We start from the raw sequence: 453016 nt of genomic DNA, 5'->3' as shown, positions 1-453016 counted from the left end.
ACGCGGTCGTGCTGACCGTGGGGAATCTGCCGCCGTATCCGCCGGCGGGGATCGATCCCAAGCGTCTCGCGCGGGACATTTACATTGACGATCCGTGGGGCTGCGATCCGGCGGCCGGGCTGACGGCGGGCGACCGCGTCGCGCTGATCGGCACCGGCCTGACCGCAATCGACGTGGCGCTGAAGCTCGACGCGGCGGGCTTTGCGGGCGAGATCGTCGCGCTGTCCCGCCGGGGGCTGGCACCGCACCGCCATATCGACGGCGCCGCCCCGCCCAAGGGCCTAACGGAGCCGCCGACGCGGAGCCTTTCCCGTCTGCTGCGCGAGGTCCGGGCGGCAGCGCCGTCGGACTGGCGTAGCGCCGTGGATTCGCTTCGGCCGGTGACCCAGCATTGGTGGGCGCGCGCCGATGCGGAGACGCGGGCACGCTTCCTGCGCCACCTGCGGCCTTCTGGGACGTGCATCGTCACCGTCTTGCGCCAGCCGTGGCCGAGCGGATCGACGCGATGGTGGGCGACGGACGCCTGTCGTTCGTCGCCGGCAAGATCGTTTCCGCCGATCCCGCCGGCACCGGCGCGATACTCGCCTGGCGACCGCGGCATCGCGACGCGATCGTGTCGACCGTAGTTCGCCGGATCGTCAACTGCACCGGCCCCCAGGGCGATATCGCGCGCAGCGGCGAACCGCTGATCCAGGCTTTAGGCCGGGCCGGACAGATCCGGCCCGATGCCCTGAAACTCGGCATTGATGTGAATCCTCGGGCACAGATCATCAATCAGGCCGGCCGCGCGCACTCCGATCTCTATTGCATCGGGCCGATGACGCGAGGGAGCTTCTGGGAGACGGTCGCGGTTCCCGATATTCGTCGCCAGGCCGCCGATCTCGCCCGGCACCTGTCGAACGCGCACTGGGTCGGCGAGGGACTGTGATCTAGGCGCGCCGCCCGTCGTCGCCGGACGATTTCGGGCGGATCGTCGGTTGGGCGGCATCGACCACGCTGTCCGGCGGGACATCGCTGCGCAGCCAGACGTTGCCGCCGATCCGCGACCGCGCCCCGATCGTGATCGGGCCGAGCAACACCGCGCCGGCGAAGATCACCACATCGTCCTCGATCGCGGGATGGCGCCAGACCGCGCCTTCCCCGCCGATCTGCGCTTCGCCGGCCGCGATCGGTTCGCCGCCCAGCGTCACGCCCTGATACAGTCGCACCCGATCGCCGATCCTGGCGGTGGCCCCAATGACGATCCCGGTGCCGTGATCGATGAAGAATTTGCGCCCGATCCGCGCGCCGGGATGGATATCGATCCCCGTCTCGGCATGCGCGACTTCCGCGATCACGCGGGCGACGAGCGGGGCACCGAGGTTGTGGAGACGATGAGCCAGTCGATGATGGATGATCGCGGCGAGCGAGGGATAGGACAGAAGCACCTCGTCCGCGCTGCGGGCCGCGGGATCGTTGGCATATCCCGCCTCCACATCCTGATCGAGCAGGCGGCGGATGCCGGGCAGGCTCGCCGCGAACGCGCCGATGATGCGCTCGGCCTCGTCGGCTTCCTCGCCGCTGCCGATCCCCGGACGGGCGATCCGGATCTCGATCGCGATCTGTGCGAGCAGCTGGGACAAAGTCGATTCGAGCGTCGCCTCGATCCAGCGGTTCTCGTTCTCAGCGGTCAGTTCTGGTGGCCCCAACCGCAGCGGAAACAATGCCGTGCCCAGTTCGCGCAGGATGCGCGCCAGATCACGCCGCGAGGGGAAACGGATGCCGCGCTCGGCATGTCGGGCGTGACCGGCGCGCCAGTCCGCCCGAGCCTGCTGCAACCCATCCACCACCACCGACAATTCGCCGGGAAATTCGATCGGCGATCGAGCGTTGTCAGGTTCGGCCATTGCGTCCTCCAGTGGCGGTCGGGTTAACAGGAACGGTCGTCAAACCGTCAGCCTCGATCTACGTTTCGCAGGACGGCGATGACGCGATCATTCTCGGCGCGCCGGCCGATCGTGATGCGGATCCAGTCGTCGAGTGGCGGGAAGGGACGGGCGAGCTGGATGTCCGCCGACGTAAACGCACTGCGCAGCATGCCCGGATCTGGCGGCTTGAAGAAGACGAAGTTCGCGCGGGATGCGGTGTGCTTGAAGCCCAGCGTATCCAGCACGGCGGTGATCCGGTTACGTTCGCCGGTTACCGAGGCGCGGACGGTGGCGACATGAACCTGATCTCCAAGCGCCGCGGCGGCAGCCACCAATGCCAGGCGGTTGAGCGAATGCGGTGAACCAATCCCGGCTGCGCGCAGGCCTTTGGCGAGTGCTACCGGCGCGACTGCATAACCGATCGACAAGCCAGCAAGTCCGTAGATCTTTGCCAGCGTGCGAAACACAAGCACGTTGGCGCCAGCACGCACGTGGCGGATCGCGCTGCGGCCCGCGAAATCGTCATATTCGAGATAGGCCTCATCCACAACGACCAGCGTCCGCTGCGCGGTATCCGCGATAAACGCGTGCAGCGCGACGGCATCGCCTACCGTCCCCGACGGATTGTGCGGATTGACCAGCGACACCGCCAGCGTGTCCCGATCCACCGCCCGTGCGAGCGCCGGCAGATCGTTTTCGAGTGCGGCATCGAGCGGCACCGGCACAGCCCGGCCCCCCAGCGGCGCAGCGGCATCGACCAGGGCGGTGTAGCCGGGGGACGAGAAGACGATCCCGCCGCCACCGGCGCGCTGGCGCGCGAGATACAAGCCGAGCGGCTCCAGCACCTCGCCGATTACGACCTGCTCCGGTGCGACCTGCTCCAGCGCGGCGATCTGGCGCGTCAGGGCATCCACCTCGGCCTGATCGACATATCGTTCGATACCGTTCACCGCGCGGGCGATCGCCGGACCGACCCGGGGCGATGGCCCAAAAGCGTTCTCATTGAGCGACAGGCGGGCCGGCCTCTGCGGTCGTGCCGCAGCCGGCAGGGCAGCGGCAGCGGTTGCTGCCGTGCCCATGGCCAGCCACTCCCGCCGGTTGAGCAAGGCAGCCATCAGAACGACACCCCGGCCCGGACATAATAAAAAGCACCGCTGAAGCCGAAAGGCGAGAATTCGCTGTATGGAAAGGCCCCGAACGTATCGGCGCCCGTCAGCGCTGCGGTCGATCGGATGTTCTGCGTCGGGTAGACGTTGAACAGATTGTTAGCGCCGAATGTCACCGACAGATTGCGGTTCACCTGCCCCGTGAAGCTAAAGTCCGTCACCCATTTAGGCTTCAGCTTCTGGATCACGTCAACATTGCCCGCAGTGCCGGATTGGGTCGGTAGCGTTCGGAAGGGCACGTCGCCCTGCGCGATCAGCGCCACGTTTGCAGCACTCTGGTTGGTCAGCGCGATCTGTTCGACCGTTCCGTAGCGCGTCGTCCTCGCATCGAACGTGATCGGTCCCAGCTTCAGGTTGCCGCCCAGCGCGATCTTGTCGCGCGGCTGGCCTCGTTCGACGCGCGTGCGCTCGGTCACGTCGAACAAAGGCGTGGTGATACCAAGCGCGGTGATTTGCGACGGGGTGTTCGAGATGCGGCGCACGCGCGTCTGGTTGTGATTGTAGGCGGCGGTCAGCTTCAGGTCGGCCCAATTACCGAGTGGGGTCGCATAGGCGACCGTTACGTCCACGCCCTGCGTGCGCGTATCGATCGCGTTAGTGAAATAGCGCACGCTGGTGACGCCGGGAATCCCGATGCCGGCAAGATAATCCCGCAACCGCCGGCTGCCCGCCGCGTCGACATAATTGGACGACAGGACGATGCGATCGTCAATGTCGATGTGGTAATAATCGACCGAAGCGGTCAGCCGCCCCCCGGCATAGGTCAGCCCGCCACCGAAATTGGTTGATGTTTCGGGTTTCAGCGACTGCGCACCAAGCGCCTGAGCCAACGGCGATCCGACTGGCGCCGTGCGCACCAGCACGAATTCCGGGAAGCCCGTGGTGTTATTGACGATCGTCCGGCTGCTGGTGGAGCTGAAATATTGCTGCGCGAGCGCCGGGGCGTGGAACCCGGTGCCGGCTGAGCCACGCAGCGCGAAGCCCGCCGGCAGCTCGATGCGGGTCGACGCCTGGCCGTTCCATGTATCGCCGAAATCGCTGTAATCCTCATATCGGCCGGCGAGATCGACTTGCCAGCCTTTGACCGGCTCGATGCCAATTTCAGCAAAGGCGCCGATCGCGCGGCGGTTTACATCGACCACGTCGGCTGGCTGGATTCCGGCGAAACCTTGCGATCCGATCGTTGGTATCGCGCCCGTGCTCGGCCCGTCGAGTACCTGCGCGGTGCCGAACGCATAGCTGTTCGGCTCCCCGGCGCCGATCTTGTATCCGTCGCGACGATATTCGGCGCCGATCGCCAGCTTGACCGGCGCGGCGAGCCCGACATCGAAGCCGCGCGAAAATGTAAGATCAGTCGTCCATTGTGAGTTGGAATATCGACCATTGTAGAAGCGGGTCGGGCTGGCTGTGCCGAGCGTGGCATTCAGCGTATTCTCCGTCCGGTATTCGATGCGGTTGCCGCCATAGACGCTGGACAGATCCCAGGCCCAGGCGCCGAGATCGCCGCGCAGGCCAAGCGCTGCGGAATAGTCCGTGCTGCGCGTGTTGACGAATGGCAGGAAACCGTCGGGGTAGATCGCACGTACGTTCTCGTCCTGTCCGGCGCGCCGGAAGGATGCGTTGGAATGCGCCTTGCTCAGACGGTAGCCGCCAAATCCGTACAGTTCGATACCGCCGCTCAGCGGTTTCTCAAGATTGACGATGACCGATCCGTCCTTGAGGTCGCCCTCATCGGCGAAACGCCAGACGTTGCGATCGACGGTGGCCTCGCGCGGATCGAGCCGCGTGCCGATAACGCCGCCGGGCGGGTTTAGCCCGGTCCCCGCGCCGTAGCGCGCCGACAGGGCTTGCGGCGTGCCGATCGGCGAGATGCCGAGGTAGAATTGCCGCGTGTCGGGGAGCGCCCGGTTAGCGGCCTGATGGTCGCGGTAATAACCGGTAACGTTGATGAAGCCGTCATCGCCTAACTTCAGGCCGCCGCCGAGGGAGAAGGTGTAGGTATCGCCGCCGCCATCGAAGGTCGTGCCACCGCTCGCGCTCGCATGGAGCTTCGTGTCGGTTCGCAGGCGGATGTTGATCACGCCGGCAATCGCATCCGAGCCATATTGCGCCGAAGCTCCGTCGCGCAGGATCTCGATCCGCCCGATGCCCTCGGCGGGGATTTGATTGAGGTCGGTCGGCACCGCGCCCTTGCCGATGGTGCCGCCGGTATTGACCCAGGCGGCCGTATGGAGGCGCTTGCCGTTGACCAGCACGAGCGTCTCGTCCGGCGAAAGGCCGCGCAATGAGGCTGAATGGATGTGAGTGTTGCCGTCAGGCGTGGTCGGCGTGGCAAAAGCGAACGAAGGGGCGAGCTGGCGCAGGATTTCGCTCGTTTCCTGATAGCCCGATGCACGCAAATCCTCACCGCGTAGCAGATCGATCGGCACGGGCGAGGTTGTCACCGTCCGTTCGCTTACGCGTGACCCCGTAACCACGATGTCGTCTGGCTCGGGTTGCGCGTCGCTTGCATCTGGCGTGGCCGCTTTGGTCTGCGCGGCCACGTTTGTTGAGGACAACGACAGACCGGCCAATGCCCATGCGATATTGCTCTTCAACGACGTTCCCCTTGCTGACCGATAACCCACGCAGGCAGATCGGACGCTACCGACCTCAGCTCGCAACGCTAATGTCCATCTATTTAGTAGGATATCGCAAAGAAGAAAACGTATCTCCGGGGATAGTCGAGCAGGTTTGCCGCTAGCGCGCTTGGCGGGCTTTTTCGTGGTGCCGATTCCTAAATGACTGGATCCGCATCATTCGCGTCCCGCAGCTTTATGGCATTCTCCGTCATCCATGCGGCGAGGGTGTCCAACGTGGGGTGCAGGGTCATGGCCAAGGCAGTAGCGGCATATTCCACCCTTGGCGGCACCTGCGCAAAAACAGTGCGGCTAACCAGCCCGCGCCGTTCGAACAGGCGCAATTGCTTCGTCAGTTCTTTCTGCGTGATGGGTGCTACGGTCCGCTGCAAATCGGTGAACCGGATCGGCACGCCGTTCACAATAAGGCGGTACAAGATCGGTATCGCCCATTTGCCTGATACAAGCTGTACGAAATCCACCATCGGACACGATGTGGCTACCGCTATTCTGCTTCGGATCTCTGTTGTCATCACCGAGTTAGTATCCAAATGGTGCCTACTTCCTTTTGCATACTAATAGGGCGATTATGCGGAGGAAAGGAGTTTCCGATGGGACGGATGAATGGCAAGTTTGCACTGATAACGGGCGGCACGAGCGGGATTGGCCTCGAGACGGCCCGACAATTCGTCGCCGAGGGTGCGATGGTCGCGATGACCGGGCGAAACGATGATGCGCTTAAAGCGGCCGTCGAATCCCTCTCGCCAGCCGTAATTGCGATCCGCAGCAACGCTGGTGTACCAGCGGATCAGATCGCGTTGGCAGCCGAACTACAGGCTCGTTGGGGCCGGCTGGACGTTCTTTACGCCAACGCTGGCGATGTCACCCATATGCCGCTGGATAGTTGGGACGAGGTGGCTTTCGACCGAGTGATGGGCACCAACCTCAAGGGGCCGTTCTTCCTTATTCAGGCATTGCTACCGATCTTGTCGCCCACTGCATCGATTGTGCTTTGTGGGTCGGTAAGCGCGCATATCGGATTGGCGCAGAGCAGCATATATGCTGCTAGCAAGGCAGCGCTGCTTTCGCTGGCGCGTACACTCTCCGCAGAACTCATCGACCGCGGCATCCGGGTTAACGTCCTTAATCCTGGCCCGACCCGCACACCTGCCTTGGCAAAGCTGGGGCTGCTAGAGCCCGAACGTCAGGCGCTTCAAAGCGAAATCGAGCGATTGGTGCCGCTGGGTCGGATGGGAACGCCGATCGAAATCGCGAAGGCGGCCGTTTTCCTTGCCAGTGACGAGGCAAGTTTCATAATTGGGACGGAGCTGCTGGTCGATGGCGGAACTGGAAATCTGTGATGCAGAACCATCTGCCGTTCAGAACCCTTTTTCCAAAATGGTTCGCCGTACTTTTCCCCAGCCTAATATTCCCTCGGTTAAATGGCTCTGCAGAAACATGAATGAGCGGCTGAAGTTGGGCGGCACTAGGCAGGCTCCGAATGACCGATTGTGGGTCCTACCGGCCGCAGCTTTGGCGCGATAGGCGGGTTTACTACGCACGCAGAAGCTCGATTCCGGCTTCCGCTCGTTGAAGCTTGGGCTTCGGTACGCCCCGCCTTATCTTCCCTTTGTCGTCGCGATGTAGCGGTTGACCTGCTCGTCCAGCACCGCGAGCGGCAGCGCGCCTTGGCTCAGTACCGCTTCGTGGAAATCGCGAATGTCGAACTTGGGGCCGAGCGCCTGTTCCGCCCGCTTGCGCAGCTCGGCGATCTTGAGCTGCCCGACCATGTAGCTGGTCGCCTGGCCCGGCCAGTTGAAATAGCGGTCGACTTCCCGTCCGATGTCCTTTTCCGATACCGAACTGTTCGCCTTGAAATACGCGACCGCCTGTTCGCGCGTCCACTGCTTGGAATGGATCCCCGTGTCGAGCACCAGCCGGATCGCGCGCCAGACCTGAAGCGACAGCATGCCGAACCGCGCATATGGGTCCTTGTACACGCCCATCTCGTTCGCCAGCCGCTCCGAATACAGGCCCCAGCCTTCGACATAGGCACCGTAGCCGCCGAACTTGCGGAATTTGGGAATGCCGGTCATTTCCTGCTGACGGGCGATCTGGAAATGATGGCCAGGTGCACCTTCATGCGCGGCGATGGCGGAGACCTGTACCTTCTGCGTCTGGTTCATGTCGACGAGATTGACGTAGTAGATGCCCGGTCGCGAACCGTCGGCGGACGGTGGATTGTAGAACGCGGTCGAGGCTGTGCCTTCCCGCCATTTCTCCACCGCACGCACTTCTAGCGGTGCCTTGGGCAGCACGCGGAAGTAGCGCGGGGCGGCTACCATCACCGACGCGATCACCGCTCGGGCATCGGCCAGATACTCCTCGCGGCCGGCGGCGGTGTTCGGATATTTGAACTTGGGATCGGTGCGGATGCTGTCGAAGAACTGCTCGAGCGTGCCGGTGAAACCGACCTCTCGCTTGATCGACTCCATCTCCTGACGGATCGCCGAAACTTGGCGCAGGCCGAGTTCGTGGATCTGGTCGGCGGTCAGATCAGTCGTCGTCGAACCCTTCAGCCGGTCCGCATAATAGACCGCGCCGTTCGGCAGGCTCCACGCCCCAAAATTACCCTTGGACAGGGGCTCGATCGCATCCAGCGCCGCGAACAGCGTGTCGTAACCACGACGGAACGACCCGGTCAGCGCCGCGTCGGCATCTTTCAGCAGCTTCGCCTTGGTCGCCTCGCGCGCCTTGAGCGCTGTCACCTTTTTGCGGAAGTCGGCCATGATGGTCGAATCGGGACCGTTGTCGAACGGCGCGCCGGTGATTACCGCCTTCGCGTCGGCGCGCGCGGGTGCGAAGTTGACCTTGTTGGGGATGATACCCGCCGCGGCTTGCTCCCGCATCATCGCAGCAACCTCACGCATCACGCGCTCGGTATCGCGTAAGCGGGAGATATACGCCTCGGCATCGGCGACGCTGTCGACCTTGTGGTTGTTGATGAGAAGCACTGGAATCTCGCCCGCCGGACTACCGTTGGTCGACACGGGGAAGCGCAGATTGCGGAACTGGAAGGACTCGCGCTCGCGCTGGACCTGATACTCGAACAGGCGATAACTGACCCGCGCGCTCTCCCCCAGTTGCTCGGGCCGGAAATGCGCCCGCATCGCCGTCAATTGCTGCTCGGCCAGCGCCCGCGCGCGCACCGCAGCGGCATCGGTATAATCGTCAAGCTTCCCGTAATTGGTCTTGAAGCCGAGCTGGGTCTGGCTCTCGGGGCTGAGCGCCAACTGCTCGTCATAGGCGCGGTCGAGGAATTGCAGCAGCGCGGCGTCCTGGGCCGTGGTGTCGGCTGCGGTTGAAACGGCTTGGAGTGGCACCGGCGCGTTTGCCTGAACCAGCGGGGTCAGAGGCAGAATCGTGAAAGCGAAGGCAAGGCGCATCGATTACTCCTGGGCGGTCCGAATTTTCCGAGTGCTCTGCGGCGCCTTGAACGAGACGACGCCGGTCACGACCGTTATACGCATCATGCTTGATCGGTCGAGGTTCAGATAGGTCACAATCGGCAAATGGCTGATTGCCAAATCTTTGGTCGCTGGGAGGGTACGCCCGGTTGGTTGATATATAAAGGGAGATCGGCAGGAGCTGACTGAATGACGCTTCACTAAATCCTGTTCTGTGAACGAGGAGGCCGTTTCGGCGTTGCCTACCGACGCCCGGATTCTGCCGGGTGGGCCGCCGCTCGACGGAGTATGCTTTGAAGCGCGATCTAAACCGATTCCAAAGCACGCAGATGTCCATCGCCGCCCTAGGCTGGACGGGCCGCTCTATTCCCGATTGCGACATTCCGGGATCGAAGGCGGCGTGAAAACCGTCTGCACGGAGATGAATGAACGTCTGCAATTGGAAAGCGGGGAAGGGCGCGCGAGCGTCCGTATCTGGGTCAAGCTTGCCCGGCGCAACCTAACGCGCATCCACTCTTTTGCGGATCGGGCACTGGAAGTTTTTGATCCGAGAAGTTTTAATCTCTGTGATCGCGGTGGCTTAGTAGTTTTTCGTAATGGCGAGCACGAAAGCAAAATCGTCGGCGTATTCGAGGTCGGTCTTCGCCTTGGACAGGTCGTTCATATCGTGGCCGCCCTCGAAATCGATCCGCAGCAGCGCAATGCCGCTCGGGTTCGCCGCCTGTAGCCGGGCAGCCATCTTGGCGGCGTTGTGAGGGGCAACACGCGCGTCCTTGCTGCTCGTTGTCAGCATAACCGCAGGATACCGCGCGCCGTCCTTGACCGCGTGATAGCTGTCCATCGCCTTCAATCCACGAAACCCCGCCTCGTCCTTGATCGATCCGAACTCGGGGACGTTGGGTTGGCCATTGGGTTCAAACTCGGCGCGCAGGGGGTTGGACATGCCGACCTTCGAGATCACGGCGGCGAACAGGTCGGGCCGCTCGGTCATCGCCCGCCCGACGGTGATGCCTCCGGCCGATCCGCCGATGATCGCCAGCTGTCGACTCGACGTGTAATCCTGAGCGATCAGCGTTTCGCAGCAGTCGATCAGGTCGCGCCAGGTGTTCGGCTTGGTCGCCTTCTGGCCGCCTTCGTGCCAGGCGCGGCCATATTCGCCGCCGCCACGCACATGGGCGGTGGCGATGATTCCGCCGGCTTCGAGGAAGGCGATGCCACGGGCGTCGAACACCGGCTGCGACGGCCATTGATAGGCCCCGTAGGCGTGTACCAGGCATGGTGCGGCGACGATGCGACCCTTGCGGCGGATGATCGAGATCGGCACGCGCGTTCCGTCGCGCGCGGTCGCGACGATGCGGCGATATTCGTACGGCGACAGGTCGATAGCCGGGCGCTGCTGAAGCCCGGTATTCGTCGCCGCGCTGGTCCGTGCGGCGATCGCGAAGATCGTGCCGGGTTGCAGCCAGCTTGTGATGCGGATCAGCGCGCCGCCGTCCGCCGGGTTCACCGCGACGCTTTGCACCCAGCCTGCGTAAGGCAATGCCACGGGCCGCATCGGACCGGTGGATGGCTGGAAGAACAGGCTTTGTTCACCGCCGTCGTTGACCGTCACGAAGGTGCCGTCGCGTCCGGCGTTTAGTTCGTCGAGCACCGTCTTGCCCGCAGGCATGAGCACTCGCGCTGTTGCCAGCGTTCCGGTGGCCGCGTCGATGCCCAGCAATGCGCCATTGGCGGAAGCATTGTTCGAGATGACATACAGCGTGTCACCGCTCAGCGCGAAATCCGCGACGCCCTCGTCCGCCCGGCATATCTGTCGCCAGGCCGCCTTTCCCGCGAGCACTTCGTAGCGTCGCGCCAGATAGATGGCGAAGGCCCGGACATAGCCATCGCGCATCACCAGCGCGACATGGTCGGTGCCGATCCCGACCTGCAGTTCGGGCGACGAGATTGCCGACATCGGCACGGCGGCATTCATGCCGGCTGCCATGATCTTCCGATCGACGCTCTGCGCGGTGTCCACGCGGTGCAACCACAGGCTACGGTCGTTATAATAGTCGGGGCTGCCGACCGGCCGGCCGGCAAAGCGATTATAGAAAAAGCCGCTGTCGTCGGGCAGCCAGGACGCCGCCGCATATTGGGCATCCACGATGCGATCGGGAAGCAGGCGCGCGCTTGCCACCTCGACGACATGGCCGACCGCGTTTTCGGTTCCTGCCAACGCAACACCAAACGCCAGATAGCGACCGGTCGGCGATGGCACCCACCAGCTGATCGAGGCGGGACTGCGATCGGTGGCGAACGTCGCCGGATCGGCGAGCACCTGTTCGCGCCCGTCGGGGTAATGTGCGACGATACGGTAATTCGCTGCCCCCGCCTCGCGTTTTTGCAGGAACCGGATCGACCCCGCGGGCTTGGGATAGGTCACCTGGGTGACGTCGCCCGACATCGCGGCGATCCGTTTCAGCAATCGCGGCCGATCGGGATACGCGTCGAGGACGCTTCGGGCATACGCGTCCTGTCCGCGCATGAACGGCATCCAGTCGCGATCCGCGGTGTTCTCCAGCCACCGATAGCGATCGACGATCCGCTCGCCCCACAGCGTTTCGGTAACCGGCTCGATCCGCGCGATCGGCGGACGCGACGCCCCGGCGGCGCGGGCAGCACGCGGCAATAGTGCCATGCCGCCGGCCATGGCCGCGGTGGTGAGAAAGCGTCGGCGTGATAGCGAAGGCGCGAGCGTGGTCATGGATGATCTCCTTGCCGGGCATCTAGGGGTGGGAAAGCCTCCCTGCGACCGCCGATCGGTGAGCGACGATATTCCTCGGTGAACGTCATGGCGCATCGCCGCGACCGGGATAAAAGGGTGTTATGAGCCGATCCGGAACGTCCCAAATCGATCTGCCCGCCCGCGCGGTGGTCGCGTCGATCGTGGCGTTCTGGATCGGCTGGATCGCGCTGATGAGCCTGCGCGCCACCCTGCTGGGCTTTGCCGAGCCGGGCGACCTGTTGATCCGCCGGATCGCCGCGGCGGCGGCGGGCGTGTTGCTGACGACGCTGTTCTGGCGAGGGTTGCGCTTCGTGCAAAGCGACCGGCCCGTCCTGATCGCGCTGGCGGCGTTGATCGGCGCGATCCCCGCCACGACGGCCTTCGCGTGCGTCAACTGGTTCCTGTTCTACGGCTGGTATCCGCCCGCCTCTCTGGCAGCAGACGTCGCGCGCTGGGGCTATGCGCGGGTCTTTCGCTACGGCGTCATCGACACCTCTGTGTCCTGGTTCTTCTTCTTCGTCGGCTGGGCGGTCCTCTATCTGTTCCTGCGCGCCGCTGCCCGGTCGATCGCAGCCGAGACGGCCAGTGCGGACGCGCAACTGCGCGCGCTCCGCTATCAGATCAACCCGCACTTCCTGTTCAACGCGCTGGGCGCGCTGGCCGACCTCGTCCAGACGGGACGTGCCGACGACGCCGATCGCATGATCCTCGATCTGTCCGCGCTGCTGCGCCGGATGTTGAACGATGCCGATGCCGCTCCCAACGTTTCGCTGGCGGAGGAGATAGATCTGCAACGTCTGTACTTGGCGCTCGAAACCCGCCGGTTCGAAAACCGGTTGCGTGTCGAAATCGATCTGCCGGACGACCTCGCCGCCCTGCCTGTGCCGCGCCTGATCCTGCAACCGCTGGTCGAAAACGCGGTCAAATACGCGGTCGGCGGGTCGCACGCGGTCGTGACGATCCGGATCGCGGCGGTGGCCGATGCGCGCAGGCTGACGCTGATCGTCGATGACGATGCGGCCGCAGGCGACATCGCGGCATCGGGCTTCGGGATCGGGCTCGCCAATGTCCGCGACCGGTTGCTGGCGATTTATGGCAATGAGGCAAGCCTGGCGGCCGGCCGCCGCGATGATGGCGGCTTTCGCGCCCGCATCGAGATGCCGTGTGGCTGAGCGCCTGAAGACCCTGATCGTCGATGACGAGCCTGCCGCTGTCCGTCGGCTCGTGCGGCTGTGTGAAGCGATACCGTCGATCGAAATAGTGGCGACCGCGAACGACGGCATCGAAGGAATGCGTGTTCTGGATCGCATCGCGGTCGACCTCATTCTGCTCGACATCGAGATGCCCGGCATGTCGGGGCTCGCGATGGCCGAACATTTGGTTGGTCGCGAACCGGCACCTGCGGTCGTCTTCGTCACCGCCTACGACCGGTTTGCGATCCAGGCCTTTGCCGTCGATGCGGTCGGTTACATCCTCAAACCGGTTGATCCTGTCTTCCTGCGCGCGACGATCGAACGGGTCGAACTCCGGGTGAAGCCCGCCCAGACCGGCGGTACGACGGATGCCGCTGTCTTCTGGGCACCGATCCGCGGCACATTGGTAAGGCTGGAGGCAAAGGATATCGATCGCATCACCGGCGAGGATGATTACGCAAGGCTGCATTGCGGAGACAAAAGCTACCTCGTTGCCGAACGGCTCTATGCGATCGAGCAACGCCTAGGTCCGGATCGCTTCGTTCGCATCCATCGGACGACGCTGGTCAACAGCGATCTGATCGACGCGCTGGAAATCGACGCAGGAAGCTGGTCGGTCCGTCTTTCATCAGGCGAAAACTTCCCAATCGGTCGGTCGTTTCTGCCCGCGTTACGCTCGCGATTGGCTGTGAAGTCTGGAAGGCTGTGACGCTACGCATTGGCGCAACTCCTTCTCATTTTAGCGATGACGACAGTTTTCAAGAATACCTGCGTTTCCCCGTTTGATCATCCATTTGGCAAAGCAAGGTGGATGATAGGCTGGGGGCGGCCGTTCGATGTCGTTGTTATCGATGACATGAACGAACAGCCGAAGTTGGAATGCCGAAAACCGCTTTGGAACGTCCGATTTTGGGTCAACTCGTCAAGCGCCGGTTTATACCGCCGAGTCCTAAGGCTCATCGCATTGCGTCCTATAACACGGACGTGGCCAACGCTGCATGAGCTTTTAGTGCATGGCGGGTGGCCTGTATGCCGCTGCAAATCTTTCTTGCCTGTTCCCCGACGTCCAACAGAGACTGGCGAATGAAACGCGCATCCATGCCTTCCACGATCGCGCCGAAGTGGATGTGCCCGCCGTCGCGCAGGCCGAAAATTCCCATCAGATAGCGATCGAAGGCTTGGCGGATCGATTCCATCTGGCCCTGTTCGTCGAGCCAGATCCGGGTCGTCGCCGAACTGGAGAAGGTGGCGAACAATTTGTTGGTCAAGATGGAGTCGGTGTGATGATCGCGGATGTCCTTCGGGGTCAGCGCGACACCGAGGACGCGATCGACATAGCCCTTGATGATCGCGGGCGGCATGCCGAACCAGATCGGATAGACCAGCAGGATGACATCGGCCTGTTGCAGCAAGCCGATCTCGTGCGCGACGTCAGCGGACATTCCGGTCGCGTGGCCGGGCCGGCGATCGGCGCGGAGGCACGGATCGAATTCCAGCGCGTACAGATCGCGGATCACCGCTTCCTGGCCGTTGTCCCGCACCGTCTGGCAATAGCGTTCGGCGACTTCGTGGTTGAAGCTGCCAGGGGCGGGATGGCCCAAGATGACGACATGGCGGATCGGCGTGGTCGCCTCGGTCTGGGAATAGGTCATGCTGGTCCTTTCGGGATCGCCAGCGGCCTGCATAAAGTACGCGCGCCGCCCGGCGCAGGATCGGAAACTACCTAGCCGACGCGCAGTCGCCGTGCCGCGAAGGCAAGGAACAGCGAGAGGCCGGCGGGAAGCCACAAGGCGGCCATGCCGACCTGCGGATAGACCGCCGCACCCGCGATGGCGCCAGCGAGCAACCCTGCCCATAGGGCGAGATAAGCGAACCATTCGAGTCCGCCCGTACCGAGCAGCATCGCCGCGATGCCTTGACCGACCTTGGCCAGCGTACCCGTCATATACGTCAAACCGACGCTGCCGCCGCCGGGCTGTTCGAAGGCGGCATTCTCGGCGCCCATCGCCAGCGTCGTCAGGCCGATCGCCACGACGCTCAAGCCGGCCAGACCGAACGATGCCGCGGCGGCCAGCAATGCGGCGACGAACAGCAGGACCGCCGAGCGGCGGTGTGCGCCCGCCAGCGCGCCACACACCGATCCGAGGACTACACCAAGAACGAACACGCCGATCAGGCTAGCGGCGATGCCCGCGCTCGCCGTCGCATGCGCGATGCCGACGACGAAGCGGGTCGAGTTTCCACTCATAAACGAGACGAAATAGCCGCCGGTCGCGAGAAATCCCACCACATCGACATAGCCGGCGAGCGCGGAGAGGCAGACGGCCAGCGCCTGCACGCGTCGGTCGAGCCTGGTCAGGCGAGTTCGGTCGCGTGCGGCGGATAGGGCGCGGCGGCCCTGTCCGAGGGTAGACCGGCAATCGTGCTGGCAAAGCCGTGATTGACGTCGCGATGATGCGCCTCGTCGTTGCGGACGACCAGCACCACGTCGCGCAAAGTCGCGTCGTCGGCCATCTTCCAATAATGGCGGGCGATAGCGGGCGCGGGAATGTTCGGCGAACGGCCCTCGTCGATCTCCTGCAGGTAGAGCGTGTAACTTGTCACCGCCTCTTCCTCGAAATAGCCGACCACCCGGTGTGCGGTCTTGGCGGAGAGCAGATAAAGGATCGAGAAGCCGATCAGGAACACGCCCTGCACCAGCAGGATCACCATGCGTTCGAACCAGGTCGGCCTGGCGATCTCGATGAACGTCATCAGATGCATGCGTTCGTTTTCCGCCTCCTCCATCAGCGTGCGGATCCAGCCCTGGTCGTCGCGCATCCAGCGCAGGCATTTCAGGTGGGTGAACATCGCCCCGACCATGCCCGGCACCGCCGCCACCGTCTCCAGCACGATCGCGCGGTGTCCGTAGCGCTTGGCGAAGAAGGTGTCGGCGCTGAACCGCAGCAGCTTAGTGAAGCCGAGCGCGAAATGGTCGGAAAAACCCTTTGGTTCATGATGGACGACCGGATGCGCGGCGCGCTCCGTGGCGAGCGCCATGGCATCGGGCTTGAGGACGGTATTGACCATGTGCTGCGCTCTCATTGTGTGTCGGACAGCGGACTAGCCTGCGCGGGCACCGGTGGGGCAGGGCCGGAAACTACCTAGGCGGCCTGCGTAGTTTCCGATGGTGCCGGCGGTCGGGGTCAATGGGCATGGATCGGTTTCTCCCGCCCGCAAATTTCAGGACCATCCATGACCGATCCCGAAAAAACGGACGCTGCCGTGATCCGAGGGCGCGCAGATCGCGCGTCGCGTGCACCGGCCAATCAAGCAATGAGTGCGCACCGGTTTCGTACGCTGATCGTCTCGGCGAGCGCGCTACTGCTATTCTGTCCGAACATCACGATGGGGCAGGGCAGCACATTGCCTGCGATCGCACCGGCGGACGGCGCGATCGAAGCGTTGCGTCCCGGCGACTATTTCTGGGCACCGCAACTCGCGCCGTCCGGTCCGGTCACGGTGATCGTGAGCCTGAAGACGCAGCGGGCTTATGCCTATCGCAACGGCGTGCCGATCGGCGTTTCGACCATATCGAGCGGAAAGAAGGGGCATGCGACCCCGACCGGGATCTTCACGGTCCTGCAAAAAGCGGTCGATCACAAATCGAACCTCTATTCGGACGCGCCGATGCCGTTCATGCAGCGGCTGACCTGGCGCGGCATCGCGCTGCATGCCGGCAATCTGCCCGGCTATCCCGCTTCACACGGCTGCATCCGTCTGCCGCTGGCGTTCGCCAAGCTGCTGTATGGGATTTCCGCGCTGGGCATGACGGTGGTCGTCACCTACGCCGCCGACGTGCCGGTGGTCGTGCCCGCACCCGGCATCCTCGATACGCCGCAGGCAACCGATGCGCCGGAAGGAGACTATGTATGGCATCCGGAGCGCTCGTCGAGCGGGCCGCTGTCGATCGTCATCAGCGGGCAGGACAGCCGCGTAGTCGTCCTGCGCAACGGCGTCGATATCGGATCTGGAGCTATTCGCACCGACACCCCGATCGCGCAGACCGTAGCCTTCTCGTATCTCGGGACCGACGCCACCGGCGAACATTGGGTGCGCTTGCCGCTGCCGGGCGCCGCCGCGCAGGCCGGCGCGGAATTGACCGAAGCAGAGCGTTCGCGTGGGCATCTGCCCGAGGGGCTGCGCCGGGCGATCGGCAGCGTGTTGACGCCCGGCACGACGTTGCTGGTGACGCGGACGTCGCTGCGCAGCAGCGGCGTGGGGCGCAAGCTGACCGTCGTTACAACAGGTGGGCGTTAACGGCGGCGGGCATGGGGGCCGGAATGGCGCCGGGCGCCAGCATGCGGCTGACCAGCAACAATGTGGCGTCGCCCGGATAGGGTTCGACCGTGAAGCCCATGTCGCGTTCCAGTTCGATCGCAGCGTGATTGTCACGACTTTCGATCGCCTCGAGCACGCGGACGCCCTTCGAATCCGCAAAGCGTGCGATATAAGCGAGCAATTCCCAACCCACCCCGCGATGTTTGAAATCCTTGTGGATCGCGATCGCGACCTCACCGTGGTCGAATGTCGCGTCGCATGCGAGCATGGCGGTAGCGATCATCGTCGATCCGTCGGCGGTGAAGGCGAGGAAGTTTTCCGACCAGCGATGATCGACATGCGTCAGCGCGGTGATCTGGGCCGGCCGGACCTCGTTCATCCCGGCGAGAAAGCGGAAGCGCAGGTCCGGTCGGGTCACGTGGGTGAAGAAGTCGGCGACCGTGCCGTCGTCGTCGGGATGTGCGGGGCGTACGTGGAAATGGAACCCCGTACGGGTGGAAAGATGCTTGCTCGGCTGGCTCATCGAAAAGACCTTTCATGCGATGGCGCGCCTTCCGTCCGGCGTGCTTCGTTATCCCGTGCCTAGATGAAGTCCGCGATGTTCAGATAGCGGCGGAAAGTACCTAGACCGCTGGCAACCGCGCGACGAGCTGCCGATCCTGCTCTATCAATGGGACAGGAATACGCAGCGGGTGCCGCCTTTCAACAGGCTGCGCGTGACGCCGCCAAAGGCCCATTCCGTCAGGCGATTGTGGCCATAGGCTCCGGCGACGATCAGATCGACCGCCTCCTCGTCCGCGATTGCCGCGAGGCTGTCGGCATCCCCGTTGCGAGAATGTGCGACGATGATGTCGGCATCGACTCCGTGGCGTTTCAACCAGCCGCTAACGTCTTTGATCCTGGTGCGGATGCCCGCCAGATCCGTGCCGACACCGACGATGATTACGCGGTCGGCATCGTTCAGAAACGGCAGGGCATAGACGACGGCGCGGCGGCATTCGCGCGCGTCGTTCCAGGCGATCATGACGGTCCTGAAATCCGCGGTGACGGCATGGTTCGGCACGACCAGCACCGGTCGACCGGCGCGGACGACCAGATCGCCGGTATCGGCATGGCAGGTCGCGTCACGGTTGTCGGTAGACACGGCGGTGACGATCAGATCGGCGCATCGTGCCTCCAGAGCGACGATGTGCGATACCGGTTCCATGGTCGGGATTGCGCGCCAGTCCAAGACATGGCGCCGGATCGCGTCGCAGGCGTAGAATTCCACCGTGGCGGCCTTCAACTCGTCATCCACTATCTGCCGCTCGGCGACCGCGAGCGCGCCGCAAAAATCTACACCCGCGCACCCGATCTGGACCGGCTCGCACGCTGCGATGCCGATCACACCGGCTTCGTATCGCTCCGCGACCGCTGCGGTGATCGCGAGCACCCCAGCGTTGGACCGGCCGGCGTCGAGATGAACCATCAATGTCTTATAGGGCATGCACTGCCTTCCGATCGTTGCTTTCGCGCCATCGTCGGCCCCAAGCTACCGCGCCGAAAGGTTCGGAAACTACGCAGCGTCCTTCCCGCTGGACGATGGAGGCGTACTCAAGCGTCGAATGGATGAGCTTCGTTCTGGTCGAGGATCGATCGGATGGCGTCGAGTAGCGGCCGGTCGGCGATCGTCTTCGGCAACACGATATCCTCCGGCATCTCAGGCCCGGTCGTCATGTCGACGCTGCCCGAAGACCGCAACACTATGCCGCATCCCCGCCAGCCTGCGCTCCGCATCTTTCGCAGCAATGCGATGCCGCCGATTTCGGGCATGTCCATATCGACGATCAGGCAGGTGATGCTCCGCGCGTTCGGGTCGGCGATCATTGCAGCGCAGGTCGCATAGGAGCGCACATCGAAATTCTCCGCGCCCAGCATCAACTGCCGGTCGCGTCGTACGGATGCGTCTCCATCGACCAGCGCGATGCCGATCCGCGCAACCGGAGCCACCGAGACGTGAGCCAGCATCGTGCATTTCCCTCAATCCAATTCGCACGCGATGACGAAAATGCGGTGCCGCGTCTGTACGTAATGGGCGAAGGGCAGGGGGCAGGGGGCAGGGGTCAGGTTTTGGGCGTCAGGCGTCCAGCCCCGCCGCGAAGGCGATGCGCAGCACGTCCGACAGGCTGTGGGCGTGCAGCTTGGTCATCAGTGCGGCGCGGTGCGCCTCGACCGTTCGGGTCGAGATGCCGAGATCGAACGCGGTGATCTTGTTGGGTTGCCCCTTGACGATGCCGCGCAGGACATCGCCTTCGCGCGGCGTGAGCGCTGCGAGCCTGACCGCCGCGTCCGCTGCGTCGATCTGCACGCGATCGGCGTCGTCGATCCGGCGAAACGCCTCCTCGATCGCGCTCAGCAACGCGGCCTTTTCGAACGGCTTTTCAAGGAACTCCACCGCGCCCGCCTTGATCGCACGCACCGCGAGCGCGATGTCGCCATGTCCGGTCAGCATGATCACGGGCAGCGCAAGGCCCCGCTCGGCCAGCCGTTTCTGCACCTCCAGGCCATCGATCTCCGGCATGCGGATGTCGAGCAACACGCAGCCCGGCGTATCGCGGCCAATCGCCGCCAAGAACGCCACGCCGGATACGTGCGGTTCGACCCGATACCCGCTGATGCGCAGCAGGAAGGCGGCGGACATGCGGATCGCTTCGTCATCGTCGACGATATGTACGAGACGGTCAGGCGTCATCTCTGTTCTCCGGATCGACCAGCACCAGCGTGAAATGGAATGCAGCGCCGCCGCCCGGTGAGGGCGTGGCCCAGATGCGTCCGCCATGCGCCTCGACGATCGTGCGGCAGATCGACAGGCCCAGTCCCATGCCTTCATCCTTGGTTGTCGCGAAGGCCTGAAACAGCCGGTCGGCCATGTCCGCGCCGATCCCGCTTCCGGTATCCGCCACCGTGACCTGAACGCAGCCCGGTGCTTCGTGAACGGTGGAAATGGTCAGCTCGCGCGTGGGGCGGTCCTGCATCGCCTGCAGCGCGTTGCGGATGAGATTGACCAGCACCTGCTCGATCTGGACGCGATCGATCAGCACCAGATGCGGATCGGGATCGAGCGCCATGACGACGCGGACGCCGGCTTCGCGCGCGCCGATCAGGCCGAGCGCGGCCGCTTCGGTGACGACCGCGTCAAGCATCTCCGGCGCGCGCCCCACCTCCCCGCGCGCCACGAATTCGCGCAGCCGGCGAACGATATCCCCCGCCCGCAGCGACTGGCGCGCGGCTAAGTCAAGCGCGTCGCGGATTACGGCCAGTTCAGGGCTTTCAGTCTCCGCCAGCATGTCGCGCGCCGTCTCGACGTAATTGGCGATCGCGGTCAGCGGCTGGTTCAATTCGTGCGCCAGCGTCGACGCCATCGTCCCCATCGCGCTCAATCGCGACATGTGGGTGAGTTCGGACTGCAACTCGCGCAGCCGTTGCTCGGCGCGCTGCCGCTCGGTCAGATCGCGGATGAAGCCGGTGAAGATGCGCTGCCCGCCGCTTGATGTCTCCCCGACGGACAATTCCATCGGGAACGTCTCCCCGTTGCGACGAACCCCGGTCAGAGCGCGCGTGCTGCCGATGATGTGTCGCACGCCGGTCGCGCGATAGGTTGTAAGATGGCCGTCATGCGCCGCGCGGTCGGTCGCCGGCATCAGTTGCGTCACGTTGCCGCCGACTACGTCCGCCTCGACGTGGCCGAACATCGCCTCGGCCGCCGCGCTGAACGAAGCGATCCTGCCATGGTCGTCGATCACCACCATGGCGTCCGGCACCGTTGCGAGAATCGAGGCAAGATGGCGCTCTCGTGCCGCCAGCGCCCGTTCGGCGGACTTCTGGTCGGTGATATCGCGAACGACCTTGCCGAAGCCGCGCAGCGCGCCTTCGCTATCATAGAGCGCGGTGATCGTGACGTTGGCGAGGAATTCCGATCCGTCCTTGCGAACCCGCCAGCTTTCCTCCTCGACGCGGCCTTCGGAATGCGCGCGGGCCAGATCGACGGCGGGCTTGCCGACGGCGATATCTTCGGCGGGATAGGACATGGAGAAGTTCCGCCCGACGATTTCCGCCGCGCTCCAGCCCTTTATCCGTTCCGCGCCACGATTCCATATCGTCACCCGGCCATCCGGATCGAGCATGTAGATCGCGTAATTGGTCGCGCTATCGATCAGCAGGCTGAGTTCGTCGGCGGACGACGCGTCGAGCCGGTGCCCGGACAGATCGGATCCGGGCGGCGCAGCGATGTCTTGCGAACGGCCCGTCATGGGCGATCAGTAGAACATGTCGCGACCGTAAGCGACGACCGACTGGAGCGTCATCATCAGTACCAGAACACCGATGCCGATGGCGGGCCGATGATTGCGAAAAGTCCAAAGATAAGAAAGTTTGGCGGTCACGGCAGATCCTCTCCGATGGCTTCTCGGTTCTAGGCGTCCTTGCGCGGGCCCGATAACCTTCGGAAATTACGCGGCGTGATTTCGCCGAATCGCGGTGCAGGAGCAAAATCAGCTAGGCCGGCCTTCTAATGGGCTGAGTTCAATAGAGAAAACCCACATGCAATCAGCATTGCTGCTAGGGCCATCGTCGCGCGAGACACGCGCTGAGGACAATCGTCATGACGAACCGTGCACTACGCCCGGCTGATCCTCCCACTGCCCCCGTCGCGACAACGGCAACGCAGCGCCCACTGTCGGAGGACATGCTCCGTCGAATGGATGGATACTGGCGAGCAGCTAACTATTTGTCGGTCGGACAGATCTATTTACGTAGCAATCCCATGCTCGACGAGCCGCTCGCGATCGGTGATGTGAAGACCCGTCTGCTCGGACACTGGGGAACGACGCCGGGGTTGAATATGCTCTACGTCCACCTCAACCGGGCCATCGTCGAGCGCGATCTCGACATGATCGCAATCATTGGTCCGGGGCATGGTGGTCCGGGGCTGGTCGCCAACACTTATCTCGAGGGGTCCTACACCGAACGTTATCCCGCGATCGAACGTAGCCGCAGTGGAATGGACCGCTTGTTTCGGCAGTTCTCCTGGCCCGGTGGGATTCCTAGTCACGTCGCGCCCGAAACCCCGGGATCTATTCACGAGGGCGGCGAGCTTGGCTATTCACTCGCCCATGCGTTCGGCGCGGTGTTCGACAATCCTAACCTCATTGTCGCCTGCGTGGTCGGCGATGGCGAAGCCGAAACTGGCGCACTAGCGACGAGCTGGCATAGCAACAAGTTCCTCAACCCGGCGCGCGACGGCGCGGTGTTACCTATTTTACATCTAAACGGCTTCAAGATCGCCAACCCGACCGTGCTTGCGCGTATCAGTCCCGGCGAGTTGACCGACCTTCTGCGCGGCTACGGGTATGAACCGCACTTCGTCGAGGGCGACGTTCCGGTCGATGTACATCAGTCGCTCGCGGCGACACTGGATAATGTGCTCGACCGCATCGCGGCGATCCAGTTAACTGCGCGGGCGGGTGGCGACGACGGTGATCGACCACGTTGGCCGATGATCGTCCTAAAGACACCCAAGGGTTGGACAGGGCCGAAAGTCGTGGATGGTAAGCCGGTCGAGGGCACGTGGCGTGCGCACCAAGTGCCTATCGCTGATTTCAACGATCCGGAACATCTACGGCAGCTCGAGGCCTGGATGCGGAGCTACTGCCCCGACGAGCTATTCGACGCCGCGGGCAAGTTCCGCGAAGAGTTTGCCACCCTCGCTCCGACGGGACATCGGCGTATGGGATCAAATCCAAATGCCAATGGCGGAGAATTGTTGCAGCCGCTGTCGCTGCCGGACTTCCGGGCATATGCGGTCACGCAGTCGGAGCCGGGTACGGTGAAGGCCGCGGCGACCGCAACGCTAGGAGGCTATCTACGTGACGTCATGGCGCTAAATGCCGACGCTGCCAACTTCCGCCTGTTCGGCCCTGACGAGACCGCGTCGAATCGTTTGCAAGCGGTGTACGAAGTAACGGGCAAGGCCTGGATGGCGGACACGGAGCCAAACGATACTGACCTCAGCCGAGATGGCCGTGTGATGGAGGTGTTGAGTGAGCATCTTTGCCAGGGATGGCTCGAAGGTTATCTGCTCACCGGCCGCCACGGCCTATTCTCGTGCTACGAGGCGTTCGTGCACATCGTCGATTCGATGTTCAATCAACATGCGAAATGGCTGAAGGTCACGCGCACTATCCCGTGGCGTAAGCCGATCGCGTCGCTCAATTATCTGTTGACCTCGCATGTCTGGCGGCAAGATCATAATGGCCTGTCGCACCAAGACCCGGGATTTCTGGACCATGTCGCGAGCAAGAAAGCCGACGTGGTGCGGATTTACCTTCCGCCCGACGCCAACTGCCTGTTGTCGGTAGCGGATCACTGCCTACGAAGCCGCAACTACGTGAATGTAATCGTTGCCGGCAAACAGCCGGAGGCGAATTGGCTAAGCATCGACGACGCTGTGCGCCACTGCACCGCCGGCGCTGGGATCTGGGACTGGGCGAGCGACATTACCGATGTTGGCGAAGAGCCGGATGTCGTGATGGCTTGTGCCGGTGATGTGCCGACGCTGGAGACAATGGCCGCGGTGATGCTGCTGCGCGACTATGTACCCGACATCCACATCCGCGTGGTCAACGTTGTCGATCTGATGGTTCTCCAACCACCATCGGAGCATCCCCATGGGCTCGACGAGCGTGCTTTCGATGCGCTGTTCACGACCGACAGGCCGGTGATTTTTGCCTTTCACGGCTACCCCGCGCTGATCCACAAGCTCACTTACCGCCGGACCAACCACCACAACATCCATGTCCGCGGGTACAAGGACGAGGGCACGACGACGACGCCGTTCGACATGGTCGTGCTCAACGATCTCGACCGTTACCGCCTGGCGCTTGATGCTATCGAACGCATCCCCCGGCTGCGAGACCGGCTGCCTGAGGAAACGGCGCGCTATTGGGCGCTGATCGAGCGGCACAAGTTGCACGTCTATGAGGAGGGCGACGATTTGCCCGAGATCCGTAACTGGCAATGGCGGCGGTGATCGCGTTGGCGAGCGCAGAGCGAACCGGCGTTCTCACGCTCAACGAGGGATCTTCGTCGCTCAAGTTCGGCTTTTATGCGATCGGGCCGGACGGGGTCGAGGAACGCTTGTCGGGGGAGGCGGAGGGTGCGCTGCCGGCTTATATGTTCAACCGAATTGATGTGGCCCTGGATGGCTCCCGCCCCGCGGCGATCGGACACCGCATTGTGCATGGCGGGCCTCAGATGTTCGCCCCTGTTGAAATTGATGCTAATGTCCTGGCGCAACTGGAGGGGGCGACGGCGTTCGCGCCGCTGCACGGCCCGGCTGCGCTGTCGCTGATCCGTACAGCACAGGCGCGGTACCCGGATGTGCCGCATATCGCCTGTTTCGACACGGGCTTCCACGAGGGGCTGGAGGAGGTGGCCGCGGTACTGCCGGTACCGAAAGAGTTCCGGGTAGATGGCGTACGGCGTTACGGTTTCCATGGCCTGTCCTGCCAGTCGATCGTCCACCAGTTAGGGCGAGATCTGCCAGAGCGGCTTATAATCGCTCACCTCGGGAGCGGCGCCAGCATTACGGCGGTCAAAAATGGGAAGTCAATCGACACGAGTATGGGCCTGACACCAACGGGCGGCGTTGTGATGGCGTCGCGCTCCGGGGATTTGGATCCCGGCCTACTAATCTATCTCATGCGCGAGCGGGGCCTGGATGCGGCCGGCGTCGAGGATATGGTTGATCGGCGTTCGGGACTGCTCGGTATCTCCGGTGTATCGGGCGATTTGCGCAAGTTGCACGCTGCAGCCGTGACAAACGTCGATGCAGCGTTGGCGATTGCAGTTTTCTGTCGTTCGGTTGGCAAGCAGATTGCCGCAATGATGACGTCGTTGGGCGGCGCGGATATGATCGTATTTACCGGCGGGATCGGCGAAAACGATGCCGTTGTCCGGTCCGCTATTTGCGCTGGTCTTGGTTGGGCCGGTGTTTCGATGGACCCGGCCGCGACGAACGTACGTGTTGTTGTGCGGGTCTTGCCGTCCTTGGAAGGCGCTGAGATGGCGCGCGCCGTTTTTGGTCTCACGGAAATCGCGAACGGCTTTCGCTAGCCAAGGTGAAAGTGGGTAGATGTGGCAGTGCGCCAAATTTGCTGATGGGCTCTTTAAGCCATGCTGAACGAGCGTCTGAAGTTGGCACCGGTTGAAGACGTCGCGAATGACCACTTCTGGGTCAAAGCGCAGCAAGCTCGCCGAGGTGCGGTTCTTCATTGACACACTCGGCGCAGGCGCAGCCAGTTCTCATATGTGAGTGGGCTCGTCAGAAGGATTGTGCTTCGTTTGGCGCCGAAGCGCTTTACCCATACCGATGATCATCAGTGTTTAGCCACCAGATCCCGCTTTGACAACGCACCGATATAACAGCCTGGCGCTGCCAGGAGCCATGATGATTGCGCATCAGCCGCCGCTGCCGAAGGTCCGGGGATCCGGACCCAACCGCCCATCTGGCATATCGAGCGCGTCGATCAATACCACGTCTTCTTCTTCCAGCTGCAACTCGAGAGCAGCAAAGTTGTCCGACAGATGGTCCTGATCGCTCGCCTTCGGAACGGCTGAAAGCCCGTGCGCAATGTGCCAGGCCAAGACGATTTGTGCGGCACTGCGTTCATATTTCCGCGCGATCCGAAGGATTGGTTCGCTGGTCAGCAGGTCTTTGCCCTGACCGAGCGGGCTCCAGCTCTGCGTCACGATGCCGTGGGCCTTGTGATAAGCCTGCGCTTCGCGCTGCTGGAACGTGGGATGCAATTCAATCTGGTTGACTGCCGGCGTCACGCCAGTCGCATCCACAATTTGGTCGAGATGCTCTGGCAGGAAATTTGACACGCCGATCGACAATGCTTTTCCTGCATCGCGGAGCCCGATCATATCCTTCCACGCTTCGACATAACGGTCTTCGCTCGGCACCGGCCAATGCATCAGATACAAGTCCACGGATTCGATACCGAGCAGAGCCAGACTCTCATCCAGCGCGGCGTCCGCGTCTCCATGCCGCGTGTTCCACAACTTGGTCGTGATCCAGACGTCGCTGCCCTTGATCCCATCGCCCACGCCCATTTCGTTGTCATAGATAGCAGCAGTATCGATCAGCCGAAAACCGACGTCGATGCCAGTGCGCACGGCCGTCGCGGCAGCAACATTCTTGATCTGCCATGTGCCCATGCCGAGCTGCGGCATCGAACGGCCATCGTTAAGGGTGAGGTTTGTCATTTCACTCGAACCATCCCGTAGGCAGACGGTTCCTATTCTCGCCTACACCCTGAAATATCGATCAGGGCGAGAGAGCGCGCAATAGCGCCGTTTTCTCCGAACCTCAGCCTATGGTGAGACGCCGGAGTTCGGTAGCGCCCGCTTATAACGCATCAGTCGGAGCCATTTCCGCCGCAGCGCGACCGGATGGTCCGGATAGCGCCGTTCGAGATAATCGACTGCGGTCAGGCGGTCGGTGCGAAAGACGCGAAAGTCCTGCCGGAGTTCGCACCACGACGCGATGACGCGAACGTCCTCGACGTAGCCGACCATAAAAGGTCGGATGGTTCGCTTGCTGATGCGCCCGCTCTCGTCGCGGTAGCCGATCTCTAGCACCCGCCCTTCTCGACACCAGAGCCGCAGCCGCGCGACATCCACGTGATCATCTACCCGCGCTCGCTTCGGCGGAGTGCCGACGGCAGGATCTGCGATCAGATCACGCATCGCTTCGGGGACGATCACGGCCACCTTGGCGAGGACGTCCAGTGCGGCGCGCGCCAGGGCATCGTCACCGTGGACCACCACCCATTGCGCGCCGAGCGCGACCGCCTCGACCTCATCGGCGGTCAGCATCAATGGCGGCAGGTCGAAGCCACGTTCGAGAACGTAGCCGATGCCGGCCTCACCACGGATCGGCACGCGCTGTCCGATCAGTGCGTCGATGTCGCGATAGATCGTTCGCTTGCTGGTCTCGAGCTCATCGGCGATCCGTGCGGCCGTGACCGGCTCTGTGGCACGTCGAAGCAACTGGATGATCTCGAACAGGCGGTCGGCGCGGCGCACCGGTCAACCCAGTGCGACGAGGATCGCACTCGCCATAATGCTGCCCGCGATGAAATAGGGAGCGTTCAGCAGCGTGTAGTAGAAAGGTCGGGGTAAGAGCGGATTGATCGCGATGTTCAGCGTCATCGGAACGAGATATCCCACCCCAACGATGCCGCCAAGGATCAGCGCATCGCCGTACGTTGTTATCCCCAGCGCGTGAAATAGTATGGCGGTAGTGGCGATGGTGAGCGCAGAACAGAGGAAGGGCCCGAGGAGAAACAGGGCACCCGGCTTGACCTGCGGTCGGTCGGCGATCCCGAGAGCCTCGGGATAGCGTTTGGCGACAATACCGACGAACCAGATGCCTCCGAGCACGAAATGCGCGACGCTGGCGGCCAGCACGGCCAGTGCATTCATTTGAGAGATTGCTACAATCATGGTGTTCGCCTTCGCCCCGTTTTGGAAAACCATCACATAGCCGCGGGCTGTTGCCACCGTAGTGTCAGCAGCCATTACGTTTATGCCGTTTTTTAAATGCCAGGTAACAGCAAGCCGTAGGCGTCATTTCGACATTTTTGCAGATCCACTATGTTTTTGGAGTGAGCCGATCTTTGTCGCGGCCGCGCCGACCCCGCCGTCCATCGTCAGGAATGGCTATTGCCGACAGCACTCGTAAGACGATCCCAGTTGCCATGAGCAAGGCCTTCCCGCGCGGCGGGGTCGAGCGAGACTTCCTCGATGAACCGCCGCGGTGCACCACCCTCTTTGTACTGATAGGGAAAGTCGGTGGAGAACAGCAGGCGCTCGGGCCCGACGATGTCGAGGCATCGCTGGAGATAGGTTGCGCTCCACATGCCGCTGCCGGTCACGTAAAGGTTGTTGCGAGCATAGTCGAAAAGCGGTTGGCGCAGATCGAGCGCGCGCTCGAAAACGGCGGATGTACGTTCGAGATAGAAGAGCACCACCTCGCCCCAATGACCAAGGATGATCTGAAGGTCGGGCAATTCATCGAACACCCCGGCTGCGGCAAGACGTATCCATTGCAGCCCGGCCTCATAATGCCATCCCAAGCCGAATGCGGCCAATGCCACATCGGCCTTGTCGCTGATGCCCGAATAGTTTGCGTCACGGACTGCGGCCAATGGGGTCTGTGGATGGATGAAAATCGGAACACGGAGTTCTGCTGCCTTGGCGAGCAGCGGGCGCAGTTTGGCGTGATCGAGGTGCCGCTCTCTCGTCCGACCGCAGAGGAGTGCGCCTTTCAATCCAAGCTCCAGAACAGCGCGTTCGAGCTCTCGCGGTGCCGCGTCGGGGTCAGGGGTCGGTATGGCGGCAAACCCCTGAAAGCGATTAGGATGCCGGGTGCAGGTGTCGGCGATCAAATCGTTCACCCTTCGCGACGCTTCCACGGCCGCTTCGGGAGAAAGATTGTGCAGCCCAGGTGTGGTGAGCGAGAGCACCTGCACATCAACGCCCTGCTCGTCCATCAGCGCGATCCGACCACTACCGAGATCGGCGAGACGCCGCCCGTTTTCGCCGCCGTCTGCGAGGGCCGAAACAGGATCGTATGGGGGCGGGGCGGCCTCCCAGGCGTCGCGCACGGCTTGAGGGAGAATATGCTCTTCGATTGCGATCAGGCGCACGGGCGATCTCACATGACGTTCCGTCTAGTCAAACAAGTGTGCGAGGTTTTTGTTTCGCGAACACTACCGATCCGCACTTGTGCAGGGGCGCCGGGCCAATCAATCGTCCAGTGCTACGGCTCGCCTCGGTGTGCGAAAAAGCGCGTGTGAACGAACTTCCGCAAATAGACGTCGATCAGATGCCCGCCAACGTCCACAACTGGGTCACGAGGCCGAAAAATCTTAGCGCGGCGTTTGTGTAACTGATCAAGAAACTGGTGGACGCCCCGGTCCAGTTTTGCTGGGAACGGTGAATGACAAAGGTGATCTTCGCACTCGACCAGGAAGTTTCCTCCAACGTTGAACTCGATACCCTCGTTATCTCGCCCAGTCGGGAAAGCTGGAACGATTTCGGTTTTCGGATCCGCGTGGATATCGCGTTCGTCACGCAATTTTCCCACGATCGAGTTCTGAACCTTCCGGGGTTCTTCGGATTTATCGGCGATTCCAAAAGCAAGGCGGACGTCCGTCTGCTGAAACAGCTTCTCGATGCTGCTCCAGGCAACCGGCTCGAAGCGAAGGACGTTCCCGCGTTCTTTACCATGTTACCGCACATGCGAGCCTACCGGGACATCGTCGCCTATCTCGGATCGGAGATCGCGACGAAGGCGCTGATCGCGATGAACGAGGTCGTTGCGACGGACGAGGGCATAAATAGTCCGCACTGGTTTCGGGACGCCAAAGAGTCCCAAATCTTCAAGAAGGGGTTTCTGCGATCCTCCGAGGCCTTCTTCGCGTGGGCGAACGCAGGATCCATGCTCTATGGCCTCGAGCACGAGCAGGTCGGTCGTATTTCTGACACCTTCAACATTCGCTTTCAGCTGGCCGGTCGCCCCAACGAGCACGATCTCAGCTTTAGGTTCGACGTCAACGACGATATCCTGCCACGACGCTTCGCCGTAGTGATTGGCGAGAACGGCGTCGGCAAGAGCCAAACGTTGGGCAACATCGCCAAGGCGGCGCTCGACGGTCGCAAGGACCTGACGGACGCCGACGGAGGTCGGCCCTATCTCAATCGTCTCCTCGCTTTCGCGCCTACGTCCACGACGTCGTCGGTTTTCCCCAACGACCGACGACGCAATCCGAAGGTCTGGTACCGGCGGTTCGCGCTGGGTCATCCCGGCGGAACGCGCGGTCGCTACACGACGGCGGAGTTGATCATGCGGCTGGCCCGGTCCGAGGAGAACATAGGTACTCGCAGTCGACTCAAGATCTTCCTGATCGCCATCGCCGCGATAGACAGCGGTCACGAACTCGGCCTTCGCGCCTCTCGCGGTTACCGTGCCGACTTGATACACATCGGCGACCTGATGAAAGGCGGCGAGGAGGAGCGGATCGAACGGTTCGGGGCGATCGATCTTCGACGCGAGCCGGTCCGCATCATCGATGGCTTGCACTATCCACTCAGCAGCGGCGAACAGTCGTTCCTGCGGTTCGCCGCCATCGCCAGCCTTTATATAGAGAATGGAACGCTCGTCCTGCTCGACGAACCCGAGACACATCTTCACCCGAAATTCATCAGCCAGTTTGTGGCCGTCTTGGATAATCTTCTGGAGCAGACAGGCTCGGCCGCCATCATCTCGACCCATTCCGTATACTTCGTGCGGGAGTCCTTCGAGGACCAAGTCATTGTCCTGCGCTCAGAGAAGGATCGGTCCGTCATGGCGGAGCGGCCTACTCTGAAGACGTTCGGCGCCGACGTCGGATCGATCTCGTACTTCGTGTTCGGCGAGGACGAGCCGTCGCGGTTGGCGCTCGAGGCAGAGCGCCGGATCGCCGACAGTTCGTCCTCTTGGGAAAAGATCTTCGAGCAGTACAAGGACGAAGTGTCCCTCGACCTGCTTGCGGAGATCCGCGCACGCCTCGAGCCGCCGAAACCGGCGCGCCGCCCGTGAACAAGCTTTCACCCCCAACCTATGACGACAACGCTGCTCTGGACTCCCTAGCGAGCAACAAGCTCCTCGGCAGCTTTCCTCGGTTGACACGTCATCTTCCGAAATTGAAGGCCGGATATATTCAGTACGTCGCTGCCAAAGGCGACGTGACCGCGGTCAATCCAGTCATCATCCCAAAGATTACCGCGGGCTTTCTGCGTGGACATTACGGATCACCGCCTAAGGCGATCGAGTACATCACGGCCATGCGCCTCGACAGCGACGCCAACACGTGCCCGATGTGCGGATCGCTTCACAGTGGCACGCTGGACCACCTGATGGATAAGGAAAGCCACCCGGCGTTTTCCATCTTCGCGCAGAACCTTGTCCCAGCCTGCAAGTGTAACAGCAAGCGTCTCAAACCTCTTGTAGGTCCCAATGCTGGCGAACGGATCCTTCATCCTTATTTCGACGCCGTTCTCGCCGAGCGGATTGTCGCCGGCCGCTTCACGGACCTCGGCCCGGCGCCCCATGTCGAGACTCGCATCGTTCTCGATACCACGCATCCGCACCATGCGGCTGCCGTGTTCCATCACGATAGCGTAATTATGCGAACCGCAATCCACCGCTACCTCGGCAAGCGATGGGCCATGCTCATACGGCGCCCGTCGCTAGCCGTTCCCGATCTCGCGCTTGATCCGGTCGATCGGCTCGAGTTGATGACGATGATCATATCGGAGCGAGATCGGACTGACGAATCGCGAGAAAGCAGAAACAACTGGGACTCTGTTTTCCTGACCGGGCTTCTCGACGACGACGTCCTGGATTGGCTCTATGGTCGTTTCAGCCGAGGAGGCCGAAGGCTTGGCGGTACGTTGCTCTGACAAAATCAGCCAGATCCGAGTCGAAGAAATTGAGCGATACCCAATGAACGAAGGGCCGAAGTTGGGCGGCCGGTAAGAGGCTTCGAATGTCGCCTCATGGGTCGTAGCCGACGGATCAAATACGTTTCGCTCAGGCGCAGAAGGCCGCTGGGTCCACTGCCCGCCGACGGGAACGACGAACGGCAAACCTTTCGGGGCGATGATCAGCACCGATCGTAAGTGTTTGCCGGAAACTGACAAGGATGCGTGAAGCGCTGCAGAAAACCGTTGCGGTTCGGTTCTTGCCTGTTTCGAACCGTCTGACGGCACAAGTTGACTTGCAGACCCTGACCGCAGCTCTTAACCAACCGGCCAGCCGGTATCTTGCTCATGATCGGTGTTGTATGTACGATCTGGGCCTTCAGACACGGAAGGCTCGAAAATGTACAACCAGAACATCTTGATCACAGGCGCGACAGGCAAGACTGGTAGACGGGTCTTGGAGTTGCTGCGTACGCGAGGTGTCCCCTGCCGGCCTGCATCCCGTCGTTCTGAAACGCCATTCGACTGGGGAGATGAGTCGAGTTGGTCGGCAGCCATCGATGGAATCGACGCAATCTATGTAGTCTTGCCCGATCTCGGGACTTGCGAGGCGACAGCGAGAATGGGCCGGTTCGCGCGTCTTGTCGCAGCACGCGGCGACGCCAACGTCGTCCTCGTCTCGACACCCGACGACGGCACGGAGTTCTCACGGGAGGTCCGGCTGACTGAAAGCAAGATCGTCAAAGCGGGCTTAGGCCTGACCAGTTTGCGACTGCGCTGGTTCTACCAGAACTTCAGCGAGGATTTTCTCAAGCCCGCGGTTCTTGCTGGCGAGTTGCGCCTTCCCGCGGAAGACGGGCTAGAAGCGTTCGTTGACGCTGACGACATCGCCGAGGTCGCTGCCGCCGTCTTGACCGATGCGACGCACGACGCGGCAAATTATGATCTGACGGGGCCTCGTCTTATGGGATTTGCCGACGTCGCTAGGGATCTGAGCAAGGCGATCGGTCGCGACATCCGCTATGACGCCGTCACCCCGGCGACATATGTCGCTGAACAACTCGCCGCCGGTGTACCAATGGAGTGGGCGTCGCTTTCATGCGAACTCTACGGTCAGATCGCTAGCAGGAAGCTGGAAACGACGGCTGACGACATCGCGCGCGTGCTCGGCAGGCCGCCCCGAGATTTTACCGAGTTCGCATTTGAGGCCGCGAGTAGAGGCGCTTGGTCCTAGGGATCGCCGGTTCGGGGACGGATGCGGTCATATACCTCTCCTCGCTTCGTCAGCAGCTATCGGTGCTGCACTTGCGGTTGGGCAGGGAGGGCATGAGGGACGTTACCCTAGCGCGTCGTTGGAGTGGAACGGCCAAGTCTCCATTCGAGCGGGTTCGCACCATGGATCCATCGTCAAACGAGACCTTTAACGCCGCGGCCATGGCAAACCTCAGAGCTGCTTGGCCCGCTTTCGAGTCGGCTGTTATCGCTGATACTTGGGCCGGAATGATGGATGTCACCCCAGATTCGCTGCCGGTCATCTCTCCGGTCTCAGTGATTCCAGGACTTACGCTCGCTTCCGGGTTTTCGGGGCATGGTTTCGGTACGGCCCCTGCAGCTGGGCAGCTCGCTGCGGATCTCGTATGTGGAACCACGCCGATCATCGATCCCACACCCTATCGCCTTGATCGCTTCTGAGGTTCGAGCAGTCAATTCGCTAAACTGCGTATCCGGTTGTTCTGATGCAGCGGTGGGTGGACATCGGAGTTTGGCGAGCCGCTGCCCGACGATCAGCCGCATCTCCGCCGTGCCCTTTCTCAGGCAGGGTTCAAGCGGGAAAGACCTTCGATGTGAGAATACGGATAAGATATTATGCATGACCATCGCGGCCACGTCCCGACGAGCAGGGCGAGCCGTTACCTTCAGCAGCTTTGCAAGCACTGGTCGCACCGTTTCGCAGTCGAGTTCGACGCATCGGCTGGATCCGTGGATTTTGGAGACGGCTCATCGCTGGACCTCGTTGCGAAGGCAGACCGGCTCGTGATGGTCATCCATGGCCCGCAGGAGGCCATTATCACGCTCGAGCGGATAGTCGTCGAACATGTGGACCGCTTCGCTCATCGTGAGAAGCTGTTCTACGAGTGGGGCATTTGAATGGCCCACGCGCAACTACCCACCGTTTTCGCAGGGCAGGGTAGGCCAACGACGGGGTATACCTTGCTCGCCTGACCAAACCGGGCGGGCTTTTCGCGGTCCGGAAGTCCTAAGCGATGCCCTTGACTAACAAGGTCATCATCAGGCTCGGCGCCGTGGCACGAGCGATTGTTCCCCGAAGCAAAGCCATAAGCGTCGCCTTTAGAAGTCCATCGTATGCGAGCAGCATCCAATCGGTCGGAAGATCGCTTCCGAATGCCCCGTTGCGCACACCGCGCTGGAAGAGCTGTATCATGCGGTCATGATAGAAGACCCAATCGTCATCTCGGCCAGTAGGTCCATGGCCGAGATGAGGGGGGTCGGTGAAGCCAAATGCATATAGCTCGGCGTCCGCGATGAAGAACCGCGTCAGGTCGGTAAGCGCCACTAAAGGATCGCCCTGATCTATCCTAGCTCGCTCCATCGCATCTCTGGTCGCACCGATACATGCCTGACGCAACAGTTCGACGAGCTCGTCACGGGTGGGCGAAAGTCGGTATAGCGTCGCCCGGCTCACACCGGCGGCCTCCCCTAGCTGGTGCAGGCCGGCAGCGGGCTGCATGGCCATAGCGACCGAGAGATTACGTAATAGCCGGTCTCGTTTCGTCACCGCAGCCTCTGTCGCAAACCATCACCCTTCTAAACCGCCCGAGGTGGGCATCTTGCCGTGCCAGCGGGTAAGCCGCCAGCGCAATGAAGGTGCCATGGGCTAATCACAAGGGCCGAACGGAGATCTCGGGATCATTATTATTAGCGTGGTTATCAGGTCACCTTCGGAGGGGCTATCGAAGCCTAGGGCTAGAGAATAGATTCGCTCAATCGAGTTTTCGGCGTCGCCTCGCGATTTTCGAACGGGTGGAAATGCACACAGCCTTTGACGTGAAGGAGTCGATGTTCAGGATCGCGACGGGGAGCACCTACACCACGCGGGATGAAGTGATCGACTGGGAGCCGCGAGACAGGCTTGGAGTTCTCATCGACAGGCATGTCGGCGCTTTGGGAGCGGGTCTGCTGACACTTCTCGTGACGACAGCATTCTACGATTGCCGCTCGCGCCGGCGACGGCAGCGTCCGCTCTACCCAGACATCTTCCTTTTCCATATCGGCGGTCCTTGGGGTTGCTTCATCAACTTCGACTTCTTTCCCGATCACAAGGAGATCATGGTTCACCCCGACCCGGCAAAGATCCTCCGTGAGGTCAACAATAGAGGCATCACCCATCTCGTAATTCCAGATCGTCCACGGTCGCTTGCAAATCACAGATTCAAGGAGCCTGAGGCGGCATTCGATCGGATCAAGCAATGCTTCATCTATGGTGTCGACGGCGAAGTGGCCGGCGCCGATCTCCACATCTCCAGCACGGACATGAAGATCCTCGACAGTTACGACGGGGTCCTCGAGTTGGATCGGCTCATGGAGGACTTTGGTGATGCGCCAAATCCCATTCCGCTTAGGCTTCGTTCCGCATCGCCGGCAGAGAACGCCATGACCTTCGATTACGTACGGCGTCGAATACCGGAGTTGCGGAAAGACCAACCTGATCATCTGCGTGCTCGAAGACGCGTCGATGAGGCCCGCGAAGAGGGGCTGATACACGAGAGTTACCGCAGGGCGACCATCGACGAAGCACTTGAGATGTTGGGATGAACATGACGGTTGTCGGGCTTCAGGACGAGTTCAAGCAGGCGATGCGTCGATTGGCGGCGACGGTCGCCATCGTGACGTCGGGCGAAGGCGATGGTTGGAACGGCATGGCCGCGACGGCGGTGAGTTCCGTAACCGCCGATCCCCCGACCATCATGGTGGCGGTGAATCGAAGCGGCAGTATGTCGGCGGTGATGCTTGAAAGACAGCAGTTCTGCGTCAACCTACTGTCTCAGAGGCACGGCCATCTGGTCGAGACTTTCGCGGGGAAAACCAAAGGTCTCGCGCGGTTCGATGTCGGAGATTGGACAGCGTCGGACGAAGGACTTCCCGTGCTGTCTGACGCACTTTCCAGCCTCATTTGCGTTGGGGTTGGAATGCAACAGGTCGGCACCCATACGGTATTCTTCGGTGAAGTGACCCGAGTCATGAACCATCGGACCATAGATCCACTCTTATGGGTGGACGGCTGCTTGGCATCGATATCGAAAGTTGTCGGCACAGTCCGCTAACGAGCGTCTGCAAGAGTGGCGCGCTGAAGCAATTTATCTGGCAAGAAACTCCCGAATACACCCACACGCGGGTGGGAGTGAGAAGCGCGGTTGAGGTCGAAACCGACGACGGCATGCCGGCCACGCTCCAGCTTATTCCGGCGGCCGATCAAGGTCGAAAAAGAACCCTAGCGCGCCCCATCCTGTGCTCGGTCGTGATGAACCATCCGCTTGGCGGCAGCGTTGCCGCGGGTTGGCATCATCCTGCGTCCGAGCCACCAGTGAAATCGGTGGCAGCGCTCACTGGCGATAGGCTTGGAGCGATTGGCAGCAACGCGATCGCCTCTGCGCCTATGGAGTCGAGCCCGTTGCCAGGCATGCGGGAGCGAAGGAGGATCTGCTCCTTCATGCGCGGGTCCCAGAAACTGGCTATATGATCGGCTGTGGCCTCCGCCGCGTGCTGGGCGCCGCCGATCGCGAAATTCCGGGCGATCTGGTTGACCATGTACACCAGGCGGTCCTCGGTCGACATCACGCCCATGTCAGGCGACCGAGATTCTATCGACACGACGTGATTGCTCAGCCTGCCGGTTGTAGCTCTCCTGCCAGTCGCTCGGCCCGTTGGACGACGAGACCTGGACCGCAGTCACCTTGTACTCGGGGCAGTTGGTTGCCCAATCCGAATAATCCGTCGTAATCACGTTAGCTTGCGTCACCGGGTGATGGAACGTGGTGTAGACCACGCCCGGCGCGACCCGCTCGGTGACGAGCGCCCTCAGCGTGGTTTCTCCGGCGCGGCTGCGTAACATGACCCAGTCGCCATCTTTCAGCCCCCTGTTCTCGGCATCGTGCGGGTGTATCTCAAGTCGGTCCTCGGGGTGCCATGCGACGTTCTTGGTGCGTCTCGTCTGCGCGCCGACGTTGTAGTGACTGAGGATGCGGCCTGTGGTCAGCAGTAGCGGGAAGCGCGGACCCGTCTTCTCGTCCGTTGGTACGTAGTCGGTCACGACGAAGTGGCCCTTGCCGCGAACGAAAGCGTCGATGTGCATCGTCGGTGTACCGGCGGGCATTGCGTCGGTTGCGGGCCATTGCAGCGAGCCGTGACGATCCAGTGCTGCGTAGTCCACCTTGGCGAAGGTAGGGGTCAGTCGAGCGATCTCGTCCATAATCTCGCTCGGGTGCAAGTAGTCCCAGCCCAGACCCAGAGCGTTGGCGACTAGCCGGACTATCTCCCAGTCGGCGTAGCCGTTTTTCGGCTCCATCACCTTGCGGACCCGCTGGATCCGGCGTTCTGCGTTGGTGAAAGTACCGTCCTTCTCCAGAAAGGTGGAACCGGGCAGGAATACATGCGCGTAGTTGGCGGTCTCGTTCAGGAACAGATCCTGCACCACCACACACTCCATTGCCGCGAGACCGGCAGCAACGTGCTGGGTGTTCGGATCGGACTGGAGGATGTCCTCTCCTTGGATGAAAAGGGCCTTGAAGACCCCATCGGTGGCCGCGTCCAGCATATTGGGAATTCGAAGGCCTGGTTCGGCGTCGAGCGTGACGCCCCAGGCGGTCTCGAACAATTCGCGTGCTACGGGATCGGAGACGTGACGGTACCCCGAGAATTCGTGCGGAAAGCTCCCCATGTCACAAGCGCCTTGAACGTTGTTCTGGCCTCGCAGAGGATTCACGCCGACGCCTTCCCGTCCGATATTGCCCGTCGCCATGGCGAGGTTGGCAATGGCCATGACGGTTGACGATCCTTGACTGTGCTCGGTGACGCCGAGGCCGTAGTAGATCGCTCCGTTACCGCCGGTCGCATAGAGGCGCGCAGCCGCGCGCAGGTCGTCCGCCGCCACCTTTGTTAGAGGCTCGGTCGCCTCCGGCGAGCGCTCTGCCTGCGACACGAACGCGGCCCAGTCCTGAAATTCGGCCCAATCGCAGCGTTCGCGGATGTAGGCTTCGTCCATCAGGCCCTCGGTGACGATGACATGCGCCATAGCGGTCAGCACAGCCACATTGGTGCCCGGCTTGAGCGGCAGATGGTAGTCGGCCTCCACGTGAGGCGTTCGAACGATGTCTGTGCGTCGGGGATCGATGACGATCAGGCGCGCGCCCTGTCTCAACCTCTGCTTCATGCGGCTTCCGAACACGGGATGCCCGTCCGTCGGGTTGGCGCCGATGATCATGATGACGTCCGCAAATTGGACGCTGTCGAAATCTTGCGTACCGGCGGACGTGCCGAAAGTGGTCTTCAACCCGTAGCCGGTTGGGGAGTGGCACACCCGCGCGCAGGTATCGACGTTGTTATTTCCGAAACCCTGCCTGATGAGTTTCTGGACGAGGAACGTTTCCTCGTTCGTGCAGCGCGAAGAGGTGATGCCACCAACGCTGCGGGTACCGTAGGTCTCCTGTATCCGGCGGAACTCCGCTGCAGTGTGTGCGATCGCTGCGTCCCACGTGACCTCGCGCCATGGCTGATCCACCCGTTCCCTGATCATGGGACTGAGCACCCGCTCGGCATGATTGGCGTATCCCCATGCGAAGCGACCCTTGACGCAGCTGTGGCCATGATTGGCCTTGCCTTCCTTCCATGGCACCATGCGCACGAGCTGCTCCCCCCGCATCTCTGCGCGGAAGGTGCAGCCCACGCCGCAATAGGCGCAGGTCGTCACGACCGCGCGGTCCGGCGTACCGATCTCGATAACCGATTTCTCGATGAGGGCCGAGGTCGGACACGCCTGAACGCACGCGCCGCACGATACGCACTCTGACTCCAGAAACCCGTCATCCTGGCTCGCGGACACTTTCGAGGCGAAGCCGCTGCCTTCGATCGTGAGCGCGAAAGTGCCCTGCACCTCGTCGCAGGCCCGCACGCACCGCGAGCAGACGATGCACTTGGTCGGATCGAACGTGAAGTACGGATTCGTCTCGTCCTTGCATCCGTCGAGATGGTTCTCACCCTCATAGCCGTAGCGCACGTCGCGAAGACCGACCGCGCCCGCCTGGTCCTGCAGCTCGCAATCGCCATTGGCGGAACAGGTCAGGCAATCGAGGGGGTGGTCGGAGATGTACAACTCCATCACGCCACGCCGCAGCTTTCCGAGCTTATCGGTCTGTGTGCGAACCCTCATGCCTGGCGTGACGGGCGTAGTGCAGGAGGCGGGATATCCGTTCCGGCCGTCGACCTCGACCAGGCACAGCCGGCATGATCCGAAGGACTCGAGAGTATCGGTCGCGCAGAGCTTCGGGATATTGGTCCCCGCGAGCGCTGCGGCGCGCATGATCGACGTTCCCTCCGGGACGGTGATTTCCTGCGTGTCGATCGTGATCGTAACCATCGTCTGGGCGATGGCGGGGAGGGGCTTGGTGCCCAGGTCGAGTTCGCCGCGCCACGCCATCTATATCACTCCGCTGCATCCGGGAGGGGGGCAGAGCCGCCGAAATCCTCGGGAAAGTAGTCCATCGCGCTCAGCACCGGATAGGGGGTAAACCCGCCCAGCGCACAAAGGGAACCGAATTTCATCGTGTCGCAAAGGTCGCGGAGCAGATCCATTTCCTGCGCCACGCTTCTCCGGCCACCACGAACATTGCGCATCTGGGGCAGCGTCTCGAGGACGCCGCCGACTTTGCGTCCGCCCGCGACGATCCGATCGATCGTCTCGACACCGCGAGTCGAGCCGATCCGGCAGGGGGTGCATTTGCCGCAACTCTCGTGCGCGCAGAACTCCATCGCGAAGCGCGCCATGTGCGCCATGTCGACGCTGTCGTCGAACACGGTGATGCCGGCATGCCCTATCAGGCCTCCTGCGGTGGCGAAGGTTTCGTAATCGAAGGCCAGATGGAACAATGACGGTGGAAAATAGGCACCCAGCGGTCCGCCAACCTGTACGGCACGAACCGGGCGGCCGCTTTCCGTGCCACCACCGATCTCCTCGACCAGCGCGCCCAGCGTGATGCCGAATCCTACCTCGTAAAGGCCGCCGTTCTTGACGTTGCCCGCCAGCTGCACCGGCATCGTGCCACGCGACCGTCCGAAGCCGACGGCCGCGTAGGTTTCTGCTCCCTCGCTCAATATGAAGGGTACCGCGGCGAGGCTGAGCACGTTGTTTATGACGGTCGGCTTGCCGAACAGTCCGGCAATGGCGGGGAGCGGAGGCTTCGCGCGAACCTGACCGCGCTTCCCCTCGATGGAATCGAGTAGGGCCGTCTCTTCTCCGCACACATAGGCTCCGGCGCCGACACGGACCTCGAGCTCGAATGGCGCGATGCGCCGTGCCGCCCTCGCGATCGCGGTTCGCACCGTGCGGATCGCGAAAGGGTATTCCGAACGGATATAGACGAAACCCCTGCCTGCACCGACGGCGTGGGCGGCGATCGCCATGCCCTCGATCAGGCAGAAGGGATCGCCCTCCATCAGCATCCGGTCAGCGAACGTGCCGCTATCGCCTTCGTCGGCGTTGCAGACGATGAATTTCTCGTTGCCCGGGGCGTCCAGAACCGTCTGCCACTTGATCCCGGTTGGGAAGCCTGCACCGCCACGGCCCCGCAGGCCGCTGTTTTTGACCGTCATCACGACAGCGGCCGGCGACATCGCACGAGCATTGTCCAAACCGATCCAGCCGCCGTGCGCCGCATAATCCTCTAGGCTGAGCGGATCGATGACGCCACACCGGGCGAAGGTGAAGCGCTGCTGGCCAGCGAAGAATGGCAGGGACGCGACGTTGCCAAGCCTGTTAGCGTGGGTACCGTCCAGGATCGCCGCAACGTCGTCAACTGCGACGGGACCATAGCCGATCCGACCTTCTGGAGTTTCAACCTCGACGAGCGGTTCCAGCCGGAACAGGCCCCGACTGCCTGTTCGGACAACCTCGATGCCTGAGCGGACCAGTTCTGCTGCAATGCCGTCGGCGCCAAGGGCAACGGATGCCATGTCGCCACTGACGAACACGCGTGTCACGGCATCACCTGCAGGAGCATGGTTTCCAGCCGCGCCCTGTCGACCCGTGATACCGGAACACCATCGAACAGTGCGTTCGGGCCGGTTGCGCACAGACCCAGGCAGTATACCGCCTCGATCGTGACGCGTCCGTCCCCACTCGTCTTTCCCATGGCGATCCCGAAAACCTCCTCGGCTGCGCGCTCGACGGCCACGCCTCCGCGCGATTGGCAGCTTTCGGCGCGACAGAGTTTTATGACGTGTCGCCCTGCAGGCTCGCGCCTAAAGTCGTGATAGAATGTTATGACGCCGTGCACGTCGGCACGGCTTAGGTTGAGAGCATTCGCGACGAGAGGCACAAGCGCATCATCAATGAATCCAAACTCCTCCTGCAGCGCATGCAACAGCGGAAGCAAGGCACCGCGTTGATTGCCAGCGGACGGTGTCAGGCGCGCCACCGCCTCTGCATAGTCGCCCCTGCCGACCGTTCCCGCGGCGGCCGGGGACCGTAAAGTGGTCGTTTCCATGAATAATGCTGACGTTAAGCGGTGCCGACCGTCAAATCGGGATTAGTTATCGTCCATAGGGCAAGCCTATCACATCGAAGCACCCAACAGCCGCGCCGCTGCCAACGCCGCCTGCGCCATGGTGCCGAGAGGAGGTCGGTTCGAGACGGTCAGGCCCACCCTGCTGCTTGGCAGAGGGTCCGAGAAGGGGACGACCCGAGCCCAACTTCCGGAAGGGATAAGGTTGGCATAGCCGTCTGGGACTATCGTCGCGACACCACCTGCCTCGACCATCGCTAGGAGAGCCACATACGAGTCCGCGGTTGCGCATGGGCTCACGGAGAGTTTTCGTTCGGCCAGGTTCGCATCGAGTATGCGCCTGTTCTGCATACCCTCGTGGAGCAGGCATAGCGGCTGCGACAGCGCTTCGTCCCAGCCGATCGCGTCGATCTCGCCAATGGATCTGACGTGTCCTACGAAAATAGCCTTCTCGTTATAAAGCGGCGCCGCAAGGATCTGCGACGGCGGCTCGTGGTCGAGATAGGTGATTCCGGCATCGAGTTCGAACGACGAGAGCCCTCGTTCTATCTCGCGGGATGTAAGCGAACGTACCGCGAGCGTAACTTCCGGTTGCGCTCTCTTCAGGACCCGGGCGAAAGATCCGACTACCGGCATCGAGGCCGGTATAGCTCCAAGTCGCAATGCGCCTCGCAAAGGACCGCGTACTGCCGCGCTTGCCTGTTCAAGTCCTTCGATCATTGCGATCGCCTGCTGGGCCCAGGGGAGGGCGGCACGGCCCTCATTGGTGAGACCTATGTAGCGTCGGTCACGCTCGATGAGGCGCTTGCCGAGTTGTTCCTCGAGAGATGCGATCCCTGCGGACAGCGTCGGCTGGGAGACGTGACACGCTTCTGCGGCACGTGCAAAATGCTGTTCCCGCGCCAGGGCGACGAAATATTCCAGGGTGCGCAGTAACACACCGATCCGCCTACCATGGAAGCCGGAGGCCGACAAACCGCTTGGTCTGTCGTTTGCCGTGCGCGGTCTAGTAAAAACCAGATTTCATCGACTGAAACGCATTGCTTCGTGCCACGCCAATCGCTTCATAGCGGTCAACCGTGGACAACCGAACCCTTCGCGCTTATCTCGGTCCCGGACATGTTCGCCAAACCGAGGACGACTTAAAGTCGTAGTTATGCTAGCGAAGGTACGGTTTACCTCCGTCGTGTCAGCTCAGACGATCCGTCGGTTGTCTCGTCAAAAGCTCTCCGAAACCGTCACCGCTTCATCAATCACAAGGCGTGATATGCTATCGTTTAAGCGGCAACTACGAATTGTCGTCTGCGTTTTATCTGCATGGTCGGCCATACAGGTGGCGTCCGCGCAACCTTCCGACCCGCTCCTGACGGCTAATTCCGCGCTTGATCAAGCCGAACTGGAAATCAAGACTTCAGACAGCCAGCTTGATCGCCTTACGGACACGACGGCTCGACGTCTTATCCGAGCCAAGCTGGCAGTTGTGCGAACGGCTACCGGAACAGCGGTGGCGACGCTGCAGGATCAACTTGACCGAATCGATGCGCGTGTCGCGGAGCTTGGACCGGCGCCCGCCAATGCACCTGAACTAGACGATATCCGATTGCAGCGGCGTCAGCTCACCTCGCAGCGTGGCATTACCGATTCAGCGTTAAAGCGTGGCCGCCTTCTGCGGCTCGAGAGCCAGCAGTTGATCGAGGAGCTTGACGCAAGTCAGACCGAGAAAATCACCGAGACATTATCGAAACGCACGGCATCGCCGCTTTCGCCAAGTTTCTGGGCTGGTCTCGCGAACGAATGGCCGACCGACATGAGGCGTGTCGCCGTTTTCATCTCCGCCGGTGTCGCCGCCTGCGAGCGCATCGTCGTGTTGGGTAACCCCTTGATGGCGTTGTCAGGCGCTCTGCTGGCCGTGGTATTTCTCTTTCCAATCCGGTTCGCGCTGCGCCGGACCGGACTAAGGTTTCTTCGAGACGAGCTGTCAGGTCATCGCCTGCGTCGCTCGGTCTATGCCTGGTGGCGAGTAGCGGTCGGCACCGCTGTTCCATCGCTAGCCGCGCTTGTTTTCGTGACGGGCATGCGATGGGCTGGATTCGTCGAGCCTCGCTGGGACGCTATGCTGGATACTCTGATCTGGGCTGCCGGAATCAGTGCGTTCATCGCATCGCTTGGCGGTACAATCCTGTTGCGTGGGCAACCAGGTTGGCGGCTTCTTCCGATCGCCGACGATGTCGCTACCAACCTTCGGTTCTGGACTTGGGTATTGGCAGCTATCGCTTTTGCGGTGCCAATTCTTGACAGGTTCAACACGCTCGCACGTGCGAGCCCGGCGGTGTTGAGTGCTGCCGAGATGATCGAGGCCGGTTTGAATGCGGCGTTGATCGCCGGGGTGCTGGTATCGGTCGCTCGGCTGCGCGCGCGTCGAGCCGATAACGGAGTGGCTGACGGTCGATCAGGTGGTACTCATGTCGGGACCGTCGCTTCCATCTTGGCGCTCTGGTGCGCAACCGTGGCGTCAGTGCTCGGGGCCCTAATCGGCTATGTCGGTTTTTCGCTATTCGTATCGCGCTTCGTCACCTGGTTTGTGATCGTTGCAGGCACCCTTTACCTACTGGTTGTCGTAATTGACGATGTCGCTACAGGATTCCTGTCGAGCAGGAGCCGACTTGGCCGGATGGTTTTGGCTGCCACGGGTCTTCGCAGGAGCACGATCGACCAGACCGGTGTACTCCTATCGGGCCTCTTGCGTTTAGTCGTTGCACTGTTCGCGATCAGTCTGCTGCTGGCCCCATTTGGCGCGGGCACCTCTGCCGTGTTCGACCGACTTGGAATACTCGCTCAGGGTTTGACGGTCGGTCAGGTGACTATCGCACCGATGGCGATCGTGCGCGCGATCACCGTTCTTGCGGTCGCGCTGATGGCTGCAAAAACCTTCCAGCGCTGGCTGATTGATCGCTATCTGCCGGCTACAGAGCTGGATGCCGGTGCGAGAAATTCGATCGCCCTCATCTCGCGTTATATCGGCGTGCTCCTTGCGATATTATGGGGATTGGCGTCGCTCGGCATCGGCGTTGAACGGATCGCATTGCTGCTTTCCGCCCTGTCGGTCGGGATCGGCTTTGGCTTGCAGGCGATCACGCAGAACTTCGTGTCTGGTCTCATCCTGCTTGCCGAGCGCCCAATAAAGATCGGTGACCTCGTCCGCATCGGCAACGACGAGGGCGACGTGAAGCGGATAAACGTGCGGTCGACCGAGATCGAAATGGCGGACCACTCGACCCTGATCGTCCCGAACTCAGAGCTGATCACCAAGAGCGTCCTCAACAAGACGTCCATGAACGCCATGGGCCGGATCCAGATCCAGTTCTCAGTGCCTATAGAAGTGGATGTGAAACGGATCCGCGATATCGTTCTCGATCTATTCGCAGCGCAGTCGGCTATCCTCGACAAGCCGGTAGCAGCTGTTTTTGTGGACAACATCGCCGACGGTCGGGTGGCATTCAACTGCCACGCGCACGTGGAAAATGCGCGGGCGGTGTATCCGACGCGTAGTGCGGTTCTTCTCGAGTTGCTCGATCAGTTACATAAGGACGGCATCGAGATAGGCAGTTCTCCACAGCGCCTTGAATTGGTCTCATCGGGGCCGGAGGGCGTTCGCAGCACTTCTTGACATCGGAAGTACCTGCGCGCGCTCAATTCAGCGGGATCGTGGTCGCGCTTGCGCCGCCGTGAAAAGGCAGGGGTCGACTTATTTCGCACACCGCTGCTCCGGTGTTGCTCCGGTGAAATATGATGATATTCGGCGTTTATTCCTGTTTTGTTCCCCAATAGGAGTGCGGCAAAATTGCGGTTTTCTGCTGGTTTGATATTTAGGCCCTGTGTTGACATCGCAGGGGTCGCAAGTTCAATCCTTGCCACGCCCACCATTAAAAGCCCGTTATTTCAGGTGAGATGGCGGGCTTTTTTGTGCCTTGGTCAGGCATAAACTCGCTCCGGATCTGCGCGAGGATCGACGTTCAATTTTTTGACGGTTGAGGGCGGTCTACCCACCGAGCCTGTTCGGCGCTCATCCCTTGACGCATGTTACTTTACTGTTCCCCCGCGCACGCGGGGGTCCAGGGCCAAAAGCGCCATCTTCTGTTACCTTGGGCTCCCGCTTTCGCAGGAGAACATGCGTGGACGTGTCCGATCGGCATAACTTCCGACCTAGTCCGGGGTGACGGGGAATTCATGATAAGCCCACCAAGACGATTATTGCCAACCGGCCCTAGAACGCCGGCTTGACCTCAGCATCAGGCAACTTCACGCCGAGCAGACGCGCGATCGAAGGTGCAACGGCGCGCATGTCGACAATGCCGAGATCGCGGTGCGCAATACCGGGGCCCGTGACGATCAGGGTCGATCGCATCGCTGGATCGCTCGGCAGGTAACCGTGCATGCCCTTGTACGTCGATGGTTTGGCGATGGGGGCGGCCGGATCGCGCCCGGTTTCGAAGCCGGCCTGCAATGCGACGAAGAAGCTCGCCTCGCTCGCGCCGCCGGCCTTGGCGATTGCGCTGCGGTCCAGGATCGCGGTGATGTGATAGGCCGGGTCGGCCGCCATCGTCGCCAGCAGGCGGCGCACCTTCTCCGTCAGCGCAGCATCGTCCGGACGTGCCAGCCGGATCGCGGCGGTGCCGCCGGCCAGCCACGGCATCGCCTGCCAGGCGGTCGGCTTGCCGTCCGGCCCGAGCGTGATGAGACCGGCATCGATAAAAGGTTTGAACAGGTTGATGTCGGTCGCGACCGACTGGAAGCCGTGATCGGAGACCAGCACGATCGTCACGTCCGGCATCGCCGCGCGGGCGGCGACGACGAGTTGCCCGACCAGCGCATCGGTCTGCTCGATCGTCGCGTTGGCGGCGGCCGATCCCGGACCGCTGCGATGTTCCTCATGATCGATCCCGGCGAGGTAGACCGTCATGAAGGCGGGCTTGCGCGTTGCCAGGATCGCGGCTGCGAAACGGACGCGGTTGGCGTCGCCCTCGACGCTTTCGTCGATGCCCTGGGCGTATGGCTCGCCGACCCGCCGCTTGAGGTCCGCCAGCACACCTGGCGTGGTGAGCGCGGCAAGCAGCTTGATGTCGTCGGCGGTGCCCGTCCGCCAGATCTGGGGCAGGTTCACATCGATATCGGGTGTGCCGACGGACACCGGCCAATGGACGTTAGCGGTCGTCAGCCCTTGGGTATGCGCCGCCGCCCACAACGTCGGCACGCGCATATCGCTGGCGTACCAATACCAGCCGGTCTGGTTCTTTCCGTCGGGATCGAAGGTCAGATTGTTCGATATGCCGTGCTTTGCCGGTGAGACTCCGGTGATCAGCGTGGTGTGGCTGGGATAGGTCAGCGTCGGCAGCACGCCGATCACGCCTTGTGCCGACGCCCCCTGTTCGGCCAGCGCGGACAGCGTCGGCAGTTTCAGTCCGCGCGTTTTTGCTTCGCGCACGTCGTCGGGTCGCAGCCCGTCGAGCGAGATCAGCAGCACCGGCGAGGCGGATGCCTCGCCGATGGCCAGCAAGCCCGCCACCGCCCCTGCTATTGCAACGGTGATGGCGCGCAGCATCGTCAGAACCCCTTGCGTAGCGACACGAAGAACTGCCGCGGCGCACCCGCCAGCAGGGTCTGGTTGTCGCCGCTCGCACCATAGCCGTTCGAGCCGATCGTCGAAATGTACTTCTTGTCGGTCAGGTTGGTCACGCTGCCTTCGATCGCCAGCCCGCCGAGCGTGGGGAAGCGATAGCCGATGCTGGCATCGACCAGCACGCGTGCATTGACCGACTGGTCGTTGAGGTAGGTGAAGTAGCGTTTCGACATATAGTCCGCACCGGCGCGGGCGAAGAAGCGTTTGTCGTCATAGACCAGTTCGGCCTTCGCCATGTTCTCCGGCGTATCGACGACGGTCTTGCCCTTCGTGGCGGTCAGCACCAAGCCTGCAGCATTGCGCACGTCGTCGCGATAGGTCGCCTTGTTGTAGGAATAGCTGGCGAAGGCGGAGAAGGCGCCGGCGATCCGGTAATAGGCCGACAGTTCCGCGCCATAGCTGCGGACGCTACCCGCATTGTTCAACGTGGGCGGATTGCCGATGATCCCGGCACCGTTGGCGAAGGTCAGCAAACGGTTGGAGAAGTCGACATAATAGCCGACCGCCGACAGTTGCAGGCCACCGCTGCGCAGGCGCACACCGCCCTCGGCAGTCTTCGACGTTTCGGGCTTCAGCGTCGAGCGGATCGCGTTGAAGCCGACCTGCGTGGTCGCGAATGGGCCGGTGGTCGCCGATGAAACGAAGGCGCGCATGTTCTCGGTATAGCTGGCGAACACCTCCGCGCCGCCGCCCAAGCGGTACACTGCGCCGATTTGCGGGAGGAACCAGTCCTTCGCCTCGATCTTGCCCGCGACGAGCGTTCCGGTCGTCAGGTTCGCACTGTTCTGAACGCGCATGCCCTTCCATCCGCCGTTGATCGTCAGATCGCCCAGCGTCAGCGTGTCGGCGACGTAATATTGCAGCGTGAACGTGTCGTATTTGCCGGCCCATTGGGTGAAGAACGGGTCCTTCTGATAGGCCAGGGTATCGCGGTTCGGCGCTGCCGCATCGGCCATGCCGTAGAAGCGGCGCGCCTGATCGAAGCTGTTGCTCTCGACCCAACCGCCGAGTTCGATGCGATTGGCACCGGCCTCGTATGCCAGCTTGGTGAGATTGCCGGCACGGTCGATCCCGTATTCGGTGGTGCGGAACGACAGCGGCGATGCGGTCGTGATCGTCCCGCCATTACCGTCTGGCGCGCCCGCCGGGGTGCCGACATAGGGCGTGATCCACGATCCCTGTCCCTTGTTCTTGTGGTAATAGCTGGTTGAGGTGACCGAGAGTTCGGGCGTCAGCGTCGCGTCGAAGGTGACGCCGCCCAGCCAGTCGCGGCGCAGGCCGCCCGCGTCGAAATAGACGTCGTCGACCGTGCCGATGCCGGCCGGAAAGACCACGCCCGCGGTCGGATATGGCCGGGTCGCGACGGTCGCGGCGTTCTGATTGGCGTAGACCTTCGCGATCTGCAGCGCGAGCGCGTAATTGTCGCCGATATTGTCGTTGTTCAGCCCGCGACGGCGGATGATGTCGTAGCTGAGATCCTGATAATCGGTCTCGCGCCGGTCGGAAAAGTTCAGGAAGGCGGTGATGCTGCCCAGCCCGTTGATCTCTTTCACGATCTTGGCGTTCGCCTGATGCTGGCGCTGGTTGCCATAGCCCTTCCACTTGTCGGTCTGGAGGAAGCCGTAGCTGATATATCCCTTGAGCCCGTCGCCAAGATCGCCGGTATCGAGGCGGACGAAGCCACGATAAGTCTGGTCGCTGCCATATGTACCCGAGCCGACCACATCCAGCGTATCCGAAGGCTTGCGGCTGACGAACTGGAGCGTGCCGCCGAGATTGCTGGTGGAGGCGGTGCCGATCGCGCCCGCGCCCTGCGCGACGGTGGTCGAGGCGAGATTCTCGGAGATGACGGCACGGCTGATATGCAGGCCGTTGACGTTGCCATAGCTCATGTCGCCCAGCGGCACGCCGTCCAGCGTGAAGCCCAACTGGTTCTGGTTGAAGCCACGCAAGCTGATCCGCGTCGACCATTCATACGCACCGAACGCGTCTGCCGACTGGAAATTGACGCCGGGCAGCTTGGCGATTGCCTTCAACGGCGAGGTGCCCGGGGTCAGCCGCTCCATGTCGATCGCACTGACGGTCTGCACCTGGCGGCTCTGCCCGAAGCCGAGCACCACGATCTCGTCGCTCGTGCCCCCGTCTTCCTGCGGGGCAACAGCAACGGCGACCGGTGCGGCTGCGTCCTGCGCCTGTGCGGCCTGTGCGAAAAGCGCCGCGGGCGCTACGCCTGCGAGCATCAGAAACTTGGCGATCATGGTCGGTCGGGCCCTTTGGTTTTCTCTTTCGGAAAACCCCCCGTGGCCGAGGGCGGTTACGACCTTGTGACCCGGCCGTTACGAACCCGTGACAGATGCTTTTGATGGCCGCACCGCCACTATGTCCCGCCGATCACACCATATGGACGGTCTTGGTGATTAGATGTGCCGCCACACCTTCCGGCCCGTCTTCCGAACCGTGGCCGCTATCCTTGATCCCGCCGAACGGACTGTCGGGCGCGCTCAGCTTCACGGAATTGATCCCGACCATCCCGGCCTCGATCGCATCGCCCAGCAGATTCTGCCGCCGGCCATTCTCGGTGAAGCAATAGGCGGCCAGCCCGAACGGCAGCCGGTTGGCCTGTTCGATCGCATCATCCACCGTGGCGAACGGGCGCAGCAGCGCGATCGGGCCAAACGGCTCCTCGTTCATCGCCCGCGCATCCAGCGACACGTCGGCCAGCACCGTGGGGTTGAAGAAGAAGCCGCTGCCCGCTCCGGCGTCGCCTCCGGCCAGCACGCTCGCGCCCTTGGCCTGCGCATCCTCGACAAAGGCACCGATCGCTTCGGGGCGGCGCGGATTGGCCATCGGCCCCATCTGGCTGTCCGCCGCCATGCCGTCGCCGACCTTCAGCGCGCGGGTGCGTTCGGCGAACCCGGCGGCGAAGCGATCGTAGATCCCCTCCTGCACGTGGAAACGCGTCGGCGCGACACACACCTGTCCGGCATTGCGGAACTTGTGGGCGACGAGCAGGTCGATCGTCTTGTCCAGATCGCAATCGTCGAACACCAGCACCGGGCCGTGCCCGCCCAATTCCATCGTCGTCTTCATCATCGTATCCGCGGCAAGCTTCATCAGATGCTTGCCGACCGGCACCGATCCGGTGAAGCTCAGCTTGCGGGTGATCGGCGAGGCGAGCAACTGGCGCGACACCATGTCCGGCACGCCGAACACGCACTGCGCCACTTCGCCCGGCAGCCCGGCATCCTGGAAGCAGCGCATCACCTCGACCGCCGAGCCGGACGTCTCCTCGCTCGGCTTGATGATGATCGAGCAGCCCGCCGCCAGCGCCGGCGCGATCTTGCGCACGACGTTCATGATCGGGAAGTTCCACGCGCAGAACGCCGCGACCGGGCCGACCGGCTGTTGCAGCACCAGACTGCGGCTGCCCGGCGCGCGCGGCAGCACGCGGCCATAGATGCGCACCGCCTCGCCGGCATGGAAATCGAGCAACGCCGCCGCGAACAGCGCCTCGCCCTTGGCCTCGGCCTGGATCTTGCCCTGCTCCAGCGTCGCGATGCGGGCGAGGTGATCGGCACGCTCGCGGATCAGTGCCGCCGTCTTGGTCAGGATCGCCGCGCGCGCTTCGGGCGCGGTCGCGCGCCACAACAGGAAGCCACGCTGCGCCGCTTCCAGCGCCAGATCGAGATCGGCGGCAGCCGCCAGCGGCAACGCCGCCTGCACCGCGCCGGTCGCCGGATTGCGCACATCCTGCGTATCGCGGCCCCCGCCGGTCAGCCACGCGCCGTCGATATAAAGGCCGAGCTTCGCGTCATATGCCGTCATTGCCACAATCCTTATTGGTCAGCCGGATGGGCGTTGCCGCAACGGCAAAGGCGGCGCAACCCCGCTGATCCGCCGCAATCCGCCCTTCAGCCGATCATTCGGCGGCAATGGCGTAGGCCGGCTGGCGGACGGAGGGCTTGGGCGGCTCGAATCCGGTTTCGGCAAGCGCTTTGGCGCGCAGTTGCTCGATACCGGGGCCGTAGTTGAACAGCGGAATCGCATCGCCGCGCGTGGTACGCATCTAGGCGCGCAGGGCTTCGGTCGCCGCCGGATCACGCGACGGTCGCGGTCATGGTCACGTTCCCCTGATCGTCGCGCACCCACAAGGCCTCACCCGCCCGCGCGATCCTGAAGCCGCGCCCCGCATATAGCGGCGAGCGCCCGCGAAACTCGAACCGCGTGGGCGTCACGCCGTCCCGTAGCGCGTGATCGATCAGCAGCATCGCCTGCAACGGCCCGTGGACAACCAAGGCCGGATACAGTTCGACGCCCTGCGCATAGGGCAGGTCGTAATGGATGCGATGCGCGTTGAAGGTCAGCGCGGAGAAGCGGAACAGCAACGCCTCGTCGGCCCGCATCTCGCGCACGCTGTCGGGCGCGGGGCAGTCGACCGGCTTCGGCGCGGACGGCGCAGTGATCGGCAGATAGACGAGGTCCTGCTCCTCCCGCACCGCGATTATGCCGTCGGCGGCGATCTCGTGCAGCAACGTCACGAACGTCATGCTGCCCTTGTCGGCAATGGCCGTGATCGTCGTCCGCTTGCTCAGCGTCGCACCGATCGCGACGGGGGCGAGAAACTCCAGCCGCCCGCCAGCCCACATGCGACGCGGATGCGGGATCGGCGGCAGGAACCCGCCCTCGTCCCTGGTAGGATGCCCGTCCGCACCGAGGATGGACTGTGGCGCATCGGGCAGATGGAACAACCAATGGCCGAGCGGCGGCAGCACGCCCGCCGGCCAATGCGCGGCATCGTGATCCAGCGTCGCCGCCAGCCGGCCGAGCGGCGCGGTGGTGACGGTATCGACCATCTCGATCGATCGGCCGATCCAGGCCGCGAAGGGCTCAGCCATCAAGGAAATCCGCGATCGTCTTCCACATACGTACCCTCGCATTCTGCAGATTGCCGTAATCGCCGCCCTCGGGCACGATGACCAGAGCCTTGTCGTGCGTCGTCAGCCGTTCGAAGAAATCCGCCCGGCCCGATCCGCCCTGCATGTAATTCTGCATCCCCGCCGCGAAGCCGTAGAGCATCAGCGTCGGGCGGGGATCCGGTCGCATGCCGCATCCCCGGCGGCAGATACGTCGATCCAAGGCTATGATCCGGTGACCGCGCCGATCTAAAGCGTCACCGCGCCCATTTCTTCTCGAAATCCCACACGTCCTGAAACCCGATCAGGCCGCAGAATTCCTTGAAGTCGAAGATCGGCATCTCTGCGGGATGTCCTTCACCGTCCGCCTTCAGCCGCTTTAAAGCTTGTTCCATCGCCGCCGCCGCGATCAGGCTGGTCAACGCCGGGAAGATCGCCAGCGCGAAGCCGATATCGGCAAGTTCGGACGCCGTGCGCATCGGCGTCAGCCCGCCGTTCGACATATTGGCCATCATCGGCCGATCGAGCACGTCGCACGCCCGGCGCATCTCGTCCTCGCTCTCAAGCGCTTCAACGAACAGCACGTCCGCCCCCGCCTCGCCATATGCCCTTGCCCGGGCGATCGCGCCGTCCAGCCCCTCGCTCGCCCTGGCATCGGTGCGGGCGATGATCAGGAAATCGGGATCGCGCCGCGCATCCACCGCGACGCGGATCTTCTCGACCATATCCGCTTCGGAAATCAGCCGCTTGAACGGCGTATGGCCGCATTTCTTGGGAAATTCCTGATCCTCAAGCTGGATCGCGGCGATCCCCGCCTCCTCATAGCCGCGCACGGTGTGATGCACGTTGAGCAGTCCGCCATAACCGGTATCGGCATCCGCGATCACCGCCGCGTCGGTGGTCCGGACCAATGTCGCCATCCGGTCGAGCATCTGCGTGTAGGTCGCGATCCCCGCATCGGGCAGGCCATATGCGGACGCCGTAAGCCAATACCCGCTGCCGTACAGCACGTCGAAACCGACCTTGCCCGCCACCACCGCGGCGATCATGTCCTGCACGCCCGGCGCGGTGATGAACTGTCCGGCTGCGAGCCGATCGCGCAAAAGAGGGGTAGCCATTATCCGTTGCTCCAGAGCCAGGGCTGGTCGGCGCGCTGGCGGGTTTCGAAAGTCGTGATGTCGCCGCCGTGCCGGCCGAGGATCGTCTCGACATCGTCCCAGCCGTTGAGCAACGCCTCCCGCGCGCCCTCGCCGATCGAGAAGGGAATGACGGTGCCGTCGCCACGCACCACGGCCCGCGCGACGAGATCGACGGTGATGGCGCGCCCCGCCTCGGCATCGGTAATCAGCGGCGCAACATCGGCGACGACCACCGGCAGCATGCCGTTCTTGATGCAATTGCTGGCGAAGATCTCCCCGAAGCTGGGCGCGATGATCGCCCGGAAGCCGAGATCGGCCAGCGCCCAGGGCGCATGTTCGCGGCTCGATCCGCAACCGAAATTGGCCCCGGCGATGAGAATTTCGGCACCGGCATAGCAAGGCTGGTTGAGGAAGAAATCGGGCTTGTCCCGCCCCTCGGCGTCGTGGCGACGCTCATAGAAGGCGAAACGCCCCAGACCCTTCTTCTCGGTGATCAGCAGGAAGCGCGCCGGCACGATGATATCGGTATCGACATTGTCTTCGGCGAACGGCGCGGCGTGCGCGGTGAGGCTGGTGAAGGGGCGCATCAGCGGCCCCCCTCTACCGTCAGCGTTCTCACGTCGGTGATGCACCCGGTCACCGCCGCCGCCGCCGCCATCGCCGGGCTCATCAAATGGGTGCGCGCGCCGACGCCCTGCCGCCCCTCGAAATTGCGGTTGGAGGTGGAGGCGCAGCGTTCGCCCGGTTGCAGTCGATCGTCGTTCATCGCGACGCACAACGAACAGCCCGGGTCGCGCCATTCGAACCCGGCGGCCTCGAACGTCTCGCGCAGCCCCTCCGCCTCGGCCTGACGCTTCACCAGCCCCGACCCCGGCACGATCATCGCCCGCACCCCGTCCGCGACACGACGTCCCGCGATCACGCCGGCGGCGGCGCGAAGATCCTCGATCCGGCCGTTTGTACACGATCCGACGAAGACATGGTCGATCGCCAGACCGGCGATCCGCTGGCCGCGCTCCAGCCCCATATAAGCTAGCGCCTTGGCGTCGGCCCCCGCCGGTACCGCACCGTCGATCGCGATCACCTGATCCGGGCTGGTGCCCCAACTGACCTGCGGCGCGACCTTCGCAGCGTCGATCGTAACCTCGGCATCGAACACGGCGTCGGCATCGCTGGGCAAGGTGCGCCAATAGCTCAGCGCCCGCGCCCAATCCGCGCCGTGCGGTGCGCGCGGGCGCCCTTCCAGCCATGCGAACGTCGTCTCGTCCGGCGCGATCAGGCCGGTGCGCGATCCCGCCTCGATGCTCATGTTGCACAGGGTCATCCGCGCCTCCATCGACAGCGCGGCAACGGTCGATCCGGTATATTCGATCACGTGCCCCATCGCCCCTGCAGCACCGATCCGCCCAATCAGCGCGAGCGCGAGATCCTTCGCCGACACCCCGTGGCCCAATCGCCCGTCGATCATCACGCGCATCGTTCGCGCCTTCTTCTGGCGTAGCGTCTGCGTCGCCAGCACGCATTCCGCCTCGCTGCTGCCGATGCCGAAAGCAAGCGCGCCGAACGCGCCGTGCGTGGCGGTATGGCTGTCGCCGCACACCAAAGTCGTGCCGGGCAGCGTGAAGCCCTGTTCCGGCCCGATGACATGCACGATGCCCTGACGCGCATCGGTCAACGGCAGATAGTCGATCCCCGCCGCCGCACAGTTCGCCTCGAGCAGGGAAACCTGCGCGCGGGCCTGTTGGTCGGCGATCGGCGCGCCGCGATTCCGCGTCGGCACGGCGTGATCGGCCACCGCGAGGAACGGCGCGGTGCGGCGCGGCATCCGGCCCGCCTCGCGCAGCCCGGCAAACGCCTGCGGGCTGCTCACCTCGTGCAGCAGCATCCGGTCGATATAGAGCAGGTCGATGCCGCCGGGTTCGGAGGCGACGACATGCGCCGACCAGAGCTTTTCGTAGAGCGTGGGCATCGCAGGTCCATCACACCGCGCCACTTCTGCCGCAACCATCGGCATGGGGTTACCCGCCATGCGGGCACCCGGCATGCGGGCGCGTGCGCACATCGTGCTCCCTTCGTGCGGTGCGGCGGTTAGCGTGGCGACATTCAGGAGATTTGCATGACCTTCGCCACGCTGCGCTACGAAAAGATCGACCGGGTCGCGATCGCCACAGTCGCGGACTCAGTCCGTAATCGCGTCGGCCATCAACGTCTGGGTCGTCGCCTGGAGCGGCGGGGCGGTGTAGGACAGCAACTGGATCATGCCGACGAACAGCAGGTCGTTCTCTGGATCGACCCAGAACCACGTGCCGGCCGCTCCGTCCCAGTGATAGGTGCCCTTGCCGACGGGCACGCCGGCCAGTTCGGGATCCGTGAAGACCACGCCGTTATACCCGTAGCCGAAACCGGGGCGGAACTTCTGGTGCCCGGCGACGAAGCGCGTTTCGAGCAGGTCGTCGGGCAGGCGGTTGGTCATCTGCTCGCGCACGCCGTCCGCACTGACGATGCGTCGGCCGTCCAGCTCGCCGCCGTTCAGCAGCATCTGTGCGTAGCGGGCGTAATCCGGCGCGGTCGAGAACAGGCCGCCGCCGCCCATCGCGAATCTCGGTTCGGCTTCGGGATCGGGGCGCATCGGATTGACGGCAAGCGGCATCAACGCTGCGTCCGGCGCCTTGAAATACAACGTTGCCAGCCGATGCTTCTTGGCCGGCGCGATGAAGAAGGCGGTGTCGATCATGCCCAGCGGTTCGAAGATCCGGGTGCGCATGAAATCCGGCAGGGTCTGCCCGCTCAGCCGCTCGACGATCGCGCCCTGCACGTCCATCGCCAGGCTGTAGCGCCAGCGCGTGCCGGGCTGATAGGCGAGGGGAAGCGTCGCCAGCCGAACGACCATGTCGTTCAGATCGTCCGATTGCTGCACACCCGCCGCGCGATACATCGCCTCCACCCGGTCGCTGGGTTCGCCGATATTGATGCCGTAAGCGAAGCCCGCCCGATGCGTCATCAGATCGGCCATGGTCGGCGCGCGCTCCGGCGCGACGAGGATCGGCTGGCCCGCCTCGTCCTCGCCCGCGAGCACCTGCATTTCGGCCAGTTCGGGCAGATGTTTCGCGATCGGATCGTCGGGATGCCACAGCCCCGCATCGTGCAGGATCATCATCGCCGTGCCGGTGATCGGCTTGGTCATCGAGAAGATGCGGAAGATCGTATCCTCCGCCATCGGCTCGGCGCTCGCGATATCCTTCAGCCCCATCGTCGAGAGGCGTGCGATGCCGCCATGACGCGCGGTCAGCGTCACCGCGCCGGCGACCATCCCGGCATCGATCTGCGCCTGCACCGCGGCCTCGACCGCATCGAGCCCGGCGCTGGACAGGCCCACATCCTCTGCTGCTGCACGCCGCATCAGATCATCCCCGATCTGGCGATAGCGCCCAGATGATAGGCGCTCGGCTTCGGCGTGCGCGCGAACGTCTCGTAATCGACATGCACCAGCCCGAAGCGTTCGCCATATCCGCGCGTCCATTCGAAATTGTCGAGCAGCGACCAGCAGATGTACGAATGCACGTCGATCCCGTCATCCAGGCATTTGCGCACCTCGCCCAGCGCCGCGTCGAGATAGGCGATGCGGCGCGTGTCGTCGTCGGTGCACAGGCCGTTTTCGGTAACGTAGATCGGCCGCCCGATCCGTTCGTGCGCGAAGCGGATGGTGCCGCCCAGCGCCTGCGGATAGAATTCGTAATGCGCCCCGGTCATCTCCGCGCCGTCGGGCGGGGGCAGGCGGCCTTCGGGGCCGACCAGCACGCGGGAATAGGTCTGTACGCCGATGAAATCGGCCTGCCGCGCCGCCTCGATCCAGGGGCCGTACAGCATCTCGATCAACGCCTCGGCCTGATGGCCGTCGCCGACGCCCTGCACATCCTGCATCGTCAATGTCAGGCCGACCGGGAAGTCGCCCGGCCCGGCCTTCATCGCCGCCATCGCCTTTGCATGCGCATCCAGCATCACCGGTTCGCTTGTCTCGACCGGCGCGAACAGCAGCGAGGAAAAGCGCTCCGATCCGCTCGCCTTGGCGCACGCCGCCAGCATCGCGTCGATCGCCACACCGACCTGCGGGCCACTACGGCGGAGCAGGCCGACGAGGCGCTGGATATTCGCCTCGTTGAAGGTCGACGCATAGGAGATCAGGTCCCCCAGGCGCGCGGTCGACTGCTCGGCGAAGCGCGCGAACAGGTCTGCACCGTCCGCCACCTCGAACCCGCCGCGCGCCGCGAACCAGCGCGGCACGGTGAAGTGGTTGTACGTCACCATCGGCTTCAGCCCGCGCTTGTGGCACGCCTCCAACACGCGGCGGTAATGATCCAGTTCGGCGGTCGAAAAAACGCCTTCCTCCGGCTCGATCCGCGCCCATTCGATGCCGATGCGGTGGCAGTTGAAGCCCAGATCCGCGGCGATCGCGATATCTTCCTCGTACCGGTTGTAGCTGTCGCAGGCATCGCCCGACGGTTCGGCATAGAGGGAAGGCGTCACCGTCTCGCACAGCCACGCGTCGGAATTGAGGTTGTTGCCTTCGCTCTGATGCGCGGAGATCGCGGTGCCCCACAGGAAACCTTCAGGTACGGAAACGGGCACGGGATTCTCCAGTCAGGTCTTGGTTTTGGAATCGGGATTGGCGGGCGGATTGATCAGTTCGGGGTAGAAGCGCTGCATCATCTCGGAGAGGACGCGCAGCGCGCGGTGCACGCCGTCGCTATTGTTCATGAACGTCGCCTCGATCGCGAGACCGCGCACGGCGGCGACGTACAGTTCGTGGATCGCCGCGCCGTCCGGATGCGGTGTGATACCCGCGGCGCGGATCCGTTCGCCACTCCATTTGTGCGCGCGCACGTCGATCGCGCTCTGCAGTTCGCGCAACCGTTCGGCGAGGCCGGGATCGGAGCGGGAGGCGAGCATGATCTCGATCACCGCGATACCCGCCGGGCGACTGATCACGCCCCACATCATCTCGGGCAGGCCGATCAGGAATGCGGCCGGATCCATCACCTCGATCGTGTGTGCGTAGAAGGTCGAATCCTGTTCGAACACATGTTCGACCACGGCGATCATCAGATCGGTCTTGGCCGGGAACTGGTGCGTCATCGCGCCTCGGCTGACGCCGGCCTCGGTCGCCACGGTCGAAACCGTGGTCGTACTGTAGCCGGTGCGGTGGAGGCAGACGATCGCCGCCTCGATCAGCTTGGCGCGCGTATCGGCGCTGCGTTCGGCCTGTGGGCGGCGGGGCGGGCGGGGTGCGGGACTGGTCATGCCCGCTATCCTAGCCCGGTGCGGCTGCGGCACCAGCATTCCTGCGGTCATGTCAGATGGTCCGTCCAGAACGCGGCCATTTCCGCCCACGCCTCGCGGCCCTCGGGGGCATCGGCGAGCAGCGACTGGAAGACATGCGGCATGCCTTCATACACTTCGAGCCGCGAAGTTTGCCCGGCCGCACGCAAGGCGCGGTGCAGGCGCACGCTATCGCTCAGCAGCATCTCGCGCGTGCCGACCTGGATCAGCACCGGCGGATAGCCTTTGGCGAAATCGCCGAAGACGGGCGAGACGAGCGGATTGGTCAGATCGGCATTCGGCGCATAGGCGTTGCGCGCGAGCAGGCGGACGGTGGAGTCGAGATAATCGACCGGTGCCAACGTGACGGTCGTGTCGCCCTCCCCGGAGAGATCGGTGACGGGCGACAGCATGACGATCCCGGCCGGCGCGGCGATCCCCCGATCGCGCAGCAGCAGTGCGGTGGCCGCGACGATGCAGCCGCCCGCCGAATCACCGAACAAGCCCATCTTCGACGCATCCGCGCCTTCAGCGAGCAAAGCGGCCCAGACGGCGACGACCTGATCGAGGATCACGTCCCACGTGCCGCGCGGGGCGAGCGTGTAATCGATGGAAACGACGCGCCGTCCGCTGGTCGCGGCGGCGAGCGCCCCGCTCAGCAGGTTGGCGCGCGCCGATCCGGTGACGAACCCGCCGCCATGGACGTAGACGAGGATGCTGCCGTCATCGGTGTGATCCTTCGGCACGATGTCGAGCGTCGCTACGCCGCCCAGCAAACGCTCCGTCGCGACGATGCCGAGCGCATCGATCGCCGCCTTGCCGAGCTGTTCGGAAAATACCTCCGCCCGCGCCGCCGCCGCGTCGAAATCCTCCACCGTCTCCGGCACGGGCGGCGGGGGGATGTTCGCCAGAAAGGCGCGGATGCCTTCCAGCTTGATCCGGGCGGCGGGGGAGACCGAGGCGGCGATGGGGCAGTTGATCGCGAGCGGGTTCATGATTTTCGACCGGCGTCAGAATTTGGCGTCGAGCGAAACGCCGATCACGCGGCGCGATTCCGGCCCCGAAATCTGCGAGAAGGATTGCGTGTCCAATTGCTGTTGCGCGGTCGGCGTGGCGAAGCGCACCACCGGGCGATACGTGTCGAACAGGTTTCGCCCGAACACCGACAGGCCGTAGCGATTGTCGTGCGTGCGCAGGCCGATCCGCCCGCCGAAGATCGCCGCCGCCGCGTTGGTCGCCAGCGGGCTGTACGCCGCCTCGAAATTGATCTTCGAGGTGTAGACGATTTCAGCCTGCGCGAAACCGTCGATCGCGCCCGAAACGGCGTGCGCATATTCGCCGAACCCGGTGACCTTCCAGCGCGGCGCGCCGACCAGACGGTTGCCGCCGGCATCGTCCACGCGCCCGGTGCCGACCGTGGTGCAGCCCTGCGCCGCCGTCTGCCCCTGCGAACAGGCGACGAGATAGCCGTTGCCATATTTCGCATCGTTGTAGAGCAGCCCGCCGTTCAGCGTCAGCCCCTTGGCCGGGCGACCGAGCAGGCTGACCGACACGCCCTTGGTGGTCAACTTCGGCGCGTTGCCGAAGATGAAGGCGCTGACCGAAGGATCGAAGAACTGCGCCTGGAAATTGTCGATCCGGTTGTAATAGCCCGCGATGCTGGCGGTGAGGTGGCGATCGAACAGATCGGCCTTCAGCCCGATCTCGCTCGCATGCGGGATTTCCGGCTGCACCAGCAGCGGGATCGCGCCGCTGCCGGTCTGGTCGTTGACCGATGGGCCCTTATAGCCCTTCGTGTAGGTGCCGTAGAGCATCACGTCGCGCGTCACGTCGAACTGCGCGCCGACACGGTAGGAGAAATAGCTGTCCTTGATCGCTCCGTTGATAGGCGCGACGCTCAGGATGCCGGTCAGCGCACCAGGGACGAGCATTGCGCGGGTATGCGCGCTGACGTCTTCATGGCCGTAGCGTGCGCCGAGCAGGATGCGGATCGCCGGCGTGATGTTGACGGTGGCGTTGGCGAAGGCGGCGTAGCTGGTGGTGATCGAGCTGGTCGTCTGGATCTGCCCCACCGGGCGCGTGGTGCACAGGAAGTTTGCGGTCGCCGACGATCCGTAGGGGCAGGCGCCGACCAGCGGCAGATCGGCAAAGATCAGGCCGTTCTGCGTGTTCGTTCCGTCCAGCTTGCTGTCGAAATAATAGAGGCCGGCGACATAGTCGATGAAGCCGCCCTTGGCCGAGGTCAGGCGGAATTCCTGGCTGAAGTTGCGCACTCTGGTCGGCGAGGAATTGACGTTCAGGCGGTTGACCGGAACGCTGTCCACATCGGTGCCGTAGGCGAACGATTGGTAGGATCGGTACGCGCTGATCGAGGTCAGGGTCGCGCCACCGATCGTCGCGTCGAACTGGCCAGAAAAGCCATACACCTCGGTCGCGGTGCTGTTGCCGCCATCGGTGCAGCCCTGCTGGTTCTCCGGGCCGACCACCACGCCGCACGCCGCCAGCCGGCTCGACAGCAAGCTGCCCGCGGTCGATTTGTAGACCGTCCACGGCACGCCGCCCTTGCTGGTGAACTTGCTGTAGTCGCCGATCAGGTTGATCGCGATGTCCGGTGTCGGCTCCCACAGGAAGCGTGCGCGGCCGCTCTTGCCCTGGACGCGCAGATAGCTGTTGTCGAAGCGGTTATACTGGTTCTGCGGCGTCTGGCTGAACGCGCCGGACACGCGCAGGCCGGCATTGTCGGCGATCGGCACGTTGATCACCGCCTGGCCGATATAATTGTTGCGCGATGCGATGTCGGCATGGCCCGAGGCCGAGAAGGCGGTGAAGTTCGGCGCGGTCGTCACGATATTGACGACGCCGGCCGACGAGTTGCGGCCGAACAGGGTGCCCTGCGGCCCCTCCAGCACTTCGACCCGTGCGATATCGAACAATTGCGGCGGGTTGCTCGACGTGTTGGCGAGTGCGACGCCGTCCACGACGATGCCGACCGACCCCTCGGCCGAGCGCGCGAACGACAGCGACCCGACACCGCGTATCGACAGCGCGCCGAACGGGCCGGCGGAATTCAGCGACGGCGTGTTACGCGTCAGATCGATCACCTGGGTGATGTTCTGCTTCGTCAACTGGTCGCCGCTCAGGACGGTGACGGAGATCGGCACGTCCTGCAGGCGTTCCTCGCGCTTGTTGGCGGTAACGATGATGTCGTTGTCGTCGGCGGCCGGCGCCGATGCCGGCGCATTCTGCGCAACGGCGGGCACTGCGAGCGCGGTCAGCGCGGTCGTGGCGACGAGCGTCGCGAGCGTATGAGAAACCTTCATCATCCATCCTCCCATCGACGGTCATCTGCCGCCTGATGACCGACTCGATATCACGAATTTACAGAACGTACATCCTTTTTGTTGTGTGGCAGTCCAAGCGTGCTACAGATCGTCGCAACGAGAATTATAAAATCGGAGAGCGACATGCAGGACGGTGGCGATACGCCCATGCCGGGAACGGCGGCGGCTGCGACGAGCGGGGGCCGCGGTTTGCCGCCGCTGCGATTCGGCACCAAGATCGCCTATTCCAGCGGCGCATTGCTCGACGGGATCGCCAATCAGGCGGTCAACATCTTCATCTTCTTCTACGTCACCGCGGTGTGCGGCGTGCCGGGCGCATTGGCCGGCGTGGCGCTGGCGGCGGGGCTGGTGGTCGATGCGGTGGTCGATCCGCTAATCGGCTCTTTATCCGACGGGTGGCAATCGCGCATCGGCCGGCGCCTGCCGTTCATGATCGTCGGGGCACCTTTCACGGCACTGTTTATGGTGCTGATCTTCTCGCTGCCCGCGGCCTTGTCCGGCATCATGCTGTTTGCGTGGTTGACCTTCCTGTCGATCGGGCTGCGCGTGTCGATCTCGTTGTTCCTGCTGCCGTTCAACGCGGTCGGCGCGGAGCTGAGCGACGATTATGCCGAACGCTCCTCGATCGCGGCGTGGCGTTGGGGCTTCGCGATGCTCGGCGCGCTGATCGCGATCGTCATGGGCTTCGGCATCTTTCTCGGCGGGGAGGGCGGCCTGTCGCGCCGTGCCGGCTACGCGCCGTTCGCGCTGAGCGCCGCTCTGGTCGGAATGGTCGGTGCGGTGGTCGCGGTGCGCGCGTTGCTGACGATGCGCGACCGTCAGCATCCGCCGGTGACCAACCATGGCGCGATGCATGTCCGCTTGTGGCGCGAACTGGGCGAGGTGTTCCGCAACCAGAGCTTCCGCACATTGTTCGTCGGCGCGTTGCTGCTGTTCACCTCGCTCAGCATCCACGCTACGCTCGGCCTGCACGCCAATACCTATTTCTGGCGCATGACGCCGGGGCAGATGCAGGCGGTGACGCTGTCGCTATTCGGCGGGCTGCTGCTCGGCGCACCGCTCGCCGGGCCGTTCCTGAAATTCATGGAGAAGCGCACCGTATTGCTGATCGGCATGACGGGCCTGGCTCTGGCCTTCTCGATCCCCGCGACGCTCCGGTTGCTCGGCCTGTTCCCGTTCACCGGCACGACGATGGTCACGATCCTGTCGGCGACGGTGGTGGTCGGCGGCGCGCTGATGGCCGCCGCCGCGATCGCCTTCGCCTCGATGATGGCCGATGCGGCGGACGAACACGAACATCTGTTCGGCGCGCGCCGCGAGGGCCTGTATTTCGCCGGTTGGGCCTTTGCCAGCAAGGCGGCGGCCGGGTTCGGCTCGCTCGTGTCCGGCATCGCGTTGCAGGCGATCGGGTTCAAGAGCGGCGGAGACGCGGCGGCGGCAGCGGCGAAGCTTTCGCCCGCGACGATCGACTGGATCGGCGCGATCTATGGCCCCGGTGCCAGCCTGCTCGCGCTCGCGGCGGCATCGACCTGCCTGTTCTATCGCCTCGATGCGAAGAAGCATGCCCGCATCCTGACCGAACTCGATCAGCGTCGCGCCGTCGCCTCGGCCGCCACGGTCGCCGCCGCCGCGCCGCTCGCCGCATGACGACCGCGATCGGCGTCATCGGCTGCGGCATGGTGAGCCATGCCTATCTCGGCACGATCGTGCGTGCGTCCGAATTGCGGCTGAAGGCCTTGGCCAGCCGGACGATGGCCTCGGCGGAGACGCAGGCGGCGCGCTATGGCGGCACCGCGACGAGCGTCGCGGAACTGCTCGCCGATCCGGAGATCGCGGTCGTCGTCAACCTCGCGCCGCCCGGCGTGCATCACGCGATCGGGCGGCAGGTGCTGGAGGCGGGCAAGCACCTCTACAGCGAAAAGCCCTTCGCGACCGGATTGGAGGACGCGCACGATCTGCTGGCCCTGGCCGAGGCGCGGGGGCTGCGGATCGGCTGCGCACCGGATACATTTCTGGGCGAGGGCCACCAAGCGGCGCGGCGGCTGATCGATACCGGTGCGATCGGCACCGTCACCGGCGGCGGGATCGCTTTCGGCACGCACGGCATGGAAAGCTGGCACCCCGATCCCGCCTTCTTCTACGCGCGCGGCGGCGGGCCGTTGCTCGATATCGGGCCCTATTATCTCACCCAGCTTGTCAATTTGCTCGGCCCGGTCGCCGAGGTGGTCGCGATCGGCACGCAGCCCCGCGCCACGCGGACCGCCGCTGCCCCCGGCCGCGCGGGCGAGAACATCGCGGTCGAGGTGCCGACCACCGTCAACGGCGCGATCCTGTTCGAAAGCGGCGCGAACGTCTCGCTGTCCATGTCGTGGGACGTGACCCAGCATGGCCGCCGCCCGATCGAACTCTACGGCACGACCGGTGCGCTGCAGGCGCCCGATCCCAATCAGTTCGGCGGCGTCCCGCGCCTCGCCGATGGCGAGGGCAATTGGATCGCGACCGGCGACGAACCGCCGCCGCGCAAGCTCGACGCCGCCACGATCGCAAGGGCCTTGCAGGCGATGGGGCAGGGGATCGACCCGCTGACCGGTAAGGCGATCTCCGCCGATACGACCTTGCGCTTCGGCGATCTTCGCGGCCTCGGCCTGCGCGATCTCGTCGCCGCGATCGCCGGGAATCGCGAACCCCGCGCCAGCGGCCGCCTTGCCGCGCACGTTCTCGAAACCCTGCTCGCGCTCGAAGTCTCGGCCGAGGGCGCAGGCCGGATCGCCATCCGCTCGACCGTCGAGCGCCCACTGCCCATGCCCGCCGGAGACACATCGTGACCGACCCCGCACATCCGCTGCCCGATTGGGCGCTCGGCCCCTTCTCGTCACCACAGCGGTTGCTGGAGGACCGTGCCGAGGTGACCTTTGCCTGCGCCGTCTCCGGCCGGCCGGTCGCCTGGGCATCGAAGGACGTCTTCAATCCCGCCGCGATCGTGCATGACGGCCGCGTCTGCCTGCTGGTGCGTGGCGAGGATCATGTCGGGCGTTATGCCGGCACCTCGCGCATCGGGCTGGCGACGAGCAGCGACGGCCATCATTTCGAACTCGAGCCGGAACCCGTCCTCGCCCCCGGCAACGATCGCTGGCAGGCGTGGGAATGGCCCGGCGGCATCGAGGATCCGCGCGTCGTCGCCTCGCCGGATGGCGGCTATGTCTGCACCTATACCGGGTTCGACGGGAAGGTCGGCTGCCTGTTCGTCGCGACCTCGGACGATCTGCGCGACTGGACCAAGCACGGCCCGGCGTTCGCCCAGACGCCCTATGTCCGCCGTCCGACCAAGGCCGGAGCGATCGTCACCGAATTGCAGGACGGCGCGCTGGTCGCGGCCCGGATCGACGGTCAATATTGGATGTATTGGGGCGAGGGCATCGTTTACGCCGCCACCTCCTACGATCTGATCCGCTGGACCCCGGTCGAGACCGATGCCGCACCGGATCGCTATCTCACCTGGGATCCCGATGCCCGCGACGGTGCGGGCTGGTGGCAGCTCGATCGGGTATCCGTGCCGCGCGGCCTGCTGCACATCGCCGGCCCGCGTCGCCACCGCTTCGATTCGATGCTGACGGAGCCCGGGCCGCCGGCTTTGCTCACCGATGCGGGGATCGTGCTGATCTATAACGGTGCCAACCATTTCGAGGCGGGTGCGGAGGGCATTCCCCCCGGTGCCTATCAGCCCGGCCAATTGCTGCTCGACGCGAAGGATCCCACCGCCGTCATCGCCCGGCTGACCGACCCTTTCCTGCGCATCGACCCGGCCGAGGCGCAGGGTCAGGTCGGCAATGTGTGCTTCGCCGAAGGGCTGGTCGCGTTTCGGGACCATTGGTGGCTTTATGTCGGCCTGGCGGATTCGCGCCTGGGGGTGGCGACGGCACCGTTGGGATAATCGCCTGCCATGGATCGATCGGGCGTGGGCGATCGGGCGTGGCCGATGGTTGCCGCCCGCTCGATAAGTGGCTCATATCGAAGGCTTTGAACCGCAGAACCCCGGCGATCCTGCGGACGTGACAGATTCATTACCTGTCGGAAAAAATTACACCCTGTAGAACCCGAATTGAAATAGTTAACTATTTCAATGAGATGGTTAATTGGCACGCATCATGCGTCACGCATCTGCAATATGGGAAACGCAGAAGAATTTGGGATAGGGCGTAGAGGGGCTGCAAGTGGCGTCGTCGCGCGCCTCGTTCTCATGTTCTACGCCGCTCTCGACCTTCTGGCCTTTTCGATCGGCGGCGTTCGGGGCGCCGCTGTGAAAGCCGGACGGGCCGACGACTTCTCTCGGCGCGATCTCGAAATCGATGGTGCTTGGTCGGTCCAGCCGCGAGATCGGCGTGGTACATCGGTATCCAGCGCATTGCCGCTCGGCGAGGGGCCGTTCGTGGCAAAATCGAGCGAAACCGGTGTTGCTTCTTCTGTAAGCTACGTGAGTATTATTAAGAACTCGGTATCTGTTGTCTTGAACGCGTTCGTGAGTATTGGTCTGAACCGGAATGACGACTATGATCGGTGTGGTGTTTTCACCTCCGCGACAGGTCGGGCGTTGAAATTTGGAGGCGGTTCGACGAAGGCGATGTCGCTTCATTTTGCGGCCGGCGGCGGTAAATCCGCGTCCTGCGCCGAGGAATATTTCATCCCGACGTGATGCGATTGGTGTGACGGCCAGGGCTGCGATCCGGCGAGCGTTCGCTTAAAAAGCCTGGGGCCAATTTCTCGTAAATCGATCAGGCGACTAAGCCGTGATCCGCGTGTCAGCGGAGATGTACGGCACCGTAGATCACGATCGCCCACAAGGCCGCGAGTAGCCCGATCAAGATGTAAAGCTTTGCGAGATAAGACAATTTTCGGGTCGAAGACCGCGTGGCGCTCTCGTCGTGAGGCCCGGTGAGAAAGTTCGCTTCGACTACGTCGCCGGCCCGCAATGCGGAATTCACTTCGAGATCGCTGAGCGGAGTCAGGAATTCGCAACCGTAGGCGAGCCCGACGCGGCGCACGATCTTCACCCGACGGCGCAGCGCTCCGCCGATGCTCAATCCGACCACCGATCCGATCGGCAAGTCCGCCAATGTCGACATGCCGAAACCTGAAAGGGAGAGATCCTCGATCATCGCGTCGACCGGCTCCTCGCGCTCAGTGCGCAAGGTTACCTGTCGCTCGGCGGGCATGCGCGGAGCGGTTCGGTTGTCCAGATAGACCTGTGCGGTCAATCTTAAACCAGAAGTTTCACGATCCAGGATCGTCATCGTGCATGTTCCAGGTGTGTTTCTAATTATTTCAGTATTGCAAAAGATGGAAACACGAAGACGTTAAATGAATATCAAGTTCTCAGCGAGCTTCCGCGCAACAGGAATGCTCGTGGTTTCCGCATATTCAGGTGCAACCCCTCCGAAATTTGGTATGGGGAATCACATTAAAGAAATCAAGAGGATATTTTACGAAATGAATCGGTTTGTCATAATTCTCGTGATGATCGGGAAAGTGTTGATCCAGATCCGCTATGGTAAACGTCCGAAATTTCGTTGAAGATGCATTTCGGGCCAAAATGGCCTCGCGGTGTGATGGATTCATGCCCGATCGTCCCCCGGAAGGCATGGAATCTTGCCCGCGCGCCGATGTGCCGGACGGGTTCGGGCCGAGCTTCGCGGGGATTGTGGATTGGGGTTTTTACGCTGCCGGATATGTTATAGAGCGTGGCAGGCGTTGGGGGGCGGCATATCATGAGCAAGCGGGACGATGCACGGCGTGGGCCATCGCCTGACTGCCGAGCCGCGCGCGGATCTGCGCTCGAACGGGTAACCTCATGCAATTCATAGTGTATTGGAGCCTCGTTCTTTCCACGATCTGCTACGCGGCGCTCGCCGTGTGGCGCCTGTCGATCGCGCGGCGGCATCCGCGCGCCCTGCATCTCGGCATCGCCTTTGCCGGCATGTCGGTCTGGACCGCATCGCTGCTCATCGGATGGCCGTGGCTGCTCGCGATCAGCGAACCGCTGCGCGATCTCAGCTGGCTCATCTACATCCTATGGACAACCCGCACCTTCGAACAGGACGATGACGCACGTCGCAGCATAAGGGTCTATTGCGCAACGCTCGGGGTGCTGATCGCGGTGCGGGCGGGCCTCTCGCTGGTGATCGCACAGGGGGATCTGAGCGAGACGACGGCCTATACCCTGACGATCGTCATGCTGTCCGCGCACTGGTTGTTCGCGCTTGGCGGCCTGGCCTTCGCGCATTTCCTGTATCGCGCCACCGGATCGTCGGCCGCCTCCGGCTTCCGGCTGATCGTGATCGCGCTGGGCGTGATCTGGGCTTACAACCTCAACCTCTTCACGTTGCTGCTGCTCGGTTATCCGCTTGCGGTGTTGCTGCTGCAGGGGACGGGCCTGCTCGTTCTGGCGCTCGTACCGGCGCTGGCTTTGGCGGCGCGGCGCAAGGAACGCTGGAAGGTGACGCTGTCGCGCCAGGCCACGACCCGATCGTTGCTGTTCGTCGCGATCGGCACCTATTTCGTCATCCTCTCCACCGCGACGCGCGCGCTGATCTGGGCCGGAGGGCATGCGGCGGATCTCGCCAAACTGATCGTCGCCGTGCTGCTTGCGGTGACGGTGCTGGCGATCGGCCTGCTCCCGAAACTGCGCGCGCGGGTCAAGGCGCTGTTCGTCAAGCATCTGTTCGAACATCGCTACGACTATCGCAGCGAATGGCTCCGCTTCAGCGCGACGATCGCCGACCGCACGATGCCCAATCTTTCGGCCGAGGAGCGCGCGATCCGGTCGGTCGCCGACGTCACGGAATCGCTCGGCGGCGCGCTGCTCCTGGCCGAGGGCGATGATCGGCTGGCGCTTGCGGGAAGCTGGCAATGGACCGCGCCGGATCCTTTCTCTCACGCTCTGCCGGCCGAACCCCAATGGTTCGACGATCTCGCGCAAAGCGGCCGTATCCTCAATCTGGACGAGATCCGTACGACCGGCGGCACGGCTGCGGGCGACCAGAATGTACCGAAATGGTTATTGCGCGAGCGTAAGGCGTGGGTCGTCGTGCCGCTGGCTAGGTTGAGCCGGCTGGTCGGTATCATCGTGCTCGGTCGTCCCCGGCTCGATCGCGATCTCGATTGGGAGGATTTCGATCTGCTGCGCGTGATCGGCCAGCAGGTGACCGTGCATCTGACCGATGCGCAGAACCAGGCGGAGCTGGACGAGGCGCGCCGGTTCGAGGAATTCAACCGGCGCTTCGCCTTCATAATCCACGATCTGAAGAACGTCGTCAGCCAATTGTCGCTCGTGTCGAGCAACGCGGCCCAGCACGGCGCCAATCCGAAATTCCAGGCGGCGATGGCCAAGACGCTGGAGAACGCCACGGGCAAGATGACGACGATGCTGTCGCGTCTGTCGACCGATCGCCAGATCGCCGAGCCGCACCTCGCCGAAGTCGATCTGGCCGACCTGCTGTCGCGTATTTCGCACGAAAATTATGCGGCCGGCGTCGTCACGCTGTCGATCGAGCAGCATTGCACGATCGTTGCCGACGAAGAGCAATTGTCGGTCGCGATCGAGCATCTGGTGACCAATGCGATCGAGGCCAGCCCGGCGGGCGCGCCGGTGACCCTATCGCTGACGATCTGGGATGGCATGGTCGTGATCGCAGTGGAGGATAAGGGCGAGGGGATGACCCCCGATTTCATCCGCAAGGAGTTGTTCAAGCCGTTCGCCTCGACCAAGAAGAACGGTTTCGGCATCGGCGCGGCCGAGGCGCGATCCCTGGTGCTGGGAATGGGCGGCGATATGGAAGTGATCAGCGTTAAGGGTTCGGGAAGCCGGTTTGCACTAAAGTTCCCCGTGCTTCGTTCGCCTGGTGATGAAAGACTGCAATCGGAATGACGCGGGTGACCAAGCAGAAACTGTTGATCGTGGAGGACGATATCGGCCTCCAGAGCCAGCTCGAATGGGCGTTCGAGGCGTATGACGTGATCGTCGCGTCCGATCGCAAGGCAGCGCTCTCGGCGGTGCGCAATCACAAGCCGGCGGTGGTGACGCTCGATCTCGGCCTGCCACCAGATGCCGATGGCGCGACCGAGGGGCTGGCGACGCTGCGCGAGATCGTCGCGATCAGCCCCGAGACCAAGGTCATCGTCGCATCGGGCCACGAAGCGCGGGAGAGCGCGCAGACCGCGATCGCGCTGGGCGCGCACGATTTCTACGCCAAGCCGATCAACATCGCCGATCTGAGCCTGATCGTCGCGCGCGCGTTCCACATCCATGCGCTCGAGGCGGAGAACCACAAGGCTCCGCGTGCCGCCAGTTCCGCCAATGGCATCATCACCGGTTCGGCCGAGATGATGGAAGTGCTCAGGACGATCGACAAGGTTGCCGATGCCGAGGCCACGGTGATGCTGCTCGGCGCGTCGGGCACGGGCAAGGAGTTGCTCGCCAAGGCGATCCACACGAAGAGCGCGCGCGCGCGCGGCAATTTCGTCGCGATCAACTGCGCGGCGATCCCCGACACGTTGCTCGAGGCCGAGTTGTTCGGCCACGAACGCGGTGCCTTCACCGGTGCGGTCAAGATGACGGTCGGCAAGATCGAGATGGCGCAGGGCGGCACATTGTTCCTGGACGAGATCGGTGATGTCCCGGCGCAGACCCAGGTCAAGCTGCTGCGCTTTTTGCAGGAACGGGTGATCGAGCGGATCGGCGGGCGCAAGGCGATCCCGGTCGACACGCGCGTCGTCACCGCGACGCATCAGGATCTGCCGACGATGATGCGGGAAGGGCAGTTCCGTGAGGATCTGTACTTCCGCCTGGCCGAGATCGTCGTGAAGGTGCCGACGCTGGCGGAGCGCGACGGCGACGCGGTGCTGCTCGCGCGGCATTTCCTGCAACTGGCGCGCGATGCCAAGCGGACCAAGGCGAAAGGCTTCACGCCCGACGCACTGGCGGCGATCGCGGAATGGCCGTGGACCGGCAATGTGCGCGAGCTCGAAAATCGGGTGAAGCGCGCGACGATCATGGCCGATGGCGCGATGATCACCGCGCGCGATCTCGACCTCGGCGACGCGGCCTCTCCGGTAAAGCGCGCCGAACTGCGCGTGGCGCGAGAGCGGGCCGATCGGCTGGCTATCGCCGAGGCGATCGCCGCCAATAACGGCAACCTCTCGGCCGTGGCGCGCGACCTCGATATCTCCCGCCCGATGCTCTACGATCTGATGAACAGCTACGGCATCTCGAAGGGCTGATCCCCGCATAGTTTAGCGCGTAGGCTTCACCCGGTTCGGCTGCGGCAGGGCCGTGGCTTCGAGATCGGCGCGGAGCACGACGATGCGGTCGAGTGCGGGATCGAGCCGCGGTTTCTCTCCGGTGATCAGGACCGGCGGCTTCTGGTCGATCACCAGATTTTTCGGGGTACCCGCCGGCTTGGCGAGTGGCTGATCCGTCGCTGGCCCGGTGACCGTGGCTGCAAGAGGTGCGGCCGCGGTCATGCCGGGTATTTCCGGTTCGGCATTGGCGTAGCTTTGCGAGAAATAGGTCGCGGGCCGCCAGTTTCCGGCCCAGCGATAGAAATCGTGCAACCCGATCGTGCGGATCTTGGCCATGCTCGCCGCCCAATAGGGCACGACGTAATCGGCATGATAATGCGTGGCGTGGCCGACCGGCGCATAGACCCGGCCGCGCAGTGCGGCGGTGGCGACCGCCATCGCGCGCGTCCAGCCGCCGGATGTCGGTTCCCGCCGAAGCGATCCGTCGCAGGCGAAGGTGAATTGGCAGCCGGTCGTCCGCTCCGACCCCTGATAGACGACGCCGCAGATCGAGTTTGGGAAGGCGGCGCTGCGTACGCGGTTCAGTATCACTTGGGCGACGGCGCGTTGCCCGGCGTCGCTTTCCGATCCGGCTTCGTAATAGACCGCCTGTGCGATGCAGTGCGTGGCGCGCTGCCGGGCGGGACTGTCCTCGGCGATCACGAAGGGCCGTGCGGCCGGGCCGGCATTTTGCAGCGGCACGTTGCGGTTGATCTCCTCCGCTGTCTGCGCGGCGATCGGCTGATAGGTCACGGCGGTGATTTCCGGTGCGCCCGGTGGGGCGGCGGGCGGCATGGTGTGGGCCGGGGCAGGGGGAATGGTCTGCACCGTTCGCGCGGCGTTTGCCGGGCGAGGTTTGGGCTCGTCTCTCCATACCGGGAAAATCGCCGCGCCGGCCACGATCGCGCAGAGCGCCGCACCGGCACCCAACAGCCTTTTGTTCATGCGCCCTCGCCGATCCATTAGCCGGTCCAATGCCATCGATCGCGTTAAGATCGCGTTCGCCACCCGACCCGATCGCACGAAGGGTGGTTGCACAGATACGACGGGTGCTTTGACAAGTATCCGGAACTTGTCCACACGGCGTTAACCATGATGAGAAGGGGAATAGGGTTGGAAGGCGCAAAAATTCGCCGCCGGCCCCGGTGGCTGGTGTGGGTGCCCCGGCTCTGGATTGCGATCGCGGCATTGTTCGTTCTTTGGCAGACGATGACCTATCGCGGTCTGTCGTCGCTGGCGGCCGAATGGCAGTTCAACGAATTCGGCTTCTATCACCCTGCGCTGACCTTCCTGGTGCTGGTGCTGATACTGTGCTCGCCTTTGCTGTTGCTGCGTCTGGTGGCGCGGCGGCGGCGGCGGCGCGAACCGGTCGAGCCGGTGTCGCCGCTGCAACGCGCGATCCGCGTGACGTCGCGGCTGCTCGCCACGCTGATCGGTGCGGCCGTCGCGGCCTTGCTGGCCGCGATCTTCATTGCCGCCTTCACGCTATTCCTGCCGCGCGACAACGGCCCGCCGCATCACATTTCCGCCAGTGACGACCTGACGGTGCCGGCGCTCGGCCCGGCGGAGATCCGTGGCCGGGTTCTTTACGACAGCACGGCGGTGTTCAACGAGGATTTCCGTATCGGGCATAGCGACACGCGCTTCGCGCCGATGGTGGGGGAAACGCGCGACCGCACCGCGATCCGCTATTTCGTCGAATTGCCGGCTTATGCCTTGCCCGATCGGCAGGATCTCATCTCGGTGCATCGCGGCGTGCTGCGCGAAGGCGGGCTGCCGGGCGAGTTGATCAACCTCTACCGTTACGCCGGATTCCGCATCGAGCCGCGTTACTATGTCCTGTATGCGTCGGGATCGTCGATGCGGCGCTCCTATCTGGTGACGGCGGGGGAACTCGTCGTGCTGGCGCTGTTCATCGCGCTGGTCGGGGCATTGTATTTCTATCGCCGGCGGCGTTTGCAGCGGCTGGAAGAAGCGCCGGAAGTGGTGGAACCGGAGACCGTTTGAACCGGATCGTGTTTAACGGTCGGGTAACCGGGCCGGGTAACCGCACAGTAGCGCAGGCTAGGCCATCACCGGCTCATGGTCTCGACCCTACCTTCACTCTGTTCGCTGGGCACGGCGGTGTTGTTGTTCGCGAGCGTGAACCTCGGCAGCGAGGAATCGCCGCATGGCGACGCTGCGCGCCTGCAGGCCAATGCCGCGATCGCCGATCAACCGGTGACGGACCTGCCGGCACTCGCAAAACCGGACGACAAGATCCGTATCGCCAAGGCGTCGGACGGATTGTTCTACGTCCGGGCGAAGGTCAACGGAACGCCGGTGCGGTTTTTGGTCGATACCGGTGCCAACCTCGTCGTGCTGACCGCAGCGGATGCGCGGCGCGTGGGCGCTTCGTCCGGCGGCGCGCACCTGCTCGATAATATCGAAACCGCTGGCGGAACATCGCGCATGGGCCGGGTGACGCTCGACCGAGTCACCGTCGCCGGGCGCGATCTTGCCGATGTGGATGCGGCAGTGATGCACAATGGCCTGCGCGTATCGCTGATGGGGCAGAATTTGCTGGCGAAGCTGGGGCCGATCATGCTGTCGGCGGACGAGATGTCGCTGCAGAAGGATCGCTAGCGCGGCATAACCCCGGGACATGCCCGAGGTCACGAGACGTCAGCTAAGATCGGATCGGTTCAGGCGCTCGCCTCGGCGCGCCGTCCGAACGGGCGGCGGAGAATGACGCCGATCGCTAGGAAGCCGAGCAACATCATCGCCCAGGTGCCGGGTTCGGGCAGCACGTTGGGGCCGGTTCCGCCGGGCGGGGGCGTGGTCACGCCCGGGGGAGCGACACCGCCGCCGCCGCCGCCGCCGGGAGCCTGACCACCGGTCGGTGGCGGCGCGACGACGCCGGGATCGGCGGCATTGGCCACACCGGGTGCGGCCGCATTACCGAGGCCGTCCGCCGCCGACCCGCGTGGCGCGTTGGACAGCAGGGCCGGCACCGTACCGGGCATCAATTCCGTGCCCGACGAGGCAAAGCTGCGGTTGGCGCGATTGCGCTGTGCGGCTTCCGATCGCGCACTGCGCAGGGCGATGTCGTCCAGCGCGCCGCGTTCCAGTTGCGCACGCGCCGCATCGAGCGGCGGCACGACGGCGGCGAAGGCCTTCGCATCGCCCTGCGCATCACGCAGGAAGAGGGCGCGCTCATTGCGAGGCGCGATGCCGATCAGCATGACCACCGCACCCACCGACAGTGCGGCGGATGTGAAGCTGTAGCGTTCGGCGCGCGAGTTGGGTTGAGCTGAGTTTTGCACGACCTTTGGATAGATCAACTTGAAGAGAAAAGCGATAGATCGTTATGGTTACCGGATGGGCTGTGCGATAATGGCACATAGGGTGAGGTTGTTTATGAATTGGATCGGGCAGGAATCGGGCAGCGCGTCGGAACGGGATGCGCGGTCTGCGGCTCGCGATCGGCAACCTGCCCGGAGTGCGAGGCTGTCGATTGCGGCTCTGGCTTGCTTGGGCGTGGCGGCCTGCACGGGCAGTGGAGCCGTACCGCAGACCGATCGGGAAAAGATCGTGTTCGAGACGCTGAAGCTGCTGACCGTGCCGGGCCAGGCGGTCTGCGTCGATGCCGCCACGGCCGGCCGGCCGCTCGATGTCTATCGCACGATGACGAGCAATCCGCCGCGCGGGCTGAAGCTGCCGGTATGGTATGTGCCGGCGGGTCTGAAGCCGACCTCGGCATTGTCCGTCGCGCAATTGTATCGGACCACGCAGACCCAGGCGGCGGTGCATATCGATCAGCCGGCCAATGCGACGCCGCAACTCGTGCCCGAATTGCAGGCGCAGCTCGACCGCAACGCGTGGATCATGTCGTCCCAGGCGGCGAACCAGAAGGTGATGATCTCGCCCGACTGGCCGGTCTCCGGCCTGCGGGCACGGTGGTGGTTGCGCAATCGCGTGTCGTTCCATTGCACGCCGAACTTTCGCATCTCCAACCCCGTCGTGGTGCGGAATGTCGCCTACGTAACGGTGACGGCGGATCATTGGGGCACGACCTACGCACTCGCGCGCCAGGGCGCGGGCTGGGCCGTCCGGGCACAGTGGAGTAACTGGCTGTATTGATGCTCGCCCTGACCTGTCCGCGTTGACGAAAAATAAACCAATGCCGCTCTAATCCTCGTCCGGTATTCAGAGGAATTCGGCATGGCCAGCGGGACTGCAGCAGCGAAGAAGCCCAATGCGATCGGTCCGGCGCCGATCGAATTCGAGGCGCGTTCGCTGTCCTATGGCGGTCTGGTCGGTCAGATGATCGGCGAGATCGATTCGCGGATGGCGGCGCAACAGGCCCCCGTTTTCATCGCCGAATCGCCCTCGGATGTCTTCCACACCATTTCCGTCGCTTGCGGATACATCGGTCTGCTGGCCGGCTTCGTTGCCGCAGGCACGGGAATATTCCTGCTTTTGTAAGGAATAACGCCGCCTATCTACCGGAATTCGTGATAGGGGCCGCGTCGTCTAATTGAAAGACGATCAACGTATCTTTAACCAGCGCAGCTTGGAACAGGCTACGACGTGAGTCGTCGTTGTTTGGTTACGGTCGCGTAATCCTTCCTCGGGGCGAGGTGGGGCGCCTGTTTTGTCCATCGGGGATTGCAGTATGGACGTGGTGGACGGCGAAGGCGAGGGGGACACGTACCAGCGTTTCACCACGCTCGGCTACGCCACGTCCAAGCAAGCCCGGCGCTTTCAACTATACGCGCTGCTGGCGATCACGGATTCGGCGAGCATAGTCCTCGCTTATGTTCTTGCCGGACTGTTGCGTAACCGCGAAGTGTTTGGTGCCAACGGTTTTTATCTCGCCGCGCTGATCACCCCGATCTTCCTGATTTTCGCCTTCAACAGCCAGGCTTATGGCTATCAGGTGCTGGTCAACTGGAAGCAGGGGCTGAGCAAGGCGTTGATGGCTTTCTTTCTGGCCGTCGTCGTCGTGCTGTTCGTCGCGTTCTACGCCCGCTCTTCGCTAGAATTCTCGCGGATCGTCTACGGCGTGGGATCGATGACCGGCGCGGTCTTCCTGGTCGCCGGTCGCTACGTGTTCAAGCGCGTGGTCAACAAGACGAGCGACCAGCATCTGCGCGCCGAATTGGTCATCGTCGACAATTGCATTGTGCCGGATGTCGGCGATGCGCGCGTGATCGATGCCGAAGCATATGGCCTGCGCCCCAATCTGCGCGATCCGAAGATGCTCGATCGTCTGGGCAATGCCGTGCGCGGTGCCGATTACGTACTGGTGTGCTGCCCGGTCGAGGATCGCCCCGCATGGTCGCTGCTGCTCAAGGGCACCGACGTGCAGGGGCATGTGCTGGCACCCGAATTCGACGAGGTCGGCGCGAACCATCTCAGCCGTTATCATGGCCAGTGCGTCATGCAGGTCGCATCCGGGCCGCTCGACCTGCGCAGCCGCATGCTAAAGCGCGCGATGGATCTGTCGATGACGATCCCGGCGATCGTCTTCCTCTCGCCGCTGCTGCTGCTCGTGGCGGTGCTGATCAAGACGACGAGCCGGGGGCCGATCTTCTTCCGTCAGCAACGCATGGGGCGCGGCAACCGCTTGTTCTCGGTCTACAAGTTCCGCTCGATGCGGGCCGAAGATAGCGATGCCGACGGCAAGCAATCCGCGCAGCGCGACGACAAGCGCATCACGCGCGTCGGTCGCCTGATCCGCGCGACCAGCATCGACGAGTTGCCGCAACTGCTCAACGTGCTGCACGGGGACATGAGCCTGGTCGGCCCGCGCCCGCACGCTTTGGGCTCGCTGGCCGGGGTCGAGCATTTCTGGGAAGTCGATCAGCGCTATTGGCATCGCCACTCGCTGAAGCCGGGGATTACCGGTCTGGCTCAGGTGCGCGGCCTGCGCGGTGCGACGCATGAACGCGAGGATCTGGTACGTCGTCTGCAGGCCGATCTCGAATATCTCAACCAGTGGACGCTATGGAGAGACTTCGCGATCCTGGCCGCGACGATTCGCGTACTTGTGCATCCGAATGCTTTTTGATTACGGGCCATCTGTTCGTCGGGGATATCTTAACTAAAAGTCGTTTAAGACTGCTTGGGTGTTTGTCTCGCGCAGCTTGTTTTGTCAGGGGATGGGGTTTTGGAAACTGTTTACGATTGGCTGACCGTCGCCATTTTCGGGGGGCTGATCACCTTGTTCCTTCAGCGTTCCAGCGCTGACGAACCGAAGGACAAGATGTGGCAGTATGCGCCCGCCGCGATCGGCTGCGCGGTGGCCAACTATCTCGGCAATCACGGGCAGGAGGCGTTGGCCTGGTTGGCGATCGCCGGCATCGGGGTCTATGTCTGGTATGTGCTGAAGCCGCTGGAACATTGGAAGAAATAGCGCATGTGAGCGTGGCATGGGGCGGCACCTGTCCGCTGTTCCCGGCCGTCACGATGCGCTAATGAGGGGCGTGGCAGGGCAATCGATGTGGATCACATCGGACGACAATGCCGGGGCGGCGTTCAGCCGCCGCGAGTGGGAGGCGTAAGATTAACGTTCAAAGTCCACTGGTCATGGATCGACCCGTCGGTTCGCCAGCCTTCTCCAAACCGGGGCTGCTGATCGCGCTCGCGGCCGTGTGTCTGGTCGGGCCGACGATGTTTGACGTCGGGCGCGACAGCTGGTCGAGCGAGCAGGGCGCGCATGGCCCGATCGTCCTGCTGACTGGCATCTGGCTGCTGGTGCGCGAACTGCGCGCGTCCAAACCGCGTCCCAGGCCCGGCAACGCGCTGATTACGTTCGGCCTGCTGTTGCCGATCCTGATCGTCTTCACGCTGGCCCGCATCTCCGGCATCATCGAGATCGAGGGCTTCATGATGTACGCGGCGTTGATCGTCGCGGCTTATGGTATCTGGGGCGGCGCGGTGTTGCGCACAATATGGTTCCCGCTCGTCTACATGCTGTTCGTATTCCCGCCGCCCGACACGCTGTTCGCGATGCTGACGCAGCCATTGAAGATCCTGATCTCGCAGACGGCGGTGACGATGCTGCACGGCCTGGGCTATCCGATCGCGGGATCCGGCGTGATGATCCAGATCGGCCAGTATCAGATGCTGGTGGCGGCGGCCTGTGCTGGCCTGAACTCGCTGCTCAGCCTGACGGCGCTCGGCATGTTCTACAGCTATATCCGGCACAGTTCGAACTTCGCCTATATGCTCGTGCTGATCTGCTTCATCCTGCCGATCGCGATCGTCGCCAATCTGGTGCGCGTGCTGCTGTTGCTGCTCATCACCTATCATTTCGGTGAAGCGGCGGGGCAGGGCTTCTTCCATGAACTTGCCGGCCTCAGCATGTTCGCCTCGGCGCTGCTGTCGATCTTCGTACTCGATTGGCTGGGCACGCCGCTGCGTCGCAAGCTGGCGGCCAAGGGGCGCGTACAATGAGCGAAACCTCCACCAAGCCATCGGGCACGACATCGGGCGGATCGCGTCCGCCGCTGGTCGGGTCGCGGCGCGAGTTGCTGATCGGCGGCGGTTTCCTCGCGGCGGCGGCAACGGCGTTCGCGCTGACACCACGCGATCCGCTCAACATGCTCGGCAAGAACAAGATCGACGCGTTGGTGCCCAACCGGTTTGCCGGCTGGAACTTCGTCGCGGCGAGCGGCCTGGTGCTGCCGCCCGAGGATCAGCTCGAAAAGCAACTCTACAGTCAGTTGCTGACGCGCACCTACATCAACGCGCGCGGCGTGCAGATGATGCTGCTGATCGCCTATAACGGCGCGCAGGACGGGGTGGTGCAGATCCACCGGCCGGAGGTCTGCTATCCGGCGGGCGGGTTCAAGCTGACGACGATCGAAGAACATACCCTGCCGCTGGCATCGGGTCTCGACGTGCCGTCGCGTTTCATCATCGCCGAAACGGGCCTGCGCCGCGAACAGATCGTCTATTGGACGCGCCTGGGCCAGGCCTTTCCGCGCCGCTGGTCGGAACAGCGCTGGGCGGTGTTCACGCAGAATCTCCAGGGCAAGATCCCGGACGGGCTGCTGGTGCGTATTTCCAGCGTTTCGCCGGACGTCAGCGTCGCCGAACTCGACGGATTTGCCCGCGATCTTTACGCTTCGGTGGGAACCACCATGCGACACGTGCTCGTCGGGCTTCGCTGAGAATTTTCATCGACAGGTCATACGCCGGCAAAGCCGCCGGCGTCACAGGGTTAGGAGAACAAGGGTGAACAGGAAAACTAAGTTTATCGCCGGAACCGCCGCCGTCTTGGTGCTGCTGTCCGGTTGCCAGAAGAAGGTCGGCGGCCAGGTCGTCGCGGTCGTCAATGGCGAAGAGATCACGCAGCAGCAGCTCAACGCCGAACTGAACGGCGCGACGCTGCAGGCCGGCGCGGACAAGAAGGCGGTGATGGCGCAGCTGTTGCAGCGCGTCGTGGATCGCACCCTGCTCGTCCAGGCGGCCAAGGCCGACGGCCTCGATCAGTCGCCCGCCTATCTCGAACAGGCGCGCCGCCAGCAGGATTCGTTGATCGTCAACATGCTCGCCGGCAAGCTGTCGAAGAACGTGCCGGTGCCGGACAGCGCCGCGGTGTCGGCATTCATCGCCAGCAACCCGACGATGTTCGCCGGGCGCAAGCGCTACGTGCTCGACCAAATCGTGTTCCCGCAGCCGAGCGACATGACGCTGGTGCGCGAGCTTCAGCCGGCGCACTCGCTCGAGGCGATCGCCGCGATCCTGACCGCCAAGGGCATCCAGTTCCAGCGCGGCAACGGCCAGGTCGATTCGGGCATGCTGCCGCCGGAAGTGGCATCGAAAATCGCGGCCTTGCCGGCGGGCGAGCCGTTCCTCATTCCGGACAACGGCCGTCTCGTCGCCAGCGTGATCAAGTCCGCCGAAGCGATCACCACGCCGGAGGATCAGGCCAAGCCCGCCGCGCTCAACGTGCTGCGTCAGCAGGCGCTGGCCGATGCGATGCGCAAGCAGGTCACCAAGGCCCGTGCCGCCGCGAAGATCGAATATCAGGCCGGCTTCGCACCCCCGGCGGGTGCCGCTGCCGGTGCCGCTCCGGCCACGGGCGCTCCGGCTGGTGTCGCACCCGCTGGCGCACCGGATGCGGCTCCCAAGATCTGACGACCCGATCTACGGAATACCGGCGCCCGGCGATGCGACAGCATCGCCGGGCGTTTTCGTGTCTGGATTAGATCAGAGGGGCAGGGTGCCGCCCGCTTTCGACGCCGAAATCGTATCCGCCGGCTGCGGCTTGTCCGGCACGGCGGTCGGATCGATCGAGGCGCGCAGCCGCTGTGCGCGCAGGCTGGTCGGCGCGGCGCGGGTGAGGTCGCGCAGGGCATCGTTGGCGGCATCGCGCCGGCCGCTCGCGATCAAGGTCTTGGCCAATCGCGCGGTGAGGCGTGCATCGCCCGGCATCGCTCGCACGCCTTCACGCAGCGCGGTGGCGGCGAGATCGGTGTCGCCATGCGCGATCAGCGCATCGACCAGCGCCAGCCGCGCCGTGGCATTCTGCCCGTCGTCGGACACCACCTGTCGCGCATCGGTGATCGCGGCGGTCAGCTGGCCGCTCTTGCCATACAATCTCGCCCGGGCGAGCAGTGCGCGCGGCTGGTCCGAATCGAAATCGAGGATCTCGTTCAGCCGGCCGATCGCGTCGCCACGGCGGCCCTGCAGACCCATCGCATAGGCCAGTGCCGCCTTGGCGTCGGAATTCTCCGCCGTCGGTGGGGCATCCGCGTCCCGGCCGATGATCGCGATGGCGATTTCGGGGTGTCCGATCTCGTTGGCGAATTGCGCGTAGGTCGATTTCATTTCGAGCGACATCGCCGCCGCCTGCGCCGCGATCTGGTTCTGCGGCACGGCGTCGGGCCCCTCGGCCAGCCACAGTTCCAGGATGTTCGCGGCCAGCGCGATATCGCCCGGCCGGTCGAGCATCACTTGGCGGACGATCTGGTTCGCCTCGGCCTGCTGCCCGCTCTGATACAGAATCTCGGCATATTCGAGCTGGATGTTGGGATCTTTCGGGTTCGCGGCCGCGATGCGCTTCACCGTGTAGCTGTAGCGCGTCCGGTCGAGCGCCTGGGTGTACAGATCCTTCAGGAACGTCAGTCGGGGGGTATTGTCGCCGGTCGGCGTCAGCGATCCCTCGATCAGCGCGGCGGCGTCGTTGAAATTGCCCCGCGCCGCCAGGACGCGTGCCTTCAGGATCTGCGCGCCCAGATCCTCCGGGTTCTTCGCCAGCACCTGTTCGGCAAAGCGCAGCGAAGCGTCCTTGTCGCCGCGTTGCAACGCGGCACCGCCCTTCATCACCAGCGGAAGATTGTCGTTCGGCGTCAGCAGCAGCAGCTGGTCGGCATATTTGTCGACCTTGTCGGGCTGTCGCACGGACAGGCCCAACTGGCAGATCAGTCGCATCGCCTCGACATTGGTGCGATCGAGCTGGATGACGTTCTCATAGGCCGTGAACGCGCCGCCATAATCGCTTGCGGCCAGGCTGATCCGGCCGAGCAGCAGCCAATAGTCGCTGACATCGTCGCGCGCCGCCACCGCCTCGTGCGCGGCGCGCAGCGCGTCGGGGATGCGGCCCTGTTGCAGCGCCATGTCCGCCTCGGCGGCGGCTTTGGCGGCGGTTGTGTCCGCCGACGAACAGCTCGTCAGCGTCAGGGCCATGGCAAAGACGGGAATGAGAATGCGTTTGTACTTCATGATGCTGTACGTACTCGAAGCGATGTAAATATTAGCTTTGCGAGTTTCCGGGCATCAGGCAATGCGAATTCGCGCCTGCCCTTCACAGTCCCCGTCCTTCATAGACGGCGTGGCGACATAAATGCGCATCTCCCCGCATTTACTCTCTTTTCGCCTAGCACAGCGCCCGTGTGTTGGGTTAAGACCCCGGCGACAATAAATAGGGGGCTACAAATGCGCTTATCCGCTAAGCTGGCGGCGTGCGGCATCGTTTTCGGGTTGATCGCGAACGGGGGCATGGCTTCGGCCCAGTCCAGCTCGATCACCGTGACGGCCCCAGCCACGCCGATCAAGGCCTATCGCATCAATCCCGGCGACGAGATCGAAGTCTATGTCTGGGGTGAGGAACGCCTGCAGCGCACCGTGAAGGTGTTGCCGGACGGGACGTTCGCGTTCCCGCTGGTCGGGCAGGTCGATGCCATGAACAAGCTTCCGCAAGAGGTCGAGGCGGCGGTCGCGGTCGGCCTGAAATCGCAATATCGCGATACCGTGCCAAAAGTGACCGTATCGGTGCGTCAGCCGACCGGCCTGCAGTTCAGCGTTGCCGGCAAGGTGAGGACGCCCGGTGCATTCACCCCCGGTCGCTACATCAACGTACTTGAAGCGCTGACGATGGCGGGCGGCCCGGCCGATTTCGCGAACCTGTCCGAGGTCACGATCCTGCGCAAGGTCGGCAGCCGGTTGACCGCGATCAAGGTGCGCTTGACCGACGTACTTAAGGGCAATCCCAGCGCTCGTGACCTGTCCGGCATTCCGCAGCTTGAAAGCGGCGATACGGTGATCGTGCCATGATGCCGCGCGGACGCACGCGGCTTTATGCGGTGCTTGCGGCCTCGCTGTCGGCGCTGCCCGGTATCGCCTATGCGCAAAGCGACATCCGCGTCAGCGCGGATGGTGCCGCCAATATCGGCTATTCGAACAACCCGTTCTCAGAAACGGGCAGTGATACCAGCAGCGGCGTGGCCGATATCTCGATCACGCCGGTCATCGCGCTGGTCAACGAGCGCAGCGTGTTCACGCTGTCCGGATACGCCCAGTATCAGCAATATTTCCGGCGCTACGACAATGCGCAGAATTATTCGACCGCGCTGAATTACAACGGCACGCCGAGCGAGCACGTCACCACGCATCTCGGGGCCAGCTTCGATAATTCCATCGTCGGTTCCAACAATGGACTGAACGGCGCGTTCGACCCGACCAATACGGCCCCTCCGCCGGTCACCGGCAGCGATCTGTCGCTGTTCGGCACGCGCGATCGCCGTCGGACGTTCCGCACCGATGGCGATGCCACGTTCATCATCTCGCCGCGCGATACGCTGACCACCAGCGCCTATTTCGTCAGCACGCGTTTCAAGAATTTCGGCCTGTTCGGCGATTATGACGGTTATGGCGGCACGGCCGCCTATTCGCGCCAGATTTCCGAACATCTGCAACTCGGTGCCCAGGGTTCGGTCGCGAAATACGATTATGTCGGCCCGCAGGGCGATTCCACGATCTATTCGGTGCGCGGCTCGTTCTCGACCGATTTCGGCCCGCGCTGGAAGGCGGATGGGGCGCTCGGCGTATCGTTCGTCAAGGATGCCAGCCGCGGCGGGACGAGCAGCACCTTGTCCGGCAACCTGAACCTGTGCCGGATCGCCGAACGTGCGAACCTGTGCGTCAAGGCCAGCCGTTCCGTGGTGCCGACCGGCGTTTCCGGAACGCAGAACGAAACCGCGATCGGTATCAATTATTCCTACAAACTATCCGAACGCGGCACCATTTTCGCCAACGCCGATTATGTGCGAAACGGCAACAATCAGCTTTTAGTGCCCGGCCTGACCGGTCGGAACGAATATGTTAACGCTTCGATCGGATATGATCGGGCCATTCGTGAACGGGTGCGCATCATCACGACCGGCCGGTATCGCGACGTCTACGGCGCGAACGGCAACCGCGCGGCAGATTATGGTGGCCAGATCGGCGTCGCCATCAAATTCGGGGACAAGAAATGACGGAAGGCTCCGGCTACACCGCCGGACAGGAAGAACAATCTTCCAGCATCCTCGGTAGCTTGCCACTGATCCTGTGGCAGCGGAAATGGTTCGTCATCGTGCCGGCGGTGATCATCGCCTTGGTCGCGACGGCGGCGGCGTTCCTGCTCCCGCGCTCCTATCAGTCCAGCGCTCTGTTGCTCGTCGAATCGCAGAACCTGCCCGGCGGCACCACCAGCGGGCCGGCTGATGACGTGATCGATCGGCGCATCGCCAAGATCCGTCAGCAGATCCTCGCGCGCCCCGATCTGGTCGAGCTGATCCAGAACAACAATCTCTACAACGCGTCGAGCCGGTCGGAGCCGTTGTCCGAACTGGTCGACAGAATGCGCAACGCGACCGAAATCAGCGCCGTCGATGCAAGCATCACGCGCGGTGCGGCAGGGGCCGGCGGATCCGGATCGATCGCCTTCTCGCTGAAGTTCGATTATCCGCGCGCACCCGAAGCCCAGATCGTCGCGCAGACCTTCGTGGATCGGCTGCTCAAGCTCGACCAGTCCGAATCGCAATCCCAGGCGCAGACCAACGTCCGCTTCCTTGAAGATCAGCAGAACAGCCTGCAGGCCCAGGTCGATGCGATCGAGGGCCAGGTCAATCGCGTGACCGGCCAGAACGGCGCCGCTCTGTCGAGCGGCGGCGGCATGGGCATGATCACGATCGGTGGCGGCGATTTCGACAGCCAGATCGCCGCGCTGCGCCGCGAGAATCTTCAGCTCCAGCAGCAGAGCGGGACGGCCGGTGTCGGTCGCGATGCCGGTGTCGTGGCGGCCGAGGCACAGCTCGCCGCGGCCAAGGCGCAATATTCGGACGATCATCCCGACGTGAAGCTGGCGGAAACCCGGCTCGCCGCCGCGAAAACCGCCGCATCGCAGTTCCAGACCAACAACGTCGCCAGTTCGGTGCAGAAGCAGATCGCGCAGAACAACCAGGCGATCGCCGAGCTGACCAGCGCGCGCGGACAGGCCCAGGGCCGTGCCGCGACGATGGCCGCCGCCCAGGCGCGCGGCCCAGTGGTCGCGCAGCAAGTGTCGCAGCTTCAGGCGCGTGCCGATGCGATCCGTACCGATCTGGGCAAGGTGACGTCGAACTTGCTCAACGCACGCTCGATGGCGAAGCTGACCGAGGAACAGCGCGGCGAACGTCTGACGCTGATCGATCCGCCGGTGACGCCGGATAAGCCGACCAAGCCCAATCGTCCGGTTTTCGTGATCGGCGGCATCGTCGGCGGTCTGGCCGTCGGCATCGCGCTCGCCTTCCTGATTGAACTGGTCCAGCGGCCGATCCGCAACGTCGCGACGCTGACGAACATCACCGGTGTGCCGCCGCTGGCGGTGGTTCCGGTCCTGTCCAAGAAGCGCACCCGCGCCGGCCGTCGCTGGAGCTGGCGTCGCAAGAAGAAGCCCGAGCCGACCGCTCCGCTAACCGATGAAGGCGAATACGCGTGAGTCTTTCAAACGAATGGGATTCGGGCATCAGCGAGACGCCGCTGTCGCCCTCGTCGATCCTGCGCCGCAGCGCCACGATCGAATCGCTGGAGCGCTTCGATTCGCCGGCGCGCGGCGTGTTCGGCTTCAACAGCCGCGATCGGCGTTCGCGTCCGTTCAACCTGCTCCGCGCGCAGGTGCTGAAGCTGATGCGCGCCAATGATTTCAAGATCATCGGCGTTACCTCTGCCACGCCGCGCGTCGGCAAGTCGTTCATGGCGAGCAACCTCGCCGCGTCCCTGTCGCGCATTCCGGGCACGCGCACGTTGCTATTCGATCTCGATCTGCGGCGCGGTTCGATCGCCAAGACGTTCGATATTCCCGAAGGTCCGGGAATCAATTCCTTCCTGTCGGGCGAGATCGATTCGCTCGATGCCGCCGCCTATGACATTCACGGCACCGGCCTGACGATCTTCCCGTCCTTCCCGACGGGGGATTCGTCGGCCGAGTTGCTGTCCGGTACGCGCCTGAAGACGCTGGTCAAGGCGATGCGTGGCCTGTCCGACAATGTGATCTGCATATGCGATCTGCCGCCGGCTTTCGCCAACGACGATACCGCGATCGTCCTGCGCGAGATCGACGGCTACATCTTCGTCGTCGAGGAGGGCAAGACCACTGCGCATCAAGTACGCGACGCGATCGAGCTGCTCAAGCCGGCACCATGTTTGGGGACGATCCTCAACATGTATCGCGGCGGGATCGGCGGCGACGATTACGGCTTCGGCTACGGCACGCAGCGTTATTACGATGCATATTATTCCTGACGTAACCAATCGGGCGTAGGGCGAGCCTTGGCTGACCCGGTCGACCGGGCTGGTCCGGGCCGTTTGCCCGATGGGTTTGTGCGCAGGAACATGCCGGCATGAAGATAGCGTATCTCGTCAATCGCTATCCAGCGGTCAGCCACAGCTTCATCCGTCGCGAGATTCTCGCGCTGGAGGCGTCGGGCGTCGGCGTGACGCGCTTTTCGATCCGGCCTTTCGACGGCAACCTGCCCGATCCGGCGGATCGCCTGGAAGCGGAACGAACCCGGGTCGTGGTCAGCCAGGGCATCGGCACGCTGATCCTCGCGACGCTGAAGCTGCTGTTCGGAAGCCCGGCGGCGTTTTTCCGCGCGCTGGGCATCGCCCTGAAAGCCTTCCTCGATGAGCCACGGCGCGGCTGGCGGCAGATCTTCTATCTGGTCGAGGCGTGCTGGATCGCGCGCCAGCTTGGCGGGATCGATCATTTGCACGCCCATTTCGGCACCAATCCGGCGGCGGTCGCGCGACTGGTGTCGTGCCTCACCGGCATTCCCTACAGCTTCACCGTCCACGGCCCGGATGAATTCGATGCGCCCGGCGCGCTCGATCTGCGCGGCAAGATCGCCGATGCACGTTATGTGATGGCGATCAGTTCCTATGGCCGCAGCCAGTTGATGCGCTGGAGCGATCCCGCTCACTGGCACAAGATCAAAATCGTACCGTGCGGCGTGGACCAAGTGTTCACGCAGAAGATCGCGCCGCGCGCCGATTACGGCAAGACGCTCTGCTGCGTCGCGCGGCTGAGCGCGCAGAAAGGCATCCCGCTCCTGATCGATGCCGTGGCCGAACTGGCGCAGCGTCGCGATGATTTCCGCCTGGTGCTGGTCGGCGATGGCGAGATGCGTGGCGAGTTGCAGGCGATGATCGCGACACGGGGTCTGGGCGAGATCGTGTCGATCACCGGCTTCGTCGGAGCGGCCGAGGTGCGCGACATTCTGCTCTCGTCGCGCGCGATGGTGCTGCCGAGCTTCGCCGAAGGGCTGCCGGTGGTGATCATGGAAGCGCTCGCGCTGGAAACGCCGGTGCTCGTCACGGCCATCGCCGGCGTGCCGGAACTGGTCGATGAAGAGTGCGGCTGGGTGGTCCCGGCGGGGTCGGTCTCCGCGCTGGTGGAGGCGATGCCCGCCGCGCTCGATTGCGACGCGGAAACGCTGGCGGGGAAGGGCCGGGTCGGCCGCGAACGCGTTCTGGCGCGTCACGATTCGGTGAAGATCGGCGCGTCGCTCGCTTCATTGTTTCAGGACGAGGCATGATCGGCGTGCTGGAAATCCTCGCGCTTATCGTTCTGCTGCCCGTTCTGGTCGTGGATGCGGTGTTCCTGTGCGAGATCGCGTTCGGCCTCGCCGCAACGCCGACCAGCGCCGCGCCTGGGTTGCCGTCCTCGGTCGCGCTGCTGATCCCTGCGCATAATGAGGAAGCGAGCCTGCCCGCGATGCTTGCCGGACTGGCCGATCTGAAAGCCGCCGGTGCGCGCGTGCTGCTGGTGGCCGACAATTGCACCGATCGCACCGCTGCGGTCGCGCGCGAGGCCGGTTTCGAAGTCGTGGAGCGCAACGATCCGACCCGGCGCGGCAAGGGGTACGCGCTCGCCTTCGGTCGAGATCACCTCGCGCTCGATCCGCCCGAGATCGTGGTGGTGCTCGACGCCGATTGCGCGATCGACCGCCCCGCGCTGGCCCGCATTTCCACACGCGCACTTTCCACCGCCCGCGTGGTACAGGCGGGCTACGTCTTTCGCCCCGCATTGCAGGCATCGGCGGCCGTCCAAATCTCCAATTTCGCCTTTGCAACCAAGAACATAGTGCGTCAGCGCGGCATCGCGCGGCTCGGTGGTCCGGCGATCCTCACCGGCTCCGGCATGGCCTTCCCTTGCGCCACCTTCGCCAACTTAGACCTCGCCACCGGCAACGTCGTCGAGGATCTGGTGATGGGCATCGAACTGATCGAACGCGGCCTGCCGCCGGTGTTCGAGGGGCGCGCGACGGTGTGGTCCGACAGCAGCGGCGATTCCGGCACCGAAACGCAGCGCGCCCGCTGGGAGGGCGGCTTCCTCGCCACCGCGCGCAGCGTCGCGCCGCGCTTGCTCGGCTCGGGGCTGGCGGAGCGACGCTGGGCGAAGATCTGGATGGGCGCGCACCTGCTCGTCCCGCCGCTCACGCTGTTGCTGCTGGCGAATGTCGTCGTGACGCTGTTGGCGGTGGTCCTTGCCCTGGCGACCGCGATCACCTTGCCCGCGATCATCGGCGGTGGCTTGCTCGCCTGCCTGCTCGCGGCCGTCGCGGCGGCATGGGCGGTCGAGGGGCGGCGTCATATCAGCGGCGCGACTTTGCTGCGCCTGCCATTCTACATCATATGGAAACTCGCGCTATACGCCCGCATCCTCGCCGGCAAGCGCACAGTCGCCTGGGTCCGAACCGAACGGATTGACCGGCCCTGATCTGCAATCTCTGAGGATCAGGCCGTCCCGATGCGCCCCTTCAATACCCGCCGCGCAAGGGTTGCCAGATCGCGCAGCACCGGAATCCGGTCGATCAGTGGCTGGCTATCCGAAATATCAGACCGCGACGATCGCTGATAGCCGAGCTTGGGCGACGCGACATAGGTTACGACGTCCGGATGCAAGCGGCGAAACACGGAATAGGCGCCATCGACATGCATTGGCCCGTAATCGGGGGATCCGGCCGGGCGTGTCAGGATCCCTTCGAGGAACGCGATAACGCGTGGCAGGGCTAGGCTGTTGAAAGCGACAAACGCCGTGGTTTCGACCGCGATCTCGGGTGAGAGCGGTATGCCCGCCACCGGCATCGCGCCATGCAGGCGATACGCGCCGTAAAAGATGTCCCAATCGGCACCGAACAGACGATCGATCTGCTCGCGCGCACTCATCGCAAAATCATCGGTGAAGTTGAAATCATCCTCGATGATCAGCAGCGTGCCGACGCCATCGGCCACCGCTGCGCGCAGGATATCGAGATGGCTCATGAAGCATCCGCGCGCGCCCAGGCTGGGAAAGTCGGCCGGATCGGTCGGCTTCACCGCATCGAAAAAAGCGATCTGCGGATCGCCCAGAGCGCCGATCCGCGCCAGCTCCTTCGTCACCTCCCGCCGGCGATCCTTGCGCTCGGGCAGGTTGATGATCCGGATCTGATCGAATTTCGCCAATAGATCGTTCATGAAAATGCCCCCAGCATTCGGATCGTAAATATCGCCGCAATTCGTGACAAGCGGACCGCCGCGCGTTCAGCCACGCCTGGATCGCACCATCCAGGCGGGCGTGCGGCCTGGCGTTTCGTCCCACGGCGTCGCATCCGGCGTGATATCTGCGCGGCTCGCCACCAGCCCATAGCCGATCAGATCGCGCGCCTCGCGACGGCTCGGAATATGGTTGCCGCCCCGGCCGAGCACGCGCCGCAGCATGTAAAAGCCATGCCCCGCCAACCACGCGGCACTCGCTGACCACGCAGCTCCCTTGCCTGCGATCAGCGCGAGACACCGCCTGCGAGAGGCGAACCAGTATCGCGGCAAAGGCGGCCCGACCGCGAAATCCTTGCGGTTATAGGCCAGACCCGTCGATGCGCCGCCGATATGATGGACCTGGCTCGCCGGTTCGTGGCGAATCGTCCAGCCAGCGCGTTTCAGCCGGTGCATCAATTCCACCTCCTCGAAATAGAGGAAGAAGGCGGTGTCGAACAGGCCGGTTTGCTTAAGCGCACCGGCGCGGAACATCATACTCGCGCCCGTTACCCAATCGACCTCGCTTGCTTCGCCGTCATCGACCAGTATCGACGTGATGCCGAGCAACCGCCCGATCCCGCCAGTCCTCGCGCCACGCAGCAATTCGCGCCCGATCGAGGGGAAACGGAAGGCGGAGCCGGACGGGCTGCCGTCGTCGTTGAGCAACAGGCTGCCGACCGCCGCACAGCGCGGGAAGCGATCCAGCGTATCGACCAGCGCGGAAACCGCACCGGGCGTCACCTCGGTATCGGGGTTGAGCAGGTAGATATAATCGGGCGGCGTCTCGGACTGCAGCAGATGAAGCATCGCCTGGTTGTTCGCCCAGCCGAAGCCCCCGTTGACCGCCAGCGGCAGCAACGCCACCCAGTCGCCAAGCCCGTCTTTGGCGATACCCTCGGCGAGCGTTTCGACCGATCCGTCGTCGGAAAAGCCGTCGGCGATCACCAGCCGCAGATCGGGAAATTCCGCACGCGCGCCGGCCAGCGCCTTCGCCGATGCCAGTGCCAGCGCGGCGGTGCGGAAATTGACCATGACGGCGGCGACGTTGCGCTTCTGCGGGGTGTTCAAGATGGCTGGCCCTTGCGCAATGTGATGGTCGCCGGAACGCCGGTCGCCAGCGCACCGGTGGGCACGTCGATCAGCACCACCGCATTCGCGCCGACGATCGCCCCGTCACCGAGCGTGACCTTGCCGAGGACCACCGCGCCCGCACCGAGCTGCACGCCGCGACCCAGCACCGGCGCGTCATGCAGCGCGTCGAGCCGACGGATGCCCAGCGTGCAATTCTGGCGGATGATGCAATGGTCGCCGATCACCGTGTCACCGTGGACGACGATGCCGCCCTGATGCTCGACGATCACGCCGCGCCCGAGGCTGACCGAATAGGGCAATTCGATGCCGTAGACGTTGCGGCAGCGGCGATAGAGCGCGCGGTAAATTGCACTGAGCGGCGCGCGCAGCAGCTTCGGCCGGACGGTCATGCGCCACACGCCGAAGCGGTGCACCGCCACCGCGCGGAAGCCCGGCTTGGTCCAGTCGCACCCGTGCGCCTGCCAATCCTCGCGGATCTGCGCCCATAACGATGGGATTGCGCTCATCGTTCGGCCGCCTGTTTGTATTCGATCAGGCCGGACCGCTGCCCGCTAGCGAGGCTTCGGCGGAAGCGCAGTAGCCCGAGCAGTTCGGGAAATTTGCCCAGCATCAGGAACATACCGCTGGCGATCGCCACGCGCGGGGGCAGGGTGCGCGCCTTGGCCAAAGCGATCTGCGCCATCTTGGCCGGCCAGATCAGCAGCAGTGCGGCCGCTGGCAGCGCGAAAATCTTAGAGATGAAAACCGCTGCCAGCAGTGCCGCGACGAACAGCGCCGGCATGACGCCCGCCCAGATCACGATGCTGCGGCAACTGCGGCGATAATCCGGTGAGCGCAGATCGGGATGGCGGCTCGCAAGTTCGGCAAAGGCGTGGCCGGCGCGCTTGCAGCGCATCCACCATTGCCCGAATTCGAGAATGGCAGCGTCATGCAGCGTCATTTCGTGATCGATCCGGGTCAACCGCCAACCGGTGCCGCGCAGCCGCACCGCCATGTCGGGATCTTCGCCCGCGATCATATCTGGGTCGTAGCCCTGGATCGCCTGCAATGGCGCGACCCGGCACAGCACATCGCCACCACACGCCGTCGCCGGGCCGATCGGCACATTCCATTCGTCGTCGCACATGGCGTTGTAGACCGACCGATCCGGATAACGCTCGCGCCGCCGCCCGAAGACCAGAGCTAGGCCGGGATCGTCCTCCAGCGCCGCCACACCGGCGTTCAGCCAGCCGGTCTGCACTTCGCAATCGCCATCGATCATCTGGACGAATTCCAGCGCAGGGTTCTGCGCCACCAGATGCGCTAGCCCCGCATTTCGCGCGCGGGCAGCGGACAGGCGAGGCGGGGCGACCAGTTCGATCGCGTCGATGCCGCGCGCGCGGGTCATCGCGACGCTGTCGTCTGACGAGGCGGAATCGACATAGACGCGCGCGACGTCATCGGGCAGCGATTCCAGGCAGCGCACTAGGCGCGCGCCTTCGTTGCGACCGATCACGACGATGCCCAGCTTGCCCCGGTCGGATCCACCCTGTTCGTGCTGCGCCAATTCGTATCACTTTCGCTGGACGTCACTCATAGGTGTGACACATAGGCGGTTGTCAATTGGTTGCGCTGCGGCATTTTAATGGTGCGGGGATCGGCGTTCGGCGGGGCGGGCGAGTTTATGGGCATACCATCGACGGGAAAGACGGCCTTTCTCGATATGGCATTCGACCGATACGATTTCGAAGAGATGGTCGCTTGGCTGCAGCAGCGTCGGGCCGCGGACGGCTTCGCCTATGTCGTAACGCCCAATGTCGATCATATGGTGCAGATCGCCGCCGATCCAGCCCGCTTGCGCCCGATCTACGACGCGGCGACGATCCGACTCTGCGACAGCCGCATTCTCGCGCGGCTGGCCAGAATGCGGGGGATTACGCTCTCTGTGGTGCCGGGCAGCGACCTGATCGTGGCCTTGTTCGATCGTGTTCTCATAGCGGGCGATCGTTATTGCCTTGTCGGGGGCAGCCGGGAACTCGCCGAGAGTTTGCGACTTAAATTTCCGACGCTCGATCTCGTGCATCATCAGCCGCCGATGGGATTGCGGAACGATGCACAGGCCCGGGCCGCCGCCGTCCGCGCCGCGGCGGAGGCCGGTGCGCGGTTCACCTTGCTGGCGGTCGGCGCGCCGCAGCAGGAGATTCTGGCTTACGAAATGGCGCGAGATGGCGGGGTTTTCGGCACTGCCCTGTGCATCGGCGCTGCAATCGACTTCATCGTCGGCGCGCAAGTCCGCGCACCGCGCGCCGTCCAGCGCGCGGGCATGGAATGGGCCTGGCGGCTCGCCGGCAACCCCAAACGCCTCGCCCGGCGCTATTTGTGGGACGGGCCGAAGATTTTTCTGCTCGCGTTTCGCTGGTCGAAACCAAATGCCTGATACAAAGCACTGATAATGCCAGAACAGGTCGCCTAAATGAAATCCGAATCAACGCTGCCAGGAGTCCGTGGTCGTTTGCGATCGTCGCTCGCAGCGGCGATCGGTTTCGCGCGCCGAGGATCGATCCTGGTGTTCGCCAACAATATCCTGATGGCGGCTGTGCGCTTGGTGAGTTCGGTCATCCTGACCCGGCTGCTGGACGTGAAATCCTTTGGTATCATGGGATTTATTTCGACCATCAACATTATTTTCGTTCAGATGACCGATCTCGGCTTCTTTCCCTATGTGGTCCGGCAGCCGGTGCATGATGAAGAGATGCTCGATGAGGTTTGGACGATCAGGCTGCTCAGATCCATCGTCATCACCGTTGCGATCGTTGCCCTTTCTCCGCTGCTGGCCGCCTATGTTCAACAACCCGATCTGGTGCCCGCGATCATCATCTCCTCGCTGGTGATATTGATTGAAGGATTTTCATCAATGAGCTTCGCGACCGCGGCGAAGCGGGGAGAGATCGCGCGAATATCACTGCTCGATCTCATCCCGCATATCACGCAGGTTGTGTTGGCAATCCTGCTCGCACTGTATTTTCGCTCTTATTGGGCATTGGTATGGGCCATGGTTCTCAGCGGTTTGACCAAATCGCTCATCAGCTACACCATGTTCGAGAAATCGCGTCGTAACTGGCGGATCAGCGCCGCTCGGGTGAAGGACGTATGGCGCTATGGCCGCTACGTCGCTGGCGCGACGCTGCTTTTTCTCGCCGTGACGCAGGTCGATAAGGTCGCCTTCTCTCGGTACATGGGCCTCGAGGTTTTCGCGACGTACATCCTGGCATATAACATTGCCAACGTGATGCAGTTGTTCACTGGATCATATGGAGAGCGGATCATCTATCCGGAATTCTGTCGTGCTTATAACGAAGATCCGGGGTTGCTTGGCTTCGTATATTATCGCTGCGGGCGCTCTATCCGGCTGGGTTACATGTTTCTGGCCGGCGGTTTCGTCGCCTGTGCGCCATTCATCATCCACATCCTGTACGACAAGCGTTATCACGGCGCAGAAACGTTTCTCGCTTTGCTCGCGATGACGTCGGTTTTCCGCTTGTCGATTATAGTCGCCAGCCAAGCCATTTTGAGCACGCACGACGCCAGCCGCTTGCTGTATCTCAACATTGTTCGGGCAGTGACCTTTGCTATTGCGCTGCCGATCGGCTTCGTATTTTTCGGCGCGATCGGCATGGTCTACGGTCTGGTCGCTGTCGAATTCGTAGCACAATTCTATTGTTGGGTGGCCTTGGCTCATTTGAAAATCCTGAATATGGCCAAGGAGGGATTGTTTCTCATGTTCGCCATCGCGGGATATGGATTGGGCTTCGTTGTCAACGCCCTCGGCATGAGGTTGTTGGGCTAGTGCAAACTAGAGAAGTGCAGGTGGGTGGCGGCAGCGACCGCCACGTGTGGCTGGATAATGCTCGCGGGATCGGGATCATTTTAGTCGTATACGCGCATCAGATGCGTGCTCAGGCGCTGATCGGAAACATTCCAGGATCTTGGGGAGGATCGCCCCAAGACGTGCTGATATATTCGTTTCACATGCCATTATTCTTTTTTATATCTGGAATCGTCTCTTATCGCTCTCTGCAATCGAAGGCATCCTCAGAATATTTCATAGATAAGCTCAAAACTATAGCATACCCCTATATTTTATGGTCGCTTATTTCATGGTGCCTTTCGGCGTTGGCTGTTCGATATGTCAACAGGCCTATGGATTTTCGAAGCCTAATATTCATTGGTTATCAACCAATTTTACAATATTGGTTTTTGTATATATTATTCTTATGCCAAGTCTTGAGCTTGATGCTAAAAAAGATATTTATGATGAATATCTCATTGGCGTGCATATTTTTGGTAATACCGATCGCTTCCTTGAATCCGACAATCAAAGAATTTTTGATGTCGTTTCCGTTTTTTGTCGTCGGATTGGTGATGTCTGGTCTTTTGCTGGCGACGACTGATGGCGGGCTGGCCCGCTGGACAATCCCGGTAGCGTTATTCGCATTGATGATGTTCACAGGCCTGACCTACGTTAGATTGGCAGGCACGGTCTTTCCGCAATGGGCCGCGCTGGCACAGGCTTGGGCGGGGATCGCAGTCGTCGTGATGGTTTCGCAATGTATTGGACAGCGATGCTCTCGGTTGTCCGCCCTTGGACGGGCCTCCATGGCGATTTTCGTGATGCATACGATCGTCGCGGCGGCAATCAGAACGTCCTTGGCCGCCGTGGACCTGCATCATCCCGCAGTGATGTTGGTGACATGCGTAGCCGGCGGTCTGATCATTCCGCTGATCGTTTTTCGTGCCGCGGCGCGCTATGGACTGGAGGCTTGGTTCGGACTGGGAAAGCCCGGTCGGTCGCAAGCCGCCGCTGGTCGCGCTACTGCTTCAGCTGTGCCATGAAATCGCCCACCGCGCGTGCTTTCGGTGCTTCGGACAGGGGCTGCCCCGTATATTCGCGGTGACCAAATTGACCGCCCGGCCCCGGTGTCGACACCGCATCGAACAGCACGAGCAGCCCGCCGACCTGTTTCTGCCAGCGCTTGAGATAGGTCGTGTACATGTCGTAAATGCGGGGATCGCGATTGGCGGCGAGCATGTCCTCTCCTATCTCCTTTTGATATCCCACAAATGACGGCCCGGCTTCATAGGCGACCATTTGCAGACTGAACTTGCGCGCAACCTTCTTCGCTTCGAGGGCATTGCCGATCGCCTGGTTGACGATCTCCGGCGACCGCGCGAACAGTGCATTGACCCGCGTGGCGCCGGTTCCCGCCAACGTATAGGGATCGGTGGTGAAATACGGCGCGATGGCCAGTGCATCGACCGACTTCCAAGTGTCCTTGTGCGCCAAGGCGCGATCCGCGCGTTCGGCCCATACCGCTTGATTAGCCAATATTCGCACCAATCGCGATTGCTGGCCTGCAAACACCTTGGTCCATATGCCCATCACTTCGCGGACGCGATCAGCATAATAGAAATCGTTCGCCATCGTCGGATCGACATCCGGATAGAGTTCCCGCCCGCGCTGCGTAGCCGTCTTGCTTTGTTGAAGTGCGTCGTTCCAGACCTCGTTGGAATATTCGACATAGACCTTCAATTTAGGATCAAGGTGTTCGCGAACGTAGGTCGCGAACTTTTCATAATAGCCGGGATCGGTGTCCAGAGGCATCGTGAACCAGGGATCGGACCCGGTGATATTGGCCAGGGCAACCATGTACTCGAGGGCAACGCCACCCTTGCCACCCTGAGTGAAGGAGGCCGGCGTGGTGCGATCGGCCCAGATCCGTTTCGGCGCATTGTTGGTGCGCATCCAATCCATGAAGCGTAACACCTTGTAAGGTCGCTTTTCGGCGAGGAACGTAGGGTTGAACGGCGTGGAACTATCATCGCCTTGCCGGATGCAGGAGAACGAATTAAGCGCCGCATTATTTCGCGTTGCGGTCAGAAAGAAGGTTATGCCTGCAGCGGGGGCAGGCTGCCCGACCACGATCGAAAAGCGTTTGCCGGTTCCTTTAATGACCAAACCCTGAAACGGCCTGACGTCCCAACCATCGGCGATATTGCATGCGTACGTTCCGCCCTGCAGGCGAACCGTTGCTCCCTGCAGTGCGACGGGTAGTATCGTGTCTTTTGGAATGTGGATGGGGTGTCCGCTCTGGTCGAACTGGAATAGTCCATCCGCCTCCTTCCATCCTCCCTTGGGATCGGAGAAATAGACCGTTGCGGCAGTTTGCACGATGTCGTTGAACGCCCATTCGCCCGTGAAGTAATCGAGCCCGCCTACATTCATCCCCACAACCGTCGGATGCACCACGTCTGCGGCTTCCACGGGTAGCCCGGCGGCTGACGATATCGACGCGATCATTGCAGATTTGCCGTTCCGGTGAACGATTGCCGTGCCGACCCCGGCCAGCACCGCTGCGGGTAAAAGCAGGAGAGCCGCTGCCCGCATCATCGTCTCGTGTCCATCGCTGGGGCGCCGCTTTCGTCTTGCATTTATGGAGGGGGGCATACATCATGTCCCGGGGATAGGCCAGCGTGCTGGTGCCCGTCCGGTCCTGCGATCGCCTTCGGCGCATTCGCGAAGAAAAGCGTTCTGCCCGTGATTCTAAGCATAAAAAGCCTGGCCTATCTGGATGGGCTCCTACTGCTCGGCCTCTTGTTCTTTCGTTGGGCACTGGCCGGTCGGATGAAGGGGTTGATTGATGCGCGCGTTTTCGCGCTGACCTTGCTGGTCCCGGCGATGTTGATGTTCATACCGTATGTCGAACTCGCTTATTTCGGCTTGGTGGTCACGGTGATGCTGGCGCGAAACCGGCCTGAACTTTGCGCAGGCTATCTGCTGATGCTGCCGCTGGTGCCGGAACTGAGCGTGGAGTACAGCATTTCCGGCCTGTACATCATGCGATTGTCCGCGACTTCGGCGTTAGCGATCGGGGCGTTGCTTGGTCTGTTATGGACCCGGCGTACCGCCAAATTGCATTCCGGAAAATACGATCTCGCCGTGGCGGCGTTGGTGCTTCTGTTCACCATCATTAGTGCCCGCGGATCGGAAGCGAATTCCTATCTGCGCGCCTTTGCCGATAATTTCCTGACGATCGGCGTGCCCTATATCGTCGTATCCCGGTGCATCGGCAGCGAGGACGACGCGCGCGTGGCCCTGTCGCGCTTCTATCTCGCCGGCGTTCTGGCGGCACTGGTTGCCATTTTCGAGGCGAGCCGCCACTGGGCACTCTACGAGGCGATACCAAGTCATCTGGGCGTCAAGATGCTGGACATTGCAGTGCTGAACGTTCGCGCCGGCTTTATGCGTTCGGGCGGTCCCTTTCTCAACCCGACCGCCTTCGCCTTTTTCCTAGCGATCCTTCCTCCCGGCTTATGGGCCATCCGGTCCTATTTCCAGACCATTGGATATTGGGCGGTCAATGCGGTTCTGCTTTTGGGCTTGCTCGCCACCCAATCGCGCGGCGCGTGGATTGCCTGCGCCGCAGGGTATTGCGCGCTGTGGGCGTATCGCGGGATGCGGCTCCAGGTCGCCGGCGCCCTTGCCGCCTTTGCCGTGCTTTATGCGGTGGCAGGGGTGATATTGCCCGAAAGCGGGCGATTGGCTGAGAGCCTGGGGCGGACCGGCGCTGCGGCGGACACGGCTGAATATCGTCGTCTGCTACTGGAAGGCGGACTGGATCAGGTTCGCTTGCATCCCTGGTTCGGCCAATCGCCAACCGAATTGCGTGATGCAATGGCTCAGCTGGTGCAGGGGCAGGGAATCGTCGATTTCGTCAACGGGCATCTGTACGTGGCATTGGGCAGCGGTCTGATAGGTTTCGCGATCTGGATCATGATCTGGGGAACGCCGTTGATGGCGACATGGCGGCGGGGCGCGCCGGTAGGGCGATCCGCGGTAACCAAGGTGCAATTGGTGCCAGAGACGATGCTCGTAGTTGGCATGGTCGGTCTGTGCTTCACGTCCACCGGCGTGCGCGCACTTGTATGGCCGACGATAGCATTGGGGCTTACCGGTCCGTTACTGGCCTTGGCGCGGCGCGCGAAGCCCGCTCCGAGACCGACGCGTGTCGTCAGAAGTGAAGATTTTTCCAGCGATGCAGGCAGGATTCCTGCCGCAGGATGACGTCGGTTCCTGCTCTCGCCGCCGATCCATTGCCGCAAATAAAGTCCAATACTGGCTTGCGGGGCGTCGCCGCCTTGATTGTCGTCGCCTATCATTTGCAATTTGCGGGGTATCGGCTGCCATTCAAGGTGGCTAGCGATCTTTTCGACCGTGGTTATCTGATGGTGGACCTTTTCTTCATATTGAGCGGTTTTATTCTTACATATGTGCATCGAGCAAAAAACTCTGTCGACTACGTCGATTATCAAAATTTCATGATAACTAGATTTATCAGAATATATCCGCTACATATATTCTGTCTGTCGTATCTTTTAATTGTGGCCGGCGGGGCGGACTTGATACTGTTTGCCACGGGCTATAAGACCGTGTTTTTAGATTGGTCTATATTCAGCCTGAAGTTATTATTAGCGCAAATAACTTTGATAAATGGGTGGTTTTTTACGCGAAGTGGTTGGAATACGCCTACTTGGTCGATCAGTGTTGAGATCCTGTCGTATGCTATATTTCCATTCTTGGCATTCTTCCTTACGAAAAGACGTATTGCCACGACGGTAATTTTGTTATTTTCGGCGTTATTTTACGTTATAATTTCGTTTTATTTTGAAAATTTGGATTTCATTGGTCGGATTGCTGTTCTGCGATGCTTCGCAGGGTTTGGTCTGGGTATGATCATCTGCCATAAAAGAATGCTGATCGATAATATATCGGGAAAAATATTATCGATTTTTCAACTCTTGATTTTGTGCGGAATTTTCTTGGCGATGAAAAAAAATATAAACGACGGAATGATAATTCCGCTTTTATGTGGATTGGTATTGTTTACCAGCTGCGACAGGGGTTTGCTGAGCGATATCATATCAGGAAAGATTTTTCAGTTTCTAGGTAAGATTTCTTATTCCATATATTTGAATCACGTATGCTTGTTATTGATCGTTCAGCCGATTTGGAGCCGGATGATCGTCGCGATAAATCGGAGTTTCTATTTTGACAGTCTCTGGTTGTATCCGATATTCTTCGGCCTCGTGATCGCTATATCGACCGTCACATATCGTTACGTCGAACTGCCTCTGGGGCGATATCTAAACGGCTTGCAACGGTCACGAAGGCTGCGTCAGCTTCCCTTGGTTCAGGACGCCACGTAAAGTCCTTTGCTATCGTTAACCAAAGAGCGCCAAGGATCCAGCGTTCAAAAAATCGATCGTGCGAGCAACCGCAAGGCGCTTGCCGGCAAGCTCGGGCGCCGCCTGGCGCAGAACTTGGTGTAAGTCGCTTTAACTACCCCCTTTATGAGAGCGTAAGCGGGTCATTGCCTAATTTCGTCTCAACCACCGAGGCGGGATAAGCATGACAAAGATCGAAGACTTCATCAATTTTTCCAGCGAGAATACCGCTGGGGTTCCTGAAAATATCGCGGCCAAGCAGGTTGCTGATACGATGAGCGTATCCGCCGCTGGCGCCACCGCATTGACGGCTCTTGTAACCGAACTGACCGATAGCGTGAGCAAGGCGGTCGTGATGGTGAGCGGTCCAGCGGCGGCGGCGTCTGAAAGTGCGAGTAAAGCGATCGATACGATCAGCACCGCGGCGACGGGCGTCGTGGCAGCGGTCGCCGATAGCGCGCCGGTCGTTAGTTCTGCCGCCGGTGTAAGCCGCGCCGCGACCAGCGTGATCGACGCCGTCACCGCTAATGTCACGACCAAGGCATCATCGAGCGGTACCAGCACCAACACGATGGAGGTCGGCATGAACCTGGCCGGCGTCAGCTATTACGGCACGCAATATCCTTTCCTCGACCGGTTCAAAACGTCGTCGGAATGGATGGCGCAGGGCGTGAATGGCCAGCCGACAGGCGCGATCTCGCTCAATGCGAATGGCTATCCGACCGCGATGCCGACCGGGGCAATCAATCTCATGGTCGGGATCGGCCTTGATCCGGTCGCGCTCGACATGCCGGATGTCTATGTAATCACCTACAAGGGTACGGCGAGCCTCAACGTTCTGGGTGGCACGATTTTGTCATCGGAGCCAGGCAAGATCGTCTTTCAGTTTACCGGCACCGCGAATGCAACTGCTATCAACGTCACCTCGATCGATCCGAACAATCCGCTTACCGAAATTCACGTCGTCCGCCAGGATCAGGTGGCTCTGTTCGAGAGCGGCGAGATTTTCAATCCGGCGTTTCTCGACAAGTCTTCGCAATGGTCGCAATTGCGATACATGGATTGGGGCAACACCAACAACAATACGCTGACGTCTTGGGATCAGCGGACCACAGTGAACAGCGCATCTTGGAGCAATATCTCTTCGACGGGCAGCGTCCCGATCGAAATCATGGTGGCGTTGGCCAACAAGACCAAAACCGATATGTGGATCAACATCCCAGCCGAAGCAGATGACGATTATGTCCGCAAGACGCTAGCCTATGTGCGGGACAATCTCGCCCCGGGTCTGAGCGTGAAAGTGGAATATTCCAACGAGGTGTGGAACTGGGCATTCCAGCAGACTAGCTATGCGCGAGATCAGGGTAACAAGCTGTTTGGCACAGATCTTAACGGCAATGGCCGGATAGATTCCGGCACAGCCGAGGAGCCAGCTGGCGCAAATCTCCTTTACTACGGCTATCGCGCGGCGCAGGTCGCCGCGATCGCGACGAGCGTCTTCGGATCGAGCGCACCGACCCGCTTGGAGAACGTGATCTCGACGCAACCCGGCTATCTCGGTGCCGAGACCTATGTTTTTCAGGGCGTCGCAAATGCCGGATTGGGCAGTGTCGGAAGCTTGTTCCAAGATTATGCGGTCACGACCTATTTCGGTTTGGACAGCATCGATCAGGCGACCATCACGTCATGGGCTCGTTCGGGCCAAGCTGGATTAGATGCGGCATTTACGGCTCTGGGCGGCAGTCTGACGGATAATCTCCGAATCTACGTCTATCAGCAGGCGGTGGCGGCGCGGAATGGCATGGCGCTGGTTGCGTATGAGGGCGGGGTGAGCCTGACCGCATACAATGTTTCCGATGCGGACCAGGCGGCCGTGGTGGCCTTTTACAAGTCGCTTGATGCCGATCCGCGCATGGGTGACCTCTATAGCAAGATGGTCGCGGATTTCGCCGCTAGCGGCGGTTCCGGAATCGTTCCGTTCTCCGATGCGGTAACACCCACCAAGTGGGGCACATGGGGCACACTGGACAGCATTTATGACGATGGAAGTCCGCGATATGATGCGCTGGTCGCTGCGTCCACAGCGGCCAAGGCCGCACAAGCTGCAGGGTCCGATGCGACGCAGGCCAACGTCCGCACCTCGGCCGCCAGCTACGTCCTTGGTAGCAACCAGCTAACACTGACCTACATTGGATCGGGCGGGTTCAACGGCACCGGCAATGATCTGGCCAACACGATCGTCGGCGGAAATTCCTTCAATCTGCTCTTTGGCGGTGGCGGGGACGATACCATCATCGGTGGAAGCCGTAATGACATCATCGATGGCGGGACGGGCGCGGATCGGATGGTCGGCGGCGCCGGCGACGACACGTATGTCGTCGACAATGTCGGCGACGTGGTCGTCGAGCAGGCGAACGGCGGAACCGACGAGGTGCGAACCTCCCTGAGCACCTATGCGCTGACCGCCGATGTCGAGAACCTGACCTTTACGGGCGCGGGCGCGATCAATGGGATCGGGAACGATCTCGATAACGTTATCTCCGCCGCCAACAGCACCTCCGCGTCCCTGCATGGCGGTGCCGGCAACGACAGCCTGACTGGTTCGGCCGGTGCGGACTTTCTCGATGGCGGTACCGGGGCCGATACCATGCGCGGCGGAAAAGGCAACGACGTCTACATCGTGGACAATGCCGGAGACAGCGTGATCGAATTGGCCGGCGGCGGAATCGATACGGTGCGCACGTCACTCAATTCCTATGGTCTTCCAAGCGAGGTCGAAAATCTCACCTTCACCGGATCGGGCAACTTCAGCGCCTTCGGCAATACCAGCGATAACATAATCACCGGCGGTGCCGGTGATGACACGCTATGGGGCGATGTGGGCAACGACACGCTAAACGGCGGTGCCGGGAACGATGTCCTGATCGGTGGCTCCGGCACCGATACGATGATAGGCGGCCTGGGAGATGATCGATACGATGTCGATAACCCCGGCGACGTGGTGATCGAATATGCCGGTCAGGGCACCGACGTCGTTTACAGTTCGATAAACTACATATTGACCGCCAACGTCGAGAATCTGGTATTGTCGGGATCCGCCAACACTACCGGAAACGGAAACGAACTGAATAACGTGATTTTCGGAAATGACGGCGATAACATCCTGTTCGGCGCCGCCGGCGACGACACGCTTATCGGTGGCGGCGGTAACGACACGCTGGTCGGCGGCGATGGCAACGATGCGCTGAGCGGCGGTGACGGGGATGACATTCTAAACGGTCGCACCGGCGATGACATGCTCATCGGCGGTGCCGGAAACGACGTACTATGGGGCGGTGTCGGCCGTGATGTGATGGATGGGGGTGCCGGGGCGGATCGTTACGTCTTCTACACGGGCGACAGCGGCAAAACGCGGGCGACCGCCGATCTCGTCTACTTTTCCCATAGCGATGGCGACCTGATCGATCTGTCGAAGATGGACGCCCGCACCGCGACGCCGGTGGACGACGCGTTCAATTTCATCGGTCAGGCGGCCTTCACCAATACGGCCGGTGAGCTACGTATTCAGTATAGCGGAGGCTATTGGGATATCCTGGGCGACACCAATGGCGACGGGATCGCGGATTTCAGCATTACAGTCAGCGCCGGCACGACACCACTGATCGCAAGGGACTTTGTGTTATGAGGACCGCGATTGCCTGAACGTCGATACTTTCCGGCGGACCCATTGGTTCGCCGGAAACTCGACCAGTTTATAACTCAGCGTGGCCGCCACGATTGCCATGCAAAGAACCATGATCGACAGAATATCGCCCATTAGCGGGGTCGATCCGGCGAACTTCCGATCATCGATCGTCGTCACCAGTCCATAATGGTGCGTGACACGCTGGACGGCTTCGAGTGCATTGTGCGTACGGAACACGATGAACAGATGCACCATATAGATCGAATACGAAACCTTACCGAGGAACTCTAGCGGCGGCAGAATGAGAACGCGGCTCATCGCGCCGGATTGCTGTGCGAACACCAGAATCACCAAGGCAAATAGCGGGGGCACCGCAAGCGACAAAATCGAAGCGCCGGCGGCAACTACGATGGCGATCGTTGCCGCAACCGCCACGATTTCCAGCAACGTCGCCAGTGTCACGCCTAACCTAGGCTGGAAATAGCGATGCGCGCGGAACGTAACAACACCCAGCGAAAAGCCGATCAGGCAGCGCGCGAACGCTCCTTCGTGGAAGACATTTAGATAGCGATCAGTCGCGGTGAGCAAATAGCATCCGCAAACGACCGCCAGGATCAGCGCGACGAGGACGAGAAAGCGGCCGAGGTATCGAAAACCGAATGCGAAGACGAGGTAGGTCCAAACCTCGACCGCGATGCTCCAGGCAGGGCCATTCCAAGACGTGGGATGGCCAATGAACGTTTGTACCAGCCCCAGATTGGCAAAGATCATACCGACAGTATAGCCGTCCGAGAACGGCAAGCGACCTGAGGGTCTCACGATGTTGATCGTCGCCAATTCCCATGCCACGAACAGCGCCAGCATGACAATGTGGAGAGGATAAACGCGCCCGAGGCGCAGCATCATGAATTTTGGGATTGAATATCCCTCGCCTAGCCGGTCGCCATAGCTGGCAGCGATCACGAAACCGCTCAGCACGAAAAAGAAGTCAACGAACAGGAACGAGTGCTGGACGAACGCCGATCGGCTAATGTACCCGAACGTATCGAAATGCAGCAGTACGATCATGCATGCGCACACGCCACGCAGGCTATCGAGCGCCACGTAGCGATGCTTTGTTTCCCCGGTCATACCTTCCCTTTGCACGATGCTATTTTGACGCCAAGAAATATCAGCTTGCTCGCGCAACGATGCGGCCTGGGACGCCGACGATCGTTGCCCCGGCCGGTACGTCGCACAGCACAACCGCGTTAGCGCCGATCCGCGCGTGCTCGCCGACATGGATTGATCCGAACAGTTTGGCGCCGGCGCCGATATCGACGTGACCATCAATCCGCGGCACGCCTCCATCGACGATACCCAGCGTCACCTGTTGGAAAATCAGGCAGTTGGGGCCGATAACCGCATCGGGATGGATCACGATCCCGTTCGGATGCGGTATGAGCAAACCGCCCCCGATCTGCGTTGTTAGTGGAATGTCCGCGCCTGAAATTGCCGACCAGAAACGATAACGGACGACGGCCACTACCTTTAGTACGCGAAAAACCGGATTGGATCTCCCAACGAAGCGTTGATAATTGCGGATGCTGGCTAGCAATGCCCGGCCAGGATCCCAGCCCGTGTGGAATTCCCTGCTCCAATCCGGCGTGTCGGCGGAAATCATCGTATACGTCCTGAGAAAAGTAATCCGGTATCGACATGGACTATCGCCGTGTATCCACGGGAATGTACAGCGCATAGACGCGCTTGCCAGTGGCGTTTGCCGACGCCAAGACATGCAAGCAGAGCGGACGGGGCTGGCATCGATGGAAAACCAAGTGATTGGCCGGCGCTCGCGCGCGCAGAAGGGTGATCAAATCGCGGCGACGCTGATCCTGGCCCTTGCGCTCGCTTGCGTGTGGTTCGCCACGCGGCAGGACATCTGGATCGACGAGTCGACGCAATTGTCTGGGATCACGCTGTCGCCGATGGCGTTGATCCAATGGCTTGCCGGCACCGATACCGGACGCTTTGGCGTGCCGGGGGATCGGATGCCACCGCTCGGTTATCTGCTCGATTGGGCGTGGTGGCACGGCGTGTCCAAGTCCGTTCTCGCCTTGCGATTGTTTCACGCTGCGCTGGTCGTTGCGGCGCTGGCGCTGTACGCATGGACCGAACGCAACTATGTTGTTGGACGACGGGCGATCGTCGGCCTGATCTTTCTCGCTGTGTCGCCGGAAACGATCCAGTTCGCGGTGGAGTTGCGCGCATATCCGATGCTGTTCGCGCTCGCCTGTTTGCAGACAGCGCTGTTCTTGGGACTTGTTGCGGGACGGGGCGTTCCTTCGGGTAAGAGGCTCGGCGCCTTCGCATTGGTCTGCGTCGCGACATGCTTCGTGCATTTTTTCGGGGTCGTCGCGACGTGCGCCTTTTTTGGTGCGCTACTGCTGCGTTTTCTGCGCACGTCCCCGCTGCGCGTGATCGCCACGGGGATTGCGGCTTTGGTTCCGACACTGGCGCTGAAACCCTTCATCGTCGGCGCAACGGCTCTGTCGCAAGAATTGGTCGTCGGCATCAGCCCCGTTGAATATATCCTGCAGCTATTCGCGGGCTCTGCCTATCTCGTCCTGCCGTTCGCGGGCGCGGTATTCATGGCCGGTTCCATCGCCTTGTTCCTGCTCGGCATATGGGGTGGGTTGGGCAGGGCGCTGGAACGGCGGACGGAGCCGGTCGATCATATGATCGTCGTTACGGCTCTGGGTGTCGTGGCGACGATCGGGCCGCATTTCTGGATTCATTCGTTCGACACGCTGAAGCCAAGCTACAGCATCTGGTTGTTGCCGGGACTGGCGATGATCATGGCATCGGGCGCACGGGAAGTGGCGCGCCGCGGCCGTTGGATGACGCTCGGGGTCAAGGCAGGGGTGGTGGCGCTGGCCGTCGGGGCGGGCATTTCCACCGCGATCTTCTTGGTCCATCCCGATTGGTCAATTCATGGTCCCGCGCGGGCCATCATCACAGCGCGGCAAGCCCTGCCCAGCGATACGCCGATCGTGTATGTCGGAGAAGATACCTATGCTTATGGCTATTTTCCGATCGTCTATTTGACTGAAGGCCGTGCGCAACAATGGCTGGCGGAAGGGGATGGCGTCCGTCGCTTGCCGGACGGTCCCATCGAGGCATGGAAGGCACTTGCGCAGCATCGACAGGTGCTGTTCGTGGATATTCGACTGCGGCGTTACGCCGAGCTTGGCCAATGCCTCAAAGGGCGCTGCCCGCCGTTCGACCGTTCTTCGATGCTGGATGCTCTGCTAGCCGGCGGCAGGTGGCGCGAAACTTCATTGAACAGAAGTTTCGGCTATTACGATGCGACCATCACCCGATTGGATGCGGTCGACAAGTGAGCCCTGCGATATGCGCCCGCTGATGCCGGAAGCGATGATCGTTGTGCCCTGAAGCTGCGGGGGCAGGGGCAGCCGAACTCGCTCTCGCTCACCGCGGCCTGTCAGGGTGTCGTCAGACGTCATCCAGGACCTGAAGCGATTTGATCAGTTCCGACCGGTGACGGAACACCTCTTCGTCGATCAGCGGATGCCCGTCTTTTGCGGCGGCCCGGGCCAGTTCGGCCAATCTGTGCGGCTGGGCGATGATCGCTGCCAGTGCGTCGGCCAGCGCTGCCGGATTGGGGGTGGTCAATACGCCGCCTTTGTTCGCCTGGATCAGATCGCGGGGATAGGGGCTGTCATAGCCGATGATCGGTGTGCCCGACAGCAGCGCCTCGATCAGGCAACGCGGCGATTCCAGCGTCTTGTGGCAGAAGAGGAAGATATCCGCCTCGCGAAACGCCTGCATGAGCAGGGCCCGGTCAGTCACAGACCCAAAAAAGCGGATTGATGCGTTCAATCCGAGACTGGCGATCTTTTTGCGCGCGAATTCAATTTCAGGTCCGTCGCCAAACCATGTCGCTTCGAACGCGACGTTCTTTGCGGCCAACAATGCAAGCGTATCGATCCAGTCAGCAACACCTTTGTCGGAATGGACGCGACCGCCATACACGATCTTCACGGGCCCGGTCCTTGATCGCGCTATCTTTGCGGCCAGATCGTCCCTCGAAATCCGTGAGTCGCTCCCCAGATGAATATCGTGAACCAGATGGGCCGACCGGCTATAGGGCGCATAGGCATGATAGGTGTCCATCCCGTGAAACAATCCCATCGCGGATCGCCGGATGACATGACGTTCCAGGCGGACGGCCATCCAGGCCGTCAGCAATCTGTAGCTGCGTCGTGCCCCCAAATATTGCTTCGCCTGGAACCTCATAACGTTCGATTCAACGCGATCGGTCCAGATCGCCACTCTCCGTTTGCGCTTGGCCGCCAAAATAGCACCGACCGCACCCCAGTCGCCCCAAAATCCTCCTATCGCGAATTGGAGATGCGTCGCCCGTCCGATCAGTTCGAGCAAAAGCGCTCGCGTAGCGCGCAGGGTTCGAAAAAACTCGATCGGAGTCCAGGCAGCAGGCAGGGGGCGGATGTCGAGATTGGCGGTCGGAAACATTGCGCAAACATCGCTGGTGGCTTCCGGGGCCGTATCCACCGGCAATATCGGATTGCACAGCGTCACGTGTTCAAAATTTTCCAGCCACAGGCGCAACCCGTTACAGGCTTGAGAATCATAGAACATCGTACCGGCGACCAAATAGATCGGCACCGGAAGGATGATCAAGATCGATCCCTGTTTTTGGTCCAAGGCGATATCTTTCTTGTTTCCGATTACGGCTAGTTCGGATTCGCCACTCCGATACCAAAATATTCGGAGCGGCCTAACCCGTTTTGGAAATCGCTTTCCGGCCTATCGCTCGCGCAGCGCGCTGCCCTTGGCTTCGTCGACCGGGCTGGTGAGGTAGCTGAGGAAGCTGCGGTCGCCCGTTACGATATCGGCCACCGCGCTCATGCCTGGCGTGATCGCGACGTTGCGGTCGCCGCGGTTGATCCGCGTGCGATCCAGCGCCACGCGCACCACATAAACCGGGCCCAGTTTCTCGTCGTCGATCGCATCGGGGCTGATCGCCAGCACCTTGCCGGGGATCGATCCGTAGCGCGCGAACGGGAACGCTTCGAGCTTCACATCGACCTTCTGGCCGACCGACACGAAGCCGGCGTCGCGGTTGAGTAGCTTGACCTCGGCGACCATCCGGCCATCGGCGGGCACCACCGTCATGATCGGCTTGGCCGCCTCGACCACGCCGCCTTCGGTATGGACCGAAAGCTGGCCGATCGTACCGGTGACGGGCGCGCGCAGTTCCTGGAAGGTGCTGCGCTGCTGCGTCTTGGCGAGTTCCTCCTGCCGCAACTGCATCTCGGCATTGGCCTTGACCAGTTCGTCGAACAAAGCGGCGCGCACTTCGGTGCGGGCCTTGGCCATCGTGCTGGCCGCGCCGGCCGACTGGGCATTGGCGCGCTGGATCGATTCGATCGCCGCATCGCGGTCGCGCGCCTGGCCGAGCCGCTGGCGGCGCATCTCGATCACCTTCAGCTTCGACACGAAGCCCTTGGCGAGCAATTGTTCGTTGGCCGCGATCTGTTCGTCCAGCAGTGGCAACGTCTCGGTCAGCTTGGCGACCTGCACGCGCGCCGTGGCAATGTCCGATCGCGCGACCTGACCATTGGCGGCCTGCGCGGTGATCGATGCCTGCACGTCGGCCAGTTTGGCCAAAGCGAGCGAGCGTTGCGCCGCGACCGTGGTGGCATCGGAACCGGCGGGCGGCGTGAAGACGAAGGGCTTGCCGTCCAGCCCGTCGATCACCGCGCGGGTGCGCGCGACCGAGAAGGCGGCGGTCTCATAAGCCTTGCGCGCCTGCATCGCCTCGGCCGAGGATACGGTCGGATCGAGCAGAACGAGCACTTGGCCCTTGGTCACGTGATCGCCATCATGCACCAGGATGCGGCGCACCACGCCGGCCTCGGCGGGCTGGACGAGCTGGACGGCGCCGGTCGGCACGATCTTGCCTGGCGCGGATGCGACGATGTCAGTGCGGCCGAACGTCAGCCACAAGGCCAACGCCGCGACGCCGCCGAGCAGCACCTTGGCGGTCAATCGCGAGGTCGGGGAGACGGGGCGTTCGATCACCTCCAGCGCGGCGGGCAGGAAGCCGGTCTCATCGACGCGCAGGCGCCCAATGTCGCGCTTCTTCTCTTCGGCCAGGGACGCGCGGATCACGGCCCAATTGGTGGTCAGCGCGTTCATGCGGCAATTCCCTGCACGCCGGATTGGCGGCGATGAAGTTCGGCGTAGCGCCCGCCCAAAGCGAGCAGTTCGTCATGCGTGCCGGCTTCGACGATCCGGCCCTTCTCGATCGCGACGATGCGGTCGCAATCGCGCACCGCCGACAGGCGATGGGCGATGACCAGCAAGGTGCGACCCTTGGAGATTGCCTTGAGATTGCGGCGGATGATTTCCTCGCTCTCGGCATCGAGCGCGGACGTCGCCTCGTCGAGGATGAGGATGCGCGGATCGGTGACGAGCGCGCGGGCGATGGCGATGCGCTGGCGCTGCCCGCCGGACAGATTGACGCCGCGTTCGACGATCGGCGTGTCATAGCCCTGCGGCTGTTGCAGGATGAACTCGTGCGCCCCGGCAAGGCGCGCGGCCTTCATCACGCGTTCGAACGGCATGGCCGGGCTGACCAACGCGATGTTCTCGCGGATCGAGCGGTTGAACAGGATATTCTCCTGCAGCACGACACCGATCTGGCGGCGGAGCCAGGTGGGATCGAGTTGCGCCACGTCGATCCCGTCGATCAGCACGCGGCCGCTTTCGGCGATGTACAGGCGCTGGAGCAGCTTGGTCAGGGTGGATTTGCCCGAACCCGATGATCCGACGATGCCGATCGATTCGCCCGGCGCGATGGTCAGCGACACTTCGTCCACGGCGGCGGGGCCATCGACGGCATAGCGGAAGCGGACCTTTTCGAAGCGCACGGCACCCTTCATCGCCGGCATGTCGAGCCGCGACGCGCTCTGCTGTTCGACCGGGTGGTTGAGGATGTCGCCGAGCCGCTCGACCGAGATGCGGACCTGCTGGAAATCCTGCCACAGTTGCGCCATGCGGATCACCGGGCCGGACACGCGCTGTGCGAACATGTTGAACGCCACGAGGCCGCCGACGGTCAGCGTGCCGGCGATCACCGCCTTGGCACCGAAGAACAGGATCGCGGCGAAGGACAGTTTGGAAATGAGTTCGACCGCCTGGCTGCCGGTGCTGCCGAGGTTGGTGACGCGTAAAGCGGCGGCGCTATAGGCGGCCAGCTGGCGTTCCCAGCGATCCTGCCATTGCGGTTCGACGGCGGAGGCCTTGACGGTCTGGATGCCGGTGACGCTTTCGACCAGCAAGGCGTTGCTGGCCGCGCCGCGCTCGAACTTCTCCTCGATGCGGGCGCGCAATGGGCGGGTGACGAACAGGCTGACCGCGACGTAACCGACCAGGCTGACCGCGACGATCGCGAAGAGCGACGGCGAATAGATCAGCATCGCGACCATGAAGACCACCGTGAACAGCGGATCGACCAGCACGGTGAGCGAGGCGGTGGTGAGGAATTCGCGGATCGTTTCGAGCTGGCGAACGCGCGTCACGGTGTCGCCGACGCGGCGTTTCTCGAAATAGCTCAGGGGCAGCGCGAGCAGATGGCGGAACAGCCGCGCGCCGAGTTCGACGTCGATCTTCTGGCTGGTCTCGGAATAGACCCGGCTGCGGATCCAGCCGAACATCGTCTCCCACAGCGATACCGCGACGAAGCCGAAGGCCAGCACGTTGAGCGTGGACAGCGCATTGTGCGCCAGCACCTTGTCGATCACGTTCTGGAACAGCAATGGCGCGGCGAGGCCGAGCAGGTTGAGCGTGAAGGTGATCAGCAACACCTCGCCGATCAGGCGGCGATAGCGCACCATCTGCGGGATGAACCAGGTGAGATCGAAGCGCTTACCGGTGGCGCCGCGCGATTCGCGCGTGGTGATCAGCACGATCCCGCCGTCCCAGATCGCATCGAGCCCGGCGCGATCGACCTTCTCGACCGGGCGGCCCGGTTTCTGGATGAGCACGCCGTCTTCGAGCAGCCGGCCGATGATGAACCAGCCGGCGGGTCCGCTGGCGAGCGCGGGGAGGGGCTGTCCGGAGAGCCGTCCGGGGGCGACATCGACCGCCTTGGCACGCACGCCGGTCTGGCGGCGCGCGAGGCGCACGATGTCCCCGGCACCGAGTGGATCGGAATGGCCGAGTTCGTGGCGCAACTGCACCGCATCGACCGAAGTCTGATGGATCGACAGGAGCAATGCGAGCGCCTGGACGCCGCTATCGTCCTGTGGCGGGGGAGCGTCGCGACTTTCGCCGCCCGCACCGCCAAACGCGTCGTTCAGCTTCTTTTCGATATCGTCGGGAATCTTCATGGCTCGATCCGTCGCGGATAGTGGTTCGCCCCGTTCTCCACGAACAAGGTAAACATTCCGGTAACGATGTGGCCGAGATGATCGGAATTTCGGGGTGCGCGAAACCGGCGCACAAACGAAAACACCGCCGGTCTTGCGACCGGCGGTGTTTCAATACTTCGAACCGAAGACAATCAGGCTGCGAAGGAAACCTTCGTCGCCGGGCGACGGCGCATCGCGCCACCGACCAGGCCGAAGCCCATCAGCATCATCGCCCAGGTCGCCGGCTCGGGCACCGCAACCGCGAACTGGCGGAAGATCGATGCCGTCGAGGTCGTGTTGTAGGTCAGCGCGTTGACGCTCAGGTTCCAGCCCATCGCATCGTAAGCGGCCAGATCCAGACCGGTCACTTCGCCCATCTGGCCGAAGCAGAACGTCGGATCCAGGATGCCGAGCTGCGGACCGCAGGCATTGGCACCCGTGGCGTCCTTCCAGTGCGACGCCTGCTGGCCGTCGCCATTGTAGCGACCCTGCGAGAAGGAGTTGCCGAACAATGCGGTGAGGCCGCCGTCGATCGAGAAGTACTTCGTGCCGCTCAGCGTGCCGGCCGACAGATCGAGCGCCGCGCCGCCGGGTACGAGGTTCGTCGGATCGGCGCTGTAACGGAACATATCCAGCGCGCTGTAGATCGACGTGCTGTTCAGGCTGTAGTTCAGCGTGCCGGCATTGGGATTGCTGGTGCTTCCGAGGCCATAAACGTCGAGGAAATCGACGCCCGAAACGAAGCCGAGCGCGTGGCCGATCTCGTGAATGGCGACGCCGATGAAGTCGAACGTGTTGGCGCTGATGCCATCGGTCGGATCGAAATCGAAGTTGAAGTTGGTGCTGAACTGGACGTTGCCGTCGATCGAGGTGTTGGTCACGCCGGTTGCCGTGCCACCGATGGCCTTGATTACCGAGGAATTGAGATACAGCACCTTCGAGCTGGTCGTCGCGGCATTGTCATAGACCAGCTTGGTCGTGTCGTCGTCGGTGAAGCCATCGGCGCCTACGGTGGTGCCGTTGGTGATGAAGCTGGCCCCGCCACCCGTCAACGTCGGCAGCTTGATCGTCGTGTCGATCACCGAACCGCTCTTGGTCGCGTTGAGGCGCGTTTCCCAGTTGGCGACCGTGTAATCGGCGCGGGTGCTACCGGTCGAACCGATGATGCCGGTGCCGAGCGCAGCCGTACCGACGCCCAGGTTGATCGTGACGTTGTTGGTAAGAATCGAACCCCAATACGCGGCAGCGATCTGAAATCCTGCGCGGAACTGAGCCTGTTGAGCTGCAGTACCGGCGAAGCCGTTGTCGATCAGATTGATGACCGCTGCATTCGATGTGCCGGCGATCGAAATCATTGCTGCGCCGCAGCAGAGTAGGCTCTTGATTCGCATGGTAGACCCCTTGTTGCCCAATGGCCGATTACGGCTCATTAACCAGACTATTGTTGAGCGGGGTCGGGGCTGTCAAACGCTATTAACCCTTTTTTTACTATATGTTGCGTTGCGGTCACTATGGCCGCCCCAAAATGAGATTTCCTTTTAAATCATCCCTCTTGACGGACTGAACCGAGTACGATGGCCGCGATGAATAGCACTGACATTCTTCCTCTGGTGGCGCAGATGAAGGCCGCGCTGGCGCGCAAGGATCGCGCGGAAACAAACCGCGCGGTTGCGGCGTTGCTCGACGGCGACGCGCCGCTCGGCCAGCAGTGGCAGGCCATTTCGCAACTGATGCAGGTCAGCGGCGAGTTCAATCTGGCGCTCCGTGCGATCGATGCCTTCATCGCCTCCGCCGCCGACAAGCCGCGCGCGCTTTATTCGAAGGTGGTGCTGTTGACGCAGGCGCAGCGGTTGCAAGAAGCGCACGACCTGCTGGCGACGCTGCCGGAGGATGTGCCGGACCGCGCCGGTCGTGCCTATGTCCTTGGCAATACGACGATGACGCTAGGCCGGATCGACGAGGCGCGTGCGCATCTGCTGACCGCGCTGAAGCATCGGCCCGGCTGGGGTCCTGCCTGGCTGTCGCTGGTGATGGCCGGCAATCTGGCGACCGATCCGATCGGCGATCAACTGCTGGCCGAAGGGCCGGTGGCCGAACGGCAGGGCCCGGCCGATCTGGCGCGCTATTGTTATGCGCTTGGCAAGCTGTACGTCGATCGCGGCGATCATCCGGCGGCCTTTGCCGCGTTCGCGCGCGGCGCGGCGCTGTTGAAATCGCTGACGCCCTATGGCCGGGACGCGAATGTCGCGAACGCCGAATCGACGATGACCGGATATTCGCACGATTTCTTCGATCTCATGCGCGAGCGCCAGACGATCGACACCAGCCGCCCGATCTTCGTCACCGGCCTGCCGCGATCCGGCACGACTTTGGTCGAGCAGATCCTCGCCAGCCACAGTGCCGTGCTGGACGGTGGCGAACTGAACCTCGTGCAGCATATGGCGGTATCGGTCGGCGGCGTCTCCGGCGATGCGATCACTCAATATGTCGCGCGGGGCGGCAGTCTCGACACCCTCGGCGGCCTGTATCTGCATCTGCTCGACGAGCGCTTCGGCCCGATCGGGCGGATCGTGGACAAGACGATCGACGTCAGCCGCTGCATGGGCCTGATCGCGACCGCGCTGCCCGATGCGCCGCTGATCTGGATGCGGCGCGATCCGCTCGACAGCGCCTGGTCCTGCTTCCGCACCTTCTTCATCCACGGCGTCGCGTGGAGTTTCGATCTGGTCGACATCGCGCACCATTTCCAACTGGAGGATCGGTTGATGGCCTTCTGGAAGGAGCAACTCGGCGACCGCTTGCTGGTCGTGCCGTATGGCGAGCTGGTCGAGGAGCCGGCGCTCTGGACGGCGCGGCTGCTCGCCCATTGCGGTCTGGACGAAGAAGCGGCGGCCTATACCCCGCACCTGACGGAACGTCGCGTCGCCACCGCCAGTTCGCTGCAGGTGCGCCGGCCGATCAACCGCGACGGTCTGGGTGTTGCGGAACCGTATCGCGAATTCCTGCAACCGTTCATCGAGGCCTATTGCGAAGGCAAGTCCGACGCCGGTGGAAGCATCGCGTTCAAAATACCCGATTCAGTGCCCGTGCCAGGATCGGCGGCAAGACATCGTCCTTGATTTCGCCGAGCTTGACTCGCCAGTCGCGCTTGTCCGCCGATTTCGGGCGGACCTGAAATTGCGTGGTATGCGATCGCTTCGTTCCGTCCCAAGTGGACGTGTAATAATAAAGCGCGATGGATTTGCGGGAAATGCCGGCCGGGTGATTGATCGGGTGTGGATTGCCGTGCTGGCTGTTTGATGTGGTGTTGAAAATGACACACCTGTTAAATTCCGGCACGATATTTTGCGTCAGCGTGGTCATGCCTTGATCCCACAATTCAAGGCTCCCGCCATATTCAGGTTTCCAGTCTTTGTTGAGGTAGATTAAGACATTAATCCGACGCTCTAAATTCATCACCTTGTGATGGTTGAAATCAGCGTGAACCGATAAATGCCCACCTTGCCGGATTTCATGAATTCCCGCCCCGAAGAAATACGGATCCGGAATAAGACCTTTGATACCGGTGATGTTTTCGATCAGTTTAATGAACGGGCGCGAATTGAACGAATAAAATAATCCTCTCAGATCGTCGGGCAGACTATCGGGCTGATAGCTGCGCTTAAATCGTTCTTGGGCACGATCGAATTCGACCCCATCTTCATTCAATTGCAAGTCGTCGCAACGCGCTAGGACGTTATCGAGTACTTCGGGCGGCAGGAAGTCGTCGATGACGATATGCGGAAAAGGTGATGCTGCATTATAACTTTCGGTAAGTTCGGCCCCGAGAGACTGGTCGCCCATCGGCTGCATATAGCCGCTAGCATCGTCCATTGTCGAAACGTAAGCCATGCCAAACCCTTCGATATTCATTCCGCCCGGACGCCTTTAACGCGGCCGACAGATTTGTCACGATTGCACCGCCCCCATCGCCTACAGCAAGATAACTTTTCGATCCCTTTTCGGGAAGGATCGGTCTCTCGAACGGCAGTTCACCCACCACATTGCCCGGCGCCGAATAGCGGCAGACGAGGAAATCGTTCGCGCGATTGCTGGCGATCGCGCATCCCAGCGCCGTCGTGTCGCGCCCGACGATCTGGGTATAATGCGCGACGTCGCTCCAGCGACCGGTGCTGCTCGAATCCGGCACAGGCACGGGGCGATAGAAACGATGTTCGTTGGTCCAGCCGCCGACCATTTCCTGGAACGTGTAGGCATGCTTCGTGCCCATCCAGAGGTTTTCGCCCTGGCGATCAGGACCATCGCCCTGCTGTTCGTGTTCGAAGCGGTCCTCGCGGGCGAGGATTCTGGCATAGACGGCGGCAGCGGCGGCTAGGCGATCGTCCCACGACAGCGGATCCAGGCCGACGGCGGCGCGGGCATCGTTATGATCGTCGAGCATTGTCGCGCGGAGCAGGGCGTCGCCCCGTGGCGCGGGCACCATCGTTCTGCGCGGCTCGACCGTCTGGCCGGTCGCACCGGGCGTTCCGCCTGCCAGCAATAGCAGCCCGAGCAGCGTGCCGCGCAGCCTGCGTCCGTTGGTTCTTGGGGCCAGCCGATCCTGCATCGGCGACGATCTATGCCCGATCGGCAGGGATCGGCCAACCGTCTGGCCGGGGCGAACAGGAGCCGAAAGCAACTAAATTGCGTCTCGCGCGTATTTAGCTTAAGGATAAAAACAACGGTAAAAAATAACGATAAAAATTAGGAGATGGTCGTGTTGCAACTGGTGCCTGGAAAATCCGGCGTGCGAATGGCGCGAGGCCTGGCCGCCGCCGCGCTGATCTCCGCCGTCATGTGGGCCGGGCTAGTGGCCGTCCCCCTGATCGTTTTCTGAGCGGAAGGCCGGACAGCAAAAAGCCGCCGGCCTTTCGACCGGCGGCTTTGCTAGACAGATCGCGAGATTATTCCGCGATCTTGGGCTTGCGACCCGGGCGCTTGGCCGGCGAGGCTGCGGCGGATGCGCCATCGGCCTTGGCCTTGCGGCCCTTCGATCCCAGACCGATGCGGATCGCCATGTCGCGTCGTGCGGCCGAATAATTCTCCGACACCATCGGATAGTCCGAACGCAGGCTGTAGCGCTCGCGATACTGTTCCGGCGTCAGGCCGTTGGTGGTCAGGTGGCGACGCAGGGCCTTGTACGGCTTGCCGTCGATCATCGACAGGATGTGGTCCTTCGAGGCTAGCGAACGACGAACCGACACGGCTGGCACATGCTCTTCACTGGTGGTCGCAGTCGCGGACTGGTCAGACCCGGGGGTGCCCGACAAATCGCTAACCGTGGCATGCATCGCACGCAGAAAAGCAGGAACCTCGTCTGCCGAAACGCGATTGTTCGCGTTACCGAGCCAAGCGATGGTCAGTTCGGTCGCCAATTCCACGGCGTTCCAGGGTGCTTCGTCGGACATTCTGACTCCATTATCATTTGCAAAAACTTGCAGTGTCGACCCCCGACAAGTGGTACTATAATGGATATGGACTAACAGGTACAGTTTATTGCGCAAAAAATTGTAAGATTCGCTCTGTGCTTGGTCTTCGATAAATTCTTGAGCGCGGGATTAAGGTACTTATTCGCGATATTGCAGTCATCGGACAGGTGTTGTTCGCAATCGATCCGACTGTCGCCATCGGCGTCGATGCCCCGCCTGATGAATTGGGCACCTCGTCGGGCTGATCGGGCCATTCGGCTTCCCCGATCGCCCCGCACGCGATACCGTGGCATCCGCCCCCTTCAACGTCGTGCGAGATCCATCTTGACCCTACCCACCCGTCAGATCGGCCAATTCACCGTTTCCGCGATCGGCCTCGGCTGCATGAACCTCAACCACGCCTACGGCATCCCGCCGGGCGAAGAGGAGGGCGCGCGCCTGCTCAATCGTGCGCTCGATCTCGGCTGCACCTTTCTCGATACCGCCGCGATCTACGGCGCGGGGGCCAGCGAACGGCTGATCGGCAAGGCGGTTATGCATAGGCGCAAGGAATTCATGCTCGCCAGCAAATGCGTGCTCGATGTGGTGGACGGGCAACGCGTGCTGGATGCCAGTCCGGCGGCGATCGCTCGCACACTGGATGCCGCGTTGCTGCGGCTCGGCACCGACCATATCGATCTCTATTACCTCCACCGTTTCGACCGCAAGGTGCCGATCGAGGATTCGGTCGGCGCGCTGGTCCGTGCGAAGGAAGCCGGCAAGATCGGCAGCCTGGGCCTGAGCGAGATGTCCGCCGCCACGGTGCGCCGCGCGCATGCCGTGCATCCGATCACGGCGCTGCAAACCGAATATTCACCCTGGGTGCGCAATCCCGAGATCGCCGTGCTGGAGGCGTGCCGTGAGCTTGGGATCGCCTTCGTCGCCTTCTCGCCCGTAGCGCGCGGTTTCCTCGCCGGTGCGGTGCGCGGGCCGGATTTCACGCCCGGTGACATCCGTGCCGCGATGCCGCGTTTCGTGGAGCCGAACCTGACGCACAATCTGGCACTGGCCGATCGTTTCGACGCGATCGCCGCGCGTGTCGGCTGTACGCCGGCGCAATTGTCGCTCGGCTGGGTGCTGGCGCGGGGCGAGGACGTCATTCCCATTCCCGGCACCGGCAATATCGCGCATCTGGAGGAAAACCTCGCTGCTGCAACGATCGCCTTCGATGCCACGACGCTGGCGGAAGTGGATGCGATCTTCACGCACGGCGCGGTCGCGGGACATCGCTATTCGCCGCCGATGCAGGCTGCGATCGATACCGAAAGCTGGCCGGACGACGTCGCGGCCTGATGCGATGTTTGATTTCGTATCATCCGGTACGATAGAGGGCGTCATGCCAAGCATCACGACATTCAACCGCTCCGCCGTCCACGCCGCGTATCGCATGGATGAGGAGGCGTGCATCGCCGAACGCCTCGAACAGGCCCAACCCCCCGCCGACGAACTGGCCGCGACACAGGCGCTGGCGCGCACTCTGGTCGAGGGCGTGCGCTCGCGCGGCGAGGGCAATGCGGTCGACAGCCTGTTGCAAAGCTATGCCTTGTCAACCGAGGAGGGCATCGCCCTGATGTGCCTGGCCGAGGCGTTGCTGCGCATTCCCGATGCGGCGACGCGCGACCGGCTGATCGCCGACAAGATCGGCGGCAAGGAATGGAGCGCCAATCTCGGTCGCTCGCAGTCGCTGTTCGTCAACGCCTCGACCTTCGGGCTGATGCTCACCGGCAGCGTGGTGACGCTCGGCGAGGTGGACGATTGGGCGGCGATCGCGAGGCGGGCCGTCACCCGGCTGGGCAAGCCGGTGATCCGCCGTGCCTTGTTCGAAGGGATGCGCATCCTCGGCCATCATTTCGTCTTCGGCCGTACGATCGGCGAGGCGCTGAAGCGCGGAAGCGCGGGCCGCGAAACCCACTCGTTCGACATGCTCGGCGAGGCAGCGCGGACGCAGGCGGACGCGGACTTCTATTTCGATGCGTATAAGGGCGCGATCGCCGCCGTCGGCAAGGCGCGGGGGCAGGGTGAGGTCGAGGGCGTCGACGGCGTCTCGGTCAAGCTTTCCGCGCTGCATCCGCGCTACGAATGGTCGCAGGCGAGCCGGATCATGGCCGAGATGCTGCCGCGCCTGCGCGAACTGGTCGCCGCGGCGTCCGCCGCCGACATCTGCCTCGCGATCGATGCGGAGGAAGCCGACCGGCTCGATCTGTCGATGGACCTGATCGAAGCTTTGATCGCCGACGACACGCTGTTCGCGAATGGCTGGCGCGGGTTCGGCATCGTCATCCAGGCGTATCAGAAGCGCGCATTACCGCTGATCGACTGGACGGTGGCGCTCGCCCGCAAGCATGACCGCCGCATCATGGTCCGGCTGGTCAAGGGTGCCTATTGGGACAGCGAGATCAAGGCCAGCCAGGTCGGCGGGTTCGCCGATTATCCGGTGTTCACGCGCAAATCCTCGACCGACGTGTCGTATCTCGCCGGCGCGCGCCGCCTGCTGGAGGCGAGCGATACGATCTATTCCGGGTTCGCCACGCACAATGCCGCCACCGTCGCCGCCATAAAAGCGATGGCCGGAGAGACTCCGTTCGAGTTCCAGCGCCTGCACGGCATGGGCGAGGATCTGTACGACGTGCTGCGCGTGGGAGAAGGCAATGCGCCGACGCCGGTGCGCATCTACGCGCCGGTCGGCGGGCATAAGGAATTGCTGGCGTATCTCGTCCGCCGACTGCTGGAAAACGGCGCCAACGCCTCGTTCGTCAACCGCCTCGCCGACGCCGACCTGCCGGTCGAATCGTTGATCGATCATCCGGTCGAAACCACGCGCGCCCTCGAGCCGCGGCGCAACCCGCGCATTCCGCTGCCGAAGGATCTGTTCGCGCCGTCGCGGGTGAATTCGGCGGGGATCGACCTCTCCGATCCGCTGGTCCGCGAACCGTTATTGGCGCGCCTCGCGGCTTTGGATAGTTCCCCGGCGAAGGCCGGGGCCCAGTTGCGGGCGGTTAATGGCAGCGGACAGCCCAAAGTTACTTCGGCCATCGCGACTGGACCCCGGCCTTCGCCGGGGAACAATGCCGCGCCGATGATCGGCAAGAAGTTGGGCAAGGGCACGACCAAGCCCGTCACTGCCCCGTTCGACCGCAGCATCACCGTCGGCACGGTCGTCGAGGCCACGCGCGATGACGTCGCCAAGGCCATCGCGCTCGCCCAAAATCTGCAACCCGATTGGGACGCCGCCGGGGTCGAGCGCCGCGCCGAGGCGCTCGATGTCGCCGCCGATCTGTACGAAGCGCATAGCGACGAATTGCTGTCACTGTGCGTGCGCGAGGCGGGGAAGACGTTGGGCGATGCGATCCTCGAACTGCGCGAGGCGGTCGATTTCCTGCGCTATTATGCCGTCGAGGCACGCCGCCAGTTCGTCCCCGGGGAAGCGCTGCCCGGCCCGACCGGGGAATCGAACACGCTCACCCTGCACGGTCGCGGTGTGATCGCGGCGATCAGCCCGTGGAATTTCCCGCTGGCGATCTTCACCGGACAGGTCGCCGCCGCGCTCGCCGCCGGCAATGCGGTGATCGCCAAGCCTGCCGGGCAGACGCCGCTGATCGCCGCGCTCGCGGTGGAATTGCTGCGCGAGGCTGGTGTGCCGGCCGACATCCTGCATCTGCTCCCCGGCGGCGGTGAAGTGGGCGCGGCCCTGGTCGCGCATGAGGGGATCGCCGGGGTGGTCTTCACCGGATCGACCAATACCGCGCGGTCGATCAACCTGACCTTGGCCCAGCGGAACGGGCCGATCGTGCCGCTGATCGCCGAGACGGGCGGGCAGAATGCGATGATCGTCGACAGTTCGGCCTTGCCCGAACAGGTGACGCGTGATGTGGTGCAATCCGCCTTCCAGAGCGCCGGGCAGCGCTGCTCGGCGCTGCGCGTGCTGTACCTGCAGGAGGACATCGCCGACGCCACGCTGGAGATGATCGCGGGCGCGATGCGCGCGCTGACGGTCGGCGATCCGCGCCTGCTATCGACCGATATCGGCCCGGTGATCGATGCGCCCGCGCGCAAATCGCTCGAGGATCACAGCGCCGACCTTGCCAGCGCCACCCTGTGCAAACTGCCGATCCCGGCCGGGCAGGGCGATTTCGTCGCCCCCGCCATGTTCGAAATCCCGGCGATCTCCGCGCTCGCCAAGGAGAATTTCGGGCCATTGCTGCACGTCGTGCGCTGGCCGGCAGACGGATTGGACGCGGTGATCGATGCGATCAACGCCACCGGCTTCGGCCTGACGTTGGGCGTCCACAGCCGCATCGACACGACGATCGAGCGGGTCACGGCGCGGGCGCGGGTCGGCAACATCTACGTCAACCGCAACCAGATCGGCGCGGTCGTCGGCAGCCAGCCGTTCGGCGGCGAAGGCTTGTCGGGGACGGGGCCGAAGGCTGGTGGCCCGCATTATCTCGCGCGGTTCGCGACCGAGCGCACTGTGTGCGTGGATACGACGGCGGCCGGCGGAAATGCGACCCTGCTCGCGAGCTGACGACGGATTTACACCGCGTTACGCGATCCCGGTGGCGACCTCGCGCAGCCATTCCGTCACCGCCTGAATGCGCGGCGTGCCGTGTGTGTCCTCATGCGTGACCAGCCAGAAGCTGCGTCCTAGTGCGACGTCGGGCAAGACGCCGGTCAGCGTCCGGTCGCGCCGCGCGATGAAATCGGGCAGGATGCCGATCCCGGCACCGCTGCGGATCATCGCATGCTGCACGTTGATGCTGGTGCTGCGCGCTCGCGCGACCAGCCCGTCATGGATTTCTGACAGATAATCCAGTTCCACCGCATGGATATGCTCGGCCACGTAGGAGATCAGCGTATGCCCGTTCAGTGCGGCGGCGCTGTCCGGCACGCCGTGCGCCACCAGATAGTCGTCGGTCGCATACAGCCGCAGCACGTAATCGGCGAGCTTCGCCGCCCGCAATTGCCGATTGCGCGGCCGCGCCAGCATCACCGCGACATCCGCCTCCCGCTTGGAGGGGTTAAGGAAACCGGAGGCGGTGATCAGGTCGAGTCGCACATTGGGGTGCGCAGCGCGAAATTGCGCCACGGCGGGCGCGACGAGATGCGTTGCCAGCCCTTCCGCTAGGCTCAGCCGCACATGCCCGGCGAGCGATGCGCCACGGTCCCCCTCCGTCGCGGAGAGCACCGCCGTCTCGATCGTCTCCGCCTGCAACAGCAGCGCTTGGCCCATCTCGCTCAACTGCCGCTCGCCGCCGACCGTCTCGAACAGGGCCGCGCCCAATGCCGCCTCCAGCCGGGCGAGGCGGCGCGACACCGTCGTCACGTCTATTCCGAGGAGCCGCGCCGCCGCCGCCAGTCGCCCGGCGCGTGCCACGGCGAGGAAGATGCGCAGATCGTCCCAATTTCCCAAGGTGTTTCCTTTTCCCCCTCAATTGCCCGTTGCCGTCATCCTGACGAAGGTCAGGATCCATTTCGCCTGTCAGACGATCGCCGATGAGGCGCGATGGATCCTGACCTTCGTCAGGATGACGGCAATTGTTGGGGTCGGTCTCCGCTTTACCCCGCAAAAACGCGCATGCCACCGGCAAAGATGATGGCTTGCATGCATAAATGCCCGGTGGGATAGGGGCCGCCAATAGAATTCTTCAGGAGAGAATATATGCGCGTCATCGATCATCTGATCGCGGGCCATTCCGGTGGCGGAGCCACGCGCACCGGCGATGTGTTCGATCCCAATACCGGTCAGGTTCAGGCCAGCGTCAATCTCGGCGATCAGGCGCTCCTCGACAAGGCCGTCGCCGCAGCGCTGAAGGCGCAGCCCGGCTGGGCCGCCACCAACCCGCAACGCCGCGCCCGCGTGATGTTCAATTTCAAGGCCTTGGTCGAGAAGAACATGGACGAACTGGCGCATCTGCTCAGCTCCGAACACGGCAAGGTGATCGCTGACAGCAAGGGCGACATCCAGCGCGGTCTCGAAGTGATTGAATTCTGCTGCGGTATCCCGCATGTGCTGAAGGGCGAATATACCCAAGGTGCAGGCCCGGGCATCGACGTCTATTCGATGCGCCAGCCGCTCGGCATCGGTGCCGGAATCACGCCGTTCAACTTCCCCGGCATGATCCCGCTCTGGATGTCCGGCGTGGCGATCGCCACCGGCAACGCCTTCATCCTGAAGCCCAGCGAGCGTGATCCGTCGGTGCCGGTTCGGCTCGGCGAACTGTTCCTCGAAGCGGGCCTGCCGGAAGGTATCCTGCAGGTCGTGCACGGCGACAAGGAGATGGTCGACGCGATCCTCGATCATCCGGCGATCAGCGCGGTCAGCTTCGTCGGTTCGTCCGACATCGCGCACTACGTCTACAAGCGCGGCGTCGCGGCGGGCAAGCGCGTGCAGGCGATGGGCGGGGCGAAGAACCACGGCATCGTCATGCCCGATGCCGATCTCGATCAGGTCGTCGCCGATCTGTCGGGTGCCGCATTCGGCTCGGCTGGCGAGCGCTGCATGGCGCTGCCGGTGGTCGTGCCGGTCGGCGAAAAGACCGCGATCGCGCTGCGCGAGAAACTGATCCCCGCCATCGCCGCTTTGCGCGTCGGCGTCAGCACCGATAACGACGCGCATTACGGCCCGGTGGTGAACGCCGCGCACAAGCAGCGCGTCGAGAACTGGATCCAGACCGGCGTGGATGAAGGCGCGGAACTGGTCGTCGACGGGCGAGGCTTCGAGCTTCAGGGGCATGAAAAGGGCTTCTTCATCGGGCCTTCGCTGTTCGATCACGTCACGCCGCAGATGGAATCCTACAAGGAGGAGATTTTCGGCCCCGTCCTGCAGATCGTCCGCGCCGACGATTTCGAACATGCCCTGCGCCTGCCGGGCGAGCATCAATACGGCAACGGCGTCGCCATCTTCACGCGCAACGGCCATGCCGCGCGCGAATTCGCCGCGCGCGTGAACGTCGGCATGGTCGGCATCAACGTGCCGATCCCGGTGCCGGTCGCCTATCACACGTTCGGCGGGTGGAAACGCAGCGCGTTCGGCGACACCAACCAGCACGGCATGGAGGGCGTGAAGTTCTGGACCAAGGTGAAAACCATCACCCAGCGCTGGCCGGATGGAGCCCCGGACGGTAGCAACGCGTTCGTGATTCCGACGATGGGCTGAAGTTCTGCGGACCGTCTTGGGAAACGCATCATGAAATCGGTATCCATTTCGGCCTCCTGCATTGCGGGTGCCCGTACATGATCATCGGCGGGCAATGGATCGTGCGTGCGCTTCGCGGCGTTTCCTATTCGCATCATTCGCGAAGGACGCATTCATGATCCGCAATTTCCTGATCGGCCTGCTCGCCGCCACCAGTCTCGCCGCCTGTTCGAGCAGGACCTCCGAAGCTGATAAGGACGCGCAAGCCGAGGCCGCGATGGCCAAGGTCGAGGCCTCGCCCGACGCCAAGGTGGCCAAGGGCCTGCCGGTGGTAGCGGCCAAGCCGACCAAGGCACCGTCGGCCGCCGCTCTGCCGCCGGCCTTCGAGGGCCGTTGGGGCATGAACCCCGCGGATTGCGACATCGCGCGTTCCGACACCAAGGGGCTGCTGATCGTCAAGGGTAACACGCTGACCTTCTATGAGGCGACCGCGACCGCGACCGTGGTCGGCGGCCCGTCGCGCTACAAGGTCGTGGCCGATCTCGCCTATAAGGGCGAAGGCCAGGAATGGCGGACGCGCGAGACGCTGGAATTGACCGCTGCCGGCACAGTTTTGCAGCGGACCGGCCAATCTCCGGTCAAGACGTACCGCTATGAGCGCTGCTAAACAGGATGGATGAGAGCGCGGATCGACTCTTCCGATCGGGCAGCCCGTCGATGGCGGCGGTGCTAGGATGCGCGCGTTCCTCCTGCTTGCCGCCTTGCTGGTCGCTGCGCGCCCCGATCCGCTCGCGGTCGCCACGGTGATGCCGGTACAGCCGACCAAGACTATCGCGCTCAGTTTCGACGATGCGCCGCGCGGGCCGGGTGCGTTTCTCACCGTCGATCAGCGCAATGCGAAACTGATCGCTGCGCTCCGCGAAGCGAGCGTCGAGCAGGCGGCGTTCTTCATCAACCCCGGCCGCATCATGCCGGGCGACGGCCACGAACAACGCATCGGCCGCTATGTCGCCGCGGGGCACGTTATCGCCAACCACACGTTCCTGCACGCGCATCTCTCGGCCATGTCTGCTGCGGCGTTCGTCGGCCAGATCGACGGGGCCGACGATTGGCTGAAGGGGCGCCCCGGCTTCCGTCCGTGGTTCCGCTTCCCCGCGCTGGACGAGGGCGGGGCGAACAAGGCGAAACGCGATGCCGTGCGCGCCGGGCTGAAGGCGCGCGGGCTCAGCAACGGCTACGCCTCGGTGGATGGTTCGGACTGGTTCATCGAGGGGGAAACGATCGCCGCGAAAAAGGCCGGCAAGCCGATCGACATGGCGGCGCTCCGCGATCTGTACGTCGAGACGATGGTGCAATCGGCGAATTTCTCAGACGATCTCATGCGGCGCACGCTGGGCCGCGCGGTGCCGCAGATGCTGTTGCTGCACGAAACCGATATCGCGGCGTTGTTCGTCGCCGATCTGGTCGCCGCGCTCCGCAAAGACGGCTGGACGATCATCACCGCCGACCGCGCCTTCGCCGATCCCGCGTATCGCGCCCAACCCGACATCGCGTATGCCAACGGCACACTCGCTGAACAACTCGCCTGGGCGCACAAACTGCCCGGCCAGCGCTGGTTCGATCGCAACGATCGCAAGGTGGCGACCGCTTTGTTCGCCGATCGCGTGTTGCATGCCGGGGGCGGGACGGAAGCGCTGCCGGATGGCGCGGCGTTGGCGCGGGCGGCCGCGTTGCCGCACATCCCGGTGCCCCTGCGTGGCTGCTGGCAATCGCCCGATGCACGCGCACGCCTGACGCTCGGTTATGCCACGATCGAGATCGCCGGATCGCCCAAACGCTATGCCATGGCCGACTCGGTGTCGCGTGTGGCCGCGCGCCGTATCGACGGCAATTTCCTGTTGCCCACGCCAACCGGCCGCCGCACCCTCGCGCGCACCCTGAGCCTCGGCCCCGACGCGTTCGGTACACCGCCCGGCCGGTTGCGCATGACCGGCGGCGGTGCCGGCGACCGTGCCTTCGTCCGCTGTTCCTGATCCGTAAAGAGAGACCATGACCAACCAGTTCGACCTCACCGACGAGCAGCGCGAGATCCAGGATCTGGCGCGCAAGTTCACCGCCGATCGCATCACGCCGTTCGCGAGTGAATGGGACGAGAAACGCCACTACCCGGTCGATGTGTGGAAGGCGGCGGGCGAACTCGGCTTCGGCGCGATCTATGTCGGCGAGGAGAGCGGCGGCATTGGCCTCGGCAGGCTGGAGGCGGCGCTGATCATGGAGGCGATGGCCTATGGTTGCCCCGCGACCAGCGCGTACATCTCGATCCACAACATGGCGACGTGGATGATCGACCGGTTCGGCGGCGCGGAGATCAAGGCGCGCTTCCTCCCCGATCTGGTCGGCATGAACAAGATCGCCAGCTATTGCCTGACCGAACCCGGCTCCGGTTCCGATGCGGCTGCGCTGAAAGCCAGCGCGCGCCGCGCCAAGGATTCTGGGGGCGATCACTATGTGCTGAACGGCACCAAGCAGTTTATCTCCGGTGCTGGCTATAATGACATCTATGTCTGCATGGTGCGCACCAGCGAGGAGAAGTCGAAAGGCATTTCCTGCCTCGTGATCGAGAAGGATACGCCCGGCCTTTCGTTTGGCGCGCCGGAACGCAAGCTGGGCTGGAACGCATCGCCGACCGCGCAGGTGATCTTCGAGGATTGCCGCGTGCCGATCGAGAACCGCGTCGGCGCGGAGGGAGATGGCTTCCGCTTCGCGATGGCCGGGCTGGACGGCGGGCGGCTCAACATCGGTGCGTGTTCGCTCGGCGGCGCGCAACGGTGTCTCGATGAATCGATCGCCTACACCAAGGACCGCCAGCAATTCGGCCAGCCGGTGTCCGATTTTCAGAACACCCAATTCACGCTTGCCGACATGGCGACCGACCTCGAAGCAGCGCGTGCCCTGCTGTATCTCGCTGCTGCCAAGGTCAGCGCCGACGCGCCCGACAAGTCGCGCTTCTCGGCGATGGCCAAGCGCCTCGCGACCGATAGCGGCTCCAGCATCGTCGATCGCGCGCTGCAATTGCATGGCGGCTACGGCTATCTGCAGGATTACCCGATCGAACGCTTCTGGCGCGACCTGCGCGTCCATTCGATCCTGGAGGGCACCAACCAGGTTATGCGCATGATCATCGGCCGGGAGCTGACGCGCCAATGATCATCACCCGACCCCGTATTCCTGCGAACGCAGGAATCCAGTGCCAAAAGCGGATCGCTCGTAACCCTGGGCTCCTGCCTGCGCAGGAGTACGGCGCATGACGGATGACATTCTCACGTCCGCAGAAGGATCGCTCGCTCGGATCCGGCTCAACCGCCCGAAGGCGATCCACGCGCTCAATACCCCGATGTGCGAGGCGATCCTCGCCGCGCTCGACACTTGGTCAACCCAAGCCGAAATCGCCGCGGTAGTCATCGACCATGCCGAGGGCAGGGGCTTCTGCGCGGGCGGCGACATCCGCATGTTGGCCGAAAGCGGCGCAAAGGACGGGGCGGAGGCACGGGCGTTCTTCCATGTCGAATATCGCATGAACCACCGCCTGTTCACCTACGCCAAGCCGATGGTCGCGTTCATGGACGGGATTACCATGGGCGGCGGTGTCGGCCTGTCGCTGCCGTGCGATTTCCGCGTCGCGACCGAAAACACGAAATTCGCTATGCCCGAAACCGGCATCGGCCTGTTCCCGGATGTCGGCGGTGGCTGGTATCTCTCGCGCCTGCCCGGCCGCACCGGGCAATATCTCGCGCTGACCGGGCACCGGCTCGACGGTTCCGAGTGCCTCGCACTGGGTCTCGCAACCCATTACGTGCCAAGCGCGGCGCTCGACGATGCCAAGGCGCGCATCGCCGCCGATCCGCAGGCCATTGCGACGATCCTCACCGATCTTTCCGCATCGCCCCCGGAGGCGCGCATCCTCGCGCATCGCGACGAGATCGATCGCCTGTTCGCCTCGGATCAACTTGAGGATATCTTCGCCGCGCTCGCCGCAGACGACAGCGAATGGGCGCAGCGACAACTCGCTACGCTCAGGACCAAGTCGCCACAGACGATGAAGGTCTCGCTCCGCCTGCTCCACGAGGGCCGGGTGATGCCGACGTTCGAAGACGAGATGCGTCAGGAATATGCCGTCGGCGCGCATGTCGTGCAGCGCCATGATTTCCTCGAAGGCGTCCGCGCGGTGATCGTCGACAAGGACAACGCCCCGAACTGGAATCCAGCGACGCCCGAGGGTGTGACCGATCACGTGATAGACCAGATCTTCGCGCCCTTGCCGGACGGCGAGGCGTGGACGCCGGGTTAAACGTCGTCCCGGCGGAGGCCGGGACCGCCGCGCAACGGCAGCCGGCCAGACACAAACACAGCGGTCCCGGCCTTCGCCGGGACGACGGAGAGACAGAATGACCTACGAAACCATCCTCGTCGAACAGCGCGGCCCCGTCACGCTGATCACGCTCAATCGCCCCCAGGCGCTCAACGCCCTCAACGCGCAGGTCCTTGCCGATCTGCTCGCCGCGCTCGCCGCATTCGATGCCGACGCCACGCAGGGCTGCGCCGTCCTCACCGGCAGCGAAAAAGCCTTCGCCGCCGGGGCCGATATCAAGGAGATGTCGGGACAGGGCTTTGCCGAGATGTACGGCACCAACCATTTCAGCGGCTACGAAACGCTGGCAAAGACGCGCAAGCCGATCATCGCCGCCGTCGCCGGGTTCGCGCTGGGCGGCGGGTGCGAATTGGCGATGATGTGCGATTTCATCCTCGCCGCCGACACCGCCAAGTTCGGTCAGCCCGAGATCAAGCTCGCCGTCGCCCCCGGCATGGGCGGATCGCAGCGCCTGACCCGCGCGGTCGGCAAGGCCAAGGCGATGGAGATGGTGCTCACCGGCCGCATGATGGGCGCGGAGGAAGCGGAACGCGCCGGGCTCGTCAGCCGCATCGTGCCTGCCGCCGATCTGGTCGAGGACGCAGTGAAGACCGCCACGACGATCGCCGGCATGGCCCCGCTGGCGGTGAAGGCGAACAAGGAAATGGTCGATGCCGCGTTCGAGACCGGCCTGGCGATGGGCGTGCAGTTCGAACGCCGCCTGTTCCACGGCCTGTTCTGCACCAGCGATCAGAAGGAAGGCATGGCCGCCTTCGTCGAGAAGCGCCCGGGGGTGTGGACGGGGAAGTGACTTAAAATCCCCCTCCCCTTCAGGGGAGGGGTGGGGGTGGGGCAGTGCAATCTCACCGAGACCAGCGTCGATGATGGGGCACGGCCCCACCCCAACCCTCCCCTGAAGGGGAGGGAGCAGAAGATAGGAGAGAGAGATGGCACGCGTAGCATTTATCGGCCTCGGCAACATGGGCGGCGGCATGGCCGCGAATCTCGCGAAGAAGGGTCACGACGTCCGCGCCTTCGACCTTTCGCCGGAAGCGCTGGAGCGAGCGGCGAAGGCCGGTTGCCTCCCCGCCGCGACCACCGCCGAAGCGTTGGAAGGCGCAGAGGCGGTCGTCACGATGCTCCCCGCCGGCAAGCATGTTGAAGGCGTCTATACGGACGCCGTCTTCGCCAACGCCCCGACCTCCGCGATCCTGATCGATTGCTCGACGATCGACGTCGCCACCGCGAAACGCGTCGCCGAAGCCGCACAGGCCAAGGGCTTCACCGCCGTCGACGCCCCCGTCTCGGGCGGGATAGGCGCGGCCAATGCTGGCACGCTCACCTTCATGGTCGGCGGCAGCGCGGAGGGCTTCGATCGCGCCGAGCCGTTTCTTGCCGATATGGGCAAGGCGGTGATCCACGCCGGCGCGAACGGCAGCGGTCAGGCGGCGAAGATCGTCAACAACATGCTGCTCGGCGTCACGATGGTCGGCACGTGCGAGGCGTTCCTGCTCGCGCAGAAACTCGGCCTCGATCCGCAGAAATTCTTCGACATTTCGTCGGTGTCATCGGGCCAGAGCTGGTCGATGACGAGCTACGCGCCGCTCCCCGGCGTCGGCCCCGATACGCCCGCCGATCACGATTATCAGGGCGGTTTCGCAACGGCGCTGATGCTCAAAGATCTGCGCCTGGCGATGGAAGCGGCACAGAATGCCGACGCGCAAACCCCGATGGGCGCGAAGGCGGCGGAACTTTACGAGACGTTCAACGCGGACGGGCAGGGGGGCGTGGACTTCTCCGGGATCATCCGGATGCTGGACGCTCAGGGCCGCTAGGCTTCGAGGTTGAGCGCCACCGCCTGAACGATCAGCGCGGTGAACGCCGCGGCATCGACCGTCTCGCCCTCGCGAAGGTCGATCGCTCGGCGCGTGCCACCCCCGAACCCAGCGTTGAACAGGCCGGTGGGGTCGTCGAGTGCCGCGCCACGCGCGAAGGTCAATTTGACATAGGCCTTGTAGACCTCACCGGTGCAGACGATCCCGGCATGCTCCCAGGTCGGCACGCCGGACGGGTTCGTGGGTTTGACCCATTTCACCGCCTCGACCATGTCGGGATCGGCCGCGAGGATCAGCGCCCGCATGCGAGCCAGGGTTTCGCCCCGCCAGTCGCCAAGCGCCGCGAGCTTCGCGTCGATGCGGGCGGATGGGGAGTCCTGGTCGGTCATACGTCCTGCTCGATGATTTTTCGTTGTCCCACGGATCGCGAAAATCGGCTGGCGCGGGCTATCGCTTCCTTATGATCTCGACGTCTCGCATGCGCAACCGGGCGCATCTCGATGCGCCAATGAGCGCAAAGTACAACATGGAAACGCCGCCCGCTTTCCGTGCAGGCGGCGCCCATCAACATCACGACATTCAGGCGTACCGCACGGTCGTCCGCTGCCGCCGCCGCATGGCACCGCCGACCAGGCCGAAGCCGCCGATCATCATCGCCCAGCTGGCCGGTTCGGGCACGGCCGTGGTCGCGAAGCCGAGCGCAGAGGCTTCGGCGGCGCTGAGCTTGAACGAATAGAGGAAGGTCGGGATCAGCGCGGTGCCGGTCGGGCAGGGCGTGCCGAGCGCCGGGGTGAACGAGACCGCATTCGCCTCCGGCCCCGAGGTGCAATATTCGAACTGCGTGCTGCTGCCGTCGAACTGCGTCACCGAGAAGTCGTTGTCGCTGATGATGAACAAGGCACGTCCGCCATCGGCCAGCATCGGGCTGAACGCCAGCCCTTCCAGCTTCTCGGCGATCGGGATGCCGGCGGCGACGAGCAGCGCCTGGATGTCGAGGAACGGCTGGGTGCCCTTGTTCACCGCGGTGACTCCCAGCGGCAGCGCCGACAGGCCGGCGAGCGAGATGTTGCTGATGTCGGTCGCGCCCGTCTTGTCGACGATATAGACGCGCTTGGATCCGATCGGCAGGCGGTTGGCGGTGTCGTCGACCCCCCATCCACGATTGTCGCGTTCGATTACCAGGAAGCGGCCGTCCGGCAATTGCGTGATCGACGATACGCCGATCGAGCGGCCCTGCTGGGTTGCGGTGAAGTCGTCGGCAGTGCCGGGGATGCGCCCGTTGATATCGGCAATGCTTTCCAGCGTGTAGGCGAACTGCGCTGTCGCATTGCCGGTGGCCACGTCGAACTCGACGATCCGCAGATTTCGGGCGCGACGGCCTTGCGTCTCGCCGCCGTTCACCGGGCCCTCGTTGACCAGCGGATCCTGCAGGATTGCATATGCCTTGGTCCCGTCGTTCGACAGCGTCAGCCCCTCGAAGCCGCGATTGTCCTGACGGCCGCTCGTGATCGTCGGGCGGCCATCGACATAATTGGGCGTGCCATCGGCCTGTTTGGGCAGCAGATTGGCCGGAATGGTGAAGGCGCGGACGTATCGGCCCTGGCTGTCGAATTCGTAGATCGACGGGCCATATTCGTCGGACACGATGAAATTGCCGTTGCTACGGATCGCGAGCCCTTCGGGGTCGAACGAGCGGCCCAGCGCGGCCTTGTCGCCGGCGAGCAGGCCGGGATTCTGCCCGCTGAACGCGACACCGTCCCGGGTGAAGATGATCGGTGCGCGCGCGGCGAAGTTCGAGATCGTGCCGTTGGTGGCGACATCGAGCGAGAAGGACTGGATGCGCGGCGCATAATCGAGCAGGCCGCCGCCGGGGCCGCGATCGGTCATCCCGTAATAAAGCCCGTCGGCGGCATTGTAGACGAGATCCGAGCCGAAACCGCCGAACCGATTGGCATCGTTGCCCCCGGTGACGACGTTCGGAATCCGCAAGGCGTTGACGAAGGTGATCGCCTGCGCGGGTGCGGACGCGATCATGCTCGCCGCCGCCAATGTCAAAGTCGTGAGAATACGCATCGTGAAGTCCCCCTATTAGTGAACGCGCCGTTAACGCGATTCCGTGACGTGGCCGTGACGGGAATGCTACGGTTCGGCGTCATCCGGCGCTTCCGTCGCGGTCGTTTTCCGCGCCGATCTGTCATGGCCTGCACCAGTTCACTTGCCGCCGGGTCCAATCCCGCTAAACCTTCCCGAGGGGAGACCAAGATGACCACGGCAACCGACGCCGCCACACCGGCACCGACGCGCAAGGAAATCCAGCTCGTCATCACCGCGTCGTCGCTCGGCACCGCGTTCGAATGGTACGATTTCTTCATCTACGGCACGCTTGCGGCCTCCGGCATCATCGGGCGCACCTTCTTCCCCGGCGGATCGGAACTGTTGCAGACCCTGTTCGCCTGGGCCGGCTTCGCGGTTGGCTTCGGCTTCCGGCCCTTGGGCGCGGTGCTGTTCGGGTTCCTCGGCGACAAATTGGGGCGCAAATACACCTTCCTCGTCACGATCACGCTTATGGGCGTCGCCACCGCCGGCATGGGCTTCGTGCCCTCCGCCGCCTCGATCGGCCTCGCGGCGCCCTTCATCCTGATCTTGCTACGCATCATGCAGGGGCTTGCGCTCGGCGGGGAATATGGCGGCGCGGCGATCTATGTCGCGGAACATTCGCCGCCGGGAAAATCCGGCTATTTCACCAGCTTCATCCAGGCCAGCGTCGTCGGCGGCTTCATCCTCAGCCTCGCCGTCGTGCTGATCACCAAGGGCGTGTTGCCGACATCGGTGTGGGAGGCATGGGGCTGGCGCCTGCCGTTCGTCTTCTCGCTGGTGCTGCTCGCGGTGTCGCTGTGGATGCGCCTGAAACTGTCCGAAAGCCCGGTGTTCAAATCGATGAAGGCGGCGGGCGAGACGGCGAAGAACCCGTTCGTCGAAAGCTTCACTTATCCCGGCAATCTCAAGCGGCTGTTCGTCGCGTTGTTCGGCATCGCCGCCGGGCTAACGGTGATCTGGTACACCGCGATGTTCACCGTCCTCTCGTTCCTGCAACAGACGATGCGCGTGCAGGAAACCGCCGCGCAGTTGATCGTCGGGTTGGGTGCCGCATCCGGCCTGTTCTGGTTCGTTTTGTTCGGTCGCCTGTCCGATCGGATCGGGCGCAAGACGCCGATCGTGGTGGGCTATGCCGCCACGCTCGTTTTGCTCTTCCCGGTCTTCTGGGCGATGGGCGGCGCGGCCAATCCAGGGCTGGCCCACGCGGCGCAGCGCGCGCCGGTGTTCGTCTCCGGCCCACGCTGCGCCTATGATCCGTTCGCCGCGAAACAGGCCGACGAATGCGGCCGGCTGCTCGATTATTTCTCAAAGAAAGGCGTCACCTACACCAAGGGCCGCACCCCGGTGACGATCGTCGCGATCGGAGGGGAGACGGTGAGCGACATCAGCCCCGCCGGCCTCGACGCGGCGATGACCAAGGCGGGCTACACGCTCGACAAGGTCGTGCCGCCGCCACTCAACATCGCGGTGATCCTGCTCGCGATCCTCGTGCTGGGCGCATTGTCGGGCAGCACGTTCGGGCCTGTCGCGGCGATGCTGTCGGAGATGTTTCCGCCGCGCATCCGCTACAGCTCGATGTCGATCCCCTATCATATCGGCACCGGTTATTTCGGCGGCTTCCTGCCCTTCATCAGCCAGTATATCGTCGCGCGCACCGGCGATCCCTATGCCGGCCTGTGGTACACATGGTGCGTGGTGGCGATGGCGCTGGTGGTTACATTGGTCGGCTACAAGCAACGCAAGCCCGGCGGGGCGCACGGAGATGCGGGCTGGTCCGACTAAGGCTGGCGCCCGCACGCCCGCACGGCTAACCGCTTTCGCGTGACCGCACCTCTACGCCTCCGCCTCGATACCGCCGCGCTGACCGACAATTGGCGCGCGCTCTCCCGGATGAGCGGCCGCGCGGCGTGCGGCGCGGCGGTGAAGGCTGACGGCTATGGCCTCGGCGCATCGGGCGTCGCGACGCGACTGGCCGAAGCCGGATGCCGCGACTTCTTCGTCTCCAATTGGGCTGAGGCGGAGGCGCTCGCTCCGCTGGGCCTGCCCGTCTCGGTGCTGCACGGCGTGCGCGAGGAGGATGTGCCGCTGGCCCTGTCCGGCATCGCCCGCCCGGTCCTCAACACGCCCGCCCAGGTTGCGCGCTGGAAAGCGGCGGGCGGCGGGGCGTGCGACGTGATGGTCGATACCGGCATGAACCGGCTTGGCCTGTCGCCGGACGATCTCGCATCGCTCGCGGGGCTGGAGATCCACACGCTGATGAGTCACCTCGCCTGTGCCGACGAGGATGTGGCGATGAACGCCCGCCAGCTCGCCGTCTTCACGGCACTGGCCGGCCGCACACAGGCCCGGCGTATGAGCCTCGCCAATTCCGCCGGCATCGCGCTGGGGGCGGACTATGCCTTCGACCTGACCCGCCCGGGTCTGGCGCTCTACGGCGGCATCCCCCGCGCGGAATTTGACGGTACGATCCGCCAGGTCGTCACTCCGGAAGCCCAGATCCTCCAGCGCCGCCGCGTCCCCGCCCGCGAGACCGTCGGCTACAACGCTACTTGGACCGCTGCGGTGGATACCGACGTGGCGATCATCAATCTAGGCTATGCCGACGGCTATTTCCGCGGCTTCTCCGACAAGGGATCGGCAGGCGGGGGCACCTGTCCGGTGATCGGCCGGGTCTCGATGGATCTCGTCGCGCTGGACGTGACGGCAGCACCGGTCGCGGAGGGCGATTGGGTTTCGTTGGACTATGCGCTGCCGGTTGCGTCTGCGCTATCGGGCATGTCGCAATATGAGTTGCTGACCGGGCTTGGGTCGCGGTTTGATCGGTACTGGCTTTAATGCGCTGCCCAAGGATCGTGGCGCGTTGCGCGGATCCAGCGCGTTGCAATCCATTTGGAGCCCGAAGTGACCGGTTGGCCAGCATGGCGTGACGACATGTCGGGCGTGCCGTCAGGCAAGACGTTGTCGAACAAAATGGCGTCGCCCGCATTGCAACGCACGGTCAGGCCATTGGCCAGAAATTGCGTCGCGCCGCCGCCATAGCCTTGGTTTAGATAGATGAGCATGGTGCGAACCCGCTGGTTGCGGGCGGCGGGCAGGGTGTCCACGTGCGGGCGATATTGCTGCCCTATGCCGTAGCGTAGGATCGTCAGCGGCTCGCCATTTTCGACCGGCGTTTCGCTGGCTGCAGCGATGCGGTGGTTCACGGCCCTCACTACCAGATCTTCGCGCGTCGGGCCGATTGCAGCTCCGTCGGAGGTCCTGATCGGATTGGCCACGGCCATCTTTGTTGACGGATCGATGACGGTGGCGGGTTCGAGCAGGGGAGCAGCGGTGTCGGCAATGTGCCGACATTCGTCTGGCGTCAAAAATCTATCGATGCGCCAGACGTTGGGTAAACGACTCAATTCCTCGAGCTGTGCGGGCTTGTTCGGAAAGCCGTCATCGCCAAGATTCATACGATCGAGCAGCGCTAATTGCCCCGCCGCGACATAGTCGGATTTCGCGGCAATTCGCAGCAGATGTGACGCCGCCGGCCAGTCGATCGATCCACCCGATCCGTTGGCGGTCAGAGCGATTTCCATCAAGGCACCATCGACATGCCCGATGGCCACTGCACGTTTTAGCAGTGCCCGCGCGGCGACGAGATCGCGCCGTAATGGCGTTCCCAGCAGATGCCAGACCGCCAATTGCATGATCGCGTCGACGTCATCCGCCCGCGCAGCGTCCTCGACCAGCGTTACAGCGGCAAGGTGATTGCCGACCGCCAGTTCTTTTTCGGCAATGGCAAGGATGCGGCCTGTCACGATGCCGTCAGCTCATAAACGAGAAGGGCCGGGGATCAATCCCCGGCCCTTCAAGTTGGCAGCTTCGATGAGTGTCAGAACTTCGCGACGAAGCCGACATAACCGTAACGACCACGGACGTCATAGATGCCCGAACCACCACCGACACCGGTCAGGCCGTATGGCGGCTGGCGGTTGGTGATGTTGTCCACGCCGATGTAGAAGTTGAACTGCTTGTTCACTTCGAGCTCGCCGCGGATGTCGTGGTAGCTGACGACCGGGTACTTCACGATCGGAGCATAATCGGTGTTCTGCGGCGGCTGGCCGTTGACCGAGTTATAATCCTCATACGTGTTGAGGTACTGCTTGCCGATCCACCGTACTGAATAGCCCATCGTGAACTTGCCGACCTTCAGGCTGGAGTTCACGTTGACCTGATCCTGCGGATCGCCAAGCTCGTTGGTGATCACGTTGACGAACGTCGGATCCGCCGGGTTGGTGAACGAGTCGTTCTGCAGCGTGTGCGTCCAGATCGCGGTCAGGTTCAGGCGACCCCAGCCGAAATCGTGACGGTATGCGACGTTGGTGTCGATACCGCGAACCTGCAGGCTGGCGAAGTTCGCCGTCGACTGCAGCAGCGAGCCTTCCAGAACACGGAACGCTTGCTCGCCACGGGGACCACCGGTTGCGCCGGCGCGCTGGAACAGGCCGCAGAACGGATTGTTCAGCGTCGGCGAGTCGTAGCACAAGTTCAGGATCTGCTGAGCCGAACCGGTCGCCGTGATGACGTCCTTGACCTTGATGTTGTAGTAATCGCTCGAGATCGACAGGCCCGGAGCGAACGAAGGCTGCCAGACGAAGCCGTACGTGTACGACGTGGACTTTTCAGCCTTCAGGTTCGGGTTGCCGCCGCTGACGATTTCCAGCGAGGACGAGTAGACATAATCGTAATCCGAAGGCCGGCCAGCTGCAGCACAATTGGCTGCACGGGTTGCCGAGCCGGTGCCGATGTTACGAGCCGCGCACGGATCGTTCGGTGCAGGTGCGAAGTTCTGGCTCTGCTGCGAAAACAGTTCGGACAGGTTCGGTGCACGAACGGAGCGCGAATATGCAGCGCGGAAACGCAACTGATCGATCGGACGCCAATCCACGCCACCGCTATAGGCATACACCGTGCCGGTGGAGCCCTTGTAGTTTGCGACACGGCCCGAACCCGAGACGGTCAACTCCCGCAGCAGCGGAACGTCCTTGATCAGCGGGAGACGCAACTCGCCATATGCTTCCTTCACTTCGAACGCCGGTGCGGTGAAGGTCGGGATGGCATTGTAGAACGCGTAACCAGCCTGGGTCGTGTCGTCCAAGTCGTAATAGTTCGTCTCACGACGATACTCGCCACCGACCGAGAAGCTGACGGGACCGCCGGGCAGTTCGAACAACTGGCTCAGGTCGCCGGCTACGAAGCCGGATGCCACGAACTGCGAAATACGACCAACGGCTTCCGATTGTACGGTCAGATAGTTCTTTGCAGCCTGGCTGACCGAACCGTCGCCGAACGGATTGATCGGAACGCAAGCCGCGATATCGGCTGCGAGAACCGCAGGATTGCCACCGCGATCCGCACCAGCATAGCGGGCATCGATCTGCGAACGGCAGACGACCTGGCCGGCGCCATTCACCGCGGTATCGTTCGCCAGCAGGAAGCGCTGACGATTGATGTTGTTCGCAATGACGTTGCGTTCTTTGTACTTTCCGTAGTTGACGGAAATTTCGTAGTTCCAGTCGTCGTTGAAATCACCCTTAATGCCGCCGACGAAGCGGAACGTTTCACGCCGGATGTTCTCATCGCGAATGCCCAGATCGACATAGTTGCGGCGGTTGCTGAAGCGGAACGAACCGTCCGCTACCTGAGCACGTGCCGTCGACTGCTGGAGCAGGCCGGCTGCCGACGTGCCAAAGGCAGTGCCGGTATTCGGGTTGACGCCCGAGTTGATCGCGGCGAGCAACTGCTGCGCCAGGATCGTACGAGCCGACGCCTGCAGATACGGGTTGTCGAGGCGAATGCCTTCGCGGTTGACGTTGCCCGCTGCAGCACCGGTGTTGAAGTACGAAGCATCGGTGATGCCGGTGACGCGCAGATTGTCACCCAGCGTCTGGCCTTGCGAGAAGAACGGGCCGCTGACCGAACCGAAGGCCGTGGTGCGGACGTACTTCGCCTCGAAGAACGGAACGAAGGCCGGCGAGATTTCGAAGTGACCGATCGCATTCACCGAATAACGGTTCAGCTCCGGCGACAGGGTCAGCAGTTCACCTTCGCGGCCCGAATAGCCGTTGCCGTTGATGAAGTTGCCGTTCGGGCCGAGGCCGACACGCAACCCGGTTTGCTGAACGAGCGAGCCGTTCGGCTGGAACAGATAGGCGCAGGTGAACGAATTGCCCACCGCATCGACGCCGCATGGCGCAGTGGCGGAGTTGGCGTAGCGGATGCCGATCTGGCCGCCGGTGGAGATCGTCGACGAGCGGATGTCCTGGAAATAGGCGCGATCGAAGATGCCGTCCGAACCGTTCACCGCAGTGGCCGGATCCGTGTCGACGACGACGAAACCATCGTTCTGGCGCAGATTGGGGCGGCCCGAACCGAAATAGCGGCTCTGATGCGCATATTCGAGGTTCAGCGCGATATTGCCACGACCGTCAGCGAAGTTCTTGCCGCCGAGAACCGACACGTACTGGTTGCCAGCGTCGCCATACTGGCTGATGCCCGACTGGCCGCGGATCTGCAGGCCGTCATACTTGTCCTTGAGGATGAAGTTGACGACGCCGGCAACGGCGTCCGAGCCATAGATCGACGAATTGCCGCCCGTCGTGATGTCGACGCGCTCGATCAGATCAGTCGGGAAAGTGTTGGTGTCGGGCGAGACGCCGTTGACCAGAATGTCGGATGCGACGTGGCGACGGCCGTTAACCAGAACCAGCGTACGCTGCGTGCCCAGACCGCGAAGATCGAGCAGGTTGAGGCCGCGCGTGCCGAGGAAGCGGGTGGAGTTCCCCTGGCTGAACGTGCTGCGCAGCTGTGGCAGATCGTTCAGCACGTCGCCGATCGAAACACGACCGGTTTCGAAGAATGCTTCGCCCTGCACAACAGTGACAGGAACGGTCGATTCGAGGTTCGGCGAGCGAATGCGCGAGCCGGTAACCACGACCGAATCATCATCCGACTGATCCGTCGATGCGGTTGCCGAAGGCGATCCAGCAGGAGCGGTCGCCTGAGCGAAAGCGGCCGCAGGGATCATGGCAACGCCAGCCGCAAGAGCGGTGGCCGCCAGAAGGCGGGTCTTCAACATGGAATAATTCCCCCAAAACAGGCGCACTTCGGTGCGCGGATGTCGGTTTAATGAAGGGGGGGTGACAAATTCACAACGTTAATCCAGCGTTCAGACGCGCCTTCCGGCCTTTTTGTGTCGGCATGTAGCGAAAATGCAACATGCGTTGCCGCCTGGAAATATTACCGCTCCAGGCACATCGCGATGCCCATCCCGCCTCCGATGCAAAGCGTCGCCAACCCCTTCTTCGCATCACGCTTCTGCATCTCGTAGATCAGCGTGGTCAGCACGCGCGCGCCGCTGGCGCCGATCGGATGGCCGATGGCGATCGCGCCGCCATTGACGTTCACCTTCTCCGCATCCCAACCGAGTTCCTTGCCGACCGACAGTGCTTGCGCCGCGAATGCTTCGTTCGCTTCTATCAGGTCGAGATCGCCGACCGTCCAGCCGGCCTTTTCCAGCGCGCGGCGGGTCGCGGGGACGGGGCCGATGCCCATGATCGAGGGGTCGACGCCGGCCGAGGCCCAGCTCTTGATCGTGGCGAGGATCGGCGATCCTCGCCGCTCGGCTTCCTCGCGGCTCATGATCACCAGTGCCGCCGCGCCGTCGTTCAGGCCGCTGGCGTTCGCAGCGGTGACCGTGCCGTCCTTCTTGAACGCGGGCTTCAGGCCGGACACGCTGTCGAGCGTTGCGCCGTCGCGGATATATTCGTCCTGCGCCACGATCGTGTCGCCCTTGCGACCTTTGATCGTGACCTCGGCGATCTCGTCCTTGAACCGCCCGGCCGCGCGCGCGGCGGAGGCGAGGTTCTGCGATCGGACCGAGAACTCATCCTGCTGCCCGCGCGTGATCTGGTACTGCTCGGCCAGATTCTCGGCGGTGATGCCCATGTGATAATGGTTGAACACGTCGGTCAGGCCGTCGCTGATCATCGTGTCGATGATGGCGACATTGCCCATCTTGGTGCCGCCGCGCAGGTTCTGGGCGTGGGCCGAAAGCGACATGCTCTCCTGTCCGCCGGCCACCACGATCGTCGCGTCGCCGGACTGGATCGCCTGTGCCGCCAGCGCCACCGCGCGCAGGCCCGATCCGCACACCTGGTTCACGCCCCAGGCGGGAACTTCCTTCGGCACGCCCGCCGCCATCGATGCCTGACGCGCCGGGTTCTGGCCCTGCGCGGCGGTGAGCACCTGGCCCATGATCACTTCGGACACGTCCTCGCCCGCGACACCGGCCTGTGCCAGCGCCGCCTCGATCGCGATGCGGCCGAGTTCGTGCGCCGGGGTGGCGGCGAACGCACCCAGGAAGCTGCCGACGGGCGTACGCTTGGCGGCGGTGATGACGATGTCCATGAGATGCGCTCCTGCTGTTCGTTGCGCGCTATCTAGTCCGGGGCAGTGCGCTAATCCAGTGGGCCAAAGGTTCCCACAATTGCGCCCGCCCACCGCGCCCCACGATCATGCCGACATGCCCCGCGCCCAGATCGCGCCGGTCGGGCAGATCGGCCGCGCTGGCGGCGGGAACGATGCGGTCGCTCATCGAGACGAAGTCGATTCCCGGACAGGGAAGGGCCCTGGGATCGACCGTCGCGCCGCCGATAAGCCACCCGCCACCGCCGGTCAGATTGCCGCCGATGAACTGCTCGAACAATTGCGCGCCGGCCGCATAGGTCAGCGGCGCGCCGGCATTGGCCCAATCCTCCATCGCCACGAATAATGCGGCCTCGCGACTGCCCGGTTCCATCGCGGCGAACGTTTCGTATTTGGCGATCGTGCGCGCGGGGTCGAGCCGCCAGAAGCCGGATTGCAGCACCTCCATCGGCACCAGCCCCATCGCCGCGCATGCCGGTTTCGCTGCGGCCCACAATTCCGCCATATCGGCCCGCGCCTGCTCCCCGAAACCATCGAACGTCCAGGGCGCGGCGATCAGCGCAAGGCCCGTCAGGGGCACCGAACACGCCGCCGCCAGCGTCATCGTCCCGCCCAGGCAATAGCCGACCAGCACCGGCGGCTCGTCCAGCTTGGCGATCAGCGGCAGCAACAATGTCTCGACATGGGCGGTCACGTCCATCTCGCGGTCCTTCGGGGTCGGTGTCCCCCAGTCGAGCAGATAGGGATGGAAACCCTGCGCCGCGATCCAGCGCAGCAGCGACACGTCCGGCGCGAGATCCAGAATGAAGGGCGGGTTGATCAGCGAAGGCACGAACACCACCGGACGCTTCCCGTCTCCCTTCACCCCATAGTCGCGCAGCCGCGCCCGACCCTTGCGATACCGCGCCGGCGCGGGCTTGCGCACCCGCCCGCGCGGTGCCTCCTGATAAGCGCGCAATCCCGTCAGCGCCGCCGCCCGACTCTCGTGCGATGCTGCGGTTTCGCTGCGCAGCATATCCAGAAACAGCGGCAAGGGCCGTGGGCCGTGTTGCGGTGCGGCATGAAAGGGTGGTACAGGCCGGTCAAACAAGCGCAGGGGAGCCTTTCGTGGTGAAGAAGCAGAGCGCGGGCGACGGCCCGGTCGTCATCAAGAAATACGCCAATCGCCGTCTCTATAACACCGAGACGTCCTCTTACATCACGCTCGAACATCTGGCCGCGATGACGCGCGAGGGCCGCGACTTCAAGGTCGTCGATGCCAAGACCGACGAAGACATTACGCACAACGTCCTCACCCAGATCATCATGGAAGAGGAATCGCGCGGCCAGACGATGCTGCCGGTTAATTTCCTGCGCCAGTTGATCGCGATGTACGGCGATTCGATGCAGGCGATGGTGCCGGGCTATCTGGAAGCGTCGATGGACAGTTTCCGCCGCAACCACGAACAGTTCAAATCGGCGGTCGAGGGCGCGTTCGCCAATTCGCCTTTCGCCGAGATCGCCAAGCGCAACCTGGCGATGTTCGAAGCCGCGGCCACGGCATTCAAGCCGGGTGCGATGCCGGGCGTCACGCCGTCCGCGAGTGCATCCTCATCCTCCGCGACCAGCCACGCATCGTCCGCTCCTGCGTCGAGCAAGGACGACGAGATCGCCGCGCTCAAGGCCGAACTCACCAAGCTGAACGACAAGATCGAGAAGCTGAATCAGTAACTGGTTCGGATTGCCGGTCAGCGATGCGGCGGTGCCTTGGCTGGGTGCCGCCGTCATTGCGTTGGCCGTCGCATTGCTCGCCGGGCTGGGCGAACGGCGGCGCAAGCGGCGGGTGGATCTCGATCGCGTGGGGTTGGTCGATTGGCCGACCGTCCAGATGATCGCGTTCGTCGCGGTGGCGATCTTCGGGATCATCGCGTGGCATGCTTAGCTTAGATCCACGGCTCCACCCCCGTTCGCCCTGAGCCTGTCGAAGGGCACGCGCAGCGCTTGGGCTTCGACAGGCTCAGCCCGAACGGGGTGGTCGGGAGTAGCCAATCCATACCGGGCGAGGAGCCCCGATCAATAAAACGGCCGCAGCGTCAGCGTCCGGCGCGATCCGTCGCACATGTCGAGCGCCACCACCCGCCCGGTCTTGCCGATCGACCAGTTCGAGAGCGGACTGCCCGGATAATCGCTCGGGATCGAACTGCCGTCGATCATGCAGATCGTCTCGCCGGTGCGCCATCCGGCGCGCTCCGCCGGGCTGCCCCGCATCACGTGCAGCACGCGCAGCCGATCCTTCTCCGCCGACACGAGCACGCCGCTGGTCGATTTCAGCGGTTGGGCATCGGCTTCGGGGCCGGGCTTCAGCACCATCCGCCCCGCCTTCGGGTCGAGCAGCACGCGATACTTTTGCAGGAAGCCCGATCCGATCCGCCCGGCCATCCCCATGCGCTGCGAAAAGCCGCCCGAGGATTCGACCTGCAGTTCGACGTTCCTGGCGGTCAGCGCCCCCATCTTCATCTCTTCGAGAATGACGAGATCGGTGACGATCGCACCCCCCAGCCCATACGAGATGGTCGAGGTGCGTGCCGGCGGGATCAGCCGCGCAGTGGCCCAGCTTTCCGCCGACAGCGTCACTGCATTGCCGTCGCCGGTATCGACGATCAGCGGGCGCAACCGCCGGCCGTTCAGGCTGATCTCGCCGGTGTAGACCAGCCGGTCGCGCGACACCGTCAGTGGCGCGGTCGCGCCGGCGAACGGCATCCGGCCCGACGGCAGCAGCCGGAAGCGCCGCGTCTCATAGTCAATGTCCAGCGCATAGCCCTCGGTCAGGTCGCGCCCGACGAGCATCTCGATCGGCCGCGCGCTGCCGGTCGCGGTGGCGGGCAGGGCCGCGACGCTGATACTGCCCCCCTCGCGCGTCAGCCCGCCCAGCCGGATCGTCTTCGTGTCGATCCAGCCGATCGGCACCACCCCGCCGATCGCGCTCGCACTGCCGCCGCTGCGCACCTTCAGCCGCTGCGTGGCGACATAGGCGCGCGACAGGACCGTGAAGCTGACGCCGGTATCGAGGATCGCGGTGACCGGTGCCCCATCCAGATCGAGCGTGAAGCGGATCTGGTTACCGGGCGTGAGATCGAACGGCACCCACACGCCTTCCGTATCGGGCGACAGCACATCCTTTGCCGGCGGCGATGGCGATGTCGCTGCGGTGCTCAGCAGGAGCAGGGCCGCGAAAACGGAACGCACGCGCAAGATCAGTCGAGAAAGAGGTAGCGTGGATCGAACTCGGCGAACGTCTTCAACGCCGGCCAGTCGATGATCCGCACCAGCCCTTGCCGGAACTCGACCAGATTCTGCTCGCGCAGTTTGCGCAGCATGCGGTTGGCATGCACCGCGGTCAGCCCGGTCGCGTCGGCCAAGTCGATCTGCGTCACCGGGAAGTCGAACTCCTGCCCCCGCGTCATGCCGATCCGCTCCAGCCGCACGAACATCTCGCACACCAGATGCGCCAGCCGGACCGCTGCACCACGCGCGCCGACCGAGACGATCCATTCGCGGCTGATCGCGGCATCGATCAGCGTCGATCGCCACAGCAATTCGGTCAGCGTCGCCGAACGCTCGGTCAGCTTGCGGACCTCGGCATGTGGAAAGGTCGCCACCGTCACCGGCGTCAGCGCGGCCACCGAATGTTCGAGCCGCTTGAGCGGATAGGAATGCAGATCGACGAAATCGCCGGGGACGTGGATCGCCAGTATCTGCCGCCGTCCCTCCGGCGTGTCGCGGAAGCGTTCGATGAAACCACTGAGCAGCAAGGTACACTGCGTCAGCGGCACGTTCTCGCGCACGATCACGCGCTTTGCGGGGAAATCCACGGTGCGTGACGCCGCCGCTTCCAAGGCCGCCGCATCGTCATCCGAAAGCACCGGCGTGCGGTGCGTCTGCAGGAACAGGCGCGTGACCATGATGTCCTTCGAACCCTTTTAGAAATAAGCCGGAACGCTCCGGACACGAAGCGCGTTGAAGACCTTCAATACACCGGGAAAGTCGAATGTCACGAGCGCCCAACGATACGCCGACCACCGCCAGTGCCGAGGATGGCGAGGTGATGCTCGACGGGCCGGGCGGCCTGGCCGTATCGTTGACGCCGAACGCGGCCGAAGCGTCGGCCGCCGCGATCGCACAGGCGGCGACCATCGCGCGCGGGCAGATGCCACGGGCGAAATCCTGCGGTGATTGAAGCGGTGGTCGCATCGGCTTAGCGTCGCGACATGGCTGATCCCAAGGTTCTTGCGTTCGATGTTTTCGGCACCGTGGTCGATTGGCGATCCGGCATCGCGCGTGACGCGAAGCCGTTCCTCGCCGAATGCGATCGCAGCGATATCGATCCAGGCCTCTTCGCCGATCAATGGCGTGCGCTTTATCAACCGGCGATGGAGGAATGCCGCTCCGGCCAACGGCCTTACACCCGGCTGGACATACTCAATCGGGAGACGCTGGAGGCGTTGCTGACCCGTCTCGGCATCGATCCGCGATCGATCGACGAGGCCCGCCTGCACGATCTCGCCTTCGCCTGGCGCAGGCTCGATCCGTGGCCCGATGCGGTCGCGGGGCTCACCCGGCTCAAGGCGCGCTTTCCGATCGTCACGCTCTCCAACGGCAACACCGCGCTGACGCTGGCGATGGCGAAGCGTGCCGGCCTGCCTTGGGATGCGATCCTCGGGGCCGAATCGACCGGTCTCTATAAGCCGCTCCGGGGCAGCTATCTCGGCACTGCCGACATCCTTGGTATCGCGCCACACGAACTGTGTCTCGTCGCCGCGCATCACAGCGATCTTGCCGCCGCCCGCGCTGCGGGGCTCGCGACCGCTTATGTCGATCGGCCGCAGGAATATGGCGGCGCGCCAGCGCCCGACGCACATTTCGTGCAGGCATGGGATTTTACTGCCGACAGCTTGACACAACTTGCCGACCGGTTCTGATTTAGGGCCGTTTCGGGGTGCAAAATATATTTCGAAATTGCCGCTCGGCCCTTGCGTTTGCGCAAAGCCAGCTTTGACCACGCGTCGCTGCATTACGGCATTGCCTGGGTGCCACGAACCGACTCGTACGAGCGACGAACCGAGTCCCTAATCTGTCATTTACCGGCTTGCGTCGCATCGCGATTGGGCACAATCTGTAGGGGTTGAGTTCGGGGGCGAACCCAAGAACTGGTAGAGAGCAACCCGTGACACCATATTGCGGGGGTGCCGTCGCGCGGTCGCGGGACCGATGGCGAAGGGCATATTTTGTTCTCCTGAATCGCCGCCGAATGATAGCATGGGGGTTCGCCCCCGATTCGAACGGATCGGGAACACCGATCTTGTGACAGAGTTTGATCGAGGGACGTGAGCGATGGATTTCAGGGACAGCCAGGAAGCGAGCGGAACGATGGCAAGCGATACGATGGAAGCAGTGGAAACGATGATCGCAAACGCGACGGCGAAGGCTGGCGGCGTCGATCGCAAGCTGGAAACGCGCGGCGATTCCAAGGAAGTGAAGCCGCAATTGTTTCCGGTCGAGGTCGATCATTCGCGCGACGCGCTGCTGACCGATTTCGGCAAGGACACGCTCACCGATCGCTATCTGCTGCCGGGCGAGCGCTTCCAGGATCTCTTCGTCCGCGTCGCCTCGGCTTATGCCGATGATGCGGCGCATGCGCAGCGCCTGTACGATGCGATCTCGCAGCTCTGGTTCATGCCCGCCACGCCGGTCCTGTCGAACGGCGGCACCGGGCGCGGCCTGCCGATCTCGTGCTTCCTCAATTCGGTGCCGGACAGTTTGAACGGCATCGTCGACACTTGGAACGAGAATGTCTGGCTCGCCTCGCGCGGCGGCGGTATCGGCACCTATTGGGGCAATGTGCGCGGCATCGGCGAGCCGGTCGGCCTGAACGGCAAGACCAGCGGCATCATCCCGTTCGTCCGCGTGATGGATTCGCTGACGCTGGCGATCTCGCAAGGTTCGCTGCGCCGCGGATCGGCCGCCTGCTATCTCGACGTCAGCCACCCGGAGATCGAGGAGTTCCTCGAAATCCGCAAGCCCTCGGGCGATTTCAACCGCAAGGCGCTGAACCTCCACCACGGCGTGCTGATCACCGACGATTTCATGGAAGCGGTGCGCGACGGCGCGGAATGGAACCTCCGTTCGCCCAAGGACCAGTCGATCCGCGCCACGCTCGATGCGCGCAGCCTGTTCCAGAAACTGGTCGAGACCCGTCTCGCCACCGGTGAGCCGTACATCGTCTTCGCCGATCATGTGAACAAGACGATGCCCAAGCATCATCGCGATCTCGGCCTCAAGGTCTCGACCTCGAACCTGTGCAGCGAGATCACGCTGCCGACCGGCAAGGATCATCTCGGCAACGATCGCACTGCGGTCTGCTGCCTGTCGTCGCTCAACCTCGAAACCTGGGACCAGTGGAAGGACCAGAAGGGTTTCATCGAGGACGTGATGCGCTTCCTCGACAACGTGCTGCAGGATTTCATCGAGCGGGCCGAACCCGGCATGGAACGCGCCGCATACAGCGCCGCGCGCGAACGCTCGGTCGGCCTCGGCGTCATGGGCTTCCACTCCTTCCTCCAGGCGCGCGGCCTGCCGTTCGAAGGCGCGATGGCCAAGTCGTGGAACCTGCGCATGTTCAAGCACATCCGTGGGCAGGCCGACGAGGCGTCGATGCACCTCGCCAACGAACGCGGCCCGTGCCCTGACGCCGCCGACATGGGCGTGATGGAGCGATTCAGCTGCAAGATGGCGATCGCGCCGACCGCGTCGATCTCGATCATCTGCGGCGGCACCAGCGCGTGCATCGAGCCGATCCCGGCCAACATCTACACGCACAAGACGCTGTCCGGCTCCTTCTCGGTCAAGAACCCGTATCTCGAAAAGCTGCTGATCGAGAAATCGAAGAACAGCGATGCGGTGTGGAACACGATCCTGGAGCAGGGCGGCAGCGTCCAGCACCTCGATTTCCTCACCCAGGAGGAGAAGGATTGCTACAAGACCAGCTTCGAGATCGACCAGCGCTGGCTGCTCGAACTGGCCGGCGATCGCACGCCGTTCATCGATCAGGCGCAGTCGCTCAACCTGTTCATCCCGGCCGATGTCGAGAAGTGGGATCTGCTGATGCTCCACTTCCGCGCTTGGGAACTGGGCATCAAATCGCTTTACTATCTCCGCTCCAAATCCGTGCAACGCGCCGGCTTCGCGGGCGGCGTGGAGGCCGACAACACGATCGACGCCCCGAAATACGAGTTCGAGACGACGGACTACGACGAATGCTTGGCGTGTCAGTGACGGGCAGGGCGCGCGGAGAATTGGAGCCGCATTATCCTCTACCCCGTTCGTCCTGAGCCTGTCGAAGGACGTGGATCAGGCGCTGCGCTAGGAGGCACGTGCTTCGACAAGCTCGGCACGAACGGGGTGGGTGAAACGAGCGCCCGAAACGCGCACGAAAGAGTAATTGATGACCCAGGCCGCATTCTCGCAAAGAAAAACCCCGGCCCGCGCGATGCGGACCGGGGCTTTGCGTGCGTCGGCTAGGCTGAAGGGCTTACGCCTCTTCTTCCAGGCCCACGGCGACATCGGCGTTCGCGCTCAGGCGGACCTTGTCGCCCTCGACGCCGGCGACCAGGCCGCCGGAGATGTAGTGGTGATGCCCTTCATGGCTGCCCGATCCTTCGGACACCTGGGCACCGCTGTCCTTCTTGGTCAGCTTGATGCGGTCGCCCTCGACATGATCGACGGTGCCGACATGCACGCCGTCCGCGCCGATGACTTCCATATGTTCCTTGATTGCGCTCAGATCGGCCATGATGTTTGCTCCTTGGCGGTTGTTGCGGGTGTTGAACGCGCGACCGCGGAGTTGGTCGCATGAGCTGGCAAATCCTGATCATGTTCGCGGTCGGCGGCGTGCTGACGCTGATCGGCGCGGGCCTGCTCCTCGCGCTCACCCGCCCCGCCGGGCCGGCCAAGGTCTATGTCTACCGCATGGTCGGCATCATGGCGGTGTCCGGCGGCGTCGTGCTCGCCATGTCGGCCGCCGCGATGTGGGACTGGAGCGCGGTATCGTGAGCGCGTTATGGTTTCTTGTCTTCGTTTGTGCGTTGGTGGTTGCGTTTCCGAAGATGCTTGTGCGTCTCCGACTTAGCACAAGCAGAGGCATAGGTGCCCATCCCGGCATTCATCAGGGAATACGATACACGGCAATATTCGCGATTTCCGTCTTACTAATCGTTATATATTTCAGTTATTTAGCTTAAAGGACCAGTCCCATGTCCCTCACCGAAGCCCGCAAGCAGTACAAGCCGTTCGAATACCCCTGGGCGTTCGATTTCTGGAAGCGTCAGCAGCAGATCCACTGGATGCCGGAGGAAGTGCCGCTGGGCGAGGATTGCCGCGATTGGGCGCAGAAGCTCAGCGATCACGAACGCAATTTGCTCACCCAGATCTTCCGCTTCTTCACCCAGGCGGACGTCGAGGTGCAGGATTGCTATCACGAGAAATACGGCCGTATCTTCAAGCCGACCGAGATCAAGATGATGCTCGCCGCGTTCAGCAACATGGAAACGGTGCACATCGCCGCCTACAGCCATCTGCTCGACACGATCGGCATGCCCGAGAGCGAATATGGCGCCTTCCTCGAATATAGCGAGATGAAGGACAAGCACGATTACCTGCAGACCTTCGGCGTCGACAGCGACGAGGATATCGCCAAGACGCTCGCCATGTTCGGCGGCTTCACCGAAGGGCTGCAGCTGTTCGCCAGCTTCGCGATGCTGATGAACTTCCCGCGCTTCAACAAGATGAAGGGCATGGGCCAGATCGTCACCTGGTCGATCCGCGACGAGAGCCTGCACTGCGAAGGCATCATCAAGCTGTTCCACGCTTTCTGCAAGGAACGCGATTGCTTCACCAAATCGGTGAAGTCGGACATTCGCGAGATGTGCCAGCACACCGTGCATCTCGAGGACAATTTCATCGATCTCGCGTTCGAAATGGGCCCGGTCAACGGCATGACGCCCAAGGAGATCAAGAAGTACATCCGCTACATCGCGGACTGGCGCCTGAACCAGCTCGGCCTGAAGCCGATCTACATGGTCGACGAACACCCGCTGCCCTGGCTCGCCCCGATGCTCAACGGCGTCGAACACGCCAACTTCTTCGAACAGCGCGCCACCGAATATTCGAAGGCCGCGACGAAGGGCAATTGGAACGAAGTGTGGGACGGCTTCGACAAGCGCCAGAAGGCGAAGGCAGGTCCGGCGGCGAACGAGGATCCGTCAAGCGGCGAGGGGGATATGTTCTCGCGAGCTGGGGTGGCGGCGGAGTGAGAATAGGAACAGATCCACGATCTGTTGCCAATTTCATATTGGATGTTGCGGGCGATTTAAATCTTCCCGCCTCCAATTTGGTTCTGAACAAAGTTGCTTACTTTCTGCACGGCGCATTTTTAGCTAAATTCGATCGACCATTGATTGATGCACGGATAGAAGCTTGGGAATATGGGCCGGTTATCCGAGAAATATATCATGAATTTAAGCAATTCAAAGATACTCCCATTACGTCAAGAGCTCGAAGAATAAGCAGGGAGACCGGCGATAAAGAGGTTTGTAGCTATGAATTTGATGAAAGAGAGGTGCACTTTTTACGTGAAGTTGCGTCATCTTATCTCAAATTAAGGCCAGGAACTCTTGTTGACCTTTCTCATGTTCACGATGGTCCTTGGTACGAAATTTGGTTTCACGATGGCCGGGTTAATCCCGGCATGGAGATTTCAGACGATCTAATTCAAAAGCATTTTCGCGAAAAAGAGAGGCACTAATGTCGGGATTTAACGCAGTTGAGAAAAAAGTATCACGCCCGCCCGGTGCTCAAAATTGCGCTAGGTTGAATGTGATCGGTGATGAGCTGGCTACCACAAAGCTCATTGCTAATTTTGCTGTATCTATCCCACCGTTCAATTATTTGCCTGCAATGAAGCAATGCCAGACCCATGTTCAATTGGGACTCGAATTGGATACGGCGGTGAATGCGGTTCTTTGTTCAGGGGCTCCTGCCGGGCGTGGGCAAAATGCCTCATTCGTAGAGGCATTTTTTCGCTACGATGAATGTCGAGGATATTCGCTGGCCCGTTGTGTTGAAAGTTACAACGGTGAATTTCGATTGTCGCGTGATATTCGTGTTCCAACCAAACCGACATTCACCATTCTAGAGAATGGCAACCTTATCCCAGTCTCACTTTGTGGATGGAAATCCATCTCGTTAGACAGAAGTCAAATTCGTTTTTGGATGACGATGCTTGAAGAGGGCCTTTATTCACATACCGATTATCGGCGTTCGCCTGCCGAGGTGGTTTTCTTTTTAGAGCAACAGACAGAGACCGGACCAGTTCGAATTCCGTACATCATCAAGAGAGGCGATTACTCGCTATTTTCTCCCAACGAGATGCGAGAGCAGGCCGAATTATATGTTCGGGCGCAAAGCGCTGCTCTCCCAATTGCAAGGGCGCTGTGGGAAGATCGAGAACGTAAACGGAAGGAGAGAGATCGCACTATCATTCGGAGTGAAGATAAGCCCGATTTTCGCGAGCCAGGTCTGTTTGATTAAGTTGGTGCAAATTAAAGCAGACCGCAACGCGACGGTGCGCCTTACTTTCGCCGACGGCGCGACGGCCCTCTGGTCGGCATCCGATCTGATCGCGCGCGATACGGTGATGACGCGCCCGCTCGCCGATCCGGCCTACTTCGCCCGCGCGTTCATCGAGGGTGGCGCGCTGGCCTGGCCCAATGGGTTCGAACTGTCCGCCGATGCGCTGCACCGTCGCCTCGACACCAGTGGCGAGTTGATCAGGACGGCGGCCTAGAAGCGAGCCGTTTCCAGCACAGTCTAGAAACGGGCCGCAGGTGCCGGGCGACAGCGTGATGCCTCACCGCTCACCGTCATCCCGGACTTGATCCGGGATCCCGCTTCTTATGCTGTCGTCGGACGAAGAAAGGAGCGGGGCCCCGGGTCAAGCCCGGGGCGACGAGGGTGGTACGGTTCGCACCGCATCAAACACCGGAATTTCCGAATACGCTCGAACCTAACGCAGCGGGCCAAATCCGAAGCCCGCACCCCACGACGCCTCATCCGAAACGCACGCCCTTTCGACAAGCGCAACACCTCCGCGTCCTCTGCGCCTCCGCGCGAACCAATCTTCTTCGCGCCTTCATCCCTTCGCGCCTTCGCAAGAAATCTCTCGCACGAAGCCACGAAGGCACGAATTCAAGAGAAGGCCAGCCCGAACCAATCGGTTGAAACGCACGATCCGAATACGCGCCTCGACCAGCTCAACATGAATGGATCGAACAAGGGCGTCCGATCCCCGCTCTCCAAAAACCAATGTCCTACACAAACCAAATAGGATAAATGGTCCGGCCACAGCGCCCCGGACACGCCAGATCATGATCCACGCCGACACATCACAACCAACGCCAGCCACGACAGGCCAATCCCGCACCGGATACGATATCGCACGCTCGCGATCGCGCCACCGCCCCGCCACCCCCGATACCGTGTGAACTTCGGTGAACTTCGGCCGCGCGCACCCCCCGATACCGTGTGAACTTCGGTGAACTTCGGCCGCGCACACCCCCGATACCGTGTGAACTTCCGTGACCTTCGCCCCGCGAACATCCCCGATAGTGTGACCCTGGTGTGACCCTAAGACCGCCCCGCCGCCCACCACCGCCACCGATCCGCCGCGCATTACCCTCGGCTTATCGCCGCCGTCCGACCGGCCGGAGCCGCGTTTACCTTTTGTTAACGTATCGGGCATAGCGCCGTTAAGGAATTGGCAACTATTGCCGCACTCGGAAATTTTTAGGGGAAATCCATGCGTTGTCGCGACGTCCTGGCGCTGTCGTCCGCACTCGTCCTGCTCGCCGGTTGCGCCACCACCGGCGGCTCGCGTCCCGTCGTCACCAGTGAGATTGTGCCGGACAAGAGCTGGCAGGGCGTGATCCTGCCGCCCGATGCCGCCCGCCTCTCCGCCATGCCCGCCGCCTGGACGCCGGCGCTCGCCGCCGCCCGCCCGCGCTTTGCCGCCGCGCTCGCCAAGGAAGGGGCGCTGCTCGATCCGGCGGTCGCGCTCGATCATGTCGCACTGCCGCCGGGGTCGTACACCTGCCGCGTCGTGAAGCTCGGCGGCCCGCGCCGCATGCCCGCCTATCGCACCTATCCGCCGTTCTTCTGCTATGTCCGGGGCGAGGGCGCGGCGCTGTCGTTCAGCAAGCAGACCGGCGACGAACGCCCGGTCGGCTGGCTCTACCCGGACGGCGACACGCGCTACGTCTTCCTCGGCGCCTATGCCCGTGGTCGTGTCACGCCGCCCTCCTACGGCGCGGCCGGCGCGCGCAATGCGCTCGGCACGGTGGAGCGCGTCGCGCCGTTCCGCTGGCGTCTCACGCTCGCAGCAATAGACGATAGCGCCTTGCTCACGGTCTATGAGGTCACCCCCGTGCCGCTGGAGCAGCAGGCGAAATAGCGGGCTTGCGGGCATGGCGTAGAATGATACAACATCTCTCAGGCGGAGCTGCCGCCTTCATCCGGGAGAGACTGCCATGACCGCACGTCCGCTTGCCCTGCGCCGCCGCACCTTCGAAGATATGGGGGTCGTGTCGGAGATGAACATCACGCCGCTGATCGACGTGCTGCTCGTGTTGCTGGTGATGATGATCCTGACGATCCCGATCATGAACCACAAGATTCCGGTCGATCTGCCGCAGCAGGTGCCGGGCGATCCACTGAAGACGATCGTCCACCGCATCGATCTCTCTCAGGCCGGCACCCTGGCCTATGACGGTGTGCCGATCCCCGACGCTGCGCTGCCCGCGCGCCTCGCCGGGTTCATGAAGGAGGACAATGCCCAGCTCCAGATCGCGGCCGACGCCCATGCCCGCTACGAACGCTTCGATCAGACGCTGGCGACGATCCGCCGCGCCGGCGTGACCCGGCTCGGCTTCGTCGGCAACGATCGTTTCGCGAAGTTCGGCGATCTGCGCTGACCGGCGGGCGGGAGAAATGTACGGAACAGTGCGTGCTTGCGCGGCGTTAAGGCGACCCTGATTCGTATCGAGGTTTCCCCATGCGCCACGCGCTTATTCTTCTGATCGGGTTGGCCGGTTGTTCCCAGCAACCGACCAACACCAACGGCGTCGATATCAACTTTGCCGCCGAGCAAGCCCAGCACAGCATCGACAATTACGCCGCCGCCAGTCCGACGCCCCGGCCCAGCACATTGCCCAGCCCGGCGGCCAGTCTCGCACCGCTGGATCCGCCCGCACCCGGCACCCCCGGCGGCCTGCCCGATGATCGCACGCCCATCTCGGAGGCGCCGTTCACACCGGACAGCGCACAGGGCGCGGCGAACGTCGTTCAGATCTATTACGCGCTGCTCGGCGAGAAGAAGTATCGCGAGGCTTGGGCCTTGTGGGGCCATGGGGGTCAGGATTCCGGCATGTCCGCCGATGCCTTCGCTGCCAGCTTCGACAAGTATAGCGAATACCACGCCAATGTCGGCGCGCCGGGCAAGGTGGATGCCGGCATGAGCCAGCGCTGGGTGACCGTGCCGGTGCAGGTCTATGGCCGGCTGAAGGCGGGCGAGACTCCGGTCTACATGCTCGGCAGCGTCACCCTCCACCGCATCGTGCCGGGCGTCAGCGACGACAAGGCCGACGAGGCATGGCATTTGAAAACCGCCGACATCAAACCCCGCCCTAAGAGCTGAACGGGCGGCAGGTCCGGATCAGGCCGAGCGGCGGATCGAGGTCGGGAGTGCGGCGGTCGCCGGGTTGAGGCGCTCCATGTTGAAGTTCTGCGCGAACTCGATGCCGGCCTTGCCGTCCGCCGCCCAGCGCAGCTTGGCCGGAAACATCTGATCCTCCAGCAGTTCGATAAGCACGTCGATGCCTGCCGCGTCGCCCTCGATATCGATCCCGTCTATCAACGCGCCGGTTGCCGACATGTTGCGGATGCGCACCTCGCCCTCGACGCCGTCGGAGGAGATGCGGGCGCTGCGCAGCATCGTGGTGCGCGGCGAGCGGCTGGCGCGATAGCCGGTCGCGGTGGCCATGCCGCCCTTGGCCTCCAGCTGTTCCACCACCGCGGCGGCGCGCGCCGCCTTGCCGTAGACATAGCCCTGGATATGCGTGCAGCCGAGGTCGCGGATCAACTGGATCTCGTCCTGCACCTCGACCCCCTCGGCCGTGGTTTCCATGCCGAGCGTATCGGCAAGCGTGACGATCGCCTTGATGATCGCGGCGTTGCGGTTGCCGGCGATCGCCGCGCCCTTCACGAAGCTCTGGTCGATCTTGATCTTGTCGAACGGCGCCTTCTTCAGATAGCCGAGCGAGGAATAGCCGGTGCCGAAATCGTCGAGCGCTAGCCGGACGCCGAGGCCCTTCAGGCTCTTGAACATCTTCTCCGAAGATGCGCTTTCGTTGAGGAACACGCCCTCGGTGATCTCCAGTTCCAGCCGATCGGGGCTGATGCCGGATCGGGCCAGCGCGCTGGTGACGATGGCGGGCAGCGCCGGATTGGCGAACTGGATCGGCGAGACGTTCACCGCGACCCGGATATCATAGGGCCAGCTCGCCGCCTCGTCGCAGGCAGTGCGCAACACCCATTCGCCGATCGCCTCGATCAGCCCGCAATCCTCCGCCACCGGAATGAAGTCCGCCGGCGAGACCGCGCCACGCGACGGGTGGTCCCAGCGCAGCAGCGCCTCATAGCCGACGATGCGTTCCGTCCTGGCGCTGACCACCGGCTGATAAGCGACGTGGAACTCGTCCTGCGCCAACGCCTTGCGCAGATCGTCCTCAAGCAGCTTGCGGTTCTGCGCGCCGAGCAGCAATTCGCTGCGGAAGAAGCGGTGGATCCCGCGTCCGTCGGCCTTGGCGGCGTACAATGCGAGATCGGCATTGCGCACCAGCGTTTCCGAATCCGCGCCGTCCTCGGGGGCAATGGCGATGCCGATCGAGCAGCCGATGGTGATCGACGATCCGTCGATGAAATAGGGTTGGGACAGCGAGGCGATGATCATGCGGGCAAGCTCGGCCAGCCGATCGCGATTGGCTTCGCGTGGCAGCACGACCTTGAACTCGTCGCCGCCCAATCGCCCGACCAGCCCGGCATCGCCGACGCTGCGTTGCAGCCGCTGGCCGACCTGCTTGAGCAACGCGTCGCCGGTCTGGTGGCCGAGCGTATCGTTGACCGCCTTGAACCGAACGAGATCGAGCAGGAACAGGGATGTTGCGCGAACGCCGGATTGCGGCGCGGCGAGCGTCTGATCGAGCGAGAGGCGCATGCGCTGGCGGTTGGCGAGCCCGGTCAGCCCGTCGAACAAGGCGAGGCGCGTGATCTCGGCTTCGGACTGGCGCTTCTGCGTCAGATCGCTGCCGCTGCCGACGAAGCCCTGGAACCGGCTCATCCCGTCCATGATCGGACGGCCCGAAATCGACCACCAGCGTTCCGCGACCTCCGCCACCGGGCGGACGGAATAATCCGAGAAGGACGTACGCGAGGATAGATGGAAGCCCAGGGTGCGTTCGGTATCGGGGGAGGCGCTGTCGACCTTGAACACGGCGGTCAGCATCTGTCCGATGGCGGGCGCACCGCTCGCCGCGACCTCGGCGGCGACCTTGGAGGACAGATAGACGAGCCGGCCCTGTCGATCGGTCTGCCAGAACCATCCGTTGCCGTGATCTTCGAACTCATGCACCAGCCGGCGCGCCAGCGATCCGTGGGTCTCATTGGCCACCCGCGCTTCGGCCTGGACGTGATCGAGCCGCGCGAGACCGGCGATGGCGACCGCGAGGCAGGCGAGGAAGATCAGGGCGATGCCGCTGACCGGGCTGAGGCCGCTGAGCAGGACGATGCTCGCCACTAGCGATACGGCGAACGCGAGCAGCGCGGCGCGGACGGATTGCAGGGCGATCACGGAGACGATGATCGCGCTGAAAATAGCGACGAAGTTCGCCAGTTGCAGTACGATGCTGCCGATACCGCCAGTGATCCACAACATCGAGAACAGGCCGGCGCCGAGCCCCGCGCTGCAGAGCGCGGTCGCGCGTACCTGGTGATGGGGCGGCAGGTCGCGCAACGCTTTGAGCTTGACCAGGCCTAGGGCGACGGCGCCGAACACCAACACCAGAGCGGAATGCAGGGCGAAGCGTTCGATCAGATCGGGACTGCCGATCCGGTACGCCGTCCACACCAGCAGCGCGCTGGCCAGCACCTGCGCCATCAGGGCGGCGGGCCAGGCGACGGCGAGCTGTTCGAACTGGCGGTGCTGCGTTTCGGGTTCGCGCTCCTCGTCCGCGCCCAGCACCAGATTATGCCACAGGCCGCTTGCGGCGGGCATGATTGACGATAGGGAAAGGACCGGGGTGCGCATCTGCGACCCTCGGTAACGGCGCAGGTTTTGGATTTGCTTTCCGGGTTTGGTTAAGCCGAAGTTACTGGCAAAATACTTGGCCGCCGCGCACGGCGCGCATAAGGAAGCGCCAAGTTTGCGCCCGAGGACCATCCATGACGACCATCATCCGCGAAGCCGATCTGATCGAGAGCGTTGCCGACGCCCTGCAATTCATCAGCTATTTCCACCCGATGGATTACATCCACGCGTTGGGCGAAGCCTATGAGGCGGAGCAATCGCCCGCGGCCAAGGATGCGATCGCGCAGATCCTGACCAACAGCCGGATGTGCGCCGAGGGGCATCGCCCGATCTGCCAGGATACCGGCATCGTCAACGTGTTCGTCAAATGGGGCATGGACTGCCGCTTCGACGAGACCGGCCGGTCGTTGCAGGAGATCGTCGATCAGGGCGTGCGGCAGGCGTATCTGAACCCGGAAAACAAGCTGCGCGCCTCGGTGCTGGCCGATCCCGCGTTCACCCGGCGCAACACGAAGGACAACACGCCGTGCGTGCTGCACGTCGAGATGGTGCCGGGCAACACGGTATCGGTCGATGTCGCGGCGAAGGGCGGCGGCAGCGAGAACAAGTCGAAGTTCAAGATGATGAACCCGAGCGATTCGATCGTCGATTGGGTGCTGGAGATGTTGCCGCAGATGGGCGCGGGCTGGTGCCCGCCGGGGATGCTTGGGATCGGTATCGGCGGCACGGCGGAACATTGCGTGCTGCTCGCCAAGCAGGCGCTGATGGAGCCGATCGACATGGGGCCGCTGAAGGCGCGCGGGCCGAAGACCGATATCGAGAAACTGCGCATCGAGATTTTCGACAAGGTCAACGCACTCGGCATCGGCGCTCAGGGCCTTGGTGGCCTCTCCACCATCCTCGACGTCAAGATCATGGATGCGTCGTGCCATGCGGCGGGCAAGCCGGTCGCGATGATCCCCAATTGCGCCGCCACGCGCCACGCGCATTTCACGCTCGACGGATCCGGCCCGGCGTTCCTTGAAGCGCCGAAGCTGGACGAATGGCCCAAGGTCGATTGGAAGCCCGATACCGCCGCGATCCGCGTCGACCTCGATACGCTGACGCCGGAGATCGTTGCGACGTGGAAACAGGGCGACCGGCTGCTGCTCAACGGCAAGATGCTGACCGGGCGTGATGCCGCGCATCAGCGGATCAAGGACATGCTGGACGCCGGCGATCCGCTGCCGGTCGAATTCGCCGGACGGGTGATCTATTATGTCGGCCCGGTCGATCCGGTCGGTGACGAGGTGGTCGGCCCGGCCGGCCCGACCACCGCGACGCGGATGGACAAATTCACGCGCATGATGCTGGGCCAGGGCCTGCTGGCGATGGTCGGCAAGGCCGAACGCGGCGCGGACGCGACCAAGGCGATCGCCGAGGGTAAATCGGCCTATCTGATGGCGGTCGGCGGTGCGGCCTATCTGGTCGCGCGGGCGATCAAGGGATCGAAGGTCGTCGGCTTCGCGGATCTCGGCATGGAGGCGATCTACGAATTCGAGGTGCAGGATTTCCCGGTGACGGTGGCAGTGGATAGCGAGGGCAATAACGTGCACCAGCTCGCGCCGCTGGTGTGGAAGGAAAAGATCGCGCGGGAGGGGTTGCTGGTGGGCGTGTAGCAAACTCGTCGTCCCGGCGGAGGCCGGGACCGCTGCGTTCGAGGCACGCCGATCTCACCAAACTCAGCGGTCCCGGCCTTCGCCGGGACGACGTGTTCAGGATTGACGTGTTGGGGCACAAATGAAGCGCGGCGGCTACACGTACATCATGACGAACAAGCCATTCGGCGTTCTCTATATCGGCGTCACCGCAGACCTGCAACGCATCCAGGCGCATCGTGATAAGCGCGGCTCGAAATTCGCCGCGAAATGGGACTGTACCCGGCTCGTGCTGATCGAGATCCACGATACCATCGAAGATGCGATCGTGCGGGAGAAGCGGTTGAAAGAATGGAACCGGGCATGGAAATGCCGGCTGATCGCCGAGGCCAATCCGAACTGGGACGATCTTTGGGATACGCTGCATGAATGACGCTGCGGGGCCACCGGTGCGTGCCTCTGCCAGCGGTCCCGGCCTCCGCCGGGACGACGCCACCTCCCGTCGTCCCGGCGCAGGCCGGGACCGCTGGATAAATTGGTCCGCCGTTAACCCCAACCAAAGACCTGACTTCCGCCAAAGCGGCAAGGCATGATCGCCGCGCCGATCTGGATTCCCGCCACTCTGTTCGCTGGCGCGCTTCAGGCGTGGCGGACGGCGGTGCAGCGGCGCGTGGGCAAGGATCTGTCGGTGAATGCGGCGGGGCTGGTGCGGTATCTGTACGGGCTGCCGTTCGCTTTCACCTTTGCCGCGCTGTATCAGTGGGGGATCGCGCCGGCGCCGTTTCCGACGCTCGGATCGCACTTCCTGCTGTTCTGCGCGGCGGGCGGGATCGCCCAGATCATCGCCACCAACCTGTTGCTGATGGCGTTCGAGGAGCGCAATTTCGTCGTCGGCACCGCGTATTCGAAGACCGAGGCGGTGCAGAGCGCATTGCTGTCGGTGCTGCTGCTCGGGGATCGCCTCTCCCTGCTCGTGTGGCTCGGTATCGGCAGCGGTGTGGCGGGGGTGATGATCCTGTCGACCGGCGGCAAGAGGATGGGGCCGCGCGAACTGTTTTGGGCGCTGGGGCAGAAGGCGGCGATCTACGGCATGGCGTCGGGCTTCTTTTTCGCGCTGACCACGATCGGCATCCGGCGCGCGACGATGGAAATCGGCACCGGCGACCATATCCGCGCCGGGGTGCTGACGCTGGCTGCGACGGTGGCGCTGCAGACGATCCTGCAAGGCGGCTATCTGTGGTGGCGCGAGCGGGATCAGGTGCCGCTGGTGTTCGCCAATTGGCGGATCGCAGGGCAAGTGGGGATGATGTCCTCGCTCGGCTCGGCGTGCTGGTTCACCGCCTTCGCCTCCGCCCCGGTCGCTTTGGTCCGCATCGTCGGGCAGATCGAGATCGCCTTCACCATGGCGTTCGCGCACTTCTATCTCGGCGAGCGAATGGCCAGGAGTGAGGGCGTAGGTCTGGTGCTGGTCGGGACCGGGGTAGTGCTGGCATTGGCTGGCGCGCTGTAGCTTGCCGCCGTGGCGCGGCTGTGGGACGGGACGATGATGTCTGCAAGATCGACCCCCCCGGCGCGTGATGCGCATCGTCCTGACCTCTATGCTGTTCGTCGTGATCGCCTTTTGCCTGGCGGCGGTGATCGTGCCGCAATTCCTCGACCGGGTTTATTATCAGGGGCCACGCAGCAGCCATTTCGATGGCGCGCATTTCTTCAATGCGGATGGCAGCGACGACGATCTGCGGCTGCCGGGCAACAATCGGCTGGCGTTCCTATGGCGGCAGATGACCGGGAGCGACGGGCGCCCGGCCTGGCCCGCCAAGGTGTTCGTGCATCCGGCCGCGCCGGCCGAGCTGCTGCCGCCGGGTGCGGCGGCGGGGCGGATGCGGGCCACATGGATCGGGCATTCCAGCGTGCTGGTGCAGGTGCCGGGCCTCAACATCCTGACCGATCCGGTGTGGAGCACCAAGACCGGGCCGTTCGGGATCGGCGTGAAGCGTGTCGCCGAACCGGGCATCCGGATGGCCGACCTGCCCAAGATCCACGTCGTGGTGCTAAGCCACAACCATTACGACCATTTCGATCTGCCGACGCTGCAGGCCTTGTGGGCGCGCGACCGGCCGTTGATCGTCACCAGCCTGGGTAACGACACGTTGCTCAGGTCCGTGGGTATCGAGGCGGTGGCGCGGGATTGGGGCGGGGTGGTGCCGGTGCCGGGGCACGCCGCGACGGTGCATGTGACGCGCAACCATCATTGGGGGACGCGGTATCTGGCGGATCGCAATCGCGCGCTCTGGTCGAGCTTCGTGATCGAACTGCCGGGCGGCAATCTGTTCTTCGGCGGCGATACCGGGGCAGGCGATCTTGCCTGGGCCGACGAGGCGGCGCGGTTGGGGCGGATCCGGCTGGCGCTGATCCCGATCGGGGCGTTTCGGTTCGTGCCCGGGCAGATGGCATCGGCGGCGCATATCGGGCCGGTCGATGCGGTGGAGGTGTTCCGCCGGCTCGGCGCGCAGACCGCGATCCCGATCCATTGGGGCACCTTTCGCCAGACGTACGAAGCGTATCTGACGCCGCCCAAATTGCTGGCCAAGGCGATGGCGTGCAGCGGGCAGGCGGGCGATCCGATCCGCCGGTTCGCGCCCACGCAGATCGGCCGGCCGGTGGAGATCCCGGCGCTTGTCGATGCCGCCTCGCCGCCGGTGGTGACGCGCGCGGCGGTGGTCAAATGCCTCGATACGCCTGCGGTGCGGGCGCTGCGTTAGAGTCTGATGAAATAAGGTTTGACGACTCCCTCTCTCCGTTCGTCCTGAGCTTGTCGAAGGACGTGTTCCAATCGCAGCCGGAGATTGTGGAGCACGTGCTTGGACAAGCTCAGCACGAACGGATCTATTTGAAGGTATCGCCTTCTACAGCACCGCCGCCACCAACTGGCGAAACGCGTCGGTGCGGTGGCTGATCGCGGCCTTGGCCGCCGGGTCCATCTCCGCGAAAGTCTGCTCGTGGCCGTCCGCCACGAACACCGGATCGTAGCCGAAGCCCATTGCCCCGCGCGGCGGCCAGGTGAGCATACCGTCGATCCGCCCTTCGAACCATTCGACGTGCCCGTCCGGCCAGGCGAGCGCGAGCGTGCTGACGAAGTGTGCGCGGCGGCTGACGTCCGGGCCGAGTGCGGCGAGTTTATCCTCGACCTTGCCCATGGCCATCGTCCAGTCGCGCTTGCCATCGGCCGTCTCGGCCCAATTGGCGGTGTAGACGCCGGGATCGCCGTTCAGCGCATCGACGCACAGGCCGCTATCGTCGGCAAGCGCCGGCAGGCCGGAAAGATCGGCGGCCTGCATCGCCTTCAGTTCGGCGTTCGCGACGAAGGTGGTGCCGGTTTCCTCGGGCTCGGGCAGATCGAGTTCCGCCGCCGAGATCGGTTCGATCCCGTACGGCCCGAGCAGTTCGCGGATTTCGCGAAGCTTGCCGGCATTGTGCGTGGCGATGACCAGCTTACCGGGCTTCAGCTTGCGGATCGCCTGAGGAACATCGCCTTCCGTACTCATTTCGCCACTGCCTTCGCTTGTGCCGCGAAGATATCCGCGCAGCCGATACGGGCCAAACGCAGCAGACGCAAAAGGGCTTCCTCGTCATAGGTCGCGCCCTCGGCGGTGGCCTGCGCCTCGGCTATGTTGCCGTTTTCGAGCAGGACGAAGTTCGCATCGGCATCCGCATTCGAATCCTCGATATAATCGAGATCGAGGACCGGCGTGCCCTGATGGATGCCGCAGCTGATCGCCGCGACCTTCTGCGTCAGCGGATCGGCGGTCAGCTTGCCGCTTTCGAGCAGTCCGTCGATCGCGAGGCGCAGCGCGACCCATGCGCCGGAGATCGAGGCGGTGCGCGTGCCGCCATCGGCCTGGATCACGTCGCAATCGAGCACGATCTGGCGTTCGCCGAGCAGCTTCATGTCGGTGACGGCGCGCAGCGACCGGCCGATCAGGCGCTGGATTTCCTGCGTGCGGCCGGATTGCTTGCCCTTGGCGGCTTCGCGATTGTTGCGCGTATTGGTGGCGCGCGGCAGCATGCCATATTCCGCCGTGACCCAACCCTCGCCCTTGCCGCGCATGAACGGCGGCACCTTTTCTTCGACCGAGGCGGTGACCAGCACCTTCGTATCGCCGAAGCCGATCAGGACGGAACCCTCGGCGTGTTTGGTGAAGCGCGGTTCGATGGTGATGACGCGCATCTGATCGGGGGCGCGGCCGGATGGGCGCATGGGGAAATCTCCTCAGGAATGGTTGGCGGTGCCGTAGTGGGTGGCGCAGATCATGTCACCCCCGGTGAACGGCCGGCGAAGTTCACACAAAGTCACACGGTATCGGCCTCGTGCAACTTGGGTATGTGCCCCGCTGCCCGGTGGATGATGCCGAACGCTTTCAAGGATTTCCCAACATTGCAAGGCAGCGTCATCGTCGATCGGCCGGCGGTATCGCCCCGAAACAAGGGGCGTTGAGCAGAACGGTGAAGTCCCCCATATCAGGTGCATGATGGCTCCACCGATCAGCGACCTGAACGACCGCGCGCGCGACGTTTTCCGCGTGGTGGTGGAAAGCTATCTCAATACCGGATCGCCGACGGGATCGCGGACGATCGCGCAATTGTCCGGCCTGAATCTGTCGCCGGCATCGATCCGCAACGTCATGCAGGATTTGGAGGAACTGGGCCTGATCGCCAGCCCGCATACCAGCGCGGGTCGGCTGCCGACCGAATCCGGCCTCAGGCTGTTCGTCGATGGCATGATGCAGGCGCTGGAGCCGAGCGCGGAGGAACGATCGGCGATCGAATCGCGCGTCAGTCAACCGGGGCCGGTCGAGGCGGCGCTGGCGGCGACAACTTTGGCACTATCCGGTCTTTCCGCATGCGCCGGGCTGGTGATGGTGCCGAAGCGCGAGCTGGTGCTGCGGCAGATGAGCTTCGTGCCGCTGTCGCACGACAAGGCCCTGGCCGTGCTGGTCAGCGAAGAGGGCGCGGTGGAGAATCGCGTGATCGACCTGCCCGGCGGAGTCGATCCGTCCGCTTTGGTGCAGGCGGGCAATTACATGACCGCGATGCTCTCCGGCCTGACATTGGACGAGGCACGGGGACGGCTGGAGCGTGAGATCCTCGACGAACGCGCGATGCTGGACGATGCGGCGCGGACGCTGATCGAACGCGGCCTGGCGGTGTGGAGCGAGGATGGCGATCGCCGCCCGGTGCTGATCGTGCGCGGGCAGGGGCGACTGATCGACGCGGCGGACGCGGTGCAGTTGCAGCGCATCACCGAATTGCTCGACGATCTGGAGGGCAAGCAGGAGATTGCCGGGCTGCTCGACAGTGCGAGCGCGGGGGATTCGACACGCATCTTCATCGGTGCGGAGAACAAATTGTTCTCGCTTTCGGGATCGTCGGTGATCGCCAAACCGTTCCGCGGACTGGACGGTCGCGTGATCGGTGTGGTCGGCGTGATCGGGCCGACGCGGTTGAACTATGCCCGCGTCGTGCCCATGGTGGATTTTACGGCAGCCACGCTTGCGCGGCTCATGGGTTGAATGGGATTACAGAGAACGACATGAACGACGACGATATCAAGAACATCGCAGACGCAATCGACCTGCGCGAGGAAACCGCCGAGGCCGCACCGGAGGTGGCCGGACAGGACCGGGTCAAGGAGCTCGAGGCGCAACTGGCCGAATCCAAGGCGGCGTTGCTCTATGCCCATGCCGAGGCGCAGAACATCCGCCGCCGCGCCGAGAAGGAAGCGCAGGACGCCCGCGCCTATGCAGCAACCGCGTTCGCGCGCGACCTGTTGTCGGTGGCCGACAATCTAGCGCGCGGGCTGGATGCGATCTCGGCGGAACTGCGTGTGGACGAGAAGATGAAGGGTCTGGTCGCCGGGCTGGAGGCGACCGGGCGCGAACTGGACTCGGTGTTCTCGCGCCACGGCATCACCAAGATGACCGTGATGGGCGAAACGCTGGACCCCAACCGCCACCAGGCGATGTTCGAACTGCCGAGCGACGAGAAGCCCGGCACTGTCGTGCAGGAAATGCAGGCGGGGTATATGATCAAGGACCGCCTGTTGCGGCCGGCGCTGGTGGGTGTGGCGAAGGCGGGTTGATGCTCGGCGGGAAAGTCTTCTTTTGAAAGCACTTCGGCCCGACTTCGAGAAAGCATTACGCTTTTTCGGTCGGGCCAGCCGTCAATTGATCGAGCAGGGATTCAGCGCGCCGGTTCTCGTCGGCGGTGCGGCAGTCGAATTATATTCCAACAATCTCATCGCGACCGGCGATTTCGATATTGCGACAGCCCGCCAGCAGGAATTCGAAAGAGCATTGATACAACTCGGCTTCGTGCGACCGAGCGGTTCGGGCAAGGCGACACGGGGATGGATGCATCCCGATTTCCAACTTGGCTTCGAGGTGGTTTCCTCGACGCTTCTCGACGGGTTGGCCGATCGAGAGCGTGTGATCCAACTCGATCTCGGGGATGATGGTACGGCATCGATCCTGTCGATCGAAGATATGATCGCCGATCGCATGGGGCAGTACGCGTCCGGCTCCGCGCCGGAGATGTTGGCGCAGGCGCAGGTGCTTGCTGCGCTTCACAGGGATATGGACACCGCCTATCTGGAAAGGCGCATTAGGGAAGAGACCGCCGGTGACTTTGGCATTCAACACCTCGAAACCGATTCCGCTGGATGAGTTCGTCGCGGAAATAGAACGGCGGCGCGTTGCTGCTGGAAGCCCGGACATGCCGCGCAATTCGGGCAACCGCCGGACCGAGAGCAAGCGTGCGTTGTTGAAGGCGATCGAAGAAGCGGGCGGCACATGGTGAACGCGAACATCACCGTCGATCGTCCGACGTTCGTTACGCATCTCGAATGTTCACTGACCGGCGAGCGTTATGAGGCGGACCAGTTGCATGGGCTGTCCAAGGCCGGGCGGCCGCTGCTTGTTCGCTACGATCTGCCCGCGATCAAGGCGTTCCTCCCCAAGGCGATGCTAGAGGCCCGCGAGACGGATTTGTGGCGGTGGCGGGAATTGTTGCCGGTGCGGCGGACCAGCGACATCGTCAGCCTGGGCGAGATCGAGACGCCGCTGATCCCGCTGACGCGTTCCGGCGGCCCGAACGTGCTGGTCAAGGACGAGGGGCGCTTGCCGACCGGCAGCTTCAAGGCGCGGGGCCTGGTGATGGCGGTGGCGATGGCCAAGGCGTTGGGGGTCACGAAGATCGCGATGCCGACCAACGGCAATGCCGGCGCGGCGCTGGCGGCCTATGCGACGCGTTGCGGGATCGAGACGATCGTGTTCTGCCCGGACGATACGCCCGAGATCAACGTGCGCGAGATCGCGGTGCAGGGCGCGCGGGTGTACCGTGTGAACGGGCTGATCGACGATTGCGGCGCGATAGTTGCCAAAGGTGCCGCACAAGGGCTGTGGTTCGACTTTTCGACCCTGAAGGAACCATACCGGATCGAGGGCAAGAAGACGATGGGGTTGGAACTGGCCGCCCAGTTCAAATGGTTGTTACCAAAAGCTATTTTCTATCCGACCGGCGGCGGGACCGGCCTGATCGGAATGTGGAAGGCATTCGACGAACTGGAGAAGCTCGGCTGGATCGGGCCGGCGCGACCGCGCATGTATGCGGTGCAGGCGAGCGGGTGCGCGCCGATCGTGCGGGCGTTCGACGAAGGCGTCGAACATGCCGAACGCTGGGAGGATGCGGCGACGGTGGCGGCGGGGATCCGCGTGCCCAAGGCGGTGGGCGATTTCCTGATCCTGCGCGCGGTGCGCGAAAGCGGCGGCAAGGCGATGGCCGTGGGCGATCCCGCGATCCTGCAGGCGGTGGACGATGCGGCGAAGAAAGATGGGTTGCTGCTCTGCCCCGAAGGCGGCGCGACGCTGGCGGCCTATCGCGAGGCGTTGCGGTTGGGCTGGGTGGACGAGGATGAGAGCGCGGTGCTGTTCAACTGCGCGACGGGGCTGAAATACCCGATGCCGGCGGCGGACGCGAAGGTCGACCGGCATGCGCAGATCGACCTGGCGGCGCTATAGCGCCGTCAGGTCGATCGTCATTTCACGGGCGCCAAGGTTGTCCTTGGTCGATCCGCAAAGCGATCGCTTGCCATTGCTCTCGTGTGTAACAGAAGGTTCTCTTGCTGGCTTTCTCTCGCAGACAGGCGCGATCTTCCTGTTCCGATGATCCGGATCGAGGACTGCCCAGTCCAAACTTGCTGGAATATTCGCCACGCGAAATCATTGCAGACCGCGCAGCGCCGCCCCGATCAGGGAAAGTCTGGGCCGTTGCTGCCTGTGCGGCAAGGACACCCAGCATAGCGATAGCTAGAATCTTCATGGTCATAGCTCCTCGTTCACGGCTTCATTTGGCAATATGATCATGTTCAGGAGTTATGTAAGGGGCCAAAGGTAATTTATCGTCCATTTTGAACAAAAGGCAGTATCGTCTCGTATTGCGCCAGATGCGGGGCACCGGGGACGTTGCAGCCGCAGCGTAGCAGGAAGGTGTGGCGGACGATTTCGGCCTGTTGCTCCAGCCCGTAACGATGGAGCGGCTGGCCCGGCTTGATCGCGTAATCGTAGCGGCAGAAGGGGTGGCGTTTCAGCGGCAGGACGATGCCTTTCTGATGCTGCCAGATGTGCGTCATCTCGTGCAGGAACAGGCCCTGATCGACCGGGTGGGCAGCGGCGAAATCGTCGCGGTAGAGCGAGCCGTCCGGGTGGAAATGGATGTTGCCAGTGGGCGCCATCACGGTTTCGCGCGGCTGGAAGAACGCCCATTTCCGGCGGACGATGCGTACGGGGGCATAATCGATCGCGCCGCCGAAGATCGAGCGGGCGAGATCGGTTTCGCCGGGGCTTAGGGGGCGAGCATCGGTCATGGGGTGGCCGAGGCGTGCGTCACCGCCCCTTGAACAGGCCACCCAGTATGCCGCGCACCAGCCCGCCGACGACGCCGGACGCTGCGCCGCGCGAGGATCCGAACACCGCCTTCGACACTTCATTGGCGACGCTGCGGCCCACCGCGGACGACGCGCTGCGGGTGGCGGAGGTGATCGCGCGATTCCACGGGCTGTTGGCGGCCTCGCGTTCGGCGGCTTTCTGTTGCTGCTCGGTCAGTTTCGCCTGACGATCGGCTTCGCGCTGCGCTGCGATGCGCTGGCGTTCGGCTTCCTTGGCGGCAACCGCGTCGGCCTTGGCCTGCAGCGCGGCGGCCTTGTCGGCTTCGGTCTTGGCCTTGGCTTCGGCGGCGGCGGCGGCGGCCTCGTTTCCCTTGGCCGTCAGGATTTCCTCGGCGGATTCGCGGTTCACCAGCGTGTCGTATTTGGTGCCGATCGGATCGGTCTGGATCAGCACGCCACGTTCGACCGGTGTGACTGGGCCTACGCGCGACCGGGGGGGCTTGATCAGCGTGCGTTCGACGGGTGAGGGCGACCCGTCGGGCAGGAGCAACGATACCAACGCCTCGCCGACCTTCAGTTCGGTGATCGCGGTGGCGACATCGACATCCGGATTAGCGCGGAAGGTGGTCGCGGCGGATTTGACCGCCGCCTGATCGCGCGGGGTGAAGGCACGCAGGGCATGCTGCACGCGATTGCCGAGCTGGCCTGCGACGGTGTCGGGGATATCGATCGGGTTCTGCGTGATGAAATAGATGCCGACGCCCTTGGAGCGGATCAGGCGGACGACCTGTTCGATCTTGTCGAGCAAGGCCTTGGGAGCCTCATCGAACAGCAGATGCGCTTCGTCGAAGAAGAAGCAGAGTTTCGGCTTATCGGGATCGCCGACCTCGGGGAGGTGTTCGAACAATTCGCTCATCAGCCACAGCAGGAAGGTGGAATAGAGCTTCGGGCTGGCCATCAACTTGTCGGCGGCGAGGATGTTGACGATGCCACGGCCTTTGTCATCGACGCCGATGAAATCGTCCATGTCGAGCGCGGGTTCGCCGAAGAAATGATCGCCGCCCTGGCTGCGCAATTGCAGCAGCGAGCGCTGGATCGTGCCGAGGCTGGCTTTCGATACGTTGCCGTAGGTGGTGGTGAGTTCATCGGCGCGCTCGCCGCAATGGACCAGCATCGACTGAAGATCGTCAAGGTCGAGGATCAGCAGTCCGTCCTTGTCGGCGACGTGGAAGGCGATGTTGAGCACGCCTTCCTGCACTTCGTTCAGGTCGAGCAGGCGCGAGAGGAGCAGTGGCCCCATCTCGCTGACGGTGGTGCGGATCGGGTGGCCCTGTTCGCCGTAGAGATCCCAGAATTGCACCGGATTGTCGCTGTACGACCAGTCGGTCTCGCCGATTTCGGCGGCGCGGGCGGCGAAGATCGGGTGGGTCTTGGCGGTCGGCGATCCGGCCATGGCGAGGCCGGAGAGATCGCCCTTAACGTCGGCGACGAAGCAGGGCACGCCGCGTTCGGAAAAGCCCTCAATGATGCCTTGCAACGTCACGGTCTTGCCGGTGCCGGTCGCGCCCGCGATCAGGCCGTGGCGGTTGGCGCGCTTCAGTTCGAGGTTCTGCGGGTTTACGCCGCCGGGGCCGCTGCCGATGAAGATAGGTCCGTCCGCCATGATCGCTCCCGGTATGGTTCGGGGAAGCTTATCGCGTTTTTGGCGGGTGGGGACAAAGAAAATCCTCCCCGGCTTATGACGGCCGGGGAGGATCGGAAGGATTGCGATATTGTCGCGCTTACTTTTTGATCTTGATCGCCAGGAAGCCGCTCGCGCCGCGCGGGCGTTGCAGGAAGATCAGCACCTGATCGCGACCGGCTGCCTTCGCCGCACCGATCGCGGTGGCGACGTCGGCGGCGGTGCGGGTCGGTACGCGGTTGACCGAGACGATCACGTCGCCGCGCTTCAGGCCCTTGGTCGCGGCATCGCTCGACGGATCGACCGTGGCGATCACCACGCCCTGCACCGTAGTATCGAGACCCAGGTTGCGTGCGATGGCGGGCGTCAGCGGCACGACCTGCACGCCGAGCGCATTGGCACCGGCGACCTGGCCGTTCTGCTGATCGTCGGTACCGGGCAGGCCGTCATCGTCATCGCCGCCGCCGTTGAGCGCGGCAAGCTGATCTTCGGTCGGGCGCGTGCCGATCGTCGCGCTGAGCGCGAGCGGCTTGCCGTCACGGATGACATCGAGCTTCGTGCTGCTGCCCGGTGCCGTGTTGGCGACGAGATAGCTCAGCGTCTGGTCCGGCGTGACGTCCTTTCCGCCGACGCGGACGACGACATCGCCCTGCTTCAGGCCGGCCTTGGCCGCGCCTTCGCCAGGCTCGACGCGCGAGACGATCTCGCCACGATCCTTGGGCAGGCCCAATGCGCTGGCGATATCCTCGCTCATCGGCTGGATGCCGATGCCGAGATAGCCGCGCTTCACTGCCACGCCCTTGCGCAGCGTGTCGATCACCGGCTTGGCGTCCTCGGCGGGAATCGCGAAGCCGATGCCGACGCTGCCGCCGGTCGGCGAGATGATCTGCGAGTTGATGCCGATCACGTTGCCGTTGAGATCGAACATCGGGCCGCCCGAATTGCCCTGGTTGATCGAGGCGTCGGTCTGGATGAAGCGATCATAGGCGCCGGGCTGGCCGGTCGCGCGGTGCAGCGCGGAGACGATGCCGGCGGTTACGGTCGAACCCAGGCCGAAGGGGTTGCCGATCGCCAGCACCCAATCGCCGACGCGCGCGGTCGGCGTGTCGCCGAACTTCACGAAGGGCAGGTTGGTCGCGTCGATCTTGAGCAGCGCCAGATCGGAGGCGGGATCGCGGCCGATCAGCTTGGCAGTATATTCCTTGCGGTCGATCATTATCACCTTGATCGATTCGACCGTCGCGCCCTTCGCGCCCGGCGCGATGACGTGGTTGTTGGTCACGACGTAACCGTCGGGCGAGATGATGAAGCCCGAACCGAGCGACTGCGCCTCACGCGTCACCGGTCCATTCTGCCCGCCGCCGTTCATCTGGCCGAACAGGTCGCCAAGCGGGGTGCCCTGGAAGGGGTTGGGCTGGGCCTGTTGCGTGATCTTCTGCGTGGTCGAGATGTTGACCACGGCCGGCTGCAGCTTGGCGACCATATCGGCGAAGCTCATCGGTGCGCCGGGCTTGGGTGCTGCGGCCTGGATCGCGCCGGGTTCGTTCTGCGCGACCTGCGCGGAAGCCGAGGGCTGGTAGATCATGGTCGCGGCGGTGCCGCTCAGCAGCAGGGCACCGGTGATGGCGTAAGCATAACGCACGTGGGGTATTTCCTCTCGATGGCCGGAAAGCAACGCGCCGATTTTGCGGTCTCGTTGCTGAACGGCGATTGAATATGAATGGGCTGAAAGTATCCCGCCCTTATTTCCCGCGACCCTGGAATTCGCGCAAATATGCGTTGTTCGGCGACAAGACCAAAGACGTATTGCCGCGTGGCTTGCCGTCGTTGTTAGCGCCGAAAGTATAGCGGTACGACTGCATCGCGCGGTAGAAATCGTAGAAGTCCGCATCCTTGTTGAACGCTTCGGCATAGATCTTCGCCGCACCGGCATCCGCTTCGGCGCGGATGATCTGCGCCTGTTGCTGGCCTCGCGCGGTGATCGTCGCCGATTCCTGCTGACGGGCGGTGCGCATGCGTTGCAGCGCGCTGTCCAGCGGGCTGCCGTCCGGCAGATCGGCGCGCTTGATGCGCACGTCGACGATCTGCACGCCGTACTGGCTCGCCTGACGCTGAAGGCCCGCCTGGATATTATCCATCACCTGTCCGCGTTCCGGGCTGAGCAAGGCGGCGAACGGGCGCTTGCCGAGTTCGTTGCGCAAGGCGGAGCCGAGCAGCGGGCTGAGGTTGGCGATGATCCGCTGTTCGGTGTCGCTGGTGCTGCCGGTCGAGACGACCGCCTTGAGCGGATCGACCACCCGGAAGCGGGCGAACGCATCGACCGACAGGCGCAACTGATCGGTGGAGAGCACCTGCGTGTTCTCCAGTTCGACATCGAGCACGCGCTTGTCGACCCAAACCAGCCGGTCGGCGAACGGCAGGCGAAGAATCGGGCCGGCACCGGTGCGGCCGAACGGCTGGTTCGGTTGCCAGCGATTGACCGTTCCGTAAGGCTGTTCGAACCGCAGGATAACGACCTGCTTGGTTTCTGGTACGATGCTGATCGTGCTGGCGAGGACGATCAGCACGAGCAGGGCGACGATGCCGGCGACGACCGGGTTGCGCAATATGAGGTTCATTGGCCGCCTCCCGTCGCGGGGGCGGGTGTCGGCTTGGCCGGGGCCGCGGGCGCCGCCTCAGGCAAGCTGCGGGCGGAACCCGGCAGCGGAAGGTATGGCACGACGCCTGGCGCTTCGATGATCGTCTTGTCGCTCTTGGCCAGCACGGCCTCCATCGTCTCGTAATACATGCGGCGCCGCGTCACGTCGGGCGCCAGGCGATACTGCTCGTAGACCTTGTCGAATGACGTCGCCTCGCCCTGCGCGAAGGCCAGGGTCTGCTGGGCGTAACCACGCGCAAGGTTGATGTTGCTCTGCGCGGCCTGCTGCGCGGCGGAGACGGCCTTGAAGTCGTCGATCACGGCATTCGGTGCCTGCGACTGGCGGATCGCCACGCCGCGAATGCGCACGCCGGAATTATAGCTGTCGAGCACTTCCTGCATCAGTTGCTGCACCCGCGTCTCGACGACACCTCGACCTGAACCGATCGCATCATCCAGCGGGGTCGTGGCGATAACCGCGCGCATCGCGCTCTCCGCGGTGGCCCGCACGGTGTCCTTCGGATTGGCGATCTGGAAGACGTAATCCTGCGGGTTGGAAATATCCCACCGCACCGAATAGGCCAGATCGATGATGTTCTGGTCGGCCGTCAGGACGAGGTTCTCACCGCCGGAGCCGCTCGGGAAATCGTCGGTCTGGATGTTCTGCACATCGACCTTGAAGACGTTGGCGAACGGCGCGGGCAGGGTGACGCGGATGCCCGGTTCCAGCGTACCCGAATAGCGCCCCAGCATGGTGACGACGCCGCGTTGCTGCGGGCCGATCTGCCAGATGCTGGTCAGCAAAATCCAGGCGACGAAGATCAGACCGACGCCGATCAGCCATAGGTTGCGCGCGCCGGGCGATCCGGGCAGCCCGGGGAAGCTTCCGCCACCACCGCCGCCGCCACCAGTGCCGCGCGCCCGGCGCAGGAATTCGTCCAGCGCGGTGGGCTTGTTGCCGCGAGCACCGCCCGGCGGCACCGCCCAGGGATTGCGTGGCCCGCCGCCGTCATTGCCGTTATTGTTGCCGTTACCCCCACCACTACCGGCACCCCAGGGGCTTTTCGGCGCATCGGAGAAATGGATATTGAAGCGCTGGAGCCAGCCGGAGAGGATCGTCATTCCGTCTTTATAGGGGCGAGGGTTTACGAAAAACAGTGGCAAGCGCCCTGATCGGTCCTATCTGCGCGGCAATGGCACATAATATTACATTGGACGGCGCGCTGGAGCGGGTCGCAGGCACGCGCGCGACGGCCCGGCTGGAGGACGGTCGCGCCAGCATCATCCTCGACGTGACGGGTCTGGACGAGCCGGAGCGCGAGGCACTGGAGGCCGATGTGCGGACCGCCGCGCTCTCGGTTCCGGGCATCGCGACCGTGCGCGTGGCGCAGACGAGCCAGCGCACCACGCGGCGGATCGTGGCGGTGGCGAGCGGGAAGGGCGGGGTGGGCAAATCCACCGTCTCGACCAATCTCGCGTTGGCGTTGCATGCGATGGGGCGGCGGGTCGGGCTGGTCGATGCCGATATCTATGGGCCGTCGCAGCCCAAGCTGATGGGCGTGGAGGGCAGCAAGCCGACCGCGCACGACAAGCAGTTGCAGCCGGTTTCCACTCCATACGGCGTGCCGATGCTGTCGATGGGCATGCTGGTCGCCGCCGATCAGGCGGTGGCGTGGCGCGGGCCGATGGCGGCGGGCGCGCTGGGCCAGATGCTGGATGCGAACTGGAGCAATCAGGATCTGCTGGTTGTCGATCTGCCGCCCGGCACCGGCGACGTGCAATTGACGATGGTGCAGAAGCACAAGCCCGCCGGCGCGGTGATTGTGTCGACGCCGCAGGATTTGTCGCTGATCGATGCGAAACGGGCGATCGATTTCTTCGTCAAGGCCGGGGTGCCGATCATCGGGCTGGTCGAGAACATGGCCGGTTACGCTTGCCCGCATTGCGGCGAGGTCTCCGATCCGTTCGGGCGGGGCGGGGCGGAGGCGGCCGCAGCGGCGTTGGGCATCGCGTTCCTGGGGCGCATCCCGCTGGACATCGCGATTCGCACTGCTTCCGATGCGGGCACGCCGCCGGTGGCGGGGAACGGGGTGGAGGCGACCGCGTTCAGGGATGTGGCGGCCAAGGTGAACGACTGGTTGGGCTAAGTCCCAGCTCCGTTCGTCAACCCGGACGGAGATTTTCAATGCCGATCACCAGCGATGCAGACATCAAGGCGCTTTTGGAGGGGGCAAAAACGATCGCCCTCATCGGCGCGTCCGATCGCCCCGATCGGCCGTCCAACCGCGTGATGAAGACGTTGCAGGATCATGGCTACCGCGTGATCCCGATCAACCCGCAGATCACCGGCGAACATATCCATGGCGAGTTCGTGTTCCGCGAACTGGCGCAGCTCGGTGACCCGATCGACATCGTGGACATCTTCCGCAATTCCGCCGCCGCCGGCGAAGCGGTCGATCAGGCGATCGCGATCGGCGCGAAGGCGGTGTGGATGCAATTGGGCGTGATCGATGCGGAGGCCGCCGCGCGGGCCGAGGCGGCGGGGTTGCAGGTGGTGATGGATCGTTGCCCGGCAATCGATATCCCGCGTCTGGGCGTGGCGAAGGTCGAAGCGGCGGCCTGAATCTCGCCACCTTTGACGAGCATCTTGGACGGCATGCTGCTCGCCCTTCTTCTGGCCCAGGCCGACCCCGCCACCGTATCGAGCAAGCCGGCGGCCAATTCGTGGTCGATCCTGGAGCCGATCGCCAACGAACCCTGCCGCCGGGCCGATGCCGCGGAGGAGAAGAACGATCAGAATATCGTCGTCTGCGCGCAACCGTTGCCGTCGCAGAAGTTGCCCTATCCCAACGAAGTGATCCCGAAGGGACCGAAGCCGTCGAACCCGGAGATGCGGGCGAGCGGCGCGCTCGATGCGGAGGCGTCGCCCTGCGCGACCCGGCTGGGCGGCTGTCAGGTCGGGTTCGGCCCGCCGATCATGCCGATTATCGCCGGCGCGGTCGATCTTGCCAAGCGTGCCTTTGCGAAGAAGCCGGACAAGACCGGGCGGGAGCCGATCCTGCTCGACGAACCACCGCCGCCGAGCGTCATCCTACCCTAGGATATGCATCCATATCGGCTGGCCGAGCAGGCTCTGCGAGCCGCGCAGTTTTTCCAGCGCCTGCGCCACGCTGCGCTCCGGCCCCTCATGCGTCACGATCGCGACCAGCACGCTACCGTCCTCGCCGCCGGAGCCACGCTGGATCAGGCTTTCGATCGACACGCCGGCATCGCGCATCGCCGCCGCGATCTCGGCCAGCACGCCGACCTTGTCGGCTACGGTGAAGCGCACATAAGCGCGCGCGCGGCGTTCGCCGGTGTCGGCGGGCGTGTGTTCGGCGAGCGAATCCGCGGGCATCGCGAAGGCCGGGCCGTATTCGCCGCGCGCGATGTCGATCAGGTCGGCGACGACCGCCGAGGCGGTCGGGCCGTCGCCTGCGCCCGCGCCCTGGAACAGCAGGCGGCCGACGAAATTGCCCTCAGCCACGACGGCGTTGGTCGCGCCGGTGACGTGCGCGAGCGGGTGGCTGATCGGCACCAGATGCGGATGCACGCGCTGGAACAGGCCGTTCGGGCCATCTTCGGCGATGCCGATCAGGCGGATGCGGTAGCCGAGCGCCGCCGCCTCGGCGATGTCGGCGGCGATGACGTGGCGGATGCCGTTGGCGACCACGCCGCCGAACGCGGGCTGCGTGCCGAACGCGATGCTGGAGAGGATCGACAGTTTGTGTGCGGCATCGACGCCGTCGATGTCGAAGGTCGGGTCGGCCTCGGCATAGCCCAAAGCCTGTGCTTCGCTCAGCACCTCGGCGAAGTCGCGGCCTTCTGCCTCCATCTTCGACAGGATGAAATTGCAGGTGCCGTTGAGGATGCCGTAAACGCGCGCGATCTCGTTTGCGGCCGCGCCTTCGCGCAGGCCCTTGATGACCGGAATGCCGCCGGCCACCGCCGCCTCGAACTTCAGCGCGGCTTGCGCCTGTTCGGCGGCGCGCGCCAGTTCCAGACCGTGATGCGCGATCATCGCCTTGTTGGCGGTGACGAAGCCCTTGCCGGCCTTTAACGTGGCGCGGGCGAGCGTAAGCGCCGGTCCATCGGAGCCGCCGACCAGTTCGACCACGACATCCGCGTCAGGGTGCGCGGCGAGGGCGGTGGTGTCGTCGACCCATTCGAAGCGCGAGAGATCGACGCCGCGATCCTTCGCCCGGTCGCGTGCGGAGACCGCGACGATCTCGATCGGCCGGCCGGCGCGGCGCGCGATCAAGGCGGCGTTCGCGTCGAGCAGGCGGATGACGCCGCCGCCAACGGTGCCGAGCCCGGCGAGCGCGATGCGTAAAGGTTTGGTCATTGGTCAGCCCCTTCGAGGGCGCGCCTAGCGTCAACAGATCGTCGAGCGCAACGCAAATCCTCCCCGGAACGGGGAGGGGACGAAACGACTTCTTAGCCCCTCCCCTTCAGGGGAGGGGTTGGGGGTGGGGCAGTCCCGTCTCGAAGAGACCAGCGCCAGTTTCTGCGGCACGGCCCCACCCCAACCCCTCCCCTGAAGGGGAGGGGCTCAAGAAGCTTCATTTCTTCACTAGCCCGATCTCGACCAGCCGCTCGAACAGATAATCGTGCGCGGTGATCGGCTCGGGGTAGCGGTTCGGATTGCCCGGCGTGATGCAGCCCGGCAGCGTTTCGATCAGGAAATCCGGCGCGGGGTGCAGGAAGAACGGCATCGAATAGCGCGAATGGCCGCGGCGTTCGGGCGGCGGATTGACCACGCGATGCGTCGTCGAGGGCAGGACGTTGTTGGTCAGCCGTTGCAGCATATCGCCGACATTGACGACCATCGCGCCCTCCGGCGGCTTGATCGCCAGCCATTTGCCGTCGCTGCCGAGCAGTTCGAGACCGGCTTCCTCGGCGCCGAGCAGCAGTGTGATCAGGTTGATATCCTCATGCGCGCCGGCGCGTACGCCTTCCGCATCGGCGGGAATCGGAGGATAATGCAGCAGCCGCAGCACGCTGTTGCCGTCCCCGACGGCGGGATCGAACCAGTTGGGGTCCAGCTTCAGGTGACGCGCGATCGCCGAGAGCAAGCGATCGCCCGCGCGATCAAACGCCTCGAACAGTTCGAGGAACACCGGCTTGAACCCCTCGGGCCGCGACGGCCAGACGTTGGGTGCCATCTGTGCGGCGTAGCGGTGGCTCTCCGGCAGTTCGCGCCCGACATGCCAGAATTCCTTGAGATCGACTGCGCTCGCACCCTTGGCGATCTCGGTCTTGAACGGCGTATAGCCGCGCGCGCCGCCGCCGCCCGGCGTGTGATAGCCGCGCTTCTCGTCGTCGGGCAGCTCGAACAATTTCTTGGTTTCGGCCCAGGCGCGTTCGATCAGATCGTCGGGAATGCCGTGATCGGACACGACCGCGAAGCCGAAGCGTTCGAACGATCCGCCGAGCGCGGCGGCGAACGCGACGGGATCGGCGGCCTCGTCGTTCAGCGACAAAGCGGGAACTTGAGCGGCGGGGGTATCGAGCATCGTTTACGTGTTCCGTTTCGGTATGATGGCGCGCAGCATATCGCGTCGTCATCGATCCGAACAGGGTAGCTTGCTGCGAATACTATCTGCGTTGTTCCCCGGCGAAGGCCGGGGTCCAGTCGAGATGGTGGAGGTTACGAAGCGCAGCGCCCGATTACTTCTGTTTACCGACTGGGCTCCGGCCTTCGCCAGGGAACAGGCTAAACTTTGTCGGGCAATTTCGTCGTCAGCTCCCCAGGACGATCGTGCCCTTCGACTTCGTCGCTCCGTCCGGGATCAAATCCAGCTTGAACGGCTTGCCCTCATCGGTTGTCCCGGTCAGGCCGCTGCCGCTGGCCTTCACGTTGAACTTGGCACCGTCGTTGAGCTTTTCGAGGAACCAGTCGCGCACCGTATCGGGCGTCGCGGGGCTGGTGAAGCTGACCTTCACGGTGCCGCTATCCTTGTCGCTGCCGGCTCCGTCTTTCGCGTCGATGTTCATCCCGCCGATCGTCGATCCGGGATAGAGGTGCACGCCGTTCATCTCGAAATTATCGGCGTCGAGCTTGATCTTGGGCAGCTTGATCTTGCCCGAGAAGCCGGGGACGTCGAGCGAGACCTGACCGGTCTTGCCGTCCACGCCCGCGATCATATTGCCGTCCGCATCGGTAGTGTTGATCGAGATCGACGTGCCCTCCTTATTGCTGTCACACGCGGCCAGCGGGGCGGCGGCGATCAGGACGAGGGCGAGTTTGCGGATCATGGCGGGTCTCCGTAGTGTTGTATATGTCCAACACACTAAGCCCCGCCATGATCCCAGTCAATGATCAGCGCAGAAGACGCTCCATCGTCTTTTCGTGCAGCCAGATGTTCATCGTCGCGCTGTCGTTGGTGTCGCCGGTATAGCCGAGTTCGCCGGCCAGCTTCTTGCGGTTCTCCAGGCTCGAATCCTGGCCGAGCGCCTTCATCAGATCGACGATCGACGTCTTGTAATTGAGGTCTTCGCCGCGCGCCTTGGCGCGATCGTCCAGCACGGCGTAGATCGCCTCCGCGGTGGGCGCTGGCCTGGCGGCAGGGGCCGGAGGCGGCGGTGGCGCGGCTGCCTCCGGTGCGGCAGCGGGCGGAGGAGAAGCAGATGCCGCGGGCGTTTCGTCCTTGCCGAAGATCGCGTCCTTGATTGCGCCGAATACGCTCATCGTTTTTCTCCCTTGGTTATGTCACCGCAACAATACCTGCGCGCGAAGTCCGTTCCATGACAGCGTTGATGTGGTGGACTTCGGGGATGACCTTTGATGCTGCATCTGCGAAGAGCGCGGCATGTCTGCTCCGTCCTCCGAATTCGCGCCGGACCCGGCACTTGCTTCCGACGTTCCGCAAGGCGCGCCGCTGCACTTCGTCGAGTTTGTCGCTTTGGTCGCCGCGTTGATGGCGTTGGCCGCGCTCGGGATCGATTCGATGCTGCCGGCGCTCCCCGCGATCGGCCTCAGCCTCGGCGTAAGCGATCCCGGCGATTTTCCGCTGGTGATCACCTTCTTCATGATCGGTTTCGGCCTGGCGCAGATCGTCCATGGGCCGCTCGCCGATCGCTATGGCCGGCGTCCGGTGCTGATCGTCGCCTTGTGCGGCTATGTCCTGTTCAACGCACTGGCGGCGCTCTCGCAGAGCTTCACGTTCCTGCTGCTCGCGCGCCTTGCCGGTGGCGCGATGATCGCGACCACCCGGGTGGTCGCGGTTGCCCTGGTGCGGGATTGCTACTCCGGCCGAGCGATGGCGCGGGTCAGCAGCCTGGCGTTCATGACCTTCATGATCGTGCCGGTGCTCGCGCCCAGCTTCGGCCAGCTCGTGCTGCTGCTCGGCAACTGGCGGCTGATCTTCGGGGTGATCGCCGCCGTGGCCATGATCGTACTGGCATGGTTCGCGCTGCGCATGCCCGAAACGCTGGCGGCGGCCGACCGCGCGCCGCTGTCTTTGCCGGTGCTGACGCGCAACTGGCGCATCACGGTCAGCGATCGGCATTCGCTCGGTTACACGCTGGCGACGACTGCGTTGCAGGGCGCGTTGTTCGGGTATCTAGGCTCGATCCAGCCGATCATGGACAAGGTGTTCCATCGCCCCGGCCTACTCGGCATCGCCTTTGCTGCCTCGGCGGGGCTGATGGCGGTGGCGAACCTGCTCAACTCGCAGATCGTGATGCGGGTCGGCATGCGGCGGATATCGCAGAGCGCGCTTGTGATGCTGATCCTCGCCTCCTCGACCAGCCTCGTGCTGACGCTGTCCGGCATCGAGACTCTGTGGCTGTTCGTCGCGCTGCAGGCGATCACCATGGCCAGCTTCGGCCTGGCCGCATCGAACTTCTCGGCGATGGCGATGGATAAGGTCGGGCATATCGCCGGCACCGCCTCCAGCGTGCAGGGGCTGGTGACGACGATCGGCGGCGCGCTGGCGGGGGCGCTGATCGGCCGCGCGTTCGATGGCACGACCATTCCGCTGCATATCGGGTTCCTGGCGGGCGGCGTGGTCGCGCTCCTGATCATCGCGATCGTCGAACGCGGCCGGCTGTTTCGTCCGGTCTAGGCGGCGTTCGTCGCAGCCCTACGGGACCGCCGCGCCTCGCTCGGTGTTCGTATCGCCATAGCCCCCGCGCTCCAGCGGGGCCTGGAGATGCGACATGACGATGGGCGGCTATCAGATTCCCGGCGAAGGCACCGGCGACGACGGTTTCGATGAAGACGGCTATGACGAAAGCCAGCGCGCCGAAATCCTCGAGGTCACGCGCGACGGCCCGACCGACGGCACGATCCTGACCGACCTGACGCCCGATATCGGCGACGACGAGGATGGCGACGAGGACGACCTCGAAATGTCGAGCGACGAGGTCGGCGAGGATGACGACGAAGACGTCACCGACGAGGATGACGACGACGAGGACGATCTGCAGGAAGATTTCGAGGACGGCGCCGTCGACGACGAGGAGATAAAGGATCGCGACGACGCTGCGTTGCGGCCTTAAGGTTTAGCCTTCCCGTCATCCCCGCCTTCGCGGGGGTGACGGGATGCTATTCTCTACAGGCATGCCTCGAGAAACGCCTGATCGAACCCGAACTGTCGCGCCTTTTCCAGCGTGTAGGGCCGCAGCCCCATCGAGCGGTATTCGCCGATGATCTTGCCGTCCGCGCCCTCGTCCAGATACTCGAACTTGAACAATTCCTGCGTGACGATCACCGGACCTTCCATGCCGATCACCTCGGTGACGTTGGTCACACGGCGCGAGCCGTCGCGCAGGCGCTTCACCTGGATGATCAGTTCGACCGAGTCGGCGATCTGGCGCGAAATGGCTTCCTTCGGCACCTTGATGTCCGACATCATCACCATGTTCTCCATACGGGCGAGCGCCTCGCGCGGGGAGTTGGCGTGGAGGGTGCACATCGAACCGTCATGACCGGTGTTCATCGCCGCGAGCATGTCGAAACACTCGGACCCGCGAATTTCGCCGAGGATGATGCGATCCGGGCGCATACGCAGCGCGTTCTTCACGAGATCGCGGATGCTGATCTCGCCTTGGCCTTCGAGGTTCGCCGGGCGCGTTTCCAGCGGCAGCCAGTGCGGCTGTTGCAGGCGGAGTTCAGCCGCGTCCTCGATCGTCAGCACACGCTCGCCCGGGTCGATCATCTTCGACAATGCGTTGAGCATCGTCGTCTTGCCCGAACCCGTACCGCCCGAAATGACGACGTTGAAGCGGCTGGCCCCGGCGATCTTCAGCGCGGTGGCCATCTTGGGGCTCATCGATCCGAACCCGGCCATCATGTCGAGCGTGATCGGCTTGTCGGAGAATTTACGAATCGAGATCGCGGTGCCGCGCAAGCTGAGCGGTGGCACGATCACGTTGACGCGACTACCGTCCTTCAAGCGGGCGTCGGCCAGCGGCGTGGTCTGATCGACGCGGCGGCCGACCGAGTTGCAGATGCGCTGCGCGATTTGGAACAGATGTTCCTCGTCGCGGAACTGGATCGGCGCGAGGACCAGCTGGCCCTTGCGCTCGACATAGGTCTGGTCCGGCCCGTTGACCATGATGTCGGTGATCGTCGGATCGGCGAGCAATTCCTCCAACGGGCCAAGCCCGAGCAGTTCGTCGACCAACACCTTTTCCAGCGCAAACTGTTCGCGGCGGTTGAGCGTCAGCTTCAGTTCGGCGAGCACCTCGCCGATGATCGGGCGGAATTCCTCGGCCAGTTCGTCCTTGTCCAGCGTGGCGGCGGCCTCGGGATCGACGCGTTCGAGCAGGCGCGGGAGGACCTGTTCCTTGATCTTGTGGATCGAGCTTTCGAAACCCTCGACCTTGGAATTGCCGGCGTCGCCGGAGGTCGCCTGACGATCGGCGAGGCGCTGAAGGGCTTCGTGGTTCGCGCCGTTCTGGCTGGAAGCCGGTGCTGCGGGCGGCCCGTCCGTGGATTCGCCGGGCATCGGCAGTGGCGGAAACTGTTCGCCGCCGGGTTCGCTGTCGGCGGGGCGTGCCATGCCGCCGCCCTGCATCGGCCGCGCTACGCCGAACGCGGGCCTGTTGCCCGATCCCGGTGTGCCGGGGCGACGCCCAAATGCGCTCATGCCTTACTGTCCCTCATACTCGTATCACAGCGATAAGGCGGAAGGTTTTACAATTGCCTAACCAAAATCCGTCTCCTGTCCTGCGCGGCCAGATCGCTGCGCCGCCAGACAATCAGCCATTCCGTGCCGCTGAGACGATGGTCCTGCGGCAGGCGTGCGATCGGAATATAATTGCGCCGGAGTTCGGCACGCAGGATCGCATCGTTGCGGCGGTTCGGTTCCTCCCAGGTCGAATGCTCGATATCGAGGATCACCCCGGGACGCCGGGCGAGTGCTGCGCGCAAGGCGGTGGCCGCATCCTCGCCCAGTGCATCGGCTTCGGCGGCGGAGCGCAGGTGATCGGAAAAGGCGAAGCGTGTCACGGTGCATGCATGCTTCAGATGATAATAGATGACCGGCCCTTGATAGACGAACATGCATTCGCGCATGACATCGTCGGGGATCGCGGTGAGCGTGGCGGCGACGTGGGTCCGCTCATCGCTCGCTGCGATATGGTCCAGCAACGTGGCGTCGGTGACGGGATAGGCAGCGAAGATCGCGAACCCCAACAGGCCATAGCGCGAGGTGGCGAAGGCGCTTGCGGACAGGATCGCCGCCGGCACGACCAACGGCAACATGTAATGCGCCCAATAACCGCCGATCGCCAGCGCATCCACGACACAGATCGTGGCCCAACCGGCAAGGAAAGCAGCGTGCTGCGTCCAGCTGCGGAACCGGTCGGTCATGCGCCACAGGCCGATCAGCACGATCAATACGATCGGCGCAGACAGGGCGATCGTCTCGCGCAGGCGCAGCCACGCCGGACCGCTGGTGCCATGCTTGAGCAATTGCGATTGCGCGTTGGCGAACCACCATTCGGGGAAATGACCGATCGCGACATAGCCCGCCATCACTGCCAACGTCGGCAGCAGGCCTGCGAGCGCGAGCAGGGCGGCGGTGCGGACGAGGCGGGGTAGGGGTGTGCCGGCGCGGTGCATCCGCCACAATGCCCAGGCGCCAAGAAAACCGCCCTCGAACACGGCGTTGGTCTTGATCTGTATGGCCAGCCCGGCGAGCAGCATCGCCCCCAGCGCGCGGGGCAGGTCGCCGCGCCGGTCGAGCCCGGGCGCGGTGTCGAGCAAAATCCAGGCCGCCCCGGCGATGAACATATTGTAGAATACCGGCGTCTGCGTGTTGCCGCCCCACAGCACGTGCAGGCCGATCAGGTAGGTGACGCCGCCGAGGATCGCAGGCGTCCGCGCCGTGGATCGACGCGCGATGTGCGTCACGATCAGCGCGGTGACGGTGGCGAACAGCGTCGCGACGATCTGCGCCTGCACGATGCCGGTACCGCGGAGCAGGCGAATGCCGGCGAACAGGGCAAACAGCCCGAACGGCTTGCGGTCCCACAGATCGACATAGGGGATCGCCCCGGCCCAGATCCGGTCGCCGACAAGCAGATAATATTGCTCGTCCAGGCCCTTGATCGGATTGCCGAACTCCCACCCGCGTAGTGCGAAGGCGATGGCCAGCAGGAAGGCGAAGATGGCCAACCATTCGCGGCGCACGGATGTGCGCGCGCGCAGGGGCATGTGCGTGTCGGCCGTCCAGTCGAAGGTCTGCACTGTCATGGCCCCGACAGTGACGGGTCGTGGTTAGCGGCGCGTTAAGATGGCGCAGTTCAATGCGCCGTCATCCCAACCTTCGCCGCGATGACGGTCGCTCAAATGGCTCGCTCAGCCGATGCTTTCGGCCAGAACGGTCAGGCCGTTTTCGCTGACTTCGGCGAAGCCGCCGACGATCGTGATCGTCTCGGGTTCGCCCTTTTCCTGGCGGTAGATCGACAGCGCGCCGTCGCGGACGGTGGACATCAGGGGCGCATGGCCCTCGAGCACGCCGAAGTCGCCTTCGGTGCCGGGGACGACGACCATGTACACGTCCTCGCTGCGGACGAGCTTTTCTGGCGTGACGAGTTCGAAGTGCAGCATTTTGGTTCTCACTCCCCTCCCGCTTGCGGGAGGGGTCGGGGGAGGGCCTGTAATGGAGAGGATGTCCTTCCGGACAGGCCCTCCCCTAACCCCTCCCGCAAGCGGGAGGGGGATTTACTTAAGCGTCCTGCGCCATCTTCTCGGCCTTGGCGACGGCTTCGTCGATGCCGCCGACCATGTAGAACGCGCTTTCCGGCAGGTGATCGTAATCACCGTCCACCACCGCCTTGAACGACTTCACGGTATCCTCGATTGCGACGAACTTACCGCTGATGCCGGTGAAGACCTCGGCGACGTGGAACGGCTGCGACAGGAACTTCTGGATTTTGCGGGCGCGGGTGACGACCAGGCGATCGTCTTCCGACAATTCGTCCATACCGAGAATGGCAATGATGTCCTGTAGCGCCTTGTACTTCTGCAGCGTTTCCTGAACGCGGCGGGCGGTGTCGTAATGCTCCTGGCCGACGACGGCCGGGGTCAGCACGCGGCTGGTCGAATCGAGCGGATCGACCGCCGGATAGATGCCCAGTTCCGAGATCGCGCGGTTCAGCACGGTCGTCGCGTCCAAATGGGCGAACGACGTGGCCGGGGCCGGATCGGTAAGATCGTCGGCCGGCACGTACACGGCCTGAACCGAGGTGATCGAGCCCTTGTTGGTCGAGGTGATGCGCTCCTGCAGCGCGCCCATGTCGGTCGACAGGGTCGGCTGATAGCCCACGGCCGACGGAATGCGGCCCAACAGTGCGGACACTTCAGCGCCCGCCTGGGTGAAGCGGAAGATGTTGTCGACGAAGAACAGCACGTCCTGGCCTTCGACGTCGCGGAAATATTCCGCCATCGTCAGACCGGACAGCGCGACGCGGGCACGTGCGCCGGGCGGCTCGTTCATCTGGCCGAACACCAGGGCGACCTTCGAACCCTCCGGCGTGGGATTGCCGTCGGCATCCTTGGCGATGACGCCAGCGTCGAGGAATTCGTGGTACAGATCGTTACCCTCGCGGGTGCGCTCGCCGACGCCGGCGAACACCGACACGCCGCCATGGCCCTTGGCGATGTTGTTGATCAGTTCCTGGATCAGCACGGTCTTGCCCACGCCGGCGCCGCCGAACAGGCCGATCTTGCCGCCGCGCGCATAAGGCGCGAGCAGATCGATGACCTTGATGCCGGTGACGAGGATCGCGCTCTCGGTCGACTGATCGACGAAGGCAGGGGCCAGAGCGTGGATCGGGGCGGTGTCGCTATGGCCGACCGGGCCGCGCTCGTCGATCGGCTCGCCGATGACGTTCATGATGCGGCCGAGCGTCTTCGGACCGACCGGAACGCGGATCTGCGAACCGGTGTCGGTGACGGTCTGGCCGCGGGTCAGGCCCTCGGTCGCGTCCATCGCGATCGTGCGGACGGTGTTCTCGCCGAGATGCTGGGCGACTTCGAGCACCAGCTTGTTGCCGTTGTTGCTGGTTTCCAGCGCGTTCAGGATCGACGGCAGCTGGCCCTGCTGGAAGGTCACGTCGACGACGGCGCCGATGACCTGCGAGATGCGGCCGACGCTGTTCGACGTCTGCAGCGCGGGGGTGCCGACTTCACCGGCGGGCTTGGCCACGCGGGGCTTGCGGGCGGGCTTTTCTGCGATCGGGGCTTCGGTTGCCATGTGCTTTTCCTTGCCTTCTAAGTCTTAGAGCGCTTCGGCGCCGGAGATGATTTCCACCAGTTCGGTCGTGATCGCGGCCTGGCGGGCTCGGTTATACTGGATGCTGAGACGCTTGATCATGTCGCCCGCGTTGCGCGTGGCGTTGTCCATCGCGGTCATGCGGCTGCCCTGTTCCGATGCGGCGTTTTCGAGCAGCGCGCGGAAGATCTGGATCGCGATGTTGCGCGGCAGCAGATCGGCGAGGATCGATTCCTCATCCGGCTCATACGTCACCGCAGCTTCCGCGCCGGTCTTCTGCGAGGTTTCCGCATTGGCCGAGATGGCGACCGGAATGATCTGGCGGCCGGTCGGCTCCTGCACCAGTGCCGACTGGAAACGGGCGTAGAACAGATGCGCGATGTCGAATTCACCGGCGAAGAAGCGGGCCGCCACGTCGTCGGCGATTTCGCGCGCGTCCGAGAAGGCTAGCTTCTTGATTTGGCTCATTTCATGGTCGTGCGCGATCTGCGTCGGGTAGAAGCGCTTGAGCACGCGGCCCTTCTTGCCGGCGATGTAGAACTTCACCGTCTTGCCGGCGGCTTCAAGCTCGACCGCCTTCTTGCGCGCGGCGCGGACGATGTTCGAATTGAACGCACCGGCCAGACCGCGCTCCGAGGTCGCGACGATGATCAGATGCGTCTGATCGTTGCCGGTGCCTGCGAGCAGCTTGGGCGAGGATTCGGACACGCTGACCTTCGAGGCCAGCGATGCCATCACCGCTTCGAGACGCTCGGCATAGGGACGGCCGGCGACCGCCGCTTCCTGCGCCCGGCGCAGCTTCGCAGCGGCGACCATCTTCATCGCCTTGGTGATCTTCTGCGTCGACTTCACCGAGCCGATGCGGATCTTGAGGGCCTTCAAACTTGCCATCTACGGTCCTTCTTACGTCATGCCGGCCTTGAGCCGGCATCCCGCTTCTTCTGTTGCTTTTAGCTAGAGGAAGAAGCGGGACCCCGGCTCAAGGCCGGGGTGACGTGGTGTTGTTAGGCGAAGGTCTTCGCGAACGCGTCGAGCGCAGCCTTCAGGCCAGCCTTCGCCTCGTCACCCAGATCGCGGGTTTCGCGGATCTTGGTCAGCACGTCGGCATGGTTGGAACGCAGATCGGCGAGCATCGCCTGTTCGTAGCGCACCACCGCATCGACCGGCACGGTGTCGAGATAGCCCTGCGTACCGGCGAAGATCGAAGCGGTCTGCTCCTCGAACGGCATCGGCGAGAACTGGGCCTGCTTGAGCAGTTCCGTCAGGCGCGCGCCACGGTTGAGCAGCTTCTGCGTCGAGGCGTCCAGATCCGAACCGAACTGCGCGAACGCGGCCATTTCGCGATACTGTGCCAGCTCCAGCTTGATCGAGCCGGAGACCTTCTTCATCGCCTTGGTCTGCGCGGCGGAACCGACGCGGCTGACCGAGAGGCCGACGTTGATCGCGGGACGGATGCCAGCGAAGAACAGATCGGTTTCGAGGAAGATCTGGCCGTCGGTGATCGAGATCACGTTGGTCGGGATGTAGGCCGAAACGTCGCCGGCCTGCGTTTCGATGATCGGCAGCGCGGTGAGCGAGCCGCCGCCGTTCGCGTCCGACATCTTCGCCGCACGCTCCAGCAGGCGCGAGTGGAGATAGAACACGTCGCCGGGATAGGCTTCGCGGCCCGGCGGGCGGCGCAGCAACAGCGACATCTGGCGGTAGGCGACGGCCTGCTTCGACAGATCGTCGAACACGATCAGCGCGTGCATGCCATTATCGCGGAAATACTCGCCCATCGCGGTGCCGGTATAGGGCGCGAGGAACTGCAAAGGAGCCGGCTCGGATGCGGTCGCGGCGACGACGATGGAATATTCCATCGCGCCATTCTCTTCCAGCGCGCGGACGAGCTGCGCGACGGTCGAACGCTTCTGGCCGACCGCGACGTAGACGCAATACAGCTTCTTCGATTCGTCCGAACCCTGGTTCGCCGTCTTCTGGTTGATGAAGGTATCGATCGCGACGGCGGACTTGCCGGTCTGGCGATCGCCGATGATCAGTTCGCGCTGGCCACGGCCGACGGGGACGAGCGCGTCGATCGCCTTCAGGCCCGACTGCATGGGCTCGCTGACCGACTGGCGCGGGATGATGCCCGGTGCCTTCACTTCGACGCGGCTGCGCTGATCGGAAACGATCGGGCCCTTGCCGTCGATCGGGTTGCCGAGACCATCCACGACGCGACCCAGCAGGCCCTTGCCGACGGGGACGTCGACGATCGTGCCGGTGCGCTTGACGACGTCGCCTTCCTTGATCTCGCTGTCGGACCCGAAGATCACGACGCCGACATTGTCGGCTTCGAGGTTGAGCGCCATGCCCTGCACGCCATTGGCGAATTCGACCATCTCGCCGGCCTGGACGTTGTCCAACCCGTGGATGCGCGCGATGCCGTCGCCGACCGACAGCACCTGGCCGGTTTCGGAGACCTGGGCCTCGGTACCGAACGAGGCGATCTGGTCCTTGATGACCTTCGAGATTTCAGCGGCGCGGATATCCATGGGTTAGCCTTTCATCGCGTGCGCGAGAGTATTGAGACGGGTTTTGATCGAGCTGTCGATCATCTGCGAACCGATCTTCACGACCAGTCCGCCAAGCAGGGAGGGATCGACCGAAAGATCGACCGCGACGTCACGGCCGACGCGAGTGCGAAGGCTGGCCTTCAGCGCATCGACCTGAGCGTCGGTGAGGGGGTGGGCGGAGGCGACTTCCGCCGTCGTCTCGCCACGATAGTTCGCGGCCAGCGCGCGGAAGGCGCGGATGATCGCGGGCAATTGCGACAGGCGGCGATTCTGCGCCAGCACGCCGAGGAATTTCGCGGTGGTATCGTCCACATCGATCATCTCGGCCGCAGCAGCCACGCCCTTGGCGGCATCGGTGCGCGATACGACCGGGCTGGTGATGAGCGCGGCGAAATCCGCCGACTGTTCGATCGCGGCGCGGACCCGCAACAGGCTCGCCTCGACCATGTCGATCGCCTTCGCGTCACTCGCCAGTTCGAACAGAGCCGTGGCGTAACGCCCGCTCAGGCTCGCTTGAATGCCGCTGGATGTCTCCACGCGCTTGGGATTCCTCTAACCGTCGAACAGATGGCCCCATGGGGAAGGGGGCGCTGCGGCAGCACCTCCGGATGGGTTGGCCGGGCGGTTAGCATCGGGTCGGCGGGGATGCAAGTGGGGATGGTGGTATGGTTGACTAGGAAACAAGATATGCGCATACGTTGGTTGGATATCGTCATGCTGAACTTGTTTCAGCATCCAGGCGCGGTCGCTCGACAGACGACCATGTCATATTTGGCAAATGACCGCGCCTGGATCCTGAAACGAGTTCAGGATGACGGCGGTGATTGAAGGTTAGGTTCGAGCCAATGACAACCATTGCCCTCGAGCCCAACCTCGCCACCCTGATCCGCACCGCCGCCGCCGCCACGCATCAGGCGCTGTCCCGCGCGCTCATGCCGCACGGCGTCACGGCTGCAGAATGGGCGCTCCTGCGCGATCTCCATGCCGCCGGCGCCGTGCCGCAAGGGCAGATCGCAGCGCGGCTCGGCATGACGGCAGGGGCGATTTCCAAGCTGGTCGATCGGCTGGTGGCGAAGCGGCTGCTGGTGCGCGGGCGTGGCGGGGGCGGGGACCGGCGCGTGCAGATCATCGGGCTGACCGGCACCGGCGCGCTGCTGGTGCCGGAGCTTGCCCGCGCCGCTGGAGCGAGCGAGGCGGCGCTGTTCGATGGCCTCTCCACCCGGGAGCGGGCCGCGCTGGGTGCGGCGCTGACCAAGCTTGCCGCGCGTCCGCCCGCCGGGTAGCCCGTCGCCGACACATCGTGGGAGAAAGATCATGGCCGGCGCATTCGAGACGATGACGATGTCGGATGGGGCGGACATCGCCGTCTATCGCGCGCAGCCCGAGGGCGAGCGGCGCGGCGGGCTGGTGCTGGTGCAGGAAATCTTCGGCGTCACCGATCATATCCGCGACCTGTGCGAGGAATATGCCGCGGACGGCTACGAGGTGCTGGCACCCGCTCTGTTCGATCGCGAGCATCCCGGATTCGAGGCCGAATATGGCGGCGAAGGCCTGGCGCGGGGCGTCGAACTGGCGCGGCAACTGCATCCGTTCGAGCTGAGTCTCGCCGATACACAGACCTCCATTGATGCGCTGAAGGACAAAGGGCCAGTGTTCGTCGTCGGCTATTGCTATGGCGGATCGGTCGCGTGGTTCGCCGCGACGCGGTTGCAGGGCGTCGCCGCCGCCTCGTCTTATTATGGCAGCCTTGTCTCCGGCGCGGCGGACGAAGTGCCCAAGGTGCCGGTGATCCTGCACTTCGGCCGCCACGACCACGGCATCCCGATGGACGGCGTGGAAAAGGTCATCGCCGCCGATCACCCCAACGCCACCGTCTATGTCTACGAAGCGGGCCACGGCTTCAATTCCGACCGCCGCAAGGATTTCCACGAGGCAAGCTGCGACCTGGCGAAGGAGCGCACGCTGGAACTGTTTCGCGCCAACGGCGGGTGAGGCGAGGCCGCTACAGCCGCCCGGCTGCGATCTTGTACACCGCGTTGCGATCGCGCTTGCCGACCGCGACGACGACCACGACCAACACGTCATCCTCGACCCGGTAGACCAGCCGATATCCTGCCGCGCGCAGCTTGATCTTGTAGCAATCGGGCATGCCGGACAGTCGCGCCGACGGCACATGCGGGTGATCGAGCCGCTCCTTCAATCGGGCGGCGAACTGGTCGCGGATGTTAGGGGCGAGTTTCTTCCATTCCTTCAGCGCGCTGGCCAGGAATTCCAGCTCATAACTCTTCAAGCCGCACCTTGATACGCGGTTCGTCGGCGCGGGCGCGAACCAGTTCGGCGAGTTCCATGTCTTCCAACCGGTCCATCAATTCCTCCCAGGCCTTGGCGGGCACCAGATAGGCGGCAGGGGTGTTTCGGTTGAGCACCGCAACCGGAAATCCCCCCGCCGCCTCGATCACGGCCGACGGGTTTTTCTTTAAGTCGGTGATACTGACGCCGGAGCCGGCCAATAGCTGATCGATCATGGCGCTTTTAATAGCACCTTTAACTGGTCTTTTCAATCGTTCGTCTGGTTCGGGTTTGAGCGCAATCCATGGGATGTGTGACTGCCGGACAGAGCCTATATCCGGGGCATGACGCAGCACGCCGCCATCGATCCAGACACCGCATGGGCCGCGTTCGAGGCGCGGGACCGGGCTTATGACGGGCGGGTGTTCATCGCCGTTCGGACCACCGGCATCTATTGCAAGCCGAGTTGTCCGGCGCGTCACCCGAAGCGTGAGAATGTCGAACTCCATGCCGATCCCGCCTCGGCGCGGGCGGCCGGGTTTCGTGCCTGCCTGCGCTGCAAGCCCGACGAGGTTGGCCGTGACCGGATCGCGGTGGCGCGGGCGGTGGCGGTGCTGGAGGCGGCGGAGGAGATGATGGGGCTGGAGGAGTTGGCCCAGCAGGTCGGTTATGCGCCGCACCATTTCCATCGCCTGTTCAAGCGTGCGACCGGGGTGACCCCCGCCGCCTATGCGCGCGGATTGAAGGCGCAGCGCGCCGCGCGGGCACTGAGCGCGGAGGCGAGCGTGACGGCGGCGATCTACGAGGCGGGCTATTCCGCGCCGAGCCGTTTCTACGAAGATGGCGCCAAGCGGCTGGGGATGAGCCCGAGCGCGTGGAAAAATGGCGGCGCGGGGGTGACGATCCGCTGGACGATCGCGGACACCAGCCTGGGCAAGATGCTGATCGCGGCGACCGACAAGGGGCTGTGCCGCATCGCCTTCGACGAGGACGATACCGCTTTGCTGCTGCGCTTTCCCAAGGCGGAGATCGCGCCCGGCGGCGCGGCGCTGGCCGATCTGGCGGCGCGGGTCGTGGCGAGCGTGGAATCGCCTGAGCGCGATCAGGATCTGCCGCTCGACGTGCAAGGCACCGCATTTCAGGAAGCGGTCTGGCAAGCCTTACGCCATATTCCGCTCGGCGAAACGCGATCGTACGGCCAACTCGCCGCCGCGATCGGCAAGCCCGGCGCGGTGCGCGCGGCGGGAACGGCCTGTGGGGCGAACCCGGTACCGATCGCCATTCCCTGCCACCGCGTGCTGCGCGGGGATGGATCGCCGGGCGGCTATGCTTACGGCACGGATCGCAAGGCCGCCTTGCTCCGACGCGAGGGTGCCGACTGACGCCAAGGCGGGCGCTGCTTTTCAATATCGCATCCACGCGCTACCCTTTCGGTCGGGGAAAGGGGATTGGAATGGGGCCGACACGACCGAAAACGCCGCCGGGCAGCATCCTTTGGCGCGTCATCCACTATCCGCTGAGCCTGCTGGCGATCGGGCTGGCGATGATGGCCGTCGCCGGGCTGTTGGTCGGCGTGCTGCGCGACGTGCTGCCGATCGGCCATGGCGGCTTACGCGGCGTGCTGTTCTCGCTGATCGCATCCGCCGTGTTCGTCGGTGCCTATTGGCTGTTCGTGCATTTCGTCGAGCGGCGGCCGTTCGAGGAATTCGAACGCGAGGATTGGTTCGGCGAACTGGCCATTGCGGCGGCGGCCGGGTTCGTCCTGTTCTCGATCGTGATCGGCATCATCGCCGCGCAGGACGGTTACAGCATCGTCGGCACCAATCCGGCGCGCGCGGCGCTGCCCGCGCTGGCGGTGGCGATCTTCTCCGGCGTGAGCGAGGAGATCGTGTTGCGCGGCGTGATCTTTCGATTGGTCGAACGCATGACCGGCAGCTGGATCGCCTTGGTCCTGTCCGCGATCCTGTTCGGGGCGATGCATCTCGGCAATCCCAACGCCACTCTGTTCGCCGGCTTGGCGATTGCGCTGGAGGCAGGCGTGATGCTGGCGGCACTCTACATGGTCACGCGGCGGTTATGGGCGGTGATCGGGCTGCACGCCGCGTGGAACTTCACGCAGGGCGGGATCTACGGCGTTCCGGTATCCGGTTTCGACACCGGCGGACTCATTCGTCCGAGCATCACGGGATCGGACCTGCTCACCGGCGGATCGTTCGGCGCGGAGGCATCGCTGGCGGCCTTGCTGATCAATTTAGCCGTTGGGGCTGGGTTGATGTGGATCGCCTGGCAGCAGGATCTGGTCGTGCCCCCGCGCTGGATCCGGCGCGGCGGTTTTCAGGGCGACGAGCGCTTGGCCCGCAGCAGATGGTGAGCATGGCGCTTCAGGGCGCCGCCTTGCAGGCATAGACGATCTTCTCGTTCGGCAGCGGCGGCAGCGTGGCCCGGATCGCCGCCTGTTGCGTCGAGAGATTGGCGCGCGCCGCAATGTCGGACGAACACGCCTTCAGCGACACCTGGCTGCGCACCTTGCGCACGGCGTCCATCTGCGCGGCGGACAGCAGATAGCGTGCGTTCGAATAGATTTTCGTCGCCGGATCGAATTGCAGCACGGAAACTGTCTGCTCCTCGGACGGCACGAGGATGCGATCCCAGCGACTGCCGTTCTCGGCATATTGCGTGCGCTGGTTGACGCAGCCGCCGGTGCCCCAATCCAGCTTCACGTCGTCCTGCGACGATACCGTGATGCGGCTGCGGTTCGGCAGGACGGTGCAGACCATCGGGCCGATCGCGGCATCGCTGCTGACGGTCGGCATGGCATCGGGCACGACCGGCGGCATCACCGGCTCCCCGCTCGGCCGCATCACGAAGATGACGAGCGCGGCGACGAACACGATCGCGCCGACGCTCGCGACGCCGATCGCCCAGGGCCGCAGCCCACGCAATTCGAGCATCGCCGCACCGCCCGCCGCGAGCAGACCGGCGACGAGCAGGCCGGCGGCGATGGCGATGAAATTCTCGCGCAACCGCTGCGCCGCATCGCGCGCGCCGACCATCGCCTTGTCGCGTGCGGCATTGGCCTGGCTGGTCGCATCGAGCCGCGCCTTCTGCGCATCGGACGCTGCCAGCGCATCGGCATCGCTATCCTGTTTCAGCCGTTCGGCGATGCTGGTGCAGGGATTGCCGACCCCGGCGAAATCCTGTTTCGCGCTGCGCAGGAACGTCGCCAATTCGGTATCGGCGATGGCGAAGCCGAAGCTCGAATCGCCATCCTCGCCCCGCGTCAGCGCGGAGTTGACACCCACCACGCGCCCGCACGGATCGAGCAGTGGCCCGCCCGAATTGCCCCGCGCGATGCTGGCGGTGTGCAGCAACACCTCGACGCCCGAGAGCGTGCGGCGGCCCGAGAACACGCCCTCCGAACGGATCGGCGACAGCGGCATGATGTAATCCGCCGCTGACCGCGCCGTCGCCATGTCGACATTGCCGGGATAGCCCAAAGCGGTCATCGAACTGCCCTCGTCCACCGGCCCGGTGTAGAGCGCCAGCGTCGGCAGCTTCACGCCAGTGAATTCGATCAACGCCAGATCGCGCTGCGTATCGATCGCGATCACCTTGCCCTGATAGGACCGGCTGCCCTCCGACGGCACCACGCCGATCACGACATTGTCGGGGTAGCGCGCGGCGAGATCGACGACATGCGCATTGGTCACGATCCGGTTCGGCGCGACTGCGAATCCGCTCCCATGCCCGAAGCCCACGACCTCGTTGTCCACCACCGCCACGGTCACGACGCGCACGACGCTGCGCGCGGAAGCGGAGATGTCGTCGGCATGAGCGGGGGCGGTTAGGCCGAAGAGTAGCAAGAGAGCGAGGAGGAGGCGGGTCATGGCGTCCATCGCTAGCGCGCGGTCATATGTCGAGCAAGGACGGCGCTGATCCGGCAGCCGCAAATCGGAATTTCGGAGACACGGATCGCGGCGGCGTTCGATCAGCGCATTTCCCTTCGCCAAATAGGCGCTTCCCCGGCGAAGGCCGGGGCCCAGTCGTGAGACAGAAGTAATCGGGCGCAGCGTGACGTAACACTGACTTCCGCGACTGGGCCCCGGCCTTCGCCGGGGAAGCATCGGGCTTGGTAGATTAAGGTGTCACTCCCGTTTCGGGCTTTTGTACCTTTGGGACATAAGTCTTTCCATTGGCCAAGTCGGCATTTCAACTGCGCGTCGTAAGGCAATGTCGACGGTCTCGCGATACGTCTTCACGCCAAGAATGCGCTGAGCCTCTTCGAGTAGTTCACGATCGATCTTCAGATTGTGGCGCACGTGCATATCCTTGCTGCGAGCGCCGCATTCATAGCATTTCGGGTCACACGAAACTATACGGATCGACATCCACCGCGACGCGCACCTTGCTCGGCCAGTCGAGCTTGCCCAGCCACGCGCGGATCACGTCCTGCACGTCCAGCGCGCGCCGCGCGTGGACCAGTAACCGGAAACGGTGCCGGCCGCGCAGCATTGCGAGCGGGGCGGGGGCCGGGCCGTAGACTTCCATGCCATCGACCTGCGGGGCGGAGCGGCCGATCAGCACCGCGATCTCGTGCGCTGCCGCTTTGTCCTCACTCGACACGACGATCCCGGCGAAGCGGCCGAATGGGGGCGCGTTCGCCTCGCGCCGGCTCTCGGTTTCCGCCGCGTAGAACGCCTCGGCATCCCCGGTGATCAGCGCGCGCATCACTGGCGCGTCGGGGCTGTGCGTCTGGATATAGACATGGCCCGGCTTCTCGCCGCGACCGGCACGGCCCGACACCTGCATGATCTGCTGGAAGGTGCGCTCGCTCGCGCGCAGGTCGCCGCCGTTCAGGCCGAGATCGGCATCGATCACCCCGACCAAAGTCAGGTTGGGGAAGTGATAGCCCTTGGTGATGAGCTGCGTGCCGACGACGATGTCGATGTCATGCCCCTCCATCCGCGCGACGAACTCCGCCGCCTTGGCCGGCGACCAGATCGTGTCGGAGGTGACGACCGCCGTCTTGGCGTCCGGGAACAGCAACTTCACCTCGTCGGCGATCCGCTCCACCCCCGGTCCCACCGCCACCAGAGTATCCTCGTTCGAGCATTCCGGGCAGGCGCGCGGCGTCGGTTCGGCATGGCCGCAATGGTGACAGGTGATGCGCGCGATAAGCCGGTGCTCGACCATCCAGGCAGTGCAGTTCGGGCATTGGAAGCGATGCCCGCACGTCCGGCACAGGGTCAGCGGCGCATAGCCGCGCCGGTTGAGGAACAGCAGCACCTGCTCGCGCCGCTCCAGTGTCTCCTGCATCGCCTTCACCAGTTTCGGCGCGATCCAGCGGCCCCGGTCGGGCGGGTTCTGGATCAGGTCGATCGCCTCGATCGCCGGCATTTCCGCAGCACCCCAGCGGCCCGGCAGCTTCAGTTCGGCATAGCGCCCGCTCGCCACCTGCTGGCGCGTCTCGATCGCCGGGGTGGCGGAGGCGAGGATCACCGGCACACCCTCGAACTTGCCACGCATCACCGCCACGTCGCGCGCATGATAATGCACGCCGTCTTCCTGCTTGAAGCTGGTCTCGTGCGCCTCGTCCACCACGATCAGGCCGAGACTGGCATAGGGAAGAAACAAGGCCGATCGCGCGCCGACCGTGACCAGAGCCTGTCCGGTCGCGATCGCCCGCCACGCGCGGCGCCGCTCCGACTGGCGCAGGCCCGAATGCCACGCCACCGGCTCGCACCCGAAGCGCGCGGTGAAGCGCTGCAGGAACGGTTCGGTCAACGCGATCTCGGGCAGCAGCACGAGCGTCTGCCGCCCCTCGCGGATCGCCTCCGCCACCGCCTCGAAATAGACTTCGGTCTTGCCCGATCCGGTCACGCCGTCGAGCAAGGTCGGCTGGAATTCGCGCGCCGCGACATTGGCGACCAACGTCTCCGCCGCCGCGCGCTGGTCGGACGACAGCGCAGGTCTACCGTGCGCGGGGTCGGGCAGCGGATAGGGGCTGTCGATATCCACCGCCACCGCCTCCAGCGCGCCGGTCTTGACCAGCCCGCGGATCACCGCGTCGGACACGTCCGCCGCCGCCGCCAGTTCGCGGATCAGGCCCTGCCGCACGCCGATCCGCTCCAGCGCCTGTTCCCGCTGCGGGGTCAGGCGCGCGGGCACTTCGCCGGTGGCGCGATATTCGGTGATCGTCTTCGTGCCTTCCAGCGCGGAACTGGACGGCATCGCCATCCGCACTACGGCGGCATGGGGGCTGAGATAATAATCCGCTGTCCACTCGATCAGGCGGCGGAGCGGCGCGGCGATCGGCGGCACGTCGATTACGCCCATCAAATTGCGTAGCCGGTTGTCGCCGACCTCGGCATCGGACGGCATCCGCTCCTCTTCCCACACCACGCCGAGCAACTGGCGCGGGCCGAGCGGCGCGACGACGATCGATCCCGGTTCGACGCTCATGCCGTGCGGCACGCGGTAATCGAGCGGGCCGAGCGCGGAATTCATCACGATGACACGGGCACGGTACATGGACGTGCATATGGCGGCGGGCAGGCCTAGAAGGAAGGGAGACGTTTCCGAAGGAGTATCCGATGTCGCTCTTGTCCCTGCTGTTGCTCGCCCAGGCTGCCGCCGCGCCGATGGCGCCCGACATGAAGATGGACAAGCCCGAGCCGGTCTGCGTCCGCGCCGGAGATCTGCCGCCCGCTTTCGCGAAGTGGAACGCGCCGGCCTCGGTCGGGCTGGCGATCGGTGCGCCGTTCCCGGTGACGGGCACGGAGCCGTCGAAGCTTACCGGCGCGGTCGGCGATGTGGCGAAGCGCGGCGGGACGGCGGCCATGCTGTCCTTCACCGTGGCGAAGGCGGGCGTCTACCAGATCGGGCTGGCCAGTGGTGCGTGGGTCGATGTGGTGAGCGGCGGCGCGGCGCTGGCCTCGGTCGGGCACGGGCATGGCCCGATCTGCACCGGCCTGCGCAAGATCGTCGATTTCAAGCTGAGCCCGGGCCGCTACACGCTGCAATTGTCGGGCATCAAGACGCCGACGATCAAGGTGATGATCGTTCCGAAGTAGCGGCGCACGGCAGGCTTGCCCCACCCCCGTTCGCCCTGAGCCTGTCGAAGGGCGTACCCCAAACGCACCGGAGCATTCGGGGCACGTGCTTCGACAGGCTCAGCACGAACGGTAAAGGTTTACCTCGCAGCTGCCACGCCCGGCGCGACGAACGCATGCGACGTCCCGCGCCGCGCGCGTTTGGCGGTGTAGAGCGCGATGTCGGCGGCGTGCAGCAGTTCGCCGACCGTATCCGCGCCGGGGCCGGGGCTGGCCGATCCGATCGTGCCCGATACGGGCAACAGATCGTCCTTCGACTGGACCGGCGTCTTGAGCAAATCGAGCAAGCGCGCGATCACGGCAGGCGCATCGGCGACCAGTTCCGGATCGGTCAGTAACAAAGCGAATTCGTCTCCGCCCAGCCGCGCGGCGAAGCTGCCGTTCAGGAATGGCGCGCGCAGCCGCTGGCCGATCGCGCGCAGCACGTCGTCGCCGGCCATATGGCCGAACGTGTCGTTGGTGGTCTTGAAATGGTCCAGATCGACCAGCACCAGGACGACCGGCTTGCCCCGGCGCGCGGCCTGCAATTCGGCCTCCAGCACGCGGTTGAATTCGGCACGGTTGGCGATCCGCGTCACTTCGTCGGTGCTGGCGGATTCGCGCAGCTTGCGTTCGACGCGGTAGCGATCGGTCACGTCCTGGAACACGCCGATCACGGCGACGGCGCGGCCATTCTCGACCTCCAGCTCGCCCCGGCTGCGCACCCGGCGGCGCTTGCCCTTGGCGGTGATGAAATCGACCTCCACCTCATAAGGAGCGCCGTTTTCGATCGTGCCGGTCAACGCATCGCTGATCGTCGCGCGGTCGTGCGGCGGATAGAAATCGAGCGCGGCAAGCAGATCGGGCGGTGCAGTCGGATCCAGTTCGTGGATGCGATAGATGCCATCGGACCAGGTGACCGATTCGGTGTCCAGATCGAGCCGCCAGGATCCGATCATCGTCATGCGCTCGACCTGGCGGAAGACGCGTTCCTGTCGGCGGAGCGAGCGCGATTGCTCCTGCGCGCTCTCGGCGATCGACACCGCCTCCCGCGCCGCGCCGCGCGCCGCGATCAGCGCCTCGATCACCGTGGCGATGTGCGTCAGCGTCTCGGCCTGTTCGGCGGTCATCTGGCGCGGCTTGTCGTCGATCAGGCAGATCGCGCCGATCGCGTGGCGACCGCTGGCGTTCGCGATGTGGATCGGGGCACCGGCATAGAAACGAATTTGCGGATCGCCGATGACCAGCGGGTTTGTGGCGAAGCGTGGATCGAGTGCCGCGTCGTTGACGACCAGCGGCGTATCGCTGCGAATCGTATGATCGCAGAATGCGATGTCGCGGCTGGTTTCCTCCATCTCGGTGCCGAACCGCGCCTTCACCCATTGGCGATTGCGATCGATCAGCGTGAGCATCGAGACCGGACAATCGAAGCGAGTCGCGGTCAGCGTGACGAGCGCGTCGAACGCCTTTTCCGGTTCCGAATCGAGCAATCCCAGCGCATGCAGCGCCGAAAGGCGGCGATCCTCATCGGTAATGACGGGGAGCAAGGTTTCGCTAAGCACGTTCATCTTGGCACTTCTACGCGCGAGGGACTTAACAACTCGTCTTTGTCTTGGCCGCGATTTCGCGTCCGGCAAACCGCCCCGCCGATATGGATGGTGTGCGGATGGAGCAGCCCGTGCGTCACCGCTCGCTTCATCGGCGTGCGCGCTTTAGAATGGAACGCGATGCAATCCACCATTCTCGCCTGGGCCGATCACCTCGCGCATAATCGCCGGCGTTCGGCGCATACCGTGCGCGCTTATGTCGCGACGGCGCATCGACTGGTCGGTTTTCTCGGCAGCCATTGGGGCGAAGTTGTTTCGCCCGCGCGGCTGGGCGAGGCGAACGCGGCGGATTTGCGCGCCTATCTCGCCTTTCGCCGGGCCGAAGGGCTGGGCAACGCCTCGGCCGCGCGGGAATTGTCGGCGGTGCGCGGGTTCCTCGCTTTTGCCTGTGGCGAGGGCGCGACGCCGCGGCTGAAGGGGCCGCGCGTCAAGAAAGGCGTGCCGCGCCCGGTATCCCCGGACGAGGCGGTGGCGCTGGTAGAGGACGTGGCCGAGGTGGCGCGCGCCCCCTGGATCGCGGCGCGCGACTGGGCGGTGCTGATGCTGCTCTACGGCGCGGGCCTGCGCATCGGCGAGGCGCTGTCGCTGACTGGCGCGATCCTGCCGCTGGGCGCGACGCTCAGCGTGACGGGCAAGCGCGCCAAGACGCGGATCGTGCCTCTCTTGCCGCAGGTTCGTGAAGGTCTCGAGGATTACGTCCGGCTCTGCCCCTGGCCCGTGTCGCGCGCCGAGCCGCTGTTCCGGGGGGCGAAGGGCGGGGTGCTCGATCCGGCGATCATCCGCCGCTCGGTGCAGGCGGCGCGGACGCGGCTCGGTCTGGCGGATCGCACCACGCCGCACGCGCTGCGCCACAGCTTCGCCACGCATCTGCTCGGGCGCGGGGCGGATCTGCGCTCGCTGCAGGAATTGCTCGGCCATGCGTCCTTGAGTTCGACGCAGATCTATACGGCGGTCGATGCCGCGCATCTACTCGACGTGTACCGCAACGCGCATCCCCGCGCGTGATGCAAGTTTGATCCAGATCAATTGACGAACATCGTTTTGCGCGTGAAACGATGTCCTGTGAAACCCGCCATCCCCCTCAGCCCCGAATTCCTCGCCGATATCGTGGCCGTGCAGCATATCGACGCGGTGAAGGCGATCCTGTCGGACGTGTGCCGCATCACCGGCATGGGCTTTGCTGCGGTCGCGCGCGTCACCGACCAGCGCTGGATCGTGTGTCAGGTGCAGGACGATATCGCCTTCGGGCTGGATCCGGGCGATGAACTCGAGGTCGGCACCACGATCTGCGACGAGATCCGGGGCGACGGGCAGGCGGTGGTGATCGACAATGTCAGCGCCGAGCCACGCTGGCGCGCGCATCACACGCCGATCATGTACGGCTTCAAAAGCTATATCTCGGTGCCGATCCTGCGTGCCGACGGCAGTTTCTTCGGTACGCTCTGCGCGATCGATCCCGCACCGCGCGCAACCAGCCTGAACGAGGTGCGCGCCGCGATCGAGGCGTATGCGGCGCGGATCGGGCTCGAACTGGATACGCTCAGCGCAGGTGCCGCGGCTTCCAGGTGAGAACACGCCAGACGTAGAGGATGGCCACCACCACCATCGTCGCCACGGCCGCCGGCCCGACATAATGTTCGAGCTGCTTGAAATTGGTGCCGAGATAGAAGCCGGCCCCCGCAAGCACGCAGTTCCATATCGCCGCGCCGCCGCCGGTCCAGATCAGGAATTTCCAGCGGTTCATCCGCGCCATGCCGGCCGGCAGCGACACGATCGTGCGGAATGCGGGCATGAAGCGGAAGACGAAGACGATCCACTGGCCGTGCCGCCGGAAGAAACCGTGCAGCTTCTCGACATCCTCCCACTCGATCGCAGCCCAGCGCCCGTGGCGATCGACCAGCGGCTTGAAACGTTCGTACCCGATGCGGCGGCCAAGTTCGTACCAGAAGACGTTGCCGGCCACCGTGCCGATCGTGCCGAACACGATCAGCGGCACCATTGCCATCTGCCCACGCGCGACCGCGATGCCGCCCAGGCCCATGATCACCTCGGACGGGATCGGCGGGATGATGTTTTCGAGCGCCATCAGCAGGAAGATGCCGAAATAGCTGCCCCAGGCGATCAGGTTGACAATGAGGTCGGTCATGAGATGTGGCTTGCCCGTCCCGAAATGAAAACGTCATCCTGAACTTGTTTCAGGATCCAGGCGCGGTCATCTGTCCCACGGATACCGCCCATGAGGCCACTGACCGCGCCTGGATCCTGAAACGAGTTCAGGATGACGAAGTTTCAGTCCTTTGCCGCCACCTTCGCCTCGACCGCCGCCCAGATCATTGCCGCCGTATCCACCCCGTCGAACCGGTCGATCGCAACCAGACCTGTGGGGGAGGTGACGTTGATCTCGGTCAGCCACTGGCCGCCGATCACATCGATACCGACGAACAGCAGCCCGCGCTTCTTCAGTTCCGGGCCGAGCACGGCGCAGATTTCGCGTTCCTTGTCCGTCAGTTCGGTCTTCACCGCCGATCCGCCGACCGCGAGGTTGGAGCGGATCTCGCCTTCGCCCGGCAGCCGGTTGATCGCGCCGACCACCTCGCCATCGACCAGCACGATGCGCTTGTCGCCCTTGGCCACGTCGGGCAGGAACGCCTGGATCATGTGCGGCTCGCGCCACGTCATGTTGAACACCTCTATCAGTGCGGACAGGTTCGCGCCGTCCGATCCGACCTTGAAGATCGCCTTGCCGCCGTTGCCGTGCAGCGGCTTGATGACGATCTCGCCGTGTTTGGCGAGGAAGGCGCGCGCCTCGTCCAGGCTGCGCGTGACGAGCGTCGGCGGCATGAACTGCGGGTAATCGAGCACGAAGACCTTTTCCGGCGCATTGCGTACGCTGGCGGGGTCGTTGACGACGAGCGTCTTGTGGCTGATCCGCTCCAGCAGATGCGTCGCGGTGATATAGCCCAGGTCGAACGGCGGATCCTGCCGCATCAGCACGACGTCCGTCTCATCGCCGAGATCGAGGCTGACCGCCTCGCCGAACGCGAAGTGATCGCCGACCACGCGCTGCACCGTCACCGGATGCGCCTTCGCCCAGACGCGGCCGTCGGCGTAATTCAGGTCTTCGGCGGCATAATGGAACAGCCGGTGCCCGCGCGCCTGCGCCGACAGCATCAGCGCGAAGGTCGAATCGCCCGCGATGTTGATCGACTGGATGGGGTCCATCTGGACGGCGACGGTCAGCGGCATCGAATGATCCTTTTCCCGCGCCTCCCTCGTCACCCCGGCGCAGGCTGGGGTCTCCGGGAGGCGAGCGTTACGCCCGCACCACGAGACCCCAGCGTGCGCTGGGGTGACGGGATGGAGTGGTTGGGCAGATAGGAGCGGGCAGGGGGAATGTCACGCTAACCCCTCCGTTCGTTTCGAGAGTAGTCGAGAAACCGGCCTCAAGCGCTGCGCACAGTTTCTCGACTACGCTCGAAACGAACGGAGCGGGGAAGCGATGCTCACCCGATCCACGCATTCTCGATATGGCGGGGCCGTACGCTGGGTGCGATAAGGATCACGTCGACGCGGATGTCGTCGCCCGGGCCGGCATAGGTCGGCATCAGCACCTCCGCCGCTGCCGCGACGCGGGCGAGGCGGCGTTCGTCGATCGCGTAATCGAGTTCGGCGGCGGTCTTGCGCAATTTCACCTCGACAAAGGCGATCAGATTGCCCTTGCGCGCGACCAGATCGACCTCCCCGGCGGGCGTGCGCACGCGACGATCGAGGATCCGCCAGCCCTTCAGCCGCAGCCACCAGCCGGCGAGGCGTTCGCCGCGACGGCCGGAGGCTTCGGCGATGCGGCGGTCACGCATTTCTTAGCCCCTCCCCTTCAGGGGAGGGGTTGGGGTGGGGCAGTCCCGTCTCGAAGAGACCAGCGCCAGTTTCTGCGGCACGGCCCCACCCCAACCCCTCCCCTGAAGGGGAGGGGCTAAATGAGGAAAACGTCTTGCTCACCCCTTCATCTCCAGCGCCCGAGCATAAAGCGCCTTGCGATCGACGCCGAGCTTCTTCGCCACCTCGCTCGCCGCCTGCCCGGTGGACAGCCGGGTTAGCGCTTCGGCCAGCGCCACATCCGCATCCGCCTCGCTCGCCGCCTCCGGTTCCCCCGGCGGCGCGATCACGATCACGATCTCGCCCCTGGGCGGCGCATCGGCATAGCGTGCGGCCAATTCCCCCAACGTCCCCGTCACCGCTTCCTCGAATCGCTTGGTGATCTCGCGCGTCACCGCTGCGTCGCGTTCGCCAAGTTCCTCCGCCAGCGTCGCCAGCGTCGCGGCCAAGCGGGGGCCGGATTCGTACAGCACCAACGTCGCCCGCACCGCCGCCACCTCGCGAATCGCGGTCGCACGGGCGGCAGCCTTGGGCGGCAGGAAGCCGAGATACAGGAACCGGTCGGTCGGCAACCCCGCCAGCGTCAGCGCCGCGATCGCCGCGCAGGGGCCGGGGATCGTCACCACCAGATGCCCCGCCGCGCGGGCATCGCGGACCAGTTTGTAACCCGGATCGGAAATCAGCGGCGTCCCGGCATCCGACACCAACGCCACCGCCTCGTGCCCCATCCGCGCGATCAGGCCGGGGCGCACGCCTTCCGCATTATGGTCGTGATACGGCGTCATCGGCCGCTTGATGCCGATATGGTGGAGCAGCTTCGCGGTCACACGGCTGTCTTCCACCGCGATTACGGCGCATCCCGCCAGCACCTCGGCGGCGCGCGGCGAGAGATCGCCGAGATTGCCGATCGGGGTGGCGACGATATAGAGACCGGGTACAAGACCGGGCGCGGGTTCGGCATTCATCATGGGAAGTGTCATGGCAGAGGGTTTATCGATACCGCAACGGGGCATGTCACTTGCCAGATTGACGGCGGTGGCGGCGGCACTCGTGCTGAGCGCGTGCCAGACGGTCGTGCCGCGCGGGCCCGCGCCGACGATCCGTCCGCAGCCGACCCGGCCGCAGCCGACCGGCCCGACGCAGATCGACCAGGGCATCCCGACCGATACCGCGCGCCACCGCATCGCCCTGCTCGTGCCGCTGACCGGATCGAACGCCGGCGTGGGGCAGAGCATCTCCAATGCGACTCAGCTTGCATTGCTCGACACGAACAACGAACGCCTCCGCATCACCACTTACGATACTGCGGCCTTGGGTGCGGCCAATGCGGCGCAGCGCGCGATCGCGGATGGCAATCGCCTGATCCTCGGGCCGCTGCTCGCCGATGACGTCAAGGCGGTGGCACCGGTGGCGAAGCGCGCGGGCGTGCCGGTGGTCAGTTTCTCCAACGATGCCAGCGCGGCGGGCAACGGATCGTACCTGATGGGCTATATGCCGGGCCAGTCGATCACCCGCGTGGTCGATTATGCGCGCGGGCAGGGCATGTCGAGCTTCGCCGGATTGGTGCCGAACGGCCTGTACGGCGAACGTGCCTCGACCTCGTTCCTGCGCGCCGTCGAAGGGGCGGGCGGGCAGGTCGTCACGCTGCAGACCTATGATCGCGCACCCGGATCGATTAGCGCGGCGATCACGCGCATGGGGCATAATTCGCCGTACGAGGCGGTGCTGATCGCGGATGCCGCGAACAGCGCATCGGCGGCGGTGCCGATCCTGCGTAAGAGCGGCGGGGCCAGCGCCCGCGTGCTCGGCACCGAATTGTGGAACTCGGATGCCTCGGTCAACGGCAAGCCCGCGCTGAACGGCGCATGGTTCGCCAGCGTGCCGGACGCGCTGTACCGCCAATATGCCGCGAAATACCGCGCGCGCTTCGGCACCGCGCCGTTCCGCCTGTCGAGTCTCGGCTATGACGCGGTGCTGCTGACGGTGCGCATTGCGCGCGACTGGCCGATCGGGACGGCGTTCCCGGAGGATCGGCTCAAGGATCGCGGCGGCTTCGGCGGGATCGATGGCGCGTTCCGCTTCGGGCGCGACAACATCGCCGAGCGCGCGCTTGAGGTACAGGAGATCCGCGGCGGTACGACGGTGATCGTATCGCCCGCACCGACGGGGTTCGTGAAGTAGGCATTCAATTCCCCTCCCTGGAAGGGAGGGGTTAGGGGTGGGTCGGTATGGGGCGGGCGTAGCGCTCCCTCACGGGCCGACCCACCCCCAGCCCCTCCCTTCCAGGGAGGGGAGCAACTAAGCCGACCGCACCACGATCGGCAAAATCGCATCCAGCAAAATCGTCCCCGCCTCGGTGATCGCCAGCCGGTCGCCGTCGCGTCGCGCCAGGCCCTGATCCTCCAGCTTCGCCAGCGCCGGCAGATCGACCAGTCCGGCGATCGTCGTCTCCCCCAGCCGCGCGATGCGCGCCAGGTCCACGCCCTCGCGCAGGCGCAGGCCCATCAGCAGTGCCTCGGTCGCGCGGGTGTGCGGGGCGAGCAGTTCCTCGATCTCGATCCCGTGCTGGTTGCGCTCGATCGCCGCCATCCAGTTTTCGGGCTTCCTGCGCCGCACGGTGGCCAACCCGCCGCGCCGCCCGTGCGCGCCGGGGCCGATGCCGAGATAGTCCTGATAGCGCCAATAGACGAGGTTGTGGCGGCTCTCCGATCCCGGCCGCGCATGATTGGAGATTTCATAGGCGGGTAGGCCGGCCGCCGCCGTCATGGCGCGCGTCGCCTCGAACAGATCGGCGGCGCTGTCGCCGTCGGGGATGACGATCCGCCCCGCCGCCGCCTCGGTCGCGAAGCGCGTGCCGGGTTCGATCGTCAATTGGTAGAGCGAGAGGTGTTCGGTGCCGAACGCCAAAGCGCGGGCGAGTTCGCTGTCCCAGGCGGTGAGCGTCTGGCCGGGCCGGGCATAGATCAGGTCGAAACTGACCCGCGCGAACGCCGCCAGCGCCGTGTCCAGCGCGGCCAGCCCCTCGCGCACGTCATGCGCACGGCCGAGGAATTTCAGCGCATCGTCGTCGAGCGCCTGTAGCCCGAGCGATACGCGGTTCACCCCCGCCGCCGCGATATCGGCGAAGCGCGCCGCCTCGACCGAGGAGGGGTTGGCCTCCAGAGTGATTTCGATATCGTCGGTGAAGCCCCACGCATCCTCCGCCGCGCGGATGATCGCCGCAGTCGTTTCGGGTGGCATCAGCGACGGCGTGCCGCCGCCGAAGAAAATCGAGCCGAGCCGTCGGCCCGGCATCAGCGTCGCCTCATGCGCCAGATCGGCTAGTAGCCCGGCGCGCCACGCCGCCTGATCGACGGAGTCGCGGACATGGCTGTTGAAGTCGCAATACGGGCATTTCGAGACGCAGAATGGCCAGTGGACGTACAGCGCCAGTGGCGGTGCCGCGCGCGTGGACGGATCTGAAACGGGCAGTTCGGCAAGGCTCATGGGCGCGCGCTATGCGCGCCCCGGCGCCCAGAGGGAAGATGCCGCGCGCCCGGCTTTATTCCTCGCCGGTGCGATAGGCGCAGAATTTGTTGCCATCCAGATCGCGGAAATACGCGCCGTAGAACGCCTGCGGCCCGACCCCGCCGCGCAGGCCCGGTGCGCCCTCGTCCTGCCCGCCGAGTTCGATCGCCTTGGCATATACCGCGTCGACTTGTGCGCGGCTGTCCGCCAGCAACGCGACCATCGTGCCGTTGCCGGGATTGGCCGTGCCGCCGTCATAGGGCTTGGTGATCGCCAGCATCGGCTTGTCGCGGCCCGCGCCATACAAAGTGAAACCGCGCGCATCCGGCATCGTGATCAGCCGCTTGCCGCCGATCGCGCCCAGCAGGCCGTCATAGAAGACCAGTGCCTTGTCGATATCGTTGGTGCCGAGTGTGGTGTAGCCGATCATCGTCTCTCTCCATATCGTGCGCCGGCGGTTGGGCCGCCTGGCTTTATGCTGGCTCGTCCGTTCCCCGGCGCAGGCCGGGGTCCAGTCGCGAAGGTAGCTGTTACGTCGCGCAGCGCCCGATCACTGTTTCCCGACTGGTCCCCGGCTTTCGCCGGGGACCATGAATCAGGACTTCGCGGCGGGCGTCGCGACCGGCTTCGGTACCGGCGGGGTGAATTCGCCCGGCTTGCACTCGCCCTCGCGCTTGGCGCTGACGTTCATCACCAGCTTGCCGCCATCGTTGTTGGTGCCGGCCGATTCGACCGACATCTTGATGTTCTGCTCGGTCGCGCTGCTCGTGCCGTCGGCGGTGAGCTTCACGGCCCGGCCATCCTTCGAACAATTGGCGGTGAAGGCGACCTTGCCGCCCGAGATGTTCTTGTCGGTCACCTTGCAGTTGTTCTGCGCCCCGCCCATCGCGGTCAGGTTCTTTTCCGCATCTTCCTGCGCGGCGAATTCGGGCGTGATGCAGGCCGATACGCCGGCCATCATGTTCATCATCTGCTGCATCTGCGCCTTCTGCTCGGGCTTGATGCCCGGCCCGGCGAATTCGACGATCTCGATTTTCTGGCTCCAGCTACCCGGCTGGCGCTTCACCGGGCCCGAATCGCTCTTGCCGCAACCGGCGGCGAGCAAAGCGACGCCGGTGAGGGCGATAAGGTTACGCATGGAAATTCTCCCCTGATGACGGGGCGATCTTTCGAGGTTCGCGCGCGCGAGTGCAATCGTAAATTCGCGCGCTAACCCGCGAACGGCGCTCAATCGACGAAGGCGCGCTCGATCACGTAATGGCCTGGGTTGGCGTTCGATCCTTCGCTGAAGCCCTGCGATTCCAGCATCGCGCCGAGATCGCGGATCATCGCCATGCTGCCGCACATCATGATGCGGTCCGTCTCCGGGTTCAGCGCATGTTCGCCGCCGACCGGGGGGGCGAACAGCCGCCCGTCCTCGATCAGCGCGCCGATCCGCCCGGCGGTGCGGAACGGTTCGCGCGTCACGGTCGGGACGTAATGGAATTGTAGCAGCGCCTGATCCGACACTAGCGGATCGGCGGCCAGCTGCGCGGTCAGCTCGTCGTGATAGGCCAGGTCGCTGACGCGACGCACGCAATGCACCAGCACGATCTGGGTGAACATGTCATAGACCGAAGGGTCGCGCGCCAGACTGAGAAACGGAGCGAGGCCGGTGCCGGTCGAGAAGAAGAACAGCCGTTTGCCCGGCAGCAGCGCGTCGCACACCAGGGTGCCGACCGGCTTCTTGCCGAGATACAGCTGGTCGCCCGCATGGATCGTCTGCAGACGCTCGGTCAGCGGGCCGTCCGGCACCTTGATCGAGAGGAATTCGAGTTCCTCGGCATAATCCGGGCTGGCGATCGAATAGGCGCGCATGATCGGCTTGCCGCTGTCGGTTGGCAGGCCGAGCATCACGAATTCACCCGAACGGAAGCGGAAGCTGGCCGGGCGCGCGATCGCGAAACTGAACAAATGTTCGTTCCAATGTTTCACCCACAGCACGTCCGCAGTGGAGAAGGCGGTGTGGTCTGGGATCAAAACCGGCGTACGGGCATGCATATTCATGACCGGTCCCCTGCACGAGACATCCGGGCGCACGCAAGATGCTGAGGCACAAGTTCTGCTGCATGTGCCAGATAGTTTGGCGTGTGAGCCGCCCATCTGGCGACATTGCGGGCGAAAATACGGAGCATCGGCGACCTTGGAGATATTGCGATTTATTCGCAATTAAGCGAGGTTTACGTTCACGTCAAGGAAACATCTTGCCGGTAACCGGTTTTCCGACGGACGTTGCACGTTAGGGAGCGTTGCCTCGCTCTTGTCCGCTCCCCATATTCCTTTTCATGGCAATCCAGATCCGCACCACGCTCGACGAACCGGAAACCGGCCAGGCGTTCGTTCCTCATCGCCCCAACCGCCCCGACAAGCTGGAGGGTGGCAAGGCCTTCAAGATCGTCAGCGAATATACCGCGGCGGGGGATCAGCCGACCGCGATCGCCGAACTGGTTGCACAGACCGAGGCGGGCGAACGCGATCAGGTGCTGCTCGGCGTCACCGGCTCGGGCAAGACCTTCACGATGGCCAAGGTGATCGAGGCGGTGCAGCGCCCGGCGCTGATCCTCGCGCCGAACAAGATCCTCGCGGCGCAATTGTATGGCGAGATGAAGTCGTTCTTCCCGGAAAACGCGGTCGAATATTTCGTCAGCTATTACGATTACTACCAGCCCGAGGCGTATGTCGCGCGCTCCGACACCTATATCGAGAAGGAAAGCTCGACCAACGAATCGATCGACCGGATGCGGCATTCGGCGACCCGCTCGCTGCTCGAACGCGACGACGTGATCATCGTCGCCTCGGTCTCGTGCCTGTACGGTATCGGCTCGGTCGAGACCTATTCGGCGATGATTTTCGATCTAAAGAAAGGGCAGGTGGTCGATCAGCGCGAGGTCGTGCGCAAGCTCGTCGCGCTGCAATACAAGCGCAACGACGCGGCGTTTCAGCGCGGCAATTTCCGCGTGAAGGGCGACAATCTCGAAATCTTCCCGTCGCATTACGAAGACACCGCGTGGCGCGTATCGTTCTTCGGCGATGATATCGAGGAGATCGTGGAGTTCGATCCGCTGACTGGCAAGAAGGTGGCGAGCCTCGATTATGTCCGCGTGTTCGCCAATTCGCACTACGTCACGCCGGGGCCGACGCTGAAACAAGCGATGGAGGCGATCAAGTTCGAACTGGCCGAGCGGCTGAAGGAACTGGTGCCGGAGGGCAAATTGCTGGAGGCGCAGCGGCTCGAGCAGCGGACGAACTTCGATCTGGAAATGATCGCCGCGACGGGATCGTGCGCGGGTATCGAGAATTATTCGCGTTTCCTCACCGGGCGGATGCCGGGCGAACCGCCGCCCACTTTGTTCGAATATCTGCCTGAAAACGCTTTGCTGTTCGTCGATGAGAGTCACCAGACGATCGGCCAGATCAACGGCATGTCGCGCGGCGATCACCGCCGCAAGCTGACGCTCGCCGAATACGGTTTCCGTCTGCCCAGCGCGATCGACAACCGTCCGCTACGCTTCAACGAATGGGACGCGATGCGCCCACAGACCACCTATGTCTCAGCGACGCCCGGCACCTGGGAGATGGAGCAGACCGGCGGTGTGTTCGCCGAACAGGTGATCCGCCCGACCGGGCTGATCGACCCGCCGATTGAGATCAAGCCGGTCGAGGAACAGGTGCAGGATCTCATCGTCGAGGCGCGCAAGACGGCGGAGGCCGGCTATCGCACGCTCGTGACGACCCTGACCAAGCGCATGGCGGAAGATCTGACCGAGTTCATGCACGAGGCGGGTCTGAAGGTCCGCTACATGCACAGCGACGTCGAGACGCTGGAGCGTATCGAGCTGATCCGCGACTTGCGGCTCGGCGTGTACGACGTGCTGATCGGCATCAACCTGTTGCGCGAGGGGCTCGATATCCCGGAATGCGGGCTGGTCGCGATCCTCGATGCCGACAAGGAAGGCTTCCTGCGCAGCGAGACTTCGCTGATCCAGACGATCGGCCGCGCGGCGCGCAACGTGGACGGGCGCGTGATCCTCTATGCCGATCGCATCACCGGATCGATGGAACGCGCGATGAACGAGACGGATCGCCGCCGCGAGAAGCAGCGCGTCTACAACGAAGCGCACGGCATCACCCCGACGACGATCAAGCGCAATATCGGCGACATCATCAAGGACGTCGCGTCGCGCGATCAGGTGACGGTGGAAATCGACGAAGACCGCCCGCACATGGTCGGCCACAATCTGCGCGCCTATATCGAGGATCTCGAAAAGCAGATGCGCAAGGCCGCGTCCGACCTCGAATTCGAAACCGCCGGCCGCCTACGCGACGAAATCCGCGCGCTGGAGCAGGAGGAGCTCGGCCTGCCGGTCGATCAGCAGAAACTGCCGGTGATGGGCCGCAGCAACGAGGGTAAACCGGGCACGCGCAAGACCCGCTACGGCAAGAGCCAGAAGTTCAAGAGCAACCGGCGGGCGTAAGCCCGCCGTCGTTCAATAACTCGAAGGCGGCGGCACGTCCGAGGCAAGCGTTTCCAGCGACAGGTCTTCCTTGCCCACGCCGTAATAGCTCGCCACGCGGTCGGCATAAGCCTGGTCGAACACCGGCGGGTTGGCCGCCCAGCTCGGGCCGCCTTCTAGCACGCGGCGGTCGATCGTCACGATGAACACGTCCGCCGCCGGATCGAACGCCAGCAACGCGAAGGGCAGGGGGTAATAGGCCTTGCCCATGCCCAGGAACCCGCCGATCGTCAGCACCGCATACATCGCCTGGCCGGTACGCTTGTTGACCATGAAGGCGTAGACCGATCCGATCTTGTCGCCGTCGCGGCTCTTCACCTGCATCACGTCGACCTTGTTCGACTGGATCAGCAATTGCGTCGGTTCTGCGGTGTTGGCCATGTCAAAATCCCTTCGTGTCGGCATCGTAACAGCCGGATCGGCATCGGGTTCCTAATCTTCTTCGATCAGACTGGTCCGCTTGGTTTCCGGGAGCAGCAAAAACGCAATAGTCGCGACGCCCAGAAAGCCGGTGACGTACCAGTAAAATCCGGCCTCGGCACCGGCCTGTTTGAACCAGAGCGCGACATATTCCGCCGTGCCCCCGAACGCGGCATTGCCGATCGCATAGGGAAAGGCGACGCCCAGCGCGCGGATATGCACGGGGAACAACTCCGCCTTCACCAGGGCGCTGATCGAGGTATAGGCGCTGAGCAGCATCAGCGGCAGCAGGATGATCGCGAACGCGACGACCGCGTTCTTTTCCACCGCCAGCGCGCTGAACACCGGCACCGTCACCGCCATTCCGCCGATCCCGAACAGCAACAGCATTGGCCGCCGCCCGAAGCGATCCGCCAGATGCCCGAACAGCGGCTGCGCGAGCATGTAGACGACCAAGGCCGCCGTCATCACCTGCGTCGCCGTCTGCACCGCGAAGCCGCTGGTGTTGACCAGGAACTTCTGCAGGTACGTGGTATAGGCGTAGAAGGCGAGGCCGCCGCCCGCGCTGATTGCGACGACCAGCATGAACTCGCGCGGGTGCGCCTTCCACAGCGCCAGGAAACCGGACTTGGGCCGATCCTTCGCCATGTTGGTGAACGACGCGGTCTCCGCCAGATTGCGCCGCATCACATAGACGAGCAGCGCCAACACCGCCCCGATAAGAAACGCGATGCGCCAGCCCCACGCCGCCATATCGGCCTTGTTCAGCACCGCCTGCAACGTCAGGGTGACGGCCAAAGCGGTCAACTGCCCGCCGATCAGCGTCACATATTGAAAGCTCGACCAGAAACCGCGATTCTTCTTGGTCGCCATCTCCGACAGATAGGTCGCGCTCGCGCCATATTCGCCGCCGACCGACAGGCCCTGCAACATTCGCGCGATCAGCAGGATCGCCGGTGCCGCCACGCCGATCGTCGCATAGCCCGGCACCAGCGCGATCATCATCGATCCGGCGAACATCAGCCCGACCGACAGCGCCAGCCCCGCCTTGCGCCCATGCGTGTCGGCATAGCGCCCCATCACGTACGCGCCGATCGGTCGCATCAGGAAGCCAACCGCGAACACCGCCGCCGTGCCGAGCAATTGCGCGGTCAGATCGCCCTTGGGAAAGAAGGTCGCGGCGAACACCAAAGACAGCGACGAATAGGCATACCAATCATACCATTCGACCAGATTGCCCGCCGATCCGCCGACGATCGATTTCAGCCGCTTGGTATCCATGCGTCTCGCTTTCCCCTCACCGCACTCGTCGCGCAACCGGGCGTGCAAGGAAAGCGGATTTGTCGCTGTAAGGTTGAGCCGACCCTCCGCTTCGCGCATAGCGTCGCGATGCGCTTGCCGATCCGCTCCATTGCGACCCTCACCGCCATCGCCGCGCTGAGCGCCTGCGTCCCTGCGCCCAAGCCGATGCCACGCCCGGTGCAGCGCCCCGCGCCCGCGCCGGTCGTGCCGCTGCCCGAACCCACGCCGGTGGCGCAGGATTGGCGCGATTGGCCCTATACGCCGGGCGACTGGGTCTATCGCCAGGATGCGCGCGGTTCGATTGCCTTGTTCGGCGTGCCCGGTGCCGATGCGCAATTCACCATCCGCTGCGACGTGCGGGCGAATGCGATCTACCTGTCGCGCGCCGGCAGCGTGCCCGCGCCGCTGGCGATCCGCACCTCGACCCTGCTGCGCACGCTCGCCGTCCAGCCGACCGGTGGCACGCCGCCTTATGTCGCGGCGGCGCTCGCCCCGCGCGACGGCCTGCTCGAAGCGATCGGCTTCAGCCGCGGCCGCTTCGTCGTACAGCAGGACGGTGCTCCCACGCTCGTCATGCCCGCCTGGGCCGAGATCGAACGCGTGACGGAAGATTGCCGCCGCTGATCGCGCGCGTCCCGAAACGGTCGTCATCCTGACGAAGGTCAGGATCCATCGTTCCTGCCGGACCGGCACCCGAGAGGCACGATGGATCCTGAAAAAAGTTCAGGATGACGGCGGTAAAATGGGAAGCGCCGCGCACCTCTCAGGCGATTTAAGCGGCCCAGGAATGTCGCGGAAAATATCTGCAATTACAAGACTTGTATCGCGCCCCGGAATGACTCACATTCCATTTCGTACCCAAGGCAGGGTACGCCGTTTCAACAATGCGAAAGGAGGTGATCCGATGTCTCATGGTTCAGCAAGGGGGTCGGTTCAGTTCGTTCGGGGGACGCACGCTTAAGCTCTACGGGGTAACCCATCGATAGCGGGACGGGGGGTATTCTCCCCCAGACAACGCCCCCGCCTATCGGAGCTTAGCTGTTCGCATGGTCCTCCAAGCTGGAGCTTCCGGCCGCTGACCATGTCAGGAGGTTGCCGGGGTGTCGCAAGACCCCCGGCAGCCTCTTTTCATTTGTAAGCATAATAGGATTTGTCGTTACGACGTCCGGTTTTGATGGAAAGCGGACGTAGATCGGATATGCATGACCCATGCTATTGATACTTGTTACTGCCGCCTCGATCGCATCGTGTCCCGTCGAGAACGCGCGGTATGAGCTTCGCGGCGCACCGAGTATTACGGCTCGCTTCCATCCCGTAAAACGCAGTGCCGACTGGCCCGCCGGACTGGCACTTCGCGTGCTCGTTGCCGAGTCCGGTAGGTCGTATTGGTTTCTTCCGTGGCAGGGCGGGACTGACCAAAGGACGAATTTCGCTTGGGTCCGGGAGAGCAACTCGCCCATCCAGTTTCAGTCGGTCCGGCGCGATATGGAAATGTTCGCCACCGACGCGTTTTACAATCTGCAATCCCAAGTCCCTTCGGCGGGAGGCCTCGCGCCAATGCACATGCTGCTGCCAAGCCTCGGCAACATTGCCTGGTATTCGACCACCGACGTTCGCCGGGACAGCATACCGCGCGCGTTCTTTGATTTGACCAGCTGCGAAGTGTCAGAGCGCGTCACTCCGGCGCCCGGAATTGAGTTTCCGGCGATCCCCTAATTCTAGACCCGCCTCTTGGAGCTAATGTCCGCCATTGGGCGGAAGCTGCTAACGCAGTCCGTTCTTAGGCCTGCAATCGGAGCCATGCCCAGGATGCTTGGATGCCGCCCTCCGCAAATGGCAAATCCGCAAATGTCGAAGCGATCGATACCGAACTTTCCGAACGCCGTACCTCGACTTTAGCTTGGCCTTCAGCATCTCAGTATAGGAAAAATGCTCTATGGCAGAGGCTTGGCCGTAACTTCTCGGAAAGTTCGACGCATCTTGTTCTACCGTCCCTTCTGCCCCAGTGTCCGCATATCACGCCGGGACAGCTTCGGCGGATGATGCGAGGTTCTTTCATGCGCGCGTTCCCGATCCTCCTGTTGGCCGTCCTTTCCCCAGCGCCCGCCAGCGCCCAGACGAAGGTCGAGGAACGCTCGATCTCCGATCTGCAATCCGCGATGGCAAGAGGTGCGAGCAGCGAGGCGATTACCCGCGCCTATCTCGCACGGATCGCGGCGATGGATCGCGCCGGGCCGACTTTGCGCTCGGTGATCGCGATAAACCCCGATGCGCTGGCTCAGGCGCGGGCCAGCGATGTGCGGCGGCGGGCGAAAAAGCCGCTCGGCCCGCTCGATGGCGTGCCGATCCTGATCAAGGACAATATCGAGACGCTGGATCCGATCGCGACCACCGCCGGCAGTCTGGCGCTGAAGGACAATATCACGCACCGCGATGCGCCGGTCGTCGCCAATCTGCGCGCCGCCGGCGCGGTGATCCTGGGCAAGACCAACCTTAGCGAATGGGCCAATATCCGCTCGACCAGTTCGATGAGCGGATGGAGCGCGATCGGCGGGCTGGTGCGCAATCCTTATGCGCTTGATCGCACGTCCTGCGGCTCGTCCAGCGGTTCCGGCTCGGGCATAGCGGCGAGCTTCGCGGCGGCGGCGTTGGGCACGGAAACCGATGGCTCGGTCGTCTGCCCATCGGCGATGAACGGGCTGGTCGGCCTGAAACCGACGATCGGGCTGGTCAGCCGCACGCATGTCGTGCCGATCAGCCATAGCCAGGACACGCCCGGTCCGATGGCGCGTAGCGTGCGCGATGTGGCGATCCTGTTCTCGGCGATGGTCGGCGCGGACCCGGCCGATCCCGCGACGGCGGGCGCGGGGAAATATGCGCGTGATTATGCCAAGGGGCTGTCGGCCGGCGCGCTGAAGGGCGTGCGCGTCGCGGTGCTGCGGCCGGACATGCCGGCGGCGATGAAGCCGGTCTACGACGCGGCCTTGGCCGATCTGAAGAAGGCCGGCGCGATCCTGGTCGATGTCGAGGCACCCAAGGCCGATGGGCTTGGCGATGCCGAATTCGAGGTGCTGAAGGTTGAATTGAAAGCCGACCTCGACACCTATCTCGCCACCACGCCCGCGACGGTGAAGACGCGGACGCTGGATCAGGTGATCGCCTTCGATACGGCCAACGCGGCGACCGCGATGCCTTTCTTCGGGCAGGAGATTTTCCTGATGGCGGCAAAGACGCGCGGTCTGGCCGATGCGGAATATCTCGGCCTGCGCGCGAAATCGCTGCGGCTGGCAGGCGCGGAGGGGATCGACGCGATGCTGAGATCCGCCAAGGCGACGATCCTGGTTCAGCCGACATACGGCCTGCCATGGCTGAGCGACAGCGTATCGGGCGATCATTCCACCGGCCCCAGCGCCAGCGAGATGCCCGCGGTGGCCGGCTATCCGCACCTCACCGTGCCGATGGGTCTGGTGAAGGGCCTGCCGGTCGGCCTGTCGTTCATCGCCACGGCGTATGGCGACGCGGCGGTGATCGAGGCGGGATATGCCTATGAACAGGCGAGCCGCAAGCGCGTGGCACCGCGCTATCTGCCGGTGGCGGACGTCGGGCCGGGGCTGGACGGCGTGCGGTGAGGGGAACAGGCCGCCTTACACGGACTCCACTGCGTTCGTGCTGAGCCTGTCGAAGCACATGCCCCAAACGCGTCCGCGCGCCCGATAAACGCCCTCCCACAAGCTCGGGGCGAACGGAGATATTCAGCGCCGGTCGCGTTCCAGCAATTCCTCCCGGATGCGGATCGCGTTCAGCGACATCCGCACCTCCAGCAGGAATGCGGCCAGCGCGGAGATCAGCAGCGCCATGGCGAGGATGAAGGACACCGCGACGATCGTGCCGATGTGCAGCTTCACCAGTTCGGCGACGAACAGCAGGGCGACGACCAGGCAGGTCATCACCGCGCTAGACACCGCCAGCACCAGCGCCGCGTTGATCACCGACATGCGTTTGTTGAGCAGGCGCAATTCCCACACGTGCCGGTCATGCTCCGGCCCGGTCGAGCGAGGGTGCAATTGCTCCACCGCCCGCGCGCGATCGACCACGCGCGATAGCCGCCCGGCGAGCACGTTGAGCAAGGCACCGATGCCGGCCAGCATGAAAACCGGGCTCAGCGAAAGCTGGATCGTCTGCGCGATGGTGGTGACGGCGGGAAAGGAGAACATGGCGCGACTGTGCGGGGCCGGTGCGTGCCGGGTCAAGCGCGAACCGGTTGGTAACGCCTGATCGGCTATGGCCCGGACCTATGAACGCCCCGATGTCGCTTTCCGAATTCGAACGCCTGCCGCCGGCCACGCGCGCAGTGGCGCTGGATGGCCTGTCCGGGCTGATCGACCTCGTGGCGGATAGCAGTGCAGCGAGCCATCGCTTCCTGCGCTTTCAATGGTTTGCCGCCGCGCTCTCGGCCTATGGCGGGCGGGCGCGGACGATCGTGGTCGAGGCGGATGGCGAGCCGGTGATCGCGTTGCCGATGGTCGGCTTCGGCCCTGGCCCGGCGCGACTGGCCGCCGTGCCCGGCAGCTACTGGCCGTTCCGCAGTTTCCCAGCGAGCGTGGGGGCTGACGCCGATGCCTATGCCGCGTTGCTCGGCGCGCTGGGCGAGGAGGTCAACGCGCTGCGCATCGGCCCGGTCTATGACGGCGATGCCTCCGCCGCGCCCTTGCTAGCGGCGGCACAGGCAGGCGGCTGGGCGGTGCTCGACAGGTTCGTCGCCAATAGTTATCTACTCGATATGGCCGCGGCGCGGACCGAAGGCACCTGGCCCCGCACGTCTACGCTGAAGAAGAACCGCTTCCACGAAAAACACCTCGCCGATCATGGGGCGCTCGACTGGCAATTCCTGTCCGGCGAGACGATGAATACGGCCGCTTTCGACGCTCTTGCGGGCATCGAGCAGAAGAGCTGGATCGCCGTGCGAACCGATGGATCGGACGCCAAGTTCACCGCCACTGGTCACGGCGCGTTCTGGCGCGCCGCTGCGACGGATCCGGTGCTGGCGGAGATGATGTGGGCGGCATTGCTGCGCGTCGATGGCGTGCCGGCGGCCTTCTCGTTCGACATCAACGCCGGCGGACTGAAATACGCCGTCGCCAACAGCTACGATCCCGCCTTCGCCAAAAACTCGCCGGGCAAGCTGCTCTATTACCGCAATCTGGCGCGCGCGATGCAGGATGGGATAGACACGGTCGATTGGGGCGCGGGCGACAGCGGCTACAAGCAGGTAATCGGGGCCGAGAAAGGACCGGCGATCCGCGACTGGCTCTTGGTGAGGCCCGGCCTGCCGGCGATGCTCGGACGGGCGTTGCGCCAGGTCTGGGAGCGCAGCGGACATGTTGAGGTGGTGCGGGGCTAGGCTTCGAGCTGCCTTATCGGCAGTCGATGGTACGGTGATCGATATGAGCGGAGTTATACCATCGCGATCGTGCCAGGCTCGTCCCAGCACATGCCTGGAAATGCCACCCAATATGCTCAGAGCAAGGGAGCTGATACGAGGTTCGCTGCCCTAGAGGTCGATCCTAAAGCGCGATGACTTCAAATAGAACCGTTCGTGCTGAGCCTGTCGAAACACGTGTTCCCCCAATATCCGGCAGCGCTTGGACCTGTCCTCCGACAAGCTCAGGACCAACGGTCAGGGGATGGTTCTGCTTCACGTCATCATGCGCAAGAGAAGGGCGGCAAAACGAAAAAGGCCGCCAACCTCTCGCGAGGCGGCGGCCTTCTATCGAAGCTAAGTCCGAGACTTAGGCGTAGGTAACGCGAACCGACGGCTTGGCGCGGCGGCGCATGCCGAAGCCGACCATGCCGAAGCCTGCGATCATCATCGCCCAGGTTGCCGGCTCAGGAACAGCCGATGCCGCATTGGCGATCGTCAGCGTGTAGGTGCCGAAGTCCTGGTTGTCGAAGCCAGCGATCACTGCGGTGTAGACCGTGCCTGCGAGCAGGTTGACGGTGAAGCCCGACTGGGTGACGTTGCCAGCAGCCAGATCATCGTTAGCGATGATGATGTTGGTCAGCGGCGATGCCGGATTGAACGGTGCTGCATAGAGCGCCAGGAACGGGTCGTAGTTCAGCGTCGAGCTGGTCAGCAGGAACGTGTAGCTGCCCGATGCCAGCGGCGAGAACAGGAACGTGTTGTAGGCAACTGCGGTGCCGACACCCGACATAGTCGTCGGCGGCGTGCCGGCGACCGTGCGGTTGTAAACCGGGCCACCGCTGGTGTCGCCGATGACCGTGTAGACGACGGCAGCGTTTGCAGCCGGTACGGCTGCGACGGTGAAAGCAGCGACTGCTGCTGCGGTAGTGATCTTGGACATGAAGCTCATGGTACAGCCCCTTCTTGGTTGCCGGAGAAAATCTCCGTAAGTGAAATCTGATACTCAGCCGGAGAGTAGCATGACTCGTGCCAATCCCGGTTTTCCGCCGTTTGTGCTGCAGTGCAATGTAGGGGTGTAAGCGAGAGCGACAGGTTTCTTCCTGCACGCTGAAATGGTGGTGGCATTAGGAGGCCGAGCCACTCCGCCGCCTGGGAAAGTGCCGGAACGATCTACTGCCGGATATACCGGAAGTACCACACCTCACGCCCCTGGCGCCGCGCCTTGCGCTCGTAGCGCGTTTCAGGCCAGTCGGCCGGGCGATCGAGGAAATCGTGCGGCTCGCGCGCCTGCCAGACGAAATCGCTGCGCGCGTTCATGATCATCATCGACCAGCGGCAATAGGTCGGATCATCGGTGCCAAGGCGGAACTCCGCGCCCGGCTTCAGCTTCTTCGCGATCAGATCGAGCGGCCCGTGATTGACCATGCGCCGCTTTGCATGCCGCGCCTTGCGCCACGGATCGGGGTGCAACAGATACAGCCGGTCGAGGCTGGCATCGGGCAGCCGTTCGACAACCTCCAGCGCATCGCCCATATGGATGCGGACGTTGGTAAGGTCGCCATCGCGGACATGGTTCAGCGCACCGACCACGCCGTTGAGGAACGGTTCGCAGCCGATAAAGCCGGTATCGGGATGGGCGGCGGCCTGGCCGGCGAGATGCTCGCCCGCCCCGAAGCCGATCTCGACCTGTAACGGGCGCTCATCGCCGAACAGGACACGCGCATCGAGCAGGCCGGTTTCCGGCACGCTGATGCGCGGCAGCAACTCCTCGACCAATGCGGATTGGCCGAGGCGCAGCTTATGCCCCTGGCGGCGGCCGTACAGCCGCCGGATGGTCGTCGGGTCGTTCAACGAGAAAGCCTCAGGCCACTGCGGCCTTCAACGCATCGACCAGATCGGTCTTTTCCCAGGTAAAGCCATCCGCATCGGGTTCGCGACCGAAATGGCCGTAGGCGGCGGTGCGCTTGTAGATCGGCTGGTTGAGCTTCAGATGCTCGCGAATGCCCTTGGGCGTCAGGCGGACCAGCTTCGGCAGCACCTCCTCGACCTTGGCTTCGGACACGGTACCGGTGCCATGCAGATCGACATAGAGCGACAGCGGCTCGGCGATGCCGATCGCATAGCTGAGCTGAATCGTGCAACGGCGGGCGAGGCCGGCCGCGACGACATTCTTCGCCATATAACGCGCGACATAGGCGGCCGAACGATCGACTTTCGTCGGATCCTTGCCCGAGAAAGCACCGCCGCCGTGCGGCGCTGCGCCGCCGTATGTATCGACGATGATCTTGCGACCGGTCACGCCCGCGTCGCCGTCCGGTCCGCCGATTTCGAACGCGCCGGTCGGGTTGATGTAGATGTCGGTCGTATCGCTGATGAAACCCTCGGGCAGCGTGTCCTTGAGGACGCCCGAGACATAGCTGTGCAGCTTTTCGTACAGCGCCGGATCGGCATTATCGCCCTGCAGGCAATAGCCCGGCTTGTGCTGGGTCGAGACGACGAGGGCGGTCGCGCGCACCGGCTTCTCGTCCTTATATTCCAGCGTGACCTGGCTCTTGGCGTCCGGCTCCAGGAACGGCGCGGCACCCGAGTGACGATCGGCGGCCATACGCTCGAGGATCTTGTGGCTGTAATACAAAGTGGCGGGCATCAGGCCCGGCGTCTCGTCGGTCGCATAGCCGAACATGATGCCCTGATCGCCAGCGCCTTCATCCTTGTTCGCGCCTTCGTCCACGCCCATCGCGATTTCCGCCGACTGACCGTGGAGATTGTTCTCGAAGCGGAAGCTCTCCCAATGGAAACCGGACTGTTCGTAGCCGATTTCCTTCACCGTGTTACGCACGGCGGCTTCGATCTCTTCGAGCACGCCCGGCGCCCATTCGCCGTTCTCGTAAATGCCCTTGCCGCGGATTTCGCCGGCCAGCACGACAAGCTGGGTGGTCGTCAGCGTCTCGCAGGCGATGCGCGCCTGGCTGTCCTTGGCCAGGAACAGATCGACGATCGTGTCGCTGATCTGGTCGGCGACCTTGTCGGGATGACCTTCGGAAACCGATTCGGAGGTGAAGAGAAACGAAGCGCGCATCTGATAACCCTTAGCTTGATATGGCGGCCTGGATGCGGGGCCGGGCGCGCCGGAACCGCATATAAAGCTTTCCTTATATGACGCGCACTAGCTGCGCGGTCGGCGAATGGCAATTGCCAACGTCAGCAGAATGACGACGACCAGTCCCGCCATCCAATTGCCCAGGCGCGCGAACACGGTGGGCGGATAGGGCGCGGGCAGGGGCAGTTCGATCGCGCCTGCGGTATCGGCGGGCACGGTGGCCAGCAGGTGCCCGTCGGGGGCGATGATCGCCGAGATGCCGGTCGGCGTCGCGCGCAACACGGGCAGTCCTTCCTCGATCGCGCGGAGCCGTGCTTGGGCAAGGAACTGCGGCGGCCCCGACAGGCCGAACCATGCTTCGTTCGATGGGTTGAAGATCGCCGCCGGGCGGTGCGCGGGGTCCACCACCTGGCCCGAGAAGATGATCTCGTAGCAGATCTGCATGCCGACCATGCCGAAGGCGGGCAGTGCGATGCCGCGCGCGCCGGGGCCGTCGAGGAAATCCATGTCGCCTGGCACCAGACGGCTGAGGCCGAGCCGCGACAGGATCGGGCGCGCGGGGAGATATTCGCCGTACGGCACGAGATGCGCCTTGTCGTAGCGTCCGATGATGCGCGCCTGGCGATCGATCGCGAAGATCGAATTGGTCGCCGACACCATCTCGCCGCTCTTGTCGAACTGCACGGCATTGCCGCCGGTCAGCACCACGTCGTTTGGCCCGAGCAAGGCCGCGATGCGGCGCCGCGTAGTGGAGGCATAGCCGAGCCAATAGGCGTCGGGCGGATAGCCGTCTTCCAGCATGAAGCGCACCGCACCCTCCGGCCAGACGATCAGGCGCGGGGCCGGGCCGGGCTTGCCGATCAGTGCGAGCAGCGCCTCGAGGTTCATCTCGGCATAATCGTCCTGCGGGCGCTCCTCCTGCCCGAGATCGGGCTGGACGATGCGGACGCGGGGGGCTTTGGGATCGGACGCGGTGGGCGTTTGCCTGATCTCGATGCCGTTCAGCGCGAGCAGGGCGATCGGGATGATCGCGAACAAAGCCGGCTTCCAGCGCCGCCACGCGAGCGGTAGCAGCAGGCCCGCAATGACGATCGTCATACCGGACAACGCATAGGTGCCGATCCAGGCCGCGACCTGCGAAACGCCGGGCAGCGGCAGCCATATGACGCCCAGGGGATTCCAGGGATAGCCGGTGAACAACGTACCCCGCAGCCACTCGGTGATGATCCAGCCTGCGCCGAAAACAAGCGCGAACCCTGCGCCGGGTGGACCCTTTATGTCGCCGATCGACCGGGAACTCGCCAACCGCCAGGCCAGTCCGGCGGCAAGCATCGGATACACCGCCAGATACAGAGCGAGCGCGACGACGGCACCATAGCCGAGCCAATGGGGCATCGCGTCCTGAAAGGTGAAAGCCTTCTGGATCCAGACGTTGCCGATCGTGAAATGCCCGATGCCGAACAGCCAGCCGCGCAGCAGCGCCTGTTTGAGCGTGCGGGCGTCGTGAACCAGCCACAGCCATATGGCGAGGCAGGCGAGGGTAATCGGCCACCAGTCGAGCGGCGCGAACCCGGTCGCGGCAAGCGCGCCGAGGGCGAGGGAGGCGAGAGAAGCGAAGCGTTTCACGCGAGCGCTATCGCTGGGAATAGGTAGGCTTACAATCCTCCCCGGAACGGGGAGGTGGCATGCGCAGCATGACGGAGGGGGTGGGCCGGCAAAGCTGCCATGCGGATAGAGCCGGCCGTATGACCGTAGCGTTGCCGGCACGCCCCCTCCACCATTCGGCTGAAGAAGCCGAACGGTCCCCCTCCCCGTGCCGGGGAGGATAGGCTAACACCCTGGCATGATCCGCCCGTTCCACCTCGCCTTCCCCGTCCACGATCTCTCCGCCGCACGCGCCTTTTACGGCGGGGTGATGGCCTGCGTAGAGGGGCGCAGCAGCGACACTTGGATCGATTTCGACCTGTTCGGCCACCAGATCGTCGCGCACCTCGACCCCTCAGCCAAGCCGGTTGTCGTGTCGAACCCGGTTGACGGGCACGACGTGCCGGTGCCGCATTTCGGCGTGGTGCTGACGATGCCCGACTGGCAGGCGCTGGCGGACCGGGTCGCGGCGGCGGGCATCGCGTTCGGCATCGCGCCGCACATCCGCTTCAAGGGCCAGCCGGGCGAACAGGCGACGATGTTCTTTCGGGACCCGAGCGGCAACGCATTGGAGTTCAAGGCGTTTGCCGATGACGCGATGTTGTTCGCGACCTAAAGGACCTACGATGACCGACCCGATCACGATGGACATACCCCATAAACAGGGCCGCGAGGGCGTGCGCGCGAAGCTCGATCGCGGCGTGGGCAAGATCGCCGGCGTCGTGCCGGGCGGCGTGGTCGCCGATCACCGCTGGGACGGGGATACCCTGCACTTCACGATCGAGGGGATGGGGCAGCGGGTCGCGAGCCGGGTGGAGGTGTTCGAGGACAAGGTGCACGCGGTGATCGACCTGCCGCCGTTTCTCGCGCTGTTTGCGGACAAGATCCGCGCGAAACTGGCCAAGGATGCACCTAAGCTGCTGGAATGAGGAGCCGATACGACATTCGTCATCCCAGCGAAGGCTGGGATCTCGTGCGGCCCTGTCCCGACTTCACCGCTTGAGACCCCAGCCTTCGCTGGGGTGACGGAATTGAGCGGGGATGAAGGAAGCGGTCTTACTTCGCCGCCTTAACCCGCCACACCACATTCCCCACATCGTCCGCCACCAGCAGCGCACCGGTCGCATCCGTGATCACGCCGACGGGACGTCCCTGCGCCGCGCCATCCTTGTTCAGGAAACCGGTCAGCACATCGACCGGCTTGGCACCCTTGGTCGGGAAGCCGTTCGGCCCGAACGGCACATATACCACCTTGTAGCCCGATACCGGCGAGCGGTTCCACGATCCGTGTTCCCCGACGAACGCGCCATTGGCGAAATTCGCCCCCAGCTTCGCGTCGTTGGCGAACGCCAGTCCGAGTGCCGCGACGTGCGGCCCCAGCGCGTAATCCGGGCGTTTGGAATATTCCTGCAAGGCGGGGTTGGCCGGCTCGACGCGCTTGTCGGGATAGCCGCCCCAATAATACCACGGCCAGCCGAAATGATCGCCCAGTTCGATCTGGCTCATATAATCGGGCGCAAGATCGGATCCGATCATGTCGCGTTCGTTGACCGTGGTCCAAAGCTGCTTGCTGTGCGGTTCGAACGCCAGACCATTGGGGTTGCGCAGGCCGGCAGCGAAGATGCGGTACGTCTTCGCTTCGGGATAGACTTGCAGGATATTGGCGCGGAATTTCTCGCGGTCCAGGCCGTTTTCGGCGATGTTGCTCGACGATCCGACCGTGACGTACAGCGTCTTGCCATCGGGATCAGCGATCACGTTGCGCGCCCAATGGTTGCCACCGCCCTGCAATTTCACGACCACTTCAGGCTTGGCGGTGATCGAGATGTCGCCGGTCTTGTAGGGCACCCGGACCAGCGCGTCGGTATTGCCGATGTACAGCCAGTCGCCCATCAGCGCCATGCCGAAGGGGGAATTGAGCCTCATCATGAAGGTGGATTTGCGGTCCGCGACGCCGTCGCCATTCGCATCGCGCAGGATAGTGATGCGGTTGGCCGAGGGCACGCCGGCCCCGGCCTTGCCCATCAGGACGCCCATCACCCAACCGGTGATGCCGCCACCCTTGCGCGGTGGGGAATTGCTCTCGGCGACCAGCACGTCGCCGTTCGGCAGACGGTAGAGCCAGCGCGGATGATCGAGCCCGGTGGCAAACGGCGCGACGCTCAGGCCGGGCGCGGCGACCGGTTTCTGGCCATCTTTCCAGCCGACCGCATCGGCGACCTTGATCGTCGGGATCATCTGCGCGCGCGGCTGGCCGATCGTCGGCGTGGCACCGGTGACGGCGGCGAAATCGAGCTGCGCCTTGTCGGGACGGGTAAGCCAGATGACCAGCCCCGCGACCACGAGGACGATCAGGCCGAGCACGATGAGAATGTGTTTGCGCATAACGCCCTAGGTAGGAGTGCGGGCGACCGGGCGGAAGAGCAAAAAGGCCGCCGGCAACGCGTGTTGCCGGCGGCCTTCCAGTTCAGGGGGCTGAACTCGTTATTTTACGTCGAACCGATCGGCATCCATCACCTTGGTCCACGCCTTGACGAACGCGGCCACGAACTTGCCCGCCGCATCGTCGGTCGCATAGGCTTCCGAGATTGCGCGCAGCTGCGAGTTCGATCCGAAGACCAGATCGACGCGGCTGCCGGTCCAAATCTGCGCACCGGTCTTGCGATCCACGGCGACGAAATTGTCACCGCCGGTCGCTTCCCACTTCGCCTCGAAGCTCGTCTTCAACAGGTTGCGGAAGAAGTCGTTGGTCAGCGTGCCCGGTCTGTCGGTGAACACACCCTTCGTCGACCCGCCATGATTGACGCCCAGCACGCGCAGGCCGCCGAACAACACGGTCATCTCGGGCGCGTTGAGCCCCAGCAGATGGGCGCGATCGACCAGCAATTCCTCGGCCGAATAGACCGAATCCTCGCCGACATAGTTGCGGAAGCCATCGGTGCGCGGCTCCAGCGGGGCGAACGAATGGGCATCGGTCTGCGCTTCGGTCGCATCGGTGCGGCCCGGGGTGAAGGGGACGGTCACGTCGTGACCGGCATCCTTCGCCGCCTTCTCGATCGCGGCGACACCGCCGAGCACGATCAGATCGGCAAGCGACACCGACTTGCCGAAGCCCTGCTGGATACCCTCAAGCGTGGACAGCGCCTTGGCCAGTTCAGCTGGCTCATTCACAGCCCAATCCTTCTGCGGCGCGAGCCGGACGCGCGCACCGTTGGCACCGCCGCGCTTGTCGGTGTGGCGGAACGTGCCCGCCGACGCCCATGCGGTGGCGACCAGGCGGCTGATCGACAGGCCCGACGCCAGGATCTTCGCCTTGAGATCGGCGATATCCGCCTCGCCCAGCGGCGCGCCTTCGGCGGCCGGCACGGGATCCTGCCAGATACGCGGTTCGGCCGGCACTTCGGGGCCATGCAGCAGGACGTGCGGGCCCATGTCGCGGTGCGTCAGCTTATACCATGCCTCGGCGAACGCCGTGGCGAACTGATCCGGGTTCTGGTGGAAGCGACGCGAGATCGCTTCATAAGCCGGATCGAAACGCAGCGAGAGATCGGTGGTCAGCATCGTCGGGCGATGCTTCTTGGTCGCGTCATGCGCGTCCGGCACGTCTTCGGCCGCGCCGACCGCGACCCATTGCTGGGCACCGGCAGGGCTGTGCGTCAGTTCCCACTCATGGCCGAACAGATTGTCGAAATAGAGGTTCGTCCACTTGGTCGGCTCCTGCGTCCAGGTGACTTCCAGGCCGCTGGTGATCGTGCTGCCGGCATTGCCGGTGCCGAGCGTGTTCGCCCAGCCCAGGCCCTGTGCCTCGATCGGCGCGCCTTCCGGCTCCGGGCCGACATAATCGTCCGGCACGCCTGCGCCGTGCGTCTTGCCGAAGGTGTGGCCACCGGCGATCAACGCGACGGTTTCCTCGTCGTTCATCGCCATGCGGGCGAACGTCTCACGAATGTCGCGCGCCGCCAGCACCGGATCGGGATTGCCGTTCGGGCCTTCCGGATTGACGTAGATCAGGCCCATCTGCACGGCTGCGAGCGGGTGCGCGAGATCGCGGTCGCCCGAATAACGCTCGTCCTTCAGCCATTCGCGCTCGGCACCCCAATTGACCGAGGTGTCCGGCTCCCACACGTCGACGCGGCCGCCACCGAAGCCGGCGGTCTGGAAGCCCATCGATTCGAGTGCGACGTTGCCGGTGAGCACGAGCAGATCGGCCCAGCTCAGCGCGCGGCCGTACTTCTGCTTGATCGGCCACAACAGCATGCGGGCCTTGTCGAGATTGGCGTTGTCCGGCCAGGAATTGAGCGGAGCGAAACGCTGCTGGCCCGAGCCTGCACCACCGCGACCGTCACCGATGCGATAGGTGCCGGCGGCGTGCCACGCCATGCGAATGAACAGCGGGCCGTAATGGCCGAAATCGGCCGGCCACCAATCCTGAGTGTCGGTCATCAGCGCGGTGATGTCGGCCTTCACGGCGGCGAGATCGAGCTTCTTGAACTCTTCGACATAATCGAAATCGGCGTCCATCGGATCGCCGGCGGGCGGGTTCTGGTGCAGCACCGAGATGTCGAGCTGGTTGGGCCACCACGTACGGTTGGTCATTTCGAACAGGACGGCCGCGCCATCCATCTTGCCGCCATTCATGGGGCATTTCGATTCGGCGTTCATGACATCTCCTATGGGGTCTTGCTAAACTCCCGTGCTCAATGCCACGCCGCGGACGATCGAGGAAATGCATTAATCCGCGAACTGTGATCGGCTGGCTGATATTTACGATGGAGCGATGGGGGCGGGCTATTCGTCCGCTTCGGGGGCGGGCACCGGGGGATGCAGTCGCAGGCGATGAACGCGGCGAGTGTCGGCCTCGACCACTTCGATCTTCCAGCCGCTTGAATGATCGATGCATTCGCCGGCTTGCGGCACGTGGCCCGCGAGCAACGCGGCGAGGCCGCCGAGCGTGTCGATATCCTCCTCGACCTCGGCCAGGCGCGGATCGACGGTTTCGCCGACATCCTCCAGTTCGACGCGCGCATCGGCATCCCACGCCCCGCCATCCAGCGGCACGAGCATCGCCTCGGGCGCGTCGTCATGCTCGTCCTCGATATCGCCGACGATCTCCTCGATCAGATCCTCGATCGTGACGAGGCCCTCGGTGCCGAAATATTCGTCCAGCACCACGGCCAGATGCACGCGGCTGGCGCGCATATCGGCAAGCAGATCGAGCACGCCGCGCGACATCGGCACGAACAAGGGCTGGCGGATCAGCGCGTCGAGCGTCTCCGGGTGGGCCGCGCCGGTGGCGAGGATCGCGAACACGTCCTTGATATGGACCATGCCGATGATCGTATCGAGCTTCTCGCGATAGACCGGCAGGCGGCTGTGGCCGGCCTCGGCGAAGATCGTCACCAGATCGGCGAACGGCGTCTTCTCCTCGATCGCGACGATATCGGCGCGCGGCACGCCGACGTCGCCGGCGTCACGCTCGCCGAAATGGAGCAGGTTGCGCACCATCGTGCGTTCGAGCGGCGAGAGATCGCCCTTGGCGTCGGGCGCAGGATCGTCCTCATGCGCATCGATCGCCTCTTCCAGCTGGTGGCGGAGCGAATCGTCGCCCGGCTGGCCGAAGATCATCGCCTTCAGCCCGCGCCAGATACTGGTCTCGTTCGACCCCTCCGCAGCCCCGCTGCTACTGTCCCCCTCGGGCATATTGTGTTTCAGTCCTCACGTATCAGATACGGATCGGCGAGACCGAGCGCGGCCAGCGCATCGATCTCGATCGCCTCCATCGCATCCGCCTCGTGATCCTCGAGATGGTCATAGCCCAAAAGGTGCAACGTGCCATGCACGATCAGGTGCGTGGCGTGATCTTCCATCGAAATGCCCTTCTCCGCCGCCTCGCGCTCGCACACGCTGTAGGCCAGGGCGATATCGCCGAGCAGCACCTCGCCGTCATCGGTGTTGGCGATACCGTCGAGCAGATCGGGCTGGACCATCGGAAAGGACAGGACGTTGGTCGGCTTGTCCTTGCCCCGATACTGCGCGTTGAGCGTCTGGATTTCGTCATCGGTGGTGAGGCGGACGGAGATTTCGACCGACACCGCCGCGGTGGCGAGTTCGCCATGCGGGGTACGTGAAAGCGCGGCTGCGGCGGCGCGCTGGGCGAGTGTCTCCCAGTCGGTGGTGTCGGGCCAAGGGGCTTCGATCGAAAGGGCGGTTTCAAGCATCCACGCCCTCATACGCTTCCACGATGCGGCCGACGATCGGGTGGCGGACGACGTCTCCGGCGCCGAAGCGGCACATCGACATGCCTTCTACCCCGTCGAGGCGGACGACCGCGTCGTTTAGGCCGCTGGCGTTCATGCCGCCGGGAAGATCGGTCTGCTTGGGATCGCCGCACACGACCATGCGGCTGTTCTCGCCGAAGCGGGTGAGGAACATCTTCATCTGCGCCGGCGTGGTATTCTGCGCCTCGTCGAGGATGATGAACGCGTCGGCGAGCGTGCGACCGCGCATGAACGCGATCGGGGCGATCTCGATCTCGCCGCTGGCGATGCGGCGTTCGACCTGTTCGGCGGGGAGGCAATCGTTCAGCGCATCGTAGAGCGGACGCAAATACGGATCGACCTTCTCCTTCATATCGCCGGGCAGGAAGCCGAGCTTCTCGCCCGCCTCGACTGCGGGACGCGACAGGATCAGGCGCTGCACGCTGCCGGTGATGAGCTGCGACACGGCCTGCGCGACGGCGATATAGGTCTTGCCGGTACCTGCCGGCCCGAGCGCGAAGATGATGTCGTTATTGACCAGTTCGCGCATGTAATGCGCCTGCGCCAGCGTGCGCGGGACGATGGTCTTCTTGCGGGTACGGATCATGATGCTGGGCGCGCCGCCGGTCTCGGCCTTGATGATGCCGGTCAGGGTCGGTTCGGCGGACATCGCGATCACCGCATCGACCATGCCCTGATCGACGCGCTCGCCGCGCGTGATGCGGTTGTAGAGGCCCTGCAGCACGTCGCGCGCTTCGGCCACCGCTTCGGCGCGACCCTCGAGGCCGACCTTGTTGCCGCGGGCGGTGATGTAGACGCCGAGCCGGCTTTCGAGTTGCAGGAGGTTCTGGTCGAACTCCCCGAACAGCTGGGACATGAGTTGCGGGCGATCGAACACCAGTTCGGCGCGGCTGCGATCACCGGATTGGGCGGGAACGGGCTTGCGGCTCATGCAATTCCTTGTGGTTGGATCGGACGATCAGGCAAGTGTGACACCGGGGTGCGGGTTCGGACACCGCACCGAAGTTCACACAAAGTCACACACTCTGCGCGTTTGTGCGGACAGCGGCGGAGGCGCGATGAGTCGGAGCAGGCGGTCGGGTCCGCTGGTGGGGCTCGAGAGGCGAGTCGGCTGCATCCGTGGATGAGTTTGACAGAGCGAGGGCGTGTAGGACAGCGCGATTTCCATCGCTCCGCAATTATTGCAGTGCGTTAGAGATATTACGCGGCTGCCCGGATGCGCTCCACCCCGGCCAGCGAGTTGGGATCGGCGCGCACGATCTCGACTTCGACCATGTCGCCGACCTGTGCGTCGGTGAGCAGGTGGATCGATTGCAGCCACGGGGATTTGCCGAGCATCTGGCCGGGCAGCTTGCCCTTGCGTTCGATCAGCACGTTGCAGGTGCGACCGACGACGCCGGCGTTGAAGGCGGACTGGTCGCGGTTGAGCGCGGCCTGCAGGCGTTGCAGCCGTTCGTCCATCACCTCGGGCGCGATCTGATCCGTCATGCCGGCGGCGGGGGTGCCGGGGCGGGGGCTGTATTTGAAGCTGAACGCCTGGGCATAGGCGACCTCGTCCACCAGGCTGAGCGTGTTGGCGAAGTCGGCTTCGGTCTCGCCGGGGAAGCCGACGATGAAATCGCCGGACAGTGCGATATCGGGCCGGGCGGCGCGGACGCGGTCGAGAATGCGCAAGTACGAATCGCGGCTGTGGCTGCGGTTCATCGCTTTCAGAATGCGGTCGCTGCCCGCTTGGACGGGGAGGTGAAGGAACGGCATCAGCTTTTCGACATCGGCGTGCGCGTCGATCAGGTCTTGCGTCATGTCGTTCGGGTGGCTGGTGGTGTAGCGGATGCGGGCGAGGCCGGTGATGCGGTCCAGCTCGCGGATCAGCGCATCGAGGCCACCGTCGCGCCCCGTGGCGTCGGTGCCGGTCCAGGCGTTTACGTTCTGGCCGAGCAACGTGATCTCGCGCGCACCGGCATCGACCAGCGCCTTCGCCTCGTCCACGATCGCGGCCCATGGGCGGCTGACTTCGGCACCGCGCGTATAGGGGACGACGCAATAAGTGCAGAATTTGTCGCACCCCTCCTGCACCGTCAGGAAGGCGGAGGGCGGCACGCGGCGGCGGGCGGGGAGGTGGCCGAATTTGGTTTCGACCGGCATGTCGGTATCGAGCGCGCTTTCGCCGCGCGCGGCCTTCGCGACCAGATCGGGCAGGTTGTGATAGGCTTGCGGGCCGACCACGACATCTACCTTCGCGCGGCGCACGATTTCCGCGCCCTCGGCCTGCGCGACGCAGCCGGCAACGGCGATCATCGGGGTGCGGCCCTGCTTGCCGGCGGTTTTGCGGATCCGGCCGATGTCGGAATAGACCTTCTCGGTCGCCTTTTCGCGGATGTGGCAGGTGTTGAGGACGACGAGGTCGGCGGTATCGGCATCGGCGGGGGTCAGGCCCTGTGCGGCCATCAGTTCGGCCATGCGATCGCCGTCATAGACGTTCATCTGGCAGCCGAAGGATTTTACGGCGAAGGTCTTTGGAGTCTTTTGGGCAGGGGTCATGATGGAAGCGCCCTTAGCCTCAAATGCCGTCATGCTGAACTTGTTTCAGCATCCAACGTGCCTCAGTGGCGGAAGGATATGAGGCGCGATGGATCCTGACCTTCGTCAGGATGACGGTGGTGTCAGGGTTTCGGGGGCGAACTTTATCGCGTCCACGGCATAGGCGAATGGCCGAAGCGGTTTGCCCAATACGCCGATCAGCGCTTCCTCGATCCGGCGGCGGCTTTCCGCGGCGATCGCTTTCCGGCCCGGAAAGTCGGCGGGGAAGAACGGCTCGAGGAAATGGACGCGGACCTGAAAGCTGCCCTTGCGGGAGAGCAGGCGCTTCGCGTTGTTCACACCGGTTTCCACGCCGATCCAGCCAACCTCCTCGGCGATCGGGCCGTAATCGAGCAGCACCGGCTGGACCATCACCCCGGGCGGGGGCGGTTCCAGGACGCGGAGCATCGGCGTCTTGAACGGAAGCAGCGACTGGCCGTCGGTGGTGGTGCCTTCGGGAAAGACGGTGACGGACCAATTGTCGGCCAGCGCATCGCGCAGCTCGTTGATCTGTTCCGCGACGCCGAGGCGATTTTCGCGCTTCACGAAGACGGTGCGATTGAGCGTGCTGAGCCAGCCGACCACGGGCGCCTCGCGAATCTCCTGCTTCGCGACGAAGGCGGTGCCGCTGCGGCCGGCGATGGCGAGGATATCGATCCAGCTGAGGTGATTGGAGATGTAGAAGACGTCGCGTTTTAGCGGCGTGCCGACCTTGGAAACGCGCGCGCCGGCGAGCCGGCCGGCCCAGCCGAGAAAGATCATCGGCCAGGGGGAGGACAGGCGGAACACGCGCCAGAGGTAATGGAGCGGGACGGTGAGGAGCAGCGCGAGGATAAGGCCGGTGGCGCGGAGCGTGATGCGCAATCTGCCCATCGCATCAATCGGCGGTGGGTCGCCGGCGGCGGCAGCGGCGCGCTGTTCGGGTGTGAGCTTCACCGACCCCTCCACCGTTCGTGCTGAGCTTGTCGAAGCACCGTTCTTCTCTTTACGGTTCCAGAAGTACAGCCCTTCGACAAGCTCAGGGCGAACGGTTGGGTGTTAGAGCCTCAACCCTTGCGGTCGAGGGTGACGCCGTAAAGCTCCATGCGGTGATCGACCAGCCGGAAGCCGAGCCGTTCGGCGATCGCTTTTTGGAGCTGTTCCAGTTCCGGATCGACGAATTCGATCACCTTGCCGGTCTCGACGTCGATCAGGTGATCGTGATGCGCTTCGGGTGCGGGTTCGTAGCGGGCGCGGCCGTCGCCGAAATCGTGGCGATCGAGGATGCCGGCCTCTTCGAACAGGCGCACGGTGCGATAGACGGTGGCGATCGAAATGCCGGGATCGATCAGCGAGGCGCGTTCATAGACCTTCTCCACATCGGGATGGTCCTCGGCTTCGGACAGGACGCGCGCGATGACGCGGCGCTGCTCGGTGATGCGCAGGCCCTTTTCGTTGCAAAGGGCTTCGAGATCGATTTTGCGGGCCATGCACGTCCTGTAGGCGCTTTGGCCTTATTGATAAAGCGAAGATTGATTCGCAATAAGGAGGTTTTGCCCGCTGCTTGGACGTCATCCCGGCGCAGGCCGGGATCTCACGGGGCTGACGCGCTACGCCTCCGCCCGAGACCCCGGCCTGCGCCGGGGTGACGGTGATTGTCAGACTTAGCGCACGACCTTGCGACGCTTGGTGCCGAGGCCGATCTTCTTGGCCAGCGTGCGGCGCTGTTCGGCATAGTTGGGCGCGACCATCGGATAGTCGGCGGGCAGATTCCACTTGGCGCGATACTGTTCCGGCGTCATCTGGTAATGCGTCATCAGGTGGCGCTTGAGCATTTTCAGCTTCTTGCCGTCTTCGAGACAGACGATGAAGTCCGGCTTGATCGAAGAGCGCACCGAAACCGCCGGTTCCTGCTTCGCCTCGGGCGTCGCTTCCGGATTGCCGAGACCGGTCAGCGCACCGTGCACGTTGGAGATAAGAATTGGCAAGTCGGAAACGGCGACGCTATTGTTGCTGACATGTGCCGCAACGATGTCTGCCGTCAGCGTGATCAGCGTATCATGCAGAACTGATTGCATTTCCATGGTAATTCCTTCGACCCATTTTTACCGGCTGCATTAATTGCGCAGCCGTGGGCTGACCTATCGGCGCGCCAACCTTGCCGCGCAAGTTGCAAAAAGTATATTATAGGTGCCGAAGGTATATGTCGGTCGTCAGGCCAAATCGCGTCGATAGGTAAAGGCGTCGGAGACTAGGCCGGCGTTGCCGCGATAGTATGCGCGGCGCTGTCCCACTTTGACGAAGCCGGCATTGCGATACAATTTGATCGCTTCGTTACCATCTCTCACTTCGAGGTGCATCGCGACCGCTTGTCTGTCCTGCGCATCGCCCAGCACCGAACGCAGCAGCGCCGCGCCGACTCCGCGCCGGCGAACGGCCGGCGCGGTGGCGAGCAGGAGCAGTTCGACCTCGTCGACCGTGAGGCGCGAGAGCGCGAAGCCGGCCGGCTGGCCCTGAATCGATGCGATCGTCAGCCACACGCCGGGCAGGGACATGATCCCGAGGCACTGGCCGCGTGTCCACGCCTCGCCGAAGCGCGGATCGAACGCGTCGGCCATCAGGGTTTCGACCAACGCGAGATCGGCGGTCGATCCGGTGCGCAGTTCGATCATGTTGAGGACCGTACTCATGCTGCGGCTTTGGGCTTCGCATCGGGCGCACGGCCATAGATCGGGCGCGCGGGCAAAGCGGTGAACTCGCCCGCCAACAGGATCGCGGCGGCGGCATCGGGCAGGTGTTCGGTCAGGTCCAGCGCCGGATCGAGCAAGGCGAGGTGGCGGATGCCGTTTCCGAAGGCGGGGCGGCTGGCGAGCACCGCCAGCGCAGCCTCGGGACGGAGCGAGGCGAACGGGCTGGCGGCGCGAAGGGGATTGGCCTCGAACGACTGCATGAAGACCTCGCCATGCCCGCCTTCCAGCACCACCGCAAGATCGGACAAATCGGGGCGGGACGCGAACGCGGCGGCGGCGACGAGGGGCAGCGAGGAGAAGCCGTGCACTTCCGCGCCCCAGCCGAATGCCAGCCCGCGCGCGGCGGCGATGCCGACGCGGACGCCGGTGAAGCTGCCGGGGCCGCAATCGACCAGAATGCGATCGGCCCGGCCGCCGTTCGGCAGTTCGGCGATCATCGGGATCAGCCGCTCGGCATGGCCGCGCCCGACCACTTCATGCGCGGACGCGACCACCGCACCGGTCTCGATGAGCGCGACCGAGCACGCGGCGGTGGAGGTTTCGATGACTAGAGTGCGCACAATTCCCTCTCGTCACCCCGGAGCGCGAAGGTCAAGCGATCGTGTTAAACTTTTCGAAGGCCGGGCGGGGCAGGCGATCGAAAATCGTCGCCGGATCGCCGTGGCCGAGCGTGGAGATGAAGTTGCTGCGCACCGCCGGCGTATCGGCGAAGAACGCCGCATCGACCTTGCCATTGTCGAAGCCGGACATCGGGCCGGTATCGAGGCCGAGCGCGCGGGCGGCGATGATGAAATACGCGCCCTGCAGCGTCGAATTGCGCATCGCCGAGACTTCGCGCAGCGGCGCATTGCCGTCGAACCAGGCCTTGGCATTGGTGTGCGGGAACAGTTCGGGCAGATGTTCGTGGAATTCGGTGTCCATGCCGATGATGACGCTGACCGGTGCGCTCAGGATCTTCGGCGCGTTCTGCGCGCTGGTGCAGTCGGCCAGCTTCTGCTTGGCCGCATCGCTCGTCACCCAGATCAGGCGCGCGGGCAGCTGATTGGCGGAGGTCGGCCCCCATTTCATCAGGTCCCAGATCGCGTGCAGTTCGGCCTCGGCGACCGGCTGGTCGGTATATCCGTTGTAAGAGCGCGCGGTACGGAAGATCGTATCGAGCGCCGTGTCGGACAGCTTCTCGGTCATGGAAACACCTCGATAATGAAGGAGCAGATCAGACGGCGCGGACTTCGGTGACTTCCGGCACGTAATATTTGAGCAATTGTTCGATGCCGTTCTTCAGCGTGGCGCTGGACGAGGGGCAACCGGCGCAGGCGCCCTGCATCTTGAGGTAGACCTTGCCCTGATCGAAGCCGCGATAGACGATGTCGCCACCGTCATTGGCGACCGCCGGGCGGACGCGCGTGTCGATCAGATCCTTGATCTGCGCGACGATGTCGGCGTCCTCGGGGTTATCGGCAAACGCCTCCTCCTCGGCCGGCACGCTGAAGCCGCCGGCATTGCCGGGTTTGAACAAAGGCATGTTGGCGGAAAAATGATCGAGCAGGGTGGCGAGCACGTCGCCCTTGAGGAACGACCATTCGACGCCCGGTGCTGCGGTGACGGAGACGAAATCGCTGCCGAAGAACACGCCGGTGACGTCGCCCAGGTTGAAGAGCTGTTCGGCGAGCGGGCTGGCCTCGGCCTCCTCCGGCGTGGCGAAGTCGCGCGTGCCGGCGTCCATGACGGCGCGGCCGGGCAGGAACTTCAGCGTGGCGGGGTTGGGCGTGGCTTCTGTTTCGATCAGCATGCGTTGGCATGTGGCGCGGGCGTGCGGCGGGCGCAAGGTTTGTTGGGGAAACGGTTGGTTGCCGCATTCTCAAAACCCCTCCCCTTCAGGGGAGGGGCAGGGGTGGGGGATGTCTCGCAGAGACCGGCATTGCTGGACTGCCCCACCCCAACCCCTCCCCTGAAGGGGAGGGGCTAAGAACAAGGATCAATCGTCCAGCGCCTTCATCGCATCGTTCCACTTGGAGATGTTCGTGCGCGCCTCCTGCACGAACGCCGAGCGGCGGACGACGCGGAGGAAGAAGCCGGCGATCGCCTTGCCGGGGTTGCGTAAGGGACGCTCGAACTGGATGAGCAGGACGACGCGGGTGCCGGCGGTGTCGTTCCACACTTCGTGCTGATAGGTGTCGTCGAACACCAACGTCTCGCCCTCCGCCCAGCGGACGATGCGGGTGTCGACGCGCATGCGCACGTCGCCGTCGCGCGGCACGATCAGGCCGAGATGGCAGGTGATCAACCCTTTGGTGACGCCGCGATGATCAGGGATGTGCGTGCCGGGCGCGAGGATCGAGAAGAAGGCGCTGTTGAGGCCGGGAATCCGTTCGACGATCTTCGCCGTGTTCGGGCAGCGTTCGAGATTGTCGGTAATCGGGAAGCCGTAGCCCCACAGGAAGAACGAGCGCCATTTGTCGATCTCGGCGATCGAGCGGTGATCGGGCGAGATGGTGGCGAGGCTGGGCGCGGCCTCGCCCTGCAACGCGACGCGGACCGCCTCGTCGCGGATCGCCTGCCAATTGTCGCGCAGCAAAGCGGTCCAGGCGAATTCGCGCACGTCCAGCACCGGATCGTTGGGCACCAGCGAGGAGGAGGCGATCAGTTTGTCGAAGAAGCTGCGCAGATGCTTGCCGTATTTGATCAGGAACGGACGATTGCGATCCGCCTCCATCTTGGCGCCAGGTGCAGGCGCGCCCGAGATCACGTTGAGATCGGGGACGCGGATGGTGCGCCGCGCGGCGGCATTGCCCGAATCCCGACACAATTCGGCGGGGGCGGAGATGGTTTCGAACGTCACGATGTGCCTGCCTTCGTAACCGGCGGCGCAGGGGCCGGCCGGAATTTACCTCATATCACGCCGCGGCGACGTGGCGCATCCGCACGCTCGGCAAACACGTCTCTAGGATTGCTATGGGACCAAATGATGGCGTGTTTGGGAGAACTTAGCGGCAGCCGGCGGATCGGGATATCACCCGGCGGGCGTGATGCTCCTCACGCGCCAACTTATCCGTCCGGTTACTGGCGGGTTCATCCGAAGCCCGCTATCAGGGCCACCATGCATGTCCTTTCGCGCGCTCTGCGCCGTCCGCTGATCCTTTCCGCCCTGCTCGTTCTGACGCTGCCAGCCAGCGGTCAGAATGCGGCGCAGGCCCCCGCCGCTCCCTCGACCAGCCCCGCCGCCACTGCCGCGGCCGAGAAGATCGATCACAAGAACTGGCTGTATGTCGGCAGCGACATCACGCCCGATCCGGCGTGGCATTACGGCACGTTGCCCAACGGCGTGCGCTATGCGGTGCGCAACAACGGCGTGCCTCCGGGGCAGGTCGCGGTGCGCGTCCGGATCGATGCCGGATCGTTGATGGAAAGCGACAATGAGCGCGGTTTTGCCCATCTGATCGAGCATCTCACCTTCCGCGGTTCGGAATATGTGCCGGACGGTGAGGCGAAGCGCATCTGGCAGCGCATGGGCACGACCTTCGGGTCGGACACCAATGCACAGACCACGCCGACCGGCACGACCTACAAGCTCGATCTGCCGAGCGCGACCGAGGCCGGGCTGGACGAAAGCCTAAAGATCCTGGCCGGCATGGTCGATCATCCCAACATCACGGCGGCGGCGCTGAATGCGGAGCGCCCGGCGGTGCTGGCTGAGCAGCGCGAGGCGCCGGGGCCGCAGGTGCGTTTCAGCGATGCGCGGCTGGGCATGTTCTTCGCCGGGCAGCCACTGGCCGACCGTTCGCCGATCGGCACGATCGACAAATTGAACGCGGCGACGGCGGATAGCGTGCGCGCGTTCCACGATCGCTGGTATCGCCCCGAACGCGCCGTCGTGGTGATCTCTGGTGATTTCGATCCGGCGGTGTTCGAACGGCTGGTGGCGAAGAACTTCTCCGACTGGAAGGGCGTCGGGCCGAAGCCGGAGGAACCCGATTTCGGCAAGCCGGACGCATCCAAGCCGGCGACCGCCGTGGTCGCCGAGCCGAGCCTGCCGCCCGTGGTCACGCTGGGCGTGCTGCGGCCGTGGAAGTATCAGGACGATACGATCATCATGAACCAGAACCGGCTGGTCGATTCGATCGCCGCCTCGGTGATCAGCCGGCGGCTCGAAACGCGCGCGCGCGCCGGGGGCAGCTTCCTCAGCGCCTCGGTCGGCACATCGAACGAATCGCGTAGCGCTGACATCACCTATGTCTCGATCATTCCGATCGGCACCGATTGGGAAGCGGCGCTCAAGGACGTCCGCGCGGTGATCGAGGATGCCAAGGCGACCGCGCCGAGCGTTGCCGAGATCAACCGCGAACTCTCCGATGTGGACACGGTGATGCGCACATCGGTGGAAACCGCCAAGGCCGAGGCGGGCGCTTCGCAGGCCGACGATATGGTGCAGGCGGTCGATATCCGCGAAACGACGACCGCACCGGCGACGATCTATGCCGTGCTGCGCGACGCGATCCGGAAGAAGATGTTCACGCCCGAAACGGTGCTGGCATCGACGCGGCGCATCTTCACCGGCACCGCGACGCGCGCTCTGGTCAACACGCAGACGCCGCAGCCGGCGGCAGTGACGAAGCTGGCCGCCGCGCTTCAGGCCGATGTGAAGGGGCTGGCCGGCAAGCGCACGACGCAGGGCAAGGTGAACTGGTCCAAGCTGCCCAAATTGGGCAAGCCGGCGACCGTCGTCAGCCGCGAGAAGATCCCGGAATTCGACCTGGAGAAGGTCGTGCTGTCGAACGGCGTGCGGCTGATGCTGCGTGTCAGCCCGGCGGAGGAGACCCGCGTCTATGTCCGCGTGCGCTTCGGCGGTGGCTACAACGCGCTGCCGGCCGACAAGCCGTCGCCGATCTGGGCGGCGGACGGTGCGATCGTCGGTGGTGGCGTCGGCAAGCTGCGGCAGGGCGATCTCGACCAATTGACCGCCGGGCGTCGCATCGGGCTCGATTTCGGGATCGACGATGATTCGTTCGTGTTCTCGGCGATGACGTCGCCAAGCGATCTGGCCGATCAGTTGAAGCTGGTGGCCGGTTATATGTCGGCACCGGGCTGGGATCCGAACCCGCTGGCGCGGATCAAGTCGGCGGCGCTGACGCAATATGCCGGGTACGATTCGTCACCCAGCGGCGTGCTGTCGCGCGATCTGGAAGGTTTGCTCCACGCTGGCGATCCACGCTGGAGCACGCCGACGCGCGAGCAGGTGATGGCGACGACGCCGGAGGATTTCCGCAAATTGTGGGAGCCGCGCATCGCCGAGGGGCCGATCGAGGTGCAGGTGTTCGGCGACATCAATGCCGAGGCGACGATCCGCGCGGTCGCGGCGAGCATCGGCGCGCTGCCGCCGCGCTCCAAGCCGACCGCTGCCATCCCGCCGGTACGCTTCCCCGCGCACAATGCGACGCCGTTGATCGAGACGCATGGCGGGCCGGACAATCAGGCAGTGGCGGTGATCGTCTGGCCGACCGGCGGCGGAATGGAGAACCAGTCCGACAGCAATTACCTCGACATCCTGGCGCAGGTGTTCAGCGACCGGTTGTTCGATCGGCTGCGCAGCGAGGCGGGTGCCAGCTATTCGCCGAGCGTGCAGAGCCAGTGGCCCGACGGGCTGGCCTCGGGCGGGCGGCTGTTCGCGATCGGCCAGGTGACTCCGGCGAACGTGAACCTGTTCTTCAAGATGTCGCGCGAGATCGCGGCGGATCTGGTCGCCAACCCGATCAGCGACGACGAACTGCGCCGCACGATCGAACCGCTCAAGCAGCTCGTGCTGCGCCAGGCGACCGGCAATACCTTCTGGCTCAACCAGGTAGAGAACGGCACCTACGACGACCGCCGCATCGAGGGACTGCGCCAGATGTTCCGCGATATCGGCGGGGCGAATTCGGCGATGCTGCAGGTTATCGCGCAGCGTTATCTGAAGCCGGATGTGGACTGGACGATGGCGGTGCTGCCGAGGGGGCCTGACGGGAAGGCGGTGAGCATGGCACCTGCGCCGGTGACGGTGGCTCCGGTTCCGGTGAAGGTGCCACCGGTAAAGGCGAAGCCGGTTGTGCCGGCGAAGAAGCGAGTGGAACGGTAGGGTTCTTCTGAGCCCCTCCCCTTCAGGGGAGGGGTTGGGGTGGGGACGTCCGGGTGGCTACCGAAGCGGAATTGCTAAAGCGTGCAATCGAGATGCGGCGTAATCCAACCGAGCCGGAAAAACGGTTGTGGCGTGGTTTGTCGAATTCACAGCTAGGCGGTTATAAATTCCGTCGCCAGCATGTGGTTTATGAAGCGCAGGCGATCGCCGATTTCTTTTGCCCGGCGCTGGGCTTGGCGGTTGAGGTCGATGGCGATACCCATGATTTGCCAGCCGATACGACACGGGATCGTCGGATGGCTGGCCTGGGATTTTCGACTATCCGCGTGACCAACGCTGACGTGATGCAAAACATCAATGGGGTGCTTGAGGCTATTTTGGCGCGGGCGCTTTCCTTGCCTCAGCGTTGGTCGGTTCGCACGGCCCCACCCCAACCCCTCCCCTGAAGGGGAGGGGCTTTTAGGGCGTCATCCCTTGTACAATGCATCCAGCCTTGGACTGTAGGCTGCTTTCAGCACATGGCGGCGGATCTTGAGCGAGGGCGTCAGTTGCTCGTTCTCGATCGTGAAGGCTTCGTCGGCGAGGATGAAGCGGCGGACGCGTTCGATCACCGACAGGTCTGCGTTCACGCGTTCGACCGCGGCGTTGAGCGCGGCGCGATACTCGGGATCGTTGGCCAGTTTCTTGAAATCGCAGGTGTTTCCGGTCTTTGCGCACCATTCCTGCGTCCATTCCGGATCGGGCACGAGGACGGCGACCATGTACGGCTTGCGGTCGCCGTAGATCATCGCCTGGGCGATCTCGTTCTGCAGGGTGAGCATGCCCTCGACCTTTTGCGGGGCGACATTGTCGCCCTTGTCGTTGACGATGATGTCCTTCTTGCGATCGGTGATCTTGATGCGGCCGCGTTCGTCGATCAGGCCGATATCGCCGGTATGGAGCCAGCCGTCTTTAAGTACCCGCGCGGTCTCTGCTTCGTTGCGCCAATAACCGTGCATGACGAGTTCGCCGCGCACCAGGATCTCGCCATCCTCGGCGATCTTCACCTCGGTATCGACGAGCGCCGGGCCGACCGTGTCCATCTTCAGCCCGGCGCTGGGGCGGTTGCAGGATATCACCGGCGCGGCCTCGGTCTGGCCGTACCCCTGCAAAAAGGTGAGGCCGAGCGACTGGAAGAAGATCCCGACTTCGGGCGTGAGCGGTGCGCCGCCCGAGACCATCGCCTTGATCCGGCCGCCGAACTTCTTGGCGATCTTGGGCTTGAACACCGTGTTGACGACGAGTTGCATCGGCCGATCACGCAACCGCAGCGTGCCGGCATATTCCCGCGCGCCGATTTCCAGCGCCTGATTGAGCAGTTTCTGGCTGAGGCCGCCCTGTTTCTCGATCGCCTTGGAAATACGGGTGCGCAGCACTTCGAACAGGCGGGGAACGACGAACATGATCGTCGGGCGCGTTTCCTCGATATTGGCGGCGAGCTTGTCCAGCCCCTCCGCATAATAGATTTGCCCGCCCAGCCCGATCGCGAAATGCTGTCCGCCGGTATGTTCATAGGCGTGGGATAGCGGCAGGAAGGACAGGAACACCTCTTCGCCCCACCCGAATTCCTCCGCGATCACCGCCGTGCAGCCGGCGCAATTGTGCAGGATCGCGCCGTGGTGCTGCATTACGCCGCGCGGCGCACCGCCGGTGCCGCTCGTATAGATGATGCAGGCGAGATCCTCGCGCGTGAACGTGGCTTTGGCCGCGGCGCTCGCGACGGCGGTGGGATGCTGATCGATCAGGCGGTGCCAATTGTGGACGTCCAGCCCTTGCGTCGGGCGCAGATCGTCCATGCCGATGATGATCTTCGCGTCGTACGACCGGATCGCCGCCGGCAGCAGCGTCTTCGCCAGTTTCGCATTGGAGACGATGATCGCCTTCGCACCCGAATTCTCGATGATGTGCGCATGGTCGCGCTCGGTGTTCGTCACATAGGTCGGCACGGTGACGCAACCGGCGGCCATGATCGCGAGATCGCTGATGCACCATTCCGGCCGGTTCTCGCTGACCAGCATCACGCGGTCGCCGCGTTCCAGCCCGATCGCGGTGAGCGCGGCGGCGAGGCTGGCGACCTTGCTGGCGGCATTGGCCCAGCTGAGCGAGATCCATTCGCCGCCGGCCTTGTGCCACAGGAACGGCTTGTCGCCCTCCGTTGCCGCGCGGGTGAAGAACATCGTCACGAGGTTGGGGAAATTTTCGAGCTTGCGCATGTGCCTCTTCCTGTCGTGCCTTCATGTGGGCGACGCGAGAGCAACGCTTAGGGCGAGCGGCGGGGGTTCGCCAGCCTTTAGGGCGTGGACGGCCTTGCTGCGGCGCGGTATCGCCGGAGGGTATCGGGCGCGGATGGCCTTTGGGGAGCATGCCTAGTGAAGATGATCCGGACTCTCCTGACGGCGTGCGTGTCGCTATCACTTGCGGCGTGCGTATCGGTGGAACGGCGGCCGGCACCGGCAATCGTCGCGCCCAAGGCGGATGCGAAGATCTTCGCCGTCGCGGCCAATCCGCTGGCGAGCGAGGCTGGCATGGCGGTGCTGCGGCGGGGCGGCAGCGCGGTGGATGCGGCGATCGCGATGCAGGCGATGCTGTCGCTGGTCGAGCCGCAGAGTTCGGGGATCGGCGGTGGAGCGTTCCTGACTTTCTACGACGCGAAGACGAAGCGCGTGTCGGTGTTCGACGGGCGCGAGACGGCACCGGCTGGCGCGACGCCGGACATGTTCCTCGATGACTCGGGCCAGCCGCTGACCTATCAAGTGGCGGTGCTGAGCGGGCGCGCGACCGGCGTGCTGGGCGCGGTGAAGATGCTGGCGCTCGCGCATGACAAATATGGCGTCTTGCCGTGGCGCGACCTGTTCGGCGACGCCGAGCGGACGGCGCGGGACGGGTTCATCGTTTCGCCGCGATTGGGACGGTTCCTGGCGAGCGGGGCGTTTCCGGAGAGCAATGCGCCGGACGTGCTGAGCTATTTCGCGCGCGACGGGGGCGGGCTGCTGCGCGCGGGGGACCGGTTGCGCAACCCGGCCTTTGCGGCATTTCTTGCGCGGCTGGCGGCGCAGGGGCCGGACGCTTTGTACAAGGGCGAGACCGCGCGGCGGATCGTCGACAAGGTGCATGAGGGAGTGCTGCCGAGCACGATGACTTTGGCCGACCTCGCCTCCTATCGCCCGATCGAGCGCGAGGCGTTGTGCGGGCAGTACCGCGTCTATGTCGTCTGCGTGCCGCCGCCGCCGTCGAGCGGGGTGGGCGAGCTGCAATTGCTGATGCTGCTGGAGCGTACCGACATCGCGGCCCGCAATGCGACCGACCCGCAGGCGTGGTTCCTGTTCGCCGAGGCGAGCCGGCTGATGTACGCCGACCGCGACCGCTATGTCGGCGATCCGGCGTTCGTGTCCGTGCCGGTGCGCGGGCTGATCGACCCGGCCTATGTCGATGCGCGGGCGAAGCTGATCGGCCAGCGGGCCGGGGCGTCTCCGGCGGCAGGCCAGCCTGCGGGTGCGCCGCAGGTGGCGCGGGATCGCACGCTGGAACCAATGGGCACGTCGCATTTCGTGGTCGGGGACGCAGCGGGCAATGTCGTGTCGATGACGACGACGGTCGAGTCGATCTTCGGCACCGGGCGGATGGTCGACGGCTTCTTCCTCAACAACCAGATGACCGATTTCTCGTTCACCCCGCGCGATCCCGACGGGAAGCCGGCGGCGAATGCGGTGGCGGCGGGCAAGCGGCCGCGCTCTTCGATGACGCCGCTGATCATGCTGGATGCGCAGCGGAATTTCGCGGGCGCGCTGGGATCGGCGGGGGGCAATTCGATTCTCGCTTATGTCGGCAAGGCGATGGTCGGCGCGGTCGATTGGGGCTTGCCGATGCAGGATGCGCTGGCGCTGCCGAACCTGGTGGCGCGCGGGGGTGCGTTTCAGGGCGAGGTGACGAAGTTCTCGCCGGAAGTGCTGGCCGGGCTGGCGGCGAAGGGGATCGACCTTCGGCCGGGGCAGGGCGAGGATTCGGGATTGCAGGGCGTGATCGTTCGCGGTGGCGTGGTGGACGGTGGGTACGATCCACGGCGTGAAGGCCGGTTTTTGATCGAGGCTGCTCCGGCGGGGCGGTGATCGGTTTTTCCGTCATCCTCGCGCAGGCGAGGATCCCGCTTCTTCTTCTGGCTGCGGGGCAAGGCAGCGGGATCCCCGCATTCGCGGGGATGACGGGAGATTATGGGTGGCCCACCGCATCCGCCACGGTCTCGAAGCCGTCGCGTTTCAGCAAATCCGCCAGACCGGCGGTGATTCGCGCCGGTAACCCCGGCCCGGCGAACACCAGCGCCGAATATAGCTGCAGCAGACTGGCGCCGGCGCGGATGCGGGCATAGGCTTCCTCGGCGCTGTCGATGCCGCCGACCGAGATCAGCGGCATCGCACCGCCAGTGGCCTTGCGGAAATCGGCCAGGCGAGTGCGCGCCAATGCGGCGAGCGGCGCACCGGAAAGGCCGCCGGTTTCCTTTGCGTTGCCGGATTTCAGCGGTGGGCGGGACAAGGTGGTGTTGCTGACGATCAGGGCATCGACCTTATGGTCGATCGCGGCACGGGCGATACCGTCGATCTCCTGCGTGTTGAGATCGGGCGCGACTTTGAGGAACAGGGGCCGGCGCAAGGTCGCATGCCGGGCGGTGTCGGCGGCGGCAAGCAGTTCGGCCAGCGCCGCGCCATGTTGCAGATCGCGCAGGCCCGGCGTGTTGGGCGAGGAGATGTTGATCGTGACGTAATCGGCGATCTGCGCTGCTTTCTCCACACCGATGCGATAATCCTCGATCCGGTCGGTGGCGTCCTTGTTGGCGCCGACATTGATGCCGAGCATGCCGGCGCGTTTCGCCGCCTGAGCGCGCGGTAAAGCAGCGTCGATGCCCCCATTGTTGAAGCCCAGCCGGTTGATGATCGCACGATCCGGCACGAGCCGGAAGATGCGGGGCTTGTCGTTGCCCGCCTGGGGCAGGGGGGTCAGCGTGCCGATCTCGACGCTGCCGAACCCCAATGCGAAGAAACCGTCGATCGCGCGGCCGTCCTTGTCGACCCCGGCGGCGAGCCCAACCGGATTGGCGAAATCGAGGCCGGCCACCTGGGTACGCAGACAGACATCGCCCGGCCCGCGCGCAAACACAAACGGTGCGGTGCCGCCGCCCCAGGCCGCCAGCATGTCGATCGTCAAATTATGGGCACGTTCGGCGTCGAGCGCGAACAGGATCGGGCGAAGTAGCGGGAACAGCATGCGCGCGGCCATGGCACCGCCCGGCGACCGGGTCAAAGACGGCTTAATTGTGGCCGATAAGGTCACGATGACGATTTCGTACAATACAGCCGAGAAGAACTTTGCTTAAGAGGCTGTGCGACCCAAGGAATCCTTTCGCAACAGGGGGTTCTTTTCCTTTGGCCCGGCCGGTTCGCCGTCCGGGCCACTTTTCTTTTCGCCGTCGAGCGGTTACGCCGGGCCGATAAGAATGGCGGGGGCGCGTATCTTGTCGGACATTCAGCTAGACTATGCGGTGCCGGCGGCGGATTTGGCCGACTACATAACGCTCTTCTATCACTTCCGCGCAGACGTGCCGGCGTTCGAGGACGTCGAGCGCGCCGACAACGCCCAGTTCCGCTTTCACCTGTCACCGGGCGGGGCGACGTATCGGTTTCATGACGGTACGGTTCAGAAGCCGGGAGACGTGCATGTCATCGGGCCGACCAGCGGGCCGATCAAATCGAGTGCGATCGGGCCGGTGCGCGTGTTCGGGATGGGGCTGACCGCGGCGGGCTGGTCGGCGATGATCGGCAGCGAGGCGTCTTCGGTGCTGAACCGGGTGATCGATGCCAGCACCGTGTTCGGCGCGGCGCGCTTGCGTGTGGCGGCGGCGGCGCTGGCGAAGACGACGGATCTGGCGGGGTGCATCGCGATCGGCGAGCCGCTGGTTCGGGAATTGCTGGCCGGTGGCGATCCCGATACCTGCACGTTCCTAAGGCGGATCGACGATTGGCTGGCCGCATCGTCGTCGCCGGAGATCGCCGACCTGATCGCTGCGACCGGCCTGTCGCGCCGTCAGGTCGAGCGGCGCTGCAATGCGGCCTATGGCGCGCCGCCCAAATTGCTCGCGCGGAAATATCGCGCGCTGCGGGCGGCATCGGCGCTGACGATGGAAGATGGCGATATAGACGATGTGATCGCGCTGGGATTCTACGATCAGTCGCATCTGATTCGTGAGGTGAAGCAGTTCACCGGGCTGACGCCGCGGCAGATCCGGGCCCAGCCGACGGTGTTGCAGTTGTTGACGATATCGCAGCGTAGTGCGCTGGGCGGGCGGGTGAGCCCCCTGATCAGCGACACGTAAACCTTACGCAAAGGCGGTTGACCCGGCCCTCCCGCGCCCCCACATGCGCAATCGGAACGATTCAATCCGATTTGAGAGTCACTCGCAACAATGCGTCTTTCGAGCCTTGCCGATTATGCCGTCGTGATGATGAGCGCCGCCGCGCGCCATTGTGGCGGCGCGGCGCGGCTGAACGCGACGTTGCTCGCTGAGGAAACCGGCGTGCCGCTGCCGACGGTGCAGAAGCTGGTGAGTCGCTTGTCGGCGGCGGGGCTGATCGAGAGTTCGCGCGGCACCGGCGGCGGCTTCCGCCTGTCGCGGCCGGCGGCGGCGATCTCCCTGGCCGATATCGTCGAGGCGGTGGAGGGGCCGATCGCGCTCACCGCCTGCGTCGAGACCGGGCGGCACGATTGCGGTCTGGAAGGCGATTGCCGGGTGAAGCCGCATTGGGCCGTGGTGAACGGCGCGGTACGCGGTGCGCTGGCCGGCGTGTCGCTGGCAACGCTCTCCCGTCCTCCGCTCGGCCCGAACGGAATTCTTGTAGCGCATGGCGCTGAGGTGATGAACTAAGATGGCGACGAAGAACGCAGAGGCGCATGCCGCCGCGAACAAGACGTACGAATGGGGCTTCCATTCGGACATCGAACAGGAATTCGCGCCCAAGGGGTTGAGCGAAGACACGGTGCGCTTCATCTCGGCCAAGAAGGGCGAGCCGGAATGGATGCTCGACTGGCGACTGAAGGCGTACAAGCTGTGGCTGACGCTGGAGGCACCGGACTGGGCGAAGCTGCAGCTCGATCCGATCGATTATCAGGACGCCTATTATTACGCCGAGCCGAAGGCGAAGCCCAAGCTGGGCTCGCTGGACGAGGTCGATCCCGAGATCCTGCGCGTCTACGAGAAACTCGGCATCCCGATCGAGGAGCAGAAGATGCTCGCCGGGGTCGAGGGCGCGCGGCGCGTGGCCGTCGATGCTGTGTTCGACAGCGTGTCCGTGGCGACCACGTTCCGCAAGGAACTGGAGGCCGCAGGGGTCATCTTCCGGTCGATCAGCGAGGCGATCAAGGAATATCCCGATCTGGTGCGCAAATGGCTGGGCAAGGTGGTGCCGGCGCATGACAATTACTTCGCGGCGCTGAACTGCGCGGTCTTCAGCGACGGCACCTTCGTGTACATCCCGGAGGGCGTGCGCTGCCCGATGGAACTGAGCACCTATTTCCGCATCAATGCCGAGAATACCGGGCAGTTCGAACGCACGCTGATCGTCGCGGACAAGGGTGCGTACGTATCGTACCTCGAGGGCTGCACCGCGCCGATGCGGGACGAGAACCAGTTGCACGCTGCCGTGGTCGAACTGATCGCGCTGGACGATGCCGAGATCAAATATTCGACCGTGCAGAACTGGTACCCCGGGGACGAGAACGGCAAGGGCGGGATCTACAATTTCGTCACCAAGCGCGCATTGTGCCAGGGCAAAAACAGCAAGGTCAGCTGGACGCAGGTCGAGACGGGCAGCGCGATCACGTGGAAATACCCGTCCTGCATCCTGAACGGCGAAAATTCGATCGGCGAATTCTATTCGGTGGCGGTGACGAACAATCGCCAACAGGCCGATACCGGTACCAAGATGATCCACAACGGCAAGGGATCGCGATCGACGATCGTGTCGAAGGGCATCTCGGCCGGGCGCAGCGACAATACTTATCGCGGGCTGGTGCGCGTGGCGCCGGGTGCGGAGGGCGTGCGCAACTTCACGCAATGCGATTCGCTGCTGCTCGGCGACCAGTGCGGGGCGCATACCGTGCCCTATATCGAGGTGCGCAACCCGAGCGCGCAGATCGAGCATGAGGCGACGACGTCGAAGATCAGCGACGACCAGATGTTCTACGCGATGCAGCGCGGGCTGGATTCGGAGAGCGCGGTGGCGCTGATCGTGAATGGCTTCGCGCGCGAAGTGTTGCAGCAACTGCCGATGGAATTCGCGGTCGAGGCGCAGAAGTTGCTGGGGATCTCGCTCGAGGGGAGCGTGGGGTGATCGCGGGCGCTTTGCCCTTGATGCTGTCGATCAGCCTGGTTCAGGCTGGCGAGGATGCGACGATTGGCGCGTGTGAGGCGGCTATGCGCGATCGCGACATGGCCTATCGCCCGCTGGCCGCTGAGATGGCAAAGCTGCGTGAAGATGACCGACGACTGGGCGGAGATGTTGGTGGGTATCCGCCCCTCCACCTTGCCGCTCGGTATTCGGAGTTGGAAGAGAGGCTGAAGGCGTTCGACCGTCGCTATCCGTATCGTGACTGTGCGAAGGAAAAATCCGATGCGCTTCATTGAACGAGGCCGTCATGCTGAACTCGTTTCAGCATCCATCGCGCCGCAATCTCCGTCCGTCCTTGTGGAAGGATGGACCCTGAAACGAGTTCAGGGTGACGGCGGGAGCATGTGGTTATGAGCGAGGGACACGGCGATCATTGCGCTGACGGTGCCATTGCTTGCGAACCGGCGGTCGAGCCCGTTTTCGGCAGCTCCGATGCGGGTGAATATTCGACAGCGACCCGGCCGGATTTTCTCGTCGTAAACGGCATCGAAATCAATCGCGCAAAAATTCTCGAAAAATCACACGAACGAATTGTCGGAAACTAGCATGCTTCAAATCGAAAATCTTCACGCCGAAATCGACGGCAAGGAAATCCTCAAGGGCCTGTCGCTCAGCGTGAAGGCTGGCGAGGTGCATGCGATCATGGGGCCAAACGGGGCCGGGAAGTCCACCCTCGGGTATGTGCTCGGCGGGCGGCCCGGTTACGAGGTGACCGCGGGTTCGGTGGCGTTCGACGGGGTGGACCTGCTTGATCTCGAACCGCACGAGCGCGCTGCTGCTGGGCTGTTCCTCGGGTTCCAGTATCCGGTCGAGATTCCAGGCGTTTCGAACGTGCAATTCCTGCGGGAGGCGCTCAATTCCCAGCGCAAGTGCCGCGACGAGAAGCCGCTGTCGGGCGGCGAGTTTCTGAAGCTGGCGCGCGCGCAGGCGGATGCGCTGTCGATGGATCAGGAGATGCTCAAGCGGCCGGTGAATGTCGGCTTTTCGGGCGGCGAGAAGAAGCGCAACGAGATGGTGCAGATGGGCATCATCGACCCCAAGCTGGCGATCCTCGACGAGACCGATAGCGGGCTGGACATCGATGCGCTGCGCGTGGTCGGCGACGGGATCAACCGGATCATGCGCAAGCCGGACAAGGCGGTGATCCTGATCACGCATTACCAGCGGTTGCTGGATTATGTGAAGCCGGACTTCGTGCATGTACTGTCGGGCGGGCGGATCATCCGGTCCGGTGGGCCGGAACTGGCGCTGGAGCTGGAGAGCGCGGGTTATGCGGGGGTGGCGGCGTGATGACGCTCGCTCTGATCGCCGCCGCCCAGACGGCGCCCCTTCCCATGCCGACGACTGAGGATGAGATCGTCGTCGTAGCGCAGAAGATGCGATATATCGAAGTGAATATGAAATTGCCTAAGCGTGGCGGTTTCGTAGTGCTCGAACGGTGTCGCGTGTCGAAGCCGAGCGGCTATGCCGAACTCGATGCCATTCCGTGCAGCGTGGCGCAGGATTGCATGGCCGACGCTCCAACCACACGCAAAGCGCTAACCAATTGCGTCGAAACGCGGTCGCAGGGGCGCTTGGATGCCGTGGTCGCCGCCTGGCGGGCGGCGCGGAAGGTTTCGCAATGACCGCACTCGCTCTACCCACGCGCCGTGACGAGGCGTGGCGCTATTCCGATCTTGAGGCGGTCGCGTCGGTGTGGCCGGTGCCGACGGCCGAGGTGATAGAGGTCGCGGCGGGCGAGAGCGTTTCGCGCGTCATCGTGCAGGACGCGGCGCTCGATGCAGTTGAAATCCGGGATTTCCGGGTCGTGCTGCACGCGGGCGCGACGGCGACATTCCATGTGCTCAATATCGGCGGGCGGCTCGGGCGGATCGCGATCGATGTGACGTGCCATGAGGGCGCGCATTTCGAACTGGGCGGGGCAATGCTCGGCGGGGGCGATCAGACGCTGGAGATCGTGACGACGCTCAACCATATTGAACCGAATGCGACGTCGAACCAGGTGGTGCGATCGGTGCTGGGCGGGCGCGCGACGGGATCGTATCTCGGCAAGGTCGCGGTGGCGCGGCATGCGCAGAAGACCGATGCGTCGCAGAGCGTGAAAGCGATGCTGCTGACGCGGACAGCAACGGCGAATGCCAAGCCGGAGCTGGAAATCTTCGCTGACGACGTGAAGTGCGCGCATGGCGCCACCGTTGGCGAGCTGGACGCAATGGCCTTGTTCTACCTCGCATCGCGGGGAATTGCGCCGGCTGAGGCGAAGGTGCTGTTGTTGCAGGCCTTCGTGGCGAGTGCGTTCACGGAAATCGCGGACGATGGCGAGCGGGCGCGGGTCGAGGCTGCGGCGCTGGCGGCGTTGGAGCGGATGTTGTGAGAGGCTTTCACGCTCTAAAGCCCCTCCCCTTCAGGGGAGGGGTTGGGGTGGGGAAGTCCAGAACGACCACCTCAGCAATCACGGACATCCCTGCCGCACGGCCCCACCCCAACCCCTCCCCTGAAGGGGAGGGGCTATGATTTTGACCTCGACGCGCCCACTCGACCTCGTAGCGGATTTCCCGTCGATTCCCGAGGGCTGGGCGTATCTCGATACCGCCGCCACGGCGCAGAAACCGCAGGCGGTGATCGACGCGATCACGCGCGGGTATGACACCACCTACGCGACGGTGCATCGCGGCGTGTATCAGCGCTCGGCCGACATGACATTGGCCTATGAGGCGGCGCGCAAGCGGGTGGCCGGGTTCATCGGGGCCGCATCGCCCGACGAAATCGTGTTCGTGCGCGGGGCGACCGAGGGGATCAATCTGGTCGCGCAATGCTGGGCGGGAACGCAGTTGCAGGCGGGCGACCGTATCCTGCTGTCCACGCTGGAGCATCATTCGAACATCGTGCCGTGGCAGATGGTCGCCGAGCGGGTCGGCGCGGCGATCGATGTCGTGCCGCTGACCGCCGATCACCGGATCGATCTCGACGCGATGGCGGCGATGATCACGCCGGCGCACAAGCTGGTGGCATTGGGCCATGTATCGAACGTGCTCGGATCGGTGCTCGATGCGCGCCGGGCGGCGGATATCGCGCATTCGGTCGGGGCGAAGATCCTGCTCGACGGGTGCCAGGCGGTTCCGCGCCTTCGCGTGGATGTCGCGGCGCTGGATTGCGATTTCTACGTGTTTTCCGGGCACAAATTGTACGGGCCGACCGGGATCGGCGTGCTGTGGGGGCGGGCGGAATTGCTCGACGCGATGCCGCCCTATCAGGGTGGCGGGGCGATGATCGATCGCGTGAGTTTCGCCAAGACCACCTATGCGCCGCCGCCGGGTCGGTTCGAGGCGGGAACGCCGCATATCGTCGGCGTGCTCGGGCTGCATGCGGCGATCGATTATGTCGAGGGAATCGGGCTGGACGCGATCCATGCGCACGAGACGGCTTTGGTGGCGAAGACGCGCGAGGCGCTGTCGCAGATCAATTCGGTGACTTTGTTCGGGCCGGAGGACAGCGCGGGAATCGTGTCGTTCAGCATCCAGGGGGTGCATCCGCACGACATCGGCACCATCTTGGACGAAGCGAAGGTCGCGATCCGCGCCGGGCATCATTGCGCACAGCCGCTGATGGAGGCGCTGGGCGTGGATGCGACGGCACGGGCGAGCTTCGGCGTGTATAATTCCGCCGCCGACGTCGATGCGCTGGTACGCGGGATCGAACGCGTAACGCGAATTTTTGGGTAGGGTTCGGCATGAACGAAGAACGCAGGATCATGGTGGAAGAAGTGGATTCGGTCACGGCGCCGCCCAAGGCGCGCGTCGAAAGCGTGCCGGAGACCTTCGAGCGCAAGCGCGATTATCTTGAGGGGTTCCTTGCGCAGAAGCCGGCGGGCGATGCGCCGGGCGAGCCGGGCGGTGCGCTGTACGAGGCGGTGGTCGAGGCGCTGAAGGAAATCTACGATCCGGAAATTCCGGTGAACATCTACGATCTCGGCCTGATCTACGGTGTGGACGTGACCGGCGAGGGCCATGCCGTCGTGACGATGACGCTGACGACGCCGAACTGCCCGGTCGCGGAATCGATGCCGATGGAGGTCGAACTGCGCGTCGGCGCGGTGCCGGGGGTGGGATCGTCCGAGGTCAATCTCGTCTGGGATCCGCCATGGGATCCGCAGAAGATGAGCGACGAAGCGAAGCTCGAACTGGGAATGTTGTGATGGCTACGATCGCAAGACCACGCCCCGCCGCGCTGAACCTCACGCCGTCTGCCGAGGCGCGGATCGCGGATTTGATGGGCAAGGCCCCCGAGGACGCGATCGGCGTGAAGCTGTCGACGCCGCGGCGCGGGTGTTCGGGGCTCGCTTACTCGGTCGATTACGTCACCGAGGCGAAAGCGTTCGACGAGCGGATCGACACGCCGGGCGGCACTTTGTTCGTCGATGGCGGATCGATCCTGTACCTGATCGGCAGCACGATGGACTGGGTGGAGGACGATTTCGCCGCCGGGTTCGTGTTCGCGAATCCGAACGCCAAGGGCGCGTGCGGGTGCGGGGAAAGCTTCACCGTCTAAGCCAAATCCGTCATTCCAGCGCAGGCTGGGATCTTTGCGGGGCTGGCGTTTCTCGCGCCTTGTTGAGACCCCGGCCTGCGCTGGGGTGACGAGCAATGTAGACGGTGCACCCCTCACACACACCCGGTAGTGCGCGACGACCAGGTGATGTTCTGCACCTTCCACGTACCGTTTTCGCGCACCAGATCGAAATGATCGTAGCCGCAATGGTGCGGCTTGCCGTCGATCAGGAAGACGTAGCGGCCCCACACCATCGCGATATCGCCGTCGATTTCGATCGCCGGGTCCGTCAGCCGCTCCTCGAATTTCTCGGCGCCGGGTTTGATGCCGGCGGTGAACTGCGCCCAATCGAGATGGCGGATGCTGCGCGCGCCATCGGGGCCTTCCGTGACGGTCATCGCGCCGCCGCCGTCGCGCAGGAACCGCGCGATCGCCGCCCTGTCGCGCGCGGCGAGGCCGGCGAACAGGCCGTTGACCGGGGCCATCACCGAAGCTTCCTCGGTGCCGGGGGGCGGCAGGCCGGTGCCCTTGGGCAGATCCGGAACCGGCGTGGTCTGGGCGAGCAGCAAGGCGGCGAGCACGGTGATCGGCATGAGGGGAGAATCCAGCGGTTGAAGGCGGGACGATAGCCGGCGGATCGGCAGGGGACCAGCGCCCCGCCCAAAAGCCGGACACAAAAAAGGCCCCCTCCCGCATGGGAAGGGGGCCGTTAGGCTTGAGGGAAAGGAAAAGAAGGGATCAGTTGACCGCAGCGGCACCCTGATTGTTCTCGATCGCCTTCTTCTTGGTCAGCGATTCCATGACGCCGGCCGGGCAACGCACCGTCGGGGTCTGGTGGACGATCTTGCCGGCGGGGACGCGGACGTGATGGACGGTGCAACCGGCCGAACGCAGCTCGGCGTGCGAGGGCTTGCCGCCGGCGAATGCGGCGGTCGGGGCGAGAAGGGCGAGAGTAAGGGCGGTGGCCGTGAAAATACGCATGGGGAAAATCTCCGGGACAGTTGTGATCAGTAGATAGAAGGCCCGAATGTCCCGCACTCGGCGCGCGTGTGACAAAGTGTTGCCATGAGGCGCTATACCTTGGCTGCGTTGACCTGAGGCGGCGCGCGCCCTAATTCCCCTCGTAATGACCCCACATCTCGACACGCCCGAAAGCCCGTCCTCGATCGTCCTCGTCGAGGATGATCCTGCGCTGCGCACGTTGACCACGCGGGCCTTGCAGCAGAACGGCTATATCGTGCGCCCGGCCTGCTCCGCGCCCGAGATGTGGCAGGCGCTGGAGGCGGGGCCGACCGATCTGGTACTGCTCGACATCATGCTGCCGGGCACCAACGGCATCGATCTGTGCCGCGCGCTGCGCCAGAAGAGCGACGTGCCGATCATCTTCATCAGCGCGAAGGGCAGCGAGACGGACCGGGTGGTCGGGCTGGAACTCGGCGCGGACGATTATCTCGCCAAGCCGTTCGGCACGTCGGAACTGGTCGCGCGGGTGCGTGCGGTGCTACGGCGCGGCGCGCTCGACCGGCGGCATGGGCGGCCGGAACAGGGCATCCTGACGTTCGACGGCTGGCAGGCGATCCTGGCGCGGCGCGAATTGCTGTCGCCGTCCGGTGCCCAGGTCGAGCTTACGGGGGCCGAGTTCGATCTGCTGATCAGCCTCCTCGATCATGCCGGTCGCGTGATCGCGCGCGAACGGCTGATCGAATTGTCGCGCACGCGGCTGGGCGACAGTTCGGATCGCAGCGTGGACGTGCTGGTCAGCCGGTTGCGGCGCAAGCTGAGCCATGACGGCAAACCCGCGCCGATCGTCACGGTGCGCGGCGTTGGCTATATGTTGAACGTGTCGGTCGCGCGCAGTTGAGGCGTTTCGTGCGGCCTTCGGTCGGCATAGCCGGTCGTATCGTCGCCATCCTGCTGCTTACATTATTGCTGGAATTTGGCGTCAGCACGCTCCTGTACGAACGCGCAAGCCGCTTTGCCGTGCGCGAGGACGAGGCGCACCGCCTGGCTGAACATCTCGTTATCAGCCGCAAGCTGATCGCCGACGAAAAGCCCGACAAGCGCGCCGAGGAGGCGGCGGAACTGACCACCGATCGCTATGCATTGCGCTGGCAGGAGGCGCTGCCGCCGCCGCCGCCGATCTCGCCGTCGCTGGACGGTATGCGCGAACAGATCGTGGCATGGGAGCCGACGCTCGCTGCGTCCGATCTGCGCGTGCAACTGGTATCGCCGGGGCGCAATCCGTACGTTACCGGCGGGCTGAAGCTGCCGGACGGGACGTGGCTGTATTTCCGCACGATCGAGCCGCTGGTCACGGTGAATCTGGCGTTCGAGCGGATATTGCTCACGCTGATTCCGGCGGTGGCGCTGATGATCGTCGCGATCCTGCTGGTGCGGCGGATGCTGTTTCCGCTCAGGCGGCTGGCGGCGGCGGCGGACGATTTCGGCGCGGCCGATGTCGCGGAGGTGCCCGAGGCGGGGCCGAGCGACGTGCGGCGCGTGACGGCGGCGTTCAACCGCATGCAGCAGCGCATCCGCCGCCTGATCTCGGATCAGACTCAGGCGCTGGCGGCGGTAGGGCATGATTTGCGCACGCCGCTCGCCCGGATAAAGCTGCGCGCCGATGGGATCGCCGACGCGTCCGTCCGCCAGGCGGTGGAGGGCGATGTCGCGGAGATGGAGGCGATGGTCGCCTCTTTGCTCGCGTTCCTGGGCGGTGACGAGGATCCGGAACAGCCGGTGCGGATCGACGTGGCGGTGATGGCGGCGACGATCGTCGACAGCCTGTGCGATGCCGGGCACGAGGCGGAGTATGACGGGCCGGATCACCTCGAACTGACGGTGAAGCCGGTATCGCTGAAACGCGCGATCAACAATTTGACCGGCAACGCCGTGCGCTATGGCGAGCGGGTGTGGGTGCGCGTGTCGCAGGACGAGGTGGGTATTGCGATCACGGTCGAAGATGACGGACCGGGCATTCCCGAGGCGGACCTGGCCAGGGTGCTGGAGCCGTTCGTGCGGCTCGACGATGCACGCGGGCGCGACACGGTCGGCTTCGGGCTGGGGCTCGCCATCGTCGTGCGCACGCTGGAGGGGCTGGGCGGGCGATTGCTGCTGTCGAACCGCGATCCACATGGGCTCCGCGCGGAAATCGTGCTGCCGACGGAGGCGGAAATGATTCATTACGAACATGCTGCTTCGCAGCAAAAGGCGCATACTATTTCCTGACTCCTAGGTGTGCCTGCCGGTGCGCCATCAGACAGGAGTTTTTTCGTGAACGAACTCATCGGACGTGTGATCAGCTTCAAGGAGCAGATCTTCCCGAACCAGAGCGCGCTCTACGCCCGGCTCGCCGACAAGGGCCAAAGCCCCAAGGCGCTGATCGTTTCCTGCGCGGATTCGCGCGTCGTGCCCGAGCATCTGTTGCAGGCCGAGCCGGGCGATCTGTTCGTGTGCCGCAACGCCGGCAACATCGTGCCGCCATATTCGAACATGACCGGCGGCGTTTCCGCGACGGTCGAATATGCCGTGATGGTTCTGGGCGTCAGCGACATCATCGTCTGTGGTCATTCGGATTGCGGCGCGATGAAGGCGCTGATGAACCCCGAAATGGTCGAGAAAATGCCGAATGTCGCGGCCTGGCTCCGCCACGGCGCAGCGGCTAGGGCAGTGGTCGATACCTGCTACCCCGAACTGCACGATGGTGAAGCGGTGCGGGTGGCCAGCATGGAGAACGTCGTCGCGCAGATCGCCAATTTGCGCACGCATCCCTCGGTTTCCGGTGCGATCGGGCAGGGCAAGCTGTCGCTGCATGGCTGGTTCTTCGATATCCAGAATGGCGTGACCCTGGGACTGGACGGCGTGTCCGGACGCTTCGTGGCGATCAACGAAGATAGCCCGTTGCCGATCGCGCTCGAGGCCGGCGCACGCCGCGCTGCCGATTACACCCCGATGGAAGCTGCCGCATGAAATCGATCGCCCTCGCGCGCCCCGGCGTGTCTGTTCCAAGCCTGAAGGCGCTGCCGCGCGACTTCACCGCGTCGATCGTGGTGTTCCTTGTCGCGATGCCGCTCTGCATGGGCATTGCGGTCGCCAGCGGCATGCCGCCGGAGCGGGGGCTGATCACCGGCATCATCGGCGGTATCGTCGTCGGTGCGCTCGCCGGTTCGCCGTTGCAGGTCAGCGGCCCCGCCGCTGGCCTCGCGGTCATCGTCTACGAACTCGTGCGCGATCAGGGTCTGTCCGCGCTCGGGCCGATCCTGATCCTGGCCGGCGCGATTCAGGTCGCGGCCGGCATCTTCAAGCTCGGCGGCTGGTTCCGCGCGATCTCGCCTGCTGTCGTGCACGGCATGCTGGCGGGTATCGGCGTGCTCATCGTGGTCGGGCAGTTCCATGTGCTGTTCGATGCCAAGCCGTTGCCCAACGGCCTGTCGAACCTTGCCGCGATGCCGGGCCGTCTGCTCGGCCTGTCGACCGACATTCAGGCGGCGGAGTTCGCTTTCGCGATCGGCCTGACCACGATCGGTGTGATGCTGGCGTGGGAGAAGTTCCGTCCGCTGGCACTGAAGCTGGTGCCCGGTGCGCTGATGGGCGTGCTGGCGGGAACGCTGGTGGCGGTGTTGCTCGGTCTCGACGTTGCCAAGGTCGAGGTGCCGAATTCGATCATCGGCGCGATCGCGCTGCCCGAGGACGGCTTCCTTGCCAAATGGCTCGATCCGACGATCATCGCGGCGGCGCTTGCCATCGCCTTCATCGCCAGCGCCGAGACCTTGCTGTCGGCGGCGGCGGTCGACCGGATGCATTCCGGCGTGCGCACCGACTACAACAAGGAATTGCGCGCGCAGGGCGTGGGCAACCTGTTGTGCGGCGCGGCGGGTGCATTGCCGATGACGGGCGTGATCGTACGCTCCTCCGCCAACGTTCAGGCGGGCGCGATGACCCGCGCTTCGGCGATCTTGCACGGCATCTGGATCCTGGGCTTCGTCGCTTTGCTGCCATGGCTGCTGCGTGAAATCCCGATGGCGGCGCTGGGTGCGATCCTGGTCGTGACCGGTGTTCGCCTGGTCAGTCTTGATCACGTCAAGCATCTGTTCCGCGATTACGGCCTGTTGCCGGCCATGATCTGGGCGGTGACGTTGATGCTGGTCGTCTCGGTCGATCTGCTCACCGGCGTGCTGGTCGGTATCGGCCTGTCGGCGCTGGAATTGCTGCCGCACATCAAGCGCCTGCGCCTGAAGGTGAACGAGACGCACAACGACGGCACGCACGACATCGCGCTCGACGGCACTGCGACCTTCGTCACGCTGCCGCGCCTGTCGGATCGGCTGGAAGCGGTACCCGCGGGCAAGCGCATCCGCCTCGACGTGTCGCGCCTGATGGGTGCGGATCATACGACGGCGGCGATGCTGCACGAATGGCTGCAACGCCGCCGTGCGACCGGTGCCGTGGTCGATATCGCCGGCGATACGGGCAAGGTGGCCAAGCTGGTCGCCTGACCTTCAGGCACTGGTATCATCGGGGAGGCGGGTCTTGCGATCCGCCTCCCTTTTGATGTCGGGCGTTACCGTTTTGCAACAGCCGTGCATTTCATGCTGCACGAGCGAACGAGCAATGTTTCGTTACAAATTGTCGATCTGACAGAAACACCATCTTCGTAATTTGAAGCCGTTCGGATCGATCATTGCCCTCCGCCGATCCCACCTTCCCGGCGGAAGAGGCGATGACGATCCGGCAGCAGGCTGGGACCTCTCTTTTCTAGTTTTCGGAGGTTTCATGAAATTGTCGCTCGTCGCCGCCGGCCCGATGGCCGCCGCCTTTGCAGCCATGCTGCTCGCCACCCCGGCCTCCGCTCAGGACCAGACCGATCCCCCGCCGGATCTCAAGGCCAGCGGTTCCGTCGCTTTGGTATCCGACTATCGCTTCCGCGGCGTCTCCCAGTCGGACAAGGGCATGGCCGTGCAGGGCGGGATCACCGTCACGCACAAGAGCGGCCTCTATGCCGGCACCTGGGCCTCGAACCTGGCCGGCTGGGGCACGTTCGGCGGCCCCAATCTCGAACTCGATCTGTTCGGCGGCTACAAATTCCCGGTCGGCGGCGGCGGCACGCTCGACGTCGGCCTGACCTGGTACATGTATCCGGGTGGCGCGGACACGACCGACTTCGCCGAACCCTATGTGAAGCTGTCGGGCACCGCCGGGCCGCTCAACCTGCTGGCAGGCGTCGCTTATGCGCCGAAGCAGGAGGCGCTGGGCAATTTCTCGAACACGCCGCAGAGCCGGGGCCAGTCCGAAAAGAACCTCTATCTGTGGGGCGATGCCAGCGCGGGCATTCCCAATACGCCGATCACGCTGAAGGGCCATCTCGGCTATTCGGACGGTAATCCCGGCCTCGGCCCCAACGGCACCAGCGTCGCGCCGACGGGCAAGTATTGGGACTGGCTGCTCGGCGTGGATGCCGTGTTCGGCCCGGTGACGCTGGGCGTGGCCTATGTCGATACCGATATCAGCAAGGCCGAATCCGCGTATCTGCTGCCCAATTTCTCCTCGACCAAGGATGGCAGCCCGATCGCGGGCAGCAGGGTGGTGTTCTCGGTTTCGGCGGCGTTCTAAGCCCGGCCTTCCGTTCGCCCTGAGCCTGTCGAAGGGCCGTTCTTCTTATCCACGGTGGGAAGAAGGACGGTGCTTCGACAGGCTCAGCACGAACGGGGTTGGCGTTTCCTCTTTTTCAGGCCGCATCCGCCGGCTGCGTCGTCCAGCCCAATCTCGGGATCGTTATCGATCTCTTACCCGACAGGTCCACGCGGGTGACGAACATGTTGCGCCCCTCGATATAGCTCATCACGCGTCGCGCCCGGCCCAGCGAGCTGGTGCCGTAGATCCGCGCCACATCCTCGTCGCTCGGGCAGGGATCGCCGTCACGCGCGGCGCGGGCGATCAGCAGGAACGCGCCCAGCATATCGTCGGGCAGGTCGTGCGCGGTCTCGATCACCGGCGCCCATTCCTCGTCCAGCCCGTCGAAGATGCCCGCGCGCGCCGCCGCCAGCCGGCGCGAGAAGGCGGACAGATCGAGCGGCGAGCGCGGCACCCCGGCCATGCGGCAACGCACCTGGAAATCCTGGAACAGCACCGCCGCCGGGCGCGTCGCCGAATCCGGATCGGCGACGATCGCGCGCAAAACTTCGGTGATGACCGGGCCGGGCTCGATCTCCGGCAGATCGGGGCGCGAGCGGACCGGCGCGGGGTCCTCGCGATCCAGATCCTGCATCACCTGATCGGCGGCGACCGGCCGGGGCGGGGCGGCGGGCATGATGAATTGCGGTTGCTCGACCTCGGCGAACAGCATCTCCTGCATGTCGCGGCCGCCCTGTTGCGGCAGCGGCACCAGCACCGGGCTGCTGCTGCGCGCCGACGTCTCGACCGCGCCGATGCGGATCGCGACCGGGCGACGCGATACCGCCGGCCCAAGCGCGAGGAAGGTTCCGCGCGCAAGATCGCGGATCGCCTCGGCCTGGCGGCGTTCCATGCCGAGCAGATCGGCCGCACGCGCCATGTCGATGTCGAGGAAGGTGCGGCCCATCAGGAAGTTCGACGCCTCCGCCGCGACGTTCTTGGCCAGCTTGGCGAGCCGCTGCGTGGCGATGACGCCGGCCAGCCCGCGCTTGCGCCCGCGACACATCAAATTGGTCATCGCGGCGAGCGACGCCTTGCGCACATCCTCCGCCACATCGCCGGCGACCGAAGGCGCGAACACCTGCGCCTCGTCCACCACGACCAATGCCGGATACCAATGCTCGCGCGGCGCATCGAACAGCGCGCCGAGGAACGCGGCGGCGCAACGCATCTGCCCTTCCGCATCCAGCCCCTCCAGATCGAGCACCACCGAGGCGCGCGCCTCGCGACACCTTTGCGCGAAGCGCACGATCTCGTTGGCGGAATAGTTCACCGCCTCGACCACGACATGGCCGTAGGGGCCGGCGAGCGTGACGAAATCGCCCTCCGGATCGATGATGATCTGCTGCACATGGCCCGCGCTGCGTTCGAGCAGGCGGCGCAGAAGGTGCGATTTGCCCGAGCCGGAATTGCCCTGGACGAGCAAGCGCGTCGCCAGCAATTCCTCCAGGTCCATGGACACGGAGGCACCCCCCGAATCCATCCCCATATCCACGCGCACCGTCATTCGAGACCGTGTGGCCGATGCGGGCGGGCAGGGGCAAGGAATAAGGGGCGCACGACACGCGATTGATGTGGATTGCGACGAGCGGAGCCGAGAGTCCCGCATTTAGACGGCGCTAACCATAAACAGCGGATGGCCGAATTCGTAAACAAGGCGTTAACTTGTGGTCATGAGAAACCAGCCCGCCCTCGCCCGCGCCGCCCGCCACCCCTTGCGCGCCCGCCTGATCGCACCGACCCGCGCGAAGGTGGCGAACCCGGACGACAACGACCTGAAGCTGTTCGCGCTGAGCTTCACCGCGTTCTTCATCTGCATCTACGCGCTGATCTTCTAGGCGCGGCCGGGTTCGCTCCGTTCCGGTCCGAAGATACGAATTTTTCGGGGTAGTAGCGGCAATACCCTGGGCCTAGGTCTTGGCGCATATGAACACGCCAGCGACAGACGGCATCCGGGCGCTTACCGAGAAGGAAAAGCAGACCCTCCGCATGATCGTCCGCGGTCATGACGCAAAGTCGATCGCGCGCAGTCTCGACCTTTCCGTTCATACGATCAACGAACGACTGCGCGATGTGCGGCGCAAGATGGCGGTATCGAGCAGCCGGGAGGCGGCCCGCCTGCTGCTGGAAGTGGAAGGTGTCGAAGGTTCGCCGGACCCCGATTTGTTTGGGGACACGGGAATCGGGGAAGACGCGGTTCGGCCCCGGGTCGATCAGGAAACCGCGCCGATCGACGGCGCGTGGCGGGCGAACCGCCACCCTCTGATCATCGGAGTTTTTCTCATGACGCTCATTCTCGGCCTATTGGCCCTCACCGCATTGCCGCAAGTCGCCACCACCTCGCCGCCGACGCCTGCCACATCGTCCGACGCTCCGAATGCCGAGGTGGTGGAATCGGCGCGCCGCTGGCTGGTGCTGGTCGATCAGGGGCGTTGGGACGAGAGTTACAAGGCGACCGGAACGGCGTTCCGCAAGCTGAACACGGCGCAAGTCTGGGCGAGCGTGTCCGAAAAGGTCCGCGTGCCGCTGGGCGCGGTGATTTCCCGCACATTTATCAGTCAGGAAAACCTGCCCGCCCCGCCGGCCGGCTACGAAGTGGTGAAGTTCCGCACCCGCTTCGCCAACAAGGCCGAGGCGGTAGAAACGGTCTCGCTCGATCGCGAGGATGGCGGCTGGCATGTCGTCGGTGTGACGATCGGCTAGAGCGCGACGACTTCAAATATTATCGTTCGTGCTGAGCTTGCGGCACGGTGGACCCGGAACAGGTGGTGTTTATCCTGCTCAAACACATACGCTTCCCCGGCGGAGGCCGGGGCCCAGTCGCGGAGGTCGATGTTACATCGCGCAACGCTCGATCGCTTCTGTCTCCCGACTGGGCCCCGGCCTTCGCCGGGGAAGAGCTGACGGTGCCGGTCAGACCGGGACAAGCGCCGAATAGGTCCGGGGTTACGGTTTAGGGGGAAACCGCTTCAAAAGCCGCCCGATATCTGAATGTCGATCCGTCCCAGGTTCAGGCGAGCGCGTCGGCTGTCGGTTGAAGCAGTCGGCGCGCGGCCCCTCAATCGCAAGCCAGATGCAGCTTCTGCGCCAGCCACGCCGCGATCAGGCACATGCCGGCGACCAGCAGCAGCATGTTCTCCGGCGTCACGCCCAGATGCGAGATGAAGATCACCGCCACCGCACCGATCGTCATCGCCGCGCAATTGACGACGTTGTTCGCGGCCACTGTGCGCGCCGTCTGGTCCTTGGTCACGGTCGTCGTCAGGAACGCGTAAAGCGGCACGACGAACATGCCGCCGGTGACCGCGATCGCCAGCAGCGAGAGCATCAGCGGGATGGCGAGCGGCTGGGCGATGAATTCCTTCCAGTCGTAGAAATGGCCGACCGCGGGCGTCCAGGTGCGGACCAGGATCGAGAATAAGACGACGCAAACGCCCATCGCGATCACCGAGGCGGGGCCGTATTTCGCCGAGATCTTGCCCTTCAACAGCGTGTTGATGACGACCGATCCGACCGCGATGCCGACCGACAGGGTCGCGGTGAACAGGCTGGCGACCTCCTGCGTGGTGGTGAGCAGGTTCTTGACCAGCGGCGGGAAGATGATGATCAGCACCGCGCCGATCGTCCAGAAGAAGCTGATCGAGCAGATCGCCAGGAACAGGCGCGGGATGTGCATCGTCGCGTTGATCAGCCGCCAGGACGAGGTGAACGGGTTCCAGTTGATCGCCAGTTCGGCGCCCTCGCGCGGGGCGGGGGGCACTTCGCGGCCGCTGAACCAGCCGATCGCGGCGACGATCAACACGCCCACACCAGCCATTTCGGGCGAGATATAGCCGGCCAGGATCGTGCCCATCAGGATCGCGATATAGGTGCCGGCCTCGACCAGCCCCGTCCCGCCGAGCACGTTCGGCGCGTCCAGATGCTGCGGCAGGATCGCATATTTGATCGGCCCCAGGAACGTCGAATGCATGCCGAGCAGGAACACGGTTGCGAGCATCAGCGTGATACCGGTATTGGTATAGCCCATCTTGGCCAGCACCAGCCCGCCCGCGCCCACCATCATGATGAAGATCTCCGCCGTCTTCACGATGCGGATGATCTTGGCCTTGTCGTGCGTGTCGGCCAATTGCCCGGCCAGCCCGGAAAACAGGATGAAGGGCAAGGTGGACAGGCCGGTCGCCAGCGCGTTGAAACCCTGTTCGGCCTTGGCATCGTTGAAGATGCTGTAGGTGGCGAACAGCACCATCGCCTGCTTGAACAGATTGTCGTTGAACGCGCCCAGGAACTGGGTGGTGAACAAAGGCAGAAACCGGCGCTCTTTGAGTAGGCCGAGCGCATTGAGCATGGTCGAAAAATGCCTTGGATGTGGCGAAACGATGGCACGGACATAGCCGAGCGGCCGGGCGGGCGGCAACAGGTTATCCGATAGGTGCCTCTGCAGGCGGGCTTTCCCCTGCGGTAACGGGGGGCTAGAGCGAGGGGATGTGGACGCTGCCCAACCTGCTGACCTTGTCGCGAATCGTCGCGGTGCCGCTGCTGGCGGCGTTGTTGTGGTGGCCGGGCTGGGCGGACGGGTATCTCGCCGGATTCATCCTGTACTGCCTGATGGGCATCACCGATTATTTCGACGGCTATCTGGCGCGGGCGCAGGGGGCAGTGTCGAAGCTCGGCGTGTTCCTCGATCCGATCGCCGACAAGATCATGGTTGCCGCCGTGATCCTGCTGCTGGTCGGCACGCGCGACAGTCAGCCGGCGCTGATACCGGGCATCCACCAGATTGCGGCCCTGGTGATCCTGCTACGCGAGATCGCGGTGTCGGGCTTGCGCGAATTCCTGGCGCAGCTCTCCGTGTCGGTGCCGGTTTCGAAACTCGCCAAGTGGAAGACCACGCTGCAACTGGTATCGCTGGGCGGGCTCATTCTGGCGGGCGGCCTGCCGGCCTATCCGGTGCTGCACGATATCTCGCTGGCCGCCTTGTGGGGGGCAGCGATCCTCACGCTCATCACCGGCTGGGATTATCTCCGCGTCGGTGTGAAGCATATGGATTGATCGCCTGAGATGGCGATCGAGATGCTGTATTTCGCGTGGGTGCGCGAAGGCGTGGGCGTGGGGCAGGAGAGCGTCGATCCGCCGGTCGACGTTACGACGGTGGCCGAGCTGATCGACTGGCTGAGCGGGACGAGCGCAGGGCACGCGCAGGCATTTGCCGATCGCGGGCGGTTACGCGCGGCGGTGGATCAGGTGTTCGTGCCGATCGATGCGCCGCTGGGCAATGCGCGCGAGGTGGCGATCTTTCCGCCGGTGACGGGCGGATGATCCGCATCCTGGTCAGCGGCGATGTCATCGATCTGGCGGCGGAACTGGCGGCGGTCGAGGCAGATGGTGCGGGGGCGATCGCGACGTTCGCCGGGCTGGTGCGCGCGGATGACGGCGTGGGGACGCTGGAACTGGAACATTATCCCGGCGCGACCGAGGCGGCGTTATCGGTGTTGGCAGAACAGGCGCAGGCGCGCTGGGCACTCCTGTCCGCGACGATCGTCCATCGCGTAGGCGCGATGCGACCGGGTGATCGGATCGTGTTCGTCGGGGTGTCTGCGCCGCACCGTTCGGCGGCGCTGGAGGCGTGCGGGTTTCTGATCGACCGGCTGAAGACCGATGCGCCGTTCTGGAAGCGCGAAACGCGTGGAGGTAAGCCCCGTTGGGTGGAACCGCGCGTCAGCGACGATGCGGCGGCAGCGCGCTGGCACAATAACTAAAAAAGCCCCTCCCCTTTAGGGGAGGGGTTGGGGTGGGGCAGTCCCGTCTCGAAGAGAGCAGCGCCAGTATCTGCGGCACGGCCCCACCCCAAACCCCTCCCCTAAAGGGGAGGGGCTTTTAGATAAGCAGATCAGTTCAGCTTCGGCAAAACCACACCGTTCACCACATGCACCACGCCATTCGACTGACGCACGTCCGGGATTTCGATATAGCTCTTGTTGCCGTTGACGTCGGTCAACGACACCGCCTGACCTTCCTTCGCGGCGGTCAGCGGTTCGCCTTCCACGGTGGTCAGCACCACCTTGCCGCCACCGGCATCGATCTTGGCGATCAGGTCGGCCGCGGTGATCTTGCCGGGTACTACGTGATAGGTCAGCACCTTCACCAAGGTAGCCTTGTTCTCGGGCTTCAACAGCGTGTCCACCGTGCCGGGGGCGAGGCGGGCGAATGCGTCATTGGTCGGCGCGAAGACGGTGAACGGGCCGGGGCCGGACAGAGTTTCGGCCAGCCCGGCGGCCTTCACGGCGGCGACCAGGGTGGTCAGGTTCGGTGCGGTCGATGCGTTGGCGACGATCGTCTTGGCGGCATCCATGGCGGCACCGCCGACGGCGGGGTTCGGCGCGGCAGGGGCGGGCGCGGCGGCGGCTGGCGCGGCCTGAGCCGGTGCTGCGGGTGCCGCGGTCTGGGCCGAGGCGGCGGTGATCGACAGTGCGCCGACCAGTGCGACCAGCGGGAATTTGGCGATGAAAGTCATGTTTCTCTCCGGATTGATACGCTGCGTCCCGGGGGACACGCACCGGAAGATACGTTCCAAATCGCGAATGGTTTCCTCAGTGCGCCTCGGCCAGGACACGGGCGAGCAGGTGGAAATCCTTTTCGCGCGGCGATGCGCGCCGCCACACCAGGGCGATCTGGCGCGAGGGATTGTCGGCCTCCAGCGGCCGCGCGGCGAGGCCGGTATGCATCAGGATGCCGGCTTTCAGCGCCATTTCCGGCAACATCGTCACCCCCAGGCCATTATCGACCATCTGCACGATCGTGTGCAGCGACGTGCCCATCATCGTCGCCTCGGCACGCAGTTCGGGCCGGTTGCAGGCCGCCAGCGCATGGTCCTTCAGGCAATGCCCGTCCTCCAGCAGCAGCAGCCGCGTCTCGTCGATATCCGCCGCCCGCATCGACAAGGTATGTGCGCCAAGCTCCGCCTCCGGCCCGGCGATGAACAGGCGATCCTCGAACAAAAATTCGCTCGAAACTTCCCCGCACGCGTACGGCAAAGCCAGCAGCACGCAGTCGGTGCGCCCGTTGTGCAGCCCCTCGCATGCCGGGCCGCTCGGCTCTTCGCGCAGGAACAGCTTCAGATCGGGATAATCGGTGCGCAGCCGGGGCAGGATACGCGGCAGCATGAACGGCGCGATCGTCGGGATCACGCTCATCCGCATCTCGCCCGATAGCGGACGGCCGGCGGCGCGGGCGAGATCGCCCAATTCCTCTGCCTCGCGTAGCACCCGGCGCGCCTTGTCGGCGATGCGTTCGCCCAGCGGCGTGAAGCGCACCACGCGGCGCGTGCGCTCGACCAGCACCACGCCGATCAGCGTTTCCAGCTCGCGAATGCCCGCCGACAGCGTCGATTGCGTGACGAAGCACGCCTCCGCCGCCCTGCCGAAATGGCCGTGATCCCGGAGCGTCACGAGATATTGCAGCTGCTTCAGGGTCGGCAGATAGGTCGCCATCATCGCTCCACTCGATCAGGGATCCGCCAAATAACCCGTTGGATCGATCAAAAGCCAGTCTATACACATCCCGCAACGATGACGGCGCGACTCAAGCGCCGCGCACGAGGATGGACTGCGAAGGCCGACTTTTTAAAAGGAAGGCCCCTCACATGCTTACCATCGGCGATACGCTCCCCGACTTCACCGTTCCCGTCCAGCAGGGCATCAACGCGCTTCCGGCCGGCGAAACGCTGAGCCAGGATTCCTTCCCCGGCAAGTGGAAGGTGCTGTTCTACTGGCCGAAGGATTTCACGTTCGTCTGCCCGACCGAGATCGTGGGTTACGCCAACCTGAAGGAAGATTTCGCGGATCGCGACGCTGTGCTGATCGGCGCATCGACCGATACCGCACATGTCCACCTCGCCTGGCGCAAGTCCGATGCCGATCTGGCGGCGGCGGATTTCCCGTGGTTGGCGGATAATGGCGGAAAGCTGGCCTCGGCGCTCGGCATTCTCGACAAGAACGAGCATGTCGCGTTCCGCGCGACCTTCATCATCGATCCGGACAACGTCATCCAGGCCGTGCAGGTCAACGGACTGAACGTCGGCCGCAATCCGGCCGAGACGCTGCGCGTGCTCGACGCGTTGCAGACCGACGAGCTGTGCCCGTGCAACTGGAACAAGGGCGACGACGTCCTGCAACTGGCCGCGTAATCTTCACCGGGTCGGGGTCTCCACCCCGGCTCACATCCCGTCACCCCGGCGCAGGCCGGGGCCGCTGCGTTTCGGGCACCGGGCGTGCCTTACACCCAGCGGCCCCGGCCTGCGCCGGGGTGACGCGCTTTGGGACTAGAAAATCATGTCGCTCAAGGAATTCGCCGGGACGCTCCCGGATTTCGCCAAGGATATCCGCCTCAACGTCGGGTCGCTGCTCAACGAGGCGCACCTGCCGGACCAGCAGAAATACGGCCTGTTGCTGACCTGCGCACACGGATCGGGCTACAAGCCATTGGTCGATGCGGCGGAAGCGGAATGCATGCCGAAGCTGACGCCCGAAGCGGCAAATGCGGCCCGCTCTGCGGCCGCGGTCATGGCGATGAACAACGTCTATTATCGCTTCACGCACCTTGCCGGTAACGACGAATACCAGCGGATGCCGGCCAAGCTGCGCATGAACGTGATCGGCCAGCCCGGCATCGACAAGGCCGATTTCGAACTGTTCAGCCTGGCGGTGTCGGCGATGAACGGCTGCGGCATGTGCATCGACAGCCATGAGCAGATTTTGAAGAAAGCCGGTGTAACGGCGGAGGCGATCCAGACGTCGGTACGCATCGGCGCGGTGATGAAGGCCGTGGCGACGGTGCATGCTGCGTTGAATTGAAGCCACCGCCGACGAGGCCGTCATCCTGACGAAGGTCAGGATCCATCGTGCCTAATAGCCGATCACCACTGAGGCGAAATGGATCCTGACCTTCGTCAGGATGACGGTGAAGGTGCTATGGCGCACAGCCCCTTACTTCGACAGCGCCACGTAAAGATTGAAGATGCTGGTTAGCGTCAGGATCGTGCCGACCAGGAACATCAATGTCTTGGCCGGCACGCGCCGCGCGAGCAGCGCACCGAACGGGGCCGCGATCACGCCGCCGATCAGCAGGCCGACCGTCGCCATTGTGAACGCCGCCAGCCCCAATTGCGTGATGAACGTGGCGGAGATCGTCGCGGTCAGGAAGAATTCGGCCGTGTTGACGGTGCCTACCGTCATGCGCGGCGATGCACCCTGGACCAGCAGGTTGCTCGTCACCACCGGCCCCCAGCCGCCGCCGCCGGCCGCATCGAGGAATCCGCCGACCAGACCAAGCGGTTCGACGATCTTCGGCTCCTTCTCACGCGGAGGATAGCGCAGCGCGCGGAACAGCAGGTACAGGCCGATGCACGCCAGATAGGCGAGGATGAACGGTTTGGCGGTGGCGGCATTGATGTTCGACAGCACGTACGCACCCAGCACCCCACCGATCACGCCGGGAATCATCAGCCGGAAGAACAGTTTCCAGTTCACGTTGCGATGCAGAGCGTGGCTGATGCCGGACACCGCCGTGGTGAACGTCTCCACCGTATGCACGCCAGCCGATGCGGCGGCCGGGGGCACGCCAAGGAACAGCAGCAGCGAATTGGAGATCACGCCGAACGCCATACCCAGCGCCCCGTCGACCATCTGCGCGGCGAAGCCCACGGCGATGAACGGCAGCAGGGCTTCGAGCGTCGCGACCGACAGATAAGACTCCAAGACGATTCCTAGTTTGACGGCGCGATCCAGTCGAAATCGCGCAACGCCGGATATCCTACAAGGAAGATAGGGTTTGGCGCCAGAAACTTACGATGGGGCGGTGCTTTAATTTGGTGTCCGGAACGATTAGATAGCGCGTCAGAAAACTAGGGGACTGACGATGATACAGCGGCTGTTCGCTTATCTCGATTCGATCAAGGTGCGCGATCCCGCGCCGCGCTCGCGCTGGGAAATCCTCACCTATCCGGGTGTTTGGGCGCTCGGCTATCATCGCATCGCGCATCGCCTGTTCAAGGCGCGGTTGTTCTTCCTTGCCCGTCTGGTCAACCATTGGTCGCGCATGTTCACCGCGATCGACATCCATCCGGGCGCGACGATCGGGCGCGATTTCTTCATCGATCACGGCTTTGTCGTAATCGGCGAGACGGCAGAGATCGGAGATAACGTCACGATCTATCAATGCGTTACGCTGGGAGGGACGAGCCCCGACAATGGCGTCGCGGGCAAACGCCACCCGACGCTGGCGGATGGGGTGATCATCGGATCGGGCGCTCAGGTGCTCGGGCCGATCCTGGTCGGCAAGGGTGCGCGAGTCGGCGCGAACGCGGTCGTCACCAAAGAGGTGCCGGAGGGCGCGGTGATGGTCGGCATCCCGGCGCGTGCGACGATGGTCGAGGGCGGGCAGAAGGCACCCGGCTTCCTCGCCTATGGTACGCCGTGTAGCGACATGTTCGATCCGCAGACCCAGAAGGTGGAATTGCTCCGCTGCGAACTGGAGACGATGCGCAAGCGGCTCGATGCTCTCCTCGCCGAGAATGAGGATCTGCGCGATCGTGCCTGATCGGATTGTCGCCGCCTGATGGGTGTCGTCACGCCTTTTCCGGTGCCGCCACGCGGGGGCGTGATCCAGATCGGGTTCGACCGCGCCGAGCTGACCCGCATCCTTGACCTTTACGGCCGGATGGTCGCGGCGGGGCATTGGAAGGATTATGCGATGGATTTGGGCCGCGAGGCCGCGATCTTCTCCGCCTTCCGCCGCGCGACCGAGCGGCCGGAGTTCCGTATCGAGAAACGCCCGGCGCTGCGTAACCGGCAGGGGATGTGGGCGCTGATCGCCGAAAACGGCGCGGTGCTGAAGCGCGGGCACGATCTGGCGCCGGTGCTGGCCCCGGTAGAGCGGCGGCTGATGAAGCTGGTGGCGGAGTGAACCCCGCCCGCCGCTGACCATCCCAACATCGTCACCCCAGCGCAGGCTGGGGTATCTATGGGGCGGACGATGCGCCCGCCCCAAGAAGATCCCAGCCTACGCTGGGATGACGCGCTCATTACGCGCTCGCCGGCACCATCTGTCCCACCGGCGGCAGGCGATCGGCCACGCCACCCAGCGTGCCGACCACCAGCTTGCGCATCGGGTGCCAGAAGGCGGAGAGGGTGAGCAGCGCCGAGCCGATGATCAGCGCCGTGAACGCCCAGGCCAGTTCGACCGCACCGGCCGTTTCGAACAGCGAGGACAGCGCGTACAGCACATAGACGAGGCTGGAGACGAGCAGCGCGCGCCGGTCGACCGCCAGGGCGACGAACCCGAACACGAGGTAGAGTGCGATGACGATCATCGCCATGCCAATGCCGATCGCCCCGTCGAACACGCCGAGGATGTTGAACAAGGCGTGCGCGATCATCGGGGCGGCGGCGAGATGCAGCCAGAAGGCGACGTCGGACCGGCGCGTGCGGCGTTCGCGGTCGCTCATATCCCAACGCATGGCGAAGGCGAACATGGCGATGCCCGATGCCAGCACCAGCCAGTAGAGGCCGTCCTTGGCGGCGGGGATGAAGCCGACGACCAGAGCCATCACCACGGCGACCACCGCGACCGCGCCGGCGGCCACGGTGATCGGCACCATGAAGCGGCGCCAGTGCAGCACGGCCGCGCCGGCCGTGATCGCGGCGATGACCGCGCCGATCACACCGACGACCGGTTCGGGATGGTTGGCGGCGTGATCGCGCACGAAGGCCTGCAGCGCATCGCCATTGGCGACGACCAGACCGAACAACGCACCCGCGACTCCGCCGATGAAGCCGATCAACAACAGGATCGAGGGCAGGGCCATGCGCCGCTGCCGGGTGAAATATTCGGCCAGCCCCCAGCTTGCCGCCGCCACCGCGACACCGCCGAGCGCCTCGTGCACCGAACGCCCGAGCCAACCGACCCCGAGCAATACGGCGAAGGCGGCGATCGAAACGAAGATGTCGTTGAAGCCGGTCAGCAACCGGAAGCTTTCCTCATCGACCGCGGGGGCGGAGCGCCCGGCGGCGATGTGGTTGCGCAGCGCCGCCGCGGCCTGCGCGCTGATCGCCCCGGCCGTGACCGCCCCGTCGATATCGCTTTCGCTATACATTGGTGGATCCTCCTGTCTGTATGCGGGAGGATATCATTAGTGTATTGGTGAAGCAATACAGCAATTCGGGCAGGGTGGGGGAGGACTCTTCTAAAGCCCCTCCCCTTTAGGGGAGGGGTTGGGGTGGGGCGTCTCAATCTCGAAGAGACCAGCGCCAGAATATGCGGCACGGCCCCACCCCAACCCCTCCCCTGAAGGGGAGGGGCTAAGTAAGGAAATCAGCGCAGCATCAGTTTCGCCTCGTGGCGCAACAGCAGCCGTGCCTTGAACGCCTTGTACTGACGGCGCAGGAACATGCCGATCAGGCCGAAGCCCAGGATCATCATGCCCCAGGTGGCCGGTTCCGGCACGGCGACGGCGAAGACCTGGCTCTGGCGCTGGTTGTTGCCGAACAGATAGTTGAGCTGATAATTGCTCAGGAACTGCCACGATCCGCTGGTGACGTTGCCGAGATACTGGTTGGCGAGCGACTGGCTGGCGGCGAGATTGACGTAGCTTCCGCTGCTCTGGAAATTGCCGACGCGGAAATCTCCGCCGGTCACGTTGAACGGGCTGGTTGCCGTTTCATAGACGATTTCCCACACCGCCATCTGGGTCGCGGCGGAAACGATGACCTTCTGATTGCCGGTCGCGTTGGCCAGCTCGGTGGCGGAATGCGACAGCAGCGCGCCGAGTTGCTGGCGGCGCGAAGCGTCCGGGACGATCGTCGATCCGGTCACGTAGGTGTACGAGCCCGTCGACATCGAGGTGTAGAGATCGATGCAATAGCTGAAGATATCGACCGGCATGTTGTACGACGTCGTGCCGACCAGTTCGAACTGGCCGATGCCGGTATTGTCCAGCGCGAGATAATTAGGCGACGACGGCGTGTAGCGACGAACGTCGCCGACGACCAAACCAGGCGACCAGTTCCAGCTCGTCACGTTGATCGACTGCGCGTTGCCTGCGCTCGACACCAGAGCGGCGGCAAAGGTTGCGGCCGCGATCATCAGCTTCTTCATGATTACTCCCCTTACACACACGTGCAACGCCCCCGCGCGCACGCCAGAATTAGGAGAATATTAACCTCATTACGGCGCAGTATCAATCATCCTTTTGTGCCGAATTGGCACAGTCGCGACGATTCTTTAGATCTCGATTACTAACCGATGACAGTCGCGTCCCCGACCTGCGCCGGGGACGCGAAGAAACCGTCAGTATCAGCCCGCCTGCAGCTTGCTCAGGATGCTGATCGATTGTTCAGAACCCGATTGCGGGGTCAGTTCGCCGGTGCGGTCGGTGATTTCGGCCCAATGCGCCGCGATGCCTTCGGGCGAAAGATCGTCCCCGGTCAGCAACTTACCCTGCGTCAGCGTGACATAGGCGGCCTGGAACACGCCGGCACCCGCGCCGATGATCATGTTGGTCGGCGCATCCTCGGACACGAGATAGAGCGCGGCCGGCGCGACCTTCTCGGGCGCGAAGGCGGCGAACGCTTCGGCCGGAAACAGGTCCTCGGTCATGCGCGTGCCCGCGGTCGGGGCGATCGTGTTGACCTTGATGTTGTTCTTCGCGCCCTCGATCGCCAGCGTCTTGGTCAGGCCGGCCAGGCCGAGCTTGGCCGCGCCGTAATTGGCCTGGCCGAAATTGCCGTACAGGCCGGTGGAGGATGCGGTCATCAACAGGCGGCCGTAATTCTGCGCGCGCATCGTGTCCCATACCGCCTTCGAGACGTTGGCCGATCCGTTCAGGTGCACATCGATGACGAAGCGGAAATCGGCCGGCTCCATCTTGGCGAAGCTTTTGTCGCGCAGCACGCCGGCATTGTTGATGACGATATGCACGCCCCCCCAGGCTTCCTTGGCTTTGGCCACCATTTCGACCATCTGTTCGTATTCGGTGACGCTGCCGCCGTTGGACATCGCGGTCCCGCCGACCGCCTGGATTTCCTCGACGACCTTGAGGGCGGCGTCGGAATGACCGGTGCCGTCGCGCGATCCGCCGAGATCGTTGACGACGACCTTAGCGCCGCGCTTGGCGAGTTCGAGGGCATAAGCTCGGCCGAGGCCGCCGCCGGCACCGGTTACGATGGCGACTTTGTCGTCGAAGCGGATAGACATAGAAAAGCGCTCCCAAAATGGTGAGCGCTTCCTAGGCTATCGGTCGCTGGTGGCAAGGGGTGGACGAAGACGCCCACCCCGCCTGTGAGTGCTGGCTTACTTGCCGCCTCGCTCGATGCACTGGTCGGTCTGGCCCTTCTTGCACACCGGATATTTTGCCAGTGGCGCGGGCGCGGGATAGGCCTGATCGGGCGTCGGCGCCTGCTGATAGACGATCCGCGCGCCGGGCGGCACGACGAGCTGAGTGTTGGCCGGGCCATAGCCGCCGGTCGGCGTTGCTGCGGTGGCCGCTTCCGAGGCGGCGGCATCCGGCGCGGTCTGGGCGACTGCGGGGGCGGCCATCGTCAGGGCGGCGAGGATCAGAATTTTCATCTAAATGTCTCCTGCGGACGGGTCGCGTCTCGGCGACTCCGTTCCACCCAACGCACGTTGGGCGTCATGGCTCCATCGTTGCGCAGGCGATCCGAATTTTTTAGCGTGCGAAATGAAACGGCCGGCACCTTCTGGACGCCGGCCGATCGGGCTTACTTGCGGCCCTTACGCTCGCGGCACGAATCGGTCACCGTCTTCGAGCAATAGGGATATTGCGTAGTGGATGCGGCCGGTGCGGGCGCGGCCATCGGAGCAGGCGCTGCTGCTGGCGGCGGCGGTGCGTCTGCCGCAGGCGGTGATGCCGGTGCGTCGGCCGGTGGCGGCGGGGGCGCATCGGCCGGTGGCGCGGGCATCGCTGCATCGGGGGCCGGCGGCGGCGGCGGCGTGGTCTGCGCGAATGCCGGCATCGCGATCAGGGCGGCAGCGGCCATCAGAATCGTCTTCATCGGAAGTCTCCTCGAGTGTGTACCGGCTGCCCAACGCACGCGAGCGCGGATCGTTTCGCTGGCGCGGGGATTCCTTGTCCGCCCGCTTAGGCTCTTCCCCGGCCTTCGCCGGGGAAGTGGTGAGGAAATGCCGAAGCTACTCCTACGCCCCGGTATCCAGTGCATAACCCGCCGAACGCACCGTGCGGATGATGTCCGGCCGATCCTCGCCGTTGATCGCCTTGCGCAGGCGGCGAATATGGACGTCCACCGTGCGCGCCTCGATGTCGCTGTCATGGCCCCACACTGCGTCGAGGAGGCGTTCGCGGCTGAACACCCAGCCGGGATGTTCGAGGAAATGTTTGAGCAACCGGAACTCGGTCGGCCCGAGCGGGATGAACTCGCCGCCGCGGCGCACTTTGTGGCCGACCGTGTCCATCTCGAGATCGGCATAAGTGAGCTGTTCGCCGGCCAGCGCCGGACGCACGCGGCGCAGCACCGCGCCTACGCGGGCGACGAGTTCGCGCGGGGAGAAGGGCTTGGTGACGTAATCGTCCGCGCCGGTTTCCAGCCCGCGCACCCGGTCCTCCTCCTCGCCGCGTGCCGTGAGCATGATGATCGGCACGTTCTGCGTCTCGGGGCTGCGGCGCAGGCGACGGCAGACCTCGATGCCGGACAGCCCCTCGACCATCCAGTCGAGCAGCACGATATCGGGGACGCGTTCGCGCGCGAGCAGCAACGCCTCCTCGCCGTCTGGCGTATGCGCGATTTCGAAATCCTCGCGCTTGAAATGATAGACGAGCAGTTCCGCGAGTGCGGCGTCGTCTTCGACCAGCAACATCTTGGCGCGTGCCATCGGATTATCCTTCGTTGATCTGGAAAGAACTGCGATCGCGCTCGGCCATGTGGGTGCCGGTCGCTGCATAATAGACCATTTCCGCGACGTTTGTCGCATGATCGCCGACCCGTTCGAGGTTTTTGGCGATGAATAAGACGTGCGCCATCTGGCCGATGGTCTTGGGGTTCTCCATCATATGCGTGACGAGCACCCGGAACAGACTGTTGTAGAAATCGTCGACCTGCCGGTCGCGCTCGCACACGTCGAGCGCGGCGGCGGCATCGCGCGCGGCGAAGGCATCGAGCACGTCGTGCACCATCGCGATGGCGAGATTGGCCATCGCGGGCAGCACCGATAGCGGCTCCATGTCGCCCTGCACGTCGATCAGCGGCACGCGCTTGGCAATGTTCTTGGCGTAATCGCCGATCCGTTCGATCACACCGGCGATCTTCAGTGCGGCGACCACTTCGCGGAGATCGTCGGCCATCGGCGCACGTAGCGCGATGATGCGGATCGCGAGGCTCTCGACCTGCATTTCCAGTGCGTCGATCGCCTTGTCGCCGGCGACGATCGCGGCGGCACCTTCCAGATCGTGGCGACGCAGCGCCTCGACCGCGGCGAGGATCGCCTGTTCGGCCATCCCGCCCATCTGGGCGATCAGCGCGCGCAGATCGCCGATCTCTTCGTCGAACGCCTTTACGGTATGAGTGTTCACGTGCGCGGTCCTTCTCAGCCGTAGCGGCCGGTGATGTAATCCTTGGTGCGTTCGGCCCGTGGATTGGTGAAGATGGTCGACGTCTCGCCATATTCGACGAGGCTTCCGAGATGGAAGAAGGCGGTGCGTTGCGAGACGCGCGCGGCCTGCTGCATGTTGTGCGTGACGATGACGATCGCGTAGCGGCCCTTGAGTTCGTGGATCAGCTCCTCGATCCGCGCCGTCGCGATCGGATCGAGCGCGCTGCAAGGCTCGTCCATCAGGATCACCTCAGGATCGACGGCGATGGCGCGGGCGATGCACAGGCGCTGCTGCTGGCCGCCGGACAGAGCGGTGCCGCTTTCGGTCAGGCGGTCCTTCACCTCCTCCCACAGGCCGGCGCGCTTCAGCGATGTCTCGACGATGCCGGCCAGATCGGTCTTGTTGCCGGCCAGGCCGTGGATGCGTGGGCCGTAGGCGACGTTTTCGAAGATCGACTTTGGAAACGGATTGGGTTTCTGGAACACCATGCCGACGCGCGCGCGCAACTGCACCACGTCCATGTCGGGGGCATAGATGTCCTCGTCGTCGAGGCGGATGTCGCCTGAGACTCGCGCCGAGGGGATCGTGTCGTTCATGCGATTGAGCGTGCGCAGGAAGGTGGATTTGCCGCAGCCCGACGGGCCGATGAAGGCCGTGACGTGATCGCGATCGACCTCGATCGACACGTCGTTGATTGCCTGTTTCGCGCCGTAGAAGACGTTGACGTTACGGGCGGAAATCTTGGTGGTCATGACCAGCGGGTCTCGAACTTGTTGCGGAGGTAGATGGCGAACCCGTTCATCGCGAGCAGGAAGACGAGCAGGACGATGATCGCCGCGCTGGTCTTCTCGACGAAACCGCGATTGACCTGATCGGACCACAGGAAGATCTGCACCGGCAGGACGGTGGCGGGATCGGTGATGCGGTCCGGCGGGGAGACCATGAAGGCGCGCATGCCGATCATCAGCAAAGGCGCGGTTTCGCCGAGCGCGCGTGCCATGCCGATGATCGTGCCGGTGAGAATGCCGGGCAAGGCGAGCGGCAAGACGTGGTGGAACACGACCTGGATCGGGCTCGCCCCCACCGCCAGCGCGGCGTCGCGGATCGAGGGCGGGACGGACTTGATCGCGTTGCGCCCGGCGATGACGATCACCGGCATGGTCATCAGCGCCAGCGTCAGCCCGCCGACCAGTGCCGCCGAGCGGGGCAGGCCAAACGTGCCGAGGAACACCGCGAGGCCCAACAGCCCGAAGATGATCGAGGGCACGGCGGCCAGATTGTTGATCGAGACCTCGATGAGGTCGGTCCAGCGGTTTTTCGGAGCATATTCCTCGAGATAGAGCGCGGAGAGCACACCGATTGGGAAGGCGATCAGCAGCGTCACGATCATCGTGAACAGCGATCCCTTGAGCGCACCCCAGATGCCGACCATCGTCGGATCGGTGGAGTCCGCACCGGTCAGGAAATTGGGGTTGAAACCGGTGGAGATCACCCCCGTTTTCTCCAATCGTGCGACGATCGCCTCGGCCCGCGGCGTGCCTTCCGCCTTGGCGGCGAGATCGATCGCGTCGGAGGCGGGAACCTTGATGATCGCCGCGCCCCGCAGAAGCGTCGGATCGGCCTTCACCGCCGCGCGCACGCGGAGCCAGGCACCGTCGGACAGCAGCTTGAAGCCGTCCTCGCCGAACTGCGCGTTGGCGGCATTGTCCGTCGCGGTTTCGATCCCCGCGGCGGCGAGGGCGAAATCGGCACCCGAATCCTTCAGCCGTGCGGGATCGAGCGTCAGACCGGCGCGCGGGAAATCGATCCGCAGTTTGAGCTGGGTCTGCGAGAATCCGCCCAAGCCGTTGATCAACATGGTGATCAGCAGGAACGCGAGGAAGCCTGCCGACATCACGACGGCGGCCAGGCCGAGGAAGCGAAAGCGACGTTCGGACGCATAGCGCTTGCGGATGCGCTTCTGCATCGCCTGCGTGCGCCAGTCGGTAGGTGCCCGTTCTGCCGCCACGGTGTCAGTCATACGCTTCGCGATACCGTTTCACGACGCCGAGCGCGACGATGTTGAGCAGCAGGGTGACGACGAAGAGCGTGAGGCCGAGCGCGAAGGCGGCGAGCGTCTTGGCGCTATCGAACTCCGCCTCGCCGGTCAGCAGATCGACGATCTGCTTGGTCACGGTGGTGGCGCTGGCGAAGGGGTTGAGCGTCATGGTCGCAACGCCGGACGCAGCCATCACCACGATCATCGTCTCGCCGATCGCGCGGCTGATCGCGAGCAGAACGCCGCCGACCACGCCGGGTAGAGCGGCCGGGAGCAGCACCTTGCGGATCGTCTCCGAACTGGTCGCGCCCATCGCCAGGCTGCCGTCGCGCATCGATGCGGGGACGGCGGCGATCGAATCGTCGGCCATCGAAGACACGAACGGGATGATCATCACGCCCATCACGAGGCCCGCCGCAAGTGCGCTTTCGGAACTGGCCCAGCTGACACCGATCGATACCGCGAAATCGCGCACCGCAGGCGCCACGATCAAGGCGGCGAAATAGCCGTAGACCACGGTCGGCACGCCGGCGAGCATCTCCAGGATCGGCTTCATCCATTTGCGCACGGCGGGTGCGGCATATTGCGTCAGGTAGATCGCGCTCATCAGCCCGAACGGGATCGCGACGATCATCGCGATCACCGCGCCGATGAAGAACGTGCCCCAGAATAACGGCACCGCGCCCAAGGATGCGCCCGGATCCTTTGCGCTGATCACCTGCGGGCTCCAGTGCGTGCCGAACAGGAAATCGGTGATCGGCACCATGCGGAAGAAGCGTGCGCTTTCAAACAGTAACGAGGCGACGATGCCGATCGTCGTGAGGATCGCGATTAGCGACGCCGCGAGCAGCATCAGCATCACCACGCGCTCGATCCGGCTGCGGGCACGGAACCCCGCCTTGACGCGGGTATAGGCCCAGGCCCCGCTGGCGAAGGCGAGCAACAGGGCGACCGCGCTGCCGATCCAGTCGTAGCGCGATTGCGCGACGGCGTAATATGGGGCGAGCGTGCGGCTGAGCGGGTGAAACGCGCCGAAGCCGCGCCCGGCACCCAGATTGCGCGCCTCGGACAGGATCGCCGCGCGCTCGAACCCTTTGGGCGGGAGCTGCTGTGCAGCGGGGGCGGTCAGCACCGCATCGGTGACCAAAGCGGGCGAGGTGAACGACCAGATCGCGATGAACAGAGCGGCGGGCAGCACGGTCCACAGCGCGACATAGGTGCCATGATGCGCGGGCAGCGAACTGAATCGCGTGCCGTTGCTACGCTTAAACGTTGCGGCCCGCGCGCGCGCCGCCAGCCAGCCGATCAGGGTGAGCCCGGCGATCAGGAAGAGGAGGGTGAGGGCGGACATCAGCGCAGCGCCTTGGGGTCGAGCAGTGTTCCGTTCGCCACCACTTCCGCCGCCTGCGCTCGCACGGCGGGCGGCGCGGCGATCAGGCCCTTGGCGGTGAGCGGCCCGCCCGGATTCCACAAACCGGCATAGATTTTCAGGAAATCGGCCAAGCCGGGAATCGCGCTCAGGTGCGCCTTCTTGACGTAGAGATACAGCGGCCGCGATCCGGGATAGGCATTGTCGGCGATCGTCGCATAGGTCGGGAGGGTGCCGTTCAGCGGCACGCCGTTCACATTGTCGCGATTCTCTTCGAGATAGGAATAACCGAAGATGCCGATCGCGTTGGGGTTGGATTGCAGCTTCTGGACGATCAGATTGTCGTTCTCGCCCGCGTCGATATACGCGCCGTCCTCGCGGATGCGGGTGCAGAGCGCGGCATAGCCGTCATGATTCGTATCCTTCATCGCATGGGCGCGGGGCGCGACGGCCTCGCAGCCTTTGTCGAGGATCAGTTCGGTCAGCGCATCGCGCGTGCCGCTGGTCGCGGGCGGGCCGTAGACCTGGATCGGGGTGGCGGGCAGGGCCGGATTCACATCGGCCCAGGTGCGCGCGGTGTTGGGCCGTCCACCGGGCGAGGCGGCGAGTGCCTTGTACAGATCGGCGGGAGTCAGCTGCATCTTCGGCCCGTTCTTCGCCTCGGCAAAGGCGATGCCGTCCAGTCCGATCTGGATCTCGATGATGTCGGTCACGCCGTTCCGGGCGCAGATGGCGTATTCGGACGCCTTTATGCGGCGCGACGCATCGGCGATATCGGGATGGCCGGCACCGACGCCGGCGCAGAACAATTTCATCCCCGGCCCCGTACCGGTCGATTCGATCACCGGCGCCTTGATGCCGGGCGCGGAATTGACGAACTGTTCTGCGGCGATCGTAGTAAAGGGATAGACGGTCGATGATCCGACCGCGGTGATATGATCGCGCGACCCCGCCCCGCCGCCGCTCGCTTGATCCTCGCACGCCGCCAGCGTCAGGCCGGACAGCACGAGCGGGATGAGCATAAGGGGCAACAGCCTCGGCACGAACGAACGTCTCCAGCGAAGGCGACGATCGGCCCGGCGAACCTCGCCTAGCCTGTCGCTCCTGCGCCTGTGTGACAGTTAGATTGCGTTTTTATGACAGCGGCTTCGGGCGCTACCCTTTGACCCCATGCGCGGGCAGCACGATCGACACCGTCGTGCCGGTGCCGACCACGCTGGCGATGTCCAGCCGGCCGCGATGCCGTTCCACGATGTGTTTGACGATCGCAAGGCCCAGGCCGGTGCCGCCGCCGGCGCGGCTACGGCCTGGGTCGACGCGGTAGAAGCGTTCGGTGAGGCGCGGGATGTGTTCGCTGGGGATGCCGTCGCCCTGATCGGCTACGCTCAGACGCACCATGCCGGCATCCTGCCACAGCCGCACCGTGACGGGGGCATCGGCGCGGCCATATTTGATCGCGTTGCCGACGAGGTTGTGGAGCATCTGGCTGAGCTGCACGCGGTCGCCGGTTACCGGCGAGACCCCATCGCCGAGATCCAGCACGATCTGGCCCTTGACGATCTCCGCGCGTACCTCGCCGATCAGGTCGGCGAGATCGACGGCGCGGTCCGGCAGGCGGTATTTCTCCGCTTCGATCCGGCTGAGCGAGATGAGGTCCTCGACCAGCCGCTGCATCCGCCGCGCCTCGTCGTCCATGATCTTCAGGAAGCGCCCACGCAGCGCAGCGTCCTCGCCCGCTTCGTCGCGCAGCGTTTCGATATAGCCGAGGATCGAGGCGAGCGGCGTGCGCAGTTCGTGGCTGGCATTGGCGACGAAATCGACGCGCATGCGCTCGGCGGCGTAATTGCCGGTCTGGTCGATCAGGTGGACGATGCGCTGGCCCGCCGTGCCTAATGCGACGCGCATCTGCCAGCGCTGGTCCAGCGTGCCGAGGCCGACCAGATCGATCGGTTCCGCATTACCCGATTCGATCGGCCCCACCAGCCGCTCGGCCGCCGCCGGGTGACGGATGGCGAGGCGCACGTTCTGCCCGACGATATGCCCGCCGAGCAAGGCGCGGGCCGGGGCGTTGGCCTGCGTCACGCGGCCTTCGGTCACGATCAGGATCGGCTCGACGATCGCCTCCAGCACGTCGCCCAGATCCGGTGGTGCCGGTTCGGTCGTCGCAAGGGGCTGGTCCGGATCGACCGCTATCTCGCTCGTGCCTGCCGCCGTCAGTACCGCCGCGACGCCGCCGATCAGCGTGACCAGGGTCGCCTGTACATCATGCCCGAGCAGGAAAACGGCGATCGCGGCCACGGCGACGATGCCGATCGCGGTAAGCGTGCGTATGCCGAACCCCTGAACCATTATGGCACGCCTTAGCGCAAACGTGCTTAACCGGGATAGGGTCGCTTGCGTGGGCCGGACGATTGTGAAAGGGCTAGTCGCATGAGGCACGACGTTCCTCCTTTGCCTAACGAAGAAACGCCGGCACCCGGTGCGCTGGGGCGTCGTGCGCTGATGCTCGGCGCGGTGGGCGCGTCGGCGATCATCTCGATCCGTCCGGCACTCGCGCAGACCAATGCCTCGGTGATGGCTTGCGAGATTCCGGTGCCGGATGCCGGCCGCGCGGGATCGGCGATCGCGGCCGACGGTTCGGTCGTGCCGCGCGGCACGCCGGGATCGTTCGCCGCCAACGGTCGAGTGTTCAAGGCCGCCGACGTGAAGCGCGCGATGTCCGGCGGGCAATTGCCGGGTACGGATTACGACACCAACCGCGCCTATATTAGCTACATCCGCAAGCTGCAGTCGGGCACCAGCGGCTTCACCTGCTTCGCCTCGCTGCAGATGCCGCGCGGCTGAAGCTTTGGCCGACCTGCTGTTCCGCAGCGTCCGCGTGGAGACGCTGCGCATCGATTGGCTCGACGATTTCACCCTCGTCTATCACCGCGCATCGGGCATCACCCACCTATTGAACGCACCCGCGCCGGAGATCCTGGCGACCTTGGGCGAAGCGGGCATGACGCTGGTGGAACTGGCCGACACTCTGGCGGCCGAATTCGATCTGCCCGATCTGGATGCGGGGGCGCTGGCGGCGCGGCTCGACGAGCTCGTCGCGGCCGGGCTGGTGGTGGCGGCATGAGGCACGCCTTCTCCGTCAAGATCGGCCCGGTCGGGTTTCGCGTCGGTTCGGACTGGCGCGCGCCCGTGGAGCAATTGGCCGATCTCTACACGGGCTATCCGCAACCCGATGACGGCGTTCCCGATTTCACCGTGCGCCTGTTCGCCGCGCGGCCGTGGCGACGCTTCGTGCGGCCGGCGGTGATGATCGGCGGCGATTTCGTGCTGCCCGAGGCCGCGCCTCTGCCGCTTGCGCAGGGGCTGCTCGCCGCGGAAATGGGGATGAACCTGCAGATGGCGCTGGGGCAGCGGCGGTATTTGCTGCTGCATGCTTCGGCGGTCGAGCGGGACGGGCGGGCGTTGCTAATGACCGGCGTGTCGGGCGCGGGCAAATCCACGCTGGCGGCGTTGTTGTCGCTGCGCGGGTGGCGGCTGATGGGCGACGAATTCGCGTTGCTCGATCCGGCGACCGGGCTGATCCACGCCTTTCCGCGCCTCGTCAGCCTTAAGAATGCAGCGATCGGGGTGGTGGAGCGCGCCGCATCGGAGGGCCGGTTCGGGCCGCTGCTGGCGGGTACTCCGAAGGGCGACATCCGCCATCTCGTGCCCGATGCCAAGGCGGTCGCGGCGATGTCTGTGCCGGCCAAGCCGGCGTTGGTCCTGTTCCCCAGTTTCGGGTTCGATCCGGCGCAGCGCGAGATCTCGCATAGCGAGGCGTTCGTGCGGCTGACTCAGGCGTCCACCAACTATGTGTCGCTGGGCGAGCGTGGGTTCACGTCGCTGACCGGGCTGGTGAAAAATACGCCCGCGCTGGCGATCGACTATCCCGACACCGACAGCGCGATCGCTCAGGTCGAGGCGGCGTGGGATGCCCTGGGGCAAGCGTCGTGAGCGACGGTTGGCTCCTCGCGTGCGCCCTGCGCCTGCCCGGCCAGACGCTGGCGCTGGATGCGGCGGGCTGGACCGATCTGCTCGCCATCGCGCGCGCCGAACAGATGATCGGCACGCTGGCGCATCGGCTGAACGGTCTGAAGCTGCCGGGCGCGGTGCAGCGCATCTTGGAGGATGTCCGCGCGTCCGCCGATCAGGGCCGGACCGTGGCGCTGTGGGAGGCGGAGGTCGCACGCCGCGTGCTGACGCCGATTGGCGTGCCGGTCGTGCTGTTGAAAGGCACCGCCTTCGTGGCCGCCGGGCTTAAGGCGGGGCAGGGGCGGTCGATCGGCGATCTCGACATCCTCGTGCCGAAGGATGCGATCGATCGCGTCGAGGCGGCCTTGCTCGCGAGCGGCTGGGAATGGGTGAAGCCGGACCCGTATGACGACGAATATTATCGCCGCTGGATGCACGAACTCCCCCCGCTGATCCATCGCGACCGGGACCGGATGATTGATGTTCATCACACGATCCTGCCGCTGACGGCGCGGATCACGCCCGATGCGGCGGGGTTGCTGGCCGACAGCGTGGAGATCGCGCCGGGCCTGCGCACCCTCTCCGCCAACGACATGCTGGTCCACGCCGCCGCGCATCTGTTCGCCGATGGCGATCTGGCCGGCGGCATGCGCAACCTGTGGGACGTGCATTGTCTGATCGAGGAATACGGCACGACGGGGCTGGCCAAGCGTGCGGCGCATCACGGTCTGCTCAAGGAAACGGCGCGGGCGCTGCGTCTCGCGGCCGCGCTGTATGGCGAGGGTGCCGGAATCGGGCTCGCCGACCGGCTCTACCTGCGCCGTATCACTGCGCGCGACGGCTGGGGCTGGCCGACGCGCGCCTTTACGCGGCAGGGATTCTACATCCGCTCGCACTGGCTGCGCATGCCACCGGCGATGCTCGCGCTGCATCTGTGGACCAAGTGGCGCAAGGGTGGTGCGGGGCCATCCGCTGGATGACATGACCGATCCTTGAACCATGCAGGCAGATTGTCTTGCCACCGATCCTGTAGCAAGCTCGCGCATGGCAATCGACAAAGAGAGGACAATTATGCGAGCTTCGAGGATGTTATGGGCGGCGGTTGCCTTGTCTGCCTGTTCCGCCGGGGCAGACTTGCCCACCGCCGACAAGGCGGTCGCTCGGTTCCATGGAATGATCGATGCGGGCGAGTTCCAGCAGGTCTACGATCAGGCGAGCACGGACCTGAAAGCTTCTGCAAGCTCCGCCAAGCTTATTGCGTTGCTAGGTGCCGTGCACCGGAAGCTCGGTCGCTCGAAAGGGGCAGTGCGCCAGAGCTGGAACGATCAATTCAATACCGGCGGTCATTTCCTGACAGTGGGGTATGACACCAAATACGAACGCGGTCGCGCGACAGAGACGTTCGTGTTCAAGGTATCGGAGGGTGCGATGCAATTGGCCGGCTACAACGTCAACTCCGACGCCTTAGTGCTCAACTAAGCACGCCATTCATCGACCGCCGTGATGCTGCGTTACATGTCGGTAGGGTCCTGCCGCCGCACCGTGTCGCCATATCTGGATCAGTCTGTGCTGGATGAATGCAAGATGACCGATAGCTTTCAATAAGCTGTCAGGAGAATTCAGCCGTTCGACATCCGCATACTTTAAATATCCGTCCCATCAAGTCGAATGGAAGAGGACGGATTTATCATGGCTAACCGACGCTGGACCGACGAAGATGTCGAGGATTTGCGCCGCCGTGTCGCGGTCGGGCAAAGTGTTCGCGATATCGCGATCGATATCATGCGATCGCAGGAAGCGACGCGCGCGCGCATGCAGACGCTGGGCCTCACCAAGCCACGCGCCCTCAAGGGCGAACGCGTTTTGTGCGGGGCGTCCGAAGATGCGGAACAATAACCGCAAGTCCCTGTTACAGCCCCGTTACAAACAGGGAGAGACACAATGACCGACTACAGAAACGATCGTGAAACCGTCGTAGTGAAGAAGCGCAGCGGCGGGACGATCATCGCGATCGTATTGGTCGCCGCTCTGGTGATCGTCGGACTGCTGTTCGCCACCGGCTTCTGGAGCGCGGATGTGACCAAGACCGGTGCATTGCCGGAAGTCTCGGTCAAGGGCGGCGCTCTGCCCAAGGTCGATCTGGATTCGAAGGAAGTGGTCGTCGGCACCAAGAAGACCGAAGTCGCAGTCCCCAAGGTGAAGACCGAGAAGGAAACGATCAGCGTTCCCGTCGTCGGCGTGAAGGACAATGGCGAGAAGTAAGCGTTCGTCGGCTTGAAGATCGAAGGGCCTTCACCAATCGGTGAGGGCCCTTTTTGCGTCAGGCGAGTCGCTCCAGCGTCGGGATCAGTTCGTTGTAACCGTCGATCACTGCGTCCGCGCCGAGCTCTTCGACCGGCTGAATCAGAAAGCCGAAACTGACCGCGATGTTCGGGATGCCGGCATTCTTCGCCGCCATGATGTCGTAGATCGAATCGCCGATGAAGGCGGCGCGCGTCTTGCCCACTTCGCCGCCGCAGCGCCGGATCATCTCGTCGATCGGCGCGCGGTGTGGCTTCGACAGCCCCTTGCCCATTGTGTCGCCGCCGATCAGCGTGGCGAAGCGGTCGCGCAGGCCCAGTTCGCCGAGCAGTTTTTCCGCGAACGCCTCGAACTTGTTGGTCACGATCGCCGCCTTCACGCCCATCGCATCGAACCGGTCGAGCACGTCCAGCGCGCCGGGATAGGGTTGCGAATGAACCGAGATGTGCGCCTCGTAATAGCCGAGCATACGTTTGTAGAACGTGCGGAATTCGTCCGCCTCGCAGCCGCCGGTCGCCTCCAGTCCTAGCATCAGCATATGTTTCGCGCCGCCGCCGATCATCGGCTTGACCTGCTCGATGCTCAGCGTCTTGCGCCCCGCGAATGCCAGCGTGTCGTTGACTGCCGCGGTGAGATCGCCGCTGGTGTCGAGAAAGGTGCCGTCGAGATCGAAGCCGACGATAGCGAATGAAAAATGCGTCATGATCGGCACGCCTGACAGCATCGCTATGGAATTGGCAATATTGTCGTGGCAGGGCAGGGGTATGAGCCAGCCCTCCCTGAGCCGCCCGATCGCCGCAATCGTCCTTGCTGCCGGCAAGGGCACGCGCATGAAATCCGATCTGCACAAGGTGCTCCACCCGATCGCCGGGCGGCCGATGCTGTTGCATCTGGCGGCGGCGGTCGCGGAATTGGGGGCGGAGCGCACCGTCGTGGTTACGGGCGCGGGGCGCGAGCAGGTCGAGGCGGCGGTCGCGCCGCTCGGCATCGCGACGGCCGTGCAGGCGGATCAGCTCGGCACCGCGCACGCCGTATTGCAGGCGCAGGCCACGCTGGCCGATTTCGACGGCGACGTGCTGATCCTTTATGGCGACGTGCCCCTGGTCACGTCGGCCACGATGCGGCGCATGCTCGATATGTTGCAGGCGGACGATGCGCCGACCGCGGTGGTGCTGGGCTTCCGGCCCGACGTGCCGGGTGCCTATGGGCGGATCATCGCCGATGCAGCGGGCCGGATCGTCAAGATGGTCGAGGCCAAGGATGCGTCTCCGTCCGAACTGGCCGAGACCTTGTGCAATTCCGGGCTGATGGCGGTGCGGTCGGCCGACCTGTTCCGGTTGCTGGCGAAGGTGGGCAACGACAATGCGGCGGGGGAATATTATCTGCCCGACGTCGTGATGCTGGCGCAGGCCGAGGGCGGCTTCTCGGTCGTGACCGAAACCGATGCGGATGAGGTCGCCGGCGTCAACAGCCGCGCCGAACTGGCGACGGTCGAGGCATCCTGGCAGGTCAAGCGCCGCGCCGCCGCGATGGCCGAAGGTGCGACGTTGATCGCGCCGGACACGGTGTGGTTCGCGCACGACACGAGGATCGGCCGCGACGTGGTGATCGAACCGAACGTATTCTTCGGCCCCGGCGTGCAGATCGCCGACGGCGCGACGATCCACGCCTTCTGCCATATCGAAGGCGCGAGCGTCGGTGCGAAGGCGGAGGTCGGCCCCTATGCCCGGCTCCGGCCCGGCGCGGTGATGGGTGCGAAATCGAAGGTTGGCAATTTCGTCGAGATGAAGAAGGCGGTGCTGGGCGAGGGAGCCAAGGCCAATCACCTCACCTATCTCGGCGACGCGGACGTGGGCGCGGGCGCGAATATCGGCGCGGGCACGATCACCTGCAATTACGACGGCTATTTCAAGTACAGGACGGTGATCGGCGCGGGCGCGTTCATCGGATCGAACAGCGCGCTCGTCGCCCCGGTGACGATCGGCGCTGGCGCGATCGTCGGCGCGGGATCGGTGGTGACGGCGGATGTCGAGGCGGATGCGCTGTGCTTGGTTAGACCCGAGCAGAAGTCCAAATCCGGCTGGGCCAAACGCTTTCGCGAGGCGATGAGCGCGAAGAAGGCTGGCAAGTGATATCGCAATATGATATCGGAATATCATGCGTACGCTGATCGACCTACCCGAAGACGATATTCGCTGGCTCGATGTCCGGGCCAGTGAGGAAAAAAAGTCGCGCGCGGCACTCGTCCGCGAAGCGGTGAGCGCGTTCCGCGCTGAATCGAATAATGATTGGATCAAGCGGGGCGCTGGTTATTGGAAAAATCGTAGCGATATTGGCGATGCGGTGGAGTATCAGCAGGCGATGCGCGAAGATCGCACGATCGATTGATGTCGGACCCGTTTTTCGACACCAATATCCTGATCGACTGGCTTTTCGATCGTTCGCCGGCGATCATCGAATTGGACCGGTATCCGCGCCATCGCATCAGCCGCGTCGTGTGGACCGAAATCCTCGCCGGGGAGCCACTGGAGACACGTGGTCAGATTCAACAGGTGCTCGATCCTTTCGAAATCGTAGAGATCGATCAGCGTATCGCGCTTGCTGCGGCCGACATCCGCTATCGCATGCGGATCAAGTTGTTCGACTCACTCATCCTTGCGACCGCTCGCGTCAACGACGCCATCCTCGTCACCCGCAATACCAAGGATTTCCCGATCGATATGCCGGGCATCCGCGTTCCCTACACCCTCTAGCGTAAGAGATAGTCCATGTGTGGCATCGTTGGCATCCTGAGCAATGAAGACGTCGCGGATCGCCTCCTCGACGGGCTGAAGCGGCTCGAATATCGCGGATACGATTCGGCCGGCATCGCCACCGATCATGACGGGCAGATCGACCGCCGCCGCGCGTCGGGCAAATTGATCAACCTCGCCAAGGAACTCGCCGCCAATCCGCTGCCCGGCCATGCCGGCATCGCCCACACGCGCTGGGCGACGCATGGCGGGCCGACGACCAATAACGCGCATCCGCATGCGACAGGCGAAGTGGCGGTCGTCCACAACGGCATCATCGAGAATTTCAAACCCCTGCGCGACGAACTGATCGCGCGAGGTCGAGTGTTCACCAGCGAGACTGATACCGAGGTCGTCGCGCATCTGATCAGCGAGAAGGTCGAGGCCGGCATGGCACCGGCGGATGCGGTGCGCGAGGTGCTGCCGCGCCTGCACGGCGCTTTCGCGCTGGCGATCCTGTTCCGCCAACATCCCGATCTGCTGATCGGCGCGCGCTTGGGCTCGCCGCTCGTCGTGGGCCACGGGGATGGCGAAATGTATCTCGGCTCCGACGCGCTGGCGCTGGCACCGCTTACGCAACGCATCTCCTATCTCGACGAGGGCGACTGGGTCGTCCTGACGCGCGAGGGCGCGCAGGTCTATGATCGCGAGAACAACCCCGTCGAACGCGCGATCACGATCTCGGGCGTTACCGGCGATCTCGTGTCGAAGGGCAACCATCGGCATTACATGCTGAAGGAGATCTACGAACAGCCGATCGTCGTCGCGCAGACCTTGCGCTCGTACCTCCAGCGGATGGAGGAGCGCGTCACGCTGCCGATCCCCGAGTTCGACCTGTCGCAGATCAGGCGCGTGACGATCGTGGCGTGCGGCACCAGCTTCTATGCCGGGATGGTCGCGAAATACTGGTTCGAGCAGTTCGCGCGCGTGCCGGTCGATCTCGATGTCGCCTCCGAATTCCGGTATCGCGCGCCGGTGATGGAGGAAGGCGGGCTGGCCTTGTTCATCAGCCAGTCGGGCGAGACCGCCGACACGCTGGCGGCGCTGCGCCACGCGAAATCGGAGGGGCAGACGATCGCGGTGGTCGTCAACGTGCCGACCAGTTCGATGGCGCGCGAGGCGGATATCCTGTTGCCGACGCATGCCGGGCCGGAGATCGGCGTCGCCTCGACCAAAGCGTTCACGTGCCAGCTCGCGGTGCTGGCCGCGCTCGCCGCAAATCTGGCGCGCGCCAAGGGCAAACTGGATGCCGCCGCCGAGAAGGCGATCGTCAAGCATCTGGCCGAGGCACCTGCCGCGCTGAACGGCGCGCTCGCCTATGACGAGGCGATCGAGGCGATGGCGCACAACATCGCTGGTGCGCGCGATGTGCTGTATCTCGGGCGCGGCACGGATTATCCGCTGGCGCTGGAAGGTGCGCTAAAACTTAAGGAAATCAGCTACATCCACGCCGAAGGTTATGCTGCGGGCGAAATGAAGCACGGGCCGATCGCGCTGATCGACGAGAACGTGCCGGTGATCGTCATCGCGCCATCGGGGCCATTGTTCGACAAGACCGTGAGCAACATGCAGGAGGTACAGGCGCGGGGCGGCAAGGTCGTGCTGATCAGCGATTACGACGGCATCCAGGCGGCAGGCGAGGGCTGCATGGCAACGATCACCATGCCCAAGGTCCACCCGCTGATCGCGCCTCTGGTCTATGCGGTGCCGGTGCAGTTGCTTGCGTACCACGTTGCGGTGATCAAGGGCACCGACGTCGACCAGCCGCGCAATCTCGCGAAGTCGGTGACGGTGGAGTGAAGGGCGGTTTCAGAGTGTTCGCACCTCAATCTGTTTGCGGCGGCGGAAACGGTAGAAATGCCGTGAATTCCATCGCGCGGCGAGGATGATCGCCAGCGCAGGCAGGATTGTGAGCGCAATGTCGATCGCCGCCTCGCCCGGCAGCAATGGCCAGCCCGGTACCAGATTACGGATGAAATCGAATGCTTCGTTGATCAGTTCGAGCACCAGGACGATGCCCAGCGGGAGCCAGGATCCGAAAGGACGCCGCAGGATCAAGCCGAAGCCGAACGTCAGCGCCAGCCCGAGGATCAGGTGGATATCGTGGTGCGAAAGGTCCAGCGTGGCCGAGAGCCAGACCTTGAACATTTCCCAGTCGAGGACGATCGCGAACATCGCCTGCCTTTGGTGAATTCCGACGCCGGAGTACAGCCTTTAGGACCAGATCGCGGGGGTACCGGCTTCCGTCACGCGATCACCGCGGTGCTATGGTCCTTTCGCGCTCCGCGGTGCGGGGCGGCGGCGATTGGCCCGTTCCATCCGATCGATATTTCAGCGGCTTGCAGAACGGTCGGGTCGCGGGGTAAAGGCGGCGTGGTGGACTGAGTGGTATCGCCACGGCTGGCGCGCGATATGCCGCATTTGGGCTATCGCCCTGTATCGAGGTGGATTTCTTGCTAATCACGAGCGATCACGGAGGGGCTGGCCGGACGGGTCATGCCTTTGGACGGGCGTTGCGATCTTTGCTCGCGGTCGCACTGACGTCGTATTTCGTGCCATTGATCGCGCCGCTGGTGACCTTTGGGACGCTGGCGCAGAACATGTCAGGCACGATCAATACGCAAATCGCATCCTTGATCTCCGCGGTGACCGCATTGTTCCTGTTTCGCCGCGTGACAGTATATCCCGGTACCCGCGCTTTCGGATTCATCCTCCCGGCCTTTTCGACGACGTTCGGTATTGCCGCGGCGGCGCTGCTGTTCTCGCGCGCAAACTACAGCGGATCGATGTTGCTCATCGGCTATATCGCGTCGGTCGGCGTGACGTTCCTACTCGGCTATTTCGGGCAACGCGCCGCTCCGAAACGCATGTATTACGTCCCCACCGGCAATACCGGCATCGTGGCCGACGCCACGGAGATCGATTGGGTGCGGCTGGATGCGCCGATCGTCCCGGACGATCCCGACATGTCGATCGTTGCCGATCTGCGCACCAATCATTCGCCCGAATGGGAACGTATGCTGGCTCAGGCGGCGATCGCCGGCATCCCGGTCTACCACACCAAGCAACTGCGCGAATCGCTCACCGGGCGTGTGCAGATCGAGCATTTGTCCGAAAACAGCTTCGGTTCGCTGTTGCCTGCGCTCGGCTATCGCGGGATCAAGCGGACGATCGACCTGCTTGCTAGCATCGTGTTGCTGCCAATCCTGATCGTCCCGCTGCTGATCGTCGCGTTGTTTGTGGGACTGAGTTCGCCTGGGCCTGTGCTGTTTCGGCAGCGACGCATGGGCTATCGCGGCGTGCCGTTCGACGTGCTGAAGTTTCGTACGATGGTGCAGCACGATCAAAGCGGGGACGACCACACGCTGCGGCATTCCGCGATCACGCAGGATGCCGATGATCGCATCACGCGTGTCGGCAAGTTCCTGCGCCGTTCGCGGATCGACGAACTACCACAGATCATCAACATCCTGCGTGGCGAGATGAGCTGGATCGGCCCGCGGCCCGAAGCCGTGCCGCTCAGTGCATGGTATGAAAGCGAACTGCCTTTCTATGCCTATCGGCACATCGTGCGGCCGGGGATCACCGGATGGGCGCAGGTCAATCAGGGGCATGTCGCCGGGCTCGACGATGTCCACGTCAAGCTTCATTATGATTTCTATTACATCAAGTTTTTCTCGTCCTGGCTCGATCTGCTGATCGCTCTTCGTACGATCGGCATCATGATCACCGGGTTCGGCGCGAAATAGTCAGCCGAACAGGCGTAGCAAGGCCAATACACCGACGCCGATCGCGGCCGCCGCAATCAGACGCCAGCGACTGCGGCGATAGGGACGCGGCAAGGGGCGCGGGTGTCGCCGGTCATAGTGATCGAGCCGAAGTTGCACCGCGCGTTGCCGGGCCAGATGCTCTCGCTCTGCGGTTGCCAGCATCTCATCATGCGCCGCGCGCGTCTCGCGCACGGACAGGCAGCGATAGGCCTGTTGCACGTCCTGAAACCGTCGTGGCAGATCGCCGTCGTCGCTGACGACATCGGGGTGGTGCAATTTGCTCAACCGGACGAACGCCGCGCGGATATCCGGCTGGGTCGCATCGGGGTGAATCCCCAGGACCTGATAGAAGTTACGCTGCGTCATGGCGTGCGGCGCTCCGCGACCAATGCCTGGAGTGCAGCGATGCGCGTGGCAGGCGATTCGTGCCGGGCGAGCAGAACGATGCCGAAATCGCTGCCGCCTAACCGCCGCAACAACGCGGCACCCCTCACCGGATCGAAACCGGCATTGAGCATCAGCATGCCGCCGAGCCGGTCCGCAGCGCTCTCGATCTGCCGGATGCCTTTACGACCGCCGACCGCACCGCTGCGCATCAATGCAGCGTGGCCGAGGATATTGTGCGCCATTTCGTGCGCGATCAGGAACGCGACTTCATCGTCGTTCCGGAGCAGTGCCAGGACGCCGGTCGTCAGGAAGACGTGGCGACCGTCGGCGAAGGCGTTGCGCTGCCCCGAGCGTGCGAGGTGCACGCGCGACGGGCAGGCGGGCAGGGGGATGATTTCGATAGCAAGGGTGGCACCATTGCGCAGCACGGTCAGGCCGCGCGCCGTCTGCAGCAAATCGGTAATGGCGTCGGCGCGATGACGCGCGCGTGCGGCGTCGAACGGCAAAGCAAGATCGGGTTCCTGGGGGATAGCCTTGCCATCGATCGCCAGCAGGATGTCCCCTGCGATGATCCCGGCGGTCGCGGCCGGACTATCGGGTGCCACCACGATCACTCCGGGGCCGTGATCAATCGGCAGTGCGGCGACGACGCCGACCCGATCGGCAGCCTGAAATTGCGAAAGGTGCTGAAGCACCAGCCCCGTGGCGGGTTCGAGATCGGGGCAGTTTCGGCGTCCGGCCGTCGCGAGGAGATAGGCCAATTGGGCGACGCGTGCGTCTTCCTGACGGCCAGCCAAAAAGGACCCGCCAGCCGCCACCCTCGTGATGGGCACTCCGGCGCTTCCGTGCACAAGATTTTCAGCACCGGGACTGAGTGCGCCGATGGTCAACCCGGCAGCGCCCAAGAGTAGCGCCCAAACAGTTGATGGTACGGTCGAGAAAAGCACCGGCGATACGAACCCAGTAAAGACGAAGATGATCAACCACCGATAAAGCGAACAACAAAAAAGGCCGCCCGAATCAATCGGACGGCCTTTTCCGTATCAACTGCGGAACAGCTTACGGGCTGGTCGGCTTCGAGTCGTTCTTGTCGGCTGCAACGTAGATGCCTGCGCCGATTGCTGCTACCGCCGCGAGAGCGATGATCAGCGACGAACCTTGAACGGCTTCGTTATCGCCTTCAACCTTCTCGGTTGCAGGCTGGGTCAGCGGAGTCGCGATCGGTGCGGCTGCTGCCAACGTCGGAACTGCCAGCAGCGAGGCTGCCGTCATTGCCGTGTAGAAACCTTTAAACTTCACTTTGCTTCTCCCTTTCAGAACCCTTCAGCTCCGAATCTCATCGAGCTTTTAGTTCATCGCGACTTGATATGTCCACCCCAAAAAGCCGGTGTCGCCAGCGATCTAACGGACCTTCGTAACTAAACCGGAAACTCGCGCATCATGCTTAAGTTCCAACGATATTTATAGCACCGAAGATCCCGGAAATCTGTGGCTTTCGCGTCACAGGCGCTCGGTAAAATCTTCATACGCCGTGATATTCGCGGTACCACTCTACGAAGCGCGGCACGCCCTCGGCAATGGTCGTGCGCGGTTCGAACCCGAGATCGCGCTGGATTGCGCTGATATCGGCAAAGGTGTCGCGAACGTCACCGGGCTGCATCGGCAACAGGTTGCGCTCCGCGGGCAGTCCGCATGCCTGTTCGATCAGCGAGATCATCTCGCCCAGTTCTTCCGAACGGTTGTTGCCGATATTGTAAAGCCGGTGGGGACTGATGCTGCCGCCGGCCTTGGGTGCGCCGTCGTCCGCCGGGGGATTGTCCAAGCAGGCGACGATTCCGGCAACGATATCGTCGATATAGGTGAAGTCGCGACGCATCCGGCCTTCGCCGAATACGTCGATCGGGCGGTTTTCGAAGATCGCCTTGGTGAACAGCCACATCGCCATGTCCGGACGACCCCACGGCCCGTAGACCGTGAAGAACCGCAGCCCCGTCTGCGGCAGGCGGTAGAGATGGGCGTAGGTTTCGCTCATCAATTCGTCCGCCTTCTTGGTCGCGGCATAGAGTGACAATGGCTGATCGACGCGATCCTCGACGCGGAAGGGCAGGGTGTCGTTGCCGCCATAAACCGAGGAGGAGGACGCATAGACCATATGCTCGACCTGCCGATGCCGCGCGACCTCGAGCAGATTGAGATGCCCGGCAAGGTTCGAGCGCAGATAGGCACGCGGATTCTCGATCGAATACCGCACGCCGGCCTGCGCGCCCAGGTGCACGATGCGATCGAAATGCTGCCCGTCGAGCACGGCGTCGAGCGCGGTCTCGTCCGCGAAATCGACCTGCGCGAATTCGAACGCGGTTCCGGACCTGACGAGTTCGGCAAGTCGGGCGTGTTTCAGATTGACGTCGTAATAATCGTTCAAACTGTCGATTCCGAGCACCTGATCGCCCCTCGCGAGCAGATGGCGCGAGACGTTGAAGCCGATAAACCCGGCGGCACCGGTGACGAGAACTCTCATGGGGGAAACTCCTGAATTTCGTCGTTCCCCTAGAGAATGAGGGGCGGGCCCGGCAAGGAAAACGAGCGGGGGGCGCTGTCCGAGCGGATCCGGAACAACCGGATTGCTTCGTCCGTCAGGCAGGACGATCCGGCGATTTGCCGTAACGGCATCGGTGGATCATCATCGACGGCAACGCGTTGCGAAGCGCGGCCATCCCTTCTAAGCAAAATTCCGCCTCGTTTTCTTAGGACTTCATCCTGCTTCCGTACTGGGTTCTCTTCATCGCTTGGATGCTGGCGGCGCTGGCGAACAAATGGGTGCCAAGTGTGGTCGACGTCGACGGCGCTGCTTCGAAGCGTATGGCCCCTTCGCTCGCCCTGAACATCATGGGGCTAGCCACGGCGCTGATGATCGGGCTTCGTTTCGAGGTCGGAGGCGACTGGATCCCGTATCTCGAGAATTACAATCTGGTCCAAATCCTCGCTTTTCCGGAAGCGATCTCCCAGTTCGACGTAGGATATTCGGCGGTCGTACTCATCGCCGCCCGGCTCGATGCCGGCATGTGGCTGGTCAACACGATTTGCGGGCTGATCATGACGCTCGGGATCATCCGGTTCTGTTCGCGGCAGCCAAATCCGGCGCTGACCTTTCTCGTCGCGATCCCGTATCTCGTGATCGTCGTGGGCATGGGATACACGCGCCAGGGCGTTGCGATCGGCATCATCCTGGCGGGGTTTGCCGATGTCGAGGAGAAATCCATCGTTCGATTGGTGGTCTTCATCTTCGCGGCCGCGTTGTTTCACAAGACCGCTTTGTTGATGCTGCCGATCGCCATGGCGCCCATCCTGCGCCGCAATTTGATACAATCCATTTTGGGAGGCCTCATCTTCCTGGCCCTGTTTGCAGTGTTGCTGAGCAACTCGGCCGATCAGATGATCACCGGCTATGTCGATTCGGATTACGAATCCTCTGGGGCCGTCGTTCGCGTGGCGATGAATTTCGTCCCCGCGGTTCTGGCGCTGTTGTTGCGGAAGAGGCTTGGGTTCAACACGTATCAGCAAGATATGTGGAGCGTGATCGCGCTGGTCGCGCTGGCGACGCTCCCACTGGTGATCTTCGCCAATTTCACGACGGCGATCGACCGGTTGGCCCTGTTCCTGATCCCGCTTCAGCTCGCCGTCCTGCCCCGCATACCGTACGTTTTCGGGACCAAGGGTGGAACCAGCACCCAGCTGACGCTGGCGGTTTGCGGCTATTCCGCTGCCGTACAAATGGTGTGGTTGGTGTTCGCGACGCATGCGCAATACTGGGTGCCGTACCGGATCTATTTCCTCGGCGAATGATGCGACGCGCCGCCTGGACAACGTGCCCATGACTTCGAACGCAGCGAACGGTGAACAGAAGATCCCCGTGATCTACATGTGCTACGACGGGGTGCTCGAGTCGCTCGGCGAGAGTCAGGTCGTGGCGTATCTCGAAATCCTGGCGGACGACTATGCCATTCATCTGATCAGCTTCGAAAAGCCAGCCGATGCTGCACGGAAGGAGCTTGTCGCGCGAATGTCGCGACGGCTGGAAACGGCCGGCATCATTTGGCACCGGCGACGCTATCACAAGCGTCCGCGGATCCTGTCGACGCTATGGGACATGGGCGGGGCGATCCTGCTCGCGATGTGGCTGGCGGTCCGCCACCGGGCGCGCGTGTTGCATGCGCGGAGTGTGCTGTGCGCGGCGATGCTCTATCCGGCCCGCATCATCAGTCGCGCGCTGTTCGTCGTCGATATTCGGGGCTTCTGGGTCGACGAGCGTGTAGATGCCGGGTTGATCCCGCCTGGCGGAATCGTCTTTCGGGTCTTGAAACGCATCGAGAAGACGATGCTGCGCAACGCCGATCATATCGTCACGCTGACTCATGCCTCCGTTCCGTATCTGCGCGATGACGAGCGGTTGGGGCGGAAGCGTGCGCCGATCAGCGTCATCCCGACCTGCGCCGATCTCGACCTGTTTTCGCCCGACGAGAAGTCGGCCGAAACGCGGTCCACGGCCCGCGGCGAGGCGCCGCTTACCATCGGTTATGTCGGCCAACTCGGCACCTGGTATATGCTCGAGGAGATGCTTGCATTCTTCGCCGCGGTCCGCCGCCTTCGTCCTGAAGCGAGATTGCTCGTCATCAACAAGCATCAGCAGGATGAAGTCCGCGCGGGACTGGAACGTGCCGGGATCGATCCCGCGGCGGTCGAGATACGTGGTGCGACGCGGGACGAAATGCCCGCGCAGATCCGCCGGATGGATGCCGGGCTGGCGTTGATCCGGCCATATTTCTCGAAAATCGCCAGCGCGCCGACCAAGCTCGCCGAATATCTCGGCTGCGGCGTGCCGGTCGTCGGCAATGCCGGCTGCGGCGACATGGTACGGATCATCGAAGATGACGGCGTCGGGGTCGCGATGGTCGATACGCAGGCAGACACCATCGAAGCCGCCGCGATCGCTTTGCTCGATCGGCTGGAGGATCCCGCGATTGCCGCGCGCTGCACCGCGTCGGCGCGCCGGCATTTCCTGCTGACGGATGGTGCGGCACGCTACCGCGAGATCTACCGCTCGCTCGCAACGGATCGCCCGTCATAATGCCGAAGATCCTGATCCTGTGCCCGTATCCGCAAGGCGTGGCGGCGGGACAAAGGCTGAAATACGAACAATATCTCGACGATTGGCGCGCCGCGGGTTTCGCGGTCACTGTGTCCTCGTTCATGGATCGGGCGACTTGGGATGCCGCGTATCGGAGCGGCAACCTGCTCGGCAAAATGGTTGGCACGATGCGGGGGCATTTTCGCCGGTTGCGCGACCTGGCCCGGCTGCGGCACTATGACATCGTCTATATCTCGATGTGGGTCACGCCGTTCGGCACGTCGTGGATGGAGCGCATCGCGCGCCGTCTGTCGCGCGCCTTGATCTACGATATCGAGGACAATCTGCTCACCGACGACGGCGCACCGGTCGGTCTGCGACAACGTCTGAAAAACCGGGGCAAGGCGCGTTTCCTGCTCGAGCATGCGGATCATGTGATCACCGCGTCGCCATTCCTGCTCGACCGGTTTCGCGCCTTGAACGCGCGACGGGCCGTGTCGCTGATCTATCCCTCCGTCGATACCGATACGTTTCGCCCGCGGGACATCCCGTCGATCGAAAGGAAGCCGGTGATCGGCTGGACGGGAACGTTCAGTTCGGAACCCTATCTCGATCTGCTGCGTCCAGTGTTCCAGGAATTGGCGCGGCGCGTCGATTACAAGCTGATCGTAATCGGTAATTTCCCCTACGCGCTGCCCGGCGTCGATCTCGAAGTCCTGACTTGGTCGCGCGAGGAGGAGGTGGCGCAGATGCAGCGTTTGGACATCGGGGTGTATCCGTTGCCGGACGACGATTGGGTGCTGGGCAAGGCCGGGCTCAAAGTCATCCAATACATGGCGTTCGGCCTGCCCAGCGTATCGAGCGCGATCGGTACCGCGACGCGCCAGGTGACCGATGGTGTCGATGGTTTCCTGGTCGATAGCGACGATCAATGGCTGGATGTGCTGGAGCGCCTGTGCAGCGATGCCGGGTTACGGCACCGGATCGGTGCGGCGGCGCGCGCCACGGCAGTCGGTACCTACTCCCGGCAGATGACGGTAAGACAATATCTTTCGATACTACGATCGGTCACGTGATCCGTAATCATCAATTTGCATTTCCGGCGTAACTGCTCGCAGCGACGCTTTGTTTTAAGCAGTCAGAGGGCTTTCAAGTTATTGACGCCGTCTGTTTTTCGACTGACGTGCGGGTTTGGTCGCTCTGAGCGACAGCGAGACCTTGCCACAAGTGGCAAATCTTTGCCTGTGAAAGGCGATCGGCAATCGAACGTGCCGCTTCGCCCATCCGGTCCCGCAAATTTCGGTCTCGTAAAAGCCTAAGGCAGCGATCTGCGGCCATCTGCTCATCGCCGACATTTACGAGATATCCGTCGATGCCGTCGGTGATCAGTTCGGAAGGGCCGGTCGGGCAATCGAACGCGACGCAGGCTTTGCCGTACGCCATCGCTTCCGCCAGCACGTTGGGAATGCCTTCGTACCGCGAGGTCAGCAGGAACACGTCGATCTGAGACCAGATTTCGGCAAGGTGATCGAAGCGGGGCAGGAAGAGAACGCGGTCTCGCAGGCCAAGCTTTTCTGCCTGTTCGCGATGTTGCGCTTCGAGATCGCCCTCACCGACGAGGAGAAGCCTTGCTGCCGGACGTTCGCGCAGGATCGTCGCGAAGATCGGCAGCGCCAGATCGAAACCCTTTTGCCAATCGTGTCGTCCGACGCATGCGATCACCTCGTTATCTGCGAGGTGGGCAAGCGTCGAGGACGGTGCGGGAAGCGGATCGAGCGGTCGCTCGACGACGTTCGGAATGACGATCAGACGATCGGCAGCGATGCCCATACGTTCCCGGTAATAGTCTGCGGTGCGCCGGGTCTGGCAGACGATGCCGTCCAGCCGTCTGATCGTGAGCGCCCGCAAAGTCCGCCATTTCCACGACATTTGCAGCATGGGCGGGTAGGCGCGTTCGCTGCCGTAGACCCGCGTCCAGCGACATCCGATCGTGACCATGCGGAGGATCGCCGAAGTCGATTGACCCATGCCGATACAGAGGTCCGGCCGTCGATCGGTGACGTAGCGCCGAAGCTCCTTCAGCAGCGCGAAGCCTCCGGCGTGCCGGTTCGCGCCGTGGTTCGAAACGCCGCGCACGAAATCGAAACTTTCGGCAAAACCGCCGACGACCAATTGTAGGCAGAGTACCGTGGCGTCGTGGCCTGCCGCGGACAGGCATCTGGCCGCCGCCATGGTGGAGCGCTGCAACCCGCCAGCCGCATAGTCATCGTGGATCAGAAACAGGATCTTCATCGGTGCCGATGTGCTGCAGGCGTCAGTCACGCGCGAGGATGCCATCGAAGAACTTCGCAAGGCGTCGCAGCAGGGGACGGTTGAGCATCACCAGCTCGGCGGGCGGCGCGGGCGCTGGTCCGATCACGAAAATATCGTCATATTGCGACGGTATTCGCGACAGCATCGGAGCCTCGAGGCCGTCGCGAAGCGAAGCGATGACGATCGGCTTGCGACCGTCGAGCCGGCTGAAGCGGCCGTTCCATTTCCGGGCGGCGATCTGCGGATCGCGATAGTGTAGAAAAATGATCGCCGGCTTGCCCTGATGCAGGAGCATAGGGCATTCCGATACGGGGTCCACGGCAAGATCCGCAGCATTCACCGGGGTCCAAGCCGTCAGGTCGCCGCGCGCATAATCATCTAGAAACGCCGGAAATGCCTCGTCGCGAAAGAAAATGCCGACAGTAGGTGTGCGTTTGGGTAGCGCGGCAAGCTCATAGAGCAATCCGGCCACGCAGTTATTGGCAAGAAGCGCGAAACCGCGTTGGTCGAGCGCGATCATCTGGTTGCCAAGACGCCGCCGGACCGAAATCGTCATCACTGTATTGGCTCGCACGCTCAGCGAGGTGCGAATGTGCGTCAGTGCGCGCATGATCGATTGGCCAGACACGCGAGGACGAACGGATGATGTGCTCGGATCAGGCACCAGTGCGCCCTCCGATCCGGGCGAGCAGGGCTTTCCGCAGGTCTGCCGGCGTGCCGTAAAAGCCCAGGACCGTCGCGATCGCCAAGCAGCCCACCAGTCCGGCCATCCAGAGCGGAGAGAATGCAGCGGTCGAGCGGGAGAGCATCAGAGCAAAACCAAGCACCAGACTACAAATCGCAAGCATCGTGCCGCTCCGGCGCAGTGTCCCCAATTCGAAATCGAGCAATACATAATTCATCGCGACCCGGAACACATATGCGGCGGCGACGCCGACCAGCCCGAAATACGTCAGCGCGCAATACAGGACGATCCAGTAGGGGACGACTTGAACCAGATCGACCTTGGCGACCAATTCGGGGCGAGACTGCGCGCGTAACGCATATAGCGGGATCCGAGACATGGAGTCGAACCAGGCACCGACCATGAGGATTTGCCCGGCGGCAGCCGAGAAACCGGCAAAGTCCCGCCCGACCCAAAGCGTCAGGAACGGGCCGATCGCAAATATTCCTACAACGATGATCGGCAGCATGATCACCATCAGCAAGCGTTCGAACCTGACGCTCTGGTGCAGCAAATCATCACCCTTCAATGCCGAAAGTTTCGGGAATATGGCCGAACCAAGCGAATTGGCGATGATCGTGGAGCGGTCGCTGAGGCTATAGGGCACCGAAAAATAGCTCACCGCACCGGCGCTGATGCCGGCGCCGATCGCAAACCGGTCGATGCCGCTCATCAACGGTGAAAATAACGACGACAAGGTCACCCAACCGCCGAACTTCAGCATGCTAACCATGCGTTGGCGGGAATAGGTCGCCCGATGACCGCGCAGAACCACGCGTCGAACCTCGAACCAGAGCAGCAGCAGCGTGACGACGCGCGCTAGCAAAGCGACGGGCAGAACAACCGTGAGCCGTGGCGACACCAGTAGCGCGGCCAGTAGCGGCAGGATTTGAAACAGCAATGTCCCGCCGGCGGAAAACGTATTCAGCCTTCCGAACCTGTTCAGCCCCTGAAGTGCGCCGCCCAGAACTCCGGTGATCGTGACCAGCGGCACACCGAGTGCGAGCCAAGGCACCGCTGCCATCATTTCCAGACGCATCGCCGGGTCGGTCTTCATCACGTAAGCGAAATAATATGTCGCGATCGGCCACAGGATCAGCCCGCCCACCATGCCGATGGCGGAATTCGTGATCAGTGCACTCCAGACCAATTGGGCGCGCTCTTCATCGGCGTCCTTACTGGCCGCCGCGAGGTGATGAGACGTCGCCATCCCCAGGCCGAGATCGAACAAGCCGAAATAGCCGAGGAAAAGCCAGACGATCGCGAGGAAGCCGAATCTCACCTCACCGATCGCGTGCAGATATGCAGGGACTGTCGCCAGCGACACAGCGACCGGAAGGGCTGCACCGAGCAGATTATAGGCGGTATCTCGCTTGGTGCTCATCGCAAGTCATGCATGGTGGACGAGGTCGTTAGTCGAGAAGAATGAGCGCCACAAGGCCGTCCCCGCCCCATCCCGATCCTCCGGCAATTGCCTATCTGCAAAAGCATGACTAGTGGGTTTTTGCTATTCGGATCAGAGGTTACGACAATGCAGTGGCGCCAGCGCCTGATCCACCTTTCCCGACATCGCTCGCTGCAGCCTGTATGGGAATTCACGCATCGATCATCGTTGGTTTCGATGAACTTCTGGGCCTCGTTGTTCCGGACGAGCGGGGAACGAGAGGCCCTCGATGTCGTGGCCGGGAGATTGAGCGGTCGGACGCCGGTGCTGTTCGATGTCGGTGCCAATATCGGCGATTACACCGCCATGCTGCTCGACCGGTTCGGGTCATCCGCGCGCATCTTCGCTTTCGAACCCAGCGTGGGGGCTTTCGGAGAGCTTAGTGGGAAGTTCGATGCCGTCCCGTCGGTCACGCTGAACCGGCTGGCCTTGAGCGACGCATCGGGGGATCGCACGCTACACAGCGACGCGGATGGATCGACGATCGCGTCGCTGGAACATCTGGAAAATCCAATACGGCCGTTCGATCCCGATCATTTCCAGACCGTGGCGTGCATGCGTCTCGACGATTATTGCGCCGAGCATGATATCGAGCGGATCGATTTTCTGAAGGTGGATGTCGAGGGGCATGAATTGAGCGTGCTCCGTGGCGCGACGCGGCTACTGGGCAGCCGCGCGATCGACGTCATCCAGTTCGAATTTGGCGAACCGAACATCGATTCACGCACGTTCATGCGCGATTTCGTCAATTTGCTGGATGGCTACGATTTCTTCAGGATCGTCCCGGGCGGTCCGGTTCCCTGGACATATGCTGGGGGCCGGTCGGAAATTTTCGCGACCATCAACTACCTTGCCGTTCGCCGCGACGCCTGATCCCTTGCTTTAAAGCATGGCTAATGGACGCGATGATGTCCTAGGCCCTGCGACACTGAAAGAACTCCAAGCCAATGAACGATGATTTGACACGGTTGTGCGATCCCGAAACCGGCGGCGCGTTGCTGGAACAGGACGGCAAGCTGGTGGCGGGATCGGGCAGTGAGTATCCGATCGTGGACGGCATACCCCGCTTCGTCTCTTCGGAATTCTATGCTGCGGATTTCGGAAAGCAGTGGCGAATGTTTCCGAAGACGCAGCTCGATTCCTTCACTGGAATACCGATATCGGGCGATCGCCTGAAGCGTTGTCTGGGCGGGAGCTTCGATCTGGTTCGCGGCAAATCCGTACTGGAGGCCGGCTCGGGAGCGGGCCGGTTCACGGAAGTGTTTCTGGCCGAGGGAGCGGTGCTGGACTCTTTCGACATCTCCTCGGCGGTTGAGGCCAACGCGCAAAACAATGCCGCCAGCACATTCAATCTTGTTCAGGCCGATATTAGGTCGATCCCGTTCAAGAACGAGGCTTATGATCTCGTCGTCTGTTTGGGCGTGCTCCAGCACACGCCCGACACCGAGCAGAGCATTGCCAGCTTGTGGACGAAGGTGAAACCGGGCGGCTCGCTGGTGATCGATCATTATGATTGGAACCGCTGGCGCCTGCCGCCACCGATCGGTGGCGCGGAAATCTTCCACCGCCCGAGAATTTTGAGGATGGCCAAGGAAAAGCGGTGGCCTGCAGTCAAGAAAAGCGTCGATTTCTGGTTTCCGATCTACTGGCGGTATCGCGATAGTGCGATCATGCGCCGCATTCTTTCGCGGATCGGCGGGATCAATTTCTATTATCCGGGTCTGCCTCTGGGCAGTCGCGAAGCGCATTATCAATGGTCGCTGCTGGATACGCACGACGCCCGCACCGATTTCTACCATCGCTATCGCACCGTAGGTGCCATCAAATCCACGCTCGAAAATTTGGGTGCCGTCGACATTGCCGTCTGGAAGGGCGGCAACGGGGTCGAGGCCCGGTGCACCAAACCACTTTGAGAAACGAAAGCGCAGGCGTCGCCTCATGTGTGGCATAACTGGATTGATCGGCCCGGGCGCCGCTGCCCCGGAAGTCATCGCGGCGATGACCAGACGGATCGGGCATCGCGGACCGGACGATCAGGGGACGTGGCACGATCCCGAAGTCTTGATTGCGCTCGGACATCGTCGACTTGCGATCGTCGATCTGTCGCCGACGGGCCATGAGCCGATGATCAGCGCGTCGGGTCGCCTCGTCGTCGTCTTCAACGGTGAGATCTACAATCACGTCGCTCTCCGCAAACGCCTGGATGCCGAGGGTCGGGCACCGGAAGGCGGATGGCGGGGTCACTCGGATATCGAGACGTTTCTCGAGGCGATCGAGCATTGGGGGCTCGACAGCGCGCTGGACGCGGCGGTCGGGATGTTCGCCCTTGCGATCTGGGATCGCCAGCTAAGACGAATGTCGCTGGTTCGCGATCGGTTCGGCGAGAAGCCGTTATATTATGGCTGGGTCGATGGGGACTTCGCATTCGGCTCCGAATTGAAAGCGCTGGCAGCGCATCCCCGGTTCGACAACGGTATCGACCGCACGGCGCTGACGTTGCTGACCGAGCGTGCCTACATCCCTGCACCGTTTTCGATTTATCACGGGATCTACAAACTGCTGCCGGGCACCATTCTGGAAATCGAAGGTGCCGCCCCGCCACCGGAACTCAAGACGGCTCCAATTGTCGGGCAGCGATATGATCGTCTGTCGATCCGGCACTTCTATTCCTATCGGGACGTCGTTCGGGCCGGGACCGAAAATCGCTTCGCTACCGAAAGTGATGCGACGGACGCGCTCGATTTTGCGTTGCGCGCTGCCATCGTCGATCAATCGGTCGCCGACGTGCCCGTCGGCGTATTTCTATCGGGCGGGATCGATAGTTCGACGGTAACCGCGCTTTATCAGTCGATCAGCGACACGCCCATCCGGAGCTTTTCGATCGGGTTTTCCGAAGCTGGTTACAATGAGGCGGAGGATGCCAAGCGCATCGCAGCGCATCTGGGAACGATCCATCACGAGCTCTACGTCAGCCCCGGCGATGCGCTGGAAGTAATCCCGCTTCTCCCTGAAATCTATGACGAGCCGTTTGCCGATTCGAGCCAGATTCCGACCTATCTGGTCAGTCGCTTCGCCCGCCAGCATGTCACGGTAGCGCTGACCGGAGATGCCGGGGATGAGATGTTCGGCGGCTATTATCGCCATTTTATGGTGGAAGCGATTTGGGAAAGGCTGAGATCAGTCCCTCGGTTCGCGCGCGCAATCGCCGCGCGCCCGGCGAGCGGCTTGCCCGATGCCATCTTGTCGGCTGTAGCCCGGACGGCAGGGTTCGGCGGAATTGCAAAGGATCCGGCCAAGATCCGCAAGTTCCTGGCCATCATCGGGACATCCCGAGGCCTTGAAGACGTGCTTCAGAGCTTCCTGGACGAATGGACGCAACAGCCTTCAATCGTTCTGGGCGGCGACCGGTCGGCGCTCTATCCGGATCTCGATCTGGGGCCGAAGGCCAGTGCGCTCGACCGGGTCACTTATCATGACGCGGCCAGCTACATGACCGACGATATCCTGTGCAAGGTCGATCGGGCGGCAATGGCGGTGAGCCTGGAGACCCGCGTTCCCATGCTCGATCACCGCGTCGCCGCGGTTGCGGCACGGATCGCACCCGAGATGAAAATCCAGCAGCGCAAGGGCAAGATACCGTTGCGGACGCTGCTCGATCGACACGTGCCTTTGCATCTTACCGATCGGCCAAAGGCCGGCTTTGCCGCGCCGGTCGATCATTGGCTTCGGGGGCCATTGCACGATTGGGCGGAGGCACTGCTCGATGCCGATCAAATGCGTCAGGACGGCTGGTTCGATGCCGACCGCGTGCAGGCCGAATGGCGACAATTTCTCGCAGGCAACACTGTTCCGGCCAGCCGGTTGTGGCCGATATTGATGTTTCAGGCTTGGAAGCAACACAACCACCGATAGGAGCTGCATCGCAAGCCGTCATTAGCGGCAGATCATCCCCGACTTTTCCGCTCGAGAAATCTCTCGCTGCCCCACACGGCGACCAACCCGATCCGCGCCAACTCCTTCACGATTCGGCGTAAAGACCAGTACGTGCAGGCGAGAAACACCGCGCTGCTGGCTGCATACACGATCTGTCCGGAGTAAAGTGCCGCCATATACTTGAAATCCTGCGCCATCAGTTTCTGGCGGTGCAATTGTTTACGGTAATCCGGAAATCCCTGCAGCAATCGTTGAGTCCCGAGAACGTTGACGTGACCACGCGCGATAGTCTTGAGCGCTTGCCGTTTTGTGCGCGATTGACCGCTCGTGTTGCCGGTGAAAATCCGATAATCGAAGAGTGGCTGGTTCACGAAGCCGACCTGCGAATCGCTGTTGGTCACGATGACGAACTGCGCGATCAGATGATCTTGATAACTCATTCGCCGAAACATCGGCACGGAAACGCTGTCGATGAACCGTTCCAGTTCCATCAGATCGACCGCCGTGCGTCGAATGCTGAAGGCGCTGCCCAGCCATACACCCCGGTAGGAGAGTATCGACTGCTTCAGCGCCTCTGACAGAGCTTCTTGGTCTGCATAACGTCGGACCATGCGCCTGGTGTTGCGTTGCGTTTCGTCGATCGTTTGGGTCTGCACCCCGTCCGCATCGATGATCGCGTAGTCGTGCGAGAGCAGGACGACATCCGCGCGGTCCCGCCAGATCGGGACGATGACGGAGAGCTTTTCCGGGTGCCACAGATCGTCGCCATCGAGAAATGCGACGATATCGCCGGTGCTGGCTCCGATTCCGGTGAGCGTCGCGTTCAACACGCCGCCGTTGCGATCGATTTTGATCAGCGTGACGGCTTTGCCGAAGGCGGTAATCACGTCTACCGATCGATCGGTGCTCGCATCATCGATGACGATGATTTCGTGCGCACTTCGGCTCTGATCCAACACGGACTGGATGGCCGGGCCAATATAGCGTTCGAGATTATAACACGTAATGACGACGCTAACTCTCGGTCCGTCTTCAAGACTTGTCATACCCACCCTTTTGCCGAGCTTCATCTGCGACCGTGACCGGCGTTCGCGCGACGTCGAGACGGTGCAGGGCGCGCGTGTCCGGCAGTTAAAACGCAGACCATCAGGTGTCCAGCCATTGTCCCTTGCCGGTTCTTCGACGCGAAGGTTGCCCGCGACCGTCACGGTCGGTAAGCGCATCGGCTTAAGGTGTTTCAGGAGTAGCAGGACGATGTGCGGCATCGCAGGCGCGATCGGCGTCAGGCCGATCGATCCGCTGGTGGCGGTGGCGATGCGGGATACGCTGGCGCATCGTGGCCCGGATGACGCGGGGGCCTGGTTCTCCGATGATCGTCGTATCGCCTTGCTGCACCGGCGCTTGTCGATCGTGGATCTCTCGCCGCTCGGTCATCAGCCGATGGCGTCGGACGGGGGGCGCTACGAACTCGTCTATAATGGCGAGATCTACGATCATCTCGAGATCCGTGCCGAACTGGAGGCGGCGGGCACTGCACCGGCATGGCGCGGTCATTCGGACACAGAGACGTTGCTCGCCGCGATCGAGGCGTGGGGCGTGCGCCGCGCGATCGAGCGCGCCACCGGCATGTTCGCGATCGCGTTGTGGGACCGGCAGAACGGTACGCTGACGCTCGCGCGCGACCGGTTCGGCGAGAAGCCTTTATATTACGGCTGGGCAGGGGGCATGTTCGCCTTCGCATCAGAGCTTGGCGCGATCCGCGCGGTACCCGGTTTCGCAAATCCGGTCGATCGCGCGGCATTGTCGTCCTTGCTGTCGCGCACCTATATTCCGTGCCCACAATCGATCTACGAGGGCGTCTTCAAACTGCGGCCAGCAATGATGCTGACGCTCACCCCGGATGCCGTGGACCATCCACGCGGCGCGCCGTTCGCCGAAGGTGCTCACGACGGCGCGACTCTCGAGCGATACTGGTCGTACCGCGATGTCGTACGCGACGGTCTCGACACGCCCTTCGCCAGCGAGGCCGAGGCGGTCGAGGCGGTCGAGGCGGCTTTGTCCAAGGCGGTGGCGGGGCAGGCGATCGCCGATGTGCCGGTCGGTGCGTTTCTGTCGGGCGGGTTCGATTCCTCCACCGTCGTTGCGTTGTACCAGGCGGCATCGCGCGGCACGATCCGCACCTTCTCGATCGGGTTCGAGGAAGCGGGTTTCGACGAAGCGGTCTATGCCCGCGAGGTCGCGCAGCATTTCGGCACAGAGCACCGCGAGATGTATGTCGGCGCGGCAGACGCGATTGCGGTCATTCCGCGCCTGCCGGGCATGTATGGCGAACCATTCGCGGATTCCTCCGCCTTGCCGACGCATCTCGTCAGCGCGTTCGCACGTCAGCACGTAACGGTCGCCTTGTCGGGTGATGGCGGCGACGAATTGTTCGGCGGCTATAACCGCTATCTCCACGCGCCGCGGCTGTGGCGGTCACTCGCCCCTTTGCCGCATGCGCTGCGCCGGGTTGCGGCTGGGGCGGGGGCTCTGCTTCCCGATGCGGCTTGGAACACTTTGGGGTCGATCGCCGCGCGCAAGCGGCGTCCGCCCTTCTTCGGTGGCAAGGTACGCAAGGCGTTGCGCACCGCGGCGGATGCGCGTGGGCTGGACGACGTCTTCGCCTCGCTGCTCGACGAGTGGCATTTGCGCGCGACGCCGGTGCTCGGCACGGACGGATGGCGCCGACCGCCGCTGGATATGGAGATCGGTGCCGCGCCCGATGCGGTGCGCATGATGTACGCCGATGCGACGAGTTACATGACCGACGATATCCTCGCCAAGGTCGATCGTGCGGCGATGTCGGTCAGCCTTGAAACGCGTGTGCCATTCCTCGATCATCATGTCGCGGCGGTCGCCGCGCGCGTGCCAATCGATCGCAAGATCGTCGGCGGAAGCACCAAGCATGTGTTGCGCCAGGTCTTGTATCGGCACGCGCCGAAAGCGATGTTCGAGCGCCCCAAGGCCGGGTTCGCGATGCCGGTCGGCCAATGGCTGCGCGGACCCTTGCGCGATTGGGCGGAAGACTTGCTCGATCCCATCCGCATGCGGCAGGAGGGGTATCTCGATCCCGCCCCGATCCAGTTGCGCTGGCAGCGACATTTGGCCGGTACGGCTGAAGACACGCCGGCCTTGTGGGCGGTGCTGATGTTTCAAGCCTGGCTGCGTCAGGGTGGTGCGGCACCGGGCGGTGCCTGATCCGATGTGCAAAACCATCGTCTTGTCGATCAACACCAGCTGGAATATCCTCAATTTCCGCCGCAACCTGATCGAACGGTTGCAGCGCGAAGGTTTCGATGTTGTCGCCGTCGCGCCGCGCGATGCGCACAGCGCTGCCTTGATGGCGATGGGCGTGCGCTTTTTCCCGATCGAGATCGACAGCAAGGGGCTTTCACCACTGCGCGATCTCCGGCTCACCGCGCAATATTACCATATTCTTAGACGCCTGCGCCCGGTGGCCTATCTCGGCTGGACGATCAAACCCAACGTCTACGGATCGCTTGCCGCGCATGCGTTGGGCATTCCGGTGATCAACAATATTTCGGGGCTGGGCACCGCGTTCATCAAGGTCGGGCTGCTCACGCGACTGGTGCGGCGCTTGTACCGCGCCGCTTTGTCGCGCTCGGCAACGGTGTTCTTTCAAAACCGGCATGATCGCGACCTGTTCGTGGCGCAAAGTCTCGTGCCGTCGGCGCGGACCGCTCTGCTGCCCGGCTCGGGCATCGATCTCGCGCACTTCACGCCCGATCCAGCGGCCGAAACATCCGTGCCGACGTTTCTAATGGTCGCGCGGCTGTTGCGCGACAAGGGCGTAGTCGAATTCGCCGATGCGGCGCGGATCGTGCGTGATGCGCGCCCGGATGCACGGTTCGAACTGCTCGGCTTTCTCGACGTGCAGAATCGTACCGCGATCGATCGCGAGATGGTCGAGGGCTGGGTGCGGGAAGGCGTGCTGCACTATCTGGGCGATACGAGCGACGTGCGGCCCCACCTTGCGCGCGCCATGGCGGTCGTGCTGCCCTCATACCGTGAAGGCATGCCGCGCTCGCTGCTCGAGGCGGCGGCGATGGGGCGCCCATTGATCGCGACCGACGTGCCCGGCTGTACCGAGATCGCGCGGGGTGGCGACAATGCCCTGCTGTGCCGGGTGCGCGATGCTGCGTCGCTTGCCGAAGCGATGCTGGCCATGCTCGCGATGACCCCGACAGAGCGCGCCATGATGGGCGCGCGCAGCCGGCAGATCGCCGAGCGGGAGTTCGACGTTACCCTGGTCGAGGCGGGCTATCTCGAGGCGATCGCGCGCGCGACGGCGCCCTGATCTACAGAGCCAGGTGTCGTGCCGACGAAATAGTCCGCTGCCGACGGACATAGGGGCGGGCGCCGGTAATCAGCGCGACGCACGCAAAGAACACGGCGGACAACGCGGCGGTGCGTAACGGATAATCGACCAGGCTGTGCAGTGCGATCGCGATGATCGCGATGATGGCCGCCTGCGCGAAGTAATCGCGGCTCTCCGCTTTCCAGATCGCGCGCGCGCGCGCCGCCGCCCAAACGAGGAAAGCTACGGCCAGCACCATGCCCGGCAGCCCGGTTTCGAGCAGCAGCTCGAGCCAGTCGCTATGGGCGTGGTTCATGAACGTGGACGTCACCGACGGCAACTGCTCGTGCATGTGATAGACCGACTGGAAGCTGCCGATCCCTGATCCGACGGGGAAGAATTCGCGTGCCGCCTGCCACGTCAGCGCGAACGACGTCTGGCGCGACGCTTCGACATTCGCATTTTGCTGCCCGAACAGATTGTTGCCGAACGGTCCGACCGCGATCGTCACGATCGTGGCGATGGTTGCGACGATCGTGACGATCGCCAGCGGCTTGCGCAGCGCCGGGCGCTGTTTCCCGAACACCAGCCACGTGCTCAGAGCAACGGGGACGCTGAGCCCGATACCGGCCAGCGACGAATTGAGCAGCAGCCCGACGAAGATCAGGATGTACATCGCGACGGTCAGTAGCCGGATCGCGGATGCGCTGCGCGATTTGGTGCCGCGGCTCAACACGCTGGTCTGCAACGCCGCGAGGAACGGGATGCACACCAGCAACAGCGTCGCATTGTGGTTGCTGTTGGCGAAAAAGCCGACGGCAAGGCCGAAATTGGTGATCTCGTAGAAATACGCGCTTTCCGTGCCGTCGACCACCTGCAACGCGCCGATGACGATCGACGTCAGGGTCACCAGCACGATGACCGCAGCGATGCTGCGTGCGCGGAATGCTCCGATCGCGACGATGCCGAGGAACGTCGCGAACGCCGGCAGCAGCCATAACAGGCTGGCGAGCGCCCGATCGGGTGCCAACGTCAGCGGCAACCAGGGCAAGGGCACACCGATCAGGCCATAGCCCTTCGCGATGGCCTCGCGCCCGGGTAGCAGGGTCCACATTGCGGGCGGCAGCGGGATCAGTTGGAACAGCGCGATCGCAACCAACGCCCCGCCGAGCGCCAGGGCCGTTCGCACCTGGGGAGCGACACCGGACTGGATCAGATGCCAGAGCGACCAGCCGATCAGCGGCAGGGCGATCAGTTGCAGGGTCAGATTGGCGATGAAGCCCGCAGCGCTCGCGCCGCCGAGCAACAGGCAGGCGAGCAGATAGGCCGGGACGAGGGCGTGGCGGCTCATTTCGGGGCTCCCGCCGCAGCGGCGGCGCGCAGGTCGAGATCGCGCAGGGTCAGATTGATCGGCGCGGGGAATTCACCGGCCGCGCCGGACAGCGTCAATTGCTGGGCCGGGCAATTGGCCGGAACGACGAAGTCCGCGGTGTTGCGATGTGGGCCGCCTTTCGCGACGACGGGCAAGGTCATCAGGTCACCAGCGGCGCCGGCCTTGCATCGCAGCGACCAGATCAGGGACGGCCCGGTTCCGGTCTTGCCTCCCTCCGCGGTGATCGCGAAGCGATAGCGGCCGGGTCGCAGCACGAGCAATTGTTGCGCCAGATCGCCATTGTCGCGGCCGTAATAGTTGATCGACAACGTTCCGCCCCGAATGTCCGCCGCTCCGAGGCCGTTTGCGACCAGCGTCCAGTTGAACGGTGGCGAGCCGGGCAATTGCCGGAACCCGGCATCGAACACTGGAGCGGCGATCTGTTGTGAGGACAGGCCGTAAACGCTTTGCCAAACCGATCGTGCGGCGGCGTAGCGGCCCTTGTCGATCAACCGGTTGACCAGCACCGGTCCCCAGCTCTCCGGGTTGCCGGCATCGCGCCGCGCAGCCGGGCTGGCCAGCGCGAAGATCGTCGTCGGCGCGGCGTCGGATTTGGCCAGCGCGACCAGAACGTCGGATTCCAAAGTCGGATCGGCGGCCAGCGTGCGGCGGACGGCGTCGCGGGTTTCCGGTGCCAAGCTCATCTGTGCCATCGCATTGGCGATCGCCCCCTGGGCCGGACCGACCAGCCGCGATGAAACCGCGAATTGCGCCGCTGCTTCGGCATAGCGACCGGTGCGCAGGTATCGATCTAGGAGCAGCAGATGCACGACGCGGTCGCGCGGATCGCGCAGTTGCGCCGCCTCCAGCGTGGCGAGTGCCCGGTCGGCTTGCCCGTCGAGCAATTGCTGGTGGCCAAGGATCAGGAAGGGGCGGGCATCGAGAGGCGCGCGCTGCGCTGCAAGGCGGACATCGGCCAGCGTCGCGGCGTCGAGGATTCCGTGCTGCTCGACCAGCGCGATGGCTGCCGGCCCCAGGATGACATCGGGATCTCGCGGTGCGATCTGCGCGACGCTGGCGGACGTGACGGGCACGACCTGTACGATCGCGGTCCGCACGCAAAGATATCCGACCCAGGCCGCGGCGACCGCGAGAACAAGCGCGACGACGATCCCGCGCGGGTTCAGCAATCGCTCAATCCCCATTTTTCGTCGTCAACATGATGCGGCGCTTCTTGTCGTTGCTGTCCGCGACGTAGCGATACTGATCCTTGTTCTGGCCATAGCCGTAACCGTATCCATATCCGTACGATGCCTGCGCCTGATAGCGCGTCAGGATCGCGCCGATCACATGCGCACCGGCGGTCCGCAGGCGGTTTTGCGCTTCGACCACCGCGCGGGTGCGGGTGCGGCCGGATTCGACCACCATCAACGTGGCCTGCACCATCGTCGAGAGCAAAGGCGAATCGGCGAGGCCGAGGATCGGCGGGCCATCGATCACGACATGGTCGAAGGTCGCTGCTGCATCGGCGAGCAACGATGCGAACCGCGCCGATGCGATCAGTTCGGGCGGGCTCGGCGGTACGGTGCCGGCGGGCATGATCCAGAGCCCCTCGATTTCGGTCTGCAACACATGCTCGCTGAGCGATGAGCCGTTGGTCAGGACGTGCGACAGCCCCACGTCGTCTTTGCCGGTTACGAAGGCGGGGCGCCGCATGTCGGCATCGATCAGCAACACGGTCTTGCCCAGGCGCGTGAAGCTTTGCGCCAAGGCCCAGGCCGACGTCGATTTGCCTTCTGCCGGTCGCGTGCTGGTCATCAACAGCGTCTTCGGCGCACCACCCTCGGCGACGAACTGCAACGCCGTCGCGGTTGACAGATAGGCTTCGGTAACCGGCGACAGCGGGTCCTTCAACTCGTCGATCGGCTTGGCCAGCTTGGCGTTGGGGATGCCGCCGAGGAACGGCAATTGCATCTTGTTGCGCACGTCGTCCGGCGTCTTGATCGTGTCGTTGATGAATTCGAGCGCGATCGCGGCGAGCATGCCGAGGATGAAGCCGAGTCCAGCACCGATGGCCAAGTTGAGGTACAGGTTGGGCGAATACGCGCCGCTAGGCACGGGGCCGCGATCGACCACGGAGGCAACTGCGGTGCCGATCCCGCTGGCGACGCCGATCTCCTTGTAGCGTTGCAAAAGCGCGTCGTAGAGCGAGCGGTTGGTGTCGACGTCGCGTTGCAGGATCGTGTACTGGATACGACGGCCGCGCTGGTCGAGCACCGACGACGTCAAGCCCGCAACCTGGGCACGCAGCCGGTTTTCCTCACCTTGCGCCGCCTGATATTCCTGCCGCAACGTACCGACGCGATCGGTGTTCGCGGTCCGCGTTTCTTTGACGACGGAGGAGCGCAATGCATCGATCCGCGCACGCAACGCCACCATCTCGGGATATTCCGGGCGGAATGTTTGCAACTTCTGTTGATATTCTGCGTCGAGCGCAGCGATCTGCGCGCGCAACGGCGCGGCATTGACGCTGCCTTCGGTGGTCGCCCCGCCGATCACGGCTTCGCGATAGCGCTGTTCTGCCGCGATCCGCTTGGCCTGGGTCGCCCCTAGCGCATTGTTGAGCGCCACCAGCGTGCTGCCGGTCAGCGAGTTGGTATCGCCCCCGGTATCGCTGCTCCCGGTTGTGATCAGCCCCTCTTGCTGAGCATAAGCGGTCAGCTGGCGTTCCGATTTCTCCAGCTCACGCCGCGTATTGACGATCTGGCGTTGCAGGAATTCTCGCGCATAGGATGACGAGGCATAGCGTCGTTCCAGATTGGTCGAGACATAGGCATCGGTGATGCCGTTGACGATCACCGAGGCGAGTTGCGGATCGCGCGCGGAAAAGTTGATATCCACCAGCTGGCTCTGCGGGCGCAATTTCACCTTGGTGCCGTTTTGTACGACGCCGGCCGCGATCTTCGTGTTCTGTGCGCGGTCCGTGCCCTTGCCGACGATCTTCGGATTGCTGGCGAGGTTGAGATCCTGCGCCACGCGTTCGGCCAGCGCCCGGCTGTTCAGCAGGCCTAATTGCGTGCCGATGAAGTTCACGTCGCGCATCGCCGATGTCTGGCGGCCGCCCTTGCTTCCTTCGCCGGAAATCACTTCGATCTCGGGCGGGGTGAGTTCGATCGTCGCGGTGGAGCGATATTTGAGCGGTGTCAGCAAAGTGACGAGCACCGCCCCCGCCAGCCCGATACCGATCGCGGCGAGGATCAGCCAGCGCCATTCGACCAGCACGCGCCACAGCAGCGCCAGCGAGAGTTCACGGCTGCTCTTGGCGGTTCCGTAGCCACCGTAACCGGCACCTGCAAAAGGCACGGCGAGATCGCGCGATTGATCGCGACGGACCGTCAGATTCGTCGGGGCCACCGGCCCGCTGCTTTCCATGTAGAAAAAGTCCTAGCGTCTAAATCAGGAAACTGGAGTCAAAACCTCAGGAAAAGCGCCGTTACCGGCAATACCTGAAGCAGATCGCGCTGTGCCTTTTTCAGCCCCGACCCATCGACGACGACCGTGTCGCCGGGATAGATTTGTGGGTCTTCCTCGGTGCCGCGGCGTATCCGGGTCAGATCGAACGCGGCAGCCATGCGCTTGCCGTCGATCGTGCGGAACACCGCCACGCGTTTGGGATTTGCGAGATCGTCCGTACCGCGTGCCAGCGCCACGGCTTGGATCAACGTCATCGGTCCTACGGCCGGGAAGACGCCCGGCTGTTTCACCGAGCCATCGACCGTGACGATACGGGTGGCCGACTCCTTCAGAGCAACGGTGACGTTGGGATTGCGAAGATACTTTTCGCCCAACTTGAGTTCGATTGCTTTGGCGAGCTGGCCCGTGCTGAGGCCGACTGCATCGAGGCGACCGATCAGTGGCATGGTGATCCGGCCGCTCTGATCGACCGAATAATCGCGGCTGATGTCCGCCACCTGGAACACGCTGACGGTGATCGTATCGAGCGGGGCCAACTTGTAGGTGTCGTCGACGGCGGCGATCTGTGGAGCATCGGGTGCACCGAACTTACTGACATCGTAAGAAATTGCACCGCCGCGGCTCGAGGCACAGGCGGACAGCAGCATGGCCAGACCAACCACCATGAGCCGGCCCATCAATCCGCTACACGTCATACCAAATCGCCCTGCAATCACTCCGCATCTAAGTCGATGCAGGTCAAACGCTTACAATTAACCGTGCCGTGTCGCAAGCCGTGCGGCTACGCGCCGGTGGTGATGAAGCTCAGGTCTCGTCCTTCGATCACTGCGGCGGTGAGCATTCCGGTGCGATATGCGCCGGTATCGATGCCGATCCGGTTCGGGCGCCGCTCCACCCCGTCGCTGATCGTGTGGCCGTGCACGACCATGCAACCGTGATCGTGCCCGTCCGACAGAAAAGGCTGGCGGATCCAGCGCAAATCCTGCGGTTGCTGCTCTTCGATCTTCACGCCGGGGCGTATTCCCGCGTGAACGAAAAGATAGTCGCCGAAACTGAACGTATCCCCCAGATCCTCCAAAAACCTGATGTGTTTTGAGGGTATCGCCTCGCGCAACACCGCGGCGATGCTCTCCTCGCTCATCGCCTGGAGCGCCGAGGGTGTAACACCATAGCTTTCCGCACAGGCATCGCCGCCATAGCCGAGCCAATCATAGGCGAGGTTCGGTTCGGCGTTCAAAACGCGCAGCAAGACTTCCTCGTGATTGCCCATCAGGAACAGCGTCTTGGCCGGGAAATTGCCGAGCGAGGACAATCGTTCGACCACACCCGCGGAATCCGGTCCGCGATCGATCAGGTCGCCCAGAAAACACAGCCCGATCGTCGACAACGGGCGCTCGACGATGTCATCCTCGATCCGCGCGAGCAGGTCGTCGAGTAGATCCAGCCGCCCGTGAATATCGCCGACCGCATAGACGCGCTGCCCGTCCGGCCCGGAAAACTCGGACGCGGCGATATTCTCGGAAATACGACGGAATAGCTTCTTGAACAAACGGACCTCGATGATGACGCGCGTGCCGCGGTGGCGGGATTAGCCAATCCGCTGTGATGTAGGCACGATCGTTACAGCGTCCATAGCCGCATGTCGCGCGGCACGTCGGCCGATCCGGCGAGCGCGTTCTTCAGATCGACGATCCCGCCACCCGGCGCGACGAGCGCGGCGAAGCGCCCGAAATCGGCCAACAGCGCCTGATGCGGCACCGCCAGCACGACGAGATCGTAGGGTCCCGTTGGCGCATCGACCAGGGGGATCGCATATTCGTGCAGCGCTTCGGGCGCGGAAACGAGCGGATCGTGGACCTCGACGGCATGGCCCAGCGCCTCGAACGCGGCGACCAGATCGGCGACCTTCGAATTGCGCAGGTCGGGCACGTCCTGTTTGAAGGCGAGACCGAGCACGAGCACTTTCGCCACGTTGCCGCCGTTCCAGTCATGCACTTGCCCGGCGACCCATGTTGCCATGCCGTCGTTGGTATCGCGTCCGGCCAGGATGATGCGCGGATCGCAGCCCAGTTCGGTCGCCCGGTGCGCGAGGTAATAGGGATCGACGCCGATGCAGTGCCCGCCGACCATGCCGGGTTCGAACTTCAGGAAATTCCACTTCGTCCCGGCCGCGGCGAGCACGTCCCACACCGACAGGTTCATCTTCGCGAAGATCTGCGTGATCTCGTTGACGAATGCGATGTTGATGTCGCGCTGTGCATTCTCGATCACCTTCGCCGCTTCGGCCGCCTTGATCGATGCCGCGCGGAACACGCCGCCGGTCGTCACGCGCCCGTAGAGTTCGGCGATCTGGTCGAGGATTTCGGGCGTCTGTCCCGATACCACCTTGATGATGCGATCGACGGTATGTTCGCGGTCGCCCGGATTGATCCGCTCCGGCGAATAACCGAGAAAGAAATCCTCGCCGCACACCAGCCCGCTGACACGCTCCAGTTCGGGGCCGCACATATCTTCGGTCACGCCGGGATAGACCGTGCTTTCATAGACGACGATCGACCGTCGTCCTGCCTTCAGCATCCCGCCCACGGTGCGCGTCGCCGCCATCACGATCGACAGATCGGGCGTGTTGGACGCATCGACCGGGGTCGGCACGGTGACGATGTAGAAGTCGGCCTCGGGGCAGGCGGCGGGATCGGTGGTCAATTGTAGGCTGGAGGCGGCAAGCCGATCGGCGTCGATCTCCCCGGTGCGATCGTGGCCGCCCTTCAGTTCGGCGATCCGACCGGTATCGACGTCCAGCCCCCAGGTGGTGAAGGATTTTGCCAGCGCCACGGCAAGCGGTAGCCCGACATAGCCGAGCCCGACCACCACGACATTCGTATCTGCGGCCATTGCCGACGTCCTTAACCTGATCCAATTGCGGGCTTCTTTACCGGCAAAGTGCCACACGGCAAGCCGTGCGGGGCCGCAACCGGGATCTTGGTCTATGCGCCGGCCGGCATTTTCGCGCCGCGCTGTGCTTGCGCGGCGCGGCACGCCATCACATGATCGCGTGATGCGTGGCGTATCCGATCCCGACCGAGCCGAGGCGCGCACGTTCAGCTATCTCGCCGATGTGTGCGGTGCGGTCGCCGCCGATACGCCGATCGCCGGTGTGACGCCAGACGATCCGGCTGCGATCCCCGCGCTCGTGCGGCGCCATCGCATCGCTACGCGGGCGACCGCGGCGCTCGCCACTTCACTCCGCCCGCATGATCCCGAGGTCGCGGGCTGGCTGTCCAAACGCGCGCGCGGACGCAGCATCGCGGCATTGCACCGCACCGAACGGATGGCGGCGATATCGACGATGCTGTCGGCGGCGGGCATCCGCCATTTCGGGATCAAGGGGCCCGTGTTGGCGCAGCAAATCTATGGCGATGTCGGCGCGCGCGACAGCAAGGATATCGATTTGCTTGTCGATCCGGTGACGATCGCGCGGGTCGCGACCGCACTGGAGACGATGGGCTTTGCCGAAACCTCCGGCCATGGCGAAGCGGGTGAGCAATTCGCCAACAAGCATCGCACCTTTGTCGGCCACGGTGTCGAGGTGGAAGTTCATACACGCCTGCTCGATGTCGATGCGCTGCTGCCGCTGGGTTTCGAGGCGGTCTGGGCGCGGCGCGATACGGTGATGCTTGGCACGGTCGCCGTCCCCGCACTGTCGATGGTCGATACCTTGCTGTATCTCTGCGCGCATGGCGCACAGCATTTGTGGTTCCGGCTGAAATGGCTCGAGGATATTGCGAGGATCGTGGCGACGGCACATCCGTCGATCGTTCCCGATGCGATCGTTTCCGCTCGCGAAACCGGGGCCGAGGCGATCGTCACCAGCGCCGTGCAGCTTGTCGAAGAGGTCTTCGGCATCGAAGGTCTGTCGCCAATCCCCATTTCGTCGGCGAGCCGGCGCATCGTCCGGCTGTCGAAGGCGGCACTCGCTGCGCCGGCCGATTATGCCTCGGCACCGCCACTGAGTTGGATCCTGCGCAAGCTGCCCGTCCAGTTCGGCATGGCCCGCAACTGGCGCTATCGTCGCGATCTGCTGCGACTGCTCCTTCTGGCACCGCGCGATTTCGATGCGACGGCGCTGCCACGCGGTTTTCGCTGGTTGCGCCTGCCGTTGCGACCGGTGATGCTGCTGCGCGATCGCTGGACCCGCAGATGAAGGAGTCGTTGACTTCGCCGGCCTGGCGAACGAGTTCGTCGCCATGGGTCATGCAGCGGCAAGGATGGCAAATGAGAGTTTCCCGACAGTGAAGACGGTGTCCGCGCCACAGATCGCGTTCGGTGGCACGCAGGGCGTATATTGCCACGCATCCGAGGCGACCGGCACCGACATGACCTTTTCGGTGTACGTGCCACCGCATGTCGAAGGCGCGACACTGCCGGTGCTGTGGTATCTGTCCGGCCTCACCTGCACGCATGCCAACGTCACCGACAAGGGCGAGTATCGCCGCGCCTGTGCCGAGGCGGGCGTGATCTTCATCGCGCCGGATACGTCGCCGCGCGGCGATGATGTGCCGGACGACACCGCCTATGATTTCGGCAAGGGCGCGGGCTTCTATGTCGATGCGACCGAGGCACCATGGGCGGCGAATTTCCGAATGCGGCGCTATATCGAGGACGAATTGCCGGCGCTGATCGCGGCGGAATTTCCCATGGCCGACATGAATCGCCAGGGCATTACCGGCCATTCGATGGGCGGGCACGGCGCGCTGACGATCGGCTTGCGCAATCCCGATCGCTTCAGGAGCGTTTCCGCCTTCGCGCCGATCGTGTCGCCGCTCAATTGCCCATGGGGCGAGAAGGCGCTGGGCGGCTATCTCGGGCCGGATCGCCACGCATGGCGGGCTTATGATGCCTGCGCGCTGATCGAGGATGGCGCGCGCGTGCCCGAACTCCTCGTCGATCAGGGCGATGCCGATCAGTTCCTCGCCGAGCAGCTCAAGCCCGAATTGCTCCGCGCGGCATGCGCTGCGGCGGGGATCGATCTGACGCTTCGGATGCAGTCGGGATACGATCACAGCTATTATTTCATCTCGACGTTTCTGGCGGATCACGTCAATTGGCACGCGGAGCGGCTGAAGGGCGGATAAGCGGATGCAGCATTACGATGTGGTGATCGTCGGCGCGGGTCATGCCGGCGCGCAGGCGGCGATTGCCTTGCGGCAGGCGAAGTTCGCCGGCACGATCGCGGTGATCGGCGACGAGCCGGAACTGCCCTACGAACGCCCGCCATTGTCGAAGGATTATTTGTCCGGCGAGAAGCCGTTCGAGCGGTTGTTGATCCGCCCGCCGGCCTTCTGGGCGGAACGCGACGTCGAGATGCTGCTCGGTCAGCGGGTCACGGAGGTGGATGCGAATGCGCACACCGTCTCGATCGGCGAGACCAAAATCGGCTACGACCACCTCATCTGGGCCGGGGGCGGATCCCCGCGCCGGCTGACCTGTTCGGGCCATAACTATTCCGGCGTCCACGGCGTGCGCACGCGCGCCGATGTAGACAGGCTGATGGGCGAACTTGCCACGACCGAGCGCGTCGTCGTGATCGGCGGCGGCTATATCGGGCTGGAAGCGGCGGCGGTGCTGACCAAACTCGGCAAGCACGTTACCGTGCTGGAGGCGCAGGACCGTGTGCTGGCGCGTGTCGCCGGAGAGCAATTGTCGCGCTTCTACGAGGGTGAACATCGCGCGCATGGTGTCGAGGTGCGGCTCGGCGTGACGGTCTCAAGCATCGAGGGTGAGGGCGATAAAGTCACCGGCGTACGCCTGTCGGACGACGAGATCGTGCCCGCCGATATGGTGATCGTCGGCATCGGCATCATTCCCGAAGTCGCGGCGCTGATCGCGGCGGGCGCGGAAGGCGGCAACGGCGTGAACGTTGATCGCCATTGCCGCACAAGCTTGCCCGACGTGTTCGCGGTCGGCGATTGCGCGATGCATGCCAGTGATTTCGCGGACGGTGCGCCGATCCGGCTGGAATCGGTACAGAACGCCAACGATCAGGCCACCTGCGTCGCCAAGCTGATCGCCGGCGGCGACGCCGAGGCGCAGCCCTATCACGCCGTGCCGTGGTTCTGGTCCAATCAATACGATCTGAAACTGCAGACCGTCGGGCTGTCGATCGGCTACGATTCCACCGTGCTGCGTGGCGATCCCGAAGCGCGCAGTTTTTCGCTGATCTATCTGCGCGGCGGCAAGGTCATCGCGCTCGATTGCGTCAACGCGACGCGGGATTACGTGCAGGGCCGCGCGCTGGTGCTGGCCGGGTCGTCGCCCGATCCGGCGCTTCTCGCCGACCTCGAACAGGTGCTCAAGGAACTCGCATGACTGCCCCCCTTATCGCCGGCGTCGAACTCGGCGGCACCAAGTGCAATTGCATTCTCGCGACCGGGCCGGCCGATATCCGCGAGGAGGTCCGCATCCCGACGACCACGCCGGAGGAAACGCTGTCGGCGATCGAGGCGGTGCTGGAACGCTGGACCGGCTATGACGCGCTCGGCATCGCCAGTTTCGGCCCGGTCTCGATCGACCGGGAGGCGGCGAATTACGGTTACATCACCGCGACGACCAAGGCCGGCTGGACGAACACCGATGTCGCGCGACGGCTTGCGGCGAAGGCGAGCGTGCCGACCGGGTTCAACAGCGATGTGGCCGGCGCGGCGCTGGGCGAGGGCAAATGGGGCGCGGCGCAGGGGCTGGCGGACCATGCCTATATCACCGTCGGCACCGGCGTTGGTGTCGGGCTCGTCATGCACGGCGAGCCGACCAGCGGCATGACGCATCCCGAACTCGGCCACGTCCGCACCTCGCGTCTGCCGGGTGACGACTGGCCGGGCATCTGCACCTATCACGGCGATTGCGTGGAGGGCATGGCCTCCGGCCCGGCGATCCAGGCCCGCACCGGCACGCGTGCGCCGGATCTGCCGCTGGATCATCCGGTGTGGAACAATGTTTCGCACACGCTGGCGCAATTGCTTCACACTCTGGTGCTGACGGGTATCCCGCGCCGCATCGTCATGGGCGGCGGCGTGATGACCGGCATGCCGCATCTGCTGCCGATGATCCGCGCGCGGCTGGTGGAAAGTCTGGGCGGCTATGGCGCGACCGGGGATATCCAGCCGGTCGATGCGTTCGTGGTGCCGGCGGCGCTCGGCAACAATGCCGGGCCGCTCGGGGCGATCGTATTGGGGCAGCGGGCGCTTCTCTAATTCTAGGCCCTCCCCTAAGGGAGAGGGGCTTAAAGAAGAAGCAGAGCCTGTTCGGCGCCCTCGTGTGCCTCATCCTCCTCCAATATCCCCGACAGCGTCAGCCCGAGCAGGCGAACCCCGTTGGGCACCGGTAGTTGCGCTTCGAGCAACATGATGCCCGCCGCCAGGAACGCCGCCTGATCCGGCACCGGTGCTGAAAACGAGCGTGCCCGTGTGATCGTGTGGAAACCGGTGAAGCGCAGTTTCAGCGTCACCGTGCGGCCCTGCGCGCCGCTGCGATCGACGCGGACCCACGCCGCCTCCGCCACGCGTTCCAGCGCGGCGATCAGGTCGGCGCGCTCGGTAAAGTCCTGATCGAACGTGCGTTCCGCGCCGACCGACTTGGTCTGCCGATCGACCCGCACCGGGCGATGATCCTCGCCGCGCGCGGCGGCGAACAGATAGTCCGCGCTGCTGCGAAAATTGGCGCGCAGCATCTCGATCGGCTGCGCGCGCAGGTCCGCGCCGGTCAGGATGCCCAATCGCTCCATCTTCGCCGCAGTCACCGGGCCGACGCCATGGAACCGACGCACCGGCAGGCTCGCGACGAAGGCTGCGCCTTTCGAGGGCGGGATCACGCAGATGCCGTCCGGCTTGTTCTGGTCCGACGCGAGCTTGGCGATGAACTTGTTATAGGACACGCCGGCGGAGGCGGTCAGCCTCGTCTCGGCCTTGATGCGCGCGCGGATCTCCTCGGCGATCGCCCGCGCGGAACCGAGCCCGCGCATGTCCTCGGTCACGTCGAGATACGCTTCGTCCAGCGACAGCGGTTCGATCAAGCCGGTATAGTCGGCGAAGATCGCACGAATCTGCAGGCTGACCTCGCGATAGACATCGAAGCGCGGGGGAACGAACACCAGGTCCGGGCAGCGCCGGATCGCGGTGACGGATGGCATCGCCGATTTCACCCCGAAGGTGCGCGCCTCGTAACTCGCCGCCGCCACCACGCCGCGCGCCTTCGATCCGCCGACCGCGACGGGCTTGCCGCGCAACGACGGATCGTCGCGCTGTTCGACGCTCGCGTAGAAGGCGTCCATGTCGATATGGATCACCTTGCGCTTGGGAAGGTCTTCTGTGGACATTACGGGAACATCATACCCGCTCGCGACGGCCCGCACTAGCTGTGTGGTGTGTTCGACTTTCGGCGCGACTCCGAAATTCGCTGTTCCGGGGCAGCGAATTCGGCCCGATCGCCACTTTTGACTTGATCGCCGGGGGCCTGCCAGCTAGGCGCACCAACCTGCAATGTGTCGGGGCGTGGCGCAGTCTGGTAGCGCACTGGTCTCGGGGTCCAGGGGTCGTAGGTTCGAATCCTATCGCCCCGACCATTGCAGCGATATCACCGATATCGATCCACAGGCCGCAAAGGCCTCACACCCCGCTACGCGCCGCCATCATCTCCTCCACGCCGACGAATTTCTCGCGCGGCGCGCCGTCGCGGGCGGCGGCGATTTCGGCCGCTTCGATTTTCTGCCAGTCCCGGAAGGTGACGACATCCACCTTGCGTTCCGCCAGCAACGCGTCGAGCGCCGGTCGGCCCTTTTTGCCGCTGTTTCCGGGCAGGTCGGCGGCGATCTGTTCGGCGATGCGGAAACCGTCCGGGCGATTGGTGCCGATCGTGCCCGTCGGCCCGCGCCGTGCCCAGCCGACCGCATACAAGCCCGGCGCGATGCGGCCATCCACATTGGCGAATCGCCCGAGCGCCTCGTCATAGGGCACGCCGGGAATCGGCGGCGTGCGATAGCCGATACAACTCACCACCAGCCCGGCGGGGATCGCATAGGTCTCGCCGGTGCCATGCGCTTGGCCTTTCTCGTCCAGCGCGGTGCGTTCGACGATCACGCGCTCGACCTTGCCGTCTCCCTCGACAGCTACCGGCATGGCGAAGAAATCGAACACGACCCGGATCGGTTTGTCGCCGGGATGAGCGGCAAACGCGCGCAGATGGCCGACCGCCTTGCGCTGGCCGGCATCCAGCGTCGAATCCTCGGCAAGCGGTGGCAGGTCGGCGGGATCGACGACCGCAGTAGCGCGGGTCAGATGGCCGAGTTCGCCGAGTTCCTTGGGGGTCATTGCGATCTGGTGCGGTCCGCGCCGGCCGAGCAGGGTGACGGTGTCGATGCGGTGCTGTCCGAGCCCCTGTAGCGCGTGGCTGACGATGTCCGATCCGTCGAATTCCGCACCGGTTTTGGCGAGGATGCGCGCGACGTCCAGCGCGACGTTGCCGTGCCCGACGACGACCGCGCCGGGGCCGTCGAGCGGCGGGGCCAGTCCGGCGAAATCGGGATGGCCGTTATACCAGCCGACGAATGCCGCGGATCCGATCACGCCCGGCAGATCGTCGCCCGGCACGCCGAGCCGCCGGTCGGCCGGGGCACCGGTCGCCAGCACCACCGCATCATACAGGTCGCCGAGTTCCGCGATGCTGATGTCCTGCCCGGCCGAGACATGGCCGACGAAGCGGACATTGTCGGTCAGCGCCACTGCCTCGTAGCGCCGCGAGACGCCCTTGATCGCCTGATGATCCGGCGCGACGCCGCTGCGGATCAGGCCGAATGGCACCGGCATGCGATCGATGATGTCGACGCGCACGTCGTCGCCGAAGGTCTTCTGACATGCCTCGGCGGTATAGTAACCCGCCGGGCCGGAGCCGATGATCGCGATATGACGCATGAAGCCTCTCCGTTTTGCCAGTAATGCTAGTACCGCGCGGAGGAGAGGGGAAGTTCCCAATTACACAGCGAGGCATCTCGACCTGAACGAATGCGCTGCTATGGCGAACGGCAGTGTCCCTCGTCGAAATCCTCGCCTCGTTGCTGATCGTCGTGAACGTCGTGCTCGTCGCGCGACGGAGCGTGTGGAACTACGCCTTTGCGATCGCCGGCGTCGCGATCTACGCCTGGATCTTCTTCGACGCGAAACTGTACAGCGACATGCTTTTGCAGGGCTTCTTCCTCATCGTGAACCTGTACGGCTGGCGACACTGGTCGCAGGGCATCGCCGAGGCAGGTCAGGTGCGCGTCGGGCGGTTGACCGTGGCGGAGCGGATCGGCTGGGTGGCGGCGATTTTCGTGGCGACTGTCGTATGGGGCGGTTTGATGCACTGCTTTACCGATGCCTCTTATCCGTTCGTCGATGCCGGCGTGGCGATGACAAGCGTCGCCGCGCAAATCCTGCTTTCACGCCAGAAATTGGAAAACTGGATCCTGTGGATCGCGGTCGATGCCGTCGCGGTCGGCCTGTATGCCGCGAAGGATCTGTGGCCGACTGCGATCCTCTACACCCTGTTGCTGGCGATCTCGGTCTGGGGCCTGATCGACTGGCGCAAATCGGAACGTCTATGACCCGCACGATCTGCCTGCACGGCCCGGAAAGCACCGGCAAATCCACCCTTGCACCGCGTTTGGCACGGGCGCTGGGCGGCGCGGTGGTGGATGAATATGGCCGTACTTTCGCCGAGGCGAACGGGCTGGATTTCTCTATGGCCGATCTGGTCCGCATCGCCGAAACGCATGACGGCATCACGCGGTCGCTGGCGGCGGGGGGGATCGATCCGCTGATCCTCGATACCGATCCGCTGATGACCGCAGTTTGGGCCGACATGCTGTTCGGCCAACGCGATCCGTGGTTCGATACTTGGCAGGGCACCGCCGACCTGTACCTGCTGCTCGATATCGATCTGCCTTGGGTCGGGGATGGGACGCGGATGTTCGGATCTGGGGCGGACCGGCAGCGTTTCTTCGATCTGTCGAAGGCCGAACTGGAGCGGCGCGGGGTGCGCTGGGCGCTGGTCGGCGGACAAGGCGATGCGCGGTTTGCCAATGCGCTGGCGGCAGTCGAAGCGGCGGGGCTGGGTTAGTCTACGACCCTACCTTAGCTTTCTTCGACCGGGAGCTGGCCTTGGTCATCAGATCCGGTTTCGGCGGAGGCTTCCATCCCGGCGGCGGGGTCACGCGCTGGCGGCTGGTGCCGATGCCCATGCTACCGGGCTGCTGACGGGTGAGGCCGCTCGGGTCGATCGCATCCACATCGGCGTCGGCCGACTGGCCGCGCAATATGCTGATCCGATCGCGGAGCGACGCGGCGAGCGCGAAATCCAGCGCCTCGGCGGCGGCCTCCATTTGGAGCCGCAAATCTTCGATCGTGACACCCATCCGCGCACAACGCACGGATGGGTGAACGGATGCCGTCTTACTTCTTGGCCAGCTTGTACTTCTTTACCGCATCGAGCGTACCCTGGACGTGACCGACCGGGTTCATCTGGCTCAGCGTGAAGATGATCTTGCCGTTCGGCGCGATGACGTAGCTGGTGCGGTCGGTCCAGCCGGCCTTGGCGGCAAGTGCCACGTCATAGCCGCTGATCACTGCCGGTGTTGCCGCACCGACCGGGAATTTGTCGCGGCATTCGACCTTGGAGAATTCTGCGATCCGCTCGACATTGCCGGCGGTCAGGCCGATCAACGTCGCGCCGTTCTTTTCGAAATCGGCGGCGGCTTCGGCGAATTCATGCGCCTCCGCGGTGCAGCCCGAGGTGAAGGCGGCGGGGAAGAAATACAGGACCACCGGACCCTTCTTCAACGCCGATTTGAGCGCGAAATCGTACATCTTCCCGCCCTTTGCCGCCTTGGTGACGATGTCGGGGGCGGTTGCGCCGACCTTCAGCGCGGCGAGCGCCGGGGTGGCGAGCGAGAGGGCGGTAATGGCGAGCAGGGCAGGGGCGATACGCATGAGGGGCTACACTCCGGTGGATGTAGCCCCTGCATAATACGGAATCGGTGGCAGCGATATGGGTGTTACGTCGTGTGCCGGGTCAACAGCTCGCATAACTGCCCCGGAGTTAACCTTGGGGCTGTGCCGCTTTGGCTAATGCGACATTTTGTCTTGGTTCGCGCTGGTGCTATGGCGCACGCAAATCGCGCCTCCACCAGCTTGAGATCATAGTGACCCCCTTAGATAAAATCCGCAATTTCAGCATCATCGCCCACATCGACCATGGCAAGTCGACCCTTGCCGACCGCCTGATTCAGGAAACCGGCGGGCTGACCGCGCGTGAGATGTCCGAGCAGGTGCTCGATAATATGGATATCGAGAAGGAGCGTGGGATTACGATCAAGGCGCAGACCGTGCGCCTGGCCTACAAGGCGGATGACGGCGAGACCTACACGCTGAACTTGATGGACACGCCGGGGCATGTCGACTTCGCCTACGAAGTCTCGCGCAGCCTGGCCGCATGCGAGGGCGCGTTGCTGGTGGTTGATGCGGCGCAGGGCGTCGAGGCGCAAACGCTCGCCAACGTCTATCAGTCGATCGAGCATGATCACGAGATCGTGCCGGTGATCAACAAGATCGATCTGCCCGCCGCCGACCCGGAAAAGGTGCGTGCCGAGATCGAAGAAGTGATCGGGTTGGATGCCTCGCAGGCGGTGCTCACTTCGGCGAAATCGGGCATCGGCATCCGCGAGGTGCTGGAGGCGGTCGTCACGCGCATTCCGCCGCCGAAGGGCGATCCAGAGGCACCGCTGAAAGCGATGCTGGTCGATAGCTGGTACGATCCGTATCTCGGCGTCGTGATCCTCGTGCGCGTTGTGGCCGGTACGTTGAAGAAGGGCCAGCTGATCAAGTTCATGGCCACCGGCACGCAGCATCTTATCGACCGGGTGGGGTGCTTCCGCCCCCGCATCGAGCAGTTGACCGACCTGGGCGTGGGCGAGATCGGCTTCATCACCGCGCAGATCAAGGAGGTCGCGCAGACCCGCGTCGGCGACACGATCACCGATGTGAAGCGCCCTGCGATCGAGCCTTTGCCCGGCTTCAAGGAAGTGCAGCCGGTGGTGTTCTGCGGGCTGTTCCCGGTCGATGCCAACGACTTCGAGAAATTGCGGGAGAGCATTTCCAAGCTGCGTCTCAACGATGCCAGCTTCTCGTTCGAAATGGAGACCAGCGCGGCTCTGGGGTTCGGCTTCCGCTGCGGGTTCCTCGGTTTGCTGCATCTGGAGATTATTCAGGAGCGCCTTACGCGCGAATACGATCTCGACCTGATCACGACCGCGCCGTCTGTGGTGTATGAGATCGAGCTGACTCATCCCGACCCCGCCGGCACGACGCATATCGAATTGCACAACCCCGCCGACATGCCCGAGCCCAACAAGATCGCGATGATCAGCGAGCCGTGGATCGAGGCGGTCATTTATGTGCCCGACGAGTATCTCGGTTCGATCCTGAAGCTGTGTCAGGATCGCCGCGGTATCCAGAAGAACCTCACCTATGTCGGCGGTCGCGCGCAGGCGACCTACGAACTGCCGCTCAACGAAGTGGTATTCGATTTCTACGATCGTCTAAAATCGCTGTCGAAGGGCTATGCCAGCTTCGATTACAATCAGATTGGTTACCGCGAGGGCGACCTCGTCAAGATGAGCATCCTCGTCAACGAGGAGCCGGTCGACGCGCTGTCGATGATCGTCCATCGCGGCACCGCGGAGGTGCGCGGGCGCGGCATGGTCGAGCGGCTGAAGGAACTGATCCCGCGGCACCTGTTCAAGATCCCGATCCAGGCGGCGATCGGTGGCAAGGTGATCGCGCGCGAGACGATCAGCGCGATGCGCAAGGATGTGACCGCGAAATGCTATGGCGGCGATGCCAGCCGCAAGCGCAAGCTGCTCGACAAGCAGAAGAAGGGCAAACTGAAGATGCGCGAATATGGGAGTGTGAGCATCCCGCAGGAGGCGTTCATCGCGGCATTGAGGATGGGCGACGACGCCTGAGGCTCAAGGCCAAGCGAAGCTTGGCCGCGGACTAGCCGAATGCCGGTCGGCGTTCGGTCGAGCTTGTCCTCGACCGAACCGTCCGAGGCGGCTTTGCCGCGGCACCCTTCTGATCGTAAGCCAAGACGCAGCTAGGAGATCGCCCATGAGACTGACCGGCATCAAGGGATGGATCGCGGCGTTGCTCTGCGCCGTGCCGGCTGTGGTCCATGCCCAGCCGCGTCCGCCGCTGGTCCTCGCCGCCGCCAGTCTCCAGGAATCGATGACCGCCGCCGCCGATGCCTGGGCGAAGAAAGGCCATCCCAAACCGGTGATCTCGTTCGCCGCGTCCTCGGCGCTCGCGCGGCAGGTGCTGGCGGGTGGCCCGGCGGATCTGTTCGCATCGGCAGATGAAGAATGGATGGACGCTCTGGCGGCGAAGACCCTGATCGCGAAGGGCACGCGGAGCGATTTCCTTGGCAACCGGCTGGTGGTGATAGAGGCGCAGGGTCGTCATACGCGCATTCCGTTGCGTCCGGCGCGAGCGCTGGCCGCAACGCTCGGCGCGGGTCCGCTGGCGATGGCCGATACCGCGAGCGTACCGGCGGGAAAATATGGCAAGGCTGCGCTGGAACGGCTCGGCGTGTGGGCGGCGGTGGCGCCGCGTGTCGTGCAGGCGGAGAATGTCCGGGCGGCACTCGCCTTGGTCGAGCGGCAGGCGGCACCGTTCGGCATCGTCTATGCGACCGATGCCCGCGCGTCGTGCACGGTGCGCGTGGCGGGTGTGTTTCCGGACGGGAGCCACCCGCCGATCGTGTATCCGCTTGCTCGCCTCGCTTCGTCGACCAACCCGGAAGGCGAAGCGTTTCGCCGTTTTCTGGTATCGCGCGAGGGTAAGGCGATCTTTGTGAAGTTCGGTTTCTCTGCGCGGTGAGGGCAGGGCCACGATGCTGACGCCCGAGGAATGGGGCATCGTCGCGCTGACGTTACAGGTCGGCGGCGTGGCGTTGCTGGTGACGCTGCCGATCGCCTTCGCGCTCGCCTGGGCATTGGCGCGGGGAACGTTCCCGGGCAAATTGCTGCTCGATGCGGTGGTGCATCTGCCGCTGGTGGTGCCCCCGGTGGTGACGGGGTGGCTGTTGCTGATCGCGTTCGCGCCGACCGGGCCGGTGGGTGCGGTGCTGCAGGACTGGTTCGGTGTCAGCGTGCTGTTCCGCTGGACCGGGGCGGCGATCGCGTCGGGGATCATGGCGTTGCCGCTGATGGTGCGTGCGATGCGGCTGTCGATCGAGGCGGTCGACCGGCGGCTGGAAAGCGCCGCCGCGACTCTGGGCGCGGGGCGGTGGCGGGTGTTCGCGACGATCACGCTGCCGCTGAGCATGCCCGGCGTGCTGGCCGGGGCCGTATTGGGGTTTGCGCGATCGATCGGCGAATTCGGCGCGACGATCACCTTCGTGTCGAATGTGCCGGGCCAGACGCAGACCTTGCCGCTGGCGATCTACAGCGCGTTGCAGCGGCCGGATGGCGAGGCGATGGTGTTGCGGCTGGCGGCGATCTCGGTGGCGCTATCGCTGATTGCACTGGTCGCGTCCGAACTGCTCGCGCGGCGTAGTGGCAGGGGGCTGCATGTCCTTTGAAATCCACGTCGCCAAGCGCCTCGGCGAGACCGATATCGCGCTGGACCTGTCGGCGGGGGAGGGCGTCACGATCCTGTTCGGGCCTTCAGGGGTGGGTAAAACGAGCGTGCTCAACATGGTCGCCGGGCTGCTGCTACCGAGCCGCGGCACGATCCGGGTCGGTGGGGAGACGCTGTTCGATTCGGCGGCCGGCATCGACGTACCGGTCGAGCGTCGTCGCGCGGGATATGTCTTTCAGGATGCGCGGCTGTTCCCGCATCTCAGGGTTCGCGCCAACCTGCTCTACGGCGCGCCGACGACTATTCTCGATGAGGAGCGAATCGCTTTTCTTGGGATCGGACATTTGCTCGACCGCTGGCCGCGCAGCCTCTCCGGCGGCGAGGCGCGGCGCGTGGCGATCGGACGGGCGTTGCTCAGCGATCCGGCGTTTCTGCTGCTGGACGAGCCGCTATCGTCACTGGATGCGGCGCGGCGCGGCGAAGTGATGGCGGCGATCGAGCATATCCGCGATGTGGTTAAATTGCCGGTGTTGATGGTGACGCATGATGCGGGCGAGGCGGAGCGATTGGGGTCGCGGATCGTGCCGATGGGGCGGTGACCGGGTTCGCTTAATCTTCGTTCGTGCTGAGCTTGTCGAAGCACGTGCCACGAACACGCGCTTGCGCTCTGGACACGCCCTTCGACAGGCTCAGGGCGAACGGGGGGAGGGGGCGCTTAAAGCGAAAGGCGCCAGTCCCAGCCGAGCGGGTCGCCGTCCATCACTTCCACGCCAAGTGTTGTAAGCTCGTCACGGATTGCATCGGAACGGGCGAAGTCCTTAGCTGCACGCGCTTCGCGGCGTTCGGCAATACGGGCTTCGATTTCGGCTTCCGTGATAGTGGCGGTGGTCGGTCGGATGCGAAGATCGGTTCGGGATATGCTGTCGAGCTTGAGCCCCAGCACATGATCCATCCTCAAAACACAGGCTAGCTTCTTGGAAGCTGCAACATTTGGCAAACCGACCGCCAAGTCGAGAGATGTCAAGGCGAGTGCTGTATTCAGATCGTCAAGGACGGATGTGTCGAAGACGTTGAGGATATCGCCGGGAATTTCTCCATTGCCCTTTGTCGGTTCGATATCAGGGGATTGGCGTAGTTTCTCAACTGCCATTACTAGCCGCTTGAGCCGGGTCAAAGCAGCAGAAAGGTTCTCGTAGCTGAACTCCAGCTCACTCTGATAATGCGCCTGCAAGCACATCATCCGAAACGCTAGCGGATGAAACCCCGCATCTACCAACGTCTGCAACGTCGTGAACCCACCCCCCGATTTACTCATCTTTCCGGAGCGTTCGACCAGAAAGTTGTTGTGCATCCAGAACGTCGCGCCGGTATCCGCGCAGCCGCAATGCGCTTGGTTCTGGGCGATTTCGTTAGGGTGGTGAATCTCGCGATGGTCGATGCCGCCAGTGTGAATGTCGAAATTCGCCCCCAGATATTTCTGGCTCATCACCGAGCATTCGAGGTGCCAGCCCGGCGCGCCGCGGCCCCAGGGGGAATCCCATTCCATCTGGCGGTTCTCGCCTGGTTCGCTCTTGCGCCAGATCGCGAAATCCTGCGGGTGGCGCTTGCCGGCAACGGGATCGATCCGGCCCTCGCGATCGTCCTCGCGCGTGCCGGCGAGGCGGCCGTAATTGGGCACCGTCGTCGTGTCGAAATACAGCCCGCTATCCAGTTCATAGCAATTCGCGCCGATCTTCACGCCGAAGTCGATCATCTCCTGAATGTGATCGGTGGCGAGCGGAAAGCGACTCGGCTCGCGGATGTTGAGATCCTTCAGATTCTGTTTGAAGGCCGAGGTGTAATGCGCCGCGATATCCCAGATGCTCATCGCTTGGGCGCGGGCGGCCGCCTCCATCTTGTCGTCGCCGGCATCCGCGTCGGACGTCAGATGGCCGACATCGGTGATGTTGATGATGTGGGTGAGATTATAGCCTTTCCACGTCAGCACCCGGCTCAACGTGTCGGTGAAGACATAAGCGCGCAGATTGCCGATATGGGCGTAATTGTAGACCGTCGGCCCGCACGAATAGACGCGCACGTTCTCGGGATCGAGCGGCGTGAAAGTCTCCAGGCGGCGACTGAGGCTGTTGTAGAGCGTAAGCGGGGTAGCGGTCATGCGGGCAGCCATAGCGGGCTGCGACCGTGCTGCAAACGCTGCACGGTCGCAGCCCGACCTGCCATCCCCCCGGACGGCAGATAGGTGCGCCGGCGAATGTGTCGCCGGGGCGAGAAGGGGCCCCGGCCGGAGGGGGCATCCGGCCGGGGCGACACGACGCAGGGGGATACGCCGTGCCAACCGTGAAACACTTGGGCCTTACCGGGCGATGCCGATCAATGCCGTGCCGGTATATCCGGCGCTGGGCGATCCCGTTACCACCGGGGTCTGCTGCGTGATCTGCGCGGCCGTATTGTCGCCGAACACATTGTCCGAAGCGATCGAGACGCGGGCGAGGTTGGTAGCGCTGGACGGATAGGTTGCGGTGTCGGCGTACACTGCGGAGGACGCCGCGCTCGGCATCGCCAATTGCGACGTCAGTACCGAAAAGCGCCCGCCGGTCGCTGCGGACAGCGACGAGAATATCTCGAAATGCATGTGCGGATATCGCCCGTCATAGCAACCGGGATAGATCGTCGTGAACGTCACCTGCCCGTTGGCGTCGGTCACCTGCACACCGCGCAGATAGCTTTCGGCCGCCGCGGTGTAGAGTGAGTAATTGCCCGACCGGTCGCAATGCCAGAGGTACACCGCATAGCCGGAGAGCGGTGCGCAGGTGGCATTTACGTTGACCACGGTGAGCGTGATGACGAGTTTCACGCCAGCCGCGACCGTCGTGGAACTGATGAAGCTGGGTCGGATATCGCTGCGCACGATACCACTTACGGTCAGAGCGTTGCTGGTCGATCCGCTGGCGGTATTGGTGCCGTCTGCGGGGTATGGCCCGGCTGTCTCGGTCGGATCGACGATGCACGCACTGGTCGTCGATGTGGCGGTCGCGGTGGGCGTTGGGGTCGGCGTGGCGGTGGGCGTCGGTGTGGACGTGCCGGCGGCGACGACCGTGGTGGTGGAACCCGAGCCGGACCCGCCGCAGCCCGCGACCAAGGCGGCGGTGCCGGCCCCGGCGAACCATTTCAGCGCGCGGCGGCGTTCGACCATCGCGCTCATCACTTGGAGATCATGCGCCAGGCCGCGATCATGGTCTTCGTCGTGATGGTCGTGGTCGAGGTCGTGCATTCGGCTACCCTTGGCTGTTGTCGAAGCCATAGTTAGGCAGCGGACGTCACCGCGATATGTCGCTGCGTGACGGGCGTGTTACTGAATGTTTCAGCGGTCGATCGGCAGGCTTACGGTGACGCAGCCGCCCGTCTGTCCGCCGTCGCTATTGCCGAGCGTCACCGTGCCGCGATGCGTTTCGGCGATCGAGCGGACGATAGCGAGGCCCAGGCCGGTGCCACCGGTGGCGCGGTTGCGCGACGGATCGCCGCGCACGAACGGCTCGAACAGCGATTCGGCCTGTGCCGGATCGAAGCCGGGGCCGTCATCCTCGATAAACACCTCGATCATCTCGTCGACGATCCACCAGGATACGGCGGCACGATCGCCATAGCGCAGCGCATTGTCGACCAGATTTGCGAACAGCCGCCGCAACGCGCCCGGATCGCCGCGCACGATCGCTCGGGCACCGGGCTTCAACGATACCGCCGCCCCGGTTGCCGTCATATCCTCGATCAGGCTGTCGAGCAGGCTGCCGAGATCGACGCGCTGCCGATCGGTACCGCTGGCGCCGTCCCGGGCGAAGCGCAGCGCGTCGGCGATCATCGCGCGCATCTCGTCGATATCGGCATTGGCGCGCCCGCGTGCGTCGTCGGGCAATTGCTCGACGCGAAAAGCGAGACGGGAAAGCGGCGTGCCCAGATCGTGCGCGATCGCGGCCAGCATCGTCGTGCGGCCTTCGGCATGTTGCGCGAGGCGGCGGTGCATGGCGGATACGGATCGGGTCAGGTCGCGCACCTCGCGCGATCCGCCTTCGGGCAGATCCGATAACGGCACACCGACCCGCGCCATCGCCGCACTGTCGGCAAGCTTGCGCAGGGGCCGCGAAATCGCGCGCGCTACCCACCATGCCAATATGCCGAGCACCAGCAGGGCGAAGCAGAGCGTTTGCAGCGTCAACATATGCCAGCTAGTCAACAGGCTTGGGCGCGTCGCATCGACGATACGCCAGCGGCCTTCGGGAAGACGGAGCGCTGCGGTGAACTTGCCCCGCACTTCGGCCGGATCACTCTGTGGGAACATCGTGAACAGGCGAATGTCGGCCGGATCATGTTTCAGCATCTTGGCCAGCAACGCGGTGCTGGCGGCCGGGCGTTCATCGTCTGGGTGATCGGGCTCCGGTGCCGAGTCCGCGACTTTGACGACGGTCCTAATATCCAGCGGGGGCAGGTCCGCGCCGGTGCGCAGGGCATCGGCGATCGCCGCCAGCGGCAACGGCGCCGGCCGGGGCGGGGGGCCGCGAAACGTGACGGTGAACAGCACCAGAGCGATGGCAACGACCGATGCGATCACCAGGAGGAAGATCGGCACGGCAATCGAATGAGCGCGATCAGTGCGCGACATCGGACACGAACATATAGCCTTCGTTGCGCACCGTGCGAATCAGATCCTCATGTCCCTCGCGCGTCAGCTTGCGTCGCAGCCGGCTGACCTGCACATCGATCGCACGATCGAAATGTTCGGCATTGGCCCCGCGCGACAGATCGAGCAGCTGATCGCGGCTGAGCACCCGGCGGGGATGTTCGACCAACGCCAGCAGCAGGCGGAATTCGCCGTCCGACAGGTTGATGACGATGTCGTCGGGATCGATCAGTTCGCGTCCGATCGGATCCAGTCGCCAGCCGGCGAAACGCACCCAGCCTCTCGTCGGCGGGCCGGACGGGATAGTGGGCGTATTGGTTTGTCCGCGGCGTAGCACCGATCGGACGCGCGCGAGCAATTCGCGCGGATTGGCCGGCTTGGCGAGATAATCGTCGGCACCCATCTCGAGGCCGACGATCTTGTCGACCTCCTGCCCGATCACCGACACGATGATGACGGCAGGTGCGGTGGCGCGATCGAGCGAGCGCAGGATGCTCAGGCCGTCCTCACCCGGCATCATGACGTCTAGAACGACGAGAGCGTAGCTGGCGCGCGCCATCGCCGCGCGCATCTCCACCCCGTCGGCTGCTGTGTCGACGATGTAGCCGTGGCCGGACAGGAACGCGGCGGTCAGCTCGCGAATGCCGGGATCGTCATCGACGATCAGCAAGCGGGTTTCTAGATCCATGTCGGCGACTGCATGAAGCAGCGGAGCGGCATGAAGCAGAGGGGCGGTATGAAGCATGGGTCGGACATTGCCGGATAACGTATCCGCCACATTGCACCGCTGCAATGAATGGCATTTAGGCCGCAGGTGTGGCGTCGCTGCAACAGCCGCTTGGTGCCGTTTCGCCTTGAAACGCCGAACGGTCGCTGCTAGGGCGCTCGCCTTCACGGCGCGGACTGATGTCTGCGACGACTATCAGCTATTTCGATTCGGAGCGTCTACACAACATGCAAATCATTGTTCGCGACAACAACGTCGATCAGGCGCTGCGCGCTCTCAAGAAGAAGCTGCAGCGCGAAGGTGTGTATCGCGAGATGAAGCTGCGCCGGCATTACGAGAAGCCGTCGGAAAAGCGTGCGCGCGAACGCGCCGCCGCCGTCCGTCGCGCCCGTAAGCTGGAGCGCAAGCGCTTGGAGCGCGACGGCGCTCGGTAAGATTGCCTGAAACCCCCGGTGGCCGATGGGCCGCCGGGGGTTCGGTATTTCCGACTATTTGATTCTACCCGGCGGCGCGCCGTCGATGCGAAGGCTGCCCACCGATGTCGACCGTCACCGCCGTTCCGTTGCAGCCAACCAAGCGCGGCGTGATCGTCGCCATCTGGATTGGCGTGATCGCCGCGATCGGCGCGGCATTCCTGCTCGCCGCTGCCGCGCCGGGCGATCCGGTCACGGATTTCCTCGCCAAGAACAAGCGCCACAAGGGCGTGGTCGAGACGGCGTCCGGCCTGCAATATCAGATCATTGCGCCAGGCGCCGGCCCGCACCCGACCGACACCGACGTCACGTTGGTGAATTACGAGGGCAAGCTGCCAGACGGCACCACCTTCGACAAGTCGCAACAGCCGACGCCGATGCCGGTGACGGGCGTCGTTCCCGGCTTCTCCGAAGCGCTGAAGCTGATGGGCAAGGGTGCCAAGTACCGCTTCTGGATCAAGCCGTCGCTCGGTTATGGTGGTCCGCGGCCCGAAGGCGCGCCGCCGATGGACGCGCAGATGGAGAAGCTTTCCAAGAACGTGCTGATGTTCGACGTCGAACTGATCGAATTCCTGCCGATGGAAACCGTTCGCCGCATGCAGATGCAGCAGCAGATGATGCAGCAGCAGATGATGCAGCAGCAACAGGGTGGCGCACCTAGCGGCATGCCGGGTGCCGAAGGTCCGCCTCCGGGCGCCGTTCCGGGCCGGTAAATCAGCCGGCCACGTGCCGGCCGATTATCGCGACCCTGTCTCGTTCTCCGCACTTCCAAAGGGATCGCGCTGCTTTTAGGGAATGTGGCGGGGCGTATCTTTTCGGGGTGAAAGCGACATGAGTTTCAAGCCATTGCGCAAGGCGGTGTTTCCGGTCGGGGGGCTGGGGACGCGATTCTTGCCGGCGACCAAGGCGATGCCGAAGGAGATGCTGCCGGTGGTCGACCGGCCGTTGATCCAGTGCGCGGTGGACGAAGCGCTGGAGGCGGGGATCGAGCAGATGATCTTCGTCACCGGACGCGGAAAATCCGCGATCGAAGACCATTTCGACATCGCCTACGAACTCGAGGCGACGATGTCCGGGCGCGGCAAATCGCTCGAGATACTGGAGCGCACGCGGCTGAAGCCGGGCGCGGTCGCCTATGTGCGCCAGCAGGAGCCGATGGGCCTCGGCCATGCCGTATGGTGCGCACGCGACATCGTCGGCGACGAGCCGTTCGCGGTGTTGCTGGCGGACGATTTCATGGTCGGCAAGCCAGGCTGCCTCAAGCAGATGGTCGAGGCGTATAACAAGGTCGGCGGCAACCTGATCTGCGCGCAGGAAGTGCCGGAGGATCAGACGCATATGTACGGCGTGATCACGCCCGGCACGCGCGACGGATCGTTGACCGAGGTCAAGGGCCTGGTCGAGAAGCCCGCGCCCGGCACAGCGCCGTCGAACCTTTCGGTGATCGGACGCTACATCCTCCAGCCCGAGGTGATGCGCGTGCTGGAAACGCAGGAAAAGGGTGCGGGCGGCGAGATCCAGCTGACCGACGCGATGGCCAAGATGATCGGCGACCAGCCGTTCCACGGCGTCACGTTCGACGGCCGCCGCTACGATTGTGGCGACAAAGCGGGATACGTGCAGGCGAATCTGGCGATCGCGCTGGGTCGTGCGGACATCGGCGAAGCGGTCCGGGCGTTTGCGGTCGATCTGCTGCGCTGATTGCCGGGCCACGCTCGGGTCATTGGGTCAGGAAACCAGGCGTTCAGGGCTTGTTGGGAACGTGCTTCTTTCGAATGTTATAGTTCTTTGCATCCTCGGCGAAAGCCGGAGGACAATTGAGGCGCAGAAGTGATCTGGCGCGGCGCGTCCTAGTCACTACCCTCCTGGCTGGATTCCGGCCTTCGCTCGGGAAGCGAATAATGTTGGAAGGCTAGACCCACCGACGTTCGGCATGACGATCCCTTGGGTTCTGCATCCATGTAAAATTGGCCGTTGATCCATGCCGAATAGAGGCGAGTGCTGGTAGCGGAATATTGCGTCGTGTCTTGGTCGCATTTCTTTGCTGTTGCGCAACAGTCCGAAGTCCCGCAAGTCTAACTTCTTCATGGTTAATGAGATCGGGGGCGGTCATAGCGGGAATTGCGGCCAAGGCATTGTATCTCGCTTCGCCGCTGGCGTTTGCCGCGCAGCCGGCGGTCGCAAAGTCCGGAATGCTTTCCACCCCGATCGCCGCGACGCCTGCCGCTGAAGCAGGGGCGATCCGGCCATATGTCATCGTGGATGGTCCTCCGCTCGTGCGGATTGAGGGCGGCAAATCCCTGGGGGCGGCGATCAGCGAGGAGGTACGGCAGCGCATCGTCGAGCGGCCGGACGAGGGAGATGTGCCGTCGTCCACCGGGGCGATCCGGCTGACCGATTTCACGATTGCCGACGATGAAGACGCCGCCGGATCCGGCGATGTGATGGATGCGGTGATCGCCGCGCATGCGGAGCGGATCTCCGTGCTGAAGCAGCGGATGGACGCGCTGCGTGCCGAAGGTGGCGATTCGGATCTCGTCGCGGATTTGCGGATTCGGCTGCACCGGGCGGAAGCTGCCCGCCGACTGGCGGTTGCGCGGGCGAACGTCGACAAGCTGGCGGCGGCGCGTTGCGGGGGTGATGCCGATGCAGAGTGCCGGTCGGGTTTGGAAATCGTGGCGCTGGATAAGGTCAAGGTCCCCGTTGCCAGCAGGCCTTCGATCGTTTCGCGCCGGATGCTGGCATTAAAGCCGCCAGCCGTCCTTCCCGGTGCTTCCCCGCGTTTGCGGCGGTCTGTCGTGAAGACGGCGAAGGTAGGCGGCGGGGTCGGAGCGCGCCATCCCCTGACGTTCGCCGCCAGGTCGAAGACACGGGTGTCGGTGCGCGCCGCCGGCGAAAGCTTCCGATCCTCGCGGATTGTGATCGACCTGCATGTCGCGCAACGCAATCCTTTCGCGACTCGATTGGCCCATGCGCGCCGGTCGCTGGCCGTAGCGCGGAAGCTGCTCGAAGCGCATGCCGACCATGTGCCCCGGTCGGCCGTCAAACCGATCTTGCAGACGGTGGGGCTGTGGCGCTGGCCGGGAAGCGAGCAATGGTCGCTGACGAGCACCCGGTCGCGGGCGGCCTGACGCCGGAGTCGTTTAGAACGCCACCGCGAAGCGCAGCGCGCCGCCGCGATCGTCGGGCAGGGCGACGTAATTGCCGGGGTCGCGCCGCCAGAACAGATTGGTCTGCAAAGTGCCGCCTAACATGCCGAAGCTGTAGCGCGCCTCGAAATTCAGTTCACGGCCAGTTGGTGCAAGATTGAGGCGTTGCGTCAGCCAAGCATCGGGAGTGCCGGTGGCGTAATCGTAATTGGTCGGCAGGCGCAGGTCGAGACCGCCGCGAGATACACGCAATGGCTGGGCGACGCGCAGGCCGAAACTGTCGCCCCGCGCGAACAGGCCGTCCTTGCCGAGATCGGCGGCAAAGGCATCGGTGCGGATCAGGCCGGATCCGGACAGGCCGCCGCGCACATCGGCACTCGTCCAGCCTTGCCGCATTGATCCGCCGAGATACCAGCCGCCGCCGGCCTCCAGCCGCGCGACGGCATCGACGAACCAGCTGGTCGCGCGCGTCGCGCCGAAGGCGTTGCCGAAATGCGCGCCGAGCACAGTATCGCGTTCGCCAAGCCGCGAGAAGGAGAGGCCGGTGGCGAGCGCGCCGTCCTGCCGATCCAACGACACAGCGGTACGATCATAGCCAGACCGGCGATAATTTGCGCGCCGGGTGGCGAGCGCGCCGGCATCGCCCGGGTTGAGCACCTCGCCGCTTTCCATCGACGCGGTCATGCCCCATGCCCCGAAGCGGTTGCGCAGCGCCGCAGACCCCTTGGTACGGCTGTCGAAACCCTGATCGGACAGCGGTTCGCGCGCGACGAGGAAGGCCGGGTCGCGGCGCCCCACCAGTTGCGCGGCGAGCGTGGAACTACCTTGCGCAAAACCCATCGCGAACTGCGCGCTGCTGCCCAGGCGCTGCGTGACGATCCCGGCGATGGCGCGCGCGCGTTGACCATCGCCGGGCGAGAGCATCAGGCGTTCCACCGAAACGCCGCCATTTGGGGTCGAGGCCAAGGTGACCTGAACCGCCATCCCATTGATCGACGAGGCGATGTTGCGCGTGCTCGACTGCAGCGAATTCAGGAAATTGCGCGCGATGCCGACGCGGTTGATCGTGTGGGCGAGATCGATCGCGAAGGCGCGGCTGTATCCGTCTAGAATGACCGTGCCGAGTGCGCCTTGCGCCGCATCGCCCATCGGCGCGGAGAGGGTGGCGTTGCTGGTCAGCGAAATGGCACCCGTGCCGCCAGCGACCGATGTTGTGCCGAGCGGCTGGAAGGCGCGGGTGAGATCGAGGATGCCGCGACCATAGGTGCTATCGACGCCCGCCGTTCCGGCATCGCGGGCGGAGGAGTACAGGATGCTGACGATCTGGCTGCTGGTGAGATTGGGGAACGCCTGGGCCAGCAGGGCGACGGCACCGGAAATCTGCGGCGCGGACAGGGACGTGCCGCGCCACAGGCAGACATTAACGTTCTCGCATGGTGCGCGGACACTTTCGCCGACGGCCGCGAGATAATAATTGGCGAAGTTGCCCGCGAGGTTGCTGAACGACGAGATCGTGTTGCTGGTGCCGACCGAACCGGCGATGATCACCAGCCCGCGCGAGACGGCGGTGTTGCTGGCGATCTGCGCGAACAGGTCCGGATCGGCGGCGGCGTCGTTGCCGGCCGATATCACGATGATGACGCCCGCCGCCGTCGCGCGGTTGATCGCGGAAACCACGCTCGAATTGGGCGACGATCCGCCCAGCGACAGGTTGATGACGCGGGCGCCGCCCGTCGTCGCGGCATCTATGCCGCGCGCGATGGCGCTGTCGGCGAACGAACACCCGTCCGTCGCCGCGCAGGTGCCCGGCGTGTCGGTGCGCAGTACGATCAGGCTCGCGTTGAACGCCACGCCCTGCGCGTTAACGTTGACGCCCGTGCCGGCGATCGTGAAGGCGACGGCGGTGCCGTGGCCGGATTCGTCGTCCGTGCCGGTGCCGCCGGCGACATTGGTCGATGCGGTTGAAATCCGCCCGGCGAATTCCGGGCTGCCGGCATCGATGCCGCTATCGATGATGCCGACCCTGATCCCCGCACCGGTGGCATTGGCCTGATAGGCGGCCAGCGCGTTCATCGACACCGCGCCGACCGTCGCGCGATATTTCGCGGTGTCGTAGTTGGTTGGGGTTGGCGTTGGTGTCGGCGCGGGCGTTGGAGTGGGCGTCGGAGTGGGCGTCGGAGTTGGAGTTGGAGTTGGAGTTGGAGTGGGTGTCGGAGTTGGCGTCGGAGTTGGCGTCGGAGCGGGTGTCGGTGTCGGAGTTGGGGTAGGCGTTGGGGCGGGGGCTGGTGTCGGAGTAGGTGTGGGCGTTGGAGCGGGGGCCGGTGTCGGAGTAGGTGTGGGCGTTGGAGCGGGGGCCGGTGTCGGAGTAGGTGTGGGTGTCGGAGCGGGCGTCGGCGTAGGCGTCGGCACTGGAGCGGGCGACGCGGTCGGCGTTGGGATGCTGTTCACGCCGGTGCCACTGCCGCCGCAGCCGGCCAGCATCAGGCACGCCGCCAGTGCCGATGTCGGCGACAGGCCGATTCGCGAAAAACGAACGGCATCCATGCGTTGCGCGAGACTCGTCGCCATCGTTTAAAACCCGCCCCGTTCGAAAGCGCGACCCGTTTGCCGGGCCGGTGGAACGACGTGCATCAGGCGCCGACCAACCTCCTGCACGATCATATCATAGGTGTTCGATGTTACAATTGGTCGGGCCGCCTGAAATGGCGTTAAACGACGAGTCGTAGGGGTTCCGGTTTGGCCGGCGCGCGCGGCTGATCGGGCCAGATTCCGCGCGTATCGTAGACAAGCTTTGCGGCGCGTTCGTCGACCGGCACCGATTTGAACACGTCGTGATCGACCAGTACGATCATGATGCCACAGGTTTCGATCGCGGTGTCGATATCGGTGAGCGTCGCGCCCGTGCCGTCAAAGTCGTCCGGCAGCGTCTCGGCATAGGGTTCGACCACGCGGATGCGGCTGCCGAAGCGTTTGGCGAGGTCGCTTGCCACCTTGAGCGCGGGGCTTTCGCGGAAATCGTCGATGTTCGCTTTGAACGCCAGGCCAAGACAGGCGACCGGCAGATGCGGGTTGGCGGCGATCAGTTCGGCGGCGCGATCGACGGTGTAATCGCATTTGGCATCGTTCACCTCGCGCGCGGTGCGGATCAGCGGCGTGTTCTCGCGATCGGCATGGACGAGGAACCACGGATCGACCGCGATGCAATGCCCGCCGACGCCGGGGCCGGGCGACAGGATGTTCACGCGCGGGTGGCGGTTCGCCAGGCGAATCACTTCCCAGACATCGACTTCCATCGTGTCCGCGACGCGCGACAATTCGTTGGCGAAGGCGATGTTGACGTCGCGGAACGCGTTTTCGGTGAGCTTGGTCATCTCCGCCGCGCGGCTGGTGGTAGTCACGCAGGCTCCGCGTACGAAGCGCTTGTAGAAGGCGAGCGCCTTGCGCGCGCAGCGCGGGGTGATGCCGCCGATGACGCGATCGTTGTCGATCAGTTCCACCAAGATGCGGCCGGGCAGCACGCGCTCCGGGCAATAAGCGATGGCGATGTCCGGGCTTTCGAGCGTGCGGCCGGGGACCTTCAGGTCCGGGCGCAGTTCGGCTAGCAGATCGCGCACCTTCTCCGTCGTGCCGACGGGCGAGGTGGATTCGAGGATCACCGTGTCGCCGGCCTTCAAAACGGTGGCGATGGTGGTGGCGGCGCGCAGGACGTAACCGATGTTCGGCGCGTGATCCTCGGCAAAGGGGGTCGGCACGGCGATGACGAACACGTCTGCGGCTGCGATCTGCATCGATGCGCGCAGATTGCCGCGCGCGACGACGCCCGAGACGAGGCCGTCGAGATCGACCTCCTCGATATGCACCTTCCCCGAATTGACCGTATCGACCACCGATTGCGTGACGTCCACGCCCAGCACCTTGGCACCGGTGCGGGCGATCACGGCGGCGGTGGGCAGCCCGATATAGCCCAGCCCGACGACGACGACGTTCAGTTCAGAATCCGAAACCATCGGCAATCACCCCTGCGATCTTTTCAGACGCATGGCCGTCGCCGAACGGATTGTGGGCGCGGGCCATGGCCGAGTACGCGCCCTTGTCGTCCAGGAGGGTTGATATTTCGGAAACGATCCGGGCGGAATCGGTGCCGATCAGCTTCGCGGTGCCGGCGGTGACGCCTTCGGGGCGCTCGGTCGTCTCGCGCATGACCAGAACCGGCTTGCCCAAAGCGGGAGCTTCCTCCTGCACGCCGCCCGAATCGGTGAGGGCGATTTCGCACAGGCCGAGCGCGCGGACGAAGTGCGGGTAATCGAGCGGATCGACACGGGCGACGTTGTCGCGGGTGCCGAGCATCTCGTCCATCACCGATACGACGTTGGGATTGGGATGGACCGGGAACAGGATCGCGGTGTCGGGGCGATCGGCGATCTGCTGGATCGCGCGGGCGATGTTGGCCATGCCGTCGCCGAAATTTTCGCGCCGATGCGTGGTGACGAGGATGATGCGCTTGTCGGCGAAGCGCGCCGCGATATCGTCCAGGCCCGAGGCGAGGCCGGGATCGGCGGCGAGCTTGGCTTGGGTAGCGTAAAGCGCATCGATCACGGTATTGCCGGTGACGTAGATCGTGGCGGGGTCGATATTCTCCCGGCGCAGCGCCTCTGCGGAGGTTTCGGTAGGGGCGAAATGCTGGTCGGCGATCGGCGCGACGATGCGGCGATTCACCTCTTCCGGCCAGGGCTGGTAGATGTTGCCGGAGCGTAAGCCCGCCTCGACATGGCTGACGGAAATCTTACGATAATAAGCGGTGAGCGCGCCGACCATCGCGGTAGCGGTGTCGCCCTGCACGATGACGCGATCGGGTTGCTCGGCGTCCATCACCTCGCCCAGGCTGGTGAGCAGGCGCGCAGTGAGGCGGTCGAGGCTCTGGCCCGGCTCCATGATGTCCAGATCGATATCGGGCACGAGCCCGGCGATGCTCAGCACCTGATCGAGCAGCCCGCGATGCTGCGCGGTGACGCAGGTGCGCATGTCGAGCCCGGGCACGGCCTTCAGCGCGGCGACGACGGGAAACAGCTTGATCGCCTCCGGGCGGGTGCCGAAGACGACGAGGATTTTGCGAGACGTGGGAGCGGTCATGCTGCGGTGGATAACGGCAAGGGCTTAAGGGCGCGCTAACCCCCACGCAGGCCCGTCATCCTGACGAAGGTCAGGATCTATCGCGCCGCACGGACGATCGCCAACGAGGCACGGTGAATCCTGACCTTCGTCAGGATGACGGTGCGGATGGGATGGACGGAGTGCCGCAAGAACACCCCGGATCCTTCGGCAGCGTGATCGTGCGGAAGCGAAACGCCAGCGCGTCGATCAGCAACAGTTTCCCCGCACTATAGTCGCCGAACGGGGTGATCGCGCGGATCGCCTCCAGCGCGGCCAGGCTGCCCAAAACGCCGGTCATCGCGCCCAGGACGCCCTGATCGGCGCAACTGGCGTCGGCCCGTTCGGGATCGGCGCCGACGAAGCAGCGGTAGCAGGGCTTGTCCGCTTCCCAGCCGCGGAAGACACCGAGTTGCCCCTCGAACTGGCCGACCGCCGCCGAGACGAGCGGGATGCGCGCGGCCAAGGCGGCATCGGCGACGGCAAGGCGGGTAGCGAAATTGTCGCAGCCGTCCAGCACCACATCGGCCCCGGCGATCAGCCCGGCGGCGTTTTCGGCGTCGATCCGCACGGCGTGCATCTCGACCTCGACATAAGGGTTGAGCCGCGAGACGGCGATGGCGGCGGCGGCGACCTTGGGCTGGCCGAGATCGTCGGTGCCGAAGATCGTCTGGCGTTGCAGGTTCGACAGATCGACCGCATCGTCGTCGATCAGGATCAGCCGGCCGACGCCGGCTGCGGCGAGATACTGGATCGCCGGACTGCCGATGCCGCCCGCGCCGATCACGACGACGCTCGCCGCCTTCAGCCGCGTCTGCCCCGCGCCGCCGATATCCTGCAATACGATATGGCGGGCATAGCGTTCGAGTTCGTTGCTGGAGAGGATCATCCCTGCCAGTCGAACACGATGGTCGCGCGATACCATTGATCGCCCGCGCCGCCGCCGCTGCGCAGGTTCGCGCGGGCGAAGCTGAGTACGAGGCCGGCGCTATATTGTTCGACCGTCGGGCAGTGGATCGCGCGCGGCACGGTGCGGCGGACCGTGCCGTCCGTACCGACCAAAGCAGCGATATCGACCTTGACGACGTAATGACCGTCCGAAGGCTTCGCGATCGGGCAGCGCCCGGCGGCGATTTCGGCCGCGACGAAGTTCGACAGCGATTTCGCCACTTCGGGCGGCCGGACATAGGGCATCGGTGCCAGCCCCGACCAGTCGGTCGGCACGACGACCGGCGGCGGCACCGGCACCTGCGCGGCGGCCTGCAGCAGGAACAGAATTTCCTTCATCATCGGCCTGTGGACCCGAACCCTCCGCTTCCGCGCGCAGTATCGTCCAGCGTTGCCACCTCGTCCAGCACGGCGCGTTGCACCGGGGCCGGAACGAGTTGGGCGATCCGGTCGCCGCGGGCGATCTCGAAAGGGTATTGCCCGAGATTGGCCAGGATCACCTTCACCTCGCCGCGATAATCGCTGTCGATCGTGCCCGGCGTGTTGAGGCAGGTGATCCCATGCTTCAGCGCGAGGCCGGAGCGCGGGCGGACCTGCACTTCATAGCCCGGCGGAATCGCGATGGCGAAGCCGGTGGCGACCGCCGCGCGCGCGCCGGGCGCAAGCGTCAGAGCCTCCGCCGCCACGACGTCCATGCCCGCTGCGCCATCGGTGGCATAGACCGGCAGGGGCAGGCCAGCGCCATGCGGAAGGCGTTTGACGGCGATGGCAATATCGGCGGAGAATTTCGGGTTCATAAAACTCGCTTTAAAGGTTCGCTCGACGGTGGCGAAGAAGATTGTTCTTTCGGCCTGTAAGGTCTCGTATCGTTCCGTAACGTGAATGATTTGATATTTGACGTGGCCACGCAAGCGAGTAGCTTCCGTCTGCCCTGTCGAAGGGCTTGGGAGATATGTCTATGCGTAAACTGATCATCGCCGCTACGGCGCTCGCCTTCGTCGCCAGCGCTACGCCGTCATTCGCCGCGCCGTGCAAGGATGCCAAGGGCAAGTTCACCAAATGCCCGCCCAAGCCTGCCGCGAAGTGTCGCCTTAACGGCAAGTTCGCCAGCTGCAAGACGCCGGGCGCGAAACCGATGTGATTTCGGGCGTCCGTCCGGGCCATGCGGCGCGGACGGACGCTCACCCCTTGCGCGCAAGCCAGATCCCCGCGCCATCGCAGTCCGGATCCTGTTCGACATGCGCGATGGTGATCAGGCCCTGCGCGACCATGGCCGTCTCGTAATCGGTCGCGCCCAATTGGGCGCGATACGGTGATCCGCTGCGGTAATCGGTGATGTCGCTGTCCGTGTCCGGTTCGGCGTTGAACAGCAACCGTCCGCCGGGCTTGAGCCACGCGGCGGCACGCGCCGCCATCCGGCCCTGATCCACCCGGCCCATCACCGACAGGCAATTCCATGCCAGCACGCCTTCGAACGTCTCGTCCAGGGTGAAGGTGCGCATGTCGCCGTGCAGCCAGCGCTGACGCGGAAAGCGCGTGGCGGCGAGCTCCACGGCGTGGCGGTCGTAATCCATTCCGACGACATGCAGCCCGCGATCGACCAGATAGCGCGCGATCGGCTCGCCTGCGCCACAGCCGAGATCCAGCACCGTGCCGCCGCGCGGCAGCGGCATCACGAAGCGGTCGAGCCAGACTCTCGTGCCGGTCGGCGGCCCGATCATGGCACGCGCAATTTCGGAACCGGGATGCGCACCATCCGTTCTTTACGTAGCACCGAACACGCCGATTTCCGGCGCGGCGGCGGAACGAGGATAGGTGACATGGGCGAGCTCACAGACAAGATCAAAGGCAACGTCAACGAAGCGATCGGCAAGGTCAAGCAGCACAGCGACAACCCCGAGACGCGCGACGAGGGCGCGGAGCAGGAAGCCAAGGGCAAGGCGGAACAGCTCAAGGGCAAGGTCAAGGGAATGCTCGGCGACGACATCTGATTGCGCTGGCGAACACCGTGCGACGAGGCCGCTCCATGAAATCGGAGCGGCCTTTTTCTTGGGCAGGTCAGCCGCCGCGGACCTTGGCCAGCGTGGTGGCGGGGCTGATCGCCTCGACATCGGTTTTCAGGTGCAGCAGGCGGACGCCCTTTTCCGCCATCGCACGGTCCAGAGCGGGGGCGAATTCTGCGGTCGTTTCGACCGTTTCGGCCCAGCAGCCATACGCGCGGCCCAGCGCCGCGAAATCCGGATTGAGCAGGCGCGTGCCGGTGACGCGGCCGGGGAATTCGCGCTCCTGATGCATGCGGATCGTGCCGTACCAGCCATTGTCGATCACCAGCACCAGCATATCCGCGCCATGCGCGACGGCGGTGGCGAGTTCCTGACCGTTCATCAGGAAACAGCCGTCGCCGGCGAGCGCGACGACGGTGCGATCCGGGTGGCGCAGCGCGGCGGCGGTGGCGGCGGGGACGCCGTAGCCCATCGCGCCGGCGGTCGGCGCGAGCTGGCTGGTAGGCCCGGAATAGCGCCAGTAGCGATGCCACCAGCCGGAATAATTGCCCGCGCCGTTGCAGATGATGCTGTCGGCTGGGAGTTTGTCGCGCATCGCCGCGACGCACGGGCCGAGATCTAACGTCAGGTCACGAGGGGCGGGGGTGGACCAGGCGAGATAGTCGGCATGGGCTTCGGCACCATTGGCGTGAGGCTCTCGCTCCGCGCCCAGCATGTCCATCAGATTGGCGAAGCGTTCGGCATCGGCGCAGATCGCCAGATCGGCGCGGAAAATGCTGTTGAGTTCGGCCGGGTCGGGATGGACGTGGATCAGCGATTGGCCGAGATGATCCGGCGTCACCAATGTGTAGCCGTCGGTGGTCGCCTCGCCCAGCCGCGCGCCGATCACGATCAGCAGATCGGCATCGCGCACGCGCGCCGCCAGTTTGGGATTGGGGCCATAGCCGAGATTGCCGGCATAGACCGGGCAATCGTTGGGCACTGCATCCTGCCGCCGGAACGCCGCGACCAGCGGCACGCCGGCCGTCTCGCCGAACGCGGCGACCGCCGCCGCCGTGTGCGACGTCCAGCCCGCCCCGCCGATGATCGCGACCGGTCGCCTGGCGGCCTTGAGCATGTCGTTGGCGGTACTGGCCGCCTCGACCAGCGCATCCTGCTCGACGCGGCTGACGCGCGGCCGGTCCACCGCCTCGACCGTATCGAGCAACATGTCCTCGGGCAGGGCGAGCACGACCGGGCCGGGCCGCCCGTTCATCGCCGTGGCATAGGCGCGCGCGATATATTCGGGTATGCGGCGGGCGTCGTCGATCTTGGCGGCCCATTTGCACAGCGGCCCGAACATCGCGGGGAAATCGACCTCCTGAAACGCCTCGCGATCCTTGGTGCCGCGATCGACGTCGCCGATGAACAGGATCATCGGCTGCGAATCCTGCATCGCGACGTGCACGCCGATCGAGGCATTGGTCGCGCCGGGGCCGCGCGTGACGAAGGCGATGCCGGGCCGCCCGGTCATCGCGCCATCGGCACAGGCCATGAAGCCCACGCCACCTTCCTGCCGGCACACCACCAGATCGATTTCGGGCGTGTCGTGCAGCGCGTCGAGCACGGCGAGGAAACTTTCCCCCGGCACGGTGAAGATACGGTCGCAGCCTTGCGCGACGAGCTGGTCGACCAGGATGCGGCCGCCGGTACGAGTTTCGGTCATGCAGGCGGTCTAGCGATCGGCGAGCGGGCTGAACAGGGGCCCGAAACGTCGGATTATCTTACAATCCGTGACCGCGGAAATTTTCGTTAACGAGTGTGGGGCGCGGAAATGCGCGGTTCGGCAAAACTGGCACGTGGCCTGCTAAGGTATGGGCAGCCGAGCGTTTCAACGCTTCAGCAGGGCGGGCCCGCGAAATTCAGTCTCTCGCAGGCCCGCCCGCACCCGGCTTTTCCAATATAAGATTATCCGCTGCCCCCGCTTAGGCGCTTCCCCGGCGAAGGCCGGGGTCCAGCCGCGGAGGTCGACATTACGTCGCGCAGCGCCCGATCACTTCTGCTTCCCGACTGGGCCCCGGCCTTCGCCGGGGAAGGGCATCAGCAGGTGAAGAGCATCAAATGCCGGGGCGAATTACGCCCGAACCAGTCCCTGATCCTCGAACAGCTGCGCCAGCTCGCCGCTCTCGTACATCTCCATCATGATGTCCGATCCGCCGACGAATTCGCCATTCACATAGAGCTGCGGGATGGTCGGCCAGTCGGAGAATTCCTTGATTCCCTGGCGCACGCCCTGATCCTGCAGCACGTCGACGCTCTCGAATTCGGCGTTCAGGTGATTGAGGATCGCGATCGCGCGGCTGCTGAAGCCGCATTGCGGGAATAAAGGGCTGCCCTTCATGAACAACAATACGTCGTTCTTCGCGACCATGTCGGCAATGCGGGCCTGTGCGTCATCGGTCATCTTCGGATCCTTACTCGGGAACGGCAGTGGTCAATTGCAGGGCATGCAGCACGCCGCCCATGCGGCCACCCAGCGCGGCATAGACCGCCTGATGCTGCTTGATGCGAGGCACGCCCCGGAAGCTCTCGGATACGACGCGTGCGGCATAATGATCGCCGTCGCCGGCCAGATCGGTGATCTCGACCCGCGCATCGGGAATGCCGCCTACGATCAATTCCTCGATCTCGTTCGCCGCTATCGCCATGATTATTCGGACTGCATCAGCTGGCGACGCGCCTCGACGCTATGCTCCTCGATCGCGCGGCGCACGACGGCCTCGTCGATCTCGATGCTCGCGGCGGTCAGATCGCTGACCAGCTTGCGGATCACGTCCTCGTCGCCGGCTTCCTCGAAATCGGCCTGCACGACGGCCTTGGCATAGGCGTCGGTCTCTTCCGCCGTCAGGCCCATCTGCTTCGCGGCCCAGACGCCGAGCAGCCGATTACGCCGCGCGGTGACGCGGAACTGCATTTCCTCGTCACGGGCATATTTGGTCTCGAACGCGCGCTCGCGGTCGTCGAACGTGGTCATCTGGCTCGTCCCCTTGGGCCGTTGATCTGTTGGATCGGAGATAGGGCGGGGGGGCGTGGAAGGGAAGGGGGGCGTGGAAGGGAAGCGGGGCTCTTCTTAAGCCCCTCCCCTTCAGGGGAGGGGTTGGGGTGGGGCAGTCCCGTCTCGAAGAGACCAGCTTTAGTTTCTGCGGCACGGCCCCACCCCAACCCCTCCCCTGAAGGGGAGGGACTCAGAAAAGATTCACTCCGCCACCGTCACCACCAGCTTCCCGATTGCGGCGCGGGCCGCCATCTTGGCGATCGCCTTGCCGCCATCCTCGAACGCGAAGGTCTCGGTCACGCGCGGCGCGATCTTTCCGTCCTTCCACAGGCGGAACAGGCGTTCGATATGCGCGGCGTTCGCCTTCGGGTCGCGCGCGGCGAAGGCGCCCCAGAACACGCCGCAGACGTCGCAGGATTTCAGCAACGTCAGGTTGAGCGGCAGTTTCGGGATGCCGGCCGGGAAGCCGACGACGAGATAGCGGCCCTCCCAGCCGATCGAGCGCAGCGCCGGTTCGGCATAGTCGCCGCCGACCGGATCGTAGATCACGTCGTAACCGGCCTTGCCACCGGCTGCCTTGAACTGTTCGGCCAGCGCCTTGGATTGATCGCGGTCGAACGGCGCGCGGGCATAGACGATCGTCTCGTCCGCACCGGCGTCCTTCGCAACGGCGGCTTTCTCCTCGGACGATACCGCCGCAACCACCTTTGCGCCGAACGCCTTGCCGAGTTCGATCGCCGCCAGACCGACGCCGCCGGCGGCACCCAGCACGAGCAACGTCTGCCCTTCACCGAGATGCCCGCGATCGAGCAAAGCGTGGATCGTCGTGCCATAAGTGAGGATCAGCGCCGCGCCCTCGGCAAAGCTACGGCCTTCGGGCAGCGCGTAGAGCTTGCCGGCTTCGACGACGACCTTCTCGACCAGCCCGCCATGGCCGACCATGCCGATCACCCGGTCACCGACGTTCCACTCGGTCACGCCTTCGCCGATGCTGTCGACTATGCCGGCGATCTCGCCGCCCGGCGCGAACGGGCGTTCCGGCTTGAACTGGTATTTGTCCTCGATGATCAGGACGTCGGGAAAGTTGATCGAACACGCCTTCACGGCCACCACGACCTGTCCCGGACCGGCGACCGGATCGGGCACTTCATCCAGAACTAGTGTTTCAGGTCCGCCCGGCGCTTTCGACAGAAGTGCTCGCATGTGCCCGTTCTCCGCTCATCCACGGCCGGTGCTGGTTTACCCCGGCTTCGTATTTCGAAATCTGGGTATCCCTTGCCAGCGTCAGGCCGACCTCGTCCAGCCCTTCCATCAGGCATTGGCGGCGGAACGGGTCCATCGTGAACGCGAAGCGGTCCTGAAACGGAGTGGTGACGGTCATCGTCTCGAGATCGACGGTCACGTTATCGGTCCTGGCGACCTCGACCAGCCGGTCGATCGCCTCCTGCGGCAGGACGACCGCGACGATGCCGTTCTTGAACGCGTTGCTAGAGAAGATGTCGGAAAAGCTCGGCGCGATCACGGCGGTGATGCCCATGTCGATCAGCGCCCAGGCGGCATGTTCGCGGCTCGATCCGCAGCCGAAATTGTCGCCGGCGATCAGGACGGGGGCGCCGCTGTAGCGGGGATCGTCGAAGATGTTGTCGGGGTCGGCGCGCATCGTCTCGAACGCGCCTTTGCCGAGACCGGAGCGGGTTACGGTCTTCAGCCAGTGCGCCGGGATGATGACGTCGGTGTCGATATTCTTCGCGCCCCACGGATAGGCGCGGCCGGAAACCTGTTTGACGGGGTTCATGTTCGGACCTTCGATGTGGCGCGCCGATGAAGCCCGCCAGAGTTACTTCGTGGTGGAAAGCTTGCTCGACGGCACGTTGCGAGCGGTGGCGGCATAGGCCGCGATGCCGCTGAGGACGGTGCCGAAGACGAGCAGAGCCAGAACGCGTTTCATGATGATGCCCCCATTAGGTCTCGGACGTCGCTCAATCTTCCGGTCACGGCCGCTGCGGCGGCCATTGCGGGCGATACCAGATGCGTCCGCGCACCCGGCCCCTGCCGTCCTACGAAGTTGCGGTTGGAAGTGGAAGCGCATCTGAGGCCGGGCGGTACTTTATCGGGGTTCATCGCCAGGCACATCGAACAGCCCGGTTCACGCCATTCGAAGCCGGCGGCCAGGAAGATGCGGTCGAGCCCCTCGGCTTCGGCCTGCCGCTTGACCAGGCCGGAGCCGGGGACGACCAGTGCGCGCACGCCATCGGCGACCGAGCGCCCGTCGGCGACGGCGGCGGCGGCGCGCATATCCTCGATCCGGCTGTTCGTGCAGCTGCCGATGAAGACATAGTCCACCCCGATATCCTGCATCGCCATGCCCGGCGTCAGGCCCATATAATCGAGCGATTTCTGTGCCGCGACGCGCTTGGCCGGATCGGCGAAGCTGTCGGGATCGGGCACGCGGTCGGTGATCTGCACCACGTCTTCCGGGCTGGTGCCCCAGGTGAGCGCGGGGGCGATGTCGGTCGCGTTCAGCGTCACGCTGCGATCGTAGCGGGCGTTGGCGTCGCTCGGCAGCGTCTTCCAATAGGCGACCGCCGCGTCCCAATCCGCGCCTTTGGGGGCCATCGGGCGGCCCTTGAGATAGGCGAAGGTCGTCCCGTCCGGCGCGATCAGGCCGGAACGCGCGCCGCCCTCGATCGACATGTTGGCGATCGTCAGGCGGCCCTCGATCGAGAGCGCGCGGATCACCTCGCCGGTATATTCGATGACATAGCCGGTGCCGCCGGCCGCGCCGATCTTGCCGATGATGCTGAGGATCACGTCCTTGGCCGATACGCCGAAGCCGAGCGTCCCATCGACGCGAACTTCCATCGTCTTCGACTGGCTGAGCAGCAGCGTCTGCGTGGCCAGCACATGCTCGACCTCGCTGGTGCCGATGCCGAACGCGAGCGCGCCGAGTGCCCCGTGCGCCGAGGTATGGCTGTCACCACAAACAAGCGTAGTGCCGGGCAGGGTAAAGCCCTGTTCCGGGCCGACGACATGCACGATGCCCTGATTGACCGAGGTCGCGTCGATATAGTCGATGCCGTATTCGCGCGTGTTGCGGCGCAACAGATCGAGCTGCGCCGCGCTTTCTTTATCCTCGATCGGCAGTTCGCGCCCCGCCGCATCGACGCGCGGGCTGGTCGGCAGATTGTGATCGGGCACGGCCAGCGTCAGATCCGTGCGACGAACCTTGCGGTTTGCGACGCGCAGCCCCTCGAACGCCTGCGGGCTGGTGACCTCATGCACGAGGTGGCGATCGATATAGATCAGGCACGTACCGTCGTCGCGCTGTTCAACGACGTGATCGGCCCAGATCTTTTCGTACAAGGTGAGGGGTCGGCTTGCCATAATATGACGCGCTTTACGCTTATTGGGGTGCATCGCAAGAGTAAGGCGCTATTCGCCTCAGCTCGCCCGATAATCCGCCGTGATCGCGCCCGCCGCCAGCAATTCCGCCTCGTGGCTGTCCTCGCGCCACGTTTCGGTCAGCGCGGTCGCTTCCCAGTCGCGCATTGCGGGATGATCGAGCATCCGCGCTACCCACGCCGCGCCGGTCGGGCCGACGTCGAGGCCATAGGTGCGCACGCGGAAGGCGACGGGGGCGTAAAAGGCGTCGACGGCAGTGAAGTCCGCGCCGGCCAGCCACGGGCCGCCGAAACGATCGATGCCCTCCGTCCACAATTCCGCAAGGCGCGCGATATTGCGTTCGAGCGCAGGCGAGGCGGGTTTCGGGTTCACGCGTACGCCGACATTCATCGTGCAATCATTGCGCAGGGCCGAGAACCCGCCATGCATCTCGCACGTCGCGCAGATCGCCCAGGCGCGCGCGGCCTTATCCGCCGGCCAGACGCCCGGAAAGCGCTCGGCGAGATACAGCGCGATACCGAGCGAATCCCAGATCGTGCTGTCGCCGTCGATCAGCACCGGCACCTGTCCCGATGGCGAGAACGCGCGGAACGCCGCGGAATTATCGGGCTCCAGAAAAGGCTCCAGCCGGTCCTCGAATGGAATGCCCAGCGCCTTCATCAGCAACCAGGGGCGCAGCGACCAACTGCTGTAATTGCGGTTCGCGGTGATCAGGGTGAGCGCCATGGCCTCAACTCACATAATGCGCGGTCGTCTTCGCCGCGACGTCGTCCGGCGTCACGCCGGGCGCGCATTCGATCAGTTTGAACGGGCTGTCGTGATCGGGACGCTGGAACACGCAGAGTTCGGTGATGATCATGTCGACCACGTTCTTACCGGTCAGCGGCAGGGTACATTCGGGCACGAACTTGGCGTCGCCGTTCTTGGAATTGTGCTCCATCACGACGATGATCTTCTTGACTCCGGCGACGAGATCCATCGCGCCGCCCATGCCCTTGATCATCTTGCCCGGGATCATCCAGTTGGCGATGTCGCCACCTTGGCTGATCTCCATCGCGCCCAATACTGTCAGGTCGATATGCCCGCCGCGGATCATCGCGAAGCTCTGGTCCGATCCGAAATAGGCCGATTGCGGGAGTTCGCTGATCGTCTGCTTGCCGGCGTTGATCAGGTCGGCATCCTCCTCGCCTTCGTACGGGAACGGGCCGATGCCGAGCATGCCGTTTTCCGATTGCAGCGTAACCGTCACGCCATCGGGAATGTGGTTCGCCACGAGCGTCGGAATGCCGATGCCGAGATTGACGTAGAAGCCGTCCTGCAATTCCTGCGCGGCGCGGGCGGCCATTTCGTCACGGGTCCAGGGCATTACTTTTTCTCCTCGGCCGGATCCGGCCAACGTACGGATTCCGGAAAGACGTCCTGTGCCGTGCCTTTCAGCGCCGAGCCATAGACTGGGTTCGGAAACACGAACCAGCCCGCGCCCCACAAATCGGCGATTTGCGGTAGCTCGGTCAGCGCGCGGCGAGCTTGGGGCGTCTGCCCCCGATTGAACAGATCGCTGAAATCGCCGAGCTGATCGCCGCCCATCGCGATGACGCAATAATGCGACGCGATCGTCGCCCGGCGCGGATCCTTTTCCTTGTCGACCGGCGAGGTGCCTGCGGCCAGATACAACGTCTGTTCCGCCCAGCGCGCGGGATCCGCCTGATAATCGGCCGGACCCAAGCCGGCATGCTCGATCGCGAGTTTGTTACGGTCGGCGAAGGGGATCAAGCGGTTGGTGTTGAAGATCACGCGCACGTCCATCGCGCGCAATGCGTTCAACGCGGCGACCGCGCCCGGCGTGGGAACGGGCTTGTCCGTCCCGTGATATTCCCATTGTTGCCAGCGCTTGTCGCTATACGGCGTGCCGAGTGCGGCGTCATATTCGAACCCGGCATTGAGCACGACGGTCTCGTCCACGTCGAACACCACCGCAAGCGGCCGCTTGCCGCATTCGGTCCAGTTCGGTGCGTCCAGCTTCGCGCCGTTGGCCAGCACCATGGAGCGCGGCTTGCGCCGATGCGCCCGGACGAACTCGACCAGCCCATGCCAGATCGCTCGCGTATTGGCGGCGGCCTCGCCCGAGCCGTAGAGGAACTGCATGCCGGGAGGCGCGGCGATGCCCGTCGCGGGCTGGGGCAGGTCCGGAACGGCGATCGTGCCGGGCACCGTCTGCGCGCCAGCACCCGTGGCACCGGCCAGCGCGATCGAGACAAGCAGGGCGGCGCGGGCGATCATGCCTCGGCGCGGGCCCGGGTCATGCGGAATTCGATCTTCTTGTCGTATGGGCCGCCCATCACGAGGCGGTTCACGTATACGCCGGGCAGGTGGATGCAGTCGGGATCGAGACTGCCGACGGGCACGATCTCCTCGACCTCGGCGATGCAGATCTTGCCGGCGGTGGCCATCGGCGCGTTGAAGTTGCGCGCGGTCTTGCGGAAGATCAGATTGCCGCTCTCGTCCGCCTTCCAGCCCTTGATGATCGCCAGATCCGCGCGGATGCCGCGCTCGAGGATGTAGTCCTCACCGTCGAAGGTCTTCACCTCCTTGCCCTCGGCCACCAGAGTGCCGACACCGGTCTTGGTATAGAAGCCGGGAATGCCCGCGCCACCCGCGCGGCAGCGTTCGGCGAGCGTGCCCTGAGGGCAGAATTCCACCTCCAGTTCGCCGCTCAGATATTGCCGCTCGAACTCCTTGTTCTCGCCGACATAGGAGGAGATCATCTTCTTCACCTGGCGCGTGCGCAGCAGCTTGCCGAGGCCCTCGCCATCGATGCCGGCATTGTTGCTGGCGATCGTCAGATCCTTCGTGCCCGCCGCCTGGATCGCGTCGATCAGGCGTTCGGGAATGCCGGAAAGGCCGAACCCGCCGGCGCAGATCGTCATCCCATCGAACAGAACCCCGTCGAGCGCGGCGGCGGCATCGGGATAGAGCTTCTTCATGGGCGGAACTCCGGCTGGTGTTGGGGTGGCGCATAAGCGGGCGGGGCGGGGATGGTCAATCCGATGGGCGTACGGATGGTTGCGATCACCCCGCAACGACGGCCATCCCATCACCACGACCGTCACCCCAGCGCAGGCGGGGGTCTCCGTGAGGAGAGTGCTGCTCGCGCCCCGCGAGACCCCCAGCCTGCGTTGGGTTGACGATTGGTTGGGGGTGGATAAGGTTCAGTAATTCAGCCGCAAACCCGGACGCGGCCAATCCATGCTCACCAATTGCCCGGTGCCCGATAGCGTGATGTAGGCCGTGCGTAAGTCCGGCCCGCCCCAGCAGATGTTGGTGGTGAACGGATCCGGCGTTGCGACGAAATCGACCAGCTCTCCCGCTGGCGAAATCACCGAGATCCCACTCTCGCCAATCGTCGCGACGCAGATGTTGCCGTCCGCATCCACGCCCAGCGAATCGAAGAATTTGTACCCTGCCGGCCGATATAACGGGATGCCTGCGCCGCCGAGGCCAGCGGTGAGATCGACCTTGCCCGGCGCGGTCACGCGGAATGCCATCAGCCGGCAGGTATAGGTTTCGGCCGCGTAAAGCGTGTTGCCGTCGGGCGAGAGACCGATGCCGTTGGGGTTCTCGCTCGGGAAGATCACTTCCTTCAGAAAACTGCCATCGGCCTTGGCATAAAAGATTCCGGTAACGTCGCGTTCCCGCTCCCGCGTCTTGCCGTGATCGGTGAACCAAAACCCTCCATGCGCATCGAACACAATGTCGTTCGGGCCGCGCAGCGTGCAGCCGAAATCGCCGTCTTTATAGAGGATCTCCACCGCGCCCGTGTCGATGTCGATCCGCTCGATCCGTCCGCCGGAATAGTCCTTCGCCTGACCATGCGGGATCAGCAGACCGTTCGGCAGGTCGAGATATTCGAAGCCGCCATTGTTGCAGCAATACAGCTTGCCGTCCGGGCCGATCGCCAGGCCGTTTGGGCCGCCGCCGGGTTCGGCCACCGTCCGTGTCGTGCCGTCGGGCAGGACGCGCGTGATGCGCCCAGCTGCGATCTCGACCAGGATGACGCTGCCGTCCGGCATCGCGACCGGGCCTTCGGGGAAGCGCAGCCCGCTGGCGACGGTGGTGAACTGGGTCATGCGCGCTCTCCTATATTTTCGGGCAGGGTACACGCCCGCGCTGACAGGGCAAATCCATGCTTGACTACAGACGTAATCAGTACGATTACATGCGTAGTCAGTACGGGAGCGAGTCGAATGGCCGAGCGAATCAGCGATGCGGAACATGCGGTGATGGAAGTACTGTGGGATGAAAGCCCGCTCACCGCGCAGGACGTGTCCGAACGCATTCCGGCGGAGCGCGATTGGAGCGCCAACACCGTCAAGACCTTGCTCGGGCGGCTGCTCGCCAAGAACATCATCGGCCATCAGGAGGAGGGGCGGCGCTATTTGTATCGCCCGCTGGTCGAACGCGGCGATTATGTCGCGGGGGAAAGCCGCAAGCTGATGGACCGGCTGTTCGGCGGCAAACTGACGCCGCTGGTCGCGCATCTCGCCGAGCGCGACGAACTGACCGCCACTGACATCGCCGAGATCGAGGCGCTGCTGAAGGGGTTGAAGGCATGATCGCGCCCGGCTTTCTAGGGTGGGGCATCGAGACGCTGATCGCGTCCACGGTGCTGATGGCGCTGGTCTTGCTGCTGCGCGCGCCCGTGCGCCGTGCCTTCGGACCGGACGTCGCTTATGCGTTGTGGGCGCTGCCGGCGCTTCGCATGATCCTGCCGCCCTTGCCCGCATCGTGGCGCGAAGCGGCGGCCGCGCCGATCGCGGCGGCGAGCGATACGATCACCATCTATGTCGTAGAGCCCTTGAGCGGCGGCGCGAGCGTGGCCCCGGCGACGGAGAGCCTCGCGTTGCTCACGCCGATCGTAGCCGCCTTGTGGATCGTCGGCGCGGCGGGGTTCCTTGGCTGGCACGCGGTGCAGCATTTGCGCTTTTGCCGCCGCATGCTCAACGAACAGGTGCGAGGCACGCAGATGGAAGGCGGCATCCATCTGATCGAGACGGATGCGGCGAACGGCCCGCTCGCCTTCGGCGTGGTGCGCAAATATGTCGCCTTCCCGCGCGATTTCGTGTCGCGCTACGATCAGGACGAGCGCGATCTGGCACTGGCGCATGAGCTTGGCCATCACGCGCGGCACGATCTGGTCGCCAATTGGGCGGCGCTCGGCGTGCTCGCTTTGCACTGGTTCAATCCGATCGCCTGGCGTGCGTTTCGTGCCTTCCGCGCCGATCAGGAAATCGCCAACGACGCGCGCGTGCTCGCTGGCCTCTCGCCGATGGCGCGCCATGCCTATGCCTGCGCGATCGTGAAATCCGCGCATGGCGGGGCGGTGTCCGCCGCCTGCCACCTCCACACCATCAACGATCTGAAAGGGAGACTGAAGATGCTGACCACCAACAAGACCAGCCGGACACGCCTGATCGGCGGCGCGGCCGCCATCGCCCTGATCGGCGTCGCCGGCCTCGGCCTCACCGCGTCCGGCACGCAGGCGGCGGAAACCGTGCGCGCCAAGGTCGAGACCGCAACCGGCGTGAACCTGGCGAAGTTCGACATCACTCCGCCAGCGCCCCCGGCCGCGCCCGGCGTGGCGCAGGTCGCCGAGCCGCCAGCGCCGCCAGAACTACCCGAATCCGCCAACCTGCCGCCGTCCGCGCCCGGCGAAGATCGGACCATCGACAGCTCGACCACCACGAAGGACGGCAAGGTCGTCAAGCGCATCAAGGTCGTCGTGCGCGACAAGGACGGCAAGGTCCGTACCGAGGATTGGCACGGCATGGACGAATTGAAGAACATGCCCGAAGTCTCCTCCGCCAACTGCCCCGGCGGCGACGCCAAGCAGATGGTGATCAACGAGAAGAAGGGCGGCCGCCAGCGCATCATCATCTGCACCAACCGCATCGAGAAAGTGGCGTCGGACGGCGCGAAGATGGCGGCGAACAGCAAGGATATCCAGCGCAACGCCCTGCAAACCGCTATCGCCAGCCTGCGCGCCACGCGGGCCAGCATGGAAGCGAACAAGGACATGCCCGCCGAAGGCCGCGCCGAAGCGATCAAGGGCATAGACGAAGCCATCGCCGAAGTGACCGCAGAAATGAGCAAGGCGGATTGATCTTAAAAGCCCCTCCCCTGAAGGGGAGGGGCTAACCATCACTTGCACCGCCGCCCCGAAAACTCCATCTCACTCGGCATGAGCGACCAGCAGCCCGGCGTCCCCGAGACGCTCGAACCCCTCGTCGTCCGTGTGCTCGCGCCCAACGCCTCGCCCTACACGTACACCGGTACGCAGACGTATCTCGTCGGCACCACCGACATGGCGGTGATCGATCCCGGCCCGGAGGACGCGGCGCACACTCAGGCGGTCCTCGATGCGCTTGCCGGGCGGCCACTTGTGGCGATCGTCATCACCCATACCCACCGCGATCACAGCCCCGGCGCACGCCCATTGAAGGCCGCGACCGGCGCGCCGATCGTCGGCTGCGCCCCGCTGGCGATCGATGACGATGGTATCCGCTCGGACGCCGCATTCGATCACGACTACGCGCCCGACCGCGTGTTGGCCGATGGCGATACCGTCGCCGGGGCAGGGTGGACGCTCACGGCTATCGCCACACCCGGCCACACCTCCAACCACCTCTGTTTCGCGCTGACCGGAGAAGACGGGCCTGAGAGCGGTGCGCTGTTCAGTGGCGATCACGTGATGGGCTGGTCGACCAGCATCGTCTCGCCGCCCGATGGCGACATGGGCGACTATATCCGCAGCCTGGAAAAGCTTCAGGCGCGCGAGGACCGCATCTATTATCCCGGCCACGGCGATCCGGTCGACAACCCCAAACGGTTGGTGCGCGGCATGATCGGCCACCGCAAGCAGCGCGAGGGGCAGATCCTGCGCCTGTTGCGCGAGGCACCGCAGGCCATCCCGGACATGGTCGGCCGCATGTATGTCGGCATCGATCCGCGCCTGTTCCCCGCCGCCGAGCGATCGGTGCTGGCGCATCTGATCGACCTGCGAGACCGCGGCCTAGTCACTGGAACAAGTGACATATGGGCGATCGGGGCGGAAGGCTGATGGCGCTGGTCCAGCCCCGCCGTTCTGTCGCCTCGGTGGTCGTCGCCATCCTCGCGATCATCGTCGCGGTCGTGATCGCGAAGGTCGGCTATGATCGCTATTCGGAGAAATACACGATCGAACGGCGCGACGACGGCGTCGCGGTCGATCGCATCGTACGCGCCACCTTCTCCAATGCCAGCGCGCTGAAGGTCGGCGCTTTGTCCGGCACGGTCCAGTCGACCGCCTCCGACGTGCGCGGCTTCGGCATGCTGGCGTCGGACAAGGTGGTGAAGGCACCCTTCACGGTCGATTATTTCGTCGATGTCTCCGGCGTCAGCGGGGCGGATTACAAATGGGATCAGGCCAATCGCGTGCTGACCATCCTGTCGCCTGACGTGGTCGCGGCCGAGCCCAATGTCGACGAAAGCGCCGCCACCGTCAGCCAGACGCGCGGCCTGTTCGTCACCCGCGCCGCCGGCGAGGCGCTCGCCCGTCAGGTCTCGATCGGCGCGCGCCGCACCGCGCAGGCCGAATCTCGCAAGCCCGAACGCATCGCCGCCGCGCGCGAGAATGCCCGCCGCGCGCTCGCCAAACTGCTCGGCGGTCCGCTGGAGGCGGCCGGGATCGGCAACGTGCGCGTCGCGGTGGTCTTTCCCTACGAACGGCAGGGCACGCGCGAGCAATGGGACCGGAGCAAGTCGATCGGGGAAGTGCTCGGCAACCGCAATTGAGTCGATCGTTCGAATAGCCTATGTAACGCCCGAGCACTTACTCCGGGGGGACGTATGGCTACTCTGGCTGGCGACTATGTAAAACCGGTCGCGCGAGACGATCGCTTCTTTCTTTATACGTCGGTCGCGATGGCACTGACCATCGTAGCCGGATTCGGGCTGCAACTGGTGGCGGGCCGCTCCAGTTTCAACGCGCCACCGATCGTCCATGCCCATGCGATCGTCTTCATGGGTTGGGTCGTCCTGTATCTCGCGCAGAACGTGTTCGTCGCGCGGCGGGCGCGGACGCTGCATCGCTGGCTCGGCTGGATCGGGGCGGGGTGGATGGTCGCGATGGTCGTGCTCGGCACGATCGTGACGGTGCGGCTGGTGCGGATGGGCGATGCGCCGTTCTTCTTCACGCCGCTGAAATTCCTGCTGCTGGATCCGCTGTCGGTGCTGACCTTTGCGGGTCTGACGACCGCTGCGATCGTGTATCGGCGCCAGCCCGCTTGGCATGCGCGGCTGCATTATTGCGGCATGTCGCTGTTGCTCGGTCCGGCCTTCGGACGGCTGATCCCGATGCCTTTGCTCATTCCCTATGCCTATGAAGCGACGTTCGTGACGGTGCTGATCTTTCCCGCGATCGGCGTCTTTCGCGATCTTCGGCATCGCGGCGCGGTCCACCCCGCTTGGTTCTGGGGGCTTGGCGTCATCATCGGATCGACGCTGCTGGTCGAGGCGCTGACCTATTCCGCGGTCGGCCCGATGCTGTATCGCGGCGTGACGGCGGGGTCGCCGGGTGCGCAGGTCGATCCGTCGGTCTATCCGCCCTGGCCCGGTGCGCACTTGATCAAGTAGGTGCCGGCGTCCATTTGGGGCCTGGATTACGAGGGTTTGCACAATGGACGCACGGAACGGCATGGGCGGCACGCTGACGGGCATCGATCTGCGCGCGGAGATCGATCGGCTGCGCAAGGATCGCAACGCCGTGATCCTCGCGCATTATTATCAGAAGCCCGAAATCCAGGACATCGCCGATTTCGTCGGCGACAGTCTCGATCTGTCGAAAAAGGCCGCGGCGACCGACGCCGACGTCATCGCGTTCTGCGGCGTGAAGTTCATGGCCGAAACCGCCAAGATCCTCAGCCCCGACAAGATCGTGGTGCTGCCCGATCTCAATGCCGGCTGTTCGCTGGAGGACAGTTGCCCGCCCGATCAGTTCGCCGAATTCCGCGCGCAACATCCGGATCACATAGCGCTCACCTACATCAATTGCTCGACCGAGGTGAAAGCGCTGAGCGACGTGATCGTCACCAGCAGTTCGGCGGAAAAGATTCTCAGCCAGATCCCGCTTGATCAGAAGATCATCTTCGGGCCGGACAAGAATCTCGGCGGCTATCTCGCGCGCAAGACCGGGCGGGACATGCTGCTATGGCCCGGCGTATGCATCGTGCACGAGGCGTTCAGCGAGACGGAATTGCTGAAACTGCAATTGAAGCACCCCGGCGCGCCGATCGCCGCGCATCCCGAATGCCCGCCCTACATCCTCGATCACGCGGACTATGTCGGTTCGACCAGCGGCATCCTGGCCTATGCCGATCAGATGCCGGGCGACACGCTGATCGTCGCCACCGAACCGCACATCATCCACCAGATGGAAAAGGCCGCGCCGCTCAAGAATTTCATCGGTGCGCCGGGTGCGGACGGGAACTGCAACTGCAACATCTGCCCGTACATGGCGCTCAACACGATGGAAAAACTCTACGTGGCGCTCCGTGATCTGGAGCCGCGCATCGAGATCGAGGAGGGCCTTCGCCTGCAGGCTAAGAAGAGCCTCGATGCGATGCTGGCGATGGCCAGCGGCACGGTGGGCATGGGCGATCTTGGCCCGTTGCGGATAACGGGGGATTGAGTAGGTCCGTGGCTGCCGATGATGATTAACCGAGCGCCAATCGGTTAACGCGCAGCAAATCCGCCACGGTCGCCAGACCGCTATCGTTCGTAACGAGCGTCAGGCCCAATCGCCGGCACGTTGCCAAATGGATCGCGTCGGGCATCAACAGCTTCGGGGTCGGGCGGCGGACGAATATGGCGGCTTCCGCGATATCGACCGGTTGATGGTCGATCGTCGTGACGGCGATTGACAACCATTCGTCCAGCGTGGCGAGGGCGTGGAGTTCCTCATCATTTGTCAACTCACCCATTCGCCGACGGCGGGAGATCGCCGATGCCGTTTCGCCTACAGCGAGCATCGTCGTGTAGAGCGGAAAATTCTGCGTATTGAGCCAAGCAGTGATTACGGAGGTCGTGGGTTCGTCGACGAACAACGGCACCGTCACGCTCGCGTCGAGATAAAAGGTCAAAGCGCGCCGTCTTCCTCATCCATCCGCTTCAGATCGAGGTACGAGGTGGTCATCGTCGGCAAAGCTTCGCGTCGTACTCGCAACCACTCCATTACATCCGATCGGCTGCGCGTGGGTTCAGCGGGGCGTTCGATCACTTTCAAAGCCACGGTCGGTTTGCCGTGGCGGGTGATGATCACCTCTTCCCCGGCCAACGCCTTGTCGATCAGCTTGGAAAGGTTATCCTTTGTGGTGGCAACGCTGTAGTGCGACATGATCGGCTCCTATGGCCATAATATAGCGAATTATGGCCATAATCGCAATCACTCCGCCAGCCGCCCGTCCTTCACCGCCGCCTTTTCGTAGACGAACAACACGTCCGCATCCGGGGCCTTCACCGTCTTTGCCACTTCGTCCGGGGCGAGGTGACGTAGCACGTGGCGCAGGATCGCCTTGTGCGCGATCTTCTTGTGGTTGGCGCGCACGCACACCCAGGGGGCGGTCTTGGAATGCGTCTTTGCCAGCATCGCGTTGCGCGCCGCTGTGTAATCGTCCCACTTGTCCTGCGCGACGGCATCGAGCGGCGATCGTTTCAGCGCCTTCAGCGGGTCGCTCGCGCGTTCGTCGAGGCGCTCCTTCTGCTCGGACTTGTCGATGTCGAGCCACAGCTTGACGATCTTGATCCCGCTTTCGACCAGCATCGCCTCGAACTTCGGCACGTCCTTCAGGAATTGCGCCTGCTCCTCGGTGGTCGAGAAGCCGTTGACCACTTCCACGCCGGCGCGATTGTACCAGCTGCGGTTGAAGATCACGAGTTCGCCCGCCGCCGGCAGGTGTGAAACGTAGCGCCCCAGGAACCATTGCGACTTCTCGCGGTCGTTGGGCTTGGGCAGCGCCACCACGCGTGTCGATCGCACCGAGAGATGCTCGGTCAGCGCCTTGATCGTGCCGTCTTTGCCCGCCGCGTCGCGCCCCTCGAGGATGATGATCGTGCGCTCGCCCGTCGCCGCATGGGCCAGTTGCATCTGAACCAGCGCCAGTTGCAACGCGTCGCCGCCGTCTTTCTTCGCCATGCCTTCACCTTCGCTTGCCGGATCGCGCCCGAGTGTCGGGCAAACCCCATGTTTGGGCAAGCGATGACGGGGCAAAAGGTTTCCCGGTCTACAGCGCCTCAACCAGCGCAACGGCGATCGCGCTGGCGATCCGGTTGCGCGCATCGTTGGCGCCCGCGCCATTGAGCAAAGCGTCCACCGCTGGCACGTCGATGAATTCCAGTTCCACCAGAGTCGCGCGGCAATCGTTGCCACGCGTGCCGAGCTTGGTATCGCGCAACACGCCAAGCCCCTTCATCTTCACGCCCGGTGGCGGGGTATAGGATTCACCGTTCCCCGGTTTGGTGTAATTGGCCGACCGCAGCACCGCCTTGGGATCCAGCGCCTTCAACGTTCCATAGGCGGCCTGCACGATGGCCGAAGCGAAAGCCGCATCCTGCGCCACGTTGATGTTGCGCAGCCCGCTGGAGGGAATGCCCGGTCCCTCCGCCGTGGACACCGAACCCGCCGATACGATCTGAACGGCCTGCATGTACTTGCGATCGATATAGGCTTCGGTGCCGCGTGTCTTGCCGTTGAAGCCGTTGAAATGCAGGCTGAGGAACAGGTCCGCGTCGTTATCCGCCGCCACCGCGGCACGGTCGCCGAGCGACAGGTTGACGTCGGTCTCGCGCGTCAAAACGACGCTCACCGTCTTGCCCAGCGCCGCCGCCCGCGCCTGGCCGCTACCCGATTGCAGCGCCCAGCGGATGCGCTTGCAGATATCCAGCGTCATCGCCTTTTCCGGCACGCCGCTGGCCGACGTCGCATTGTTGTACGTGCTATCGTTTGGAATGTTCGCGGTGCCGCCATGGCCCGGATCGATAACGATGACGCCCATTACATTTGCTCCCCCCGGAGTTGAGGAGCGAATGATCTGACGGGAATTCCAACAATTCAAGTCAGGCGTTGCATCGAAAACGGATGTTTCAACTTACCTAACCGGAGTGCCGATAGACTTGCTTAGATGACGCCCACCGCCTTGCCGGCCGCCGCGAACATGCCGAGCACGGTATCGATCTGCGCCGGCGTATGTTCCGCGCACAGCGAGCAGCGCAGCAGGTACGTGCCGGCCGGCGTCGCGGGCGGGCGGGCCATGTTGACGTACAGGCCACCGTCGAGCAGCGCCTGCCACATCGTGACCGCCTGTTCCTGATCCTCCAGAATGATCGCGATGATCGCACTGTCCGGGTTTTCGGTGCCGAGCTTGAAACCGAGCGCCTTGAGGCCGCCGTGCAATTTGCGTGCATTATCCCAGAGTTGCGCCCGCTTTTTGGTCGCGGTCATGAGCTTGCGGATCGAGGCGGCAGCGGTGGCAACGACCGAGGGCGGCAAGGATGCGGTGAAGATATACGGGCGGCAGGCGAGCCGGATCGCCTCGAACTTCGGGTGGTTCGACACGCAGAAGCCACCGACCGTGCCGACCGATTTGGAGAAGGTGCCGACGACGAAATCGACATCTGCCTCGCAACCCTGATCCTCGTACACGCCGCGGCCATTGGGGCCGTAAAAGCCCATCGAATGCGCCTCGTCGCTCAGCACCATAGCACCGTGCTTCTTGGCGACGGCGACCATCTCCTTCAGCGGCGCTACGTCGCCGAGCATCGAATAGACGCCTTCGAGGATCACGAGCTTGCCCGCATCCTTGGGCAGGCGGCCGAGCCGTTTGTCGAGATCCGTCACGTCGTTGTGGCGGAACCGCACGATCTCGGCATTGCCCTGCTTGCAGCCGTCATAGATCGAGGCGTGGCTGTCGGCGTCGAGGATTACATATTCGCCCTTGCCGGCGAGCGTCGAGATCATGCCGAGATTGGCCATGTATCCGGTCGAAAAGACGATCGCGCCCGAAACGCCGTAGAATTCGCGCAACGCCTCCTCGACTTCCATATGATCGCGGAACGTGCCGTTGAGCATGCGGCTGCCATTGGTGCCCGAACCGAACTGGTCGAGCGCATTCTTGCCGGCCTGGATCACGTCCGGATCGAACGTCATGCCCATGTAATTGTAGGTGCCGAGCAGGATCGTATCGCGGCCCGCGATAACCGCCTCGGTCGGCGATTTCACCTGTTCCATCACGATCGCGAACGGATCGGTCACGCCGGTATCGATCAGCGCCTTGCGTTCGGCGATCAGCGCATCGAACTTCGACATCAGGTCGCGTTCCGGCGCGACTTCGGCCGGATCGGCGGGCAGCTTTTCGGTGGCAAGTCCGGCGTCGGTCATCCGCTCAACCCTTCAGCTTCGCCACGGCATCGACCAACTGGCCGACGGTTTCGATCTCGGCCTGCATGTTCATCGTGATGATGATGTCGAATTCGTCCTCGATCGCGGCGACGAAATCCATGACGGTCAGGCTGTCCCACTCCAGATTGCCCTGGAAGGTGGTCGCATCGGTCACCTCCACGCCCTTCTTGTTGAACGGCTCGATCTGGGCGGCGACGGTGTCGAAGATGGCGGTGCGGTCGGTCATGGGGGATCCTTATCGGCTTGCCCCCGGCCTTGCCAAGGGATTGCGGCGGGAACGGGGCGTGGTCAGCCGAGCAGGCCGTTCGCGCGATACCATCGGGCGGTTTCGGCCAGCCCGGCGGGGGTGGCGATCTCCGGCTGCCACACGGCCGGATCGGGGCGATGCTTCGGATCGCTGGTCCAGTCGGGATGCACCAGATAGCCGACGCGATCCTGCGTCAGCTTGGCGTCTGCGCCGCGAAACGCCTTATCCGCGTACGCCGCGAGCGCGAGCAAAGCCTTGGGCAAGGGCAGGGGCAAAACGCTCCGCCCGACCGCCGCGCCGACCGCGCGGGCGAAACCGGTATGCGTCCAGCCGCCGGGAACGCCATCGTCTGGATCGAGGACCAGCCGGCCCGGATCGGTTTCGGCGAGCGTGATCAGCAGTCGCGCGAGATCATCGACATGGATGATCGACATCCTGCCCGGAGGCGGCAGCAGCGCGAGGCCCATCCGGGCGAGGCGGAACACGTCGCGCATTTCCATGTCGCCGGGGCCGTAGATCGCTGGCGGGCGGACGATCGTCCAGTCGAGCCCGGAGGCGCGCACCTCGGCCTCGGCAAGTTGCTTGGAATGGCCGTAATGCGACAGCTTCGGCTCGCGCGCCGATAGCGACGAGACATGGACGAAGCGTCGGACGCCCGCTGCCTCGGCCGCTGCGATCATGTTGGCGGTGCCCCCGGCGTTGCCCCGCAGGAAATCGGGCAGGTTGGGGGCGTTGACCACGCCGGCGACATGGATCGCGACGTCGGCCCCTTCGGTAAGGCGGGCGAGGCTGTCGGTATCCTCAAGGCTGCCTTCGATCCAGGTGATGCCGTCCTGGGCAGGCTGCGCTCGACGGGCCAGGGCGCGGATCCGGTAGCCGCGGTCACGCGCGAGCGCGATCAGGCGCTTGCCGACGAAGCCGGTGCCGCCTGTGATGGCGAGGGTGATCTGCGCCGCGATCACAACATCGCCATATGGTTACGATGCACCAACGCCCCGCGCGGCGCATAACCCAGGATCGCCGCCAGCGCATCGCTGCGCTTGCCAGTGATCCGCACTGCATCCGCCGCATCATATTCGGCCAGCCCCCGGGCCAGCGCCGCACCGTCCGGCCCCGCGACGACGATCAGGTCGCCGCGCGCGAAACTCCCCTCGATCCGTGTCGCGCCCGCCGCGAGCAGGCTCTTGCCCGCCCGCAACGCCGCCACCGCGCCGGCATCGATATGCACCGTGCCGCGCGCCGTCAGCCCGCCCGCGAGCCACGCCTTGCGCGCCGGAGCCGATTTCTCCGCCACGAACAGGGTATGCCGCGCCTCGTCCGCCGCCGACAGGATCAGCGGCCGATCGATCCGTCCGCTGGCAATGGCGAGATGCGCGCCAGCCGCATTGGCGATCCGCGCGGCGGCGATCTTCGACACCATTCCGCCCGAGCCCATGCCGGACGCCGATCCACGATCCGCCATCGCCTCCACGCCGCCATCGATGCGCTCGACCCGCCCAATATGCTCGGCACCGGGCAGCGCAGGGTTGCGATCGTACAACCCGTCCACATCGCTCAACAGCACCACGCCCTGTGCGCCCGCCGCCTGCGCCACGCGGGCCGCCAGCCGGTCGTTATCGCCGAAGCGGATTTCTTCGGTCGCCACCGAATCGTTCTCGTTGAGCACCGGCACCACGCCCAGCCCGAGCAACCGGTCGAGCGTCGCGGCGGCGTTGAGATAGCGACGGCGGTCCTCCAGATCGTCGAGCGTGACGAGGATCTGTGCCGCCGTTAGCCCCATCGCCCCGAGTGCCTCCGCCCAGACATGCGACAGCGCGATCTGTCCTACCGCAGCGGCCGCCTGCGCATCTTCGAGCGAGGCGCGTCCCCCCTTGGCCAGCCCGAGCCGCCGCGCCCCGAGCGCGATCGCCCCGGACGACACCACCGCAATCTGCTGACCGGCCCTGGCGCGAGCGGCGATATCCGCGGCGATCCTCTGCAACCACGCCCGCCGCACGCCGCCATCGGCCTCGACAAGCAAGGCCGACCCGATCTTCACGATTAGGCGCGGGCAGGTGGCGGGGGGAAAGAGCGACATGCCGGATGCGTTAGCGTGGGGAAGCGCCACCGCCAATGGTAGCAGTGCGGATCAATCGCGCGCGAAGATTTCTTCGTGTGGAAGTGAAAGGCCGAGGGATGGCAGCGGCGCATCGACGGCTTCGTCGTACGCCACGTCGTTCCAGCCATGTGCTGTCGTGCGCTGCACGATGCGTAGCCGTTCTGCGGCGGTATCGACGAAGACGATCGTATCGACGCTGTCCAGCGCCTTGTACTCGTCCAGCTTGACGCGCAGGTCGGTTCGGGCTGTTCCGGCCGACAGAATTTCGATGATGACGCGCGGATCATCAAACGCCAACGCCTTGTCGTCTCCACGCCGATCGTGGCAAAAAACCGAAGCGTCCGGATAGCGAACGGACAGATCGTGGGTACGGGTTGCCATATCCGGCCCGTAAGGCCGGCAACCACTTCCCCTCAGATTTTGCCGCAACCATGCAAGCACGTTAATTTGTACTTCGGCATGACGGGCCGTCCCGCCGGCCATCATCCGAATCACGCCATTGTCGAGTTCGGCCTTATGATCGCCGAAATCGATGTCGAGAAAATCCTCAGCTGTCAGCAGCGGATAGTCGGTTTGCGTCGCCATATACAGTACATATCATACCGCTGTAGCGCTTTAAACCGGCGACCAGGCGATCTCGTCTTCTCCCTCGTCATCGGCGCTGACCGTGCCGCTCTTCGGCCCGATCGCTTCGAGCAAGCGGTCCAGCACCCAATCCACGCCCGTACCGGCGGCACCCGAGATCGGGATCACCTCCGCGCCGCTTTCCGCTTCCAGTTCGGCGGAGAGGGCGGCGATCAGTTCGTCGTCGAGCGTGTCGATCTTGTTGAGCGCGACGACCACCGGCTTGTCGATCAGCCCGCCGCCATAGGCTTCGAGTTCGTCACGGACGATGCGGTAGCTTTCGGCCACGTCCTCGTCGTTCGCGTCGATGAGGTGAAGCAGCACGCGGCAGCGCTCGATATGACCCAGGAAGCGGTCGCCGATTCCCGCACCTTCTGATGCGCCCTCGATCAGCCCGGGAATGTCTGCCACGACGAATTCGTTATGCTTGTGTCGCACCACGCCCAATTGCGGGCGCGTGGTGGTGAAGGCATAGGCGCCGACCTTTGCCTGCGCGTTGGTAACGGCGTTGATGAAGGTCGACTTGCCGGCATTGGGCAGCCCGACCAGACCCGCATCGGCGAGCAGCTTCAATCGCAGCCAGACCCACATTTCCTCATAGGGCCAGCCGGTGCCGTGCTGGCGCGGGGTGCGGTTCGTGCTGGTCTTGTAGCTGGCATTGCCGCGACCGCCATCGCCGCCGCGCAGGAAAACGACCTTTTCGCCAGCCTGCGTGAAGTCGGCCAGCACCTCTTCCTTGTCCTCGCTCAGCACCTGCGTACCGATCGGCACCTGGATCACCAGATCGTCGCCGCCCGCGCCGGTCATGTTAGACCCCGCGCCGCCATGGCCGCGCGGCGCACGGAAATGCTGGGTGTAGCGGAAGTCGATCAGCGTATTGAGGCCGGGCACCGCGACGAACACGATGTCGCCGCCCTTGCCACCATTGCCGCCGTTCGGGCCGCCATATTCGATGAACTTCTCACGCCGGAAACTGACGGCTCCGGGGCCGCCCGCGCCCGATCGGACGAAGATCTTTGCTTGGTCTAGGAAATGCATGGCGCGCTGCCTACCGCTTTAGCGCAGCTAAAGCGAGGCCGAAGCGCGCCCGGCTGGCCTCGCCACAGCGAGGACCGACGACGCGGCTTTGCCGCGGCACGCCCTTGAAGTGTTACCCGGCCACCTCGGCATGCGACATAACCAGCGACTTCACCGCCAATTCCCGCGCCGTCTCGCGCGGCAGGCCCAGCGCCTTGGCCATCGGCCCGCCGAGCAGGGCATCGCCCAGCGCGGTCAGCACCAGTTGCAACGTTTCCTCGTGAATCGAAGACCGCCCCGGCTCATATCCCTCGGACAGGTCGTCCACCAGCCGATGGATCGCCTCCAGGATCGGATCGAGCGCGTCCTGATTGCCGTTGAGGATCATCCAACTCGCCATAGCGCCCGCACCGTGCGTGAAGGCATCGAAAGTCATGTCGACCACCTCGCGCGGATTATGGTCGCTGGCGCGCGCGCGCTTGGCGGCCGCGCCGATCTGCTCCGTGATCGTGTCCGCGAGGTGGGCGATCAGCGCCTTCTGCAAATCCGCTGCCGATCCGAAATGGTGCAGCAGATTGGCGTGCGTGCGCCCCATGCGGGCGGCGACGGCCTTCAGCGTCACCGCCTGCGGACCGATTTCGACCAGCAGCGCACGCGCCGCCTCGATTGCGGTATCGCGCGATTGTTCGGGAGAAAGGCGCCTGCCGGTGGTTGCCACGAGAGGAGATAACCCTTATTTACATTCTTGTAAGTTAAATATTGCTCCTTTGTGTTCGGAGGTTTTCATGGCGAAAGCAACCACTCCCGCCGATCTGACGATCACCCCGCGCGATCTGCGCTTCGGTCGCGGGTCGGATATCCGCCGCTGGTGGCTGAACGACGATCCCATCGCGACCGCCTTCTACAATGCGCTGTCGGTGACGTTTCCGAAGGGCGAGGGCTTCTTCGTCGATAGCGTGCGCAACTTTCGCGAAGGCACGTCGCCGCGTCTTCATGGCGAGATCCAGGCGTTCATCAAGCAGGAGGTGATCCATACCCGCGAGCATGTCGCGTTCAATCGCCACGTCACCGATCAGGGTTATGACACCGCGCCGCTGGAGCGTGATGTCGATGCGGCGCTGGCCCTTACCAAGGGCCGTCCTGCGATCGCCAGCCTGGCGGCGACGATGGCGCTGGAGCATTTCACCGCAATGCTGGCGCATCAATTGATCGCCAACCCGAAGCACCTCGCCGGCGGGGATCCGCAGGCGGCGGCGCTGTGGCGCTGGCACGCCGCGGAGGAGATCGAGCACAAAGGTGTCGCGTACGACACTTGGCTACACGCGACGAAAGATTGGACTCGGTGGAAGCGCTGGAAGATCAAGTCGTTGGTCATGGTCGGTACGACGGTGAAATTCTTCCAGGGCCGTCGGCGCGGGATGATCGAATTGCTGCGACAGGATGGCCTGACGGGTCCGAAAGTGTGGGCGCGGATGGCGTGGTACGCGTTCGGCAATCCGGGCATGGCGCGCAAGATCCTGGGGGCCTGGGCTGCATTCTTCATGCCCGGCTTTCATCCGTGGAAGCATGACGACCGCGCGCTGATCGGTCTCGCCGAGAGCGATTACGCGGCGGCGGTGTTGCCTGTGGCGCAGAAGGCGCGGGCCGTGGCTGCGTGAAGTAAAAAAGCCCCTCCCCTTCAGGGGAGGGGTTGGGGTGGGGCAGTCCCGTCTCGAAGAGACCAGCGCCAGAATTTGCGGCATGGCCCCACCCCAACCCAGCATCGGGTAAACCGTGCCCCGCACGGTTTAGGTCATGCCCGGGGGCATAACCGACCCGATGCTCCTGAAGGGGAGGGGCTTCATTGGCTCAAGCCGCCATCAATTCCTCGCAGCATCGCCCGTCGTCGAGGTCGAGCTCCAGCATAGCCGACGCGGCCATCCCACCTCGCGCGAGCGAGTGGCGCGGCTCGACCCGACCGGTCGGGCGGAAACCGAGCTTGGCCAGCACCCGCCCCGAGGCAGGGTTGTCGATGAAGTGGAACGCATGCAGCCGCTTCAGACCGAGCGCATGGCGCACGATCTGCACGACCTGCTGCCCCGCCTCGGTGGCATAGCCCCGGCCCCAGGCATCTGGGGTGATCCAATAGCCCAGATCATACTGCCCCGGCGTCTCGCCCGGCTGGATGCCGATTCCGCCGACCAGGCGCGGGGCCACCGCCGGTGATTCGAACATCAGGAATCCGGGCGCGTCGAACGGGCGCGGACGCGACAGAAACGCCTCCGCGTCATCCAGCGCGTAAGGCCACGGCACACGCGCCAGCTTGTCCACGACATGCGGGTGGGCGATCGCGCGGGTCAGCGCAGCGGCATCCTCCGGCCAACCGGGCCGTAACGTCAGTCTCTTCGTGCGAGCGAACATTATTCTACTCTCCTCGTCGCGTCGTCGCCTAAGCACATCGATATGACGGGCCGGCGACAGGGCAGGGGAGGGAGCAATAAAAAAGGGAGCCGGGGTGACCCGTCTCCCTTGTTCGGTTCCCTTGCGGGAACCCGGATCACCCTGGTGGGCAACCCGGCTGGTTACCCGATGTTATTCGGCGGCAATCGCGACCGGCATGTCGACCGAGCAGAACTTTCGGCCCAGCTTGCCTTGCTTGAACGACACGCGACCTTCGGTCAGCGCGAACAAGGTATGATCCTTGCCGATGCCGACATTGGTGCCCGGATAGAATTTGGTGCCGCGCTGACGCACGAGAATGTTGCCCGGGACGACCGATTCGCCACCGAACTTCTTCACGCCAAGGCGACGACCGGCCGAATCGCGACCGTTGCGCGAAGAGCCGCCTGCTTTCTTATGTGCCATCTCGAACTACTCCTTACGCCTGAGCGGCCGGGGCTTCGGTGCCCGTCGCTTCGGTGGCGGCGGCCTTTTTCGGGGCTGCCTTCTTCTTCTCTTCGCTGCCGATCGCGGTGATCTTCAGGATCGTGTGCTGCTGGCGATGGCCGTTCTTGCGGCGATAATTGTGCCGGCGCTTCTTCTTGAAGACGATGATCTTGTCGGCCTTCGCCTGGGCGATGATCTCGGCGGAGACCGTCAGGCCCTCCACCGACTTCAGCTCCGAACCTTCGCCAGCGAGCAGAATGTCGCTGAACGAGATCGACGAACCTGCTTCACCATCGAGCTTCTCGACGACGATCTTGTCTCCGGCGGCGACGCGGTATTGCTTGCCGCCTGTGCGCACGACTGCGAACATGGCCTTACATCACTTTCAAAATAACGAGCCCCACGTCGAGCAAGCCCGGCGCGGGAAAGAGGTGCCACCTATGCAACGGGGGCGGGGCTGTCAACCGATTCACGCCGCCCGATGGGCGCAAATCGTTGCATTCCTGCAATGGTTGTACGGGAAAACATCTCCGGTTCGGCCCAATTTTCGCGATATGACAAGTTTATGTTGCAATGCGGCGACGGATATGGCGTCATTCGAGTCGTAGATAAAGGCCAGCAGAGATTCGGCTTAAGCGCCGTATGCCTGGGTCGAATGCTATGGGGCGGGAAACAAGGAGACAGTATTGAATCGACCTCGTCCGTGTGGCGGGGGTCGGAGGAGCATTAATTGCTTCGGGTCGAGGCCAATAGATTGTGCGTCGCGGGCGATATGTCACCCGCGAACTTGAAGTATGGGCCAATAAAATGAACTTCTACTGCCGAGTATATTCTGAAATCAGTCTCCTGCGCATGGATCGTTGACGACCGTGTTTGCGCGGCGGCCAAGATAGCGAAGATCGGGGGACGGAGTCTGAGGGTCACTTCACAATGGAGGACCTCAAATCGTGCTGAAACAGTCTGCTTCAATTCTTGCACTTGCCGTTGCCAGTGTCGCAGCGTCCGCTGCTCATGCCGCGCCAACGCCCGCGGACCAGGCGTTGGCAGCCTCGGCCTCCGTCGCCATTGCCGAAGAGGAGCGAACCGCGCCGGACGACGAAGTTCTCGTCACGGGGACGCGCGTACGCGGTATGACCGCGGCTGACAGTGCCGCGCCGGTCACCGTGCTCAGCGCGGACGCATTGAAACGCGTCGGTCAGACCGATCTGATGCAGGCGCTGGCGCAGAACCTGCCGACCGTGCAGGTGCAGGCGTTCGGCAACGATCAGACCGCATTCCACCCCTCGGTCAAGCTGCGCGGCCTCAATCCGAACCACACCCTGATCATGATCAACGGCAAGCGCCGCCACGGTACCGCCAACGTCGTCGTCACCAACGCATTGTGGACCGGCGGCGCATCACCCGATATTGGCCTGATCCCGCAGGACGCGATCGAGCGCATCGAAATCCTGCAGGATGGTGCCGCTGCACAATACGGTACGGACGCGATCGCCGGCGTCGTCAACTTCATCCTCAAGAAGAACGATCATGGCGTCGTCATCAACGCGACGGCGGGACAATATTTCGAAGGCGATGGCCTGAGCTGGGATATCATGGGCAATATCGGCATCGCGCCGGTCGAGGACATGTATCTTTCGGTGACCGCCGAGCGCAAATTTCACGATTACAGCTTCCGCGGCGATGTCGATCCGCGCGTGGTGGATACCGGTGCTTCGGGTTCGGCCAATACCGGCAACAATGGCGGGCGGACCATTCTGGCCCGCTACCCCGGCGTTACGAGCTTCGACAATTATCCCTACGTCAATCGCATCTTCGGCGATGGCCAGATGAACCTGACCAACGCGATGTACAATTGGGGCTATAGCGGTATTCCGGATGTCGAGCTCTACTCGTTCGGCAGCTATTCCCGCCGCGTCGGCCGCACGTTCCAGAATTATCGCCTGCCCAACGTGGTGTACGGCAAGTCGGCGGCGCCGAACGTGGCCGTTCCGACTGGAGATATCCCCTTCAAGTCCGGCTTCTCGCCGCAGGAGGTGCTGCGCGAGACGGATTATGCGGTGACCGGTGGTGCGAAGGGCACGTTCGGCGGCACGACGGTCGACCTCAGCCTGACCTACGGCCGGGATTTCAATGCGATATATGTCGAGAATTCGGCCAACGCCGCGCTCTATTACGATACGTCGACGTTGACGACGCCGGGATATACGCCTCGCAACGTGCACAACGGCGATTTCATCGCCAAACAGCTCACCGGAACGATCGATCTGTCGCGTGAATTCGAAATCGGGCTGTCCGCGCCGCTCACGGTGGCGGCGGGCCTCGAAAGGCGTAGCGAGAGTTACGAACTGCGCGCCGGCGAACTGGCATCCTATTATGTCAGCACCAATCCGGCTGCGCCGGCCGGCGGTATCCAGTCGTTCTTCGGCTATGCGCCGGCCAACGCCAGCCGCAACTCGCGCACGAACTTCTCGCAATATCTCGACGTCTCGTTGCGACCGGTCGAGTCGGTGTTCATCGAGGGCGCGGTTCGCCACGAAAATTATTCCGACTTCGGCGATACGACCGTGTTCAAGGGCACTGGCCGCTTCGATATCTCGCCCGCCTTCGCCATTCGCGGTACGGCGTCCACCGGTTTTCGCGCACCGACCCTGGCGGAGGCCTATTATTCGGGCATCAACGTCAGCGTCTCGTCATTGTCGGGGGTGTTCGCGCCGAACTCGTCGGGTGCGGCGGCACTGGGGATCGGCGGGTTGAAGCCGGAGAAATCCACCAACTTCAGCGCCGGCATCGTGTTCAAGCCGGCTAAACGGCTGGTCGTCACGCTCGATGGCTATTCGATTTCCCTGCGCGACCGCATCGTGCAGTCGGCGGGCTTCACCGGTTATTCGAACAATTGCCGATACCTGCCCGGGGGGTATGTCGCCGGTGCCAACCTTCAGGCGATCTACGACGCGTACAGGTTGGCCAATCCGACGACGTGCACCGGTGTGGTCTCACCCAATGTGTTGAGCGCCCTGGCCGCCAATGGCGTGCCCATCGCCCCTGTCGTGGCGACGATCAACAGTGGCGCGACCGGCGCGCTGGCGGTCAACACCTTCGTCAACGGCGTCAATACCAGGACGCAGGGCTTCGATTTCCTGGCCACCTATGCCAGCACGTTCGGCGGCATGGGCACGGTCGACTGGTCGATCGCCGCCAATTACAACAAGACGAAGGTCACCAAGGTTGCGGCCGCACCATCCGGTATCAATCCGGCCCAGGGCATTTTCGACAAATACGCACAGTCCAGCCTGACCGACACGTCGCCACGCTGGCGGGTCACGGCGGGCGCCTTTTGGCAGATCGGCGCGTTCAGCATAAACCTGCGCGAATCGGCTTATGGACCAACGTCGCAACTGGCGACGGAGCCGGCCAATGCCAACCTCGATTACCGGATCAAGGTGAATACGCGCTTTCTGACCGACCTCGAAGTTTCGGCGGAAGTAATCCACGGCGTCAAGCTGTCGGTCGGTGCCAACAATCTGTTCAACTCGTATCCGAACAAATACCCGGCCTATATCCGGGCGCAGCAATATGCGCTGAGTTCGACGGCCTATATCGTGCAATATCCGACCTTCTCGCCGATCGGCATCAACGGCGGCTATTATTACGGGCGCGCGACGCTCAGGTTCTGAGAGTCCGCTTGAAGCTCGCCCTTTCGCGAGCTTCAAAACTGACTTTTAGCGCGTTTCGACGAAGCCGAATTCGGCCAGGCTAGTTTCGACGGGAGACCGGTGGATGTTTCGCAACGAAGATTCCGGCGGGATCGGCCGCCGGAAGATGATGGGCGATACGGTCTTCACAGGGCTGGGCCTAGTAGGGGTCGGATCGGGATTGGGCGGCTGCACGACGATGTCGGATGGCCGCCCGATCGCCGACCCTTACGGCCCGCCGCCGCTGGCGCGGGTGCGGGCCTCGGTCGGGCGGATTTTCGATACCACCGTATGCCTGCGACCGTTCCGTGCGGCCGGGCCGCGGCTCGATGCCGAACAGGTCGGTGGCAAGCTGGTGGTGCACAATTACGGCCATGGCGGCAGCGGCTGGTCGCTGTCCTGGGGATCGGCCGAGGTCGCGGTGGGCAAGGCGATGGCCAACAGCCCGAAGGAAATCGCGGTCATCGGCTGTGGTGCCCTGGGCATCACAGCGGCCATCCACGCCCAGCACGCCGGCGCCAAGGTGACTATCTATGCCAGGGATCTGCTGCCGCAGACCCGCTCCGCCCGCGCGACGGGCAGTTGGACGCCGGATTCGCGCATCGCCCTGGCCGATGCCGATCCTGCGTTCGGCGATCTATGGGAGAAGATGGCGCGCAGTTCGTTTAAAACCTATCGCCGCTATCTCGGGCTGCCGGGCAGTCCGGTCGAGTGGAACGATCGGTATACCGGGTCGGACACGCCGATCGATTCTCCGCACAGGCCGAACCACGCAGCCGGTGATCCGGAATTCGCCAGCTATGGCGCGCGCATTCGCGATCTGACGCCACGCAGCGAAAAGGTGCCGGCAGGATCCACGCCATTCGCCATTCCCTATCTGTATCGCTCCGAATCGATGATGTTCAACATCGCCGATCTCGGCCACACGCTGATGCTGGATTTCTTTGCCGCCGGGGGCCTGTTCAAACGCATGGAGTTCAACACCCCCGCCGATATCGCCAACATCGCCGAGAGCGTCGTGATAGACTGCACCGGCTATGGCGCGCGCGCCTTGTGGAAGGACGAATCGATCATTCCCGTCCGCGGCCAGATTGCCTGGCTGATCCCTCAGGCCGAGGTGACGTACGGCCTGTATTATAAGGGCGTCAGCATGCTCTCGCGCAAGGACGGGATCGTCATCCAGGCGAACGATCGCGGCGAAGGGCAGGGCTATCGCGATGCCAACGAGACGGTCGATCGCGCCGAGGCGGAACATGGCGTGGCCGTGATCGCGCAGGCTTATGCCGGCTTCGGAATGCCCAAGAATTGTCGCGGACCAGCCTGAACCTCGGCTCCCCGCCGCCGTCAATGCCGATGCTGCGGCCTCAACGTGTATCGTCCGTCGGCATAATCGGTGAACAGGCCGGAGATCGCGGGATGATCGACCGGCTCGTCGGTGTCGTCCGGGATCAAATTCTGCTGGCTGACATAGGCGACATAGGTCGATTCCATATTCTCGGCGAGCAGGTGATAGAAGGGCTGGTCCTTGCGCGGGCGCAGGTCGAGCGGGATCGCATCATACCATTCCTCGCTATTGGCGAAGATCGGATCGACGTCGAAGATCACGCCGCGAAAATCGAACATGCGGTGGCGCACCACCTCTCCGATACCGAAGCGCGCGGTGGCGACCGGTGGCAGCGGAATCTCGGTTGAAACGGGTGTCATGGGGATATGGGCACGGGACATGAACCCAATCTAATGCGCTTTCCGTTCGGCACAAGTTTTTGCGCTTGGTCGGGAAGGGGGCTGCGGAGGGTTGCAACGCTTGGGATAGTTCATTAGACGCCCGCCTTCATCGACCGATATCGCTCCACCGGGTTCCCGCGCGGATGGTATCTAATGACCTCGCGGAGAGGTGGCAGAGTGGTCGAATGTACCGCACTCGAAATGCGGCGTGCCCTCGCGGGTACCGTGGGTTCGAATCCCACCCTCTCCGCCATGGTATCGATTGAAGACCAGCGCCCGAAAGGCCCCGAGACGAATGGCTTACAAGGAACCGACCTTCCAGGATCGTGCGGCGCTCGCCGCCCAGGCGAAACAGAAGGCGATCGAAAAGCTGAAGGCGAAGCCGCCGGTCGACCCCGCCGTCGCCGCGGCCCGCGCCGCCGCGCGCGAGGCCAAGGAAGCCGCGCTCGTCAAGAAGCGCGAGGAAAAGGCCGCCGCGATCGAACAGGCCCGTTTGGACAAGATTGCCAAGGCCGAAGCCGCCGCGGCGGAGATTGAGGCCGAGAAGCAGCGCCTGATCGATGCGGACATCGCCGCCAAGGCTGCGCGTGACGCCCGCTATGCCGCACGCAAGGCAAAGCGCTGAATTAATTCGCTACCGTCATCCTGACGAAGGTCAGGATCCATCGTTCCTCATTACCGATCGCCTATGGGGCGAGATGGATCCTGACCTTCGTCAGGATGACGGCAGTTTGTGGGGTGAGGGGCCCCTTAAGGCACGTTCCGCGCCAACTCCTCCAGAAACACCGCCGCCGTCCCATCGGACGGCGCGCGCCAGTCCCCACGCGGGCTCAGCGCTCCGCCCGCCGAAACCTTCGGCCCGTTGGGAATCGCCGACCGCTTGAATTGGCTGGTCACGAAAAACCGCACCAGGAATTTCTCCAGCAAGCCCGTGATCGTCGCCAGATCATAGTCGTGGCGGCTCGCCTTGGGAAAATCCTTCGGCCAGCGCCCGGCCTTCGCATCGGCCCAGGCATGCCAGGCGAGAAACGCGATCTTGGACGGGGCGAGGCCGTGGCGGATTGTATAGTGCAGGAAGAAATCGTTCAGTTCGTACGGCCCGATCCGGCTCTCCGTGCTCTGGATCGCGCCGTCCGCGCCGGGCGGCACCAGTTCGGGTGAAATCTCCGTGCCGAGGATCGCCTCCAGCACCGAATCGGTGTCGCGATCGAACTGGTCCGATGCTACGCACCAGCGGATCAGGAATTGGATTAGCGTCTTGGGCACGCCCGCATTGACGGCGTAGTGGCTCATCTGGTCGCCGACGCCGTACGTGCACCAGCCGAGCGCGAGTTCCGAAAGGTCGCCGGTGCCGATCACCAGCCCGCCGCGCTGATTGGCGAGACGGAACAGGTAATCGGTGCGCAGGCCGGCCTGCACGTTCTCGAACGTCACATCGTAGTGCGGCTCGCCATCCGCGAACGGGTGCCCCATGTCTCCCAGCATCTGCCGCGCGGCCGGGCGGATATCGATTTCGTCGCCGCTGATCCCCAGCGCGCGCATCAGTTTCCACGCATTCGCCTTGGTATCCTCGCCGGTAGCGAAGCCGGGCATCGTGAAGCCGAGGATGTCGGTGCGCGGCCGGCCGAGCCGATCCATGACCTTGGCGGCGACGATCAGCGCATGGGTCGAATCGAGCCCGCCCGACACGCCGATCACCAGCCGTTCCGCCTTTGCCGCGACGAAGCGCTTGAGCAGCCCCTCGACCTGGATGTTGAACGCCTCGTAACAGTCCGCATCCAGCTTCTCGGCCGTATTGGGCACGAACGGGAAGCGACGGATCGCGCGGATCAGGCCGACGTTGGCAAAGTCCGGTTTGTGGTCGAAACTGATGCGCCGGAAGCTCTTTTCGGGATCGCCGGCGAGGCGCGCGGCGTCGTTGAACGTGCCGTTGCGCATCCGCTCCTGCTCGATCCGCTCGGCATCGACATCGGCGAACAGGATCTCGGGATCATGGCCGAAGCGATTGGATTCGGCGATCAACTCGCCCAGTTCGTGGATCGTGCCCTGGCCGTCCCAGGCGAGATCGGTCGTGCTCTCGCCCGCCCCCGCCGCCGAATAAACATACGCACAAACGCACCGCCCACTCTGCGCCTCCGACAGCATCATCCGCTCGCGCGACTTGCCGATCGTGACGTTCGACGCGGAAAGGTTGCAGCAGATCAGCGCGCCGGCCAGCGCGCCGAACGTCGAGGGCGGAATCGGTGCCCAATAATCCTCGCAAATCTCAGCGTGGAACACGAAATGCTCCAGATCACCCGCCGAGAAGATCAGATCGGTGCCGAAGGGCGCCGTTTGCCCGGCGAGGGTGATGTGCGCTCCGGCGAGGTTCGCACCCGAAGCGAACCAGCGCTTCTCATAATATTCGCGGTAATTGGGCAGGAACGTCTTCGGCACCACGCCGAGGACCCGTCCCCGCGCGATGACCACGCAGCAATTGTACAGCCGGCCGTTGCGGGGGAGGGCCGCCCCAACCAGCAGCACCGGTCGCAATTTCGCGCTGGCCGCCACCACCGCGCCGATCGCGGCTTCGGTGGCATGATGCTGCGCGGTCTGCAGGTGGAGATCGTCGATCGCGTAGGACGTCAGATTGAGTTCGGGAAACACCAGCAAATCCGCGCCGGCCTTGTGGCCCTGTTTCGCCAGCGCGATCGTCGCGGTGGCGTTGGCCGCCGTATCGCCGACGCTGGCCGGCGGGGTGCACGCTCCCACCCGGATCAGGCCGTGGCTGTGGATCGAATAGAAAGGATGCGTCTTCGCCATGATTGCGGGTGTAGCGGCCAGCCGTTAGCAAGTCATCACGCCCATAAGGAAACACCCTCATGAAGATCAGCGCACGCAATCAAATTCCCGGCACGATCGTCTCCGTCACGCCCGGTGCGGTCAACGCGACGGTAAAGGTGGATATCGGCGGCGGCAATCTCGTCACGTCGAGCATCACCAACGAGGCGATCGCCGATCTCGCGCTGGCCGAGGGTGATGCGGTGTCGATCATCGTCAAGGCCAGCGACGTGATGATCGGCAAGTAACATGCGGATCGGCGCGCTCAAGCTGAAGGCGCAGGTCTATTGCGGCGACGAACTCGCGATGGGGCCGGGCAAGGCCGATCTGCTCGAGGCGATCGACCGCGACGGATCGATCTCGGCAGCGGGCCGGGCGCTCGGCATGAGCTATCGGCGCACGTGGTTGCTGGTCGACGGCATGAACCGCTGCTGGAATGATCGGCTGGTGGAAACGGTGGCCGGTGGCGGCGCGGGCAGGGGGGCCAAACTTACCGCTGCGGGGCGGGAAGTACTGGCGGCGTACCGTGCGCTGGAGGGGCGGTTGCAGACGGCGGCGGATGGCGAACCGATGGAGGATTTGCTTGCGCTGCTGCGCGAGGCGCCGTTGCCGGCTTGAGCGCACTCCGTTCGCCCTGAGCCTATTGAAGGGCACGCGCAGCGCTTGGGCTTCGACAGGCTCAGCCCGAACGGAGGTGGAGCGGATTTACCGCCCCCCACCCAATCGCGTCATCAGGATCGCCGCCCGCTTTGCCTGCCGCTTGATGCTGGAAAGATCCACCGTCTCGCCCGGTGCATGATCGCCCCTGCTGGCGGTGCCCAGCCCGATCAGCCCGTCGACATCTTTCGCCACGAACGAGATATCGCCCGCGCCCCGCCGCAATGGATCGAGCGGCGCCATCTCGGCTAACCCCAGATCGGCATTCACGCCGTTGAGCTTCGCGAGCAAGGCGCGATTGCCCGCCGTCGGCGCCATCGCCGGATAGCCGCCGGATTCGAACACGATCTTCGCATCGGTGCCCGGCGCATGTTTCGTGACGATCGCGCTCATCTTCGCCTTCACCCGCTCGGTCTGCTCCTCGGACAAAGTGCGGAAATCGCCCCGCGCCAAAGCGGTTGAGGGGATCACGTTGCTCTTGCCCGTCGCGCTCGCCCGCACGCCATGGGCATCCAGCGCGGCGGTCGCGCCACCGGCGATGATGCCGGTGTTGAAGGTCAGGTTCGGCTCGGGCAATTCGCTCCGGAACGCGGCGAGAATGCGCGCCAGTTCGTTGATCGCGCCATCGCCATAAGTGGCGTTGAAGATCAGCGAGGAATGGCCGGTCTTGCCGCTGGTGGTCAGCGCCCAGCTATTGGAGGAGCGCCGGGCGATCGATCCCATATCCTTGCCATCCTCGACGAACAGCCCCTCGAAATCGAGCGCGGCATCGGCGCGCTTGCCCGCCGCGATCAGGTCGGCGCGCGCGACCGCGATCGGATCGCCCGAATCCTCCTCGTCGCCGGTCAGCACGATCTCGAAATTGGCCGCATCCAGCGTGCCCGCGGCCTTCATCGCGCGCAGGGCGGCGATCATCACCACCATGCCGCCCTTGTCGTCCCCCGCGCCCGGGCCTTCCGCCTGTTCACCGGTGCGGACGAACCTCTGAAACGCCGAATCCTTCTCGAACACCGTATCGAGATGCCCGATCAGCAGCAGCCGCTTCGCGCCGGCCTTGCCGTTTCGCGTCGCGATGATGTGCCCGGCACGGTGCGCGGCAGCCATCGGCTTCCACACAACGGTGAAACCCAGCGGCTCCAGCTCGGCCCGCACCATCTTGCCGACCGCATCGACCCCGGCGAAATTCATCGTCCCCGAATTCTGATCGACCAGCTTTTGTAGGAGCGCGACCGAGCGTTCGTATTCGGCATCCACCGTCTTCGCCATCACCGTTTCGGGCGCGCTCAGCTTCGCCTGCGCTGATGTGGCAGCGAGCAACGCAGTTGCGGCGAGGAACAGGGACATCCGCATCGGCAGCCTCCGAAAAAGAGAAGGTTGGCGCGCCCGGAGGGAGTCGAACCCCCGACCGAGGAGGTAGAAGCTCCTTGCTCTATCCAACTGAGCTACGGGCGCGTCGCGTTGTGCATTAGCGCGGATTGCGCGGGTGCGAAACCGGCTTCATAGTCTCGTGCGACGACGAAACGGGAATGCGCACATGCCGGCACCGATCAATGCGCGCGACCTGACCGGCGCGCAGTTGCGCTATTTCGATTTCGTCATGGCCGCATTTGTCGCGATCATTCTGCTGTCGAACGTGATCGGCGCGGGCAAGGTGGCGCAGATATGGCTGCCCGGCATCGGATATTGGCCCTTTGGCGCGGGCATCTTGTTCTTCCCGATTTCCTATGTGATCGGCGACGTTTTGACCGAGGTGTACGGCTATGCCCGTGCGCGGCGGGTGATCTGGGCCGGATCGATCGCGGTGCTGTTCATGGCGTTCATGTCCTGGGTGGTGGTGAAACTGCCGCCCGCACCCGATTGGCGCAACCAGGCGGCGTACGAGACGATCTTCGGCCAGGTGCCGCGCATCGTCTTCGCCTCGCTCTGCGCTTTCTGGGTCGGCGAGTTCGTCAATTCCTATGTGCTGGCCAAGATGAAGGTCTGGACCGGCGGCAAGCGTCTGTGGACCCGCACCGTCGGTTCCACCGTGGCGGGGCAGGGGATCGACAGCCTGATCTTCTACCCGCTCGCTTTCTGGGGTGCGCACGGCTGGACCAACGCACTGGTGCTGAAGATCCTCGTCACGCAATGGGCGCTGAAGGTCGGCTGGGAAGTGTTGCTGACGCCGGTGACCTATCTCGTCGTCGGCTTCCTGAAGCGCCGCGAGGGTCTCGACGTGTTCGACGACGGCACCGATTTCACGCCGTTCCGGGCGCGTGTATGAGCCCGCTGCAAACCGCCAAGCTCTGGCTCGTCCAGCATGTGCATCTCGCCAAGGATGCGCTCCACATCTATGTCGCTTTGGGGCTGTTCTTCGGATCGGCCCTGTTGTTCGGCTGGCGCCTGCGCAGTTGGCGGCCATGGCTGGTCGTGTTGGCGGCGGCGCTGATCGGCGAGGCGTGGGACATCCGCGATCGGCACCTCGGGCACATTTCGCAGAATTACGACGCGAATCTCCACGATATCTGGAACACGCTTTTCTGGCCGACCGTCATCCTGCTGCTGGCGCGACGGACGAAGATGTTCGGTGGACGTTAGGGTGTTCGCTAACGCTAAATCACCCCATGCTCGTTCGCCCTGAGCCTGCCAGGGTCCCACGAAAGTACTACTTTCGTGGGATTTTGGCCGAAGGGGCGCGTTCAGGGCAGGTGCTTCGACAAGCTCAGCACGAACGGTGGGAAGAGTTGAGCTAAGCCGCAACCAGTTCCAGCAACCCCTCGAACATCCCGCGTCCGTCCGTCCCGCCATGCGCGGCCTCGATGCGGCGTTCCGGGTGCGGCATCATGCCGAGCACATTGCCGCTGGCGTTGAGTACGCCGGCAATGTTCCGCGCCGATCCGTTGACCGGCCCGCCATAGCGGAATGCCACACGGCCTTCACCCTCCAGCCGATCGAGCGTCGCATCGTCGGCGAAGTAATTGCCGTCATGATGCGCGACCGGGATCGAGATCGTCTGGCCCTGCGCATAGCGGCTGGTGAAGATGCTCTGCGCATTCTCCACCACCAAAGGCACGTCGCGGCAGACGAAGTCGATGCCGGCATTGCGCATCAGCGCGCCGGGCAGCAGGCCCGCCTCGGTCAGCACCTGAAAGCCGTTGCACACGCCCAGCACCGCGACGCCGCGTTCCGCCGCCTCCGACACCGCGCGCATGATCGGCGACCTTGCCGCCATCGCGCCGGAGCGTAGATAATCGCCGTAGGAGAAGCCACCCGGCACGCCGATCAGGTCCAGCCCCTCGGGCAGTTCGCTGTCGCCGTGCCACACCATCGTGGGGGCGATGCCGCCGACATCGCGGATCGCCACCGCGAGATCCCGGTCGCAATTCGACCCCGGAAAAACGATGACGGCCGCCTTCATGCCTTCTCTACCCGGTAATTCTCGATCACCGTATTGGCAAGCAGCTTGCGGCACATTTCGTCGATGCTCGCGTCGCTCGTATCGTCGGCGACGTCGAGTTCGATCAGCTTGCCCTGCCGCACGTCCTCGACGCCGGCAAAGCCCAGCCCTTCGAGCGCCTTGTGGATCGCCTTGCCCTGCGGGTCGAGGACGCCGGGTTTCAGCGTGACGATGATACGCAGTTTCATGGCTTACTTGCCCTTGCTCTTGCGATGCTTTTCGAGATCGAGGACGGCATTGTCCGCGCCCTCGGGCAGCAGACCTAGGCGGCGGGCGACCTCCTGATATGCCTCCACTTCGCCACCCAGATCGCGGCGGAAGCGATCCTTGTCGAGCTTCTCGTTGGTCTGCATGTCCCAAAGGCGGCAACCGTCCGGGCTGATCTCGTCGGCCAGGATGATGCGGGCGTAATCATTGTCCCACAGCCGGCCGAATTCCAGCTTGAAGTCGATCAGGCGAATACCGACCGCGGCGAACATGCCGCACAGGAAATCGTTCACGCGGATCGCTAGGTCCGCGATGTCGTGCATCTCCTCCTGGCTCGCCCAGCCGAACGCGGCGATATGTTCGTCGGTGATCATCGGATCGCCGAGCGCATCGTCCTTGTAATAATATTCGATGATCGTGCGCGGCAGTTGCGTGCCCTCCTCGATGCCGAGGCGCGTGCTGAGCGAACCGGCCGCGACGTTGCGGATCACCACTTCAATGGGGATGATCTCGACCTGGCGGATCAACTGTTCGCGCATGTTGAGGCGACGGATGAAGTGCGTCGGCACGCCGATCAGGCCGAGCAGGGTGAAGACATGCTCGCTGATGCGGTTGTTCAGCACGCCCTTGCCGCTGATCGTGCCCTTCTTCTGCGCGTTGAAGGCGGTGGCATCGTCCTTGAAATACTGGATCAGCGTCCCCGGCTCCGGACCCTCATAGAGAATCTTGGCCTTGCCTTCGTAGATCTGGCGGCGGCGAGCCATGCGGCATTACCCCTTGAAAGAAGCGCCCCGGCCAAGCGGGATTCGCACGGCCGGGGCGGGATGAAGGGCGCTATATCGAAAGCAATGGTGGGGCGCAATTATCTGGCGCGCTTTGTCGTCACCTTCTGAGCGCCGCCCCGATCAGGCGCTTGGCCTCCGCCCAAGCGGCGCTTTCCGGGGCGATCAGTTCGACGTGGCCGGTGTCGGGGATGAGGTGCAGCGCCACCCGGTCGCCGGCCTTCTTTGCCTGCGCCTCGTATCCGGTGCCGAGGCGGATCGGGATGATGCGGTCCTTATCGCCGTTGACCAGATCCTGCGGCACTTGGAGCGGCAGGAGGCGGGGGACGGACGTGTCGTAATAGACGTCCTTGCGTGTCGCGGAGGGAGTGCCGACCAACTGGCCGACCACCTCGACACCGCAGCCGTTATCCGGGCTGGCGGCGGTCGCTTCCAGATCGGGCAAGCCGCCGAGGCTGATGACATGGGCGATCTTCAGCGGCCTGGCGCTGTAGAGCGGGCTGGTTTTTGGCAATTTCGTGCGACCGGCGAGCCACAAGGCGAGATGCCCGCCCGCCGAATGGCCGACCGCGACGATCCGCTTCGTATCGAGATGATATTTCGCGGCACTCGCGCGCAACGCATCCGCCGCCTTGGCCGCATCCAGGAAGGTGCCGGGATAGCCGCCGCCGGTGCGATCCACACCGCGATAATCGATGTTCCATACCGCGATGCCGCTCTTGCGCAGATCGTCGGCGATCCAGTTCATCAGGCTGCGATCGGCGATGCTGGTCGTCCAGCAGCCGCCATGCACCATCAGCACGGCGGGGAAACGGCCGCGATGTCCCGGTTTGCCGGCCGGCACCCACACGTCCACCTTCTGCATATTGTCCTCGCCATACGCGATCGTGGCGTCCGGCTTGGGCTGTTCGCGCTTAGTCAGGTCCGGCCAGGTGAGCAGCTTGGGGGGATCGGCGGGCATGCTCATGGCGGGGACCGGCATCAGGAGGGCGAGAAGAGAAAAGGCAAAGCGCATGCGGACAAGCCTAAGACGGATGGGCACCCGGCGAAAGCCGAACCTCGTATGGGATCCTTAATGCTAATTTATCCCGGTTCGGCCTAAGGCGCGGAGTACGGCCGCGCGCAGGAATAAACGACGTTGAAGATCCTGGTCCTTTCCAGTCTCTATCCGAACGAGGTGCAGCCGCGGCACGGCATCTTCATCGAACACCGCGTCGCGCATCTCGCGCGCGCCGCGGACGAGATTCGCGTCGTCGCGCCGGTGCCGTGGTTCCCGAGCAGCAATCCCAGATTCGGCCAATATGCGAAGCTGGCGGCCGTACCGAAATCAGCCAAGCGGCGTGGGGTGCAGGTCACGTATCCGCGTTATCCGGTGATCCCGAAGATCGGCATGACGCTGGCACCGTTCCTGATGGCGGCGGCGCTCTATCGCCACATCGCTGAATTGCGCCGCGAATTCGATTTCGACGTGATCGATTCCTACTATCTCTATCCGGACGGCGTAGCGACGGCTTTGCTCGCGAAATGGCTCGACGTGCCGTTCGCGATGACCGCCCTGGGCAGCGACGTCACCCAGATCCCCGATCACGCACCGGCCCGCCGCATGATCCTCTCCGCCACGGCGAAGGCGGCGGCGGTGACGACAGTGGCAGGCGCGTTGCGCGACGAACTGGTCGAGATCGGCGCGCGGCCGGACAATATCAGCGTCGTACTGCACGGCGTCGATCTCGACCTGTTCAGCCCGCCGGTCGATCGGGCCGCATTGCGCGACAAGCTTGGCATGACGGCACCGACGGTGCTGTGCGTCGGCTATCTGGTCGACAATAAGGGCATCGATCTCGCGATCCGCGCCATCGCCCGACTGTCCGATGTGCGGCTGATGATCGCCGGCACCGGACCGTGCGAGATCGCGCTCAAGGCGCTGGCCGAATCGCTGGGGGTGCGCGACCGGATCGATTTCCTCGGCCATGTCGATCAGGATTCGCTGCCCGAATTGTACGGCGCGGCGGACGTCGTGGCGAACTGTTCTGCGCGCGAGGGAATTTCGAACGTACTGCTTGAAGCGATGGCGTGCGGCACGCCGCTGGTCGCCACCCCCGTCTGGGGATCACCCGAAGTGGTCAGCCGGACAGAGGCAGGCGTGCTGACCGCCGACCGCTCCGACGCGGCCATCGCGGACGGCATCGCACATCTGATCGCCAGCCCGCCGGATCGCGCAAAGACAAGGGCTTATGCCGAGACGTTCAACTGGCGTGACACCGGGCGGCAGCATCATGCGTTGCTGACCGAGGCGGTGGCGGGCCATTGCGGACGGCATCCCACCGCGCTCGCCACCACGCCCTGATCTCAGCGCGGGCAGTTTTGCTCGCTGCGCTGGTCGTGGTGCCAGGGGGCTTGCCATTGATGACAGTTGAGCCAGGCGAGACCCTTGGCCATCGATGCGAATGCCTTATGAATGTCGCGCGTGATCGCACGGTGTCCGGTGGCCCAATCGGCGCTCAGGAAATCGTCACGCATCTCGTGTCTCCTCGGTGCCGGACCGTTCCGGCATTTCCGATATGCGCTTTGGCCCAAATCGCCGCCAACAAATCGTTGGACAGGATCGACAAGCTCACCTTATGAATTCCGAATGCGTCGTTTGCCCCCATTATCGGCCGTTCGCGTGTTCGAAGCGGCTGCGCGGCATGAAAACTTCACGATTGCGGCCGCAGAACTGGGGATGACGCAAGCAGCGGTCAGCTATCAGATCAAGGTGCTGGAAGAGCGGCTGGGCGTGCCGATGTTCCGGCGCGAGAAGAAGCGCGTGGTGCTGACCGAGACCGGCCGCCGCGCCGGGCACGACGTGTCGCGCGCGTTCGATGCGCTGGACGCCGCGTTCGGCGCGATCCGGGCGGAGGACGCGTCGCTGCTCACCGTTTCCACCTCGAACACCTTCGCCAACACCTGGTTCGCGTGGCGGCTGGGCGGTTTCCAGATGACGCATTCCGAGATGGCCGTGCGACTGCACACCAGCGACATGGTGACGGACTTTGCATCGGACGAGGTGGATTGCGCGGTGCGATCGGGGCTGGGCGGGTGGCCCGATTTGTCGCATGATATGTTGTTCGAGATCGATTTCACGCCGATGTGCAGTCCGGATTTCCTCGCCCGGCAGGGTGGCGCGTTGCGACCGGAGGATCTGCCCGGCCTGCCGCTGATCAGTCCGCAGGATCCGTGGTGGCCGGTCTGGCTGGGCGAAGCGGGCGTTGCCGTGCCGGAAGGACCGATCAAGCCCGGCGTCCGCCTCGATAGCCAGGCACATGAAGGTTATGCGGCGACCGCAGGACAGGGAGTCGCGCTGCTGACGCCCTTCTTCTGGCGCAACGATCTTGCCGAGGGGAAGCTGGTGCGTCTGTTTCCGCAGAAGTCGACGCGGGGCGAAGCTTATTGGCTGGTGTACCCCGAACATCGTCGCAACGTGCCCAAGATTCGTCAGTTCCGCGATTGGCTGTTGGCCGAGATCGCGCGCGATATCGCCGAGACCATAGCGCCTGCGTAACGGCACTGCTAATCGAACAGATATGCCGACCGACGTCAAAGATCCCGAAGACCCATTCAATGCCATTGTCGATGCGCCCTTCGACAGCGCGCTGAGTGACCGATACCTCGTCTATGCGCTGTCCACCATAACGGCGCGGTCGTTGCCGGATGTGCGCGACGGGCTGAAACCGGTGCATCGCCGCCTGCTCTGGGCGATGCGGTTGCTGAAGCTGGATCCGTCGCAGGGCTACAAGAAATGCGCCCGCGTCGTCGGCGACGTGATCGGCAAATACCATCCGCACGGCGACCAGTCGGTCTATGACGCCATGGTCCGCCTCGCCCAGTCGTTCGCGATGCGGTATCCGCTGGTCGACGGGCAGGGCAATTTCGGCAATATCGACGGCGATAACGCCGCCGCCTATCGCTACACCGAAGCGCGGCTGACGCAGGTCGCGATCGACATGATGGACGGGCTCGACGAGGATGCCGTCGATTACCGCCCGACCTACAATAACGAGGATCACGAGCCGGAACTGTTTCCGGGCCTGTTCCCAAACCTGCTGGCCAATGGCGCGGCGGGCATCGCGGTCGGCATGGCGACGAGCATTCCGCCGCACAATGCCGCCGAACTGTTCGACGCCGCGATCCTGCTGATCGACCAACCCGACGCCAGCGATGCGCAGATGCTGGAGCATGTGAAGGGCCCGGATTTCCCGACCGGCGGACTGGTGGTGGATTCGCCGAACGCCATCGCAGAAGCCTATGCCACCGGGCGCGGCGGCTTTCGGGTGCGCGCGCGCTGGTCGATCGAGCGCGAGAAGGGCGGCGGCTGGAATGCCGTCATCACCGAAATTCCCTACGGCGTGCAGAAGGGCAAGTTGATCGAGCAGATCGCCGGGCTGATCAACGACAAGAAACTGCCGATCCTGGCCGATGTGCGTGACGAATCCGACAGCGAGATCCGCATCGTCATCGAACCGCGCAGCCGCACGGTCGATGCCGACATGCTGATGGAAAGCCTGTTCCGGATGAGCGACCTGGAAAACCGGGTCAGCCTGAACCTCAACGTGCTCGACAAGACGCGTACCCCACGCGTGATGAGCCTGCGCGAGGCGTTGAAGGGCTGGGTCGATCACCAGTTCGTCGTGCTGCAACGGCGCTCGCAATACCGGCTCGACAAGATCGCCGACCGGGTCGAACTGCTCGACGGTTACCTGATCGCGTATCTCAATCTCGATCGCGTGATCGAGATCATCCGCACCGAGGACGAGCCGAAGCCGATCATGATCGCCGAATTCGGCCTGACCGATCGCCAGGCCGAGGCGATCCTCGACATGCGGCTGCGTCGCCTGCGCAAGCTGGAAGAGATGCAGATCCGCAAGGAACGCGACGGGCTGGAAGCGGAGAAATCCACGCTGGAACTGCTGCTCGGCAGCGAGGCGCGGCAGCGCACGCGCTTGAAGCGCGACACGGCCAAGCTGCGCGAGCGTTATGGCCCCGAAACGCCATTGGGCAAGCGCCGCACGACGATCGCCGAGGCCGCCCCCGCACGCGAGATCCCGCTCGAGTTGATGATCGAACGCGAGCCGATCACGGTGATCCTGTCCGAACGCGGCTGGATCCGCGCGATGAAGGGCCATTCCGACGACGCCGCGATCGCCGCGCTGAAGTTCAAGGAAGGCGATGGCCCGGCCTTCGCCTTTTCGGCGCAGACCACCGACAAGATCCTGCTCGCGGCGGAAAACGGGCGATTCTATACGCTTGCCGCAGATCGCTTGCCGGGCGGACGCGGCTTCGGCGAGCCGGTGCGGCTGATGATCGACCTCGATGGTGAGGTCGGAATCGTCGCCTTGCTGCCGGCGAGCCGTGCGAAGAAACTGCTGGTCGCGGCGGGCGACGGCCGGGGCTTCATCGTACAGACCGCCGACACGATCGCCGAAACGCGCAAGGGCAAGACGGTCGTCACGCCACGCATCGGTGCCAAATTGAAGATCGTGAAGCCGGTCGATCCGGCCGCCGATTATGTCGCGGCGATCGGGGACAATCGCCGCCTGTTGGTGTTCCCGCTGACCGAACTGGCCGAATTGTCGAAGGGGCAGGGGGTGCAGTTGCAGCGCTATGGCGATGGCGGCCTGTCCGATGCGGTCACGTTCGTATTCGCCGAGGGCCTGAGCTGGACGATGGGCGGCGAGACGGGGCGTACCCGGACGGAAACCGATCTGACGCAATGGCGCGCCGCGCGGGGTGCCGCGGGCCGGATGCCGCCGACGGGGTTCCCGCGCGACAACAAATTCTAACAGAGCGGAAACCGTCACGGTGGCGAAATAATCGCGGCTTCAGCGTACTTTAACGAAGTTGCGCTAGCCGTGTCCTGTAATGGTGACGACAAAGCCGATGAGCCTGTTCCGGAAGATGCTGCCCGTGCCCACGGACGGCCCGGTGGCACTCGCGCCGGATACGGTGCGCGCGGTGGCGACGATCAACCTGCTGCCGATCCCCGCCGCGATCGTCACCCATGTCGATGGCCGCTTCGCCTTGCATGGGCATAACGATGCCTTCAGGCTTGCCGGACTTGGCACCTCGTCCGAAAAATCGCCGTTTCTCAATCTTTTCGGTCTGCGCATTGCGGCTTTCCTCGATGGAGAATCGCTGAAGGAGGAATCGGCATGGCAGTTCGGCGACAGCGTCGATTGCCGGCATTACCGCGTCACGCTGGCGCGGCTGGAACGAAGCGAGGCACGCCGGTGCCTCGTCACTTTGGTCGATCACACATCCGAGCTGCGCACCGAACACAATCTCCGCCGCGAGATGCTGACCGACAGCCTGACCGGCCTGCCCAATCGTGCCGGCTTCTCGGATCGGCTCGAAGGGCTACTGATCGATCCGGCCGAGCGCGCGCGTTATGCGGTGCTGGTGCTGGATCTCGATCGCTTCAGCCGGGTCAATGCCTGTCTCGGCTCGATGGACGGCGACGAACTCCTCATCACGCTGGCCCGTCGCCTGAAGGGAGCGCTCCGCGCGCATGACGTGCTGGCGCGCACCGGCGGCGACGAATTCGGCATCCTGCTGACGCTGGAGGACGGGCCGAGCGATGCGCAGCATGTCGCCAAGCGGATCGAGGGCGCGCTAGCCACGCCGTTCCGGCTGAGCGATTTCGAGATCAAGGTGTCCTGCTCGATCGGCATCGCGTTCGGATCGGCCGAGATGGACGATGCCGAGGAACTGATTCGCCACGCCCAGTTCGCGGTGAAACGTTCGAAGATCAGCGGCAAGGCCGAGGCGTATCAGACGCAGCAATTCGATATCGCGCGCGAACAGTTCGGCATGGAAACCGCGTTGCGCCGCGCGATCGAGAATGGCGAGATGCGCCTGACGTATCAGCCGATCTGCGATCTTGCGACGGGCCGCGTGATCGCGTTCGAATCGCTCGCGCGCTGGACCGACGAGGCGGGCCGGGCGCATTCACCCAACGATTTCATTCCGGTGGCCGAGGAATCGGGGCTGATCGTGCCGCTCGGGCGCTGGGCGATCGACGAGGCGGCGCAAACCCTTGCCGCATGGGACACGCGATTCGGCGGCGATTGCGGCGTGAAGCTGGCGGTCAATCTTTCCGCCATCCAGCTGCAACGCGATCGCATTCCGAAGCTGGTCGAACGCGCGCTGATGGCCAATGGGCTGGACGGACGGCGCTTCACGCTGGAATTGACCGAGAGCGCGCTGGTCACCGATCCGGATCGCATCGCCGGGATCATGCATGCGCTGAAAGCACTGGGCACGACGATCGCGATGGACGATTTCGGCACCGGCTATTCCAACCTCGCCTATCTGCAGAAACTGCCGATCGACGTGCTGAAGATCGATCGCAGCTTCATCACCGGCATGCTTGCGGATCGCGACAAGGTCGCGATCGTCCGCGCGATTCTCAGCCTGGCCTCGGCGCTCGGCATGAAGACGACCGCCGAGGGCATCGAGACCAACGAACTGGCGCAGACGCTGGCGGCGTTGGGCTGCACCTATGGGCAGGGTTACACCTATGCCCGTCCGCTGGAGGCGGATGCGGCCTATGCCTATCTGCTCGATATCAACCACTGAGCGACGGCCGAATCGGCAATCTGCCCGGTGCGTTCGGCGTCCGGGAACCCTTCCGCGATCCAGAGGTCTTCGACCGTGCGGAGCATCCGCGCGACGTCCGGTCCCTTTCCGAGCCCACGCGCGACGAGGTCGCCGCCCTTGATCGGAAACATCGGGGTGGTGAGGGACGATAGCGACTGGATCTGGTCGATCGGGCGATCCGATAGCAGCAGGCGATCGGCGGCGAGACCCGCGCCGAGGCGATAGAGCAGAACCCGGGGCGGTTCGCTGCCGACGGATTCGGTGCCAGCGATCAGGCGACGACGATCATTGTTGGACAGGCGGAGGCGCGCGCCGACATCTTCGGCCATAGCGGCGTCCGGCGGAAGCAAGGCGGCGAGGCGGCGAATCGGATCGGGTGCGATGCCGGTTTCGGCTTCGCGTCGGGCGAGCGTGGCCAGGCGATCGGCCTGTGCGATTTCCGGCAGCACGGGCCGGAAGATGCCGTGCGCGATCATCAGATCGACCACGCGCACCGCATGCTCCGCGACCAGCAGCTTGAGCAATTCCGCCGCCACCCGCTCGCGTGACAAGGCCATCAGGTCGTTCGCGCGGGCCGTACACGCCGCCAGTCCGTCGGCATCGGGCGCGTCGCCGAATCGGGCGTGGAAGCGGAAGAAGCGCAGGATGCGGAGATGATCCTCGGCGATTCGCTGCAACGGATCGCCGATGAAGCGCACGCACCGCGCCGCCAGATCGTCCAGCCCGCCGAAATAATCGATCACCTCCAGCGTGCGCGGATCGGCATAGAGCGCGTTCATCGTGAAATCGCGCCGCGCCGCGTCTTCGCGCCAATCGTCGGTGAAGGCGACGATCGCGTGCCGGCCATCGGTGGATACGTCGCGGCGGAGCGTCGTCACCTCGACCGGGCCGGAGGGCAGGATCGCGGTGATCGTGCCGTGCGCGAGGCCGGTCGGCACGGCCTTGATGCCTGCACGCTTCAGGGCGTGGACCACGTCTTCCGGCTGATGCACCGTGGCCAGATCGACATCCGCCGCGTCGATGCCGAGCAACGTGTCGCGCACGATCCCGCCGACGAAGCGCACCTCGCCCCGCGCCGCGCCCAGCGTGTCGGTGAGTGCGGCCAGTCCCTCCCGCTCCAGGAACGCGGAATCCAAAGGGATCAACTGCCCCATCGCAGCCGCCGCGAAAGATTGACGATCATCGCCGCGGTCGCGCCCCAGATGCGCTGATCGTTCCACAGGATCTCGTAATAATGCCGGTTGCGCCCCTGCCATTCGACCGTCGCTTCGAGATGGTTGGCGCTGTCGAGTACGAATCCCAACGGCACTTCGAACACGGCGGCGACTTCGGCCTCGCTGGGTGTCAGGACGAGATCGGGTGGGACCACGCCGATCACGGGCGTGACCTCGAACCCGGTGATCGTGCGATAGCGATCGGCGATGCCGATGATCTGCACCGCTGCCGGGGGAAGGGCGATTTCTTCCTCGGCTTCCCGCAGGGCGGCGGCGACCGGGCCGCTATCGCCCGCGTCGATCCGGCCGCCGGGAAAGGCGACCTGGCCGGGATGCTTGCTCAGCGTATCGGTGCGGCGGGTGAGCAGGACGCCGGGTTTGGCGCGATCGGTGACGGCGATGAGCACGGCGGCCTGGACCGGCGTGGCGATATCGGAATCACCGTCGCGGTGGTCGCCGGTAAGCAATGCCATCTCTTGCGCATGGCCCGTCTCCAGCGCCCGGGCGAGGCGTTCGGCCAGCGTCATGCGACCGGCTCCAGCGCGAAGAACGCGCCCGCGCTCCAGATGCCGGGGGGCGAATCGTCGTTGGCCAGAGCGAGCGTGGCGAGTTCGTAATAGACCGGGCGTGCGACCAGCGCCTCCAGCCCGCCACGCACGTGGAGATACGGGCGGGGTCCGTCCTCCGTCGTCTCGAAGCGCAAAGGGTGATCCGCGCCGGCCGTCACCAAATCGCCGGTGTTGAGCCGGAAGGCGAGCGTCGTGCCTTGCCCTTCGCCCTCGATCTTCAGTTCGACCGCCTGGAACGGCGCGTCCTCGACCGCGATATCGAGCTTCTCGACCGGGGTGACCAGCACGTAGCCGCCATCCGGTTCGCGCCGCAGGATGGTGGAGAACAGGCGCACCATCGCCTGACGTCCGATCGGCGAGCCCTGATGAAACCAGGTGCCGTCGCGGGCGATGCGCATCTCGCTGTCGCCGCAATGCGTGGGGTTCCAGCGCTCGACCGGCGGGAGGCGGTTCTCCTCGGCGAGGCGCGCGATATCGGCGAGCGAGAGCGTGGCGAGGTCGGGCAGGGGAGGCATCGGCATGGGCCTTGCGGTAGGCGCGGCCCTGCTCCGCCGCAAGCGTCAGGCGTGCGCCGTGACGCGCGGCCCGAGCAATCCGTCGCCCGCCGGCACCGCGCCGCCTCGCGCCAACAAGCGATGGCGATCGACCGGTCCGGGCACGCGCCAGCCTGCGGTCCCGTCTGCGACGAACCCGAAGAAGCGGCCATAATATTCCGGGTTGCCGATCAGCACCACCGCGGGATTGGTCGGATCGGCATCGATCGCTTCGAGCGCGCGGGCGGTGAGCAGGCGGCCGATGCCGTTTTGTTGGCGCGAAGGCTCGACCGCGACCGGGCCGAGCATGATCAACGGCGTTTCGCGTCCGTCATCGCCATAAAACGTTATCGGCCAGCATTGGATGGTGCCCGCCAGCGTACCGTTATCGACCGCCGCGAAACTCAGCGCGGGGAGGGCGGCCATGCCGTCGCGGATGCGGTAGGCGGTGCGGCCGTGGCGATCCTCGCCGAACGCGCGATCGAGCAACTGCTCGACCGAATCGGCGGGCACATCGGCGATCGGCACGAACTGCACGGACAGGCACTCCAGCCCGCGCGCGAAGGAGCCGGGCCGGGGCAGCGCGATTTAGGCCGGTTCCGCCTGAACGCAAGCGCAATGCGGGTTCGCTTCTCCTCCGCGCCGTGCCGCCACGCTTTCCCCGTTCCGCACTTCTGTTATGGCGCGCGCTTGCCAACCATAAGGAATGTCCGGGCTTGGACGACACTCTCACCCTCGAAGTGCACGATCTCGAAGTTCAGGTGCTGACCGGCATTTATTCCGAGGAAACGCACCTGCCGCAGCCGCTGCGCATCTCGATCACGATCGGGCTGCGGTGCCCGGAGCGGTTCGCGCCGGATACGCCGCTGTCGGCATCGAAGAATTATCTCGACCTGAAGCATGCCGCGACCAAGGCTTTGCCCGCCGGCGTACATTTCACGCTGATCGAAGGCGTTGCGGATCATATCTGTGAGACTTTGTTCCTGCAGGACCGGCGCGTGACCTGGGCCGAGGTGAAGATCGTCAAGCTGGCGATCGCGGAAGCCGGCGAATCGATCGGCATGACGCTGCGCCGCTATCGGCGATGAGCGTGCTGGCCGCGGTCAAAGCGATGTTTGCGGGCGATTCCGATGTCACAATTATCGATGCCGCCGTTTCTCCGGTCGAATTTGTGTCCCGAATCAGGGCGGCGACGACGCGCTTCGTGCTGGTGATTGTCGGCCCGGACCTTTCGCCGGTCGATCGGGCGATGATTCTCGCCGGCATCGGTCCATTGGCCGTCGAGCTTGGCCCCAAGCGCCGAATCGGCGCGCTGGATATCGGTGCCGATGCCCGGCGAAAGGATATTCTGGACACCGCACGCTTCCTGGCCGGGGCCGAATCGTCCACCGGGCAGGTGCTAGCCGTTACCGCCTGAAGCTTATCGGGCCGCGTTGCCCCGGTCGCAGGGACCGAGCGAATCGAGTACGAAGCGATAGTCTTCCGCCGCTTCCGGAGCTGCCGTTTCCGGCAGTGCCGGCGGCAGGAAGCAGGCGAGACGATACCATAACAACGTGTCTCGCGCCGGCGGAACGGCGGAATCGCTCACCACATCGCTCAATGAAACGGCCCAATGGCGCGTCCCGGCCGGCTTCGTCGTGATGCTGAGCGAGACCGGTCGCGCGGCGGCCGTGGTCAGGAAGATCTGCGTTTCCCCTTCGCCCGGCAGGGCACCCGTCGTGTGGAAGGAATTCCCCAGTCCGGTGATCTTAGGAGGAGCATCCGCCGCGAGGGTTTCGGTGGTGATGCGGCGCGCCAGCGCATCGGCGGCGGGCGTCCAGTCGCGCATCGCATCCGGGCGAACCAACTGGATCTGCGCGCCTGAGCCCGCCACCGGCCGGGCGAACAGCAATACGCGCAGCTTGCGGAGATTCGGAAGTTTGCCACGCGCGTCGGGTCGTACGTCGAGCAGGTAACCGATTCGCGGGGGAAGGGCGGCGGGGCCGCGAATCAGTGCCAGAACATCGGCTTCGACATAGAATCGGGTGAGGCCCGGCGGCACGGTCGCGGCGTCGGCACCCTTGATTCGCGACGTGCTGCGAATCGCCGCATCAACGATTACCGGCGCATCGAGAACGAAGTCCGCATATAATGCGTAGGGCGGTGGCGGGGCTGGTGCGGGAATCGGCGGCGGTGTGCGCTGTGCGGTTGTCGGGGATATGACAACGGTGGCGGAAAGCGCCGCCAAAGCGAGCTTTTTCGTTAAGGTCTTCATGGACCAAATGGTACGCGATCGACCCCCGCTTAAACAGAAATAATTCTGCCACGCAGCGATTGTACGTTTGTTGCGTCCGACAAAGCGTTTGCGTCGTAGTTTACGTCGCGATAGAGGTTCAGGCTCTGTCCGAGGATACACTAGCCCATGGCAGGCGGATTGACGGTTAACAGGCCGCAACCGGGGTTGCCGTGATTGAGGAGTGTCGTTTCTGAATGGCCTATGCTGACCAAAAGATGAGCGGTGGCAAGGTGGTCGCGATCGTGATCGTCGCGCTCATCCACGCCGTAATTGGGTATGCCTTCGTTACCGGGCTCGCGTACAAGTACGTGAAGAAGGCGACGGAGAAGATGGACGTGTTCGACGTGGAGGAGCCACCTCCCCCGCCGCCGGACGAGCCACCCCCACCGCCGCCACCAGACCAGCCGCTGCCGCCACCCCCCGTGGTGTCGCCGCCGCCGATCGTGCAGGCACCGCGCCCGCCGGTCGTCATGCAGACCGTAACGACGCCGCCGCCGGCCGCGCCGATGGTGCCGATCGCGGCACCGCCGGCTCCGCCAGCGCCACCGGCGCCGCCGACGGTGATCAGCAAGGCCGCGTCTGCAAAGGGTAATCCCGCTTCGTGGGTGACCGGTGACGATTATCCGCCGTCGTCCGTGCGCGATCAGGAGCAGGGCGTCAGCGGCCTGACCTTCGACGTCAACGCGGCAGGGCGCATCGAGAATTGCCGGGTCAGTTCCAGTTCCGGTTCTGCAACGCTAGATCGCACGGCCTGTTCGTTGGTCACGCGTCGCGGCCGATACACGCCGGCGCTGAACGCTGCCGGACAACCGGTTCCGGGCGGTACGAAGTCGTTGAAGTTCACCTGGCGCCTGCCGGAATAACGCCACTCAGCCGGAGCCTGTCGGCTCCGGCAACCCACATGCTGCTATTCTAAGAGGGATTTACCGCAATGATGACCACCATTCTCGCCGCAGGAGCGGCACCCGCCGGTGCTGGCGCCAACCCGTACGGTTTCTGGGAAGCACTTCAGCAGGGCGGCGTGATCGCCTGGACCGTGTTCTGCATCCTGGCATTCATGTCGATCGTGTCGTTCTACATCATGTTCACCAAGCTGTTCGAACAGCAGAAGGTGATGAACCAGGCCAAGCGCGTGCGTCAGGGTTTCTGGACCTCGAACAGCCTGCGCGAAGGCGCTGCCAAGCTCGAGAAGAACTCGGCCTATCGCCAGATCGTCGACGACGGTCTCGCCGCTCAGGACCAGCACACGCAATTGACCGATCCGGTCGAGGCGCATGACTGGCTGCACGGTTCGCTGGCGCGTTCGGAAGCGACGATCAACTCGAAGCTGGGTGGCGGTCTCGCCTTCCTCGCGACGGTGGGTTCGGTCGCACCGTTCATCGGTCTGTTCGGGACGGTTATCGGCATCTACCGCGCGCTGATCAAGATCGGCGCGGCCGGTCAGGCATCGATCGACGCCGTTGCCGGCCCGGTCGGTGAAGCACTGATCATGACCGCACTCGGCCTCGCGGTCGCCGTGCCGGCCGTGCTTGCCTACAACTGGCTGCAGCGCCGCAACAAGTCGATCGCAGAAGACCTCGCGGCCTTCTCGAACGACGTGCTCGGCTTCCTGGCTTCGAACGGTGCGGTTCGTCCGGTGAGCACGGCGCGCAAGGCGCCGCCGGTAGCGGCCAAGCCTGCTGCCACGACGACGACCACGCCCCGCGCGTAAATAACGGGTCCGGGGTCGCAGGCCGAGCTTGCGACCCCGTCCTTCGCCGCCACACTGAAGTTGGCGGTGCGAATGAACGGATAGGGATAGCCCTCAATGGCAATAAGTGCTGGCGGCGATAACGAAAAGCCGATGTCCGACATCAACACGACCCCCTTGGTCGACGTGATGCTCGTGCTGCTGATCATCTTCCTGATCGCGGTCCCGGTCGCCATCCAGGCGATCAAGGTCAAACTTCCCAGCGTGAAGTATGATCCGACCACGACCAAACCGGAAAACGTTTCCTTGTCCGTCACGACCGACAAGGAAGGTCGGTGCGCGATCTACTGGAACATGACGCGCGTGACGCATCAGGAATTGCTCGATCGCGCGGTGAAGAAGCTGCAGGCCGAGATCGATCGTGCTGGCGGGGCCAACAACCTTCCAGCGGGATACGAGCTGCCCGAAGCGCATATCCGTGGTGACGTTGCTACGCCGTATCAGTGCATCGGTGGCGCTATCTACACGATGCAGATGGCTGGCTTCGCCAAGGTCGGGTTCATTTCCGAACCACCCCCCGGTGAAGCGACGACCCGTCTGTAACGGTCCGCTGAGACTCAGGAGTAATTTGATATGGCAATGAGTGGCGGTTCCGACGACGGTGAACCGATGATGGAAATGAACATGACGCCGTTGATCGACGTCCTGCTCGTGCTCCTCATCATGTTCATCATCACCATTCCGATCCAGACGCATGCGGTGAAGGTCGATCTTCCCGTGAACGATCCGTCGAACAAGCAGCCGATCATCGACCCGCAAAAGAACAAGGTCGTGATCGATACCGCGGGCCAGGTTTCGTGGAACGGCGCACCGGTCGATCCGGTGACCCTGCAGCAGTATCTGGAGCAGACGACGCAGATCAAGCCCGAGCCGGAGCTGCACTTCCAGCCCGATCCTCAGGCGCGTTACGCGCGCGTCGACGAGATTCTGGCGGTGATCAAACGTTCCGGCGTGACGAAGCTCGGCTTCATCGGCAACGAGCAGTATCGCAACGACTTCTGATTTTCGGATCGGTTTCGATATTGAAGGGCGGTCCCGCGGGGCCGCCCTTTTTCGTTTGTGCCGCCGGTTTCATCGGACTTGCCAACGCGTCATAAAGGTGAAATATTGATGTCACAAAACTGAAACCTTCCAGCTAATGGAAGGTCGGTTACGGGAGATCGATCATGCGGATGCTGGTTGCTGCTATGGCTTTGCTCGGAACGGCGGCTGTGCCGTCCTTGGTCGAGGCGCAGGATCACACTGGATATCGCCAGATTGCCACCGGCAATTATGCTCGGGCCGAGCGGACGCTGACCTCCGAGTTGAAATCGTTTCCGCAGCGTCCGGAACTGATGCTCAACCTTGCCGCAATCTATGTGCGTACGGATCGCGCAGCCGATGCTCGGGCGCTGTACGCCGCGGTGCTGGCGCAGCCCGACGTGTTGATGGACCTTTCGGCCGACACGACGGCGTGGTCGCATGCGCTGGCGCAGAGGGGCTTGCGGCAATTGGCGGGGATACAGCTTTCATCGCGCTGACGGCTCGATTTGAGGCATTGGTGCTTGGTCGCGGTTGCGATAATCTGGCTCGCCGTTAGTTAAGCGGCCATCCGATTTGGACCTGTCCGATCGCCCAACTGTCCGTGAAAGCTACAGCTTCGGCAGCGTTACCCCGCGCTGGCCCATATATTTTCCGGCGCGGTCGGCGTAGCTGACTTCGCACGGTTCATTGCCTTGCAGGAACAGGAACTGGCAGGCGCCTTCGTTGGCGTAGATCTTCGCCGGCAGCGGGGTGGTGTTCGAGAATTCGAGCGTCACATGCCCCTCCCAGCCGGGTTCCAGCGGGGTCACGTTGACGATGATCCCGCAGCGCGCATAGGTTGATTTGCCGAGGCAGATGACCAGCACATCGCGCGGGATCCGGAAATATTCGACCGTCCGGGCCAAGGCGAAGCTGTTCGGCGGGATGATGCACACATCGGTCTTGCGGTCGACGAAGCTGTTGGCGGCGAAATCCTTCGGATCGACGATCACGCTGTCGATATTGGTGAAGATCTTGAACTCGTCCGACACGCGCGCGTCATAGCCGTAGGAGGACAGGCCGTAACTGATGCAACCGTCGCGCTTCTGGCGATCGACGAACGGCTCGATCATGCCGGACGACAGCGCCTGTTCGCGGATCCAGCGGTCGGACAGGATGGACATTGCGGGTGCTTGCTCCGGATTGAAGGCGTTTGTTTCGCGGGTCGGGCGATGTGATGCAAGGGCCTGCGGTCTGGTTGGGGAAATGTCTTGGGTCGGCGGTGATGGGGCCGGCCATTCCTGGACGTGACAAGTGCGAAGCGGCCGCGAAACCTAAGATACTTTTCGCATCAGATTGACCGTGAACGTGGCGGCGCCGGGCACCGCACTGCCGCTGGCACCTTTTGCGGGATTGAAAAGGCGCTTGTTGAGCACAGCCGCGCACACGCTTTTTTCCAAGGCTGGCTCGGTGATCTCCGCTGTCGCATGGCACGTTGCGGCAACGCCGTCGGGTGTCACGGTGAGGCGAAAAACATCGTTGATCGTGGACCGGTTGGACTGGCCTGCCAGCGCGAGGAAATCGCCGTTCGATATCCAGGCATCCCGAGGTTTCAAGGCGACTGGTGTCGTGCCGCCAGGGAGAAATTGAGCGGGATCGGCACCCCATTCTACAAGCTGGTCGGCGCTGCATCGGCGTAGCGCTTCGACGGCGTTGGCGATGCGGGCGAGCGGCACCGTTATCCCGACACCCTTTTTGGTGGTCAGTGTAACGGTCGTCGCACCAGCAACGTCTTCCATAAACGAAGGCGATAGCCCTTGCATCCAAATGACGGACGTCTTGTTGGGCAATTCGGCGACGCTTGCTAAACCGCTCGATACCTTCTGCGAGGGAGCAAAGATAAGCGTAGCTGGCTGGAAAGATGCCGGGGCCCCAAGGCTTTCGCTCGTGACCGCCAGACGGTAGCTATCGCTCCCCGGGACGGTGTCGATCGAGAGCGTGGATGATGATTCCGGATCTCGCCTTTCCAGCGAGCAGTGGGCTGGTTCCATCCGCAAAGCCCAGCGGCCGACCGAGGGGGAAGGGCTAGCCTGTGCAGCTCCCAGAACGGCAAGCGCACTCATGAATGCGGCGATCATTTCACACCCTCTGCCTGGTCTCGGATAAACTTAACGACCGTTTGCTTGTGGACAAGCGGTCGATGCGGAAAGATTATCGTGATTGCGGCCAGACGGGTCATTCCACCGCGCTCATCCGATCCCCAGATCCTTCGGGCCAAAGGCGTGGGGGAGCAAATCGGACAGCATATGGCGATCGACCTGTTCGCCGGTCGCGCTGCCGCACCAGACGATGATGTCGCGCCGGCCGATCTGGGCGGCTTCGTTGATCACTTGGCGGCAACGGCCGCAGGGGCCGACCGGGGTTTCGCCCGTCACCGCGCCATTGCGGATCGCGCCGCCGATCACGCCGACCGCCAGCACGTCGGCGAGGCGGCCGGCGCTGTTTGCGGTGGCAAGGGCTACGGTCTCGGCGCAGAGCGACAGGCCGTAGCTGGCGTTTTCGAAGTTCGCGCCGGTGACGATGCTGCCGTCGGTGAGCAGCAGGGCGGCACCCACGCCGAAATTGGAATAGGGGGCGTGGGCGCGGGTTGCGGCTTCGCGGGCGGCGGCGATCAGGGTGTCGCGGGTGGCGTTGTCGAGATTTGGGGCGGGCATCGGGTTTCCAGTCATCGGATCATCTACACCGGTTTGTGTCATCGGGCCGTTCGCCTTGAACCTGTGAAACGGCGGTTTGGGACATGTGCTTCGACAAGCTCAGCACGAACGGAGGAGGAGATAACGGGAAGGGAGGCAGATAACTAACCACGCTCACGGTGCCACCACGTTCCAATGCACCGGGCCGTCGATGCCGTCGATGCGGCGCATGTCGCTGGCCTGCCACATGCGCCAGGGGCGCGCGGCGTAATCCGGCGGGAAGAAGTTGCGCAGGCTCCATAGCGGTCGGTTCACCCCGGCGGAGAGGGTGTAGGCCGCCTCGACCGGGGCGGCGATCTTGAGCAGGATCGGCTTGCCGGTGTGCGATTCGACCATCGTGACGAAGCGTGTCACTTCCGCGATCACCACGTCGCGGTTGGGGTGTGAGGCGCAATCCGGCGAGAAATCGATCAGCACCGCGGCGGGCAGGGCATCGGCCACGCGCGGCACGGTGGTGTTGAAATTGTTCGCCTGATCCGCCGCCAGCCGGCAGAAGGACCAGACGTGCAGCGCGCCGCGCCGCATGCCGGCGGCATGTGCATCGGCCCAGCTGGTGGCGAATTGCCCATCGCGCCCGTCCGCGCCCATCGTCGCGCGCATATAGGCGAAGTCGGCCCCGGAGGCGGCAACGGTCGGCCAGTGGATCGCGCCCTTGCTTTCATCGACATCGACGCCCTGGAACATGTAATCCTTGCGCGACGGATGCCAGCCGGTGACGAAGACCCAGCCGAGCAGGGCGATCGCCACGAGGCCGAACAGGGCCACGCCCGCCCAGCCGAGGCGGCGTCCGAAAAGGCGCAAGCTCACCCGCCCTCAACCCTTGATGTGCAGCACGCAGATGAGCGTGAACAGGCGGCGGGCGGTGTCGAAATCGATCTCGATCTTGCCCTCCAGCCGCTCCTTGAGCAATTCGGCGGCTTCGTTGTGGATGCCGCGCCGGGCCATGTCGACGGTCTCGATCTGCGCCGGCGTCGCGTTGCGGATCGCGGCGTAATAACTGTCGCAGATCGCGAAATAATCCTTGATCGGGCGGCGGAAGCGGCCGAGCCCGAGGACGTAGGTTTCGAGATGGCTATCGTCGGCGCGGTTGATCGCGATGCCGAGCCGCCCTTCCTCGACGGTCAGTGCGATCTTGTAGGGGCCGGCATAGCCATCGGCATGTTCGCGCTGCGGGGCGAAATGATTGCCCTCGATCAGATCGAAGATCGCGATGCGACGTTCCTGTTCGATATCGGCCGACCGCCACAGGATGGTGCGTTCGTCCAATACGACATCGATGATCCGCGGGTCGGCCATCGTCACGCCCTATCGGGGAAGCGCCGCCGGGACAATCCGTGTGAGGGTTGGTGCCGAGCGGCTTGCGCTGGTGCAACGGGCCCGATCGCTTTCTCCGGATTTCCCGTACGCCGCGAGCGTGGCCCTGAGCGCAACGTGGGTCGTGACTGTCACGGCGCTGAGAGAAAAACACCGAACTGGTCTTGCCAGATATAAGACAATCGCGAGAAAAACGGTTAAATGGTTAATATAGCGTAAGAAATTCTTACATTCACTATTTCGCGCGGGGGCATTTACCAAATTACTCCCGGGAAATCCGCCATTGGCACGATGGTTGCGATGATTGATGCGAGGCCGGTCAGCGGCTCGCTCAATTTAGGAAACGACCATGAACAAGATGAACGCCCTGCTCGCCGCCACGATGATCGCCGGTGCCGCAATCGCACTGCCGGCTTCCGCCACCACCTATGTCATATCGCAGACGATCGGCGCGGGCAGCGTCACCGGCACGATCACGACCGACAACACGATCGGCGCGATCGCAAGCACGAACATCACCGCCTTCAATCTGATCTTGAACGATGGCACGGCGACGTTCAACCTGACCAACAGCAACGGAGCGGTGGGCATCGCAGGTTCTGCGCTGACCGCCACTGCCACGGGCCTGTTCTACAATTTCTCGGCCGCCGGCACCAACTATGCGTTGTTCCAGGCACCAAATCTCGGATCGTCGATCAACTATTTCTGTCTGCAGACTTCGAGCTGCTACAATCCGACGAGCACGCCGGGCGCAGGTATGCGCATTCAGGGCGCTCTGCTGAACAATTCCCAGACGGGCAACGTACAGTTCGGCGCGGTTGCCGCCGTTCCGGAGACGGCGACCTGGGGCATGATGATCCTCGGCTTCGGCATGATCGGAGCGGCCGCGCGCAGCCGCAAGGTCAAGACGACCGTCGCCTACGCCTAAGACGGCTTGATCGCCTCAACGAAAAGCCGTCGGCCGAAAGGCCGGCGGCTTTTTGCTGTGTCATCCGTCCCCGCAATCCACATGCTGTTCGGCGCAAAGCGGGTTGAGAGATAAGGCGGGGGGGCTATGAGCGGGCGATGGCCACCATCATTCCCATCCAGCCCGTCCCCGAATCGACCAGCCTGCCACAGAATGTGGAGGCGGAGGCGGCGATGCTGGGGGCGATGATGATCGACAACCGGCTGGCCGACGATCTGATCGACAAGCTGGAGCCGGAGCATTTCTTCGAGCCGCTGCACGGCCGTATCTTCGGTGCGATCAAGACCGCGCGTGCCGCCGACATGCTGGCGACGCCGGTGACGCTGCGCCCGATGTTCGAGAGCGATGCGGGCATGAAGGAGGTCGGCGGGCCGGCCTATCTCGCGCAATTGACCGGCAGTGGCGCAGGCCTGATCGGCGCGCGGCAGTTCGCGCAGCAGATCTACGATCTGGCGATGCTGCGGACGCTGGTGACGGTGGGGCGCGGGCTGGTCGAGCGGGCGATGGATACCTCGGAGGAGGTCAATCCGCGCGCGCAGATCGAGGCGGCGGAAGAGGAATTGTTCAAGGTCGCGGCCGATGGCGGCACCGAAAGCGCGGTCAAGACCTTCGCGCAGGCGACGACGATGGCGGTGAAGATGGCGCAGCGCGCGCTGAATTCCGGCGGGCATCTGTCGGGCATCACCACCGGCCTGGACAGCGTCAATTCCAAGATCGGCGGCATGCACAATTCCGATCTGATGATCCTCGCCGGTCGTCCGGGCATGGGCAAGACGTCGCTCGCTACCAACATCGCGTTCAACGCCGCGCAGCGCTACATGCGCGACCGCGCCGACGGGATGGAGCATGCCGCGTCGATGGGCGCGAAGGTGGCGTTCTTCAGCCTGGAAATGTCCGCCGACCAGTTGGCGACGCGTATTCTGGCGGAGCAGGCGCGGATCAGTTCCGAGGCGCTGCGCATGGGCAAGATCAGCCGGCAGGAGTTCAACCAGCTCGCCGCCGCCGCCGCCGATCTCGAGAATCTGCCGCTGTTCATCGACGATACGGCCGGCTTGACGATCGGCGGGTTGCATACGCGCATGCGGCGCTTGCAGCGGCGGCATAACAATGAGATCGGGCTGGTGATCATCGATTACCTCCAGCTGCTGACCGGATCGGCCAAGGCATCGAGCGACGGACGCGTGCAGGAAATCTCCGAGATTTCGCGCGGGTTGAAGACTTTGGCCAAGGACATGAACGTGCCGGTGATGGCGCTGTCGCAGCTCAGCCGTCAGGTGGAAAGCCGCGAGGACAAGCGCCCGCAGCTGTCGGATTTGCGTGAATCGGGATCGATCGAGCAGGACGCGGATATCGTGATGTTCGTGTTTCGCGAGGATTATTACGTTGCGGCGAAGGAGCCGAAACGCCCGACCGAGGGCGACAACGCCAAGATCTTCGAGGATCATGCGCAATGGGCGACCGACATGGAGCGCGTGTTCGGGCTGGCCGAACTGATCATCGCGAAACAGCGTCACGGTGCGACGGGCAAGGTGATGTTGAAGTTCGAGCCGAGCGTGACGCGGTTCTCGGATCTGGTCGGCGAAGGATATTGATCGCGGGCGTCCGGTCTTGAAGACGCTCAACGATCCGGATCTGGTGCTGACGCCGGGGCTGGCGGCGATCCGGGCGCAGTTCGCGGTGCCCGTGGGGTTTCCGCCGGAGGTGCTGGCTGCGGCGGACGTGGCGGCGAAGCGCGCGCCGACCGCGCATGTCGATCGCACCGCGATGCCGTTCGTCACGCTCGATCCGGCGAGTTCGACCGACCTCGACCAGGCGTTCGCGATCGAGCGCAGCGGGGCAGACCTGCTGCTCCATTATGCGATCGCCGATGTGGCGTGGTTCGTCGACGACGGTGGGGCGATCGACGTGGAGGCGTGGAAGCGCGGCACGACCTTGTATCTGCCCGATGGCAAGGCCGGGCTGTATCCGCCGGTGCTGGCGGAAGGCGCGGCGAGCCTGTTGCCGGATGGGCCGCGCCCGGCGGTGGTGTTCGCGGTGCGGGTGGCGCCGGATGGTGCGGTGGCGCTGGACGGGGTGGAGCGCGCGGTGATCCGCAGCCGGGCGAAGCTGGCCTATGACAGCGTGCGGGATAGCGATTTGCCGGCGGATTTCGCGGATCTGTCGACGCGAATCACCGATGCCGAGGCGCGGCGCGGGGCGAGCCGGGTCGATCCGCCGCAGCAGGAGGTGGAGGGGACCGGCGACGGCCGCTTCCGGCTGGCGTTCGCGCCCCGGCTGGAATCGGAGGATCGCAATGCGGCGCTATCGCTGGCGACGAACCTGGCGGTCGCGGCGGCGTTGCAGGCGCATCATACCGGGCTGTTCCGCGTGATGGCCGGGCCGGACGAGCGGGCGGTGCAACGCCTGCGGCAGATCGCGGCGGGACTGGGGCTGGACTGGCCGGCGGCCACGTCGCTCGCCGCGTTCGAGCCGACGCTGAACGGCGCGGATCCGGCGCAGGCCGCGTTCATGATCGCGCTGCGCCGGGCGGGGAGTGGCGCGTCCTATGTGCCGTATCGCGAGGGTGTGGTGCCGTGGCATGCGGCGATGGCAGCGACCTATGCGCATGCGACCGCGCCGCTCAGGCGGCTGGCGGATCGCTATGTCGTGCAGGCGGCGTTGGCGATCGCGAATGGCAAGGCGGTGCCGGATGTCGTCGCGCAGGCATTCGAGACGCTGCCGCCGGTGATGGCGCGCGCCGATGCGATCGGCGGGCGGATCGATCGCGCGGCGGTCGATCTGGCGGAGGCGGTGATGCTGCACGGGCGCGAAGGCGAGGTGTTCGCGGCGACGATCGTCGATGCGGACGATCGCGGGGCGCATATCCAGTTGCGCGATCTGGCGGTGGTAGCGAGCGTGAAGACGAGCGGGCGGCCTGGGGATGCGGTGTCCGTGCGGCTGGTGGCGGCGGATGTGGAGGCGCGGACTTTGAGTTTTGTTATCGCGGACTGAACACCAAGCTACCGTTCGCCCTGAGCCTGTCGAAGGGCGTGTTCCAGGCGGAGGCCGGTGTCCGGGGCACGTGCTTCGACAGGCTCAGCACGAACGGGGTTATTGGCGTTCGACCTCGCTGGCGTGATTCCTAGAAAACCGGTTCCTCGCCCGGCTTCTCGGCCACGTGGATCCCGCACTCGACCTTTTCCCAGCCGCGCCAGCGACCGGCGCGGGGGTCTTCGCCGGGTTGCACCTTGGAGGTGCAGGGCGCGCAGCCGATCGAGGGATAACCTTCGGCCTCCAGCGGGTGGCGCGGGAGGTTGTGCGCCGCGAAATAGGCGTTCAGGCGATCCTTGTCCCAATCGGCCAGCGGGTTGAGTTTCAGCCGGCCTTCGTCTTCCTCGAAGCGCGGCATCGCCAGGCGGGTGCCGGCCTGGAAGCCCTTGCGGCCGGAAATCCACGCATCGAAGGGCGCAAGCGCGCGGCGCAGCGGTTCGACCTTGCGTAGGTCGCAGCAGCCGTCGGGATCGTAGTTCCAGCGCAGGCCGGTGCCGTCCTTGGCGGCGAGGATGCGCGGATCCGGGCGGAACACGCGCAACTCGGTGAAGCCCAGGCGTTCGGACAGTTCGTCGCGATATTGCAGGGTTTCGCCGAAGATCTTCTGCGTGTTGATGAAGATGACCGGCACGTCCTTGTCGATCTCGGCGATGATGTGCAGCAGCACCGCGCTCTCCGCACCGAACGACGAGACCGCGGCGACGCGATTCTTCAGTTCGCCGGTGAGCAGTTCGGCGAGCATGTCCTGCGTGCCCACGCCGGCGAAGCGCGCGTTCATTTCAGCCGCATCGACTTTGGTGAAGGGCGTGACGTGGATCGTATCGAGACGGCGGGCGGCTTCAGCCATGACGTTTCTTCCACACCGGCACGATTCCGTCGGCGGCTTTTTGGTAAAAGTCCTCGTAGCGCGACAGGCTGGCTTCCGCGGTGGCGGCGTCGATCTCCGCCTCGGGTGCGAAGCTGTCGAAGCCGCAGCGGCGCATCGGCAGCAATTGATCGACCAGCACGTCGCCCTGCGCGCGCAGTTCACCGGTATAGCCGGCCTCGCGCAGGATGCGTGCGGCGCTGTAGCCGCGGCCGTCGCGGAAGCTGGGGAAGCTGACCTCGACCAAGGCGATCTGTTCGAGATGCGGGATCAGCGCACGGGCATCGTCGCCGGCCTCGATCCGGACTGCGGTGGCGTTGGTCTGGCCGAGGAACGCATCCATCGTGACGGCAGGTTCGTCGTGCGGTTGATCATCACGATATCGCAGCAGATCACCCATAGATCGCCTCCTTGAACGGGGCCATGCCGACGCGGCGATAGGTGTCGATGAAGCGTTCGCCGGTTTCGCGGACGACGAGATATTTGTCGGTCACGCGCTCGATCGCATCGACCACGCCGTCCTCATCGAAGCCGGGGCCGGTGATCTTGCCGAGGCTGACATCCTCCGCGCCCGATCCGCCGAGCAGCAATTGGTAGTTTTCGGTGCCCTTCTTGTCGACGCCGAGGATGCCGATATGACCGGCGTGATGATGGCCGCAGGCGTTGATGCAGCCGCTGATCTTGAGCTTCAACTCACCGATCTCGCGCTGCTTCGCGGGGTCGGCGTAGCGCTCGGTGATTTTCTGCGCGAGCGGGATCGAACGGGCATTGGCGAGGCTGCAATAATCGAGGCCGGGGCAGGCGATGATGTCGCTGATCAGATCGAGGTTGGCGGGAGCGAGACCGGCGGCGTCGAGCTGTTGCCATATCGCGTGAAGATCGGCGCTGCGGACATGCGGCAGGACGATGTTCTGCGCATGCGTGATGCGCAGTTCGTCGAAGCTGTAGCGCTCGGCCAGATCGGCCATCAGATCGATCTGTGCGGAACTTGCGTCGCCGGGGATGCCGCCGGTCGGCTTCAGGCTGATATTGACGATGCGGTAGCCGGGCTGCTTGTGCGGCTTGACGTTCTGATCGAGCCAGAGCGCGAAATCGGGGTCGCTGCGATCGGGCTGCGCGCCGTCGTCCGCCGCGAAGGCGGGATCGGCGAACATCTTGGCGATGCGATCGAACTCGGCTTTGGGTGGATCGAGACCGAGCGATTTGACGTGGGCGAATTCCTCCTCGACCTGCGCGCGGTACGAATCCGCGCCGATCTCGTGGATCAGGATCTTGATCCGCGCCTTGTAGATATTGTCGCGCCGGCCGTAGCGATTGTAGACGCGCAGGCATGCCTCGACATAGCTGAGCAGATCGTCGGCGGTGACGAAGTCCTTGATTTCGGGCGCGATCATCGGCGTGCGGCCCATACCGCCACCGACGAAGATCTTGCCACCCAGCACGCCGTCCCGCTTTACAAGCTGGATGCCGATATCGTGCAGGCGCATCGCCGCGCGATCCTCGTCCGCGCCGATGACGCAGATCTTGAACTTGCGTGGCAGGTAGCTGAATTCGGGGTGGAAGGTGCTCCACTGGCGCAGCAACTCGGCCCAGATGCGCGGATCGGCGACCTCGTCCGCGGCGGCACCGGCATATTGATCGGAGCTGATGTTGCGGATGCAGTTTCCGGATGTCTGGATCGCATGCATCTCGACCGTGGCGAGATCGGCGAGGATGTCCGGCGCGTCTTCCAGCTTGATCCAATTATATTGCAGGTTCTGGCGCGTGGTGAAGTGGCCGTAATCGCGATCGTATTTGCGCGCGATGTGCGCGAGCATGCGCATCTGGCGGCTGTCGAGCGTGCCATAGGGGATGGCGACGCGCAGCATGTACGCGTGCAATTGCAGGTACAGACCGTTCATCAGGCGTAGCGGTTTGAACTGATCCTCGGTGATCTGCCCGGCGAGGCGGCGCTTCACCTGATCGCGGAATTCGGCGACGCGATCGTCGACGATCTGCTGGTCGTATTGGTCGTATTTATACATGGCTTACCTCGTCATCCCAGCGCAGGCTGGGATCTCAAGCAATGGAGCGCGCGGTTGCGGCACGAGACCCCAGCCTTCGCTGGGGTGACGGAAGAGGAGGTTCATATCACCCAACTTCCCGCGCTCGGGTCGGCGGGCTTCAGCGTCAGGTCTGGTCGCACGGTCGGACCCAGCGCTCGAATGCGGTCCTTGATGTGGGCGGGGCGGGGGCCGTCTTCGGTGCGGGTCGCGTCGATGACGTAGGGGCCGGTGACGTGTTGCACGCTTTCCTCGGCGCGGCCGATCGCCTCGCCCTTGTCGGCGACGTCGGTCGCATCCTCGACATGGCGGGACCAGCCATTGCCGGTCCACCAGATCACATCACCCGAGGGCAGGTCGTTGCCGGTGAGGAGTTTCATGCCGCCGCCTCCGCAATGCGTGCCCAGCGGGCGAGCTTGTCTTCGGCGTCGCTGAGATCCACCACCTCGCCTACGACGATGATCGCGGGGGAGGCCACGCGTTCGCGCGCCACCATCGGGCCGAGATCGGCGAGCAACGTCTTGATCGCACGGTGGCCCTTCAACGTGCCTTTTTCCAGTACGGCGACCGGCATGTCGGGCGCGACGCCATCGGCGATCAGCTTGTCGGCGATGTCGGTTGCGGTGGCGACGCCCATATAGATGACGAGCGTGCGGCCCTGCCCGGCGAGACCGGACCAGTCCTGTTCGGTCAGGCCCTTGCACTGGCCGGCTACGAAGCTGACCACGCTGCTATGGTCGCGGTGGGTGAGCGGCAACATCGCCTCGGCTGCGCAACCCAAAGCAGCGGAGACGCCGGGGATGACTTCCACGGCCAGGCCGGCGGCGCGCACCGCCTCGACCTCCTCGCCGCCGCGCCCGAAGATGAACGGATCGCCGCCCTTCAGACGCACGACGATCGACCCGGTCTTTACATGCGCGACGATCAACGCATTGATCGCCTCCTGCGGCAGGGTGTGGCGCGCGCGCTGTTTGGCGACGGAAATGCGTTGCGCGGAGGCGGGGGCGATCTCCAGCACGCGGGGATCGATCAGGCCGTCATGCACAACGATATCGGCTTGGGCGAGCGCCTCGACCGCGCGGACGGTGAGCAGTCCGGGGTCGCCCGGCCCGGCCCCGACGAGGATGACGCGCCCGCGGGCGGTGGGATCGAGAAGATTGGCCATCGCTGTCAGATGGCCGCCCGCGCGGGCTCACGCAACCGAAGCTTGCTTTGGCGGGGGGTAGGGAAACTTTTGCGGGGGCGGGCGGAAAAGGAAACGCCGGCGATGGGAGGCCCATCGCCGGCGTCGATCCTGCAAGGCTCGGGCGCGTACGACGCCCAAGGGCCGAGACTACATCTTGTACGACAGCCGGACATACCCGAACTGGCCAGGGACGTCATAGGTCGTCGGATCGAAGTTCGGACCGGTGCAGCTGAAGCAGGCCGGCGGATCCTGATTGAACACGTTGTTGACGCCGAACGTCAGCGACGTGCGGTGATCGAGCCAGCCCGGCGAATAGATGATCTGCGCATCACCATAGAAGGTCGATTTCAGCTTCTTGCCGTCCGCCTCGTACACCGGATCGATATAGCGGCCGGTGAAGGATGCGGCGACGTCGCCCAGGCTCCAGTCGATCGTCGCATTGCCCTTGAACTTGGGATAGGATTGGTCGGGGAAGCCGCGGGTCAGGCCGCGATAGTCGGTGGTGCTCGTGCCGGTCGCGGCCGGGAACGTCTCGCTATATTTCAGCAGCAGATTGCCGTTGGCCGACAGGCCGAACGTGCCGACGCCGGTGCGCGGCGTGCGATAATTGACGGTAAGATCGATGCCGCGGGTGCGGATGCCGCCGATATTCTGCAACTGGGCGTTGATGCGCGAGATCAGTCCGCTTGGCGTGCGGGTGATCGCGGCGCAGCTGAGTGCGTCGCCGGTGAGAGCGCAGCGGCTGAGCGTCAGCTGTGCGGCAATCGGGGCGATCGCGTTCTCGACCTTGATGTCGTAATAATTGCCTTCGATGCTGAACGCGCTGGCGAACCCGCTGCTGCGTGCCCAGGACGGCGAATAGACCGCGCCGAACAACAGGGTACGCGACGTTTCCGGGCGCAGCGCGCTGTTACCGCCTGTCAACACGCCGAGCTGGCCGCCGGTCGGTTCCTGATAGCTGCCGTTGGCCGGCACGCCGTTCGCGGTGCAATTCGCCCGGACGGTGGCCGAGGTCTGGTAAGGCGAGCCGGCGACGTTGGTGCACGGATCGTTGATCGGAGCATCCGACCGCGATTGCGCGCCGAACAATTCGCCGATGCTGGGGGCACGGAAACCCTGCGCATAGGAACCGCGCAACAGGAGGTCCGCGACCGGCTTCCACAGGCCGCTGCCGGTGTAGGTCGTGTTGCTGCCGCTGGTCGAATAGTTCGAATGGCGCACCGCACCGTCGAGTTCGAGCATCTGGAAGAACGGCTTGTCCTTCAACAGCGGCACGCGCAACTCGGCATAGGCCTCGTCGGAATTGTAGTGGCCGTTGGCCGGCTGGGCCGGGATGTCGGCACCCAGGCCGGCGGCGATGATCGGATCCGGCGTGAACGAACCGAACTGTACGCGGTGTTCGTACCCGACCGCGATGCCGACCGGGCCGGCGGGCAGATCGAACAGCTCGCCGCTGATGTTGGCGGTGTAATCCTCAAGGCTTTGCGAACTCTTGGCGCGTTCGTCGAAGGCGACGAAGGCGAGCATCGCCGGGGTGATCGAGCCGACGCCGCCGAAGATGTTGAACGGCACGCAGGCGCCGGTGCAATTGGCCACCGGGCCGAGCGCCTGGGCGAGTTTGGCGGCGTTTATGTTGCCGGTGAACAGCTGCTTGGCGTCGTTGAAGCCAAGTACGGCGTTGGCGTCCCAATAGAATTTATGGTCGCCGACCATGAACGAGCCGTCCAGCGTGGCGGTGGCCGACATAGTATCGACGGTCTGCGAATAGGTGCGCTGCCCGGCCTCGACCAGACGACGGCGCACGGTGGAATAATTGGCCGGGGGATTGCCCGCGCCGCCCGCCGACAGGGTGACGCCGAACGGGTTGAACGGGTTGGTCGCGTCGATCGAGATCGTGTCGAGCAGATTGCCGTTGCCCGCATCCGGGCCGATGAACAGCGGCAGGAACGCGGCCTGGTTCTGCGAATTGCGCCGGTTGTAGTTCAGCTTCACGCGCAGGTTGACGTTTGAGGAGAGCTCCTGCTTGGCGCTGACGAAGAAGCCGTAGCGCTCCGACGGCGTGAGGAAATAGTTGAGCGGTGCGAAGTTGAAACGATCCGCCGTAGTGAAGGCGCGGAAATCGCTGTTCGGGCCGGTCGGGTTGAGCGGATCGTAGCGCGGACGGCCGGTGAGTACCGGGGCCTTCACGGTCAGCGTCGGCATGCCGAGCACGGAGATGAAGCCGTTCGGGGTCGCGCTGCTGCACCCGCCGATCGCGTCGGTGCAACTCGTCTGGCCGGGATTGGGGAATTGCGAGATGGCGCGATTGCTGGTGCGCACCGCTTCCTGCTTCACATAGCTGCCGCCGAACACGACGCTCGTGGTCGGTGTCTGAATGCCGTAGCTGGCGCTGTAATCCTGCGTATGGCCATCACCCTGGCGGAAGGTGCCGAATTGCGCCGAGGCCTGAAGCCCCTTTTGCTGCGCCCTGGTGATGATGTTGACGACGCCGGCCAATGCATCCGAACCGTAAAGCGGCGACTGGCCCGATTGCAGCACTTCGATCCGTTCGATCGAGGCGGCGGAAATGGTGTTGAGATCGACCGTGGAGGGAATGCCGCTGGCCGACGTGCCGTTGACGTAGCGCAGGCCATCGACCAGCACGAGCGTGCGCTTGGCGGCGAGATAGCGCAGGTCGATTTCGGCCGAGCCGGCACCGACCCCGCCGCCGTCTGGCGGATTGCCGATGTTGCCGCTGTTGTTGACCTTGCTGTTCAGGCCGCCGCTGGCGCTGGGGAGGCGCTGCAGCACGTCTGCGATGGCGGACAGGCCGGTGCGGGCGAGCGATGCCTGATCGACGATGACGACCGGGCTGGCCTCGTTCAGCGGATCGCGGCGGATGCGCGAGCCGGTGACGATGATTTCCTGCCCCGGATCCTCGGCCGCGGCGACCGCCGGTGTCTCGACCGATTGCGCGAATGCGGCACCGGTATCGAACAGCAGCAGCGCCGGCAGCATCGCGCCACAGTGCAGCATGGTCTTGAACGTCATCCCTGATCCCCTTGTAACTCCGGAGATCAGGCTGACCGGACTTCTTGCCGGTTTCAATCGCTGATGCGCGCGCGCAGCGGTGACGTTACGATATTGTTACGACCTGTTGCTGCGACGCAACATGTTCGGGGTCAGGATGGCTTCTTTCGATCGATCAGCCACGGCTTGACGAGGCCGGTCGGCTTGCTCGGGCCGTCGAGGCGTTTGGCGCTGAGGATGCGGATCGGCTTCATCAGCATCTGGCCGCCCATGCCGCCGCCGGTCGCGCCGTCATGGATGCGCTTCACCACGGCCATGCCGCTGACGACATGACCGAAGGCGGCGTAACCGGGGAAGTCGCCTTTTGCGTCGAAGCTGGGCAGCGCCCCCAGGGTGATGAAGAAATTGCCGCCGGCGGAATTGGGTTCGGTGCGGCGCGCCATGCTGATTGTGCCGTCGGTGTGGTGGATGCCGGTGCGATCGGTGCGTTCGTGCGCGAAGGGCGGCAGGATGCGGCGCGCGTCGGTACGGATGCCGCCCTGGATGAAGCCGTATTGCGTGGCGTTCTTCGTCTTGGCGGAACGATAGATCACCGCGCCGTCGAAGCGGCCGTCGTCCACATAAGCGAGGAAGTTCTTCGTGGTTTCGGGCGCGCGGCGGGTTTCGAGCGCGAGGGTGATCGGGCCTTCCGACGTGACGATCTGCACTCGGACGAGGCCGGAGGCTGGCTTCTTTTGTGCGATAGCGGGGGTGGCGAGCGTCAGGGCGGCGAGGGCGAGGGGGATCAAGCGCATCGGGATGAGCTAGGGTTTGGGGCCGGGGATCGCAACCTTCCACCTTTGATGACCTCCACTGTCGTCACCCCAGCGAAGGCTGGGGTCTCGTGGCAATCGGCGCGCGAGAACCGCTTGAGATCCCGGCCTTCGCCGGGATGACGATTGTGGTGGGAGTGGGGGGGCAGGCGGTTGGGCGGGCGTTCAGCCGTCGCGCAGGCCGATGCCGATGCTGGCCCGCGCCTGATCCGCTTCGTTGCTCACCACCGGATAGGCGCAATAATCGGCGGCGTAATAGGCGCTGGGCCGGTGGTTGCCGGACCAGCCGATGCCGCCGAACGGCGCGCCGGAAGAGGCGCCGTTGGTGGGCTTGTTCCAGTTGACGATGCCGGCGCGGGCATTGGCCCAGAAGCGGTCGTACAGCTCCGGGTTCTGGCTGAGCAGCGACGCCGACAGGCCGTAGCGCGTGTTGTTGGCCTCGGCGATGGCGTCGTCGAAAGTGGTCGCGCGGATCACCTGCAAGACGGGGCCGAACAGTTCGATGTCCGGCCGGTCGTTCATGTCGGTGGTGTCGATCAGGCCGGGGGTGAGGAACGGGCGGTCGGCGATCGGGCGTTCGGGATGGCGGATCGGGCGGCCGCCGCGCATCATCAGTTCGATAAAGCTCTCGGTCAGCAGATCGGCGGATTCGTTGTCGATCACGCAGCCCATGAAGGGTGCGGGCGTGGCGTGCGGTTCATCTACGATCAGCTTGCCGCAGAGCTTCACGACCTGTTCTACCACCTGATCGTACACGCGCGTGTCGACGATCAGGCGGCGCGCGGCGGTGCAGCGTTGCCCGGCGGTGGTGAAGGCGCTCTGCACGATGAGCGCGGCGGTCGAGTGGATATCGGGCGATTCCCACACGATGATCGGGTTGTTGCCGCCCATCTCGAGCGCGAGGATCTTCTCCGGCTTGGTCGCAAACGCGCGGTTGAGCGCGATGCCGGTGCGGGCGGAGCCGGTGAACAGCAGGCCGTCGATCCCGTCAAGCGCGGCCAGCGCCTTGCCCTCGTCGGGGCCGCCGATGACGACGCGGATGCACCCCTCCGGAATGCCGGCGGCGTGGAAGCATTCGACCAGGAACGCGCCGGTCGCCGGGGTCTTTTCAGACGGCTTGAACACCACCGCATTGCCCGCGAGCAAAGCTGGGACGATGTGGCCGTTGGGCAGATGCGCCGGGAAATTGTACGGCCCGAGCACCGCGAGCACGCCGTGCGGCTTGTGGCGCAGCGCCATGCGGCTGCCCATCGGGGAATCGAGCCGGCGCTGCGCGGTGCGTTCGGCGTAGGCCTTTACCGAGATATCGACCTTGGCGATGACGCTCTCGACCTCGGTGCGCGCTTCCCAGACCGGCTTGCCGGTCTCGCGGGCGATCAGGTCGCTGAACGCGTCCATGCGCTGGCGCACGACGTTGCCGAAGCGGCGCAGCGCCTCGATCCGGTAGGCGAGCGGTTGCGCGGCCCAGCTGGCCCAACTGGCGCGGGCGCGGGCGACCTCCGCATCGACATCGCCGATCGCGCCGCGCCACAGGATCGCGCCGGTCGCCGGTTCGTGGGAGATGATTTCGAAAGCGGACATGGATGGTGTTTGCCTTAGATTTTCGGGGGGGTCTATCCTCCCCGGAACGAGGAGGATCAGGTGAGCGCTTCGCCCATCTCCCGGATCTTAGCGACCTTGGTGTAGAGCGGGGTCCAGTCGTCGCGCTCGTCGATCGCGGACCAGATCGTCTCGACCTCGTCGATCAGCATCGAGCAGGGTTCGCCTTGCCAATAGGGATGCGCGCGGTCCTTGCGCGGAGCGTAGGTGGCGAGCAGGGCGCGGGCTTCGGCAAAGGCCGGGCCGTAGCTGTCGGGAATACCCCTAGCGAAACAATCGTGGAAGAAGCGGTCGATGCCGACGGCCTGTTCGCGCAACGCCGGTTCGATCGCCTGCACCAGCACGCGATCGTCCGCCGGGGTCTTCGGCGCGAAGCCGAGCCGCCACAGGATCGCAGCGGAAACGGCGGGCTGATAAAGTTCGCCGAACGTCTCCAGCACATCGATGAGCGGTTGCGCTTCGCTGACCGTGCGCAGCGAGACGGCGAGTTGCATGACGTCCCAGTGGATCGCCTCGGGCTGGCGGCCGAAGGCGTAGAGGCCCTGATGGTCGAAATAGGCGGCGGTGAAGGCCGGGTCCCAGGTCGGGTTGAAGCGCCAGGGCCCGTAATCGAAGCTTTCGCCGGTGACGTTGATATTGTCGCTGTTGAGCACGCCGTGGACGAAGCCGGCGGCCATGTAGCTGGCGGCGAGTGTCGCGGTGCGTTGGACGACGTGGGCGAGCAGGCGTTGCGGGGCATCGTCGCCTGCCTCCTCGCCATAAAAATTGCTTAGGACATAGGCGATCAGGCGGGTCATGTTCTCGGCATCGCGCTGATAGGCGAGGCGCTGGAACGTGCCGATACGGATATGGCCGTGGCTGAGCCGGACCAACACCGCCGAGCGCGTGGGGGAGGGCTCGTCGCCCCGTGTGAGCGCCTCGCCGGTCTCGATCAGCGAAAAGGTGCGCGAGGTTTCGACACCCAGTGCCTCGAGCATTTCGGTGGCGAGGATTTCGCGCATGCCTCCCTTGAGCGTCAGACGGCCATCGCCGGAGCGGCTCCACGGCGTTGGGCCGGTGCCCTTGGTGCCGAGGTCCATCAGGCGGTTCCGGTCATCGCGGAGTTGCGCGAAGAGGAAGCCGCGGCCGTCGCCGATGTCCGGGTTATACACGCGGAACTGGTGGCCGTTATAGCGCAGCGCCAGCGGCAGTTCGAGACTGCCGGGGAGCGGGGTGAAGCGGCCGAAATGAGCGAGCCATTCGTCGTCGCTCAGCGTCTCCAGACCGACCTGAGCCGCGGCAGACCCGTTGCGGAAGCGGAGGATCGTTTCGGGGAAGTCCGCCGCGCGGACGGGATCGTAAAATGCTCCTCCGAGATCGAGGATGCGGGCTTCGGGTCGATATGCTTGCGGGGAAGGGGCCATGCGGCGATATGGTGGCTTGCAACCACGGGACGCAAGCATGGCCGCCTATGAGAACAAATATTGGTGGTCGCGCGACGAGGTGCGCCTGCATTACCGCGATTATTCGGGGCCATCGGACAAGCCGCCGATCCTGTGCCTCCCCGGCCTGACCCGCAACGCTCGTGATTTTTCCGAGGTGGCGGAACGGCTGGCCGGCGACTGGCGGGTGATCGCGATCAATCTGCGCGGGCGTGGCGAGAGCGGGTACGCCAAGGATCCGATGTCCTATGTGCCGTTGACCTATGTACAGGATGTCGAGAAATTGCTCGGCGAACTGGGCGTCGATTCCTATGTCGCGTTCGGCACGTCGCTGGGCGGGATCGTGTCCATGTTGCTGTCGGGTACGGCGCGCGAACGGCTGGCGGGCGTGCTGCTCAACGATGTCGGGCCGGAAATTGAGACGGCCGGCCTCAGCCGCATCCGATCCTATGTCGGCAAATCGAACACCTGGCCGACCTGGATGCACGCCGCGCGGGCGGTGATGGAAGCGAATGGCGACGTCTATCCGGGCTACGATATCGAGGATTGGCTGGCGATGGCCAAGCGGCTGTACCGCCTGAATTCGGCGGGTCGGATCGTGCTGGATTACGACATGAAGATCGCCGAGCCGTTCCGTGTTCCGGGCAACGAAGCGGGCCCCGATATGTGGCGTGCGCTGGACGGGTTGAAGGGCGTGCCGACATTGGTGGTGCGTGGTGGCCGATCCGACGTGCTCGGCGCGAAGACGGCGGCGCGGATGGTGGCGGAACTGCCCGGCGCGGAACTGGTGACGGTGGCGGACGTGGGCCACACGCCGACGCTAAGCGAGCCGGAGGTGGCGGCGGCGATCGATCGTTTGTTGGCGCGGGTTACGGTCTAAAGCCGTTGTCCCGAAGGGAAGGGACCAACAGCGGGGAACCGACGGCCGACGTGAGCCGTCTCCTTGCCAGCATCAGGAACGGATAACCGCATGGCCTTCGCCTTCGATCGACTTGTGTTCACGCCCGCGGACGTCGATCTGTCGCGCTCGCCGCTGGCCGGAAAATTGGGGGTCGAGACTTATGTTCTGGGCGCGTTCAATCCGGGGATGACGCGGCTGGCGAACGGCAATCTGCTGCTGATGGTGCGCGTGGCGGAGGCGTTGCGGCATCCGATCCATGATGGGCATGTGCATGCGATCCGCTGGACCAAAGACGGTTATGCGATCGATCCCTGGCCGCTCGACCTGGTCGATACCGCCGACCCGCGGACCTTCGCGATGCGCGGCGGCGGGTGGAAGGTGATCGCGCTGACCTCGCTGTCGTGGTTGCTGCCGGTCGAACTGTCCGCCGACGGGCGTGCAGTGGTGGCGGTGCATTACGACCGGGCGATCGAACCGCGTGCGTCATACCAATGCTACGGCGTGGAAGATGCCCGGATCAGCAAGGTCGGCGAGCGATATCTGATGACGACCTGTTCGGTCGGGCCGGAACGGCAATGTGCGACGCTGTATTCGTCGGACGACGCGCTGGACTGGACGCTGGAGGGGATCGTGCTCGATCACCAGAACAAGGACATGCTGATCTTCGAAGGGCTGATCGGCGGCAAATATTTCGCGCAGACGCGGCCGTTGGGCGACCTGTATTTCGCCTATCCGCCGGGCAGCGAGTGGCGTGCGGGGCCGTCGATCAACCTCGCGAGTTCGCCCGACGCCTTGCATTGGAAGCCCTACGACAAGCCCGGAATCCGCCCGCATGCCGCGACGATGGCGACGGCGCGGATGGGCGGCGGCGCACCGCCGGTGCTGACCGATGCGGGCTGGCTGAGCTTGTGGCACGGCGTGGAGCCGTCGGGCGTGGTCGGCATCTATCGCACCTATTGGTCGATCCTCGACCGCGACGATCCGAGCAAGGTGGTGCGCACCAGCCATGAGGCGTTGCTGGAACCAGCACCGGCGCTGACCGACCCGATCAGGGATCTGATGTACCTCGATAACGTGGTGTTCACGACCGGCATCGCCGATGGCGGCGATCATTGGGTGGTGGCCAGCGGCGAGGCCGATCTGGCGTGCCGCGTTACGTGGGTGGACAAGGGTGCGTTAGCCTAAGACCACATGAAAAAACCTTCATGCATGCGTGCTTCTCGGAACCGATTTCCTCGCTCCGGGTTGAGCGGTGCGACGACCATGAGGCTGTCGCTACAGGAGATTTATCATGGGTGAATTCACCGACAAGCTCGACGCCGCCGGCAACAAGATCGCCGGCAAGGCCAAGGAACTCTTCGGCGATGCGACCGACAACGCGGAGCTGGAAGCCGAAGGCAAGGCGCAGCAGCTCAAGGGCAGCGCGCAGGAGTTGAAGGGCGACGTGAAGGGCAAGATCAACGATCTCTGATCGTCGTTCCAAACTCTAACGAAGAGGCCGTCCCGGATATGTCCGGGGCGGCTTTTTTGTGTCCGGCGCGATTTCTCGCTAGGTCGCTTCGCCATGGCCCAGCCCGTCAACATCCTACACCTGCATTCGACCTTCAATCTGGGCGGGAAGGAGGCGCGTGCGGTGCGCCTGATGAACGCGTTCGGCGATCGCGCGCGGCACACGATCGTGTCCGGCATGCCCGACCAGTTGAGCGCGCGCGATGCGATCGCCACCGGCATCCGGTACGAAATCGCGCAGGATCCGCCGCCGCTCACCGGGCGGCCCTCGGTGGCAAGGTTCGAGGCGATTGCGCGGTACATGCGGCGCTTCGATCTGGTGCTGACGTACAATTGGGGCGCGGTCGACGGGGTGATGGCGAAGCGCGTGTTCGGCAAGAACACGCCGCCGCTGGTGCATCATGAAGACGGATTCAATTCCGACGAGGCGACGGGCCTGAAGCGCGAGCGCAATTATTATCGCCGCTTCGCCTTGTCCGCCGCGCATGCGCTGGCGGTGCCGTCCGAAGTGCTGCATCGCATCGCGCTGGATGTGTGGAAGCAGCCCGAGGCGCGGGTGCATCGCATCGTCAATGGCATCGCCACGCAATCCTATGCGGGCAAGTGTGACCCAAAGGCCATTCCGGGCTTCAGGCGCAAGCCGGGCGAAATCGTCGTCGGCACGCTGGCCGGACTGCGCGACGTGAAGGACCTGCCGATGCTGGTCCGTGCGGTGGGCGGCTGTTCGTCGCGCATTCGGCTGGTGATCGTGGGCGAGGGGCCGGAGCGCGAGCGGATCGCGGATACGGCGGAGAATATGGGCATTGCCGACAAGGTGCTGCTGCCCGGCTTCCTGCGCGATCCGCACACGTTCGTCGGGCTGTTCGACATCATGGCGATGTCGTCCAAGAGCGAGCAATTCCCGATCTCGGTGATCGAGGGGATGGCGGCGGGGCTGCCGATCGTGGCCCCGGCGGTGGGCGACGTGCCGTATATGGTAGCACCTGAAAATGCCGATTATATTCCGCGCCTGAAAGGCGAAGTGCCGCTGCGCGATGCGATGGAGAAACTGGCGCGCGACGCCACGCTCAGGGCGAGCATCGGTGCAGCCAACCGCGCCAAGGCGGTGGCCGAATATGACGAGAATATCATGATCGCCCGCTATGCGCAGCTATACGAAGCTGCAATGGGGCGCCCGGGTTGCCTTCTTTGAGTCGCAATTCGCTCGCGCGACGGCATCCTTAAGCTATATCGAACGTATATTGATGCGGAGAATTTGGTGTTCAAAGGTCTGAAGCCCATCGTCTATAACGGCCGCGAGGTCTGGCCGATCGTCGAGGGCGGCAAGGGCGTCGCCGCGACCAATCATGCCTCGGCCGGGGCGTGGGCAGCGGCGGGCGGCATCGGCACGGTCTCCGCGGTCAATGCCGACAGCTACGATCCCGAGGGCAAGATCATCCCGCAAGTCTACAAGGCGCTGACCCGGCGCGAGCGGCATGAAGAGCTGGTCGAATACGCGATCGAAGGCGCGGTCCAGCAGGTGAAGAAGGCGTTCGAGATTGCCGGTGGCAAGGGTGCCGTCAACATCAACGTGTTGTGGGAAATGGGCGGGGCGCAGCGCATCCTGCACGGCGTGCTGGAGCGGACCAAGGGCATGGTCGCCGGCGTGACGTGTGGTGCCGGCATGCCGTACAAATTGAGCGAGATCGCGGCGCAGTACAACGTCCAGTATCTGCCGATCGTGAGTTCGGGCCGGGCGTTCCGGGCGTTGTGGAAGCGCGCTTATTCGAAGGTTTCGCACCTGCTGGGCGCGGTGGTCTATGAGGATCCCTGGCTGGCTGGCGGGCATAACGGCCTGTCCAATGCGGAAGACCCGTTGAAGCCGCAGGATCCCTATCCGCGCGTCAAGGAACTGCGCGACGTGATGCGCGAAGGCGGCATTTCCGACGACGTGCCGATCGTGATGGCCGGCGGTGTTTGGTATCTGCGCGATTGGGATAATTGGATCGAGAATCCGGAGCTCGGCGCGATCGCATTCCAGTTCGGTACGCGTCCGCTGTTGACGCGGGAAAGCCCGATCCCCGAGGGGTGGAAGAACAAGCTCATGGAGATCGAGCCGGGCGAGGTGCTGTTGCACCGGTTCAGCCCGACCGGTTTTTATTCCAGCGCGGTGAAGAACCCCTTCCTGCGCCAACTCGAAACCCGGTCCGAGCGGCAGATCGCATTTTCGACGCAGGAAGCGGGCGACCATGTGTTCCAGCTCGACGTGGGCGTGAAGGGCAAGAATTTCTGGGTGACGCGCAACGATCTGCTGCGCGCCCGCCAATGGTATGGCGAGGGCCATACCGATGCGCTGAAGACTCCGGACAATACGTTGGTGTTCGTGTCGCCCGAGGAGAAGGGCGTCATCCGCAAGGATCAGGCGGATTGCATGGGCTGTCTCAGCCAATGTTCTTTTTCGTCCTGGGCGGACAGCGAGACCAATTCGACCGGGCGCCTGGCCGATCCGCGCAGCTTCTGCATCCAGAAGACGTTGCAGGACATCGCGCATGGCGGGCCGATCGACGAGAATTTGATGTTCGCGGGCCACGGCGCGTATAATTTCAAAAAGGATCCGTTCTATTCGAATGGCTTCGTGCCGACGGTGAAGCAGTTGGTCGATCGGATCCTGACGGGGGATTGAGGCGGCTTCGGTGCACCATGTGCGCCGTCATCCTGAACTTGTTTCAGGATCCATCGTGCCTCACTGATGATCGCTCATGAGGCGCGATGGATCCTGACCTTCATCAGGATGACGGGAAGTGGGTGGGCGACAATCGTCTCGCCGGAACCGTTACGTGAGCGTATGTGTTCGCTCGGCAAGATCCATTCCCCTGGGAGACACGACATGCGCATCGCGATCATCGGCACCGTAGCATTTCTCGCACTCGGCGTGTCGGCCTGTAAGGACGACATGAAGGTCGGCGCACCTGTTGCGGGTGGCGCGCGGGCGACGACGGTGCTGCATACGGCAACGGGTGCCGATGCCGGCACGGCGAGCGCGAGCGAGGTGGCTGGCGGCCTGCGCTTCACGATCGACGTCAAGGGCCTGCCGGCGGGAACGCATGGCGCGCATGTGCACATGACGGGGCGCTGCGATGCCCCGGATTTCGCCACCGCGGGCGGGCATTGGAACCCGACCGGTATGAAGCACGGCACGATGAACCCGCAGGGGCCGCATGAGGGCGACCTGCCCAATCTGATCGTCGGCACCGATGGGCGGGGCACGATCGGCATCACCGTGCCGGGCGCGACCTTGGCCGGATTGCTCGATGCGGACGGGTCGGCTTTGGTGGTTCATGCCGGGCCGGACGATCTGATGACGGATCCTTCGGGGAACAGCGGCGGGCGGATCGCTTGCGGGGTATTCGTTGCGGGGTAAATCGTCCTCACCAAACCCCGCCTGTGCTGAGCTTGTCGAAGCACTGCCTTATTCTTTGCGCAGCGCAGAAAGGGCAGTGCTTCGACAGGCTCAGCACGGACGGGAATGGGGGTCTGGGACGTGACTGAACCGCGCAAGATGACCGCCATTCTGTAACGAAATGTTGCTGGGGCCGGATCGGGCCAAATCGCTTGAAATACGCGCCCTGAGCGCCGATATTCGAACGTATCCGGCATAAGGCCGGGCAAAGGAGTTTTTTCGCAATGGCTAACTGGTCTGACCCACGGTCGAGCGGCGCGACGTTCGCGACGGCGACGGGTGCGCGTACGGAAGCGTACGACGCGGGCCTTCGGTCTTACATGCTGTCGGTCTACAATTACATGACGTCGGGCATCCTGCTCACCGGCATCGTGGCGTTGCTGTTCGCCAGTTCGGGCTATGCCGCGCAGGTGTTCACCAGCGGCGGCATCCTGAAATATGTGATCATGCTGGCGCCGTTGGGTTTCGTGTTCGGGATGAGCTTCGGCCAGAACCGCATGGCGTTCAGCACGCTTCAGGCGATGTTCTGGGGTTTCGCGGTAGTGATGGGCCTGTCGCTGTCGACGGTGTTCCTGCAGTATAGCGGCACCTCGGTCGCGCAGGCGTTCTTCGCGACTGCGGCCTCGTTCGGTGCACTCTCGCTGTACGGCTACACCACGAAGCGCGATCTGTCGGCGTTCGGCACGTTTCTGATCATGGGCCTGGTCGGCCTGATCGTTGCCAGCCTGCTCAACCTGTTCTTCCAGTCGAGCGTGATGGCGCTGGTGATCAGCATCGTCGGCGTGCTGCTGTTCGCGGGCCTCACCGCCTACGACACGCAGCGCACCAAGAGCATGTACGCCTATGTCGCCGGCACGGCCGACGAGGGCCGCACGGTCATCATGTCGGCGCTGTCGCTGTACCTCGACTTCATCAACATGTTCCTGTTCATCCTGCGTTTGTTCGGTTCCAGCCGGAACTAAGCCGCGTAAGGATCGCTACAGCGAAGGCCCGGCGGGGAAACCTGCCGGGCCTTTTTCGTTCTTACTACCGCCGTCACTCGCCTCTACCGTCATCCTGACGAAGATCAGGATCCATTTCGCCGCATGAACGATCGCCCGTGCGGTGCGATGGATCCTGACCTTCGTCAGGATGATGGTATTTGAGAAACGACCACGCCCCTCTCCAACACCGGGAAAATACATGCGCCTGTCGATCGCCGTCGTCCTTGATTACTGGATTCCCGACCATGCCGAGATCCTGTTGCAGGTGGAGGCGGCGGCGATGGTCGATCAGCGGCTCGAACATCAGGACATGCGCGTGTTCAGCGCGCATCCGATCCGCGCCGTGCCGGGCGAGGACGCGATCGGGCAGCGCACCTGGGCGCAGGCCGAGGGGCATTTCCGCGTCGAATATAATGCGGTGGTGAAGATCGATCACGCGAGCATCGATCTGGCGGAGCTGCCCGATACGCCGATGGCGGAACTGCCGGGCGATGCGGTGCCGTATCTGATGCCCAGCCGATATTGCGAATCCGATCGGTTCGAGGGTTTCGTCAAGGCCGAGTTCGGCGATCTGCGCGGCGGCGCGCTGGCCATGGCGATCGGTGCCTGGGTGCAGGCGAACATGACCTATGCGTCGGGGTCAAGCGCGGGCGAGACGACCGCGCTGATGACCTTTGCCGACCGGCGCGGCGTGTGCCGGGATTACGCGCATCTGGTGGTGTCGCTGGCGCGGGCCGGCGGCATTCCGGCGCGCTGCGTCGCGGCCTATGCGCCCGGCGTCAGCCCGCCGGATTTCCACGCGGTGGCGGAGGTGTGGCTCGACGGCGGCTGGCACCTGATCGACGCGACGGGGATGGCGGCGTGCGGTGATCTGGCGCGCGTCGCGGTGGGGCGCGATGCGACCGACATCGCCTTCATGACGGTGTTCGGCACCGCCTTCATGAACAGCCAGACGGTGAAGGTGGAATTGCTGGATTGAGGACTGGGCGCACCCAAGCGGGGAACGCCTTCCGCGTCGGTTCGTTCTTGGAAACATAACAGCAATAAGAGGATGGGCCATGACCGATACAATCGACCAGAAGGCGCTCGACACCCTGTCGGTAGCGCCGCCCGATCCCGATGATGGCAAGGGCCATATTCACGATCCGCGCCAGGATGCGGGCCAGGACAAATCCATCGCCGAGCGGCTTGAGCGCGATCCGCAGAACAGCGAAGCGAGGCTCGATGCCGGACTGGACGAATCGATGGACGCATCCGATCCGCCAGCCTCGACCCAGCCTGTCCACAATCATGCGGCGCCGGAATCGTCCGGGTTCGACGCGGACGCGGAGGCGAAGATCCAGGCCGACCGATAATACTCTGCTAGCTGCAACGTAATCCGAAGCCCGTCCCGATCAGGGGCGGGCTTTTTTCGTTAGGCCTGTATGTTGCGGAACTGTCGCACTTTCACTGCACTTTTGATGCTCGCGCTTCCATTCGTCGCAACGCTTGTTGCACCGCACAACGATCTGTGATGCCTTGGGCTCACGACACGAAATGTCGTTAAGGGTGGTGTTAACTATCCAGGCGCATGATCGGTCGGGTTAAAGACTCGGTTCCACGATAGCGGGGTGGGGTGACGATATGGCTTCCAGAATGAAACAGGCCAATGGGGCGATGACCCTGGCCGAAATGAAGGAATTCGCGAGCTTTCCGGCGGCGACACAGCGTTACGTGCGGCGCTCGCTCGACATCGGGCTGGATCGCGACGACGCGATGCTGCTCTGGTCGCGCGACGTGGTCGAGGCGGCGAGCATCCGGGCACAGGCGCGGCTGTACGAACGCCTGCCCGACATTCGCGCGATGGTGCCCGACGATAGCGGACTCGACGCGGTGGAGCCGTTCCTCGCGCCGCTGATGACCGTGACGGCGTTCGACCTGGGGCAGGGGCGGCTGACGACGTTTTCGGCCTATCGGTTTCTGTACGAGCGGCTGATCGGCGCGGATGTGCGTCCGTGGTTGCCGGCGGCTTTCTGTTCCTCGGCGGCGCTGCCGCATCTCCATCCCGATCTGCGGCGCAAATTGCTGCAGTCGATCAGCGAAGCGGCGGCGACGGCCTCGGGCTGGTCGAACCGCGCGCCGGCGTTCTTCCCGAAATGGGTGGAGAAGGTCGAGACGGCCGCGCTGCCGCATTGATTCCCCTTAAGCCCCTCCCCTTTAGGGGAGGGGAAGGGGTGGGGGATGCCTCGCAGAGACCGGCTTTCGCGTTTGCGGCACGGCCCCACCCCTAACCCCTCCCCTGAAGGGGAGGGGCTTAGAAGAAGTTCACCGACAAGACCGCCAGCCCATCCGGCCACGTTCCGCCTGATCGAGATGCAGGTGATCGCGATGCGCGGCATTGTATTCCGGGCTGAGCACCGTCGAATACAATTCGCACGCGCCATTGCGCACGCTGCGCAGGAAGGTGCCCTTGTCGCCCGTGTCCTTCCAGTCGCCCAGCACCGTGATCCGCGTGCCATCCTCCAATCGGAAGCCGGCGATATCGATCGCGTCCGCGGTGGCGTGTTCGCTGAAATCGCCCTGGCTTCGGCCATACATGCGGCGACAATTGTAGCTGCCGAGGTGATCGATGCCGACGACGCGCTGTCCGAAATAGCGGCGCGCGGCAGGCTGGACGACTTCCCATTCCCACACCGATAAAGCGGCGGCGACCGGGCACGACATGCCGAGATTGGGCGGCGATAGCGCGATACTGTGGCTGCCGCCGCGGTCGAGGCGGACGCCGTCGGCATAGCCGCACTGCCCGTCCGTGACCGGCGACAATGCGGTATAACGGACCCCGGCGCGGTTCAGCAGCGCGCGGCATCTGGGGAAATCCTGCGTCAGCCCGGCGATCTTGCGGCCGGTGAACATGCCGATTGGTTGCGCGAGATCGAGCGGCGTCCACGGCAGATCCTGCGGTCGCCCGCGCGCCAGTGCGAAGAGCAGCAGGCAGGCGATGCCGATCGCGACGATCGCGACCAGCCAGCCGATGATCCGGCGCAGGCGGCGCATCAGCCGCGCAGCGCGCTGTCGATCGCCTCCGACGTGACCGGATAGCCGAGATCGGCCGGGATGCAGAGATGGTCGGCGCCGTCCCGCTGTTCGATCCACGGCGTGATCGCGCGCACGTCATGCTGCGCAGCATTCGCCGCCGCATCGTCGAAGCTTGCGAAGCGCGCGAGGCGTTCCAGGTTGCGGCGCGTGGGGAAGATGATGTGCGCGCGACCGGCATCGGCCGCGTCGAGCACGCCTTGCGCGGTGCTCCAGCACAAGCGGACATTCTCGGTCGCGTCGACCTCCGCCTCGGGCGCGTCGGCGGGCAGGCGGGCGAGGTAGAAGCGGGTGTCGAAGATGCGCATGTGCGCATGCGCCGGCAACCAGCGCGCGAACGGCACCAGCGCGGCGAGATCAAGGCCCAGACCGTGCGCAGCGAGCGCGTCGCCGAATGCGGTTCCGGCATGGAGCGCCGCTCGCAATGCAACCAGCGTGTCGCCGTCCGGCACCGGCGTCAGGCCGATCGGCAGGCCGACTTCCTCCAGCGTCTCGCGGATCGCGGCGATGCGCGCTGCGGTGTCGGCGGGGTCTCCGCCGAGCTTTTCGGCCAGATCATAATCGCCGGGATCGATCCGCCCGCCGGGGAACACCAGCGCGCCGGCCGCGAACACCATCGCCTTGGCGCGTTCGACCATCAGCAGTTCGGGCAGGCCATCGGCTCGCTCCCGAAACAGCACCAGAGTGGCGGCGGGGATCGGAATCTGCTGATCGCTCATGGCTTAGCTGTAGGGGCGGGCAGCGGTGCTGCATAGGTGGGGGTGTAGGTGCCGTCCGGCGCAGCATGCAGCAGCGACCAGCCGACGGGCAGATAATCGACCGACATATAGAAATAGAAGGCGCAACTGCCGTCGCCGCGATAGCTGCCGCCCTTCAGGATGCCGAAAGCGGTGGTGCCGCTGAACACCGGCGATCCGCTGTCGCCGCCCTTGCAACTGGGGCCGGCTACGGTCACCCAGGTCGGCAGGCACGCACCGCCGCAGATATCGCCGGCGGGTGCGAAATCGGTCAGCTCGACCAATGCGCAGCTATAGCCGGTGCGCTCGCCGCGATGGCAGACGAAATCGCCCGCACGGGTGGCGGCGCGGGTGCGCTGGCCGGTGATCGGGCGCAGTCGGGTCTTCTCGGTATCGGTGTAGATCGCCGGGGGCAGCGCCTCGGCACTGCCATGCAGTTGCACATCGCGGTACCCCCACCCCCATTGGCCGAGAAATTCGAGCGGGCGCACGCCCCGCTTCGGATCGCGGAAGTTCATATTGTCGAGGCAATGCGCGGCGGTGGTGATGGCGGTGCGCGTGCCGTCCCCCACGGTGAAGGCGCTGGTGCAGATATAGCGTTTGCCGTCAGCCGGGCTGGTGCCCTCCATCCGTGCGCCGCCGGCGATGTCGAGATTCTTGTCGGTCTGTTTCAGGATGCGCAATTGCACCGGCACCTCGGCGATCGTCTCTAGCTTCGCCTTCAGGTCCGCAGCGCTGCTGCGCACGTCGGACGGGCCGACGATGACGACCAGCTCGCCGGTGCGCGGATCGAGCCCGATACCGGGCGGGCGGGGCAGCGCGGCGCGGATGTCGCGCTGATGCCAGGTCATCGCCCAGATCACGCGATCGCGCGTGACACGTGCGCCAGTGCGGAACGCGATCGGCACGTCGAACCCGCCGGCCTTGAACATCTTCTCGCGTACCGGCTCCTCGCCCGCGAGATAGACGATGATGCGATAGACCGGCGTGTGTTCGATCGCGATGCCGGCGAGGCGGTCGCGATATTTCTCGGCGAGCGCATCGGTGATCGGCACGCTCAACTGCTGCGCGGTGAGGCGTCGCATGGCCTCTTCGACGGACACGGAAAATTGCCTGGCATATTCCGCCGCGTCCTGCGCGAGTGCATCGGCCGGGGTTTCCAGTGGCGTGGCGGCTGGTGGGGGAGGCGGCTCGGTCTGGGCCGCGGCCGGCGGGCCTGTCGCGGCCATCACGGCCAACATCAATCCGAATATCACATTACGCACCGCGCCTGCGTTATCAGCATCGCCTCGCGCTGGCGAGCGCGGTGGCAGCGATTTCGTCGCGTGCCAGAGGGCGATCATCGCTGGCGAATATCGCGGACGGCGGCGGTTGCGTCGTCCAAAAAGGGCGGTTAAATGCGTCGCGTCCCGGCGGTGCCGGCGGCCGGAGCGGGGCTGTAGCTCAGATGGGAGAGCGCTGCAATCGCACTGCAGAGGTCAGGGGTTCGATTCCCCTCAGCTCCACCAGGCTCTGATGAAATCGCCCGGATTACCGCCCTCAAATCGCCCCGCTGAACGTGTCGCACTGGCGCGGATCGCCGCTGTCCAGCCCGCGCTTCAGCCACGCCATACGCTCGGCCGAGGTGCCGTGCGTGAAGCTGTCGGGCACGACGCGGCCCTGCGATTGCTGTTGCAGCGTGTCATCGCCGATCGCATGGGCGGCGGTCATGCCTTCCTCGATATCACCGGGGTCCATCCGGTCGCGATTCTGCGCGGCCCATACGCCGGCATAGCAATCGGCCTGCAATTCGAGCCGGACGGAGAGTGCATTGCCTTCGGTGCGGCTCGACTGGGCCTGTTGCTGCGAGACCTGCGAAGAAGTGCCCATCAAATTCTGCACGTGATGGCCGAATTCGTGCGCGATCACGTAATCCTGTGCGAAATCGCCTTTCGCGCCGAAGCGGTTGGCGAGTTCACCGAAGAAATTGGTGTCGAGATAGATGCCCTGATCGGTCGGGCAATAGAATGGCCCCATCGCGCTCTGCGCCGCGCCGCAGCCGGATTGCCCGCCCTGATCGCCGAAGAACACCAGCTTCGGTGCCTTGAACTGCGGGCCGAGCAGCTTCTTCCAGGTATTGTCCGCCGAACTGAAGGCATTGCAGGCGGATTTGCTTTCCGCGTTGAGGTTGCAACTGGACGCCGTGTCGGTACCGGCCTGGCGCGTGCCGGACTGGCCGACCTGTTCGCTCGGCGCCTGCGTGCCGCCACCACCGCCGGTGATCGAGCCGAGGCCACCGAATACCGCGAGGCCGATCAGCAGGATCGCCACGCCGCCGCAGCCGAAACGGCTGAACACGAGCGGGATCAGGCCGAACAGCAAACCGCCACCACCACCGCCGAACCCGCCACCGCCGCTCGCGCCGCGCTGATCCTCGACATTGATGTTGGGATCGAAATCGTCGAGCCGCATTGGGGGAGGCCTTGGTTCGTTGTCGTTGCGGTATGAATGCGTGGGCGCGTAGCTTGTTGCAAGGTGTCAGTCTTAATCCTCCCCGTCCCGGGGAGGATTGATCCCGCCGCTCAGCCAGCGCATGGCAACGTCATGGCCGATATCGAACCCAGACCCCGCCGCCGCGCCAAGGCGTTGCCGCTACCCGATTGCGTCGCTTTGGTCCTTCAGGGCGGGGGTGCGCTGGGCAGCTATCAGGCGGGCGTGATCGAGGGGCTGTCCGGCAGCGGGATCGAGATCGACTGGGTTGCGGGCATCTCGATCGGTGCGGTCAACGCGGCGATCTATGCCGGCAATCCGCCCGAGCGGCGCGTCGAGCGACTACAGGCATTCTGGGACAAGGTGACGGGTGCACTGCCCAGCTTCCCGATCTTCCCGAACGATTCCGTGCGCGAATTCGTCCACGAATGGTCGGCCGGGTTCGTCATGATGGCCGGCGTGCCGGGCTTCTTTTCGCCGCGCATGATCCCGCCGATCTTCGCCACGCCGGGATCGATGGAGGCGATGAGTTTCTACGATTCCGCGCCGTTGAAGGAGACGCTGGACGCGCTGGTCGACTGGGATCTGCTCAACAATGGCTCGGTACGGCTGTCGGTCGGCGCAGTGGATGTCGAGAGCGGGAACTTCCATTATTTCGACACGACCGAGACGCGGATCGACGCGCGTCATATCATGGCCTCGGGCGCGTTGCCGCCGGGCCTGCCGCCGGTCGAGATCGACGGGCGATTGTGGTGGGATGGCGGCCTCGTCTCGAACACGCCGCTGACGCATGTGCTCGATCATCAGCAGGGCGATCTGCTCGCGTTCCAGGTCGATCTGTTCTCGGCCTCGGCGGAGCGGCCGCGCACGATCATGGACGTGGCGGCGCGGCAGAAGGAGATCCTGTTCTCCAGCCGCACGCGCCAGATCTCGGATCAGGTGATGCGCATCCGGCAGGATCGGGAAGCGATGCGCAAGGTGCTCGCCAAGCTGCCGCCCGACATGCACGACGATCCCGACGTGAAGGCGCTGACCGGCCGATCGGCGGAGGATGCGGTGAACCTCGTCCAGCTCGTCTACCGCGCCAATGCGTGGGAGGGCGGCAGCCGCGACTTCGAATTCTCGACGCGGACGATGCGCGAACATTGGCAGGCCGGGCTGGACGCGGTGACCGAGACGATGGCGAACGCGCAACTCGTGGCGGCGAACATCGAAACCGGCAAAAGCGCGGCGTTCGATCTGGTTCCGAAGATTTGATGCCCGGATAGGGTTTGCATGAAGGAGAAAGAAGCATGTTCCTGAAGGGCAAGAGCGCGATCGTTACCGGGTCCACGTCGGGCATCGGCCTGGCCTATGCCAAGGCGTTCGCCGCCGAGGGCGCCAGCGTCGTCATCAACGGTTTCGGCGACGCGGATGCGATCGAGAAGGAGCGCGCCGCACTCGAAGTGACGAGCGGGGCCAAGGCGCTGTACGACGCCGCCGACATGACCAAGCCGGACGAGATCGCCGCGATGGTCGCGCGTTGCCATGCCGAACTCGGCGGGCCCGACATCATCGTCAACAATGCCGGCATCCAGCATGTCGCCCCCATCGAGGATTTCCCCGCCGACAAGTTCGAGGCGATCATCAAGATCAACCTCACCTCGGCCTGGTATCTGATGCAGGGGGCGGTGCCGCTGATGAAGGCGGCGAAATGGGGGCGAATCATTTCCACCGCCTCGGCGCATTCGCTCGTCGCCTCGCCCAACAAGTCCGCTTATGTGATGGCCAAGCACGGCATCGCCGGGCTGACCAAGACGATCGCGCTGGAAACGGCGACCTTCGGCATCACGGTGAATTGCATCTCGCCCGGCTATGTCTGGACGCCATTGGTCGAGGCGCAGATCCCCGATACGATGAAGACGCGCGGGCTGACGCGCGATCAGGTGATCAACGACGTGCTGCTCGCCGCGCAGCCGACCAAGGAATTCGTTACCGCCGAACAGGTCGCGGCGCTGGCGGTGTATCTGTGCGGCGATGCGGCCAAGGCGATCACGGGCGCGAACATGTCGATGGACGGGGGCTGGACCGCGGCCTGACCGCAAGGCTCGGTTGGTTTGGTCGATCCACCTCATTCCGTTCGTGCTGAGCCTGTCGAAGCACGTGCCTCAGACGCGCCATATCCCTTCGAACACGCCCTTCGACAGGCTCAGGACGAACGGGGATGGCGAGCGGTGCCCGGTCGATCACATTACCGTCCCCAATCCGCGCCTCGCTTTTCAACCCTTTGGTATCAACGGGTTGGCAAGCGCGCGGCCACGTGGTTTGATGGCTGGCCATAACAAGAATTGGTCGCGCATGATTGTCAGAACGGGATTCGGCCTAGCCGCATGTGCGGCACTCGCGGCGTGCGGCGGCGGCGACCGTCCTGCGATGGCGTCCAAACCCGCCGTAGCCGACTGGCGACAGGTGGCGACCAAGGCGGATCGCGACCGGTTGCGCACCTGGCGCGAGGCCTGGGTGGCGGCGACGGACAAAGCGCGCGCCGCCGGCAATGGCGCGGCACTGGCGGCGGAGGGCAAGTTGTTCGATCCCGATCACGCGCTGGCCGGCGCGGTGCCCCCGCCGGGGGCGTATCGCTGCCGGGTGTTCAAATTGGGTGCGAAGGGTGTCGGATCGCGCGATTTCAGCGCCTTCCCGTTCTTCGATTGCCGTGTCGAGGCCGAGGGCGACGTGTCGAGCTTCTACAAGGCCGACGGGTCGCAGCGGCCGGTGGGCCTGGCCTTCCCCGACAGCGATACGCGCGCGGTGTTCCTGGGCACGATGATGATCGGCGACGAGAAGGTCGCGCTGCAATATGGCCGTGATGCGGATCGCGACATGGCCGGGATATTGCAACGGGTGGACGCCAGAACCTGGCGGATCGCGCTGCCCAATCCACGGTTCGAATCGATGCTCGACGTTGTGGAGATCGTGCCGGTTAGGTGAGGGGGGCTGTGGCAGTCTTCTGCCGTAGGGACAGGCGAACCTGAATTGCCGTTCGTGCTGAGCCTGTCGAAGCACATGCCCCGAACACGCCGTATCTCTCTGAACACGCCCTTCGACAAGCTCAGGACGAACGGTGGAATTACCCCACACCCAAAAACCCCGTCATCCCCGCGAAGGCGGGGATCCCGCTGCCTTGCCCCGCACTTGGTAAAAGAAGCGGGATCCCCGCCTTCGCGGGGATGACGGTTAAGTCTTTGTTTGCGGATTAAAAACCGCCGCATTCTCGCGCTTCTCCGGGCGGATATAGATCGACGACAGCATCGGTTCCGCCGCGCGCAGTTCGTCCTCGATCCGTTCGATCAAATTCTCCGCCTCGCCCATGGTCAGCGTATCCTCGAAGTCCGCACTGATCGCGACGAAGATGCTGTCCGGTGCGGTGTGGATCGTGCGGACGTGGTTGACGTGGGTGATGGCCGTCTGCCGATCGACCACCGCGCGCACCTTGGCGACCACCGCCGGGTCCGCGCCTTCGCCGATCAACAGCCCCTTGGCCTCGCGCGCCAGCAACGCCGCGACCAGCGCTAAGATCACGCCGATCGCGATCGAGGCGACCCCGTCGATCCGCGCGTCGCTATAAGCATGGCTGGCCCAGACGCCGACGCCGGCGATGATCAGCCCGGCGAGCGCGGCGCTATCCTCGAACAGCACGATGAAGCCGGCCGGATCCTTCGACCGGCGCACCGCCTGCCACCAGCCGGCGCTCCCCTTTGCGGCGGCGAACTCGCGCATGGCGATAAACCACGATGCCCCTTCCATCGCAAAGGCGACGGCCAGGACGATATAGTTGATCAGCGGATCGCGCAGCGGCTCGGGTTCGAGGATGTGAGTGTAGCCCTCATAGACCGACACGCCTGCGCCGACCGCGAAGATCAGGATCGCGACAACGAACGACCAGAAGTACAGTTCGCGGCCATAGCCGAACGGATGCGCCTCGTCCGGCACCTGCTTGCCGCGGCTCTGGCCGTACAGCAGCAGCATCTGGTTGAGGCTGTCGACGACCGAATGAAATCCCTCGGTCAGCATCGAGGACGAACCCGAAATCCCGGCGGCGATGAACTTCGCCACCGCGATGCCGAGATTGGCCGCCAGCGCCGCGAAGATGACGAGGTTCGAGCCGCCCTGTTTCGTTGCCGACATTGTGCTTGCCCCTTGCCGCTCATTCATTGCCGGTTCGTTGCGGACTTATGCGGCGATGCGGTTTGCGTCCAGCAAGCGTTTGCCGAGGTTGGCAGATTATGTTATAACGGATGTATGAACGCACCCATCAAACACAGCAAGAAGCTCAAGCTGATCAAGGTCGGCAATTCGGTTGGGGTCATCCTGCCGAAACAGGTGCTCGACAAGCTTGGTGTCGAACTCGGCGATCAACTCGATCTGGTGGAAAGCGTCGCAGGAATGCATCTCCAACGTCATGACGAAGGCTTCGCCGCGCAGATGGATGTTGCGCGCGCGGTGATGAAGCGGCGTCGCAATGCGCTGCACGAACTCGCGAAATAAGTCGTGGCCGATTGGATTTGGGTCGAATTGGGCGTCGCGCTGGCGGCCCATGAGGAGCAACTTGCCGAACATGGCGGGGCCGCGGGCGTTCGCGATCCCAGCATGTTGGAAAGCGCGATGGCGCGTCCGCTCAACCTGATCGCCTATGAAGATCCCGATGTCGCGGATTTGGCTGCGAGCTATGCATTCGGCATCGCCCGAAACCATCCTTTCGTGGACGGCAACAAGCGCACAGCGGCGGTGGTGAGCGAAACCTTTCTGCTGCTCAACGGATATGCGCTGGGATGCAGCGATGTCGAATATGTCACGACATTCCTGGCATTGGCGGCGGGCGAGTTGACCGTCGAGCAACTGGCCGCCTGGTTTCGCCAGCATATTGTTACCGATGAATGAGAAATGCCCGCCGAGACGAACTCGGCGGGCATCCTTTCCTCCCCAGGAAATCGTTGCGGCGGGTGGCGGGTGAAGGCTTTACACCTTTGTCTCGCGCCGTTTCGTCCCGCTGCGGATGCAAAGCCATGATAAACCGGCCTTGTGCAGCCCGAGCGTGACGGCGCGGAGGTCAAGATGTCGGCGATCGCGGGGCTCGCATTGTGCTGTTGTAAAGACATGACAGTCTAGGCCATGAGGCGAGGGGGTGCTGCCGCGCACCCGTCCACGCGCTTGGAGACTCCGGATCATGGCCGATCGCAAACTCTTTGCCGGGCACGCGGTGCGGCGGTTGCGGCGTCAGGCGGGGCTGACCCAGGCGGCGATGGCCGAAATGCTGACGATCTCGCCGAGCTACCTGAATCTGGTCGAGAAGAACCAGCGGCCCTTGTCGGCATCCCTGCTGGTCAAGCTTGCCGAATCGTTCGACTTCGATCCGCGCGCACTGGCGGCGGGCGAGCCGGGCGGGGGTGAGGCGGCGCTCCGGCGGCGGCTGGCCGACCCGATCTTCGCCGATCTGGAGATCGACCGAAACGAGATCGAGGAGTGGCTGGCCGGCGCACCCGGCGGGGCTGAGGCGTTCGCGCGCGCCTATGATCGCGCCGGAGCCGGGGGCGGCGGCGCGGGCGAGGCTGCGAACGACCCGATCGCCGAAGTGCGGCGCGAGATCGAGCGGTGGCGCGACCATTTCGCCGATCTCGACACGATGGCTGAGGCGTTGGCCGACGAACTCAGGCTCGGCGCAGGCGACCTGTACGGCGCGATCGCCGAACGGCTGCGCGTCAAGCATCAGCTCACGATCCGCGTCCTGCCGGTCGATGTCATGCCGGACCTGCTGCGCCGCACCGATCTTCACGCGCGGCAATTGCAGTTGAGCGAGACGCTCGACCCCGCCTCACGCACTTTCGCCGCCGCGTTCCAGTTGGCGCAGATCGAGGCGCGGGGCGAGATCGAGGCACTGGCCAAGGGAGCGGGGTTCGCAGATCGCGCGGCCGAACGGCTCTATCGCCGGCATCTGGCGAGCTATTTCGCCGCCGCGGTCATGATGCCCTATGCCCGGTTCCTGCGCGCGTGCGAGGCGACCGGATACGATCTCGAACTGTTGCAACGCCGGTTCGGCGCGGGCTTCGAGCAGGTCGCCCACCGTCTGACGACGTTGCAGCGGGTCGGCGCGCGCGGGCTGCCGTTCTTCATGGTGCGGATCGATCGCGCGGGGCAGGCATCGAAACGCTTTTCGGGCGCAAGCAATGCGGCGCTGGCCGAGGCGGAGGGGCGCTGTCCCTTGTGGCGCGTGCATCACGCGTTCGATCGGCCGGGGGCGTTGGTGGTGCAATTGATCGAGCTGGAAGATGGCGCGCGCTGGCTCACCGTCGCACGCACGGTAACGCCGCAGGGCCGGCGCTATGGCGCGGTGCCGGCGGAATTCGCGGTCGGCATCGGCGTGGCGAGCGACCATGCCGGCACGCTGGCGGTGGCGCGCGGCATCGACCTGAAGGGTGAGGCGACGCCGATCGGCCTGGGCTGCCGGGCGTGCCTGCGCGGCGCCTGTCCGCAACGATCCATGCCGCCGATCGGTCGCGCCCTGTCGATCAACGACCGCGAGCGCGGCTTGAGCGCGTTCACGTTCGGCGGCGACTGAACCGGCGTCCGCTACGCGGTGTCGACCGTAGCTTTGGCCCATAGATGATCCGCGACACGCCCGCCGGTTTCGGATAATTTTATGGGATAAATAGAGAGAATCAGATGATGCGTCGCCCCATCGCCACACTGTTCGCATTGGCCGCCACGTTGTCAGCCTGTGGCGGGGATGGCGGATCGACCGGATCAGTCGCGGGATCGACCGGTGCCACCCCGACGCCGACGAACACCGCCGGCTGTTCCCTGCGCAACCGGCAGGATTGGGTCGCGGGGCAGATGCGGGAATGGTATCTGTTCCCCGATACGCTGCCGGCCAGCCTGGATCCGACGCCCTACACCTCGGTCGATACGTATCTCGATGCGCTTACCGCCACGGCGCGGGCGCAGCGCAAGGACCGGTACTTCACCTATCTCACCTCGATCGCCGAGGAGAATGCGTTCTACAATTCCGGGTCGAGCGCCGGGTTCGGCGTGCGGCTCTCGATCGATACGCCGGCGCAGCGCGCCTACATCTCCGAAGCGTTCGAGGGCGCACCGGCATTGGCGGCGGGGATTGATCGCGGCACCGAGATTCTGGCGATCGGCACCAGCACGGCCGATCTGCGGACGGTCAGCGCGATCATCGCCGCCGGAGGTTCGGCCGGCGTGACCGATGCGCTTGGGCCGACCACCGCCGGCACCACGCGGTTGCTACGCGTGCTGACTGGTGGCGTGACGCGCGACGTGACGGTGACCAAGGCGGATTACAGCCTGACGCCGGTCTCCTCGCGTTATGGCGCCAAGGTGATCGACGATGGCGGGCGCAAGGTCGGTTACGTCAATCTGCGCACCTTCATCAGCACCGCCGATCCCGCGTTGCGCGATGCCTTCGCGCAGTTCCGCGCGCAGGGCGTCACCAACGTGATCGTCGATCTTCGCTACAATGGCGGCGGCCTGCTCTCGATCGCGGAATTGTTCGGCGATCTGCTCGGGGCCAATCGATCGACGTCGGAGGTGTTCGACTATGTCACCTACCGCCCCGAGAAATCCGCCAGCAACACGACTCGCACCTTCTCCCCGCAGCCGCAATCGATCGCGCCGATGAAGGTCGCATTCATCGGCACCACCGGCAGCGCATCGGCGAGCGAATTGGTGATCGCGGGCATGATCCCGTACCTCCACGCCAACGGCGCGCTGATCGGCACCAACACCTATGGCAAGCCGGTGGGCCAGATCGCGCGGGACAACACCGCCTGCGACGATCGCCTGCGCGTCATCGCCTTCTCGCTGCAGAATGCCGCGCGGCAGGGGGCATATTACGACGGACTGGTCGGCACGGTGGAGGCGAGTTGCCAGGCACCCGACGACCTGAGCAGGCCGATGGGCGACGCGCAGGAAGGTTCGACCCGTCAGGCGCTCGATTTCCTCGCCGGGCGCAGTTGCACGCCGATCGCACCGCCGTCGCTGTCGGCACAGAGCCAGAGCGCCCTGTCGGTACGCAACAAGCTGGAACTGTTGACGCCCGATCGCCCCAGCACCGTGCAACGTGAAGTGCCCGGGGCTTTCTAAAGGAAAGGCGCTTTTTTCTGCGCTTCCCCGGCGAAGGCCGGGGTCCAGTCGGGAGGCAGAAGTGATCGGGCGCTGCGCGATGTAACATCGACCTCCGCAACTGGGCCCGGCCTTCGCCGGGGAAGCGCATCTTCGAACTGGCGCTGTAAATAATTCACATAACGACATGCGTTTTACTCTTCCCATGCACAAAATTACCCCGAAACGGCACCGCAAAGGCTAGAGCATCCTGTAAATTTGTCTAATTCGGCTTGCATCCACACAGCAGGAACCGAGCCATGACCTACCAAACCCATATCGCGCAGACGACGGACCTGATCCGCAGCCACAACGGCACCTGGGATGGGATCGATGCCGAAGCGGTTGCCCGCATGCGTTTGCAGAACCGCTTCCAGACCGGCCTCGACATCGCGCGTTACACCGCCGCGATCATGCGCAAGGACATGGCCGCCTACGATCTCGATCCCGCCAATTACACCCAGTCGCTGGGCTGCTGGCACGGATTCATTGGCCAGCAGAAGATGATCAGCATCAAGAAGCATTTCGGCACCACCGATCGCCGGTATTTGTACCTGTCGGGCTGGATGGTCGCGGCCTTGCGCAGCGAATTCGGCCCGCTGCCGGATCAGTCGATGCACGAGAAGACCAGCGTTCCGGCGCTGATCGAGGAACTCTACACCTTCCTGCGCCAGGCCGATGCGCGCGAACTGGGCATGATGTTCCGCGAACTCGATCACGCCCGCGATGGCGGCAACGATATCGAGGCGGCGCGGTTGCTCAATGCGATCGAAAACCACCAGACGCACGTCGTGCCGATCATCGCCGATATCGACGCCGGCTTCGGCAATGCCGAGGCGACCTACCTGCTCGCTCGCAAGATGATCGAGGCCGGGGCCTGCGCGCTGCAGATCGAGAACCAGGTGTCCGACGAAAAGCAGTGCGGCCATCAGGATGGCAAGGTGACCGTTCCGCACGAGGACTTCCTCGCGAAGGTCCGCGCCTGCCGTTACGCCTTCCTGGAACTCGGCGTCGAGGACGGCATCATCGTGACGCGCACGGATTCGCTGGGTGCGGGCCTGACCAAGCAGATCGCGGTCAGCACGACGCCGGGCGATCTCGGCGACCAGTACAATTCCTATCTCGATTGCGAGGAGATCGATCCGACGACCGCGAAGAACGGCGACGTGATCCTGAACCGCGACGGCAAATTGATGCGCCCGAAACGCCTGCCGTCGAACCTGTTTCAGTTCCGCGAAGGCACCGGTGCCGACCGCTGCGTGATGGATTGCATCGCGTCGCTACAGAACGGTGCCGACCTGTTGTGGATCGAGACCGAGAAGCCGCATATCGAACAGATCGCCAGCATGGTCGATCGCATCCGCGAGGTCGTGCCCAACGCCAAGCTGGTGTACAATAACAGCCCGAGCTTCAACTGGACGCTGAACTTCCGCCAGCAAGTGTATGATGCGTGGACGGAAGCCGGCAAGGACGTGTCGGCGTTCGATCGTGCGCGCCTGATGTCGGTCGATTATGACGGCACCGAGCTGGCCGACGAAGCCGACGAGCGCATCCGTACCTTCCAGCGTGATGCTGCGGCACGGGCGGGCATCTTCCATCACCTGATCACGCTGCCGACCTATCACACCGCCGCTTTGTCGACCGACAATCTGGCCAAGGAATATTTCGGCGACCAGGGCATGCTCGGCTACGTCAAGGGCGTGCAGCGCAAGGAAATTCGCGAGGGCATCGCCTGCGTGAAGCACCAGAACATGTCCGGCTCCGATCTGGGCGACGACCATAAGGAGTATTTCGCGGGCGAAGCGGCGCTGAAGGCCGGGGGTGCGCACAACACGATGAATCAGTTCGCGGCGTGATGTGCACAGGCGCAGCGTAGCTGCACCTGAGACGCACACGCCCGGCGGCGGCGGCCTTTCGAGGCCGCCGACCGACGACGCGGCTTAGCCGCGGCGCGCGGCAAAGCCGAACCGCCGCCACAATACGCAGCGAAAAGCTGCCCATCCTTGGGAGAGGATGCGAAAGCCCGGAGCGAAAGCTCCGGGCTTTTTGCGTCGCCCGAACACGCTGCAACCCCCGCAAAAACTACCTTAATATTATATTAACTAACATTCGTATCAGACTGATACATGACAGAAATTGTAAGAATTACACCGCGCGCCTCGCATGGTCGCTCGTTAGAGCGCGATTAAGTCTCCGGGAACGGCGGGGATGCCGAATACGGCATCCGCCTCATCCGAGATTAGCGCTTCAAAGGGGAAACACGATGAACACGATCAAGACGCTGCTCGCCAGCACCTTCGCTGCCACCGTCACGCTCGCCGCCGCACCGGCGATGGCCGCCGATTATCTGCCCGTCGGCCCGCAGACCAATGTCGCGCTGTCGACCGTCACCAGCGGCGGCTGGTCGCTCTGCTATTCGGCGAGCATGGGCAACGCGATCGGCAATAGCGCGGCGGCCGCGATCTCGAACTGCACCGGCGATCGCTTGATGCTCGCGGGCCGGGTGACGGGCAGCGACACGTTGCTCGCGCTCGCTCAGGCGCCACGCGCCGACGTGCTGTTCGATACCGGCGCGGGAAATAACGGCGTGTTCCACCTCGCCAACGGCACCAACTGGTTCAATTCCGATTACTGGTCGTGGGGTTTCGTCGGTGCGGGCCAGAGCCTGACCAAATATCAGTGCGGCATGGGCCCGGCGAACGGCAGCATGTGCATCCACACGATCAACAATGCGCCCGGCTATTCGATCAACGGCCAATATGCCGGTGGAGGGTACGACAAGTTGGTGTTCCAGTTCGTCTCGGGCGCGGTGCCCGAGCCGGCGACCTGGGGCATGATGATCCTCGGCTTCGGCGTCGTCGGGGCGGCGATGCGTCGCCGTGCCAAGGCATCGCGCGTGTCGTTCGCGATCTGAATGTCGCGCTGCCCGCCTCCCGACAAAGGGGGCGGGCAGCGCGCGCCAGCTTACACCAGCAATTTCATGCTGGTGACGCCGAGCGGCTTCGCCAGCAATTTCGCCAGTGCCGGCCCCGCCGCCTTCATCGCCGGCGTCTGGAAATGCGCGTCGATCGCGGCCTTGTCCTTCCACACTTCGTAGGTGAGGAAGCGGCCCGGTGCCGCGACATCCTCATGCAAATGATACGACAAACAGCCAGCTTCCTTCGGCACGCCGCGCGCGAAATTGCTCAGCGCGGTGCGCACGGTCGCTTCCTGGCCCGGCCGGGCGAGCAGTTCGGCGATGACATAGATCTTGCCGTCGGCGGCTTCGGCTGCCTCCGCGACATTCGCCCAGGGCAAAGCGGCGGCGATTGCGGCGAACGACAATATGGTGCGGCGGTCGGTTTCCATGCGGCGTCTCCTATCTGCTGTCTCGACTCTCACTGGTCTCGACATAGCGGAGCATGGCGCCGGGGGTGCTGGCAAGGGGCGGGCATTTGCCTGTTGTTTCCCCTCACGCTTTGCCGGCTCCCGGAGGCGCTGCGGGTCGCCCCTAATCCAGCCAGCGTTGCGCCTCGTCGATCGTCATGAACACGCGCAGCCTGGGATGCGCCAGGGTGCGTTCGGCCTGCATCTTGTTGAGGTAACTGCCCACGACGATTGCGGCCCGCCCGCTGGTGAGCGCCATCCCCGCGCGCATGATGTCGGCCAGCAGATCGGCGACATCGTTGGCCTGGACCGGAAATTCGAGCGATTCGACGATCACGTTGAAATCGGGGCGTATCGCCCGTGCCTCGCGCGCCTTCGTTCCCACCTCCGTGGCGAGCCATGCGGCCTCCTCCGGCGTCAGGAATCCTTTTACCGCGATGCTCAGGCGATTGAGGTGGCGATCATATTCGACCTGAAACATAGACCCTCGATCTTCGGCGGATATCGTGTCCGCACGGGCGGCAAGACGCGCCGTGGACGTCGCCTATCGCGGCGATGCGATCGGCTTTCCATCGAAATTTCGACGGCTGCGAAATCCGCTGTCCTACACGGCGCTCGCCATGGCACATTGCCGTCGTGTGTAGACCGGACTGTAACATGCCGGCCTCTGCCGCGCCGCCCAGTCCGGTTCCGGCCGATCGCCGCCTCGGCCTGCATACGGCGATACCGTGTGACCTTGTGTGAACTTCGGCGATCCGCCCGATAGCAAACCTATCTTCCCCGCCTGCCCATTTCTGCTATCGCGCGCGGCGACACTGAATACGGGAATTTCACATGGGCTACAGAATCGTCGTCGCGGGCGCGACCGGCAATGTCGGGCGCGAGATGCTCAACATTCTGGCGGAGCGGGAATTCCCGGCCGACGAGATCGCGGTCGTCGCCTCGTCGCGCAGCCAGGGGCTGACGGTCGATTACGGCGACACCGGCAAGCAGTTCAAGGTCCAGAATATCGAGCATTTCGACTGGAACGGCTGGGACATGGCGCTGTTCGCGATCGGCTCCGAGGCGACCGCCAAATACGCGCCGATCGCGGCGGCGGCGGGCTGCACGGTGATCGACAATTCCTCGCTCTACCGCATGGATCCGGACGTGCCGCTGATCGTGCCGGAGGTGAACCCGGAGGCGATCGACGGCTACAAGGCGCGCAACATCATCGCCAACCCGAACTGCTCGACCGCGCAGATGGTCGTCGCGCTGAAGCCGCTGCACGATTTCGCCAAGATCACGCGCGTCGTCGTCTCGACCTATCAGTCGGTGTCGGGCGCGGGCAAGCAGGGCATGGACGAGCTGTTCGAACAGAGCCGCAACATCTTCGTCGGCGACAGCGCCGAGCCCAAGAAGTTCACCAAGCAGATCGCCTTCAACGTGATCCCGCACATCGACAGCTTCCTGGACGACGGATCGACCAAGGAAGAGTGGAAGATGGTCGTCGAGACCAAGAAGATCCTCGATCCCAAGATCAAGGTGACCGCGACCTGCGTGCGCGTGCCGGTGTTCGTCGGCCATTCCGAAGCGATCAACATCGAATTCGAGAACGAGATCTCGGCGCAGCAGGCGCAGGACATTTTGCGCGAGGCGCCGGGCATCATGCTCTACGACAAGCGCGAGGATGGCGGATACATCACGCCGATCGAATGCGTCGGCGAATTCGCGACCTTCATCAGCCGCGTGCGCGAGGATTCGACGATCGAGAACGGCCTGAACCTGTGGTGCGTTTCGGACAATCTCCGTAAGGGCGCGGCGCTGAACGCGGTGCAGATCGCGGAATTGCTCGGCCGGCGGCATCTGCAGAAGGCGGCATGATCTGATCGGCGCGTATCGCCGCCGCTGGCTCGAGGTTCCGCTCGCCCAGCGGCGGGCGGTCTGTGCGCTGGCACTTGCGGTGCTGCTGGCGAATTTGTGGCAGCCGTTCCCGGAGATCGCTCCGCTCCAGCATATCCCGACCGTGGCGCTGTTGCTGGCGTCGCCCTGGCTGCTGCGGCGCTGGCCGCTGTCGGACAATTCGGTCGTGGCGATCGCCGGCTTCTTCGCGCTGCACACGCTGGCCGGGCGCTACACCTATTCCAACGTGCCCTATGACGAATGGGCGCTGGCGCTCACCGGACATTCGATCGACGCGGCGATGGGCTGGACGCGCAACGACTTCGATCGGCTGGTCCATCTATCCTTCGGCCTGCTCGCCGTCCCGCCGGTGGCCGAAGCGGTGCGGCGCTACGGCGGGGCGGAATTACGGCTCGGCCTGTGGTTCGCGTTTCTCTTCGTCTGCGGCATCAGCGCGCTGTACGAGATTTTCGAATGGCTGCTCACCATCGTCCTCGCCCCGGGCATGGCCGACGAGTATAACGGGCAACAGGGCGACCTCTGGGATGCGCAGAAGGACATGGCCATCGCCATCTTCGGCGCGTGTGTGTCGATCGGATGGATGGGGTTTCGGAAATCCGATTGAGCCAGTGATAGCATGGTGCTATCATTCGGGTATGGGACAGGTGCTGATCCGCAATCTCGATGACGCGCTGCTGGACGATTACCGGCGCGTGGCGAAGGAGCACGGACGTTCGCTCGAGGCGGAATTGCGGGACGGTCTCCTCCGTGCCCGGCCCAAGCGGCGTTTGTCCAAGGAGGAACTGATTGCGCTTTTGAGTGAGGTGCAGGCTATGACTCCGCCGGGCGCCAGGCAAAGCGACAGTACCGCGATTATTCGCGAGATGCGCGACAAGGGATATGGGTTTTCGGATTGACCGGGATCGTTCTGGACGCAAGCGTTGCCGTCAAGCTTGTCAGTCGTGAGGCCGGCAGCGAGGCTGCATTGAGCCGCGTCGCGGAAGCGACCGAGATCATTGCACCAGACTGGATGGCTCTCGAAACGGCACATGCGCTTTGGAAAAAGGTTAAGGCCGGGGAACTCGATCGAAAGGCGGCCGACGCCGGCGTCGAAGCATTGGCGAAGATCTTAGATCGAACCTATCCTGCAAGCCTGCTGATGTCGGCGGCACTTGTGCTGTCATACGATCTTCGACACCCGATCTATGACTGTCTCTATCTGGCGTTGGCGCAGGTCGAGCAGGTCAGGGTGCTGACCGCCGATGGAAAGTTTGCGGAGAATGCCAGGCAAGGTGGTTTTGCCGACCATGTCGAGCTTATGGAGGGCGAGGGATCGTGACCATCACCGGCGGATGCCATTGCGGGGCGTGTCGCTACACGCTGGCGCTGGAGACGCTGCCCAGAGCTTACGCCTGCCACTGCCGCACGTGCCAGACTTGGTCGGGCAGCGCGTTCTCCGAACAGGTGTTGCTGGCGGAAAGCGCGATCACCGTCACCGGCCCGGTGGTCGAATACGTGTTTCAGTCGCCGAGCGGATCGCAATCGCATCAGCGGATGTGCGGCGTGTGTCATGTCCGGCTGTACAACACCAATACCATGCGCTCGGGAGTCGCGGTGGTGCGGGCGGGGTCGCTTGACCGTAGCGCCGAATTGCAGGTGGCGCTGCATATCTGGGTGAAGCGCAAACAATCGTGGCTGACGCTGCCAGACGATGCCGAGTGCTATGACGAGGCTGCCCCGGCCGAAGCGATCGTCCGATTGTTCGCACGTTAGCAGCCCCTATCTACGAAACCCGATCTCGCCAGACACAGGAAGATGATCCGTTGGCCAACGCATCCGTTGAACCGCAATTTTTCGACAGCTTCGATGGCGCGCGCATCGCGTGGCGCGAAGTGGGGGAGGGCCGTCCGGTCGTCCTGATCCACGGTTATTTCTCCAACGCTCAGACCAACTGGATCCGGTACGGCCATGCGGCGGCGGTGGCGGCCAAG

449 protein-coding genes, 4 tRNA genes and 4 pseudogenes (2 of these 457 only partly in view) are annotated in these 453016 nt (G+C 64.1%); 220 read left to right on the top strand and 237 right to left on the bottom strand.

Annotated elements, in window-relative coordinates; all coding sequences use genetic code 11:
- Window positions 1-626: the 3' portion of an FAD/NAD(P)-binding protein gene (locus U1738_RS05695; RefSeq protein ID WP_332788039.1), read on the top strand. 421 nt of this gene lie to the left of the window's left edge; only the last 626 of its 1047 coding nucleotides appear in the window; its start codon lies beyond the left edge, outside the window; the stop codon is at window positions 624-626.
- Window positions 614-928, top strand: a complete 315-nt coding sequence (locus U1738_RS05690; protein ID WP_332788038.1) for a hypothetical protein — start codon at window positions 614-616, stop codon at window positions 926-928. Before U1738_RS05695 ends, U1738_RS05690 begins: the two co-directional genes overlap by 13 nt.
- Before the next feature lies 1 nt (window position 929).
- Here the strand turns inward: U1738_RS05690 and epsC (U1738_RS05685) are convergent, their stop codons facing one another.
- The 4 genes from epsC (U1738_RS05685) to U1738_RS05670 form a co-directional block, all read right to left on the bottom strand.
- Window positions 930-1886, bottom strand: a complete 957-nt coding sequence (epsC, locus tag U1738_RS05685) for a serine O-acetyltransferase EpsC (RefSeq protein WP_332788037.1) — start codon at window positions 1884-1886, stop codon at window positions 930-932.
- Between the two features lie 47 nt (window positions 1887-1933).
- The gene (locus U1738_RS05680; RefSeq protein ID WP_332788036.1) at window positions 1934-3022 is read right to left on the bottom strand and encodes a pyridoxal phosphate-dependent aminotransferase; all 1089 of its coding nucleotides are present in this window, start codon (window positions 3020-3022) and stop codon (window positions 1934-1936) included.
- A complete protein-coding gene (locus U1738_RS05675; RefSeq protein ID WP_332788035.1) occupies window positions 3022-5517 on the bottom strand; it encodes a TonB-dependent receptor plug domain-containing protein in 2496 nt (831 codons plus the stop codon). Before U1738_RS05675 ends, U1738_RS05680 begins: the two co-directional genes overlap by 1 nt.
- A gap of 332 nt (window positions 5518-5849) precedes the next feature.
- Window positions 5850-6176, bottom strand: a complete 327-nt coding sequence (locus tag U1738_RS05670) for a winged helix-turn-helix transcriptional regulator (protein ID WP_332788034.1) — start codon at window positions 6174-6176, stop codon at window positions 5850-5852.
- 126 nt (window positions 6177-6302) lie between these two features.
- Here U1738_RS05670 and U1738_RS05665 point away from each other — a divergent pair, with 126 nt between their 5' ends.
- Entirely contained in the window at window positions 6303-7052 is a 750-nt protein-coding gene (locus U1738_RS05665; RefSeq protein ID WP_332788033.1) for an SDR family oxidoreductase, read from the top strand.
- Window positions 7053-7310: 258 nt separating this feature from the next.
- On the opposite strand, the gene U1738_RS05660 is transcribed toward U1738_RS05665, so the two are convergent.
- Both U1738_RS05660 and U1738_RS05655 read right to left on the bottom strand, forming a co-directional pair.
- Window positions 7311-9137 carry a DUF885 domain-containing protein gene (locus U1738_RS05660; protein ID WP_332788032.1) on the bottom strand — a complete coding sequence of 609 codons (1827 nt, stop codon included), beginning with the start codon at window positions 9135-9137 and terminating at the stop codon, window positions 7311-7313.
- 601 nt (window positions 9138-9738) lie between these two features.
- Complete coding sequence (locus U1738_RS05655) at window positions 9739-11904, bottom strand: prolyl oligopeptidase family serine peptidase (protein WP_332788031.1); 2166 nt, start codon at window positions 11902-11904, stop codon at window positions 9739-9741.
- 122 nt (window positions 11905-12026) lie between these two features.
- On the opposite strand from U1738_RS05655, the gene U1738_RS05650 reads away from it, so the two are divergent.
- Entirely contained in the window at window positions 12027-13097 is a 1071-nt protein-coding gene (locus U1738_RS05650; protein ID WP_332788030.1) for a sensor histidine kinase, read from the top strand.
- A complete protein-coding gene (locus U1738_RS05645) occupies window positions 13090-13827 on the top strand; it encodes a LytR/AlgR family response regulator transcription factor (protein ID WP_332788029.1) in 738 nt (245 codons plus the stop codon). The genes U1738_RS05650 and U1738_RS05645 overlap by 8 nt, the downstream gene beginning before the upstream one ends.
- A gap of 262 nt (window positions 13828-14089) precedes the next feature.
- Here the strand turns inward: U1738_RS05645 and U1738_RS05640 are convergent, their stop codons facing one another.
- The 3 genes from U1738_RS05640 to U1738_RS05630 form a co-directional block, all read right to left on the bottom strand.
- Window positions 14090-14770: an NAD(P)H-dependent oxidoreductase gene (locus tag U1738_RS05640; protein ID WP_332788028.1), complete on the bottom strand. Its 681-nt coding sequence runs from the start codon at window positions 14768-14770 to the stop codon at window positions 14090-14092.
- 71 nt (window positions 14771-14841) lie between these two features.
- Window positions 14842-15456, bottom strand: coding sequence for a YoaK family protein (locus U1738_RS05635; RefSeq protein ID WP_332788027.1), 615 nt, complete (start codon window positions 15454-15456; stop codon window positions 14842-14844).
- Window positions 15457-15473: 17 nt separating this feature from the next.
- Window positions 15474-16157: an alternative oxidase gene (locus U1738_RS05630; protein ID WP_332788228.1), complete on the bottom strand. Its 684-nt coding sequence runs from the start codon at window positions 16155-16157 to the stop codon at window positions 15474-15476.
- Between the two features lie 195 nt (window positions 16158-16352).
- On the opposite strand from U1738_RS05630, the gene U1738_RS05625 reads away from it, so the two are divergent.
- A complete protein-coding gene (locus tag U1738_RS05625) occupies window positions 16353-17417 on the top strand; it encodes a L,D-transpeptidase (RefSeq protein WP_332788026.1) in 1065 nt (354 codons plus the stop codon).
- On the opposite strand, the gene U1738_RS05620 is transcribed toward U1738_RS05625, so the two are convergent.
- The 6 genes from U1738_RS05620 to U1738_RS05595 form a co-directional block, all read right to left on the bottom strand.
- Complete coding sequence (locus tag U1738_RS05620; protein WP_332788025.1) at window positions 17398-17961, bottom strand: GNAT family N-acetyltransferase; 564 nt, start codon at window positions 17959-17961, stop codon at window positions 17398-17400. The two genes, U1738_RS05625 and U1738_RS05620, sit on opposite strands and share 20 nt — an antisense overlap.
- Before the next feature lie 144 nt (window positions 17962-18105).
- Window positions 18106-18924: a universal stress protein gene (locus U1738_RS05615; RefSeq protein WP_332788024.1), complete on the bottom strand. Its 819-nt coding sequence runs from the start codon at window positions 18922-18924 to the stop codon at window positions 18106-18108.
- A 107-nt stretch (window positions 18925-19031) separates the two neighbouring features.
- The gene (locus U1738_RS05610; protein ID WP_332788023.1) at window positions 19032-19445 is read right to left on the bottom strand and encodes a response regulator; all 414 of its coding nucleotides are present in this window, start codon (window positions 19443-19445) and stop codon (window positions 19032-19034) included.
- Between the two features lie 109 nt (window positions 19446-19554).
- Window positions 19555-20169 carry a response regulator transcription factor gene (locus tag U1738_RS05605; RefSeq protein ID WP_332788022.1) on the bottom strand — a complete coding sequence of 205 codons (615 nt, stop codon included), beginning with the start codon at window positions 20167-20169 and terminating at the stop codon, window positions 19555-19557.
- Window positions 20159-21727, bottom strand: a complete 1569-nt coding sequence (locus tag U1738_RS05600) for a PAS domain-containing sensor histidine kinase (RefSeq protein WP_332788021.1) — start codon at window positions 21725-21727, stop codon at window positions 20159-20161. Before U1738_RS05600 ends, U1738_RS05605 begins: the two co-directional genes overlap by 11 nt.
- Window positions 21728-21733: 6 nt before the next feature.
- Window positions 21734-21859: a hypothetical protein gene (locus tag U1738_RS05595; RefSeq protein ID WP_332788020.1), complete on the bottom strand. Its 126-nt coding sequence runs from the start codon at window positions 21857-21859 to the stop codon at window positions 21734-21736.
- Between the two features lie 302 nt (window positions 21860-22161).
- On the opposite strand from U1738_RS05595, the gene U1738_RS05590 reads away from it, so the two are divergent.
- Complete coding sequence (locus U1738_RS05590) at window positions 22162-24504, top strand: phosphoketolase family protein (RefSeq protein ID WP_332788227.1); 2343 nt, start codon at window positions 22162-22164, stop codon at window positions 24502-24504.
- Entirely contained in the window at window positions 24492-25589 is a 1098-nt protein-coding gene (locus U1738_RS05585; RefSeq protein ID WP_332788019.1) for an acetate/propionate family kinase, read from the top strand. The genes U1738_RS05590 and U1738_RS05585 overlap by 13 nt, the downstream gene beginning before the upstream one ends.
- A gap of 345 nt (window positions 25590-25934) precedes the next feature.
- Here the strand turns inward: U1738_RS05585 and U1738_RS05580 are convergent, their stop codons facing one another.
- The 4 genes from U1738_RS05580 to U1738_RS05565 form a co-directional block, all read right to left on the bottom strand.
- The gene (locus U1738_RS05580) at window positions 25935-26744 is read right to left on the bottom strand and encodes an aldo/keto reductase (RefSeq protein ID WP_332788018.1); all 810 of its coding nucleotides are present in this window, start codon (window positions 26742-26744) and stop codon (window positions 25935-25937) included.
- A 108-nt stretch (window positions 26745-26852) separates the two neighbouring features.
- The gene (locus tag U1738_RS05575) at window positions 26853-27566 is read right to left on the bottom strand and encodes a helix-turn-helix transcriptional regulator (protein ID WP_332788017.1); all 714 of its coding nucleotides are present in this window, start codon (window positions 27564-27566) and stop codon (window positions 26853-26855) included.
- Between the two features lie 3 nt (window positions 27567-27569).
- Complete coding sequence (locus U1738_RS05570) at window positions 27570-28061, bottom strand: DUF1761 domain-containing protein (protein WP_332788016.1); 492 nt, start codon at window positions 28059-28061, stop codon at window positions 27570-27572.
- Window positions 28062-28192: 131 nt separating this feature from the next.
- Window positions 28193-29191 carry an amidohydrolase family protein gene (locus U1738_RS05565; RefSeq protein WP_332788015.1) on the bottom strand — a complete coding sequence of 333 codons (999 nt, stop codon included), beginning with the start codon at window positions 29189-29191 and terminating at the stop codon, window positions 28193-28195.
- A gap of 293 nt (window positions 29192-29484) precedes the next feature.
- Between U1738_RS05565 and U1738_RS05560 the strand changes: the two genes are divergently transcribed.
- The 5 genes from U1738_RS05560 (at window position 29485) to U1738_RS05540 (ending at window position 34157) form a co-directional block, all read left to right on the top strand.
- Window positions 29485-31125 (top strand): AAA family ATPase, encoded by a 1641-nt coding sequence (locus U1738_RS05560; RefSeq protein ID WP_332788014.1) that lies wholly within the window; start codon window positions 29485-29487, stop codon window positions 31123-31125.
- Window positions 31122-31988 carry a hypothetical protein gene (locus U1738_RS05555; RefSeq protein ID WP_332788013.1) on the top strand — a complete coding sequence of 289 codons (867 nt, stop codon included), beginning with the start codon at window positions 31122-31124 and terminating at the stop codon, window positions 31986-31988. The genes U1738_RS05560 and U1738_RS05555 overlap by 4 nt, the downstream gene beginning before the upstream one ends.
- 643 nt (window positions 31989-32631) lie before the next feature.
- On the top strand, window positions 32632-33243 hold the full coding sequence (locus U1738_RS05550) for a Rossmann-fold NAD(P)-binding domain-containing protein (RefSeq protein WP_332788012.1): 612 nt from the start codon (window positions 32632-32634) through the stop codon (window positions 33241-33243).
- A gap of 92 nt (window positions 33244-33335) precedes the next feature.
- Complete coding sequence (locus U1738_RS05545; protein WP_332788011.1) at window positions 33336-33701, top strand: NAD(P)/FAD-dependent oxidoreductase; 366 nt, start codon at window positions 33336-33338, stop codon at window positions 33699-33701.
- 174 nt (window positions 33702-33875) lie between these two features.
- Window positions 33876-34157, top strand: coding sequence for a DUF2218 domain-containing protein (locus tag U1738_RS05540; protein ID WP_332788010.1), 282 nt, complete (start codon window positions 33876-33878; stop codon window positions 34155-34157).
- A gap of 109 nt (window positions 34158-34266) precedes the next feature.
- Here the strand turns inward: U1738_RS05540 and U1738_RS05535 are convergent, their stop codons facing one another.
- Window positions 34267-34764, bottom strand: coding sequence for a TetR/AcrR family transcriptional regulator (locus U1738_RS05535; RefSeq protein WP_332788009.1), 498 nt, complete (start codon window positions 34762-34764; stop codon window positions 34267-34269).
- Between the two features lie 287 nt (window positions 34765-35051).
- Between U1738_RS05535 and U1738_RS05530 the strand changes: the two genes are divergently transcribed.
- Both U1738_RS05530 and U1738_RS05525 read left to right on the top strand, forming a co-directional pair.
- Window positions 35052-35843 carry a hypothetical protein gene (locus tag U1738_RS05530; RefSeq protein WP_332788008.1) on the top strand — a complete coding sequence of 264 codons (792 nt, stop codon included), beginning with the start codon at window positions 35052-35054 and terminating at the stop codon, window positions 35841-35843.
- Complete coding sequence (locus U1738_RS05525) at window positions 35840-36352, top strand: flavin reductase family protein (protein WP_332788007.1); 513 nt, start codon at window positions 35840-35842, stop codon at window positions 36350-36352. Before U1738_RS05530 ends, U1738_RS05525 begins: the two co-directional genes overlap by 4 nt.
- 238 nt (window positions 36353-36590) lie before the next feature.
- On the opposite strand, the gene U1738_RS05520 is transcribed toward U1738_RS05525, so the two are convergent.
- The 5 genes from U1738_RS05520 to U1738_RS05500 form a co-directional block, all read right to left on the bottom strand.
- A complete protein-coding gene (locus U1738_RS05520; RefSeq protein ID WP_332788006.1) occupies window positions 36591-36863 on the bottom strand; it encodes a formate dehydrogenase subunit delta in 273 nt (90 codons plus the stop codon).
- Window positions 36864-36873: 10 nt separating this feature from the next.
- A complete protein-coding gene (gene fdhF / locus U1738_RS05515) occupies window positions 36874-39720 on the bottom strand; it encodes a formate dehydrogenase subunit alpha (protein ID WP_332788005.1) in 2847 nt (948 codons plus the stop codon).
- A gap of 5 nt (window positions 39721-39725) precedes the next feature.
- Window positions 39726-41279 (bottom strand): NADH-ubiquinone oxidoreductase-F iron-sulfur binding region domain-containing protein, encoded by a 1554-nt coding sequence (locus U1738_RS05510; RefSeq protein ID WP_332788004.1) that lies wholly within the window; start codon window positions 41277-41279, stop codon window positions 39726-39728.
- Window positions 41276-41785: an NAD(P)H-dependent oxidoreductase subunit E gene (locus U1738_RS05505; protein ID WP_332788003.1), complete on the bottom strand. Its 510-nt coding sequence runs from the start codon at window positions 41783-41785 to the stop codon at window positions 41276-41278. The genes U1738_RS05510 and U1738_RS05505 overlap by 4 nt, the downstream gene beginning before the upstream one ends.
- Window positions 41786-41854: 69 nt before the next feature.
- Window positions 41855-42742 (bottom strand): LysR family transcriptional regulator, encoded by an 888-nt coding sequence (locus U1738_RS05500; RefSeq protein ID WP_332788002.1) that lies wholly within the window; start codon window positions 42740-42742, stop codon window positions 41855-41857.
- A gap of 271 nt (window positions 42743-43013) precedes the next feature.
- Between U1738_RS05500 and U1738_RS05495 the strand changes: the two genes are divergently transcribed.
- Complete coding sequence (locus U1738_RS05495; protein WP_332788001.1) at window positions 43014-45470, top strand: DUF3772 domain-containing protein; 2457 nt, start codon at window positions 43014-43016, stop codon at window positions 45468-45470.
- Between the two features lie 597 nt (window positions 45471-46067).
- Here U1738_RS05495 and U1738_RS05490 read toward each other — a convergent pair.
- The 14 genes from U1738_RS05490 to U1738_RS05425 form a co-directional block, all read right to left on the bottom strand.
- The gene (locus tag U1738_RS05490) at window positions 46068-47402 is read right to left on the bottom strand and encodes an alkaline phosphatase family protein (protein ID WP_332788000.1); all 1335 of its coding nucleotides are present in this window, start codon (window positions 47400-47402) and stop codon (window positions 46068-46070) included.
- Window positions 47403-47404: 2 nt separating this feature from the next.
- The gene (locus tag U1738_RS05485) at window positions 47405-49738 is read right to left on the bottom strand and encodes a TonB-dependent receptor (protein ID WP_332787999.1); all 2334 of its coding nucleotides are present in this window, start codon (window positions 49736-49738) and stop codon (window positions 47405-47407) included.
- A 133-nt stretch (window positions 49739-49871) separates the two neighbouring features.
- Complete coding sequence (locus U1738_RS05480) at window positions 49872-51305, bottom strand: NAD-dependent succinate-semialdehyde dehydrogenase (protein ID WP_332787998.1); 1434 nt, start codon at window positions 51303-51305, stop codon at window positions 49872-49874.
- Between the two features lie 94 nt (window positions 51306-51399).
- Window positions 51400-51546, bottom strand: a complete 147-nt coding sequence (locus tag U1738_RS05475; RefSeq protein WP_332787997.1) for a hypothetical protein — start codon at window positions 51544-51546, stop codon at window positions 51400-51402.
- 31 nt (window positions 51547-51577) lie between these two features.
- Complete coding sequence (locus U1738_RS05470) at window positions 51578-52375, bottom strand: HTD2 family dehydratase (protein ID WP_332787996.1); 798 nt, start codon at window positions 52373-52375, stop codon at window positions 51578-51580.
- The gene (locus tag U1738_RS05465; protein WP_332787995.1) at window positions 52368-52583 is read right to left on the bottom strand and encodes a hypothetical protein; all 216 of its coding nucleotides are present in this window, start codon (window positions 52581-52583) and stop codon (window positions 52368-52370) included. Before U1738_RS05465 ends, U1738_RS05470 begins: the two co-directional genes overlap by 8 nt.
- Before the next feature lie 67 nt (window positions 52584-52650).
- A complete protein-coding gene (locus U1738_RS05460; protein ID WP_332787994.1) occupies window positions 52651-53511 on the bottom strand; it encodes an isocitrate lyase/PEP mutase family protein in 861 nt (286 codons plus the stop codon).
- Window positions 53511-54119 carry a 3-isopropylmalate dehydratase small subunit gene (gene leuD, locus U1738_RS05455; RefSeq protein WP_332787993.1) on the bottom strand — a complete coding sequence of 203 codons (609 nt, stop codon included), beginning with the start codon at window positions 54117-54119 and terminating at the stop codon, window positions 53511-53513. Before leuD (U1738_RS05455) ends, U1738_RS05460 begins: the two co-directional genes overlap by 1 nt.
- Entirely contained in the window at window positions 54119-55501 is a 1383-nt protein-coding gene (leuC, locus tag U1738_RS05450) for a 3-isopropylmalate dehydratase large subunit (RefSeq protein WP_332787992.1), read from the bottom strand. Before leuC (U1738_RS05450) ends, leuD (U1738_RS05455) begins: the two co-directional genes overlap by 1 nt.
- A 210-nt stretch (window positions 55502-55711) precedes the next feature.
- Window positions 55712-56932 (bottom strand): serine hydrolase domain-containing protein, encoded by a 1221-nt coding sequence (locus U1738_RS05445; RefSeq protein WP_332787991.1) that lies wholly within the window; start codon window positions 56930-56932, stop codon window positions 55712-55714.
- Entirely contained in the window at window positions 56932-58158 is a 1227-nt protein-coding gene (locus tag U1738_RS05440) for a glycoside hydrolase family 1 protein (protein WP_332787990.1), read from the bottom strand. Before U1738_RS05440 ends, U1738_RS05445 begins: the two co-directional genes overlap by 1 nt.
- A gap of 12 nt (window positions 58159-58170) precedes the next feature.
- Window positions 58171-58830 (bottom strand): TetR/AcrR family transcriptional regulator, encoded by a 660-nt coding sequence (locus U1738_RS05435; RefSeq protein ID WP_332787989.1) that lies wholly within the window; start codon window positions 58828-58830, stop codon window positions 58171-58173.
- A gap of 47 nt (window positions 58831-58877) precedes the next feature.
- Window positions 58878-59843 carry an alpha/beta hydrolase gene (locus U1738_RS05430; protein ID WP_332787988.1) on the bottom strand — a complete coding sequence of 322 codons (966 nt, stop codon included), beginning with the start codon at window positions 59841-59843 and terminating at the stop codon, window positions 58878-58880.
- A gap of 15 nt (window positions 59844-59858) precedes the next feature.
- Window positions 59859-62168, bottom strand: coding sequence for a TonB-dependent receptor (locus U1738_RS05425; protein ID WP_332787987.1), 2310 nt, complete (start codon window positions 62166-62168; stop codon window positions 59859-59861).
- Between the two features lie 144 nt (window positions 62169-62312).
- Between U1738_RS05425 and U1738_RS05420 the strand changes: the two genes are divergently transcribed.
- The 4 genes from U1738_RS05420 (at window position 62313) to U1738_RS05405 (ending at window position 66879) form a co-directional block, all read left to right on the top strand.
- Entirely contained in the window at window positions 62313-63836 is a 1524-nt protein-coding gene (locus U1738_RS05420) for an MFS transporter (RefSeq protein ID WP_332787986.1), read from the top strand.
- Complete coding sequence (locus U1738_RS05415; RefSeq protein ID WP_332787985.1) at window positions 63833-65014, top strand: Gfo/Idh/MocA family protein; 1182 nt, start codon at window positions 63833-63835, stop codon at window positions 65012-65014. The genes U1738_RS05420 and U1738_RS05415 overlap by 4 nt, the downstream gene beginning before the upstream one ends.
- Window positions 65011-66120, top strand: a complete 1110-nt coding sequence (locus tag U1738_RS05410) for a glycoside hydrolase family 130 protein (RefSeq protein WP_332787984.1) — start codon at window positions 65011-65013, stop codon at window positions 66118-66120. Before U1738_RS05415 ends, U1738_RS05410 begins: the two co-directional genes overlap by 4 nt.
- Before the next feature lie 306 nt (window positions 66121-66426).
- Complete coding sequence (locus tag U1738_RS05405) at window positions 66427-66879, top strand: hypothetical protein (protein WP_332787983.1); 453 nt, start codon at window positions 66427-66429, stop codon at window positions 66877-66879.
- Between the two features lie 106 nt (window positions 66880-66985).
- On the opposite strand, the gene U1738_RS05400 is transcribed toward U1738_RS05405, so the two are convergent.
- Window positions 66986-67477, bottom strand: a complete 492-nt coding sequence (locus U1738_RS05400) for a PilZ domain-containing protein (RefSeq protein ID WP_332787982.1) — start codon at window positions 67475-67477, stop codon at window positions 66986-66988.
- Between the two features lie 67 nt (window positions 67478-67544).
- On the opposite strand from U1738_RS05400, the gene U1738_RS05395 reads away from it, so the two are divergent.
- From U1738_RS05395 to prsR, 3 genes are all read left to right on the top strand, one after another.
- Window positions 67545-67757 (top strand): hypothetical protein, encoded by a 213-nt coding sequence (locus U1738_RS05395; protein WP_332787981.1) that lies wholly within the window; start codon window positions 67545-67547, stop codon window positions 67755-67757.
- Between the two features lie 277 nt (window positions 67758-68034).
- Window positions 68035-70110, top strand: coding sequence for an XrtA/PEP-CTERM system histidine kinase PrsK (gene prsK, locus U1738_RS05390; protein WP_332787980.1), 2076 nt, complete (start codon window positions 68035-68037; stop codon window positions 70108-70110).
- Entirely contained in the window at window positions 70107-71462 is a 1356-nt protein-coding gene (gene prsR, locus U1738_RS05385) for a PEP-CTERM-box response regulator transcription factor (RefSeq protein WP_332787979.1), read from the top strand. Before prsK ends, prsR begins: the two co-directional genes overlap by 4 nt.
- A 12-nt stretch (window positions 71463-71474) precedes the next feature.
- Here the strand turns inward: prsR and U1738_RS05380 are convergent, their stop codons facing one another.
- Window positions 71475-72467 (bottom strand): cell wall hydrolase, encoded by a 993-nt coding sequence (locus tag U1738_RS05380; RefSeq protein WP_332787978.1) that lies wholly within the window; start codon window positions 72465-72467, stop codon window positions 71475-71477.
- A gap of 264 nt (window positions 72468-72731) precedes the next feature.
- Between U1738_RS05380 and U1738_RS05375 the strand changes: the two genes are divergently transcribed.
- Window positions 72732-73529 (top strand): hypothetical protein, encoded by a 798-nt coding sequence (locus U1738_RS05375; RefSeq protein ID WP_332787977.1) that lies wholly within the window; start codon window positions 72732-72734, stop codon window positions 73527-73529.
- 117 nt (window positions 73530-73646) lie between these two features.
- Window positions 73647-74147 (top strand): retropepsin-like aspartic protease family protein, encoded by a 501-nt coding sequence (locus U1738_RS05370; protein WP_332787976.1) that lies wholly within the window; start codon window positions 73647-73649, stop codon window positions 74145-74147.
- A 59-nt stretch (window positions 74148-74206) separates the two neighbouring features.
- Here the strand turns inward: U1738_RS05370 and U1738_RS05365 are convergent, their stop codons facing one another.
- Complete coding sequence (locus U1738_RS05365; RefSeq protein ID WP_332787975.1) at window positions 74207-74827, bottom strand: PEP-CTERM sorting domain-containing protein; 621 nt, start codon at window positions 74825-74827, stop codon at window positions 74207-74209.
- Between the two features lie 214 nt (window positions 74828-75041).
- On the opposite strand from U1738_RS05365, the gene U1738_RS05360 reads away from it, so the two are divergent.
- The 8 genes from U1738_RS05360 to U1738_RS05325 all read left to right on the top strand — a co-directional run bounded on the left by U1738_RS05360 (window position 75042) and on the right by U1738_RS05325 (window position 80654).
- Window positions 75042-75644, top strand: a complete 603-nt coding sequence (locus U1738_RS05360) for a hypothetical protein (RefSeq protein ID WP_332787974.1) — start codon at window positions 75042-75044, stop codon at window positions 75642-75644.
- Between the two features lie 81 nt (window positions 75645-75725).
- Window positions 75726-75989, top strand: coding sequence for a hypothetical protein (locus U1738_RS05355; protein ID WP_332787973.1), 264 nt, complete (start codon window positions 75726-75728; stop codon window positions 75987-75989).
- Window positions 75990-76179: 190 nt separating this feature from the next.
- On the top strand, window positions 76180-77577 hold the full coding sequence (locus U1738_RS05350; RefSeq protein WP_332787972.1) for a sugar transferase: 1398 nt from the start codon (window positions 76180-76182) through the stop codon (window positions 77575-77577).
- A gap of 99 nt (window positions 77578-77676) precedes the next feature.
- Window positions 77677-77922 (top strand): XrtV sorting system accessory protein, encoded by a 246-nt coding sequence (locus tag U1738_RS05345; protein ID WP_332787971.1) that lies wholly within the window; start codon window positions 77677-77679, stop codon window positions 77920-77922.
- Between the two features lie 16 nt (window positions 77923-77938).
- Window positions 77939-78070, top strand: coding sequence for a hypothetical protein (locus U1738_RS05340; RefSeq protein WP_332787970.1), 132 nt, complete (start codon window positions 77939-77941; stop codon window positions 78068-78070).
- 25 nt (window positions 78071-78095) lie between these two features.
- On the top strand, window positions 78096-78965 hold the full coding sequence (gene xrtV / locus U1738_RS05335) for an exosortase V (RefSeq protein ID WP_332787969.1): 870 nt from the start codon (window positions 78096-78098) through the stop codon (window positions 78963-78965).
- A complete protein-coding gene (gene epsI, locus U1738_RS05330; protein ID WP_332787968.1) occupies window positions 78962-79684 on the top strand; it encodes an exosortase-associated protein EpsI, V-type in 723 nt (240 codons plus the stop codon). The genes xrtV and epsI overlap by 4 nt, the downstream gene beginning before the upstream one ends.
- A 64-nt stretch (window positions 79685-79748) precedes the next feature.
- Complete coding sequence (locus U1738_RS05325) at window positions 79749-80654, top strand: peptidyl-prolyl cis-trans isomerase (protein WP_332787967.1); 906 nt, start codon at window positions 79749-79751, stop codon at window positions 80652-80654.
- A 72-nt stretch (window positions 80655-80726) separates the two neighbouring features.
- Here U1738_RS05325 and U1738_RS05320 read toward each other — a convergent pair whose 3' ends face one another.
- Window positions 80727-82241, bottom strand: a complete 1515-nt coding sequence (locus tag U1738_RS05320; protein ID WP_332787966.1) for a tetratricopeptide repeat protein — start codon at window positions 82239-82241, stop codon at window positions 80727-80729.
- A 213-nt stretch (window positions 82242-82454) separates the two neighbouring features.
- Here U1738_RS05320 and U1738_RS05315 point away from each other — a divergent pair, with 213 nt between their 5' ends.
- The 6 genes from U1738_RS05315 to U1738_RS05290 all read left to right on the top strand — a co-directional run bounded on the left by U1738_RS05315 (window position 82455) and on the right by U1738_RS05290 (window position 89037).
- Complete coding sequence (locus tag U1738_RS05315) at window positions 82455-83072, top strand: polysaccharide biosynthesis/export family protein (protein ID WP_332787965.1); 618 nt, start codon at window positions 82455-82457, stop codon at window positions 83070-83072.
- A complete protein-coding gene (locus U1738_RS05310) occupies window positions 83069-84274 on the top strand; it encodes a hypothetical protein (RefSeq protein ID WP_332787964.1) in 1206 nt (401 codons plus the stop codon). Before U1738_RS05315 ends, U1738_RS05310 begins: the two co-directional genes overlap by 4 nt.
- Window positions 84271-85758, top strand: coding sequence for a GumC family protein (locus U1738_RS05305; RefSeq protein WP_332787963.1), 1488 nt, complete (start codon window positions 84271-84273; stop codon window positions 85756-85758). The genes U1738_RS05310 and U1738_RS05305 overlap by 4 nt, the downstream gene beginning before the upstream one ends.
- A complete protein-coding gene (locus U1738_RS05300; protein WP_332787962.1) occupies window positions 85755-86561 on the top strand; it encodes a CpsD/CapB family tyrosine-protein kinase in 807 nt (268 codons plus the stop codon). Before U1738_RS05305 ends, U1738_RS05300 begins: the two co-directional genes overlap by 4 nt.
- Window positions 86562-86659: 98 nt before the next feature.
- Complete coding sequence (locus U1738_RS05295; RefSeq protein ID WP_332787961.1) at window positions 86660-87853, top strand: glycosyltransferase; 1194 nt, start codon at window positions 86660-86662, stop codon at window positions 87851-87853.
- Complete coding sequence (locus U1738_RS05290) at window positions 87850-89037, top strand: glycosyltransferase family 2 protein (RefSeq protein ID WP_332787960.1); 1188 nt, start codon at window positions 87850-87852, stop codon at window positions 89035-89037. Before U1738_RS05295 ends, U1738_RS05290 begins: the two co-directional genes overlap by 4 nt.
- Before the next feature lie 17 nt (window positions 89038-89054).
- On the opposite strand, the gene U1738_RS05285 is transcribed toward U1738_RS05290, so the two are convergent.
- From U1738_RS05285 to U1738_RS05270, 4 genes are all read right to left on the bottom strand, one after another.
- Window positions 89055-89774: a glycosyltransferase family 25 protein gene (locus tag U1738_RS05285; RefSeq protein WP_332787959.1), complete on the bottom strand. Its 720-nt coding sequence runs from the start codon at window positions 89772-89774 to the stop codon at window positions 89055-89057.
- A gap of 66 nt (window positions 89775-89840) precedes the next feature.
- Window positions 89841-90902 carry a glycosyltransferase gene (locus U1738_RS05280; RefSeq protein WP_332787958.1) on the bottom strand — a complete coding sequence of 354 codons (1062 nt, stop codon included), beginning with the start codon at window positions 90900-90902 and terminating at the stop codon, window positions 89841-89843.
- Window positions 90899-91432, bottom strand: coding sequence for a serine O-acetyltransferase (locus U1738_RS05275; protein ID WP_332787957.1), 534 nt, complete (start codon window positions 91430-91432; stop codon window positions 90899-90901). Before U1738_RS05275 ends, U1738_RS05280 begins: the two co-directional genes overlap by 4 nt.
- Entirely contained in the window at window positions 91429-92472 is a 1044-nt protein-coding gene (locus U1738_RS05270) for a glycosyltransferase (protein WP_332787956.1), read from the bottom strand. The genes U1738_RS05275 and U1738_RS05270 overlap by 4 nt, the downstream gene beginning before the upstream one ends.
- A gap of 156 nt (window positions 92473-92628) precedes the next feature.
- On the opposite strand from U1738_RS05270, the gene U1738_RS05265 reads away from it, so the two are divergent.
- The 3 genes from U1738_RS05265 to U1738_RS05255 are packed head-to-tail and all read left to right on the top strand — an operon-like array spanning window position 92629 to window position 95798.
- A complete protein-coding gene (locus U1738_RS05265; RefSeq protein WP_332787955.1) occupies window positions 92629-93342 on the top strand; it encodes a WecB/TagA/CpsF family glycosyltransferase in 714 nt (237 codons plus the stop codon).
- Window positions 93343-93378: 36 nt separating this feature from the next.
- Window positions 93379-94752: an oligosaccharide flippase family protein gene (locus tag U1738_RS05260; RefSeq protein ID WP_332787954.1), complete on the top strand. Its 1374-nt coding sequence runs from the start codon at window positions 93379-93381 to the stop codon at window positions 94750-94752.
- A 20-nt stretch (window positions 94753-94772) separates the two neighbouring features.
- Complete coding sequence (locus U1738_RS05255) at window positions 94773-95798, top strand: acyltransferase family protein (RefSeq protein ID WP_332787953.1); 1026 nt, start codon at window positions 94773-94775, stop codon at window positions 95796-95798.
- Here U1738_RS05255 and U1738_RS05250 read toward each other — a convergent pair.
- The gene (locus U1738_RS05250) at window positions 95776-97353 is read right to left on the bottom strand and encodes a hypothetical protein (RefSeq protein WP_332787952.1); all 1578 of its coding nucleotides are present in this window, start codon (window positions 97351-97353) and stop codon (window positions 95776-95778) included. The genes U1738_RS05255 and U1738_RS05250 overlap by 23 nt on opposite strands.
- 6 nt (window positions 97354-97359) lie before the next feature.
- Here U1738_RS05250 and U1738_RS05245 point away from each other — a divergent pair, with 6 nt between their 5' ends.
- The 3 genes from U1738_RS05245 (at window position 97360) to U1738_RS05235 (ending at window position 103872) form a co-directional block, all read left to right on the top strand.
- Window positions 97360-99027 (top strand): O-antigen ligase family protein, encoded by a 1668-nt coding sequence (locus U1738_RS05245; protein ID WP_332787951.1) that lies wholly within the window; start codon window positions 97360-97362, stop codon window positions 99025-99027.
- Window positions 99024-100169, top strand: a complete 1146-nt coding sequence (locus tag U1738_RS05240) for an acyltransferase family protein (protein ID WP_332787950.1) — start codon at window positions 99024-99026, stop codon at window positions 100167-100169. Before U1738_RS05245 ends, U1738_RS05240 begins: the two co-directional genes overlap by 4 nt.
- A gap of 202 nt (window positions 100170-100371) precedes the next feature.
- Window positions 100372-103872: a calcium-binding protein gene (locus U1738_RS05235; RefSeq protein ID WP_332787949.1), complete on the top strand. Its 3501-nt coding sequence runs from the start codon at window positions 100372-100374 to the stop codon at window positions 103870-103872.
- Here U1738_RS05235 and U1738_RS05230 read toward each other — a convergent pair.
- Both U1738_RS05230 and U1738_RS05225 read right to left on the bottom strand, forming a co-directional pair.
- Window positions 103867-105003: an acyltransferase family protein gene (locus U1738_RS05230; protein WP_332788226.1), complete on the bottom strand. Its 1137-nt coding sequence runs from the start codon at window positions 105001-105003 to the stop codon at window positions 103867-103869. The two genes, U1738_RS05235 and U1738_RS05230, sit on opposite strands and share 6 nt — an antisense overlap.
- Before the next feature lie 40 nt (window positions 105004-105043).
- On the bottom strand, window positions 105044-105535 hold the full coding sequence (locus U1738_RS05225) for a serine O-acetyltransferase (protein WP_332787948.1): 492 nt from the start codon (window positions 105533-105535) through the stop codon (window positions 105044-105046).
- Between U1738_RS05225 and U1738_RS05220 the strand changes: the two genes are divergently transcribed.
- Complete coding sequence (locus U1738_RS05220) at window positions 105519-107255, top strand: glycosyltransferase family protein (RefSeq protein ID WP_332787947.1); 1737 nt, start codon at window positions 105519-105521, stop codon at window positions 107253-107255. The genes U1738_RS05225 and U1738_RS05220 overlap by 17 nt on opposite strands.
- 112 nt (window positions 107256-107367) lie before the next feature.
- On the opposite strand, the gene U1738_RS05215 is transcribed toward U1738_RS05220, so the two are convergent.
- The 5 genes and pseudogenes from U1738_RS05215 to U1738_RS05200 form a co-directional block, all read right to left on the bottom strand.
- Window positions 107368-108576, bottom strand: coding sequence for a glycosyltransferase (locus tag U1738_RS05215; RefSeq protein WP_332787946.1), 1209 nt, complete (start codon window positions 108574-108576; stop codon window positions 107368-107370).
- 126 nt (window positions 108577-108702) lie between these two features.
- Complete coding sequence (locus tag U1738_RS05210; protein WP_332787945.1) at window positions 108703-110097, bottom strand: HlyD family type I secretion periplasmic adaptor subunit; 1395 nt, start codon at window positions 110095-110097, stop codon at window positions 108703-108705.
- On the bottom strand, window positions 110094-112292 hold the full coding sequence (locus U1738_RS05205) for a type I secretion system permease/ATPase (RefSeq protein ID WP_332787944.1): 2199 nt from the start codon (window positions 112290-112292) through the stop codon (window positions 110094-110096). Before U1738_RS05205 ends, U1738_RS05210 begins: the two co-directional genes overlap by 4 nt.
- A 173-nt stretch (window positions 112293-112465) precedes the next feature.
- Window positions 112466-112576, bottom strand: a pseudogene (locus U1738_RS20265) (PEPxxWA-CTERM sorting domain-containing protein); the annotation flags it as partial.
- Between the two features lie 72 nt (window positions 112577-112648).
- Window positions 112649-113668 (bottom strand): annotated as a pseudogene (locus U1738_RS05200) (NF038122 family metalloprotease); the annotation flags it as partial.
- A 228-nt stretch (window positions 113669-113896) separates the two neighbouring features.
- Here U1738_RS05200 and U1738_RS05195 point away from each other — a divergent pair.
- A complete protein-coding gene (locus U1738_RS05195; RefSeq protein ID WP_332787942.1) occupies window positions 113897-115432 on the top strand; it encodes a tetratricopeptide repeat-containing sulfotransferase family protein in 1536 nt (511 codons plus the stop codon).
- Here U1738_RS05195 and U1738_RS05190 read toward each other — a convergent pair.
- The 3 genes from U1738_RS05190 to U1738_RS05180 form a co-directional block, all read right to left on the bottom strand.
- The gene (locus tag U1738_RS05190) at window positions 115377-116225 is read right to left on the bottom strand and encodes a 2OG-Fe(II) oxygenase (RefSeq protein WP_332787941.1); all 849 of its coding nucleotides are present in this window, start codon (window positions 116223-116225) and stop codon (window positions 115377-115379) included. The genes U1738_RS05195 and U1738_RS05190 overlap by 56 nt on opposite strands.
- Entirely contained in the window at window positions 116173-116919 is a 747-nt protein-coding gene (locus U1738_RS05185) for a CAP domain-containing protein (RefSeq protein WP_332787940.1), read from the bottom strand. The genes U1738_RS05190 and U1738_RS05185 overlap by 53 nt, the downstream gene beginning before the upstream one ends.
- A 337-nt stretch (window positions 116920-117256) precedes the next feature.
- A complete protein-coding gene (locus U1738_RS05180; protein WP_332787939.1) occupies window positions 117257-117760 on the bottom strand; it encodes a Ros/MucR family transcriptional regulator in 504 nt (167 codons plus the stop codon).
- 345 nt (window positions 117761-118105) lie between these two features.
- Here U1738_RS05180 and U1738_RS05175 point away from each other — a divergent pair, with 345 nt between their 5' ends.
- Together U1738_RS05175 and putA are read left to right on the top strand one after the other, a co-directional pair.
- The gene (locus tag U1738_RS05175; protein ID WP_332787938.1) at window positions 118106-119113 is read left to right on the top strand and encodes an aldo/keto reductase; all 1008 of its coding nucleotides are present in this window, start codon (window positions 118106-118108) and stop codon (window positions 119111-119113) included.
- Window positions 119114-119156: 43 nt separating this feature from the next.
- On the top strand, window positions 119157-122345 hold the full coding sequence (gene putA, locus U1738_RS05170) for a bifunctional proline dehydrogenase/L-glutamate gamma-semialdehyde dehydrogenase PutA (RefSeq protein ID WP_332787937.1): 3189 nt from the start codon (window positions 119157-119159) through the stop codon (window positions 122343-122345).
- A gap of 18 nt (window positions 122346-122363) precedes the next feature.
- Here putA and U1738_RS05165 read toward each other — a convergent pair whose 3' ends face one another.
- A complete protein-coding gene (locus U1738_RS05165; RefSeq protein WP_332787936.1) occupies window positions 122364-123230 on the bottom strand; it encodes a LysR family transcriptional regulator in 867 nt (288 codons plus the stop codon).
- A 249-nt stretch (window positions 123231-123479) separates the two neighbouring features.
- On the opposite strand from U1738_RS05165, the gene U1738_RS05160 reads away from it, so the two are divergent.
- The 7 genes from U1738_RS05160 to mmsB all read left to right on the top strand — a co-directional run bounded on the left by U1738_RS05160 (window position 123480) and on the right by mmsB (window position 131198).
- A complete protein-coding gene (locus tag U1738_RS05160; protein ID WP_332787935.1) occupies window positions 123480-124976 on the top strand; it encodes a CoA-acylating methylmalonate-semialdehyde dehydrogenase in 1497 nt (498 codons plus the stop codon).
- Between the two features lie 154 nt (window positions 124977-125130).
- The gene (locus U1738_RS05155; protein ID WP_332787934.1) at window positions 125131-125622 is read left to right on the top strand and encodes a hypothetical protein; all 492 of its coding nucleotides are present in this window, start codon (window positions 125131-125133) and stop codon (window positions 125620-125622) included.
- A 67-nt stretch (window positions 125623-125689) separates the two neighbouring features.
- On the top strand, window positions 125690-126988 hold the full coding sequence (locus U1738_RS05150) for a polysaccharide deacetylase family protein (protein WP_332787933.1): 1299 nt from the start codon (window positions 125690-125692) through the stop codon (window positions 126986-126988).
- 16 nt (window positions 126989-127004) lie between these two features.
- Window positions 127005-128162, top strand: a complete 1158-nt coding sequence (locus U1738_RS05145; RefSeq protein ID WP_332787932.1) for an acyl-CoA dehydrogenase family protein — start codon at window positions 127005-127007, stop codon at window positions 128160-128162.
- 97 nt (window positions 128163-128259) lie between these two features.
- Window positions 128260-129303: an enoyl-CoA hydratase/isomerase family protein gene (locus tag U1738_RS05140; protein WP_332787931.1), complete on the top strand. Its 1044-nt coding sequence runs from the start codon at window positions 128260-128262 to the stop codon at window positions 129301-129303.
- 97 nt (window positions 129304-129400) lie between these two features.
- Window positions 129401-130174, top strand: coding sequence for an enoyl-CoA hydratase (locus tag U1738_RS05135; RefSeq protein WP_332787930.1), 774 nt, complete (start codon window positions 129401-129403; stop codon window positions 130172-130174).
- A gap of 136 nt (window positions 130175-130310) precedes the next feature.
- Window positions 130311-131198, top strand: a complete 888-nt coding sequence (gene mmsB / locus U1738_RS05130; RefSeq protein WP_332787929.1) for a 3-hydroxyisobutyrate dehydrogenase — start codon at window positions 130311-130313, stop codon at window positions 131196-131198.
- On the opposite strand, the gene U1738_RS05125 is transcribed toward mmsB, so the two are convergent.
- From U1738_RS05125 to U1738_RS05120, 3 genes and pseudogenes are all read right to left on the bottom strand, one after another.
- Window positions 131195-131587 carry a DUF1801 domain-containing protein gene (locus U1738_RS05125; protein ID WP_332787928.1) on the bottom strand — a complete coding sequence of 131 codons (393 nt, stop codon included), beginning with the start codon at window positions 131585-131587 and terminating at the stop codon, window positions 131195-131197. The genes mmsB and U1738_RS05125 overlap by 4 nt on opposite strands.
- A gap of 190 nt (window positions 131588-131777) precedes the next feature.
- Window positions 131778-131885, bottom strand: a pseudogene (locus U1738_RS20260) (PEPxxWA-CTERM sorting domain-containing protein); the annotation flags it as partial.
- 195 nt (window positions 131886-132080) lie between these two features.
- A pseudogene (locus tag U1738_RS05120) lies at window positions 132081-133232 on the bottom strand (esterase-like activity of phytase family protein); the annotation flags it as partial.
- A 228-nt stretch (window positions 133233-133460) separates the two neighbouring features.
- On the opposite strand from U1738_RS05120, the gene U1738_RS05115 reads away from it, so the two are divergent.
- Both U1738_RS05115 and U1738_RS05110 read left to right on the top strand, forming a co-directional pair.
- Window positions 133461-135077 (top strand): MFS transporter, encoded by a 1617-nt coding sequence (locus U1738_RS05115; RefSeq protein WP_332787926.1) that lies wholly within the window; start codon window positions 133461-133463, stop codon window positions 135075-135077.
- Window positions 135078-135116: 39 nt separating this feature from the next.
- The gene (locus U1738_RS05110; protein ID WP_332787925.1) at window positions 135117-136130 is read left to right on the top strand and encodes an alanine racemase; all 1014 of its coding nucleotides are present in this window, start codon (window positions 135117-135119) and stop codon (window positions 136128-136130) included.
- Here U1738_RS05110 and U1738_RS05105 read toward each other — a convergent pair.
- From U1738_RS05105 to U1738_RS05090, 4 genes are all read right to left on the bottom strand, one after another.
- A complete protein-coding gene (locus U1738_RS05105; RefSeq protein WP_332787924.1) occupies window positions 136127-137098 on the bottom strand; it encodes a 2OG-Fe(II) oxygenase in 972 nt (323 codons plus the stop codon). The genes U1738_RS05110 and U1738_RS05105 overlap by 4 nt on opposite strands.
- A gap of 74 nt (window positions 137099-137172) precedes the next feature.
- A complete protein-coding gene (locus tag U1738_RS05100; protein WP_332788225.1) occupies window positions 137173-140367 on the bottom strand; it encodes a TonB-dependent receptor domain-containing protein in 3195 nt (1064 codons plus the stop codon).
- A 212-nt stretch (window positions 140368-140579) separates the two neighbouring features.
- Window positions 140580-141749 (bottom strand): acetyl-CoA C-acetyltransferase, encoded by a 1170-nt coding sequence (locus tag U1738_RS05095; RefSeq protein ID WP_332787923.1) that lies wholly within the window; start codon window positions 141747-141749, stop codon window positions 140580-140582.
- Between the two features lie 28 nt (window positions 141750-141777).
- Entirely contained in the window at window positions 141778-142782 is a 1005-nt protein-coding gene (locus tag U1738_RS05090) for an alpha/beta fold hydrolase (protein ID WP_443026984.1), read from the bottom strand.
- A 95-nt stretch (window positions 142783-142877) separates the two neighbouring features.
- Between U1738_RS05090 and phaR the strand changes: the two genes are divergently transcribed.
- Window positions 142878-143477: a polyhydroxyalkanoate synthesis repressor PhaR gene (gene phaR / locus U1738_RS05085; protein WP_332787921.1), complete on the top strand. Its 600-nt coding sequence runs from the start codon at window positions 142878-142880 to the stop codon at window positions 143475-143477.
- A gap of 10 nt (window positions 143478-143487) precedes the next feature.
- Entirely contained in the window at window positions 143488-143688 is a 201-nt protein-coding gene (locus tag U1738_RS05080) for a hypothetical protein (protein ID WP_332787920.1), read from the top strand.
- A gap of 131 nt (window positions 143689-143819) precedes the next feature.
- Here U1738_RS05080 and U1738_RS05075 read toward each other — a convergent pair whose 3' ends face one another.
- The gene (locus U1738_RS05075) at window positions 143820-144992 is read right to left on the bottom strand and encodes an aspartyl protease family protein (protein WP_332787919.1); all 1173 of its coding nucleotides are present in this window, start codon (window positions 144990-144992) and stop codon (window positions 143820-143822) included.
- A gap of 8 nt (window positions 144993-145000) precedes the next feature.
- On the bottom strand, window positions 145001-145708 hold the full coding sequence (locus tag U1738_RS05070) for a Crp/Fnr family transcriptional regulator (RefSeq protein WP_332787918.1): 708 nt from the start codon (window positions 145706-145708) through the stop codon (window positions 145001-145003).
- Between the two features lie 86 nt (window positions 145709-145794).
- Here U1738_RS05070 and U1738_RS05065 point away from each other — a divergent pair, with 86 nt between their 5' ends.
- The 3 genes from U1738_RS05065 (at window position 145795) to U1738_RS05055 (ending at window position 149078) form a co-directional block, all read left to right on the top strand.
- On the top strand, window positions 145795-145983 hold the full coding sequence (locus U1738_RS05065) for a hypothetical protein (protein WP_332787917.1): 189 nt from the start codon (window positions 145795-145797) through the stop codon (window positions 145981-145983).
- Between the two features lie 31 nt (window positions 145984-146014).
- Window positions 146015-146725: a haloacid dehalogenase type II gene (locus tag U1738_RS05060; protein WP_332787916.1), complete on the top strand. Its 711-nt coding sequence runs from the start codon at window positions 146015-146017 to the stop codon at window positions 146723-146725.
- Between the two features lie 412 nt (window positions 146726-147137).
- A complete protein-coding gene (locus U1738_RS05055; RefSeq protein WP_332787915.1) occupies window positions 147138-149078 on the top strand; it encodes a ribonucleoside-diphosphate reductase subunit alpha in 1941 nt (646 codons plus the stop codon).
- Between the two features lie 256 nt (window positions 149079-149334).
- Here the strand turns inward: U1738_RS05055 and U1738_RS05050 are convergent, their stop codons facing one another.
- A complete protein-coding gene (locus U1738_RS05050) occupies window positions 149335-149595 on the bottom strand; it encodes a DUF2171 domain-containing protein (protein ID WP_055777530.1) in 261 nt (86 codons plus the stop codon).
- A gap of 59 nt (window positions 149596-149654) precedes the next feature.
- Here U1738_RS05050 and U1738_RS05045 point away from each other — a divergent pair, with 59 nt between their 5' ends.
- The 8 genes from U1738_RS05045 to U1738_RS05010 all read left to right on the top strand — a co-directional run bounded on the left by U1738_RS05045 (window position 149655) and on the right by U1738_RS05010 (window position 155550).
- Entirely contained in the window at window positions 149655-149855 is a 201-nt protein-coding gene (locus U1738_RS05045) for a hypothetical protein (protein ID WP_332787914.1), read from the top strand.
- 200 nt (window positions 149856-150055) lie between these two features.
- Window positions 150056-151114 (top strand): ribonucleotide-diphosphate reductase subunit beta, encoded by a 1059-nt coding sequence (locus U1738_RS05040; protein ID WP_332787913.1) that lies wholly within the window; start codon window positions 150056-150058, stop codon window positions 151112-151114.
- Window positions 151111-151605, top strand: coding sequence for a Panacea domain-containing protein (locus U1738_RS05035; protein ID WP_332787912.1), 495 nt, complete (start codon window positions 151111-151113; stop codon window positions 151603-151605). Before U1738_RS05040 ends, U1738_RS05035 begins: the two co-directional genes overlap by 4 nt.
- Window positions 151605-152390 (top strand): hypothetical protein, encoded by a 786-nt coding sequence (locus tag U1738_RS05030; RefSeq protein ID WP_332787911.1) that lies wholly within the window; start codon window positions 151605-151607, stop codon window positions 152388-152390. Before U1738_RS05035 ends, U1738_RS05030 begins: the two co-directional genes overlap by 1 nt.
- A 4-nt stretch (window positions 152391-152394) precedes the next feature.
- Window positions 152395-152646 (top strand): DUF2442 domain-containing protein, encoded by a 252-nt coding sequence (locus U1738_RS05025; protein ID WP_332787910.1) that lies wholly within the window; start codon window positions 152395-152397, stop codon window positions 152644-152646.
- Between the two features lie 1011 nt (window positions 152647-153657).
- On the top strand, window positions 153658-154308 hold the full coding sequence (locus U1738_RS05020) for a DUF4893 domain-containing protein (protein ID WP_332787909.1): 651 nt from the start codon (window positions 153658-153660) through the stop codon (window positions 154306-154308).
- Between the two features lie 76 nt (window positions 154309-154384).
- Window positions 154385-154828: an ExbD/TolR family protein gene (locus U1738_RS05015; RefSeq protein WP_332787908.1), complete on the top strand. Its 444-nt coding sequence runs from the start codon at window positions 154385-154387 to the stop codon at window positions 154826-154828.
- A 110-nt stretch (window positions 154829-154938) separates the two neighbouring features.
- Window positions 154939-155550 (top strand): hypothetical protein, encoded by a 612-nt coding sequence (locus tag U1738_RS05010; RefSeq protein WP_332787907.1) that lies wholly within the window; start codon window positions 154939-154941, stop codon window positions 155548-155550.
- An 18-nt stretch (window positions 155551-155568) separates the two neighbouring features.
- Here U1738_RS05010 and U1738_RS05005 read toward each other — a convergent pair whose 3' ends face one another.
- Window positions 155569-158184, bottom strand: coding sequence for a putative bifunctional diguanylate cyclase/phosphodiesterase (locus U1738_RS05005; protein ID WP_332787906.1), 2616 nt, complete (start codon window positions 158182-158184; stop codon window positions 155569-155571).
- Between the two features lie 167 nt (window positions 158185-158351).
- Here U1738_RS05005 and U1738_RS05000 point away from each other — a divergent pair, with 167 nt between their 5' ends.
- From U1738_RS05000 to U1738_RS04985, 4 genes are all read left to right on the top strand, one after another.
- Window positions 158352-159875, top strand: a complete 1524-nt coding sequence (locus tag U1738_RS05000) for a fumarate hydratase (RefSeq protein ID WP_332787905.1) — start codon at window positions 158352-158354, stop codon at window positions 159873-159875.
- A gap of 121 nt (window positions 159876-159996) precedes the next feature.
- Window positions 159997-160287: a GIY-YIG nuclease family protein gene (locus U1738_RS04995; RefSeq protein ID WP_332787904.1), complete on the top strand. Its 291-nt coding sequence runs from the start codon at window positions 159997-159999 to the stop codon at window positions 160285-160287.
- Window positions 160288-160443: 156 nt separating this feature from the next.
- Window positions 160444-161364: an EamA family transporter gene (locus U1738_RS04990; protein ID WP_332787903.1), complete on the top strand. Its 921-nt coding sequence runs from the start codon at window positions 160444-160446 to the stop codon at window positions 161362-161364.
- Window positions 161365-161431: 67 nt separating this feature from the next.
- Window positions 161432-162616 carry an MBL fold metallo-hydrolase gene (locus U1738_RS04985; protein ID WP_332787902.1) on the top strand — a complete coding sequence of 395 codons (1185 nt, stop codon included), beginning with the start codon at window positions 161432-161434 and terminating at the stop codon, window positions 162614-162616.
- Window positions 162617-162760: 144 nt separating this feature from the next.
- Here the strand turns inward: U1738_RS04985 and rdgB are convergent, their stop codons facing one another.
- The gene (rdgB, locus tag U1738_RS04980; RefSeq protein WP_332787901.1) at window positions 162761-163399 is read right to left on the bottom strand and encodes an RdgB/HAM1 family non-canonical purine NTP pyrophosphatase; all 639 of its coding nucleotides are present in this window, start codon (window positions 163397-163399) and stop codon (window positions 162761-162763) included.
- Window positions 163396-164112, bottom strand: a complete 717-nt coding sequence (gene rph / locus U1738_RS04975) for a ribonuclease PH (RefSeq protein ID WP_332787900.1) — start codon at window positions 164110-164112, stop codon at window positions 163396-163398. Before rph ends, rdgB begins: the two co-directional genes overlap by 4 nt.
- Window positions 164113-164380: 268 nt before the next feature.
- Between rph and hrcA the strand changes: the two genes are divergently transcribed.
- Genes hrcA through U1738_RS04950 form a run of 5 tightly spaced genes read left to right on the top strand, consistent with a single transcriptional unit; the run spans window position 164381 to window position 167929 of the window.
- Entirely contained in the window at window positions 164381-165424 is a 1044-nt protein-coding gene (hrcA, locus tag U1738_RS04970) for a heat-inducible transcriptional repressor HrcA (protein ID WP_332787899.1), read from the top strand.
- Between the two features lie 20 nt (window positions 165425-165444).
- Window positions 165445-165993 (top strand): nucleotide exchange factor GrpE, encoded by a 549-nt coding sequence (locus U1738_RS04965; RefSeq protein ID WP_332787898.1) that lies wholly within the window; start codon window positions 165445-165447, stop codon window positions 165991-165993.
- A gap of 22 nt (window positions 165994-166015) precedes the next feature.
- Window positions 166016-166576: a hypothetical protein gene (locus tag U1738_RS04960; RefSeq protein WP_332787897.1), complete on the top strand. Its 561-nt coding sequence runs from the start codon at window positions 166016-166018 to the stop codon at window positions 166574-166576.
- The gene (locus U1738_RS04955) at window positions 166533-166709 is read left to right on the top strand and encodes a hypothetical protein (protein ID WP_332787896.1); all 177 of its coding nucleotides are present in this window, start codon (window positions 166533-166535) and stop codon (window positions 166707-166709) included. The genes U1738_RS04960 and U1738_RS04955 overlap by 44 nt, the downstream gene beginning before the upstream one ends.
- Window positions 166703-167929 (top strand): threonine synthase, encoded by a 1227-nt coding sequence (locus U1738_RS04950; RefSeq protein ID WP_332787895.1) that lies wholly within the window; start codon window positions 166703-166705, stop codon window positions 167927-167929. The genes U1738_RS04955 and U1738_RS04950 overlap by 7 nt, the downstream gene beginning before the upstream one ends.
- Window positions 167930-168306: 377 nt before the next feature.
- Here U1738_RS04950 and U1738_RS04945 read toward each other — a convergent pair whose 3' ends face one another.
- The 5 genes from U1738_RS04945 to hflK form a co-directional block, all read right to left on the bottom strand.
- Window positions 168307-168774, bottom strand: coding sequence for a vgr related protein (locus tag U1738_RS04945; RefSeq protein ID WP_332787894.1), 468 nt, complete (start codon window positions 168772-168774; stop codon window positions 168307-168309).
- Between the two features lie 19 nt (window positions 168775-168793).
- Window positions 168794-170458 carry a helicase HerA-like domain-containing protein gene (locus U1738_RS04940; RefSeq protein WP_332787893.1) on the bottom strand — a complete coding sequence of 555 codons (1665 nt, stop codon included), beginning with the start codon at window positions 170456-170458 and terminating at the stop codon, window positions 168794-168796.
- A gap of 118 nt (window positions 170459-170576) precedes the next feature.
- Window positions 170577-172118, bottom strand: a complete 1542-nt coding sequence (locus tag U1738_RS04935) for a trypsin-like peptidase domain-containing protein (RefSeq protein ID WP_332787892.1) — start codon at window positions 172116-172118, stop codon at window positions 170577-170579.
- Window positions 172119-172218: 100 nt separating this feature from the next.
- Window positions 172219-173094 carry a protease modulator HflC gene (gene hflC / locus U1738_RS04930; protein ID WP_332787891.1) on the bottom strand — a complete coding sequence of 292 codons (876 nt, stop codon included), beginning with the start codon at window positions 173092-173094 and terminating at the stop codon, window positions 172219-172221.
- Window positions 173091-174236, bottom strand: a complete 1146-nt coding sequence (hflK, locus tag U1738_RS04925) for a protease modulator HflK (protein ID WP_332787890.1) — start codon at window positions 174234-174236, stop codon at window positions 173091-173093. The genes hflC and hflK overlap by 4 nt, the downstream gene beginning before the upstream one ends.
- Before the next feature lie 71 nt (window positions 174237-174307).
- Here hflK and U1738_RS04920 point away from each other — a divergent pair, with 71 nt between their 5' ends.
- Genes U1738_RS04920 through U1738_RS04910 form a run of 3 tightly spaced genes read left to right on the top strand, consistent with a single transcriptional unit; the run spans window position 174308 to window position 176214 of the window.
- Window positions 174308-175261 (top strand): Mrp/NBP35 family ATP-binding protein, encoded by a 954-nt coding sequence (locus tag U1738_RS04920; RefSeq protein ID WP_332787889.1) that lies wholly within the window; start codon window positions 174308-174310, stop codon window positions 175259-175261.
- 38 nt (window positions 175262-175299) lie between these two features.
- On the top strand, window positions 175300-175737 hold the full coding sequence (locus U1738_RS04915; RefSeq protein WP_332787888.1) for a CoA-binding protein: 438 nt from the start codon (window positions 175300-175302) through the stop codon (window positions 175735-175737).
- A 12-nt stretch (window positions 175738-175749) separates the two neighbouring features.
- Window positions 175750-176214: a hypothetical protein gene (locus tag U1738_RS04910; protein WP_332787887.1), complete on the top strand. Its 465-nt coding sequence runs from the start codon at window positions 175750-175752 to the stop codon at window positions 176212-176214.
- Here the strand turns inward: U1738_RS04910 and U1738_RS04905 are convergent.
- From U1738_RS04905 to U1738_RS04890, 4 genes are all read right to left on the bottom strand, one after another.
- Complete coding sequence (locus U1738_RS04905; protein ID WP_332787886.1) at window positions 176206-177498, bottom strand: homoserine dehydrogenase; 1293 nt, start codon at window positions 177496-177498, stop codon at window positions 176206-176208. The genes U1738_RS04910 and U1738_RS04905 overlap by 9 nt on opposite strands.
- A gap of 217 nt (window positions 177499-177715) precedes the next feature.
- Window positions 177716-178669, bottom strand: a complete 954-nt coding sequence (locus U1738_RS04900; RefSeq protein ID WP_332787885.1) for an isopenicillin N synthase family dioxygenase — start codon at window positions 178667-178669, stop codon at window positions 177716-177718.
- Between the two features lie 226 nt (window positions 178670-178895).
- A complete protein-coding gene (locus tag U1738_RS04895) occupies window positions 178896-179411 on the bottom strand; it encodes a hypothetical protein (RefSeq protein WP_332787884.1) in 516 nt (171 codons plus the stop codon).
- A 64-nt stretch (window positions 179412-179475) separates the two neighbouring features.
- Entirely contained in the window at window positions 179476-179844 is a 369-nt protein-coding gene (locus U1738_RS04890; protein ID WP_332787883.1) for a DUF3597 domain-containing protein, read from the bottom strand.
- A gap of 121 nt (window positions 179845-179965) precedes the next feature.
- Between U1738_RS04890 and U1738_RS04885 the strand changes: the two genes are divergently transcribed.
- Both U1738_RS04885 and U1738_RS04880 read left to right on the top strand, forming a co-directional pair.
- Window positions 179966-181222: a multidrug effflux MFS transporter gene (locus tag U1738_RS04885; protein WP_332787882.1), complete on the top strand. Its 1257-nt coding sequence runs from the start codon at window positions 179966-179968 to the stop codon at window positions 181220-181222.
- A 100-nt stretch (window positions 181223-181322) separates the two neighbouring features.
- Complete coding sequence (locus U1738_RS04880) at window positions 181323-181658, top strand: DNA primase (RefSeq protein WP_332788224.1); 336 nt, start codon at window positions 181323-181325, stop codon at window positions 181656-181658.
- 53 nt (window positions 181659-181711) lie between these two features.
- Here U1738_RS04880 and U1738_RS04875 read toward each other — a convergent pair whose 3' ends face one another.
- The 7 genes from U1738_RS04875 to U1738_RS04845 all read right to left on the bottom strand — a co-directional run bounded on the left by U1738_RS04875 (window position 181712) and on the right by U1738_RS04845 (window position 189975).
- A complete protein-coding gene (locus U1738_RS04875; protein WP_332787881.1) occupies window positions 181712-183250 on the bottom strand; it encodes a TadA family conjugal transfer-associated ATPase in 1539 nt (512 codons plus the stop codon).
- Window positions 183251-183297: 47 nt separating this feature from the next.
- Window positions 183298-184860, bottom strand: coding sequence for a glycosyltransferase family 39 protein (locus tag U1738_RS04870; RefSeq protein WP_332787880.1), 1563 nt, complete (start codon window positions 184858-184860; stop codon window positions 183298-183300).
- A 105-nt stretch (window positions 184861-184965) separates the two neighbouring features.
- Window positions 184966-185217, bottom strand: coding sequence for an ATP synthase F1 subunit epsilon (locus U1738_RS04865; RefSeq protein ID WP_055777614.1), 252 nt, complete (start codon window positions 185215-185217; stop codon window positions 184966-184968).
- A gap of 118 nt (window positions 185218-185335) precedes the next feature.
- Window positions 185336-186865 (bottom strand): F0F1 ATP synthase subunit beta, encoded by a 1530-nt coding sequence (atpD, locus tag U1738_RS04860; protein WP_332787879.1) that lies wholly within the window; start codon window positions 186863-186865, stop codon window positions 185336-185338.
- 24 nt (window positions 186866-186889) lie between these two features.
- Window positions 186890-187774 (bottom strand): F0F1 ATP synthase subunit gamma, encoded by an 885-nt coding sequence (locus tag U1738_RS04855; RefSeq protein ID WP_332787878.1) that lies wholly within the window; start codon window positions 187772-187774, stop codon window positions 186890-186892.
- 113 nt (window positions 187775-187887) lie between these two features.
- Window positions 187888-189417 carry a F0F1 ATP synthase subunit alpha gene (gene atpA, locus U1738_RS04850; protein WP_332787877.1) on the bottom strand — a complete coding sequence of 510 codons (1530 nt, stop codon included), beginning with the start codon at window positions 189415-189417 and terminating at the stop codon, window positions 187888-187890.
- 3 nt (window positions 189418-189420) lie between these two features.
- Window positions 189421-189975, bottom strand: coding sequence for a F0F1 ATP synthase subunit delta (locus U1738_RS04845; protein ID WP_332787876.1), 555 nt, complete (start codon window positions 189973-189975; stop codon window positions 189421-189423).
- 308 nt (window positions 189976-190283) lie between these two features.
- On the opposite strand from U1738_RS04845, the gene U1738_RS04840 reads away from it, so the two are divergent.
- Together U1738_RS04840 and U1738_RS04835 are read left to right on the top strand one after the other, a co-directional pair.
- Window positions 190284-190721, top strand: coding sequence for a MarR family winged helix-turn-helix transcriptional regulator (locus U1738_RS04840; protein ID WP_332787875.1), 438 nt, complete (start codon window positions 190284-190286; stop codon window positions 190719-190721).
- Between the two features lie 31 nt (window positions 190722-190752).
- Entirely contained in the window at window positions 190753-191430 is a 678-nt protein-coding gene (locus U1738_RS04835; RefSeq protein ID WP_332787874.1) for a dienelactone hydrolase family protein, read from the top strand.
- Between the two features lie 10 nt (window positions 191431-191440).
- Here the strand turns inward: U1738_RS04835 and U1738_RS04830 are convergent, their stop codons facing one another.
- Both U1738_RS04830 and U1738_RS04825 read right to left on the bottom strand, forming a co-directional pair.
- A complete protein-coding gene (locus U1738_RS04830) occupies window positions 191441-191728 on the bottom strand; it encodes a type II toxin-antitoxin system RelE family toxin (RefSeq protein WP_332787873.1) in 288 nt (95 codons plus the stop codon).
- Complete coding sequence (locus tag U1738_RS04825; protein ID WP_332787872.1) at window positions 191715-191963, bottom strand: type II toxin-antitoxin system Phd/YefM family antitoxin; 249 nt, start codon at window positions 191961-191963, stop codon at window positions 191715-191717. Before U1738_RS04825 ends, U1738_RS04830 begins: the two co-directional genes overlap by 14 nt.
- Before the next feature lie 108 nt (window positions 191964-192071).
- Between U1738_RS04825 and ada the strand changes: the two genes are divergently transcribed.
- A complete protein-coding gene (gene ada, locus U1738_RS04820) occupies window positions 192072-193109 on the top strand; it encodes a bifunctional DNA-binding transcriptional regulator/O6-methylguanine-DNA methyltransferase Ada (protein ID WP_332787871.1) in 1038 nt (345 codons plus the stop codon).
- Between the two features lie 71 nt (window positions 193110-193180).
- Window positions 193181-194098: a CPBP family intramembrane glutamic endopeptidase gene (locus U1738_RS04815; protein WP_332787870.1), complete on the top strand. Its 918-nt coding sequence runs from the start codon at window positions 193181-193183 to the stop codon at window positions 194096-194098.
- A gap of 10 nt (window positions 194099-194108) precedes the next feature.
- Here the strand turns inward: U1738_RS04815 and U1738_RS04810 are convergent, their stop codons facing one another.
- The 3 genes from U1738_RS04810 to U1738_RS04805 form a co-directional block, all read right to left on the bottom strand.
- On the bottom strand, window positions 194109-195614 hold the full coding sequence (locus U1738_RS04810; protein WP_332787869.1) for a S1C family serine protease: 1506 nt from the start codon (window positions 195612-195614) through the stop codon (window positions 194109-194111).
- 258 nt (window positions 195615-195872) lie between these two features.
- On the bottom strand, window positions 195873-196052 hold the full coding sequence (locus U1738_RS20255; protein ID WP_443026970.1) for a type II toxin-antitoxin system VapB family antitoxin: 180 nt from the start codon (window positions 196050-196052) through the stop codon (window positions 195873-195875).
- A gap of 37 nt (window positions 196053-196089) precedes the next feature.
- Complete coding sequence (locus U1738_RS04805) at window positions 196090-198258, bottom strand: primosomal protein N' (RefSeq protein WP_332787868.1); 2169 nt, start codon at window positions 198256-198258, stop codon at window positions 196090-196092.
- A 62-nt stretch (window positions 198259-198320) separates the two neighbouring features.
- On the opposite strand from U1738_RS04805, the gene U1738_RS04800 reads away from it, so the two are divergent.
- A complete protein-coding gene (locus U1738_RS04800) occupies window positions 198321-198800 on the top strand; it encodes a hypothetical protein (protein WP_332787867.1) in 480 nt (159 codons plus the stop codon).
- 119 nt (window positions 198801-198919) lie between these two features.
- On the opposite strand, the gene U1738_RS04795 is transcribed toward U1738_RS04800, so the two are convergent.
- Window positions 198920-200386 (bottom strand): diguanylate cyclase domain-containing protein, encoded by a 1467-nt coding sequence (locus U1738_RS04795; protein ID WP_332787866.1) that lies wholly within the window; start codon window positions 200384-200386, stop codon window positions 198920-198922.
- Between the two features lie 159 nt (window positions 200387-200545).
- Here U1738_RS04795 and U1738_RS04790 point away from each other — a divergent pair, with 159 nt between their 5' ends.
- A complete protein-coding gene (locus U1738_RS04790) occupies window positions 200546-201430 on the top strand; it encodes a tyrosine recombinase XerC (RefSeq protein ID WP_332788223.1) in 885 nt (294 codons plus the stop codon).
- A 57-nt stretch (window positions 201431-201487) separates the two neighbouring features.
- The gene (locus U1738_RS04785; RefSeq protein WP_332787865.1) at window positions 201488-201994 is read left to right on the top strand and encodes a GAF domain-containing protein; all 507 of its coding nucleotides are present in this window, start codon (window positions 201488-201490) and stop codon (window positions 201992-201994) included.
- Here U1738_RS04785 and U1738_RS04780 read toward each other — a convergent pair.
- The 4 genes from U1738_RS04780 to rsmI form a co-directional block, all read right to left on the bottom strand.
- The gene (locus tag U1738_RS04780) at window positions 201966-202571 is read right to left on the bottom strand and encodes a DedA family protein (protein WP_332787864.1); all 606 of its coding nucleotides are present in this window, start codon (window positions 202569-202571) and stop codon (window positions 201966-201968) included. The genes U1738_RS04785 and U1738_RS04780 overlap by 29 nt on opposite strands.
- Before the next feature lie 143 nt (window positions 202572-202714).
- Window positions 202715-203671: a glutathione synthase gene (gene gshB, locus U1738_RS04775; RefSeq protein WP_332787863.1), complete on the bottom strand. Its 957-nt coding sequence runs from the start codon at window positions 203669-203671 to the stop codon at window positions 202715-202717.
- A gap of 257 nt (window positions 203672-203928) precedes the next feature.
- Window positions 203929-204282, bottom strand: a complete 354-nt coding sequence (locus U1738_RS04770; RefSeq protein ID WP_332787862.1) for a YraN family protein — start codon at window positions 204280-204282, stop codon at window positions 203929-203931.
- A gap of 138 nt (window positions 204283-204420) precedes the next feature.
- Window positions 204421-205281 (bottom strand): 16S rRNA (cytidine(1402)-2'-O)-methyltransferase, encoded by an 861-nt coding sequence (gene rsmI / locus U1738_RS04765; protein ID WP_332787861.1) that lies wholly within the window; start codon window positions 205279-205281, stop codon window positions 204421-204423.
- Between rsmI and U1738_RS04760 the strand changes: the two genes are divergently transcribed.
- Window positions 205280-206482, top strand: coding sequence for a penicillin-binding protein activator (locus U1738_RS04760; protein WP_332787860.1), 1203 nt, complete (start codon window positions 205280-205282; stop codon window positions 206480-206482). The two genes, rsmI and U1738_RS04760, sit on opposite strands and share 2 nt — an antisense overlap.
- 117 nt (window positions 206483-206599) lie before the next feature.
- On the opposite strand, the gene hemW is transcribed toward U1738_RS04760, so the two are convergent.
- The 4 genes from hemW to U1738_RS04740 all read right to left on the bottom strand — a co-directional run bounded on the left by hemW (window position 206600) and on the right by U1738_RS04740 (window position 209854).
- Window positions 206600-207787 (bottom strand): radical SAM family heme chaperone HemW, encoded by a 1188-nt coding sequence (gene hemW, locus U1738_RS04755; RefSeq protein WP_332787859.1) that lies wholly within the window; start codon window positions 207785-207787, stop codon window positions 206600-206602.
- Between the two features lie 55 nt (window positions 207788-207842).
- Window positions 207843-208238: a VOC family protein gene (locus U1738_RS04750; protein ID WP_332787858.1), complete on the bottom strand. Its 396-nt coding sequence runs from the start codon at window positions 208236-208238 to the stop codon at window positions 207843-207845.
- Between the two features lie 165 nt (window positions 208239-208403).
- Entirely contained in the window at window positions 208404-208946 is a 543-nt protein-coding gene (locus U1738_RS04745; RefSeq protein ID WP_332787857.1) for a DUF3617 domain-containing protein, read from the bottom strand.
- Between the two features lie 89 nt (window positions 208947-209035).
- A complete protein-coding gene (locus tag U1738_RS04740; protein ID WP_332787856.1) occupies window positions 209036-209854 on the bottom strand; it encodes a ferredoxin--NADP reductase in 819 nt (272 codons plus the stop codon).
- A 278-nt stretch (window positions 209855-210132) separates the two neighbouring features.
- On the opposite strand from U1738_RS04740, the gene uvrB reads away from it, so the two are divergent.
- Window positions 210133-212322 (top strand): excinuclease ABC subunit UvrB, encoded by a 2190-nt coding sequence (uvrB, locus tag U1738_RS04735; protein WP_332787855.1) that lies wholly within the window; start codon window positions 210133-210135, stop codon window positions 212320-212322.
- Between the two features lie 12 nt (window positions 212323-212334).
- Here the strand turns inward: uvrB and U1738_RS04730 are convergent, their stop codons facing one another.
- On the bottom strand, window positions 212335-212742 hold the full coding sequence (locus U1738_RS04730; RefSeq protein WP_332787854.1) for a PRC-barrel domain-containing protein: 408 nt from the start codon (window positions 212740-212742) through the stop codon (window positions 212335-212337).
- A 51-nt stretch (window positions 212743-212793) separates the two neighbouring features.
- Complete coding sequence (locus U1738_RS04725; protein WP_332787853.1) at window positions 212794-214062, bottom strand: MFS transporter; 1269 nt, start codon at window positions 214060-214062, stop codon at window positions 212794-212796.
- A 108-nt stretch (window positions 214063-214170) separates the two neighbouring features.
- On the opposite strand from U1738_RS04725, the gene U1738_RS04720 reads away from it, so the two are divergent.
- The 3 genes from U1738_RS04720 to U1738_RS04710 all read left to right on the top strand — a co-directional run bounded on the left by U1738_RS04720 (window position 214171) and on the right by U1738_RS04710 (window position 217712).
- Entirely contained in the window at window positions 214171-214707 is a 537-nt protein-coding gene (locus U1738_RS04720; protein ID WP_332787852.1) for a hypothetical protein, read from the top strand.
- 861 nt (window positions 214708-215568) lie between these two features.
- On the top strand, window positions 215569-215799 hold the full coding sequence (locus U1738_RS04715; protein ID WP_332787851.1) for a hypothetical protein: 231 nt from the start codon (window positions 215569-215571) through the stop codon (window positions 215797-215799).
- Between the two features lie 341 nt (window positions 215800-216140).
- Window positions 216141-217712 carry an amidase gene (locus U1738_RS04710; RefSeq protein ID WP_332787850.1) on the top strand — a complete coding sequence of 524 codons (1572 nt, stop codon included), beginning with the start codon at window positions 216141-216143 and terminating at the stop codon, window positions 217710-217712.
- Window positions 217713-217835: 123 nt separating this feature from the next.
- Here U1738_RS04710 and U1738_RS04705 read toward each other — a convergent pair whose 3' ends face one another.
- The gene (locus U1738_RS04705) at window positions 217836-218297 is read right to left on the bottom strand and encodes a DUF2721 domain-containing protein (protein ID WP_055777698.1); all 462 of its coding nucleotides are present in this window, start codon (window positions 218295-218297) and stop codon (window positions 217836-217838) included.
- Window positions 218298-218389: 92 nt separating this feature from the next.
- Here U1738_RS04705 and U1738_RS04700 point away from each other — a divergent pair, with 92 nt between their 5' ends.
- Window positions 218390-219484 (top strand): GNAT family N-acetyltransferase, encoded by a 1095-nt coding sequence (locus U1738_RS04700; protein WP_332787849.1) that lies wholly within the window; start codon window positions 218390-218392, stop codon window positions 219482-219484.
- Window positions 219485-219872: 388 nt separating this feature from the next.
- Here the strand turns inward: U1738_RS04700 and U1738_RS04695 are convergent, their stop codons facing one another.
- From U1738_RS04695 to lnt, 4 genes are all read right to left on the bottom strand, one after another.
- The gene (locus U1738_RS04695) at window positions 219873-220454 is read right to left on the bottom strand and encodes an FxDxF family PEP-CTERM protein (RefSeq protein WP_332787848.1); all 582 of its coding nucleotides are present in this window, start codon (window positions 220452-220454) and stop codon (window positions 219873-219875) included.
- Between the two features lie 221 nt (window positions 220455-220675).
- Window positions 220676-221356: a tRNA (guanosine(46)-N7)-methyltransferase TrmB gene (gene trmB, locus U1738_RS04690; protein ID WP_332787847.1), complete on the bottom strand. Its 681-nt coding sequence runs from the start codon at window positions 221354-221356 to the stop codon at window positions 220676-220678.
- Between the two features lie 10 nt (window positions 221357-221366).
- Complete coding sequence (metK, locus tag U1738_RS04685; protein ID WP_332787846.1) at window positions 221367-222584, bottom strand: methionine adenosyltransferase; 1218 nt, start codon at window positions 222582-222584, stop codon at window positions 221367-221369.
- Between the two features lie 87 nt (window positions 222585-222671).
- Window positions 222672-224231, bottom strand: coding sequence for an apolipoprotein N-acyltransferase (gene lnt / locus U1738_RS04680; RefSeq protein WP_332787845.1), 1560 nt, complete (start codon window positions 224229-224231; stop codon window positions 222672-222674).
- Between the two features lie 217 nt (window positions 224232-224448).
- Here lnt and U1738_RS04675 point away from each other — a divergent pair, with 217 nt between their 5' ends.
- On the top strand, window positions 224449-224865 hold the full coding sequence (locus U1738_RS04675; RefSeq protein ID WP_332787844.1) for a VOC family protein: 417 nt from the start codon (window positions 224449-224451) through the stop codon (window positions 224863-224865).
- A 10-nt stretch (window positions 224866-224875) separates the two neighbouring features.
- Complete coding sequence (locus tag U1738_RS04670; protein WP_332787843.1) at window positions 224876-225178, top strand: polyhydroxyalkanoic acid system family protein; 303 nt, start codon at window positions 224876-224878, stop codon at window positions 225176-225178.
- Between the two features lie 127 nt (window positions 225179-225305).
- Here the strand turns inward: U1738_RS04670 and U1738_RS04665 are convergent, their stop codons facing one another.
- From U1738_RS04665 to U1738_RS04600, 14 genes are all read right to left on the bottom strand, one after another.
- On the bottom strand, window positions 225306-226634 hold the full coding sequence (locus U1738_RS04665; protein ID WP_332787842.1) for a PQQ-dependent sugar dehydrogenase: 1329 nt from the start codon (window positions 226632-226634) through the stop codon (window positions 225306-225308).
- A 99-nt stretch (window positions 226635-226733) separates the two neighbouring features.
- Complete coding sequence (gene katG, locus U1738_RS04660) at window positions 226734-228911, bottom strand: catalase/peroxidase HPI (RefSeq protein ID WP_332787841.1); 2178 nt, start codon at window positions 228909-228911, stop codon at window positions 226734-226736.
- Between the two features lie 126 nt (window positions 228912-229037).
- Entirely contained in the window at window positions 229038-229949 is a 912-nt protein-coding gene (locus U1738_RS04655) for a hemolysin family protein (RefSeq protein WP_332787840.1), read from the bottom strand.
- A gap of 8 nt (window positions 229950-229957) precedes the next feature.
- On the bottom strand, window positions 229958-230467 hold the full coding sequence (gene ybeY, locus U1738_RS04650; protein WP_332787839.1) for an rRNA maturation RNase YbeY: 510 nt from the start codon (window positions 230465-230467) through the stop codon (window positions 229958-229960).
- A complete protein-coding gene (locus tag U1738_RS04645; RefSeq protein ID WP_332787838.1) occupies window positions 230460-231458 on the bottom strand; it encodes a PhoH family protein in 999 nt (332 codons plus the stop codon). Before U1738_RS04645 ends, ybeY begins: the two co-directional genes overlap by 8 nt.
- 269 nt (window positions 231459-231727) lie before the next feature.
- The gene (gene miaB / locus U1738_RS04640) at window positions 231728-233068 is read right to left on the bottom strand and encodes a tRNA (N6-isopentenyl adenosine(37)-C2)-methylthiotransferase MiaB (protein ID WP_332787837.1); all 1341 of its coding nucleotides are present in this window, start codon (window positions 233066-233068) and stop codon (window positions 231728-231730) included.
- 105 nt (window positions 233069-233173) lie between these two features.
- Window positions 233174-233980: a lysophospholipid acyltransferase family protein gene (locus tag U1738_RS04635; RefSeq protein ID WP_332788222.1), complete on the bottom strand. Its 807-nt coding sequence runs from the start codon at window positions 233978-233980 to the stop codon at window positions 233174-233176.
- A 173-nt stretch (window positions 233981-234153) separates the two neighbouring features.
- The gene (locus tag U1738_RS04630) at window positions 234154-234576 is read right to left on the bottom strand and encodes a Fur family transcriptional regulator (protein WP_332787836.1); all 423 of its coding nucleotides are present in this window, start codon (window positions 234574-234576) and stop codon (window positions 234154-234156) included.
- A 174-nt stretch (window positions 234577-234750) separates the two neighbouring features.
- A complete protein-coding gene (locus tag U1738_RS04625) occupies window positions 234751-235170 on the bottom strand; it encodes a Ros/MucR family transcriptional regulator (RefSeq protein WP_332787835.1) in 420 nt (139 codons plus the stop codon).
- Between the two features lie 129 nt (window positions 235171-235299).
- Window positions 235300-235776 (bottom strand): GNAT family N-acetyltransferase, encoded by a 477-nt coding sequence (locus U1738_RS04620; RefSeq protein WP_332787834.1) that lies wholly within the window; start codon window positions 235774-235776, stop codon window positions 235300-235302.
- On the bottom strand, window positions 235773-236396 hold the full coding sequence (gene tsaB, locus U1738_RS04615) for a tRNA (adenosine(37)-N6)-threonylcarbamoyltransferase complex dimerization subunit type 1 TsaB (protein WP_332787833.1): 624 nt from the start codon (window positions 236394-236396) through the stop codon (window positions 235773-235775). Before tsaB ends, U1738_RS04620 begins: the two co-directional genes overlap by 4 nt.
- 31 nt (window positions 236397-236427) lie before the next feature.
- The gene (locus U1738_RS04610) at window positions 236428-237021 is read right to left on the bottom strand and encodes a malonic semialdehyde reductase (RefSeq protein ID WP_332787832.1); all 594 of its coding nucleotides are present in this window, start codon (window positions 237019-237021) and stop codon (window positions 236428-236430) included.
- A gap of 28 nt (window positions 237022-237049) precedes the next feature.
- A complete protein-coding gene (locus U1738_RS04605; protein WP_332787831.1) occupies window positions 237050-237625 on the bottom strand; it encodes a NifU family protein in 576 nt (191 codons plus the stop codon).
- A 186-nt stretch (window positions 237626-237811) separates the two neighbouring features.
- Window positions 237812-238675: an aspartyl/asparaginyl beta-hydroxylase domain-containing protein gene (locus U1738_RS04600; RefSeq protein ID WP_332787830.1), complete on the bottom strand. Its 864-nt coding sequence runs from the start codon at window positions 238673-238675 to the stop codon at window positions 237812-237814.
- Between the two features lie 258 nt (window positions 238676-238933).
- Here U1738_RS04600 and U1738_RS04595 point away from each other — a divergent pair, with 258 nt between their 5' ends.
- Entirely contained in the window at window positions 238934-241945 is a 3012-nt protein-coding gene (locus U1738_RS04595; RefSeq protein WP_332787829.1) for a M16 family metallopeptidase, read from the top strand.
- A 53-nt stretch (window positions 241946-241998) separates the two neighbouring features.
- Complete coding sequence (locus U1738_RS04590; RefSeq protein WP_332787828.1) at window positions 241999-242391, top strand: endonuclease domain-containing protein; 393 nt, start codon at window positions 241999-242001, stop codon at window positions 242389-242391.
- A 21-nt stretch (window positions 242392-242412) separates the two neighbouring features.
- Here U1738_RS04590 and U1738_RS04585 read toward each other — a convergent pair whose 3' ends face one another.
- Window positions 242413-244197: an AMP-dependent synthetase/ligase gene (locus U1738_RS04585; RefSeq protein ID WP_332787827.1), complete on the bottom strand. Its 1785-nt coding sequence runs from the start codon at window positions 244195-244197 to the stop codon at window positions 242413-242415.
- Between the two features lie 162 nt (window positions 244198-244359).
- Between U1738_RS04585 and ggt the strand changes: the two genes are divergently transcribed.
- A complete protein-coding gene (gene ggt, locus U1738_RS04580) occupies window positions 244360-246090 on the top strand; it encodes a gamma-glutamyltransferase (protein WP_332787826.1) in 1731 nt (576 codons plus the stop codon).
- A 100-nt stretch (window positions 246091-246190) separates the two neighbouring features.
- Here the strand turns inward: ggt and U1738_RS04575 are convergent, their stop codons facing one another.
- A complete protein-coding gene (locus U1738_RS04575; RefSeq protein WP_332787825.1) occupies window positions 246191-247252 on the bottom strand; it encodes a quinone-dependent dihydroorotate dehydrogenase in 1062 nt (353 codons plus the stop codon).
- Between the two features lie 217 nt (window positions 247253-247469).
- Here U1738_RS04575 and U1738_RS04570 point away from each other — a divergent pair, with 217 nt between their 5' ends.
- The 11 genes from U1738_RS04570 to U1738_RS04520 all read left to right on the top strand — a co-directional run bounded on the left by U1738_RS04570 (window position 247470) and on the right by U1738_RS04520 (window position 254964).
- The gene (locus tag U1738_RS04570) at window positions 247470-248345 is read left to right on the top strand and encodes an AraC family transcriptional regulator (protein WP_332787824.1); all 876 of its coding nucleotides are present in this window, start codon (window positions 247470-247472) and stop codon (window positions 248343-248345) included.
- Window positions 248346-248435: 90 nt separating this feature from the next.
- Entirely contained in the window at window positions 248436-248894 is a 459-nt protein-coding gene (locus U1738_RS04565; protein WP_332787823.1) for an SUF system Fe-S cluster assembly regulator, read from the top strand.
- A gap of 1 nt (window position 248895) precedes the next feature.
- Window positions 248896-250359 (top strand): Fe-S cluster assembly protein SufB, encoded by a 1464-nt coding sequence (gene sufB / locus U1738_RS04560; protein ID WP_332787822.1) that lies wholly within the window; start codon window positions 248896-248898, stop codon window positions 250357-250359.
- Window positions 250356-250652: a hypothetical protein gene (locus tag U1738_RS04555; protein ID WP_332787821.1), complete on the top strand. Its 297-nt coding sequence runs from the start codon at window positions 250356-250358 to the stop codon at window positions 250650-250652. The genes sufB and U1738_RS04555 overlap by 4 nt, the downstream gene beginning before the upstream one ends.
- A 114-nt stretch (window positions 250653-250766) precedes the next feature.
- Window positions 250767-250961 (top strand): hypothetical protein, encoded by a 195-nt coding sequence (locus U1738_RS04550; protein WP_332787820.1) that lies wholly within the window; start codon window positions 250767-250769, stop codon window positions 250959-250961.
- Window position 250962: 1 nt separating this feature from the next.
- Window positions 250963-251706, top strand: coding sequence for a Fe-S cluster assembly ATPase SufC (sufC, locus tag U1738_RS04545; RefSeq protein WP_332787819.1), 744 nt, complete (start codon window positions 250963-250965; stop codon window positions 251704-251706).
- Entirely contained in the window at window positions 251706-252041 is a 336-nt protein-coding gene (locus tag U1738_RS04540; RefSeq protein ID WP_332787818.1) for a hypothetical protein, read from the top strand. The genes sufC and U1738_RS04540 overlap by 1 nt, the downstream gene beginning before the upstream one ends.
- Window positions 252038-252790 carry a SufD family Fe-S cluster assembly protein gene (locus U1738_RS04535; RefSeq protein ID WP_332787817.1) on the top strand — a complete coding sequence of 251 codons (753 nt, stop codon included), beginning with the start codon at window positions 252038-252040 and terminating at the stop codon, window positions 252788-252790. Before U1738_RS04540 ends, U1738_RS04535 begins: the two co-directional genes overlap by 4 nt.
- 136 nt (window positions 252791-252926) lie before the next feature.
- Complete coding sequence (locus U1738_RS04530; RefSeq protein WP_332787816.1) at window positions 252927-254138, top strand: cysteine desulfurase; 1212 nt, start codon at window positions 252927-252929, stop codon at window positions 254136-254138.
- 8 nt (window positions 254139-254146) lie between these two features.
- Window positions 254147-254611: an SUF system Fe-S cluster assembly protein gene (locus U1738_RS04525; protein WP_332787815.1), complete on the top strand. Its 465-nt coding sequence runs from the start codon at window positions 254147-254149 to the stop codon at window positions 254609-254611.
- Complete coding sequence (locus U1738_RS04520) at window positions 254611-254964, top strand: HesB/IscA family protein (protein ID WP_332787814.1); 354 nt, start codon at window positions 254611-254613, stop codon at window positions 254962-254964. The genes U1738_RS04525 and U1738_RS04520 overlap by 1 nt, the downstream gene beginning before the upstream one ends.
- Window positions 254965-255077: 113 nt before the next feature.
- Here the strand turns inward: U1738_RS04520 and U1738_RS04515 are convergent, their stop codons facing one another.
- Both U1738_RS04515 and U1738_RS04510 read right to left on the bottom strand, forming a co-directional pair.
- Window positions 255078-255557 (bottom strand): nuclear transport factor 2 family protein, encoded by a 480-nt coding sequence (locus tag U1738_RS04515; RefSeq protein WP_332787813.1) that lies wholly within the window; start codon window positions 255555-255557, stop codon window positions 255078-255080.
- A gap of 145 nt (window positions 255558-255702) precedes the next feature.
- Window positions 255703-255945, bottom strand: coding sequence for a hypothetical protein (locus U1738_RS04510; protein WP_332787812.1), 243 nt, complete (start codon window positions 255943-255945; stop codon window positions 255703-255705).
- Window positions 255946-256090: 145 nt separating this feature from the next.
- Between U1738_RS04510 and U1738_RS04505 the strand changes: the two genes are divergently transcribed.
- From U1738_RS04505 to U1738_RS04485, 5 genes are all read left to right on the top strand, one after another.
- The gene (locus U1738_RS04505; protein WP_055777786.1) at window positions 256091-256825 is read left to right on the top strand and encodes a response regulator transcription factor; all 735 of its coding nucleotides are present in this window, start codon (window positions 256091-256093) and stop codon (window positions 256823-256825) included.
- Window positions 256826-256833: 8 nt separating this feature from the next.
- A complete protein-coding gene (locus U1738_RS04500; RefSeq protein ID WP_332787811.1) occupies window positions 256834-258192 on the top strand; it encodes an ATP-binding protein in 1359 nt (452 codons plus the stop codon).
- Between the two features lie 45 nt (window positions 258193-258237).
- On the top strand, window positions 258238-258933 hold the full coding sequence (locus U1738_RS04495) for a carbonic anhydrase (protein ID WP_332787810.1): 696 nt from the start codon (window positions 258238-258240) through the stop codon (window positions 258931-258933).
- On the top strand, window positions 258930-260459 hold the full coding sequence (locus U1738_RS04490; RefSeq protein WP_332787809.1) for a SulP family inorganic anion transporter: 1530 nt from the start codon (window positions 258930-258932) through the stop codon (window positions 260457-260459). The genes U1738_RS04495 and U1738_RS04490 overlap by 4 nt, the downstream gene beginning before the upstream one ends.
- Window positions 260460-260736: 277 nt before the next feature.
- On the top strand, window positions 260737-261573 hold the full coding sequence (locus U1738_RS04485) for a TorF family putative porin (RefSeq protein WP_332787808.1): 837 nt from the start codon (window positions 260737-260739) through the stop codon (window positions 261571-261573).
- 115 nt (window positions 261574-261688) lie between these two features.
- Here U1738_RS04485 and U1738_RS04480 read toward each other — a convergent pair whose 3' ends face one another.
- Complete coding sequence (locus U1738_RS04480; RefSeq protein ID WP_332787807.1) at window positions 261689-263140, bottom strand: ATP-binding protein; 1452 nt, start codon at window positions 263138-263140, stop codon at window positions 261689-261691.
- A gap of 166 nt (window positions 263141-263306) precedes the next feature.
- On the opposite strand from U1738_RS04480, the gene U1738_RS04475 reads away from it, so the two are divergent.
- Both U1738_RS04475 and U1738_RS04470 read left to right on the top strand, forming a co-directional pair.
- Window positions 263307-263471 (top strand): hypothetical protein, encoded by a 165-nt coding sequence (locus U1738_RS04475; RefSeq protein WP_332787806.1) that lies wholly within the window; start codon window positions 263307-263309, stop codon window positions 263469-263471.
- An 88-nt stretch (window positions 263472-263559) separates the two neighbouring features.
- Window positions 263560-264336, top strand: a complete 777-nt coding sequence (locus tag U1738_RS04470; RefSeq protein ID WP_332787805.1) for a helix-turn-helix domain-containing protein — start codon at window positions 263560-263562, stop codon at window positions 264334-264336.
- 355 nt (window positions 264337-264691) lie between these two features.
- Here U1738_RS04470 and U1738_RS04465 read toward each other — a convergent pair whose 3' ends face one another.
- Window positions 264692-265978: an MFS transporter gene (locus tag U1738_RS04465; protein ID WP_332787804.1), complete on the bottom strand. Its 1287-nt coding sequence runs from the start codon at window positions 265976-265978 to the stop codon at window positions 264692-264694.
- 137 nt (window positions 265979-266115) lie between these two features.
- Between U1738_RS04465 and pgsA the strand changes: the two genes are divergently transcribed.
- Genes pgsA through U1738_RS04450 form a run of 3 tightly spaced genes read left to right on the top strand, consistent with a single transcriptional unit; the run spans window position 266116 to window position 267389 of the window.
- Entirely contained in the window at window positions 266116-266682 is a 567-nt protein-coding gene (pgsA, locus tag U1738_RS04460; protein ID WP_332787803.1) for a CDP-diacylglycerol--glycerol-3-phosphate 3-phosphatidyltransferase, read from the top strand.
- A gap of 9 nt (window positions 266683-266691) precedes the next feature.
- Entirely contained in the window at window positions 266692-266949 is a 258-nt protein-coding gene (gene moaD, locus U1738_RS04455) for a molybdopterin converting factor subunit 1 (RefSeq protein WP_332787802.1), read from the top strand.
- Complete coding sequence (locus U1738_RS04450; RefSeq protein WP_332787801.1) at window positions 266946-267389, top strand: molybdenum cofactor biosynthesis protein MoaE; 444 nt, start codon at window positions 266946-266948, stop codon at window positions 267387-267389. Before moaD ends, U1738_RS04450 begins: the two co-directional genes overlap by 4 nt.
- 131 nt (window positions 267390-267520) lie before the next feature.
- Here U1738_RS04450 and U1738_RS04445 read toward each other — a convergent pair whose 3' ends face one another.
- The gene (locus U1738_RS04445; protein WP_332787800.1) at window positions 267521-268144 is read right to left on the bottom strand and encodes a fasciclin domain-containing protein; all 624 of its coding nucleotides are present in this window, start codon (window positions 268142-268144) and stop codon (window positions 267521-267523) included.
- A 76-nt stretch (window positions 268145-268220) separates the two neighbouring features.
- Entirely contained in the window at window positions 268221-269120 is a 900-nt protein-coding gene (locus U1738_RS04440; RefSeq protein ID WP_332787799.1) for a hydrogen peroxide-inducible genes activator, read from the bottom strand.
- A gap of 152 nt (window positions 269121-269272) precedes the next feature.
- Here U1738_RS04440 and U1738_RS04435 point away from each other — a divergent pair, with 152 nt between their 5' ends.
- Both U1738_RS04435 and ahpD read left to right on the top strand, forming a co-directional pair.
- Window positions 269273-269815 carry a peroxiredoxin gene (locus U1738_RS04435; protein WP_332787798.1) on the top strand — a complete coding sequence of 181 codons (543 nt, stop codon included), beginning with the start codon at window positions 269273-269275 and terminating at the stop codon, window positions 269813-269815.
- Between the two features lie 145 nt (window positions 269816-269960).
- Window positions 269961-270482 (top strand): alkylhydroperoxidase, AhpD family, encoded by a 522-nt coding sequence (gene ahpD, locus U1738_RS04430; protein ID WP_332787797.1) that lies wholly within the window; start codon window positions 269961-269963, stop codon window positions 270480-270482.
- A gap of 132 nt (window positions 270483-270614) precedes the next feature.
- On the opposite strand, the gene U1738_RS04425 is transcribed toward ahpD, so the two are convergent.
- Entirely contained in the window at window positions 270615-271385 is a 771-nt protein-coding gene (locus U1738_RS04425; RefSeq protein ID WP_443026969.1) for a sulfite exporter TauE/SafE family protein, read from the bottom strand.
- Between the two features lie 160 nt (window positions 271386-271545).
- Between U1738_RS04425 and epsC (U1738_RS04420) the strand changes: the two genes are divergently transcribed.
- Together epsC (U1738_RS04420) and U1738_RS04415 are read left to right on the top strand one after the other, a co-directional pair.
- Window positions 271546-272226, top strand: coding sequence for a serine O-acetyltransferase EpsC (gene epsC / locus U1738_RS04420; RefSeq protein WP_332787796.1), 681 nt, complete (start codon window positions 271546-271548; stop codon window positions 272224-272226).
- Between the two features lie 18 nt (window positions 272227-272244).
- Entirely contained in the window at window positions 272245-272592 is a 348-nt protein-coding gene (locus tag U1738_RS04415) for a DUF2794 domain-containing protein (protein WP_332787795.1), read from the top strand.
- 118 nt (window positions 272593-272710) lie between these two features.
- On the opposite strand, the gene U1738_RS04410 is transcribed toward U1738_RS04415, so the two are convergent.
- From U1738_RS04410 to U1738_RS04355, 12 genes are all read right to left on the bottom strand, one after another.
- Entirely contained in the window at window positions 272711-273781 is a 1071-nt protein-coding gene (locus U1738_RS04410; protein WP_332787794.1) for a hypothetical protein, read from the bottom strand.
- Window positions 273782-273999: 218 nt separating this feature from the next.
- Window positions 274000-274782 carry a PEPxxWA-CTERM sorting domain-containing protein gene (locus tag U1738_RS04405; RefSeq protein WP_332787793.1) on the bottom strand — a complete coding sequence of 261 codons (783 nt, stop codon included), beginning with the start codon at window positions 274780-274782 and terminating at the stop codon, window positions 274000-274002.
- Window positions 274783-274980: 198 nt separating this feature from the next.
- A complete protein-coding gene (locus U1738_RS04400) occupies window positions 274981-275880 on the bottom strand; it encodes an SDR family NAD(P)-dependent oxidoreductase (protein ID WP_332787792.1) in 900 nt (299 codons plus the stop codon).
- A 96-nt stretch (window positions 275881-275976) separates the two neighbouring features.
- Window positions 275977-276252: a hypothetical protein gene (locus U1738_RS04395; protein WP_332787791.1), complete on the bottom strand. Its 276-nt coding sequence runs from the start codon at window positions 276250-276252 to the stop codon at window positions 275977-275979.
- A gap of 152 nt (window positions 276253-276404) precedes the next feature.
- Window positions 276405-276698, bottom strand: a complete 294-nt coding sequence (locus U1738_RS04390; RefSeq protein WP_332787790.1) for a hypothetical protein — start codon at window positions 276696-276698, stop codon at window positions 276405-276407.
- A gap of 142 nt (window positions 276699-276840) precedes the next feature.
- On the bottom strand, window positions 276841-277533 hold the full coding sequence (gene phoB, locus U1738_RS04385) for a phosphate regulon transcriptional regulator PhoB (protein ID WP_055777837.1): 693 nt from the start codon (window positions 277531-277533) through the stop codon (window positions 276841-276843).
- Window positions 277534-277537: 4 nt separating this feature from the next.
- Window positions 277538-278230, bottom strand: a complete 693-nt coding sequence (gene phoU / locus U1738_RS04380) for a phosphate signaling complex protein PhoU (RefSeq protein ID WP_332787789.1) — start codon at window positions 278228-278230, stop codon at window positions 277538-277540.
- A 14-nt stretch (window positions 278231-278244) separates the two neighbouring features.
- Window positions 278245-279003 carry a phosphate ABC transporter ATP-binding protein PstB gene (pstB, locus tag U1738_RS04375; protein ID WP_332787788.1) on the bottom strand — a complete coding sequence of 253 codons (759 nt, stop codon included), beginning with the start codon at window positions 279001-279003 and terminating at the stop codon, window positions 278245-278247.
- A complete protein-coding gene (gene pstA, locus U1738_RS04370) occupies window positions 279000-280271 on the bottom strand; it encodes a phosphate ABC transporter permease PstA (RefSeq protein ID WP_332787787.1) in 1272 nt (423 codons plus the stop codon). Before pstA ends, pstB begins: the two co-directional genes overlap by 4 nt.
- Window positions 280264-281640, bottom strand: a complete 1377-nt coding sequence (gene pstC / locus U1738_RS04365) for a phosphate ABC transporter permease subunit PstC (protein ID WP_332787786.1) — start codon at window positions 281638-281640, stop codon at window positions 280264-280266. The genes pstA and pstC overlap by 8 nt, the downstream gene beginning before the upstream one ends.
- A complete protein-coding gene (locus tag U1738_RS04360) occupies window positions 281640-282680 on the bottom strand; it encodes a substrate-binding domain-containing protein (RefSeq protein WP_332787785.1) in 1041 nt (346 codons plus the stop codon). The genes pstC and U1738_RS04360 overlap by 1 nt, the downstream gene beginning before the upstream one ends.
- A gap of 133 nt (window positions 282681-282813) precedes the next feature.
- Window positions 282814-284007 (bottom strand): ATP-binding protein, encoded by a 1194-nt coding sequence (locus tag U1738_RS04355; RefSeq protein WP_332787784.1) that lies wholly within the window; start codon window positions 284005-284007, stop codon window positions 282814-282816.
- Window positions 284008-284088: 81 nt separating this feature from the next.
- On the opposite strand from U1738_RS04355, the gene U1738_RS04350 reads away from it, so the two are divergent.
- The 7 genes from U1738_RS04350 (at window position 284089) to U1738_RS04320 (ending at window position 287931) form a co-directional block, all read left to right on the top strand.
- Entirely contained in the window at window positions 284089-284502 is a 414-nt protein-coding gene (locus tag U1738_RS04350) for a hypothetical protein (RefSeq protein WP_332787783.1), read from the top strand.
- Window positions 284503-284506: 4 nt separating this feature from the next.
- Window positions 284507-284782 (top strand): HPr-rel-A system PqqD family peptide chaperone, encoded by a 276-nt coding sequence (locus tag U1738_RS04345; protein WP_332787782.1) that lies wholly within the window; start codon window positions 284507-284509, stop codon window positions 284780-284782.
- The gene (locus tag U1738_RS04340; protein ID WP_332787781.1) at window positions 284779-285651 is read left to right on the top strand and encodes an HprK-related kinase A; all 873 of its coding nucleotides are present in this window, start codon (window positions 284779-284781) and stop codon (window positions 285649-285651) included. Before U1738_RS04345 ends, U1738_RS04340 begins: the two co-directional genes overlap by 4 nt.
- Window positions 285648-286649: a nucleotidyltransferase domain-containing protein gene (locus U1738_RS04335; protein WP_332787780.1), complete on the top strand. Its 1002-nt coding sequence runs from the start codon at window positions 285648-285650 to the stop codon at window positions 286647-286649. The genes U1738_RS04340 and U1738_RS04335 overlap by 4 nt, the downstream gene beginning before the upstream one ends.
- Before the next feature lie 64 nt (window positions 286650-286713).
- Window positions 286714-287148 (top strand): DUF4019 domain-containing protein, encoded by a 435-nt coding sequence (locus U1738_RS04330; RefSeq protein WP_332787779.1) that lies wholly within the window; start codon window positions 286714-286716, stop codon window positions 287146-287148.
- 210 nt (window positions 287149-287358) lie between these two features.
- Window positions 287359-287565: a hypothetical protein gene (locus tag U1738_RS04325; RefSeq protein WP_332787778.1), complete on the top strand. Its 207-nt coding sequence runs from the start codon at window positions 287359-287361 to the stop codon at window positions 287563-287565.
- 45 nt (window positions 287566-287610) lie between these two features.
- Complete coding sequence (locus tag U1738_RS04320) at window positions 287611-287931, top strand: hypothetical protein (RefSeq protein ID WP_332787777.1); 321 nt, start codon at window positions 287611-287613, stop codon at window positions 287929-287931.
- A 58-nt stretch (window positions 287932-287989) separates the two neighbouring features.
- On the opposite strand, the gene U1738_RS04315 is transcribed toward U1738_RS04320, so the two are convergent.
- Window positions 287990-288673 (bottom strand): HAD-IA family hydrolase, encoded by a 684-nt coding sequence (locus tag U1738_RS04315; protein WP_332787776.1) that lies wholly within the window; start codon window positions 288671-288673, stop codon window positions 287990-287992.
- Window positions 288674-288734: 61 nt separating this feature from the next.
- Between U1738_RS04315 and glmU the strand changes: the two genes are divergently transcribed.
- From glmU to glmS, 4 genes are read left to right on the top strand one after another with little or no spacing between them, the layout of a single operon-like run.
- Window positions 288735-290102, top strand: coding sequence for a bifunctional UDP-N-acetylglucosamine diphosphorylase/glucosamine-1-phosphate N-acetyltransferase GlmU (glmU, locus tag U1738_RS04310; protein ID WP_332787775.1), 1368 nt, complete (start codon window positions 288735-288737; stop codon window positions 290100-290102).
- A 25-nt stretch (window positions 290103-290127) separates the two neighbouring features.
- Window positions 290128-290358 carry a CopG family transcriptional regulator gene (locus tag U1738_RS04305; protein ID WP_332787774.1) on the top strand — a complete coding sequence of 77 codons (231 nt, stop codon included), beginning with the start codon at window positions 290128-290130 and terminating at the stop codon, window positions 290356-290358.
- Entirely contained in the window at window positions 290358-290723 is a 366-nt protein-coding gene (locus U1738_RS04300; RefSeq protein WP_332787773.1) for a type II toxin-antitoxin system VapC family toxin, read from the top strand. Before U1738_RS04305 ends, U1738_RS04300 begins: the two co-directional genes overlap by 1 nt.
- A 15-nt stretch (window positions 290724-290738) precedes the next feature.
- Window positions 290739-292562, top strand: a complete 1824-nt coding sequence (gene glmS, locus U1738_RS04295) for a glutamine--fructose-6-phosphate transaminase (isomerizing) (protein ID WP_332787772.1) — start codon at window positions 290739-290741, stop codon at window positions 292560-292562.
- 9 nt (window positions 292563-292571) lie between these two features.
- Here glmS and U1738_RS04290 read toward each other — a convergent pair whose 3' ends face one another.
- On the bottom strand, window positions 292572-292937 hold the full coding sequence (locus tag U1738_RS04290) for a hypothetical protein (RefSeq protein ID WP_332787771.1): 366 nt from the start codon (window positions 292935-292937) through the stop codon (window positions 292572-292574).
- A gap of 338 nt (window positions 292938-293275) precedes the next feature.
- Here U1738_RS04290 and U1738_RS04285 point away from each other — a divergent pair, with 338 nt between their 5' ends.
- A complete protein-coding gene (locus U1738_RS04285; protein WP_332787770.1) occupies window positions 293276-294511 on the top strand; it encodes a sugar transferase in 1236 nt (411 codons plus the stop codon).
- Here the strand turns inward: U1738_RS04285 and U1738_RS04280 are convergent, their stop codons facing one another.
- The 4 genes from U1738_RS04280 to U1738_RS04265 all read right to left on the bottom strand — a co-directional run bounded on the left by U1738_RS04280 (window position 294512) and on the right by U1738_RS04265 (window position 297437).
- Complete coding sequence (locus U1738_RS04280; protein ID WP_332787769.1) at window positions 294512-294898, bottom strand: J domain-containing protein; 387 nt, start codon at window positions 294896-294898, stop codon at window positions 294512-294514.
- Entirely contained in the window at window positions 294895-295902 is a 1008-nt protein-coding gene (locus U1738_RS04275; RefSeq protein ID WP_332787768.1) for a M48 family metalloprotease, read from the bottom strand. Before U1738_RS04275 ends, U1738_RS04280 begins: the two co-directional genes overlap by 4 nt.
- Before the next feature lie 76 nt (window positions 295903-295978).
- Window positions 295979-296218: a hypothetical protein gene (locus U1738_RS04270; RefSeq protein WP_332787767.1), complete on the bottom strand. Its 240-nt coding sequence runs from the start codon at window positions 296216-296218 to the stop codon at window positions 295979-295981.
- Between the two features lie 223 nt (window positions 296219-296441).
- Window positions 296442-297437 (bottom strand): NAD-dependent epimerase/dehydratase family protein, encoded by a 996-nt coding sequence (locus U1738_RS04265; RefSeq protein WP_332787766.1) that lies wholly within the window; start codon window positions 297435-297437, stop codon window positions 296442-296444.
- A gap of 341 nt (window positions 297438-297778) precedes the next feature.
- On the opposite strand from U1738_RS04265, the gene U1738_RS04260 reads away from it, so the two are divergent.
- The 3 genes from U1738_RS04260 to U1738_RS04250 are packed head-to-tail and all read left to right on the top strand — an operon-like array spanning window position 297779 to window position 301120.
- Window positions 297779-298762, top strand: a complete 984-nt coding sequence (locus tag U1738_RS04260) for an EpsG family protein (protein WP_332787765.1) — start codon at window positions 297779-297781, stop codon at window positions 298760-298762.
- A 28-nt stretch (window positions 298763-298790) separates the two neighbouring features.
- Window positions 298791-300044 (top strand): glycosyltransferase, encoded by a 1254-nt coding sequence (locus U1738_RS04255; protein ID WP_332787764.1) that lies wholly within the window; start codon window positions 298791-298793, stop codon window positions 300042-300044.
- On the top strand, window positions 300044-301120 hold the full coding sequence (locus tag U1738_RS04250) for a glycosyltransferase family 4 protein (protein ID WP_332787763.1): 1077 nt from the start codon (window positions 300044-300046) through the stop codon (window positions 301118-301120). The genes U1738_RS04255 and U1738_RS04250 overlap by 1 nt, the downstream gene beginning before the upstream one ends.
- Before the next feature lie 73 nt (window positions 301121-301193).
- Here the strand turns inward: U1738_RS04250 and U1738_RS04245 are convergent, their stop codons facing one another.
- From U1738_RS04245 to U1738_RS04235, 3 genes are read right to left on the bottom strand one after another with little or no spacing between them, the layout of a single operon-like run.
- Window positions 301194-302336, bottom strand: a complete 1143-nt coding sequence (locus tag U1738_RS04245; protein ID WP_332787762.1) for a glycosyltransferase — start codon at window positions 302334-302336, stop codon at window positions 301194-301196.
- Window positions 302337-302358: 22 nt separating this feature from the next.
- Complete coding sequence (locus U1738_RS04240; RefSeq protein ID WP_332787761.1) at window positions 302359-302967, bottom strand: DUF1919 domain-containing protein; 609 nt, start codon at window positions 302965-302967, stop codon at window positions 302359-302361.
- Between the two features lie 46 nt (window positions 302968-303013).
- Window positions 303014-304465 carry a flippase gene (locus U1738_RS04235; protein WP_332787760.1) on the bottom strand — a complete coding sequence of 484 codons (1452 nt, stop codon included), beginning with the start codon at window positions 304463-304465 and terminating at the stop codon, window positions 303014-303016.
- A 306-nt stretch (window positions 304466-304771) separates the two neighbouring features.
- Here U1738_RS04235 and U1738_RS04230 point away from each other — a divergent pair, with 306 nt between their 5' ends.
- From U1738_RS04230 to asnB (U1738_RS04220), 3 genes are all read left to right on the top strand, one after another.
- Entirely contained in the window at window positions 304772-305398 is a 627-nt protein-coding gene (locus tag U1738_RS04230; protein ID WP_332787759.1) for an FkbM family methyltransferase, read from the top strand.
- 74 nt (window positions 305399-305472) lie between these two features.
- A complete protein-coding gene (locus U1738_RS04225) occupies window positions 305473-306438 on the top strand; it encodes a methyltransferase domain-containing protein (RefSeq protein WP_332787758.1) in 966 nt (321 codons plus the stop codon).
- Window positions 306439-306463: 25 nt separating this feature from the next.
- On the top strand, window positions 306464-308437 hold the full coding sequence (asnB, locus tag U1738_RS04220) for an asparagine synthase (glutamine-hydrolyzing) (protein ID WP_332787757.1): 1974 nt from the start codon (window positions 306464-306466) through the stop codon (window positions 308435-308437).
- Between the two features lie 32 nt (window positions 308438-308469).
- On the opposite strand, the gene U1738_RS04215 is transcribed toward asnB (U1738_RS04220), so the two are convergent.
- Window positions 308470-309723 carry a glycosyltransferase family 2 protein gene (locus U1738_RS04215; RefSeq protein ID WP_332787756.1) on the bottom strand — a complete coding sequence of 418 codons (1254 nt, stop codon included), beginning with the start codon at window positions 309721-309723 and terminating at the stop codon, window positions 308470-308472.
- Here U1738_RS04215 and asnB (U1738_RS04210) point away from each other — a divergent pair.
- Together asnB (U1738_RS04210) and U1738_RS04205 are read left to right on the top strand one after the other, a co-directional pair.
- The gene (asnB, locus tag U1738_RS04210; RefSeq protein ID WP_332787755.1) at window positions 309713-311695 is read left to right on the top strand and encodes an asparagine synthase (glutamine-hydrolyzing); all 1983 of its coding nucleotides are present in this window, start codon (window positions 309713-309715) and stop codon (window positions 311693-311695) included. The two genes, U1738_RS04215 and asnB (U1738_RS04210), sit on opposite strands and share 11 nt — an antisense overlap.
- A 4-nt stretch (window positions 311696-311699) precedes the next feature.
- Window positions 311700-312815, top strand: coding sequence for a glycosyltransferase family 4 protein (locus tag U1738_RS04205; RefSeq protein ID WP_332787754.1), 1116 nt, complete (start codon window positions 311700-311702; stop codon window positions 312813-312815).
- A 1-nt stretch (window position 312816) separates the two neighbouring features.
- Here U1738_RS04205 and U1738_RS04200 read toward each other — a convergent pair whose 3' ends face one another.
- The 6 genes from U1738_RS04200 to U1738_RS04175 all read right to left on the bottom strand — a co-directional run bounded on the left by U1738_RS04200 (window position 312817) and on the right by U1738_RS04175 (window position 320553).
- Complete coding sequence (locus U1738_RS04200; RefSeq protein WP_332787753.1) at window positions 312817-314166, bottom strand: O-antigen ligase family protein; 1350 nt, start codon at window positions 314164-314166, stop codon at window positions 312817-312819.
- Window positions 314163-315392, bottom strand: coding sequence for a tetratricopeptide repeat protein (locus tag U1738_RS04195; protein WP_332787752.1), 1230 nt, complete (start codon window positions 315390-315392; stop codon window positions 314163-314165). Before U1738_RS04195 ends, U1738_RS04200 begins: the two co-directional genes overlap by 4 nt.
- On the bottom strand, window positions 315382-317601 hold the full coding sequence (locus tag U1738_RS04190; RefSeq protein WP_332787751.1) for a GumC family protein: 2220 nt from the start codon (window positions 317599-317601) through the stop codon (window positions 315382-315384). The genes U1738_RS04195 and U1738_RS04190 overlap by 11 nt, the downstream gene beginning before the upstream one ends.
- A 56-nt stretch (window positions 317602-317657) precedes the next feature.
- Window positions 317658-318338 carry a polysaccharide biosynthesis/export family protein gene (locus U1738_RS04185; RefSeq protein ID WP_332787750.1) on the bottom strand — a complete coding sequence of 227 codons (681 nt, stop codon included), beginning with the start codon at window positions 318336-318338 and terminating at the stop codon, window positions 317658-317660.
- 104 nt (window positions 318339-318442) lie between these two features.
- On the bottom strand, window positions 318443-319210 hold the full coding sequence (locus tag U1738_RS04180) for a metallophosphoesterase (protein WP_332787749.1): 768 nt from the start codon (window positions 319208-319210) through the stop codon (window positions 318443-318445).
- Between the two features lie 71 nt (window positions 319211-319281).
- Window positions 319282-320553, bottom strand: coding sequence for a nucleotide sugar dehydrogenase (locus U1738_RS04175; RefSeq protein WP_332787748.1), 1272 nt, complete (start codon window positions 320551-320553; stop codon window positions 319282-319284).
- 163 nt (window positions 320554-320716) lie between these two features.
- On the opposite strand from U1738_RS04175, the gene U1738_RS04170 reads away from it, so the two are divergent.
- The 4 genes from U1738_RS04170 to U1738_RS04155 all read left to right on the top strand — a co-directional run bounded on the left by U1738_RS04170 (window position 320717) and on the right by U1738_RS04155 (window position 324908).
- Window positions 320717-321862 carry a nucleotidyltransferase domain-containing protein gene (locus tag U1738_RS04170; RefSeq protein WP_332787747.1) on the top strand — a complete coding sequence of 382 codons (1146 nt, stop codon included), beginning with the start codon at window positions 320717-320719 and terminating at the stop codon, window positions 321860-321862.
- A 64-nt stretch (window positions 321863-321926) separates the two neighbouring features.
- On the top strand, window positions 321927-322793 hold the full coding sequence (gene fghA / locus U1738_RS04165; protein ID WP_332787746.1) for an S-formylglutathione hydrolase: 867 nt from the start codon (window positions 321927-321929) through the stop codon (window positions 322791-322793).
- A gap of 4 nt (window positions 322794-322797) precedes the next feature.
- Complete coding sequence (locus U1738_RS04160) at window positions 322798-324027, top strand: NAD(P)/FAD-dependent oxidoreductase (RefSeq protein ID WP_332787745.1); 1230 nt, start codon at window positions 322798-322800, stop codon at window positions 324025-324027.
- Window positions 324024-324908 carry an ROK family protein gene (locus tag U1738_RS04155; protein WP_332787744.1) on the top strand — a complete coding sequence of 295 codons (885 nt, stop codon included), beginning with the start codon at window positions 324024-324026 and terminating at the stop codon, window positions 324906-324908. Before U1738_RS04160 ends, U1738_RS04155 begins: the two co-directional genes overlap by 4 nt.
- Window positions 324909-324937: 29 nt before the next feature.
- Here U1738_RS04155 and dinB read toward each other — a convergent pair whose 3' ends face one another.
- Window positions 324938-326029, bottom strand: a complete 1092-nt coding sequence (dinB, locus tag U1738_RS04150; RefSeq protein ID WP_332787743.1) for a DNA polymerase IV — start codon at window positions 326027-326029, stop codon at window positions 324938-324940.
- Window positions 326030-326198: 169 nt separating this feature from the next.
- Here dinB and U1738_RS04145 point away from each other — a divergent pair.
- Window positions 326199-326275, top strand: a tRNA-Pro gene (locus tag U1738_RS04145).
- Between the two features lie 43 nt (window positions 326276-326318).
- On the opposite strand, the gene U1738_RS04140 is transcribed toward U1738_RS04145, so the two are convergent.
- Entirely contained in the window at window positions 326319-327620 is a 1302-nt protein-coding gene (locus tag U1738_RS04140) for an FAD-dependent oxidoreductase (protein WP_332787742.1), read from the bottom strand.
- A 113-nt stretch (window positions 327621-327733) separates the two neighbouring features.
- Here U1738_RS04140 and pnuC point away from each other — a divergent pair, with 113 nt between their 5' ends.
- Window positions 327734-328291 carry a nicotinamide riboside transporter PnuC gene (pnuC, locus tag U1738_RS04135; RefSeq protein WP_332787741.1) on the top strand — a complete coding sequence of 186 codons (558 nt, stop codon included), beginning with the start codon at window positions 327734-327736 and terminating at the stop codon, window positions 328289-328291.
- The gene (locus U1738_RS04130; protein WP_332787740.1) at window positions 328288-328806 is read left to right on the top strand and encodes an AAA family ATPase; all 519 of its coding nucleotides are present in this window, start codon (window positions 328288-328290) and stop codon (window positions 328804-328806) included. The genes pnuC and U1738_RS04130 overlap by 4 nt, the downstream gene beginning before the upstream one ends.
- 1 nt (window position 328807) lies before the next feature.
- On the opposite strand, the gene U1738_RS04125 is transcribed toward U1738_RS04130, so the two are convergent.
- Both U1738_RS04125 and U1738_RS04120 read right to left on the bottom strand, forming a co-directional pair.
- The gene (locus U1738_RS04125) at window positions 328808-329116 is read right to left on the bottom strand and encodes a UvrB/UvrC motif-containing protein (protein WP_443026968.1); all 309 of its coding nucleotides are present in this window, start codon (window positions 329114-329116) and stop codon (window positions 328808-328810) included.
- Between the two features lie 22 nt (window positions 329117-329138).
- Window positions 329139-329675 carry a redoxin domain-containing protein gene (locus U1738_RS04120; protein ID WP_332787739.1) on the bottom strand — a complete coding sequence of 179 codons (537 nt, stop codon included), beginning with the start codon at window positions 329673-329675 and terminating at the stop codon, window positions 329139-329141.
- Window positions 329676-329884: 209 nt separating this feature from the next.
- On the opposite strand from U1738_RS04120, the gene lepA reads away from it, so the two are divergent.
- The 4 genes from lepA to U1738_RS04100 all read left to right on the top strand — a co-directional run bounded on the left by lepA (window position 329885) and on the right by U1738_RS04100 (window position 333922).
- A complete protein-coding gene (gene lepA / locus U1738_RS04115; protein ID WP_332788219.1) occupies window positions 329885-331708 on the top strand; it encodes a translation elongation factor 4 in 1824 nt (607 codons plus the stop codon).
- Between the two features lie 145 nt (window positions 331709-331853).
- On the top strand, window positions 331854-332621 hold the full coding sequence (gene modA / locus U1738_RS04110; RefSeq protein ID WP_332787738.1) for a molybdate ABC transporter substrate-binding protein: 768 nt from the start codon (window positions 331854-331856) through the stop codon (window positions 332619-332621).
- 13 nt (window positions 332622-332634) lie between these two features.
- Window positions 332635-333324: a molybdate ABC transporter permease subunit gene (modB, locus tag U1738_RS04105; protein ID WP_332787737.1), complete on the top strand. Its 690-nt coding sequence runs from the start codon at window positions 332635-332637 to the stop codon at window positions 333322-333324.
- A complete protein-coding gene (locus U1738_RS04100; protein ID WP_332787736.1) occupies window positions 333314-333922 on the top strand; it encodes an ATP-binding cassette domain-containing protein in 609 nt (202 codons plus the stop codon). The genes modB and U1738_RS04100 overlap by 11 nt, the downstream gene beginning before the upstream one ends.
- Before the next feature lie 116 nt (window positions 333923-334038).
- Here the strand turns inward: U1738_RS04100 and cysS are convergent, their stop codons facing one another.
- From cysS to U1738_RS04080, 4 genes are all read right to left on the bottom strand, one after another.
- Window positions 334039-335490: a cysteine--tRNA ligase gene (gene cysS / locus U1738_RS04095; RefSeq protein ID WP_443026983.1), complete on the bottom strand. Its 1452-nt coding sequence runs from the start codon at window positions 335488-335490 to the stop codon at window positions 334039-334041.
- 186 nt (window positions 335491-335676) lie between these two features.
- Complete coding sequence (locus U1738_RS04090) at window positions 335677-336594, bottom strand: dioxygenase family protein (RefSeq protein WP_332787735.1); 918 nt, start codon at window positions 336592-336594, stop codon at window positions 335677-335679.
- A gap of 90 nt (window positions 336595-336684) precedes the next feature.
- Window positions 336685-337944, bottom strand: a complete 1260-nt coding sequence (locus U1738_RS04085; RefSeq protein WP_332787734.1) for an ATP-binding protein — start codon at window positions 337942-337944, stop codon at window positions 336685-336687.
- 19 nt (window positions 337945-337963) lie between these two features.
- Window positions 337964-338683, bottom strand: coding sequence for a response regulator (locus U1738_RS04080; protein WP_332787733.1), 720 nt, complete (start codon window positions 338681-338683; stop codon window positions 337964-337966).
- 266 nt (window positions 338684-338949) lie between these two features.
- Here U1738_RS04080 and rpsU point away from each other — a divergent pair, with 266 nt between their 5' ends.
- From rpsU to U1738_RS04060, 4 genes are all read left to right on the top strand, one after another.
- Entirely contained in the window at window positions 338950-339156 is a 207-nt protein-coding gene (gene rpsU / locus U1738_RS04075; RefSeq protein ID WP_034160206.1) for a 30S ribosomal protein S21, read from the top strand.
- 104 nt (window positions 339157-339260) lie between these two features.
- Window positions 339261-339908 (top strand): FKBP-type peptidyl-prolyl cis-trans isomerase, encoded by a 648-nt coding sequence (locus tag U1738_RS04070; RefSeq protein WP_332787732.1) that lies wholly within the window; start codon window positions 339261-339263, stop codon window positions 339906-339908.
- Window positions 339909-340026: 118 nt separating this feature from the next.
- Complete coding sequence (gene galU / locus U1738_RS04065) at window positions 340027-340896, top strand: UTP--glucose-1-phosphate uridylyltransferase GalU (RefSeq protein WP_332787731.1); 870 nt, start codon at window positions 340027-340029, stop codon at window positions 340894-340896.
- A gap of 326 nt (window positions 340897-341222) precedes the next feature.
- Window positions 341223-342326 (top strand): hypothetical protein, encoded by a 1104-nt coding sequence (locus tag U1738_RS04060; RefSeq protein WP_332787730.1) that lies wholly within the window; start codon window positions 341223-341225, stop codon window positions 342324-342326.
- Between the two features lie 12 nt (window positions 342327-342338).
- On the opposite strand, the gene U1738_RS04055 is transcribed toward U1738_RS04060, so the two are convergent.
- From U1738_RS04055 to dut, 6 genes are all read right to left on the bottom strand, one after another.
- Window positions 342339-344417, bottom strand: coding sequence for a S8 family peptidase (locus tag U1738_RS04055; RefSeq protein WP_332787729.1), 2079 nt, complete (start codon window positions 344415-344417; stop codon window positions 342339-342341).
- Window positions 344418-345052: 635 nt separating this feature from the next.
- Window positions 345053-346351 carry a UDP-N-acetyl-D-mannosamine dehydrogenase gene (gene wecC / locus U1738_RS04050; protein WP_332787728.1) on the bottom strand — a complete coding sequence of 433 codons (1299 nt, stop codon included), beginning with the start codon at window positions 346349-346351 and terminating at the stop codon, window positions 345053-345055.
- Complete coding sequence (gene wecB / locus U1738_RS04045) at window positions 346335-347474, bottom strand: non-hydrolyzing UDP-N-acetylglucosamine 2-epimerase (protein WP_332787727.1); 1140 nt, start codon at window positions 347472-347474, stop codon at window positions 346335-346337. Before wecB ends, wecC begins: the two co-directional genes overlap by 17 nt.
- Before the next feature lie 130 nt (window positions 347475-347604).
- Window positions 347605-348381 carry a HesA/MoeB/ThiF family protein gene (locus U1738_RS04040; protein WP_332787726.1) on the bottom strand — a complete coding sequence of 259 codons (777 nt, stop codon included), beginning with the start codon at window positions 348379-348381 and terminating at the stop codon, window positions 347605-347607.
- Complete coding sequence (locus tag U1738_RS04035) at window positions 348378-348782, bottom strand: hypothetical protein (RefSeq protein WP_332787725.1); 405 nt, start codon at window positions 348780-348782, stop codon at window positions 348378-348380. Before U1738_RS04035 ends, U1738_RS04040 begins: the two co-directional genes overlap by 4 nt.
- Window positions 348779-349237, bottom strand: coding sequence for a dUTP diphosphatase (gene dut, locus U1738_RS04030; RefSeq protein WP_332787724.1), 459 nt, complete (start codon window positions 349235-349237; stop codon window positions 348779-348781). The genes U1738_RS04035 and dut overlap by 4 nt, the downstream gene beginning before the upstream one ends.
- Before the next feature lie 161 nt (window positions 349238-349398).
- Here dut and U1738_RS04025 point away from each other — a divergent pair, with 161 nt between their 5' ends.
- The gene (locus U1738_RS04025; protein ID WP_332787723.1) at window positions 349399-349581 is read left to right on the top strand and encodes a hypothetical protein; all 183 of its coding nucleotides are present in this window, start codon (window positions 349399-349401) and stop codon (window positions 349579-349581) included.
- A gap of 40 nt (window positions 349582-349621) precedes the next feature.
- Here U1738_RS04025 and U1738_RS04020 read toward each other — a convergent pair whose 3' ends face one another.
- Window positions 349622-350161 carry a class I SAM-dependent methyltransferase gene (locus tag U1738_RS04020; RefSeq protein WP_332787722.1) on the bottom strand — a complete coding sequence of 180 codons (540 nt, stop codon included), beginning with the start codon at window positions 350159-350161 and terminating at the stop codon, window positions 349622-349624.
- Window positions 350162-350260: 99 nt separating this feature from the next.
- On the opposite strand from U1738_RS04020, the gene U1738_RS04015 reads away from it, so the two are divergent.
- Entirely contained in the window at window positions 350261-350431 is a 171-nt protein-coding gene (locus tag U1738_RS04015; protein ID WP_332788217.1) for a CsbD family protein, read from the top strand.
- A gap of 67 nt (window positions 350432-350498) precedes the next feature.
- Here the strand turns inward: U1738_RS04015 and U1738_RS04010 are convergent, their stop codons facing one another.
- The 12 genes from U1738_RS04010 to U1738_RS03955 form a co-directional block, all read right to left on the bottom strand.
- Window positions 350499-352148, bottom strand: coding sequence for a thiamine pyrophosphate-binding protein (locus U1738_RS04010; protein WP_332787721.1), 1650 nt, complete (start codon window positions 352146-352148; stop codon window positions 350499-350501).
- A gap of 408 nt (window positions 352149-352556) precedes the next feature.
- A complete protein-coding gene (gene grxD, locus U1738_RS04005) occupies window positions 352557-352886 on the bottom strand; it encodes a Grx4 family monothiol glutaredoxin (protein WP_332787720.1) in 330 nt (109 codons plus the stop codon).
- A 10-nt stretch (window positions 352887-352896) separates the two neighbouring features.
- Window positions 352897-353130 carry a BolA/IbaG family iron-sulfur metabolism protein gene (locus tag U1738_RS04000; protein WP_332787719.1) on the bottom strand — a complete coding sequence of 78 codons (234 nt, stop codon included), beginning with the start codon at window positions 353128-353130 and terminating at the stop codon, window positions 352897-352899.
- Between the two features lie 2 nt (window positions 353131-353132).
- Window positions 353133-353456: a DUF1476 domain-containing protein gene (locus tag U1738_RS03995; protein ID WP_332787718.1), complete on the bottom strand. Its 324-nt coding sequence runs from the start codon at window positions 353454-353456 to the stop codon at window positions 353133-353135.
- 222 nt (window positions 353457-353678) lie between these two features.
- The gene (locus U1738_RS03990) at window positions 353679-354680 is read right to left on the bottom strand and encodes an NADPH:quinone oxidoreductase family protein (RefSeq protein ID WP_332787717.1); all 1002 of its coding nucleotides are present in this window, start codon (window positions 354678-354680) and stop codon (window positions 353679-353681) included.
- Window positions 354643-355272, bottom strand: coding sequence for a 3-isopropylmalate dehydratase small subunit (gene leuD / locus U1738_RS03985; protein WP_332787716.1), 630 nt, complete (start codon window positions 355270-355272; stop codon window positions 354643-354645). The genes U1738_RS03990 and leuD (U1738_RS03985) overlap by 38 nt, the downstream gene beginning before the upstream one ends.
- 149 nt (window positions 355273-355421) lie before the next feature.
- Window positions 355422-356861: a 3-isopropylmalate dehydratase large subunit gene (gene leuC, locus U1738_RS03980; protein WP_332787715.1), complete on the bottom strand. Its 1440-nt coding sequence runs from the start codon at window positions 356859-356861 to the stop codon at window positions 355422-355424.
- Between the two features lie 57 nt (window positions 356862-356918).
- The gene (locus U1738_RS03975) at window positions 356919-357605 is read right to left on the bottom strand and encodes a glutathione S-transferase family protein (protein ID WP_332787714.1); all 687 of its coding nucleotides are present in this window, start codon (window positions 357603-357605) and stop codon (window positions 356919-356921) included.
- A 4-nt stretch (window positions 357606-357609) separates the two neighbouring features.
- Window positions 357610-358245, bottom strand: a complete 636-nt coding sequence (locus U1738_RS03970; RefSeq protein WP_332787713.1) for a CoA transferase subunit B — start codon at window positions 358243-358245, stop codon at window positions 357610-357612.
- A complete protein-coding gene (locus U1738_RS03965; RefSeq protein WP_332787712.1) occupies window positions 358245-359159 on the bottom strand; it encodes an HAD family acid phosphatase in 915 nt (304 codons plus the stop codon). The genes U1738_RS03970 and U1738_RS03965 overlap by 1 nt, the downstream gene beginning before the upstream one ends.
- Complete coding sequence (locus U1738_RS03960; RefSeq protein WP_332787711.1) at window positions 359156-359863, bottom strand: CoA transferase subunit A; 708 nt, start codon at window positions 359861-359863, stop codon at window positions 359156-359158. The genes U1738_RS03965 and U1738_RS03960 overlap by 4 nt, the downstream gene beginning before the upstream one ends.
- A gap of 225 nt (window positions 359864-360088) precedes the next feature.
- Window positions 360089-361006, bottom strand: coding sequence for an SMP-30/gluconolactonase/LRE family protein (locus tag U1738_RS03955; RefSeq protein WP_332787710.1), 918 nt, complete (start codon window positions 361004-361006; stop codon window positions 360089-360091).
- A 117-nt stretch (window positions 361007-361123) separates the two neighbouring features.
- On the opposite strand from U1738_RS03955, the gene U1738_RS03950 reads away from it, so the two are divergent.
- The 6 genes from U1738_RS03950 (at window position 361124) to nadA (ending at window position 366603) form a co-directional block, all read left to right on the top strand.
- On the top strand, window positions 361124-361492 hold the full coding sequence (locus tag U1738_RS03950) for a BlaI/MecI/CopY family transcriptional regulator (RefSeq protein WP_055778058.1): 369 nt from the start codon (window positions 361124-361126) through the stop codon (window positions 361490-361492).
- The gene (locus U1738_RS03945; RefSeq protein WP_332787709.1) at window positions 361489-363039 is read left to right on the top strand and encodes a M56 family metallopeptidase; all 1551 of its coding nucleotides are present in this window, start codon (window positions 361489-361491) and stop codon (window positions 363037-363039) included. Before U1738_RS03950 ends, U1738_RS03945 begins: the two co-directional genes overlap by 4 nt.
- Window positions 363040-363117: 78 nt before the next feature.
- Window positions 363118-363996, top strand: a complete 879-nt coding sequence (locus U1738_RS03940) for an MBL fold metallo-hydrolase (protein WP_332787708.1) — start codon at window positions 363118-363120, stop codon at window positions 363994-363996.
- Entirely contained in the window at window positions 363996-364709 is a 714-nt protein-coding gene (locus tag U1738_RS03935; protein WP_332787707.1) for a DUF4230 domain-containing protein, read from the top strand. The genes U1738_RS03940 and U1738_RS03935 overlap by 1 nt, the downstream gene beginning before the upstream one ends.
- A 54-nt stretch (window positions 364710-364763) precedes the next feature.
- Window positions 364764-365549, top strand: coding sequence for a DUF2306 domain-containing protein (locus tag U1738_RS03930; RefSeq protein ID WP_332787706.1), 786 nt, complete (start codon window positions 364764-364766; stop codon window positions 365547-365549).
- A gap of 43 nt (window positions 365550-365592) precedes the next feature.
- Entirely contained in the window at window positions 365593-366603 is a 1011-nt protein-coding gene (gene nadA, locus U1738_RS03925) for a quinolinate synthase NadA (protein WP_332787705.1), read from the top strand.
- Window positions 366604-366628: 25 nt separating this feature from the next.
- Here nadA and U1738_RS03920 read toward each other — a convergent pair whose 3' ends face one another.
- From U1738_RS03920 to U1738_RS03870, 11 genes are all read right to left on the bottom strand, one after another.
- Window positions 366629-367054 carry a type II toxin-antitoxin system VapC family toxin gene (locus U1738_RS03920; RefSeq protein WP_332787704.1) on the bottom strand — a complete coding sequence of 142 codons (426 nt, stop codon included), beginning with the start codon at window positions 367052-367054 and terminating at the stop codon, window positions 366629-366631.
- Entirely contained in the window at window positions 367051-367308 is a 258-nt protein-coding gene (locus U1738_RS03915) for a type II toxin-antitoxin system Phd/YefM family antitoxin (RefSeq protein WP_332787703.1), read from the bottom strand. Before U1738_RS03915 ends, U1738_RS03920 begins: the two co-directional genes overlap by 4 nt.
- Window positions 367309-367356: 48 nt before the next feature.
- Entirely contained in the window at window positions 367357-368106 is a 750-nt protein-coding gene (locus tag U1738_RS03910) for a polyphosphate kinase 2 family protein (protein ID WP_332787702.1), read from the bottom strand.
- Window positions 368107-368194: 88 nt separating this feature from the next.
- Window positions 368195-368965: an N-acetylmuramoyl-L-alanine amidase gene (locus U1738_RS03905; protein WP_332787701.1), complete on the bottom strand. Its 771-nt coding sequence runs from the start codon at window positions 368963-368965 to the stop codon at window positions 368195-368197.
- 122 nt (window positions 368966-369087) lie between these two features.
- Window positions 369088-370347, bottom strand: coding sequence for a serine palmitoyltransferase (spt, locus tag U1738_RS03900; protein ID WP_332787700.1), 1260 nt, complete (start codon window positions 370345-370347; stop codon window positions 369088-369090).
- A gap of 4 nt (window positions 370348-370351) precedes the next feature.
- Window positions 370352-370594: an acyl carrier protein gene (locus U1738_RS03895; RefSeq protein WP_332787699.1), complete on the bottom strand. Its 243-nt coding sequence runs from the start codon at window positions 370592-370594 to the stop codon at window positions 370352-370354.
- A 62-nt stretch (window positions 370595-370656) separates the two neighbouring features.
- Complete coding sequence (locus U1738_RS03890) at window positions 370657-371577, bottom strand: NAD-dependent epimerase/dehydratase family protein (protein WP_332787698.1); 921 nt, start codon at window positions 371575-371577, stop codon at window positions 370657-370659.
- Window positions 371574-372692: a glutamate 5-kinase gene (proB, locus tag U1738_RS03885; RefSeq protein ID WP_332787697.1), complete on the bottom strand. Its 1119-nt coding sequence runs from the start codon at window positions 372690-372692 to the stop codon at window positions 371574-371576. Before proB ends, U1738_RS03890 begins: the two co-directional genes overlap by 4 nt.
- Window positions 372693-372743: 51 nt before the next feature.
- On the bottom strand, window positions 372744-373298 hold the full coding sequence (locus U1738_RS03880) for a Uma2 family endonuclease (protein ID WP_332787696.1): 555 nt from the start codon (window positions 373296-373298) through the stop codon (window positions 372744-372746).
- Between the two features lie 30 nt (window positions 373299-373328).
- The gene (gene obgE / locus U1738_RS03875; RefSeq protein ID WP_332787695.1) at window positions 373329-374375 is read right to left on the bottom strand and encodes a GTPase ObgE; all 1047 of its coding nucleotides are present in this window, start codon (window positions 374373-374375) and stop codon (window positions 373329-373331) included.
- 112 nt (window positions 374376-374487) lie between these two features.
- Entirely contained in the window at window positions 374488-375072 is a 585-nt protein-coding gene (locus U1738_RS03870; RefSeq protein ID WP_332787694.1) for a TetR/AcrR family transcriptional regulator, read from the bottom strand.
- 67 nt (window positions 375073-375139) lie between these two features.
- On the opposite strand from U1738_RS03870, the gene U1738_RS03865 reads away from it, so the two are divergent.
- Window positions 375140-376012 (top strand): metal-dependent hydrolase, encoded by an 873-nt coding sequence (locus tag U1738_RS03865; RefSeq protein ID WP_332787693.1) that lies wholly within the window; start codon window positions 375140-375142, stop codon window positions 376010-376012.
- A 190-nt stretch (window positions 376013-376202) separates the two neighbouring features.
- Here the strand turns inward: U1738_RS03865 and U1738_RS03860 are convergent, their stop codons facing one another.
- The 3 genes from U1738_RS03860 to rplU form a co-directional block, all read right to left on the bottom strand.
- Entirely contained in the window at window positions 376203-376754 is a 552-nt protein-coding gene (locus U1738_RS03860; protein WP_332787692.1) for a GNAT family N-acetyltransferase, read from the bottom strand.
- A gap of 171 nt (window positions 376755-376925) precedes the next feature.
- Window positions 376926-377198, bottom strand: coding sequence for a 50S ribosomal protein L27 (rpmA, locus tag U1738_RS03855; protein ID WP_055778098.1), 273 nt, complete (start codon window positions 377196-377198; stop codon window positions 376926-376928).
- A gap of 13 nt (window positions 377199-377211) precedes the next feature.
- Entirely contained in the window at window positions 377212-377589 is a 378-nt protein-coding gene (gene rplU, locus U1738_RS03850; protein WP_332787691.1) for a 50S ribosomal protein L21, read from the bottom strand.
- A 670-nt stretch (window positions 377590-378259) separates the two neighbouring features.
- Between rplU and U1738_RS03845 the strand changes: the two genes are divergently transcribed.
- Both U1738_RS03845 and U1738_RS03840 read left to right on the top strand, forming a co-directional pair.
- Entirely contained in the window at window positions 378260-380893 is a 2634-nt protein-coding gene (locus U1738_RS03845; RefSeq protein WP_332787690.1) for a TonB-dependent receptor plug domain-containing protein, read from the top strand.
- Between the two features lie 103 nt (window positions 380894-380996).
- Window positions 380997-382235, top strand: coding sequence for an FAD-dependent oxidoreductase (locus U1738_RS03840; protein ID WP_332787689.1), 1239 nt, complete (start codon window positions 380997-380999; stop codon window positions 382233-382235).
- Between the two features lie 20 nt (window positions 382236-382255).
- On the opposite strand, the gene hspQ is transcribed toward U1738_RS03840, so the two are convergent.
- Window positions 382256-382615, bottom strand: a complete 360-nt coding sequence (hspQ, locus tag U1738_RS03835; RefSeq protein ID WP_332787688.1) for a heat shock protein HspQ — start codon at window positions 382613-382615, stop codon at window positions 382256-382258.
- A gap of 184 nt (window positions 382616-382799) precedes the next feature.
- Between hspQ and U1738_RS03830 the strand changes: the two genes are divergently transcribed.
- Together U1738_RS03830 and U1738_RS03825 are read left to right on the top strand one after the other, a co-directional pair.
- A tRNA-Ser gene (locus tag U1738_RS03830) sits at window positions 382800-382889 on the top strand.
- A gap of 42 nt (window positions 382890-382931) precedes the next feature.
- On the top strand, window positions 382932-383261 hold the full coding sequence (locus U1738_RS03825) for a DUF6481 family protein (RefSeq protein WP_332787687.1): 330 nt from the start codon (window positions 382932-382934) through the stop codon (window positions 383259-383261).
- A 125-nt stretch (window positions 383262-383386) separates the two neighbouring features.
- Here the strand turns inward: U1738_RS03825 and U1738_RS03820 are convergent, their stop codons facing one another.
- Window positions 383387-385438, bottom strand: coding sequence for an NAD(+) synthase (locus U1738_RS03820; protein ID WP_332787686.1), 2052 nt, complete (start codon window positions 385436-385438; stop codon window positions 383387-383389).
- A 59-nt stretch (window positions 385439-385497) separates the two neighbouring features.
- Here U1738_RS03820 and U1738_RS03815 point away from each other — a divergent pair, with 59 nt between their 5' ends.
- Both U1738_RS03815 and U1738_RS03810 read left to right on the top strand, forming a co-directional pair.
- Window positions 385498-385704: a TOBE domain-containing protein gene (locus U1738_RS03815; protein WP_332787685.1), complete on the top strand. Its 207-nt coding sequence runs from the start codon at window positions 385498-385500 to the stop codon at window positions 385702-385704.
- Between the two features lies 1 nt (window position 385705).
- On the top strand, window positions 385706-386074 hold the full coding sequence (locus U1738_RS03810) for a winged helix-turn-helix domain-containing protein (RefSeq protein WP_332787684.1): 369 nt from the start codon (window positions 385706-385708) through the stop codon (window positions 386072-386074).
- A gap of 87 nt (window positions 386075-386161) precedes the next feature.
- Here U1738_RS03810 and U1738_RS03805 read toward each other — a convergent pair whose 3' ends face one another.
- On the bottom strand, window positions 386162-387463 hold the full coding sequence (locus U1738_RS03805; RefSeq protein WP_332787683.1) for a M20/M25/M40 family metallo-hydrolase: 1302 nt from the start codon (window positions 387461-387463) through the stop codon (window positions 386162-386164).
- A gap of 25 nt (window positions 387464-387488) precedes the next feature.
- Window positions 387489-387565 (bottom strand) — tRNA-Arg (locus tag U1738_RS03800).
- An 82-nt stretch (window positions 387566-387647) separates the two neighbouring features.
- On the opposite strand from U1738_RS03800, the gene U1738_RS03795 reads away from it, so the two are divergent.
- Window positions 387648-388376 (top strand): queuosine precursor transporter, encoded by a 729-nt coding sequence (locus U1738_RS03795; protein ID WP_332787682.1) that lies wholly within the window; start codon window positions 387648-387650, stop codon window positions 388374-388376.
- Window positions 388373-388690: a hypothetical protein gene (locus U1738_RS03790; RefSeq protein ID WP_332787681.1), complete on the top strand. Its 318-nt coding sequence runs from the start codon at window positions 388373-388375 to the stop codon at window positions 388688-388690. The genes U1738_RS03795 and U1738_RS03790 overlap by 4 nt, the downstream gene beginning before the upstream one ends.
- Before the next feature lie 151 nt (window positions 388691-388841).
- Here U1738_RS03790 and purQ read toward each other — a convergent pair whose 3' ends face one another.
- From purQ to U1738_RS03770, 4 genes are all read right to left on the bottom strand, one after another.
- On the bottom strand, window positions 388842-389510 hold the full coding sequence (gene purQ / locus U1738_RS03785) for a phosphoribosylformylglycinamidine synthase subunit PurQ (RefSeq protein WP_332787680.1): 669 nt from the start codon (window positions 389508-389510) through the stop codon (window positions 388842-388844).
- On the bottom strand, window positions 389507-389737 hold the full coding sequence (gene purS, locus U1738_RS03780; RefSeq protein WP_332787679.1) for a phosphoribosylformylglycinamidine synthase subunit PurS: 231 nt from the start codon (window positions 389735-389737) through the stop codon (window positions 389507-389509). The genes purQ and purS overlap by 4 nt, the downstream gene beginning before the upstream one ends.
- Window positions 389738-389740: 3 nt before the next feature.
- Complete coding sequence (gene purC / locus U1738_RS03775; protein ID WP_055778137.1) at window positions 389741-390520, bottom strand: phosphoribosylaminoimidazolesuccinocarboxamide synthase; 780 nt, start codon at window positions 390518-390520, stop codon at window positions 389741-389743.
- 118 nt (window positions 390521-390638) lie between these two features.
- Window positions 390639-391505 (bottom strand): alpha/beta hydrolase, encoded by an 867-nt coding sequence (locus tag U1738_RS03770; protein WP_332787678.1) that lies wholly within the window; start codon window positions 391503-391505, stop codon window positions 390639-390641.
- Between the two features lie 171 nt (window positions 391506-391676).
- Here U1738_RS03770 and U1738_RS03765 point away from each other — a divergent pair, with 171 nt between their 5' ends.
- Window positions 391677-392882 (top strand): glycosyltransferase, encoded by a 1206-nt coding sequence (locus U1738_RS03765; RefSeq protein ID WP_332787677.1) that lies wholly within the window; start codon window positions 391677-391679, stop codon window positions 392880-392882.
- 2 nt (window positions 392883-392884) lie between these two features.
- Here U1738_RS03765 and U1738_RS03760 read toward each other — a convergent pair whose 3' ends face one another.
- Entirely contained in the window at window positions 392885-393055 is a 171-nt protein-coding gene (locus U1738_RS03760) for a hypothetical protein (protein WP_332787676.1), read from the bottom strand.
- Between the two features lie 112 nt (window positions 393056-393167).
- Between U1738_RS03760 and U1738_RS03755 the strand changes: the two genes are divergently transcribed.
- From U1738_RS03755 to U1738_RS03745, 3 genes are all read left to right on the top strand, one after another.
- Window positions 393168-394076: a LysR substrate-binding domain-containing protein gene (locus tag U1738_RS03755; RefSeq protein ID WP_332787675.1), complete on the top strand. Its 909-nt coding sequence runs from the start codon at window positions 393168-393170 to the stop codon at window positions 394074-394076.
- A 22-nt stretch (window positions 394077-394098) separates the two neighbouring features.
- The gene (gene parC, locus U1738_RS03750; RefSeq protein WP_332787674.1) at window positions 394099-396354 is read left to right on the top strand and encodes a DNA topoisomerase IV subunit A; all 2256 of its coding nucleotides are present in this window, start codon (window positions 394099-394101) and stop codon (window positions 396352-396354) included.
- 97 nt (window positions 396355-396451) lie between these two features.
- The gene (locus U1738_RS03745; protein WP_332787673.1) at window positions 396452-398149 is read left to right on the top strand and encodes a putative bifunctional diguanylate cyclase/phosphodiesterase; all 1698 of its coding nucleotides are present in this window, start codon (window positions 396452-396454) and stop codon (window positions 398147-398149) included.
- Here U1738_RS03745 and U1738_RS03740 read toward each other — a convergent pair.
- Genes U1738_RS03740 through U1738_RS03725 form a run of 4 tightly spaced genes read right to left on the bottom strand, consistent with a single transcriptional unit; the run spans window position 398125 to window position 401023 of the window.
- Entirely contained in the window at window positions 398125-399324 is a 1200-nt protein-coding gene (locus tag U1738_RS03740) for a CCA tRNA nucleotidyltransferase (RefSeq protein WP_332787672.1), read from the bottom strand. The two genes, U1738_RS03745 and U1738_RS03740, sit on opposite strands and share 25 nt — an antisense overlap.
- Window positions 399312-399911 (bottom strand): CoA pyrophosphatase, encoded by a 600-nt coding sequence (locus U1738_RS03735; protein WP_332787671.1) that lies wholly within the window; start codon window positions 399909-399911, stop codon window positions 399312-399314. Before U1738_RS03735 ends, U1738_RS03740 begins: the two co-directional genes overlap by 13 nt.
- On the bottom strand, window positions 399908-400474 hold the full coding sequence (locus U1738_RS03730) for a DUF1285 domain-containing protein (RefSeq protein ID WP_332787670.1): 567 nt from the start codon (window positions 400472-400474) through the stop codon (window positions 399908-399910). The genes U1738_RS03735 and U1738_RS03730 overlap by 4 nt, the downstream gene beginning before the upstream one ends.
- Window positions 400475-400513: 39 nt before the next feature.
- Window positions 400514-401023 (bottom strand): GNAT family N-acetyltransferase, encoded by a 510-nt coding sequence (locus tag U1738_RS03725; RefSeq protein ID WP_332787669.1) that lies wholly within the window; start codon window positions 401021-401023, stop codon window positions 400514-400516.
- Window positions 401024-401202: 179 nt separating this feature from the next.
- Here U1738_RS03725 and U1738_RS03720 point away from each other — a divergent pair, with 179 nt between their 5' ends.
- Both U1738_RS03720 and U1738_RS03715 read left to right on the top strand, forming a co-directional pair.
- Window positions 401203-401574, top strand: a complete 372-nt coding sequence (locus U1738_RS03720; RefSeq protein WP_332787668.1) for a dihydroneopterin aldolase — start codon at window positions 401203-401205, stop codon at window positions 401572-401574.
- Window positions 401571-401903, top strand: coding sequence for a Rossmann fold domain-containing protein (locus U1738_RS03715; protein ID WP_332787667.1), 333 nt, complete (start codon window positions 401571-401573; stop codon window positions 401901-401903). The genes U1738_RS03720 and U1738_RS03715 overlap by 4 nt, the downstream gene beginning before the upstream one ends.
- A gap of 3 nt (window positions 401904-401906) precedes the next feature.
- Here the strand turns inward: U1738_RS03715 and U1738_RS03710 are convergent, their stop codons facing one another.
- Window positions 401907-402740: a hypothetical protein gene (locus U1738_RS03710; RefSeq protein WP_332787666.1), complete on the bottom strand. Its 834-nt coding sequence runs from the start codon at window positions 402738-402740 to the stop codon at window positions 401907-401909.
- A gap of 215 nt (window positions 402741-402955) precedes the next feature.
- On the opposite strand from U1738_RS03710, the gene U1738_RS03705 reads away from it, so the two are divergent.
- The 5 genes from U1738_RS03705 to U1738_RS03685 all read left to right on the top strand — a co-directional run bounded on the left by U1738_RS03705 (window position 402956) and on the right by U1738_RS03685 (window position 406031).
- Window positions 402956-403624, top strand: a complete 669-nt coding sequence (locus tag U1738_RS03705; RefSeq protein WP_332787665.1) for an energy transducer TonB — start codon at window positions 402956-402958, stop codon at window positions 403622-403624.
- A 68-nt stretch (window positions 403625-403692) separates the two neighbouring features.
- Window positions 403693-404472 (top strand): MotA/TolQ/ExbB proton channel family protein, encoded by a 780-nt coding sequence (locus tag U1738_RS03700; protein WP_332787664.1) that lies wholly within the window; start codon window positions 403693-403695, stop codon window positions 404470-404472.
- 96 nt (window positions 404473-404568) lie between these two features.
- A complete protein-coding gene (locus tag U1738_RS03695) occupies window positions 404569-405054 on the top strand; it encodes an ExbD/TolR family protein (RefSeq protein ID WP_332787663.1) in 486 nt (161 codons plus the stop codon).
- Window positions 405055-405084: 30 nt separating this feature from the next.
- On the top strand, window positions 405085-405513 hold the full coding sequence (locus tag U1738_RS03690; protein ID WP_332787662.1) for an ExbD/TolR family protein: 429 nt from the start codon (window positions 405085-405087) through the stop codon (window positions 405511-405513).
- 164 nt (window positions 405514-405677) lie between these two features.
- Window positions 405678-406031, top strand: a complete 354-nt coding sequence (locus U1738_RS03685; RefSeq protein ID WP_332787661.1) for a tetratricopeptide repeat protein — start codon at window positions 405678-405680, stop codon at window positions 406029-406031.
- A 111-nt stretch (window positions 406032-406142) separates the two neighbouring features.
- Here the strand turns inward: U1738_RS03685 and dcd are convergent, their stop codons facing one another.
- The 5 genes from dcd to U1738_RS03660 all read right to left on the bottom strand — a co-directional run bounded on the left by dcd (window position 406143) and on the right by U1738_RS03660 (window position 409562).
- Entirely contained in the window at window positions 406143-406697 is a 555-nt protein-coding gene (gene dcd / locus U1738_RS03680) for a dCTP deaminase (protein WP_332787660.1), read from the bottom strand.
- 150 nt (window positions 406698-406847) lie between these two features.
- A complete protein-coding gene (locus tag U1738_RS03675) occupies window positions 406848-407651 on the bottom strand; it encodes a hypothetical protein (protein WP_332787659.1) in 804 nt (267 codons plus the stop codon).
- A 111-nt stretch (window positions 407652-407762) separates the two neighbouring features.
- The gene (locus tag U1738_RS03670; RefSeq protein WP_332787658.1) at window positions 407763-408227 is read right to left on the bottom strand and encodes a cytidine deaminase; all 465 of its coding nucleotides are present in this window, start codon (window positions 408225-408227) and stop codon (window positions 407763-407765) included.
- Between the two features lie 153 nt (window positions 408228-408380).
- Window positions 408381-409073: a GH25 family lysozyme gene (locus U1738_RS03665; RefSeq protein WP_332787657.1), complete on the bottom strand. Its 693-nt coding sequence runs from the start codon at window positions 409071-409073 to the stop codon at window positions 408381-408383.
- Window positions 409074-409079: 6 nt separating this feature from the next.
- Window positions 409080-409562, bottom strand: coding sequence for a UPF0262 family protein (locus tag U1738_RS03660; protein WP_332787656.1), 483 nt, complete (start codon window positions 409560-409562; stop codon window positions 409080-409082).
- Window positions 409563-409929: 367 nt separating this feature from the next.
- On the opposite strand from U1738_RS03660, the gene U1738_RS03655 reads away from it, so the two are divergent.
- From U1738_RS03655 to U1738_RS03645, 3 genes are all read left to right on the top strand, one after another.
- Window positions 409930-410508: a PEPxxWA-CTERM sorting domain-containing protein gene (locus U1738_RS03655; protein ID WP_332787655.1), complete on the top strand. Its 579-nt coding sequence runs from the start codon at window positions 409930-409932 to the stop codon at window positions 410506-410508.
- Between the two features lie 137 nt (window positions 410509-410645).
- Complete coding sequence (locus tag U1738_RS03650; protein WP_332787654.1) at window positions 410646-412139, top strand: replicative DNA helicase; 1494 nt, start codon at window positions 410646-410648, stop codon at window positions 412137-412139.
- A 16-nt stretch (window positions 412140-412155) separates the two neighbouring features.
- Window positions 412156-413538, top strand: coding sequence for an RNB domain-containing ribonuclease (locus U1738_RS03645; protein ID WP_332787653.1), 1383 nt, complete (start codon window positions 412156-412158; stop codon window positions 413536-413538).
- Between the two features lie 130 nt (window positions 413539-413668).
- Here U1738_RS03645 and U1738_RS03640 read toward each other — a convergent pair whose 3' ends face one another.
- The 9 genes from U1738_RS03640 to U1738_RS03600 form a co-directional block, all read right to left on the bottom strand.
- Window positions 413669-414424, bottom strand: a complete 756-nt coding sequence (locus U1738_RS03640; protein ID WP_332787652.1) for a phosphoadenylyl-sulfate reductase — start codon at window positions 414422-414424, stop codon at window positions 413669-413671.
- A complete protein-coding gene (locus U1738_RS03635) occupies window positions 414417-414842 on the bottom strand; it encodes a DUF934 domain-containing protein (RefSeq protein WP_332787651.1) in 426 nt (141 codons plus the stop codon). The genes U1738_RS03640 and U1738_RS03635 overlap by 8 nt, the downstream gene beginning before the upstream one ends.
- Complete coding sequence (locus U1738_RS03630; RefSeq protein WP_332787650.1) at window positions 414835-416466, bottom strand: nitrite/sulfite reductase; 1632 nt, start codon at window positions 416464-416466, stop codon at window positions 414835-414837. Before U1738_RS03630 ends, U1738_RS03635 begins: the two co-directional genes overlap by 8 nt.
- Window positions 416467-416567: 101 nt before the next feature.
- A complete protein-coding gene (locus tag U1738_RS03625) occupies window positions 416568-416864 on the bottom strand; it encodes a DUF2849 domain-containing protein (protein ID WP_332787649.1) in 297 nt (98 codons plus the stop codon).
- Complete coding sequence (gene cobA / locus U1738_RS03620) at window positions 416861-417649, bottom strand: uroporphyrinogen-III C-methyltransferase (RefSeq protein WP_332787648.1); 789 nt, start codon at window positions 417647-417649, stop codon at window positions 416861-416863. The genes U1738_RS03625 and cobA overlap by 4 nt, the downstream gene beginning before the upstream one ends.
- Window positions 417650-417817: 168 nt before the next feature.
- Entirely contained in the window at window positions 417818-420700 is a 2883-nt protein-coding gene (locus U1738_RS03615; protein ID WP_332787647.1) for a TonB-dependent receptor domain-containing protein, read from the bottom strand.
- A gap of 131 nt (window positions 420701-420831) precedes the next feature.
- The gene (locus U1738_RS03610; RefSeq protein ID WP_332787646.1) at window positions 420832-421473 is read right to left on the bottom strand and encodes a peptidylprolyl isomerase; all 642 of its coding nucleotides are present in this window, start codon (window positions 421471-421473) and stop codon (window positions 420832-420834) included.
- Window positions 421474-421656: 183 nt separating this feature from the next.
- Entirely contained in the window at window positions 421657-423072 is a 1416-nt protein-coding gene (gene astD / locus U1738_RS03605; protein ID WP_332787645.1) for a succinylglutamate-semialdehyde dehydrogenase, read from the bottom strand.
- A 56-nt stretch (window positions 423073-423128) separates the two neighbouring features.
- Window positions 423129-424493, bottom strand: a complete 1365-nt coding sequence (locus U1738_RS03600) for a protein adenylyltransferase SelO family protein (protein WP_332787644.1) — start codon at window positions 424491-424493, stop codon at window positions 423129-423131.
- Between the two features lie 37 nt (window positions 424494-424530).
- Between U1738_RS03600 and U1738_RS03595 the strand changes: the two genes are divergently transcribed.
- The 7 genes from U1738_RS03595 (at window position 424531) to U1738_RS03565 (ending at window position 431322) form a co-directional block, all read left to right on the top strand.
- The gene (locus U1738_RS03595) at window positions 424531-425391 is read left to right on the top strand and encodes an alpha/beta fold hydrolase (RefSeq protein ID WP_332787643.1); all 861 of its coding nucleotides are present in this window, start codon (window positions 424531-424533) and stop codon (window positions 425389-425391) included.
- A 90-nt stretch (window positions 425392-425481) separates the two neighbouring features.
- Window positions 425482-426597, top strand: coding sequence for a glycoside hydrolase family 130 protein (locus U1738_RS03590; protein WP_332787642.1), 1116 nt, complete (start codon window positions 425482-425484; stop codon window positions 426595-426597).
- A 106-nt stretch (window positions 426598-426703) separates the two neighbouring features.
- Complete coding sequence (locus tag U1738_RS03585; protein ID WP_332787641.1) at window positions 426704-426883, top strand: CsbD family protein; 180 nt, start codon at window positions 426704-426706, stop codon at window positions 426881-426883.
- Window positions 426884-426976: 93 nt separating this feature from the next.
- A complete protein-coding gene (locus tag U1738_RS03580; protein WP_332787640.1) occupies window positions 426977-428113 on the top strand; it encodes a glycosyltransferase family 4 protein in 1137 nt (378 codons plus the stop codon).
- Window positions 428114-428179: 66 nt separating this feature from the next.
- The gene (locus U1738_RS03575; protein ID WP_332787639.1) at window positions 428180-429583 is read left to right on the top strand and encodes an NAD(P)H-dependent flavin oxidoreductase; all 1404 of its coding nucleotides are present in this window, start codon (window positions 428180-428182) and stop codon (window positions 429581-429583) included.
- Between the two features lie 204 nt (window positions 429584-429787).
- A complete protein-coding gene (locus U1738_RS03570; protein ID WP_332787638.1) occupies window positions 429788-430321 on the top strand; it encodes a superoxide dismutase family protein in 534 nt (177 codons plus the stop codon).
- A gap of 263 nt (window positions 430322-430584) precedes the next feature.
- A complete protein-coding gene (locus tag U1738_RS03565) occupies window positions 430585-431322 on the top strand; it encodes a Bax inhibitor-1/YccA family protein (RefSeq protein ID WP_332787637.1) in 738 nt (245 codons plus the stop codon).
- Between the two features lie 15 nt (window positions 431323-431337).
- Here the strand turns inward: U1738_RS03565 and U1738_RS03560 are convergent, their stop codons facing one another.
- Entirely contained in the window at window positions 431338-431544 is a 207-nt protein-coding gene (locus U1738_RS03560; RefSeq protein WP_332787636.1) for a hypothetical protein, read from the bottom strand.
- Here U1738_RS03560 and U1738_RS03555 point away from each other — a divergent pair.
- The 3 genes from U1738_RS03555 to U1738_RS03545 all read left to right on the top strand — a co-directional run bounded on the left by U1738_RS03555 (window position 431543) and on the right by U1738_RS03545 (window position 433518).
- Window positions 431543-432322 (top strand): transglutaminase-like domain-containing protein, encoded by a 780-nt coding sequence (locus U1738_RS03555; protein ID WP_332787635.1) that lies wholly within the window; start codon window positions 431543-431545, stop codon window positions 432320-432322. The two genes, U1738_RS03560 and U1738_RS03555, sit on opposite strands and share 2 nt — an antisense overlap.
- Before the next feature lie 79 nt (window positions 432323-432401).
- Window positions 432402-432698 (top strand): hypothetical protein, encoded by a 297-nt coding sequence (locus tag U1738_RS03550; protein ID WP_332787634.1) that lies wholly within the window; start codon window positions 432402-432404, stop codon window positions 432696-432698.
- A 280-nt stretch (window positions 432699-432978) separates the two neighbouring features.
- Entirely contained in the window at window positions 432979-433518 is a 540-nt protein-coding gene (locus U1738_RS03545; protein WP_443024450.1) for a hypothetical protein, read from the top strand.
- 129 nt (window positions 433519-433647) lie between these two features.
- On the opposite strand, the gene U1738_RS03540 is transcribed toward U1738_RS03545, so the two are convergent.
- From U1738_RS03540 to U1738_RS03530, 3 genes are read right to left on the bottom strand one after another with little or no spacing between them, the layout of a single operon-like run.
- Window positions 433648-434376 carry an extensin-like domain-containing protein gene (locus U1738_RS03540; protein WP_332787633.1) on the bottom strand — a complete coding sequence of 243 codons (729 nt, stop codon included), beginning with the start codon at window positions 434374-434376 and terminating at the stop codon, window positions 433648-433650.
- Window positions 434376-435134 carry an NUDIX hydrolase gene (locus U1738_RS03535; RefSeq protein WP_332787632.1) on the bottom strand — a complete coding sequence of 253 codons (759 nt, stop codon included), beginning with the start codon at window positions 435132-435134 and terminating at the stop codon, window positions 434376-434378. The genes U1738_RS03540 and U1738_RS03535 overlap by 1 nt, the downstream gene beginning before the upstream one ends.
- Window positions 435131-436417: a chymotrypsin family serine protease gene (locus U1738_RS03530; RefSeq protein WP_332787631.1), complete on the bottom strand. Its 1287-nt coding sequence runs from the start codon at window positions 436415-436417 to the stop codon at window positions 435131-435133. Before U1738_RS03530 ends, U1738_RS03535 begins: the two co-directional genes overlap by 4 nt.
- Window positions 436418-436584: 167 nt before the next feature.
- Here U1738_RS03530 and U1738_RS03525 point away from each other — a divergent pair.
- A tRNA-Ala gene (locus tag U1738_RS03525) sits at window positions 436585-436660 on the top strand.
- Window positions 436661-436691: 31 nt separating this feature from the next.
- On the opposite strand, the gene ypfJ is transcribed toward U1738_RS03525, so the two are convergent.
- Window positions 436692-437603, bottom strand: a complete 912-nt coding sequence (gene ypfJ, locus U1738_RS03520; RefSeq protein WP_332787630.1) for a KPN_02809 family neutral zinc metallopeptidase — start codon at window positions 437601-437603, stop codon at window positions 436692-436694.
- A 132-nt stretch (window positions 437604-437735) separates the two neighbouring features.
- Between ypfJ and U1738_RS03515 the strand changes: the two genes are divergently transcribed.
- The 3 genes from U1738_RS03515 (at window position 437736) to U1738_RS03505 (ending at window position 440588) form a co-directional block, all read left to right on the top strand.
- Window positions 437736-438878 carry a patatin-like phospholipase family protein gene (locus U1738_RS03515; protein ID WP_332787629.1) on the top strand — a complete coding sequence of 381 codons (1143 nt, stop codon included), beginning with the start codon at window positions 437736-437738 and terminating at the stop codon, window positions 438876-438878.
- A gap of 35 nt (window positions 438879-438913) precedes the next feature.
- The gene (locus tag U1738_RS03510) at window positions 438914-439699 is read left to right on the top strand and encodes a 3-hydroxybutyrate dehydrogenase (RefSeq protein ID WP_332787628.1); all 786 of its coding nucleotides are present in this window, start codon (window positions 438914-438916) and stop codon (window positions 439697-439699) included.
- A 259-nt stretch (window positions 439700-439958) separates the two neighbouring features.
- Window positions 439959-440588, top strand: coding sequence for a DUF4893 domain-containing protein (locus U1738_RS03505; protein ID WP_332787627.1), 630 nt, complete (start codon window positions 439959-439961; stop codon window positions 440586-440588).
- 246 nt (window positions 440589-440834) lie between these two features.
- Here U1738_RS03505 and U1738_RS03500 read toward each other — a convergent pair whose 3' ends face one another.
- Window positions 440835-441785 carry a cation diffusion facilitator family transporter gene (locus tag U1738_RS03500; RefSeq protein WP_332787626.1) on the bottom strand — a complete coding sequence of 317 codons (951 nt, stop codon included), beginning with the start codon at window positions 441783-441785 and terminating at the stop codon, window positions 440835-440837.
- Between the two features lie 114 nt (window positions 441786-441899).
- Here U1738_RS03500 and U1738_RS03495 point away from each other — a divergent pair, with 114 nt between their 5' ends.
- From U1738_RS03495 to U1738_RS03470, 6 genes are all read left to right on the top strand, one after another.
- A complete protein-coding gene (locus tag U1738_RS03495) occupies window positions 441900-442145 on the top strand; it encodes an AbrB/MazE/SpoVT family DNA-binding domain-containing protein (RefSeq protein WP_332787625.1) in 246 nt (81 codons plus the stop codon).
- A gap of 27 nt (window positions 442146-442172) precedes the next feature.
- Complete coding sequence (locus U1738_RS03490; RefSeq protein WP_332787624.1) at window positions 442173-442538, top strand: type II toxin-antitoxin system death-on-curing family toxin; 366 nt, start codon at window positions 442173-442175, stop codon at window positions 442536-442538.
- A gap of 286 nt (window positions 442539-442824) precedes the next feature.
- Window positions 442825-444213 (top strand): helix-turn-helix domain-containing protein, encoded by a 1389-nt coding sequence (locus U1738_RS03485; RefSeq protein ID WP_332787623.1) that lies wholly within the window; start codon window positions 442825-442827, stop codon window positions 444211-444213.
- 107 nt (window positions 444214-444320) lie between these two features.
- Complete coding sequence (locus U1738_RS03480; protein WP_332788216.1) at window positions 444321-445760, top strand: S41 family peptidase; 1440 nt, start codon at window positions 444321-444323, stop codon at window positions 445758-445760.
- A 278-nt stretch (window positions 445761-446038) separates the two neighbouring features.
- The gene (locus U1738_RS03475) at window positions 446039-447634 is read left to right on the top strand and encodes an isocitrate lyase (protein ID WP_332787622.1); all 1596 of its coding nucleotides are present in this window, start codon (window positions 446039-446041) and stop codon (window positions 447632-447634) included.
- Window positions 447635-448041: 407 nt separating this feature from the next.
- Window positions 448042-448692: a PEPxxWA-CTERM sorting domain-containing protein gene (locus tag U1738_RS03470; protein WP_332787621.1), complete on the top strand. Its 651-nt coding sequence runs from the start codon at window positions 448042-448044 to the stop codon at window positions 448690-448692.
- A 50-nt stretch (window positions 448693-448742) separates the two neighbouring features.
- On the opposite strand, the gene U1738_RS03465 is transcribed toward U1738_RS03470, so the two are convergent.
- The gene (locus tag U1738_RS03465; RefSeq protein WP_332787620.1) at window positions 448743-449126 is read right to left on the bottom strand and encodes a putative quinol monooxygenase; all 384 of its coding nucleotides are present in this window, start codon (window positions 449124-449126) and stop codon (window positions 448743-448745) included.
- Window positions 449127-449268: 142 nt separating this feature from the next.
- The gene (locus U1738_RS03460) at window positions 449269-449625 is read right to left on the bottom strand and encodes a hypothetical protein (RefSeq protein WP_332787619.1); all 357 of its coding nucleotides are present in this window, start codon (window positions 449623-449625) and stop codon (window positions 449269-449271) included.
- Window positions 449626-449978: 353 nt separating this feature from the next.
- Between U1738_RS03460 and U1738_RS03455 the strand changes: the two genes are divergently transcribed.
- The 6 genes in view from U1738_RS03455 to U1738_RS03430 are tightly spaced (at most 50 nt apart) and all read left to right on the top strand, a layout consistent with a single transcriptional unit that may run on beyond the window.
- Window positions 449979-451007, top strand: a complete 1029-nt coding sequence (locus tag U1738_RS03455; protein ID WP_332787618.1) for an aspartate-semialdehyde dehydrogenase — start codon at window positions 449979-449981, stop codon at window positions 451005-451007.
- Window positions 450988-451650 carry a DUF2238 domain-containing protein gene (locus U1738_RS03450; RefSeq protein ID WP_503643681.1) on the top strand — a complete coding sequence of 221 codons (663 nt, stop codon included), beginning with the start codon at window positions 450988-450990 and terminating at the stop codon, window positions 451648-451650. Before U1738_RS03455 ends, U1738_RS03450 begins: the two co-directional genes overlap by 20 nt.
- A 31-nt stretch (window positions 451651-451681) precedes the next feature.
- The gene (locus tag U1738_RS03445; protein WP_332787616.1) at window positions 451682-451942 is read left to right on the top strand and encodes a FitA-like ribbon-helix-helix domain-containing protein; all 261 of its coding nucleotides are present in this window, start codon (window positions 451682-451684) and stop codon (window positions 451940-451942) included.
- Window positions 451939-452364, top strand: a complete 426-nt coding sequence (locus tag U1738_RS03440; RefSeq protein WP_332787615.1) for a type II toxin-antitoxin system VapC family toxin — start codon at window positions 451939-451941, stop codon at window positions 452362-452364. The genes U1738_RS03445 and U1738_RS03440 overlap by 4 nt, the downstream gene beginning before the upstream one ends.
- Window positions 452361-452798 carry a GFA family protein gene (locus U1738_RS03435; protein ID WP_332787614.1) on the top strand — a complete coding sequence of 146 codons (438 nt, stop codon included), beginning with the start codon at window positions 452361-452363 and terminating at the stop codon, window positions 452796-452798. The genes U1738_RS03440 and U1738_RS03435 overlap by 4 nt, the downstream gene beginning before the upstream one ends.
- Before the next feature lie 50 nt (window positions 452799-452848).
- Window positions 452849-453016: the start of an alpha/beta fold hydrolase gene (locus tag U1738_RS03430; RefSeq protein ID WP_332787613.1), read on the top strand. It continues 594 nt past the right edge of the window; the window shows 168 of its 762 coding nt (coding positions 1-168); the start codon lies at window positions 452849-452851; the stop codon falls past the right edge of the window.

Source organism: Parasphingomonas caseinilytica, from assembly GCF_036663755.1.
Classification (GTDB): Bacteria; Pseudomonadota; Alphaproteobacteria; order Sphingomonadales; family Sphingomonadaceae; genus Sphingomonas.
The sequence above is the reverse complement of the archived record's forward strand: the minus strand, read 5'-3'. Positions and strand labels throughout refer to the sequence as shown.

Excerpts from the sequence above, each read along its gene's own strand:
- epsC (WP_332788037.1), bottom strand. The coding sequence starts at position 1,886 with ATGGCCGAACCTGACAACGCTCGATCGCCGATCGAATTTCCCGGCGAA.
- U1738_RS05680 (WP_332788036.1), bottom strand. The coding sequence starts at position 3,022 with ATGGCTGCCTTGCTCAACCGGCGGGAGTGGCTGGCCATGGGCACGGCA.
- U1738_RS05670 (WP_332788034.1), bottom strand. The coding sequence starts at position 6,176 with ATGGTGGATTTCGTACAGCTTGTATCAGGCAAATGGGCGATACCGATC.
- U1738_RS05665 (WP_332788033.1), top strand. The coding sequence starts at position 6,303 with ATGGGACGGATGAATGGCAAGTTTGCACTGATAACGGGCGGCACGAGC.
- U1738_RS05660 (WP_332788032.1), bottom strand. The coding sequence starts at position 9,137 with ATGCGCCTTGCCTTCGCTTTCACGATTCTGCCTCTGACCCCGCTGGTT.
- U1738_RS05655 (WP_332788031.1), bottom strand. The coding sequence starts at position 11,904 with ATGACCACGCTCGCGCCTTCGCTATCACGCCGACGCTTTCTCACCACC.
- U1738_RS05650 (WP_332788030.1), top strand. The coding sequence starts at position 12,027 with ATGAGCCGATCCGGAACGTCCCAAATCGATCTGCCCGCCCGCGCGGTG.
- U1738_RS05640 (WP_332788028.1), bottom strand. The coding sequence starts at position 14,770 with ATGACCTATTCCCAGACCGAGGCGACCACGCCGATCCGCCATGTCGTC.
- U1738_RS05630 (WP_332788228.1), bottom strand. The coding sequence starts at position 16,157 with ATGGCGCTCGCCACGGAGCGCGCCGCGCATCCGGTCGTCCATCATGAA.
- U1738_RS05625 (WP_332788026.1), top strand. The coding sequence starts at position 16,353 with ATGACCGATCCCGAAAAAACGGACGCTGCCGTGATCCGAGGGCGCGCA.
- U1738_RS05620 (WP_332788025.1), bottom strand. The coding sequence starts at position 17,961 with ATGAGCCAGCCGAGCAAGCATCTTTCCACCCGTACGGGGTTCCATTTC.
- U1738_RS05615 (WP_332788024.1), bottom strand. The coding sequence starts at position 18,924 with ATGCCCTATAAGACATTGATGGTTCATCTCGACGCCGGCCGGTCCAAC.
- U1738_RS05610 (WP_332788023.1), bottom strand. The coding sequence starts at position 19,445 with ATGCTGGCTCACGTCTCGGTGGCTCCGGTTGCGCGGATCGGCATCGCG.
- U1738_RS05605 (WP_332788022.1), bottom strand. The coding sequence starts at position 20,169 with ATGACGCCTGACCGTCTCGTACATATCGTCGACGATGACGAAGCGATC.
- U1738_RS05600 (WP_332788021.1), bottom strand. The coding sequence starts at position 21,727 with ATGACGGGCCGTTCGCAAGACATCGCTGCGCCGCCCGGATCCGATCTG.
- U1738_RS05590 (WP_332788227.1), top strand. The coding sequence starts at position 22,162 with ATGCTCCGTCGAATGGATGGATACTGGCGAGCAGCTAACTATTTGTCG.
- U1738_RS05585 (WP_332788019.1), top strand. The coding sequence starts at position 24,492 with ATGGCGGCGGTGATCGCGTTGGCGAGCGCAGAGCGAACCGGCGTTCTC.
- U1738_RS05580 (WP_332788018.1), bottom strand. The coding sequence starts at position 26,744 with ATGACAAACCTCACCCTTAACGATGGCCGTTCGATGCCGCAGCTCGGC.
- U1738_RS05570 (WP_332788016.1), bottom strand. The coding sequence starts at position 28,061 with ATGGCTGCTGACACTACGGTGGCAACAGCCCGCGGCTATGTGATGGTT.
- U1738_RS05560 (WP_332788014.1), top strand. The coding sequence starts at position 29,485 with ATGACAAAGGTGATCTTCGCACTCGACCAGGAAGTTTCCTCCAACGTT.
- U1738_RS05550 (WP_332788012.1), top strand. The coding sequence starts at position 32,632 with ATGGGCCGGTTCGCGCGTCTTGTCGCAGCACGCGGCGACGCCAACGTC.
- U1738_RS05545 (WP_332788011.1), top strand. The coding sequence starts at position 33,336 with ATGAGGGACGTTACCCTAGCGCGTCGTTGGAGTGGAACGGCCAAGTCT.
- U1738_RS05540 (WP_332788010.1), top strand. The coding sequence starts at position 33,876 with ATGCATGACCATCGCGGCCACGTCCCGACGAGCAGGGCGAGCCGTTAC.
- U1738_RS05535 (WP_332788009.1), bottom strand. The coding sequence starts at position 34,764 with ATGGCCATGCAGCCCGCTGCCGGCCTGCACCAGCTAGGGGAGGCCGCC.
- U1738_RS05525 (WP_332788007.1), top strand. The coding sequence starts at position 35,840 with ATGAACATGACGGTTGTCGGGCTTCAGGACGAGTTCAAGCAGGCGATG.
- U1738_RS05520 (WP_332788006.1), bottom strand. The coding sequence starts at position 36,863 with ATGTCGACCGAGGACCGCCTGGTGTACATGGTCAACCAGATCGCCCGG.
- fdhF (WP_332788005.1), bottom strand. The coding sequence starts at position 39,720 with ATGGCGTGGCGCGGCGAACTCGACCTGGGCACCAAGCCCCTCCCCGCC.
- U1738_RS05505 (WP_332788003.1), bottom strand. The coding sequence starts at position 41,785 with ATGGAAACGACCACTTTACGGTCCCCGGCCGCCGCGGGAACGGTCGGC.
- U1738_RS05490 (WP_332788000.1), bottom strand. The coding sequence starts at position 47,402 with ATGCTGCGCGCCATCACCGTTGCAATAGCAGGGGCGGTGGCGGGCTTG.
- U1738_RS05485 (WP_332787999.1), bottom strand. The coding sequence starts at position 49,738 with ATGATCGCCAAGTTTCTGATGCTCGCAGGCGTAGCGCCCGCGGCGCTT.
- U1738_RS05480 (WP_332787998.1), bottom strand. The coding sequence starts at position 51,305 with ATGACGGCATATGACGCGAAGCTCGGCCTTTATATCGACGGCGCGTGG.
- U1738_RS05475 (WP_332787997.1), bottom strand. The coding sequence starts at position 51,546 with ATGCGTACCACGCGCGGCGATGCGATTCCGCTGTTCAACTACGGCCCC.
- U1738_RS05470 (WP_332787996.1), bottom strand. The coding sequence starts at position 52,375 with ATGGCTGAGCCCTTCGCGGCCTGGATCGGCCGATCGATCGAGATGGTC.
- U1738_RS05465 (WP_332787995.1), bottom strand. The coding sequence starts at position 52,583 with ATGCGACCGGATCCCCGCCCGACGCTGATGCTCTACGGCTTCGCGGCG.
- U1738_RS05460 (WP_332787994.1), bottom strand. The coding sequence starts at position 53,511 with ATGGCTACCCCTCTTTTGCGCGATCGGCTCGCAGCCGGACAGTTCATC.
- leuD (WP_332787993.1), bottom strand. The coding sequence starts at position 54,119 with ATGCGCCCCTTCACCAGCCTCACCGCGCACGCCGCGCCGTTCGCCGAA.
- leuC (WP_332787992.1), bottom strand. The coding sequence starts at position 55,501 with ATGCCCACGCTCTACGAAAAGCTCTGGTCGGCGCATGTCGTCGCCTCC.
- U1738_RS05445 (WP_332787991.1), bottom strand. The coding sequence starts at position 56,932 with ATGCGGCGTGCAGCAGCAGAGGATGTGGGCCTGTCCAGCGCCGGGCTC.
- U1738_RS05435 (WP_332787989.1), bottom strand. The coding sequence starts at position 58,830 with ATGACCAGTCCCGCACCCCGCCCGCCCCGCCGCCCACAGGCCGAACGC.
- U1738_RS05430 (WP_332787988.1), bottom strand. The coding sequence starts at position 59,843 with ATGAACCCGCTCGCGATCAACTGCCCCATCGCCGCCTCGGTCTCCCCC.
- U1738_RS05425 (WP_332787987.1), bottom strand. The coding sequence starts at position 62,168 with ATGAAGGTTTCTCATACGCTCGCGACGCTCGTCGCCACGACCGCGCTG.
- U1738_RS05420 (WP_332787986.1), top strand. The coding sequence starts at position 62,313 with ATGCAGGACGGTGGCGATACGCCCATGCCGGGAACGGCGGCGGCTGCG.
- U1738_RS05415 (WP_332787985.1), top strand. The coding sequence starts at position 63,833 with ATGACGACCGCGATCGGCGTCATCGGCTGCGGCATGGTGAGCCATGCC.
- U1738_RS05405 (WP_332787983.1), top strand. The coding sequence starts at position 66,427 with ATGTTCTACGCCGCTCTCGACCTTCTGGCCTTTTCGATCGGCGGCGTT.
- U1738_RS05400 (WP_332787982.1), bottom strand. The coding sequence starts at position 67,477 with ATGACGATCCTGGATCGTGAAACTTCTGGTTTAAGATTGACCGCACAG.
- U1738_RS05395 (WP_332787981.1), top strand. The coding sequence starts at position 67,545 with ATGAATATCAAGTTCTCAGCGAGCTTCCGCGCAACAGGAATGCTCGTG.
- prsK (WP_332787980.1), top strand. The coding sequence starts at position 68,035 with ATGCAATTCATAGTGTATTGGAGCCTCGTTCTTTCCACGATCTGCTAC.
- prsR (WP_332787979.1), top strand. The coding sequence starts at position 70,107 with ATGACGCGGGTGACCAAGCAGAAACTGTTGATCGTGGAGGACGATATC.
- U1738_RS05380 (WP_332787978.1), bottom strand. The coding sequence starts at position 72,467 with ATGAACAAAAGGCTGTTGGGTGCCGGTGCGGCGCTCTGCGCGATCGTG.
- U1738_RS05375 (WP_332787977.1), top strand. The coding sequence starts at position 72,732 with ATGACCTATCGCGGTCTGTCGTCGCTGGCGGCCGAATGGCAGTTCAAC.
- U1738_RS05355 (WP_332787973.1), top strand. The coding sequence starts at position 75,726 with ATGGCCAGCGGGACTGCAGCAGCGAAGAAGCCCAATGCGATCGGTCCG.
- U1738_RS05350 (WP_332787972.1), top strand. The coding sequence starts at position 76,180 with ATGGACGTGGTGGACGGCGAAGGCGAGGGGGACACGTACCAGCGTTTC.
- U1738_RS05340 (WP_332787970.1), top strand. The coding sequence starts at position 77,939 with ATGGGGCGGCACCTGTCCGCTGTTCCCGGCCGTCACGATGCGCTAATG.
- xrtV (WP_332787969.1), top strand. The coding sequence starts at position 78,096 with ATGGATCGACCCGTCGGTTCGCCAGCCTTCTCCAAACCGGGGCTGCTG.
- epsI (WP_332787968.1), top strand. The coding sequence starts at position 78,962 with ATGAGCGAAACCTCCACCAAGCCATCGGGCACGACATCGGGCGGATCG.
- U1738_RS05320 (WP_332787966.1), bottom strand. The coding sequence starts at position 82,241 with ATGAAGTACAAACGCATTCTCATTCCCGTCTTTGCCATGGCCCTGACG.
- U1738_RS05315 (WP_332787965.1), top strand. The coding sequence starts at position 82,455 with ATGCGCTTATCCGCTAAGCTGGCGGCGTGCGGCATCGTTTTCGGGTTG.
- U1738_RS05310 (WP_332787964.1), top strand. The coding sequence starts at position 83,069 with ATGATGCCGCGCGGACGCACGCGGCTTTATGCGGTGCTTGCGGCCTCG.
- U1738_RS05305 (WP_332787963.1), top strand. The coding sequence starts at position 84,271 with ATGACGGAAGGCTCCGGCTACACCGCCGGACAGGAAGAACAATCTTCC.
- U1738_RS05295 (WP_332787961.1), top strand. The coding sequence starts at position 86,660 with ATGAAGATAGCGTATCTCGTCAATCGCTATCCAGCGGTCAGCCACAGC.
- U1738_RS05290 (WP_332787960.1), top strand. The coding sequence starts at position 87,850 with ATGATCGGCGTGCTGGAAATCCTCGCGCTTATCGTTCTGCTGCCCGTT.
- U1738_RS05285 (WP_332787959.1), bottom strand. The coding sequence starts at position 89,774 with ATGAACGATCTATTGGCGAAATTCGATCAGATCCGGATCATCAACCTG.
- U1738_RS05275 (WP_332787957.1), bottom strand. The coding sequence starts at position 91,432 with ATGAGCGCAATCCCATCGTTATGGGCGCAGATCCGCGAGGATTGGCAG.
- U1738_RS05265 (WP_332787955.1), top strand. The coding sequence starts at position 92,629 with ATGGCATTCGACCGATACGATTTCGAAGAGATGGTCGCTTGGCTGCAG.
- U1738_RS05260 (WP_332787954.1), top strand. The coding sequence starts at position 93,379 with ATGAAATCCGAATCAACGCTGCCAGGAGTCCGTGGTCGTTTGCGATCG.
- U1738_RS05250 (WP_332787952.1), bottom strand. The coding sequence starts at position 97,353 with ATGATGCGGGCAGCGGCTCTCCTGCTTTTACCCGCAGCGGTGCTGGCC.
- U1738_RS05240 (WP_332787950.1), top strand. The coding sequence starts at position 99,024 with ATGACGTCGGTTCCTGCTCTCGCCGCCGATCCATTGCCGCAAATAAAG.
- U1738_RS05235 (WP_332787949.1), top strand. The coding sequence starts at position 100,372 with ATGACAAAGATCGAAGACTTCATCAATTTTTCCAGCGAGAATACCGCT.
- U1738_RS05230 (WP_332788226.1), bottom strand. The coding sequence starts at position 105,003 with ATGACCGGGGAAACAAAGCATCGCTACGTGGCGCTCGATAGCCTGCGT.
- U1738_RS05225 (WP_332787948.1), bottom strand. The coding sequence starts at position 105,535 with ATGATTTCCGCCGACACGCCGGATTGGAGCAGGGAATTCCACACGGGC.
- U1738_RS05210 (WP_332787945.1), bottom strand. The coding sequence starts at position 110,097 with ATGAACGCGCTGACCACCAATTGGGCCGTGATCCGCGCGTCCCTGGCC.
- U1738_RS05205 (WP_332787944.1), bottom strand. The coding sequence starts at position 112,292 with ATGAAGATTCCCGACGATATCGAAAAGAAGCTGAACGACGCGTTTGGC.
- U1738_RS05195 (WP_332787942.1), top strand. The coding sequence starts at position 113,897 with ATGAATAGCACTGACATTCTTCCTCTGGTGGCGCAGATGAAGGCCGCG.
- U1738_RS05190 (WP_332787941.1), bottom strand. The coding sequence starts at position 116,225 with ATGAATATCGAAGGGTTTGGCATGGCTTACGTTTCGACAATGGACGAT.
- U1738_RS05185 (WP_332787940.1), bottom strand. The coding sequence starts at position 116,919 with ATGCAGGATCGGCTGGCCCCAAGAACCAACGGACGCAGGCTGCGCGGC.
- U1738_RS05180 (WP_332787939.1), bottom strand. The coding sequence starts at position 117,760 with ATGTCCGACGAAGCACCCTGGAACGCCGTGGAATTGGCGACCGAACTG.
- putA (WP_332787937.1), top strand. The coding sequence starts at position 119,157 with ATGCCAAGCATCACGACATTCAACCGCTCCGCCGTCCACGCCGCGTAT.
- U1738_RS05160 (WP_332787935.1), top strand. The coding sequence starts at position 123,480 with ATGCGCGTCATCGATCATCTGATCGCGGGCCATTCCGGTGGCGGAGCC.
- U1738_RS05155 (WP_332787934.1), top strand. The coding sequence starts at position 125,131 with ATGATCCGCAATTTCCTGATCGGCCTGCTCGCCGCCACCAGTCTCGCC.
- U1738_RS05150 (WP_332787933.1), top strand. The coding sequence starts at position 125,690 with ATGCGCGCGTTCCTCCTGCTTGCCGCCTTGCTGGTCGCTGCGCGCCCC.
- U1738_RS05145 (WP_332787932.1), top strand. The coding sequence starts at position 127,005 with ATGACCAACCAGTTCGACCTCACCGACGAGCAGCGCGAGATCCAGGAT.
- U1738_RS05140 (WP_332787931.1), top strand. The coding sequence starts at position 128,260 with ATGACGGATGACATTCTCACGTCCGCAGAAGGATCGCTCGCTCGGATC.
- U1738_RS05135 (WP_332787930.1), top strand. The coding sequence starts at position 129,401 with ATGACCTACGAAACCATCCTCGTCGAACAGCGCGGCCCCGTCACGCTG.
- mmsB (WP_332787929.1), top strand. The coding sequence starts at position 130,311 with ATGGCACGCGTAGCATTTATCGGCCTCGGCAACATGGGCGGCGGCATG.
- U1738_RS05125 (WP_332787928.1), bottom strand. The coding sequence starts at position 131,587 with ATGACCGACCAGGACTCCCCATCCGCCCGCATCGACGCGAAGCTCGCG.
- U1738_RS05115 (WP_332787926.1), top strand. The coding sequence starts at position 133,461 with ATGACCACGGCAACCGACGCCGCCACACCGGCACCGACGCGCAAGGAA.
- U1738_RS05100 (WP_332788225.1), bottom strand. The coding sequence starts at position 140,367 with ATGATCCCTGCGGCCGCTTTCGCTCAGGCGACCGCTCCTGCTGGATCG.
- U1738_RS05095 (WP_332787923.1), bottom strand. The coding sequence starts at position 141,749 with ATGGACATCGTCATCACCGCCGCCAAGCGTACGCCCGTCGGCAGCTTC.
- U1738_RS05090 (WP_443026984.1), bottom strand. The coding sequence starts at position 142,782 with ATGCTGCGCAGCGAAACCGCAGCATCGCACGAGAGTCGGGCGGCGGCG.
- U1738_RS05070 (WP_332787918.1), bottom strand. The coding sequence starts at position 145,708 with ATGGTCACGCGCCTGTTCCTGCAGACGCACCGCACGCCGGTGCTTTCG.
- U1738_RS05065 (WP_332787917.1), top strand. The coding sequence starts at position 145,795 with ATGTCACGAGCGCCCAACGATACGCCGACCACCGCCAGTGCCGAGGAT.
- U1738_RS05060 (WP_332787916.1), top strand. The coding sequence starts at position 146,015 with ATGGCTGATCCCAAGGTTCTTGCGTTCGATGTTTTCGGCACCGTGGTC.
- U1738_RS05055 (WP_332787915.1), top strand. The coding sequence starts at position 147,138 with ATGGATTTCAGGGACAGCCAGGAAGCGAGCGGAACGATGGCAAGCGAT.
- U1738_RS05050 (WP_055777530.1), bottom strand. The coding sequence starts at position 149,595 with ATGGCCGATCTGAGCGCAATCAAGGAACATATGGAAGTCATCGGCGCG.
- U1738_RS05045 (WP_332787914.1), top strand. The coding sequence starts at position 149,655 with ATGAGCTGGCAAATCCTGATCATGTTCGCGGTCGGCGGCGTGCTGACG.
- U1738_RS05040 (WP_332787913.1), top strand. The coding sequence starts at position 150,056 with ATGTCCCTCACCGAAGCCCGCAAGCAGTACAAGCCGTTCGAATACCCC.
- U1738_RS05030 (WP_332787911.1), top strand. The coding sequence starts at position 151,605 with ATGTCGGGATTTAACGCAGTTGAGAAAAAAGTATCACGCCCGCCCGGT.
- U1738_RS05020 (WP_332787909.1), top strand. The coding sequence starts at position 153,658 with ATGCGTTGTCGCGACGTCCTGGCGCTGTCGTCCGCACTCGTCCTGCTC.
- U1738_RS05015 (WP_332787908.1), top strand. The coding sequence starts at position 154,385 with ATGACCGCACGTCCGCTTGCCCTGCGCCGCCGCACCTTCGAAGATATG.
- U1738_RS05005 (WP_332787906.1), bottom strand. The coding sequence starts at position 158,184 with ATGCCCGCCGCAAGCGGCCTGTGGCATAATCTGGTGCTGGGCGCGGAC.
- U1738_RS05000 (WP_332787905.1), top strand. The coding sequence starts at position 158,352 with ATGACGACCATCATCCGCGAAGCCGATCTGATCGAGAGCGTTGCCGAC.
- U1738_RS04995 (WP_332787904.1), top strand. The coding sequence starts at position 159,997 with ATGAAGCGCGGCGGCTACACGTACATCATGACGAACAAGCCATTCGGC.
- U1738_RS04990 (WP_332787903.1), top strand. The coding sequence starts at position 160,444 with ATGATCGCCGCGCCGATCTGGATTCCCGCCACTCTGTTCGCTGGCGCG.
- U1738_RS04985 (WP_332787902.1), top strand. The coding sequence starts at position 161,432 with ATGCGCATCGTCCTGACCTCTATGCTGTTCGTCGTGATCGCCTTTTGC.
- rdgB (WP_332787901.1), bottom strand. The coding sequence starts at position 163,399 with ATGAGTACGGAAGGCGATGTTCCTCAGGCGATCCGCAAGCTGAAGCCC.
- rph (WP_332787900.1), bottom strand. The coding sequence starts at position 164,112 with ATGCGCCCATCCGGCCGCGCCCCCGATCAGATGCGCGTCATCACCATC.
- hrcA (WP_332787899.1), top strand. The coding sequence starts at position 164,381 with ATGATGGCTCCACCGATCAGCGACCTGAACGACCGCGCGCGCGACGTT.
- U1738_RS04965 (WP_332787898.1), top strand. The coding sequence starts at position 165,445 with ATGAACGACGACGATATCAAGAACATCGCAGACGCAATCGACCTGCGC.
- U1738_RS04950 (WP_332787895.1), top strand. The coding sequence starts at position 166,703 with ATGGTGAACGCGAACATCACCGTCGATCGTCCGACGTTCGTTACGCAT.
- U1738_RS04945 (WP_332787894.1), bottom strand. The coding sequence starts at position 168,774 with ATGACCGATGCTCGCCCCCTAAGCCCCGGCGAAACCGATCTCGCCCGC.
- U1738_RS04940 (WP_332787893.1), bottom strand. The coding sequence starts at position 170,458 with ATGGCGGACGGACCTATCTTCATCGGCAGCGGCCCCGGCGGCGTAAAC.
- hflC (WP_332787891.1), bottom strand. The coding sequence starts at position 173,094 with ATGAACCTCATATTGCGCAACCCGGTCGTCGCCGGCATCGTCGCCCTG.
- hflK (WP_332787890.1), bottom strand. The coding sequence starts at position 174,236 with ATGACGATCCTCTCCGGCTGGCTCCAGCGCTTCAATATCCATTTCTCC.
- U1738_RS04920 (WP_332787889.1), top strand. The coding sequence starts at position 174,308 with ATGGCACATAATATTACATTGGACGGCGCGCTGGAGCGGGTCGCAGGC.
- U1738_RS04915 (WP_332787888.1), top strand. The coding sequence starts at position 175,300 with ATGCCGATCACCAGCGATGCAGACATCAAGGCGCTTTTGGAGGGGGCA.
- U1738_RS04905 (WP_332787886.1), bottom strand. The coding sequence starts at position 177,498 with ATGACCAAACCTTTACGCATCGCGCTCGCCGGGCTCGGCACCGTTGGC.
- U1738_RS04900 (WP_332787885.1), bottom strand. The coding sequence starts at position 178,669 with ATGCTCGATACCCCCGCCGCTCAAGTTCCCGCTTTGTCGCTGAACGAC.
- U1738_RS04895 (WP_332787884.1), bottom strand. The coding sequence starts at position 179,411 with ATGATCCGCAAACTCGCCCTCGTCCTGATCGCCGCCGCCCCGCTGGCC.
- U1738_RS04890 (WP_332787883.1), bottom strand. The coding sequence starts at position 179,844 with ATGAGCGTATTCGGCGCAATCAAGGACGCGATCTTCGGCAAGGACGAA.
- U1738_RS04885 (WP_332787882.1), top strand. The coding sequence starts at position 179,966 with ATGTCTGCTCCGTCCTCCGAATTCGCGCCGGACCCGGCACTTGCTTCC.
- U1738_RS04880 (WP_332788224.1), top strand. The coding sequence starts at position 181,323 with ATGGGCGGCTATCAGATTCCCGGCGAAGGCACCGGCGACGACGGTTTC.
- U1738_RS04875 (WP_332787881.1), bottom strand. The coding sequence starts at position 183,250 with ATGAGCGCATTTGGGCGTCGCCCCGGCACACCGGGATCGGGCAACAGG.
- U1738_RS04870 (WP_332787880.1), bottom strand. The coding sequence starts at position 184,860 with ATGACAGTGCAGACCTTCGACTGGACGGCCGACACGCACATGCCCCTG.
- U1738_RS04865 (WP_055777614.1), bottom strand. The coding sequence starts at position 185,217 with ATGCTGCACTTCGAACTCGTCACGCCAGAAAAGCTCGTCCGCAGCGAG.
- atpD (WP_332787879.1), bottom strand. The coding sequence starts at position 186,865 with ATGGCAACCGAAGCCCCGATCGCAGAAAAGCCCGCCCGCAAGCCCCGC.
- U1738_RS04855 (WP_332787878.1), bottom strand. The coding sequence starts at position 187,774 with ATGGCAAGTTTGAAGGCCCTCAAGATCCGCATCGGCTCGGTGAAGTCG.
- atpA (WP_332787877.1), bottom strand. The coding sequence starts at position 189,417 with ATGGATATCCGCGCCGCTGAAATCTCGAAGGTCATCAAGGACCAGATC.
- U1738_RS04840 (WP_332787875.1), top strand. The coding sequence starts at position 190,284 with ATGACAACCATTGCCCTCGAGCCCAACCTCGCCACCCTGATCCGCACC.
- U1738_RS04835 (WP_332787874.1), top strand. The coding sequence starts at position 190,753 with ATGGCCGGCGCATTCGAGACGATGACGATGTCGGATGGGGCGGACATC.
- U1738_RS04825 (WP_332787872.1), bottom strand. The coding sequence starts at position 191,963 with ATGATCGATCAGCTATTGGCCGGCTCCGGCGTCAGTATCACCGACTTA.
- ada (WP_332787871.1), top strand. The coding sequence starts at position 192,072 with ATGACGCAGCACGCCGCCATCGATCCAGACACCGCATGGGCCGCGTTC.
- U1738_RS04815 (WP_332787870.1), top strand. The coding sequence starts at position 193,181 with ATGGGGCCGACACGACCGAAAACGCCGCCGGGCAGCATCCTTTGGCGC.
- U1738_RS04810 (WP_332787869.1), bottom strand. The coding sequence starts at position 195,614 with ATGACCCGCCTCCTCCTCGCTCTCTTGCTACTCTTCGGCCTAACCGCC.
- U1738_RS20255 (WP_443026970.1), bottom strand. The coding sequence starts at position 196,052 with ATGCACGTGCGCCACAATCTGAAGATCGATCGTGAACTACTCGAAGAG.
- U1738_RS04805 (WP_332787868.1), bottom strand. The coding sequence starts at position 198,258 with ATGTACCGTGCCCGTGTCATCGTGATGAATTCCGCGCTCGGCCCGCTC.
- U1738_RS04800 (WP_332787867.1), top strand. The coding sequence starts at position 198,321 with ATGTCGCTCTTGTCCCTGCTGTTGCTCGCCCAGGCTGCCGCCGCGCCG.
- U1738_RS04795 (WP_332787866.1), bottom strand. The coding sequence starts at position 200,386 with ATGAACGTGCTTAGCGAAACCTTGCTCCCCGTCATTACCGATGAGGAT.
- U1738_RS04790 (WP_332788223.1), top strand. The coding sequence starts at position 200,546 with ATGCAATCCACCATTCTCGCCTGGGCCGATCACCTCGCGCATAATCGC.
- U1738_RS04780 (WP_332787864.1), bottom strand. The coding sequence starts at position 202,571 with ATGACCGACCTCATTGTCAACCTGATCGCCTGGGGCAGCTATTTCGGC.
- gshB (WP_332787863.1), bottom strand. The coding sequence starts at position 203,671 with ATGCCGCTGACCGTCGCCGTCCAGATGGACCCCATCCAGTCGATCAAC.
- U1738_RS04770 (WP_332787862.1), bottom strand. The coding sequence starts at position 204,282 with ATGCGTGACCGCCGCATCGCCGAAGCCTCCGGCCGTCGCGGCGAACGC.
- U1738_RS04760 (WP_332787860.1), top strand. The coding sequence starts at position 205,280 with ATGGCAGAGGGTTTATCGATACCGCAACGGGGCATGTCACTTGCCAGA.
- rsmI (WP_332787861.1), bottom strand. The coding sequence starts at position 205,281 with ATGACACTTCCCATGATGAATGCCGAACCCGCGCCCGGTCTTGTACCC.
- hemW (WP_332787859.1), bottom strand. The coding sequence starts at position 207,787 with ATGAGCCTTGCCGAACTGCCCGTTTCAGATCCGTCCACGCGCGCGGCA.
- U1738_RS04750 (WP_332787858.1), bottom strand. The coding sequence starts at position 208,238 with ATGATCGGCTACACCACACTCGGCACCAACGATATCGACAAGGCACTG.
- U1738_RS04745 (WP_332787857.1), bottom strand. The coding sequence starts at position 208,946 with ATGCGTAACCTTATCGCCCTCACCGGCGTCGCTTTGCTCGCCGCCGGT.
- U1738_RS04740 (WP_332787856.1), bottom strand. The coding sequence starts at position 209,854 with ATGAATATGCATGCCCGTACGCCGGTTTTGATCCCAGACCACACCGCC.
- uvrB (WP_332787855.1), top strand. The coding sequence starts at position 210,133 with ATGGCAATCCAGATCCGCACCACGCTCGACGAACCGGAAACCGGCCAG.
- U1738_RS04730 (WP_332787854.1), bottom strand. The coding sequence starts at position 212,742 with ATGGCCAACACCGCAGAACCGACGCAATTGCTGATCCAGTCGAACAAG.
- U1738_RS04725 (WP_332787853.1), bottom strand. The coding sequence starts at position 214,062 with ATGGATACCAAGCGGCTGAAATCGATCGTCGGCGGATCGGCGGGCAAT.
- U1738_RS04720 (WP_332787852.1), top strand. The coding sequence starts at position 214,171 with ATGCGCTTGCCGATCCGCTCCATTGCGACCCTCACCGCCATCGCCGCG.
- U1738_RS04715 (WP_332787851.1), top strand. The coding sequence starts at position 215,569 with ATGGAAATGTTCGCCACCGACGCGTTTTACAATCTGCAATCCCAAGTC.
- U1738_RS04710 (WP_332787850.1), top strand. The coding sequence starts at position 216,141 with ATGCGCGCGTTCCCGATCCTCCTGTTGGCCGTCCTTTCCCCAGCGCCC.
- U1738_RS04705 (WP_055777698.1), bottom strand. The coding sequence starts at position 218,297 with ATGTTCTCCTTTCCCGCCGTCACCACCATCGCGCAGACGATCCAGCTT.
- U1738_RS04700 (WP_332787849.1), top strand. The coding sequence starts at position 218,390 with ATGTCGCTTTCCGAATTCGAACGCCTGCCGCCGGCCACGCGCGCAGTG.
- U1738_RS04695 (WP_332787848.1), bottom strand. The coding sequence starts at position 220,454 with ATGAGCTTCATGTCCAAGATCACTACCGCAGCAGCAGTCGCTGCTTTC.
- metK (WP_332787846.1), bottom strand. The coding sequence starts at position 222,584 with ATGCGCGCTTCGTTTCTCTTCACCTCCGAATCGGTTTCCGAAGGTCAT.
- U1738_RS04675 (WP_332787844.1), top strand. The coding sequence starts at position 224,449 with ATGATCCGCCCGTTCCACCTCGCCTTCCCCGTCCACGATCTCTCCGCC.
- U1738_RS04670 (WP_332787843.1), top strand. The coding sequence starts at position 224,876 with ATGACCGACCCGATCACGATGGACATACCCCATAAACAGGGCCGCGAG.
- U1738_RS04665 (WP_332787842.1), bottom strand. The coding sequence starts at position 226,634 with ATGCGCAAACACATTCTCATCGTGCTCGGCCTGATCGTCCTCGTGGTC.
- katG (WP_332787841.1), bottom strand. The coding sequence starts at position 228,911 with ATGAACGCCGAATCGAAATGCCCCATGAATGGCGGCAAGATGGATGGC.
- U1738_RS04655 (WP_332787840.1), bottom strand. The coding sequence starts at position 229,949 with ATGCCCGAGGGGGACAGTAGCAGCGGGGCTGCGGAGGGGTCGAACGAG.
- ybeY (WP_332787839.1), bottom strand. The coding sequence starts at position 230,467 with ATGCTTGAAACCGCCCTTTCGATCGAAGCCCCTTGGCCCGACACCACC.
- U1738_RS04645 (WP_332787838.1), bottom strand. The coding sequence starts at position 231,458 with ATGAGCCGCAAGCCCGTTCCCGCCCAATCCGGTGATCGCAGCCGCGCC.
- miaB (WP_332787837.1), bottom strand. The coding sequence starts at position 233,068 with ATGACCCCTGCCCAAAAGACTCCAAAGACCTTCGCCGTAAAATCCTTC.
- U1738_RS04635 (WP_332788222.1), bottom strand. The coding sequence starts at position 233,980 with ATGGGCAGATTGCGCATCACGCTCCGCGCCACCGGCCTTATCCTCGCG.
- U1738_RS04630 (WP_332787836.1), bottom strand. The coding sequence starts at position 234,576 with ATGGCCCGCAAAATCGATCTCGAAGCCCTTTGCAACGAAAAGGGCCTG.
- U1738_RS04625 (WP_332787835.1), bottom strand. The coding sequence starts at position 235,170 with ATGGAAATGCAATCAGTTCTGCATGATACGCTGATCACGCTGACGGCA.
- U1738_RS04620 (WP_332787834.1), bottom strand. The coding sequence starts at position 235,776 with ATGAGTACGGTCCTCAACATGATCGAACTGCGCACCGGATCGACCGCC.
- U1738_RS04610 (WP_332787832.1), bottom strand. The coding sequence starts at position 237,021 with ATGACCGAGAAGCTGTCCGACACGGCGCTCGATACGATCTTCCGTACC.
- U1738_RS04605 (WP_332787831.1), bottom strand. The coding sequence starts at position 237,625 with ATGCTGATCGAAACAGAAGCCACGCCCAACCCCGCCACGCTGAAGTTC.
- U1738_RS04595 (WP_332787829.1), top strand. The coding sequence starts at position 238,934 with ATGCATGTCCTTTCGCGCGCTCTGCGCCGTCCGCTGATCCTTTCCGCC.
- U1738_RS04585 (WP_332787827.1), bottom strand. The coding sequence starts at position 244,197 with ATGCGCAAGCTCGAAAATTTCCCCAACCTCGTGACGATGTTCTTCACC.
- ggt (WP_332787826.1), top strand. The coding sequence starts at position 244,360 with ATGATCCGGACTCTCCTGACGGCGTGCGTGTCGCTATCACTTGCGGCG.
- U1738_RS04575 (WP_332787825.1), bottom strand. The coding sequence starts at position 247,252 with ATGGCCGCGCGCATGCTGTTCCCGCTACTTCGCCCGATCCTGTTCGCG.
- U1738_RS04570 (WP_332787824.1), top strand. The coding sequence starts at position 247,470 with ATGGCGGGGGCGCGTATCTTGTCGGACATTCAGCTAGACTATGCGGTG.
- U1738_RS04565 (WP_332787823.1), top strand. The coding sequence starts at position 248,436 with ATGCGTCTTTCGAGCCTTGCCGATTATGCCGTCGTGATGATGAGCGCC.
- sufB (WP_332787822.1), top strand. The coding sequence starts at position 248,896 with ATGGCGACGAAGAACGCAGAGGCGCATGCCGCCGCGAACAAGACGTAC.
- U1738_RS04550 (WP_332787820.1), top strand. The coding sequence starts at position 250,767 with ATGAGCGAGGGACACGGCGATCATTGCGCTGACGGTGCCATTGCTTGC.
- sufC (WP_332787819.1), top strand. The coding sequence starts at position 250,963 with ATGCTTCAAATCGAAAATCTTCACGCCGAAATCGACGGCAAGGAAATC.
- U1738_RS04540 (WP_332787818.1), top strand. The coding sequence starts at position 251,706 with ATGACGCTCGCTCTGATCGCCGCCGCCCAGACGGCGCCCCTTCCCATG.
- U1738_RS04535 (WP_332787817.1), top strand. The coding sequence starts at position 252,038 with ATGACCGCACTCGCTCTACCCACGCGCCGTGACGAGGCGTGGCGCTAT.
- U1738_RS04530 (WP_332787816.1), top strand. The coding sequence starts at position 252,927 with ATGATTTTGACCTCGACGCGCCCACTCGACCTCGTAGCGGATTTCCCG.
- U1738_RS04525 (WP_332787815.1), top strand. The coding sequence starts at position 254,147 with ATGAACGAAGAACGCAGGATCATGGTGGAAGAAGTGGATTCGGTCACG.
- U1738_RS04520 (WP_332787814.1), top strand. The coding sequence starts at position 254,611 with ATGGCTACGATCGCAAGACCACGCCCCGCCGCGCTGAACCTCACGCCG.
- U1738_RS04515 (WP_332787813.1), bottom strand. The coding sequence starts at position 255,557 with ATGCCGATCACCGTGCTCGCCGCCTTGCTGCTCGCCCAGACCACGCCG.
- U1738_RS04510 (WP_332787812.1), bottom strand. The coding sequence starts at position 255,945 with ATGCGTATTTTCACGGCCACCGCCCTTACTCTCGCCCTTCTCGCCCCG.
- U1738_RS04505 (WP_055777786.1), top strand. The coding sequence starts at position 256,091 with ATGACCCCACATCTCGACACGCCCGAAAGCCCGTCCTCGATCGTCCTC.
- U1738_RS04490 (WP_332787809.1), top strand. The coding sequence starts at position 258,930 with ATGAAATCGATCGCCCTCGCGCGCCCCGGCGTGTCTGTTCCAAGCCTG.
- U1738_RS04485 (WP_332787808.1), top strand. The coding sequence starts at position 260,737 with ATGAAATTGTCGCTCGTCGCCGCCGGCCCGATGGCCGCCGCCTTTGCA.
- U1738_RS04480 (WP_332787807.1), bottom strand. The coding sequence starts at position 263,140 with ATGACGGTGCGCGTGGATATGGGGATGGATTCGGGGGGTGCCTCCGTG.
- U1738_RS04475 (WP_332787806.1), top strand. The coding sequence starts at position 263,307 with ATGAGAAACCAGCCCGCCCTCGCCCGCGCCGCCCGCCACCCCTTGCGC.
- U1738_RS04470 (WP_332787805.1), top strand. The coding sequence starts at position 263,560 with ATGAACACGCCAGCGACAGACGGCATCCGGGCGCTTACCGAGAAGGAA.
- U1738_RS04465 (WP_332787804.1), bottom strand. The coding sequence starts at position 265,978 with ATGCTCAATGCGCTCGGCCTACTCAAAGAGCGCCGGTTTCTGCCTTTG.
- pgsA (WP_332787803.1), top strand. The coding sequence starts at position 266,116 with ATGTGGACGCTGCCCAACCTGCTGACCTTGTCGCGAATCGTCGCGGTG.
- moaD (WP_332787802.1), top strand. The coding sequence starts at position 266,692 with ATGGCGATCGAGATGCTGTATTTCGCGTGGGTGCGCGAAGGCGTGGGC.
- U1738_RS04450 (WP_332787801.1), top strand. The coding sequence starts at position 266,946 with ATGATCCGCATCCTGGTCAGCGGCGATGTCATCGATCTGGCGGCGGAA.
- U1738_RS04445 (WP_332787800.1), bottom strand. The coding sequence starts at position 268,144 with ATGACTTTCATCGCCAAATTCCCGCTGGTCGCACTGGTCGGCGCACTG.
- U1738_RS04440 (WP_332787799.1), bottom strand. The coding sequence starts at position 269,120 with ATGGCGACCTATCTGCCGACCCTGAAGCAGCTGCAATATCTCGTGACG.
- U1738_RS04435 (WP_332787798.1), top strand. The coding sequence starts at position 269,273 with ATGCTTACCATCGGCGATACGCTCCCCGACTTCACCGTTCCCGTCCAG.
- ahpD (WP_332787797.1), top strand. The coding sequence starts at position 269,961 with ATGTCGCTCAAGGAATTCGCCGGGACGCTCCCGGATTTCGCCAAGGAT.
- epsC (WP_332787796.1), top strand. The coding sequence starts at position 271,546 with ATGATACAGCGGCTGTTCGCTTATCTCGATTCGATCAAGGTGCGCGAT.
- U1738_RS04415 (WP_332787795.1), top strand. The coding sequence starts at position 272,245 with ATGGGTGTCGTCACGCCTTTTCCGGTGCCGCCACGCGGGGGCGTGATC.
- U1738_RS04410 (WP_332787794.1), bottom strand. The coding sequence starts at position 273,781 with ATGTATAGCGAAAGCGATATCGACGGGGCGGTCACGGCCGGGGCGATC.
- U1738_RS04405 (WP_332787793.1), bottom strand. The coding sequence starts at position 274,782 with ATGAAGAAGCTGATGATCGCGGCCGCAACCTTTGCCGCCGCTCTGGTG.
- U1738_RS04400 (WP_332787792.1), bottom strand. The coding sequence starts at position 275,880 with ATGTCTATCCGCTTCGACGACAAAGTCGCCATCGTAACCGGTGCCGGC.
- U1738_RS04395 (WP_332787791.1), bottom strand. The coding sequence starts at position 276,252 with ATGAAAATTCTGATCCTCGCCGCCCTGACGATGGCCGCCCCCGCAGTC.
- U1738_RS04390 (WP_332787790.1), bottom strand. The coding sequence starts at position 276,698 with ATGAAGACGATTCTGATGGCCGCTGCCGCCCTGATCGCGATGCCGGCA.
- phoB (WP_055777837.1), bottom strand. The coding sequence starts at position 277,533 with ATGGCACGCGCCAAGATGTTGCTGGTCGAAGACGACGCCGCACTCGCG.
- pstB (WP_332787788.1), bottom strand. The coding sequence starts at position 279,003 with ATGACCACCAAGATTTCCGCCCGTAACGTCAACGTCTTCTACGGCGCG.
- pstA (WP_332787787.1), bottom strand. The coding sequence starts at position 280,271 with ATGACTGACACCGTGGCGGCAGAACGGGCACCTACCGACTGGCGCACG.
- pstC (WP_332787786.1), bottom strand. The coding sequence starts at position 281,640 with ATGTCCGCCCTCACCCTCCTCTTCCTGATCGCCGGGCTCACCCTGATC.
- U1738_RS04360 (WP_332787785.1), bottom strand. The coding sequence starts at position 282,680 with ATGCTCATCCCGCTCGTGCTGTCCGGCCTGACGCTGGCGGCGTGCGAG.
- U1738_RS04355 (WP_332787784.1), bottom strand. The coding sequence starts at position 284,007 with ATGGTTCAGGGGTTCGGCATACGCACGCTTACCGCGATCGGCATCGTC.
- U1738_RS04350 (WP_332787783.1), top strand. The coding sequence starts at position 284,089 with ATGAGGCACGACGTTCCTCCTTTGCCTAACGAAGAAACGCCGGCACCC.
- U1738_RS04340 (WP_332787781.1), top strand. The coding sequence starts at position 284,779 with ATGAGGCACGCCTTCTCCGTCAAGATCGGCCCGGTCGGGTTTCGCGTC.
- U1738_RS04330 (WP_332787779.1), top strand. The coding sequence starts at position 286,714 with ATGGCAATCGACAAAGAGAGGACAATTATGCGAGCTTCGAGGATGTTA.
- U1738_RS04325 (WP_332787778.1), top strand. The coding sequence starts at position 287,359 with ATGGCTAACCGACGCTGGACCGACGAAGATGTCGAGGATTTGCGCCGC.
- U1738_RS04320 (WP_332787777.1), top strand. The coding sequence starts at position 287,611 with ATGACCGACTACAGAAACGATCGTGAAACCGTCGTAGTGAAGAAGCGC.
- U1738_RS04315 (WP_332787776.1), bottom strand. The coding sequence starts at position 288,673 with ATGACGCATTTTTCATTCGCTATCGTCGGCTTCGATCTCGACGGCACC.
- glmU (WP_332787775.1), top strand. The coding sequence starts at position 288,735 with ATGAGCCAGCCCTCCCTGAGCCGCCCGATCGCCGCAATCGTCCTTGCT.
- U1738_RS04305 (WP_332787774.1), top strand. The coding sequence starts at position 290,128 with ATGCGTACGCTGATCGACCTACCCGAAGACGATATTCGCTGGCTCGAT.
- U1738_RS04300 (WP_332787773.1), top strand. The coding sequence starts at position 290,358 with ATGTCGGACCCGTTTTTCGACACCAATATCCTGATCGACTGGCTTTTC.
- glmS (WP_332787772.1), top strand. The coding sequence starts at position 290,739 with ATGTGTGGCATCGTTGGCATCCTGAGCAATGAAGACGTCGCGGATCGC.
- U1738_RS04290 (WP_332787771.1), bottom strand. The coding sequence starts at position 292,937 with ATGTTCGCGATCGTCCTCGACTGGGAAATGTTCAAGGTCTGGCTCTCG.
- U1738_RS04280 (WP_332787769.1), bottom strand. The coding sequence starts at position 294,898 with ATGACGCAGCGTAACTTCTATCAGGTCCTGGGGATTCACCCCGATGCG.
- U1738_RS04265 (WP_332787766.1), bottom strand. The coding sequence starts at position 297,437 with ATGAGAGTTCTCGTCACCGGTGCCGCCGGGTTTATCGGCTTCAACGTC.
- U1738_RS04260 (WP_332787765.1), top strand. The coding sequence starts at position 297,779 with ATGGCCCCTTCGCTCGCCCTGAACATCATGGGGCTAGCCACGGCGCTG.
- U1738_RS04255 (WP_332787764.1), top strand. The coding sequence starts at position 298,791 with ATGACTTCGAACGCAGCGAACGGTGAACAGAAGATCCCCGTGATCTAC.
- U1738_RS04250 (WP_332787763.1), top strand. The coding sequence starts at position 300,044 with ATGCCGAAGATCCTGATCCTGTGCCCGTATCCGCAAGGCGTGGCGGCG.
- U1738_RS04245 (WP_332787762.1), bottom strand. The coding sequence starts at position 302,336 with ATGAAGATCCTGTTTCTGATCCACGATGACTATGCGGCTGGCGGGTTG.
- U1738_RS04240 (WP_332787761.1), bottom strand. The coding sequence starts at position 302,967 with ATGCGCGCACTGACGCACATTCGCACCTCGCTGAGCGTGCGAGCCAAT.
- U1738_RS04235 (WP_332787760.1), bottom strand. The coding sequence starts at position 304,465 with ATGAGCACCAAGCGAGATACCGCCTATAATCTGCTCGGTGCAGCCCTT.
- U1738_RS04225 (WP_332787758.1), top strand. The coding sequence starts at position 305,473 with ATGAACGATGATTTGACACGGTTGTGCGATCCCGAAACCGGCGGCGCG.
- asnB (WP_332787757.1), top strand. The coding sequence starts at position 306,464 with ATGTGTGGCATAACTGGATTGATCGGCCCGGGCGCCGCTGCCCCGGAA.
- asnB (WP_332787755.1), top strand. The coding sequence starts at position 309,713 with ATGTGCGGCATCGCAGGCGCGATCGGCGTCAGGCCGATCGATCCGCTG.
- U1738_RS04215 (WP_332787756.1), bottom strand. The coding sequence starts at position 309,723 with ATGCCGCACATCGTCCTGCTACTCCTGAAACACCTTAAGCCGATGCGC.
- U1738_RS04205 (WP_332787754.1), top strand. The coding sequence starts at position 311,700 with ATGTGCAAAACCATCGTCTTGTCGATCAACACCAGCTGGAATATCCTC.
- U1738_RS04200 (WP_332787753.1), bottom strand. The coding sequence starts at position 314,166 with ATGAGCCGCCACGCCCTCGTCCCGGCCTATCTGCTCGCCTGCCTGTTG.
- U1738_RS04195 (WP_332787752.1), bottom strand. The coding sequence starts at position 315,392 with ATGGGGATTGAGCGATTGCTGAACCCGCGCGGGATCGTCGTCGCGCTT.
- U1738_RS04185 (WP_332787750.1), bottom strand. The coding sequence starts at position 318,338 with ATGGGCCGGCTCATGGTGGTTGGTCTGGCCATGCTGCTGTCCGCCTGT.
- U1738_RS04175 (WP_332787748.1), bottom strand. The coding sequence starts at position 320,553 with ATGGCCGCAGATACGAATGTCGTGGTGGTCGGGCTCGGCTATGTCGGG.
- U1738_RS04170 (WP_332787747.1), top strand. The coding sequence starts at position 320,717 with ATGCGTGGCGTATCCGATCCCGACCGAGCCGAGGCGCGCACGTTCAGC.
- fghA (WP_332787746.1), top strand. The coding sequence starts at position 321,927 with ATGGCAAATGAGAGTTTCCCGACAGTGAAGACGGTGTCCGCGCCACAG.
- U1738_RS04160 (WP_332787745.1), top strand. The coding sequence starts at position 322,798 with ATGCAGCATTACGATGTGGTGATCGTCGGCGCGGGTCATGCCGGCGCG.
- U1738_RS04155 (WP_332787744.1), top strand. The coding sequence starts at position 324,024 with ATGACTGCCCCCCTTATCGCCGGCGTCGAACTCGGCGGCACCAAGTGC.
- dinB (WP_332787743.1), bottom strand. The coding sequence starts at position 326,029 with ATGTCCACAGAAGACCTTCCCAAGCGCAAGGTGATCCATATCGACATG.
- U1738_RS04140 (WP_332787742.1), bottom strand. The coding sequence starts at position 327,620 with ATGCGTCATATCGCGATCATCGGCTCCGGCCCGGCGGGTTACTATACC.
- U1738_RS04130 (WP_332787740.1), top strand. The coding sequence starts at position 328,288 with ATGACCCGCACGATCTGCCTGCACGGCCCGGAAAGCACCGGCAAATCC.
- U1738_RS04120 (WP_332787739.1), bottom strand. The coding sequence starts at position 329,675 with ATGCGTATCGCCCCTGCCCTGCTCGCCATTACCGCCCTCTCGCTCGCC.
- modA (WP_332787738.1), top strand. The coding sequence starts at position 331,854 with ATGAGACTGACCGGCATCAAGGGATGGATCGCGGCGTTGCTCTGCGCC.
- modB (WP_332787737.1), top strand. The coding sequence starts at position 332,635 with ATGCTGACGCCCGAGGAATGGGGCATCGTCGCGCTGACGTTACAGGTC.
- U1738_RS04100 (WP_332787736.1), top strand. The coding sequence starts at position 333,314 with ATGTCCTTTGAAATCCACGTCGCCAAGCGCCTCGGCGAGACCGATATC.
- cysS (WP_443026983.1), bottom strand. The coding sequence starts at position 335,490 with ATGGCTGCCCGCATGACCGCTACCCCGCTTACGCTCTACAACAGCCTC.
- U1738_RS04090 (WP_332787735.1), bottom strand. The coding sequence starts at position 336,594 with ATGCACGACCTCGACCACGACCATCACGACGAAGACCATGATCGCGGC.
- U1738_RS04080 (WP_332787733.1), bottom strand. The coding sequence starts at position 338,683 with ATGGATCTAGAAACCCGCTTGCTGATCGTCGATGACGATCCCGGCATT.
- rpsU (WP_034160206.1), top strand. The coding sequence starts at position 338,950 with ATGCAAATCATTGTTCGCGACAACAACGTCGATCAGGCGCTGCGCGCT.
- U1738_RS04070 (WP_332787732.1), top strand. The coding sequence starts at position 339,261 with ATGTCGACCGTCACCGCCGTTCCGTTGCAGCCAACCAAGCGCGGCGTG.
- galU (WP_332787731.1), top strand. The coding sequence starts at position 340,027 with ATGAGTTTCAAGCCATTGCGCAAGGCGGTGTTTCCGGTCGGGGGGCTG.
- U1738_RS04055 (WP_332787729.1), bottom strand. The coding sequence starts at position 344,417 with ATGAACGCGCTGGCCGCCTATCAGGCCAATGCCACCGGTGCGGGGATC.
- wecC (WP_332787728.1), bottom strand. The coding sequence starts at position 346,351 with ATGGTTTCGGATTCTGAACTGAACGTCGTCGTCGTCGGGCTGGGCTAT.
- wecB (WP_332787727.1), bottom strand. The coding sequence starts at position 347,474 with ATGACCGCTCCCACGTCTCGCAAAATCCTCGTCGTCTTCGGCACCCGC.
- U1738_RS04040 (WP_332787726.1), bottom strand. The coding sequence starts at position 348,381 with ATGATCCTCTCCAGCAACGAACTCGAACGCTATGCCCGCCATATCGTA.
- U1738_RS04035 (WP_332787725.1), bottom strand. The coding sequence starts at position 348,782 with ATGATGAAGGAAATTCTGTTCCTGCTGCAGGCCGCCGCGCAGGTGCCG.
- dut (WP_332787724.1), bottom strand. The coding sequence starts at position 349,237 with ATGAACCCGAAATTCTCCGCCGATATTGCCATCGCCGTCAAACGCCTT.
- U1738_RS04025 (WP_332787723.1), top strand. The coding sequence starts at position 349,399 with ATGCGTAAACTGATCATCGCCGCTACGGCGCTCGCCTTCGTCGCCAGC.
- U1738_RS04020 (WP_332787722.1), bottom strand. The coding sequence starts at position 350,161 with ATGATCGGGCCGCCGACCGGCACGAGAGTCTGGCTCGACCGCTTCGTG.
- U1738_RS04015 (WP_332788217.1), top strand. The coding sequence starts at position 350,261 with ATGGGCGAGCTCACAGACAAGATCAAAGGCAACGTCAACGAAGCGATC.
- U1738_RS04010 (WP_332787721.1), bottom strand. The coding sequence starts at position 352,148 with ATGACCGAAACTCGTACCGGCGGCCGCATCCTGGTCGACCAGCTCGTC.
- grxD (WP_332787720.1), bottom strand. The coding sequence starts at position 352,886 with ATGACCGATGACGCACAGGCCCGCATTGCCGACATGGTCGCGAAGAAC.
- U1738_RS04000 (WP_332787719.1), bottom strand. The coding sequence starts at position 353,130 with ATGGCGATAGCGGCGAACGAGATCGAGGAATTGATCGTAGGCGGCATT.
- U1738_RS03995 (WP_332787718.1), bottom strand. The coding sequence starts at position 353,456 with ATGACCACGTTCGACGACCGCGAGCGCGCGTTCGAGACCAAATATGCC.
- U1738_RS03990 (WP_332787717.1), bottom strand. The coding sequence starts at position 354,680 with ATGCGAGCACTTCTGTCGAAAGCGCCGGGCGGACCTGAAACACTAGTT.
- leuD (WP_332787716.1), bottom strand. The coding sequence starts at position 355,272 with ATGAACCCCGTCAAACAGGTTTCCGGCCGCGCCTATCCGTGGGGCGCG.
- leuC (WP_332787715.1), bottom strand. The coding sequence starts at position 356,861 with ATGGCAAGCCGACCCCTCACCTTGTACGAAAAGATCTGGGCCGATCAC.
- U1738_RS03975 (WP_332787714.1), bottom strand. The coding sequence starts at position 357,605 with ATGGCGCTCACCCTGATCACCGCGAACCGCAATTACAGCAGTTGGTCG.
- U1738_RS03970 (WP_332787713.1), bottom strand. The coding sequence starts at position 358,245 with ATGCCCTGGACCCGTGACGAAATGGCCGCCCGCGCCGCGCAGGAATTG.
- U1738_RS03965 (WP_332787712.1), bottom strand. The coding sequence starts at position 359,159 with ATGATCGCCCGCGCCGCCCTGCTTGTCTCGATCGCGCTGGCCGGTGCC.
- U1738_RS03960 (WP_332787711.1), bottom strand. The coding sequence starts at position 359,863 with ATGAAGAAGCTCTATCCCGATGCCGCCGCCGCGCTCGACGGGGTTCTG.
- U1738_RS03955 (WP_332787710.1), bottom strand. The coding sequence starts at position 361,006 with ATGACCCAGTTCACCACCGTCGCCAGCGGGCTGCGCTTCCCCGAAGGC.
- U1738_RS03950 (WP_055778058.1), top strand. The coding sequence starts at position 361,124 with ATGGCCGAGCGAATCAGCGATGCGGAACATGCGGTGATGGAAGTACTG.
- U1738_RS03945 (WP_332787709.1), top strand. The coding sequence starts at position 361,489 with ATGATCGCGCCCGGCTTTCTAGGGTGGGGCATCGAGACGCTGATCGCG.
- U1738_RS03940 (WP_332787708.1), top strand. The coding sequence starts at position 363,118 with ATGAGCGACCAGCAGCCCGGCGTCCCCGAGACGCTCGAACCCCTCGTC.
- U1738_RS03935 (WP_332787707.1), top strand. The coding sequence starts at position 363,996 with ATGGCGCTGGTCCAGCCCCGCCGTTCTGTCGCCTCGGTGGTCGTCGCC.
- U1738_RS03930 (WP_332787706.1), top strand. The coding sequence starts at position 364,764 with ATGGCTACTCTGGCTGGCGACTATGTAAAACCGGTCGCGCGAGACGAT.
- nadA (WP_332787705.1), top strand. The coding sequence starts at position 365,593 with ATGGACGCACGGAACGGCATGGGCGGCACGCTGACGGGCATCGATCTG.
- U1738_RS03915 (WP_332787703.1), bottom strand. The coding sequence starts at position 367,308 with ATGTCGCACTACAGCGTTGCCACCACAAAGGATAACCTTTCCAAGCTG.
- U1738_RS03910 (WP_332787702.1), bottom strand. The coding sequence starts at position 368,106 with ATGGCGAAGAAAGACGGCGGCGACGCGTTGCAACTGGCGCTGGTTCAG.
- U1738_RS03905 (WP_332787701.1), bottom strand. The coding sequence starts at position 368,965 with ATGGGCGTCATCGTTATCGATCCGGGCCATGGCGGCACCGCGAACATT.
- spt (WP_332787700.1), bottom strand. The coding sequence starts at position 370,347 with ATGACCGACGCCGGACTTGCCACCGAAAAGCTGCCCGCCGATCCGGCC.
- U1738_RS03895 (WP_332787699.1), bottom strand. The coding sequence starts at position 370,594 with ATGACCGACCGCACCGCCATCTTCGACACCGTCGCCGCCCAGATCGAG.
- proB (WP_332787697.1), bottom strand. The coding sequence starts at position 372,692 with ATGTCGCTCTTTCCCCCCGCCACCTGCCCGCGCCTAATCGTGAAGATC.
- U1738_RS03880 (WP_332787696.1), bottom strand. The coding sequence starts at position 373,298 with ATGGCGACGCAAACCGACTATCCGCTGCTGACAGCTGAGGATTTTCTC.
- obgE (WP_332787695.1), bottom strand. The coding sequence starts at position 374,375 with ATGCATTTCCTAGACCAAGCAAAGATCTTCGTCCGATCGGGCGCGGGC.
- U1738_RS03865 (WP_332787693.1), top strand. The coding sequence starts at position 375,140 with ATGGCGAAAGCAACCACTCCCGCCGATCTGACGATCACCCCGCGCGAT.
- U1738_RS03860 (WP_332787692.1), bottom strand. The coding sequence starts at position 376,754 with ATGTTCGCTCGCACGAAGAGACTGACGTTACGGCCCGGTTGGCCGGAG.
- rpmA (WP_055778098.1), bottom strand. The coding sequence starts at position 377,198 with ATGGCACATAAGAAAGCAGGCGGCTCTTCGCGCAACGGTCGCGATTCG.
- rplU (WP_332787691.1), bottom strand. The coding sequence starts at position 377,589 with ATGTTCGCAGTCGTGCGCACAGGCGGCAAGCAATACCGCGTCGCCGCC.
- U1738_RS03840 (WP_332787689.1), top strand. The coding sequence starts at position 380,997 with ATGTTTCGCAACGAAGATTCCGGCGGGATCGGCCGCCGGAAGATGATG.
- hspQ (WP_332787688.1), bottom strand. The coding sequence starts at position 382,615 with ATGACACCCGTTTCAACCGAGATTCCGCTGCCACCGGTCGCCACCGCG.
- U1738_RS03825 (WP_332787687.1), top strand. The coding sequence starts at position 382,932 with ATGGCTTACAAGGAACCGACCTTCCAGGATCGTGCGGCGCTCGCCGCC.
- U1738_RS03820 (WP_332787686.1), bottom strand. The coding sequence starts at position 385,438 with ATGGCGAAGACGCATCCTTTCTATTCGATCCACAGCCACGGCCTGATC.
- U1738_RS03815 (WP_332787685.1), top strand. The coding sequence starts at position 385,498 with ATGAAGATCAGCGCACGCAATCAAATTCCCGGCACGATCGTCTCCGTC.
- U1738_RS03810 (WP_332787684.1), top strand. The coding sequence starts at position 385,706 with ATGCGGATCGGCGCGCTCAAGCTGAAGGCGCAGGTCTATTGCGGCGAC.
- U1738_RS03805 (WP_332787683.1), bottom strand. The coding sequence starts at position 387,463 with ATGCGGATGTCCCTGTTCCTCGCCGCAACTGCGTTGCTCGCTGCCACA.
- U1738_RS03795 (WP_332787682.1), top strand. The coding sequence starts at position 387,648 with ATGCCGGCACCGATCAATGCGCGCGACCTGACCGGCGCGCAGTTGCGC.
- U1738_RS03790 (WP_332787681.1), top strand. The coding sequence starts at position 388,373 with ATGAGCCCGCTGCAAACCGCCAAGCTCTGGCTCGTCCAGCATGTGCAT.
- purQ (WP_332787680.1), bottom strand. The coding sequence starts at position 389,510 with ATGAAGGCGGCCGTCATCGTTTTTCCGGGGTCGAATTGCGACCGGGAT.
- purS (WP_332787679.1), bottom strand. The coding sequence starts at position 389,737 with ATGAAACTGCGTATCATCGTCACGCTGAAACCCGGCGTCCTCGACCCG.
- purC (WP_055778137.1), bottom strand. The coding sequence starts at position 390,520 with ATGGCTCGCCGCCGCCAGATCTACGAAGGCAAGGCCAAGATTCTCTAT.
- U1738_RS03770 (WP_332787678.1), bottom strand. The coding sequence starts at position 391,505 with ATGAGCATGCCCGCCGATCCCCCCAAGCTGCTCACCTGGCCGGACCTG.
- U1738_RS03760 (WP_332787676.1), bottom strand. The coding sequence starts at position 393,055 with ATGCGTGACGATTTCCTGAGCGCCGATTGGGCCACCGGACACCGTGCG.
- U1738_RS03755 (WP_332787675.1), top strand. The coding sequence starts at position 393,168 with ATGCGTCGTTTGCCCCCATTATCGGCCGTTCGCGTGTTCGAAGCGGCT.
- parC (WP_332787674.1), top strand. The coding sequence starts at position 394,099 with ATGCCGACCGACGTCAAAGATCCCGAAGACCCATTCAATGCCATTGTC.
- U1738_RS03745 (WP_332787673.1), top strand. The coding sequence starts at position 396,452 with ATGAGCCTGTTCCGGAAGATGCTGCCCGTGCCCACGGACGGCCCGGTG.
- U1738_RS03740 (WP_332787672.1), bottom strand. The coding sequence starts at position 399,324 with ATGGGGCAGTTGATCCCTTTGGATTCCGCGTTCCTGGAGCGGGAGGGA.
- U1738_RS03735 (WP_332787671.1), bottom strand. The coding sequence starts at position 399,911 with ATGACGCTGGCCGAACGCCTCGCCCGGGCGCTGGAGACGGGCCATGCG.
- U1738_RS03730 (WP_332787670.1), bottom strand. The coding sequence starts at position 400,474 with ATGCCGATGCCTCCCCTGCCCGACCTCGCCACGCTCTCGCTCGCCGAT.
- U1738_RS03715 (WP_332787667.1), top strand. The coding sequence starts at position 401,571 with ATGAGCGTGCTGGCCGCGGTCAAAGCGATGTTTGCGGGCGATTCCGAT.
- U1738_RS03710 (WP_332787666.1), bottom strand. The coding sequence starts at position 402,740 with ATGAAGACCTTAACGAAAAAGCTCGCTTTGGCGGCGCTTTCCGCCACC.
- U1738_RS03705 (WP_332787665.1), top strand. The coding sequence starts at position 402,956 with ATGGCCTATGCTGACCAAAAGATGAGCGGTGGCAAGGTGGTCGCGATC.
- U1738_RS03700 (WP_332787664.1), top strand. The coding sequence starts at position 403,693 with ATGATGACCACCATTCTCGCCGCAGGAGCGGCACCCGCCGGTGCTGGC.
- U1738_RS03695 (WP_332787663.1), top strand. The coding sequence starts at position 404,569 with ATGGCAATAAGTGCTGGCGGCGATAACGAAAAGCCGATGTCCGACATC.
- U1738_RS03690 (WP_332787662.1), top strand. The coding sequence starts at position 405,085 with ATGGCAATGAGTGGCGGTTCCGACGACGGTGAACCGATGATGGAAATG.
- U1738_RS03685 (WP_332787661.1), top strand. The coding sequence starts at position 405,678 with ATGCGGATGCTGGTTGCTGCTATGGCTTTGCTCGGAACGGCGGCTGTG.
- dcd (WP_332787660.1), bottom strand. The coding sequence starts at position 406,697 with ATGTCCATCCTGTCCGACCGCTGGATCCGCGAACAGGCGCTGTCGTCC.
- U1738_RS03675 (WP_332787659.1), bottom strand. The coding sequence starts at position 407,651 with ATGATCGCCGCATTCATGAGTGCGCTTGCCGTTCTGGGAGCTGCACAG.
- U1738_RS03670 (WP_332787658.1), bottom strand. The coding sequence starts at position 408,227 with ATGCCCGCCCCAAATCTCGACAACGCCACCCGCGACACCCTGATCGCC.
- U1738_RS03660 (WP_332787656.1), bottom strand. The coding sequence starts at position 409,562 with ATGGCCGACCCGCGGATCATCGATGTCGTATTGGACGAACGCACCATC.
- U1738_RS03655 (WP_332787655.1), top strand. The coding sequence starts at position 409,930 with ATGAACAAGATGAACGCCCTGCTCGCCGCCACGATGATCGCCGGTGCC.
- U1738_RS03650 (WP_332787654.1), top strand. The coding sequence starts at position 410,646 with ATGGCCACCATCATTCCCATCCAGCCCGTCCCCGAATCGACCAGCCTG.
- U1738_RS03640 (WP_332787652.1), bottom strand. The coding sequence starts at position 414,424 with ATGGCTGAAGCCGCCCGCCGTCTCGATACGATCCACGTCACGCCCTTC.
- U1738_RS03635 (WP_332787651.1), bottom strand. The coding sequence starts at position 414,842 with ATGGGTGATCTGCTGCGATATCGTGATGATCAACCGCACGACGAACCT.
- U1738_RS03630 (WP_332787650.1), bottom strand. The coding sequence starts at position 416,466 with ATGTATAAATACGACCAATACGACCAGCAGATCGTCGACGATCGCGTC.
- U1738_RS03625 (WP_332787649.1), bottom strand. The coding sequence starts at position 416,864 with ATGAAACTCCTCACCGGCAACGACCTGCCCTCGGGTGATGTGATCTGG.
- cobA (WP_332787648.1), bottom strand. The coding sequence starts at position 417,649 with ATGGCCAATCTTCTCGATCCCACCGCCCGCGGGCGCGTCATCCTCGTC.
- U1738_RS03615 (WP_332787647.1), bottom strand. The coding sequence starts at position 420,700 with ATGACGTTCAAGACCATGCTGCACTGTGGCGCGATGCTGCCGGCGCTG.
- U1738_RS03610 (WP_332787646.1), bottom strand. The coding sequence starts at position 421,473 with ATGCGCTTGATCCCCCTCGCCCTCGCCGCCCTGACGCTCGCCACCCCC.
- astD (WP_332787645.1), bottom strand. The coding sequence starts at position 423,072 with ATGTCCGCTTTCGAAATCATCTCCCACGAACCGGCGACCGGCGCGATC.
- U1738_RS03600 (WP_332787644.1), bottom strand. The coding sequence starts at position 424,493 with ATGGCCCCTTCCCCGCAAGCATATCGACCCGAAGCCCGCATCCTCGAT.
- U1738_RS03595 (WP_332787643.1), top strand. The coding sequence starts at position 424,531 with ATGGCCGCCTATGAGAACAAATATTGGTGGTCGCGCGACGAGGTGCGC.
- U1738_RS03590 (WP_332787642.1), top strand. The coding sequence starts at position 425,482 with ATGGCCTTCGCCTTCGATCGACTTGTGTTCACGCCCGCGGACGTCGAT.
- U1738_RS03585 (WP_332787641.1), top strand. The coding sequence starts at position 426,704 with ATGGGTGAATTCACCGACAAGCTCGACGCCGCCGGCAACAAGATCGCC.
- U1738_RS03580 (WP_332787640.1), top strand. The coding sequence starts at position 426,977 with ATGGCCCAGCCCGTCAACATCCTACACCTGCATTCGACCTTCAATCTG.
- U1738_RS03570 (WP_332787638.1), top strand. The coding sequence starts at position 429,788 with ATGCGCATCGCGATCATCGGCACCGTAGCATTTCTCGCACTCGGCGTG.
- U1738_RS03565 (WP_332787637.1), top strand. The coding sequence starts at position 430,585 with ATGGCTAACTGGTCTGACCCACGGTCGAGCGGCGCGACGTTCGCGACG.
- U1738_RS03555 (WP_332787635.1), top strand. The coding sequence starts at position 431,543 with ATGCGCCTGTCGATCGCCGTCGTCCTTGATTACTGGATTCCCGACCAT.
- U1738_RS03560 (WP_332787636.1), bottom strand. The coding sequence starts at position 431,544 with ATGTATTTTCCCGGTGTTGGAGAGGGGCGTGGTCGTTTCTCAAATACC.
- U1738_RS03550 (WP_332787634.1), top strand. The coding sequence starts at position 432,402 with ATGACCGATACAATCGACCAGAAGGCGCTCGACACCCTGTCGGTAGCG.
- U1738_RS03545 (WP_443024450.1), top strand. The coding sequence starts at position 432,979 with ATGAAACAGGCCAATGGGGCGATGACCCTGGCCGAAATGAAGGAATTC.
- U1738_RS03540 (WP_332787633.1), bottom strand. The coding sequence starts at position 434,376 with ATGCGCCGCCTGCGCCGGATCATCGGCTGGCTGGTCGCGATCGTCGCG.
- U1738_RS03535 (WP_332787632.1), bottom strand. The coding sequence starts at position 435,134 with ATGAGCGATCAGCAGATTCCGATCCCCGCCGCCACTCTGGTGCTGTTT.
- ypfJ (WP_332787630.1), bottom strand. The coding sequence starts at position 437,603 with ATGCGGCTCGACGATTTCGATCCCAACATCAATGTCGAGGATCAGCGC.
- U1738_RS03515 (WP_332787629.1), top strand. The coding sequence starts at position 437,736 with ATGGCCGATATCGAACCCAGACCCCGCCGCCGCGCCAAGGCGTTGCCG.
- U1738_RS03510 (WP_332787628.1), top strand. The coding sequence starts at position 438,914 with ATGTTCCTGAAGGGCAAGAGCGCGATCGTTACCGGGTCCACGTCGGGC.
- U1738_RS03505 (WP_332787627.1), top strand. The coding sequence starts at position 439,959 with ATGATTGTCAGAACGGGATTCGGCCTAGCCGCATGTGCGGCACTCGCG.
- U1738_RS03500 (WP_332787626.1), bottom strand. The coding sequence starts at position 441,785 with ATGTCGGCAACGAAACAGGGCGGCTCGAACCTCGTCATCTTCGCGGCG.
- U1738_RS03495 (WP_332787625.1), top strand. The coding sequence starts at position 441,900 with ATGAACGCACCCATCAAACACAGCAAGAAGCTCAAGCTGATCAAGGTC.
- U1738_RS03485 (WP_332787623.1), top strand. The coding sequence starts at position 442,825 with ATGGCCGATCGCAAACTCTTTGCCGGGCACGCGGTGCGGCGGTTGCGG.
- U1738_RS03480 (WP_332788216.1), top strand. The coding sequence starts at position 444,321 with ATGCGTCGCCCCATCGCCACACTGTTCGCATTGGCCGCCACGTTGTCA.
- U1738_RS03475 (WP_332787622.1), top strand. The coding sequence starts at position 446,039 with ATGACCTACCAAACCCATATCGCGCAGACGACGGACCTGATCCGCAGC.
- U1738_RS03470 (WP_332787621.1), top strand. The coding sequence starts at position 448,042 with ATGAACACGATCAAGACGCTGCTCGCCAGCACCTTCGCTGCCACCGTC.
- U1738_RS03465 (WP_332787620.1), bottom strand. The coding sequence starts at position 449,126 with ATGGAAACCGACCGCCGCACCATATTGTCGTTCGCCGCAATCGCCGCC.
- U1738_RS03460 (WP_332787619.1), bottom strand. The coding sequence starts at position 449,625 with ATGTTTCAGGTCGAATATGATCGCCACCTCAATCGCCTGAGCATCGCG.
- U1738_RS03455 (WP_332787618.1), top strand. The coding sequence starts at position 449,979 with ATGGGCTACAGAATCGTCGTCGCGGGCGCGACCGGCAATGTCGGGCGC.
- U1738_RS03445 (WP_332787616.1), top strand. The coding sequence starts at position 451,682 with ATGGGACAGGTGCTGATCCGCAATCTCGATGACGCGCTGCTGGACGAT.